The 461,373-nt window shown below is 55.2% G+C and carries 352 protein-coding genes, 8 tRNA genes and 1 pseudogene (2 of these 361 only partly in view); 188 read left to right on the top strand and 173 right to left on the bottom strand.

Annotated features, from left to right (window positions below):
* Both VN12_RS18285 and VN12_RS18280 read right to left on the bottom strand, forming a co-directional pair.
* Positions 1–344, bottom strand: the 5' portion of a protein-coding gene (locus VN12_RS18285; protein WP_315850173.1) for a Fur family transcriptional regulator. 283 nt of this gene lie to the left of the window's left edge; only the first 344 of its 627 coding nucleotides appear in the window; the start codon lies at positions 342–344; its stop codon lies beyond the left edge, outside the window.
* Positions 345–390: 46 nt separating this feature from the next.
* On the bottom strand, positions 391–1,329 hold the full coding sequence (locus tag VN12_RS18280; RefSeq protein WP_146678185.1) for a DUF72 domain-containing protein: 939 nt from the start codon (positions 1,327–1,329) through the stop codon (positions 391–393).
* Between the two features lie 181 nt (positions 1,330–1,510).
* On the opposite strand from VN12_RS18280, the gene VN12_RS18275 reads away from it, so the two are divergent.
* Together VN12_RS18275 and VN12_RS18270 are read left to right on the top strand one after the other, a co-directional pair.
* On the top strand, positions 1,511–3,181 hold the full coding sequence (locus VN12_RS18275) for a hypothetical protein (RefSeq protein ID WP_146678184.1): 1,671 nt from the start codon (positions 1,511–1,513) through the stop codon (positions 3,179–3,181).
* A gap of 157 nt (positions 3,182–3,338) precedes the next feature.
* Complete coding sequence (locus VN12_RS18270; protein WP_146678183.1) at positions 3,339–5,264, top strand: acetate--CoA ligase family protein; 1,926 nt, start codon at positions 3,339–3,341, stop codon at positions 5,262–5,264.
* An 18-nt stretch (positions 5,265–5,282) separates the two neighbouring features.
* On the opposite strand, the gene VN12_RS18265 is transcribed toward VN12_RS18270, so the two are convergent.
* Together VN12_RS18265 and VN12_RS18260 are read right to left on the bottom strand one after the other, a co-directional pair.
* Complete coding sequence (locus tag VN12_RS18265; protein ID WP_146678182.1) at positions 5,283–7,313, bottom strand: SulP family inorganic anion transporter; 2,031 nt, start codon at positions 7,311–7,313, stop codon at positions 5,283–5,285.
* 65 nt (positions 7,314–7,378) lie between these two features.
* A complete protein-coding gene (locus VN12_RS18260; protein ID WP_146678181.1) occupies positions 7,379–7,765 on the bottom strand; it encodes a response regulator in 387 nt (128 codons plus the stop codon).
* A gap of 140 nt (positions 7,766–7,905) precedes the next feature.
* Here VN12_RS18260 and VN12_RS18255 point away from each other — a divergent pair, with 140 nt between their 5' ends.
* The 7 genes from VN12_RS18255 (at position 7,906) to VN12_RS18225 (ending at position 15,437) form a co-directional block, all read left to right on the top strand.
* Positions 7,906–9,072 carry an aminotransferase class I/II-fold pyridoxal phosphate-dependent enzyme gene (locus tag VN12_RS18255; protein WP_146678180.1) on the top strand — a complete coding sequence of 389 codons (1,167 nt, stop codon included), beginning with the start codon at positions 7,906–7,908 and terminating at the stop codon, positions 9,070–9,072.
* Between the two features lie 340 nt (positions 9,073–9,412).
* Positions 9,413–11,116, top strand: coding sequence for a chaperonin GroEL (groL, locus tag VN12_RS18250; protein WP_205855282.1), 1,704 nt, complete (start codon positions 9,413–9,415; stop codon positions 11,114–11,116).
* A gap of 108 nt (positions 11,117–11,224) precedes the next feature.
* On the top strand, positions 11,225–11,521 hold the full coding sequence (groES, locus tag VN12_RS18245; protein ID WP_146678178.1) for a co-chaperone GroES: 297 nt from the start codon (positions 11,225–11,227) through the stop codon (positions 11,519–11,521).
* 58 nt (positions 11,522–11,579) lie between these two features.
* Entirely contained in the window at positions 11,580–13,199 is a 1,620-nt protein-coding gene (groL, locus tag VN12_RS18240) for a chaperonin GroEL (RefSeq protein ID WP_146678177.1), read from the top strand.
* Positions 13,200–13,386: 187 nt separating this feature from the next.
* On the top strand, positions 13,387–14,532 hold the full coding sequence (gene dnaJ, locus VN12_RS18235) for a molecular chaperone DnaJ (protein ID WP_146678176.1): 1,146 nt from the start codon (positions 13,387–13,389) through the stop codon (positions 14,530–14,532).
* Positions 14,533–14,546: 14 nt separating this feature from the next.
* Entirely contained in the window at positions 14,547–15,101 is a 555-nt protein-coding gene (grpE, locus tag VN12_RS18230; RefSeq protein WP_146678175.1) for a nucleotide exchange factor GrpE, read from the top strand.
* Positions 15,102–15,113: 12 nt separating this feature from the next.
* Positions 15,114–15,437 (top strand): FmdB family zinc ribbon protein, encoded by a 324-nt coding sequence (locus tag VN12_RS18225; protein WP_146678174.1) that lies wholly within the window; start codon positions 15,114–15,116, stop codon positions 15,435–15,437.
* Between the two features lie 292 nt (positions 15,438–15,729).
* Here the strand turns inward: VN12_RS18225 and VN12_RS18220 are convergent, their stop codons facing one another.
* The 10 genes from VN12_RS18220 to VN12_RS18175 form a co-directional block, all read right to left on the bottom strand.
* On the bottom strand, positions 15,730–15,924 hold the full coding sequence (locus VN12_RS18220) for a hypothetical protein (RefSeq protein ID WP_146678173.1): 195 nt from the start codon (positions 15,922–15,924) through the stop codon (positions 15,730–15,732).
* 251 nt (positions 15,925–16,175) lie between these two features.
* Complete coding sequence (locus VN12_RS18215) at positions 16,176–16,460, bottom strand: hypothetical protein (protein WP_146678172.1); 285 nt, start codon at positions 16,458–16,460, stop codon at positions 16,176–16,178.
* A gap of 197 nt (positions 16,461–16,657) precedes the next feature.
* Positions 16,658–17,776, bottom strand: coding sequence for a lipopolysaccharide heptosyltransferase II (waaF, locus tag VN12_RS18210; protein WP_256388147.1), 1,119 nt, complete (start codon positions 17,774–17,776; stop codon positions 16,658–16,660).
* A 48-nt stretch (positions 17,777–17,824) separates the two neighbouring features.
* A complete protein-coding gene (locus VN12_RS18205; protein ID WP_205855081.1) occupies positions 17,825–19,528 on the bottom strand; it encodes a 4Fe-4S binding protein in 1,704 nt (567 codons plus the stop codon).
* A 27-nt stretch (positions 19,529–19,555) separates the two neighbouring features.
* Positions 19,556–21,865, bottom strand: a complete 2,310-nt coding sequence (locus tag VN12_RS18200) for an FAD-dependent oxidoreductase (protein ID WP_146678169.1) — start codon at positions 21,863–21,865, stop codon at positions 19,556–19,558.
* A 26-nt stretch (positions 21,866–21,891) separates the two neighbouring features.
* Entirely contained in the window at positions 21,892–23,094 is a 1,203-nt protein-coding gene (locus tag VN12_RS18195; RefSeq protein WP_146678168.1) for an FAD:protein FMN transferase, read from the bottom strand.
* Between the two features lie 52 nt (positions 23,095–23,146).
* Positions 23,147–23,449, bottom strand: a complete 303-nt coding sequence (locus VN12_RS18190) for a hypothetical protein (protein WP_146678167.1) — start codon at positions 23,447–23,449, stop codon at positions 23,147–23,149.
* 94 nt (positions 23,450–23,543) lie between these two features.
* Complete coding sequence (locus tag VN12_RS18185; RefSeq protein ID WP_256388099.1) at positions 23,544–23,828, bottom strand: DUF1559 domain-containing protein; 285 nt, start codon at positions 23,826–23,828, stop codon at positions 23,544–23,546.
* 241 nt (positions 23,829–24,069) lie between these two features.
* A complete protein-coding gene (locus VN12_RS18180) occupies positions 24,070–24,972 on the bottom strand; it encodes a diacylglycerol/lipid kinase family protein (RefSeq protein WP_146678165.1) in 903 nt (300 codons plus the stop codon).
* Between the two features lie 12 nt (positions 24,973–24,984).
* The gene (locus VN12_RS18175) at positions 24,985–28,329 is read right to left on the bottom strand and encodes a HEAT repeat domain-containing protein (protein ID WP_168164491.1); all 3,345 of its coding nucleotides are present in this window, start codon (positions 28,327–28,329) and stop codon (positions 24,985–24,987) included.
* 178 nt (positions 28,330–28,507) lie between these two features.
* Here VN12_RS18175 and VN12_RS18170 point away from each other — a divergent pair, with 178 nt between their 5' ends.
* The 6 genes from VN12_RS18170 (at position 28,508) to VN12_RS18145 (ending at position 37,714) form a co-directional block, all read left to right on the top strand.
* Positions 28,508–29,257, top strand: coding sequence for a hypothetical protein (locus VN12_RS18170; RefSeq protein WP_146678163.1), 750 nt, complete (start codon positions 28,508–28,510; stop codon positions 29,255–29,257).
* Position 29,258: 1 nt separating this feature from the next.
* On the top strand, positions 29,259–30,113 hold the full coding sequence (gene folK, locus VN12_RS18165) for a 2-amino-4-hydroxy-6-hydroxymethyldihydropteridine diphosphokinase (RefSeq protein ID WP_146678162.1): 855 nt from the start codon (positions 29,259–29,261) through the stop codon (positions 30,111–30,113).
* 134 nt (positions 30,114–30,247) lie between these two features.
* Positions 30,248–31,591 (top strand): DUF1501 domain-containing protein, encoded by a 1,344-nt coding sequence (locus VN12_RS18160; RefSeq protein WP_146678161.1) that lies wholly within the window; start codon positions 30,248–30,250, stop codon positions 31,589–31,591.
* A 105-nt stretch (positions 31,592–31,696) separates the two neighbouring features.
* Positions 31,697–34,183: a DUF1553 domain-containing protein gene (locus VN12_RS18155; protein ID WP_146678160.1), complete on the top strand. Its 2,487-nt coding sequence runs from the start codon at positions 31,697–31,699 to the stop codon at positions 34,181–34,183.
* Between the two features lie 30 nt (positions 34,184–34,213).
* Positions 34,214–36,343: a hypothetical protein gene (locus VN12_RS18150; RefSeq protein WP_146678159.1), complete on the top strand. Its 2,130-nt coding sequence runs from the start codon at positions 34,214–34,216 to the stop codon at positions 36,341–36,343.
* A 96-nt stretch (positions 36,344–36,439) separates the two neighbouring features.
* Positions 36,440–37,714: a M14 family zinc carboxypeptidase gene (locus VN12_RS18145; RefSeq protein WP_205855080.1), complete on the top strand. Its 1,275-nt coding sequence runs from the start codon at positions 36,440–36,442 to the stop codon at positions 37,712–37,714.
* Positions 37,715–37,718: 4 nt separating this feature from the next.
* Here the strand turns inward: VN12_RS18145 and VN12_RS18140 are convergent, their stop codons facing one another.
* Both VN12_RS18140 and prfB read right to left on the bottom strand, forming a co-directional pair.
* Positions 37,719–38,303: a hypothetical protein gene (locus VN12_RS18140; protein ID WP_146678158.1), complete on the bottom strand. Its 585-nt coding sequence runs from the start codon at positions 38,301–38,303 to the stop codon at positions 37,719–37,721.
* 1 nt (position 38,304) lies between these two features.
* A protein-coding gene (prfB, locus tag VN12_RS18135) for a peptide chain release factor 2 (protein ID WP_409994258.1) occupies positions 38,305–39,415 on the bottom strand; the annotation gives its coding sequence in 2 pieces (ribosomal slippage) (positions 38,305–39,342 and positions 39,344–39,415; 1,110 coding nt in all).
* Between the two features lie 155 nt (positions 39,416–39,570).
* Here prfB and fliW point away from each other — a divergent pair.
* The 3 genes from fliW (at position 39,571) to VN12_RS18120 (ending at position 43,509) form a co-directional block, all read left to right on the top strand.
* A complete protein-coding gene (gene fliW, locus VN12_RS18130; RefSeq protein WP_146678156.1) occupies positions 39,571–40,014 on the top strand; it encodes a flagellar assembly protein FliW in 444 nt (147 codons plus the stop codon).
* A gap of 97 nt (positions 40,015–40,111) precedes the next feature.
* The gene (locus VN12_RS18125) at positions 40,112–40,525 is read left to right on the top strand and encodes a Dabb family protein (RefSeq protein WP_146678155.1); all 414 of its coding nucleotides are present in this window, start codon (positions 40,112–40,114) and stop codon (positions 40,523–40,525) included.
* Between the two features lie 17 nt (positions 40,526–40,542).
* A complete protein-coding gene (locus VN12_RS18120) occupies positions 40,543–43,509 on the top strand; it encodes a PVC-type heme-binding CxxCH protein (RefSeq protein WP_146678154.1) in 2,967 nt (988 codons plus the stop codon).
* Between the two features lie 124 nt (positions 43,510–43,633).
* On the opposite strand, the gene VN12_RS18115 is transcribed toward VN12_RS18120, so the two are convergent.
* The 4 genes from VN12_RS18115 to VN12_RS18100 all read right to left on the bottom strand — a co-directional run bounded on the left by VN12_RS18115 (position 43,634) and on the right by VN12_RS18100 (position 49,784).
* Positions 43,634–45,391: a glutamine--tRNA ligase/YqeY domain fusion protein gene (locus tag VN12_RS18115; RefSeq protein WP_146678153.1), complete on the bottom strand. Its 1,758-nt coding sequence runs from the start codon at positions 45,389–45,391 to the stop codon at positions 43,634–43,636.
* A 195-nt stretch (positions 45,392–45,586) separates the two neighbouring features.
* Positions 45,587–46,435, bottom strand: coding sequence for a hypothetical protein (locus tag VN12_RS18110; protein ID WP_146678152.1), 849 nt, complete (start codon positions 46,433–46,435; stop codon positions 45,587–45,589).
* A gap of 100 nt (positions 46,436–46,535) precedes the next feature.
* On the bottom strand, positions 46,536–48,107 hold the full coding sequence (locus VN12_RS18105; RefSeq protein WP_146678151.1) for an MFS transporter: 1,572 nt from the start codon (positions 48,105–48,107) through the stop codon (positions 46,536–46,538).
* A gap of 249 nt (positions 48,108–48,356) precedes the next feature.
* On the bottom strand, positions 48,357–49,784 hold the full coding sequence (locus tag VN12_RS18100) for a Gfo/Idh/MocA family protein (RefSeq protein ID WP_146678150.1): 1,428 nt from the start codon (positions 49,782–49,784) through the stop codon (positions 48,357–48,359).
* Positions 49,785–50,338: 554 nt separating this feature from the next.
* On the opposite strand from VN12_RS18100, the gene VN12_RS18095 reads away from it, so the two are divergent.
* Positions 50,339–51,469 carry a tetratricopeptide repeat protein gene (locus VN12_RS18095; protein ID WP_168164490.1) on the top strand — a complete coding sequence of 377 codons (1,131 nt, stop codon included), beginning with the start codon at positions 50,339–50,341 and terminating at the stop codon, positions 51,467–51,469.
* Positions 51,470–51,600: 131 nt separating this feature from the next.
* Here the strand turns inward: VN12_RS18095 and VN12_RS18090 are convergent, their stop codons facing one another.
* The gene (locus VN12_RS18090; RefSeq protein ID WP_146678148.1) at positions 51,601–54,639 is read right to left on the bottom strand and encodes a hypothetical protein; all 3,039 of its coding nucleotides are present in this window, start codon (positions 54,637–54,639) and stop codon (positions 51,601–51,603) included.
* Between the two features lie 213 nt (positions 54,640–54,852).
* On the opposite strand from VN12_RS18090, the gene VN12_RS18085 reads away from it, so the two are divergent.
* Positions 54,853–55,080, top strand: coding sequence for a hypothetical protein (locus tag VN12_RS18085; protein WP_146678147.1), 228 nt, complete (start codon positions 54,853–54,855; stop codon positions 55,078–55,080).
* 26 nt (positions 55,081–55,106) lie between these two features.
* On the opposite strand, the gene VN12_RS18080 is transcribed toward VN12_RS18085, so the two are convergent.
* Positions 55,107–55,433 (bottom strand): MazG nucleotide pyrophosphohydrolase domain-containing protein, encoded by a 327-nt coding sequence (locus VN12_RS18080; protein WP_146678146.1) that lies wholly within the window; start codon positions 55,431–55,433, stop codon positions 55,107–55,109.
* Between the two features lie 309 nt (positions 55,434–55,742).
* Here VN12_RS18080 and folE point away from each other — a divergent pair, with 309 nt between their 5' ends.
* The 13 genes from folE (at position 55,743) to rplL (ending at position 62,682) form a co-directional block, all read left to right on the top strand.
* Positions 55,743–56,408 (top strand): GTP cyclohydrolase I FolE, encoded by a 666-nt coding sequence (gene folE / locus VN12_RS18075; protein ID WP_146678145.1) that lies wholly within the window; start codon positions 55,743–55,745, stop codon positions 56,406–56,408.
* 110 nt (positions 56,409–56,518) lie between these two features.
* A tRNA-Thr gene (locus VN12_RS18070) sits at positions 56,519–56,591 on the top strand.
* A gap of 91 nt (positions 56,592–56,682) precedes the next feature.
* A tRNA-Tyr gene (locus tag VN12_RS18065) sits at positions 56,683–56,764 on the top strand.
* 186 nt (positions 56,765–56,950) lie between these two features.
* A tRNA-Gly gene (locus tag VN12_RS18060) sits at positions 56,951–57,021 on the top strand.
* Positions 57,022–57,069: 48 nt separating this feature from the next.
* Positions 57,070–57,141: transfer RNA gene (locus VN12_RS18055), tRNA-Thr, on the top strand.
* 297 nt (positions 57,142–57,438) lie between these two features.
* Positions 57,439–58,635 (top strand): elongation factor Tu, encoded by a 1,197-nt coding sequence (tuf, locus tag VN12_RS18050; RefSeq protein WP_146678144.1) that lies wholly within the window; start codon positions 57,439–57,441, stop codon positions 58,633–58,635.
* 102 nt (positions 58,636–58,737) lie between these two features.
* Positions 58,738–58,810 (top strand) — tRNA-Trp (locus VN12_RS18045).
* A gap of 123 nt (positions 58,811–58,933) precedes the next feature.
* On the top strand, positions 58,934–59,398 hold the full coding sequence (secE, locus tag VN12_RS18040; protein WP_146678143.1) for a preprotein translocase subunit SecE: 465 nt from the start codon (positions 58,934–58,936) through the stop codon (positions 59,396–59,398).
* A 340-nt stretch (positions 59,399–59,738) separates the two neighbouring features.
* Entirely contained in the window at positions 59,739–60,275 is a 537-nt protein-coding gene (nusG, locus tag VN12_RS18035) for a transcription termination/antitermination protein NusG (RefSeq protein ID WP_146678142.1), read from the top strand.
* A 227-nt stretch (positions 60,276–60,502) separates the two neighbouring features.
* Entirely contained in the window at positions 60,503–60,928 is a 426-nt protein-coding gene (gene rplK / locus VN12_RS18030) for a 50S ribosomal protein L11 (RefSeq protein ID WP_146678141.1), read from the top strand.
* A 20-nt stretch (positions 60,929–60,948) separates the two neighbouring features.
* The gene (gene rplA / locus VN12_RS18025) at positions 60,949–61,629 is read left to right on the top strand and encodes a 50S ribosomal protein L1 (RefSeq protein WP_146678140.1); all 681 of its coding nucleotides are present in this window, start codon (positions 60,949–60,951) and stop codon (positions 61,627–61,629) included.
* A gap of 11 nt (positions 61,630–61,640) precedes the next feature.
* The gene (rplJ, locus tag VN12_RS18020; protein ID WP_146678139.1) at positions 61,641–62,174 is read left to right on the top strand and encodes a 50S ribosomal protein L10; all 534 of its coding nucleotides are present in this window, start codon (positions 61,641–61,643) and stop codon (positions 62,172–62,174) included.
* Between the two features lie 100 nt (positions 62,175–62,274).
* Positions 62,275–62,682, top strand: a complete 408-nt coding sequence (gene rplL / locus VN12_RS18015) for a 50S ribosomal protein L7/L12 (protein ID WP_146678138.1) — start codon at positions 62,275–62,277, stop codon at positions 62,680–62,682.
* A gap of 1,640 nt (positions 62,683–64,322) precedes the next feature.
* Here rplL and VN12_RS18010 read toward each other — a convergent pair.
* Entirely contained in the window at positions 64,323–66,089 is a 1,767-nt protein-coding gene (locus VN12_RS18010; protein WP_146678137.1) for a DUF885 domain-containing protein, read from the bottom strand.
* A 27-nt stretch (positions 66,090–66,116) separates the two neighbouring features.
* On the bottom strand, positions 66,117–67,598 hold the full coding sequence (locus VN12_RS18005; protein WP_146678136.1) for a sulfatase: 1,482 nt from the start codon (positions 67,596–67,598) through the stop codon (positions 66,117–66,119).
* A 194-nt stretch (positions 67,599–67,792) separates the two neighbouring features.
* Here VN12_RS18005 and VN12_RS18000 point away from each other — a divergent pair, with 194 nt between their 5' ends.
* The 5 genes from VN12_RS18000 to VN12_RS17980 all read left to right on the top strand — a co-directional run bounded on the left by VN12_RS18000 (position 67,793) and on the right by VN12_RS17980 (position 75,937).
* Positions 67,793–71,116 (top strand): sialate O-acetylesterase, encoded by a 3,324-nt coding sequence (locus tag VN12_RS18000; RefSeq protein WP_146678135.1) that lies wholly within the window; start codon positions 67,793–67,795, stop codon positions 71,114–71,116.
* Positions 71,117–71,126: 10 nt separating this feature from the next.
* A complete protein-coding gene (locus VN12_RS26230) occupies positions 71,127–71,771 on the top strand; it encodes a nuclear transport factor 2 family protein (protein WP_146678134.1) in 645 nt (214 codons plus the stop codon).
* A gap of 41 nt (positions 71,772–71,812) precedes the next feature.
* A complete protein-coding gene (locus tag VN12_RS17990) occupies positions 71,813–72,802 on the top strand; it encodes a hypothetical protein (RefSeq protein WP_146678133.1) in 990 nt (329 codons plus the stop codon).
* Positions 72,803–72,976: 174 nt separating this feature from the next.
* Complete coding sequence (locus VN12_RS17985) at positions 72,977–73,573, top strand: hypothetical protein (RefSeq protein WP_146678132.1); 597 nt, start codon at positions 72,977–72,979, stop codon at positions 73,571–73,573.
* A 1,647-nt stretch (positions 73,574–75,220) separates the two neighbouring features.
* Positions 75,221–75,937: a PEP-CTERM sorting domain-containing protein gene (locus VN12_RS17980; RefSeq protein ID WP_146678131.1), complete on the top strand. Its 717-nt coding sequence runs from the start codon at positions 75,221–75,223 to the stop codon at positions 75,935–75,937.
* 102 nt (positions 75,938–76,039) lie between these two features.
* On the opposite strand, the gene VN12_RS17975 is transcribed toward VN12_RS17980, so the two are convergent.
* From VN12_RS17975 to VN12_RS17955, 5 genes are all read right to left on the bottom strand, one after another.
* Positions 76,040–77,236 carry a hypothetical protein gene (locus VN12_RS17975; protein WP_205855079.1) on the bottom strand — a complete coding sequence of 399 codons (1,197 nt, stop codon included), beginning with the start codon at positions 77,234–77,236 and terminating at the stop codon, positions 76,040–76,042.
* Positions 77,237–77,313: 77 nt separating this feature from the next.
* The gene (locus VN12_RS17970) at positions 77,314–77,898 is read right to left on the bottom strand and encodes a hypothetical protein (RefSeq protein ID WP_146678130.1); all 585 of its coding nucleotides are present in this window, start codon (positions 77,896–77,898) and stop codon (positions 77,314–77,316) included.
* Positions 77,895–79,799: a polyprenyl synthetase family protein gene (locus tag VN12_RS17965; protein WP_146679982.1), complete on the bottom strand. Its 1,905-nt coding sequence runs from the start codon at positions 79,797–79,799 to the stop codon at positions 77,895–77,897. The genes VN12_RS17970 and VN12_RS17965 overlap by 4 nt, the downstream gene beginning before the upstream one ends.
* Entirely contained in the window at positions 79,796–81,706 is a 1,911-nt protein-coding gene (locus VN12_RS17960) for a prenyltransferase/squalene oxidase repeat-containing protein (RefSeq protein WP_146678129.1), read from the bottom strand. The genes VN12_RS17965 and VN12_RS17960 overlap by 4 nt, the downstream gene beginning before the upstream one ends.
* Complete coding sequence (locus VN12_RS17955; protein ID WP_146679981.1) at positions 81,703–82,470, bottom strand: MBL fold metallo-hydrolase; 768 nt, start codon at positions 82,468–82,470, stop codon at positions 81,703–81,705. Before VN12_RS17955 ends, VN12_RS17960 begins: the two co-directional genes overlap by 4 nt.
* A 551-nt stretch (positions 82,471–83,021) precedes the next feature.
* Between VN12_RS17955 and VN12_RS17950 the strand changes: the two genes are divergently transcribed.
* Together VN12_RS17950 and ccsA are read left to right on the top strand one after the other, a co-directional pair.
* Complete coding sequence (locus VN12_RS17950) at positions 83,022–84,146, top strand: hypothetical protein (RefSeq protein ID WP_205855078.1); 1,125 nt, start codon at positions 83,022–83,024, stop codon at positions 84,144–84,146.
* A 7-nt stretch (positions 84,147–84,153) separates the two neighbouring features.
* Positions 84,154–87,813 carry a cytochrome c biogenesis protein gene (gene ccsA / locus VN12_RS17945; RefSeq protein WP_146678127.1) on the top strand — a complete coding sequence of 1,220 codons (3,660 nt, stop codon included), beginning with the start codon at positions 84,154–84,156 and terminating at the stop codon, positions 87,811–87,813.
* Here ccsA and VN12_RS17940 read toward each other — a convergent pair.
* A complete protein-coding gene (locus VN12_RS17940) occupies positions 87,780–88,532 on the bottom strand; it encodes a helix-turn-helix domain-containing protein (RefSeq protein ID WP_168164489.1) in 753 nt (250 codons plus the stop codon). The two genes, ccsA and VN12_RS17940, sit on opposite strands and share 34 nt — an antisense overlap.
* A gap of 482 nt (positions 88,533–89,014) precedes the next feature.
* Between VN12_RS17940 and VN12_RS17935 the strand changes: the two genes are divergently transcribed.
* A complete protein-coding gene (locus VN12_RS17935) occupies positions 89,015–89,269 on the top strand; it encodes a hypothetical protein (protein WP_146678125.1) in 255 nt (84 codons plus the stop codon).
* 155 nt (positions 89,270–89,424) lie between these two features.
* Here the strand turns inward: VN12_RS17935 and fusA are convergent, their stop codons facing one another.
* From fusA to VN12_RS17900, 7 genes are all read right to left on the bottom strand, one after another.
* Entirely contained in the window at positions 89,425–91,512 is a 2,088-nt protein-coding gene (gene fusA, locus VN12_RS17930) for an elongation factor G (protein ID WP_146678124.1), read from the bottom strand.
* Positions 91,513–91,887: 375 nt separating this feature from the next.
* A complete protein-coding gene (locus tag VN12_RS17925; protein ID WP_240491187.1) occupies positions 91,888–93,258 on the bottom strand; it encodes a DUF1501 domain-containing protein in 1,371 nt (456 codons plus the stop codon).
* Between the two features lie 189 nt (positions 93,259–93,447).
* Positions 93,448–94,950, bottom strand: a complete 1,503-nt coding sequence (locus VN12_RS17920; protein ID WP_146678122.1) for an APC family permease — start codon at positions 94,948–94,950, stop codon at positions 93,448–93,450.
* A 26-nt stretch (positions 94,951–94,976) separates the two neighbouring features.
* Entirely contained in the window at positions 94,977–97,991 is a 3,015-nt protein-coding gene (locus tag VN12_RS17915) for an FAD-binding and (Fe-S)-binding domain-containing protein (RefSeq protein ID WP_146678121.1), read from the bottom strand.
* Between the two features lie 26 nt (positions 97,992–98,017).
* Positions 98,018–99,688 (bottom strand): serine/threonine protein kinase, encoded by a 1,671-nt coding sequence (locus VN12_RS17910; RefSeq protein WP_146678120.1) that lies wholly within the window; start codon positions 99,686–99,688, stop codon positions 98,018–98,020.
* Positions 99,689–99,774: 86 nt separating this feature from the next.
* Positions 99,775–100,671 carry a DnaJ C-terminal domain-containing protein gene (locus VN12_RS17905; protein WP_146678119.1) on the bottom strand — a complete coding sequence of 299 codons (897 nt, stop codon included), beginning with the start codon at positions 100,669–100,671 and terminating at the stop codon, positions 99,775–99,777.
* A gap of 112 nt (positions 100,672–100,783) precedes the next feature.
* The gene (locus tag VN12_RS17900) at positions 100,784–102,145 is read right to left on the bottom strand and encodes an MBL fold metallo-hydrolase (protein ID WP_146678118.1); all 1,362 of its coding nucleotides are present in this window, start codon (positions 102,143–102,145) and stop codon (positions 100,784–100,786) included.
* 262 nt (positions 102,146–102,407) lie between these two features.
* Between VN12_RS17900 and VN12_RS17895 the strand changes: the two genes are divergently transcribed.
* The 3 genes from VN12_RS17895 (at position 102,408) to VN12_RS17885 (ending at position 104,906) form a co-directional block, all read left to right on the top strand.
* Positions 102,408–103,286 carry a DUF6655 family protein gene (locus VN12_RS17895; RefSeq protein WP_146678117.1) on the top strand — a complete coding sequence of 293 codons (879 nt, stop codon included), beginning with the start codon at positions 102,408–102,410 and terminating at the stop codon, positions 103,284–103,286.
* A gap of 153 nt (positions 103,287–103,439) precedes the next feature.
* Complete coding sequence (locus VN12_RS26225) at positions 103,440–104,171, top strand: LuxR C-terminal-related transcriptional regulator (protein ID WP_146678116.1); 732 nt, start codon at positions 103,440–103,442, stop codon at positions 104,169–104,171.
* A 126-nt stretch (positions 104,172–104,297) separates the two neighbouring features.
* Positions 104,298–104,906 (top strand): hypothetical protein, encoded by a 609-nt coding sequence (locus VN12_RS17885; protein ID WP_146678115.1) that lies wholly within the window; start codon positions 104,298–104,300, stop codon positions 104,904–104,906.
* Positions 104,907–104,912: 6 nt separating this feature from the next.
* Here VN12_RS17885 and VN12_RS17880 read toward each other — a convergent pair whose 3' ends face one another.
* The 3 genes from VN12_RS17880 to VN12_RS17870 form a co-directional block, all read right to left on the bottom strand.
* Positions 104,913–105,386, bottom strand: coding sequence for a hypothetical protein (locus VN12_RS17880; protein WP_146678114.1), 474 nt, complete (start codon positions 105,384–105,386; stop codon positions 104,913–104,915).
* A 262-nt stretch (positions 105,387–105,648) separates the two neighbouring features.
* The gene (locus VN12_RS17875; RefSeq protein ID WP_146678113.1) at positions 105,649–107,106 is read right to left on the bottom strand and encodes an alpha-amylase family glycosyl hydrolase; all 1,458 of its coding nucleotides are present in this window, start codon (positions 107,104–107,106) and stop codon (positions 105,649–105,651) included.
* Positions 107,107–107,132: 26 nt separating this feature from the next.
* A complete protein-coding gene (locus VN12_RS17870; protein WP_146678112.1) occupies positions 107,133–107,855 on the bottom strand; it encodes a metal-dependent hydrolase in 723 nt (240 codons plus the stop codon).
* Positions 107,856–108,101: 246 nt separating this feature from the next.
* Between VN12_RS17870 and VN12_RS17865 the strand changes: the two genes are divergently transcribed.
* Positions 108,102–108,899: a CvpA family protein gene (locus VN12_RS17865; protein ID WP_168164488.1), complete on the top strand. Its 798-nt coding sequence runs from the start codon at positions 108,102–108,104 to the stop codon at positions 108,897–108,899.
* Positions 108,900–108,917: 18 nt separating this feature from the next.
* Here the strand turns inward: VN12_RS17865 and VN12_RS17860 are convergent, their stop codons facing one another.
* Positions 108,918–110,105: a DUF2891 domain-containing protein gene (locus VN12_RS17860; protein ID WP_240491186.1), complete on the bottom strand. Its 1,188-nt coding sequence runs from the start codon at positions 110,103–110,105 to the stop codon at positions 108,918–108,920.
* Between the two features lie 510 nt (positions 110,106–110,615).
* Here VN12_RS17860 and VN12_RS17850 point away from each other — a divergent pair.
* Both VN12_RS17850 and VN12_RS17845 read left to right on the top strand, forming a co-directional pair.
* Entirely contained in the window at positions 110,616–111,605 is a 990-nt protein-coding gene (locus VN12_RS17850; RefSeq protein ID WP_205855077.1) for a hypothetical protein, read from the top strand.
* An 80-nt stretch (positions 111,606–111,685) separates the two neighbouring features.
* A complete protein-coding gene (locus tag VN12_RS17845) occupies positions 111,686–112,897 on the top strand; it encodes a serine hydrolase domain-containing protein (protein ID WP_146678108.1) in 1,212 nt (403 codons plus the stop codon).
* A 126-nt stretch (positions 112,898–113,023) separates the two neighbouring features.
* Here the strand turns inward: VN12_RS17845 and VN12_RS17840 are convergent, their stop codons facing one another.
* The 3 genes from VN12_RS17840 to VN12_RS17830 form a co-directional block, all read right to left on the bottom strand.
* Positions 113,024–114,031: an acetyl-CoA carboxylase carboxyltransferase subunit alpha gene (locus VN12_RS17840; RefSeq protein WP_146678107.1), complete on the bottom strand. Its 1,008-nt coding sequence runs from the start codon at positions 114,029–114,031 to the stop codon at positions 113,024–113,026.
* Between the two features lie 93 nt (positions 114,032–114,124).
* Complete coding sequence (locus tag VN12_RS17835; RefSeq protein WP_146678106.1) at positions 114,125–115,027, bottom strand: serine/threonine-protein kinase; 903 nt, start codon at positions 115,025–115,027, stop codon at positions 114,125–114,127.
* Between the two features lie 212 nt (positions 115,028–115,239).
* Positions 115,240–117,129 (bottom strand): polymorphic toxin-type HINT domain-containing protein, encoded by a 1,890-nt coding sequence (locus VN12_RS17830; RefSeq protein ID WP_205855076.1) that lies wholly within the window; start codon positions 117,127–117,129, stop codon positions 115,240–115,242.
* Between the two features lie 231 nt (positions 117,130–117,360).
* On the opposite strand from VN12_RS17830, the gene VN12_RS17825 reads away from it, so the two are divergent.
* Positions 117,361–118,788, top strand: a complete 1,428-nt coding sequence (locus tag VN12_RS17825; protein ID WP_146678104.1) for a tetratricopeptide repeat protein — start codon at positions 117,361–117,363, stop codon at positions 118,786–118,788.
* An 86-nt stretch (positions 118,789–118,874) separates the two neighbouring features.
* On the opposite strand, the gene VN12_RS17820 is transcribed toward VN12_RS17825, so the two are convergent.
* From VN12_RS17820 to VN12_RS17810, 3 genes are read right to left on the bottom strand one after another with little or no spacing between them, the layout of a single operon-like run.
* A complete protein-coding gene (locus VN12_RS17820; protein ID WP_146678103.1) occupies positions 118,875–120,512 on the bottom strand; it encodes a kelch repeat-containing protein in 1,638 nt (545 codons plus the stop codon).
* 57 nt (positions 120,513–120,569) lie between these two features.
* Positions 120,570–121,073 (bottom strand): hypothetical protein, encoded by a 504-nt coding sequence (locus VN12_RS17815; protein WP_146678102.1) that lies wholly within the window; start codon positions 121,071–121,073, stop codon positions 120,570–120,572.
* Positions 121,070–121,960, bottom strand: a complete 891-nt coding sequence (locus VN12_RS17810) for a DUF1559 domain-containing protein (RefSeq protein WP_146678101.1) — start codon at positions 121,958–121,960, stop codon at positions 121,070–121,072. Before VN12_RS17810 ends, VN12_RS17815 begins: the two co-directional genes overlap by 4 nt.
* A gap of 423 nt (positions 121,961–122,383) precedes the next feature.
* Between VN12_RS17810 and glpK the strand changes: the two genes are divergently transcribed.
* The 4 genes from glpK to VN12_RS17790 are packed head-to-tail and all read left to right on the top strand — an operon-like array spanning position 122,384 to position 127,483.
* Positions 122,384–123,880, top strand: a complete 1,497-nt coding sequence (glpK, locus tag VN12_RS17805; protein ID WP_146678100.1) for a glycerol kinase GlpK — start codon at positions 122,384–122,386, stop codon at positions 123,878–123,880.
* Positions 123,865–125,460, top strand: coding sequence for a glycerol-3-phosphate dehydrogenase/oxidase (locus tag VN12_RS17800; protein ID WP_240491185.1), 1,596 nt, complete (start codon positions 123,865–123,867; stop codon positions 125,458–125,460). Before glpK ends, VN12_RS17800 begins: the two co-directional genes overlap by 16 nt.
* 15 nt (positions 125,461–125,475) lie before the next feature.
* Positions 125,476–126,240: an MIP/aquaporin family protein gene (locus VN12_RS17795; RefSeq protein ID WP_146678099.1), complete on the top strand. Its 765-nt coding sequence runs from the start codon at positions 125,476–125,478 to the stop codon at positions 126,238–126,240.
* A 22-nt stretch (positions 126,241–126,262) separates the two neighbouring features.
* Complete coding sequence (locus tag VN12_RS17790) at positions 126,263–127,483, top strand: PQQ-binding-like beta-propeller repeat protein (RefSeq protein WP_146678098.1); 1,221 nt, start codon at positions 126,263–126,265, stop codon at positions 127,481–127,483.
* Here VN12_RS17790 and panC read toward each other — a convergent pair.
* From panC to VN12_RS17765, 5 genes are all read right to left on the bottom strand, one after another.
* Positions 127,464–128,312 (bottom strand): pantoate--beta-alanine ligase, encoded by an 849-nt coding sequence (panC, locus tag VN12_RS17785; RefSeq protein WP_146678097.1) that lies wholly within the window; start codon positions 128,310–128,312, stop codon positions 127,464–127,466. The genes VN12_RS17790 and panC overlap by 20 nt on opposite strands.
* 36 nt (positions 128,313–128,348) lie before the next feature.
* Complete coding sequence (locus tag VN12_RS17780) at positions 128,349–129,137, bottom strand: phosphoribosylformylglycinamidine synthase subunit PurQ (protein ID WP_146678096.1); 789 nt, start codon at positions 129,135–129,137, stop codon at positions 128,349–128,351.
* Between the two features lie 130 nt (positions 129,138–129,267).
* Positions 129,268–130,308: a hypothetical protein gene (locus VN12_RS17775; protein ID WP_168164487.1), complete on the bottom strand. Its 1,041-nt coding sequence runs from the start codon at positions 130,306–130,308 to the stop codon at positions 129,268–129,270.
* A 21-nt stretch (positions 130,309–130,329) separates the two neighbouring features.
* The gene (locus VN12_RS17770) at positions 130,330–131,775 is read right to left on the bottom strand and encodes a DUF1501 domain-containing protein (protein WP_146678094.1); all 1,446 of its coding nucleotides are present in this window, start codon (positions 131,773–131,775) and stop codon (positions 130,330–130,332) included.
* 18 nt (positions 131,776–131,793) lie between these two features.
* Positions 131,794–134,154, bottom strand: coding sequence for a PSD1 and planctomycete cytochrome C domain-containing protein (locus tag VN12_RS17765; RefSeq protein WP_240491184.1), 2,361 nt, complete (start codon positions 134,152–134,154; stop codon positions 131,794–131,796).
* Between the two features lie 598 nt (positions 134,155–134,752).
* Here VN12_RS17765 and VN12_RS17760 point away from each other — a divergent pair.
* From VN12_RS17760 to pstB, 4 genes are all read left to right on the top strand, one after another.
* A complete protein-coding gene (locus VN12_RS17760; protein WP_146678092.1) occupies positions 134,753–135,733 on the top strand; it encodes a PstS family phosphate ABC transporter substrate-binding protein in 981 nt (326 codons plus the stop codon).
* 138 nt (positions 135,734–135,871) lie between these two features.
* Positions 135,872–138,478 (top strand): ABC transporter permease subunit, encoded by a 2,607-nt coding sequence (locus tag VN12_RS17755; protein WP_205855075.1) that lies wholly within the window; start codon positions 135,872–135,874, stop codon positions 138,476–138,478.
* Entirely contained in the window at positions 138,475–140,994 is a 2,520-nt protein-coding gene (locus VN12_RS17750; protein WP_146678091.1) for a phosphate ABC transporter permease PstA, read from the top strand. The genes VN12_RS17755 and VN12_RS17750 overlap by 4 nt, the downstream gene beginning before the upstream one ends.
* 16 nt (positions 140,995–141,010) lie before the next feature.
* On the top strand, positions 141,011–141,835 hold the full coding sequence (pstB, locus tag VN12_RS17745) for a phosphate ABC transporter ATP-binding protein PstB (protein WP_146678090.1): 825 nt from the start codon (positions 141,011–141,013) through the stop codon (positions 141,833–141,835).
* A 39-nt stretch (positions 141,836–141,874) separates the two neighbouring features.
* Here pstB and VN12_RS17740 read toward each other — a convergent pair.
* Positions 141,875–141,961: transfer RNA gene (locus VN12_RS17740), tRNA-Leu, on the bottom strand.
* Between the two features lie 85 nt (positions 141,962–142,046).
* Positions 142,047–143,132 carry an LOG family protein gene (locus VN12_RS17735; RefSeq protein ID WP_146678089.1) on the bottom strand — a complete coding sequence of 362 codons (1,086 nt, stop codon included), beginning with the start codon at positions 143,130–143,132 and terminating at the stop codon, positions 142,047–142,049.
* 177 nt (positions 143,133–143,309) lie between these two features.
* Here VN12_RS17735 and tmk point away from each other — a divergent pair, with 177 nt between their 5' ends.
* From tmk to VN12_RS17710, 5 genes are all read left to right on the top strand, one after another.
* Positions 143,310–143,918 carry a dTMP kinase gene (gene tmk, locus VN12_RS17730; RefSeq protein WP_240491183.1) on the top strand — a complete coding sequence of 203 codons (609 nt, stop codon included), beginning with the start codon at positions 143,310–143,312 and terminating at the stop codon, positions 143,916–143,918.
* Between the two features lie 240 nt (positions 143,919–144,158).
* Positions 144,159–145,055, top strand: coding sequence for a hypothetical protein (locus VN12_RS17725; protein WP_168164486.1), 897 nt, complete (start codon positions 144,159–144,161; stop codon positions 145,053–145,055).
* A gap of 93 nt (positions 145,056–145,148) precedes the next feature.
* Complete coding sequence (locus VN12_RS17720; protein ID WP_146678087.1) at positions 145,149–146,456, top strand: trypsin-like peptidase domain-containing protein; 1,308 nt, start codon at positions 145,149–145,151, stop codon at positions 146,454–146,456.
* Between the two features lie 95 nt (positions 146,457–146,551).
* Positions 146,552–149,101, top strand: coding sequence for a DUF1592 domain-containing protein (locus tag VN12_RS17715; protein WP_146678086.1), 2,550 nt, complete (start codon positions 146,552–146,554; stop codon positions 149,099–149,101).
* Between the two features lie 20 nt (positions 149,102–149,121).
* The gene (locus VN12_RS17710) at positions 149,122–150,504 is read left to right on the top strand and encodes a DUF1552 domain-containing protein (RefSeq protein ID WP_205855074.1); all 1,383 of its coding nucleotides are present in this window, start codon (positions 149,122–149,124) and stop codon (positions 150,502–150,504) included.
* A gap of 31 nt (positions 150,505–150,535) precedes the next feature.
* Here the strand turns inward: VN12_RS17710 and VN12_RS17705 are convergent, their stop codons facing one another.
* The 4 genes from VN12_RS17705 to VN12_RS17690 form a co-directional block, all read right to left on the bottom strand.
* Entirely contained in the window at positions 150,536–153,916 is a 3,381-nt protein-coding gene (locus VN12_RS17705; RefSeq protein WP_146678085.1) for a hypothetical protein, read from the bottom strand.
* Positions 153,913–154,440 carry a KdsC family phosphatase gene (locus tag VN12_RS17700; protein WP_205855073.1) on the bottom strand — a complete coding sequence of 176 codons (528 nt, stop codon included), beginning with the start codon at positions 154,438–154,440 and terminating at the stop codon, positions 153,913–153,915. Before VN12_RS17700 ends, VN12_RS17705 begins: the two co-directional genes overlap by 4 nt.
* 44 nt (positions 154,441–154,484) lie before the next feature.
* Positions 154,485–155,639, bottom strand: coding sequence for an SIS domain-containing protein (locus tag VN12_RS17695; protein ID WP_146678083.1), 1,155 nt, complete (start codon positions 155,637–155,639; stop codon positions 154,485–154,487).
* Between the two features lie 423 nt (positions 155,640–156,062).
* Entirely contained in the window at positions 156,063–156,287 is a 225-nt protein-coding gene (locus tag VN12_RS17690; RefSeq protein ID WP_146678082.1) for a small basic protein, read from the bottom strand.
* 251 nt (positions 156,288–156,538) lie between these two features.
* Between VN12_RS17690 and VN12_RS17685 the strand changes: the two genes are divergently transcribed.
* Together VN12_RS17685 and VN12_RS17680 are read left to right on the top strand one after the other, a co-directional pair.
* Entirely contained in the window at positions 156,539–158,128 is a 1,590-nt protein-coding gene (locus VN12_RS17685; RefSeq protein ID WP_146678081.1) for a prenyltransferase/squalene oxidase repeat-containing protein, read from the top strand.
* Positions 158,125–158,574 (top strand): hypothetical protein, encoded by a 450-nt coding sequence (locus VN12_RS17680; RefSeq protein WP_146678080.1) that lies wholly within the window; start codon positions 158,125–158,127, stop codon positions 158,572–158,574. Before VN12_RS17685 ends, VN12_RS17680 begins: the two co-directional genes overlap by 4 nt.
* A gap of 255 nt (positions 158,575–158,829) precedes the next feature.
* On the opposite strand, the gene xylA is transcribed toward VN12_RS17680, so the two are convergent.
* Positions 158,830–160,140: a xylose isomerase gene (gene xylA / locus VN12_RS17675; protein WP_146678079.1), complete on the bottom strand. Its 1,311-nt coding sequence runs from the start codon at positions 160,138–160,140 to the stop codon at positions 158,830–158,832.
* 263 nt (positions 160,141–160,403) lie between these two features.
* Here xylA and VN12_RS17670 point away from each other — a divergent pair, with 263 nt between their 5' ends.
* Genes VN12_RS17670 through VN12_RS17655 form a run of 4 tightly spaced genes read left to right on the top strand, consistent with a single transcriptional unit; the run spans position 160,404 to position 166,060 of the window.
* Positions 160,404–162,059, top strand: a complete 1,656-nt coding sequence (locus tag VN12_RS17670; RefSeq protein WP_146678078.1) for a serine/threonine protein kinase — start codon at positions 160,404–160,406, stop codon at positions 162,057–162,059.
* Positions 162,060–162,080: 21 nt separating this feature from the next.
* The gene (locus VN12_RS17665) at positions 162,081–164,066 is read left to right on the top strand and encodes a c-type cytochrome domain-containing protein (protein ID WP_146678077.1); all 1,986 of its coding nucleotides are present in this window, start codon (positions 162,081–162,083) and stop codon (positions 164,064–164,066) included.
* 9 nt (positions 164,067–164,075) lie between these two features.
* The gene (locus tag VN12_RS17660; protein ID WP_146678076.1) at positions 164,076–165,017 is read left to right on the top strand and encodes an RluA family pseudouridine synthase; all 942 of its coding nucleotides are present in this window, start codon (positions 164,076–164,078) and stop codon (positions 165,015–165,017) included.
* Complete coding sequence (locus VN12_RS17655) at positions 164,966–166,060, top strand: radical SAM protein (RefSeq protein ID WP_168164485.1); 1,095 nt, start codon at positions 164,966–164,968, stop codon at positions 166,058–166,060. The genes VN12_RS17660 and VN12_RS17655 overlap by 52 nt, the downstream gene beginning before the upstream one ends.
* Here VN12_RS17655 and ftsY read toward each other — a convergent pair.
* Both ftsY and VN12_RS17645 read right to left on the bottom strand, forming a co-directional pair.
* Positions 166,054–167,145, bottom strand: a complete 1,092-nt coding sequence (gene ftsY / locus VN12_RS17650) for a signal recognition particle-docking protein FtsY (RefSeq protein WP_146678074.1) — start codon at positions 167,143–167,145, stop codon at positions 166,054–166,056. The two genes, VN12_RS17655 and ftsY, sit on opposite strands and share 7 nt — an antisense overlap.
* Positions 167,146–167,203: 58 nt before the next feature.
* Entirely contained in the window at positions 167,204–168,877 is a 1,674-nt protein-coding gene (locus VN12_RS17645) for a CTP synthase (protein ID WP_146678073.1), read from the bottom strand.
* Between the two features lie 220 nt (positions 168,878–169,097).
* Between VN12_RS17645 and rplU the strand changes: the two genes are divergently transcribed.
* The 4 genes from rplU (at position 169,098) to VN12_RS17625 (ending at position 173,851) form a co-directional block, all read left to right on the top strand.
* Positions 169,098–169,412 carry a 50S ribosomal protein L21 gene (gene rplU / locus VN12_RS17640; protein ID WP_146678072.1) on the top strand — a complete coding sequence of 105 codons (315 nt, stop codon included), beginning with the start codon at positions 169,098–169,100 and terminating at the stop codon, positions 169,410–169,412.
* A 6-nt stretch (positions 169,413–169,418) separates the two neighbouring features.
* Positions 169,419–169,949, top strand: coding sequence for a shikimate kinase (locus VN12_RS17635; RefSeq protein ID WP_146678071.1), 531 nt, complete (start codon positions 169,419–169,421; stop codon positions 169,947–169,949).
* 212 nt (positions 169,950–170,161) lie between these two features.
* Positions 170,162–171,376 carry a prepilin peptidase gene (locus VN12_RS17630; protein ID WP_168164484.1) on the top strand — a complete coding sequence of 405 codons (1,215 nt, stop codon included), beginning with the start codon at positions 170,162–170,164 and terminating at the stop codon, positions 171,374–171,376.
* Positions 171,377–171,388: 12 nt separating this feature from the next.
* Positions 171,389–173,851 carry a DUF3488 and DUF4129 domain-containing transglutaminase family protein gene (locus tag VN12_RS17625; RefSeq protein WP_146678069.1) on the top strand — a complete coding sequence of 821 codons (2,463 nt, stop codon included), beginning with the start codon at positions 171,389–171,391 and terminating at the stop codon, positions 173,849–173,851.
* A 4-nt stretch (positions 173,852–173,855) separates the two neighbouring features.
* Here VN12_RS17625 and VN12_RS17620 read toward each other — a convergent pair whose 3' ends face one another.
* Positions 173,856–175,229: a trypsin-like peptidase domain-containing protein gene (locus VN12_RS17620; protein WP_146678068.1), complete on the bottom strand. Its 1,374-nt coding sequence runs from the start codon at positions 175,227–175,229 to the stop codon at positions 173,856–173,858.
* Positions 175,230–175,545: 316 nt separating this feature from the next.
* On the opposite strand from VN12_RS17620, the gene nrdR reads away from it, so the two are divergent.
* Genes nrdR through dtd form a run of 8 tightly spaced genes read left to right on the top strand, consistent with a single transcriptional unit; the run spans position 175,546 to position 183,010 of the window.
* Entirely contained in the window at positions 175,546–176,007 is a 462-nt protein-coding gene (gene nrdR, locus VN12_RS17615) for a transcriptional regulator NrdR (protein ID WP_146678067.1), read from the top strand.
* A gap of 32 nt (positions 176,008–176,039) precedes the next feature.
* On the top strand, positions 176,040–177,056 hold the full coding sequence (locus VN12_RS17610; RefSeq protein WP_146678066.1) for a polyprenyl synthetase family protein: 1,017 nt from the start codon (positions 176,040–176,042) through the stop codon (positions 177,054–177,056).
* A 2-nt stretch (positions 177,057–177,058) separates the two neighbouring features.
* Positions 177,059–178,963, top strand: a complete 1,905-nt coding sequence (gene dxs / locus VN12_RS17605) for a 1-deoxy-D-xylulose-5-phosphate synthase (protein WP_146678065.1) — start codon at positions 177,059–177,061, stop codon at positions 178,961–178,963.
* Between the two features lie 6 nt (positions 178,964–178,969).
* Positions 178,970–179,854, top strand: a complete 885-nt coding sequence (locus tag VN12_RS17600; RefSeq protein ID WP_146678064.1) for an NAD(+)/NADH kinase — start codon at positions 178,970–178,972, stop codon at positions 179,852–179,854.
* A gap of 2 nt (positions 179,855–179,856) precedes the next feature.
* Positions 179,857–180,630 carry a DNA repair protein RecO gene (gene recO, locus VN12_RS17595; protein ID WP_146678063.1) on the top strand — a complete coding sequence of 258 codons (774 nt, stop codon included), beginning with the start codon at positions 179,857–179,859 and terminating at the stop codon, positions 180,628–180,630.
* Positions 180,627–182,036: an outer membrane protein assembly factor BamD gene (bamD, locus tag VN12_RS17590; RefSeq protein ID WP_146678062.1), complete on the top strand. Its 1,410-nt coding sequence runs from the start codon at positions 180,627–180,629 to the stop codon at positions 182,034–182,036. Before recO ends, bamD begins: the two co-directional genes overlap by 4 nt.
* Positions 182,033–182,563: an LPS assembly lipoprotein LptE gene (lptE, locus tag VN12_RS17585; protein ID WP_146678061.1), complete on the top strand. Its 531-nt coding sequence runs from the start codon at positions 182,033–182,035 to the stop codon at positions 182,561–182,563. Before bamD ends, lptE begins: the two co-directional genes overlap by 4 nt.
* Positions 182,564–182,569: 6 nt before the next feature.
* A complete protein-coding gene (gene dtd / locus VN12_RS17580) occupies positions 182,570–183,010 on the top strand; it encodes a D-aminoacyl-tRNA deacylase (protein ID WP_315850172.1) in 441 nt (146 codons plus the stop codon).
* Here dtd and VN12_RS17575 read toward each other — a convergent pair.
* The 5 genes from VN12_RS17575 to VN12_RS17555 form a co-directional block, all read right to left on the bottom strand.
* Positions 182,973–184,265, bottom strand: coding sequence for a glycosyltransferase family 87 protein (locus VN12_RS17575; protein ID WP_146678060.1), 1,293 nt, complete (start codon positions 184,263–184,265; stop codon positions 182,973–182,975). The genes dtd and VN12_RS17575 overlap by 38 nt on opposite strands.
* 275 nt (positions 184,266–184,540) lie before the next feature.
* Entirely contained in the window at positions 184,541–185,341 is an 801-nt protein-coding gene (locus VN12_RS17570; RefSeq protein WP_146678059.1) for an NRDE family protein, read from the bottom strand.
* Between the two features lie 343 nt (positions 185,342–185,684).
* A complete protein-coding gene (locus VN12_RS17565) occupies positions 185,685–188,024 on the bottom strand; it encodes an arginine/lysine/ornithine decarboxylase (protein ID WP_146678058.1) in 2,340 nt (779 codons plus the stop codon).
* A 164-nt stretch (positions 188,025–188,188) separates the two neighbouring features.
* Positions 188,189–188,956, bottom strand: a complete 768-nt coding sequence (locus tag VN12_RS17560; RefSeq protein WP_146678057.1) for an alpha/beta hydrolase — start codon at positions 188,954–188,956, stop codon at positions 188,189–188,191.
* 6 nt (positions 188,957–188,962) lie between these two features.
* A complete protein-coding gene (locus VN12_RS17555; RefSeq protein WP_146678056.1) occupies positions 188,963–189,160 on the bottom strand; it encodes a hypothetical protein in 198 nt (65 codons plus the stop codon).
* 337 nt (positions 189,161–189,497) lie between these two features.
* Here VN12_RS17555 and VN12_RS17550 point away from each other — a divergent pair, with 337 nt between their 5' ends.
* The 8 genes from VN12_RS17550 to VN12_RS17520 all read left to right on the top strand — a co-directional run bounded on the left by VN12_RS17550 (position 189,498) and on the right by VN12_RS17520 (position 197,899).
* A complete protein-coding gene (locus VN12_RS17550) occupies positions 189,498–190,658 on the top strand; it encodes an aminotransferase class V-fold PLP-dependent enzyme (protein ID WP_168164483.1) in 1,161 nt (386 codons plus the stop codon).
* 110 nt (positions 190,659–190,768) lie between these two features.
* The gene (locus VN12_RS17545) at positions 190,769–191,551 is read left to right on the top strand and encodes a hypothetical protein (protein ID WP_146678054.1); all 783 of its coding nucleotides are present in this window, start codon (positions 190,769–190,771) and stop codon (positions 191,549–191,551) included.
* Positions 191,552–191,620: 69 nt separating this feature from the next.
* Positions 191,621–192,130 carry a pantetheine-phosphate adenylyltransferase gene (gene coaD, locus VN12_RS17540; protein ID WP_146678053.1) on the top strand — a complete coding sequence of 170 codons (510 nt, stop codon included), beginning with the start codon at positions 191,621–191,623 and terminating at the stop codon, positions 192,128–192,130.
* Positions 192,127–193,473 (top strand): aminotransferase class III-fold pyridoxal phosphate-dependent enzyme, encoded by a 1,347-nt coding sequence (locus VN12_RS17535; protein WP_146678052.1) that lies wholly within the window; start codon positions 192,127–192,129, stop codon positions 193,471–193,473. Before coaD ends, VN12_RS17535 begins: the two co-directional genes overlap by 4 nt.
* Positions 193,460–194,275 (top strand): metalloprotease, encoded by an 816-nt coding sequence (locus VN12_RS17530; protein WP_146678051.1) that lies wholly within the window; start codon positions 193,460–193,462, stop codon positions 194,273–194,275. Before VN12_RS17535 ends, VN12_RS17530 begins: the two co-directional genes overlap by 14 nt.
* Before the next feature lie 754 nt (positions 194,276–195,029).
* The gene (locus VN12_RS25910) at positions 195,030–195,194 is read left to right on the top strand and encodes a hypothetical protein (RefSeq protein WP_168164482.1); all 165 of its coding nucleotides are present in this window, start codon (positions 195,030–195,032) and stop codon (positions 195,192–195,194) included.
* 779 nt (positions 195,195–195,973) lie between these two features.
* Positions 195,974–197,365 (top strand): RHS repeat domain-containing protein, encoded by a 1,392-nt coding sequence (locus tag VN12_RS17525; RefSeq protein ID WP_146678050.1) that lies wholly within the window; start codon positions 195,974–195,976, stop codon positions 197,363–197,365.
* Positions 197,366–197,386: 21 nt separating this feature from the next.
* Positions 197,387–197,899 (top strand): hypothetical protein, encoded by a 513-nt coding sequence (locus VN12_RS17520; RefSeq protein ID WP_146678049.1) that lies wholly within the window; start codon positions 197,387–197,389, stop codon positions 197,897–197,899.
* A 350-nt stretch (positions 197,900–198,249) separates the two neighbouring features.
* On the opposite strand, the gene VN12_RS17515 is transcribed toward VN12_RS17520, so the two are convergent.
* Positions 198,250–199,779: a transposase gene (locus VN12_RS17515; RefSeq protein WP_168164323.1), complete on the bottom strand. Its 1,530-nt coding sequence runs from the start codon at positions 199,777–199,779 to the stop codon at positions 198,250–198,252.
* A 214-nt stretch (positions 199,780–199,993) separates the two neighbouring features.
* On the opposite strand from VN12_RS17515, the gene VN12_RS17510 reads away from it, so the two are divergent.
* The 5 genes from VN12_RS17510 (at position 199,994) to VN12_RS17490 (ending at position 208,428) form a co-directional block, all read left to right on the top strand.
* Entirely contained in the window at positions 199,994–202,081 is a 2,088-nt protein-coding gene (locus VN12_RS17510) for a hypothetical protein (RefSeq protein WP_146676739.1), read from the top strand.
* 240 nt (positions 202,082–202,321) lie between these two features.
* Positions 202,322–203,338, top strand: a complete 1,017-nt coding sequence (locus tag VN12_RS17505; protein ID WP_146676740.1) for a tyrosine-type recombinase/integrase — start codon at positions 202,322–202,324, stop codon at positions 203,336–203,338.
* A 57-nt stretch (positions 203,339–203,395) separates the two neighbouring features.
* Positions 203,396–204,760, top strand: a complete 1,365-nt coding sequence (locus VN12_RS17500; RefSeq protein WP_146678048.1) for an RHS repeat domain-containing protein — start codon at positions 203,396–203,398, stop codon at positions 204,758–204,760.
* Entirely contained in the window at positions 204,750–205,433 is a 684-nt protein-coding gene (locus VN12_RS17495) for a hypothetical protein (RefSeq protein ID WP_146678047.1), read from the top strand. Before VN12_RS17500 ends, VN12_RS17495 begins: the two co-directional genes overlap by 11 nt.
* A gap of 1,564 nt (positions 205,434–206,997) precedes the next feature.
* The gene (locus VN12_RS17490; protein WP_146675080.1) at positions 206,998–208,428 is read left to right on the top strand and encodes an IS4 family transposase; all 1,431 of its coding nucleotides are present in this window, start codon (positions 206,998–207,000) and stop codon (positions 208,426–208,428) included.
* A 2,219-nt stretch (positions 208,429–210,647) separates the two neighbouring features.
* On the opposite strand, the gene VN12_RS17485 is transcribed toward VN12_RS17490, so the two are convergent.
* Positions 210,648–210,721, bottom strand: a tRNA-His gene (locus VN12_RS17485).
* Between the two features lie 149 nt (positions 210,722–210,870).
* On the opposite strand from VN12_RS17485, the gene VN12_RS17480 reads away from it, so the two are divergent.
* Complete coding sequence (locus VN12_RS17480; protein ID WP_146678046.1) at positions 210,871–211,950, top strand: glycosyltransferase family 4 protein; 1,080 nt, start codon at positions 210,871–210,873, stop codon at positions 211,948–211,950.
* Positions 211,951–211,976: 26 nt separating this feature from the next.
* Here VN12_RS17480 and VN12_RS17475 read toward each other — a convergent pair whose 3' ends face one another.
* Entirely contained in the window at positions 211,977–213,365 is a 1,389-nt protein-coding gene (locus tag VN12_RS17475; RefSeq protein WP_146678045.1) for a DUF1570 domain-containing protein, read from the bottom strand.
* A 268-nt stretch (positions 213,366–213,633) separates the two neighbouring features.
* Between VN12_RS17475 and VN12_RS26845 the strand changes: the two are divergent.
* The 3 genes and pseudogenes from VN12_RS26845 to VN12_RS17465 form a co-directional block, all read left to right on the top strand.
* A pseudogene (locus VN12_RS26845) lies at positions 213,634–214,809 on the top strand (alpha-amylase/4-alpha-glucanotransferase domain-containing protein); the annotation flags it as partial.
* Between the two features lie 12 nt (positions 214,810–214,821).
* Complete coding sequence (locus VN12_RS26840; protein WP_409994284.1) at positions 214,822–215,808, top strand: alpha-amylase/4-alpha-glucanotransferase domain-containing protein; 987 nt, start codon at positions 214,822–214,824, stop codon at positions 215,806–215,808.
* Between the two features lie 84 nt (positions 215,809–215,892).
* Positions 215,893–216,081, top strand: coding sequence for a hypothetical protein (locus VN12_RS17465; RefSeq protein ID WP_146678043.1), 189 nt, complete (start codon positions 215,893–215,895; stop codon positions 216,079–216,081).
* A gap of 4 nt (positions 216,082–216,085) precedes the next feature.
* On the opposite strand, the gene VN12_RS17460 is transcribed toward VN12_RS17465, so the two are convergent.
* Both VN12_RS17460 and VN12_RS17455 read right to left on the bottom strand, forming a co-directional pair.
* Complete coding sequence (locus VN12_RS17460) at positions 216,086–216,727, bottom strand: hypothetical protein (protein WP_168164480.1); 642 nt, start codon at positions 216,725–216,727, stop codon at positions 216,086–216,088.
* A 69-nt stretch (positions 216,728–216,796) separates the two neighbouring features.
* A complete protein-coding gene (locus VN12_RS17455) occupies positions 216,797–217,681 on the bottom strand; it encodes a zinc ribbon domain-containing protein (RefSeq protein WP_146678041.1) in 885 nt (294 codons plus the stop codon).
* 271 nt (positions 217,682–217,952) lie between these two features.
* Between VN12_RS17455 and groES (VN12_RS17450) the strand changes: the two genes are divergently transcribed.
* Both groES (VN12_RS17450) and groL (VN12_RS17445) read left to right on the top strand, forming a co-directional pair.
* A complete protein-coding gene (gene groES / locus VN12_RS17450; protein WP_146678040.1) occupies positions 217,953–218,267 on the top strand; it encodes a co-chaperone GroES in 315 nt (104 codons plus the stop codon).
* A gap of 133 nt (positions 218,268–218,400) precedes the next feature.
* Entirely contained in the window at positions 218,401–220,032 is a 1,632-nt protein-coding gene (gene groL, locus VN12_RS17445) for a chaperonin GroEL (RefSeq protein WP_146678039.1), read from the top strand.
* A gap of 284 nt (positions 220,033–220,316) precedes the next feature.
* Here the strand turns inward: groL (VN12_RS17445) and trpA are convergent, their stop codons facing one another.
* From trpA to fae, 7 genes are all read right to left on the bottom strand, one after another.
* A complete protein-coding gene (gene trpA / locus VN12_RS17440) occupies positions 220,317–221,111 on the bottom strand; it encodes a tryptophan synthase subunit alpha (RefSeq protein WP_146678038.1) in 795 nt (264 codons plus the stop codon).
* 75 nt (positions 221,112–221,186) lie between these two features.
* Complete coding sequence (gene trpB / locus VN12_RS17435) at positions 221,187–222,428, bottom strand: tryptophan synthase subunit beta (RefSeq protein WP_146678037.1); 1,242 nt, start codon at positions 222,426–222,428, stop codon at positions 221,187–221,189.
* Between the two features lie 80 nt (positions 222,429–222,508).
* Positions 222,509–223,723, bottom strand: coding sequence for a cysteine desulfurase family protein (locus tag VN12_RS17430; protein WP_146678036.1), 1,215 nt, complete (start codon positions 223,721–223,723; stop codon positions 222,509–222,511).
* 80 nt (positions 223,724–223,803) lie between these two features.
* Complete coding sequence (locus tag VN12_RS17425; RefSeq protein WP_146678035.1) at positions 223,804–226,905, bottom strand: efflux RND transporter permease subunit; 3,102 nt, start codon at positions 226,903–226,905, stop codon at positions 223,804–223,806.
* Between the two features lie 3 nt (positions 226,906–226,908).
* Entirely contained in the window at positions 226,909–228,462 is a 1,554-nt protein-coding gene (locus VN12_RS17420) for an efflux RND transporter periplasmic adaptor subunit (protein WP_146678034.1), read from the bottom strand.
* Between the two features lie 223 nt (positions 228,463–228,685).
* Positions 228,686–229,114, bottom strand: coding sequence for a hypothetical protein (locus VN12_RS17415; RefSeq protein WP_146678033.1), 429 nt, complete (start codon positions 229,112–229,114; stop codon positions 228,686–228,688).
* Positions 229,115–229,257: 143 nt separating this feature from the next.
* Positions 229,258–229,755 carry a formaldehyde-activating enzyme gene (gene fae / locus VN12_RS17410; protein ID WP_146678032.1) on the bottom strand — a complete coding sequence of 166 codons (498 nt, stop codon included), beginning with the start codon at positions 229,753–229,755 and terminating at the stop codon, positions 229,258–229,260.
* A 341-nt stretch (positions 229,756–230,096) separates the two neighbouring features.
* Between fae and VN12_RS25905 the strand changes: the two genes are divergently transcribed.
* The 6 genes from VN12_RS25905 (at position 230,097) to VN12_RS17380 (ending at position 235,056) form a co-directional block, all read left to right on the top strand.
* A complete protein-coding gene (locus VN12_RS25905) occupies positions 230,097–231,137 on the top strand; it encodes a hypothetical protein (RefSeq protein WP_168164100.1) in 1,041 nt (346 codons plus the stop codon).
* A gap of 214 nt (positions 231,138–231,351) precedes the next feature.
* Positions 231,352–232,293 (top strand): hypothetical protein, encoded by a 942-nt coding sequence (locus VN12_RS17400; protein ID WP_205855072.1) that lies wholly within the window; start codon positions 231,352–231,354, stop codon positions 232,291–232,293.
* Positions 232,294–232,304: 11 nt separating this feature from the next.
* Positions 232,305–232,859: a methylated-DNA--[protein]-cysteine S-methyltransferase gene (locus VN12_RS17395; protein ID WP_315850171.1), complete on the top strand. Its 555-nt coding sequence runs from the start codon at positions 232,305–232,307 to the stop codon at positions 232,857–232,859.
* Positions 232,850–233,158 carry a hypothetical protein gene (locus VN12_RS17390; RefSeq protein WP_146678029.1) on the top strand — a complete coding sequence of 103 codons (309 nt, stop codon included), beginning with the start codon at positions 232,850–232,852 and terminating at the stop codon, positions 233,156–233,158. The genes VN12_RS17395 and VN12_RS17390 overlap by 10 nt, the downstream gene beginning before the upstream one ends.
* A gap of 279 nt (positions 233,159–233,437) precedes the next feature.
* Positions 233,438–234,601, top strand: a complete 1,164-nt coding sequence (locus tag VN12_RS17385; RefSeq protein WP_146678028.1) for a DUF1559 domain-containing protein — start codon at positions 233,438–233,440, stop codon at positions 234,599–234,601.
* Positions 234,602–234,681: 80 nt separating this feature from the next.
* Positions 234,682–235,056, top strand: a complete 375-nt coding sequence (locus VN12_RS17380) for a carboxypeptidase-like regulatory domain-containing protein (RefSeq protein ID WP_146678027.1) — start codon at positions 234,682–234,684, stop codon at positions 235,054–235,056.
* A 40-nt stretch (positions 235,057–235,096) separates the two neighbouring features.
* On the opposite strand, the gene trmB is transcribed toward VN12_RS17380, so the two are convergent.
* Positions 235,097–235,711 (bottom strand): tRNA (guanosine(46)-N7)-methyltransferase TrmB, encoded by a 615-nt coding sequence (gene trmB, locus VN12_RS17375; RefSeq protein ID WP_146678026.1) that lies wholly within the window; start codon positions 235,709–235,711, stop codon positions 235,097–235,099.
* A 203-nt stretch (positions 235,712–235,914) separates the two neighbouring features.
* On the opposite strand from trmB, the gene VN12_RS17370 reads away from it, so the two are divergent.
* The 6 genes from VN12_RS17370 to VN12_RS17345 all read left to right on the top strand — a co-directional run bounded on the left by VN12_RS17370 (position 235,915) and on the right by VN12_RS17345 (position 242,830).
* The gene (locus VN12_RS17370; RefSeq protein WP_146678025.1) at positions 235,915–237,264 is read left to right on the top strand and encodes a Gfo/Idh/MocA family oxidoreductase; all 1,350 of its coding nucleotides are present in this window, start codon (positions 235,915–235,917) and stop codon (positions 237,262–237,264) included.
* A gap of 58 nt (positions 237,265–237,322) precedes the next feature.
* Positions 237,323–237,679: a YbaB/EbfC family nucleoid-associated protein gene (locus VN12_RS17365; RefSeq protein WP_146678024.1), complete on the top strand. Its 357-nt coding sequence runs from the start codon at positions 237,323–237,325 to the stop codon at positions 237,677–237,679.
* Between the two features lie 13 nt (positions 237,680–237,692).
* Positions 237,693–238,160, top strand: coding sequence for a tRNA (cytidine(34)-2'-O)-methyltransferase (locus tag VN12_RS17360; RefSeq protein WP_146678023.1), 468 nt, complete (start codon positions 237,693–237,695; stop codon positions 238,158–238,160).
* Between the two features lie 216 nt (positions 238,161–238,376).
* Positions 238,377–239,555, top strand: coding sequence for a flagellar basal body P-ring protein FlgI (locus VN12_RS17355; RefSeq protein ID WP_146678022.1), 1,179 nt, complete (start codon positions 238,377–238,379; stop codon positions 239,553–239,555).
* Between the two features lie 130 nt (positions 239,556–239,685).
* Positions 239,686–240,129, top strand: coding sequence for a rod-binding protein (locus VN12_RS17350; RefSeq protein WP_146678021.1), 444 nt, complete (start codon positions 239,686–239,688; stop codon positions 240,127–240,129).
* Positions 240,130–240,298: 169 nt separating this feature from the next.
* Entirely contained in the window at positions 240,299–242,830 is a 2,532-nt protein-coding gene (locus tag VN12_RS17345) for an FAD-dependent oxidoreductase (RefSeq protein WP_146678020.1), read from the top strand.
* A gap of 52 nt (positions 242,831–242,882) precedes the next feature.
* On the opposite strand, the gene VN12_RS17340 is transcribed toward VN12_RS17345, so the two are convergent.
* Together VN12_RS17340 and VN12_RS17335 are read right to left on the bottom strand one after the other, a co-directional pair.
* Positions 242,883–244,244 (bottom strand): c-type cytochrome domain-containing protein, encoded by a 1,362-nt coding sequence (locus VN12_RS17340; protein WP_168164479.1) that lies wholly within the window; start codon positions 244,242–244,244, stop codon positions 242,883–242,885.
* A 106-nt stretch (positions 244,245–244,350) separates the two neighbouring features.
* Positions 244,351–245,094 carry a hypothetical protein gene (locus VN12_RS17335; RefSeq protein WP_146678018.1) on the bottom strand — a complete coding sequence of 248 codons (744 nt, stop codon included), beginning with the start codon at positions 245,092–245,094 and terminating at the stop codon, positions 244,351–244,353.
* Between the two features lie 218 nt (positions 245,095–245,312).
* Here VN12_RS17335 and VN12_RS17330 point away from each other — a divergent pair, with 218 nt between their 5' ends.
* From VN12_RS17330 to VN12_RS17305, 6 genes are all read left to right on the top strand, one after another.
* Positions 245,313–246,257, top strand: coding sequence for an aldo/keto reductase (locus tag VN12_RS17330; protein ID WP_146678017.1), 945 nt, complete (start codon positions 245,313–245,315; stop codon positions 246,255–246,257).
* Between the two features lie 126 nt (positions 246,258–246,383).
* Entirely contained in the window at positions 246,384–249,461 is a 3,078-nt protein-coding gene (locus VN12_RS17325) for a PVC-type heme-binding CxxCH protein (protein WP_146678016.1), read from the top strand.
* A gap of 7 nt (positions 249,462–249,468) precedes the next feature.
* On the top strand, positions 249,469–250,086 hold the full coding sequence (locus VN12_RS17320) for an NYN domain-containing protein (protein ID WP_168164478.1): 618 nt from the start codon (positions 249,469–249,471) through the stop codon (positions 250,084–250,086).
* A gap of 135 nt (positions 250,087–250,221) precedes the next feature.
* Positions 250,222–251,352 (top strand): transglutaminase-like domain-containing protein, encoded by a 1,131-nt coding sequence (locus tag VN12_RS17315; RefSeq protein WP_146678014.1) that lies wholly within the window; start codon positions 250,222–250,224, stop codon positions 251,350–251,352.
* A gap of 133 nt (positions 251,353–251,485) precedes the next feature.
* On the top strand, positions 251,486–252,601 hold the full coding sequence (locus VN12_RS17310) for a Gfo/Idh/MocA family protein (protein ID WP_146678013.1): 1,116 nt from the start codon (positions 251,486–251,488) through the stop codon (positions 252,599–252,601).
* Between the two features lie 41 nt (positions 252,602–252,642).
* Positions 252,643–253,767, top strand: coding sequence for an App1 family protein (locus VN12_RS17305; protein ID WP_168164477.1), 1,125 nt, complete (start codon positions 252,643–252,645; stop codon positions 253,765–253,767).
* Positions 253,768–253,860: 93 nt separating this feature from the next.
* Here VN12_RS17305 and VN12_RS17300 read toward each other — a convergent pair whose 3' ends face one another.
* Positions 253,861–254,514 carry a hypothetical protein gene (locus VN12_RS17300; protein ID WP_146678011.1) on the bottom strand — a complete coding sequence of 218 codons (654 nt, stop codon included), beginning with the start codon at positions 254,512–254,514 and terminating at the stop codon, positions 253,861–253,863.
* Complete coding sequence (locus VN12_RS17295; RefSeq protein WP_240491181.1) at positions 254,507–255,784, bottom strand: DHH family phosphoesterase; 1,278 nt, start codon at positions 255,782–255,784, stop codon at positions 254,507–254,509. Before VN12_RS17295 ends, VN12_RS17300 begins: the two co-directional genes overlap by 8 nt.
* Between VN12_RS17295 and VN12_RS17290 the strand changes: the two genes are divergently transcribed.
* Positions 255,783–257,246 carry an anthranilate synthase component I family protein gene (locus VN12_RS17290; protein ID WP_146679973.1) on the top strand — a complete coding sequence of 488 codons (1,464 nt, stop codon included), beginning with the start codon at positions 255,783–255,785 and terminating at the stop codon, positions 257,244–257,246. The genes VN12_RS17295 and VN12_RS17290 overlap by 2 nt on opposite strands.
* A 60-nt stretch (positions 257,247–257,306) precedes the next feature.
* Here the strand turns inward: VN12_RS17290 and VN12_RS17285 are convergent, their stop codons facing one another.
* From VN12_RS17285 to VN12_RS17245, 9 genes are all read right to left on the bottom strand, one after another.
* Positions 257,307–257,780 carry a hypothetical protein gene (locus VN12_RS17285; protein WP_146678009.1) on the bottom strand — a complete coding sequence of 158 codons (474 nt, stop codon included), beginning with the start codon at positions 257,778–257,780 and terminating at the stop codon, positions 257,307–257,309.
* Between the two features lie 4 nt (positions 257,781–257,784).
* Positions 257,785–258,045 carry an acyl carrier protein gene (locus tag VN12_RS17280; protein WP_146678008.1) on the bottom strand — a complete coding sequence of 87 codons (261 nt, stop codon included), beginning with the start codon at positions 258,043–258,045 and terminating at the stop codon, positions 257,785–257,787.
* A 125-nt stretch (positions 258,046–258,170) separates the two neighbouring features.
* On the bottom strand, positions 258,171–259,430 hold the full coding sequence (locus VN12_RS17275) for a beta-ketoacyl-[acyl-carrier-protein] synthase family protein (RefSeq protein WP_146678007.1): 1,260 nt from the start codon (positions 259,428–259,430) through the stop codon (positions 258,171–258,173).
* Positions 259,431–259,507: 77 nt separating this feature from the next.
* Complete coding sequence (locus VN12_RS17270) at positions 259,508–260,287, bottom strand: SAM-dependent methyltransferase (RefSeq protein WP_146678006.1); 780 nt, start codon at positions 260,285–260,287, stop codon at positions 259,508–259,510.
* Positions 260,288–260,444: 157 nt separating this feature from the next.
* Positions 260,445–261,341 carry a hypothetical protein gene (locus VN12_RS17265; protein WP_146678005.1) on the bottom strand — a complete coding sequence of 299 codons (897 nt, stop codon included), beginning with the start codon at positions 261,339–261,341 and terminating at the stop codon, positions 260,445–260,447.
* Between the two features lie 45 nt (positions 261,342–261,386).
* Positions 261,387–262,268 carry a UDP-N-acetylmuramate dehydrogenase gene (locus VN12_RS17260; protein WP_146678004.1) on the bottom strand — a complete coding sequence of 294 codons (882 nt, stop codon included), beginning with the start codon at positions 262,266–262,268 and terminating at the stop codon, positions 261,387–261,389.
* Between the two features lie 97 nt (positions 262,269–262,365).
* Positions 262,366–262,800, bottom strand: coding sequence for a thioredoxin family protein (locus VN12_RS17255; protein ID WP_146678003.1), 435 nt, complete (start codon positions 262,798–262,800; stop codon positions 262,366–262,368).
* 522 nt (positions 262,801–263,322) lie between these two features.
* The gene (gene speA, locus VN12_RS17250; protein WP_146678002.1) at positions 263,323–265,224 is read right to left on the bottom strand and encodes a biosynthetic arginine decarboxylase; all 1,902 of its coding nucleotides are present in this window, start codon (positions 265,222–265,224) and stop codon (positions 263,323–263,325) included.
* Positions 265,225–265,343: 119 nt separating this feature from the next.
* On the bottom strand, positions 265,344–266,684 hold the full coding sequence (locus VN12_RS17245) for a 3-deoxy-D-manno-octulosonic acid transferase (RefSeq protein WP_146678001.1): 1,341 nt from the start codon (positions 266,682–266,684) through the stop codon (positions 265,344–265,346).
* Positions 266,685–266,799: 115 nt separating this feature from the next.
* On the opposite strand from VN12_RS17245, the gene VN12_RS17240 reads away from it, so the two are divergent.
* Together VN12_RS17240 and VN12_RS17235 are read left to right on the top strand one after the other, a co-directional pair.
* Positions 266,800–267,810, top strand: coding sequence for a hypothetical protein (locus tag VN12_RS17240; protein ID WP_146678000.1), 1,011 nt, complete (start codon positions 266,800–266,802; stop codon positions 267,808–267,810).
* Entirely contained in the window at positions 267,810–269,441 is a 1,632-nt protein-coding gene (locus tag VN12_RS17235) for a tetratricopeptide repeat protein (RefSeq protein ID WP_146677999.1), read from the top strand. The genes VN12_RS17240 and VN12_RS17235 overlap by 1 nt, the downstream gene beginning before the upstream one ends.
* Before the next feature lie 6 nt (positions 269,442–269,447).
* Here the strand turns inward: VN12_RS17235 and VN12_RS17230 are convergent, their stop codons facing one another.
* Positions 269,448–271,142, bottom strand: a complete 1,695-nt coding sequence (locus VN12_RS17230) for a GGDEF domain-containing protein (RefSeq protein WP_146677998.1) — start codon at positions 271,140–271,142, stop codon at positions 269,448–269,450.
* A 284-nt stretch (positions 271,143–271,426) separates the two neighbouring features.
* Here VN12_RS17230 and VN12_RS17225 point away from each other — a divergent pair, with 284 nt between their 5' ends.
* Positions 271,427–271,657 carry a BON domain-containing protein gene (locus tag VN12_RS17225; protein ID WP_146677997.1) on the top strand — a complete coding sequence of 77 codons (231 nt, stop codon included), beginning with the start codon at positions 271,427–271,429 and terminating at the stop codon, positions 271,655–271,657.
* A 30-nt stretch (positions 271,658–271,687) separates the two neighbouring features.
* On the opposite strand, the gene VN12_RS17220 is transcribed toward VN12_RS17225, so the two are convergent.
* Positions 271,688–271,873, bottom strand: coding sequence for a hypothetical protein (locus VN12_RS17220; RefSeq protein WP_146677996.1), 186 nt, complete (start codon positions 271,871–271,873; stop codon positions 271,688–271,690).
* 160 nt (positions 271,874–272,033) lie between these two features.
* On the opposite strand from VN12_RS17220, the gene VN12_RS17215 reads away from it, so the two are divergent.
* Complete coding sequence (locus VN12_RS17215) at positions 272,034–273,470, top strand: SLC13 family permease (RefSeq protein ID WP_146677995.1); 1,437 nt, start codon at positions 272,034–272,036, stop codon at positions 273,468–273,470.
* Positions 273,471–273,518: 48 nt separating this feature from the next.
* On the opposite strand, the gene VN12_RS17210 is transcribed toward VN12_RS17215, so the two are convergent.
* Positions 273,519–274,505, bottom strand: coding sequence for an NAD-dependent epimerase/dehydratase family protein (locus tag VN12_RS17210; RefSeq protein WP_168164475.1), 987 nt, complete (start codon positions 274,503–274,505; stop codon positions 273,519–273,521).
* A 686-nt stretch (positions 274,506–275,191) separates the two neighbouring features.
* On the opposite strand from VN12_RS17210, the gene rpoB reads away from it, so the two are divergent.
* Positions 275,192–278,911, top strand: coding sequence for a DNA-directed RNA polymerase subunit beta (rpoB, locus tag VN12_RS17205; protein ID WP_146677993.1), 3,720 nt, complete (start codon positions 275,192–275,194; stop codon positions 278,909–278,911).
* A 201-nt stretch (positions 278,912–279,112) separates the two neighbouring features.
* Complete coding sequence (gene rpoC / locus VN12_RS17200) at positions 279,113–283,453, top strand: DNA-directed RNA polymerase subunit beta' (RefSeq protein ID WP_146677992.1); 4,341 nt, start codon at positions 279,113–279,115, stop codon at positions 283,451–283,453.
* 1,054 nt (positions 283,454–284,507) lie between these two features.
* Here the strand turns inward: rpoC and VN12_RS17195 are convergent.
* On the bottom strand, positions 284,508–285,209 hold the full coding sequence (locus tag VN12_RS17195) for a hypothetical protein (RefSeq protein ID WP_146677991.1): 702 nt from the start codon (positions 285,207–285,209) through the stop codon (positions 284,508–284,510).
* 254 nt (positions 285,210–285,463) lie between these two features.
* Here VN12_RS17195 and VN12_RS17190 point away from each other — a divergent pair, with 254 nt between their 5' ends.
* From VN12_RS17190 to VN12_RS17170, 5 genes are all read left to right on the top strand, one after another.
* Positions 285,464–286,990 (top strand): tetratricopeptide repeat protein, encoded by a 1,527-nt coding sequence (locus tag VN12_RS17190; RefSeq protein ID WP_146677990.1) that lies wholly within the window; start codon positions 285,464–285,466, stop codon positions 286,988–286,990.
* A 50-nt stretch (positions 286,991–287,040) separates the two neighbouring features.
* Entirely contained in the window at positions 287,041–288,531 is a 1,491-nt protein-coding gene (locus tag VN12_RS17185) for a tetratricopeptide repeat protein (protein ID WP_205855071.1), read from the top strand.
* Between the two features lie 142 nt (positions 288,532–288,673).
* Entirely contained in the window at positions 288,674–290,278 is a 1,605-nt protein-coding gene (locus VN12_RS17180; protein WP_146677988.1) for a CRTAC1 family protein, read from the top strand.
* A gap of 165 nt (positions 290,279–290,443) precedes the next feature.
* Entirely contained in the window at positions 290,444–291,529 is a 1,086-nt protein-coding gene (locus VN12_RS17175) for a DUF1559 domain-containing protein (RefSeq protein WP_146677987.1), read from the top strand.
* Positions 291,530–291,624: 95 nt separating this feature from the next.
* On the top strand, positions 291,625–292,098 hold the full coding sequence (locus VN12_RS17170; protein ID WP_146677986.1) for a carboxypeptidase regulatory-like domain-containing protein: 474 nt from the start codon (positions 291,625–291,627) through the stop codon (positions 292,096–292,098).
* Positions 292,099–292,159: 61 nt separating this feature from the next.
* On the opposite strand, the gene VN12_RS17165 is transcribed toward VN12_RS17170, so the two are convergent.
* On the bottom strand, positions 292,160–294,274 hold the full coding sequence (locus tag VN12_RS17165; RefSeq protein WP_146677985.1) for an ATP-dependent helicase: 2,115 nt from the start codon (positions 294,272–294,274) through the stop codon (positions 292,160–292,162).
* Positions 294,275–294,446: 172 nt separating this feature from the next.
* On the opposite strand from VN12_RS17165, the gene argC reads away from it, so the two are divergent.
* The 7 genes from argC (at position 294,447) to VN12_RS17130 (ending at position 304,514) form a co-directional block, all read left to right on the top strand.
* A complete protein-coding gene (gene argC, locus VN12_RS17160; RefSeq protein WP_146677984.1) occupies positions 294,447–295,469 on the top strand; it encodes an N-acetyl-gamma-glutamyl-phosphate reductase in 1,023 nt (340 codons plus the stop codon).
* 50 nt (positions 295,470–295,519) lie between these two features.
* A complete protein-coding gene (locus tag VN12_RS17155; RefSeq protein WP_146677983.1) occupies positions 295,520–296,722 on the top strand; it encodes a hypothetical protein in 1,203 nt (400 codons plus the stop codon).
* A gap of 134 nt (positions 296,723–296,856) precedes the next feature.
* Entirely contained in the window at positions 296,857–297,600 is a 744-nt protein-coding gene (locus VN12_RS17150; protein WP_240491180.1) for an ABC transporter ATP-binding protein, read from the top strand.
* Positions 297,601–297,741: 141 nt separating this feature from the next.
* Positions 297,742–300,657: a Gldg family protein gene (locus tag VN12_RS17145; protein ID WP_240491179.1), complete on the top strand. Its 2,916-nt coding sequence runs from the start codon at positions 297,742–297,744 to the stop codon at positions 300,655–300,657.
* Between the two features lie 20 nt (positions 300,658–300,677).
* Positions 300,678–302,615 carry a DUF4340 domain-containing protein gene (locus tag VN12_RS17140; protein ID WP_168164474.1) on the top strand — a complete coding sequence of 646 codons (1,938 nt, stop codon included), beginning with the start codon at positions 300,678–300,680 and terminating at the stop codon, positions 302,613–302,615.
* Between the two features lie 124 nt (positions 302,616–302,739).
* The gene (locus tag VN12_RS17135) at positions 302,740–304,260 is read left to right on the top strand and encodes a putative sulfate exporter family transporter (RefSeq protein WP_146677981.1); all 1,521 of its coding nucleotides are present in this window, start codon (positions 302,740–302,742) and stop codon (positions 304,258–304,260) included.
* Positions 304,257–304,514: a hypothetical protein gene (locus VN12_RS17130; RefSeq protein ID WP_146677980.1), complete on the top strand. Its 258-nt coding sequence runs from the start codon at positions 304,257–304,259 to the stop codon at positions 304,512–304,514. Before VN12_RS17135 ends, VN12_RS17130 begins: the two co-directional genes overlap by 4 nt.
* A gap of 17 nt (positions 304,515–304,531) precedes the next feature.
* Here the strand turns inward: VN12_RS17130 and VN12_RS17125 are convergent, their stop codons facing one another.
* The 6 genes from VN12_RS17125 to VN12_RS17100 all read right to left on the bottom strand — a co-directional run bounded on the left by VN12_RS17125 (position 304,532) and on the right by VN12_RS17100 (position 310,798).
* Entirely contained in the window at positions 304,532–306,196 is a 1,665-nt protein-coding gene (locus tag VN12_RS17125) for a hypothetical protein (protein ID WP_146677979.1), read from the bottom strand.
* Complete coding sequence (locus VN12_RS17120) at positions 306,193–307,257, bottom strand: hypothetical protein (RefSeq protein ID WP_146677978.1); 1,065 nt, start codon at positions 307,255–307,257, stop codon at positions 306,193–306,195. The genes VN12_RS17125 and VN12_RS17120 overlap by 4 nt, the downstream gene beginning before the upstream one ends.
* A gap of 410 nt (positions 307,258–307,667) precedes the next feature.
* Positions 307,668–308,819, bottom strand: a complete 1,152-nt coding sequence (locus tag VN12_RS17115) for a GTPase (protein WP_146677977.1) — start codon at positions 308,817–308,819, stop codon at positions 307,668–307,670.
* Positions 308,820–309,475: 656 nt separating this feature from the next.
* Entirely contained in the window at positions 309,476–309,724 is a 249-nt protein-coding gene (locus tag VN12_RS17110; RefSeq protein ID WP_146677976.1) for a hypothetical protein, read from the bottom strand.
* Positions 309,721–310,227, bottom strand: coding sequence for a hypothetical protein (locus VN12_RS17105; RefSeq protein WP_146677975.1), 507 nt, complete (start codon positions 310,225–310,227; stop codon positions 309,721–309,723). The genes VN12_RS17110 and VN12_RS17105 overlap by 4 nt, the downstream gene beginning before the upstream one ends.
* Positions 310,228–310,387: 160 nt before the next feature.
* Positions 310,388–310,798: an RpiB/LacA/LacB family sugar-phosphate isomerase gene (locus tag VN12_RS17100; protein ID WP_240491441.1), complete on the bottom strand. Its 411-nt coding sequence runs from the start codon at positions 310,796–310,798 to the stop codon at positions 310,388–310,390.
* A gap of 361 nt (positions 310,799–311,159) precedes the next feature.
* Here VN12_RS17100 and VN12_RS17095 point away from each other — a divergent pair, with 361 nt between their 5' ends.
* The 3 genes from VN12_RS17095 (at position 311,160) to VN12_RS17085 (ending at position 316,098) form a co-directional block, all read left to right on the top strand.
* Positions 311,160–312,953 carry a 30S ribosomal protein S1 gene (locus VN12_RS17095; RefSeq protein ID WP_146677973.1) on the top strand — a complete coding sequence of 598 codons (1,794 nt, stop codon included), beginning with the start codon at positions 311,160–311,162 and terminating at the stop codon, positions 312,951–312,953.
* Between the two features lie 932 nt (positions 312,954–313,885).
* Positions 313,886–314,374, top strand: a complete 489-nt coding sequence (locus VN12_RS17090; RefSeq protein WP_146677972.1) for an SRPBCC family protein — start codon at positions 313,886–313,888, stop codon at positions 314,372–314,374.
* A gap of 1,355 nt (positions 314,375–315,729) precedes the next feature.
* The gene (locus tag VN12_RS17085; RefSeq protein WP_146677971.1) at positions 315,730–316,098 is read left to right on the top strand and encodes a hypothetical protein; all 369 of its coding nucleotides are present in this window, start codon (positions 315,730–315,732) and stop codon (positions 316,096–316,098) included.
* A gap of 716 nt (positions 316,099–316,814) precedes the next feature.
* Here VN12_RS17085 and VN12_RS17080 read toward each other — a convergent pair.
* The 11 genes from VN12_RS17080 to VN12_RS17030 form a co-directional block, all read right to left on the bottom strand.
* Positions 316,815–317,222 (bottom strand): cytochrome C oxidase subunit IV family protein, encoded by a 408-nt coding sequence (locus VN12_RS17080; protein ID WP_146677970.1) that lies wholly within the window; start codon positions 317,220–317,222, stop codon positions 316,815–316,817.
* Positions 317,223–317,290: 68 nt separating this feature from the next.
* Positions 317,291–318,400 carry a cytochrome c oxidase subunit 3 gene (locus VN12_RS17075; RefSeq protein ID WP_146677969.1) on the bottom strand — a complete coding sequence of 370 codons (1,110 nt, stop codon included), beginning with the start codon at positions 318,398–318,400 and terminating at the stop codon, positions 317,291–317,293.
* Positions 318,401–318,446: 46 nt separating this feature from the next.
* Entirely contained in the window at positions 318,447–320,129 is a 1,683-nt protein-coding gene (locus VN12_RS17070; RefSeq protein ID WP_146677968.1) for a cbb3-type cytochrome c oxidase subunit I, read from the bottom strand.
* A gap of 55 nt (positions 320,130–320,184) precedes the next feature.
* Positions 320,185–321,171 (bottom strand): cytochrome c oxidase subunit II, encoded by a 987-nt coding sequence (gene coxB, locus VN12_RS17065; protein WP_146677967.1) that lies wholly within the window; start codon positions 321,169–321,171, stop codon positions 320,185–320,187.
* Positions 321,172–321,313: 142 nt separating this feature from the next.
* Entirely contained in the window at positions 321,314–322,147 is an 834-nt protein-coding gene (locus VN12_RS17060; RefSeq protein ID WP_146677966.1) for an SCO family protein, read from the bottom strand.
* A gap of 66 nt (positions 322,148–322,213) precedes the next feature.
* Complete coding sequence (locus VN12_RS17055) at positions 322,214–322,531, bottom strand: hypothetical protein (protein WP_146677965.1); 318 nt, start codon at positions 322,529–322,531, stop codon at positions 322,214–322,216.
* A gap of 15 nt (positions 322,532–322,546) precedes the next feature.
* On the bottom strand, positions 322,547–323,794 hold the full coding sequence (locus VN12_RS17050; RefSeq protein WP_146677964.1) for a quinol:cytochrome C oxidoreductase: 1,248 nt from the start codon (positions 323,792–323,794) through the stop codon (positions 322,547–322,549).
* A 62-nt stretch (positions 323,795–323,856) separates the two neighbouring features.
* Positions 323,857–325,326, bottom strand: a complete 1,470-nt coding sequence (locus VN12_RS17045) for a quinol:electron acceptor oxidoreductase subunit ActD (RefSeq protein WP_146677963.1) — start codon at positions 325,324–325,326, stop codon at positions 323,857–323,859.
* Between the two features lie 85 nt (positions 325,327–325,411).
* On the bottom strand, positions 325,412–326,905 hold the full coding sequence (gene nrfD / locus VN12_RS17040; RefSeq protein ID WP_240491178.1) for an NrfD/PsrC family molybdoenzyme membrane anchor subunit: 1,494 nt from the start codon (positions 326,903–326,905) through the stop codon (positions 325,412–325,414).
* Positions 326,862–330,167: a TAT-variant-translocated molybdopterin oxidoreductase gene (locus VN12_RS17035; protein ID WP_146677962.1), complete on the bottom strand. Its 3,306-nt coding sequence runs from the start codon at positions 330,165–330,167 to the stop codon at positions 326,862–326,864. The genes nrfD and VN12_RS17035 overlap by 44 nt, the downstream gene beginning before the upstream one ends.
* Entirely contained in the window at positions 330,164–330,859 is a 696-nt protein-coding gene (locus tag VN12_RS17030) for a cytochrome c3 family protein (RefSeq protein ID WP_240491177.1), read from the bottom strand. The genes VN12_RS17035 and VN12_RS17030 overlap by 4 nt, the downstream gene beginning before the upstream one ends.
* 362 nt (positions 330,860–331,221) lie before the next feature.
* Here VN12_RS17030 and VN12_RS17025 point away from each other — a divergent pair, with 362 nt between their 5' ends.
* Positions 331,222–331,758, top strand: a complete 537-nt coding sequence (locus VN12_RS17025; protein ID WP_146677960.1) for a PepSY-associated TM helix domain-containing protein — start codon at positions 331,222–331,224, stop codon at positions 331,756–331,758.
* Between the two features lie 35 nt (positions 331,759–331,793).
* On the opposite strand, the gene VN12_RS17020 is transcribed toward VN12_RS17025, so the two are convergent.
* Together VN12_RS17020 and VN12_RS17015 are read right to left on the bottom strand one after the other, a co-directional pair.
* On the bottom strand, positions 331,794–332,132 hold the full coding sequence (locus VN12_RS17020; RefSeq protein WP_146677959.1) for a hypothetical protein: 339 nt from the start codon (positions 332,130–332,132) through the stop codon (positions 331,794–331,796).
* Positions 332,129–333,136: a DUF1559 domain-containing protein gene (locus VN12_RS17015; RefSeq protein WP_146677958.1), complete on the bottom strand. Its 1,008-nt coding sequence runs from the start codon at positions 333,134–333,136 to the stop codon at positions 332,129–332,131. The genes VN12_RS17020 and VN12_RS17015 overlap by 4 nt, the downstream gene beginning before the upstream one ends.
* A gap of 212 nt (positions 333,137–333,348) precedes the next feature.
* Between VN12_RS17015 and mntR the strand changes: the two genes are divergently transcribed.
* Positions 333,349–333,849, top strand: coding sequence for a manganese-binding transcriptional regulator MntR (mntR, locus tag VN12_RS17010; protein WP_146677957.1), 501 nt, complete (start codon positions 333,349–333,351; stop codon positions 333,847–333,849).
* A 5-nt stretch (positions 333,850–333,854) separates the two neighbouring features.
* On the opposite strand, the gene hisG is transcribed toward mntR, so the two are convergent.
* Together hisG and hisE are read right to left on the bottom strand one after the other, a co-directional pair.
* Positions 333,855–334,718, bottom strand: a complete 864-nt coding sequence (hisG, locus tag VN12_RS17005) for an ATP phosphoribosyltransferase (protein ID WP_146677956.1) — start codon at positions 334,716–334,718, stop codon at positions 333,855–333,857.
* Complete coding sequence (gene hisE, locus VN12_RS17000; RefSeq protein ID WP_146677955.1) at positions 334,715–335,053, bottom strand: phosphoribosyl-ATP diphosphatase; 339 nt, start codon at positions 335,051–335,053, stop codon at positions 334,715–334,717. Before hisE ends, hisG begins: the two co-directional genes overlap by 4 nt.
* A 157-nt stretch (positions 335,054–335,210) precedes the next feature.
* On the opposite strand from hisE, the gene miaA reads away from it, so the two are divergent.
* Complete coding sequence (gene miaA / locus VN12_RS16995) at positions 335,211–336,188, top strand: tRNA (adenosine(37)-N6)-dimethylallyltransferase MiaA (protein WP_146677954.1); 978 nt, start codon at positions 335,211–335,213, stop codon at positions 336,186–336,188.
* A 101-nt stretch (positions 336,189–336,289) separates the two neighbouring features.
* Here the strand turns inward: miaA and VN12_RS16990 are convergent, their stop codons facing one another.
* From VN12_RS16990 to VN12_RS16970, 5 genes are all read right to left on the bottom strand, one after another.
* Complete coding sequence (locus tag VN12_RS16990) at positions 336,290–337,615, bottom strand: DNA-directed RNA polymerase subunit alpha C-terminal domain-containing protein (protein WP_146677953.1); 1,326 nt, start codon at positions 337,613–337,615, stop codon at positions 336,290–336,292.
* A 147-nt stretch (positions 337,616–337,762) separates the two neighbouring features.
* Positions 337,763–337,836 (bottom strand) — tRNA-Thr (locus VN12_RS16985).
* Positions 337,837–337,910: 74 nt separating this feature from the next.
* Positions 337,911–338,420: a 2-C-methyl-D-erythritol 2,4-cyclodiphosphate synthase gene (gene ispF / locus VN12_RS16980; protein ID WP_146677952.1), complete on the bottom strand. Its 510-nt coding sequence runs from the start codon at positions 338,418–338,420 to the stop codon at positions 337,911–337,913.
* Between the two features lie 3 nt (positions 338,421–338,423).
* The gene (locus tag VN12_RS16975; RefSeq protein WP_146677951.1) at positions 338,424–339,017 is read right to left on the bottom strand and encodes a thioredoxin family protein; all 594 of its coding nucleotides are present in this window, start codon (positions 339,015–339,017) and stop codon (positions 338,424–338,426) included.
* A 2-nt stretch (positions 339,018–339,019) separates the two neighbouring features.
* Positions 339,020–339,628 carry a 5-formyltetrahydrofolate cyclo-ligase gene (locus VN12_RS16970; protein ID WP_146677950.1) on the bottom strand — a complete coding sequence of 203 codons (609 nt, stop codon included), beginning with the start codon at positions 339,626–339,628 and terminating at the stop codon, positions 339,020–339,022.
* A 295-nt stretch (positions 339,629–339,923) separates the two neighbouring features.
* On the opposite strand from VN12_RS16970, the gene VN12_RS16965 reads away from it, so the two are divergent.
* Together VN12_RS16965 and VN12_RS16960 are read left to right on the top strand one after the other, a co-directional pair.
* Positions 339,924–340,580, top strand: coding sequence for a sigma-70 family RNA polymerase sigma factor (locus tag VN12_RS16965; protein WP_146677949.1), 657 nt, complete (start codon positions 339,924–339,926; stop codon positions 340,578–340,580).
* On the top strand, positions 340,580–342,259 hold the full coding sequence (locus tag VN12_RS16960; protein WP_146677948.1) for a serine/threonine-protein kinase: 1,680 nt from the start codon (positions 340,580–340,582) through the stop codon (positions 342,257–342,259). The genes VN12_RS16965 and VN12_RS16960 overlap by 1 nt, the downstream gene beginning before the upstream one ends.
* On the opposite strand, the gene VN12_RS16955 is transcribed toward VN12_RS16960, so the two are convergent.
* The 3 genes from VN12_RS16955 to cmk form a co-directional block, all read right to left on the bottom strand.
* Entirely contained in the window at positions 342,256–342,573 is a 318-nt protein-coding gene (locus VN12_RS16955; RefSeq protein WP_146677947.1) for a hypothetical protein, read from the bottom strand. The genes VN12_RS16960 and VN12_RS16955 overlap by 4 nt on opposite strands.
* On the bottom strand, positions 342,557–343,231 hold the full coding sequence (locus VN12_RS16950) for a lysophospholipid acyltransferase family protein (RefSeq protein WP_240491176.1): 675 nt from the start codon (positions 343,229–343,231) through the stop codon (positions 342,557–342,559). The genes VN12_RS16955 and VN12_RS16950 overlap by 17 nt, the downstream gene beginning before the upstream one ends.
* 121 nt (positions 343,232–343,352) lie before the next feature.
* Positions 343,353–344,081: a (d)CMP kinase gene (gene cmk, locus VN12_RS16945; RefSeq protein ID WP_146677946.1), complete on the bottom strand. Its 729-nt coding sequence runs from the start codon at positions 344,079–344,081 to the stop codon at positions 343,353–343,355.
* A gap of 253 nt (positions 344,082–344,334) precedes the next feature.
* On the opposite strand from cmk, the gene sppA reads away from it, so the two are divergent.
* The 3 genes from sppA to VN12_RS16930 are packed head-to-tail and all read left to right on the top strand — an operon-like array spanning position 344,335 to position 349,368.
* A complete protein-coding gene (sppA, locus tag VN12_RS16940; protein WP_146677945.1) occupies positions 344,335–346,416 on the top strand; it encodes a signal peptide peptidase SppA in 2,082 nt (693 codons plus the stop codon).
* A gap of 14 nt (positions 346,417–346,430) precedes the next feature.
* On the top strand, positions 346,431–347,906 hold the full coding sequence (locus tag VN12_RS16935) for a sensor histidine kinase (RefSeq protein WP_146677944.1): 1,476 nt from the start codon (positions 346,431–346,433) through the stop codon (positions 347,904–347,906).
* On the top strand, positions 347,893–349,368 hold the full coding sequence (locus VN12_RS16930; protein WP_146677943.1) for a sigma-54-dependent transcriptional regulator: 1,476 nt from the start codon (positions 347,893–347,895) through the stop codon (positions 349,366–349,368). The genes VN12_RS16935 and VN12_RS16930 overlap by 14 nt, the downstream gene beginning before the upstream one ends.
* Positions 349,369–349,385: 17 nt before the next feature.
* Here the strand turns inward: VN12_RS16930 and VN12_RS16925 are convergent, their stop codons facing one another.
* The gene (locus VN12_RS16925; RefSeq protein ID WP_146677942.1) at positions 349,386–350,183 is read right to left on the bottom strand and encodes a hypothetical protein; all 798 of its coding nucleotides are present in this window, start codon (positions 350,181–350,183) and stop codon (positions 349,386–349,388) included.
* 198 nt (positions 350,184–350,381) lie between these two features.
* Here VN12_RS16925 and VN12_RS16920 point away from each other — a divergent pair, with 198 nt between their 5' ends.
* From VN12_RS16920 to VN12_RS16905, 4 genes are all read left to right on the top strand, one after another.
* Positions 350,382–350,600, top strand: a complete 219-nt coding sequence (locus tag VN12_RS16920; RefSeq protein WP_146677941.1) for a hypothetical protein — start codon at positions 350,382–350,384, stop codon at positions 350,598–350,600.
* Between the two features lie 28 nt (positions 350,601–350,628).
* Positions 350,629–352,269, top strand: coding sequence for a proteasome accessory factor PafA2 family protein (locus VN12_RS16915; protein ID WP_168164472.1), 1,641 nt, complete (start codon positions 350,629–350,631; stop codon positions 352,267–352,269).
* Between the two features lie 27 nt (positions 352,270–352,296).
* Positions 352,297–353,295, top strand: coding sequence for a 2-hydroxyacid dehydrogenase (locus VN12_RS16910; protein WP_146677939.1), 999 nt, complete (start codon positions 352,297–352,299; stop codon positions 353,293–353,295).
* Between the two features lie 159 nt (positions 353,296–353,454).
* On the top strand, positions 353,455–354,825 hold the full coding sequence (locus VN12_RS16905; protein WP_146677938.1) for a Gfo/Idh/MocA family protein: 1,371 nt from the start codon (positions 353,455–353,457) through the stop codon (positions 354,823–354,825).
* Between the two features lie 180 nt (positions 354,826–355,005).
* Here VN12_RS16905 and glgX read toward each other — a convergent pair whose 3' ends face one another.
* Positions 355,006–357,090, bottom strand: coding sequence for a glycogen debranching protein GlgX (gene glgX / locus VN12_RS16900; protein WP_146677937.1), 2,085 nt, complete (start codon positions 357,088–357,090; stop codon positions 355,006–355,008).
* Positions 357,091–357,315: 225 nt separating this feature from the next.
* Entirely contained in the window at positions 357,316–358,347 is a 1,032-nt protein-coding gene (bioB, locus tag VN12_RS16895) for a biotin synthase BioB (RefSeq protein WP_240491175.1), read from the bottom strand.
* A 299-nt stretch (positions 358,348–358,646) separates the two neighbouring features.
* On the opposite strand from bioB, the gene VN12_RS16890 reads away from it, so the two are divergent.
* Positions 358,647–359,570 (top strand): RNA polymerase sigma factor RpoD/SigA, encoded by a 924-nt coding sequence (locus VN12_RS16890; protein ID WP_205855069.1) that lies wholly within the window; start codon positions 358,647–358,649, stop codon positions 359,568–359,570.
* Between the two features lie 87 nt (positions 359,571–359,657).
* Here VN12_RS16890 and VN12_RS16885 read toward each other — a convergent pair whose 3' ends face one another.
* Both VN12_RS16885 and VN12_RS16880 read right to left on the bottom strand, forming a co-directional pair.
* Entirely contained in the window at positions 359,658–360,431 is a 774-nt protein-coding gene (locus VN12_RS16885; RefSeq protein WP_146677934.1) for a rhomboid family intramembrane serine protease, read from the bottom strand.
* 123 nt (positions 360,432–360,554) lie between these two features.
* Complete coding sequence (locus tag VN12_RS16880; protein WP_146677933.1) at positions 360,555–361,082, bottom strand: hypothetical protein; 528 nt, start codon at positions 361,080–361,082, stop codon at positions 360,555–360,557.
* A gap of 299 nt (positions 361,083–361,381) precedes the next feature.
* Between VN12_RS16880 and VN12_RS16875 the strand changes: the two genes are divergently transcribed.
* Together VN12_RS16875 and VN12_RS26220 are read left to right on the top strand one after the other, a co-directional pair.
* Positions 361,382–362,785 (top strand): hypothetical protein, encoded by a 1,404-nt coding sequence (locus tag VN12_RS16875; protein ID WP_146677932.1) that lies wholly within the window; start codon positions 361,382–361,384, stop codon positions 362,783–362,785.
* Between the two features lie 78 nt (positions 362,786–362,863).
* Positions 362,864–363,184 (top strand): hypothetical protein, encoded by a 321-nt coding sequence (locus VN12_RS26220; RefSeq protein ID WP_205855068.1) that lies wholly within the window; start codon positions 362,864–362,866, stop codon positions 363,182–363,184.
* Positions 363,185–363,219: 35 nt separating this feature from the next.
* Here the strand turns inward: VN12_RS26220 and VN12_RS16865 are convergent, their stop codons facing one another.
* Positions 363,220–364,401 carry a glycine C-acetyltransferase gene (locus VN12_RS16865; protein ID WP_146677931.1) on the bottom strand — a complete coding sequence of 394 codons (1,182 nt, stop codon included), beginning with the start codon at positions 364,399–364,401 and terminating at the stop codon, positions 363,220–363,222.
* Positions 364,402–364,523: 122 nt separating this feature from the next.
* On the opposite strand from VN12_RS16865, the gene VN12_RS16860 reads away from it, so the two are divergent.
* On the top strand, positions 364,524–364,898 hold the full coding sequence (locus tag VN12_RS16860) for a ribosome-binding factor A (RefSeq protein ID WP_146677930.1): 375 nt from the start codon (positions 364,524–364,526) through the stop codon (positions 364,896–364,898).
* Between the two features lie 119 nt (positions 364,899–365,017).
* On the opposite strand, the gene VN12_RS16855 is transcribed toward VN12_RS16860, so the two are convergent.
* Complete coding sequence (locus VN12_RS16855) at positions 365,018–366,031, bottom strand: glutamine synthetase beta-grasp domain-containing protein (protein WP_146677929.1); 1,014 nt, start codon at positions 366,029–366,031, stop codon at positions 365,018–365,020.
* Positions 366,032–366,415: 384 nt separating this feature from the next.
* Here VN12_RS16855 and VN12_RS16850 point away from each other — a divergent pair, with 384 nt between their 5' ends.
* Positions 366,416–368,521 carry a carbon starvation protein A gene (locus VN12_RS16850; protein WP_146677928.1) on the top strand — a complete coding sequence of 702 codons (2,106 nt, stop codon included), beginning with the start codon at positions 366,416–366,418 and terminating at the stop codon, positions 368,519–368,521.
* Complete coding sequence (locus VN12_RS16845; protein WP_146677927.1) at positions 368,518–368,946, top strand: NUDIX hydrolase; 429 nt, start codon at positions 368,518–368,520, stop codon at positions 368,944–368,946. Before VN12_RS16850 ends, VN12_RS16845 begins: the two co-directional genes overlap by 4 nt.
* A 185-nt stretch (positions 368,947–369,131) precedes the next feature.
* Here VN12_RS16845 and VN12_RS16840 read toward each other — a convergent pair whose 3' ends face one another.
* The gene (locus VN12_RS16840; RefSeq protein ID WP_146677926.1) at positions 369,132–369,413 is read right to left on the bottom strand and encodes a hypothetical protein; all 282 of its coding nucleotides are present in this window, start codon (positions 369,411–369,413) and stop codon (positions 369,132–369,134) included.
* A 529-nt stretch (positions 369,414–369,942) separates the two neighbouring features.
* Positions 369,943–370,554 carry a 2'-5' RNA ligase family protein gene (locus VN12_RS16835; RefSeq protein WP_146677925.1) on the bottom strand — a complete coding sequence of 204 codons (612 nt, stop codon included), beginning with the start codon at positions 370,552–370,554 and terminating at the stop codon, positions 369,943–369,945.
* Positions 370,555–371,092: 538 nt separating this feature from the next.
* Here VN12_RS16835 and VN12_RS16830 point away from each other — a divergent pair.
* A complete protein-coding gene (locus VN12_RS16830) occupies positions 371,093–372,109 on the top strand; it encodes an IS630 family transposase (RefSeq protein ID WP_168164471.1) in 1,017 nt (338 codons plus the stop codon).
* Here VN12_RS16830 and VN12_RS16825 read toward each other — a convergent pair.
* Positions 372,101–373,345 (bottom strand): IS4 family transposase, encoded by a 1,245-nt coding sequence (locus VN12_RS16825; protein WP_146677923.1) that lies wholly within the window; start codon positions 373,343–373,345, stop codon positions 372,101–372,103. The genes VN12_RS16830 and VN12_RS16825 overlap by 9 nt on opposite strands.
* A 478-nt stretch (positions 373,346–373,823) precedes the next feature.
* On the opposite strand from VN12_RS16825, the gene VN12_RS16820 reads away from it, so the two are divergent.
* On the top strand, positions 373,824–374,981 hold the full coding sequence (locus tag VN12_RS16820; protein WP_146677922.1) for a hypothetical protein: 1,158 nt from the start codon (positions 373,824–373,826) through the stop codon (positions 374,979–374,981).
* Between the two features lie 605 nt (positions 374,982–375,586).
* On the opposite strand, the gene VN12_RS16815 is transcribed toward VN12_RS16820, so the two are convergent.
* From VN12_RS16815 to VN12_RS16795, 5 genes are read right to left on the bottom strand one after another with little or no spacing between them, the layout of a single operon-like run.
* Complete coding sequence (locus VN12_RS16815) at positions 375,587–377,260, bottom strand: PH domain-containing protein (RefSeq protein WP_146677921.1); 1,674 nt, start codon at positions 377,258–377,260, stop codon at positions 375,587–375,589.
* Positions 377,247–377,969, bottom strand: a complete 723-nt coding sequence (locus VN12_RS16810; protein WP_146677920.1) for a PH domain-containing protein — start codon at positions 377,967–377,969, stop codon at positions 377,247–377,249. The genes VN12_RS16815 and VN12_RS16810 overlap by 14 nt, the downstream gene beginning before the upstream one ends.
* 12 nt (positions 377,970–377,981) lie before the next feature.
* The gene (locus VN12_RS16805) at positions 377,982–379,268 is read right to left on the bottom strand and encodes a thymidine phosphorylase (RefSeq protein ID WP_146677919.1); all 1,287 of its coding nucleotides are present in this window, start codon (positions 379,266–379,268) and stop codon (positions 377,982–377,984) included.
* Complete coding sequence (gene lnt, locus VN12_RS16800) at positions 379,265–381,019, bottom strand: apolipoprotein N-acyltransferase (protein WP_146677918.1); 1,755 nt, start codon at positions 381,017–381,019, stop codon at positions 379,265–379,267. Before lnt ends, VN12_RS16805 begins: the two co-directional genes overlap by 4 nt.
* A gap of 45 nt (positions 381,020–381,064) precedes the next feature.
* A complete protein-coding gene (locus VN12_RS16795; protein WP_146677917.1) occupies positions 381,065–382,153 on the bottom strand; it encodes a M24 family metallopeptidase in 1,089 nt (362 codons plus the stop codon).
* Between the two features lie 218 nt (positions 382,154–382,371).
* Between VN12_RS16795 and VN12_RS16790 the strand changes: the two genes are divergently transcribed.
* Positions 382,372–382,947: a dihydrofolate reductase family protein gene (locus VN12_RS16790; RefSeq protein WP_146677916.1), complete on the top strand. Its 576-nt coding sequence runs from the start codon at positions 382,372–382,374 to the stop codon at positions 382,945–382,947.
* Positions 382,944–383,756, top strand: coding sequence for a hypothetical protein (locus VN12_RS16785; RefSeq protein WP_205855067.1), 813 nt, complete (start codon positions 382,944–382,946; stop codon positions 383,754–383,756). Before VN12_RS16790 ends, VN12_RS16785 begins: the two co-directional genes overlap by 4 nt.
* Here the strand turns inward: VN12_RS16785 and VN12_RS16780 are convergent, their stop codons facing one another.
* From VN12_RS16780 to VN12_RS16770, 3 genes are all read right to left on the bottom strand, one after another.
* Complete coding sequence (locus VN12_RS16780; RefSeq protein WP_146677915.1) at positions 383,757–384,203, bottom strand: hypothetical protein; 447 nt, start codon at positions 384,201–384,203, stop codon at positions 383,757–383,759.
* 117 nt (positions 384,204–384,320) lie between these two features.
* The gene (locus VN12_RS26215; RefSeq protein WP_205855066.1) at positions 384,321–386,840 is read right to left on the bottom strand and encodes a cytochrome-c peroxidase; all 2,520 of its coding nucleotides are present in this window, start codon (positions 386,838–386,840) and stop codon (positions 384,321–384,323) included.
* Positions 386,840–387,814, bottom strand: a complete 975-nt coding sequence (locus VN12_RS16770) for a DUF1559 domain-containing protein (protein WP_146677914.1) — start codon at positions 387,812–387,814, stop codon at positions 386,840–386,842. Before VN12_RS16770 ends, VN12_RS26215 begins: the two co-directional genes overlap by 1 nt.
* A 307-nt stretch (positions 387,815–388,121) precedes the next feature.
* Between VN12_RS16770 and VN12_RS16765 the strand changes: the two genes are divergently transcribed.
* The gene (locus tag VN12_RS16765) at positions 388,122–388,424 is read left to right on the top strand and encodes a hypothetical protein (protein WP_146677913.1); all 303 of its coding nucleotides are present in this window, start codon (positions 388,122–388,124) and stop codon (positions 388,422–388,424) included.
* An 80-nt stretch (positions 388,425–388,504) separates the two neighbouring features.
* On the opposite strand, the gene VN12_RS16760 is transcribed toward VN12_RS16765, so the two are convergent.
* The 4 genes from VN12_RS16760 to trxA form a co-directional block, all read right to left on the bottom strand.
* Positions 388,505–388,960, bottom strand: coding sequence for a bacterioferritin (locus tag VN12_RS16760; RefSeq protein ID WP_146677912.1), 456 nt, complete (start codon positions 388,958–388,960; stop codon positions 388,505–388,507).
* Between the two features lie 92 nt (positions 388,961–389,052).
* Positions 389,053–389,973: a hypothetical protein gene (locus tag VN12_RS16755; RefSeq protein WP_146677911.1), complete on the bottom strand. Its 921-nt coding sequence runs from the start codon at positions 389,971–389,973 to the stop codon at positions 389,053–389,055.
* 3 nt (positions 389,974–389,976) lie between these two features.
* Positions 389,977–390,900, bottom strand: coding sequence for an N-acetylglucosamine-6-phosphate deacetylase (locus tag VN12_RS16750; RefSeq protein WP_146677910.1), 924 nt, complete (start codon positions 390,898–390,900; stop codon positions 389,977–389,979).
* A gap of 158 nt (positions 390,901–391,058) precedes the next feature.
* Positions 391,059–391,385 carry a thioredoxin gene (gene trxA / locus VN12_RS16745; protein ID WP_146677909.1) on the bottom strand — a complete coding sequence of 109 codons (327 nt, stop codon included), beginning with the start codon at positions 391,383–391,385 and terminating at the stop codon, positions 391,059–391,061.
* Positions 391,386–391,664: 279 nt separating this feature from the next.
* Here trxA and VN12_RS16740 point away from each other — a divergent pair, with 279 nt between their 5' ends.
* The gene (locus VN12_RS16740) at positions 391,665–393,542 is read left to right on the top strand and encodes a peptidylprolyl isomerase (protein WP_146677908.1); all 1,878 of its coding nucleotides are present in this window, start codon (positions 391,665–391,667) and stop codon (positions 393,540–393,542) included.
* A 9-nt stretch (positions 393,543–393,551) separates the two neighbouring features.
* Positions 393,552–394,298 carry a 2-oxo acid dehydrogenase subunit E2 gene (locus VN12_RS16735; RefSeq protein WP_146677907.1) on the top strand — a complete coding sequence of 249 codons (747 nt, stop codon included), beginning with the start codon at positions 393,552–393,554 and terminating at the stop codon, positions 394,296–394,298.
* 83 nt (positions 394,299–394,381) lie between these two features.
* Here the strand turns inward: VN12_RS16735 and rny are convergent, their stop codons facing one another.
* Positions 394,382–395,950 carry a ribonuclease Y gene (gene rny, locus VN12_RS16730; RefSeq protein ID WP_146679967.1) on the bottom strand — a complete coding sequence of 523 codons (1,569 nt, stop codon included), beginning with the start codon at positions 395,948–395,950 and terminating at the stop codon, positions 394,382–394,384.
* Between the two features lie 578 nt (positions 395,951–396,528).
* On the opposite strand from rny, the gene VN12_RS16725 reads away from it, so the two are divergent.
* Together VN12_RS16725 and ileS are read left to right on the top strand one after the other, a co-directional pair.
* On the top strand, positions 396,529–397,053 hold the full coding sequence (locus tag VN12_RS16725; RefSeq protein ID WP_146677906.1) for a hypothetical protein: 525 nt from the start codon (positions 396,529–396,531) through the stop codon (positions 397,051–397,053).
* A 2-nt stretch (positions 397,054–397,055) separates the two neighbouring features.
* On the top strand, positions 397,056–400,538 hold the full coding sequence (ileS, locus tag VN12_RS16720) for an isoleucine--tRNA ligase (protein WP_146677905.1): 3,483 nt from the start codon (positions 397,056–397,058) through the stop codon (positions 400,536–400,538).
* A 118-nt stretch (positions 400,539–400,656) separates the two neighbouring features.
* On the opposite strand, the gene VN12_RS16715 is transcribed toward ileS, so the two are convergent.
* Positions 400,657–406,779: an alpha-2-macroglobulin family protein gene (locus VN12_RS16715; protein ID WP_146677904.1), complete on the bottom strand. Its 6,123-nt coding sequence runs from the start codon at positions 406,777–406,779 to the stop codon at positions 400,657–400,659.
* 412 nt (positions 406,780–407,191) lie between these two features.
* On the opposite strand from VN12_RS16715, the gene VN12_RS16710 reads away from it, so the two are divergent.
* Positions 407,192–410,284 carry a valine--tRNA ligase gene (locus tag VN12_RS16710; protein ID WP_146677903.1) on the top strand — a complete coding sequence of 1,031 codons (3,093 nt, stop codon included), beginning with the start codon at positions 407,192–407,194 and terminating at the stop codon, positions 410,282–410,284.
* Between the two features lie 7 nt (positions 410,285–410,291).
* On the opposite strand, the gene VN12_RS16705 is transcribed toward VN12_RS16710, so the two are convergent.
* Entirely contained in the window at positions 410,292–411,545 is a 1,254-nt protein-coding gene (locus VN12_RS16705) for a cation:proton antiporter (protein ID WP_240491439.1), read from the bottom strand.
* Positions 411,546–411,889: 344 nt separating this feature from the next.
* Between VN12_RS16705 and VN12_RS16700 the strand changes: the two genes are divergently transcribed.
* Positions 411,890–413,575 (top strand): calcineurin-like phosphoesterase C-terminal domain-containing protein, encoded by a 1,686-nt coding sequence (locus VN12_RS16700; RefSeq protein ID WP_146677901.1) that lies wholly within the window; start codon positions 411,890–411,892, stop codon positions 413,573–413,575.
* A 34-nt stretch (positions 413,576–413,609) separates the two neighbouring features.
* Here VN12_RS16700 and VN12_RS16695 read toward each other — a convergent pair whose 3' ends face one another.
* The 6 genes from VN12_RS16695 to VN12_RS26485 all read right to left on the bottom strand — a co-directional run bounded on the left by VN12_RS16695 (position 413,610) and on the right by VN12_RS26485 (position 417,794).
* Positions 413,610–414,383, bottom strand: coding sequence for an SDR family NAD(P)-dependent oxidoreductase (locus tag VN12_RS16695; protein ID WP_146677900.1), 774 nt, complete (start codon positions 414,381–414,383; stop codon positions 413,610–413,612).
* Between the two features lie 98 nt (positions 414,384–414,481).
* Positions 414,482–414,811, bottom strand: a complete 330-nt coding sequence (locus tag VN12_RS16690; RefSeq protein WP_146677899.1) for a calmodulin-binding protein — start codon at positions 414,809–414,811, stop codon at positions 414,482–414,484.
* An 85-nt stretch (positions 414,812–414,896) separates the two neighbouring features.
* Entirely contained in the window at positions 414,897–416,225 is a 1,329-nt protein-coding gene (locus VN12_RS16685) for an anti-sigma factor family protein (RefSeq protein WP_146677898.1), read from the bottom strand.
* On the bottom strand, positions 416,218–416,838 hold the full coding sequence (locus tag VN12_RS16680) for an RNA polymerase sigma factor (RefSeq protein WP_168164469.1): 621 nt from the start codon (positions 416,836–416,838) through the stop codon (positions 416,218–416,220). The genes VN12_RS16685 and VN12_RS16680 overlap by 8 nt, the downstream gene beginning before the upstream one ends.
* A 102-nt stretch (positions 416,839–416,940) precedes the next feature.
* Positions 416,941–417,306 carry a Rid family hydrolase gene (locus VN12_RS16675; protein WP_146677896.1) on the bottom strand — a complete coding sequence of 122 codons (366 nt, stop codon included), beginning with the start codon at positions 417,304–417,306 and terminating at the stop codon, positions 416,941–416,943.
* Between the two features lie 170 nt (positions 417,307–417,476).
* Positions 417,477–417,794, bottom strand: a complete 318-nt coding sequence (locus VN12_RS26485; protein WP_240491173.1) for a DUF6800 family protein — start codon at positions 417,792–417,794, stop codon at positions 417,477–417,479.
* 44 nt (positions 417,795–417,838) lie between these two features.
* Here VN12_RS26485 and VN12_RS16665 point away from each other — a divergent pair, with 44 nt between their 5' ends.
* Together VN12_RS16665 and VN12_RS16660 are read left to right on the top strand one after the other, a co-directional pair.
* Positions 417,839–418,600 (top strand): sugar phosphate nucleotidyltransferase, encoded by a 762-nt coding sequence (locus VN12_RS16665; protein WP_240491172.1) that lies wholly within the window; start codon positions 417,839–417,841, stop codon positions 418,598–418,600.
* Positions 418,588–419,550: a ribose-phosphate diphosphokinase gene (locus VN12_RS16660; RefSeq protein ID WP_146677895.1), complete on the top strand. Its 963-nt coding sequence runs from the start codon at positions 418,588–418,590 to the stop codon at positions 419,548–419,550. Before VN12_RS16665 ends, VN12_RS16660 begins: the two co-directional genes overlap by 13 nt.
* A 105-nt stretch (positions 419,551–419,655) precedes the next feature.
* Here the strand turns inward: VN12_RS16660 and VN12_RS16655 are convergent, their stop codons facing one another.
* The 6 genes from VN12_RS16655 to VN12_RS16630 form a co-directional block, all read right to left on the bottom strand.
* A complete protein-coding gene (locus tag VN12_RS16655; RefSeq protein WP_146677894.1) occupies positions 419,656–420,372 on the bottom strand; it encodes an NYN domain-containing protein in 717 nt (238 codons plus the stop codon).
* 139 nt (positions 420,373–420,511) lie between these two features.
* Positions 420,512–421,648, bottom strand: coding sequence for a flagellar biosynthesis protein FlhB (locus VN12_RS16650; protein ID WP_146677893.1), 1,137 nt, complete (start codon positions 421,646–421,648; stop codon positions 420,512–420,514).
* Between the two features lie 21 nt (positions 421,649–421,669).
* The gene (locus tag VN12_RS16645) at positions 421,670–422,470 is read right to left on the bottom strand and encodes a flagellar biosynthetic protein FliR (RefSeq protein ID WP_146677892.1); all 801 of its coding nucleotides are present in this window, start codon (positions 422,468–422,470) and stop codon (positions 421,670–421,672) included.
* Positions 422,471–422,488: 18 nt separating this feature from the next.
* On the bottom strand, positions 422,489–422,764 hold the full coding sequence (gene fliQ / locus VN12_RS16640) for a flagellar biosynthesis protein FliQ (protein ID WP_146677891.1): 276 nt from the start codon (positions 422,762–422,764) through the stop codon (positions 422,489–422,491).
* 49 nt (positions 422,765–422,813) lie between these two features.
* The gene (gene fliP, locus VN12_RS16635; protein WP_146677890.1) at positions 422,814–423,776 is read right to left on the bottom strand and encodes a flagellar type III secretion system pore protein FliP; all 963 of its coding nucleotides are present in this window, start codon (positions 423,774–423,776) and stop codon (positions 422,814–422,816) included.
* Positions 423,777–423,929: 153 nt separating this feature from the next.
* Positions 423,930–424,223, bottom strand: a complete 294-nt coding sequence (locus VN12_RS16630) for a DUF1330 domain-containing protein (RefSeq protein ID WP_168164468.1) — start codon at positions 424,221–424,223, stop codon at positions 423,930–423,932.
* A 197-nt stretch (positions 424,224–424,420) separates the two neighbouring features.
* Here VN12_RS16630 and VN12_RS16625 point away from each other — a divergent pair, with 197 nt between their 5' ends.
* Positions 424,421–425,248: a hypothetical protein gene (locus VN12_RS16625; RefSeq protein WP_146677888.1), complete on the top strand. Its 828-nt coding sequence runs from the start codon at positions 424,421–424,423 to the stop codon at positions 425,246–425,248.
* On the opposite strand, the gene VN12_RS16620 is transcribed toward VN12_RS16625, so the two are convergent.
* Complete coding sequence (locus VN12_RS16620; RefSeq protein ID WP_146677887.1) at positions 425,245–426,840, bottom strand: FG-GAP repeat domain-containing protein; 1,596 nt, start codon at positions 426,838–426,840, stop codon at positions 425,245–425,247. The two genes, VN12_RS16625 and VN12_RS16620, sit on opposite strands and share 4 nt — an antisense overlap.
* A gap of 91 nt (positions 426,841–426,931) precedes the next feature.
* Between VN12_RS16620 and VN12_RS16615 the strand changes: the two genes are divergently transcribed.
* Positions 426,932–428,440 (top strand): DUF1501 domain-containing protein, encoded by a 1,509-nt coding sequence (locus VN12_RS16615; protein ID WP_146679964.1) that lies wholly within the window; start codon positions 426,932–426,934, stop codon positions 428,438–428,440.
* A gap of 13 nt (positions 428,441–428,453) precedes the next feature.
* The gene (locus VN12_RS16610; protein WP_146677886.1) at positions 428,454–430,469 is read left to right on the top strand and encodes a DUF1549 and DUF1553 domain-containing protein; all 2,016 of its coding nucleotides are present in this window, start codon (positions 428,454–428,456) and stop codon (positions 430,467–430,469) included.
* A 221-nt stretch (positions 430,470–430,690) separates the two neighbouring features.
* Here the strand turns inward: VN12_RS16610 and VN12_RS16605 are convergent, their stop codons facing one another.
* Together VN12_RS16605 and infA are read right to left on the bottom strand one after the other, a co-directional pair.
* Entirely contained in the window at positions 430,691–432,385 is a 1,695-nt protein-coding gene (locus VN12_RS16605) for a hypothetical protein (protein WP_146677885.1), read from the bottom strand.
* Between the two features lie 352 nt (positions 432,386–432,737).
* Positions 432,738–432,959, bottom strand: coding sequence for a translation initiation factor IF-1 (infA, locus tag VN12_RS16600; RefSeq protein ID WP_146677884.1), 222 nt, complete (start codon positions 432,957–432,959; stop codon positions 432,738–432,740).
* A gap of 285 nt (positions 432,960–433,244) precedes the next feature.
* On the opposite strand from infA, the gene VN12_RS16595 reads away from it, so the two are divergent.
* On the top strand, positions 433,245–434,306 hold the full coding sequence (locus VN12_RS16595; protein WP_146677883.1) for an SAM-dependent methyltransferase: 1,062 nt from the start codon (positions 433,245–433,247) through the stop codon (positions 434,304–434,306).
* Here VN12_RS16595 and nadD read toward each other — a convergent pair.
* Both nadD and polX read right to left on the bottom strand, forming a co-directional pair.
* Complete coding sequence (nadD, locus tag VN12_RS16590; protein ID WP_146677882.1) at positions 434,267–434,902, bottom strand: nicotinate (nicotinamide) nucleotide adenylyltransferase; 636 nt, start codon at positions 434,900–434,902, stop codon at positions 434,267–434,269. The genes VN12_RS16595 and nadD overlap by 40 nt on opposite strands.
* Positions 434,903–434,907: 5 nt before the next feature.
* Positions 434,908–436,638, bottom strand: coding sequence for a DNA polymerase/3'-5' exonuclease PolX (gene polX, locus VN12_RS16585; RefSeq protein WP_240491171.1), 1,731 nt, complete (start codon positions 436,636–436,638; stop codon positions 434,908–434,910).
* Between the two features lie 94 nt (positions 436,639–436,732).
* On the opposite strand from polX, the gene VN12_RS16580 reads away from it, so the two are divergent.
* The 9 genes from VN12_RS16580 to VN12_RS16540 all read left to right on the top strand — a co-directional run bounded on the left by VN12_RS16580 (position 436,733) and on the right by VN12_RS16540 (position 447,037).
* Positions 436,733–437,338, top strand: a complete 606-nt coding sequence (locus VN12_RS16580; protein ID WP_146677880.1) for a hypothetical protein — start codon at positions 436,733–436,735, stop codon at positions 437,336–437,338.
* 119 nt (positions 437,339–437,457) lie between these two features.
* Positions 437,458–438,501, top strand: coding sequence for an AIM24 family protein (locus VN12_RS16575; RefSeq protein WP_146677879.1), 1,044 nt, complete (start codon positions 437,458–437,460; stop codon positions 438,499–438,501).
* Positions 438,502–438,536: 35 nt separating this feature from the next.
* Entirely contained in the window at positions 438,537–439,460 is a 924-nt protein-coding gene (locus VN12_RS16570; RefSeq protein WP_146677878.1) for a dihydrodipicolinate synthase family protein, read from the top strand.
* 27 nt (positions 439,461–439,487) lie between these two features.
* Positions 439,488–440,888: a nickel pincer cofactor biosynthesis protein LarC gene (gene larC, locus VN12_RS16565; protein ID WP_146677877.1), complete on the top strand. Its 1,401-nt coding sequence runs from the start codon at positions 439,488–439,490 to the stop codon at positions 440,886–440,888.
* Positions 440,889–441,056: 168 nt separating this feature from the next.
* Entirely contained in the window at positions 441,057–444,092 is a 3,036-nt protein-coding gene (locus VN12_RS16560) for a hypothetical protein (RefSeq protein ID WP_146677876.1), read from the top strand.
* 66 nt (positions 444,093–444,158) lie between these two features.
* Positions 444,159–445,232, top strand: a complete 1,074-nt coding sequence (locus tag VN12_RS16555) for a tetratricopeptide repeat protein (protein ID WP_146677875.1) — start codon at positions 444,159–444,161, stop codon at positions 445,230–445,232.
* Positions 445,233–445,297: 65 nt separating this feature from the next.
* Positions 445,298–446,044 carry a MotA/TolQ/ExbB proton channel family protein gene (locus tag VN12_RS16550; RefSeq protein ID WP_146677874.1) on the top strand — a complete coding sequence of 249 codons (747 nt, stop codon included), beginning with the start codon at positions 445,298–445,300 and terminating at the stop codon, positions 446,042–446,044.
* 64 nt (positions 446,045–446,108) lie between these two features.
* On the top strand, positions 446,109–446,546 hold the full coding sequence (locus tag VN12_RS16545; protein ID WP_146677873.1) for an ExbD/TolR family protein: 438 nt from the start codon (positions 446,109–446,111) through the stop codon (positions 446,544–446,546).
* Positions 446,547–446,551: 5 nt separating this feature from the next.
* Positions 446,552–447,037: an ExbD/TolR family protein gene (locus VN12_RS16540; protein ID WP_146677872.1), complete on the top strand. Its 486-nt coding sequence runs from the start codon at positions 446,552–446,554 to the stop codon at positions 447,035–447,037.
* Between the two features lie 6 nt (positions 447,038–447,043).
* On the opposite strand, the gene truB is transcribed toward VN12_RS16540, so the two are convergent.
* Positions 447,044–447,967, bottom strand: coding sequence for a tRNA pseudouridine(55) synthase TruB (truB, locus tag VN12_RS16535; protein ID WP_146677871.1), 924 nt, complete (start codon positions 447,965–447,967; stop codon positions 447,044–447,046).
* A 128-nt stretch (positions 447,968–448,095) separates the two neighbouring features.
* On the opposite strand from truB, the gene VN12_RS16530 reads away from it, so the two are divergent.
* Positions 448,096–451,188: an FtsK/SpoIIIE family DNA translocase gene (locus tag VN12_RS16530; RefSeq protein ID WP_240491170.1), complete on the top strand. Its 3,093-nt coding sequence runs from the start codon at positions 448,096–448,098 to the stop codon at positions 451,186–451,188.
* Between the two features lie 29 nt (positions 451,189–451,217).
* On the opposite strand, the gene VN12_RS16525 is transcribed toward VN12_RS16530, so the two are convergent.
* Both VN12_RS16525 and thrS read right to left on the bottom strand, forming a co-directional pair.
* On the bottom strand, positions 451,218–451,499 hold the full coding sequence (locus tag VN12_RS16525) for a hypothetical protein (protein WP_146677870.1): 282 nt from the start codon (positions 451,497–451,499) through the stop codon (positions 451,218–451,220).
* A gap of 92 nt (positions 451,500–451,591) precedes the next feature.
* Positions 451,592–453,784, bottom strand: a complete 2,193-nt coding sequence (gene thrS / locus VN12_RS16520) for a threonine--tRNA ligase (protein ID WP_146677869.1) — start codon at positions 453,782–453,784, stop codon at positions 451,592–451,594.
* A gap of 309 nt (positions 453,785–454,093) precedes the next feature.
* On the opposite strand from thrS, the gene VN12_RS16515 reads away from it, so the two are divergent.
* The 5 genes from VN12_RS16515 (at position 454,094) to VN12_RS16495 (ending at position 459,861) form a co-directional block, all read left to right on the top strand.
* Positions 454,094–455,749, top strand: a complete 1,656-nt coding sequence (locus tag VN12_RS16515) for a putative manganese-dependent inorganic diphosphatase (protein ID WP_146677868.1) — start codon at positions 454,094–454,096, stop codon at positions 455,747–455,749.
* Between the two features lie 79 nt (positions 455,750–455,828).
* Positions 455,829–456,926 carry a hypothetical protein gene (locus VN12_RS16510; protein ID WP_146677867.1) on the top strand — a complete coding sequence of 366 codons (1,098 nt, stop codon included), beginning with the start codon at positions 455,829–455,831 and terminating at the stop codon, positions 456,924–456,926.
* 72 nt (positions 456,927–456,998) lie between these two features.
* Entirely contained in the window at positions 456,999–458,072 is a 1,074-nt protein-coding gene (locus tag VN12_RS16505) for a DMT family transporter (RefSeq protein ID WP_256388095.1), read from the top strand.
* Positions 458,065–458,970 carry an ABC transporter ATP-binding protein gene (locus VN12_RS16500; protein ID WP_146677865.1) on the top strand — a complete coding sequence of 302 codons (906 nt, stop codon included), beginning with the start codon at positions 458,065–458,067 and terminating at the stop codon, positions 458,968–458,970. The genes VN12_RS16505 and VN12_RS16500 overlap by 8 nt, the downstream gene beginning before the upstream one ends.
* Positions 458,971–459,249: 279 nt before the next feature.
* Positions 459,250–459,861: a thymidine kinase gene (locus VN12_RS16495; RefSeq protein WP_146677864.1), complete on the top strand. Its 612-nt coding sequence runs from the start codon at positions 459,250–459,252 to the stop codon at positions 459,859–459,861.
* 213 nt (positions 459,862–460,074) lie between these two features.
* Here the strand turns inward: VN12_RS16495 and VN12_RS16490 are convergent, their stop codons facing one another.
* Positions 460,075–461,373, bottom strand: the 3' portion of a protein-coding gene (locus tag VN12_RS16490) for a hypothetical protein (protein WP_146677863.1). Its footprint extends 216 nt past the window's final position; the window shows 1,299 of its 1,515 coding nt (coding positions 217–1,515); its start codon lies beyond the right edge, outside the window — the gene reads right to left on this strand; it ends in the stop codon at positions 460,075–460,077.

The raw sequence follows: 461,373 nt of genomic DNA, 5'->3' as shown, positions 1-461,373 counted from the left end.
TAGACAGTCGGACGGGAGACGTAGTTGGCGCTCCCCTTGGAAGGAAGCTGGTCGATGAGCTGGTCTGCATCGAAATGCTCGTGGCGATTGAAGACTTGCTCCAGCAGATGTTTGCGCTGCTCCGTATTTCGAAGCCCTTTGCTCTGCAAATATTCCTCAAACCGCTGCAACGGTGTCATCGAAACCGGAACCGCTTCGAGCGGTTGTCCAACTGATGTGTTATCCGAAGACATGAGAATATTGACAGGCAGTGATGTTAAAAAGAGCGATGCGATCCCCAGCGTCGGTACCGGCCGGCAGCGAACATACCTTAGTCGGTCGGTCGAGGAATCGGAAGGATGCAAGGAGCGAATCCGAGGTAGTAATTGTACTCCAGCAACAAGAGACTGATCAGAACAACTCCAGTTGCGTGAGTCCCTCGGGTTCTTGTTTTTCCGCGGCAGGCCAAGGAAGATCGGGATGATCTGGGAGAATCTGTCGCAATCGACGATGGAAATCCGCCGCGAGATCGGGGGCGAATCGGTCGTCGGGCGCATGGGTAAAGATCCACGGCTGCAGGCCACTCCGAATCCATTCCGCGATTCGTTGTGCCCACTCATCCCAGTAACCGGTAACCTCATCCAGTTCGTTGCGACCGATGAGGCGTACCATCGGTCGTTTTCCCGTTACCGTCGCGCGAAAAGGACTCTTCGGCTTGCGACCCTGTGAAGCTTGCTCGGTCGCATCGGATGGTGCGAGCGAGTTGAGGGGGCGGGAATCGAAGAGGACTTGGTCGATTTGCCTTTCGGTCAGAAGCGTCCGCAGTCGTTCTTCTCGCTCCCCTTCATCAAACCAATCGCGATGCCGGACCTCGACAGCCCAAGGCCAATCGATAGGAAGCTGATCGATAAAGCGTCGGAGACGTTCGAAGTGTTGAAAGGAGAAGGAAGGTCCAAGTTGAAGAAAAGTAGGTCCCAGCTTGTTTGCTTCGCGGAGCAACTCCAAACGGGCAAGCCACTCTCGCAACAATTCGTCGCACCCGTGGAGCATGTGATCATGGGAAATACTACGAGGGAACTTCAGCGAGAACTGGAAGCCTGGAGCGGATTGATCGGACCATCGCCGAAAGGTGGCGGCGTCGGGAACGGAATAGAAGGTGCTGTTTCCCTCTACGGCGGGGAAGGAATGAGAGTACCAAGTAAGTAGATGCTCGCTAGCAATACCTTTGGGATAGACTTTGCCGGCCCATTCCTTGCACCCCCAAACGGGGCAACCCAAGCGGTACGACCAACTGTCCCAACCTGGAATCCGAGTGGGAATTCGGTCTTTTCCTAAATTCGGTTTGCCCATGGATGTGCTATTGCGAAAGGTATATCCGCTACAACCGGAACACGCTTCGGTGAAATCGATTCGAGTTGCGAATTTGCTATCATCTTTTGATTGACCCAAGCCGGGGGTATGGCATCAGATTAGTGCGAGTGGCCGAGTTGGTCCCTCCCATCATCCTAACATCCTAGTCCAGGACCTCTTCATGCGTACGCATTTATCCAGCTGGATCGCCATGAGCTGCCTCTCGTTTGCAACGATGGCGCAGTCTGCTCACGCAGGGCCTTGGATGGACGCGATTCTGAATCGCAATCGACCTGCCTACCCGATCGGTCCCGTTCCCGTCACTGCGAACTATGCGGCCGTTGTAGCGAATTATGGTCCCTACGCGACTCAGCCACCTTCTGCCACCGGATTGGCGTCTGTACCGTTTGGGGTGCCGCAGACTGTTGCAGGTTATTTGCCCACTGCCACCTACGATACGGCATGGAATGCCACGCCGGTCACTTACTATCGTCCAGTGACCAGCTTTGATCCGAGGACGGGTACCACCGTTACCAGCCTTCAGCCTTGCACTTCGGTGCAGTATCAAGCTCAACGCGTTCCTTTGGCCTCGCCCCGACCCTTGCTGGGTGAAGTTGGGTTGCAGGCGAATCGTTGGCCAGGGATCACGGGTCCCGGATACTACCCTGCGGGGTTGGCTACCAGTGCATCGTATCCTCCATCTTATCCAGGTTACCAACAGATCCCTTACGCCGGGGCACCGGTTGGAAGCGCTTCATTGGGTACTTCGGGAGTCTCGATGGGAATGCCAGCCAGTTCTTTGCCCGCGACGACGTATCAAACCTCCGCCGTTCAGCCTGTTACGGCGCTGATGCCTGCGGCGGTGGTATCCAATGTTCCCACGGTCCCTTACCCCTCGAACTCGAGTTATCCGGCCACCACCGCCTATCCGCTGGGAACGACCATCTCGAGTTCCTATCCGTCGGCTTTACCGTCCACTGTTTCACCGTCCACTGTCGGCTATGGTGCTTCGGTGCTTCCACCTGTTTCGACAGTCGTTCCTGCGGCCGCGAATGTTCCAGCTTACGCGAGCCCAGCGACCAGTTCCTATTATGCACCTTCCGCGAATAGCATGAGTCCGTGCGCCAATGGCGTTTGCCCTTTGCCTGGCTCGGCGGCTACGACGATCCCCCCACCGAATTACAGCAGTCCAGCTCTATCCGGGGTTGCCCCGAGCATTCCTGGTGCGGCGTCGGTCGTTCCCTACGGAGCACCTACCTACAGCGCTCCAACAGGGAATGGAGCCAATTCGGTGCTTCCAACAGCACCTGCCCCCTTGTACCCTTCGGTTCCCTCCAACCCGTCGACTGCTCTGCCTCCTGCGAGCGGGCTTCCTGGTTCGAGTATTCTTCCCCCGTCGGGTCTACCAGCGGGAGACCCCGAAGCGACGCGACAACCGAGTTTGAACGGTTCGGCTTCGGTGCAACGACCCGCAACCGAGGTTTCTCCGACCCTCAACCAACTCTCGGGTGGGATGCTCCCTCGCAATCCTTCGCCGCAACCGGAAAGTTGGATCGATCAAGCCCTCATGAATCGAGGGCCAGTTCCGGTTCCTCCCACTTTGAGACCGACCACCAATTCCGATCCCTCTCAGGCGAGAATCGTTCCTTTGGAATCTCCCGCAGGAATCGATGTGAAGCCCCGATGGAATCCGAATTTGCTCGATTCGGATGATCCCGTTGCTGCCAACGAAGCGTCTGGCCGAACCGGGCGTTCTCGGCCGGTAGAAGTCGATAGTTCCCGTCTAAAATTCATCTCGAGCGAGCGCGTCTCGGATGGATTTCAACCCACCTTCCGACCCAAGCAGAATTAGACGGCTGGCGGAAGCACGCTTTTCGAAGAGAGCTCTGGCGACCTGGAGCAAAATAGATGGAACGGCGCATCTGGGATTGTGACGAATCCAGCGATTCGTAGTACACTTCCCACTTGTCTACGCCAGTCGTTCCATTGCCTTTCCCCGCCAGAGCTTTATGTCAGACCTCCGCTTCGTCACGTTGATCGGCCCCAATCGGTGGTCGCCCGCTCCGATGCTGGAGCTTCACTACCCTGCATCGCAAGCGGCGGAAACGTTGTCGATAGGTCCTGCTCTCTCCGCAGACCTGTTGGCATTTCTCGAAAGCAAAAGCTACACCACGACCCACCCACAAAGCGTTGCCAATGCGGAATTGCGAGCGCGTGCGGTTGCGACCTCCTCATTCGCTGGGGACTTATTGCTGGCATGTGCTCGTTGGTTCTCGGCCATGGCGGGTGTTCCTACCCAAGACACACGAGAACGATTGGATCTTCAGGCTCAAATCGATTCCGGTGAAGATTCCGTGGTCCTTCCCATGGAGATGGAAGAGCAGGAGCTCAGCGAGCGATGCTTCGAACTGGCCGTGGAAATGATCGGCAGCTATCGTCGCGGGGAGAATTTTTCCATCCCTGCGAAGTTCCGGGAATTGTTCGATTACGCCGACGATGTGCGCCTGGGCCCTAGTTCGCGCGCGATCCTTCGCGCCGCGCGGCGACGCTCCATCCCTTACACACGACTCAATCGAGGGTCGCTCGTGCAATTAGGAGAAGGAAAATACCAACGTCGCATTTGGACGGCAGAAACCGATGCTACCAGCGCCATCGCGGAAGCCATCGCGAGCGATAAAGACTTGACCAAGAGACTATTGCGGCAGGTCGGAGTATCGGTCCCGCATGGTCGGCAAGTCCGCGATGCCGAAGACGCTTGGACCGCCGCCCAGGAGATTGGCTTCCCTGTCGTGGTCAAACCGGTCAATGCAAACCATCAGCGAGGAATCTCGATCGAGCTATCGACCCGCGATGAGATCTTGAAGGCCTACGATTGGGCCGTCCAAGATGGTCAGTCCGATGAAGTCATGGTCGAGCAATTCGCGCGAGGATACCACCATCGACTGCTGGTCGTCGGGAACCGCATGGTCGCGGCAGCGCGCGGGCATTCGGAAATCGTCATCGGAGACGGTAGAAGCACCGTGGAAGAATTGGTCGCGCTTCTCAATCAAGATCCACGTCGCGGTGAGGCCTACACCGATCCTCTCGGCGTAGTGAAACTCGATGCAGGGGCCATTATCGAATTAAAGAAGCAATCGCTGGAAGTCCACAGTATTCCCTTGCCCGGTCAAGAAGTTCTCGTACGTCGAACAGGCGACTTGACAACCGACTGCACCGAAGAGGTGCATCCGGATTTAGCCGAACAAGCCGTGCTCGCAGCCCGCGTCGTGGGGCTCGATATCGCTGGACTGGATATCCTCGCGACCGACATTTCGGAACCGCTTGAGTCGCAGCGAGGGGCGGTCGTGGAAGTCAATGCGGGACCGTCGCTCTCTCCGCACGTTTCCCCTCTTTTTGGGAAACCCCAAAAGGTCGGAGATGCGATTGTCGATATGCTCTTTCCGAACGATAGTCCTAGTCGGATTCGTTTGATCGGAGTTGCCAAGTGCCTTGATTCCGATAGCTTGGTCGAACAGTTGTCGGAGCAGTTGAGGCTTCGCAATATCGACTTTGGGATGGTGAGCCACGGACAGGCTGGATTCAACGGCAGGATTGTGGACACCGGGTGCGAGACCGATGCGTCGCGAGTGATTGCGTTATTATGCAATCCGATTCTCAGTGCCATTGTGATCCATGTCGATTTGGTGACCTCCGCGACCTGTGGGGCATGCGCTCCCAGGCTAGACTGGCTGCTGTTACCGCACGGGGCTTTGCGAGGCAAGTTCTTCGAAGAGCATCGATCGGGATTGCGATCCGTGTTGCACGCCGTACCGGCAGGTGGTCACATTTTTTGCGAAAACCCTGAAGCGGATGTTTGGCCCACGCTCGAATCTTGGAAGCTCGACGGCGCCCATCTCCACGCCACGCTCGATGGTGCGTTCGAGATCGATGTTTGAGTCTTGCTGTCCGAGGGCTTATTGATTGATGGAAGTTTGGGCCGGATCGAGCGAAATCGATTCGCCATCGATCGCTGAGGGACCTACAGGTCGGCGCATCATATCGATCGATTCGGTGTATACGGTCACAGCATCGGCGGGTTGGAGTTCGATGCGCATCTGAGCAACGATCGATTCGCAGACGGCGGAGGAGGCGACGACTTCGATGCGCAAGTATTTCGAGATGGGAGCGGCGGGAAGCTCCATATCGTGCATTGATGAAAATGAGCTGCGACCTTTGCATTCTTGGGAGGCGAAAGACACGAGCTCAAAAGGATTGCAAATGGCTTCGATACGATCTCCCAGCTCGATGGAGGCCAGAACGGTGAGCCGTCGCATCCGAAGCAATCCACCCTTGCGAGTCGACATGGCATGGGATGCGAACGCCGAATGGCTTTCCAAGCCGGTGATCTTCAGTTCCAGTCCTTCGCTTGTGAAGATCTCTTGCATCTCGTGTAGTTTTTCCATCACACTGCTATCGACGATTTTGGTGTTGCTGAGGTTGATGGTGACGTTTTGGCGTTGGATCAATCCGAGGTCTTCGATTTGGCGACGAAACGGGATCCAGTTCGAGAAAATGGCGGACTGGTGCGCGTGGATAACGCAGCGATCTTCCCCCTGTTGCTCCACTTCCAAATAGGGTTTGAAAATCGACTTGAGCGGGACCCCGTTGGCGATATGCAATGCGATCTTCACTCCGATTCCGATCAAGATGCCGACCAAGAGGTCGGTCGCTAGGACCGCACACAGCGTGATAACGAAGATCATGAGCTGCTCGCGTCCGATCCGATACACGTTGATGAACTCGCGAGGGTGAGCCAAGCGATATCCCGTGTAGACCAGCATGGCAGCTAAGGCGGAGAGTGGAATCAAATGGAGGAACATCGGGATCAGGCTGCAGCAGACCAGCAGAAAGACCCCGTGCCAGAGATTGGAGAAACGAGTTCGTGCACCGTTATCGACATTCGCTCGACTGCGAACGATTTCGGAGATCATCGGCAATCCTCCGATCGCGGCAGCAGCCGCATTGGCAACTCCAACCGCCATGAGATCTCGGTCTAAACTCGATTTGCGTTTGAAGGGATCGAGCAGATCCACGGCTTTCGCGCTCAAGAGCGATTCGAGACTTCCGATGATGAAGAAAAGAAAAACCCACCACCAAGCCTTGGGTTGCCCCAACGCTTCAAAATCAGGCGTCTCGAATTGATGAAACAGCCCGAACAACTCTCCGGAAATGGGAACGAGGTATTGATCGCCGAGTTGGTATTCGTGGTTGGCCAAGTAATAAGAGTGTTGGTGAAGCAACTGCAGCCAAACGCCCATGGGGATCGAGATGGCCAACACGATCAATGGGGAAGGGATTGGCTTGAGCCATGGCAGTCTTGCGCCCAGCATCGGCCAAAGAAACATGATGGCCAAACTGGTAAATCCAATTCCTGCGATGGCGGGGTTCGCCTCCAAGATGAAATGGGGGATCTCTTGGAGCAGTTCCAGTGGTTCGCCTTTCGCGCTCACTCCCAGCGCGACCGGAAACTGCTTGAGCATAATGATGACACCGATCGCAGCGAGCATTCCGTGAACGGCAGCGCTGGGGAAAAAGTCGCCGATAATCCCACCTCGGAAAAGCCCGAACGCGAACTGGAGGCAAGCTGCGGCCAATGCCACAGCGAGTGTCGCGCGGTATGCCGCCGTATCCGCCAGGCTGAAGATCGCATCGCCGTCTCCTCCGAACGACTGGATGCACCCGAGGACGATTACGATCAGACCTGCCGCGGGCCCTTTGATCGTCAGCTCGCTATTGCTGAGGAAGGGAGTGAGCAACGCGCCGACAATGGCGGTGAAGATACCTGCTTGGGGTGGGAAACCGCTAGCTAACGAGATTCCGAGACAAAGTGGAAGTGCGATGAGAAAAACCAGGAACCCGGAAAGAACGTCTTCGCGAAAGTATCTTCGGAAGCCGTGGAGATTGCCGTGGGGTATCGACGGGTCGGTAGGAGAGGTCGAAGACATGGTGGAAGTGGTTCCCGACGATTCGCCGTTGAGCACCTTGCTTTCGGGTGTTCGTTAGGGAGACACTATCGGATTCGATAAGCCGCGTCCATGAGGCGCTGGATCTTTTCGGCCAGTACTTGCAGACGAAAGGGTTTGCGAAGAACTTCTGGGGTTCGCAGCGCTATGGCCCTCGCGACAATGGCGTCATCGAGTTCCGCCGACATCAAAATGCAAGGCATGTCGGGATGTTGAGATCGAACTGTTTCCAATGTCCCGAGTCCGTCGAGCCGAGGCATATGGACATCCATCAAGGCCAGATGGATATTGCCGTGTCGGATCACGTCGAGAGCTTCTATTCCATCCGCTGCCAGGACGGGGGCGTATCCGCGACGGGTCAATGCGTCCGCCAGGGACAATCGAAAATCTCGATCGTCGTCTGTGATTAATACGTTGGGATGGGTAAGTTGCATGGCTGGGTGCCAAGGAATGCTCTTCCAAAATCGCCGGGCTGATTCCGGCTAGCAATTATGGTTTACGCTTATGGGTGAATCAAACCCGGTTGGGCGGAAACGTTCCGTTTGTGGCGAAATTACCAAGGATTCAGGAAGCGATGGCAGGGCCATATTCGTTGTGGGGGGAGTTGGACAGTCTCTTGCAGGATCGGGAGGAAGCAGGTTTGCTTCGCCGCGTCTCGACCTGGACCCCTCGGTCGGCGCGTTGCATCGAGGCTCCGGATGGTCGGAGTTTGGTTCACTTTGGGGCGAACGATTATCTCGCTTTGAGTTGGGAGCCTCGTGTCCGGGAGGCTGCCTGTGTCCTGCCATCGGGGAGATATGGTGCAGGCGCGAGCCCGTTGCTTACCGGGCACACCGAAGCGCATGAAGTGTTGCGAAGGAGGCTTGCTGCGATGGCGTGCAGCGAAGGGGCATTGCTTTTCTCAAGTGGTTATGCGGCGAATGTGGGGGTGGTGAGCGCTCTGGCGAAGGGAGAGGACGTGGTGTTTAGCGATCGGCTCAACCACGCGAGCTTGATCGATGGTTGTCGCCTCAGTCGAGCGAGAACGTTCATTTATCCCCACGCGGATCTCGAGGAGTTGCGAGCGCTGGTGCGTCGGCATCGTGGTGAGGGGCGACGCGCCTGGGTAGTGACCGACTCGGTGTTCAGCATGGATGGCGATGTGGCCCCTGTCGAAAAACTCGAGGCGCTTGCTCAAGAGTACGACCTCGGCTTGATCGTGGACGAAGCCCATGCGACGGGGGTATATGGGGAGCGAGGGAGTGGGTTGCTTGAGGAGCGAGGCTGCCGTTCGGACCGATGGATCAAAGTTGGGACGCTGAGCAAGGCGATTGGATGTTCGGGCGGGTTCGTGGTAGGTCCCGGTGTTCTGATTCGGTATTTGGAGAATGCGGCGCGTTCGTTCCTTTACAGCACCTCGTTGCCTCTAGGGCATTGCCGGGCAGCCGCGGTCGCGGTGGATATGCTTGGCGCGATGGGGAAGGAAAGGAGTGCATTGCGAAGTGTGTCGCAGACGCTGCGCGATCGATTGAGGGATTTGGGGCACCGCGTGGGAAAGGGGGATAGTCCAATTATTCCCATTTATGCCCCGTCGGTGCGCGATGTGGTGGCTTGGAGTCAGCGGTTGGCGGAAGGGGGGTTTTACGTCCCGGCGATACGACCTCCCACCGTGCCAGAAGGGGGGAGTCTGTTGCGAGTGAGCTTGAATATCGCTCATACCCCGGGCGACCTCGACGCGTTGGTGGACGCATGTCGTTTTTGACAGTGCTCCGGCGAGAACGAACGGCTTTCTCGTCGCAAGTATTTGTGCTGTAGTGGCTTACGTTCAATCTTTTTCGGCTGGCACACGGATTGCTCAGTGTCGAGATGCCCTAGCGGAGACTGCCAAAACTGGCTGATTTCGTTTTTCCAGTTGAGGCGTGTTGGCTGGGGACCCATTCCCAATGCAGGCGTCCGTACAAGTTCAAGTCGAGCGTGAACAGGCTTTCCCTCCCGATTGATGGCAAGGGTGGCCCGCCGACCGGAAGGGTTGGCGATCAGGCAAATATTTAGTTCGTTGGTAATTACCGACACATCGCAAGGAGTTCAACGTGGCAAAGCAGATGGTATTTGATGACGAAGCGCGTCAGCCGTTATTGGCTGGTGTTTCGAAGCTAGCAAAAGCGGTTCGCAGCACCTTGGGACCTCGCGGTCGCAATGCGGTGCTCGACAAGGGCTGGGGCTCGCCAAAGATCACTAAGGACGGTGTCACGGTTGCAGAAGAAATCGAGTTGGATGACCCTTACGAGAACTTGGGCGCCCAGTTGGTGAAAGAGGCGGCTAGCAAGACGAATGACGTTGCTGGTGACGGAACGACCACCGCGACGGTTCTGGCGGAAGCGATTTTCCGTGAAGGCCTGAAAATGATTGCTTCGGGCGCCGACCCGATGTCTCTCTCTCGCGGGATTGCAAAGGCCGTAGAAGTCGTGAAGGGAGAGATCGATAAGATCGCAATTCCGATCGACGCCAAGAGCAAGAAAGAGATCAAGCAAGTTGCGACGATCGCCGGAAACAACGACCCAACCATCGGCGACGTGCTTGCCGAGGCCTTTATCAAGGTCGGAAAAGATGGCGTCATCGCTGTGGAAGAAGGGCGTGGCAGTGAAACGACGGTGGAAGTCGTCGAGGGGATGCAGTTCGATCGCGGATTCCTCTCCCCGCACTTCGTCACCAATCAAGACGAAGTGACGGTGGAGCTCGAGGATTGCCATATCCTCATCCACGAAGAAAAGATCAGCAACAACAAGAAACTCATCCCGATTCTGGAAGCGATTAGCAAGGCGAAGAAGCCCTTGTTGATTATCGCGGAAGATATCGACGGTGATGCGCTGGCGACCTTGGTTATCAACAAGATGCGAGGCATTCTCAGCGTGGCTGCAGTGAAGGCTCCGGGGTATGGCGATCGCCGCAAAGCGATTTTGGGAGACATCGCTTCCTTGACCAATGGCAAGGCCATCTTCAAGGATCTCGGTATCGATTTGGAGTCGGTTAAGATCACCGATTTGGGTCGAGCCAAAAAGATCACCATCACGAGTGAAAACACCGTGATCATCGGCGGGGCGGGGAAGAAAGATGCGATCGAAGGTCGCGTTGCTCAGATCCGTCGCGAGATTGACAACACCGATAGCGATTACGATCGCGAAAAGTTGCAAGAGCGTTTGGCCAAGCTGGCTGGAGGGGTTGCTCAGATCAACGTCGGGGCTGCGACCGAAACCGAAATGAAGGAGCGCAAGGCGTTGCTCGACGACGCGAAGGCTGCGACTCAGGCCGCGTTGGATGAAGGGATCGTTCCTGGCGGCGGCGTTGCATTGCTCCGATGCGAAGCCGCGTTGAAGAAGCTGACCTTGGAAGGGGACGAGAAGTTCGGCGCGATGATCATCGCGAACATCCTCGATTACCCACTCCGTTCGATTGCCAACAACGCGGGCCTGGATGGCGCCGTGGTGGTCAATCGTGTGCGTCAGCAAAAAGAACGCACCGAAGGGTACGACGCCAATGCGAACAAGTATGTCGACATGATCAAGGCGGGGATCATCGATCCAGCCAAGGTGGTGAAAACGGCCTTGAGCAATGCTGCGTCGGTTGCATCGCTGTTGCTCACGACCGAGTCGCTCATCACGGAAATTCCTAAGGAAGAAGAGCCCGCAGCTGGCGGACATCACGACCATGATCACGGAATGGGTGGCATGGGAGGAATGGGAGGTATGGGAGGTATGGGAGGTATGGGAGGTATGGGCGGTATGGGCGGCATGGGCGGCATGATGTAGTGCTGGCCGAAGTTGCCTCGACTATTTGATAGCTCAGGCGTCGCGACACTGATCGATTGCGACGCATTTAAAAAACATCATCACAATTCAATACAAGGGTAAATCAACATGGCAAAAGTTAATCTCCGTCCGCTCGATGATCGTGTCGTTGTTCAGCCGATGGAAGCGGAAGAAACCACCGCAGGGGGCATTGTTCTGCCCGATTCGGCGAAAGAGAAGCCACAGCGTGGAAAGGTGATCGCGGTCGGTCCAGGCAAATTGCTGGACAATGGCGTGCGAGCAGCGTTGAGTGTTTCCGTTGGGGACGAAGTGATCTTCGGCAAGTACGGCGGAAGCGAAGTAGAAGTAGACGGTGTTGAGTACAAGATCCTTCGCGAGAGCGATGTTCTTGCCAAGCTCGCGTAAGGCAACGCTTCGTTTTTTTCAATCATCGCATCAAACCTACGACAAGGATTAACTAAGCGTGGCAAAGCAATTACTATTTGACGATCAAGCCCGAGCGAGAATGTTGCAAGGGGTTGAGAAGTTGGCAGACGCGGTCGCCGTCACGATGGGCCCCACTGGCCGCAACGTGATCATCGACAAGAGCTTCGGCGGCCCGACCGTTACCAAAGACGGTGTGACGGTGGCCAAGGAGATCGAACTCGAGGATCGCTTCGAAAACATGGGTGCGAAGCTTGTGGTCGAAGTTGCCCAAAAGACCAGCGATCTGGCTGGGGACGGGACGACGACTGCGACGGTTCTCGCTCGCGCTATTTTCAAAGAAGGACTTCGCAACATTGCAGCGGGTAGCAATCCCTCCGCGATTCGTCGAGGGATCGATAAGGCTGTGGAAGCGGCTGTCGATAAGCTGCAGGGGATGGCCAAGCCCGTCAGCAACCGGGACGAAGTCGCGAACGTTGGCGCGATCTCCGCGAACAATGACATGTCCATTGGTTCTCTCCTCGCCGAAGCGTTGGAGCGAGTTGGCAAGGACGGCGTGATCACGGTTGAAGAGGGCAAGACTGCTCAAACAACCGTGGAATATGTCGACGGGATGCAGTTCGACAAGGGATTCGTGTCCCCTTACTTCATCAATACGCCAGCCGACATGAGCTGCACGTTCGACAATGCACTGATCCTTCTTTATGAAAAGAAGATCAGCAACATCCGCGACTTGGTTCCGGTTCTGGAGAAAGCCAGCGCGTCGGGCCAACCCCTCTTGATCGTTGCGGAAGATGTCGATGCAGAAGCGTTGACGTTGTTGGTGGTAAACAAGCTGCGTGGCACGCTGAACGTTTGTGCTGTCAAGGCACCTGGTTTCGGCGATCGTCGCAAAGCGATGTTGGGAGACATTGCAGTTCTCACCGGCGGTACCTTTATCAGCGAAGATTTGGGTATTCAGTTGGAGAAGATCTCGTTGGAGCATCTCGGTCGAGCGAAGAAGGTCGTTGTCGATAAGAACAACACGACCATCGTCGAAGGGGGTGGAGATCGCAAATCGATTGATCAACGCGTCTCTCAGATCCGTGCTCAGATCGAGCAAACCGACAGCGAGTACGACAAGGAAAAGTTCCAAGAGCGACTGGCGAAGTTGGCTGGCGGTGTCGCGGTCATCAGTGTTGGTGCGGAAACCGAAGCCGACATGAAGCAAAAGAAGGCTCGTGTGGAAGACGCTTTGCACGCGACGCGAGCTGCGGTCGAAGAAGGTATTCTCCCTGGAGGTGGCGTTGCGTTGATTCGCTGCCGCGAGGCGGTCAAGTCTGTTGTAGACAGCCTTAAGGATGACGAGCGAACGGGTGCGGACATCATTCTCCGCGCTTTAGAGGCTCCTCTTCGTCAAATCGCTGACAATGCCGGTATCGACGGAAGCGTCGTTGCCGATGAGGTCAGCCAGAAACCTTTGACGCATGGTTACGATGCGAACAAGGGTGAGTATGTGGATATGCTCAAGTCCGGGATTATCGATCCTGTGAAGGTGGTCCGCACGGCGCTGGCTAATGCAGCGAGCATCTCCGGATTGCTTTTGACGACCGAAGCGTTGGTAACCACCTATGACAAGGAAGACAAGAAGAAGCGCAGGGTTGAAGGCGCGATCAACTAGCACCGGTTTTCGGTTCTAGGGATCTATCGATCGATCCAAGGGCTGGTACGCGACGTGCGAGCCCTAGGGACTTTGTGTCCCAAAGCCAAGCGGTCATTCGCAATCGCAATACGCGGTATGCGAATGGCCCTTTTTTATGTCCGGTTCTCGATAGTCGCGAGATTTTCGCCGCGGGAAGAGTTGAACAGTGTCTGGCAAACGGGATTACTACGAGGTTCTGGGTGTTCCTAAAGGTGCGGCCCAGGATGAAATAGCGAAGGCCTATCGAAAGCTTGCGCTTCGATACCACCCCGATTCCAATCAGGGGAACGAAGACGCCATCCATAAGTTCAAGGAGGCGGCCGAAGCCTACGAAGTCTTGAGCGACGAGCAGAAGCGCGCGCGCTATGACCAGTACGGGCATGCGGGCGTCGATGGGAGCGGTGGAGGGTTCCGCGACGTCGGAGACATCTTCGAGGCGTTTGGGGATGTTTTCGGAGGTACGATCTTCGAAGACTTCTTTGGCGGAGGGCGGACTCGTTCGCGAGTTCGGAAAGGGGCGGATCTTCGCTGCGATGTGGTGTTGGAACTGGAAGAAGCGGCTCGCGGTGTGACCAAGACCGTTTCTCTGACACGGCACATCGCTTGCGAAACGTGCTCCGGCTCGGGTGCAGAGGTTGGTTCGCAGCCTGAAATGTGCCGTCGCTGCCAAGGGCGAGGACAGGTCGTTCAGTCAACTGGCATTTTGCGTGTCCAAACTACTTGCCCCATTTGCCGCGGTAGCGGTAAGACCATTAGCAAACCGTGCAAGACGTGCGATGGGCAAGGCTTGAAGCCAACGGAGGTCAAGCTGGAGGTCAAGATTCCGGCGGGGGTAGACGATGGCATGCGTGTGCGACTGCCTGGAGAAGGGCAACCGAGTCCTGATGGCGGACCGCGGGGAGATGCGTACTGCTTCATTCATTTGAAGCAGCACTCGATCTTTCATCGAGACGAACATAACTTGATCATTCAGCTTCCAATTTCGTACTGCCAGGCCGCGTTGGGAACGAGCCTTGATGTTCCGACGCTCGACGGCAAACGGTCGTTGGAAATCCATGCTGGGACCAAGAGCGGTACGGTGTATAGACTGCGCGGTCTCGGAATGCCGGATCCTCATTCGGGTGCGAAAGGGGACTTGCTCGTCGAGACCCTCATCGAAGTTCCCAAGAAGCTTTCGAAAAGGCAGCAGGAGCTACTCCGAGAGCTGGCAGAGCTAGAGGAAAAGGAAATTACCCCGGAGCGGAAAGGTTTCATGGATCGAATCATGGAATACTTCACTGCACCGAACTCTGAAACGACTAAGACCAAATAACTCACGACACGACCATGACAGCGAACAATCAATCAGAAAATCCAATGCGAGATGAAGCCCTCGACTCGGTGGTCGAGCAAATGCACGGAGATGGGGTGGAAACGCCAGAACAGATTGTGGATCTATTGGAACAACAAGTTGCACAGTACAGAGATCGGGAACTCAAGGCGCAGGCCGAACTTGAGAATTTTCGAAAGCGATTGCTGCGCGATACGGAACAACAGCTCAAATACGCAGCCGGGGATCTGGTGCGGGACATGCTGGATGTCGTCGATAATCTTCATCGTGCAACCGAGGCTTCGGTGAAGTCGGGCGAAGCTGGAGGATTGGTCGAGGGCGTTCGTTTGGTATTGCAACAACTGACTGGAGTGCTGGAGAAGCATCACTGCAAGCCGATCCAAGCGTTGGGGCAACCCTTCGATCCCAATGTTCATCAAGCCATCGCACAACAACCAAGCACGCAATACGCGGCCGGTTTGGTGATGATGGAGACCTCCGTCGGTTATATGCTTCACGATCGGGTCATCCGACCGAGCATGGTTATCGTTTCAACGGGTGCGGCCAGTTAAGGAGATTCGAACATGCCAACTTACGATTACGAATGCGACGCTTGCCAACATAAATTCGAACTCTATCAATCGATCTCAGCAGAACCTGAGAAGACTTGCCCTGCGTGCAAGAAGAAGAAACTTCGTCGGCTCATCGGAACAGGAGGAGCTGTCATGTTCAAAGGGTCCGGCTTCTACCAGACCGATTATCGAAGTGATTCCTACAAGAAATCCGCTGCGTCGGATTCCAAGAGCTCGAGTTCGGATTCCTCGGGTGCATCGAGCAGTTCTGGTTCCGGAAGCGCCAAGTCCGATTCTGGTACGAAGCCCTCGAGCGCGAAGACATCGGATTCCTAATTCGAGTCGGTTAGCCCTTATGGTCACCTTCTCTTGCGTTTGGTTCTTTTCTTTGGGCCTTCGCGCCTTTGCGAGAAACTGGGGCAGGAAGAAGTGTCTCGCCACGGCGCAAAGCTCGCAAAGGGAATACAGGAAGGGAATAAAGGAAGGGATTGGTGATGCTTCGCGTCTAGGACTCTTCCAAGAGCTTATCAATCTTGCTGCTAAGGTTTGATTGCAGTGGTGAATCGACCGCGGAGGGCGCAGAGGATCGCGGAGACTATATCGAGTCGTTATTGCTAATGCGTGCCTTTCAACGCGATTGCCGAATGGCCACCGTCTCTTTCGTTCGGTTCTTTTCTTTGCGTCTTCGCGCCATTGCGAGAAACTTCTTCTTGGTTCCTGGGGGGGAAGTGTCTCGCCAAGGCGCAAAGGCGGTAAGGATGGGGGAGAAGAGATGGAGGGAATCGAATGAATTGCGAACTTTATCGGATTGGCTTCGGATCACTTTTTAAAGCTCGTCATACATCACGCTCCCCTCTCTTCATCCCCCTTTCTCCCATTGCGAGCTTGGCGCCTTAGCGAGAAACTTCTGGGTTCTGGGTTGGTGCGAGCTTGGCGCCTTTGCGAGAAATTGGGGCAGGAAGAAGTGTCTCGCCACGGCGCAAAGCTCGCAAAGGGAATACAGGAAGGGAATAAAGGAAGGGATTGGTGATGCTTCGCGTCTAGGACTCTTCCAAGAGCTTATCAATCTTGCTGCTATGGATTGAATTCAGTGGTGAATCGACCGCGGAGGGGGAGGAGGATCGCGGAGTTGATACCGAGTCGTTGTTGATGATGCGTGCCTTCCAGCGCGTTTGCCGAACGGTCATCTTTCTCTTGCGTTCGGTTCTTTTCTTTGCGTCTTCGCGCCATTGCGAGAAACTTCTTCTTGGTTCCTGGGGGGGAAGTGTCTCGCCAAGGCGCAAAGGCGGTAAGGATGGGGGAGAAGAGATGGAGGGAATCGAATGAATCGCGAACTTTATCGGATTGGCTTCGGATCACTTTTTAAAGCTCGTCATACATCACGCTCCCCTCTCTTCATCCCCCTTTCTCCCATTGCGAGCTTGGCGCCTTAGCGAGAAACTTCTGGGTTCTGGGTTGGTGCGAGCTTGGCGCCTTTGCGAGAAATTGGGGCAGGAAGAAGTGTCTCGCCAAGGCGCAAAGCTCGCCATGGGAATACAGAAACGTATTCGATGACTCTAGGCGGCGGATGTTGTCGTCGATGGCTGAAGCGACAATGGTGAGTCTGCTAGCAAGGTGGCAATGGCTTTGACCAGGGTATCGGGTCCGAGATCTCGCAGGCATTTGTGATGCTGCAGGGGACAGATGTCCTTTCCGCAAGGGCGGCACGATTGCTGAGTCTCCAGAGCTATCTCTGGAACGTTATACGTTCGAGTCGGGGCTGTGTCGGTTGGGCCGAACATCGTCAGCACTCGTTTGTTGAGGGCCACTCCGATGTGGCGAGGCCCGCTATCGGTTGTCACCAGCAAGTCCGCTGCCGCGATCAATCCTCGCGAAAGTCCTAACGGGAGCTGTTCGGCGACTCCCATGCTTTGTACTGCGGAATGATTCGCGGCAGTCGCATACGCCAGCGAGACCTGGCGATCGGCAGGACCTGCGTGAAAGAGGACTTGATGCCCCGACTCCGCCAGACGTTTTGCGAGCTGCACTGCGTATTCTTGGGGCCAAAGTCGCGCGGGTGAACTCCCCGAGGCGTTGTTGATGAGGATCAATTTGCGAGTTCGATCGAATCCCACTCGATCCAACAATCTTTCCGCTTCGACGCGATCAGTTTCTCGCACCGCTAATTCCATCCGGCGATCCGAGGAGGAAGCCCCTAATTGTTCTGCTAGGTGAAGGTAGTAATCGATGGCGGGCTGCCGTGACCAGTTGATGCTGGTTCGGGACGTCAAAGATCCATCGGCATTGGGGCGTTCCAAGGTGGTGCGAATCGCGATGGCGTCCGTCAGGAGAAGGCCGCGGCCGTTCTTGACATAGCCGATGCGTCTGGGAATACGGGAAAGCCATGCTATCAATCCGGTCGACAAGGAGTTAGGCAGCAGCACGATGGCGTCGAGATGGCGCCGACGCAGCTCTGCAGCAACCCCCCGCCGCGACAGCAATTCGGGGGAGCGAGATCTAGGTTTGTAGGCGATTTGGTGTTGGGCAAATGGGAGCCCTTCTAGAACTGAAAGTGGTCCGGGCTTTCCTACCAAAACCAATTCCTCCACGGATGGCAACTGCGCGATCGCACGTAGCGTCGGCGTTGCCATGCAGGTGTCCCCTACCCAATTTGGTAACAATACAGCAACTCTCATCATTCTGGCAATCTATAGAGAATTGGTAAATTGGGAGTCAAGTCGGACTTAGGCGATCCAGTAGATGACGAGCCCTAGCAAGAAGAATCCGAGTGCAAATTGGTCGGACCGCATGAAAAATGTTTTGTGAGTCCCCGGCCGCAGATAGTTGATGACACTCCCGGTCACGCAAGCATGTTTGCAATATCCCATCGGAATTGCGAGAGAGAGAAGAATTCCCAGGATCGCTACGATGAGGCTTGGAATCGCCACGACTCGCCATAGGAACGCATCAAACGGTTCGATATCCGCCAAATTTCCTGGTACTGAAAGGAGGCCCACGCAGAAGACCCAACCGAACAGCAATGGACGAATCGTTCGTAGCAAACCGCTGAGCCACTTCGCGTGCGGAGTCTTGATTCGCCAACGCCGGGGCAACATTTGTTGGACAGCTCCGTAAGGACAAACATGGGAGCAATAGACATTGTGCTTCGTCGCCATAGGAACGATTACTGCCGCGACGGTGAGGACTATCAACCCGAGACTGTTTGCCCAGGGGACTCCATGCTTGGCCCAGCCCACCCACATCGCGATCGATAACAGATCTCCTTGGAATAATCCGAGATATCCGACCACAGCGATCTGCAGCAGCGGCCGCAACCAAGGATGACTTCTCCAGGAGCTCAATGCGAACAACGTTCCGAACAGCGTGATCGCAACCGTTCCTCCATGTTGCTCCAGCGCCGCAAACCATTGAAATCGATTCACTCGCTCCGCTTCTTGCACATCATGCAATGCCTTCGCCGTCGCGACGAGTCCCTCCGCGATGCACATACTGGTCATCGTCGCTCCCGAGACGCCTTCTATTCCTTCCTGCTTCAAATCGATCTCACTTATCCCCGGCCATGGGTAGTTGGTCCATGTTTCGGCAAACCAGGCATCTTGTCGGACATATCCTACATAGGGTTCGTTATCGAAGCTTTCTCCGATGTGAATACCGATCACCTTGCCATCCAGAGCGAATGCAATCTGAGTGTCCGAAGGACCTTGATAACCGATCAAGTTGTCAGCGGTTGGGCTTGTACGAAGAATCCAACCCAATTCGCGCCCTCGGTTATCCTTGGCGATCCAAAGACTGTGGAACGACTTGTCTCGTTCGACTCGCTCGCAGTTGGGGATGAGGGCTTGGGCGCTCGCGAGGGAAAGGCTGGGGGAGAATTTGGACATGACGGTTCTCCCTCCAAGTCGCTTTTGCATCCCCTGAATGATCGCGGTGCTGGTCAAGGTCGCACCTGCGACGGGGAGAACTTGCGATGCTTGGATCAATTCGGCGCGGCTCTTCCCGATCCATTGCTTGAGAAAGGATTCGTGCTGTTGAATCAATTCAACGTGGTCGCGAGTGTCGTCGCTACGCGCGATCTGAATATCGAGGACGATGTCGAATGCGTCAAATGCGATCAGCAGATTGGTAGAGCCTGAAAATCCAATGGCCGAATCGCTCTCCGGTGCTGTTTGGATAATTTGACCGAGTGGTTCTCCTTCGGCATCGCGAACAAGCCACTTTCCTTGATCGGTAAGAGTATCTCGTACCGCACCCTGAGGATAAAGTTGCAGCATTCCTAAGGCGATTTGATCTGCATTGGAATCGAAACGGGTCGCCTGTTTCGTCGCTCCTGCGAGGGTGTGAAAGAGTGCTAGAATCGCAACGAACAAGGCCACTCGGAAACCTTGCGCACCATACTGCTTCTTCCACGGAGTAGATCGCTTAGTCAATCTTGGATTCACCGCTGCGCGACTCGATCAAGGGGTTGGAAGGATCTGAAGAGCATCGGCATGGACGAACCCACCTGATTGCTCGGTCGACAACGTAACGGCAAGAGTTTCGCCCGCTCGCAATCGAACTTGGCCCACCTCTACCCATCCGTCCTCGCGTGGTGGCTTTCGCATATCGACTCGCACCGTTTCGGACTTGGCAGGTGTTTCGATGAGAACGGGTACTCGAGATCCTCGATTCTCATGGGGCTGGTAAGCAATCCGAACAAGGAACTCGCCATCGCGATCCGCAGTCCATTCATAACGAATGGATGCGCCGGAGTCGGAGCCCGCATAAACGTAGTCATGGGCGAAGTATCCTTTCAGGCCTTCGCCGCTGGTCCATTTGCCCGTGGTTTTTGCTTGCCGATTGTCGAGGACAACGCCTGGGAGTGTCGCGGGATCGATTCCGGTCATGGGGCCGAATTCGCTCGCCAGGGGAAGGGAGTCAGCGGGAATGGTGAGAGGGGCATTCACGTTTTGGCGGAACGCTTTGCCGGGAAGCTGGAGAAGCTCGTCCATCTGTTTCCAGTACCGCTCGTAGACGGCATAAGGAAGACAGTCGTTTTGAACGCAAATCGAGGCTGCTTTGCCGACGACCTCACCCATCATGCCGCAGGTTTTCATGACGCGGACGGTACCCAACGCTTCATGGGTCACGCTGATACAACGCCCCGCCATGAACATATTTTCAATGTTGCGTGAATAGAAGCATCGATAGGGGATGGGGTAACCGTAGTTGCGGTCGATGCGCCGATCATGTTCGGCGATGGAGATGAATGGATTGTCGGGGAATTTTTGGGCGAACTGTTTTTTAGGATAGTGCAGGTCGATGCTCCAAGTACTCGGGACGCAGCCGTCGGGGAACTCCTTTTTCGAAACAACATCGTCTTGGGTGAGAATCACATCCCCATAAAGCTGCCGAGATTCTCGGGGGCCTCCGATGTAAGCGACCCAGGTCAAAACGGCCGTCGGATGCTTGGTGGCGCCATCCCCATTCTTCATGGCGTTGAAGGCCCCGAAGACGGCTCGCAAATTCCAGTCACGAATCGCTTCTGCATCCCCGAGCGGGTCTTTGTCGAAACCGCTTTCCCAAAACCATTGCCCATGATGATCGACCGGGTAGGGAAAGTCCTTCATTTCCAGCGGCAATGCCCAAGGTGTTTTGGGGAACTGGGTAGGCGCGGTCGCTTCATCCCAAGCCCACATGTTGCTCATTCCCATCCGACCCTTTTCTTCCAAGTTCCAATCGGCTCCCGCAAGCGCTCCCAGTGTTCCATGCCCGGTCGCGTCGACGAACAATTTGCCGCGGAATTCGCGTTCGCGACTCGTTCGAACTTCAAAGGCGGTCACAGACTCGATCCGTTTGCCATCCATCTTCACTTGGTGGGCGTGGTGCTCCAGAAACAGATCGATGTTCTTTTCCGCTCGCACCAACGCTTCTTTCTTGGCATCTTCAAATTCCTCGAAGGTCCCAGGAGACTTCTTGGCTTTGTCGGAAAACTCTTCGACGATTTCGCCGATGCGAGGATATTTACCACGGCGAATTAAGCCCATCGCCCAAACACGGATCTCGCTCGATCCATTGCCTCCGAGAACAGGGCGGTCTTGAATGAGCGCTACTTTGCAACCCATTCGGGCTGCGGAGATGGCAGCTCCCATCCCCGCGTAGCCACCCCCGATGACGACCAAGTCATAACCACCCTTTTGCTCAGTTTGAGCTGGAAGCCCCAGCATCTCTTTGCGCCAAGCTGGGAGAATGTCATTGCTGTTGGAGGGCGGAGTATCGCTCTGGCTAAAGTAAATCGCATCGCAGCGTCCATCGAACCCCATGAGATCTTTCAAGCGAAGCTCAACACGCGTTGTCGCGATATCCACGGATCCTGCTTTCTGCCAATGCCATTCCGAGCCTTCGGTACCAAGATCGTTGGGCAGCGGTTTGCCGTTCACGTGGATTTGAAAACGACCAGGGCTTCCAGGCGCTTTCCACCGAGCTACCCAATCTTTGGTTCGAGCATAAACGTGGTAGGTACCCGTAGCGGGCAATTCGATAGTGGTGACCGCATCCTCAACCGGCTTGCCCAAACCATGGGCAATCAGATAGGGGGAGCCCATGTTTCGAATAAACTGCGTATCGAGGCCCCATCCACCGTAGGACTGAAAACTCTCTGCTTCGACCAACAACGAGGCGTCCCGTCGGGGGGCTGCGGGTGACTCATTTGCACTCGCACATTTCGCGAGAACGATGCCAACATCGAATAGAAGGACAGAGAGGAGCAGGACGAGCTGACGAGCCATGAGGGTGTAGCCTGTTGACGAGAGGATTAGGAGCGCGCTCCGCGAAGGATATGCCATAGTTTAGCAGCCAATAGAACACCGAGGCAAAGAAGCCAAACAGATTGAAGCCAACGCCAAGAGTTCGGCGCGATTTTTTGAGGTGAAGGTCGCGGGGGCTGACTCGCGTGCTCCGATAACGATTGAAAGGTGGACTGCCGGATAGCGGCTTGCGAAAATTGCCATCCGTCCTGGGTGGCCCAGCACGCTATCAAGTTGCGTTCATTGGCCAACTCGATTGCTTGCTCTGGCTCTAGCAACATCAAGGCCGTCGCCCATCCATCTGCCTCCAACGGGTCTTTCGACACCACACTCACACTCCGGTTCCGGTTCTGAACAGTGTCCCCAGTTCCGGGGTCGATGAAGTGGGAGTGGTGACGGCCTTCGTACTCTTTACCAATTCGATAGCTCCCAGAGGTGCTAATGGATTCATCACGAAGCGAAATCGCATACTTCGAATCGTGGGTTAGATCATTCCCCCCGGGCCCTTCAGGATCCTCCAACAAAACGGTCCAATCGCCCCGATTAGGATGGTTTCCTCTCGCGTAGAATTCGCCACCCAGGTGCAGCAAGTAGTTCGAGACTCCGTGTTGGTCCAAGATTCTCTCCAGGTTTCGGAGCGCAAGGCCTTCTACTAACGCGTTTAGATCGAGCTCCATCGCAGGATGGTTCTTGCGCAATTGCGGTGGTGAAGCGCGCCATTCCAAACGCGAAATGCCTACCAGATTCTTGGCGGCACCGATCTCCGCTTGGGTAGGGGGATGCCAGTCTTGAGCAAGCGATCCGACACGCCACACTCGCATCAATGGGGCGATCGTAGGATCAAACTTGCCAGACGTTTTGTGGTGAAGTACCAGTGCGAAATCCAGTAGCTGTATGACTTCCGACGGTACCGAGTTCCAATCGGTCGAGGAGCAGGCATTCCAACGGGATAGAGCTGACTCGGGACGGTAGAGGGAGAATATCGCTTCAAGGCGTTCGAGTTCCGCGGCGGTTTCTTGGTGGATGGATTCGAGATGAGACGGATCGATGGCATCTGCGATTTGGCATTGGAACGCCATCCCCATCGTCGTACCTCGGATACGGTGCACCTCGAGGGGGGCCCCCTCCTGTGCCACCGTTCGCGAGGTGCAAGCAATCAGTGCAAAGCTGATGCAAACGTACCAATAACCTTTCCGATTCGGATACGGCATGATGCTGCGGCCGTGCGATTTCAAAACACGAATCGAACTGGCATCTCAAGAATTATTTTGTCGGAATCGACGTCTGAGCGATGATCGAATCGGCGTTGGCGGCAAACTCCTGCTTGCAACCTTCGCTGCAAAGGTGTGCCGTGTATCCCGCATGTTTAACGGCCAACTTCTCCTTGCCATCCATTCCTAGATTGCAGACATAACAGCGGTGGACCACTTTATCGACTTGGCCATCCAATGCGTCTGCTTTAGCCAACAGGCTCGCAACGGTCTCACCCGTATTGGGAGGCTGTGGCGCGCCGCATCCGGCAAAACCCAAGCAGACGATGGAGAACATCCAACAAAGCGACTTCATATAACTTTCTTCCTTTGAGTCTGATCGAAACTCCCCATAGCAGTGCACACCGATGCCTCATTGTATCAAAGTCTACGGCCGCACCAAACGGGACTCATTCGTCGATCCTCGTCAAAACTTCGTCGGCGGAGCGAGTGCCTAGTGCCCGCCACGCTCTCCCGTCGATATTTTGCGAATGGAAACCGACGCTTCCATCCCACCTTGCGACCTGCAAGCCTCCGGTGTGATGGCTTCTCGCACCGAAAATTCCATAGCCGCATGTGTTCATGTCCATCCATGCGGTTCGTCGTACGAGAGTCGTCGTCTCTCGATCCATATCGTCCGTGGAAAGAACAGCGTAGGAAGGTGATTCCATCGCGTCTTCACTGGCCCAAGCCAAGCGTCCTTCCGGCGAGTGGCAACGCGGAGTAAACAAACACAACCGGCATTGCCCGTAAAGTAACCTTGCGATGTTTCGGTTTGCTTTGCGAAGAAATCAAGAACACAAGGACTCGCGCGTCAGGTACAAAAACTGACGTCGGACCACTCTCCCCCGAGAACTGGATCAGATGAGAAGGTTGCGGTCACGGCGGGCCCGGTGTGTGCGACAATGCGACCTCGACTAGACAATGCGACCGCGACTAAACGATCAGTCGAACCCGTTGGGGGGCAATGCGGATGCGAATAGGCAAAAGCCCAGCCCAATCCCCGTCGAGCTGCACGCTGGCCTCCCCACTCGATTTCGTCGCCAGTCGAATGTCGATCTCACATGCAGAAAGATGACGCCAATCGGGGCGTTGCATATGCCGGCCTCGCAGGACATCCCAAAATTGCATCAATCCACGAATCGGCCCGCTCTTCTCGAACAGTCCGACATCGAGCTTGCCATCCGAAGGATCGGAACGCTCGATGATGGAAAGCCCCGCGGCGTAACGCGGGACGTTGAAAACGAAACACCACTGGGACGGGTAAGTCGTGGAGTTCGAATCAAAGCCATCGCCCACGGATTGGGAAATCGTCACATCTAGCTTGGGCCAGCTGTAAGTGCACCAGGTGCACCAAGCTTGATAGCGATAGGCCCAACGCGTGATATGGGACTTTCGATGCTGATGGACTCGTCGAACCACTTCGGCATCAAAGCCGACAGATGCCATCAGGAGCGAGATCGTACCTTGTACCTCCATGGCATCTAGGATACGAAGATCCCGCTTCGCGATCGCTTTGGCGCAGTGCGAGGGGTTGCGGGGTATTCCGTAGTAGTGCGCCAGCAAGTTCTCGGAGCCAAGAGGAAGGATCGCGATGGGGGTTTCCGTTGGCGTGCGGGTGGCTACGGCGCTGACCGTACCATCTCCTCCCGCCGCCACGACGGCATGCAGTTCCCCCTCCGCGTGCAAGCACAGGATTCTGCCTTGAAGTTTTTCAAGCTCGCTCACAATCTCGGCGTGATACCCGTCGACTGTTAGGTGACGGGCCAACGCCTCGACCAATTCCATTCGGTCGGTATTGCCTGATTTAGGATTGGCGGCGATGAGTACTGTCTTCAAACCGATTACTTCCTAACGAGCTTGCTCGAGGAACGCGAGCAAGTCGGCGAGTTCTTGAGGAGAGAGTAGTTTATCGATCCCAGCTGGCATCAAAGATACCGTGCTGGTGGATCGCTTCTCGATGGTCGATTTGTCAATCGATACACGCTTGTCGGCCGACACGATCAGTTCCACGCGTTGATCGTCTTCGTAGGCAACGAGTCCCGAGATGACTTCCTCGTCCGTTGTCAAAATATTGGTGGACGCGAATCCCTGTGCGATCCGGTGGCTGGGGAAGAGAATGGACTCGATAAAGTCTCGTTGGGTGCGGGAACGACCGATTCGAGTCAGTTCTGGTCCGATGTTGCCTCCGACGTATCCGATCCGATGGCACGCGCTGCACGCAGCTTTGCTGCTGCGATAGATGTCTTGCCCTCGATGCGCGTCTCCTTTGGGAAGGGAGGTCATCGCAGCGTCGATGGAGGACTGTACTTCTTGCGGAGGGGCAAAAAGTCGATCGAGCGAGTCCCGTAAAGTTTCTCGGGTGGGAGCGGGGTGCCCTGCAAACCACTTTTCAAGCGTTTCGCGTGCGAGGGTCTTGGTCGTCGGTATCGTTTCGATAGCACGGAGCAACTCCTTTCCCACCTCGGGGGATTGAGCGAGACGACTGGTGGCGAGCTTCTCCAGACCTTTCGAAAACGCAGTGGGGGGAAGGGATGGCAGCGAGCGAGCCAGGAGTTTCCAAGATGTGTCACTCAGTTCTAACTTGGAAATCGCATTCCATAATAGCTTCTTGTCTGCATTCTCGAGTTGAATCGCGTCGGTCACGATGGCCTGCTGAATCGAGTCCGGGATATTGGCCGCACCTTCGGGCATGGCGCCGATCGCTAGGGCAGAACCGGGCAAATCTTTTTCGCTCAAACGAGCGTGGAGGGCATCGATGAGCGACCTGCTACCTGCAGGTACTTTCACTGTTTGAAGCAGCGTTAGGAGTCGGGAGGCCGTTTGCGAACCCGTCTGAACCCATTGGGCCAACCCGTCGGCCCATTCTGCCGGCAAGGATTGGTTGCGATATTGTTCGAGAAGATTTTCGAACAAATCGATGCGCCAGGGGGCCAGTCGATCGGCTTGGAGCACCCGTTGCTGGACCCAGGCGAGAACCATAGGTTGGGTGTAGGCTTTGGAAAAGACCCGATGGATAGTTGGGCTGGACGCCTCCAATTGCGAGTCGGACATCGAGTTCAATCGCTCGATGAAAACCGCCATCAAGTCGCGGTTTGATGCGAGGACTTCTTGTGCCGTTTGCGCCAAGCGTTGATGGGGAGAATCGACCGAGGCAATCAATCTTTCGGAGAAGGCCGAATCGTTTGTGAGTCCCTCGTCGAGACCTCGTTCGCGAAGAACGTGCAATGCTGCAAATTTGAGCGATGGGCTCGAGGTCGGATCGATCCAGATCGATCGGAGAACTGCGACACCTTTTGTTTTTTGCTCGTCACCTTGGGCAATCTCCAGCATGGCGAACAGGATGGCGTGTTCCAGCATGCGATCCACCGTCGAATCCGATGGAGCGCTATCGGCTACCGACCACGCTTCGAGCAGGGAGGGGAGACTATCGGCATCCCCGATCCGGCCCAGGGCTTCCGCTGCCAATCGACGTACCATTGGGTTTCCAAGGCTGCGAGCGAGTTCTCGCAATCGAGGAGCGACATCGGGCCATCGATAGGTGGACGCAAGGTGGAGGGCTGATTCGCAAAGCGGATCCGATTCTTCGGCCAGTGCACGCACTACGAATCCAGGAGCTTGTTCGGTCTTTTGGAATCGCTCGATCCACTTCGCGAGCGCCCAAAAGGCCGATGCGCGATGAGCCATTGGTTCATTGGAATCGTTCATGAGGTCGTGAAGCCATTGCAACTCTGCATGGTCCGAGGAATGGACCGTCGCATCGAATCCCGCGTTCAGCCAATGCTCCGTACCTAGTTCACGAACCCGCCGCTGCGGATCTCGAAGCAATTCACGCCACCGTCCATCTTGAACACGCTGTTGCACCTGAGTCCATCGGCTGTGGTAGTCGCGAGGGGTTCGGACATGACGGAGCCGATAGATCCCGCCCGCCGCCACCCTTTCTTCTGTCCCGGAGCTTGGGCAGCAGAGGTCGTACCAGCCTCCTGTGTCGACGACAATCAGACTACCGTCGACGTCTTGAAGAACGTCGACGGGATGGAAGTCGAGTTGATCGCACACAAGAAGATCGGAATCTTTGGATTGATAGGATGCACCTTCACGAGTCAATCGGTGCATCGATATTCGCTGGAGGTTGAACTGGGCGGCGATCAAGGTGGTTTGGGGGGACGTGGCAAGTGAGGTATTGCGAGGAGTGGTTCCCGTTGCGGTGCGAGCTTTTGCATAGGGGGGCAACTCGTTGCTCCAGTCGTCGGTAACCGCGAGGAGCCCGGCGGGGGCTGCAGGGCCCAGTTCTACCAAGGGCTTCATAAGGGGGCCGGTTCTCGGATGTCCACGCAGTACCGCGTGATCCTTTCCAAAGACAGCGCCGTAGACCGCGTGCCCGATCCCGTCGCGAAGACCGTTGCCGGGATGGTGTAAAAAAGTCGAGACGAAAAATTTGTCGCCGAGATCGTCGAAGGCGATATCGACCAAGTTATCCATGCCGCCGGTCATGAGACGATCCGACTTCGGTGCATCGACTTGTCGTCGATACAAGTGCGATGCGGTGCTCTTGGCGGGAAAGGGGCCGGCGATCGGGAAGGATTGTTCTGCGAATGCGGCTTTGCACCAGTAGATCCAGCCTTCTGGTCCGACGAACGGGCCGTGCAAATCGTTGGCGCATCCGGTGAGCGTTTTTCCGTCATGCCAGACTTCTCGTCGTTCGCACACTCCATCTCCGTCGGAGTCGATCAAACGCCAGATTTGAGGGGGAGCAGAAACGAGGATGTCGTTACCCAAACAGAGGACCCCTTCTGGAAAAGCGAGCTGCTCCGCGACGACCTGTCGTTTGTCGTAGCTACCGTCGCGGTCCTCGTCGATCAATCGAACCAGACGATGCGGGAGGGACTGCAATTGCTCCTGGACCGATTGTTTGACCCCGGCGGATTCCGCAATCACGAGATTTCCGGAGGGGTCCCATGTCGCTGCGATGGGCCATTTTACCAATTCCGAAGTTGCGATCTTTTCCAATTCCCAGCCGTCGGCAAGCTGGAAGGTGAAACCGTCGATCGATTTCCCTGTCGGGACTGGTTGCTGCCCGAGCCCGGGAGAAGAGGCGAGCAAAACCATGGCCAACGCGGTCAGGGAATGGGGGAGCAAGCGGTGTGGAGCTCGAAGACGGGACTTGGTTGGGAGAAGAGGCTGTCGGATTTTCATCAGATTTCTCGGTGGGTGAACCATACAGGAGGGAGGGGCGTAATGGCCAGCGGATCGTTCTATCTTAAAGGACAGCGATACTTAGGACTGCACCGAAGAGCGGATCCTAGATAAATTTAAAGGCTCAGCCCAGCGCCTTCCACGAGTCCATCTCATTCCCTTTTCTTGACAGAACAACATGACCGAGACCTACCTCCACGCTGAAACCGAAGAGATTGTCGATGCCAAGAATTTCTCGGGTCTTTCGTTGGTCGCGGTGGTTCTGTCGTTGATGGGATCCTTTTCCGTGCTTTATGTCCATTTCTTGCCGATCGCGATCATTGCCGCCATCGTCGGATGCGCCGTGTTGCGGATTGCTCCCAAGTACCAGCTGAGCGGACTCTCCAAGCTGCTGGCGTTTGTCGCAATCGCAATTAGCGCGACGACCGGTTCCTGGGGGGTATTTCGGCGTTCGATGTTGACGAATTACGATCTGCAGTACGCCCGAAATCTGGCCGAGGACTATCTGACCTATTTGTCCAAAAATGAACCGTACAAAGCGATGATGTTGCAGGGGGTTCCCGCCGATGTGGTCGCACTTCCGCCCACGACGCTCAAGGATTCGCAGCCATCGCCTGTCGATTTAGCCAAGCAAAAGTTCGAGTCCGAGTCCGTTTTTCGGGAGATCCGCAACCGAAAGTCACCAGCCAAATGGACGTATCTGGGTATGAGTGCGGAGTATGCCATGGAGAATTCCCACATTTACAAACTTCATTTCCGAGACGACGGACAGACCAACCCTCCCGCTTATTTTGTTTATGTTCGGAAGGATTGTCCTAAAGCAGGACCCGCGGCGGCCCCTTACAATAAGGGAAAGGTGCTCCAACCCAGTGACATGGTGGTGCACTGGTATCTGGACACCATCGAATCCGCCTTGAAAATGCAGTGATATGCCTCGAACACTGATCAGCTTGGGAGCGAACTTAGGAAATGTAGCCGAGACCATTTCTTACGCTCAGCAGTTGCTTCGAGAAGCGTTTCCAGCGGGCGATCTACGGTTCTCGAGTCTTTTTCGGACGCCGCCAGTTGGGGGACCGTCCGGCCAAGGGGATTTCATCAACTGCGTTCTGGCATTGCGATCCGATCATGACGTTTGGACGGTCTGGGATGCAATCAAGGGGATCGAAGCGCAGCTGGGGCGGCATCGATTGCAACGTTGGGAAGCCAGACGGATTGATATCGATATCTTGTTACACGATGATCTGCGGATTTGGACTCCCCATTTCAAAGTCCCTCATCCTCGGATGTGCATGCGTTCGTTCATTCTCACCCCTGCGAAGCAAATCGCTGCGGATTGGGTGGACCCCGTTTCTGGCTGGACTTTGGCGACCCTCTCTGACCATTTAGCATTCCCCGGACCGATCGTGATCGCGACGCCGTCGTCTGAGTTGGAGCTGGAGCTCAAGGAAGAACTGCGGCGCACCGACGATCTGCACGATTTGGAATGGGTCTGCTGTCCCAAGCCAGAGGATTTGTTGCGATTGGATCCGATGCCCCAAGCGAAGCTTTGGATCGCCGCCGTCTCGACCCCGGAGCCGGAGACGATCCTTTGGGAGGATTACTCGAGGCCTTGGGCTCTACAGCTGGGGCTGGCGACCGATGACTTCTTAGGGGGTAGCGAATCGTTGCTGAGCGGCCCCCGCTATTTATTGCCTGCGAACCATCGAACTTGGGCAGCACATGAAATCCTGGCCGCCAGGCAGGCGATGTGCTGCCCGGTCGAGCCAATTTGTGGTCAAGATTAACCTTGCGGGCGCTGTAAAGGGTATTGCATCCACTTCCCTTGCCAGTCGATAATAGTCTTGGTGCGTCATCCTGTCCGAGGGGCGTGCCTCCCTCCTACCTCCCCGCCACATCCTTCCCACTTCACAAATCGATCATGCTTGACTTTCTAGGTCGTCCGACGTCGTTATGCAGTGGTCTTTCTCGCCGCAGCTTCCTTTCGATTGGCAGTTTGGGCTTTGGTATGGGAGGCTTCTCACTGGCCAACCTGCTCCGAGCCGATGAGCAAGCGGGGCGAAAGAGTTCTCATAAGGGACTGATCAACATCTTTTTGGGTGGAGGTCCTCCCCATCAAGATATGTGGGAGATCAAGACCGAAGCTCCAGCTGAAATCCGCGGGGAGTTCAGCCCGATTGCGACCAACGTTCCAGGCATCCAGATTTGCGAAGTCTTTCCGAAAATCGCTGCGCGCATGGACAGGTCGGTGGTGATCCGATCGGTCGTCGGGTGCAAAGATCGCCATGAGTCCCATCAATGCATGAGCGGATGGTTTCCCGATGATCTCAGATCGCTCGGTGGCCGGCCCTCCATCGGCTCCGCCGTCTCCAAATTGCACGGACCGGTCGATGCGGCTGTTCCTCCTTTTGTGGGATTGGCCCAAAAGACTCAGCACATGCCTTGGTCCAACTCCGGTGAAGCCGGATTTCTCGGCGCTGCATATAGCGCGTTCAAGCCGGATGGCCCCGGTATGGAGAACATGAAGCTCAACAGCATTTCGATGGATCGATTGCAAGATCGCCGCCGGCTGCTGACAAGCTTGGACACGATGCGACGCGACATCGACACCAGCGGCATCATGTCCGGGATGGACGCATTTGAACAAAGGGCTCTGGACGTCCTCACCAGCAGCAAATTGCTCGATGCCTTGGATCTGACGAAAGAAGATCCCAAAACATTGGAGCGTTACGGCGATGGAAAGCCTTATAAATACCAGTACGATGGTGCACCGACTTGCAATGATCACTTGTTGCTCGCTCGGCGTCTCATCGAAGCCGGGGTGCGAGTCGTTAGTTTGAGTTTTGGTCGCTGGGACTCGCACGGCAAGAATTTTGATTTGGTTCGCGACCATGGTAGCAAGCTTGATCAATGTTTGAGTGCGCTGATCGACGATCTGCACGACCGCGGAATGTTGGACGATGTCACCGTGGTGGTATGGGGTGAATTCGGACGGACTCCCAAGATCAACAACGAGGGTGGACGCGATCACTGGGCACAGGTCAGCAGTGCGTTTTTAGCGGGGGGAGGCATGCGAACCGGGCAAGCGATCGGGGCAACCAATCGGCTTGGGGAATACGCGGCCCTCCGTCCTGTCCATATGCAGGAGATCATCGCGACCCTCTACCACAATTTGGGCATCAATACGGCAGCTACCACCATCGCGGATCCGACAGGACGCCCCCAATTCTTGGTGGACCATGACCCGATCAAAGAATTGATTTAGCCTTCGCGTTTCCTTCCCCCAACGCGTGGAATCCCTTCGAGGTCCGACGATCTCGAAGGCCTTGCCCAATCCCCGCCTTACTTCCCCCCTCGCAAACGTGATTCTATGAAACCTCGAGCCCTCCGGGTTGCCTTGGCTTGGTCTCGCCTCGCAAGCGTTTTCGCCTTGGCACTGCTCGGTTTGTCCGCGTTATCGCGAGCGGACGACACGCTGCGCATCCACCAGGATCGGATCGAGCTCCGGAGCCGCGATTCCCGCGTCCAGCTTTTGGTGGACAGAAGCTTGGCAACAGGAGAAAAGGTCGATGCGACGCGGGATGTCCAATGGGACGTCGCCCCGGCCGAACTGGGGAAAATCGACGCTACCGGGTTGATCGTTCCGCAACAATCCGGCAATGGAACCATCACGGCGCGATCCGCCGATGGAGCCTCGCATTCGATTCCGATTACCGTGGCTTTTCCCGATGAAGAGCCATTGATCAATTTCGCGAATCAAGTTGTACCGATCTTTACCAAGTACGGTTGTAATGGTGGTGGATGCCACGGAAAGATGGCGGGGCAAAATGGTTTCCGACTGTCGCTCTTGGGGTTTGAGCCTCGCGAAGACTTCGAGCATTTGGTTCGGGAGTCGCGAGGAAGGCGTTTGTTTCCTGCTTCCCCCGATGCCAGTCTGTTGCTGCAAAAATCGGTAGGGACTGTTCCGCATGGGGGCGGGCAGAGGATGGAAATGGATTCGCACGAGTACCGCATCTTGAGGCGATGGATCTCGCAGGCGATGCCCTACGGCGATGAAAACGAGAAGAAGGTCGCGTCGATCGAAGTCATTCCTGCAGCGAGCAGGTTGCAGCGAGGTGCGAGTCAGCAGCTATCGGTGATCGCAACCTATGTGGATGGACAAAAAGAAGACATCTCGCGGACCGTTCAATACGAGTCGAATAATTTGGATATGGCAGAGGTATCCGCAACCGGGTTAGTGCAGCTCCGCGACATGGCAGGCGAGGTATCCGTCATGGCCCGGTACCAGGGCAAGGTGGCCGTGTTTCGGGCTAGTATTCCTCTGGGAACTGCCATCGATCGCTGGCCGGAAGAAAGAAACTCGCTCGATAGCGCCGTATTTGCCAAGTTGCGAGCGCTCGGGATTCCTCCGTCTGAACCGTGCGATGATGCGACGTTTTTGCGCCGAGTAACCCTCGATATTGCTGGCCGATTGCCAACCTTGCACGAGATACGATCGAGCCAGGGAGCGCCTCGCGAGCAGATTGTCGATCGGCTCCTGGAGAGTGACGACTATGCGTATCATTTCGCCGGCAAATGGTCCGCGATCCTGCGGAATCGACATACGGGCGAGGATACTCGTTATGGGGCATTCGCGTTCCACGATTGGCTAGTGGATAGTTTCCGATCCAACAAACCATACAGTCAATTCGTGCGTGAGCTTCTCACGGCTTCGGGGTCACCGCAGGTCGATCCGGCTGTGATTTGGTATCGGCAAGTCAACAATACCGAGTCTCGCATCGAAGATGCCGCACAGCTCTTTTTGGGGCAGCGGATGCAATGCGCCCGTTGCCATCACCATCCCTATGAAAAATGGGGCCAGCAAGACTACTTTCAGATGGCTGCCTTCTTCTCGAAAGTCGAGCGGCGTGACGGGTTGAGCCCGCAAGAGCCTCGCTTCGTATCCAGACTGGGAGATGTAGCGGCCAAACATCCGAAGTCGGGGCAGGCTTTGCCGGCGTCAGGCCTCGACGCACCTCCGCTGCAATTGCCACCCGACGCGGACCCGCGGGAGGCATTCGCCGATTGGATGACCGAAAAGGACAACCCGTTCTTCGCGAAATCGGTGGCGAATCGATACTGGAAACATTTTTTCGGACGGGCACTGATAGAACCGGAAGATGACTTGCGCGTTACGAATCCACCGTCGAATCCGGAACTGATGGACGCGCTCGCGAACGAATTGATCCAGTCGAAATTCGATCTGAAACATTTGATTCGGACCATTTGCAACTCGAGCACCTACCAGCTCAGTGAAAATGCCAATGCAGAAAATCTTCGCGACTCGAATTGCTACTCGCGTTATTACCCCAAGCGTTTGCCGGCTGAATTGCTTCTCGATGCGATCGACGATGTGACAGCGAGCCGTTCCGGGTTCGAAGGAATGCCGGCCGGTACGAGGGCCATCCAGCTTCCCGATACTTCCTTTCAGTCGTATTTCTTGACTGTGTTCGGCCGCCCAGAATCGGCCACTTCCTGCGAATGCGAGCGGACGACTGCGTCGAACTTGGCTCAAAGTCTCCATTTGATGAATTCCAAAGAGATGCATACCAAGCTCTCTGCGGCGGGAAATCGATTATCGATTTGGTCTGAGATCCCTCCTCCGAACGAGGCAAAATCACCAGCCGAGGTAATCCGCGAAAAGGGTCTGGCGAACATCTCCGAACTCTACTTGCTCGCGTTGTCTCGTGAGCCGACTCCTTCCGAACAAACCGCTGCACTGGAGTATTTGCTTGGCCGGCAAGACCGATTGCGGGAGGCGTACGAAGATTTGACTTGGAGCGTATTGAACAGCAAAGAGTTTTTGTTCAATCACTAGTCGTTGCCACCCACCATGCGATTCCCCACCTTGAGAATTCTATCGTCGATCGTTTGCGCTTTGGTTGTACTTGGAACGTTGGGGGGGCGCCCGTCCGAGGCTCAGCCTCCACGTATTGCGTTGGATGCTATCTCGCCCCATGCGGCTGTCGCAGGTGGGGCCTTCGAGCTCCGTGTGATCGGTCGCAATGCGCAGGATGTAGATCGGTTGATATTCACTCATCCGGGAATCCAGGCCGAGCTGAAAAAGGGAGGACCGCTCCCGGGAGATGATGAGGCTCAAAGCGAGTATGGCGTTTTCCAAGTGACGATTGCACCGGAGGTTCCGCCCGGAGTCGTGGAGGTCCATGCGGTGGGTAAGTACGGAGTCTCGAACCCACGTCTCTTCGCCATTGCTCCCGCTTCGTCCCAGGTTTTGGAGATCCCAGCCACGGGTGCGGTCGAGCCTCTTCGAACCGGGGTCTGGATGGCGGGCCGAGCACGAAGGCAAGAGAGAATCCAGATTCCGATTGAAACGGGAGGTGAACCCAACTATCTGGTATGTATCACGACGGGATTGGATTCGATGATGCTCCCTCGATTGGTAATTCGCGACGAGAGGGGCGTTGCCGTGCAATCGATGCGGTGGCAGGATCGCTTGCCAATTGTGAGAGCGATTCCAAACGGCTTTCGAGGAACCATTGAGATCAGCGATGATTTGTACCGGGGCGGAGAGGCCTTTCCTTTTCTGATCGGTCTAAGTCCAACGCCGGAAACTCCCTTTCACGCCAGTCCCTTTGTGGCACCTGCTAGCTCGGCGGCGACTCAAAACCTGCCGGCTTGGCCGATCCTCGATCGGCGTTCCATCGAAACGGCCGCTCACGACGCACCGGTTCTTCTCACACCTCCCTGCGAAGTTCTCTTGGATCGATCGCGGGGCGCGGTGTTTCAATGGGACCAAGCCGCTGGGACGACGTTGGAAGCCGAGGTACTCTCGCACTCATTGGGGCATTCCACCGACGTTAGGCTGACGGTTTCCCTTTCGGAATTGGAACAAAAAGAAGCACCGAAGTTTTCGCAGGTAGGAGAAGACTCCCCCGCGGTAGGATCGAAGGGTATCTCTCTTCTGTCCTACGATCCACGAGTCTCCATTTCCATTCCAGGAGAATCCACCCCAAAGCGCGTAACGCTCAGCTTGTCGGATCAACAGTCGAGATCGGTGATTTCCAGCCCTGGCACCCACCCACTTCGGTTGCGAATTGGACCTCCTGCTCCACGGTTTTATGGCATGGCCCATTGGAGCCCGTGGACCAATAATCCCGCTATCGCGGGGTTGACCGGAGCCTTGCTACCGCGCGGCGGGCAAGTCGCGTTGCATGTCGCAATCGTCCGATCGGGCGGATTTACGGGCGAAGTCGAAGTCACTCCCCGTGTTTTGCCCGAGGGGATTGCATGTCTGCCCGCTCGCATCGCGCCGGGACAGAACGAAGGAGTCTTGCTCTTGAGCGGGTCGGAGCAGCTCGGGGATTCCGTTGCGTCCTTGGAATTGGTTGCCAAAGGGAAGATTGGCGATGCCGTAGTGGAGTCGCCCGTATCGATTGGCACCCTATTTCAGAGCGCTACCGCGGAGCGAGGGCAACCTCTTTCGCGTCTTGCCTCCTCGCTTTGGCTCCGCACCAGTTCGGAGCCCGCACCGATCACCATTCAAAGCAAAACCCCAGACGAACTTACAGTGGCGGCAGGCGAAAAGATTTCCATTCCCTTGGTCGCCATTCGACGAGCCGGAGGGGAAGCCAAATGCATTCTCCGAGGTCAGTATATTCCCCCGAAATGCACGTTGCCCGATATCGAATTGGCGGCTAACGGACAAGAAGTTGCACCGGAGTTGACCACGGCAAAAGACACTCCACCCGGCGAATACGTTCTTTGTTTTCAAGGTGAAATGACTTGGAAGATGAGTGTCCACCCGGAGTCGCACGCTCGGCACGTCGCGTACCGAGATCGCTTGGTGAGCAAGAAAGAGAAAGCGACCACCGATGCGGAGAAAGGGGCGCTCGATCAAGCCATTGCGGCGGCCAACATGAAGATCGAGCAACTGGCGAAAGAAATTGCACCTCGCGATTTCCCAACCTTTTTTTACACGGCTCCGGTAAGGATTCGAGTCTTGCCGCCAAAAGAGTAGCGAGTAGCGAGTAGCGAGTAGCGAGTAGCGAGTAGCGAGTAGCGAGTAGCGAGTAGCGAGTGGCGAGTGGCGAGTGGCGAGTGGGGGGCAAGATCGATGAGAAGATGGAAGGCATTGGGGGCGGTTGTGGGCGTGGCATGGGCTGTCATGGGAGGGGACGCGAAACCGTACGCGTTGATGGGGCAGGAGTTGGGGGGACAGGGGGCGACGGTCGCGGTCGCGGCCCAAGAGAAGATCACTTACGTCGATGCCCTTTTCGAGAACGCGTCGCCGCTTTGGTACGAGCAGGATGAAAAGGGGACTCTTCAGATCCATTTGCTCTACGACCACGAACGGGACTCGCCGAATCGAGCCGCGGGGCATATTCACTTTCGAGTCCATGGAAAAGCAGGGGCAACCGTTCGGACGGAGTTCAACAATCTGGAGAATGTCTGGAATGGACAACCCGGTTCGGTGGCTCGCGAGTTGTTGAGCTTGGTCATATCGGAGGATGGAAAAGAGTGGGAATCCTTGTCCCTCGAGCCGACCGGGGATGGTCGTGTGTTCGGATTGATTCCTCTTCGCGGGGGGGCGATCTACGTGGCCCGGGTCGAGCCGTATCGGCTTTCCGATTGCGATAGGCTTCTAGAAAAGCTCCGAAAAACTCCCGGTGTATCCATCGAAACGATTGGGAAGACAGTGGAGGGACGGCCTCTCGAAGTCGTGCAAATCGGCGCTCTTTCCGCACCCTATCGCGTGTTCCTCCGCGCTCGCGCGCATCCGTGGGAGGCGGGTGGGAATTGGGTCGTTGAGGGACTGGTTGAGCGATTGCTTCAAGGGGATGAGGAAGCCAAGCGGATTTTGGAGAAGGTCTCCTTTGCTATCCTCCCTATGGCGAACAAAGATGGGGTAGCTCGGGGGCGAACCCGCTTCAACTCTCGCGGGAAGGATTTGAATCGAGAATGGGGCAATCCCGCCGATCCCGTTCTGTCCCCTGAAAATCAAGCGTTGGAGAGCTGGCTGCAGCGAGAGATTGATCGTGGGGATCGTCCAGATCTCGCAATCGAGCTGCACAATGATGGGAACGGCAAACTCCATATCAGCCGTCCTCCGGATGGGGATCAAACGCGGTACCTCACGCGAATGGAACTTCTCGAATCGCTGCTTCGGCGATACACCTGGTTCACCGAAGGCTCGACCCAGCCCTCGTTCCGCAATCCGGGAACGCTGGGGGAAGGTTGGCATACGCGGTTTGGAGTCGATGCCGTGGTTCATGAATTCAACTGCAACATCATCGCAGGTTTGCATGAGCGACCGCTGGCGAAGCACTGGCGAGCGTATGGTTACCAGTTGCCACTTGTCTTTCAGAATTACTTCGACAAACGACCTTAAACGACTAGGTCGATGTTTCGACTCGCATGGCCCAGCGGTGGGTATGAGGCGTCCTTGGATCGCTGCTCGGGCTCATTTCGAGAATCGTGTGCGCGCCCTCGATCCGCACGGACGCTGCACCGTGCATTACAAAAAGATGAGCCTGAGTTTCCGATCCTGAGGATCGGGTGCTAAAGATCACCTCTGTAGGGCTGATGCTCGGAACGGCCCAAAGGGGACCTACCTTCCAGGTGGATCCAAGGTGAATGGCCGGTTTGCTGGTTTTACAGGCCACATCGAACGCGAGGCCTTGATAGGTTGTCGGGTGGGATTGGCTTGGTTCGGTGTTGGTAGGGTGGACCGCGATGGACCAGTGTCCGTTCCCTGAAAGTCCCACACCGAGCAATACGTCTTCGCCTCGGTGCCCCATGCTTTCGCGTACGATTTGTTGCCAGGGGGGGCTGGGGGGCCAAGGGTCACTGCTGGTTCCCTCGACCGATTCCATGAGATCGAGCCATCCGTCGGGAGTTCGAATTGCCAAACGATGGCGGAATCGATCGACGTCCCACTCGTAGATGACTTTCGTGTCTGCAAATTCCAATTCCGCCATGTTAGGACTCAGTCGCGTTTACCATGCGGTATTTGAGGAAAGCTTCTAAGAAGCCTTGGATGTCGCCACCGAGGACGGCGTGGAAGCTTCCCATTTGAAAACCGGTTCGTGAATCCTTCACCCGCTGGTCGGGGTGCAGGAAGTAGTTGCGGATCTGTGAACCGAAGCCGGTGACCGTTTTGTTTTGGTATTTGGCCGCCATTTCGGCCTCTCGCTTTTCTTCTTCGATCCGCGCTAACCGAGCGCGGAGCATCTTCCAAGCCTGCGAGCGGTTTTTGTGTTGGCTCCGGTCGTTCTGGCACTGGACCACAATACCGGTGGGCATGTGGGTCAATCGAATCGCCGAGCTGGTTTTGTTGACGTGCTGGCCGCCGGCACCCGAGGCGCGGAACACGTCCTCGCGCACATCTTTTTCGTCGATTTCCACCTCGACGCTGTCCTCGATTTCGGGGGAAACGTCGACCGCTGCGAAACTGGTCTGCCGTTTGCCTTCCGCGTTGTAAGGACTGATTCGGACGAGCCGATGGATCCCCTCTTCGCCCTTGAGGTATCCGTAGGCAAAGGGACCTCGGATAATGATGGTGGCTTGCGTGATTCCGGCCCCTTCGTTGTCGGAGCGATCGACAATTTCGGCGCTATAGCCGTTTTGCTGCGCCCAAGCAGCGTACATGCCGAGTAGCATTTCAGCCCAGTCGTTCGCGTCGAGACCCCCTTCTCTCGCATGGACCGAGAGAATCGCGCCGCAGCTATCGTTCGGTCCGTTGAGCAACGCCTGCAGTTCCAATTGTTCCACCGAGCTCTCGAGCTGCTGCAGTTCCGACGTTACTTCTTCCTCGGCGCCGGGGTCTTCCTCCAGCATTTCCACCAGTTCTGCAAGATCATTGCAGGCATGGATGGCATGTTTGAGAGGTTCGACAACTCCTTTGAGCGATTTCAGTTTCTGAACGACTTGCTGAGCCTTGTCTGACTGATCCCAGAAGTCGGGCCGGACCATCGTTTCCTCGAGCAAGGCAATCTCCTGCAGTTTCCCAGCGTAGTCAAAGACCGTCTCGCAGCGGGGCGAGCCTCACGCGGATGTCTTCGATCCGTTTCGAAAGATTGCTGTCACTCATTCAGAAAGCTTCGGTTGCAGGAATTTGCAAAATGACGAGGAAAATGACTCAAGAAAAAAAGAGCAGATGCTGGAATTGCGTTCACGCTTCGACCCCGCATCTGCCGATTCAAACGATTGTAACAAAAAGGACGAAATTCGATACACGGTGTAGCCATGCAAATCCAATCGTCACGTTTCGGAAAGATTGAAATCAATCACTCGGACATGTTGCTGATGCCGCATGGTCTGGTCGGATTCGAGACTTGTCGGCATTGGATTCTCCTGTCGACGGACGACGACAGCCAAGTGGCTTGGCTGCAGTCGGTGGCGCTCGCGAATGTCGCTCTTCCGGTAGTTAGCCCTCGCCGATACTTGCCCGACTACAAGGCGCATGTCCACAAGCGGGATCTCGCTGTTCTCAATCTCCACTCGGATGATCTGCTCTACTTCCTATGTGTGGTAAGCAAGAATGGCAATAATCTCACCGCCAATCTCAAAAGCCCGATTCTGCTGAACGCCACTCGGCACGTGGCCATTCAAGCCACCGTAACCGACAATCAACCGCTCGCCTTCCCGCTGGGACTTATCGAGGTCCAGGCCACCAAGCGGGCTGCTTAAGGGGCTGGAATCGCCCACTGCGCGCTGTTATCCTCACAGGACCTGCGGGCGTTTGCCCCGCGATAGATGTCCCCTTTTCCGTGAGGAACTCTGCCCTATGCAATCGCGCACCCAAGCTCCCTGGCTGGTCACGCTCCTATCGCTGCTTTTCCTAGCCGCTTTCGCTTCGGCCCTGCCCCTTACTCTCGCGCAAGAAAAGTCGAATCGCATGCTGCGTCACGTCGTCCTATTCAAGTTCAAAGAGACGAGCAGCAAAGAAGATGTTCAGAAAGTCGTTGACGCATTTCGTTCGCTCAAGAAATCGATCCCTGAAGTGGCGGCGTTCGAGTATGGAACCGACAACAGCCCCGAAGGCCTCGCCAATGGTTTCACCCACTGCTTCCTCGTGACCTTCAAAAGCGAGAAAGATCGCGACGCCTATCTCCCGCATCCCAAACACAAAGAGTTCGTAGAAGTTCTCAAGCCACACTTGGACAAAGTGCAGGTCATCGACTACTGGGCCCAAGACTAACTTCGCGAGCGCGTTCCATGGCAAGCCTTCCCCTTCGCGCAGCATGCTGCGTGGTCGTTTTCTTCTGCGGTGCAACCGTCTGTCTCGCACAGACCGATTCCTTTCCTGAAGTCTACAACAGTGAACGGGATCGCGACGCGCTTCCGATGAGCGCGGACGCTGCGGCGGACAGAATGAAGCTTCCCGCTGGTTTTCGCGCGACGGTCTTCGCATCCGAACCCGACGTGCAGAATCCCATCGGGATGACTTGGGATACCAAGGGAAGACTTTGGGTGGCAGAGAACTACACCTATTCCGAGCGGGGCGTGCGGTTCGACCTATCGCTCCGCGATCGGGTCCTTATTTTTCAGGACTTGGACGGGGATGGGCGAGCTGAAAGCCGGCGGGTGTTCGTCGATAACGTCCAAATGCTCACCAGCGTGGAAGTGGGACGCGGTGGCGTTTGGTTGATGTGTCCACCACAACTCCTTTTCGTGCCCGATGCCGAGGAGGATGGAGTCGCAGATGGACCCGCTCAAGTTGTTTTGGACGGCTTTGAGGTAGCGCAAGACAACTACCATAACTTTGCCAACGGACTCAAGTGGGGGCCTGACGGATGGCTTTACGGTCGGTGTGGCCACTCCTGCCCGGGCAAAATCGGTCGACCTGGGACTCTCCCGACGCACCGTGTTCCCATCGATGGGGGGATCTGGCGGTACTCCCCGGAAACCATGGTTTTCGAAGGCCTCTGCCATGGTACTACGAATCCATGGGGGCACGATTGGGACGCGAATGGCGAACTCTTTTTCATCAACACCGTGATCGGCCACCTGTGGCATCTGATGCCCGGCTCCCATCTGAAGGAGTCGTTTGGCGAAAGCATGAATTCTCGCGTCTACGAACGCTTGGACATGATCGCTGATCACTACCACTTTGATACAGGGACATCTTGGTCGGATAGTCGTGACGGCAAAGCGAACGACCTCGGAGGAGGGCATGCTCACATCGGTGCAGCAATTTGTTTGGATTCTCGATGGCCTGATGCATACCGGCACAAGCTCTTTACGCTCAACATGCATGGACGTCGGGCGAACGTCGAGCGATTGGAGCGTTCGGGGGCGGGATTCGTCGGACGGCATGAGCCTGATTTCCTAGTCGCCGCGGACTCATTCTTCCGCGGTCTGGATTTGCAGTTCGGCCCGGATGGAGGTCTGTACGTCATCGATTGGAGCGATACCGGGGAGTGCCATGATTCCACGGGCGTTCATCGTACAAGCGGACGGATTTTCCGTATCGCCATGGAATCGGAGGATTCAAAGGACTTGGTTCGAGGGGACGTATCCGTTTTGTCGTCCCTTTCTAAACCAGCATGCGCTGCAGGGGATGGCTTTCTGCAAAGGTTGTGGCGGTCCTATCGAGCGGGAGAGTTATCGCAAGCAGACATGTTGGCTTGCTTAGAGCACCCCGATGAAAGCGTTCGCGTGTGGGGGATTCGACTTCTGACCGATCGATGGCCCCTCGATACAATCCTGGGCCCCAAACCCGATGCGGTCTATCCCGAAGACGTGAACACGGTTCTACCCAAGTTATTGGGTTTGTCGAAGGATTCCTCCGGACTCGTAATGTCGACCTTGGCATCTACTCTGCAACGCTTGCCCGTCGACCGCCGCATCGAACTGGCATCGCGTCTGGCCGCTCGGGATGAGTTTGCCGACGATCGAGATTTGCCCGGTTTGGTCTGGTTCGGACTGGTTCCAGTTGCGGATCATTCTCCCGACGCACTCCTTTCGCTCGTTTTTGAAACGCGATGGCGCAAGCTGCAACGGTGGGTGATCCGCAGTATCGCCGAGGGAGTCGAGGACCATCCCCAACATGTCGAGCAACTTTGTGCCATGGCCATTTCCCGTGAGTCTGCCGACAAAGAAGTGCTGCTCCAAGGGTGGAACGACGCCTTTCGTGGGATGAGAAAGGTGACTGCCCCTTCGAGTTGGGACAAACTGGTGGCAAGCGACAGAGATGGAAAGTTTGTCAAAGAGTTCCGCGAGCTGAGCGTTATTTTCGGTAGTGGAAAGGCCCTGGACGAACTTCGCAGCATTGTCTTGGACGGCAAAGCGGAGATGAAGATGCGGCAGCAAGCTCTCGCATCGATCATCGAGGCGGACGGATTCGCGGATAGATCGGGAATGTTAGAGCTCTGTGAAAAAGTACTCGACACCCGTATTCTCAACGGCACGGCATTAGCCGGGTTCGCCAAACTCGACGACGAAGAGCTCGGAGTTCGATTGGCTCGCAAGCTCAAGCGATTTCAACCCGAAGATCGGAGCAAAGTGATCGAAGTCCTTGTATCGCGAAAGAGCTATGCAAAGGCCCTTCTGCAAGTGATGGAAGACAAGAGCGGCCCAGTGTCGACCTCGGACCTGCAGCCTTTTCAAGCTAGACAGATTCTCGCTCTCGAGGATGAATCGCTGACGAAGCAGTTGGAACGGGTCTGGGGCGGCCTTCGGGAGACCGATCAAGAGAGGGCGAAATGGATCTCGGATTTCCGCACTCGGTGGAAGAATACAAAACAGGATGAAGCCGATTTGTCCCAAGGTCGAGCTTTGTTCGAGCAGCAATGCTCGCAATGTCACAAACTTTACGGCGTCGGTGCAGCGGTTGGTCCTGATTTGACAGGCGCCCAACGGATGAGTTTGGACTACCTCCTCGAGAACATCGTGGAGCCGAGCGCGGTGGTTGGGAAGGATTATCGGATGACATTGATCCGAACGGTGGATGGCCGAACCGTTAGCGGGCTAGTGGTTCGAAGAAACCAGCAATCGGTGGTAATGCAAACACCTACCTCGCTCGAGACGATCGCTTTGTCGGAGATCGATGAGGAAAAACTAACCTCGCTCTCCCCCATGCCCGATGGCATCTTGCAGAACTTGCCATGGGAGAAGCAACGCGATTTACTGTCGTACCTCATGCACCCCACCCAAGTTCCCGCGCCGAAGAACGAGCGGTGAATTAGCCGTCTCTGAGTCGCTATCCTGTTGGCCGGACGCTAAAGCGTGCCGGCAGATGACTGGCCTACCCTACAAGATCCGTCGAGGCTCGCTGCTCCGGTTTCTCTCGTCTGTTGGATAGGTCTTACTTTTTCGCCGCGATCTTGGCCCAAGTATCTTTGAGGGTCACGATGCGATTGAAGACGGGATGTCCTGGCTGGGAGTCCTTTGTATCGACGCAGTAGTAACCGTTTCGTTCGAACTGAACGCGTGTGCCGGGGGCCTGCGCGGCGAGTTCGGGTTCCACGAAGGCTTGGACCGATCGCACGCTATCGGGGTTGATATTGTCCAAGAAAGTTTTTCCAGCGGGAACATCCTCCGGGTTTTCGTTGAGGAAGAGCCGGTCGTAGAGCCGAACGGTGACCGAGGCCGCATGGTTGGCAGAGACCCAGTGGATCGTTCCCTTGACCTTGCGTTCGCTCGCGGTCGCCGATCCGCTTTTGGTTTCTGGATCGTAGGTGCACCGAAGCTCCACGATGTTCCCCGCTTCGTCTTTGACGACTTCATCGCAGCGGATGATATAGGCGTAACGCAATCGAACCTCTCCACCCGGTTTGAGTCGGAAGAACTTCGACGGTGGGGTTTCCATGAAGTCCTCACGCTCGATGTACAGCTCTTTCGAGAAAGGGAGTTGTCGCGAGCCAGCGCTTTCGTCTTCTGGATTATTGACCGCGTCCAAGAACTCGGTCGAGTCGGGGTAATTGGTGATCACGACTTTGATCGGATCCAGAATTGCCATGTACCGACTAGCGATGGAGTTCAAATGGTCTCGAACGCTGCTCTCGAGCACGATCACATCGATGGTGCTATTGAAGCGGGCCACGCCGATTCGTTCGCAGAAGAGATGGAGGCTTTCCGGGGTGTAGCCACGGCGTCGCAAACCGCTGATCGTCGGCATGCGAGGATCATCCCATCCTTCGACATGTTTTTCAGTCACCAGTTGCAGCAATTTGCGTTTGCTCATGACGGTGTACGACAGGTTCATCCGCGCGAATTCCATTTGGCGCGGATGATAGATGCCGAGCGACTGGCAGAACCAGTCGTAGAGGGGGCGATGGTTTTCGAATTCGAGAGTGCAGATCGAGTGGGTGATCCCTTCGATCGAATCGCTTTGGCCGTGGGCCCAATCGTACATGGGGTAAATGCACCACTTGTCACCGGTCCGGTGGTGGTGGGCGTGCATGATGCGGTACATGACTGGGTCGCGCAAGTTCAGATTGTGCGCCGCCATATCGATCTTGGCCCGCAAGGTACGAGCGCCATCGGGAAACTCACCCGCTTTCATCCGTTGGAACAGATCGATGTTTTCTTCGATGGATCGATCGCGGTACGGGCTGTTTTTGCCAGGCTCCGTCAATGTCCCTCGATATTCGCGCATCTGCTCGCTTTGAAGATCGCAGACAAACGCTTTTCCGTCACGGATCAACTGCACCGCCCATTGGTAGAGTTGCTCGAAGTAATCTGAGGCGTAGTACAAGGCATCCCATTGGAATCCCAACCATCGGACGTCCTCCATGATGGACTGGACGTATTCGTCATTCTCTTTGGTTGGGTTTGTGTCGTCGAAGCGGAGGTTGCAAGTCCCCCCATAGGTGCGGGCAAGACCGAAGTTCAGGCAGATGCTCTTTGCGTGACCGATGTGCAAATAGCCGTTTGGTTCGGGAGGGAACCGCGTGGCGACTTGTTTACCTGCCAAAGCAGGTTTCGTCGCGAAGTCCTTTTCGATCTCAATCTCGATGAAGTTCTTACTGGTTTCGTTCGGAGTCTGATCGTTCACAGCGGTGTTTCTTTCGGTTGGCAAGAAATCGAGAGGCTCCCGTTCCTGCTCGCCATTATGCAGCATCCCCGAAATCTCCCCAATGGCATTTCCAAAGTTGGTTCCGCAAGTAGTAGCCGCTCTCCCGAGCGGCGTCCGCGCGCAAGACCCCATTCCCCGAGCTATCCACGCTCCGCGTCGTGTTGCGGTTTGCTGGGAACGCCGTTTGGAAAACTGCTATTACGAGGGCACCGTTTGGAAAGTGGCCGACTAATTGAGGGGTTACTCGATTTCGTCGAGGGGGGCAGGGCGGTGACTCGCGTAGAACTTGGTGATGTCGATTCCGTGCCGCTGTTCCTCTTCCATCAATTTGATCCGTTGCTCCAGTCGCTCGATTCGCCGGTGCATTTGCGGGACCATTTCCAACGCGTCTTCCCGGACCTCTCGTTTGGGGACGGGGGGGTAAGCCAAATGCCGTTGCATCGCGGCGAACAAGAAAAGTGGGTCCTTGCGACGGTTGGCGAAAGCGATCTTTCCTTCCCGTTCCCCGAAAAGAATCGGGTAGTCCGCCTCGGCGTCGTCCCCGAGATGGCGTTTTCGATATTTCACAAACTCTTGGCTCCGACCGTAGATCAAGTCGGCGATGTCGACGAAGCCTAGCTGTTTGCGAACGATCAAGATCCATTCTTTCCACTCGGGGGAGTAAAGGGGGTCTTCGCTCATCGCTTTAAGCCCGAGGTCGTAGTTTAGACGATTCCGGCAGAGGGTTTCGAATTGATAAAGAAAGAAGCCTTGTCGGTTGTCGGAACGGCTTCGGTATTCTGCTTCGTGTTTCAGGATAAGGAGAGCAGTTTTGAAGTCGAGTCGGCCTCGATCGGTTTCCGACTGCTCGACGATATAGCGTTGGAACGGGGTGAAGTAGTGGCTGATCTTCTTCATGGCCGGCGCGATGGTGCCGGAATGTTTGAGCTCATTCGAGAGGAATTCGATCGCCATCGGCAATTTGGTGGTGGCCAGCACTTCAAATCGGCCTTGCTCGAGCAGCTCTTGCAACGTGTTGTCTTGGCCGAGCCGTTCGTATAGCACACCGAAGAAATAAGCTTGTTCGACGAACTCTTCGCGATCTAACATTTCTCATCTCCGCGGTGGGTGGACCGCCGCTCGGGTAAACAACAAAAGCCAGAGCATTTTACCGCTCTGGCTTTTGAAATGTAGTTTTTAGTGGAATGCTTTAGTGAGCGACGGATCCGTCGATCGACTTCGCTTTGTAACCACCCTTCGCCTGGAAATAGAGGATAAGCAGCAGGTAGAGAATCGCCATCGTTGCAGGAACGTACGCAGTGTATTGCAAGGCTTTCTTGCCACCATAAATCCCAGCAGATTTAGTAGGCGCTTTGTCTGTGGAAGCAAATTCTTTTGCTGTTCCCCACCACTGATTGAGGGCTTCGAGGTTTTTGTCCTCTTTGCCATCTTTCTGTGCTAATTCAGTTGCCCGGGCAAGTTCTTTCCCGTTGTCTTCCAAAATGGCGACCTTTGCTCCGTCCAGCCCGACGGTCTTGAAACCGAAGAAGCTACTTTCGGACGACGCCTTGTAGCGATCATATGTATCTGCCGAAACGTTCTTGAGCTCGGCGCTGGCGTTGTAATCTTGTTTAAAGCCGATTGCAGGACCGCCTAGCAAACCAGCTGAAAGCATTCCGACCCCTCCCAAAACACCGATCGATACCGCACCCCCTTTCGGGAATTGCTCCGATGCGACCGCCAACATGGTGGGCCACAAAAATGTCTTTCCACACGCATAAATCGTCGCGGCAATGATGCAAACGGGGATCGTGCTGGCGTTACCCAACAGGGTGAGTCCGATTGCGCCTAGAATCGCACTGACGAAAAGCAATCCAAGTGGAGAGATCCTGTGAACAATCGGCCCTGCGAAGAATCGAAGCGTAAACATCAGGAGCGAGGTGTACACAAACAGAGCCAAGCCGTACGCGGCATTTGCCATAATGGCTCCCGTGATCTTCGGAATCCAGGAGTCTGTACCAAGCTCAACATAACCAACCATTGCGTGGATGATCAGCAAGACGATCATCAACGGAGCAACAACGGTACCGAGCATCTCAGCAATGGAGGTTCCTGCCGATTCTGCCTCGGACTTTGGAAACTTCTGACCGATTAGCATCGCGCCGTAAGCAACAACGGGAATGAGGAAGAGAGACATTTGAATCTTCCAATCGACCGCTTTGCGAAGGACCTCACCAGCTTCATTGACTTGGGCCGCCATAAAGAAGGATGCAAGCCCACCGCAAACCAGACCAGCCGGCCAACCTGCGTGCAGGATATTGAGATAGTGTGTTTTGTTCTTAGGAAAAAGCGCTGCGGTCATAGGATTCACTACCGCTTCGCAAAGGCCATTTCCGATGGCGAAAATGAACATTCCCCAGAACAAGCATTGAAACGCAGCGTCCTTACCCCCAGCTGTAAATGCCATCGGAGTTGCCAAGGTCATCACGGCGGAGATGAGGTGCAGCAGAAACGCAGCAATCATCAGCTTTCCGTAGCCAATCTTGTCTGCGACAAGCGAGCTCAGAATGATAACGATACCAAACCCTGTCAGTCCGCCACCCGTAATGGTCCCGAGTTCGGTCATGGTGAATCCGAACTGTTCGGCCCATTGTCCGAGAATTCCGCCCCGAACGGAGTACCCCACACCTGCGGCGAGGATAGCCATAAAACCGGCCCATAGCAGTCGATGGGCATTGGGAGCGACGGCGGCCCCCGGATCTTGTGAGTGAGATTGGCTCATGTGTGTCAAACTCTGACTTGGAGAGGTTACGATGGGGAATGGATTCGGCGTGGTAGCTCCGAAGCGACGATCGCTCGCAAAGGACGCCGTGCGATGTCGAAGTGTAATCGGCCAAGCAGCGTTCCGCTACCATAGGCGGGCTTTGAGGTTGCGCAAATTCCCCCAAGCGATCGGAGACCGCACGACGCACCTTCCTCGCTTTGGCAGGCTAGGTAGTTTAGGTGGAAGATCGCATCCGGTCGGGAGCGATCAAGCCCAATCGGTTCGCTGAGGACGGGCGATCAATCGATTCGCTTCTGCATCGTCGACAAATCGCTCGGTAACCGGATCGATACGAAGCGGACGCTGGAGAATCCAAGCGGTCGCAGCAGCATGGCAAGCGATGTGCGATCGCTTCATCACGGTCGAATTGGCGGCCGGGGCGGTCCGACTTCTCATGCAGTCGAAAAAGTTCCTAGCGTGGAGATCGACATCGAGGCCGTTCTTCCTCGTCGCGCCCTGACTGATGTCCACGGTCTTACCGTCCCGGTGCACATGGATCTCGCCGCTATCCCCCGTCTCGACCCAACCGGCTTCCCCTTCGATGCGGATCGGGCAAGTTCCATTGGACTGGATCCAACCGGGGCGTTTGCCAAAGGGGGTTTCTAGGAAATCGATCTCCAAGATCACTCCGTTGTCGTAGCGACAGGTGATCCCCTTTTCGTGAGGCCGGTATTCGATCGGCATGGTTCCGTCGGACTGATTGGCCCATTGGCAGAGATCGACGGTGTGGGCACCCCAATCCAGCAGCCGAGCGCCCGAATCGAAGTCCCATTGACCACGCCACTTGCCGGAGACGTATTGCTCGTTGTAGGGCCGCCAAGGTGCGGGGCCGAGCCACATATTCCAATCGCATACTTCGCGGTCAGGGGTCGGTTGACCGGGTAGCCAAGCGGTGTCGATCGTGGGGACATAAACGGAGGCAACCAATTTTTGGATCTTGCCCAATTCCCCCCGATGCGCCATCGCAATGACTTGCTGAAAGTTCGGGACGCTTCGCCGTTGTGTTCCAGCTTGGAACACCCGCTTGGTGTTCTGGATCGTTTGATCGATGCGTTGGCAGTAATCGACCGTTAGTCCGCAAGGTTTCTCGCAGTAAATGTCTTTCCCTGCTTCGGCCGCGAGCATGCTGGCGGTCGCGTGCCAGCGATCTCCGGTCGCGATGAGCACGGCATCGATATTTTTTTGTCCGAGGACTTCGCGAAAATCCCGCAGTGTTTTGCAATCGGAATTCCCATAGGCTTGGTCCACCAATGCTTTGCCCTCCGTTCGCCGAGTGGCTTGAACATCCGCGATGACGGAGCAGCGCACATCCGCGAACTTCAAGATAGGGGCCAAAACGTAGCGACAGCGGGGGCCGATTCCGATCACGCCCAGTTCGATTCGATCATTTGCAGCGACACCACCATCCCGCCCTAGAACCGAGGCGGGGATGATTGTTGGGACGGCAAACGCGAGGGATGCTTGGACGCAACCTTTTAGCAGTTGTCGTCGATGTGGGCCAGTCCCACCTTGTTGATCACCCAGATTGTTGTTCGGTGCATCTTTTGGTTTTGAGTCGATAGCCGATGCGAATTCCGGGGAAGAGGGGTGGGAGCCAGTTCGAGACGAGGCGAGAGGGTGCGTTTCGCGTGGCATAGTGGTCCTTGGGGAGGCTGGAGAGGGGGGGAAAGACTGGACCGTGCATTATACTCGCCGCGTTGGCCATCGCGGCGATTCTCAACGCGAGCGCAAAAAACAAGCCGACTGAGAAACCTCAGTCGGCTTGGTGTTCCCTGGTGCGGGGGCAAGCAGTAGCCTGCCCCCGCACGCAGTCGAAAGCTCTATCGTGAAGCACCATCAAAAACAATCGACCCAGTAATTGTTTGCGATGGCTCTATGCTGCTCCAACCCAGGAGGAAGGCCAGTCGAGTATTCCCGCAAATCCTCGACCGACGACAGAGCTTGATTGGTTTTTCCTGACAGAAAGAGGAAATACGACAACCTTTGCCCGGGCGTCAATTGCAGTTTTTTCCTTTCATCGAATTTTTCGTAAAAGGCCGAAACACTATGGCACCGCGACGCGATTCGTTCCGGTCTGCGCGAGTTTTCCGAATAGGTGAAATATCCTTCAAGGAGTGCCGCGGAAGTTGCCGATCGTGAGGGATACGGCGACCTTTCCGTTTCCATTCCGCAGTTGAACTTTCATGAACATGCCAAACCACAGAACGAACCCTTGGCGGCTTCTCGCTTTGGGAGCACTCTCTGTTTCGATTGCGAGCGGATGCAAAACGTCACCCGGTGTGAAGTCGTCGATTTGGCCGACCCAAAAGGTAGGCGCCGACGCGGTGACGTCCCCGGGAGTGGGGGGAACACTCGCCTCGACGACCAAAGCGGTGAAGGGACAGTTTTCTTCGATGGGAACCGCCGTCACTTCCGCTTATGGCAAGGCGAAGACAGCGATCACCGCTCCCTTCAGCGCTCCCACCACCACCGAGGCAGCAGCCCCTAACAGCGCGACGGCACCTTTGGCCAAGACCGGTTCGATCGGTCCGGAAGTTTACGTCATGACAGGGCAGTTGCATGAATCGAAAGGGGACTACGCCAAGGCGCTGGACAGCTACAGCAAAGCGTTGGAAGCCGAGCCCAAGAACATCTCGGCACTCCTGAGCATGGCCCGCCTTTACGATCGACAAAACGAAAAAGACAAATCGATTAGCTTCTTCAACAAAGCCATCGAAGTCGCTCCGAACAACGCGGCGAGCTACTCAGAACTCGGGGCGATCTATGTCAAATCCGGAAACTTGAACGCGGCCAAGGAACAGTTTCAAAAAGCAGTCAACTTGGATCCCAAAAACGCGAACCATCGATCGGCCCTCGCAGGCGTCCTGCTCGACATGGGGAACGCGGATGGTGCAATGGCCGAGCTCGCTCAGGTGCATCAACCTGCAATGGCCAATTATCAAATGGCCTACCTCCATTTCAGTCGCAAAAACGTCCCTGCTACCCAGCAGTATTTGGGAGCCGCTCTTCAGATCGACCCGAATCTGAAACCAGCTCGCGATTTGCTCGCCAGCATGGGAGGTGGTCAATCGCTCCAAAATCTGGCCCAACAGGGGAATCAGTGGATGGGGCAGGCGCAAGGCGTTATGCAGCAAGCCTCGGCGATCTCCACCAATGTCCAAACCTTGATGCAAACACCGGTGGGAGCCGCTGCTCCCCAAGCAGCAGCTGGCCAATCGACCGCCGGATTGCCAAGTGCCGCTGCAGCCGCGACGCCATCCTTTGCGCTCCCACCCCCTCCCCAGAGCGCCCAGCAGCCCGATGCGAGCATGTTTCGCTAAAGCGATTCCTTGGGATGCGGAACGTATGCGAGATGAGGTGGCTGGGTGACGGCCTGCAAAGGCTCAAGTCCCGCGACGGTTTAAGGCCCGCGTAGGTTCGACGCCGACCGTCCGTTAAAGTGAGTTGAGGGTTAACGCGAGCCTTCCGGGGAGTTTGGATCCCCGATCGATAGGTAGCCCCCCCAAAGGCCGGGATGGGTACCCGGAATAGGACGGGACGAAGCGGTAGGTTCTTTACCCTGCGACCAAGCAATCGGTTCCTTCGTCGGTTGGAATTCTTCAAGCCAAACCGTCGCGACGGAACGCTGCCAAGCTTCGGTGAAGGGCGCCCCCTCCAAATTGTCTTGCAATTGCGTCAGCAGTGACAGCGTGGACTCACCCCCGACCGGCCAGCGGGAGATCCAGATATGTCGCGTGCCTTGCGAGAGCAGTCCGAGCGTCCACCTGAGCCATTCGTCCCCTGGTTCGATCGCTCCTGGTATTTCGCCATTCGCATGGGCATGTCCAAGCAGCCAGATGGACTCCGGTGCACCCCATGGTAATGGGTTCCAGCCCGCTATCTGATTGGCCACGGCATCGGAACCGGGAACCAATGGGAATCGGTTGGGATCGTCCCAACGTAGAGGAGACAGCGACGTGTAGTGACCGCTCGCGATCTTGAGGTACGGCGATGGAACCATGGCCCCGTTGCTCGGAATATCCAGCGTGCGGTCTTTTCCACAGAGGGTTGCCGAACGTTCGAGAAGGCCTTTGCCATTCCCGCCATTCGGATCCCAAAAGTCGGCGGATTGAAGGGTAATTCGTTCTCGCCTAGCCAACGGTCGAGGTCGAATCAAGGGTTCGAGAGCGGCCAAGGTCGGGGTGTAGCAGATGCGATAGCGGGAAAGAGCGGGCTCGTATTCGCCGGCGCTCGCGAGGGGGAACAGTTCCAATGGAAATCCCCAGACCAAGCCATCGGGGGCGATGATCCAACGATCCGCACTCTTCATCCTTTCCCAGATTTCATCGGGAATCCACCGTCGCCTCAGTGCATTGGTTTGTTTCGAGAAGTCGGCGGGTAATTCGGACGATGCCTTGGAGCAAACCGCCATGAGATTGCGAACATCCGGGCCAACATTTTGAGATTCATCGATCTTCCAGCTTCGAATTTCTTTCTTGGTCACGTAGTACCCGTGCAATTCTCCTTGCAGGGAGTAGTAGGCCAAGACGCCGTCCTGATCTGAGAGCGTGGCGAACAGAGTCTTGCGATTCCAGCGCGGAGTCAGAGTCTCGGGGACGGCGACAGGGGATAGGGTCGCCGACCAAAGCAACGATTCTTGGACGCTGCTGAGTTTGACCACGCTCTCCCAGCGTTTCGTTTCTTCGTCGCTCCATTTTCGAAGATCTGGTTTGGGAGTGGTCGCAAAGGGGCGGGTCCATTCCTCGAGAGTCTTGGCGTTTTTGGCTAACGCAGGGAACGCGACGCGGATCGACTCCCACTTTTTACTTTCCTCGGCGCTGACCGAATCGTAAGGGGCATGGAGGGCTCGACGAAGCTCTGCCAACCTGCCTTGCAATACGCTCCCGTTCAAAAATCGGGCGGATTTCCAGCGTTCCCATGCGTCCACTTGCAGTTCTAGGTCGTTGGAATCGAGCGCCAATCGAACGGCCAAGCGGCGGGCATCCAGCTTGTCCGCCATTTGGAAGACCAATTCCTCGAGGACTTTGGTTTTCCAAGCCCCGATGCGGTCGGCGTCGAGCAAGCCGCTTAGGATTGCAAGACCGACTTCCGAAGAGATTGCATTTTCTGCGATCAAGTATTGCGTGAGTTGAAGCTGGTAAAGGCGTGTGGAGGCCGAACTCATCGCGGAGTTTCCGCGAAGGATGGCTAAGGCTTCTTCGAGCTTTTGAATTCCCGTCGCCAAGTTGTTCTCGGCAAATGCCAGTTTCGCCTGTGCGTAGGCGATGCCGGCGTCCATGCGAGGCAGGAGGATCTGTTTCGGTAGGATCGCGGCCGTGATCGCCGGTGATTGTTTGCGAACGGTCTCCCAGTCTCCTCGCAACGCGGCTTGCCGTACCCCTTCCAGCTGGGCCCGAAGCAGGACAAGCCGGCTTTGTCCGGAAGCCCATTTCGAAACACCTAGCAATGTTTTTCCGGTCGCTTGGTAGTCGAGCTGGTTCTGAAAGGCGCATTGGGACCAGAGTTCGATCGCTTCCTCGACATGTTCTGGTTGACCAGCTCGCGCGCCACTGAGACTCGACTCCAAAGCGAATTCGCTCGCTGCGGGAAAGCTGTTGGATTCGACAGCGAAATCGGCCAAGACAAGCAGGGCGATGGCGGTGAGCGGGTGGTCCTTGCCCGACCCGAGGCTCAATTGCTGTTTCAATTGCGTGCCGATTTCGTTCGCAGTGGAGGGTTCCAACGCGGCGATAGCCGAACAAATCGATGCACCTGATTTGATCCACTCCGATGGTTGTGCAGCGGGTGGAAGGGTGAAGGCGCTGGGAAGAGAGGGGGTAAGAGGGTTGTACTTTGCGAGGGGGCCTAAGAGGTTGGCGCGCCGTCGAAGTGCGATGGCTTGACAACGAAGAACTTCCAAGGCGTCGATCCAGATCGGGTCCCCGGGTGGCGAAGGGGGAATGTTGTTGGGGGAGCTGTTTTGTTGGGAGGGAGGAATTCGCTCCGGCAGTCGATTCGCGCCACCCAGTCGGATTTGCCAAACGCCCGGGGCCATTCCCATCGCGGCGTTTCGGCTGTTCGGGGGCGACCAGAGGGGATCTTTGTTTCGAGAATCGGTTCGGTCGACGGGTGCAGAGGGGCCTAGCAAGGAGAGCCAATGGGAGCATTGGACGGAGACGTTGAGGGCTGCGTCGAAGTATTGCAGCGCCCCCCCGATGTCGCCTTGCAGGTAGAGGCATTCCCCCATCATGACCAAGGGGGGGACGCTGTCGATGCCTCGATCGTTTCCGGCTTGGCGGGACTGCGTGTAGGCCTCCTCGAAGGCTTGATAGGCCCCCATGGTTTGGCCGTCCGCTAGCAGGTCGAGGCCGGTGTAGTAGCCCGGTTGGATCAAGTTCTTCGTCGATCGGCTGGCCCGAGAACTGTTGTTGGGTGGTTGGGCCGAGGCGGATGGGCAGGCAACGGCTGCAAGGAGAAAGAGGGTGACGAGGGGAGGGTATCGAGTAAGCATGGGAGCGATCGGGCTGAGAGAAGGAAGGCTTTGGAGATAGCTAGCATCCATTATGACCCATGCGGAGAGGAATGGGGGGTGAAATGCTTCGTATAACCGGCAGACTTTACCTCAAGAGGAATGCGGGAATGACCGATACTACTTCTACAATCCGATTCGCGTGAGCGGTTCGGTCGCGGAATCATTCGTCCCTGTGCGGAGATCAGAATCAAAATGGCAAGGAAGTTAAACGACCTCAAGGTTTGGATGGCGGTCGCCGCATGCGTGGGGCTTGGATCGGTCAGCACGGGATGTCAGGTGCACGTAGCGGGTCAGACATTGCCCAGCCCTTATTATTTGGACGACGACGTTCAGTACTTTCCAGCCGGACCGGAGAACAAGTTGGCCAATGAGACCGCAGCGCTCAAGGCGGCTCGGGAAGAGGCCAAAGCGCGTCGCTAGGGCGTGCTGTTTTGCGCAGGTGCAGATCAAGGTTTTTCGCTCATCGGGCAATCGCAGGCTAGCTTTTTGCAGCCTGGACAGCCTGCCCCGTATTTCTTTGTAAGGGCTTGAGCGAGATCGACCCCAGCTACGTTGGCGATGGTGGTGAGCCAAGCCACGACGTCGGCAAATTCTTCTTCGAGGTTCTCTCGATCGTTGTTGGCGCGAAGAGCGGAGGCGAGTTCTCCTATTTCTTCCATGAGCCACATGAACGTACCGGAAACGCCGCGCTCGGCATCTTTCTCGAAGTACATGGTCCGGATGAGGGTTTGGAAATCACGGAGAGAGACGTCGGAGTCTAGTTGGTTCGTCATCGATACGATCTCGCGGTTCGTTGCAGGAAAGCGGGTGGTTCGGGGGGAGGTAATCGGGGGAATCCCCATGATAGCCGTCTCGTTGTGAACCGTATTCCCCTTGCCCGATTCCCTATAGTTGTTCGACCTGATCGCCCGCGTTGGGGGCCGCAATGTTTTGGCCGCCGCAAAGATGCCGCAAAGACGCCGGTAAAAAAACCAGTGAAGATTTGGGAGCGGCAACGGGTCGAATCGCTGCTGCGAGGCATCGATTTCTCTTGAGCAAGTCAACAGCCCTATTAGCAAGTGAACAGGTAGCGAACTTCAACTATGATAAGCAAGCCAACCCATCCGGTATTGGATCAGGGCGAGGAGAGCGTTGCGATTCCTCTCCGGTCGAGCAAGTCCCACAACGAAACGAAGTCACCCGTGGATCACAAACGAATCGAACGAGCGGTTCGCGAGATATTGATAGCCGTAGGAGAGGATCCGGACCGCGAGGGGTTGCTCGAGACCCCGGCTCGGGTAGCCCGCATGTATGCCGAGGTGTTCGCGGGGTTACACAAGGATCCGCGGGTCCATTTGAGCCGTGTTTTCACGGAGGGTTATGACGAAATCGTATTGTTGAAAGACATCGATTTTCACAGCATGTGCGAACATCACTTGCTCCCGTTTCACGGTCGTGCCCATGTAGGGTATTTGCCGAATGGGAAGGTGGTAGGGTTGAGCAAGATGGCGCGTGTGGTGGACGAAGTCGCCCGCAAGCCGCAGGTTCAGGAGCGAATGACCGAGACCATCGCCGACATGATGGAGCAGGAATTGGGGGCTCGCGGCGTGGTTGTCATGATTGAAGCGAGTCATTCCTGCATGACGATGCGCGGCATCAAGAAGTCGGGTGGCATGTGCGTGACCAGTGCGATGCGGGGTGTATTCCGGGAGAATCTTTCCTCGCGCGCCGAGATTCTCGGGTTGATCATGAACCAGCGGCACGGATAGCGGTCTTTTTCAGAGTCAAATTCGTCTTGCAGCCGAATATCTCCTTTGTACACTAGTGCGACTCTGAACTAGCCGGTAGGCGGTTTGGGGATTGTTCCCAGGACGTAGTTGCCGGCGTAGCTCAGTTGGTAGAGCAGCTGATTTGTAATCAGCTGGTCGGGGGTTCGAGTCCCTTCGCCGGCTCTTGCTGGGGTGCGAGTCCCGGCTCTGGCTGGGGAAATAGAGATCGAAAGAAAAGCAGGCCTGTCTGGAAGCAGCGGGTGCTGTATGGGTTGGGAGGTTGCCCGAGCGGTTAAAGGGGACGGACTGTAAATCCGTTGGCTATGCCTACGTAGGTTCGAATCCTACACCTCCCATTTCAGATCCGAGGGTTTGGTTTGTGCCAAACGTGGGGATTTGGGTGCGTTTGTCGGTCTGGAGCTTGAAAGCCGTTGGCTTTTGGGTGAGGATCGCTGGAAACGCGAGAAATTAGGGTTGGCGTCTTTGTCGCGAGGCTGTACGAATAGCAGCTTGACCGCGGCGAGGTGTCTTCCTGCGGTATTGCGGGTGTAGCTCAATGGTAGAGCAGCAGCCTTCCAAGCTGAATACGAGGGTTCGATTCCCTTCACCCGCTTTCCAAGAATGATGTGCTGGCATGTTTGTTTGGAATGGATTCGGAAATGCTGCTGTAGCTCAGTGGTAGAGCACTTCCTTGGTAAGGAAGAGGTCATGGGTTCAAGTCCCATCAGCAGCTCTGTCGACACTGGCCTGGCTTGAGGGGCCCGGGGATTCCCGGGGGGCTTCGAGGGGTTTGGTGATGGTTGCGACAGTTGGATGACGGTCGCGACAGGGAGTGGTCGCCAGCAGATCTTTCGATGGAGTGGAAGTCAACTAAGTGGTTGCGTTGTGTTTGCGTCATAGATTGAGCTCCTAGGCTTGCGATTGCAGGTTGGAGGTCATTCGGCAAAGATCGCTCGGTAAGGATCACACGACAAAGATCACACAACGCGGTGTTCGAGTTTTTTATCTGTATAGGTGTTGTGAGTTAATAATGGCCAAAGAGCAATTTGAACGTACCAAGCCCCACTGCAACGTAGGAACGATTGGTCACATCGACCACGGCAAGACAACCACCACCGGTGCGTTGCTCGCGGTTCAAGCTGCGAAGGGTTTGGCTCAAGCAAAGTCGTATGCGGATATCGCCAAGGGTGGTACGGTTCGGGATGCGACCAAGACGGTTACGATCGCTGCGTCGCACGTGGAGTACGAGTCGGAAAACCGACATTATGCTCACATCGACTGCCCTGGTCACGCGGACTTTATCAAGAACATGATCACCGGTGCCGCACAGATGGACGGCGCGATTTTGGTCGTGAGTGCAGCGGACGGCCCGATGCCTCAGACCAAGGAGCACGTTCTGCTTGCACGTCAGGTTGACGTTCCTGCGATCGTCGTGTTCTTGAACAAGTGCGATTTGGTGGACGACGAAGAGTTGTTGGAACTTGTTGAGTTGGAAATTCGCGAGCTCCTTAGCAAGAACGGTTTCCCAGGGGAAGAGACCCCTATCGTTCGCGGCAACGCCAAGGCTGCTTACGATAAGCCAGCGGATCCTGTTGCTAGCAAGTGCATCAGCGACTTGATCGCAGCAATCGACTCGTTCATTCCACAACCGACCCGTGAAGAAGACAAGCCATTCTTGATGGCGATCGAAGACGTTTTCTCGATTGAAGGTCGGGGAACGGTAGCGACCGGTCGTATCGAGCGCGGCATGATCAAGGTCGGTGAAGAAGTCGAAATCGTCGGCTTGATGGAAGAAAAGAAGAAGACCACCGTCACGGGTGTTGAGCAGTTCCGCAAGGAAATGAAGGAAGGCAAGGCCGGGGACAACGTCGGTTGCCTTCTCCGCGGTATTAAGCGTGAAGACATCGAGCGTGGTCAAGTTTTGGCGAAGCCAAACTCGGTTACCCCGCACAAGAAGTTCGAAGCCGAAGTTTATTGCTTGAGCAAAGACGAAGGTGGGCGTCACACCCCGTTCTTCTCGGGATACCGACCTCAGTTCTTCTTCCGCACCACCGACGTGACCGGAACCGCGAATTTGATCGGCGCAGAAATGTGCATGCCTGGCGACAACGTCAAGGTTGAAGTCGAGTTGCAGAAGACCGTTGCGATTGATGACGGTGTACGCTTCGCGATTCGCGAAGGGGGCAAGACGGTAGGATCGGGTGTTGTCACCAAGATCATCGAGTAATGACAAGATCGCGTGGATCGGGATTTGGGATTGCCTAGATTCCCGAGGCGATTGAAAATTGTTGGCTGCCGCGAAGATTGTCTTCTGCGGCAGCTTTCGGTTAGGGGTGTAGCTCAATTGGCAGAGCACCGGTTTCCAAAACCGGGGGTTGCGGGTTCGATTCCTGCCGCCCCTGTTCGCGATCCCGCAGCGATCGCGGCAGGAGCCATTCAGTCTGGCGAGATATGAGGAGCGATCCTGGTCGTCGGCTGAGGGGTACGGTTTGTCCCGAAGGGTCGATTAACGAACCGCATAATTTATGGCAACAGTAGCAGAAGACTCCTCATCCTCTCGGTCGTTGTTGTCCGAGTTGTTTGCGGGGTCCGTGTACAAAGGGCGTCAGGGGCGAATCGTCCGGCAGTTGACTTGCTTGGCGATTTGGCTCACGTTCTGGCTGGGAGCTTGGCAGCTCTTCGAGGCGCTCCGGGCGGGGTTTTTCGAAGGATTGCGAGAATCCTCCTACGGCAATTGGGTGGTTTACGGCGTGCCGTTGTTGTTCGCCCTCGGTGGGACTTGGCTGGGTTACCGATTGGTGAATTGGCCGAGGTTTGCTGATTTTTTGATCAGCGTCGAGTCCGAGATGAGCAAGGTGTCTTGGCCGACCAAATCTGAGCTTTACAAGGCTTCGATGGTCGTTATATTCACCATGGCTTTCCTGGCCGTATTGCTTTTCGCGTACGATTTGCTCTGGCAGGCTATTTTTGACTACTTGCGAGTCAGCTGATCGAGCGTCGGTTTGGAGCCGCGGTTGTTCAAATGCCCAGGTAGGTTAATGAGACAATAAGAAGATGGCGATAACGTTCGCTATCGAAGAAAGATGTTGCTTGGCCGTTCATTTGGGATGGTCGAGCGGAGTGGTGTGACCCAGCAGTGGTTACGCCGTTTTTTTGGCACATGGCTGGTTCAGCGATGAATCGGTCACATAGCCAGGAGATTGGTTGGTACCGGACGGTGCAGGCGTAGTCTGTGCTCGGAGGGTAGTTGATCATTCGTCAGTACTGGCGCAAGGTTTTCGAGTGAACAGTTCCGCATCAACCACTACTGAATCTCCCGATGCATCCGAGATGCGTTGGTATATATTGAAGGTTCAGTTCAATCGCGAAGACACGATTCGCGAAGCATTGGAAAAGCGAATTCGCTTGTCCAACATGCAAACTTCGTTCGGGGAGATTCTTGTCCCCACCGAGGATGTTGTGGAGTTTACGCGAGCCGGTAAGCGCCGCGTGGTAAAGAGAAAGCTTTACCCTGGATATTTGGTGATCCGCATGATCATCAACGACGACACATGGTTCTTGGTCCGCGAGACCACCGGTGTTGGAGACTTCACGGGATCTGCTGGCAAACCGACGCCTATGAGCGATGCGGATGTCGATCGGATCTTGAAGCTTGCGTATCCAGATGCTGACGAAGAGCAAGCTCCCAAGACGGCCATCCCGTTCAAGCCTGGCGATCGCGTTCGAGTGAAGGAAGGAAACTTCCAGAGTCTCGAGGGTGATGTCGATCGTATCGATGAAGCAAACGGCCGAGTTACTGTGATCATTAATATCTTTGGTCGCAGTACCCCTGTCGTGTTGGATCACTGGCAAATCGAGTCGCTCTAGAATCGGCTTCTCAGGTGCTTGGTGAGATTCCGAGCGCTGGGATGTCTTTTTTGGAAGCAAGCGTTGTCGGTGGTGCGGCACTTCCCGCAGCGGCCTCTCGCGAAAAGATTTGACCTTTTCAGGGAGGGATCGGTTTGCTGATCGGGGAGTCGAAAGCGAATCGACAGCAATTTTCACATGGATCATCACGTTTTAGTTTAGACAAACGACACAAGGTTCACGGACACATGGCCAAGCAAGTCGTCGGAAAAGCGGCATTTCAGGTGCCTGGGGGCAAAGCCACCCCGGCTCCACCTGTGGGTACCTCTCTCGGTAAGTTCGGTATTAACTTGGGACAGTTCGTCTCCCAGTTCAACGATCGAACGCGAGAGTTCAATGGGACTCCCATTCCTGTTGTGGTGACGGTTTATTCCGACCGCAGCTTTGAGTTTATTACCAAAAGTCCTCCAGCCTCCGCGTTGTTGAAAATGGCAGCGGGAATCGCCAGCGGTTCCGGTGAGCCTCACAAAGTGAAGGTTGGAAAAGTATCCCGTGATCAAGTCGACGATATCTGCAAAAAGAAAATGGCAGACTTGAACGCGCGGGACCTGGAACATGCTCGACGCATGATCGAGGGGACGGCCCGAAGCATGGGTATTGAGATCGTAGGGTAAGCAGAGGAGCAAGCAAGAGAATGGTGAAAGCAACCAAAGCAATGAAGGCAATGCTTGCCAAGACACCGGGTAAACAGCCGGTTCCTTTGCAGCAAGCGGTAGAACTGCTCAAGCAGTTCGGTGGTCGGAAATTCGATCAAACGGTCGAAATCCATATGAATTTGGGCATTGACCCAGCTCAAGCCGATCAGATCGTCCGCGGTTCGGTGGTACTTCCTCACGGTATTGGAAAAATCCAACGCGTGGTGGTCTTTGCCAAGGGTGACTTGGCAAAGATTGCAGAGGAAGCGGGTGCCGATGCGGTTGGCGCTGAAGATCTGTCGAAGCGAATCAAAGATGGTTGGCTCGACTTCGACGTCTGCATTGCGACGCCGGACATGATGGGGATGGTCGGTCCTCTCGGAAAGGTGCTCGGTCCTCGCGGATTGATGCCTTCGCCTCGAGCAGGAACGGTCACCACCGATGTTTCGCGCGTTGTCAAGGAATACAAAGCGGGTAAGGTTGAGTTCCGAAACGACAAAGGATCGAATGTTCACGCCGTTGTCGGCAAGATGAGTTTCGATGCTGCGAAGTTGGCGGAGAACCTTTCGGCGTTCATCTCGTTCGTGCAGTCGCTCAAGCCGAACGCCTGCAAAGGAACGTACATCAAGTCGATCGCCATCTGCGCGACGATGTCTCCCAGCATCCGCGTATCTGCCTAGGAAAGGTTGTCATGAGTAAAGTTGTTAAAAAGCTTGTCTCACGCGATATCGCAGCGCGGCTCAAGGGAGTCAATGATGCGATGGTCGTCAACATCGTCGGGATGACCGGCGAAGAGAATTTCAATATTCGCAAGACTTTGCGAGAGCAAGGTATCGGTATCATGGTGGTCAAGCGAACGCTTGCTGCTCGTGCCACCGAAGGTACTACGCTCCGTCCTGCGTTCGATGATCTGGCTGGAAGCGTTGCGGTGATTTGGGGATGCGAGGATTTTGTTGCGTTGACCCGCAGCATCACCAAGCTCGTCAACTCTGGGCAATTCCCCAAGCTGGAAATCAAAGGCGGGGTAATGGATGGTGAGGCTCTCACCGCTGACCAAGTGAAGAAGGTTAGCAAGTGGCCAAGCCGACAAGAACAGATTTCTATTCTGGTTGGACAGATCTTGTCACCGGGAGCGACGCTCTCCGGTCAATTGGTCGGTCCGGCTCGAAAGATCGCTGGTCAGGTCAAGAAGATGATCGAGAACCAGGAGGAAGCCGGCGAATAATCGCCTGCTTGAACCATCGTACGTGGGTGAACAGCCGGTTCCAATTTCTCGCCGGTGAGTTTCGTTAGTTAGTTCTTTCCAATTTGAGGATTAGTGAATTATGTCCGAGTCGGCAACCGCTTTCGCGGAAGAGATCAAGACCCTGGGCGAGAAGATCGTCGGCCTGACGCTCAAGCAAGCCAAGGAATTGAGTGACTATTTGAAGGAAGTTCACGGCATCGAAGCTGCTGCTGGCGGCGCCGTTGTCATGGCAGCACCTGCAGATGGCGGCGGAGCACCTGCCGCTGCTGTTGAACAAACCGAATTCGACGTCGTGATGACTTCGTTCGGCGACAAGAAGCTGGACGTCGTGAAGGTTGTTAAGAACCTCACCGGCCTCTCGCTCATGGACGCCAAGAAGTTGGTCGAAGGCGTTCCTGCCAAGATCAAAGAGCAAGTTTCGAAGGAAGATGCCGAGAAGGTCAAGGCAGAACTCACCGAAGCTGGCGCCACCGTCGAACTCAAGTAAGGTCTGGCTCCAAATTGGAGCCTGCTTACCCCAAAAATGCAAAAAAGCCTGTAGATCCTCTGCAGGCTTTTTTCGTTGGTCTCAAAAGTCGAACGGTCGTCCTCGACCGTTCTGCGCGCTAGACCACTGCTCTATCGATCAAACCACCTCTCCCCCAAGCTGTCTGGTCAATCGTCCGGGGGAAAGATTCTTAACAGGCGCGATGCGTCATGCGATGCTGATCTGTTGAGGACAACAGATCGACGATGTCGACCGTTAAGCTCTTTTGTCCTGAAAGGACTTGAGCCATTAGCCGGGGGTTGAGCGTAAGCGATACCCCCGGTGGATTTCGTTGGACGCATCCCGACGGGATGCAAGATTAATCTTTAATCCCTTCGGGATAGGAGAAGGCGCGGGGGTACCGGGGGTGTCGCTTACGCTCAACCCCCGGCTACAAGCTTGGATCCTTTCAGGATCTATGTCGCAAACGAACGACCGCTCGATGGGCATTGCTCTCGTGGGTATCTCGTCCCTCAAACGCCGTCTGTAGGTAGGAATGTGGGATAGGTATCTGAGTTTGCGTAATGCGTCAGGCGATGCTGATCTGTTGAGGACAACAGATCGACAATGTCGACCGTTAAGCTCTTTTGTCCTGAAAGGACTTGAGCCATTAGCCGGGGGTTGAGCGTAAGCGATACCCCCGGTGGATTTCGTTGGACGCATCCCGACGGGATGCAAGATTAATCTTTAATCCCTTCGGGATAGGAGAAGGCGCGGGGCATTACCGGGGGTGTCGCTTGCGCTCAACCCCCGGCTACAAGCTTGGATCCTTTCAGGATCTATGTCGCAAACGAACGATCGCTCGATGGGCATTGCTCTCGTGGGTATCTCGTCCCTCAAACGCCGTCTGTAGGTAGGAATGTGGGATAGGTATCTGAGTTTGCGCGATGCGTCATGCGGTGCTGATCTGTTGAGGACAACAGATCGACAATGTCGAACGGTCGTCCTCGACCGTTCTGCGCGCTTGACCACTGCTCTATCGATCAAACCACCTCTCCCCCAAGCTGTCTGGTCAATCGTCCGGGGGCAAGATTCTTAACAGGCGCGATGCGTCATGCGATGCTGATCTGTTGAGGACAACAGATCGACAATGTCGAACGGTCGTCCTCGACCGTTCTGCGCGCTAGACCACTGCTCTATCGATCAAACCACCTCTCCCCCAAGCTCTCTGTTCAATCGTCCGGGGGGAAAGATTCTTAACTGGCGCGATGCGTCATGCGATGCTGATCTGTTGAGGACAACAGATCGACAATGTCGAACGGTCGTCCTCGACCGTTCTGCGCGCTAGACCACTGCTCTATCGATCAAACCACCTCTCCCCCAAGCTCTCTGGTCAATCGTCCGGGGGGGAAGGATTCTTAGCTGGCGCGATGCGTCATGCGATGCTGATCTGTTGAGGACAACAGATCGACAATGTCGAACGGTCGTCCTCGACCGTTCTGCGCGCTAGACCACTGCTCTATCGATCAAACCACCTCTCTCCCCGAGCTTTCCGGTCCATCGTCCGTGGGGGAAAGATTCTTAAATTGCGCGATGCGTCAGGCGATGCTGATCTGTTGAGGACAACAGATCGACGATCGTGGACAGCATATTGCCAACGACTACTTGACCAGTTCGGGCAAATACTTCACGGGCAAGGTGCCGTGGGAGAGGACTTCTTCGTGATATTGGCCTAAGTCGAATCCCTCGCCCCGCGCTCGTTGCACTTGCTGACGCAATCGGTAGAAGGCGGTGCGGCCAACGAAGTAGGTGGATAGCTGGCACGAACTTTGTTTGGCTCGTTGAACTTTTCCAACCGCTTCCCCGGTCGTTTGAAACCCCCGATCCACGAGGAGTGACAACGCTTCCTCATCGGTCATCTCCGTGCAGTGCATCCGATAGTCCAGGATCGCATTGAGTACCGCGCGAATGTAGAACTTGAGCTGATGGAGTCGGAGCGATAGATCGCCTTCACCGTATCCTTGGTCCAACATCATCTGTTCGGTGTAAACGGCCCAACCTTCGGCAAAGACTCCCGAATAAAGGACCTTGCGGACCAGCGATTGCGATCGATTGCTGTAGTCCAATTGCACATAGTGACCAGGATAGGCTTCGTGAATGGTCAAGATTTGAAGCATGGCCGAATTGTATTCCTGCAGGAATGCTTCTTTCCGATCATCGGGCCAGTCCGAAGGAGGTGGTGCAATGGCGTACAAACTCTTCGAGCTGGGATCCAGAGGGGGGGCTGGGTTCAAGTAGGCCACGGAAAAGCCTCGTTGGAACTCCGGCATCAAAATGATGTCGCATTGATCGGGATTCGGAAGGGTGAGGATTCTCTTGTCTTCGATGAAGTCCTTGATTCGCTGCACGGTGGCTTTCGCATCTTCGACAAGCGTCGCCTCGGTCCCATGGGACTTGCCCAGCTCCTTCAGGACAAGCCGTATCGTGTCGCGTCTGCCCGCTTCATCCTCGGGAGGGAGTGTTTTACTTGGGAAGAGAGAGCTCCAAAGCTGTTTGGCAACGTAGTACATCTCCCGCTCGACGCGAGTTGCTTCCGATTCCGCCGTTTCAATAACGTCCTGCGCGGTGAGGCCTGCGTCCAATTCCATCGCTAGCTTCTCGGCAAATTTTTCCTTGCCAATTCGCCAATCACCCGTCGATCGGGGGAGAACATCCTTCTCCAGGTAGGTTTTGAATTCCTTCAAGGCCGCTGCGGCCGCCCGAGCTGGCGTCGCCAGCGAGCTTAGCTGCGGAGATTCGTCTGCCAGTTCAAAAATCTCGCGCTCGTAAAAGGAGATTGCACCCTCCGTGCGCTTGATCGCGATTTCGGTGAGCACTTTGGGCGGATTCTGGATCGATTGTTTGGCTGCCGCGATGACTTGTGGGACGAAGCCCATGCGGGAGGCGGCATTGGCGATATTTCGGTGCTTTGGCAAAGAGGATTGCGTGAAAAGTCCAAAGACGCTGTCGGAGCAGTAAGACAAATAGACCCTCGGATCGTTGGCGAAATCATCCATTTGCGTCGATTGCCAGATCCGGTACTGCAGATAGTTTTGCCAAATCTCGAGATCGATCTGTTCATCTCGCGTTAGCTCTTTCCCCTGAAACTTCGTCTTCAGTTCGGCTAGGACCGATTGATCCCGTTCGCGGTCGGATTTGCGAGCCGCAGGGGAAAGATCATCCATCAATCCATCGTAGTCTCGTTTCCCTAATTGCGATGCAAAGATCGGGTGGCGTTTGCACTCTTCGTCGAGCCACTCCCGAAAGGCGCTATCGATCGATTTCGGAGCCCCCGTGGATTGACCCCATACCCACGGAGTTGTCACGGCAAGCAGGATAAAGACCGACGCGCAAAGGCTTAGGTGCAATGGAGTGTTTAAATGCTTCATGGTGATTCTACAAGACTCGCTTGGGGGTTACTTCGTGTTAGGAGGATTTTGTGGTTTCGCAACAGGGGCGTTGGGCGTGTCGGTGTGTGCATTCTCACCGGGTACGGTCGAAGTGGGATCGGACAAGAGTCGAGGTTCGTTGAAAACTTGTTTCGTGTCTCCCTGCTCCAGCATCCATTGCTTTAGCTTTGCTTTCAAGTTGGCCATGGTTTTGGCGTGGGTGGGATCGGATGCGACATCGGTTGTTTCCCAAGGATCCGAGGGGAGGTAATAGAGTTCCCATTCTGGGCGTTCATGGTATCGACGCACCGTCGCCGCCGCTTTCTCGTCCATCTTGGCTTTCTCGAACCAAGAGATCCAGTATCGCCCGCCATCTCGAGCCAAGGCTTTATCGATGTGTGTGGTGTGTGCGAATTCTGGGTGCAGGTTCCAGATTAGTTTCCATTCCTTGGTTCGGATACTTCGAATGGGATAAACGTTCATCTTTCCGTCCCCGCTATGGGTGGTGAAGATTTCTTGGCGATGCGCGCCTTCGGGTTGCTTCAAGATGGGTGTGAACGATCTGCCGTCCCAGTCGGGTTGGGGAACGCCGCCCGCGAGATCGATGAGGGTCGGCAAGAGATCGATCCATTGGACCATGGCTTGGGTGCGTGCCTTTTCTGGAACGACGCCGGGCCACGAGACGAGCAATGGAACTCGGATCCCTTCGTCGTAAAGATTCCACTTTCCGAAAGGCCATTGGGCTCCGTGGTCGCTGGTGTAGATCAAAGCGGTGGATTCTTTGGGGAGCAGCTCGTCGACCGCGTCCATGACTTCCCCGAGTCGTCGATCCGCCTCGGTCACATCGGAATAATATCGACTGCGGAAATTCCTCGTCTCCGGTGTATCGATGTGCGTCGGGGGAAGGTTCAGAGAGCGAGGTTGATATCCCCGGTTTTCAGGCCAAGGGACATGGGGTTCGTGGGTACCGACGAAAAGGCAAAGAGGTTTGTTTGCATCGCGGGAAGTTAAAAAGGCCCGAACCGTTTCGATGTCGTGTTTCTCCTCGAAGCGATCGAAGCCATGCCTCGAGATATCTGTCTTGCCGTGGGCTACTTTCCCGAAGGCGGCCGTTTCGTATCCAAGTTCTTGTAGGAACTTGGGGAGCGAGAGAACATCGTCCCGTTTGTAACTGTGGTTGGCTTCAGCCCCGTTTCTCGCAGGCATGCGTCCGGTGAGCATGGCGGTTCGGCTGGGAGCGCAAGCAGGGCTGGCAATGAAGGCTTGTTCGAATAGCAGTCCCCGTTGTGCAAGTCGCATCAAGTGGGGGGTGCGAATGTCGGTTGCACCGTAGGGTTGCGAATCGCGTTGCGAATGGTCGTCGGATAGGAAAACCACGAAGTTCGGTTTGGCTCCGAGAACGCTTTGTGTGGCAACTCCACCAAAACAGAAAGCAAGGCTCATCGCGAACCAGACCATGCTACGCAATAAGTTCGCATGGAAATGGAAAAAGGGATTGATGGATCGCATCGATCGTTCCTTACTAAGGTTTCTAGTATGTTGACCTTCCCCCGAACCGTTCTCATGAGGATTCTAGCTTGGGAAGCAGCTAGGAGAGACGGGGATGGGAGTCGGGGATAGGTGGCAGGTCAGCGGTCCCCTTTCGGCTTGGTTATACTAAATCCCTTTGTCGACGCCGTCGCCTATCTCCCTTTTTGCTCTCCATGATGAAATCATTTACCGCCGCTCTCCCCGTTCTAGTACGTCTGCTGCAGTGCATCGCCATGCTGGGGGGGGCCTGGAGTTTAGGAATCAAGGAGGCGCAGGCCCAGCCACTGAAGATTTTTGTCTTAGCTGGGCAATCGAACATGCAGGGGCATGCGCATGTTCGGACATTGGAGCATTTGAAGATTTCCCCGGATGCGAAGCCACTGAGAGACTTGATCGAGACGGCAGATGGCTCACCGAAGGTTTGCCAACGCGTTTGGATCTCCTCGCTGGGCAACGCTGAGAGCGAGAAGACAGGATTGCTGTCCGTCGGCTATGGCGCGAACCAAAACGGTCCGAAGCTGGGACCAGAATATACGTTTGGATTGAGGATGGAGGAGGAACTCGAGGGTCCCATCTTGATCATCAAGACTGCTTGGGGGGGAAAGAGTCTGCACACGGACTTTCGGCCTCCAAGTGCGGGAGCCTATCCGTTTCCTCCCGAGCAGTTGGCCAATCTTCAGAAACAAGGGAAAGACATCGATGCCGTTCGGGCCGAGAAAGAGAAGGGGACGGGTGTTTACTATCGAATGATGATCGAGCATGTGAAGCACGTGCTATCGGATATCCCGCGAGTAGTCCCGGGGTATCGGCCTGACGAAGGCTACGAATTGGCTGGCTTTGTGTGGTTTCAGGGGTGGAACGACATGGTCGACTCTGGAGCGTATCCGAACCGGGACAAACCGGGGGGGTACGATGCTTACAGTGAAACCATGGCCCATTTCATTCGCGATGTGAGGACCGATCTCCATGCGCCGAAGCTCCCGTTTGTGATTGGCGTTTTGGGGGTTGGAGGACCAACGGAGCTTTATGGTCCGGATGAACAGAGGTACAAAGCGACGCACAATCATTTTCGGGATGCGATGGCAGCGCCCGCCAAATTGCCCGAGTTTCAAAACAATGTCGTGGCCATCCGGACAGAAGCGTTTTGGGACAAAGAACTTTCGGATGCCAAGGCGAAAGAGAATCGAACTCGCCAGCGCGCCAAGGAGTTGGCAAAAGAGCGCAAGCTCGGGGCGCAGGAGGAGAGAAAGGTCGCCGACGAGTTGGTGCAGCAGGAGCTTACCGATCGGGAGCGAGAGATCCTTGTCAAAGGGATCTCGAATCTGGAGTTCCATTATTTAGGCTCTGCAAAAATCTTAGGAGGGATTGGAGTTGGATTCGCGGACGCGATGCTAAAGCTGCTCCCGGCTCAGAAGCCACTTGCGGGAAGTTCGCAGAAGCCTTTGGAGAGTCCGGAGCATTGGACGATAGAGACGTTTGCGGGAACGGGTGAGCAGGGGTACAGCGGGGATGGAGGACCGGCTCGCATGGCCAAGCTGGATAATCCGTTCGGAGTCATTCGAGGACCGGATCATGCAATCTGGTTCTGTGAGTACACGGGACAGCGGATTCGAAGGATCCTGCCTAACGGGGTGATTCAAACCATCGCCGGGTCGGGGGAGAAGGGATACTCGGGTGATGGTGGACCTGCGCTCGAAGCGACATTTAATCTGCCGCACGAAATCCGGTTCGACTCGAAAGGGGATCTTTATGTGGTCGATATGTCCAATCACGCCGTGCGTAAAATCGACCTCCGGTCCGGCATAATTTCCACCATCGCGGGGACGGGGTCCCCTGGTTATTCGGGTGACGGCGGATTGGCGAGCCAGGCGCAGCTAAAGCAACCGCACAGCATTCAGTTCGGCCCCGATGGCGATCTCTTTATTTGCGATATCGGCAACCATGTGATCCGGCGAGTCCATCGTGAAACAGGGGTGATCACGACTTATGCAGGGACAGGAAAACCGGGGCCTACTCCCGACGTTGCTCCTATTGTTGGTACTCCGCTGAAGGGGCCCCGTTCCATTGATTTTGACCGTCACGGTAATTTGTGGTTGGCCACGCGCGAAGGGAATCAAGTTTTCCGGTTCGATAGCAAGGCCGGTACGATTCAACATATGGCCGGGACAGGCGAGAGCGGTTTCGATGGGAATGGTGGGCCTGCCACGCAAGCCAGACTAAAGGGACCGAAGGGGATTGCTATCGATGCGGATGGAAACGTTTGGCTGGCTGACACGGAAAGCCATTCGGTTCGGCGGATTCGAGCGGATAGTGGAATCCTGGAGTTGGTGGCGGGTACAGGTGAGAAAGGGGATGGACCCGACGGTGATCCCTTGCGATGCCAATTAGCGAGGCTGCATGGAATCTTTGTCGATTACGATGGATCGGTATGGATCGGTGATAGCGAGACCCACCGCATTCGGGTATTGAGAAAAAAGGTGCAGCCAAGTGTTCCGATCCAAAAGCAAGTGATTGAACTGGTGGCGGGCGGCAAACGTGAGGAAGTGAAGATAACAGCAACGGAGGCAAAGCTGCATGAGCCATTCGGTTTGGATTGGGGGGCCGACGGGACAGCTTGGATCATTGAAATGGCAGCAGGGAATCGCCTCTTGAGCATCGATCTGGAAGGCGTTCTCAGGCATCGAGCAGGAAAGTTAGAGCCTGGGTTTTTCGGGGATGGTGGCGATGGTTTGAAGGCTCAATTTCAGGGGCCCCATAATCTGACCATGGCTCCTTCGGGACGCCTTTACATCGCGGATACTTGGAATGGGCGGATTCGAACCTTTGATTCTGGTACGGGGATCGTGGAGAGTCTGAAGGGTTACGCGGTGCCAGAGGAGCAAGCGAGGAGAAACGGTCCTTACTGCGCGACGATCGATTTCACTGGACGCTACTTGTTCGTCGCCGACTTGAGGCAGGTACTGCGAATCGATTGTCGAGATGGGGCAATAGAGGTCGTCGCCGGGAATGGAAAGAAAGGGATTCCGAAAGATGGGGCGCTCGCCACCGAATCCCCGCTTGTGGATCCGCGTGCGGTGGCGGCGGATCGTCTTGGGAATGTTTATGTGTTGGAGAGGAATGGGAATGCGCTGCGCGTCGTCGACCCCTTTGGACGTATAAGGACATTGATCAATCCTTCGGGTGAAAAGGGAGTGAAGCTCGAGACAACAACGGGGGCCGATGGGCGGCTTTTTGGCCCCAAGCATTTGTGCATCGATCTCGAAAACCGCGTGGTCATAGCCGATGCAGAAAACCATGTGGTCTTGCGATATGATCCGCGAATCGATCGTCTTGAGCGGATTGCAGGAACGGGCCAGCGGGGAGACGTTGGAGTAGGTGGTGAGCCTCTGGATTGTCAGCTCGCTCGTCCCCACGGGGTATCGATTCATCCGAAGACCGGAGAGCTTTGGATCACGGATACCTATAATGACCGTATTCTTCGCATAACCAACGAGTGAGATTCTGGCGATGAACAATTCGGGATGGGTTGTGAACGGACGGAGGCTTGCCGAGTTTCGGAAGCTGGCGGGGATGACGCAACTCGATCTTGCGGCCCGGTCAGGTTATTCGGAGAGGGCTATTCGAAAAGCAGAAGCGGGAGGATTCCTTCGCATTAGCACTTTGCACGATCTAGCAGAGGCATTGTCGACCGCGGAACGCCGAGTAGCAGTGCAGGAGTTGGTTCTGAATCAGCTAACGATGGCGATGCAATTTGTCGACGCGTACGATCGACATGGAGTTGCCATGATGCAGCATTGTGGTGAGATATTTTCGGAGGACGTGGAGTTGCATTGCCCAGGGGATAACGCGCAAGTACCTTTCGCGGGAGTCTGGAGAGGCCGAGACGGATTGCAATTGTTCTTTGATCTCTTTTTTAGTGTTTTCTCGCGGACGCGGGGTAGTTTAAAGCCGGTTTATTTGGAGTCGGATCATCGCATCGTGGCACGCTATGAGGATCAGGTCTTCTTCGAGTCCCACCCGATGCCACCGTTTTGGGTCAATCTGCATTTTCAATTCCAGGATGGGCGAATCGTTCGCGTCGATGACGAGTATGATACGCGCTACGCATCCCAGTGTTTCATGGAACTTCTGCAGCGGCTTGGACGCCTCTGATTGACTGCAGTTGTTAACAACCCTCTGACTCCTCTTAATCTATGGTTCGCAATCGAACGATCAAATTGCTTTTTCGTGTGTTGAGACGCTGTCACCTGTATCTGGGGCTCGCATTGATTCCGTGGGTGTTTCTCTATGGAGTAACCGCTTATCTGTTCAATCATCCAGCTCATTTTTCGCCGGTGGATGTGGAGTCTGTTTCCCAATCCCTCTTACCCGACGATTGGGCGACTCGGGCTTGGAAACCGGAAGAACGAGCCAAAGCGATCGTGCAGCAACTCAATGAACGGTTTTCGAACGGAGACGATCGCATTCGGTTGGATACGAGCAAGACCCCGCGATTTGATGGCAGCGGATTGATAGCGTCGTTTGATCGGGGTGAGAGGACTTATAGCTATTCCTTGCCAATGTCCGGAAGCCAGGCGGGGGTTCTCCGGATCGCTCCCAAAGGGAATCCTGCATCTCCGACGGGGAAAGCATTCTTTGAAGTGCAAGCGAAGAGAACGCCTTCAAACGGAGGCCCGGTGTCCGACGGGGAGCCGACCCTTCAGCAGCTCCCTCTTCGATTGGAAGAAGGGTTGTTGGAACGACTCCAATCGCAGGTTGCAAAGATCGCCAACCAGCGAGATCCAGAACTAGATGTCCAGGCGTCCTCCCTTCGCGTTTCCTATCTCCCGGCATTGGTATTTCAAGTGGATGCCGACGGCCAGAGTTGGGAGTGCAAGCACGATGCGTTGGTGGGGTCAGTCTCCACCAAGCCAGTTGACAACAACGTTGCAACGTCTTTTTCGTGGCGTCAGTTCTGGCTGCGATTGCACACCTCGCATGGTTATCACCCTGACGGAGGAACGCGGTGGATCTGGGCGATCGTGGTGGATGTCATGGCGGCTGTCATGGTGTTTTGGGGGATTAGTGGTATCGCGATGTGGTGGCAGATGAAAGCGACGCGTCGATGGGGGGGATTTGCCTTGGCGAGTGGATTCGTTATCGCCGTTTGGCTTGGGTATGGCATGTACCGATTGATGGCTTGAACGACTGCGGAGGGGTTGTCCTCCTATTCGCATCAAATAAGGAGAGAATATTTGTAACTTTGCCGTCGCACGTCGGATCTAATGGTCTGTTAGAGCTGTTCGATCTTTCGACGCGCGACCTGCGGTACGATTGCGAACGGCGACAAAGACTCTTCTCTCAGGAAAGACAGAACGATGAAACGAATAACACTTGCCATGGCCATGGCTGGGATGATTGCGACTGGATCGTTGGCCCAACCACCCCGAGAGGGAGGGGGGGCGAAAAAGGGGCAAGGCGGTAAGGGAGGGGAGGCTGCTCAGGGGCAAGCGGGTAATGCGTCCAGTCAAGGTGGAGGTGTTAGTGGTCCTCGTGGTCAAGGTGGAGGTGGTCCGCGTGGCCAGGGTACTGCCGGCCAAGGGCAGGGGTGGGGGATGGGTTTCATGATGCGCCCGGGCATCATACTTCCTGATCCCTTGATCGAGCAGATTCAGGCGACGCCAGAACAACGGGCCGCCATTGCGAAGTTGCAAGCGACCGTGGATGCGGAGCTTGCCAAAATCCTAACCCCTATGCAGCTTCAAGCATTGCAGCAAATGGGACGCGGTCCCCAAGGCTTTGGACCTGGAGCAGGTGGCCCAGGAGGATTCGGTCAGCCCGGGGGCGGCCAGCAGGGGCAAGGATTTGGCGCGCAAGGCGAGGGGGGGCCTGGACCCGGAAAGCGTGGTCCTGGAGCGGGTGGAGAAGGACAGGGCAAAGGAGACGCTGGCAAACGGGGAAAGACGTCTAAATAGTCAGAGCTAGAAAGTGAACTGTCAAACTGTCGAACGGTCGTCCTCGACCGTTCTGCGCGCTAGACCACCTCTCTATCGACCAAACCACCTCTCCCCCCCAGCTCTCCCGTCCATAGTCCGGGGGGGAAGTTTCTTAACGGGTGCAATGCGTCAGGCGGTGCTGATCTGTTGAGGACAACAGATCGACAATGCCGAACGTTAAGCTCTTTTGTCCTGAAAGGACTTGAGCCATTAGCCGGGGGTTGAGCGCGAGCGATACCCCCGGTGGATTTCGTTGGACGCATCCCGACGGGATGCAAGATGAATCTTTAATCCCTTCGGGATAGGAGAAGGCTCGGGTGACCGGGGGTGTCGCTGCGCTCAACCCCCGGCTACAAGCTTGGATCCTTTCAGGATCTATGACGCAAACGAACGACCGCTCGATTCGCGACGCTCTCGGGGAGATCGCCTGCCTCAGACGCCGTCTGAAGGCAGGGGTGTGGGATAGGTTTCTGAGTTTGCGCGATGCGTCAGGCGGTGCTGATCTGTTGAGGACAACAGATCGACAATGGACGACGGCTAGACAATGTCGAACGTTCGTCCTCGACCGTTCCAGCGTTATAGACCACCGCTCTATCGACCAAACCACTTCTCCCCCCAAGCTCTCTGGTCCATAGTCCGGGGGGAAGTTTCTTAACGGGTGCAATGCGTCAGGCGATGCTGATCTGTTGAGGACAACAGATCCACAATGGACGACGGCTAGACAATGTCGAACGGTCGTCCTCGACCGTTCCAGCGTTATAGACCACCGCTCTATCGACCAAACCACTTCTCCCCCCAAGCTCTCTGGTCCATAGTCCGGGGGGAAGTTTCTTAACGGGTGCAATGCGTCAGGCGATGCTGATCTGTTGAGGACAACAGATCCACAATGCCGACCGGTTAGCTCTTTTGTCCTGAAAGGACTTGAGCCATTAGCCGGGGGTTGAGCGCGAGCGATACCCCCGGTGGATTTCGTTGGACGCATCCCAACGGGATGCAAGATGAATCTTTAATCCCTTCGGGATAGGAGAAGGCGCGGGGTGACCGGGGGTGTCGCTTACGTTCGACCCCCGGCTACAAGCTTGGATCCTTTCAGGATCTATGACGCAAACGAACGACCGCTCGATTCGCGACATTCTCGCGGAGATCACCTGCCTCAAACGCCGTCTGAAGGCAGGGGTGTGGGATAGGTTTCTGAGTTTGCGCGATGCGTCAGGCGATGCAAATCTGTTGAGGGCTGAAGACAGCCGTGGTCGGTTCGGCCCAGTTCAGCAGTGTCTAACACAAAGTGCGAGCGAAACTATTCTCCTTATTTTTAAAAAAATCATGCGCCAAATCGTGGCATCTCCGCGGGGGAATCTTGTATGGTGATGGAAGTTGACATGTGAGTTGTACGCCCGATCTCCATGAGGAACTGGAAATGCCCACGCCCTTTTCTTTTGCGGTTTCTACCGCGCGCGTTGTGAACGCTCTCGTTGCACGACCTGGATGGTCCCCGAAGGCTGGCACCTAACTAAGGTCGCTTTTCGTCTTCGTCCGTGATCGGTGTGCTTCTCTCATAGTCGTTTCGATTCCTGTTGACCTGTCCTTTGGACCGGTTCAACCAGATATGTCACTTGGAGTATTGCGATGAAACGAGTCTATGCAGTTGGTCTCCGTCTGTTTGCCTGGACGGCTTGGATCCTTTCCAGCACCTTGGTAGGAAACGCGGGTATCGTTACGTTTGATGTGAGTTCGCAACCGGGTAATCAAGCTTCTACGTCGCCCGTGGTTGCACCGAATGTCTTTGCTACTTCCCTCGTGCGCGGGCCCGGTCTCAATACGTCATCGGGAATCGGGTCGTTCAACGCGAGCGGTTTCACTACTATGCCTTCGATCGATTTGACCGACTATTTTCAATTCACCGTCACGGCAGCGCCAGGTTACGCTCTGGATCTCGAAGATCTTGTGTTGGGGGAACGTCGGTCTCTTAGCGGGGTTCGAGAATTCCAAATCAGGACGAGCCTTGATCAGTTCTCCACCTTCACTTCTCAGTATTCGTTTTCTGTGCCTGACAGCGATGCGCTGCGAGACCATTCCATTAGTCTGACGGGGCTTTCCGGCGTTACCGATACGGTGGACATACGAATCTATGGGTTTGCCGCGGAGTCGTCGGCGGGAACTTGGAGGCTGGTCCATCATCCGGACTACGGGGGCATTGTTCTCAATGGCACAGTCGCAGCGGTACCAGAGCCAAGTTCTGCGTTATTGATCGGAACTGCGATGATGGGCGGGTTTTGGTTTCGAAGACGCATGGTACGCCGTGGAGGCGAGTCTTTGCATTTCCTCGACAAGAATCTGGACTAGCCCCATTTTTCTAGAACCACAGCGTGCACTCGCTCACTTCGGTGCATAGACAGGTTTCGTGGGTATCTGTCGATGGGGTGCACGCTGTTTTCGCTTTGTGCGTTAGCGCTGAGAGTCTTGCATGGGCCGCACTCCGGTGATCTCACGGAGGGTGCGGAAAAAGCTCTGTTTCCTTGGGCTGGAAATGCTCCAGTTCACGGGTACTGACTGATAGCCATCGTCGAAGGACTCTCCCTTCATACGAAAGTCGAAGTATCCCCAGGAAGCGCCATGTCGAAGGGCCTCGACGAAATTATTAGAGGGTTTGTCGAAATCAAAGTGGTCGTCTTCGTTGAAGAGCAGGGGCTGTCCGCGATAGCCGGCAACTTCTTTGGTCTGGCGAACCATTTCTCCGATTCGAAGGGGATCGGAGACGCCATTTCCATGGAGGAGCACGAAGTCGGAGGCTGCGACAACGTTTGGTTTGGGAATCGTTCCTCCTCCATAACTGGTGCTAACCAGGAGCCGATTCCCTTTGGATTCGGACCGTGACTGCATACGAACCACTAGTTCGTGGACGCGGTCTGGTTGCAAGATGGGGTGGTCATAGCGCACGTTGCATTCATTGTTGATCTCGATCAGCACGTGGGTGTAGTGGCGATCGAGTAGCCAGTCGCACGTCGCATCGACTGCACGTAGGATCGCTGGTTCGTCGCGGATCCGTTCGTCTTGTCCAAAGTAAAAAAGACCGAGGATGACGATCATTCCCACTCGGTCTGCTTCATCGAGAACGGCTTCTGTCCGTTTCATCCAGCGTGGGTCGAGAGAACCGTCGGCCAAGATGGCGGAGTTGTGCCACGGCTGTGATTTGGAGTAACCCTCCGGGCTGCCGCCTTGCAGATTCAAAGTGATGGCGAGCAATCCGTGGTCTCGCCAAGTCCGCATCTGAGAAATGAATTCACGAGTATTGCGATCGGCATCCCAAATCTTGGAATCCGGATAGGCCCAGCGATTGGCAGTATCCGGATTTCGGTCGTCGAAGGTTGCTTGGACCATCCTGCTATTGAGGAGCAACCCCTCGATTGGGATTCCGTTCCAGGACCTCTCTTCGTAGGTGGGGCGACCATTGATCACGAACTTGCTTCCCTCCACCGAGACTATGGTCTTTCGTTCCACGGCGGACTGCTGCGCGCAAACCTGAATCGGAGAGACGCAGGGAAGGAGAGAAAGGAGAAGGGCGCCCGACTTGTTGCGAAGAGATGCGCCGATGAGGATCGCTGGCCAGGTCGCAAGGAAGGAGAGAGAGGACTGGAGAGTCATGAAAACGTGGCGTGAGTACCTTGAGGAAAAGATCGCGGAGGATGGTGAAATCGAGACCGGACCATCCGATCGATCCGTCATCCAGCGGTATTTGCCACGATCTTTGCGGGGCGGACGATTTCGAGCAATTCGATCGCCGGATCGTGGTTGCAATAGAGCATAGCGGTTCGACCGTAGGTGATGGTACCGACTGGGACGCCAAAGAGGTGGGCGAGTCGGGGGCCGCAGGTGACGCGAAGAAGATGGAAAAGTTCGATTTTTCGCAGAACATCGTGTTCGATGAGGACCCGTCCCAGCGGTTTGGTTTGGGCAAGGATTTCATCTCGGGGGGCGTCGGGCAGATAGCTCGTATTCAATCGGACAATACCGTATTGGACCACCAAGCGGCTCTTCTGGGCCAGTAGGAGAATCTCACGGCAGTAGTGGTTGCCCGCGGAATGCGATTGGAGGACTTGAACATCCACGGAATCCCCGTGATGTTCTTCGACCGTGACCGTCATGTGGTTCGTGTGCGCGAGCAAGTCGTGGTACGGTGCAGGGACTTGTTCGGCGGCAACACTCGTACACTCTGCGAGTTCGCTGAGATCTCCGTAATAAATGGATATCATGGACGATGCGTTGACGCACGTCTCGCGATGGTTGTTTTTTTCCGAATCGTTCATCGAGCGGGTGCTATCCCGATTTGGTAGGTATGGATTTCGGCGGGAGGTTGTGGGGAGTGTACGGCGGGGGAAGATTGAAGACCAGATTGATCCAGCACTGTATCGATGAGGTAGAGCATCAATCGGCGGAGGGCTTCGAGTTCGATACTTTGGGCTGCATCGAGCGCTCGTTCTCGGTGCTTTTCGATGAGCTTTTCTGCTTGCTCGAAGACCCGTGCTTTCTCAAGCAACTCGCGAGCGGTTGCGATGCGATAGGAATCGGACATGCCATCCTGTCCGCCCATGGCATCCAACAGTTTCTGTTGGTCGGCAGGAGACAGGGATTGGAGTGCGAGGGCGAGCAAGACAGTGGGGCGACCTCCGAGGATGTCTCCGGCCGCTGCAAGCTTGTTGTGATCGTCTCCGTGCCAGTCTTGTAGGTCATTGATGATCTGGAAGGCGACGCCGATGTTGCGTGCAAACAGTTTGACCGCTTCCGCGTAAGGTGCCGCGTCGGTTGCTAAGCGAATACCCGTGTAGAGTGCGGCTTCGAAGGCGGGAGCCGTTTTCAACGCGTAGATTTTTAGAGCATCGAGTGGCGCCAAACGTTTGTCGGTACCGTCTCGCCATAGGAGCTCGGCTCCTTGTCCCTCCGCCAATCGCATGTGGGCGGATGAGAGGCAATTGAGAATGTCAGCGGCTGCTTCGGGGCCGATCGACTGCGTCTCGCGTCCGATCAAGCGATAGCCGAGCCCGATCATATAGTCTCCGACGTTGATCGCCGTGGAGAGGCCAAACTGCTGGTGCATGGCGGGCATCCCGTATCGATATGCGTCGTTGTCCTCGATGTCGTCGTGGACTAGCGATGCTTTGTGAAAGCACTCGATACTCATGGCAGCGCATTGGACCCCTTTGGTGAACTGTTCGACAATTCGCGGACCCGAAGACGTGGTCGCTTGCCCGCCGGTCATGGCGTCGTACGCGGCCAAGGTAATAAAGGGGCGGGAGTACTTGCCACCTCGCGCGAGGAAATCGGTAGCGAGAGCCTCCGTGGCGGCGATGGGATCGATGCCCGCGAGAGGTGCGTCGCTATTGGGATCGAGGTGAACTTGGCTGCGTTGCCGGCCTACGAGTTCATTGAGTTTCGGTTGCGAGAAAAGATCGCTCGCAGCGCGCATCAAGTGAACATAGGAACGCGTTTGCGATTCCAACGCGGGGCCTTGGGTCAGGATCATTTCTTGAACCCAGTCTTCGTCGACGCTCGTGTTTCGGCAGTCGCTCGAAAGGAGGGGCACGGCCATACAGGGGATGCCCGCGAGCAGAATCTTATCGATAGCCTTCTCGAGAACATTTAGACAAGCAACACCCACGATGGAGTCCACATAGCCACTGACGATGATCTTCATGACCACCGGGGACCCCTCGGCAACGAGGACTTTGTAACCCATTTCTTCCGCTTTGGTTCGGAAGTCGGCGATGCTGCAGGCTCCGCATTTTTTGCAATCCATACCGAATTCGTCGTAGTCCGCCGGGCAGCCTTCGGCGTGCTTCAAGCAATGGGGGAGCAAAAACAATCGGCGGCTAGGGGGGATCGAAGCGACAGAGTCCCGAAAGAACTCGCTCGAAAGGATGACCATTGCCCAGCCAAGATATCCTTCCGGCAGGCCTGCTTCTTCCAACGTTCTGCGAGCGATTTGCTCGAGCTCGTCTTTCGTGGGTGGAAGATCCTTGTTCAGTCTCGCCGCAACCTCTCTGCACTTGTCCCGAAGCGAAGTACGAAGTTCTTTGGTTTCGGGAACAAGCTTTAAATGGCTGGTTTTGCGTCGGGTTTTCTTGTCCGCTTTGGGGCTCTCGCTGACAGTTGCGTTGACCGTTCCTGACAGGTCAGGTTGGGCGGCGCTCGAATCGGCAATCGGTGTTATCGTTGACAAAACTCAAGTCCTTTTCTCAGTGCGGCTAGCGAGAACGCGAGAGGATAGTGTTTTTCGTGGTACCACAGTTTCGCGAAATAGAAACCGATCGGTTGGCTCGTATGGTGATCGTGGCGCTCCAATGCGTCACACAGCCAAACGAGGCCCCTCATTATAGAGTCAGCGGCAGCCCTTTTTCCACCGCTGGCCATGATTCCCTCCAATACGACGGCAGTTTCTTCGATCGTACCTGTGAATTCATTGGGTTTGGCCATGGAAGACGGGTAGCGAATCGAAGGCCCGCCTCCCCACGAGCCATCGGCATTCTGCCATTGTTTCAGAAAGGAGATCGCTCGCTGGGCGCTCGGGTGTGACGTATCACCACACTCGCCATACGCTAAGAGCACGCGAGCGGTTCCATAAAACGGGTTGTCTTCCTCTTCGCGATCTTGATTGCCAAACCACAATGGGAGCCAGCTGCCATCGCGATGTTGGGTTCTCTCGAGATAACGCCAACCTCTATCCGCTGCACGATCCGATTGAGCGCGCAACGAGCCCATCAATCGTGGCCTCCAAGCGTTAAGTGCACGGAGAGCATGCGCGGTCAAGTCTGTTCCACTTCGATCGAACGGGAGGGTCCCCCAGCCTCGACAAAAGGTCGGCCACCCTCCGTCGCTGTTCTGCAGTCGGAGGAGCCACTTGCAGCCCATCTCTGCGGCTTGGAGCACTCGAGCGAGCCGTTCACTCTCGGCGGCATGTTGCAATACAGGTCTGCGTTGAAGAACGCGAGTGTACTGCGCGAGTGCCAATAGAGCCGCTGGGGTATCGTCGCTATCGGGAACCGAACCGCTCAAATCGGTCCATCCCCACCCTCCAGGCTCGGCGCCGGTAAAGGGATGGCGTTTGGTGTGTTGGCAGCTCAGGAGCCAATCGATCGTCGCATCCCATTGCGCTTGCTTTCCTGCCTCCTGGGCATTCGGCCCGGTTGCTGCCCGAGTTGGGTAGTAGGAGCGCATGGTCAGCGAGGTAACCCAGGTGGCCAAGTTTGTGTCGATGGGCCAAGATCCGTCCGGCATGGCGGAATCGACCAAGAAGCGAACTGCGTTTTGAGAAACAGAATGTTGCACCAAACCAATCGAAGCCAAGCTCATCAGGACGAAGCTGGTTAATGGTGTTGCTTCTAAATAGCCGCCGCTTTCAGGCTGCATTGTTGCCAGCACCCGTAGCGTTCGGGCTCGCACCGCGCCTCGCATGCTCCGCACGAGAGGATTGGCCGGTGGGTTGTGATGCCATTGGGCTTGGCCGATGGCGACCAAGGCGGGAACGGCGTAACTGACCACTGGCATCTTTGCAAATCGGTACCAAGATTGCGGGAGTGCAGCGGCTTCGAACGGGAGGGTGGGTATCTCCTTCCACGAAAGGAGTCCAGCCAAAGCGCAGTTCATCATAATCGGAACGACGAACGTTTTGTCTTTCCCATATCGACTCCTCAGCCCGTCCCATCGACCTTGTTTGTCGACGAACGCCCAAGCTTTTTGGATAGCGTCCGCATGTCGCTCGCGATGGCCGGCGATCTCCCAGGCGGCGATGACCAAGAGCGTGGTTGCGATGTTCGAGAGCGAACGATCGGTATCCCCGAAGCCGCCATCGTCGTTCTGGGCACGGGCCAGCCATTGCGATCCCTTCTCGATGAGAGTCGGGAGGTCTTTGTGATGAGTCGTGGTGCCATCTCGCAAAACCATCGACATGGCGCTGACGGCGGTGGCGGTCGAAAGTGCGGAGTCGGAGAGTTTACCGGTCCAATGATCTCCATTCCCCTTGCTCTCGGCGGCCTCCAACTGGAGTTGATGCCACGCCGCCGTGACTCGGTCTCCGAGCGATTCCAGTCCAAAGGGTAGGTGAGTCGTGGGGGCGTTCATGTTAGTGGGATCCGCAAGCCGTCGTAGGCTAAGTGAACGTGTCCCGGAAGTTGGGCGCTGACAGTTTCGAAATCCACGTCGTGCGAAAGATGGGTCAAGTACGTCGTTTTGGGGCGGAGCAAATCGATCACGTGCAGAGCTTCTTCGATCGAGAAGTGCGTAGGGTGGGGAGTGAAGCGGAGGGCATCCAAAACGAGGGTGTCGAGATTCTGAAGGAGTTCCATGCTCGAGGATTCGATGCGATTGGTGTCGGTGCAATAGGCAACGTTTCCGATGCGAAACCCATAGACGTTGCAATACGGGCCGTGAATCAAGGGGATCGGCTGGATCCTAGCCCCGAGGACTTCAAAGGGCTCATCGCCGATCGTGACCAAATGAAGTTGGGGTGCTGCGCCGGCGTGGGTGGGTTCTCGTTTTTGAAATGCATAGTCGAACACGCGAACGATTCGTTCCTGCACGTGCTTGGAGGCATAAACCGGGACCGGGCCACCGATCATAAAGGGAAAGAGACGAATGTCATCCATGCCGTGGAGGTGGTCCGCGTGCTCGTGGGTGTAGAGAACGCTATGTACGATCCCAATTCTTTCTCGAAGCAGTTGTTGGCGAAGATCGGGAGCGGTGTCGATGAGGAGGTTTCCCCCGGGCAAACCCACGATGGCGCTACTGCGGGTTCTGTTATTGCGAGGATCCGTGCTGTGGCAAACAGAACAGCCGCAGCCGATAGCAGGTACCCCGACGCTCGTCCCCGTCCCTAGAAGAATCATTTCTCCCGGAAACTCGATGCTTTGGCGGGTGAATGTCACGGCAATCGGAGGTGGTTCGAGGGGAAGTGTCGTAGCGAACGGCCCGCGACAATGCGTCGCGAGCAGATCTGCGAAGGTTATCCCCCATCTCGAAGGAGTTCGCAACACCTGTGTTTTCGCATTTCAAAGTGCTTTTCCGAGCCCGCTCTGCTAGGCGAACGGATGCTGAAAGCCCTCTCCTGTCAGGACTGCCGGCCAACTCCGCATGGCGTTCGACCCCGCCTCCACTATAATACGGTGGAATAGTAGAACGTCGGAATGGTATGCGGATCGTCTCGGCTCCCCCCATACGTCCGCCACGATTCGGCTTTCCCCCCTCCCCCCAGTGCGCAAACGCTTGCAATTCCATCCTTTGCGGCTTCCTTTAACGCTGAGTTGCTATCAACTTGAAACCTTGTCCCCTCCACCTGTCTAGCCAGGTTTGCCTCGCGGCTGGGTTCTGCTTCCTGCTCGGATGCACCCCACCGAGTGAACCGAGAGTCTACCAAGCCCCCAAAAATGACACGGAGTTCGTGGTACAGCCACCTCGAATGCCCGGCGGAGGAGCTGGTTTGGCTTCCTCGGGCGGGATGCCTCCCATGATGGGGGGCAGCTCGATACCCATGGAAGAGAAACGAATTCTAGGGGCGATCTTCCCACTCAACGGAGCCGGGTATTTCCTCAAAATCACCGATTCGATCGCGCGGATTGAGGGGATACGCGAGGTTTTCCCCAAGATCGTTGCGGAGTTCAAGACGGACCCAGAGTCCGGCAAGCCCGTTATGGAATTGCCGGCGGGGTGGAAGATGATGCCCGGGGACGCGTTCGCGGAAGCCAAAGTGGCAATCCCCGTCGCAGGCGACGAAAAGCCAGCGATCATGACTATCTCCAAACTCGCAGCCCCCGCCGAGGAGTCCTCGTGGCCGGATTACCTGTTGATGCAACTGAACCGATGGAACGGGCAAGTCGCTCAAGAGAATCAAAGTCTGGAAGAATTGATGGCCTCGATTCAGCCGATTCCTCGCGAGGGCTCGAAGATTCCGGCTTATATCTTTGATAAGAACGGGGCGACGGGCAAAGGAGAAGCATCGAGATCGACACCCACCCCTGATACCTCTAATGCTTCCACGAGCTCAACTCCCAAACCGGGAACCGCCATGCCCGCCGAAAGCTTGCCCGCAGATCATGGAGCCCCAACGGAGGCAAAAGCGTTTGATCCTAGCACCCTGCAATACGAGTTGCCGGAGGGCTGGGAAAAACAGGCCGATCGACCGTTCCGAATCGCGACCTTTCGCGTTCCTGGTAGCGAGTCAGAAGAGGATGGTGAACTCGTGGTCAGCCAAGCGGTTGATAATCCTATTGAGAATTCCAAGATGTGGTCGGAGCAAGTTCTCAAGACGGACGATCCATCGGTGCTAGGTCCCAAAGCAGAGCAGATCGTTTCCCAAGCGGAGACGATTCCGGCAGGAAAGCGGGAGGCAAAGCTCTATTCGATCCGTGCGAACGATGAAAAGTCGGCCCTCTGCTTGACCATTGCGGTCATCCAGATGGAGGGATTTTCTACCTCTATGTTCGTGAAGCTTCGATCCACCACCCAACTGGCTGAACAACAAAAATCCAACTTGCTGCGTTTCATCGATTCGATGCGCTGGGAGTAGTTTGAATATGGCAACGATTACGAATGAAAAGTTTGCACAGAGCCGTACCGCCGCAGGGGCCATGGACATCCATAGCCTCTTTTGGAAGGGTATGAAAGCTCTCGGTTCGTTGAAGATAGCCGTCGCCATGTTCGGGCTCGGCACCTTGATGCTCTTGATCGGGACGTTGGCGCAGGACCAAGAAACGATCGTCGACGTCAAGCGAAACTACTTCAACAGTTGGATCGCGTATGTCAGTCTCGACGTCTTCGTCCCCCAAACGGTTTTTCCCCATGAAAAGCCCGTGGCGGGTATGTTTGCCATGCCGGGTGGAGCCACCATCGGATTGGTGTTGCTCATCAATTTGTTCGCGGCAAAGCTGACTCGTTTCTCGATGCACGCCAAAGGCAAACGATTCATCGCCGGCTTGATCGTGACGCTGCTTGGCTTCGCGATGGTGGGTGTGGTGATCGTCGGCGCGCACTTTGGGGACGGTCTGCAGGGAGAGCCCCCGTTTCGTTACGACACGATCTGGTTAGGGACCAAGGTCTCTGCCCATCTCTTGACGTTGTTGTCGCTGGCTTGGCTAATCCTTTGGACTCCCAAGACCAAGGTGATGTTTGGCACCGCGATCGCGGCGGTCACCCTTTGTTCGTTGGTGAGTTTGTTTCTCGTCTTCACGTTTGACGCATTCCGCATTCCGGATCCTGGTTTGCGGATTGTATGGCAATTGGCAAAGAGCCTAGGGGTAGGAGTGGTTCTCCTCGTTGGGCTCATCCTCTTGTTCGGGCATCGAGGCGGCAACGTCCTCGTTCACCTAGGAGTCGGCTTGCTGATGTTGGGGCAATTCATCTTCGGCGATGCCCAAACCGAAGAACGCGTTTCCTTGGCAGAAGGCCAAAAAACCTCGGCTGCTGTTGAAGTCGATGTCGTGGAATTGGTCGTGATCGACCGGAGCCCCGACGATACCGACCGAGTTGTTGCGTTCGACCATCACATGCTCTCCAGCGCGGCCGCGACCGGCAAGAAACTCACGGTGGATGGATTGCCATTTGAGATTCGTGTGGATCGATGGATGGAGAACTCGATGATTCGTCGTCGGTCCGGAAAGCCGGCCGAGGATTCGGTCGAGGCCAAGATGACGGGGTTGATCGAATCATGGGATTTGATCGAAGAACCCAAGGTTGGGGGGACTTCTGATCGTTCCAACGTCGCTTCCGCCTATGTCACACTCCTTGCGAAGGAGAATGGCAGTGAAATCGGACGTTATGCAGTGAGCCAGTGGTTTAGCGATGATCAGATCGCGATGCGGCCTTCTTACGATTCGGTGGAAGTTGCCTCGAAAAAGTACGACATCGGCATGATCTTCCGCCGCAATTACAAGGACTACAGTATTACCTTGAAGGACATTGTTCTCGAGGAGTACACCAACTCGGCGATACCGAAAGACTACTCTTCCTACATCACTATCCGCGATAAAGATGGGAATGTGTTGCAGGACGGTCGCGTTTGGATGAACAGTCCGATGCGATTCCGCGGAGAGACGTTTTATCAATCGAGCTATATTTCTCAGAACGATAGCCCGTACGGTGTGGAGCAGACGGTGCTCCAAGTGGTTACCAATGCAGGCTGGTTGATTCCTTACGTTTCCTGCGTTCTGGTAGGGCTGGGCATGTTCGTTCACTTTGGTGGCACGTTTGCTCGCTTTGCCATGCGATACGAGCGCGGAGCGGTGACTCCCGAAACCGTTGTTCCCAAACGTCCGAAGGGATCGGCGAGGCAATGGATTTTGGCCGGTTCCGTTTCGTTGTTAATGGCGATCTTCTTCGTGTCGCTCGCCATGCGCAAACCGACCGATCGTCAGGAGATCGATTATCAATCCATTGGAGCCCTCCCCGTCCATTACGGTGGACGAATCAAGCCGCTCGCGTCCGCAGGTGCAGAGGTGTTGGAGATTCTTTCCAACAAGCCATACGCCCTCATTCGCTTGGAAACAGACGACGAGAAATCGAAGGGGGATTCGTATGATCCCAAGGAAAAGCGAGTTCCTGCCGAACAATGGCTCTTCGCCGTCATGATGAATGAAGATTGGGTGCGAGCCAATCCGCTCATTCGTATCGATGCTACGTCGGTGACCACGGATTTGAACCTGACTCGTGTGAAGTCCAATCGCTATTCGTACAATGACATCGTCGATGGATTGCAGGCGATTTGGCCGAGGGTTCAAAAGATCATTCAGAGCCGGCAAGAAGGGACAAAACTGCCCTTTGAAGACGAGAAATTGTTGGAAGTGCTCAACAAGATTTCGTTTGTCGATTCGTTGATCGATTCGTATCGATGGATTGCACCTCCTAGTTTGACCACGGGAGACGCGGCGAAGATCCAAGATGAACTCACTCGATTGGCTCCGAGCGTGGAGCGTTTGCGAGCGAGCAACAATCCTGCCATCCTGCCAAGTCTCAAAACAGAGGTTGTCGCGGAAGGACAACCAGCCCCTCCGAAGCGATGGGACACGTTTGGCGTGGCCTTTTTCGATTCGATTCCTGGGATGTTAGCGAAGGATGACAATCCAGGTATTGCTGCTGTGCTCAAGTACTTTGAGATCAGTGGTGCTTACCGGGAAAACAAAAAGGATGCGGCTCAGATCAATCGCTTGGTTAGCGAGTTTCGGGAGGCAGCCATCAAGGCCTATGGTGCGGACACGCTTCGCATCAACAAGGTGGAGTACGAGTATCAATACGAAAGCATGAATGCTTTTGGAAATGCGCAGGTCATCTATCTGATGGTAGGGATTCTGGCCTTGGTGAGTTACGCCGTCATGCCGGCTTCTCTCAGAACGATTGCGTTGTGGATGTGCATCGCGACGTTGGTCTTGCACACCTACGGCATCGCCGCACGGATTTACATATCGGAACGGCCGCCAGTGGTCAGCCTTTACTCGGCCGCGGTGTTCATCGGTTGGGGGATGGTCTTGTTTTGTATCGGCGCGGAAATCCTATATCCAATCGGAGTTTCCTTGATCGTTGCGTCGATTTCCGGCTATTTGAGTCTGCTGGTCGCGTACGGGCTCGATGTGGGGGATTCCATGCCTGTGTTGCGCGCGGTGCTCGATACCCAATTCTGGTTGTCGACGCATGTGATCAGTGTATCGCTCGGGTATAGTGCCACGTTCTTTGCAGGTATTTTTGGGATCGTGATTGTGATCGCGAAGTGTCTTGCGATGGTAGCGGGTGACAAGACTCAAGCGGACTGGGCTGTGAAGGTGCGGGACTCGATTCCGATCCTTTACCGGATTTGTTACGCCGTGGTTTGCTTTGGATTGTTCTTTAGCTTTGTCGGAACGGTTCTGGGTGGGCTTTGGGGCGACGATAGTTGGGGGCGATTCTGGGGCTGGGATCCGAAGGAGAACGGCGCGCTCATGATCGTTCTTTGGAATGCGCTGCTGCTGCATGCGCGATGGGACAAGTTGGTAGGGGCGCTCGGATTCGCGAACCTGGCTATCTTCGGAAACATTGTGACCGCGTGGTCGATGTTCGGCACCAACCAGCTGGGGATCGGCCTCCATGCGTATGGGGCCTTCGAAGGTGACTTGATGCGGAACCTCGTGATTTGGTGTGCCGTACAGGTCCTCTTTATTGGAATGGGCGTAGTCCTTTACGCTTTGACGCTACGCAAAGAACCAGTTTGACGCGGAGGATAAAGAGGGATCGAGGCTTGCTGAGAATCCTCAACTCCTCGATCGTTGGGGGACACGGAAGGAGATTCCTCGCTCCGAAGTTCTCGCAAGATTCGTTCTTTGTACTCGGCCCCCGCCTCGATGTTGTAATCGTCTTCGATACGGATGATGAGCTGGTTCTGGAAGTGAAAATTGAGACAGACCCGGACCGGGGGGCTGAGGATCCCTGCAATTTTGACCAATTCATTCCATCGTGCGGAAACGATGCCATCTCCTTGGAGATAGACGGGAGAGATTCCTGGCACTCGTTCAAAGATTCCAAAGAACGCATCGAGCCAGCCTTGGTGCCCATCGAGACCGTGCCAAGTCCCGTTGAAGGGAAATGTTTCTTTGCTCCCCTCGCAAACGAAAACAACATCCTCGGACAAGAAGGGGCGGATGTGCTGCAGCATATTCACGCCGTGCTCGTCGAATGTTTCCATCCAACGTTTGGCAATCGCCAGAGTGGAAAAACAAAGATGTTCCAGCGTTATGGGGCGGGACGGTGTCGAGAGGGCTTCCGCGATATCGCAAGCAAGTTGGAATCGGATTCGACCTCCCAATTCGGCTTTGCGAATGACTCGCTCCGAGTATCCCGCTAAATTCGCCAGCTCCCGTTGGGTCAGGCCTCGCTCCAGTCTCGCGGATCGAAACAACTCTGGGCTCAGTTGGACGGTGGGTTGTTGACTCATGGAGGAAACCAGACGGGCTGCGGGTGACGGGGCAGGTGCTAGCGAAACAACACGCGGAATGTGCCTGTTTGGTGCCGGGCTGCAAGCTTGTGCGACCCGCACCGTGCACATACGATCTGGGGAGCACAGCGTTCTATTCTGCTATCTATTAAAAGCGAAATCGAGTCACGAAATCGCTCATCCCCTCCCTCAAATTTCGGAAAAAATCGGCTGGAGAAACGCGAGGTCTTCGCTACGTTGACGGGCGTTGTCTACGAAGACGTCAATGTCGACGTGGTGCGAGCTCCAGAAGGACCCGGATTGGCGGGCTGGACGGCGTCTCTCGAGACGGATCGCCACAACGCTCTCGACCCCACCGATCGATTCCATCCGAAGAATCCGGCATTATTTGTTCGAGGTTTCCGATCAAGGTCCATACCTTGAATTCTTGGGTTTATTGAAGCTTGCGATTGCCGCCCATGAGGAGTGGACGCCAACGACCGATGTCTACGGTGCGCTCGACCGATGTCTACGGTACGCTGAATTACGACCCCACTAAAGCCCTCGCGGCGGTTATGGGCTTTGCAGTACGACTAAATAACCTGGGAAATTTGACTCGGGCGGATGGTGAAGTTTTGGACCATCCAAGTGTTGAAGGACTACAAGGCAGTTATTGGTCTCAGGTTACGCGACTGGGCGATACGACAGATAGCGACGATACGGGATTCAACAAGCGAAGCATCGGTCCTCGATCTTAGGACATAGCTGTGACCTACAGGCTATCACGTTCGATCCCTCTCCGGAAGCGATCGTGAAATGAATTGGAGAGTGAGGAACTCGAGAACTGAAATAAAAAACGCTCCCGAGGGATCGGGAGCGTTTTGGTTATATCAGGGATGATCCTAATGCTGAATTAAGCACGAGCAGCAAGCTGCTTCTTGCGTTCCGAGATGATGTCGTCTTGCAAGTTGCGTGGCACGGCTGAGTACTTGGCCAATTCCATAGAGAAGGTGCCTTGGCCCTTGGTCATGCTTCGCAGGTCGGTTGCATAGCCGAAGGTATTTGCCAAAGGAACTTCTGCAGTGATGTAGGAGACCCTGTCTCGCGTATCGGTTTGGGTAACCAAACCGCGTCGCGAGATGATGTCGCCCACCACGGAACCTTGATCGAGCTCTGGGCATTCCACGTCGCATCGCATGATGGGTTCGAGAAGGACGGGCTGGGAAGCTCGCATGGTTTCTCGGAAGCAATCGCAAGCGGCGATGTAGAACGCGCGTTCGCTCGAGTCCACGTCGTGGTAGCTACCATCGTTGAGGTCGATCTTGACGCCCACAACTGGGAAGTCGGCGAGCGGCCCCTTGTGCATCGAATCTCGGAAGCCCTTTTCCACAGGGGGAATGAACTGCTTTGGAATCCGACCACCGGTAACGTGATCTTCGAATACGAACGTCGTTTCACCTTCTGGATCGATCGGAGTCAGCGAGCCCACGATGTGAGCGAATTGACCCGAACCACCCGTCTGCTTCTTGTGCTTGTAGTTGAAGTCCTGTTTGATGCCTGGTGATTCGCGGTAACTAACCTTCGGTGCACCCACTTGGACTTCGACTTTGTACTCCCGTCGCATGCGTTCGACGTAGATATCCAAGTGCAATTCACCCATCCCGCAGATGATCGTTTCGCTGGTTTCTTCGTCGTTGTAGACTTGGAATGTCGGATCTTCTTTGCGGAACCGGTTCAGAGCCTTGCTCATCTTGTCGGCATCGGCGCGGCTAGCAGGAGTGACTGCGACTTTGATCACAGGCTCGGGAATGTACATACTTTCCAAGGTGCAATAGTCGCGGTCGTTCGAGTAGGTTTCCCCGCTCGCGCAATCGATACCCATGATCGCGACGATATCGCCCGCTTCCGCCGAGTCGACTTCTTCTCGCTTGTCCGCGTGCATCCGAACGATACGGCTGAATCGCTCCTTCTTGCTAGTACGTTGATTGATGTACATCTCACCCTTGGAAATCTTTCCTTGGTAGATGCGCATGAACGTGAGCTGGCCGAATGGATCTTCTACGATCTTGAACGCCATACCAACGAACGGGAGGGTGGGATCGGGCTTCAAGTCGAGTTTGATCGATTCGTCCCCGACCTTACGAGCCTTGATTTCTCGTTCTGTCGGGTTGGGCAAGTATCGCAGAACCGCGTCGAGGAGCAGCTGTACCCCTTTGTTCTTGTAGGCACTGCCGCAGAAGACGGGGGTGATGCGTTGTTGTTGGGTGGCCTCTTTGCAGACTTTGTAAACGAGATCACTGGGGACTTCTTCTTCGCTGAGGAGAAGCTCCATCATCTCGTCGCTGTACATCGAGAGGGATTCCAGCATCTTTTGACGCATTTCCGCAGCCTTGTCCTGGAACTCGGCGGGGATTTCTTCTTCGCGGACCGTTTCACCGTCTTTGCCGTCGAAGTAGTAAGCTTTCATGCCGACCAAGTCGATGACGCCGGCGAAGGTTTCGCCAGCACCCATCGGGATTTGCATCATGATCGCGTCCGCGTTGAGTTTGTCGCGAACCATTTGAGCAACGCGGTATGCATCGGCTCCAGTTCGGTCCATCTTATTGACGAATGCCAAGCGAGGAACGCCGTAACGGCGCATCTGACGGTCCACGGTGAGGGACTGGCTTTGTACGCCACCGACCGAGCAGAGGACCAAGACGGCACCGTCGAGCACGCGAAGGGAACGCTCGACTTCGATGGTGAAGTCCACGTGGCCCGGGGTGTCGATCAAGTTGATGATGTTCTCTTTCCACTGAAGCTGGGTTGCAGCGCTGGTGATCGTAATCCCTCGCTCTTTTTCCAGTTCCATGAAGTCCATCGTCGCGCCGTCGCCATCACCCTTGACCTCTTCGATCTTGTGAATCCGACCTGCGTAGAAAAGAATTCGCTCGCTGAGGGTGGTCTTACCGGAGTCGATGTGGGCACTGATACCAATGTTACGTAGTTTTGTTAGATCCATACTTCACTCAGCGTTGTGCGCTCTCCGCTTCCAAGAGCACAGCAAAGGAACAAAAAACAGCCCGCCTCGGCTGTTCTGCCTCCAAAGGGGAGGGGGTGAGGCGGCACTTTTCACCAAAATCTATGGGAAAAGTGTACAAAAATGCGGGCTTCGCGGAAGGGCAAAACGAGGAGCGATCCTCCCCGCACCCTAGAAGACACCTTGTGCTACCAAGTGGTTCTCGCACGCCACGGTATCGAAAGCAGATGCTCCCAAGGGCTAAATGCAGATCGCTAGAGGGTGTTTAGGCGAAAGTCTTTGGCACTGGCTCCGCGATGGCGAGATGGGGCGGCTGGCCGTGGTGGCCAGTTGAGTATCTCTGCTGTCGGGATTTGGCTAGGCTAAGATATCGCGAACCACGCGACCGTATACATCGGTCAATCGGAAGTCCCGGCCGGCGTGTCGGAACGTGAGACGCTCGTGATCGATCCCAAGAACGTGGAGCAAGGTGGCGTGGAGGTCGTGCATGTGGACTTTGTTTTGGATGGCGAGCTGTCCGAATTCGTCGGTCTCGCCGTACGCGTAACCGGGCTTGGTGCCCGCGCCCGCCAACCACATGGTGAAACCGCCCGGGTTGTGATCGCGGCCTGTTCCATTTTTTTGCGCGTAGGGGGCTCGACCGAACTCGCTTCCCCACCAAACCAACGTGTCTTCGAGCAACCCGCGTCGCTCCAGGTCCTCTAGGAGACCTGTAATCGGGCGATCGACCGCTTGGGCATGATCCAAGTGCTTGGGCATGTTGCTGTGCTGATCCCAAGCTGGATTGGCGGTGTTGTCCCCGTAGTTGACTTGAATAAAACGCACGCCGGATTCGCATAGACGGCGCGCGAGCAAGCACTTTTTGCCGAAAGGTGCCGTTGCCGGGTCATCCATGCCATAGAGCCGGTGAGTCTCTTCGGTTTCCTTTTCAAGGTCCAGAATCTCGGGGGCGATCGATTGCATTTGCCAGGCAAGTTCGTAGGAGTGGATCAGGGCGTCGAGCTCGCTTTCGGATGGATTGTGCCTTTGGCGTTGAATTTGATTGAGTTGTTGCAATCGGTCTAAATCGGCGCGTTGAAGTTGCGAGTTCGAGTGGGTGGGGCCCTTCAAGTGCTCGATTTCTAACTCGTCCCGTCCCGCTTTCCCGATCGCGGTCCCTTGATGACGAGCCGGTAAGAAAGCGCTCCCATAGTTTCGCGGACCACCATTTCCAATCGACGGGGAAATGGAGACGAAGCCGGGCAAGTTTTCGTTTTCACTGCCGATGGCGTAGTCGATCCAAGATCCCATCGAGGGGCGGATGAAATTCAATGCTCCGCAATGGAGGAAGAGCGTCGCAGGTCCATGGGCTACCCCCTCGGTGTTCATGCTGTGGATGAATGTCATCTTGTCGACGTGTTCCGACATCGCTGGGAAAAGATCGGAGGTCCAACGTCCCGACTCCCCTCGCTGCCGAAACGGCCAGAGGGATTTCATGATTTTTTGCTTCGAACCGAGCGTGCCCGAATTCGCGAACTCGCGGGGATCGTCAAAGCTGATGAGTTCCCCATCCCTTTTGTCGAGAAGCGGCTTGTAGTCGAACGAGTCGACCTGGCTAACTCCTCCCTGCATGAAGAGAAAGATCACGCGCTTTGCTTTGGCCGGGTGATGCAAACCCGATCCACTTGTTTGAGAAATGCTCGGCGACCCGGATTGTGCCCGATTCCACTGGGCTAGCAACGACGCCATCGCGCAGGCTCCAAATCCACACGCGGACTGCTGCAATAACGTTCGGCGGGAAAACATGAGCAAGCCAGGGGAGAGCAGGGGAGGGAAGGGGGGCCAAGTGCACGGGAGTACCAGTATACTCGATCGAATCCCTCGATATCCAGTTGGTTCTGTCGGAGCCACGAGCCGGCTGCAAGCTCAGTCGGCCTGTCACCTTGGAGAGCGGCGGGATTGGTACCAATAGAGGGGCAGTCCGAGGAGGATCAGAACGCATCCGATCACCGCTTCTTGAGGATTCCCCAAGAAAATACTCCCGATGAACCAGGAATAGGCGACGAGATAGACGATCGGAACCCACGGATATCCTGGGGTTCGAAAGGGGCGGGGGTGGTCGGGTTGGGTGCGTCTTAGAACGAGTACCGCAGCGACGGCTAACGCGTAGAAGATGCTGGCCGCGAACACGATGCAGTTGGTCAGCAAATCGAAGATACTGTAGTCGCGAAAGGTCTCGCTAAAGCGAATCGAGAGAGCGGAAACCACGATAAGTAGGGCTGCCATGACGGCTTGCGCAACAATGGCTAGCACCGGAGTGCGATACCTTGCATGCAATCGTCCGAATCGATCGCTCAACATTCCGTCGCGTCCCATGGCGTAGGTCACTCTAGGGGAGGTAAGCAAATTGCTGTTGATGGTGCCGAGGGTGCTGATCACGATCCCCAGCGACATCAGTTGGCCTCCCAACGGGCCGAAAAGCTTGGCGACCACGATCTCCGCAACATGTTCGCGATTCTCTGGCTGCGCCATGACTTCGATGGGAACGACCGCGTGGTAAGCGGCAACCGCTGAAATATAAAGGAGCCCGAGCAAACCGATTCCGCCGATCAGGGCACGCGGGATATTCCGTCCCGGATCTCGAACTTCCTCCGCCACCGGAACCACCCCTTCCCATCCGTTGAAGGCCCACATAACGGCGAGCAAGACCGCGGCGGCTTGGGCTGCAAAGCCCTCCCGTTGCGGAGTGACGCTCTGAGAATAATTAGAGAGTTGTACAACATCGAAACCGAAGAGTTCAAACAACCAAGGTGAAAGGGCGATGGCGAGCACCATTCCGCACTTGACGATCGTAGTGATGGCCTGTGTCCATCCTCCCCAGAGAACTCCGACAATATTGACGATGGTCAAAGAGCTGACGATCGCGATCGCAGCGATGACGGAGGTAAAGATATCCACGTTCCACCCGCCGCAATGCGCGATCGATGCGACGCAGACAACCGCGAGAGCTCCCGTCGATGCGGGGCGAGCAAAGAGAAACTCTTGCCAGCCGAACAAGAATGCGACCCAGCGTCCGTAGGCTTGCTTGAGATAGACATAGAGGCCGCCCGCTTGGGGATGCATCGAAGAGAGTTCGGCCAAGCAGAATCCGCCGAGAACACAGAGCGCTGCGCCGATGAGCCAGATGGCAATGATGAGCGGAAAGGAGCCTGCGTCGGCCGCGATCCTGCCCGGTTTGACAAAGATTCCTGACCCAATCGTGTTTCCGATCACCACGGCGATCGCCATCCAAAGCCCTAAGTCCTTGCGGAGTGTTGTTCCAACGGGGGAGGACCCGTTCTGCGGAGCGTGGGTGCCCAGGGGCAGGGTAGGGGGGGAGGCGTTGGTATTGGCGCGCGGGGCAGGGGAGAGGGGGGATGAATGCGACGATTCAGATTCCATAGTGCAGCGTTTTGTTCGTACGAAGGTTAGAGAACCGAGAGGCCTTCGTTACGACGTTGGATCCACTGTTTCACCTCGGGCATTTTGCCGTACGCATAGGCCATAAGAGCGATGGGGTGGATCGTCGGTTTGTCGGTCCCTTGTTCCATTTGCAGTTTGCAGGCTGCGCATTCGGTGCTCCCGAGCTGCGCGGTGGATGCCTGAGTCGTGCTGATCAAGTTCCATCCGACGCGAAGAGAGGTTCGATAGGTTTGACGCCGCATGCCGTAGGTGCCTGCCATGCCGCTACAACCAGCATTGGCATGGGTCACCGTGACCCCGGGGATGAGGTCGAGCAAGCGGAGGCCGGAGTGTTCCGGATCGATCGCTTTCAGGTGGCAAGGGGTATGATACAGGATCGACGCCGAGAGCGGTTTGAAATCGAGTTGCAATTCATTGCGTTGGTGAAGTTGCCAGAGGTATTGGCCCGCTTCCCATGCGTGGCTGGCGACGAGTCGGGCGTCGTCGTTATCGAGGATGCTCACGTATTCGTTCTTGAGGCAGAGGATGGCGGTGGGTTCGGTGCTGACGATTTCGTAGCCTTGCCGCACGGCTTCCGCCAATTGACGGATTTGAGGCCCGATCCACTTTCGGACTTTCTCGATATCCCCCATGGCGATTCGAGTCATCCAAGTCACCGTCTGCCAAGTGGGAACGTAGACTTCGACGTTCTGGTGCTGCATGACCGCGACCAACGACGTTCCGAGCAGGGGATTGTTCCAATTGGCGTATTGATCGACGAGGTACAGAATCTTTCTACCACCAGCTCGATTGGGCCTGGTCAGCCGATTTTTGGAGGCCCATCTCAGAAACGGCTGCTTGGCAAAGCCAGGGAGGCGTCGGCCTTGCGCGATACCGGTGGCCTTTTCAAGGAGCCAACGCGCGGTCCCATTTTCGAGAGCCCAGTTCGATAAGACCGGAAGTTTCGAGGCGAGAGAGCTTAACAAATCGATACGAGATAGGAGCCGATCGCTCCATCGCAATCCGTTGATCGCGGTGTACTGCGACTTGAGCTCCAACACCAATTTGGGGATATCGACCGATGCGGGGCATTCGATCCTGCACTGATGGCAATGGAAGCACAGATCGGCGATTGCGCGCAACTCGTCCCCTTCGAGGGCCGTGGATTGGATGTTGCCTGTCAACAGGCCGCGGACCAAGTTCGCTTTGGAACGCGGGGATGCTTCTTCGCTCCGCGTCGCGCGAAACATGGGACACATCCTCTCGCTCGGAGCAGTGGTCCGGCATCGGCCGCAACCATTGCATGAGTCGGCTACTTCCTGAATCGATTCGTTCTCCGGTCCCCATCGCAAGATCGGGAGGAAGGGAGGGCGTTTGGCCAGCGACTCCAATGTCGATTCGGATTCGGGCTTGGGTGCACCGGTGTGTTCGGAAGGTACCGGTTCCAAGGATGGGACGCTCTGCGCTGCCGAGCCTCGGAGGTTATCGGTAATTTTCTGCGCGGAGTCGGTGATGAGTTTGCCGGGATTGAGGATTCCATTCGGATCGAACAATTCCTTCACTTGCCGGCAAACCGGATAGAGTTCCCCGAGCTGTTGGCGCAGATAGTAGCTACGGCTGAGTCCCACCGCATGTTCCCCTGAAATCACGCCCCGGTACTCGAGGACTTTTTCGACCAACCGGTCGGCAATCCGTTGCATCCGAAGGACATCTTCCGGGGAATTGGGATCAAGGAACGGGCGGAGGTGCAAATGTCCGTGGGCTGCGTGCGCAAAGAGTGCTCCGGTCACACGCTCCGCCTTGAGGGTGTTCTGAACGTCGATAACGAACTCGGGGAGTCGGTCGGGTGGGACGGCGAGGTCCTCGACGAACGGGAGCGGTCTGGCCAAACTCTTGAGGCGATAGAGTCTTGGGATAACCCGGCGGCTCAGCTTCCAGATAAAATCCCGCTCGTTGTCATCGAGGATGATTCGCGACGAGAGGGTATTCGGGGCTCGCCGACTAATCCGTTGCGAGAGACTGGTTAGTTTGTTCCGTACTTCGTGGGCATCGTCCCCGTGATGTTCAATCAAAAGGAGCGCCTCGGCGCCCCGGGGGAGCATCGATTCGTAACGGGTGTCGAGGTCGCGTGCGATTTCGATCAAGCGTCGGTCCATTAAATCACACGCAGCGACTTTATCCCGTCTCGCTTCGGAGGCGGCTTTGACCGCCAGCTCAAGCCGGTCGAAGAAAAGGAGGACGACGCCACGGGCCTCGGGCATCGGTTGAACTTGCAGGAGGAGCTCGGTGAGAACTGCCAAGGTCCCTTCGGCTCCCGATTGCAAACGAGCGAGGTTGACGGTCTCGTGATCGCTGACATCCAATCGGTATCCGCAACCGCGTGCGACGCCTCGCCATGGTGGATTTTTGATGGCCGATCGGTTCGCCCATAGAACCGACCCGACGTCGGATGCCAATTGATCCAATCGCGGATTGCCGGAATCAGGCCGCGACCATCGGTGCGTTCCCAGCCTTACCTTGGATCCATCGGCGAGTACCGAGGCCGATTCGAGGAGCGATTCTCCTGCTGTGCCATATCGTAGAAAGTGGCTTCCCAGAGAATCGATCGCGACGACGCTGCCGATCGTGGTGACAGACCGCGTGGCGGGGTCGGGTCCGAATACCAGCTTCTGTTTGGCCAGCGCGCGGTTAAGTTCGGCGAGCGGAAGGCCAGGCTGAACGCGGACCGTTAACGCGTCGCGGTCCAGTTTGATCAGCCGGCGCATAAACCGTGAAAAATCGATGACAATCCCAGGCCCGATGGCTTGGCCGGCATGCCCTGTTCCACCGCCGCGAGGCAAGATAGGCAAAGAGTTCTCTTGGGCGTATCGAACACATTGCGCGACATCTTCTTCGTGCCTTGGCCGAACGACCGCAATCGGAGTGATCTGATAGAGACTCGCATCGGTCGCATACATATGAGTATGGAGCGGATTGCAAAAGACTTCTCCGTCCAACGCACCTCGCAAATCGGCTTCGATTCTCGTCTGTTCAGCATCCATTCAGCTATCCGCGACTCCTTTGCCCATCATCCGTGGCTCGTTTGATAATGGGTGCAATTGCATGTCCACCATTGGGCAGCCTGTTTTTGATTCCACTCATTGGCTTCGGGTAACGCCTCGAGCGCATTGAGAAGCTCCTGCGCGGACTGAAATCGATCCTTCGGCTGTTTAGCTAAGCAACGGAGAACCAAACTATCAAGTTCCAGCGAGATGGGGGCCGAACCCTGTTTTCGTTGGCTTGATGGTGCAACCGGTTGTTCATGAATATGAGCCAACAGCACTTTCAGCGTTGGTCCGGAAAGAAATGGTGGTTTGCCGGTCAATATATAAAACGCAACTCCACCTAGCGAATAGATGTCGGAACGGTGGTCGGGCTGAGCTTCCCCTAGAGCTTGCTCAGGGGACATATAGAGGGGGGAGCCGGTCAAGGAGCCGACGACGGTGAGCTCGGGTTCTGAGGGCGCGTTGACGGAGGTCGTTATCGGTTTGGCCAAACCGAAATCGAGCAGCTTCACGACATCGTAGGCGCCCCCCAACTCGGTGACCATGATGTTAGCGGGCTTGATGTCTCGGTGGATCAATCCGATGCCATGTGCCTCGATCAATGCGTTGCATACTTGTTTGAGCAGGTAAACCGCACGGCCGGGAGACAAAGGGCCGCGGCGTTTGACGAGTTCTTGTAAACTGAGTCCCGTCAGGTACTCCATGACATAATAGAACTTGCCGTCGGCGGTACGGCCGTAGTCGAAAATCGAAACGCTGTTCCAGTGAGTCAATCGCGAGGTGGTGCGAACTTCTCGCTCGAACCTCGCAATGGCCTTCGGATCACCGGCTTTCTCAGGTCGGATGACTTTGATCGCGCAAGGCCTCTTCATGAGCCGATGCTCGGCAAGATAAACATCTCCCATCCCTCCGGAGCCAATCTTCTCTTTGAGCTTGTAACGACCCAATTCTTTCGCTTCGTGCGCCTTCTCACGCAGGTACGAGATCATCCGAACGCTCGATACGCTGGCGAAGATGGTTGCCACAAGGAATAGCACCATCTCGACCAAGCTAGAGGGATCAAACCCTATCGCGGCTCGTACATCGGGGTGCAAGATAATGGCGACGGCCGTGGCGACAATCGGAAAGATCGACATCGTGGCACTCGCCCAAAGGATGACCCACCAGGATCTTGGCACGAAAATCGAGTAGGTGAAAATGAGAATCAGCCAGCCTCCCATCGGCATTTGCGGGATCAAGCTGAAATCCTGAACAATGAAAACGATCTCCAGATAGTGGAGCAAGGCAAAAAGGCAGGATGTCAGGCCGAAGATCGCCAGCTCGCACCAGCGAAGGCAACGGCAGGTTGCCGAGGGAACGCGATACAGCCAGATTCCCATTCCGATCAAGGCAATCGCGGTGGTGATTTCCAAGCCGATGAAGAACCACCCCAAATGCTGCTCGATCGAAGTGACCTCGCGCAAGAGAGTCCACAACGAAAAGATGCCAGCGCCGAATCCCAAAGCCAAAGCAGCCCCCGCCAAGCGGGTTTGGAGCAGCTCATTGGTCCCTTGGGTCTCTCCCGTATCCCCTTCCTGCAACTCGATGCCGATCGGGGTATTCGAATCCACTTCCGGTCGCATCGGAATTGCAAAGGGACTATTTGCATCCAATGTGATGTCGTCGTGGTCGGTCGGGGCAATCCAGGTGCTCAAGCATCACCTATCGGTATCGGAAAATACGAAACAATGGCGTCAGGAATCTGGTTCTCTGCCCCGAGCGGAAATCCAACTTCGCCAGCTCAAAGCTGCACACCCTGTCGAACAGGTTTAGAGTAACCGAGTTGCAGCTCTGGGAGGATCTGGCCCATCCCGGACGGCATATTGTCGGGCAATTTGATCATTAATTCAACGAGCATATCCCCAGCAATTCCATCCGATCCCTTGAATCCTTGTCCTTTGAGACGTAGCTTTTTCCCGCTGCTGCTCATCGGAGGGATGGTGAGGGAGATCGTACCCGATGGAGTTTGTACGTCGATCCTTCCCCCCTGGATCGCTTCCCCAAGCGAAATCGGCAGACGCAATTCCAGGTTTCTGCCGGAGAGTTTGTAGTGGGGATTGGCTTCCGCATGCACGGTGAGCAGGAGATCGCCTGGCTTTCCACCGTGCACGGACTGGCCTCGGCCTCGCAACCGAATCTTTTTTCCAGGTTCGATTCCCGCTGGAATCTTCACCGTGATCGACTCGGCTGTGCCATTCGTATTGAGTTGGATTTGCGTTTCGCCACCTTGGACGAGCGTCCGAATCGGGACGAAGATTTCCGCGCTGACGTCTGCCCCACGCGGTTGCCTCCGCGAACGGCCTCCGCCAAACTGGCCGAAAATACTGCTGAAGTCGACCGGGGAGCCACCTCCCCCAAATATGTCCCCAAAATCGAAGCCCTGCGCGCCTTCTCCTCCAAAGGGCTGCCCGCCGAATTGTTCATACCCCGCCCCGAATTGATCGTATTTCGCGCGCTTGTCGGCATCGTTGAGGCAGTCGTAGGCCGTTTGAATTTCTTGAAATCGCTTCTTCGCACCTGCGTCATCTGGGTTGAGATCGGGGTGATGCTTTCTCGCCAATTTGCGATAGGCCTTCGTAATCTCCTCCGCGGACGCGCTTTTTTCGACTCCTAGTACTTTGTAATAATCCTCGGCCATCTCAATTTCCAAGCTGTCAAATCGGCTGTGTTTGAATCGGATTTCGACGACTGGAGCAAATTATCGGCCAATTCGATTTTGCAGGTCGAAATTCTGGGGTAGGGCAGGGGGGCTATTCGACGGGCTCATCCTGCCAAGTCACGATGTGCCCCAGCGCCGAGAGCTTCTCCGCCAACGCCGACTTAGCAGGCTCTTCGCCATGCACCAATCTGATCTCGCGAGGTTTGGTCGGAATGTTCTCCACGAAGCGAATCAAATCGTTTTGGTCGGCGTGCGCGGAGTAACCCGTGAGCGTGTGCGTCTTCGCTTTGACCTGCAAATCCATGTTGTCCAGGTGGATGTTGCACTTCCCCTCGGAGCATTCTTGGATCGACCGCCCCGGCGTTCCCAACGCTTGATAGCCGACAAAGACAACGTCTGTGTTTTCTCGACCCAAAAATGCCTTCAAATAGTCGACGACCCGACCTCCCGTGCACATCCCGCTTCCGGCGATGACGATGGCCGGCTTTTTAGACTTCAACAGATGGGTGACCGCTTCGCGATGGTCTGCGCCGGAATCGATTTGCACCAGATTATTAAAGACCAGCGGTTGGCTGTCCACCGAGAGGACTTCCCAAGCCTCTTCATCCCAGTACTCCTGCATCGCATCGTAAATGTCCGTCAGTTTGATCGCTAAGGGAGAGTCGACGATGATGTCGATGTGCTTGAGCATCGAGCACTGCATCTTGTGCCCGATCTCTTCAAGGATCTTATTGAGTTCATAGAGCAATTCCTGGGTTCGACCCAGGCTGAATGCGGGGATAATGGTGAGTCCACTATTGGAGATGGTCTCGCACAAAATCGATTCGAGTCGGTGGATCCGAGTCTCGCGTCCTTCGTGAACGCGATCACCATAGGTGCTTTCGAGGACCAAGTAGTCCGCACGCTCGGGACTCACCGGGTCCTTCAAAATCGGCGTACACCGGGAGCCAAGATCTCCGCTGAAGACGATCCGGTCGTCGTCGTGGTCCACCTCGATGTATGCGGAACCGAGGATATGGCCCGCCTGTTGGAATCGAACCTTCGTTCCGTGACCTATGTCGATCCATTCGTTGTAGGGGCAAGGGTGGATGTGTCGCTTGAGATCATCCAAAAAAGACTTGATAACCTGCCGATTTCGGGTGATGCCCAGACGCATCGCATCTTCGAGCATGATGGGAATCAGCTTGGCCGTCGGGACGGTGCAGTACATCGGTTTATTGAAACCGGCCTCCATCAAATAAGGGATCCTGCCGATGTGGTCGATGTGCACATGGGTGAGGAGGAGGGCATCGATTCCCTCGAGCGGAAAGTCGATGTCCATGGACGGACGTTTGCGTGCATCGGCTCCCTGGAACATGCCACAGTCGACCAGAATCGATCGACCATTCTTGAAAAATAATTGGTGGCATGACCCGGTTACGCCGGTATGTCCGCCGTGATGGACAATTCGCATAGCAAGTTCGATTCGGTGATGGGTGGGAGGAGGAGGGGCGTATGACCTCAGTGTAGTTCGATCGGTTGAATTTCGGTGCAGGGCCAATCTTTTCCGATTTGAATTCGCCGTAGATTGCCTGCTTTACCTGTTTTGTCTTTGGAGACGCTAGCGACCCGGCTATTCTCCCCGGGCGAGCATGGACACTTTGGGACCTCACACCCCTCGGTCCTTCTAAGTTCGTTTCGTCCCGCCTTCCATCCGTCCCCCAATCAGGTTGTTGATGATACGGTTTGTTCTCGAAACAGGTCCAAGTCGCTATCTACTTATTGGGGCGTTGATCGTCGGCCTACTCCAGGTGCTCGTCGGTTGTGGGACAACGAAGTCTTTCACCGCCACCGAACAACTGTTGATGTCCGACGCAGTGGATTCCACGATTTCGAAGATGGATTTTCGCCCCTTGTCGGGGCATAAAGTTTTCTTGGACGTGACCTATGTTTCTGCGGCGGGCAAGGTTATTCCTGGGGTTCCACTGCCGGCGAATCTTGTAACCTCGGACTACATCATCAGCGGACTGCGGCAACAAATGACGGCGGCCGGGTGCATGCTCGTCGACTCGCGCGATGCGGCGGAGATCATCTGCGAAGCGCGTTGCGGTGCGCTCGGAACCGATGGACACAGCGTCATCTATGGGATGCCGGCCAACAATATCTTTGCGAACGCGTCCAACGTCATCCCAGGCTCTCCGCAACTGCCGACCATTCCGGAAATCTCTGTGGCAAAACGGGAGATGAAGAGCGCGGCAGCCAAAGTCTCGGTGTTCGCGTACGACCGTGAGACGCGTGAACCAATATGGCAGTCTGGGATTGCGCAAGCCGGCAGCAGCGCCCGAGACACTTGGATTCTCGGGGTCGGTCCGCTCCAATATGGAACCATCTACGGCGGGACCCGATTTGCAGGAAAGCGGATCAAGCCCCAGCCGAATGGAGCGATCAAGCCTGACGCAGTCGTCCACGCCAACGGGGTGGATCACCGAGGTGGATTCCTCTTTGCGAACCGAATATTTGGCCAAAAGCCCAACGGCCAACCCACTCCAGAGAATGCACCCACGTCGGCCCCGACGATGACGGCTACGACCGATACCAATCCCACGACGCGATGATATCGCCCGGACCGCGTATTTCCCTTGATATTTTACTTGACATGGAGGGATGTCCTTCGTTAGCCTCTCGCAATGTTGTTCTAAACGCCTTTACCTGTCGCTCCCTCTCGCTGTCGTCAAACGCCCGTCCCACCCAACTGGTCGAGGTAAAGTATGGACGTGCCTTTTTTTTCATCCAATCAGAGCTCCCAACCTAGCTCCGTTTTGAGCCATCCTGAGTCGCTTCTCCCGGGCTTTTTCCATTGCCCCAGTCAAGACCTCGTTCTTTACACACACGACAAAGAACGACGCGTCACGTACATCAGCGAATCGGCGTCCCGGGTCTTCGAAGTAGATATCGGTCAATGGAAGCGGAAGAACTACGTCCTTCTGTTGACCAATCACGCTTGGAATGATGAGTACGTCATCGCGGCCAACAATTCGATCCCTACCGATGATGTGCAAATACTCCGATGCGAGATCTTAAGCGACCGCGGCCGCCGCATACCGCTCGAGATACGTCGAAAAGGTGTCGTGCTCCACGGCGAATGCATCGGCACTATCGGCATCACCCGACGCATATCGGCAGAAGAGATTAGTTGCCAAGTTCTCAACCGGCTCTTTAAAAAGTCGGAGGACCTCCAAGTCATGATTGCGCGTTGGGAAACGTTAACATCTTCCGAAAGGGACGTGGTCCAACTAGTGGTCGATGGTGCGATGAACAAAATGATTGCCCGCAAGCTGAATATCGCGGAGCGAACCGTCGAGGCGAGACGGTCAAAAATCATGCGAAAGCTGGAACTGAACTCGGTGCCTGATTTGGTGCGCTTCCACTTGATCATCCAGCACGCCATTACCGGCATTGAGCCATCTGCCCCTCCTGTAGAGCCAACAGAACAGAATTAGAAAGCCGGGTCGGTCCCGCGCTGGATTGCCGGCCTATTCATTCCCTCTGCACGCAATCTTCATCTGCACGACACAATCTAATCCTAGTCTGGTCGCGTATTGCTAGCGAACTGAAAGGAAACCAAGATGATTGCAGTCGAATCGTTTGCGAGTGGTCGGCCCCGTCTTCGCGCTTCGAGCGAGGATATCTACCAGTTCATCGACGGTGGTTTGCGCCATCCCGACCGAAGGATCCGAAAGCGATTTCTCCGATCTGCTGCCGCTGCTGCCCAAGGAATCTCGGAGAATGCGTGTGTCACTTCGATCGTGGCCACCTTGTTTAGCGGGTGCAGCGAGATGTTCGTACTGGGGTGCTATTTCGACCGCGACGCTTCCGCGGATTCCTTGTTGGAAACCCACGCTTATGATTGGCTGGCGCTCCAGTTCGGTTCCGATGTCGCGGAACTGGTGCGCCTGCAGTTTTCTGCCCGCCGGTTCCTATCAACCGTGATTCCTCAGTACTTTCCAAGACTTGCACTGGCACATCAACGGGAAGTTTTCGGTGGCGGTGGATTCATGAACCCATTCGAGAAGCAGGTCTTTACCGAGAGTCCGTTTTACTTGCGAGCCCTGGCGATCGTTCGTTGGCTGGAGCAGGCGAACGAAGGTCGGGTCGATATCCCGGATATCGAGTTCTTTATGGTCTTCCTCGAATTGGGAATGGAGAGGGCGGAGCGACGAGGGCTACTCAGTTAATCGGGTTCAAGCTGCTCGATAGGGACTGATGGACCACGAATGGGTATGGGCAGGATGCGAGGGCCCCATAGGCGGAATTCCTCCAGTCGACTCTTCGTCCTGTTCGTTTAGCCAAAGAGGAAGGAGCCGGATGGCTTCCACTACCGATTCCGGCGTATCTTTGAGAAACACATCGATTACCACGAACTGTGTTTCACGGCACTCTTTCACGCTGCTCCAATAAGGTTCGTTCTTGGCTAACTCCATGAACGTTAAGAAGCACCGAAGTTTCTTGTTCCGAAAGGCATGGTGGACAGAAGAATAGTGCACGAGGTCGATGTCCTCGATGTTTCGGCGTAAGCCTCTAGGAAAGCGAAGCGAACTCTGGGCCAGCGTTGCTGCAATCTCCTCTGCGTGGGGAATGCCCCCCGATAAGAATCGATGGAACTGATCCCATCCCTGCATCGTTTTGGTCGCGTAGCTCTCGGCTCTGATTTCCATACGTGACATCCCTGATTGTGCCCGTCGTGCGCAGATTTCATCCATGAAGTCTTTGGTCCTCTAACGGACGGCAGCGTACCGCTATCGGACGGTCAGGGAAATGCAAATGGAATGCCACCAGAATCGAGACCCTCTATTTGGGAGGTTGGGCGAATTGCGAAAATGGCTGGGAGGGATTGGGCAAGATTCCACCCTGGTCGTCTACGAATCGACTACGACAAAATTTCGCTAAGGAGCGACGGGTTGTCGTGCCGTACGGCGTCTAGCTGTCATCTGTCTCTTTGAAGACGTGGAATTGCCAAGGGTCCAAGCGGACCAACATGCCGGGATTGAACAGTTCACCTCGATGGAATGAACAGGACCCACCGCTGAGCAAGTCTTCGAAGTGGACATGGCTCACGCAGTTTCGATCGATCGAAAGTCGAATGCGTCCCTGCGACGCTTGAGGGGAATAGTTGACGATGACGACCAAGTGGCGGAATTCGGGATCCTTCCAACGGAACGCGATAATGTTCTCGAACGAGGCATCGCCCTCCCAAGCCGGCTTGGCCTCCAACTGCAGCCATCGTCCTCGGACGAGCGTATCGTCACGAAGTAGTTTCAGGAGGCGAAGGTAAAAGTCGTGGACTTGCTCATCCACCAGCTCGGGGTGGCGGCGAACGACATGGGGCGAAATCTTGAGTCGCCGACCTTCGAGCTGTCCTTCATGAAAAAACTTCAATCCTTGTGAAAGGTAGCAAAGCACGGCGGCGGCGAAGTGCTGGGGGTTGGAAAGGAGGTTCCGAATGCGAGGTTCGTCGTGGTTCTCGAGAAATCGAACCAGTTTGGATTGGTAGCTTTCATCGGCCTGCCAGTGAAGCCGAATGGATTCCGGGGAATCGCGGAGGAGGCGGTCGTAAAGAATCTTGTCATAGCAGTAGTCAAACCCAAGCTGCTGAAGATCCCATTCGCGGCTCCAATAGACCTCTGCCATGAAGCAGAAATCGGGATGTTCTTCTTTGACTGCTGGTATTGCTTCCGACCAAAAGGGGAGGGCAGGGCGGTGCCATGTCTTCTCGAAAATATCGGGGAGGACGAGCATCGCCATGTCGCATCGGACACCATCGCAGAGAGTTGCGATGTTTCGTAACTCCTTTTGCATCCGCTCCACCAGTTTCGGACTGCTGAAGTCGAGTTGGGCGGTATCGATCCACCCGGGAAAGTAGGGATCGCGTCCGTGAGCAAACACGGTCCCGTTGGGGTGGCGGAAGTAGTTCTGCGGTCTTCGTTCCAGCGCCTCTTCCGTGCCCACGACGAAGAGATCGGGATCTGTATCCAACCAAGGGTGGTCGAGACCGACATGGTTGGGAACAAAGTCGAGCATCAATCGCAGTCCTCGTTCCTGAAGGCGGCCGCGAAGACGCGCTAACGCTGCGTTGCCTCCCAAAGCATCATGCACTCGATAACTGGTGATAGCAAATCCGGAACCTTGGATGTCCTCGTCGTCCAAATCTGGGAGGGCGGCTTGGAATTCCTGTCGCCAGGTTGCCTGCCGTCGCGAGATCAACTTGGAGGCTTCGCCGGTTTGCCAAACACTCAGAAGCCAAATCCAGTGGATTCCCAGCGATTGCCATTGGTTCAGAAGCTCATCCGGCAAGTCGTCCAATGTGGCGGGACGGCAATTTGTTTGGGACAGGTCTCGAAGCAGCGCTCGGATGTTGACTTGATAAAGTGAGGTCATGATCAGGCGAGGCAATCTTCGGACAGCTACCTCGTCAACAAATTCTGTGCGTGGGTACGGAAGTGATGAAACCAATCGAGCGCGGTTTGGGGAGTGTGTGGGATGTAACCGAACCGCGACATCAGACCCTCATCATAGTAAGCCAGAATGCAAAGTATCATCAAAAATGCGTAGCTGAAGAGATTGGCGATACGGCTTTGCCCCCAGAATTTGAGCGCGGTTCCAAAACTGTGTTTGAATGTGTAGCGACCTCGTCGAAATTCGACGGACCAAATTTCGTCGAGAAGAATGTGCGACATGAAGCCGATGAAGATCGCCAGTGTTTTGAACAGTCGAAGGCTCATGTTGTCGCACGAGCTGACGAGGAAGGCAAAAAGGGCGGCGGAGAGCGCGGCCGGCATGCTGTGCCACATCCCTCGGTGAACGGTGTAGCGTCGAAAGAGTTCCGCGATGCCAAATCGCAAAAAGAAATAGACACCGATGGTCGTGACCAACATCATCTCATGACTCATTCCGATTCGACGCAAACGCTCTACCAAGAGCATGGGAATGACCGCCGAGGCGAATCCGATCGCTTCTCGCAAAGGAATGCCCGAATCGCTATCCAGATCCGGCAGCATTCCGCTGACGCTGCAGAGCGCCCCACCGATCACGCAGCTTTCGATCGATAGTCCTGATTGATATCCTCCCAACCCGTAAAGAACGCCTGCGACCGTGCTCACCGTCATGTGGGTTCGAAAGTCTGCCATGATCTTCAACGCTTTGCTAGCGAAATGGAACCGGCATCGATCCGGCCTAGGAATGGCTGCATTCTGAGATACCTGTTTCCTCGGCCGGCCAACGGGGCAGGGGAGGGCAGGGGAGATGCATATCAAAAGAGCAGGGGGGAGCGTAAGGTCGGTCGGGAAATCGAGAATGGGTATTTACGGAGGTTGGGCAATCGCGATATAGTCCGCGCTTCCAGTCCACCTGCAGAGCAAAGGAATGCGAGCACTATGCAAACGTACGACATCATCATGCTGATCGTGCTAGCTGCGACAACGATCTTCGGGGCAATCAAAGGTTTTGCCTGGCAGGTCGCTTCGCTGGCCTCGATTGTGGCCAGCTATTTTGTCGCGTACCACTTTCGCAATGAAGTGGCCAAGATGATCAACGCTGATCCGCCTTGGAATCTGTTTTTGGCCATGCTGTTGCTGTACTTCGGATCGAGCTTCGTGATCTGGATGGCCTTTCGTTTGGTCAGCACCTCGATCGACAAGGTGAAGTTGCGCGAATTCGATCGACACTTGGGTGCAGGCTTTGGTTTGGTCAAAGGTATTCTATTTTGCCTTTTGATCACGATGTTTGCGATGTCATTGCTTGGACCCGCTCAACAGCAGCGGATCGCCAACTCGAAGAGCGGGCTTTATATCAGTCGCATCCTGGCGAGCGCGGGTGGATTGCTGCCGGTTGAGATCAAACAAGTTGTCGGGCCGTACATTCAAAATGTAGAACAGAAGTTGCAGCAGAATCAGTGGCCGGATGGCCAAGTTCCCGCGGGGTATCCTGTGTCCGAGGCAGGGCAGGGGGGGTGGGGAGGAACCTTGAGCCCATCTCCGGTGGGTAATGAAACGAGCGGATCTTGGTTTCAACCCAGCAGCCCGACCCCAGCGCCTAGCGGCAATCTATGGCCTCCTTTGGGAGGGAGTCAGCCAGCGGGGCAGGGGGGAGCATCCTATCCGTCCAGCACGGGATATCCACCGAGCAACGGGGGCATACAGCCCGGTTGGCCCAGCGATATATTGCCTCGCTAATTCGGTGCAACGATTGGTTTATTTAGGCGTTGCTTGCAGGCTTGCAGCGAGCGTGAAAAGGGCGAATGTTCCGAGCCAATGCTCTCCTTCGTAGTGACCGCTGAAGACGTATTGAAAGCCGACGCGCGCGTGTTCTCGGGCGGACTGAAGAAGCCGAGTTCGCAATGGGTCCGAGTTCGATAGCGAATGGGCGATACCCAGCATGCACCAGGCTCGAGAGAAATCGAGGCCTGCAAGATGGACTAATTTACCGTCGGTCACATCGCTTACTTCCACGGGTTGAAGAAGTTTGGAGTTCGAGGATGGGTTTCCGTCGGAGTCGTTCTGGAACAGTTCCGGCAAGTACGCCGCGAGCCATGCGGTGAATTCATCGGGAGAGAGAACGCGGCGCATCAAGTCGGCTTCATTGAGCGTGGGAGAAAAGAAATCTTCACCGGAGGGTTCGAACGCGGCGGTAGCGGACTGATCGCGAAGGTAGTAGTCGCGAGCGCGTTGAAGGACCAGAGAGAGAAGAGCTTCATTGCCGACGGTTTTCGCGTAATCGAGGGTGAGTCCGAGTGCGAAGGCGGTATCGGGGTGGACTCCGGTCCGAATGGGAAACGACAGTCTGGGTAGATAGTCGATCGTCAGTGCAACGATCTTTTCTTCTAAAGGTCGCAACGCGCCGCGCCATCGTTGAGCTTCTGGGTCGGCGAACGGGTGGAGTTCGGTGGCGAGTTGCAGGAGCCAAGCCCATCCGTACATCCGTTCGAAGGATCGGTTTTCTTTCGAATCGAAGTAGCGAGTTTCGGCGAGAAGGTTTGACGCAGAGAGACTTGCAGAAAGCTTTTGGCGAGAAGGATCGGCGAGCGAGTGGGTAGGGTAGTGACGAAGGAGGTGGGCGAGTACCCAGTGCCCGTGGACGCTGCTGTGCCAGTCAAAGCATCCGTAGAACGCGGGGTGCATTTGTTTTGGGGAGAGGACGTCCTCGGGGCCTCGCAGGACTTGGTTCGGTTTATTCGGATATTCCCGATCGATCCCGGATAGGGCGAGTTGCGCGATCTCGGCGGCTTGTTCGTCCGAGAGACGTTTCCCGAGTTCGGGTACGGAGCCGGAGGTGCCCAAAGACGCCGGGCGGGGGAAAGGTTGTGCAGCGCGGAGGGGGAACGTCCCTGCTGCCAGAGCCATCGCTGCGGAGAGGCAAAACTGCCGTCGGTCAGGAGTCATGGTGCAATCGTTCTCGATCAAAAGCCCGTAAAGTTTCCGTAATCGGTAGCCGTTTTCATCGCGTCAAGGTGGACGCAACCCCTACAGCTTACTGGCTGAGCAACCGCCAAGGGCTGGGTCGTGGGTGGGGAAGGGAGGAATTTCCCCGCTCCGCAACGTCCGATAATGTTTCTTATGTTCGGTTTGATTCGCAGAAAACCCTGGTTTTTGGCGAGTGCGAGCCGGAGGGTCGAGTGGCGAGGGTCGAGTGGCGAGGGTCGAGTGGCGAGTGGCGAGGGTCGAGTGGCGAGTGGCGAGAGGCGAGGGGCGAGGGGCGAGGGGCGAGAGGCGAGAGGCGAGAGGCGAGAGGCGAGAGGCGGGAAGGCGGGAAGGCGGGAAGGCGAATTTTTCGGTGGACCCGATACACCCCCCCTGCTCTTGCCTGCCCGGTTGTACGGGCCTACAAAGGAATCAGCGATCCAGCTTCGCCAATCCGAATTTTCCCCCCAAACCGGAAAGCTTCGCGACCGCATGCGGGCCCCCATTCAGAGAATCATCTTGCCGCTGACCGCGCTGGGGGCGATCGGCGCTCTCCTCCGATTTGCTAGTTGGAAACTCCCGGAACTACCCATCGAGCAGTTGTCCGGAATGACGCTCTTCGCACCTGTATCGATTGTCGCGATTTGGTTGGGTTGGAGGCCGATTTGGCGATCCCGGGAGCTACTGACGCTCCTCATGGTATTGCTGCTCTCGTTCCTCCAGTGGAATACGGTCATGCTTTGGGGGCTGCCCCTGCAAGCCGTTCCGTTCGCCCTCGGAGTGAACGCTGCCCACTGGGGACTGTTTCTCCTTTTCGCCTCGACCATGGCCGGCCTCTTGCGATCCCTCTCGGGCCTCTCGCTGCACCCTTGCCGAATGTCGCTTCGCTTCAGCCCAGCAACCGCTCCCGCGCGGACGTTCCAATTCTCTCTGCGGCAAATCACCTTCCTCGCAACCCTGGCTTGCTTCGCCGTCTTGTTCTACAAAACCAGCGTTCTCGATCGTCCTGGATTTCTATTTCGCTCCGCTTGGTATCAGATCTTTCCAAGCGATCTGCGCACGATCGTTTCCGGTGCGGTGGGAGGTTTTCTTGCTCCGATTTGCTGGGGCGCCGTTTGGTGCGGACTGCAGTGGAAAAGCTGGCGACTCGCGGCCTTGATCGTTCTCATCCCGCTCTTGGCCATGCTCCGCGCGGGGGCAGGGGGGCTCTACTGGGATGCGCCCGTCGAGATCATGGGAACCGATGCACTGCAATCGAATCTGAATCCGCTTGCCACCGATGTCGCTTGGCTCAAAGTCTCCGCGACTACGCCGAAAGCCCAAGCGACCTGGGCGGCCTGGTTGATCGAGGCTGCGGTGCAGATGCTATGGATCCTTCTTTCACTAACATGGATTCGAAAAGCCGGCTTTGAGATTTCTAGGTCGCCCCCCTCCCCTGCCCCGAGCCAACAACGTGACCCTACCCCCTTCCCTTCGCCCTAGCCCCCTACCCTGCTCCGCGAGATGGGAGGTACCATGGAAATCATCGCCATTTCCAACCCTTGCTCCTAAGGAACCCACGAATGCCTCTCCCCAATCGACGAACGATCACCAAACAGCTCCTGCTCGCAGGCATTGCAAGTCGTTGCACCTTCGGTGGCGGTGGCCACTGCGAGAAAATTCTCGCTGCCGATCAACCCCCTGCCCCGCACTTCCCGGCTGTCCGCGAAGCGATGAAGGCGTTCGTCGAGGAGAAAGAAATTTCCGGCGCGGTGACCTTGGTCGCATCATCCGAGAAGGTCTTGCATCTGGATGCGACCGGCTTCGCAGATCTGGCGAGTCAAAAGCCATTGCAATCCGACAGCATCTTTTGGATCGCTTCGATGACCAAACCGATGACGGGCGTGTGCGTCATGATGTTGGTGGAAGAAGGAAAGCTGAAGCTCGATGCCCCCATTAGCGATTACTTGCCAGGTATGAAGGGGCTTGCACTGAGCGATGGAACTCCAGCCAGGATTACACTGCGACATTTGTTAACGCATACGTCCGGTATGGCGGAGCTTCCTGGCGGAGAGGCTTACTCGTCAAAGAACCTCAAAGAAGCGGCGTCTCGCTACGCCAAAGTGAAAGTTCTCTTTCCACCCGGTTCGAAATGGCAATACAGTCAGACATCCATCAATACAGCAGCATGTATTGTGGAGACCGTTTCCGGCAAGCCGTTTGATGTCTTTCTCGACGAGAGAGTTTGCAAACCGTTAGGGATGAAGGATACCACTTTCTATCTCTCTGATTCTCAGGCGCAGCGGCTTGCTAAGTCCTATCGAAGAACGGAGCAGGGGGAGTTGGAGGAGGCATCGATCGGTCTGCTCGGAGGGAAGAAACCGACGGATCGCGATCGCATGCCCGCGGCGAATGGAGGACTCTTTTCAACCGCCGCGGACTATTCGCGATTCGCTCGCATGTTGCTTCGCAAGGGAGAGTTGGATGGGGTTCGTATCCTATCGCCGAAAAGTGTTGCAGAGTTCTCCACCCCATCGGCAGGCGAAGTGATTACGGGCTTCACGCCGGGAAACACTTGGGGGATCGGCTGCTGTATCGTCCTCGATCCACAAGGCGTGACGAAGGATCTTTCGCCGGGGAGTTATGGTCACGGCGGCGCCTATGGCACGCAGGCTTGGATCGATCCGACCAAAGATCGTTGCTATATCTTGATGACCCAGCGGGCGAACTTCCCCAATGCCGACGCGTCCAACGTCCGCAAAGAGTTTCAAGAGAAAGCGGCAGCTGCATCGTAGCTGCCGGTTCTGAGCAGTGAACTTCTACCGCCGCTGACGATGAAAGGATGGTTGATCCTGGGAAGCGGAGGTAGCAGTTTCGGTTTGGGAGGGGACGCACCGGTCGGAGACCGGCTGTTGCTTGGGCTAGGCGGTGATGGTGGCGCCGTGGGTTTGGACGGAACCGTCTTCCAGTTGCTCGAGGAAGGTCCCCATGCGACGGAACTTCTCGTAGCGATCGGAGGCCAGTTGCGCCGCCGGCACTTTGAGCAGTCCGTCCAGGGTTTTGGACAAGTAGCCTTTGAGGCGCGAGGCCATTTCGTGGTGGTCTCGATGGGCTCCGCCGAGGGGCTCTTCGATCACATCGTCGACCACTCGTAGTTTGGAGAGGTGCGACGAGGTGAACCGCAAGGCGTCGGCCGCTTTCGGAGCGAACTGGTGGCTCTTCCAAAGGATCCCTGCGCATCCCTCCGGGCTGATGACGGAGTAGTAAGCATATTGCAACATGGCGATCTTGTTACCCACGCCAATGCCCAGTGCCCCGCCGGACCCCCCTTCCCCGATGACCACGCAGATGATGGGAACTTCCAGTTGGCTCATGAGGAACATGCTCTCGGCGATGACTTGCGCCTGCCCGCGTTCTTCGGCACCGACTCCTGGGTAAGCACCTGGAGTGTCGATGAAGCAGATGATGGGGAGCCCGTACTTTTCTGCCATCTTCATCTTGGACATGGCTTTGCGGTAGCCTTCCGGATGCGCGCACCCGAAGTGGCAAGCGGATCGTTCTTTGTACGTGCGTCCTTTTTGGTGGCCGACGACCATGACTTTGTGACGACCTAGTTTGGCGAAGCCGGTGAGCATGGCGCGGTCGTCGCCAAAGAATTTGTCCCCGTGCAATTCGACGAATTCGTCGAAGGCAAGATTCAGGTAGTCCTTGGTGTACGGACGGTCTTTGTGCCGTGAGACTTGGACGATCTGCCAAGGGCTCAGTTCGCCATAGATCTTTCTGGTCGTTTCCGTCCACTTGCGGCGAAGGGCATTGATCTGCTGTTCTTCATCCGGCGAGTGGGTTGGGGATTGCTCAAGCTGCTTGAGTTGAATCTCGATATCGAGCATCGGTTGTTCGAATTCAAAGCCAGGAGGAGTTGTTTCCATGGTGCAACTATTGGTTCGGAAGGTGTCCGTTGAAGATGGTTTGGTTTGAAACGGGGCGAGCAGGTTCGGGTATCGATGAATGCGATGCGTGTATTACGTGGGGTTATCGACTCGGCCTGCGGATGGCATGTCATCGAAGACCGAGACGTCAGGTTTCCTCGGTGGTTTTTTAAATATGGGTGTAGCGCGAATGATTTTGAGAACATCCCACATCGATTGAGGTCGGTCCTCGGGCTTTTTCGACATCATTTTGCGGATGACGTTGTTGAATTCGGGGGTGACGTTGTCGTTGACGACCAGCACGGACGGTGCCGCTGCGGTGAGGTGTTTGCTCAACAGGTCGTTTGGGGTATTGCCCGTGAACGGGGGTTTGCCGACGAGCATTTCGTAGAACATGCAGCCGAGGGAATAGATATCGCTGCGTGGGTCGAGGCCTTGCCCGCGAATTTGCTCGGGGGACATGTAGGAGCGGGTCCCTTCGACTTTGCTTTTGCCACCGAAGAGTTTGCTCAGCCCTGTTTTGGCTTTTTTGGCGATGGTGAAATCGATGAGTTTTACCAAGCCATCGCGATTGACGAGAATGTTATCGGGCTTGATATCGCAATGCACATAACCCTTGCTATGGAAGTAGTAGAGGGCTTCGCTGATTTGTTCGATGATCGAGGCCAGCATGTAAGCGATCGGTTCGGGACCTTTTCGCAACGCTTGCTTCAAGTTGATTTCGCTGAAGAGTTCAAGGACGATGAAAGGGGTGTCGGCGTCGGTGACGTACTCGACCAGCTTGATGATGTTCTTGTGATGGAGATTGCTGGCGATCTCGAACTCATGTTTGAGGAAGCCGATTTCTTCTTTATTCCCTCGTTGCTCGGGACGCAGCACTTTGAGGGCATAGCGATTGCCGTCGTCTTTGATTCCTTCCCAGACCTGACAAGTACTTCCGAGGCGGATCAAGCGGGCCAATCGGTATGGTCCCAGGAAGTCTCGAACTTTAACCATGAAAACCCTGTGTTTTGCCCGGGGATGGCTCCCCCTCCCCTGCCCTACCCTGGTCTGGGAAAAGAAAAACCCTTGCTTTGGAACGCTCCGAGGGCCCTCCCCTGCCCCGCGCTTCGCGGTTCGGCAGAGATCCCTAGAGGGCCTTACTATAAGCAAAAACCCCCTAGACGCAAAGGTTTAACCCATCCGGAGAAGTCCCCGATGCCAGGCTTCTAGCGAGAAGCAAGATGGGGTTTGACCGGTTCCGCGGGAAGACCGGGCGCTTTTTGGAAAGTCGGAATCAACTCGCCTGCGTCGAAGGAGAGGAGTCGCTTTTCCCCCACGAAATAATTGTGGTTGTCAGCCACGACGAGGTTGTAAGTGACTTCTTCCTTGGCGGAAGAAACCTCTTTGATCAACACATTTCCACTGGTCGTTCGAATCGCCATGCCCGGTTGAAGGTCCTTGGTCTTGATCCAACCTTTTCCAGTCACCCACCAGGGGTGGCCAAGTGTGCTGACGATCGATTCGCCGGACTCCAGTGTCATACTGCGGGTCGGAGCGGGTTCTCGACGAGTTGTTCGAATCACTGGCTTGAGACAGAGTTCCCCGGTCAGAATGTTCTGCGAGACAACTTGGTCCCCGATGCGAATCGATTCGATCGATGCAAGTCCCGTTTCGGTTTGTACTGTTGTACCCGCTACCAAGCATTCGCATGTGTTTTCTGGTAGCGTGAACGAAACTTGCACGGGGCGTGGAGTGTATACCGGCGAGGAATAATCTTGACCGTATTGGTAATTGATTTCTTTGGGGCCTAAGACTTCGATTTCTTGTTGTTTCTGCCACCAATTCCACCAAGTCTGCGCGGAGTCATCCAGCTTTTGACCGGACGTGGCTCGCAGTACCACGGCGATCTTACTTTGCTTTTCCCGAAGTTCGGCGTTGGAATTTGCAGCCGCTGCGGTATTCGCTTTCGCAAACCGTTCCGCCTCATCCATTGCGATACTAGCCGCCACTGCGTTCGTGGGGGACTGGATCGAAGCCACGTTGCGGCCCGATCTTAGACCCAGTCGGCGATTGGTGGCTGCCATTCGCGGCGCGATGTTGGGGCCACTACCCGCCGTTAAAATCTTATCGATCTGGATGACCTCATTCGTGTTTTGCAATTCCTGTTGACCAATGGTTTGCAATACCAGCGCGCCATTAGGTCGTGTGACGATCTGATTCTGTACTTCGATGTCCGATGCCATCAAGTCGAGAAGTTCGGGAACATACCATTCGCTTTCGACTTCTTTCAATCCCTTGATCGCAGAACCCGAGGTTGGAGAGCTCGGCTCCGCGATGGCCAGATCTGCAAGAGCAGAACACGCCTCCTTGGTCTGGAATCGACGAATCGTATTGACGAGGTGGACCGCGGTATCTCCCGAGTTTCGCACGGCGACAGCATGGAGAGCTGGCACGACTCCTGGGTCCTCTACCTTTTGAAGCCACTCAATCGCCTTCACGGTCTCTTTGCCACCGCGATCGATTTGCGAAGCCACTTCGCTTACCCGCGGATACCATTTCTTAAGGGAAGCCAAAGTCTCGGAATTCTGATCGAGAATGGATTGCCATTCCTCGGTGCTAACCCATCGATTCCCGATGCGGCGAAACCCAAGCGCTTTTCGCGCTTCGACATGGTTGGGTTGAAACGAAAGGACGCCGTACCAATGCGCCTTGGCTTGAGGCAGCCAATTTTGAGAGGTGCAATAAAGAGCCATAGAACGATGGCCCTCTAAATCTAAAACTTGATCACCGCGTTGCTTCCTGTATTTCCGAAGGCTTGATTTAAGGTCTTCTTCGGTGATCTCTTCAACTGATTTCCAATCCTTCTCCAATTGGATGAGACCCGATTGCCACGATAAGACCGATACGGCTCGTTTTGATGCATCTTCATTGTGGCTTAGTATGCTGGCGAGCAAGCTCGAGCGGTTCAGTGGGACACCTTTCGACTCATCCCGCAAAACATCTTGCACGGAACCGTATCGGGACGAGCTGCTCGATTCTTGATCTGGCCCGTCGCCATAGAGAATCGAACCCGTACCGACCTGAAGAACCAAACCGAGAGCCAACAAGCGGCTCATGTGACGACCCTTCGAATGCGTTCGCATCGCCAACTCCTTCGTGCCTTCGGGCAACTGAATACAAGAAGAGGTCAAGCAGTTGACAGCAGCAAGATCTGGCGTGAACTGCTTGAATAATAAAGCACTGACTCTGTCAAGTGTATAGAATCGGGAATTGTCGCGCCAACAGCTGGCGGAATAAAATCTGTTATTTCTGCAGTCGACCAATTTTGTGGGAGTTCGACGCACGCCATGAGCAAGCAAATCCTGTCCTGTGTCCGACTGGTTTCATTTCCCTATCTCCACGCTTCCAGTATGCCTGGTTGTTTCGGCATGTCACTGCGGTATGGGGGCCTCTTTCTACTTTGTTGGGGGTGTTTTTGGCAGGGAGTCGAAAGGGCTGTCCATGCACAAGATATGCCCGTCGGCGCCGAAGTGGCACGAGGTAACGCTCCCGAGGATAAAGCCGCTGGTCTCAGTATCGAATCCTCACCCACAAGTGCATTGGAGCAAACCACAGCAGATGTTCGTGAGCATGTAAAGAAGCATGGAATAATGCAGACGAGGCTTCAGCAGCTTCAGAATTCACTTCAGCAAACGGAGGTGGATTGGGTACGTATCCGACGCGAGCAATCCCGGCAGATGTCCATGCAACTCGCTGCATTGGAAGCTTCCGCTTTCTTGGGAAGTCTCGCAACGGACATGAATGACGAAATCAGGGCCGCGAGGAACGATCGGAACAATGTAAATTTCAACGCCGCGCAGGCAGGTCAGCAATTAAGAGAAGTCGTGCTTGCGAAAGCCCAATCGGACTTGAACGTACTCAGCCGAAACGAGGAACTAAGGCAGCTTGATGCGGTTACCCGTTCTGTCGTCAATCGCCGCATCAATACCATTCAAGAGATGCTCGATCTGCATCAAAAATGGCTTCAATGGCAGGTCGATTATGCTGGCTTTCTATTGAGGTATTGGCCTCACACCGATCCGGAACGCCGATTTTCCGAGGAGGAAATAAGGGGACGCCTTCAAGTGTTATTGCAGGCATCCGAGTCCGATTACGCTGCCATGATCGCGTGCTCGCTCCTTTACGAACGTCTCGGCAACCTTGACGAAGCTTGGACTTGGCTGGAACGAGCTGCGCAAGGTCCGATGTATTTTGAATCCACCGTACTTCACCTGCGACTCCAATTGCTTTCCGCGATGAAAAAACATCGGGAAGCCAAGATCTTGAATGCGAGGATCGCGAAACTGGAGTCGCTTTCGCCGTGCGACCGATGGATCAAAGCAAGGTGGTTGGCCGGTGAGAACAATTGGGGCAGCGCCGAATCGGAGTGGAAGAATCTTACCGACGAGAAAGATTTTCGAATCCCCGCCCATCGCACACTCTCGCTTTTGCATTTAAGAAGAGGCGACGCAAGCTCCTCTGCTCGCGAAAAGGCTTTCAAGGAGGCGAGCACCGCTCTCGATCTCACTCCCGACCCCGATTGGTTCTCGTACTTCGTGATCGCGAATGCGTGCGCAGCAATGCAACGAACCGATGATGCCATCGCCTATCTGAAGAAAGCAGACGAACTGGCGGACGAGGAAAACAAAGCTCTTTGCCAGAAGTTATCCGAGGCGATCGATCAGCAAAAGTATCTTGTGTGGGACGCGACGCGGCGCTGCGTCCCAGCACCCTGACTAGCAAATCTAGTCAGGGGAAAAAACCATGCATCCTGAGGGGTCGCCGGCGTCGGAGATCGCAATCGATGCATGTTCCAGGGAAGCTATTCTCGATCCCGGATTGCGAACGCTTCGAGCTGCACGAACTTGCCTTCCTCCATGCTGGCACCACCGATCGATACGAGGACTTTCGAGTCGATGGGTAGGAATCGATGGAAGAATCGCGGAGAAATCGAGCGACCGATCAAGTCCCATTTCTTCGTGCTGTCGTCCCAGCGAAGCATGTCCCCTTCGTGGGTACTGACAAAGAGGGATCCGTTCAAGCTCCATCCGGCTGCGCCGAAGCCTGCCATGGCTTGATCACCTAGAAGAGACGTCGACTCCGTCCAGGACTTTGTCGCAGGATCGTAAATTGCGACCTCTTTGGTGGGACCTTTCTTGTCCATCCCTCCGATCACGAAGATCTTCCCATGATGGGCGACAGTGGCGACGGCGCGTCGAACGAATGGAGGATTGGGGATGGCGTTCCATTTGGGTTGCTCGTCGGAAAGGTTCATCGACCAAGCGGTTTCGTGCCATTTCGTTTCCTCTTTGCCCGCCATCGCCCATCCCCCGACGACGTAGATGGTATCCCCGATGATCGCCGCGTCATGACTGGAGCGAGGTTCTGGGAGACTGGGCAGTTTCGACCAAGTCTTCGTTTTCCGATCAAATGCCTGCACCGAAGCTTGCGAATGAAGATCCTGCGGATCACCTGCTTTGTTCTTCGCAGAGAAACCTCCGATTAAGATCAGCTTCGAACCGTGGGCGACCATCCCTAGGCCTTGAAGCCGATCCCCGATGGCGATTTCTCTCCATTGAGGAGAGGTGTTTTGAAGATCGAGTTCGAGCAGTTTATTGGACTGTCCCTCTTCGGAATACGAGTGGGCGTCTCCGGTATTCCCTCCATAGACGTAAAGGTAATGGTCGGTATGAACCGCGCCAAAGCTTGTCGTCGGAAACGGCAAGGGAGGGAGCCGCTTGGTCACATCCTGTGTGGGCAGTTCGGGTGCCAAAAACGTGGCGGTGAAGTAGGTCGACTCGGTTTCGTAGCGAGTGTCGTGGAGTTGACCTGCGGAGGGATCGCTTGTCCCGAACATGATCCCCAAGACACCTTGGCGGAGAATTTTATCCTCGAAGGCTACTTTGCCGTCGTCGTTGGTATCTCCGCTCGCGAGTTCGTCTCCGGTGGAATTATAAAGGGTCACTTTGGTCTTCGCGAAAGGCTTTCCGGCATTCCAGGCATACACATCGATACCCTCTTCTGTGTCGATAATCTCGGCGAACAGTTTGGGTAATTTCGAAGGCTCTGCGATCGGTTGGCGGGCGACGTAGGGTGCATGGCTTTGGTGCATCGAGATGTACTGAAGTCGCGTCCCTTTGTAGACGCCGTAGGTCGCTTCGGCTACGAAAAGCCCATCGCGGGAGACCGGCTTGTCGGAGGTGCAACCGACTAAGTCAGCGGTTTCGATCTTGTTCAAGGTGAGTGGGGTCGTTTTGCCATCCAGGCTAAGCTCGACGAATTTACCTCCGGCGAGCGAGTCAGGCATTTTGTAGGATTGGTCCGCGATTCCTTCACCGAAGTAGTAGATGAGTTTCCCATGATCTCCCCGCACAAGCCATGGAAAGTGGGCTTGCGCGAGACCCGGCAGGGAGCTGAGAAACAATGCGAAGGATGCTGACCAAAAAAATGTTCGTTTCATAAATTGGTATTTCGTGTTGGAAGATGTGTTGGAATAGGACGCGTTCCTGCGCGCGATTTAGCTGGATGTAAGTTCAAGAGAAATATTCTGTTCTTTTCCCGGGGTGACCGTTACTTTGATCGTCCCGTTTTTTTGAAACTTCTTTGGAATTCCCAACTTTCGAGCTGAAGCCTGCGGAGGGGGCGCCCCGTTTCGGCTCGGCGATTCCCCTAAAGCAGGATCGGGATTGATACGGACCCAGAATTCGCCGGCGGTCGGACCTGAGTCTTCTGGGATCTCGAAGGAGCCGTTGGACAGGACACCGATTGCCGGAAGGCCTTGATCGACGGGCGTCAATACGATGGAGGCTTGATCAACCGGCCGGCTATCGATCATGACCGTCCCTCGAACGGCGACCCGTTCGAGCGAGGAATCGAAGCATCCAGTCGATAATGAAATAAGCAACAGGCTGCACCGAAGCTTCCCGGGGACGATAGCTCCTGACTTTCGGGACTTCGAGCCCGATTTTCCGGACTTTGAACCCGATTTTCCGGAATTGGAATTAGTGTCTTGGTTGCTCATTCCAGCCCTCCTAGCGGGAGGACTTCGCCACCTGCTCGCGTCGCGGCCGCGTTGTAAAGGACGATGTCGATGTTCTGGCTCCAGAACCGAACGCTTCCGTCGCCAAAGAGGAAGTTGCCCCCGCCGGTATGCTGGCTTGCATACCCTCCCATCGCAGCGGCGCGATGGAGGTTGAACGGAAAAAGGGTCGAGCCAAGTGCGATCTTGGGATACCCCACCGACCAGCGGGCCGTACCAAAGCGTACGGTGCCCGCGTAGGGAGCTGGCGCCGTAGCGGGCCAAAGGGAGTCGCGATAGTTGTAGACGGTCTCTCCTGCGAAGAGGGTGTTGGAGGTTCCGTCAGCGATGTCTCCGAACGTGCGCTGTGGGTTTTGGTAGCCAAAGCTGGGCCAATGGAGGCCGAACATTCCATCGGAAGGGGCCATGTAGTCATCGCTTCCCTCGCTGAGCAGATAGCTTGATGGGCCCCCTACTTCGTTGGCGGGTGCCATCGGAACGTCTCGGGGCAATGTCATGGATGGGCACAAATAGGTTGGAATCGTCTGCGCGGCGACTTGACGATTATTGGGATGCGAATAACTCAGACTGAAGTCCCAGAGCTGGAAGTTATTGGTTTGTTCCAGATGCGGGAGCGAAGCGACGAGCGGACTGATGAAATTGCTTTGCCACGAGCCAGCGGGGAAGCGTCTGTGGGCTGATTCGTAATTGTGCAGTCCCAAGCCGATCTGCTTCAAGTTGTTGGAACATTGCATGCGACGGGCTGCTTCTCGAGCGGCTTGAACCGCAGGCAATAGCAATCCGACCAAGATTCCGATGATGGCGATGACCACCAGCAATTCCACCAAAGTAAACGCAGCGCGCGGCGTTCCACGAAAACGATACGACATCGTTCCTGTTCCTCTTCAAGAAAACCAAGTAGGGAAATCGCGATCGAGGGACCGGTGGAGAAGCGGGAAAGCTACTTCGGTGCAACAAACGCGACACGGAAAGCTTCCCTAGCTGGCTGCAGACAAAAGAATTGCCAATGGCTTGCGGGGTACTGCTGAGACACTGATTAAAACCTGGTATGCAAGAATGTCAATCCCCTCCCGTTCCCCCCTGCCCCGACGGTGCCCTCCCCTGCCCTCTCACAAGACGGATTCCATGGGGTATGATCACGGTCCGGATAAACAGTGCGGAAACTGTGTACGAATACTCTGTACAGACGAACAGCCGGGACAGATGCCTCGAATTCTGTTGCGTCGAGAACGTCACACCATCCCGCCCCGCCCTACCCTACCCTCCTCTCCCCGCATGTTGGATAGCAAAGCATGAAATGGATATTGGCACTGGATCAAGGTACGACGAGTTCTCGCGCGATTCTCTTCAATGCGATGGGAGAGATCGGAGGAATAGCACAGAAGGAGTTCACCCAGCATTATCCACACTCCGGTTGGGTGGAACACAACCCACATGAAATTTGGAGTTCTCAGCTTGAAGTCGCCCGGCAAGTGTTGCGCGAGAACAATGTGGCTGCTAGCGAGGTCGCGGCGATCGGGATCACCAATCAACGGGAAACCGCGGTTGTTTGGGATCGCAAGACCGGAGAACCCATCTATCCGGCGATCGTTTGGCAAGACCGCCGAACAGCCCAACTCTGCGACCAATTGCGAGCAGAGGGGCATGCCGACCGGATCCAGAAGAAATCAGGGTTGGTGATCGACGCTTATTTTACGGGGACGAAGTTTCAGTGGATCCTCGACCATGTCGACGGTGCCCGTGCTCGCGCCGAGGCGGGGGAATTGGCTTGTGGCACGATCGATACTTGGTTGGTATGGAATTTAACCAAAGGAAAAAATCACTGCACCGATCCGAGCAACGCATCGCGGACCATGCTCTTTGATTTGCAAACCAAGAGCTGGGACGATGAGCTTCTTCAGCTATTACGTGTTCCGAAGTCGATGTTGCCCACCATTGTTCCCAGCAGCGGAGTCCTCGCAGAAACAGCCGAAGGGATTTTCGAATCCTCCATCCCGGTAGCGGGGATCGCGGGAGATCAGCAAGCTGCTTTGTTTGGGCAGAATTGCCACAAGCATGGGATGGTCAAGAATACGTACGGCACGGGTTGTTTCATGTTGATGCAGGTCGGAGACGAGGTGAAGAGTTCCAAGCATCGACTCCTTTCGACGGTCGCTTGGCAAGCCGGGAGCGATCAGCCGATGCAGTATGCATTAGAAGGGAGCGTTTTTATCGCGGGGGCTGCAGTGCAGTGGTTGCGAGACGGTCTAGGGTTGATCGAGTCCTCGTCGCAGGTCGAAGAGCTCGCTGCCAGCGTACCGGATACAGGAGGCGTTTACTTTGTGCCGGCGTTGGCGGGGTTGGGCGCACCCCATTGGGATTCGTATGCCCGAGGGACGATTTGTGGATTGACGCGTGGTACGACCAAAGCCCATTTGGCCCGTGCAGCGCTCGAAGGCATCGCCTTCCAAGTCGCGGATGTGCTCGATGCCATGCGTCAAGACTCAGGTCTACCGATCGAGGAACTCCGGTGCGATGGAGGGGCCTCTGTCAACGGATTGCTCATGCAGTTTCAAGCGGACATGTTGCAGTGCCCTGTCGTGCGTCCCAAGATCGTCGAAACGACCGCCCTCGGCGCTGCGTTTCTCGCTGGCCTCGGTGTTGGATACTGGAAAGATATAGGCGAACTGGAAGCGACTTGGAAATCAGAACAAGTCTTTGAGCCGAAGATGGCTGTCGCGGATGTGAATCGCTTGCGAGCGCAGTGGGCAGAGGCAGTTCAGCGATCGATGGGATGGGTGAAGCCATGATGGTGGGCGAGACGTCTATACCAAGCCGAGAATCGCAATGGGCTCGGGTAGCCGATCGAGGGACGACTTGGGATGTGATCATCATCGGCGGAGGTGCGACCGGAGCAGGGATCGCAATGGATGCCGCGATGCGAGGTTTCTCGGTGCTGGTGCTCGAAGCCCATGATTTTGGCAAAGGAACATCGAGTCGTTCCACGAAGCTCGTTCACGGTGGGGTGCGGTATTTGGAACAATTTCAGTTTCAAATGGTTCGCGAGTCGTTGAGGGAGCGAGGCCGACTCCTTGTCAATGCACCCGATACGGTCCACGAACTCGAGTTCATTATTCCCTGTCGGCGTATTTGGGAGCGATGGTTCTACGGTATCGGATTGAAGCTTTATGATTTCTTGGCGATCGGCTCGCAGACCAAGCGATCGAGGCAAGTCAGTCGCGGCGATCTTTATCAGCGATTGCCAGGGCTCGCGAAGGGAAAGTTTATAGGAGGGGTCTCCTATAGCGATGGTCAGTTCGATGACACCCGCCTGTTGATGGATACCATTTTGGCTGCGGTCGATTCTCAGGCTTGTTGTCTGAATTACGCCAACGTTGTTTCTTTGCTCCGAGGGGGCGAGGGGAAAGTTTCCGGCGTTGTCGTGCGCGATGAAGAGACAGGGACTTCATTTGACGTTCGGGGGCGTGCGGTCATCAATGCGACGGGCCCATTTTGCGATGCGGTTCGACGGATGGACCGGCCGGCGATCGAGCCCTTGGTGGCGGCGAGTCAAGGTGTGCATCTCGTCTTGCCTCGCACGTTCTTTGGTGCCTCGAGCGCGATGATCGTTCCGAAAACGACGGATGGTCGGGTTCTCTTTATGATTCCTTGGTTGGGCCATTTGCTGGTTGGCACGACCGACACGGCGATTCCCCAGGCGACCGAGGAACCTGTCCCGTTTGCCGACGAAGTCAAGTTTTTGCTCGACACGATCGAGGCGTACTGCGGGAGACGTCCACGGCCCGAAGAGTGCTTGAGCGTGTTCACCGGGATACGTCCGCTCGTCAAAGGAGATCCCAACCAAGCAACAAAGAAACTATCTCGGGATCATACGATCGAAGTGAGTCCGTCGGGATTGTTGACCATCACGGGTGGAAAGTGGACCACGTATCGGCATATGGCAGAAGATTGCGTCGATCGCATCATTGAAGAGTTCGGGTTTGCGAAGAGAGAATGCAGAACCTACGACCACAGATTGAGTCGGCGAGAGGGGATGGGGCTTCCACTGCCGAAGGAATCGTTACCGGCGTGGCCCTTGCAGGATAGCTCCACACTCGCACCGATTTTGTCACCTCAGGATCTTGTGCGAGCCATTCGATTCGAAATGGCGCGCACTGTCGAAGACGTGCTCGCACGCCGAACCCGAGCGCTCTTTTTGAATGCCTTGGAGGCCGTGGCGTTAGCACCTTACGCTGCCAGGCTCCTGGCCCATGAATTGGGGCGGGATGCAAGGTGGGAGGCCGACCAGATCGCACAATTTCGAACGCTTGCTGAGAACTACATGCCGCAACGATTTATGTCCCCTCCCCTTCCCTCTCCTGTGAACTGATTTTCGAGTTTGAGTATGAACAATTATGTGGCCGAGTTTATTGGAACAATGCTCCTCATCCTTTTGGGAAACGGCGTGGTATGCAATGTCGTTTTGTCCGGCACGAAGGGGAAAGGAGCGGGATGGATCGTCATCGCCGTTGGCTGGGGGATCGCGGTTTTTTGCGGTGCGACGGTATCCAAGGAAGGGAGCGGTGCCCATTTGAATCCGGCTCTCACGTTGGGGCTGGTTGCCGCGGGCAAATTCTCCGCTTCGTTAGCGCTCGGATACATCCTGGCGCAGATGGCGGGGGCCATGGCAGGTGCGGCCCTGGTGTACGGTTTCTATCGAGCTCATTTCCAAGCGGAACCATCGGCCGATAGCAAGCTGGCTTGTTTTGCCACCTCCCCTGCCCTGCCCGGCAAAGCACAAGCCTTTTTTTGCGAAGTCATCGCGACGTTTGCCTTGGTTTTCACAATTCTTTTGTTCCAGTCGGGTGAGTTGAAACCTGCGAGTGCTATCGAAGGAGCGACTGCGGCCAGCAAGGCGGAGACACTGGTCGGCCTTGGTACCGTCGATTTGCTTCCCGTTACATTGCTGGTGATCGGGATCGGTCTTTCCCTCGGGGGAACAACCGGTTACGCGATCAATCCGGCTCGCGATTTCGGTCCTCGATTGGTCCATGCGATCCTTCCAATTCCAGGAAAGAGGGACAGCGATTGGTCGTACGCTTGGGTCCCCATCATGGGCCCTATCGCGGGAGGAATTCTCGCGGCCGCTCTTTACCTTGCAATCCAATAGTTCGTGATTCGGAGAATAGAAAATGTGGTGGCTAGGAATTCTTATCGCGATCTGCATCGAGACGAGTTGGCCTGAGTTTCGGGGCGGAGATCGCGATGGCGTCGTGAAGCAGTCCAAGATCCCGTTGGAATGGTCGGAGGATCGGAACATCGCTTGGCGCGTCGAACTCCCGGGTTTGGGTTGGTCCTCGCCGGTGATCGAGGATGGGTGCATCTTTTTGACCACTGCCGTACCGCAGGGGCCTGGCCTATCGCTTCAAGTGCTCGCACTGTCAGAACGAGACGGAAAGCGTTTATGGAGCCGCGAAGTGGTTGCGTTACCGAATGCGCCGGCGATTCATTTGAAGAACAGTCATGCGAGTCCCACACCCATCTTGAACGATGGGTTCCTCTATGTGCACTTCGGAACGCATGGTACGGCCAAGCTTTCGCAGAAAACGGGTGAGATGGTGTGGCTTTGCCAGGATCTCAAGTATTCGCCTGTGCATGGTAGCGGTGGGTCTCCGGTGTTGCATGCCAACAGGCTTTTTGTGATCTGCGATGGAAGCCAAAGTCCTTTCGTTGCAGCGATCGATGCCAGTTCGGGTCAAGTCGTTTGGAAGAGGGCGAGAACGGTCGGAGCCAGGATTTCCCATTCCTTTGGTACACCACGGGTGGCGAAGGTAAACGAGCAATGGCAACTGCTTGCACCGGGGCCCGATCACATGGCCGGGTACGACCTGAACACGGGCGAGGAAATTTGGAAGGTTCGGGCTCCGGGTTGGTCGGTTGTTCCTCAACCGATCGTGGGGCATGGCATGGTCTTTTACAACCATGATTTCGACCATCCTGAACTTATGGCCGTACGGCTCGGTGGTGAGGGGGATCTAACCGAGAGTCACGTCGTGTGGAGACAAAAGAAGGGCGCTCCCAGTACACCAACTCCCGTCTTGGTCGGAGAGGAACTGTATTACGTATCGGATGATGGCATCGCGTCGTGCGTCGATGCGAAGACGGGCGCAAAGCATTGGATGGAACGGCTCGGTGGAAACTTCTCCGCGTCACCAGTCTGGGTGCAAGGAAAGCTTCTCTTTGTCGATGAATCCGGCGTGGCGACTTGGGTGGAAGCCAGCAAGACATTCCGGGTTATCGGGAAAAATGAGCTGCCAGGAAGAGCCTTTGCAACCCCTGCGTTCCAGGGTGATTCCATGTTCCTGCGAACGGAAAAGTTCCTTTACAAGGTAACTAGCGACGAGAAAGAGTAAGGTTGTCGATCAGTCTTGTCGTCCCCAGCCTAGCCGCGATGATTGCCACCGCCACATCGTCGATTTGCTCAAGCGGTTCCAGCGTCAGGGCATCGACGATTCGAGCGTAGTCAATCGCATCGATTGGGGCCGTGTGCAATATCTCTGCCATAGCGGCTTCGATTTTAGCCACGTCGACGACGTTTTGTTCCACCAGTTCGCGCGCGTGTTGCAAGGCTCTCCAGAGCCCGAGTGCGCGCGTCCGTTCTGTCGTGCTCAAGTATCGATTTCGACTGCTCATCGCCAGTCCGTCAGCCTCTCGGATCGTATCGCAGATTTCGATGCGGATGGGGAGGTTCAATTCCTCGACCATTGTTCGAATCACTGCGACCTGCTGATAGTCTTTGCGACCGAAGAACGCGACGTGAGCGGGTGCCATCATAAAGAGTTTGAAGACGATCGTTGCCACGCCTCGAAAGTGACCAGGTCGGATTTCCCCTTCCCACAAACGCGATACCGCCGGCGGGTCAATAAAGGTGGAGTGCCCAGGTGCATAGATTTGTTCCGAGGATGGAACGAAAACGTAATCGCAATTTATTTTGCGGAGTAGTTCAAGGTCGCAATCGAGTGTTCGCGGATACTTGGAGAAGTCCTCGTGGGGACCGAATTGGGTCGGATTCACGAAGATAGTTGCCACGGCAATATCGCAATCGCGTTTGGCTTGTTCGACCAGAGAGAGATGACCTGCATGCAACGCGCCCATGGTGGGAACGAGACCGACGGAACGACCGGTGGAACGTTCGTGCGTCAGCTGCGAGTAGATCTCATGTGGGGAATGAACGACTCGCACGTCTGGTGGCCTTATGGAAAAGAAGATTCAACGGGCTTATGTGCCGAAGTACGCTACGGCATTCTGGAATAGCTTGAGTCCTTCACCGTGTTTTGGTTGCGAATCGCGTCGGGTCCACTGCGGATGATTGGTCGGGAACAGATGTCGTTCAGGGTGCGGCATCAATCCGAAGATGCGGCCGGAGGGGTCGCAGATACCTGCCACGTTCATTTCCGCACCGTTGGGGTTGGTGGGATGGGGCAGGATCGCATCTCCCGTGGTACCGTCGGCGCTGCAGTACTGGATGGCGATTTGCTCGTTGGCGATCAAGTGTTTTCGTGATGCATCGTCTCGAAAGAGAAATCGACCTTCGGCGTGTGCCATAGGGTAATAGCACGTATCGATTCCCTTCAAGAAGACGCACTTCGACGACGAGGGTTTCAGGTGGACCCAGCGGTCTTCGAATCGGCCCTGTTGATTCCAAGTCAGTGTGGCTGGAGGAGTCGCATCGTCGCTGTCGAAAAAGATCCCTAATCGCATCATGATTTGGAATCCGTTGCAAATACCGAGGACCAATCGATCCTCCTGCTTGAACATCTCGAGCATATCGCCCAGGAATGTGTGAATCTGCGTGGCTAAAATTCGCCCTGCCGAAATGTCGTCTCCGTAGCTGAATCCACCGGGAAAGCACAGGATTTGGAATTTGGAAGCCAGCGTGCTGTTTTCGATCAATTGATTGACGTGCAGGCGTACCGGTTCCGCGCCAGCCAGCTCGAAAGCGTAGGCGGTTTCCTGATCGCAGTTGGTTCCAGGGGCCCGCAACACAAGGACTTTCGGTTTCGCCATGCCTAAATCAATTCTTCTATAGGAGGTAGCTGGACTCAAGTCCTGACAATTTAACCCATTTAACGGGCTTTGGCAGTCCAGATAAGAGGACGCTGGCAGGTGAGTTGGAAGCGGCGTGTACGGTCGGCGATTACTCGATCTTCAGCTCATCCACATTGACGTAACGGTACTTGCCACGATTTCGCTCCGCCAAGGCGCGGATCCAGCCGCCGTCGGTTTCGGGGGGGCCGGATCGAAACTGGATCGTATGGATTGTGGTCCCAGCTCGCGCCGCGCGCTCTTGGATATCGTCCATCTCGGATTGCGTGATGCCTGGCAAATCGCCGTCGGTCATAAAGAAGAGGACTTCCGGGCCGTAGGAGAGTCCCGTCCGCAGGGCGGGAATGTGTTCGGTTCCACCGCTGGCGATCACGTTCCGAACGAACTGGGTGGCCCTTCCCTTCTCGGTCTTGTCGGCGGATAAGAGTCGGTTTCTGCCGCCGCGGGCTCCTGCCAGGGGGCTCGGGGATTCATTGTAAAAGACAACTTGGAACTGATTTCCTGGGGTCAAGCTTTCGATGCTTTGAAGGAGTTCTCTCTTCGCGAGAAAAAGTGGGGCTCCTCCCTGGGTGTTCATGGAATCGGAACGGTCCAGTACATAGACGAACGAGGCGCCAGTTCCTTCCACTCCGAGAAAGGTCGTGGTGGTTTGATTGAGTCCCTTGCCGGCTCCGGGGCCCGAGCCGGACAATTTTCCGGTTCCCGTTCCTGCCGTTCCTTCCCCCAGCGCGTTTTCGCCGGATCCATCGCCGTTTGCAACGGAGTCTTTGGGGAGCAGGTCGGCGACAAGTTCTTCGAGCGATGCTGCACCGGGAGTGTCGACTTGTACGGCCGCCATTTTTTCAGACGCTTTCGCGGAGTCTGACGATGCGGCTGCCGAGGCGCCACCCATCAGGAAATAGTCACTGCCCCGCCCGGTATGATGGACCACCGCAATTCCTACGGGGCGATCCATCTCCCCTTGGGTGCCTCGCGACGTCGGACGAAATAGCCAAGCGATGAGCAACAACGCGAGCGTGTGAAAGACACAACTCGAAACCCAGGCCCGGTGATCGCTCCAATGCTTCATCGTGAAGCGAGGGATGGATCGATCGCGTCGTTGCAACAACTCGGGACCTGGTTTGGCACTCATGTTCATTCCGATTGGATGAAATTACGCGATCAGTTCCTGGACCGGGGCCACGTGTTCGACGCCGACCAACTTTTGATCGAGGCCGCTGTAGAAATAGGAAAGCTTGTTGGGATCCAGTCCCATTTGGGTCAACACGGTCGCGTGAAGATTCTTCACGTGAAGGGGGCGTTCGACGGCGGCAGCACCAAGCTCATCAGTGGTGCCAACGGACTGTCCGCCTTTGATACCACCTCCTGCCATCCACATGGTGAAACCGTACGAGTTATGGTCTCGCCCCGTGCTGGCTTGGTATTCCGCGACCGGTTGGCGTCCAAACTCCCCGCCCCACACGACCAAGGTGCTGTCGAGCAAGCCTCGGCGTTTCAAGTCCTTTAGAAGGGCTGCGATCGGTTTATCGGTGCGTCCAGCATGGAGATTGTGATTGGTTTCCAAGTCTCCGTGTGCATCCCAGTTGGCATCGTTGTGAGAGCCGCCGGAATAGAGCTGGATGAATCGAACGCCCCGCTCGACCATGCGTCGGGCAAGCAAGCATCGGCGCCCGAAATCGTCGGTCTTCGGATCTCCGACCCCGTAAAGGTCGAGCGTCTCTTGGGTTTCTTGAGCCAAGTCGACGACTTCCGGGGCCGACTGCTGCATTTTGAATGCGAGCTCATAGCTCTTGATGCGTGCGGCAAGCTCGGAGTTGTGGGCTCGCTGTTCCATGTGAGCCGTATTGTTTTCCGAAATGGCGTCGATGAGTTCCCGTTGCAGTTCGCGCGAAACACCTGCGGGGGGTTGCAGGTCAAGGAGAGGAGCCCCTTTGGCTCGAAGGATCGTTCCCTGGTAATTCGCGGGCATGTATCCACTTGACCAGTTCTTCGCGCCGCTGATCGGGCCGCCGGAGGGATCGAGCATGACGACATAGCCGGGCAGGTCCTCGTTCACGGTTCCGAGGCCATAGTTGATCCAGGAACCGAGCGATGGAGATCCGCTGAGGATCTTGCCGGAATTCATCATGAGCATCGCCGATCCGTGGATCGGAGAATCCGCCGTCATCGAATGGAGGAAGGCGATATCGTCGACGCAATGTCCAAGGTTCGGGAAGAGGTCGCTGACCCACTTTCCGCATTCGCCATACTGTTTGAATTTCCATCGAGGTTCAACAATCCGTCCCTCATTGCGGTGGCCTCCCCGGCCGAACGTTTTGACGGTGATGGTCTTATTGTCCATCCCCACCATGTTGGGCTTGTAATCGAATGTATCGATCTGACTGGGACCACCGTACATGAACAGAAAAATGACCGACTTGGCTTTGGCTGCCTCTTTGGGCAAGTAAGCAGAGGGGACAGGTCGTTGTTGATCGGCCTGGGCCTTCGAAAAGAACCCGTCACCGCTGAGGAGCGAAGTCAGCGCGACACCGCCGAAACCGCAACCGGTTTGCCAAAGGAGTTCCCTGCGTGTTCGTCCACAGAAATTGGCTTTTGTCATGGCTTTGCCTAAGTTCCCTTAATCCAAGTAGAGGAATTCGTTGCTGTTGAGAAGGACGAGACAGTACTCTCGGAACGCATCCGATTCGCTCAATCGGAATTTGTCCCTCAGGATTTGAATACGCCGCACACCGCGTTCGATCTCCGAACGATCGGCGGGACGGGTGTTAACCGTTTCGATCGCCAACGCGAGTCTCTCTTCGAGCGAGTCCCTTTGTGGGGCCACGAAGTTTGCCAAGAGTGTCGCATGCTTTTGAATGAACCCTCCGTTCAGCATATTGAGGGCTTGCGCGGCTTGAGTTGTCAAAAAGCGAGCTTCGCAGGTCACATCGGTTTCAGGGTAGTCGAAGACCGATAGTTCGGGCGGAACGAGCGATCGTTTGATGTGAATGTAGATACTGCGACGCGACTGTTCTCGCTGGGACGAATTGTTCCACCCCTTGCCAGGGACACTTTGCGTCGCTTTTACGTCGTCGGAAACCTCCGGGAAGATGCTGGGGCCATACTTCGAATACTCGATACGACCCGAGACGGCTAAGACTGAGTCCCGCAATTCTTCTGCGCTGAGGCGCCTCGCGTTGAAGCGTGCGAAGAGATCGTTTTGAGGATCCTTTTCGACATCCTCATCGCCGGCGATCGAACTTTGACGATACGTTTCACTCAACAGCATCATGCGATGAAGCGGTTTAAGACGCCAATCGCTCCGAACAAGCTCCTGCACCAAAAAGTCGAGCAGCTCGGGATGCGTGGGGGGATCGCCCATCTGACCGAAGTTGTTTGCCGACCGAACGATTCCACGTCCAAAGTGATGTTGCCAAATGCGATTGACAATCACCCGCCCGGTAAGACGGTTGGAGTCGGAGGTAAGCCATCGCGCGAGGACGATTCTACGGCCGGCGGAACTGGCTCCTGGCTGCGAGTTCTGGATCTTCGGTGCAGCCTCTTGAAAAAGTTCGGGATAGTCCGGATCGACTTTGTCTCCTTCGGCTTGGGGAGAACCGCGCAGCAGGAGATGCGTGTCCGGAGGAGCGGACTCTTTTCTCGCCAGTCCCAAACGAAACTCCGTCTGGAGCTGTTCGATTTTCTTGTTGACCTGATCGAGTTCTTGTTTGAGCGCCTCGTATTCCATCCAGCGACCTTCCGTGAGTTGGTCCTTGAGCTTGGAAGCGATCACTTTGTCGCGATCGGGGCTCTTTGCGGCCGTCTTATCCTCGTCATTCATCGTCGCGATCCCTTCGTTCTCGATCTCGCGGCGAAGGCGACGAATCTCTTTGATGCGTTCCTTGAATTGAACGGATTGTTGTCTCACCTCGGCGGTGGAGACATCGATTTGTGAATTGCTACGCTCATCGCCTCGCGAACCGTACGAAGTCACGTCGCGCAGGAATGCCACCATCTGGTAGTAGTCTTTTTGGGGGATCGGATCGATCTTGTGGTCGTGGCATCGGGCGCAGTTAACGGTGAGACCCATGATCCCTTGCCCGATCGTGGTTACCAAGTCGTCGTATTCGTCGAACCGAGCTTGGAGGGGATCGGCCGGTTCATCGTCCCAAATACCGAGACGATAGAATCCGGTCGCGGTGAGCGATTCCGTCGTCGGCGATTCCACTTCGTCGCCCGCCAGCTGTTCGATGATGAATTGTCGGTAGGATTTGTCCTCATTGAACGATTCGATCACGTAATCGCGATAGTGGTACGCGTTCGGCTTGGGGCCGTCACGCTCAAAGCTATTGGTCTCCGCATAACGAACCACGTCGAGCCAGTCGCGAGCCATCCTCTCGCCAAATCGCGGGTCCGATAGGAGTTCGTCGACCAGTTTCTCGTAGGCCTCATCGGTCGGATTTGCAGCAAAGGATTCCACGACGGATTGCTCGGGGGGCACGCCAAGAACGTCGAAATACAGGCGCCGAATGAGGGTGCGAGGTTCTGCTCGTCCGGATGTAGCAAGCCCCTTCTCCAACCACCCCGATGCGATAAACGCGTCGATCGGATTTTGCCGCACAAACGCGGGTTCCTTTCCAAGCGTGGGGGACGCGGACTCGGTAGGGATGCGAGGGTTGGACAGGGGGAGAAACGCCCAATGCGCTTTGTACTCCGCTCCCTGCTCGATCCAACGACGGATCAAATCGGCTTGGGCAGGCGTCAAACCTTCTCCTTCGGGGGGCATGCGAACGGAAGGATCCGAGCTGGTGATCCGTTTCAGCAGTTCGCTTTCCTCAGGGGAGTTCGGAACAATCGCTCGACTCCCGCTTTCGGCCTCGCGGGTGGCCAAATCGAATTCGTGCAGCGCCAGGCCCGACTCCTTGGTGTCCGTCCCGTGGCAGGAGTAGCAATTCTTGGCCAGCAACGGACGGATCTGTTTGGCGAAATCGATATCCACCGCGCAAACGCTCCGACTTTGGAATCCGACGAGCAGGAACCCCAGGAACAGGGCCAGGGAAAGAACTCCCTTTGCAATCGTCGACCCGACATGGATCGGATGCAGCCAGACAGTCGGATGCAGGCAGTTAGTCGGATGCAGGCAGTTAGTCGGACGCAGCCTGATAGCGGGTAGCGAAGTAGAAGGCGTCGAAGGGTGGAGTGAAGACGAGAGGTCTTGGTTGAATAAGAGCATTTTATGCTGTGGTCGTTGGGATTCAGGCAGGTGGGGATGGGGGGCTGCTATGGGGCCGCACTTGCTCGAGTCGGCCGGGCGAGGCGGGAGCGAAAGAGGGCCGCTGTTGCAGGGGATCGTTAGCTCCTTCCGAACCCGCCTATTCTACTATTTGGACGGCTTAGAATGTATGCGATAGTTTGTCATCGAGTCGGAAAAAGATGCCTGCGGTCTGGTAGCGGCTGCCGGACAATTAACCGTTTCTTAACAATTAGCTCCTTTAGAATTGAAGAAGTTCTGGAACAATTCCCGGACCCTGCAACGGCGGCCGGAATGCTACCGTTTCGCGAAGGACGTGTTTCCTTTCCCCGTGCCTGCGAGAATCATGCGAAATTCCAAGCCAATTCTTTGTTTATGGGGGCTACTGCTCGGAGCCCTGTCGGTGTCCTCGGTTGCCTGGGGACAGTCGGTGGACGCCAAGCTTTCGGCTTACAAACCGAGTCCTGGCCCTTCGGGGCAGTTGAAGTCGGTCGGCTCCGACACCATGAACACGTTGATGTTGCAGTGGACGGAGAAGTTCAAAACCTACTATCGGGGTGTTCGGACAGAGGTAGAGGGACAAGGCTCGTCGAAGGCGATGCCGGCGCTCATCGAGGGCGCGGCCAGCTTTGGACCGATGAGCCGGGATGCAAAAACCAACGAGATCGCAGACTTTGAGAAAAAGTTCGGTTACAAGCCGACCTTGCTTCCCACCGGAATCGATTTGTTGGCGATTTATGTGCACCGGGATTGCCCGCTCGATTCCATCACCTTGGAGCAGGCCGATGCGATTTTTTCCAGCACTCGGAAGCTGGGTGGGGAGCCGATTTTGACTTGGGGGCAACTCGGGCTGACGGGGGAATACGAGAAGCAGCCCATTGCGTTGTTCGGCCGCAATGCCGCATCGGGAACGTATGGTTTTTTCAAAGAAAAAGTGCTCGGGAACGGGGACTTTCTGGATAGCGTGAACGAGCAGCCGGGGAGCACGGCGGTGATTTCTTCCATCGGGGAAAACAAATTCGCGATGGGTTACAGCGGTATCGGTTACAAGACGGCTGCGGTGAAGGCACTCAAGCTCTCTTCGAAGAATGGTGCGCCAGCTATCGAGCCATCCGCAGAAAATGCCTACAATGGGTCCTATCCGCTGGCTCGGTATTTGTATTTGGCCGTGAATTACAAACCGACCAGCAAACTGGAGCCTCTCCGCCGAGAATTCATCAAGTTCATCTTCAGCAAAGAAGGACAGGAACTGTTGGTGAAAGATGGGTATTTCCCCGTCGATGCTAAGATTGCGGAAAAGGCTTTCAAGATGGTTGGCATCCAGTAAACGACGGATTGTTTACCACCCCATTACGACGGAATGATTTTTACGGACTGACCTCGCACTGAAGCGAAACTCGTGAATCAAGCCGAAAACGTAACCATCCGCCCCCATCGAGATCGTAATTCATCTCGGTGGGTTCGCATGTCGGATCGGATCGCAAAGCAAGTGATCACCATCGGGGGGATCGGAACCATCTTCGTCGTGATGTTGGTGGTTTTTGTCTTGGTCGGGAATGTGCTTCCCCTGTTCCAGGCCAATCGATCGCATCCGCTCGGCGCGATTCCCTCGGCGAGCAGCGAACCAGTTCTGGCTGCAGGAGTGGACGAGTATGGAGAGGTTCTTTGGACCCTCGATGCCACATCCACCCTTCGCTTTTACTCCGTTAGCTCGGGGGAAGTCCTCGAAACGCATTCTCCCGTGGGCGAAGCAAATGCCACGCCGGCGGCAGAGGGTGGGCGAGCCACGTGCGTTTCGGTGTCGGACGACGATGCGAGCTTGCTCGTAGGCTACGCAGATGGATCGGTGCGACCGATCACATTCGGCTACCAGGTCGCATTTCTCAAAGCGAGCGAATTGCCGGCCGAGGTTCAGTTCACCCAGCAGGATTGGATGGTTTTCGATGGTGCCATTTATCGCCAGACCAACTCGGGGCTGATCCGACGTCAGCGCATCGACGGCTTGGTTTTTCATCCTTCGGTACCTCTTTTCGCATCTGCGGTCGTGGCGGTGGACTGGAAGACTCCCCAGGCCGTATCCAGTTTCGACGCGTCGGTGACTTGGCTGTGGGGCGCAACCGATGGGAACGCGTTGGTGTTGGCCCGTACCGACAATAAGGTGAATGCGATCACCGACGCGGTAAGTCAGGAGTCCACGCAGTGGCAGCATCGACCAGAGCGCGATCCCAGCTCGCCATGGTATGGGCTGATGATCGACTCGCGTGGAACGAGTTTGGCGGCGGTTGATCGCACAGGAAAGGTCACCTATTGGAACGCCGAAGAGGACGGCAAGCTTCTGGCGTCTAAAACTCACCTTTCGCTGGCGGGGAGCGAAAGCCAGCTGACTTGCACGACCCCTCTATTGGGGAGAACCTCGTTTGTATTGGGAGCGGAATCGGGACATATCGAAGCGGTGGCGATGTCGGCGGTCGAGCAAACCCAGGAATTGATGTCGATCCATCGCTTTGAAGGAGATCTCGGCTCGGTGAAGTCGATGGCTGCTTCTCCTACAGCTAGAGTGCTCGCAGGGATATTCGAGGACGGTGATTTGGCGATCTACTACGTACCGACGAATCGGAGACTGGCCAAATGGAAGGTGGGTGACGAGGGGGGAGATTCGACGGGGAGCAAGGTTCAATCCGTTGTCGAAAACAAGGGTGCTTCGGTGCAGCCTTCGGTTTTCTTTTCCTCGAATGCTGAAGTGGTGGGTGCGGTGACGGACCGCGGGGTATCTCTCTGGCGTGTCACCATTCCGCACCCCGAGGCGAGTTGGATGGGATTCTTTGGTCGGCTTTGGTATGAGGGGTATCCCTCTCCGCAGCATGTGTGGCAGAGCAGCACGGGAAACATCGAAGGGGAATACAAATTCGGGTTTATGCCTTTGATTTTCGGTACGTTCAAAGCGACGTTTTATTCCATGTTGATCGGAGCTCCGATCGCGCTGATGGCTGCGATATTCGGGAGCGAGTTTATGAGCAGTCGATGGCGAACGCGGTTTAAGCCCGCGATTGAGTTGATGGCGAGCGTCCCGAGCGTCGTGTTGGGATTCATTGGAGCGTTGGTTTTAGCCCCTCTTCTTCGCGATCATTTGATGGCGTGTTTGCTGGCTGTTCCGATGGTCCTCTTCCTGTTCTTGTTGGGGGCGCACTGTTGGCTGTTGCTTCCGAATCGATTGGCGATTCGGGCGAAACATTGGCGGCTGCCGATTTTGATTGTCTTGATTCCAATAGGCGTTTACCTTGCCACACTTGTCGCAGCACCTCTCGAAGAGGTTCTTTTTGGGGGAAGCGTGACACAGTGGCTGGCGGGGCAGATCGGTTCCGGGTGGCCGGGTTGGTTTTCCATCGGATTGCTTCCCATCGCGCTGTTGGTGGCATGGGTCATGAGCGGGCCGTTGAATCCGAGGATGCAGTCGATTGCAGCGTCGATGACACCCTTTCGATTTGCTATCTTCAATTTAGGATTCTTCCTGTTGGGGGTAGTATCCGTCTTCGTTCTGAGCGCGTTGATCGCGACCGCATTGCATGGGATCGGCCTCGACCCGCGAGGGCCCGTGCTGGGACCCTATCAAGAGCGTAATGCGCTCTTGGTGGGATGTATTTTGGGGTTCGCGATTATCCCGTTGATCTACACCATTTCCGAGGATGCGCTTCAATCGGTGCCTCAGCATTTGCGAAGTGCTTCCTTGGGGTGCGGAGCGACGACTTGGCAGACGACCATTCGCGTGGTGGTGCCAACAGCGATGAGCGGTCTCTTTAGCGCGATGATGATCGGTTTTGGTCGCGCGGTAGGAGAGACTATGGTGGTATTGATGGCTGCCGGGAACACACCGTTGATGGATATCAATCCAATGAATGGGTATCGCACCCTATCGGCCACCTTGGCGACGGAGTTGCCCGAAGCGGCCCGGGGATCGACGCATTACCACGGGCTCTTTTTGGCCGCGCTCCTCTTGTTCTGTTTTACGTTGGTAGCGAACACGGTCGCGGAGTTGGTGAGAATGCGATTCAGAAAGCGAGCGTATCAGTTATGAGCTCGCATGCTCGCAGTCGACCTACAGGTCGCAATTTGATTGCTCAAGGGGAACCGCTCGTATGGCTAACGGGTGGCATGTTTGCGATCGCTTGTGCGATGATTGTCTCTCTATTGGGATTGATACTTTACCAAGGCCTATCGACGCTTTGGCCTCGTTCCTATGTCGTTTTTGCCTTGGACGACGGCGGTTTGGCGAGTGGCGAGTGGATCGCTTCGCAGCCTTATCGTCTCACACCGGAGTCGATCGCAGAGTTTCCAGAGCGGACTCAAGAGAAAGCTCGCACGCTGTTGCAAGGTCGCTCCTCGGTCGCATCGGAACAGATCTATCTTCGAACTGGGAACTATGACGTTGGGAATCGCCATTTCGCGTATGTCCCTGCTATCGGAGTTGAGACCAAAGAGCCTTCGCGGCCTGCGGGGATTTGGTTGGTGGAACGGCTGGAATGGGGAGTCCTTTACGGCTTCCCTACCCAATTCACCTCCGAGTTCTCCCCGGAGATGGACCGCGAGTACTCGATGCAGACGGGACTTTTGGATCAGATCGATCGTTTTCGCCCGTCAGGGGATTCGGCGCAAGGAGCTGAGGGTGATGCCGCCGTATCGGCCTTTGATCAGACGGTCGAGCAGCTCCAGTCTCAGTTGGATGCGAAAGCAAAAGCCTTGGAAGAGGCCTATCGGGCGGAGGGGTCTGGAACACCAGCTCGTGTTCAAAAAATCGATGATATTCCGGGTGCCGTGGCGACTTCCCATCGCAAAATGGTGAGGGTGCAACGGGAACTGGAACACGCCAAACACGAATTGGGACGGCTCGATCAACAGGTCGCAAAACTTCGTTTGGCCGTTCGCAAAGCGGAGTTGGCTGAAAAAACCGATCTGTTAAGCCGGCTCGACGAAGGTATCGAACTCGCCACGACGCTTGGTACTGTGGAGCAGCAATGGACCGACATTCGATCCGGTCTTCAGCTGTGTGCCGAAGCTTTGACGAGCGAACAAAAGCAAAGCGCTGCCATGCAGGCGCTTCGAAAGGCGGTCGACGAACAGCAGGAACAAGAGGTTGCGCCGGTGAAGGAGGGGCTTCAGTCCTGGCTGACCGAGTTCACTGGATCGCTCCCCGATCGTTCTCGTATTTCTGTAGAGAAGGCAGTCGAAGAGGCCCGTACGGTTGCGTCTAAGCAGTTTGAGATCAATACGGAGATTGGTCGTTTGGAGTGGATTCGGGGATCGGAGCAAGTCACCTTTGCTTTACCGATTGCGGAGCCTATTTCCGAGGGAGCGGTGGATGCCGACCGAATAGGACTCGGAATTGTATCCCTGCCCGATTCCGACGGACTAGCCAGTTACTACTGGCGTTCGGAACAAGGGACTGCGCCGATGGCGTTTCAAACGAAAGCCGTGGCGACAGCGGATATGGTGAGATGGTTTGAACCCAATCGTCTGACCTTTTTTGGCAAGCTCGGGGTGTATGCGAGTCGTTGGTTCGAGTTTCTTGCAGGGGAGCCCCGTGAAGCGGGAGTGGAAGGGGGATTTTTCCCGGCTATCTGGGGAACCGTCGTCATGACACTCTTGATGTCATTGGCAGTGATGCCCTTTGGGGTGATGGCTGCGTTGTACATGCGGGAGTATGCGAGACCGGGGTGGGTCCTCAGTCTGATTCGGATCAGTATCAATAATTTGGCCGGGGTGCCGAGTATTGTGTACGGAGTTTTTGGATTGGCGTTCTTTTGTTACACGATCGGTGGCTACATCGATGGTGGCCCGAAGAAAGCTGGTTTTGACCCTTGGCCGAGTGCGACCTGGTTCGCCGCGTGCGCGGCGACGGTGGTGGCGGGAACGATTGCCTTTTTCTTGGCGTTCTTAGGGTCCGGTTCTCCGGCACATATGACGAAGTGGCGCAAGCGTGTGTCGTCATTCGCCGCAGTGTTCTGGATCCTGTGTTTGATTGGGTTCGTCGCGTTGGTCGTCAAGGTCCCGTTTTTCGATGGTTTTTACCAAGCGAGCCTACCTAACCCGACTTTTGGGAAGGGGTGTTTGTTGTGGGCATCGTGCACGCTGGCACTGCTGACACTGCCGGTGGTGATTGTTGCGACGGAGGAAGCTCTCGCGGCGGTTCCCAACTCCCTTCGGGAAGGTTCGTATGCGTGCGGAGCTGGGAAATGGCAAACGTTGCAGCGAATCGTTTTGCCCTATGCGAGACCCGGAATCATTACGGGCTTTATCTTGTCCATGGCTCGCGGTGCGGGAGAGGTTGCGCCGATGATGTTGGTGGGAGCGATTCCGTTGGCGACCGAGTTGCCCTTGGATCTGGAGTTCCCGTTTTTCCATGGCTCCCGATCTTTCATGCATCTGGGTTTTCAAATTTTCTCACTTGGATTTCAAAGTCAAAATAGCGAGGCGGCCAAGCCGATGGTGTTCACAGCAACCTTGCTTTTGTTGACGATCGTAACGTTTTTGAACATCGCCGCAATTTGGTTGAGAGCTAGGTTGCGGAAACGATTCCAAAGCAGCCAGTTTTAGAAAGGTTCTTTTCGAAATGGATCGCCTCAAAGCCATCGCAGACGGCCAAACGGTCGAATCGGTGGTGCATGAAGATGTGCTCGCTGCGGAACCCGTGTTGAAGATTCAGAACTTCAATTTGTTTTACGGTCGCAAGCAGGCATTGCACAGCATCACGATGCCGATCGCCAAGGGCCAGGTGACGGCATTGATCGGTCCGAGCGGTTGTGGCAAATCGACTTTGCTTCGAAGCGTCAACCGCATGAACGACTTGATCGACTCGGTGCGCATCGAAGGGGATATGATTCTCGGAAACGATTCGATCTTCGCACCCGGAGTGGACGTAATTCAGCTTCGCAAGCGGATGGGGATGGTTTTTCAGAAGCCGAATCCGTTTCCGATGAGCATCTTCGAAAATGTTGTCTATCCCCTGCGAATCGATGGGGAGCGGAATAAATCAAAACTGATGGAGGTCTGCGAGCAGTCCCTTCGCGGAGCTGCCCTCTGGGAGGAGGTGAAGGACCGATTGCACGAAAGCGGGCTGGGGCTGTCCGGTGGTCAGCAGCAGCGTTTGTGTATAGCCCGGGCGATCGCGAGCGATCCGGAAGTCCTTTTGCTGGACGAGCCATGCTCGGCGCTCGACCCGATCGCGACCGGAAAGATCGAAGACCTCATCGATGTGCTCAAAGGCAATTATTCGATTTTGATCGTGACCCATAACATGCAGCAAGCTTCTCGGGTGAGCAATTTCACCGCTTTCATGTATCTCGGGCGACTGGTGGAGTTGGGACTTACCTCCACCATCTTCACGAAACCCAGACTGAAAGAGACCGAGGATTACATCACCGGCCGATTCGGATGATGTTGGCGGTTTGAAGAGAAAAGGAGAAGAGCAACCAAGTGCCGCTGGTGGGACTCGAACCCACACGGGGCAATTACGCCCCAGCAGATTTTAAGTCTGCTGCGTCTGCCATTTCGCCACAGCGGCTTGGTAATTGCAAACGCGAAGTTTGCAGATCGGCGGCAGTAGTTTAAACCAATCCTGTTGGTTCAGCTAGCGGACGCCTGCAAGATCAAACAGTATTGATGGCGTTGATGAGGAGCCGGAGCCGGCCGTAATTGCGCCGGTTGAAATGGAACACGAGGCGGGGCAGGTGCGCGACCTCCACTTCGGAGGATTCTTCCGGGAACGCATCGCGCTGGCTGATCTGTCCTGATACCACAATATCTGCGAACTCTTTGTTCAGGTCTGCAACCGTCTGTTCCTCAAGCCGGTGGTTCAGTCGGAGAACCAAGTTCTCATCGACATAGCGCATCGAATGGTAATTGCGGTAGAAGCCGAGGATCTCCTCCACGGTTTCTTCGACCGAGTGGCTGACGCGGTAGAGGTGAACATCCTCAGGGCTAATGAGTTTGTTTTCTAAGAGTTCGCGGATGAAAAAAGTCTCGAGTCCCTTCCAGAAGTTTCCTCCAGGTTGGTCTTGGAGAATAAGGGGTAGCATGGTTTGTTTGCCGGTTTGGAGGAGGGTGAGTATCTCGAGTGTCTCATCGAGTGTTCCAAAACCACCCGGGCAGCAGACCACGGCGCTGCACTCCTTGATAAACATGAGCTTGCGCGTGAAGAAGTATTTAAGTGTGACGAGCTTCGGGTCCCCTTGGATGTAGGGATTCGCGGATTGTTCGAAGGGGAGCATGATATTAAGTCCCATCGACATTTCACGGCCCGCACCCTTGTGGCCCGCTTCCATGATTCCGCCCCCCGCACCGGTGACGACCATCCATCCCAATTCCGCCATCCGAGCTGCCAATGCAGAGGCTTGGACGTAATTGGGATGATCGGGTGGTGTTCGGGCTGAACCAAAGATCGTTACTTTGCGACGTCTTCGAAAGGGCTGGAAAACCTTGAATGCGTATCGGAGCTCTCGAAGCGAGCGGCTTAGAATTTTCAAGTCCCCTCGGGCGGTCCCGTCCAAGTGAAGCCGGTCGACCGTCCGCTTCATCATGTCGATCAAATCTTCGCTCTCCAGGGCGAAGGAAGGTTCATCGGCCGGCTGAGGTCTTGCCTTTTCGTCTTCGCCCAGGGCCGCGGGTGGAACGGGCACGGCTGCGGGTGGAACGGGGGGCTGAAGTGGTGGAAGCTCTTTTTCTGAATCGCTCATGCGTGCTCCAAGGGAATTCAAGGCTTCGAAGGCAGAAGAGGAGTCGATAAGATACCACATTCGATTCGCGAGGAAAAATCATGCGTTTCCAGCGCATTGCGAAACGCGATGCGAATCGAGAGCGGGAATCAATCGCTCGCGTAGGCAGGTGGAAGAGGGATACAGGATTCTTAACCAATGACAAGTATGTTTATTACGATCGATGGCATCGATGGTGCGGGGAAATCGACCCAGATGGATCTGCTTAGCGAGCTTCTTCGCACTCGAGGGCATCGCGTAACACGCCTGCGGGATCCAGGTAGCACGCCGCTGGGGGAATCGATACGCGAGATTTTGCTCCATCGGGAGGATATCCCGCTTTGCAGCACATCCGAGATGCTTTTGTACATGGCCGCGCGAGCCCAATTGGTGCAGGATCTTGTTCTGCCAGCGATCCAACGGGGGGATACGGTCGTGTGCGACCGATTTCTTCTCGCGAACGTCGTATACCAAGGTTCGGCGGGGGGACTGGATACCGAATCCCTCTGGCAGGTAGGACACATTGCCACGCAGGGGCTTCGGCCAAACAAGACCATCCTTCTCGATTTGCCTCCGGAAGTAGCGTTCCAAAGGATTCAACGAGGCCAAGATCGATTGGAGAAGCGGGGGCTGGAATACTTTGAGCGCGTGCGACAGGGGTTTCTCGAGCAAGTCGCCAAAGCAGGGGAAAAGCATGTGATCGTGGATGCCACACAAGATGTCGAGACTATCCATGCCGCGATCTCACGATTTGTGATCGAGCCTTAAGGTTCGTTCGTCACTATCCAAATGGGGCGCGGTTTCCGGTCGATCCCCATTTCCTTGGAGTTCCTCCTACCTCCATTGGCACGGGCGCTCGGGAGGTTTGGAACGTGTTGCGGTTCTGGGGTGTTGATGGATTCAGTCTATTTTGAATGCGCAAGGGGGTAGGAAATTCCTTGTCTGCGTTATGCTGTAGGGTTGTTGAGACCGTTCTTTATTCCGATCGATGATCAAGAAGTTTGCGATATGGTTTTCTGTGCCGCTACATGTCCGCCCCGTTCCGAGAAGGGGAGATGGGTTCTTTTGCGACTGGTCTGGTTGTTCTTCGGTTGGGCTGTTCAGTCCCCAGGGGCCGTTCGAGCAGCCGAGGGAGATTCGTACCCCCTCGCCGTAGCGGGTGGGGGAGGGAAGCTCTTCATTGCGGACCGGGGCAACGCAACGGTCTGGCTGCTGGAGGGGAAAGAGGTAAAACCGCACTTCCAAGGTTCTCCAAAATTTCGCACTCCTCTCAATGCCGTTCGATGTTTGACCGTCGCGCCGGATGGGAGTTTGATGGCTGGTGATTCGTCCACGCGCGAGGTCTACCGGTTCGACGCCTTGGCCAAACCGATTGGAGTCACGGGGGGGAAGATAGGGATTCCCATGGATATCGCCGTGGCGGCCAACGGCGACTTGTTCGTCGCCGACTTGGAACTCCACACCGTTTTTCGCGTGGATGCCAAATCGGGCACGACCGAGGTCCACGTGAAAGTCCCAGCCCCGCGGGGGGTGGCGATCGACAGCCAGAACCGACTATGGGTCGTGAGCCATGGCAAGTCGCCGCTGCTGCGGGTCCTGCCGGACAAGTCGATAGAGAAGGTGGTGGAGGATCCGGTGTTCCAGTTCGCGCACCAGGTTCGCGTGCATGCGAACGGCGACGCATTTGTTTCGGACGGCTATGGAAAATGCGTCTGGCGAATCCCTGCCTCGGGGAGCCCGAGCAAGCTGGATTCGGGAGATAAGCTCATCAATCCCGTGGGATTGCATATCGAAGGGAATAGCTTGTGGATTGCTGACCCACGCGCGAGCGCGATTTTCCGGTGGGACCTCACCCAGCCGACGAAAGATTCCTTAGAGGTCGTCCACAGGTTTGGGGAACGCTAGCAAACAAGCTGATCTTGCGTCGGTTTCCCAAATTCGCGAAACTCCGCCCCTTCTCGGATTGAAAAGGATTTCACGAGGCTAGGGAACGAAGCTATGCGAGGGTTGAAGACGATTGCTGCCGCGCTGGTTTGGATGGCGGCGCTGAGTTGCAGTCAGCGATTGCTCTCCTTTGAAAACCGAGTGGGAGATTGCGTCGCATTGTTCTTTACCAAGGCCGAATGTCCTGCGTGCCGTTCGGTGCAAGGGTCTGTTCAGCGAGCGATTGAGTCGGGGTGGGCGATTCGAACACTCGACGGTGCTCGAGAAAAGTCCTTGGTAGCCCGTTGGCACATTGAGAAGTATCCGACCGTTGTATTGATTCGAAATGGTCGCGAGGTGGATCGTTTGATCGGAGAGCCTCAATTCGACGAGCTGGCTCGCCGGATGCTGGCTGCTTCGTCGGTCGACAGTATTCGGGTTCTTTCGCCCTCAAGCGTTGCGTCTGTCGTAAGGGGTCAGTCCCCATCGGCGGCCGTCCCTTTATCCGATGTCCCAACCAGTACGAATCTTGCACTCACGCCGGCCTCCCACCGCGCGCCAGCCATCGAACGGAATCGTTCCGAACCGCGTCCTCCCTCCAACCCTGCCGAAGCGACGGTCAGGATTCGGGTCGACGAGCCGCAGCACGAAGCGATCGGCACCGGGACCATTATCGATACATTCCAGGGAGAAGCTCTCGTACTGACGTGCGGTCACCTGTTTCGCGACACGCGAGGTGGCACCCGCATTCTGGTCGAGACCTTTTTCGGGGGACAGCCACGTACGTACAACGCCACCTTGATCGACTTTCAAGCGGGCGAGGCAGACATTGGATTGATCAGTTTTCGTCCGGAAGGAGTGGTTCCGACCGCGCGCTTGATGAACCATCGGGAGAAGCTCAACGAGGGAGACGCGGTCTATAGCTGGGGCTGCGATCATGGGACCAATCCTTCGCGCCGCGATTCGCGAATTACCAAGCTCAATCGCTATTTGGGAGCTCCCAATGTCGAGGTGTATGGGGCGCCGGTTCAAGGTCGTAGCGGGGGAGGATTGTTCAACGCGCGCGGCGAGTTGATCGGCGTCTGCTATGCGGCCGACAACGAGTTGAACGAAGGGCTCTACAACGCACCCGAAGTGGTCTATCAGCAGTTGATGAGGCTGGGATTGAACCGGCTCTTCACCCATCCGGAGTCGGGGGAGGTTGCTCAAGCCATCGCTGCGGTCCCACCCACAGTCGCTGCCGCAATCCCGGATCGGCCTGCTCCCGTTCGCCCGAAACTAACCGTTTTGTTCGAAGAGAATGGTCAAAGCCAGAAGTGGGAAATCAACGATCCCACCCCGGAACTGGTTCAAAGCTTGCAAAGCCAATCCCTCCGCCGTTAGGGGGTCATTTCTTCAACCACGCCAAAACAATGCGGCGCATACTCGAAGCCGTTACAATGCTAGGGCAAAATCCGTGACCTCCCGATGGATGCCCTATGAAACGTCTCAATTTTGATTCCGGCGCTGTCGGGATCGGTATTTCCCGATTTGCGGTGGCTGCTTGTTTCTCGCTGGCAGGCTCATCGATCCAGGCTCAATCCCCTGCCGTCGACTCATCAGTCGTTCCTGCTTCGGCACCGGTGGAACGCGTCGATTTCGTCGAACACATCCGTCCCCTTCTCGAGCGGGTTTGTTCGGATTGCCATAACGATGAAAACAGCGAAGGAAATGTTTCCTTCGAAGGGATCGCCAAGGAAACCGATCATGCGTCGCACGCCGACATCTGGTGGAAAGCCCTGAAGAACGTGCGCGCAGGAATCATGCCACCTTCCGGCTCGGAACGGTTGAGCGATGCCGAAAAGGAGATGCTCGCTACGTGGGTGAAAACCGAGGCCTTCGGGATCGATTTGATGAATCCAGATCCTGGGCGCGGTGTCATTCGTCGATTGAACCGCGCCGAATACGGCAATACCATCCAAGACTTGATGGGGATCACGTTCGATGCGAGTTTGTTCTTCCCACCCGACGACTCGGGGCACGGCTTTGATAACGTTGGAGACGCTCTTTCCTTTTCGCCGATGTTGATGGAGAAGTATCTCAAGGCGGCACGATTGGTGGTCGATCTAGCGGTGCCGACGGTGTCCAAGATCGTTCCCAAGCAGGAATTCACGGGGCGCGATTTCTTGAAGAATGGCGAACCCATGAAAGGAAGCTCGGTGGATGGAAAAGTCCCCGCCAAGGTCGTGCGGTCCCTGCAAGTCTCCGAGGCAGGCGAATACCGTATCAACATCGGAGTGAAACTGCACGGATCCTTTGATTTTGATCCAGCTCGCTACCGCGTTTGGGTTCGTTGGGACGATCAACTAAAGAGTGACGAGGAGTACGGGTGGAACGAGAACAAGCTTTTGGTCAGCGAGTATCGAGAGCAACTCGAAGCAGGAGATCACCGCATCGAGTTTGAATTACAGCCTGTTGCACCGAAGAGCGACGAGGAAGAAAAGAGCGCTCCAGGAATGTCCACCAATGTTCGCTTCGAGATCGCTTATGTGAGGATCGAAGGGCCGACGGGCACGACAAAGCTTGTTGCCCCACCTCATTACGAGCGATTCTTTACCAGGCCGGAACCACCCGATGCGCCGGAGCAACGAAGGGAATACGCGTTGGAGTTGCTGGAGCGATTCGCATCCCGAGCGTTCCGAGGACCGGTCGAGCGATCGACGGTGGAGAGACTGGTCACCATCGCAGAAGGGAAGTGGCGTTTGCCGGGAGCAACCTTTGAGTCCGGAATCGCCGAGGCAATGGTGAGCGTGTTGGCTTCACCTCGATTTCTGTTTCGGATCGATCCCCCTATCGAAGGTGATGAAAATCGAGCCTACGGGCCGACGGACGAGCGGACGCTGGCGGCGCGACTCTCCTATTTTTTGTGGTCGACCATGCCCGATGGCGAGTTGATCGGTTTGGCTGAGAAAGGGGCGTTGCGAGCCAATCTCGGACCGCAAGTCGATCGGATGCTAAGAGATCCCAAAGCCTCGCAATTCGTTTCGAACTTCGTTGGCCAGTGGCTTCGGACTCGCGATGTGACGCAGATCGCTATCGACCCCTTGGTCGTTCTGGGGCATCAAGAGGAATTCGATCGTTTGAGGGAGGCATTTCGCGGGCGGTTTCGACGTAGACCGGGTGAGCCGGTCGATCCGAGTGAACAAAAGGATCGAGCAAGGTTCCAAGAGTTGCGCGAGGTGTCGGACCGATTCAATGCCGATTTGAAGCGTGCGATGCGACGCGAGACGGAGATGCTGGTGGAGCATATTGTTACGGAAGATCGGTCCCTGCTCGATTTGTTCGACTGCGACTATACGTTCCTGAATGAGCGGTTGGCGGAGCACTACGGCATTTCCGGAGTGCGGGGAGACGAGATGCGTCGTGTCGAATTGCCGCCGGACAGTCCGCGAGGTGGGGTGATGACCCACGCATCCATGCTTTTGGTAACGTCGAATCCGACGCGCACGTCGCCAGTCAAGCGAGGACTGTTCGTTTTGGATAATTTGCTAGGGACCCCTGCCCCGCCGGCTCCTGCGGCTGTTCCAGAGTTAGAGGATTCAGGATCTCGATTTGAAGGACGCGAGCCGAGTTTGCGCGAGTTGCTGTCAGTCCATCGCGAATCCGCTCTTTGCGCTTCCTGTCACGCGCGTATGGATCCGCTGGGACTGGCGCTGGAGAACTTCAACGCCCTCGGAATGTGGCGCACCGATGAAAAGGGGGTGGCAATCGATCCGACTGGAAGCTTGATCACCGGCGAGTCCTTTCAAGACATTCGGGAACTCAAGAAGGTTTTGCGGCAGAACCATGCCGGCGACTTGTACCGCTGTGTCACGGAAAAACTGATGACCTTCGCATTGGGGTGGGGGATCGAACCCACCGACGAGCACAGCGTCGACAAAATCGTCGAAGCTCTGGAGCAAAACGGAGGTAAGTTTCGCGTATTGCTCGACGGAGTGATCCAGTCATCCCCTTTCCAAAACCAACGCTATATAACTCGACAACCCTAACCTCTCTGCAAAGCGAATCGATGATGAAACAAAACTACCGAATTCACCGGGAAAACAAGATGTTGCACCGTCGCGCCTTTCTGCGAGCCTCCGGATTGTCGATTGCTGTCCCGGCAATGTTGTCATGGGGGGCGGGCCGGAATGTTCGTGCAGCAGTGGCATCGGGGCGGCAAGCGGTGACAGCCACCGGCGCTCCGCTGCGCATGGCATTCATGTCGATTCCAAACGGAGTCCAGCAGGACCATTGGTTCCCTAAAGAGGGATTTGAGCTGAACGAAACGATGCTGCCCTTGGAGCCGGTGAAATCCCATTTTCAAGTCCTCGGTGGACTGGATCACATCAATGCCACGGCAGGTCCGGATGGGGCTGGCGATCATGCGAGAGCCAATGCAACATTCTTAACCGGCATGCGCGCGCGAAAAACGGCAGGGAGCGATATCCAAGTGGGCGTGTCGATCGACCAAGTCGCAGCGCAACGATTGGGGAGCGTCACACGGTTTCCTTCGCTCGAGCTGACCTCGGACTTGATTCGCAATTCAGGGAGTTGCGATTCCGGCTACGCGTGCGCCTACCAATACAATTTGGCATGGAGTTCCCCCACGACCCCGATGACGCCTGAAGCGAATCCTAGGTTGGTTTTTGAAAGGCTTTTCGGTGCGGGAGAGCCTGGTGAAAGGGAAAAGAACTTCTTGCAGAGGCAAGCGACACAGCGGAGCGTGCTCGATTTTGTTCTCGAAGAAGCGAAGAGCTTGGAACGCAATTTGGGCATCAACGATCGTCGCAAGTTCGACGAATACTTGAGCGTGGTCCGCGAGATGGAAAAGCGTATCGAAGCTGCGGAGAAGTTCGAAGAGGCCCCATCCACCACACAGCCACAGCCCGTCGGCATCCCTCCAGACTTTGCCTCCTATATGGAGATTATGTACGACATGCTCGCTCTCGCGTTCCAAACCGATTCGACACGGATCGCGACATTGCTCCTTGCGTACGACGGTAGTAACAAGATCTTCCCGCAAATTGGTATTCCAGAGGGGCATCACTACCTCACGCACAATCAACGCGTGCCGGAGTTGGCGAAAAAAGTAGCGAGAATCGACCAGTACTATTTGGAGTCGTTCGCGAAGTTTTTGGATCGACTTTCGCGTATGGAAGACATCGATGGGCAATCGATTTTGCACAATTCCATGATCGTGTATGGCGGTGCGATCGCCGATGGCAATCGTCACACGCATGAGAACTTACCGGTGATCCTCGCAGGGCATGCGGGAGGAAGATTCCATCCGGGGCAATACCGCGCTCTCGAAAAGCAACCGATGTCGAACTTGTTCGTCACGATGTTGAACGAGTTCGGAGTCGAAGTCGACTCGTTCGGCGATTCCAATGGCAGGATTGAGACCCTCTAATCGCCCTGGAATGGGCCACGATGCCATCGAACTACCGAGGACGCAGGGAGCCGCCGCTTCCTCTGGGATCAGGCAGGAGCGGATTGGAAGGTAACCCTGTGGTAGGCTGTCCGGGATTGCTGGAACCGGGGGAGCTGGCTCGCTGCATATTCGGTGGCAGCGGTCCTTCGATTCGGCTGATATTTCCTTTGATCGCTCCGGTCTTGAGTTGGATCGAGATGTTGGGTAGTCGAGTGTCGATGAAGTCGCTGGGGGAACCGTCATTGGGATAAAGGGTGAACAAGGCAGCTTGCCGAGGCGAACCGGAGACGATCACGGTATCTTCTTTGGCTGCGTACTTGAGGCTGTGTCCCTCCATGGTCACACGCCCTTTATCGGTGATCGATTCCACTTGCACACGGCTGACCGCTTCAAGCTCCCAGGCGGGAGGGGGGGCCTCGCCACGATTGCTCGGGGAGATCTGGTTGTAGCTTAACTCGCCTCCATCGAACAAATTGAGTTGATCCGCGCTGAGTCGTGTTTGGTTTTTTCCAAGGCGTTCAGCGCGATGCACGTTGACTTGGTCCTCCCAAGATGCGATCGGGCCCATCAGCGCATCGATACGGTCAAAGAAACTTGCTTTCTTCGTTCGCAGGTCCCCTTCTAGGCGGCCGGTGAAGCTCAGGTGCAAGCATTGGAGGGTGTTGGTCTTCGACGAAGTCGTCGTGGCCGGGGTTCCAAAAGCGGGTAGACTTGCGGTCATCGCATAACGTCGACTCCAGACTTCACCGGGTCCGTAACCCAAAAAGGTTTGCGTTGGGGCATAGATGTCGAGTCGTGGCAGCCTCATATGTTCCGCAGAGCGACGCTGCATCGCCAAGTCGGTTTCGGCCATTTTGATGTCGACATCTTCTTCGAATCGGATGATCTCGACTTGAGCTTTCGGTCCTCCAGGCGTCCTCGTCGGCTGGAGTGCGATCGCCTGTGCCATCTCGACCGATAGGGATCGCGACTGGACGAAGATATGAGAAATCGTGTCGGCGGCAGATTGAATCCGGCACGTGAGATCGACTCCTCCGCCGAACCTCGCGATCTTGCCGTCGAACGTCATCCGCTCTCCCCAACGAAGCCGAGGAGGCTCCAGCCACTTCACGAGAGAGGAGTTGGCGGTGGGGGAAGGAGAGCCGTTCGAAAGGGTGTTGGGGAGTCCCAATCCAGGGACGCTGACGAGGGTTGCTGCACCAGGCGTCTCCGGTTGAAGCGGGATGGCTTCCGGGGGGATAACCAATTCGCCGGGGTGATCGATATGAAATACATTTTCGCTTTGCGTCAGTTTCAGCTCTGGTGCGACCACTTCTCCGCGTCCGACCGTGATACGCGCAGGTTCGCCCATAATGTACAGATCCATTGTCTCCGGAGCGACTTCGATCATCCGAAGTTGCTTTCCTGATGCGGTGAAGGGCCAAGGGCTAGCGCTGTCGAGCATTTCCTTCCGCATTTCAAAGGGACCTTCGAGCGAAAGACCTTCGACGGAACTTTTCTTGCCTACGCTCTTGACGACCATGTCGAGAGAGTTCGCAGCAACGGACAGGGGATCGGGACGTGGTGGCGGAACAATATCTTGCACCGAGGCTGCCCCTCCGCTTAAGAGATTCGTCGGTTGACGAACGACATTGGGATTCGCATTGCCGCCGGCTCCGATGGAGGGCTGTGGGAACTGCGCAGGAAGCTGTGGTAGAGCCGAAGGGGTTGGGCCGGATTGGGATGAGGAAGTCGACGATGCGAGCGCAAGCTCGGAGTCGGATTCCGGATATCGGAATTTGAGATTCATTTTCTGCACATGAGCGATGAGTTGGGGCGATTCCACCCGTACATCTCCTGATGCCGTCATCGCTTCGGGGAGCCACCTTGGAACGGGCTCATTCAAGTAAAAGCGTTGGAGTTTCGCGATCCGGTTTTGATCGGTCGGGCGAAGCCACAGGTCGAGCTTGTCGGCGACGAATGTACCCTGCGTGGAGTTGTTGATGTTGGCGCTCCCGACGATCGAAACGACATCGAGTTGATCAGAGGGGCGGACGAGCAGTTTTTGGCCCCAGGAGAGTTTCCACGTCTCGCGCTCGGATTCCATTTGTGCGACACCGGGACCGCTGGCGACCACGGTTCCGAGTCGGTCGATGGGAGCTGTAGCGCCGGTGTTGGACTTCTGAAAGAGTTTCGGGTTGCCGAAGAGGATTTCGGGAGCCCAAACCTGCATGTTCTCGCGTCGTAAATAGACTGGCGAGGATTCTTGGGCGACGGTGAGAGGCAGGGTGTTGCTCAGGTGGATTTCCCCATTGAGAAAATCGATAAACAACCGCTGGCCCAACGCTTCGACTTGCATGCCCGGTGCAAGGAGCTTCATCCACCCAGAGCGATCCGAAGGCGTCTTGCCTAGCGCGCCGACGGCCGTGAGTTTATCGAGTTTCCACGGCGAAGGTTTGCGAGGTTCGCTCGCGTCCGGGGCTGGTTGGATCGGATCGTCGTGGAATCCGATTTGCATGGTTAAATCTTCACAGTCGAACGTGTCGATCGGAAGGCCTTCGACGCGATGTTCCATGTGAACGCCACCCCGCAGCATGGCTTCGGACTGCTGGAAATGGAATGTGAATCGTCCACCGCATTTCAGCACTGCATGGGCTGGGCGTTGTGCCGCATCCTTTATTTTGTCGCTCGGCCAAAGACCTCCGTTTTTGAGACCGATTCGTACGCGGTCGACGTAGGTCAATTCCATGCTTTCCAATCCATCGAACGGAGTCTTCACACCAGGGGGGACGGGCTCCTCGGTGCTCAAGAGTTTTTGTTCGAGATTGATCGTGAGAAAGTGCCCTTCGATCAGGGAGTCTCCCATCTGCATCTTGATCCCTTTGTCGGTCCAAATCTGACGCTTTTCGATTCGGACTTCGCTGGTCTCGATGAGGAGTCCGCTATTGCTCGAACCCTCGACTGGCGGTGAGTAGATTTGGATTTGTCCGAGCAGCCTACCGGTTTCTACGGGAGGAGGCTCGGAGGTCCAATCGGGGCGACGTTGGAACTGGATTTCCGCTCCTTCTGGATTCGAGATGAGGATCGCTCTTTTGGACGCCCCGGAACTACGTTGTGGAATGAGGATGGTAAGCGGTTTGATATGCCAGCGGGTTTCGCTGATCTCGACCCGCTCTCGGTAGAGAAGTGTTCCGCTTTCGGTCGTGAGAACTTGGGGGGATTTCCTTTGCCACGAGTCTTCGCGAAAAAAGACGTCCCACCATTCATCGGCATCGGGCAATACGGCCGCAGACCACCGTCGTTCTGTGCTTCGCGTTTTGTGGTTGATCCAAGGTACAAACGTGAGGTGATAGACTGCGAAGCAAATCGCTAGGGGAACAAAGACTCGTAGATACTCGCGCGAGAAGATCATGAGACTCGATTCGGGATGCACTCATCCCATAACCCCTTTGCTTTCAGCAATCGCTCGACCAGTTCGCGAATCGCTCCTCGTCCTCCCGGGGAGGTCATGACCCACTTTGCATTCTGGCGAACCTCGGACGCAGCGTCCTCTACGGTCGCGCTCAATCCGACTTCGTACATCACACTGAGATCGGGAAGATCATCACCGATGTAGCATACCTCGTGCGGTTCGCACCCCGCCTGTTGGATCATCTCGCGCGCGGCTGGAAGTTTGTCTTCAAAACCTTGGCGGACCAGCGTGATACCTAGTTCCGCAGCGCGAATTTTGACGATGTGCGAGTTGCGCGCGGTGAGCAACCCGAATTGAAACCCCGCCTTGCACCAAAGTCGAATGGCATGTCCGTCCCGCACGTGAAAGGTTTTGCTTTCGATTCCCGCGTTGTCGATGGTGATGGAGCCATCGGTCAGGACGCCGTCGACATCCGAAAGGATCAGTTTGATTGGCTTGGCTACGTCGTTATCTTTGGGTGCCACTCTGGATGCCTTGTGACTGTGGAGTATCGAGATTGTTATGTCGATTAGTATTTGCGACCGAAGATGCGAAGAGACGACGGAGGAGCGTCCCAGTCTTCTTCCTGGCGATCCTGTTCTTCAGGGGGTGAGGATTGGGGATCGCTCGCTGCGTCTCGCTTCGCCTGCGTCGGAGCGAATGCGATGTTTTGAAGGTGTTCGATTTCCAGCACGTCGGTGATGTCGATCATCCCTACGGGTTTGTCGTCGCGGTTCACGACCGGTAGCTCGCTGATCTTGCGTGCGACCATGACATCCACCGCGTCGCTCAGGCGGGCCCCGGATTGGATTGCAGAAAAGGATTTCGTCATCCGCTCGGAGATAGGTCGATCCAGATCTTGATCCTTCCGTTGCTCCATCAGCTTTGCCAGATCGCTGTCGGTGAATATTCCTTCGAGGACTCCATTTTCGTCGACCAGCATGACTGCTCCCGTCCGACGGCCTGGTTTAGCGGCGTCGACCAGGATTTGACGGATCGTGTGCGACGAGAGAGCGAGGCGGCACTCCGATTGCGGACGCATGGCTTCGTCCACGCTCGCGAGTCGCTTTCCGAGGGCACCAGCGGGGTGTAATTCTGCGAAGTCCTGCATGCCGAAGCCTCTCGCTTCGCTCACGACGAGAGCGATCGCGTCTCCAATCGCCAACATGGAGGTGGTGCTCGTGCTGGGCGCGAGATTATGCTGGCAGGCTTCGCGACAGGGGGGCAGAATGAGGGCGATGTCGGCGGCTCTCGCGAGAGGGCTGTTGCCGGCGCTCGTGATAGCGATCAAGCCAGCCGCGCGGCGGCTGACAAACGGCAGAATGCGAACGATCTCTTCCGTCGTGCCGCTGTTGGACAGGAGGAGCATGACATCGTTGGGGCCGACGCTTCCCAAGTCACCGTGGACGGCCTCGGACGGGTGTAGGAAGTGCGAACGTGTTCCGGTCGACGCGAAAGTCGCCGAGATCTTGCGGCCTACCAAGCCTGCTTTCCCGATCCCGCAAACGATGACACTCCCGCGCGTGGTGAGGATCTTGTCGACCGCGACCAAAAAATCTTCATCGAGAGATTCGGCGGTAGCTTGAATGGCAGCAGACGCTTGCTGGAGCACGTCTTTGCCTCGTGCCAGCCTGCTTTTTCGGGTGCTCGGCGAGACCGCTTGCTTTCGAGCGGGAAGTCCCATGATCGATAGCCATCCTTGGCGTAGTTGAAAACAATCCAAATCGCATTGACCCGGTGTACTGGAAAACCGGGTAGGCAGAACTTTCCGATGATCTGCATCTGGTAGCTTACCAAACCGAATCGAAGCGAGACAACAGAGATCTCGTCGGAACAAAGTGCGGAAGCGATCGTCCACGAAACGAAAAAAGGTGAGCCACAAAGCTCACCTTGAATCTGCGTTTGGATGAAACGACATGTCGTAGAAGGAATCTCTCCGCTAAGTGGGATTCCAGAATCGCATCGGGGATCGCCAACCGCACACCTAGCATCTCGGATACACTGCAGCCGGAGATAGCGAGGACAGCGAAAGGAAGAGAGATCGAACCAGCGCCACCAACCATCGAGCGGCGCTGGGAACCATCGGACTCTGCAAGGAGCCGATGGACTACTTCTTCTTTTTCTTCTTGTCGTCTGCCTCGTCCTCTTTTTTGACCTTCTTCTTTTTCTTCAAAGAGATCTTGGGGACGCGGACCTTGGCCATGCCGACGACGATGCTATCTTCGGACCACTTGTCGATGTCCTGCAATCGTTTGATTCGCTCGGCTCGGGTGAGCACATTTCGGGTCTTGATCGATCCTGCACGGACCTTCAAGCTCTTGTCGAGGGTCATGGAAATCAACTCCTAGTGGACATTAGCTGCGTTCGAAGGGTGAGGATTGTAGCGAGGGGCGAGTTGGCCGACAAGCCGCAATTGCTAACACAATTCGGGTCGCGGTTTTTCCCGGATGCGGGAAAAACCATATAATCGACGATGTGGATGAATTCGGGGGCGCCGGGCGTACGAGAATTACCGCTATCGGCGTTTGTTGCATGCCGATTGACCTTTTCCAGTAAGTAAACGCACCGAGAGGTCGTACGAACGTGTCCAAATCAGCTTCCGACCCGGCCTCGCTCCAACCACCTCGAATGCCGGTCCCACCCCCCGCTGCTTCTCCTCGCCTGGCTCCGCCGCCGGTGGCTAAAATTGACGGCACGAGAACCGTCCCCGGGGGCAGCAGCCCAGCGGAAACGTCTCAGATGGACGGGGAAGAAGATCGAGAGGATGAACTGACTTGGCGGGAAAAACTGTGGGTCCGTTTTGGTCTGCAGGAAACCCCCTCTTGGCTGACGAGTTTGATCGTCCACCTCGCCATTATTTTGTTGCTGGCAATCGTTCCGATCGCTGAAAAAATCGGGGATTCCATCACCATTCTCTCTGGGACATCCTCCGACACCAACGGAGAGGACGATTTGACGGCGTTCGAAATCAACCCCTCGGCGGAGGACTCCGAGATGCTGGAGAATCTGCCGGATGCCATCAGTCTCGATAGCTTGAACCTCGATTTGGCGACCCCCGCCCTTCCCACGGACGTGGCGGCCAACGATTTGGCGTTGGATTCTCCCGTTCTCGGCGGGTTGAAAGGGCGAACGGGAATTCTCAAGGAAACGCTTCTCAAAGCCTATGGTGGGACCCAAGGGACCGAAGATGCGGTCGCTGCCGGGCTCGATTGGCTCGCCAAGCAGCAGCGATCCGACGGTTCCTGGTCGTTGGTGGGACCCTACAAGGGAGGTGCGACGACCGAGAACAAGCCCGCGGCTACCGCGATGGCGATGTTGGCATTTCTAGGGGCGGGGAACACCCATCAATCTGGAGAGTACCAGTTTCAGGTGAAACGCGGTCTCGACTTCTTGATCGCGCAGCAGGATGAAGACGGTTTTTTTGCAAAGCGGGCTTCGGGGAATCAACGGACCTACGCGCAGGCTCAGTGCAGTATCGCAATTTGCGAGCTTTACGGCATGACCGGAGATCCCCAACTCGAGTCGATCGCCATGCGTTCCATTCAGTACGCGCAAATGGCCCAGGCCAAGGATGGTGGATGGCGATACAACCCCAAGGAACCCGGTGATATGAGCGTGACGGGGTGGTACGTGATGGCGCTCATGAGCGCTCGCATGGGTGGCCTGCTCGTCGATAGCAGCACGCTGGAGAACGTCCACCAATTCCTCGATTTGGTTCAGCGATCCGGCAGAGGGACGGCCAAGGCTCCGGATGGGGAGCGATACGCGTATCAACGTTATTCGGTGGGCACTCCCGCCATGACCGCTGAAGGCATGTTGTGCCGACTGTATTTGGGATGGAGCGCGACGGACAAGCGGATCCAAGAGGGGTGCGAACTCCTTTGCAGCAATCCGATTGCACAAGCCCCGGATCGGCGATCGTTTTACTATTGGTACTATGCAACCACCTCGTTGCATCACGTCGGCGGGGAATATTGGCGTCGTTGGAATGACGCCATGAAAGTAGAATTGCCGGCGTTGCAAGAAAAGTCGGGCCCCAACCGCGGGAGCTGGTCCGCTCAGGACGATCCACACGAAGGTGGAGGGGGTAGGCTCTATTCAACATGCTTCTCCATCTACTGTTTGGAGACGTATTACCGACACCTACCATTGAATCGAATGAGCGGAGAATGACCAAGATATACCAAGGGATCGGTCTTCGGTGCATGTATCCGGAGAATTGGAACCTCATCGAGGATACGGAGGATGGCCAAACAACTGGCTTCACCTTGGAAAGCCCCACTTCGGCTTTCATGACCGTCAGCGAGTACCCGTGGAATGTGTCCCCCCGGTCGGCCGTGGAGAGCAGCGCTGCTGCGATGATGGCCGAATACGAAGAGGTGGAGCAGCAACCGTTCGATCCACAACTCACTTTTCGAGGCGAAGTGCTGCAGGATAGCCGTGGAGCCGATTTGCAGTTTTACTTTCTCGATCTGCTCGTGACGTCGCGCTTGATCGCCTTCACCGTGGATCGCAAAACCTATCTCGTTCAAATCCAAGCGGAAGATCGAGACTTCATGACATTGGAGCAAGTCTTTCAGGCGATGCTCATCAGCATGTTGCAGTCGTTAGAGGCTTGAGACGTTCGGTTTCCATCGGCGCGTTCGTGAAGATGCGCTTGAGCATGGCGTGGGATCGCCGGATGGACTCTCAAACAAGCTGGTGGTTTCTGGATGCGACCAGAAAGGGGGGGCGCGAACCGCTGGGGGGCTCGTCCGCCATTGGGAGAGTGCGACTCCGCTGGGGCAGGAGCCAGTCGCGGACGACTGCTCCTGCATGATGATCCAGATTACTTTTCGGGGCGAGGCGATCGCTAGATGTGGCGTTCGCTCGATCTAGATGTAGAGATTGAAAATGTTTTCGAGCATCTCTTGGCGACCACTTTCGTTGGCCGCGGGTTCCCCTTTTTCGAGCATGTACTTCTCGAGAGAGGCGAAGTCCGCTTTGCCGGCTTCGATCTCGGCTCCGATCCCGCTGTCCCAGCTTCGATAGCGATTCTTGACGAAGGAGTCGAGAAGGCCTTCTTTGCGGATTTCGGCGGCGATGCGCAGACCTCGCGCGAATGCGTCCATTCCACCGACGTGTGCATGGAAGAGGTCGATCGGCTCAAAGCTCTCGCGTCTCACCTTCGCGTCAAAGTTCACACCGCCTGTCGTGAATCCACCGTACTTGAGCACCATCAGCATGGTTTGGGCGGTCAAGTAGTAGTCGGTGGGGAATTGGTCGGTATCCCATCCGAGGAGCAAGTCGCCGGTGTTGGCGTCGAGTGAACCGAGGACTCCCTGCATGCCGGAGTAATCCATTTCATGCATCATGGTGTGACCGGCCAAGGTTGCGTGGTTGGTCTCGAGATTGAGTTTGAAGTAAGGGAGCAAATCGTAGGCGCGGAGGAAATTGAGGCAGGCTGCCGCGTCGCTGTCGTATTGGTGCTTGGTCGGCTCCTTAGGTTTGGGCTCGATCAAGAACTGGCCCTTGAATCCGATCTTCTTTGCATAGTCGACGGCCATATGGAGCAGCTTGGCCAAATGGTCCAGCTCTCGTTTCATATCGGTGTTGTAGAGGCATTGGTATCCTTCGCGTCCACCCCAGAAGACATAGTTCTCTCCGCCGAGCCGGTGGGTGACTTCCATTGCCTTTTTGACTTGTGCGGCCGCATAAGCGAAGACTTCTGCGTTGCAGCTCGTGCCAGCCCCGTGCATAAAGCGAGGGTTGCTGAACATGTTCGCTGTCCCCCACAGCAGCTTCACTCCGGTCCCTTTTTGGTGCGCGAGAAGGGCGTCGGCGATCTTGTCAAAGTTCGCGTTGGTTTCACGGAGGGATTCCCCTTCCGGAGCGACGTCCCGGTCGTGGAAAGCGTAGTACGGGGCGTCCAGTTTCTGAAAGAGCTCGAACGCCACTTCCACACGCTTCAGCGCGTTTTCCACGGAATTGGAACCATCGTCCCAAGGCCGAACAGCGGTACCGGGGCCAAACGGGTCCGACCCCGTACCTCGCATGGTGTGCCAATAGACGATGCTGAACCGCAAGTGGTCCTTCATCGTTTTCCCTTCGATGATTTCATCGGGGTTGTACCAACGGAATGCGAGAGGATTCCGGCTTTTGGGGCCTTCGTACTGGATCTTGGAGATTTCGGGAAAGTAAGCCATGGCGATGCTTTCTGGAGCCGCTTGCGCGCGAACAAATTCGGTAGAGGTGAATCCCTGGACAGAAATGGAATTCAGGACGAGGCGTAGAGTTTACCTTGGGGCGCCGATTGTGGGAGAGCGGGGCGGGCCCAATAGCTGGAGGAAATCAAGAAGAAAAGTTGGGCTCGCGGTCCCTTGACTCGATTTCCATGGCGGCTTTTTCCAGTAAACTTAGTAATACACTCCTCTCAATCGATCGCACGCCGCTAATTGGGTTTTTGGGCATGACGCAAATAACTGCAGAGCGAATACAAGAGCTGATCGAAAAAAGTCGCCTGGTCGATGCGGCTCCTCTTCAGGATGCGTTTGACAAGATCCGGGCAAAGCATTCCGGATCCCTCCCTTCCGATCCAGTCGCGGTCTGCAAGGAGTTGGAGGAACTGGGGCTGATCACCCGCTGGCAAAGCGAAAAAATCCTACAGGGCAAGTACAAAGGATTTTTCTTAGGCCGTCACAAGCTGCTTGGACACCTTGGAAGCGGAGGGATGAGCAGCGTCTACTTGGCGGAACACTTGGGGATGAAGCACAAGCGTGCGATCAAGGTGTTGCCCAAATCCAAGCTTGGCAATAACAGCTATCTCGAGCGATTCCAGCGCGAGGCGAAAGCGATCGCCTCGCTCAACCATCCAAACATCGTTCGCGCCTACGACATCGACAACGAAAAAGACACTCACTATCTGGTGATGGAATATGTCGAAGGTGCGGACATGCAGACTTTGGTTCGCAAGCATGGTCCGCTTCCTTACGCCGTGGCAGCCCACTACATCGCTCAAGCGGCCAGGGGGCTACAGCATGCACATGATGCCGGACTGATTCACCGGGACGTCAAACCCGCGAACTTGCTCGTCGACAAGAAGGGGATGGTGAAGGTCCTCGATCTCGGATTGGCTCTCTTTGCGGAGGACACCGACGCTTCGTTGACCATGGAGTACAACGACAAAGTATTAGGAACTGCGGATTACTTGGCCCCCGAGCAAGCGATCAACAGTCATAAAGTCGATCATCGGGCTGACATGTACAGCTTGGGATGCACCCTTTATTTCTTGCTCACCGGGCATCCCCCATTCCCAGAGGGATCGATCGCCAGCCGGATTATCAAACACCAGAACAACACACCGGACGACATCCGCAAGGATCGCCCGGACATCCCCGGTGAATTGGAAGGTGTCTGCGTCAAGATGATGCAGAAGGATCCGAAATTCCGATACGGGTCGTGCGATCAAGTGGCCGATGTGCTGGAGGCTTGGTTGGAGAAGTACAAGAGTGAGGTGAAAGAGACTGCGTCGATTCTTGCGAACTTCTCGGTCGCCGATGTGCTGAACGACAAACTCAAATCGAATCGAGATTTGGATACGGTTTCCAATCGCAACGAAGGAACGATGGGAGGAAAGAGTTCCGCGATTGTCAAACTGTCCACGTCCGATAGCGGCGTGTTGCGAGCGATCGCGAAGGGTGACGGTTCGTCGATCGATAGTCAGATTGATTTGATGCACGATACGAGCGCCCCGAATCCCTCGAAGTCGAAGAGCCAGGCGATTGCACGAGCGCAGTCCCCGTTGACGGGTGGGAGCAAAGGGGGAGGGAGCGGGTCGCCTTTGGTCAAGCCGATGGCGGGCCGGCCTGCTGGCTCCGGAGTCGGCAAGAGCGGTGTTTCGACAGGGGCCGCGGGAAGCAAGCCGATGCCGTCCGGCCCCGGAAAAGCCCAACCGAGCGCGAAACCCGTCGTGGTTAACAGATCGGTGTCCCAACCGGCGAAAGCGGAAAGACCGGGGAAAGGCGGAGCGCGTCCCCAGACGAATCTGTGGATTTTGCTAGGTGTCGCCGGAGTTGTCGCAGTACTATTTGGGTTGATCGTCGCTATTCTCATGCTGCGGTCTTAACCGACGTTACTGCGAGCCGGCATGACTGCGAGCCGGGTCGTTATCGCCATCGCTTGGGAGTTGTTCTTCATGCCACGCATTCGTTGTTTCGTTCTTTGTCTTCACCTCATTGCGATCGTCTGCGCTACGGGGGTGGGAAGCGGAATCTGGCACCGATCTGCCCTGGCGGTGGTCTACCAAGACGGCACGCTCGCGGGGCTCAAAGCCGAGGTTTCCAAGGCGCGGGCCGCGATGGACGCGAAGAAACTGGAAGAAGCCTTGGAGGCGACCGCCTCGAGCGCGAAGCGAATTACGGCTCTCGCTCCCATGGCCAGCCCACGCGATCGGGGGGAGTTGCAAAGGCTCTATCAGCAGATTGCAGGCCTTCAAGAACTGCTTGCCATTGAAGGTGCCGACTTGGAGCCATTGCCGGATTGGAAAGAACTCATCGCTAAGAAGCCGGATGATTCAAACGGAACGCCGATGTCGAAGGCCGAAGGGGGGGATGCTGTCGTTTTCGAACGAGACATTGCACCGTGGATGGTCGATCAATGCGGAAGGTGTCACATTCAGAAATTCAGCGGTGGTTTTAGCATGGCCACTCTGGAAGCGCTCCGGAAGGGGGCCAAGGGAGGGGTGGTCTTGTTCCCAGGGGACGTCGTCGCCAGTCGCATTGTCGAAACCATCGAAACAGGAGATATGCCTCGGGGGGGAGGCAAAGTCGCGCCAGAGAACTTGGCCAAGCTCAAAAAATGGATCGAGCAGGGAGCCAAGACCGAGGGGATCTCTCCGCAAGCTCCCTTGGCTTCGATTGTCCGATCTTCGTCAGCCAATCGTCCCAATGGTCCGGATATGGCCGCAGGCCCCGACAAACCATTGCAAACAGCTGCACCGACAGGCAAGGAGACGGTTAGCTTTGCCCGCGACGTCGCGCCGATTTTAACTTCGAATTGCAATGGTTGTCACTACGCAGGAATGCGTCCGATGGGAGGGCTCGCTTTTAATAATTTCAATCAGCTCCTGCGCGGCGGTGACAGCGGTGCGATCGTAACGCCAGGCAAAGGGGCCGATAGTTTATTGGTCAAGAAACTGCGAGGGATGGCTGGGCAGCGGATGCCGGCAGGAGGGCGCCCCGCTTTGTCCGAAGACAATATTCGCCTCGTTACGACTTGGATCGATGAAGGTGCCTCGTTCGATGGCGAGAATAAGGAAGCGAGGCTTGATTCCGTCATCTCGCAGGCTTGGGCCTCCAAGGCTAAGCATGAGGAGCTTATGGAACGCCGGGTGTCTCGAGCCCGAGAGAAATGGCAAATTGTTGCACCGAAGTCGGAGCCCGACGAAGAGAAGGATGACCGATTTCACGTCATCGGCAATATCGGAGCGGATGGAGCCAAACGTCTCTTGGGAGCGATGAAGAATGCGGAGAAGGAAGTGAAGCGACTCTTCGGAGTTCGCAACAAAGAATCGCTGGTCAAAGGGGGCGTGACGGTCTTTGCGCTCAAGCAGCGATATGACTACAGCGAGTTTGGGACCATGCTGGAGAACCGTTCCCTACCTGCGGAATGGTCTGGGCATTGGCGTTCCGACGTTTTGGATGCCTACATCACTATTGTTTATGACTCGAGCGAGCCGAAGATATTGGAATCGTCTCTGGCGCAGCAGTTGGCGAGCCTTTGGATTGGGTCTCAAGAGGGGACGCCCAAATGGTTTGCGGATGGAGCGGGGCGGCAAGCCCTAGCGCAAATTTCGGGTGTGCAAGATGCACGCGTGAAGGCTTGGATGAACCGATTGCCAGAATCGATGAAGCAGATGGAGAATCTCAAGCGTTTTCTGGATGGTGGGCTCAACGATGAGGATTCCGCGACCATCGGATTTGGAATTGTGCGGTTTATGAACGACGGCAATCGGAAGAGACAGTACGATGCCCTCGTGCGGGCCTTGGCCGCGGGCACACCTTTCGATCAAGCGATGTTGAAGAACATCGGACCGCTCGAAGGGTTCTTACAACAAGTACTTGGACGGAAATAAACAGCTCTTATGGCTATTCAAACGGAGGCGCTTCCCGAATCGATCCCTGTTCCTGCGAGGAGTTTGGCGAATGTCGTGAAGATCTTGTTCAAATTGCAGCCCGCCCAGGTGGACGGGTTGTTGGAGCAAGGCTACGTAGCGGTAAATGGGAGAGTGAAGCGACAAGGTTGGTTTCGATGCGACGCAGGCGATGAGATTTCCGTCGATTTGGTCCCGCAGGCGATTGTGGCTCCGATCAAGCAGACGAAGAGAAAGCAGTCGTCGAGGACGATTGAATTTCTATACGACGACGACGACATTTCGCTTGTGAACAAGCCGGCGAATTTGCTGACGGTTCCCACAAAACACCGCGAAGCCCATACTCTGTTGTCGCTTGTCCAGCGGCGTTACCAATCGAAAGATCGGAATGCCCAAGCCTTTTGTGTGCATCGACTCGACCGCGGCGTGTCGGGGGTGTTGGTGATTGCCAAGTCGCTGGAGATGGCCGAACGGCTCCGCGATCAGTTCGCAGATCGCAAGCCGCATCGAAAGTATGTCGCCATCGTCGCGGGGGTTCCCAAAGCGCCAGAGGGGCGTCTGGTGAATTACTTGTCGACCGACGCCGATCTAAACCGGATCTTGGTCGCCGACGAGACACAGGGGGAGATCGCTATCACCAATTATAAAGTGCAATCCGCTTTGTCCGATGCGGCGGTACTCGAAGTGAAATTGGAAACGGGTCGGCGCAATCAGATCCGGGTGCAGTTGGCGGAGTTGGGGCATCCCATCTTGGGAGATCCACGCTATCGACCGCGGCAGGCGGCCCACTGGGCTTGGCAATTTCAACGCATCGCGTTGCATGCGGAATGCTTAGGGTTGAAGCATCCGAGAACGGGAGAGCCCCTCTTTTTCGAGACCGCGTGGCCCCAAGAGTTCCGGGATTTCGTTCGGACGCAGCGCAAGCAATCATGATGGTTGGGGCTCCTGCCACGATTCCTCCCCATTGGTTGCATGTCTTAGGTGCACCCGATGGTTGTGCCTCGCTCAAACGGAGAGCATGGAAGGTACTGCGCGAGGGGCAGCCTATCGAGCAGCATCTCGCCAACACGGATTGGATGCGAAGTTGGTCCATCGCTCAGACCGTAGGTGAGCCCGCGTCCGGGGCCGTGAAATTCCGGCTTCGATCCAATCGCACCCAACAGGATTGCGAGACGGTCGTTCTCTTTCCCAAGCAGGGAAGGCGCGCGACTGCGTGTATTTCATCGCAGATTGGGTGTGGGGTCGGATGTTTGTTCTGCGCCACTGGCACGATGGGGTTTCAGCGAAATCTAAGGCCCGAGGAGATGCTCGAACAAGTCTATTTAGCACGATGCTTGGCGCAGCGCGAAGGAAGGCATTTGCGCAACGTGGTGTTAATGGGGATGGGAGAGCCTCTGCACAACTTGGAGGCGGTGTGCGATTCGATCGCATTCATGGTGAGCGACCGAGGGTTCGGGCTGCGCGAGAGGTTCGTAACGGTTTCCACATCCGGCATTCCGTCGGCCATGTTGGCGTTGGTGCGACGATTTCCTGCGATCCGAATGGCGCTGAGTTTGCACACGGCGAATGGGAGCGATCGCCGGCTATTGATGCCCAAGGCCCCAAATGACTTGGAAGTCCTGCGCGAGACGGTGCGTGCTATCAATCGAATACAGGCGATCAGGGAAGAACATAAAGATGCACCGGAGTTCTGCGCCGTACCCGTGTGGATCGAGTATGTGTTGCTCGATGGTTGGAACGATTCGCTTCTCGATGCCGAGAGACTGTTGTCGTTTTGCAAGGGGCTTTGTGTCGAAGTGAACTTGATCCCACTCAATGGTACAGCGGTGGGGGACGGCAAGGCGCTCGCCCCCTCTCCCAGGGAGCGTCAGCAGGAGTTTGCGGCGGCATTGCGACGGGGGGGAATCACCACGACGATTCGCAATTCTTTTGGTGCGGGTGAGAATGCGGCGTGCGGTCAGTTGGTGACTTACTGAAAGAACGCTTTGACGAATTCGTCGGGTTGGAACTCCGCGAGATCCTCGAGGCTTTCGCCGAGACCGACGAACTTCACAGGGAGAGCGAATTGTTCCGCAATAGGGACGACGACGCCCCCTTTCGCGCTACCGTCGAGTTTGGCGAGAACGATTCCGGTGCAGCCGGCAGCTTGGGAAAAACCTTTGGCTTGGCTGATGGCATTTTGGCCAGCGGTCGCGTCGAGTACTAAGAGGACTTCATGCGGGGCATCGGGAATTTGTTTCGCGATGATCCGTTTGAGTTTCTCCAGTTCCTGCATCAGATTGCTTTGGGTTTGCAATCGGCCCGCGGTGTCGAGGATGCAAACATCGTACGATTCCGCGATGGCTTTTTGGCAAGTTCGAAAGACGACGGTGCCGGGATCCGAACCATGTTCCCCTTGGACGATGTCGCAACCGATTCGTTCCGACCAAATGCGGAGTTGCTCGACGGCAGCGGCTCGAAACGTGTCGCCGGCGCCGAGGAGGACTCGATTGCCTTCTCGGGTGAGGCGATGGGCAAGTTTCGCGATCGAAGTCGTTTTGCCAGAGCCATTGACGCCGACGACGAGGATAACCGTGGGGCCCGTTTTGGAGCGAGCCAGAGGGGATTGTTTGCTGCGGAGGGCATTCCCCAGTTCTTCGCGGATGACTTGAAAGGCCTCGTCCATATCGATCCGGCGGCCGCGGAACTGCGTGTGGATCGAGTCCCGGATTTTCGAAGCCATCCCGTTCCCCATATCGGTCTTAACGAGGATGGCGAAGAGTTCCTTCAAGAAATCATCATCGACCAACCGTCCTTCCGACTTCCAAAGGTCGCGTATGTCGGTGTTGAGCAGTTCATTGGTTTTGCTCAACGCCCGGCGCCACCAACTCGCTTTCGCCCCGTTGTCTTTGCCGTCTCGCTCCTGGGTATGGCCAGCGACGGCGGGTTCGACGGGCGTCGAGGACTCGGCGTTGTTTGTCGCATCGGACTTGGGTGCAGCCGATTGTTCTGGTGCTTCCGTTTTGGAAGAATCGGCTTCGGGCCGAGCGGAGTCTTTGGTTTTTCTATTCCAGAAAGCCATGGCGGTGCAACTTCTGCTTCTTCAATGAAGGGCTGGTGTCACGAACGAGACCGTTGGATCACGGGGTGATGACCGGAGGTGGATTGGTCGTCGACTCCGATGGTTTGGCCGAAGCGTTTCGTTGATTGCGTCCGGTGCGGCGTTGGATAGCGGCGCCAACAAATGCCCCGAATAACGGGTGGCATTTCGTTGGTTTGCTTTTAAATTCGGGGTGAAATTGCACAGCCAGAAAGAATGGGTGCGAGGGGAGTTCGAGTATTTCGACCAGACCTCCGTCGGGGCTGAGGCCGGAGAATTGCATACCATGTGCCTCGAATTGGCTTCGGTAGACATTGTTGAACTCGTAGCGGTGGCGATGCCGCTCCGAGACGGTGTTCTCCTGGTAGGCCTTGCTCGCGATCGAATCGGGTTGGAGCGAACAAGGCTGTGCACCGAGGCGCATCGTGCCTCCCATGTTCGTAACTTGTTTTTGTTCGTCCAGCAGGCAGATGACGGGGCTGGGAGTGTCTTTGTCGAACTCGGTAGAGTGAGCTCGTTCTAATCCGACGACATTGCGACCGAATTCGATGGCGGCGCACTGCATACCGAGGCAGATACCAAAGAAAGGAATCTCTCGTTCACGGGCGTAGCGAATGGCCTGCACTTTTCCTTCGACGCCCCGTTCGCCGAAACCGCCGGGGATCAAGATTCCGTCGTAGCCAGCCAAGATCCGTTCGGGGCCTTCTTCTTCGATATCGGCGCTTTGGATTCTCGCGATCCGAATTTGGGCTTGGTGGTGGATACCTGCGTGGTCGAGCGATTCGTAAATCGACTTGTACGCATCCTTGTGTTCCGCATATTTGCCGACGACTGCGATGCTGATCTCGTGTTTGGGATTGCGCAGTGCGAACATCAAGTTGTCCCACGCATCGAGTTTGAGCGGTTGGCCGGTGAGGTGGAATCTCTTCATCACGAACTCATCGAGTTTGTGATCGCGGAGCGACAGGGGGACTTCGTAAATCGAAAAATCCTTGTCGATTTCCTCGATAACGGCTTCCAAATCCACATTGCAGAAGAGGGCGATTTTTTCGCGTTCTTCGCGAGAGATGTGTTGTTCGCAGCGGCAGATCAGCATATCGGGCTGAATCCCGATTTGACGCAGCAGTCCGACCGAGTGCTGGGTGGGTTTTGTCTTGATTTCCGCAGCGGTCTTGAGGTAGGGGACCAAGGTGAGGTGGATGAAGAGGCAATTGTCCCGGCCGACGTCTTGCCGAAACTGGCGGATCGCTTCGAGGAACGGAAGGGATTCGATATCCCCTACGGTGCCACCGATTTCGGTGATGACGATATCGGTATCGCTATCGGCCATCCGGTGGATCGCCTCTTTGATCTCGTTGGTGATGTGCGGGATGACTTGGACGGTTTTCCCCAGGAATTGTCCCCGTCGTTCCTTTTCAATGACCCGCAAATAGATTTGTCCGGTCGTGTAATTGGAGTCACGCGTCAGCTTTCCGCTGGTAAAGCGTTCGTAGTGGCCTAGGTCCAAATCCGTTTCGCTACCATCGTCCAAGACATAGACTTCCCCGTGCTGGTAGGGGCTCATGGTGCCAGGGTCTACGTTGATGTAGGGGTCAAGCTTTTGCATGCGGACCCGCAGTCCGCGAGCTTCGAGCAGCATGCCGATCGAAGCGCTAGTAAGGCCTTTTCCAATGGAGCTAACAACCCCACCGGTAACGAAAATATGCTTGGTCATGGAATGGTAAACCGACGAATCAGCGGCAAAAGCGTAGTGGGGAGAGACCCGAGCTCCCAAAATCCTAGCATTGATCGTGGGGCATGACAAACGGACAGTTTTTACCTAGGAAGATCCCCCATTTGGGCTCGACGGGGGGGAGGTTCCTGGTTAATCTTCGCAGTTCGAAATTCCCGAACCCGGAATCGTTTCCAGACTATTATCCCCTTTTTTGCCAGCCATGTACGCGATCATTTGTGACGGCGGACGTCAATTCAAAGTTGAAAAAGACCAGCTTCTGGACATCGATTATCGCGACACGGCCGAAACCGGCGATAAGATCGAGTTCGACCGAGTCTTGGCCATCGGTGGCGATGCTGGGTTGAAGCTCGGCCAGCCGACCGTGTCGGGAGCGAAGGTTACCGCTTCGGTGGTCGGTCTTGAAAAAGGCGAAAAGATTTACATCCAGAAGTACCGCCGTCGTAAGAATTACGACGTGCGAACGGGGCACCGTCAAAAGTACACGCGAATCAAGATCGAGTCGATCGACGGCTAAAGGTCGGTGCGTCATCTGTATTTGACGGGGTATCGCGGTTGTGGAAAGACCACGATCGCGGAGCGGCTATCAGGGCTTCTAGGTTTGCCTTGGTGTGATACCGATGCAATGGTCGAAGCGAGTGCCGGTACGACGATTGCCAATATCTTCGCGAATTCCGGTGAGGAAGTCTTTCGCGATCTCGAGTCTGCGGCGATTCGGTCGCTCTCTTGTGCAACGACTCCAAGTATTGTCGCGCTGGGTGGCGGGGCGATATTGAGACCGCAAAACTTATCGCTTCTCAAAGCGTCGGGATGGGTAGCTTGGTTGCAGGCCTCCCCGCAGACCCTTGCCAATCGCATCTCTGGAGATCAGTCGACGGCATCGAGGCGGCCGGCGCTAAGTCAATTAGGGGTGCTTGCGGAGATCGAGGCGGTGCTTGCCAAGCGGTTGCCATTGTATCGTGAGGCGGCAGACCAAGCCTTCGACACCGAAGCGAACGGGATCGACAGTGTGGTGGAGCAGATTGCGGAAGCGTATCAACGGATCGCCGATTGAGTCGTCTTGCTCACGGATCGCTCGGGACGGATGCCCTCGGTTCGTAACGGTTGGATGCGGGCTCTCGCTCTGGGTGCCGGTTTCCGTAGATGGCGGTTGATTGCAGCAGGAACGGTCGTAGCGATATACTGCTACCCGCGCGGGATGCCACCAGTGTGTTTCCGTTACGTGTTCCGTTGTCCGATTGGTACCAGGTCGAAAGAGTATTCTGGATGGATTATTGGATCGTTGCGATCGGACTGCTACTGGGGCCGGCGGTGAACTTTGCGATTTATCAATTCGCATATGGCCCTAGGCCGATCAGTCCTTGGCAGCGTCGCGACTCCCGATGGTGGAGTCGACTTCCCATAGTCGGGTGGCTTTTTCGATGGGGGGATCGGGGCGAGTTGGGCGGTTGGTTTTGGCTGCGCCCAATGTTGATTGAGATTGCGATCCCAATGGTTCTCTATCTGTTGCATCGGCATGCGATGAGCGAGGGAATGGTTTTTCCGGGGGGCGGGCCGGTTCCTCGAATGGCGCTGTTCGGATCGTTCGTCTGTGTCTCGCTGTTGTTTTTATTTTTGGTGGCCGCGACGTTTATCGACTTTGATGAGCGAACGATTCCCGATCTGATCACGGTGCCCGGAACGTGGATTGGCATGGTGGGCACAACGCTCTTTCCTGATTGGAGATTGCGGGAGATCGATCCGGCATCGTTGGCAACGCCGCCGATCGCAAACCGCGCGCTACATGCCAACTCTGCTTTTGATTGGCCTTATTATTGGAGTCAAGGCGGGGATTGGGGGCTGATCATCGGCGTTCTGCTTTGGGGCGGATGGTGTTTCGCATTGCTCAATCGACGTTGGATCATGCGGCGAGGGTTGCGTAAAGCTTGGACCTACTTTTGGGCTGGGCTGGCGCGGGATCCCTGGACCCGATGGGTTGGAGCGATGGGCGCGGTCGGATTGGTTTGGATTGTTGGGACCTATTATTTCGGAGGCCCCGAGCACTGGGAAGGATTGTTGACTTCTCTGTTTGGGATTGGTTTGGGAGGGATGTTGGTTTGGTCCTTTCGATTGGTGGCCGCGTTGGTCATGGGCCGGGAAGCCCTCGGGTTTGGCGACGTGACTTTGATGGCCATGGTGGGGGCGTTTGTTGGCTGGCAAGTCGTATGGATATCCTTTTTCGTTTCCCCCTTCTTCGCATTGCTATTCGTTATCTTGTTCTGGGTCGTCACGAGAGATAGTTCCACTCCTTTTGGTCCGTACCTTTCGATGGGAGTGGCGTATGTACTGTGGGATTGGGCACGGTTGTGGAATGTGGTTTCCGTGATCTTGCTTCCCCCAGAGTTGCTGCTCCTGTTTTGGGGGTTGCTGCTCTTGGTTTTGGCCAGCATGTTGGGGAGCATCGAATTCGTGAAGCGATTAGTGGGATCACGCGAGGGATAAGGAAACAAACAGATGCACCGATCCATCGACTTGAGTTTGCGGCAATGCGCTCTTTACTTTGGCATTTTGGCGATCGTGATCGCTGGATTGGTGGGATTGGGGAACGAGTCGTGGAATCTACCCATGATCGTCGCCGGGGCGGTGGTAGTAGGGCATTTCTACACCGATCGACTGGAATGGTTTTCCCTGCATCGGTACTTGGTGTATCTGTTGATGATCTGCGGTGCGGTCGTCGCTGTTGGTCAGTTTTTGAATCAGTCGGTATCGAATCAGCTCATCGCGGTTGGCAATCTGTTGGTTTATGTGCAGTTGCCATTGATATTCCAAAAAAAGTCCAAACGGGTTTTTGAGCAGTGGGGAGTTTTTCTTCTGCTCGAGTTGGTTGTAGCTGCTTTGGTGAATGACAACGTGCTCTACGGAGTCTTGATGCTCCCCGTTTTGGGAGTGGGGTGCGCGGCGATGATGACGTTGGCGTACTACACATCCCAGGTCAAGCACAGCGAGTCCCAATCGGAGTCTTTGGGGTTCTGGTCTCGATTGTTGTACTGGTTGGGAAGAGAAGCAGCGACGAGCAAGCGGCGATCGGGAATTGCATTGCAAGCCAGCGAGCCGATCGATCGCGTGATCGCCAAGAGCCGGAGAGCTTGGGGGGGCGGTCGCACCAGTTTGGTTCCCCTGACGATGGCGGTTTTGGTTTTCACCGTCGGTTACTTTTACACGCTACCCCGACTGCAGGTGGGGGCGTACGAAGCGGAAAGCTGGGTGTCGGCGAGCGTTGGTTTTTCGGAGCAGGTGTCGCTCCGTTATTACGGTGACATTCGGCAAAACGAATCGCAAGTCTTTCGGATGCAAATGTTCAACGAAAAGACGGGTGGGGAATACCGCCCCAATCAACCTCCCTACATTCGATTGACGGTGTTGCACAAGTACTACGAGGGGCCGACGCGAGGTGTTTGGCAAAAGGGGGATTCCGCTGTCATCCTCGATCAGCGTTTCTTCCGAAGGGTGCCCAAGGCCCAGGAGATGGATGAAACGCTGGTAGAGGGTTCCGATCCGGTTGTCGTTTCGATACTGGAGAAGGCACCTGTGGGAGAGCCTGTAGCGGTGATTCCCCCCTTCTCCCATGCACCTCAACCCAGTGCGTTTTATGCGACGAGAAAGGATTGGCGCTTGATCGACTCGTCCGATGACTCGCGGACCAAAGCGCTCAAACGTCGTTACGCGTTCCGGACGTATGGCTTTTTTGGTGGCGAGGAGCGGTCGTTGCTACCCGATCTGGTGAATACGTTGGACTCGGACGATGGAGACGAAGGGCCTGACGTGGCATTGCGACTTTATCGTCGCGAAGAGCTGACCGAATTCCCTGCGAGTCTTTCCCCCGTCTTGGCAGTGCGGGACGAGATTTTGAGTCAAAGCGATGTGGAACCGACCAACAAACTCGCACGAGCTATGTTCCTCGAGCAATATCTCGCCAGCGGTAAGGACTTCAAGTACTCGCTTCGGCTCACTCCTCCCACCAATTCCCAGATCGATCCCATCGCGGACTTTTTGATCAACAAGAGGAAGGGGCATTGCGAGTACTTTGCTTCCTCCCTGGCTATGTTGCTTCGATCGATGAACATCCCAACACGAATCGTAAGTGGTTTCCGGCCGAGCGAATACAACGAGCTCGGAGGGTACTTCACCGTTCAACAGAAGCATGCGCACGTGTGGGTCGAGGCGTACTTTACCGTCGAGGAGCTCAAAAAAGGAAGGCTTCGCGAACCGATCCCTGCTTGGGTGAGCAAGGGGATGTGGTTGCGCATGGATCCAACGCCGGCGGGCGAGGGATCGAATGCAGGGGCCGCGGTGATACCGTCAGCCGGGCAAACATTGGGGGTCATGCAGGACCTATGGTCGGAGATGATCCTCAACATGGACAAATCCAGGCAAGGGAACATGTTCTCCATTTTCGCCGAGACATCGGAGGGTTCTTATGATGCTATGTGGGCGCAATTTCAGCAGTTTTTCGCGAAGCTTCAATCGAGCAGGTTGATCGGAGGATTGGCATCTCCCGATCGCTGGTTTTCGTGGCGAGCAGCGGTGGTGATTTGCGTGGCGGGTGCGCTTTCCGTGCTCGGCTACCGGACCTCGTTGTGGTTGTTCCCGCAATGGACCCCGAGGTTGGCGGTAACACGCAAAAAGAAATCGACCCGCACCTCGATCGCGTTTTACAATCGACTGGTCAAAGCCTTGAAGCGGCTCGGGTTCGAAAAAGCTTCTTGGCAGACACCGCAGGAGTTCTTAACCGCTGTCCGAAAACAACTGGAAGTAGAATCGATTCTCGTCGACGACCGCTCGCTCGACGATCGATTGCTCGCGGATAGTTTTTATCGTGTCCGCTATGGTGGCGAGGCTTCGTTGGATGCGCCAACCCTAGCGTCGTTGGAACGCGAGCTGCGCGCGTTGGAAACGATCAAGCGATCGAGGAGATGATCCCCTAGCGTTTGGTCCTGTCCGGGGTCATCGCGACTTTGAGGAACTGATTGCGGCGCAAAAGATGGAATTGGGCTGCGCTCGCGGTTTGGAAGCTGTTGTTGGCCATGACCCAAGCGAGATGTTTGAGGTTGGGAGTTTTCCAATCCATCACACCCACGATGATGTCGCCGGTACTCAGAGCTTGCCGTGCTGCAGGACTGTTCGGACGGACCTCGACAATCTTGAGTCCTCCTTCGTAGTCTTTGCCGATCGGTTCGACTTGCGCGGCGGGGACGGGAACAACGCGGATTCCGAGTTTGTCCCAAGCCATGCGGAGAATATCGGATTCATCCGAAACCGATGTCTTTCTAGGAAGGACCACGTTGTGCACGAGGGTTTCGCCACCGCGTTGGAGTTCGAGCTCGATCGTTTCTCCCGCAGGAAGCCCCAGCAGTGCGAGCTCGATATCCAGCGGTGTTTCAACCTTTTGGCCACCGATGGAGACGATTTCATCGCCGGGTTTGAATTCTCGCGATGATTCTTTGCTGCTGTTGCTTCGGTATTCGTCCAATACCAGTTGCATTCCATTGTCGGTGGAAATGCGAGAGCAGACCAAGCCATGCGATCCTGTAGTCCGGTATTGGGCGACAAGTTCGCTCATTACCGAGATCGCATTATCGATGGGGATCGCGAACCCGATTCCTTGAGCGCCGACTCGGACGGCCACATTGATACCGATGACTTCCCCATCGATATTCAGCAATGGACCGCCCGAGTTTCCTGGGTTGATATCGGCGTTCGTTTGAATCAGGTCAGTGTATTGTTGCGAGCCGTTGACCGGGATGTCCCGATGGAGCGCGCTGATGATTCCCACGGTTACGGTGTTCTGATAGCCGAAGGGGTTGCCGATGGCGATGACAGATTCTCCGCGAAGGAGATTATCGCTGCGTCCAACATGAATGACGGGCAAGTCCTTGTCGACGTTGATTTTGATCATAGCAAGATCCGTTTCGGGATCGTAGTTGATCAAGTTCGCGATGGTGGTTGTTCCATCGGCAAGGGTGACTTCGATCTTTTGAACGGCATCGACCACATGGTAGTTCGTGATGATCAGGCCGCGTCGGTCGATGATGACGCCGGTCCCCATGCCGTTGACTTCCTGAACGGTCGACACCCCGTTGGTCCCGGTGTTGGTGACCGTCTTGTTGCCTTGGATGTTGACGACAGCAGGCTCGGCTTTGCGAATGGCGCGAACGATGGGAGTGACCCGATCGTTTTCTTGTGCCCAAGCAGATGAGCAACCTACGAAATGGGACGTAGGTCCTACCCAAAACGAGGTGGCTAACAATCCGACGGAGATTGCCTGCAGCCGTTGGGTTAGGGTGCGTAGTTTCATGCTGGTCCGAAGCTTGGGTACGGAAGCGGATACTGGGTAGCCAAACCGGCTAGTGCGCGTGGCTTGCTAGCAATGCGGGAACGGTTCGGTAACGGTAGGATCGGTTGTTCCAAAGAAGCGGCATGATCTGCCGCACGGAAGCTATCCCAAGTCGACCCACGCGACAGTCTCTTTCCAGGTTCGCCAGTTTGACAATTTTCCTCCTTCTTATGGCAGTCATTGAAATAGGCGACAGGCCAATGGTAGATTGCGCGGTCTAGGATGGAGTCGAGGCTCCGTCACCTCCAGGTCTTCCAAGGATTGAGGAAATCGAAGCATGCGCTGCCCCTACTGTTCCAGTGACAACGACGCGGTTCGCGATTCAAGGAGTGTCGAGGACGGCAAGGCCATACGCAGGCGTCGATATTGCAATCAATGTTGTCGTCGGTTCACCACCTACGAACGAGTGGAGGGGCTACTACAAGTCGTGAAGAGGGACGGAAGCCACCAAGATTTCAGCCGGGCTAAGATCGCTCGGGGACTGCAAGCGGCCTGTTGGAAACGGAAGATCAGTGTCGAGCAAATCGAACGACTGGCCGCGGAAATCGAGTCGCACATCCTCGATCAGTACGAGAAAGAGGTTTCGAGCGAGGAGATCGGTGGTCTGTGCATGGAGTATTTGCGGGAGGTCGACCAAGTCGCTTTTGTTCGGTTCGCCAGCGTGTACCGCCGGTTTAGCGACATTCAAGATTTTGTGGAGGAGTTGCGGCCGATCTTGAAACGGAGTCAAAAGAGCTGATCGGGACTCGACAAAACGCTACAATTTGTCGCATGAACTCTTGGATCGCACTGGCTCGCCCGCCAGGGGTGGGTTGGAAGGCTCTTTCCAGGGGGACTTTTTTCTATTCAGCGACGTTTCTCATCGAAAATCACCAGGGTACTATCATCGCCACGGCTACCGCAATCGACCCTCTTCAGGAACGCTGGAAGCATCTCGCGGGGCTTATCGATCAGGCTTTGGAGACACGCATCGCAGGATTGTCGGAGGATTGCCCCGATCGATTGCGGGATTCCATGCGGTATTCCTTGTTAGGACCTGGAAAAAGACTGCGTCCGGTCCTTTGTTTGCTCGCCTGCGAAACGCTCGGTGGTACGGCCGCGTCTGCGATTCCTTCTGCGATCGCTTTGGAAATGATCCACTGTTACTCGCTCATCCATGACGATTTGCCTGCGATGGACGATGACGATTTGCGTCGTGGACGGCCGACATGCCACATCCAGTTCGATGAGGCGACGGCCATCCTGGCCGGGGACGGTCTGCAGGCACTCGCTTTTCAGACATTGATGGAATCGGAGATGTCTCCTAGTCAGCAAGTGCAAAGCCTGCTGGTCTTGGCCAAGGCGGCGGGACCGGAGGGGATGGTTGCGGGGCAAGTCGACGATTTATGGGCCGAGAAACATGGAGGGGACGGCAGGTTGCTGCAATCGATCCATGCCCGCAAGACAGGCGCGATGATTCGAGGATCGGTCGAATTGGGGGGGATCGCGGCAGGTGCATCGGAGAAAGATCTGCGCGTGATGTCCCAATATGGCGATGCAATCGGAATTGCTTTCCAAATCGCCGATGACCTACTGGACGTCGAGAGCACCGCGGAGAACACTGGAAAACGGACTGGAAAAGACCAGGAACGTGGCAAGTTGACTTATCCCTCCATTTACGGGGTGGAGGATAGCAGGGCGAAGGCCCGGGAATTGGTTCTAAAGGCCGTCCGGTTGGTGGAACCTTATGGAGCTGCGGCAGTGCCCCTTCAGCAACTAGCAAAATACATCATCGACAGGAGTCACTAGGCATGCACGAACTGCTTTCGAAATTGGAGTCCTCTGAATCTCTGCATTCGATGAGCATCGAGCAGCTCGAGCAGTTGGGGAGCGAAATCCGAGATGTGCTCTGCAATCTCTTGGCGACCCGTACCGCTCACTTTGCCTCGAATCTCGGAGTCGTGGAGCTCTGTTTAGCGTTGCATAGTGTTTTCGACTTTCGACGGGATCGATTGATCTGGGACACCGGGCATCAGATCTATCCACATAAATTGATAACCGGTCGTTACAACGATTTTCAGAGCATACGCATGAAAGGGGGATTGATGGGTTACCCCAATCCTTCTGAAAGTGAGTATGACTTGTTTATGACCGGCCATGCCGGCTGTTCCGTATCGACCGCCCTCGGATTGAAGAGCGGCGACGATCTTCAAAATGAAGGAAGTCGAAAGAGCATCGCCGTGATCGGGGACGGAGCATTTCCGTCGGGGATCGTCTTTGAAGCGATGAACAATGCCGGGGAGCTAAACTCGGACTTGATCGTCATCCTCAACGATAACAAGATGTCGATTTGTCCACGCGTCGGTGCGGTCGCCAATTATCTGGATCGTTTGCGAACCAACCCCTTCTATACCGGGCTCAAGAGCGAGGTAGTGAAGGTACTCAACAAGCTCCCGCTGTTCGGCGATCCCGCAGAGAAACTCTTGGCTCAAATCAAAGAGGGGGTCAAGGCGGGGATGGTCGGCGGCATGTTGTTCGAGGAGTTTGGATTCCGCTATATCGGTCCGATCGACGGCCATGACATCCATCTGATGCGAAAGTACTTGGAGATGGTGAAGAATCAGAAAGGTCCGACGTTGCTCCATGTGGTGACCGAGAAAGGGCGAGGATACAAGCCCGCGGAACGGGATCCCGTCTACTTCCATACTCCGCCTGCATTCGAGGACGAAGATGGTTCCCCCAAGGTCCGCTCCACCCTGGAGAAGCCTGCGTTCACCAACTTCGCTCGCGATGCCATCTTGAGCCAGATGCATAAGAATGAAAAGGTGACGGTGATGACCGCGGCCATGTGCCAAGGGAACAAATTGGAACCGGTTCGCGACGCCTTCGCCGATCGCTTTTTTGATGTGGGAATCTGTGAATCGCATGCGGTCGCTTTCGCTGCTGGCCAAGCCAAAACCGGGTTGCGTCCGATCGTTGCCATTTATTCGACCTTCATGCAACGCTCGTACGACCAGATCTTTCAAGAAGTATCGCTGCAGAATCTTCCGGTTTGCATGATGATGGACCGAGCTGGATTGACCGGCCCGGATGGTCCGACGCACCACGGTGTGTTCGATATTGGCTACATGCGCGTTTTCCCGAATATCGTCATGATGGCTCCTGGGGATGCCACCGAAGTAGAACCGATGCTGGAGTTCGCGCTGCAGCACAATGGTCCAACTTCGATCCGCTATCCCAAATCGTCTGCATTGACGTTTGAACGCCCGTGCCAGCCGATCGAGCTTGGGAAATCCGAAACGATTCGTTGGGCGACCGATGGCGCCATCATCGCGTGCGGTGCCATGTTGCAGCAGGCCTTAGCCGCTGCAGATCTTCTCAAGCAAGAGGGGATTGAGGTAGCGGTGATCAATGCGAGATTCATCAAACCGCTCGACACGGAAATGCTTGCACAAGTGTTCGAAGAATGCCGATTTGTCGTGACGGTTGAGGAAGGTGCCTTGATGGGTGGATTTGGTTCGGCAGTTCTGGAGACGGCCTGTCAGCACGGTTGGGATACTCGAAGTCTCCGGACGCTCGGATTGCCCGATCGGTTTATCGAGCATGGTGAAAGGAACGACCTCCTCGCCGATCTAGGCTTGGATGCAGCTGGAATCGCAGTCGCCTGCCGAACTCTCAGCGCTCGTTACTCCGACGCTAGCCACGCGGGAGTGTGATGCCACGTGTCTGAACACTCCGTTGCATCTTGGAGGTCCCTGGGGCGCGAGAAACCTCGCGTCGTTGTGCTCGCTGCACCGAATCGACCCCGGGTGGAGTCGGAGTTGCCGAAACTGCTGCCTTGCATCGAACGTCATGCCGAAATTGTCGCGGTCGACAAAGCGTTTGAATATGACTTTGAGCATTGCACTTCCGATCTCGTCGTGGTGCTTGGCGGGGACGGGTCGATCCTGCAATCTGCGAGGCAGATGAAGCATCGGCAGAAGCCCGTGTTGGGAGTGAATCTCGGGAAGCTCGGATTCCTGGCGGCGATACAACCCGACAAATTCATGAATGTTTGGCCCGAAATCGCGAAGGGGCATTTCACCCTCACCAGTCATTTGATGTTGCAGAGCGATGTGTATCGCGGAGACGAATTGCTCCATTCGATGATCGGGCTGAACGAAGCGAGTATTCTCGGGGGACCGCCTTATTCAATGCTTTACATCGATCTTTTCATCGACGCAGCCTTGGCCACCACCTATGCGTGCGATGGCTTGATCATCAGTACTCCCATCGGTTCGACGGCGCATAATTTATCCGCAGGGGGACCGATTCTACGCCGAAATCTGCAAGCCTTTGTGATCTGTCCGATCAGTCCCCATACCCTGACGATGCGTCCGGTTGTCGATACGGCGGATCGGGTGTTTGATCTGATGCTCCGAGTCGATCATCCCACCGCGAGCTTGGTCGTCGACGGACGGGTGGTTTGCCATCTAGAACGAGATATGAAGGTTCGCATCGCTCGCGCGGATTCGTCCTTTCAGTTGATCGGTGTCCCTGGGCATGATGACTACCAAGCCTTGAGAGACAAGCTGGGGTGGAGCGGCAAGCCCAGGTTGGCGGAATAACTATGGGGTTGGAGAAGTCCGAAGCGATCCTGTTGCGTTCGGTCGCATGGAGCGAAACAAGCTTGGTGGTGACTCTGTTCACCCGCACCCATGGTAAAGTCTCCGCGGTGGCCAAGGGGGCTAGGCGGCTGAAGAGCCCGTTTGAGAACGCGCTCGATTTATTGGCCAAGTCCCAGATTGTCTTCATCGAGAAGCTGAACGATACCCTCGATATTCTTACCGAGGCCAAATTGGTGCGTCGGTTCAAAGGTGGTCAACATTCTTTGCTATCACTCTACGCAGCCTATTACCTCGCTGAGCTGACGCATGTGCTCACCGAGAACCATCAACCCATGGAGGAACATTTCGACGTTCTCGATGCGTCGTTCGTTAAGTTGGATGAAATGGAGGATCCTGCGAAGGTCGTGCTTCGATTTGAGATGGAATTCCTGCGAGCGCTTGGTCATTTACCGACGTTTGAGCTTTGCGCGGGATGCGGGAATTCTGTAGAGTCCGGGCGGAACCGAAGCTACTTGTTCGGAATCGACGCGGGAGGAGTGCTTTGTGATTCTTGCCTCGCAGGTCAACGGTATGTCCTGCGATTGCGCGAGGAGACAATCACTTTCCTGCGAATGGTTGCATCGGACGGCGATGGACTGGTCGACAGCGTGGGTAGTTACCGGGACCTATCCCCCACCACGCGAGGCGAAGTTCGATTTGCGATGGAGAAGTTCATTACCCATTTAGCGGATCGGCGATTGCGACTCATGGATTTCTTGGAGGAACTAAAACGTTGAGGAAGACCAAAAAGCTTCATAGCCTCCGGGTGAACCCTCGCACTTGGATGGTGCAGATCGTGTCTGGGATTGCACCTCAGATTCGATGGATGCATTTCGCCTGGGTCGTTTCGCTTTCCGGCTGCGCGACGCTGGGACTCACCAAGAAAGAGGACGAATACGATCTGGCCAAGCGAGCGATCGAGGGGTACCAAGACGCCGAAGGGAACTACGTGCGTCCCGAGGGGCGACTCGCCGAAAAACAACGGAAGAGCAATATGCCCGGATTGCTCAAAAATGTTCCTTTGATCGGAACCAGGCCCGCCAATCCCACGCTGGCCAAGACGCAGTTTCAACAAGCGGAGGAGACCTATCGCCAGGCCATCGACTTGTTCAAACAAGCGCAAAGTAGCCCGGAAGAGTCCCGTGATTCCCAGATCGCCGCGGCCGCTGAGTTGTTTGAAAAGGCTGGGAAACAGTTCGACGAGGCAGGAAAGAATTGGATCAGCTCCTACCTGCATCAAGACTCGCTTCTCATGGCTGCAGAAAGCTATTTCTTTGCCGAGCGCTATCCCAAGGCAGAAGATCGATACGTCAGGCTGGTGAAAGACTACCCCCGCACACGCTATCAAGACCATGTCGACAAACGGCGGATGGAAATCGGACTCTATTGGAACCAGTTCGATGATCAGTTCTACCATGTGAACTTCACCGACAAACGGAAACCGTGGAATGACACAGCCAAACATGGTATCCGCGTTTTGGAGAAGATGCGGCTCGACAGTCCGACGGGGAAGCTTGCGGATGACGTAACCATGGAACTGGCATCGAGCCATTTCCGAAATCAAAAGTGGATCGAGGCGCTCAATACGTATGACGAGCTCATCATGACATATCCCGATTCCCGACATCTCTACAGCGCTCATTTGCTCGGCATCAAATCCGCACTCGAATCCTATCGAGGCCCCGATTATTCCTTCGATCCGTTGGACAAAGCGGACAAGTTCTTCCGGAATTTGAAACAGTTTCCGGAGGATTATCGCCGCGATAAAGATGAGATCGACCGCATGTACACCGAGTTGGTGAATCGCAAAGCGGAGAGGCTTTATCACAATGCGGAGTATCGATTCAACAAAGGGGAGGCAGGCGCGGCGCGGTTAAAGTGTGAGGAGATCATTGAAAAGTTTGATCAAACCGCCTTTGCACAACCTGCCCGGGATATGCTCGCCAAGCTGAAAGAGATGCCCGATGAACCGACTCCGTATTTGTCCGAGTTGACGGTTCTGTTTCCAAGTCGCGATAAGACCGCTCCGCTCCGCAAACCCCTTCCTGAGGAAGTGATCGAGTCGGACCGCAAAGAGCGCGAAGCGAGAACGGCAAGGCTCTTGGAATCGACTCCCGTCGAAGGCGGAGTGATTCGAAGATGACCAAGAGCCTCGCGGGTGGAGTATTCCTGTTGCTCCTGTCGGTTTGTATTCCGGGATGTTTGGGATACAACATCGGCACGCGCAGCTTGTACCGAAACGATGTTCGGACTATTCACGTTCCGATCATCAAATCCAATTCATTCCGACCGGAGTTGGGAGTACAGCTCACCGAGACGCTTCAAAAAGAGATCGAACGAAGAACCTCCTACAAACTGGCCGATTTGGGTACTGCAGATTCCATTCTTACCTGCCGGATGACGGGCGATTCCAAACGAGTGATCGGCGAAACAGGAACGGACGAACCTCGTCTGCTTCAAACGGTGATGTCTATCGAGATGAGTTGGGTCGATCGACGCAATCTTCCTTTGGTCGAGACACGTTTTCTGCCACCTGGAGAGACGAGCTTCCTCTTTTCGGATAACGCGGACTTCGTTCCAGAAGCGGGGCAATCGATTTCGACGGCGAATATGAGAGTGGTGGAGCGATTGGCGAACCACATCGTCGATCAGATGGAAGCCCGCTGGTAAGGATGGATGATGCGAGCGGTGTTGCAGCGTGTTTCGAAAGCATCCGTAACGGTTGAAGGAACGGTTGTTGGCAAGATCGATCGAGGATGGATGGTTCTCCTCGGAATCCGCAGGGGAGATTGCCGCGAAACAGCAAAATGGCTTGCGGAAAAATGTGTCGGACTCCGAGCCTTCAGCGACGAAGCAGGAAAGATGAACCTATCGGTTCGCGATGTTTCGGGCTCGATGTTGATCGTGAGTCAGTTCACGCTCTACGGCGATTGCATCAAAGGCCGGCGACCTAGCTTCGATCAAGCGGAGGAGCCGGGGATCGCAAACGAATTGTATGAGTTTTTCTGCGAGCAAGTCGCCGCGCAAGGGGTTTCGGTCGAAAAGGGAATCTTTCGTGCCGACATGCAGGTATCGCTCGTCAACGACGGTCCGGTAACCCTGATCGTGGAGCGATGATAAGGCTCGACATGCTGCTAGAAAGTCGATAACTCAATCGCAGCTCGCACAGCATGCCTAGCAAGACAACGGGTAGGAGTGGGATTTGCCAGAGCGCATACACATCGGGCGCGAGCACGAAGGCAAGTGATAGGGTGACAAAGTAACAGATGCCGCGTCGCGGGTCAGTCGCCAGCATCCAAACGATCGGAAGCAGAAGGATGCACAGATCGTAATGGTAAAAATGAGGACTGAGCAGGATCGTCGCCAGCATCCACGTCATCCAGCGTTTGGGATCGTTCCAGCGCGATCGATCTTCCACGGCGGCGAGGAGCGCATAGAGGGCTAGCGGGAGACTGATGGCCATCTTTCCCCACCCAGACCAACCGATAGGCAGGCTGCTCGCCAAGCTGATCAGATTGCAGGACCAATCGAGATGAAAACCGTGTTGGTCGGTGTAGCGACCGGCGGTCGATGCGATGGACAGAAATCCGGCCCATGCTTCCTGCGGGAAGAACCATATGGCAGCCCCCCAAAGGACTGCCGTCGACAGAGCCATCCCACCTAAAAATCGCCATCGGCGATCGAGGACCATCAAGAGAGGGAGGAGGAAGCAGAGAGTCGGCTTGATCGTTACTAGACCGGCCACCAGTCCTGCTGCAAACCATCGCTCCTGTTTCAGCCAGCGGCATACGATCACAAAAAGGAGGAGCCATAGAACGCTCTTTTGCGCCAAGGTGATCGATAGGAGTAGAGGCGGAAAGAGGAGCACTGCAATCCAAAGATAGGGACGTACGCCTGGTGCTTGTCCCTCGATGGACTGCAGAAGAATCGATGCGAGGCAAGCGGCGCTGAGTAAGAACGCCAGCCAGCCCATCACTGCAAAGCGATACGGCAAGGCTCCCCAGGGGGAAAAGAAAAGATAATGGGGAGGTGGGTAGACCGGAGGGAAAAACTGATTGGCATCCCACTCAAATCCGGTGACCATCGGCTCGTGTTGCGAGGCGATGAATTGTTCGGAGTAGACCGACCCGATCTGTCCGTTCCAGATCATGTGCCCTCCGATCCATTCCTGCAAAAAGTCCGCGCCGTAGGGTGTGGATTGGAGGATGGTGGACCATTGGTAGTTGGGAGAAAAAAACAAGTAGATGCACCCGACTAAAAAAAACGCCAAGACGGGTAGCAATTGCCGATACGGCCAAGAGGTTGTGAGGGGTCCGTTGGTCGACGACGCGGCCGTTGGCGATTTGAAATCGTTGGCGCAGTTGTCCAGCATCGTGGGAACCCACTCGCGGTGGTGAGCATCAAAAGGGAAAGCGGTTTTCGGGGATTGTTCCCCATCGGTGGAGCGTAGGTCGCTGCGCGGCGAAGGTGGAGTGAAACAAGCCGCAGAGAGAGAAGATCCGAGTGGGGATCGCAGAGGGATCGATAGAATCGGAATAACCGGATCCACTCGATCAGAACCTTGGACACCCTCGCGGAAGCAGATTAGGGAGGATGTCCAAGCGTTCTCTAGATCGTTGCCTTAAAAGGAGGCGAGAGATGAGTGCCTTAGTCCAATGCGTCGAAGCCAGAGGTAACGGCCGCGGCTTTGGGTTTCGACTCTCGCAGGCCGCGGCTGAGGATATCTCGCAAAAGAGGCGAGTAATCTTCGTAACGGGCTTCGTCGGCGGGGCCATCGGAGTACTGGTAGATGGCATCGCGGGGTTTTGCCCCCAACGCAATAAGCGTGCTCGAGACCGTGCCGTAATCCGCGCCGCGCATCACCATATTGGCTCTGCCGGTAGGGGTTGGGGAACGTGCGAAGACTCGGCTCGCCACCGCAAGAAACTTGACAGGGGAATCCAGCGTTTGGAGCGTGAGCAGCCTGCTAGCAAGCTGAACGCGTTCATCGCGAGGGTCGTTCAAATTTCGTGCGCCAACGATATTGAGGCCAGCTCGCATCTCGATGACTTCGTTCTCGTACTCATGGTGGATCACGAACCCGCGATCGCGGTCTGCGATCACCAAATTGCAAGCTTCAAATTGATGCTTGTCAAGTTCTTCGAGGGCGCGGTCCATGCAGGATTGCGAGTTGCTTCCCCGAAGGACCTCTTTGCAGAGCAATCCTCGGGAGCGGTTGCTACCCAGCGGTTCGAGTGTTCGTCGGTTGCAGATCCCGACAAATACACCGTGCTGATTTACGCCCAACCAGGTTCCACCACTTCGTTGGTCAGTCGGGCAAAGGATTCGAGGCTTGCCAGCTTGGATGCTCGGGCCTGTACTCCGTCGGTCAAAAAACTCCTCTCGATTGGCTGCTACAAGTATGGGGCTTTCAGAAACCACGCGATATTGAATGGCTAGCAAGCACATCGCAACATTCGCTCTTTCTATGGTTGGAGCTTCAGAATCGAGCCACGGCTAACGGCATTTAATCGCACATACAGAGTGCAATTACGTGGCTCGCGACGGTCACTAATCTAACCTGACCGATACCCCCAAGTCACCCCCCTTTTTTCCAGATGCTAGCATAAATTGTGGAATACTTGTTAATAACAGAAGGGGGTATTTGCCTAGATTCTCCAGACCTCCGGATCGGTTTTTGGGGGGATCGACCGCCCCTAGCCGCGCGTCGTGAACGCTTTGGACTCGGGGTTAGAAGGTGCTCGGAACGGGCACCTATCGGAGTATCGGAAGAATCGATCTAGGGAGGAAACTACCCCATGGCACCAGGGGTGATCACCAAGGGTAGCGCTGCAATCTCGCTCTCGTCGGCGGCGATGATGTCTTCCAAGTCTTTGGTTCGGACGCAGTCGACGTAGCAACGGCGTTTCCCGTCGACTTCTTCTTCGACCAATCCGTGGATATCGGTGTGGAAGCCGGGGAACTGCTCGTTGAAATTGCGAGCGAAACGGAGGTACTCCACGATCGATTTGTTGAATCTCTCGCCGGGGATGAGAAGAGGAATTCCGGGTGGGTAGGGAGTCAAGAGAACGGCGGTGGCACGTCCTTCGAGATGATCGATTTCGACGCGATCGATTTCTTCATGGGCCATCATGGCAAACGCATCGGATGGCTTCATGGCCGGCTGCATCGGCGAGAGATACATCTCGGTCGTGACCTTCGCGACATCGTGTTTGCGATAGGTGTCGTGGATCTGTTGGCACAATTCGCGGAGTCCGATTCGCTCGTACTTGGGATATTGTTGGCAGAACTCGGGGAGGATTTTCCACATCGGTTGATTCTTGTCGTAGTCATCCTTGAACTGCTGCAGAGAGCTAAGCAGAGTGTTCCAGCGTCCCTTGGTGATTCCGATCGTGAACATGATGAAGAAGGAATAGAGCCCAGTCTTCTCGACGATGACCCCGTGTTCGACCAAGTATCGGGTGACGATCGAAGCCGGGATTCCGGTTTCCGCGAATTGGCCGGACACGTCCAAGCCGGGGGTGATCACGGTCGCTTTGATAGGGTCGAGCATGTTGAAGCCGGGTGCGACGCGTCCGAATCCATGCCACGAATCTTTCGTATGCAGCATCCAATCTTCGCGCGTTCCAATACCTTCCTCGGCCAACGTATCGGGTCCCCAGACCTTGAACCACCAATCGCTGCCCCATTCGTCGTCCACTTTGCGCATGGCGCGTCGGAAGTCGAGGGCTTCGACGATGGACTCTTCGACAAGCGAAGTCCCTCCCGGTGGTTCCATCATAGCGGCGGCCACATCGCAGGAGGCGATGATCGCATACTGCGGGGATGTTGATGCATGCATCAGATACGCTTCATTGAACGTATGGCGGTCGAGCTTTTTATATTGGGGCTCGCGTACCAAGATCTGCGACGCCTGCGAGATCCCTGCCAGCAGCTTGTGGGTGGAGTGGGTCGCGAAGATCATCGACTCTTTGGGAGCGGGTCGGTTTGGGCCGATCGCATGCATGTCTTTGTAGAAATGATGGAAGGCCGCGTGGGGCAACCAAGCTTCATCGAAATGGAGGGTGCCGATTTGACCATCGAGCATGCGTCGCAGCTCTTCGACGTTGTAAATGATTCCGTCGTAGGTGCTTTGCGTGATGGTCAAGATGCGAGGGCGGCGTTCCGGATATTGGGCTTGCGCTTCGCGCGCAAATGGGTTGGCCTCGATCTTCTTTTGGATGTTATCGGGATGGAACTCTTCCAATGGAATGGGGCCGATGATCCCTAGGTTGTTCCGCGTAGGCGTCAGAAAGACTGGGACGGCTCCGGTCATGATGATGGCATGAAGCACGGACTTGTGGCAGTTTCGGTCGACGACGACGATGTCGCCAGAAGCGACCGTTGAGTGCCACACGATCTTGTTGGATGTCGACGTTCCGTTGGTAACAAAGAAGCAGTGGTCGGCACCAAAGATCCGAGCTGCGTTCCGTTCGGAGGCCGCGACCGGACCTGTGTGGTCCAAGAGTTGGCCGAGTTCCTCCACCGCGTTGCACACATCGGCGCGCAGCATGTTCTCTCCAAAGAACTGGTGAAACATCTGACCGACGGGGCTTTTGAGGAAGGCGACTCCGCCGGAGTGTCCCGGACAGTGCCAGGAATACGAGCCGTCTTGAGCGTAGTGAACCATCGCGCGAAAGAAAGGAGGGGCCAATCCATCGAGATACGCCTTTGCCTCGCGCAGGATATGCCGCGCGACGAACTCGGGGGTATCTTCGAACATATGGATAAATCCATGCAGCTCTCGAAGAATGTCGTTCGGGATGTGCCGCGACGTTCGGGTTTCCCCGTACAAGAAGATCGGGATGTCCGCGTTCTTGAAACGGATTTCGGTGATGAAGTTCCGGATGTTCTCGAGCGCCGAGCCCATCGATTTCTCGTTCGCAAACTCGTCGTCGTCGATCGAGAGGATGAAGGCTGATGCGCGGCTCTGTTGTTGAGCGAATTGAGACAAGTCGCCATAGGTGGTGACCCCGGCGACTTCGATACCCTCACGTTCGATGGCATCGGCGAGCGCCCGAATACCCAATCCGGATGCATTGCCAGAACGGAAATCCTCGTCGATGATGACAACCGGAAACTTGAACTTCATAAAGAACCTTCTTCGAGGTATCAACCGCATGAAATCGTGGGGCTTACCACCCCCCAGCGCATGCTTCAAAGTACCGGAGCAGGGGCAAGTAGGAAAGCGGCAAATCGCATTTTCACTACCGATTCCAGGAGGGACGCCGTTGGACGGTTGAGCGGAGCGTTCCGCTAGGCTCCGATCGTGTGCAGCATTTTCGCCGTCTGCAAGATGGCTTCGCTCGGGATGGTATGCGGACCATCGAACTCGAGCAGTTTCCCGTCGAAACCAAGTTCGGAGAGCAACTCATAAAGCCACTGCCCCGTCGCGAACGGAAGGATGTTGTCCAAGCGACCATGGCTCTGGATGAGAGGTAAATTGCGAACCGGGTTGGAAGTTCTGCGCCAGTGTGATTCACAAATCAGTGCACCGGAGTAGGCGATCAAACCCGCGACGTTTTTGAGCGAACCTCGCAGCGCGGTATCGGTCGCGAGCATGGCTCCTTGAGAAAACCCTCCCAATACCACAGGAAGGGTATCCTCCAATTGGAAGTCGGATGCGATGGATTTTCTCGCTTCGTCGATGCAAGTTTGCAGTTGCTCCCGTGCGCCATCCAATTCGGGTGGGACGGTCTCGCGCATGGCATCGAAGGAGTTGGTTGCGGACATCAACATGAGCTGCGCCATGTTGAGAGGCCACCAAGCACGTCCGTCCGGAATGCCTTGCTCCTCCAGATCGATCGGGCCTTCCGGGCAAAGGAACCCAAACGGGGCGGTGTTGTCGGGCATGTAGTAGAGAAGATCGTCAAAGAGATTGACGAGATCGGTACCCGGTGCTCCGAAGCCATGCATCAACGTGACCAAGTAACGCGGTGCTGCTTTCGCGGGGAGGATGAACGCCGTGTTCAAACCTCCCAAGCAAGGTCGAGAGAACGACCAAGCTTCGGGATCGTATTTCATGGCTTGTTACTTTAATTCACGGAATGTGGACCAACTCAGATAGCCCAACGTACCAGAACAAACGAGAAATACGATATCCATCAAGAGGCTCTGATAACGAAAGAGCGACCCCATGCCAGCAAGGCTCATGATGAGATTGACGAGAAACAACAAGAAGACGAGGCCGGCGATCACAAGACCGCTCAAACATAAAGCTCTAGGCATCAACAACCTCGGTGCATTGCAAGGAAGTGCCCAGCCAAGGCCGGGTTCTCGATCGGAAGATACGCATTGGAGGCGGTCGGTTTGGCGCTCGAGGTGATGAAAATCAAGGACGACGAGGGGTGGTCTAGTGGGCTGAGGACCGAGGCTAGTATAGTTGAAGATTTTCGACTGTCATCGCCCCAGGCGAAGCTCTTGTTTTTTTCTTCAAATTCCCGTAACTGCCGGCGGAATCCGCGGTGCACCCCCTATGACTGGACTGCCGATGTCGCACAAAACCACCTCAGAAACTCAAGAATTTCCTAGCTCCTCGGAGGTTCGATCAAGGCTTCGAAGCACTATGCCGGTGACGCGTGAATGGGCTTACTTCGACCACGCTGCCGTCGCGCCACTCCCTTCCATGGCCGCGGACGCAGGGAGAGTTTTCTTGAATCAAGCCGAGAAGAGCGGGGATTGTTGCTGGCCGGAATGGTCGGCGATCGCAACCCGGCTGCGCGGAAACGCGGCTTCGCTCCTCCACTGCGAGGTCGAGGAAATCGCTCTGGTCCCCAACACCACCTTTGCGATCAACCTCATCGCCTCCGCATTCCCGTGGTTCTCTTCTCGCGCGAGTTCCCCACGGACCGAGGCGGCGCGGCCGAATGTGGTGGTCATTGAGAACGAGTTTTCGAGCAACTTGCTTCCATGGTTGGAGCTTGCTCGATCGGGGGTCGAGGTCCGCGTGGTGCCGGTGGATCCATCGGGGATCGTGTCCCTCGATCGATTGGCAGAACGAATCGATTCCGCGACGCGACTGGTGAGCATTAGCTGGGTGGGCTATTCGTCCGGTTATCGAATCGATTTACCGAAGGTTTGCGAACTTGTGCACTGCCGCGGTGCTGAATTGTTCCTGGATGCGATCCAGGGGCTCGGGGTGTTTTCGTGCGATGTGTCCCAACTTCCCATCGATTATCTGGCAGCCGATGGACACAAATGGTTGCTCGGGCCCGAAGGAGCCGGGCTTCTCTACATTCGCCGGGAGCGCCTCGCGAAACTGGAGAATCGCATGGTGGGGTGGAACTCGGTGCAAGGAGCACATCGGTTTCAAAATGCTGAAGTTCAATTCAAGTCCGATGCTTCGCGCTTCGAAGGAGGCTCTGCCAATCATCTCGGTATTGTGTGTTTGGATGCGAGTTTGCGACTCCTTTTAGACCTTGGAGTCCATCTTCCCTGCAGTGGTGTTGCGACGGCCGTACTCGAGAACGCAGACCTCATCGAAGAGTCCCTCCGAAGCTTGGGGGCCATCGTGTATCGGGATAAGGAGGCCGCGCAACGATCTGCTACGCATTGCAGCGGAATCATTTCGTTTGAAATCGAGGGTAAGGATCCGCAATCGATTCGAAATGCACTTATTCGGAACAAAGTGGTTACAAGTGTTCGTCACGGACGTTTGCGCGTCGCGACGCATGCCTACAATAACGCGGATGACGTTCAGCGGCTTTGCGATGCGATTCGGTCCTAGATCCTCGAGCTAGGGTATCGATGGAGTCGTAAGTTGCCTTCACGCGACTCCGTTGCGTTGAAGCGTTGATTCCTTTTTGTTCCTCGATTCCTTTTCCGATACCAATTCTCATGAGCCAGTTTTCACCGTCCAATCCCTACAACGCGCCGGTAGCGTCCAGTTTTGACCCCAATGCGACCGATCGAACACTCGGAGGCTTTACGAAGTTTCTGTTGATCATGTTTGTTGTCTTTGGGGTACTCGGCGTCGCGGGTGGATGCCTCGGATTGGTGCAGACGATCGGTGCGTTAGCGGTGACGAGCGCTGCGACGGGAGTCGGTGGCGACGCCGATGCCGGCGCAGCAGATGCCGGTGCGATGGTGGAAGGGGATGGGGTAGCGGAACCGACCGCCGATGGAAACGATCCATTCGCTGCGGATGGGGAAGCGGACGGGGCCGCGGCGGAGGGCATGGATGAAGAAGCGCGGGTGCGACGGATGACCGAAGCTGCCCAAAATGCATTCCCCGGTGCGATGGCGATTCAAATTGCGTTGCAGTTGGTGAGTATGATCGTTTCTGTGTTGATGTTGATCGGAGGGATCTTTGGATTGCAGCGCAAGAAGATCGGAGCGAGCTTGGTGCGAGGCACCTCTGCCTTCATGATCCCGTTTAAAATGGTCGAGTCTGGCATCGGTGGATATATAACGTGGAAAGTCATGGAGATCGGAAAGGACGAGTTCGGTCGCGAACTGAACCGACAGGGCGCACCAGATTTTGATCCGGCGGCTTTCTTCCAAATCATCGCCGTAGCGGCATTAGCCGGGATCATCATCTGGGGACTGGTGCTCATTGCGTTTTATTTGGTTGCCTTCTTGCACATGGGCAAAGCTTCGGTGAGCTCGAAGTTCGAATAGTTCGTCCTGGCTGTTCGACGAAGTCGAGAGAACAATGTCGAGAATGCGCGTCGAGAAAGAGAATTCAGCATGGGTCTTCGCCCTCAGATCGCCGTTTATACCGGGTCCTTTGATCCGGTAACGCTCGGGCATCTCCACATCATTGAACGAAGTGCGCAGCTCTATGAGGCGCTCATTATCGGGATCGGTGTGAATTCGGCCAAGCAATCATTGTTCGACACCGAGGAACGTTTGGAGCTTCTGCGTCGGGTGACTTCGCACCTGCCGCATGTGAGCATCGAGGCCTTTGATGGTCTGGCAGTCGATTTCGTTCGCAGCGTGGGGGCGAAGGTGATGGTCCGTGGCGTCAGGCCTTTGACCGACATCGCGGGCGAGTTCACGATGATGATGGCGAACCGGCAGCTGGACCCCGATATCGAAACCGTCTTCTTGATGGCGGACGAAGAATTCGCGCACGTGTCCAGTTCGTTGATCAAGCAGATTGCTGCGCTCGGGCATGGCAGGTCGCTTGAACGGTTCGTTCCCGTCTCTGTTATCGAACCGCTGATGGAGAAGATGAGAGCAACTGGCTCTCGATGATCGTGGGCTCGCGATGGGAAGGCACTAGTAAGGAACGAACCTGGCGTCCTCGCGGGCAGGGGCGCCCCTACGATCCACATGAAGGCATCGTGTGGGAGCGAGGAGAAGGGGTCTATCTTTGGGCGTCGGATGGGAGACGCTATTTGGATTGCATTTCAGGGTATTCCGCCAACAACTTGGGGCATGCTCATCCGGAGCTTGTGCGCGTCGTGTCGCAGCAAGCGGCTCGCGGGGCTCATTTTCCTGGCAACGAAAGCGAGATCCGACACCGGTTGGAACGGGAGTTGTCGGCGCGAATGCAAATGCAGCTCCGCGGTGCGCGCGCACAGAAACAGGATTCCGAACTCGGTGTATGGCTATCGACGACCGGAGCACGCGCCATCGAAGTCGCTTGGAAAATCGCTTATGCCACTCGGTCAGGCGGCGTCGTTCGTTTCGACTTGGGATACCACGGCCGTTCGTTGGGGGCTAGTTTGCTGAGCGATACCCGTCGCAGTGGACTTGTCGAGGATTGGATAAAAGACGAGCCCAACGGCGTGCAAACGATTCCGTTCCCTCGCGGGAGTGGTGAGGAAACATTAGACGGAGCGTGCGATCGGAGTTTGCAGCTCTTCGAGAGGTTGATCGATCGCGATTCCCATCGATTGTCAATGCTCTTGATCGAGCCAGCGATCGGCGCGAGGGGATATTACTTCGCGCCGCCTTGGTACTACTGCAAGCTCGTGGAGTTGGCACGCCAAGCGGGGCTATTGGTAATCAGTGACGAGATCCAAATGGGGCTTGGAAGGCTTGGAGGCTGGTCGGGAGCGATGGCTGCAGGTTGGTTGCCCGACATGTGGGTGTTTGGCAAATCGCTGGGGGGCGGGTTGGTGCCGATCTCGGCGGTGGTAGGTAGTCAGCGTTGCCTCGACGCGATGGATCCGCAATTGGAGTCGGAGACGTTTGCGGGGCATCCCTTTTCCTGTGCGATTGCTTGCAAGGTGCTTGAGCTGCTCGGAGATTCGAGCATCATCACCTGTTCGCAGCGGATGCACGAGGGGCTCCGGCGACGACTCGTGGAGTTCCTTCCGGTGGAAAGTGTGATTGGGAGCGGGAGTGCCAGTGCCATTGATTTCGCGGCGATCGATTCGTTTGATGTCGCGAGGGATTGGGCGTGTCGGTATGTACTCGCTGCGCGGGAGTTGGGCGTGCTTTTGCATTTGACGGGACCTAATCGAGATCGAGTCGCTATCATTCCGCCGTTGGTGATCAGCGAGTCGGAGATGGATGAGATTCAAAACGTGTTGAGAACTGCTTGGGAAGCGATTCAGCGAAAAGAGGGAGAGACCGATGTTTTTGAGTGAGCCGCAATCGAGCAGTTACGACTGGAGGTTCCAGCTGTTTGGGTTTCCTGTCCGAGTGACGTGGTTGTTTTGGGCTTTCAGCGCGGCCTTCGGATACACGCAGGCTCGAGGGTTGCATGACATGTTCACGATGATGAACGTGCCATCCAATTTCGCGCTGCTGCTTTTGCTGTGGGTTCTCTGCTCGTTTGTGAGCATTCTGGTGCATGAACTCGGGCATGCTCTCGCCTTTCGGTACTTTGGGATCGATGCGGAAATCGTTCTCTATCAAATGGGCGGATTGGCCATCCCTGGAGCGGGGCTTTTGTGGGCGCGGCAGGGACGGCGATCAAGGCTCACGCACGCGAACCATCTGGTGATCTCGGCGGCTGGTCCTGCCATTCAGATCGCATTGGGAGTCGTGGTGGGGGCGATCGCGATCGGTTGTGGCATTCCTGTGTGGATGTTTAGCGATATCGCCGAGAGGTTGGGTATGGAGTGGGTTCGACTACCCCTTCCCTCCAACGCGTACTCGTACTGCGCGATCAACTTTCTGGTCAGTTGCAGTATTTGGTGGGCCCTTTTCAATTTGTTGCCTGTGTATCCCCTCGATGGCGGTCAGATCGCGCGGCACCTCATCGGCATCGTGATGCGACGTGATGGGCTTCAAGAGGCATGCATGCTCGGAGTGATCGTGGGCGCGTTGGTCGCAGTTTGGTTTTATCAAACAGGAGGAGGTCCGATTGGGACCTTGTTCTTCGCCTCGTTGGCGTACTCCAATTGGCAGATGCTGCAACAGGGAAGAGGTGGTTCTGTCTGGTAAAGGTCTTTGGAGGGATGTTGCGAGCAAGATTTTTTGAAAAATTTTTGCAGCATCCAGCGCGCTGCGAAGAGCATTGAAATCGATCGTGATGGCATGTCACGCAAGGTGCTGATGGCATGTCGTCGTCATCCATTCTTGAGCGCGCACCGAGATGGATTGCGGCTCATGTTAGAGATCGACGCATCGCGCTGCCGCTTCGACGGCGCTGCAGCGTCATGCGTGGAACATTTTTCGCGACATGGTGATGGTTGAGCGAGAGTCAAGGAATTGCTTGGTCTGCGCAGTGAGGAACAATGCGGGTCGTGAACATACCGTTGCACCTATGCACCGATGGGGCACGTGAAAGGCCATCGCGTCGGCGGTTCGAAGGAGCGCATGGATGTGTGGCGCATGCATCAAAGCGATGCGCGAGCCACTGCATGATGATCGATTCGCGTCGTCGCGCATGCTTGTTCAAAGAGTGAGATACGAGCGTGTGAGAGCGTGGAAAATTGGTTTCATTTATGTGGAAAAATTGTCGAAAAGATGTTGCATTAAGTTTCGACTTTTATACAAATACGACATTGGATGTTGTTCCTTTGCGGAACCACCTCAGGCTTCCCTCGCGACGTATTGTGAGGAGGACATGATGTCAAAGTCGAGGCGAGTTCAACGAAGGATTTTTAGTATCGGTTGCTGAGACCAGACCGCCAACCAACTGCTTCTGGAAGGCGAATCTGCAGCGACTAAGTTTCGCTTTTCGGAGGATATATCCGTGGCCAAGAAAAAAGCTGGAGCAACGAAGAAGGCTGCAACCAAGAAGAAAGTAGCCAAGAAGAAGGCTGCTAAGAAGAAGGCTGCACCAAAGAAGGCCGCAACCAAGAAGAAGGTTGCTAAGAAGAAGGCTGCTAAGAAGACGACCACCAAGTCTCCTTCCTAATCAAACGTTGCTCTGCTCGGGCATCTGGCTTCTGCCAGAGATCTGCTCCAAGCAACTCAAAACAAAAGCCGTCGGTTGGCTTCCTTCCGACGGTTTTTTTATTGGCCAATCGGAATCGTCGAGGCGTCGTCCTGTCGAATCGTTTCTCGGGTGTCGGACAAGCCTGCTCGGAATGCTGGATCGCGCGCCAAGGCGCAATGCTCGCAATGGGGAGCCGCTGCGCGGCTAGAGAGTCGAGTTTGGAAAGTAGAAAGTAGATCGATCCACTCTTCGTGGTGCGAGAAAATGGGAGCATCCGTTATCTCGTGTTGTTGAGAAGGAGCATGGGGGGCTCCTATCATTTTGTAACGGCGAAGGTTATTACGGTTTTCAAGAACTCAACAGCATCCAGAGTTGAGAGACGAATCGGTATTGGCTACTTGGGTGCGGGCGGCGGAATTCCTATCGCTAGACCGTGCACAGTCTATTTGCGATGTACTCAACAGGATGGTGAGTGCCGCTGGAGGCTGGAGGAGTCCGACCTAAACGATCACCCCGTCCGGTTTGGTTATTCTCACGTGGAGAGTCCGTGAAGAGACGTCGACCACCTACACGTTTGACCTCATCAGGAGAATGACGACCGAGGATTACCGAACGGCAGCCAATAGCCCACGGGAACGATCGCCGATTCGAATGCCGAAATCTACCCCTGATTGATTCTCCCCACGGCTAGCGATCGCTCGGGTACAATCGAGCTCCCCCCGGTTTTCCAAACACCTAAAGTCTAACGCCTTCACCCCATGAGCAATTACGGGTTCACTTCAGCAGGCACCAGCAATGTCGACGAGGACCGTCTCACCGGCTTCGCCCGTACCAGAGGAACGTTTAGCCAATCGTGGAGTCTTACTAGTGTAGGTGACTGGCCCAGCATCACCCCCAATGGCACAGCGCAGAATCGCAACTATGGTCCGACCCACGAGCTGCTCACCGCAGGGGGACAGAACGTCACGATGGATGTGAAGGGGAACATTACCCTTCTCCCGACGACGCTCACTACCAGTGGCGTGGCCATGGCCGTTAGCTATGACTTCGACAACAAGCTCAAGAGCGCCGATGTGGACAACAACGGTTCGAACGATGTCACGTTCCAGTACGATGCACTTGGCCGAAGGGTAGCGCGGCAAGGAACCTCAGGCTCGTTCGTTTATGTGCAGCAGGACCAGCAGACAATCGCCGATTATGAATACGGGGATGCTCCTAGCTCGCCAACGCATCGTTATGTGTACGCTAGCTACATCGACGAACCGGTGGTGCGCAAGGCAACTGGAACCAGCGGAACGATTCATTACTACCACCGCAACCAGCAGTTCAGCATCACGGCAGTGACCACTTCTTCAGGCTCCGTAGCCGAGCGCTACGCCTACACAGCCTACGGCCAGCCAACCATCTTGGATGGTTCTGGCTCGGTCCTCTCGAGTTCTGCGATCAATAATCGCTACACCTACACGGGACGTGAATGGGATCAAACGCTCGGCCTGTATCACTTCAGGGCGAGGTGGATGAGTGGGCTTGCAGGACGGTTCATGGGGAGGGATCCGATCGGGTATCGCTCATTAGATTTAAATCTATGCAGATTCGTATTCAATCAACCTATGGTTCAATTGGATCCACACGGGTTGAAGTGCACAACTTGGTTTTTGATTACTCATGGACCTCGAGGGGGCTATCGCCCCATATTCGAGGCAGGGATAAATCACCCTAGCTTCTTACCTGAGTTTGAGAAATGCGACAAAATTGCTCCAATCTGTTGCTGGCTTCGAGATGGCAAACGAGTATGCCGAGAAAGATTCGAGAAGCCCGAGAGCGAACTATTCCCAAGAAACTGGCCAGACACAAATGAATTAATTGACACGTCCAAACCGGGTGGGAAGAAATTGATATACTCCATATTTGAAAAATACGTCCCATTAGCAATGCGAGAGTGTTGCAAGAACACCAAGAAAAAGTGTGAGTGTGACGGGAAATGCAAGGCAAGATTTTTCTGTCACGACGACATGATAGATCTCATGGAGGATTTCGTTAACCCGTCAAATCCGACTCTCCTCCCGAGCAATCCATGTGGCAAAACGTGGACTTTCGATTGCGAGTCTAATTCTTGGCAGGACTACGGAGCTGCCGAGCCCGGCAAGTAAGCGTAAAGAGGAGGAGTTCACGTGAGTCGTCAATTGAATATTCGAATTATTGTGTTATTTGTATTATTGCTAGAAGGAAGTGGGTGTCTCAATTCTCCTAGTACAAATCGGTTCGTGACTAGTCATCCTCCTGGTGCGTACGTTTTCCAAAACCTCGATTTTGGCTTTGATGGAAGTTTCTACCTTGTTTACTCACATGACAGCAAAGAGTACTATTGCATCAAAATTGTGTGTCCCGACGATCCGGCCACAGTCGCTAAGCCAGTCATAGAACACGGGATTGGTGTTGATTACGAATCAATTGTGTACAAGGAAATGAGCAAGGAGGATCTGAGTCATTTTGTGATCGAGAGACTGAACGTAATAGAAGATCCGGGTGGAAAGCTGGAATCGGATGCACTCGCTGTTTTGGCAACGCATGCAGGTGAAGTCGCATGTATTAGGAATTGGGGGTTCGGAGTCGGTTTAATAGATCAAGGTAAGTGGTACAAAGTGTTCTCAATACCGAGTGCGGATACTTCAAAGTACAAGTGAATCGCGGCTGCAAGACAGCTTGTTCACCAATAAGAACTAAACCAACTCATTAAACGGATCCGCCGATGCGGTGGCACGGGGATCGCCGAAGTTGGTTTTCCCTGCATTTTCTCTATGGTTTTTTTGTGGGGGTAATTCCCTGCGAGTCTATTGATCAAGGGGCCGCAAGATGGTGGCCAGAGAGTCGCTTGCGAGCAAGAAGATGCACCGAGTGCTTCTTTTGGTCCATTTCAGGTCATGTAACGACGGACCTTCAGGCAACTCGCTTTGATTCGCACGCAACAGAGATGCGATTAGGTGAGGTAGCGAGCAGCTCGAACGTGATGGTTTCTGAACGAGAGCATTCATCATTAGATTTCCGGTAATGGAAGATTCACCGAGACGTAACAGCAGGTTGCCCCGAAGCGAAGGGATGCTTCGTTGGTTTGCAGATTCTCTCCATCACACAGGTCATCGCTGCAACACTGTACAACCGTCCATGCTAAGAGCTCCTTTACAGCTAGTGCCCGCTTCCAGTTGCCAAGCAACCCTTGCTTCGGAGCAAAGCTCTCAAGTCGTGCTTTCGATCGGATCAATTGATCGAGTGTGGTGGGTGCCTTCGAGTATTGTTCGATCGCATGCTCTACCCGGTGGATGAACTCCCAAGTCTCCATGCGATCGCGATACCCTTCCAATCGCATCCCCGGCGTACCGCACCGCAAGCACTTGGGCCGATTATCGATCTTCGGAAGCTCAAGCTCTTGAAGTCTCGCGGATGGGGGAAGCGACGCATGTCGCTTCCCTAGGGAATCAGCATTGTGCTTGGCCAAGAGCAAGCGGACTCTTTGAAGCGTCTCCTTGCGCCCTTTCCCTTGAAAGAGACCTGCATAGCGCACGCGATGCACGTTGCTCGGAACGATGTGGAGCAAGAACCGGCGAACGAACTCTTCTCCCTCCATGGTCTCCTCGACCGATTTGTTGGTTCGGTAATCCCATTGCCGAATGGTAACGTGCGTCCCGTTGTCTTCGGCGATCCGGCCATTGGAGATCGCTGCCCCTTGGATATAGTCCGAAAGATAACGGGCGCAGCCCAACTGCGTTTGCAGTTCATCCGGAGTGATTTGCGCATCGGCTTTCCAGTTCTTTTGCGCTAGAGGCTCAAGCCACCGATGGAACGAGTCTCGGTCTTGAACCCCTTCGAATTCCATCTCTTGGGGAATGTCGAGTTTTCCTTGATCGAAGAGGATTTTCAATCCCCGTAAGAACTTCTTTTGAAAGAGGGCTGCTAAGACTTCTTCTTGGATGCCTGGTGCATCCGGAGGGATCGGGATCCAGCAGGGTTTGGTACTCGCATCCCCAGTGGAGAGCGAGACGCCACCGGAGGTCATCATGGCGTGGATATGCACATGGGTCAGCATGCGCTGCCCCCAAGTGTGCAACGTGAGAATAATCCCCGGCTTGCAGCCGAATTCTCGTTGAGCGATCTCGAGCAACGTCTTTTGCGATCTTCGAAAGAAGAGCTGATACACAGCGCTCGGATTGGCTCGGATCAGAGGATTGAGCTCATGCGGGACGGTAAAGACCGTGTGGTAGTAGGTGGTGGGGAGATTCCACGCGATAATCTGCTGTAGCCACGCTTTGCGCTTGAGCCAACCGCAGTTGGGACAGTGCCGATCATGGCACTGGCTGTAGAGAATGCGCCCTTGCTGGCATGTCTCGCATCCATAGTAGGTGGAACCGAAACTCCCACGACGGCAGTCGAGGAGTTTATCCAGCACACGGCGTTCATGGAACGGAACATGATGACTGAAGCGAAAGGATTTGGAGTAGCGTAGCAGGACCGATTGCACGGTATGCGAACTAGCCGTATGGATTCGCACCGTAGGCAACAGATCCTGCATAGGTTGGATCGAACAGTGCATGGATAGCTGTAGGGTAGTTCGACCGCTTTCTTAGCTTGCGATGTTTCTTGGAGAATTTCCGAGTTCGCCCCCTTGTGGACCAAGCAGAGCCGCCGCATTCCTTAAAAGGAATCGCGCGGCGATGCGGGGTTGGAAGTGCTCGGGCACTCTCCCCTCTTTTGAAACGAGCTCTCAGAATCGGTGTGGATGAATCATGTTGCTCTCAACGAAAACGAATGCGAATCCGTTTCCACTGCTGGCTGCATTCGAAGCGGATCCGTGGAAAGCGACCGCCGAACATTACGCACGCTGTGTGACGGACAAGATTCTGGCCATGGCCTCCTATGGCTTGGAACTCGAGGAAGAAGCTTTGCGCACCCTGGGGATCGGGTTTTCCGATCGGAGTCTGGGGAACCAGTTGCCCTCGAATCAGACGGCAGCGGGTCGAAGGATCCGAGAGCGACTCATCCAGATGGGTCTTTACAAGGAGAATGGCCGCGAGGCGCTACGTGGTTACATTACCATCCCCCTGGTGGACGAAGAGCATCGCATCACAGGCTTCGAAGGCTATCGGCTGAGCAACAGCGGAGCCGTCATTGACAAGCTCCGCGTGGGAACCGGCACAAGACTTCAGGATTCAGGCGTCAGGCTTCAGGAAGACTCCATCCCAACCCGAAACGTCAGCGAGGGACAGGCTGCTGACACGCTGGCAACGGAGACACTGGCACCCAAGATTCCTTCACAGCCGGGCAGCCCTTCACAAGAAGAGGATCCCTCGCTCACGCAACGGGTTGCGATGCAGCCTGCTACTCCAGCCTCCGAAATCTCCGTCGACGCTAGCAGCGTGACTATCACTCGCGAGGATCGCAGCTACAAGATCCGTGGCCTCGAGAAGAACATGTCTTCCCTGAGCCTGCGCGTCTCGATCGCCGTCTCCCGACTCGAACGGATGCATCTCGATACGGTCGATCTCATGCGCTCTAGCGCTCGGCAAGCCTTCGTGAAAGCTGCCGCTTTAGAACTCTTCTGCGAAGAGGAGACGATCAAGGTCGATCTAGGAAGAATCCTCCTTCAACTGGAAGATTTACGGAACCTTCAAATCGAAGCCGCCAAACGCATCGGTCCTGCCATTCCGGCTATGACCGAAGCCCAGCAGGAAGAAGCCATGCAGTTGCTGCGTTCTCCCAATCTGATCGAACGGATTGTGCACGATCTCGATGCGTGTGGCATGGTCGGAGAAGCATCCAATAAGCTCGTAGGCTACCTGGCTGCCGTCAGTCGCAAGCTACCCACCCCGTTGGCTCTCCTGATCCGATCCTCCAGCGCGGCCGGGAAGACAACGCTCATGGAAACCATCTTGGCCATGGTCCCACCGGAAGAAGTCTTGCGATTGAGCAACCTCACTTGCCAATCGCTCTATTACCTCGATAGCGATCAGCTTCGCCATAAGACCTTAGCCATTAGCGAAGACCAAGGTCTTTCCGAATCTGCGTATGCCTTAAAACTCCTTCAAAGCGAAGGGAAGCTGACCCATGCCACGGTAGTCCGTGGCAACGATGGCCGGAGCGTTACCCAATTGCACAGCGTAGAAGGCCCCATTCAGCTCATGATCACCTCGACGGCTCGGGATGTGGACGAAGAGTTAGCCAATCGCTGCTTGATCCTTACCGTTGATGAATCGATCGAACAGACCAAGGCCATTCAAGCGCGCCAGCGTCTGCTGCAGACGCGCGAGGGATTGCAACGGCAGTCGCAAGTGGCAGCCATCCGAACCCTGCATCACCATGCGCAGCGTTTGCTCCGACCCTTGCAGGTCTTGAACCCCTTGGTCGACTCTTTGGAGTTCGTTTGCGATCGACTGCGCAACCGCCGCGATCATGCCAAGTACTTGAGTCTCATTCAAGCGATCGCCTTGCTACACCAGCACCAGAGAGTCATCCACACCGAAGAGGATGGAACCGAGTGGATCGAAGTCCAAGAGTCCGATATCGCGCTCGCCGATCGGCTAATGGACAAGCTCTTGAAGCAGTCGCTTAGTGAGTTAGCACCGCAGACTGAGCAGTGCCTCCACTTGGTGCAAGAGTTTGTGGCGAAAGGCTGCCGGGCCGCGGCAGCGGCTAGCCCGGCCGAGCAAGCTATTCTTCGGCAACGGTTCCGATTTACCCGTCGCTCGTTTCGCGAATCGGTCGGTTGGAGCGACAACCAAGTGCGCACCCACTTGGACCGACTGGTCCAGCTCGAGCATTTGATTGTCCATCGCGGCAAGCAGGGGGCAACCTACGTCTACCAGTTGGCCGATTAGTTGGCGGGCTAACTGCCGATTAACTGCTTACGACGTCTCACTTCGTGCCCCCCTTGTGGGGGCTTCGTGCCCCCTCTTCAAACGGCCTGGAGCAAGCAATCGCTTGCTAGAAGGCCACTTCTTTGTGCTTGTGCCCCCGGAGAGCAAGCCCTGCTTCCTCGCGCCCCCCCACTTATGCATACCTCGGTTTCGTTTTGTGTTCTTGATTCGGCTCTCCTTCAGAAAAGGTCTTAAAGAAACATGTCACCCCCTTCGTTGTCAGCCCTCATGGAAGCGTATTTCGTTGATCTGCGAGTAGTGAATTGGACGGAAGCGACCTTGGAGAGGAGAAAAAACTCGCTGGGTCGCTTCGTCCGTTGGCTCACCGAGCGTGAGATCCATACTCTTTCGGAAATCACACCAGAGATTCTCGCAGCGTATCAAAGGAGCTTGCTCCATATCGGGAACTTGCGGACACGCAAACCCCTGCAAGCCTCAACGCGGGCTTCCTATGTCCATGCCGTGTCCCATTGGCTGCAGTGGGCTTGTTTGGGCAAGCATATCCCCTTCAATCCAGCGGCAGGGATCGAGCTTCCTAAAGCCGAATATCGACTCCCGGCGAGTTTTTTAAGCCAGAGCGAGGTCGAGCATGTCATCAACCAACCCGACGTGAGCACGAAGATTGGGATTCGGGATCGCAGTGTCTTGGAGATTCTCTATAGCAGTGCTATTCGAAGAAGCGAGCTTCTCAAGCTGGAGATTCAGGATATTGATCGCGCCAGGCGATTGCTTCATATCCGGCAGGGGAAAGGACACAAGGATCGCTTTGTACCGATCGGAGTGCGCGCCTTGGATTGGTTGACCAAGTACCTCCAAGACGTAAGGCCCTGGCTCTTGAGCGGCGGGGGCTGCAAACGGAATTGGATGCATCCGAGGAAATTCTCAGTTTCCTTGAGCGAGCAAGAGACGCAGGTGGTGATCCTATGCCACAACGGAGGGGCGATGCACCCGGTGAATCTCTCGGCCATGGTTCGGCAGTATGTTCGGCAAGCGGGGATAACGAAGAAGGGCGCATGCCACATGTTTCGTCACACAGCAGCAACGCTGATGATGGAGAATGGAGCCGATCTGCGATCGATCCAAACGCTCTTGGGTCATGCCAGCTTGAATACCACGCAAATCTATGCCCACGTCACGCTAGATCGCTTGAGAGCGGTCCACGACGCGATGCATCCGGCCAAGCCGGACCAAGCGAACGCGCCTAGTCGGGCTGACTAGTTGCACAAGCTGGCTAGGTGCTCAGCTGCTTCCTTCAAGTAAACCAAGGCCAAGGTGGTGGAGGCAGCGGAAGCTGGAGTCGAAGAACAGGTCGATCGCCCACCGAGGCGACCTGTTTTCGGACGCAAGCTGCAGAGGCTTCCTCGTCGCCCGCTCTGCTGGATTCGTCTCGTGATCACTCGAGTCGTTATGTCGGTGAAAATCCTCGATTCGAAAACGCTGCAAGCGGCGCTGGGATTGGTTACAATAGTCGCTATGCACCCCCAAAACGCCATGCTTCAAACATCTCCTGAGCTCCGCTCCGCGCGCCCCCGCACGGGAGAGCCAACTGCAACCTTCGGTTGCACCGAAGCGACTATCCCTTCTTCGCAGTGCTTCCATGTGCATTCCATCAACGCCAGCGTTGGTCCGTCCCCTGCCGAAGCCACCACTGCCACTTGGCACTACCACCGCAACCAGCAGTTCAGCATCACCGCTGTAACCACTTCTTCAGGCTCCGTAGCCGAACGCTACGCCTATACGGCTTATGGCCAGCCAACCATCCTTGATGGTTCAGGCTCGGTCCTCTCGAGTTCCGCGATTAATAATCGCTACACCTACACGGGACGTGAATGGGATGCGACGCTTGGGCTGTATCACTTCCGTGCGAGGTGGATGAGCCCTTGGAATGGGCGATTCGTTCAGCGAGATCCATCGGGATATCGTGATTCGAAAAACGCGTATGTATATGTCAGGAACCGGCCAATCCGACGTATTGATCCATCCGGCGAAGTTTCAATTATCACAACCGCCGATACCCTAAGTAGTACGACATGCCCAGGCCCCGATGCAGGAAAAACTACGTTTGGGATGATTTATCAATTTCGAGTCGAGAATAAGTGCCAAAATAAATCGGGCTGGATAATACAAGAAGTGACTGCTTCTTGTGCATCGGGAAACTGTCGTGCTGGGACGTGCCCGGCTAACAAATCAAAAGCAAAAACGGCAAGGCCGTTTTATGAGGCATGGCGTGTTTCCGGAACGAAAGACCCGACAATTCCGGATCAAGAATCTGACATTGATCCAAATGATCCAAATGACGATTACGACTACACCGACACTTCAACAATAACAGGGCAAGTTCAGTTTGAGACTTGTGGATATCAAAAGGCTATTGGTGTAGTTCGATTTTTCTGCGACGAAGACATTCCCCGGGGTGAGGCCCCATCCGATTGGATCGAAGAAGTCCGCGTTGATACCGGAGACAGTGGTTGCCCACTTTTCGTAACCGGTGGCCTACCGGACACAACGAAGAAGCCCAGTTACTGGGGGAGCTCGAAAGAATCCGAAGCAACACGTTTTTACGAAATCAATTGGAACTGTTGTTGCGATGCAGAATCGTTCGGAATCACTCAAGATGGGAGTCCTCGCGGTGCAAAGTAAAAGTGCAGTATTCTGGAGTTTTTTTTGGCTGGCGTCGCACTCGACGATGACGATGGGGCAGAGCGAATTAGTTTACACTTCGCACAAACATGCTGAAGTCGTATACATTGACTCAACGGCTTCACCAGATTGTTTGATAAAGACATTTTCGAATTATATTCGAAAAACGCGTGAAGAAAACAATGCAGTGGATGCTGAAGGCGTGCTCAGGGAATTGCTCAAGGAAGATTCTTTTCTTGATATTGATTTGCGAACTGAAAGGATTAAAGTCCAAGGTCATGTTATTGACGAGAGCATTAGTACTGCTAGTTACGATGACGAAACGGCAAAAGTTAACTGGTCTCGATTTTCACACGAGTTTAAAGTAAGCTTCGGAAGCAATTCAGGAGAAGGATCATGGCCCAAGTTCATTCGTCGGTTAAATTTTGCGGTCATGCAATCATCGTTGAGAATGTCGAGAACGTCAGAATCTCTAATCTGTACTGTTCGAAGTAAGATGTGCGATAATGCAATTGTCTTTGGAGGGAATGGTGACCGATTGGCCGTAACTCAACGTGTCTTTATTGTTAGAGAGGTAACTCCGATAGTAATCGACATTGATTCAATGGCGTTAAATTCTGATATTGATCGTTCCTTAAGTGAAAAATCAAGAGTGATTTGGCGTGACCCCTAGTACGTTCACCAATAAGAACTAAACCAACTCATTAAACGGATCCGCCGATGCGGTGGCACGGGGATCGCCGAAGTTGGTTTTCCCTGCATTTTCTCTATGGTTTTTTTGTGGGGGTAATTCCCTGCGAGTCTATTGATCAAGGGGCCGCAAGATGGTGGCCAGAGAGTCGCTTGCGAGCAAGAAGATGCACCGAGTGCTTCTTTTGGTCCATTTCAGGTCATGTAACGACGGACCTTCAGGCAACTCGCTTTGATTCGCACGCAACAGAGATGCGATTAGGTGAGGTAGCGAGCAGCTCGAACGTGATGGTTTCTGAACGAGAGCATTCATCATTAGATTTCCGGTAATGGAAGATTCACCGAGACGTAACAGCAGGTTGCCCCGAAGCGAAGGGATGCTTCGTTGGTTTGCAGATCTTCTCCATCACACTGAATCACCGTCCACGCTACGAGCTCCTTTATCGCCAGCGCATTCTTCCAATTGACAAGCAACCCTTGCTTCGGTGCTAAGCTATCCAGTCGAGCCTTGGATCGGGGCAAATGATCAAGGGTGGAGGGGGCATTCGAGTATTGCCCACAGGCACTGCACTCTTAGTCCCGATAGGGACGGCAGACAATAGCCCAGCCTTTCAAGGCTGGGTACGCGCACAATTATCGCGTCAGTCCCGGTAGGGACGAAAGAAAATACGACACGGAATAGGAGGCACCCACCTTTTGGGGGTGATCACTTTGGAATGCATGCATTGTCGCCAACGACACGGGGCCAACTCCGCGTTCCTCCGCCTCCTCCGCGGTTGACCACCACGGATTTCAAACCAGAACGGCGAGTGCTATAAGTCGTGGGTAGAGTTTTGGGCCAGCGGGGCGAAGAAAGGTTTACCGCGGAGATCGCGGAGAAGCGCGGAGGGAAGAGGTGATAAATGGGAGGCACTCACCTCACGGAATAGGAGGCACCCACCTAAATTAGGGGGAGCATCGGAGTTTTGGGGGGTGTTAGTCCCGGTAGGGACGGCAGACAATAGCCCAGCCTTTCAAGGCTGGGTACGCGCACAATTATCGCGTCAGTCCCGGTAGGGACGAAAGAAAATACGACACGGAATAGGAGGCACCCAACGCTGGTAATGATTTACAAAGATTGCAATAAGTCTTGATGCGGCAAAGGCTTCTGGCTTGAATGGCGAGTTCTCACACATGCCAACTCACACCGGAATGGATTACCGGAATGCCGCATCAAGACACGGGGCGGGGATTCGGGGCACCCACCTAATGGAAATAATAGGCACCCACCTTTTGAGGGACGAGTAAATAGAAGACACCCATCTAACAGGGGGGAGGGAGTTTTCTCGCCAAGGCGCCAAGACGCAACGGCTCAATAAGAGGCACCCACGAATGGCACTGTAATCTCCAATGATCGCGCAGTTCCCCCTAGCGACAGAGCGGGAATTTTCTTTAGAATCTCGCTCGCCTTGAAGATTGTTCTGGCTATGAACCCATTTTCTTGGCTATGATTTTGATCGTCCCTCCTTGGTTAAGTTGCCTAAACATAAACCAAGGAGGGTTTTGTTTTGGTCTCTATACCACCAAGGCGATCTCAAGCCAATTTCAGCTTTGGAGATTCCATCAAGGCTTTCCTGCTGCAACCCGGACTGCCGTTTGCATCGATTCTTTGCGAGCAGCACATCAGAAATGTTTTTCGCAAGCACGGTTGCACGATGAATGGGATCTATTCCACCGCAATTGTCTTGTGGGCGTTCATGTCGCAAATTATGCGTGATGGGAAAGAAGCCGCTTGCCAGTCCGCCGTCGCTCGTATTACGGCATTCTTTACTCTTCACGGGAAGTCAGCACCCGGGGCCGATACGGGGAACTACTGTCGCGCAAGAGCAAAGCTTCCCGAGGACGCTTTGAAAGAACTATGCCTTGGTGTTGCCTCTGAAGCGGAAGCCAAGGTGGAGTCCAAATGGCTCTGGAAGTCTATGCATGCCAAGCTTATTGATGGATTTACTTTCAAAATGCCCGATACGCGAAAGAACCAGAAAGAGTATCCGCAGCATACTGCCCAAAAGCCAGGGATTGGTTTTCCTATTGCTCGTGTCTTGGCTGTGATGTCGTTGGCCACAGGTTGTTTGCTTGATGCAACGGTCGGTCCCTTCAGCGGAAAAGAAACGGGCGAAACCAGTCTTCTGCGTCGGTTGCTCAAAGGTTTTTCAGCGGGAGATATCGTGATTGCTGACCGCTTCTTTTGTAACTACTGGTTGATCGCGATGTTCATGAAATTGAACGTTCATGTTTGTTTTCGCAGGAAGAAGGGACACACAGATTTTCGAACTGGAAAGCGATTGGGTAAACAAGATCACTTGATTCAGTGGTATCGTCCCGCTCGTCCGGCCTGGATGAGCCACGAGATGTACCAATCCTTACCGTTCGTGATCGAACTACGGGAGTTGCGATATACGGTCGAAGCTCCGGGCCGTAAATCAGGCCCGTTTATCATTGTGACAACATTGCTAGAGCACAAGGGTGACCAGGGTGTTAGCTATGAGGAGATATCCGATCTGTTTAGCTTTCGTTGGAATGCAGAACTTGACATCCGTTCTATCAAGACGTTTATGAATTTAAACTTTGTGAGATGCTTATCGCCCGAGATGGTCAGGCGAGAGTTATGGACGACGCTTCTTGCCTACAACTTGATTCGAACAACGATTTGCTCTGCCGCTTCGCTCTCTGGAAAGCGGCCGCGAGAGATCAGCTTCGTCTGTGCTAGCCAGTACATCCTAGCGAGTTGGCAGGAGGTGACGGCTCATCTTCGCGGCAAGCAACTTGAGCGTTACGCCAGATTTCTCCTCGAGCGGATTGCGAACTGTAAGGTTGGCAACCGTCCGGGGCGGATTGAACCGCGAGTTGTAAAGCGACGCCGCGACCAATACGCGCTGATGACCGAACCCAGAAAACAACTCCAAAAGCGACTCTATAAAGGCGATAACCGATTTGAATGAAACGACTTACGCAAATCGATTACAGTGCCATTCGGGGCACCCACCTTTTGGGGGGATCGCTTTGGAATGTATGCATTGTCGCCAACGACACGGGGCCAACTCCGCGTTCCTCCGTGTCCTCCGCGGTTGACCATCACCGATCTCGTGCCAAAAGAGCGAGAGCGATATGTCGTGGGAATACGAGGCACCCACCTAATTAGATGGAGCATCGGAGTTTTGGGGGGTGTAAGTCCCGGTAGGGACGGCAGACAATAGCCCAGCCTTTCAAGGCTGGGTACGGGCACAATCATCGCGTCAGTCCCGGTAGGGACGAAAGAAAATACGACCCGGAATAGGGGGCACCCACCTTTTGGGGGTGATCACTTTGGAATGCATGCATTGTCGCCAACGACACGGGGCCAACTCCGCGTTCCTCCGTGTCCTCCGCGGTTGACCATCACCGATTTCATACCAGAACGGCGAGGGCTATAAGTCGTGGGTAGAGTTTTGGGCCAGCGGGGCGAAGAAAGGTTTATCGCGGAGAAGCGCGGAGGGAAGAGGTGATAAATGGGAGGCACTCACCTCACGGAATAGGAGGCACCCACCTAAATTAGGGGGAGCATCGGAGTTTTGGGGGGTGTTAGTCCCGGTAGGGACGGCAGACAATAGCCCAGCCTTTCAAGGCTGGGTATGCGCACAATCATCGCGTCAGTCCCGGTAGGGACGAAAGAAAATACGACCCGGAATAGTAGGCACCCACCTTTGGGGAGTGCCATCGCTTTGGAATGTATGCATTGTCGCCAACGACACGGGGCCAACTCCGCGTTCCTCCGTGTCCTCCGCGGTTGACCATCACCGATCTCGTGCCAAAAGAGCGAGAGCGATATGTCGTGGGAATACGAGGCACCCACCTAATTAGATGGAGCATCGGAGTTTTGGGGGGTGTAAGTCCCGGTAGGGACGGCAGACAATAGCCCAGCCTTTCAAGGCTGGGTACGGGCACAATCATCGCGTCAGTCCCGGTAGGGACGAAAGAAAATACGACCCGGAATAGGGGGCACCCACCTTTTGGGGGTGATCACTTTGGAATGCATGCATTGTCGCCAACGACACGGGGCCAACTCCGCGTTCCTCCGTGCCCTCCGCGGTTGACCATCACCGATTTCATACCAGAACGGCGAGGGCTATAAGTCGTGGGTAGAGTTTTGGGCCAGCGGGGCGAAGAAAGGTTTATCGCGGAGAAGCGCGGAGGGAAGAGGTGATAAATGGGAGGCACTCACCTCACGGAATAGGAGGCACCCACCTAAATTAGGGGGAGCATCGGAGTTTTGGGGGGTGTTAGTCCCGGTAGGGACGGCAGACAATAGCCCAGCCTTTCAAGGCTGGGTATGCGCACAATCATCGCGTCAGTCCCGGTAGGGACGAAAGAAAATACGACCCGGAATAGTAGGCACCCACCTTTGGGGAGTGCCATCGCTTTGGAATGCATGCATTGTCGCCAACGACACGGGGCCAACTCCGCGTTCCTCCGTGTCCTCCGCGGTTGACCATCACCGATTTCATACCAGAACGGCGAGGGCTATAAGTCGTGGGTAGAGTTCTGGGGCAGCGGGGCGAAGAAGGATTTACCGCGGAGATCGCGGAGAATTGCGGAGGGAGGAAGTGAGAAATAGGAGGCACCCACCTGGTGGAATAGGAAGCAGGTGGCGTACAGCGTGGCATCACAGCGTCGACCGGGATGTTTGCACCGGTCCCAAAGACCATCGCGTCGGGTGTGTGGCGTTTAGGTGCGATCAATTCAATCAAACGCCTTTCGATCGATTGCTGTCGCGGACGCTGATGCAACTCACGCTCTGTTGGCTGAATGCCCTAGACATCGAAGCCTGGCGTAACACGCCAGGTCACCACTGCACCGAGCAAAGCATGGCTCGTAAAACGATCCTCGATGTGAGTCAAATGAAGGATTCGGATATGGTTGGGGAGTCCGTTTCTCCGAGGTAGATAGGTCGTGCCTGCGATCTCGCAGATAGGCCTCTCTCAAATGTGGAACCGCAAAGAGGGAACCAAAGACTTGGTCTTAGCATGAGAGCAACTCCTGAAATGGTCGTCCATTCCGGAGGTGTTCTAGCGACTAGTACAGTTTCTCGGTATGAACTTCGATTTTACAGGGTCGCCCGGGCAATCCGGGAACGCCTTAGAAGGGGCGTTCGACCTGGAAAAACATTGAGAAACTAAGAAAGGGTGATAGAGGGGATTTGAACCCCCGACCTTCGGAGCCACAATCCGACGCTCTAACCAGCTGAGCTACTACCACCATGCGGTTTTTGGCCGAATGCGAGCATGGTAGACTTTCCTCTTCCCAGCGTCAACTGTCAAAACCTTCCGCCCCATTCGACCTTGACCGGTCCTCGCCATATCCCGTACTCGCCATGGATCTGAAACTTCTGGAAACGACGGAGAACCATGCGAATTTTCTTGCTTTTTGCCCCAGGAGGGGTCGTACAGGAGTTGTGCCGAGCGGGACATGAAGTGTTCGCTTGCAATTCCAGCACCGAGTTCCTAGATATGACTCCATTCGCCCCTCGGTTTCAGAGCCATTGGATCCAGGCTCATCAGAAGCTTTCCCCGACCGCGATTCGCGAGATTCGGCAGCGGCTTCATCAATTTCAGCCGGATGTCATCCAATCCTTCACCCCGTTCGGGCTCGCTTGGGTGAATTTGGCTCAGGGTTGGTCACCCTTTTCCAGCCGTCAGCGGGCCGCCGTCGTTTCGTTTCGGGGGATCACCAAAAGGCTTTCCAGGTTTGATCCCGCGAATTGGTTAACGTTTTATCACCCTCGCGTCCGCTGGCATGCCTGCGAGTCCTTTGCCGTGCAAGACTCGATGGTCCAATCCAGATTTTCCCGCTCAAGGTGTCCGGTGACCTACAACACCGTGTCCATCGGCCCTCCCTCCCAGACGTCGGCCGATACAAGGGCGGCTTGGAACATCCCTACCGACCGATTCCTTTTCGGTACCATCGCGACGATTCGCCCGGTGAAGGGGATCGATATCCTGCTGCGAGCTATTCAGCAAAACCGTAACGAGAACCTGCATTGGGTGATCATGGGAAGCGGGAAAGACGAAACGGTCGAGAGGTTGCTTCGCGATCCCCAGGTGCAGTCTCGGGTTACGATGCTCGGGCATGGGCATGCAGCCTCCAGTCACTTGCACGCCCTCGATGCCTTTGTCATGCCTTCTCGATCCGAAGGGCTGTGTCGGTCATTGATCGAAGCGATGTTGCAAGGTCGTCCGGCGGTTGTGAGTGACGCAGGGGGGATGAAGGAGTTAGTGCGCCATGGTATCGATGGCTTGGTCGTTCCTCGAGAGGAGCCGGATCGATTGGCGGAGGCTATGTTTGACTTGGCCGCTTCACCCCACGTGACTGCTATGGGAGTCTCGGCTCGCGACCGCGCCATGCAGCTTTGCGGGGCCGAGAAAGTGACCGAGAAACTGCTGGCCATCTATAGGGAAGCCATCGCGTCACAGAGGTCGGCTACTTAGTCGGAGAGCTAGAGGATCTCTTCGAGCTATCGGAGCGATTCGAGATGTTTCGTCAGCGCTAGTGTGAGCTTGGTGGTGTCGCTTCCAAACGACTGTTGGAACATTTCCCACCGCACAGCCGCTCCGCTTTCTCCGAAAGGCTCGAGTTGCCCAACGCATCGCAAGTACTGCGCAAAGTTCTTCGGGTGTGTCGTCGAGAGAAAGTGGGTCAATCCCCAAGCCAATGCGTAGGCATCGTCGGGGGATTGTTCGAATGGATTGTCATTGCGTAGCAAGCTCTCCAAGATTCTTTTCGTTTGCGCAGGTTCTTTTGCAAGCCGTTTGCATGCGACTTTTCTTTCGGATGGCCATGGGGACAAGTGAACGTTTGTCGGTTCCGCATAGCGGGGTGCTTCGAACATCGTCGCGAAACCTTCCGCGAGCCATAATGGGGTCGCAGCGCATCTTTGGTGCAACCCGTAGTTAAACGCGAGTTGATGGGCTGCTTCGTGGCATATCGTGTCCACTGTATGTTGCGATTCGCCCGATTTGGGTGTGTCAAACAGCACGATACGATTGGACTTTTGCGAATAGATCCCCACACATGTCTCTGGGACTGCGATGCCGTGCGTGCGGCAATATTGCTGGAATTCGAGCTGGCTCCCCAAGATGACGGCGACGAGAGGAAAAGTGAGTTCACGCGTGGCCAGTCCATAATTACGGCAGAACTGCTTCATCGAGGCTTGCAGGCTTCGGAACTTCTCGCCCCAAAAGGCGCTTCCGTTGGTACGTGTGACAAACAGATAGGGCTGTTCCCATCGAACTTGGAATCCCGCTCCAAACTCTTGTCGCAGATTGGTGGCCATTTCCGATACGGGAGCAGGTGCGAAAGCTTTCTCGAGAACCAGTTCGTTGGTGATTTCCTTGACGGGTGTCTGCTGTATGGCACCATTCTTTTGCAAAACCCAGACTTCGTCCGAGAATCGTGCGATGGGAATACCATCGATCGCGCCAAAACGAGTTTGAATTCTCAGCACAGGGAGTTGCGAAGCAGTTCGGACGGGAGTTGTCTCGGTCGGAGGGATTGTCACCGGCTGAGACTCGAAGTCGGGGCTAGGGGTGGAGACCAGTCGTTCTGGTGAGGATGTGGTAGTGGAATCGATCGGGGGCCCAGAGCGTTCGTGGGGCGAGGGATTCGATTCTCTCTCGGAGGGTGAGGAGGGATCTGATGGTGTGAGGGGGAGCTCGTTTTGGAACCCATCGTTCGATGGGCTCTGTGTGAGTTTATGGCGAATCCATGCGCCGGTGAGAGGATGGTAGAACAGCGTGATGCCCGCGCCCGGAAGTGCGATAGCTCCCAGGATAAGAACAAAGAGATTGTTCGCGGCCCGAGCAGGAGTGCTGGCCCGAAAAGGCGTATTGGGATGAGAAGACATGATCTACCTCGGCAATCCAGGGGCTTGTCAGGCAAAGCGAGTCGAGCAAACCGAAATGGGATGCGGTAACCGTTCCAATATTGCAAACTTAGTATGTCGTTCCGATTGTTTCGGCCCTTCCATGCGAGAAGCCCGCAGCTTGCCTCAGGATCTTTAATGCTCGGTGGTAGTTCTGCCGAATACTCCGAGGCGGATCGTTGTAACAGCCGGTTTGCAGCAACCCGAATAGCCAGCAAAACCGTTATTCCCGGCACGACTCGAGCGGAACATGAAGAATCAAGTCAAGCTTTGTATCGTTCTCCACAACCATCAGCCCAATGGTAATTTCGATGGAGTCATCGAGCAGGCTTATCAAGACAGCTATCTTCCCTTCTTGAATGTCTTTGAGCCATTCGGGAATTTGAAAGTCGCATTGCACACATCTGGCCCACTGATGCTGTGGCTCGAGGAGCGGCACCCCGAATACTTAGAGCGGGTGAAGCGATTGGTCGCCGCGGGGCGGATCGAGATTGTTGGCGGTCCCTTCTATGAGCCGATTCTGACGATGCTTCCTAGTCGCGATCGCGTGGGACAGATAACTCGGTACACGCGCTGGCTACAAGACAGGTTCGATACAGTGATCGCTGGCATGTGGATGCCAGAGCGTGTATGGGAAAGCCAGTTGGTGCGAGATTTGGTACCAGCGGGCATGCAATACACGATACTCGACGATTATCACTTTCGAGCGGCGGGATGGACGGATCCGGAGTTGACCAACTACTTTCTCACCGAGGATGATGGTCACGTGTTGCGGGTCTTTCCGGGAAGTGAACGGCTCCGGTATCTGATCCCGTTTGCGTCTCCGATCGAGACGATCCAGTACTGCCGCGAAGTCGCGGAGAGGACTCCCGGTGCGGTCCTGGTATTCGGCGATGACGGTGAGAAGTTTGGTACATGGCCGAACACGAAAGAGCATGTTTACGAACGAGGCTGGTTGCGGCAGTTCTTTGAGCTGCTCGATAGCAATCGCGATTGGCTCGAGACCTCTACGCCCTCGGAGGTGATCACCGAAACGTTGCCGCGCGGTACCGTTTATCTTCCAGATTGTTCGTACCGAGAGATGACCGAATGGGCGTTGCCTGTCGAGCGGCAATCGGCGTACGAAGCCATTGTTCACGAGCTGCAAAGCGACTCCCGCTGGCCCCAAATCCATCCGTTTCTACGGGGCGGCTTCTGGCGGAACTTCCGAGTGAAGTACTCCGAAGCGAACGAGATGTATTGTCGGATGCTCGATGTGAGTCGAAAGCTGGAATTTGCGCGTCGCAGCAATCAGGACAAGGGGTTGCTGAGCGAAGCGGAAGATCACCTCTATCGCGCCCAGTGCAATTGTCCATATTGGCACGGCGCCTTTGGAGGAATCTATCTTCCCCATTTGCGCAACGCGACCTACAAGGAGCTCATCGCCGCCGACAATATCTTGGATCGACTGACCAACCCGGCCGACGAATGGGTCGATGTTACGACGGAGGACTACAACAAAGATCTCTTCCCCGAGATTCGCTTGGCCAACGGTCAATTGATCTCCTACTTTGCTCCGTCCAAAGGTGGGATGCTTTACGAATTGGATGTCCGAGGGATTGAGCACAATTTATTGGCGAGCATCCAGCGTCGGCCCGAGCCTTACCATGCCAAGGTGCTAGCGGGAGCCACGGAAAACAACTCGGGAGCATCGAGCATCCATGATCGCGTGGTGTTCAAGCAAGAGGGGCTTCACGAACGTGTTCAGCACGATCGATACCCTCGCAAATCGTTGATGGATCATTTCTTCGATGACCAGATCTCGGTTCAGCAAGTGCGCGATGGGGGTGCGATCGAGCGAGGCGATTTTGTCGAGCTTCCTTTCGACGCGAAATTGCGTCGAGGTAGTGGGAAGATTCAAGTTCAAATGAAGCGAACCGGCAACGCCTGGGGGATTCCATTGACCTTGACCAAAGGCATTACCTTGTTCGCAGGTTCCCACGCGTTGGAGATCACTTATCTCATCGAGGGACTTCCTCAGGATCGATCCTTTCACTTCGGAGTCGAATTCAACTTCGCAGGGATGCCCTCCGGAGCCGACGATCGCTTCTTCTACGATGAGAGAGCGGAACGAATGGGACATCTCGGTTCGACATTGAGTTTGGACGGGCGCGACTATCTGGGGATGATCGATCAATGGCTTGGGGCCAATATTCAGATGACATGGAATCGTCCGACGAATCTATGGTGTTTCCCGGTCGAGACGGTAAGTCAAAGCGAAGGTGGATTCGAGTTGGTGCATCAATCGGTTTGTGTGCTACCCCATTGGAACGTGGTGGGCGATGCCCAAGGTCGGTGGTGCGTCTCGATGGACTTGATTACCACGTGCGAGCATGAACCCAACTCGCGCGCCGCACAACTGTCGTTTGCCCACGCCAGTTTTTAGCAACAAAACAACAGGCTTCGCACCAGGCGACAATCGTTTGGTACTCGGTCGAAGCCACCCGGAAAGTTAGTGGAGGATCAGAAGATGCAATTGTCACCTATCGTATCGCAAACGCTCGACGTCGTACGTAAAAGCGCCGAGAACGATCAAGCGATCGCGACGGCGTTGATGGCGAAACAGCAAAGCGTGGCAAAGCAGCAGGGGGAAGCGATCGTCGAACTCATTCAGTCGATTCCAACCGCTCCTTCACGTGGGATAGACGTCAAAGCCTAAAGGTCTATCGGCTGGAGCTAGGTTTGCTCGCTTCACCCTTATGTTGTTCTGCGACGATGGCTGCCTCGCGTGCTTCGAGCAATGCTTTCATAGCGTTGTCTCGACGGCCTTCCGGCAGAGCCTTCCAGGCTTGCGTGTAGTACATCTCCACGGAAGACCATCTTTGTTTGCGCCGTGCCTCGTCCGCGAGATTCAAGTAGTACTGCGCATCGTCGATCGCCTTGCGATCGTCGACGGGCGTGTGGCTCATCGCCATCAAGTAAGCGTAGCTCGGGGGAACTTCGTACGACGCTTTGGTGCGGAGCGAGTTGGCCTGAACTTTGGATGGAGTGATGGCCAGTTGGGTTTGTTTGGGCTGGGTTTGCGACCGAATCATTCGATCCAACTCGTCGAGATCGATGATGGTTGCATGGATCGAGGCGCCGGTGGCGCTTCGCGTTTGTCCGGAAGCGGTAGCGGCCGGATAACGAGCGCTGCCACTATTGCCGCGTCCGTGCCCGCCGAGGTAGGCGCCACCGGAATCGGGCACCAGCGCTCCGCCTGAAATCGAGAAAGTTCCGAGAGTTGGAAGTTGGACGACTTGGCCAAAGGCATGCGCAGTTGGGAATGTGCCGAGCAGGACCAAGAACGAAAAGAAAGTATCCATCCTGGACATAGATCAGATTGCCTTCCAAAGACGAGAGAGCAGAGAAGAGAACAAAGAGAAGAGACCGAGTTAGATCCGCGGCATGGCGTATCCGAGGAGGATGCCGCCAAGGATCGAGGAGACCCAGTAAATGATAACTGTGGTAACGAGATGCTTGCTGAACAGTCTCGAAAACATGTAGTAAAGAATGTAAAAGGGAACGAACATTGATAGGAGTCCTTGCTTCGCAGACTCTTTAAACGCGGTGATGAGAATGGCCAGCGATGCAAAGATCGAGATGGCGACCATTGCAGCACCAAAAGAACCCGACATCACGGTCAGATAGGTGGCGGACTGGATGCGGCGCAGCAGTTCGATCGAGGACGATTTTCCTGACGTGGCGGCATCCATTTTGATCGCGAGCCCGGCGATGAAGATCACGATTCCCGCGAGGATGCTGAACATCATCCACCAAGGGGCACCGGCTCCGAGGAGTCGTTTCTCGGTTGCCTGTTCCCGTTCCATCATTTCGGCGGCTTCGTTCAAGTGTTTGTTGCCAAACTTCTTTTGCCCCTTCGCCTGAAACCCTTCGAGCTTCTTCCCTTCTGCCAAATTGAATCCGCAGTGAACGCAGAGGACGGCCCGGGGATCCAGAGGGGAATCGCACGAGGGGCACATCTTGCCCGTTTTCGTCACCAATCCCACGTCGTCGAATAAGCCGGCGAGGTTTGAGCTGGGGGCGGGTGCAGCAGACCGGCCGGGCGAAGTCTTGGAGGTCGATCCCGCGCTGGGGGGCTTGGGAGCGGCAGGATTTGCCGTGGCGGGGGACCCCTTGGTCGATGCGGCAACCGGCTTCCCTTGGCTTGCAGGGACCTTCAAGCCCCCTTTGCACTTGGGACAACGTCCACTCTTGCCAGCCATTTCGTCGGGAACGGAAAGGGTCTGGCCGCATTGGCAGGTGACACGGATCGGCATTCTCAAGGATTCCAGGGAAAAGTTCGACGCTTACACCCGTCTATTCTGAGCTGCGATCGCGTGGGAAACAATGAGCCTGCAAGGATTTGTGGCGAATTTCAAGCGGCAATCGCCCCAGCCAAAAATCGGAATGGCACACGGATTGCTCCGTCGAGCTTCCTTCCGATCTGGGCGTGCCGTTTTGGCGTGGCCCATTCGCAATCGAGGCTTCGTGCCGCCAACCGTCGATTGAAGTTCCCTTTCCGATACACCCTCAACGGAGTCCTACTACATGGCCGCAACAAAAGAGAAGTCCAAGGTGAAGCTTGTTCCGCTCGGAGATCGCATCGTCGTTCAACGCGAAGTATCCCAGGAAAAGACAAGCGGAGGAATTTTCTTGCCAGATAGTGCCAAGGATCGCCCCACCCGCGGCAAAGTGGTTAGCGTCGGCGATGGCCGCATGCTCGAAAATGGCAGTCGATCGGTGTTGCAAGTCAAAGTAGGGGATCTCGTTCTCTTCACCAGTTACGCAGGCGAGAACATCGAGGTCGACGGGGAAGAATATCTGTTGATGAACGAAAGCGAAGTTCTTGCAGTTCTCGGCTAATCCCGGCCAGATCCAATCCGAGCACTCGGTTTCAGACCAACACTCGGTTTCAGACCAACACTCGGTTTCAGACCAACACTCGGTTTCAGACCAACCCAGTACAACTTAATAGTTACATACGGAGTATTTTTCGATGGCAAAGATTATCGCTTTTGATCAGGAAGCACGGGAAGCAATCCGCCGCGGGGTCAGCAAGCTCGCTCGCGCGGTCAAGGTCACGCTTGGGCCACGCGGCCGCAACGTGATTCTGCAGAAGAGCTTTGGCAGCCCCACCGTGACCAAAGACGGTGTAACGGTCGCCAAGGAAATCGACTTGGAAGACGTTTACGAGAACATGGGCGCACGCATGGTCCGTGAAGTCGCCTCGAAGACGAGCGACGTGGCTGGTGACGGAACCACGACCGCGACGGTCATGGCTGAAGCCATTTTCAACGAAGGCCTCAAGGCCGTCGTCGCTGGCGTTAACCCCATCCAAATGAAATCGGGGATCGAAGCGGCTGTTACCGACATCACGGAGAAACTCCGAAAGATGTCGATCAAGATCAAAGACAAAGCCGAAATGGCAAACGTCGCAACCATCGCTGCCAACAACGATCGAGCGATCGGAAACCTCTTGGCCGACGCGATGGAACGAGTGGGTAAGGACGGGGTTGTTACCGTCGACGAAGGAAAGAGCCTCCACGACGAACTCGAATTCGTCGAAGGGATGCAATTCGATCGTGGATACCTCTCGCCTTACTTCGTCACCGATCCCGGAACGATGGAAGCCGTCCTCGAAGATCCGTACATCTTGGTTTACGAGAAGAAAATCTCCAACATCAAGGATTTGGTCCCTGTCCTCGAGCAAGTGGTTCAACAAGGCAAGCCTTTGTTGATCATCGCCGAAGAAGTCGAAGGGGAAGCTTTGGCGACGTTGGTGATCAATCGCCTCCGCGGTACGCTCAACGTTGTCGCCGTGAAGGCACCGGGCTACGGTGATCGTCGCAAGGCAATGATGGAAGACATCGGCATCTTGACCAATGCCACCCCTGTCTTCGAAGCTCTCGGCAAGAAGCTCGATTCTCTTACCCTCGCAGACCTCGGTCGTGCAAAGAAGGTGATTGTCGACAAAGACAATACCACGATCATTGAAGGAGCTGGCAAAGCGAGCGACATCAAGGCTCGTATCGATCAGATCCGACGCGAAATCGAAAACACCACCAGCGATTACGATCGCGAGAAGCTCGAAGAGCGATTGGCGAAGCTCGCCGGTGGCGTTGCCAAGGTGAACGTCGGAGCGGCGACCGAAAGCGAAATGAAGGAAAAGAAGGCACGTGTTGAAGACGCGTTGCATGCTACCCGAGCTGCGATCGAAGAAGGTATCCTCCCTGGTGGTGGTGTCGCTCTCCTGCGAGCCTCGACCCAAGTGCAACCAGCGGAATCGCTGAGCCAAGACGAGGTCACCGGCTACAACATCGTTCTCCGCGCTTGCCGCGCTCCTTTGACCATGATTGCAGCGAATGCTGGCCAAGACGGCGGGATCGTTTGCTCAAAGGTAGCAGAAGCCAAGGGCAACAACGGTTACAATGCACTCACCAATGTCTACGAAGACATGGTGAAGGCCGGCGTTATCGACCCGACCAAGGTAACGCGAACCGCTCTTGCCAACGCAGCGTCGGTTTCGACGCTGCTCCTCACCAGCGACGCTTTGATCGCCGAAAAGCCCAAGGATGATCACGGTAAGAAGGGTGGCGGCGGCCACGGCGGCGATTACGACATGTACTAAGACGAGATCATGCACCCGAGATCATGTGCCGCCGAGTCGGTCTCGATTTCCAGTGCCATGACTTGAGAAAAAAGAATCAAGGCCCTCTCGAACAGGAGGGCCTTTTTCTATGCATGGCGAAAACGCCCCATGGACTCGGACAGACCGTTTGCGTCGCCGGTCTGCGGTGTCACAGACCTGCGGTGTCGCTGGCTAACTCTTGCCAGCGTTTGCATAGAGAGGCCCCATCGGCTCGCATCCTGTTTATTGGGATTGCCGATGACGAAGTGGGTAAGATGAATCGACTAAAGAGCGGCGGTTAGCGAATGGACCAGGGTTTCAATCTTCGCCAAAGCATCCGCTTCATCGGCACCGGCATTTTCCATCATACGTACAATGGCCGAACCGACGATCACGCCGTCGCTGACAGGTGCCAATAGCTTCACATGCTCTGGTTTGGAAATCCCAAAGCCAATGCAAATAGGAAGGGGTGTTCGTTCGCGAAGCCAAGAGACTCGATCTACCAGATCGACAGGCAATTCGCTTCGTTCGCCTGTAATACCTGTTACGCTGACGAAGTAGAGAAAGCCCGTCGATTGCTCCGCGATCTTCAGCGCTCGTTCACGCGGTGTCGTTGGAGTTACCAGCTGAATGAGATTGAAGTCCTTTTGTTTGCAGAGGCGGGAGAGGGCATCGCTTTCCTCAACCAGCAAGTCGGGAACGATCGCCCCTGCAAAGCCCGCCCCTTTCGCTTGATCGATGTACTTTTCGGGACCGATGCGGTGGATGATGGCGTAGCTCACCATAGATACCAGCGGGAGAGATACCTTCGGGGCAATCCCTCCGATTCCGTCGAATATCTGTTGCAGTTTGAGTTTCTTGTTCAATGCACGCGTATAGGAAGCTTGGATGACCGGGCCATCGGCGATAGGGTCGCTGTAGGGGATGCCGATTTCTGCCATCGAACATCCGAGCCGGTCAAGCAACGTGACGACCTTGCACGTGAAATCCATATTGGGATCCCCGGCTGTGATAAACGGCATGAATGCCTTGCGTCCCTCGCGGCGGAGCTTGGCAAACAGGTCATCGATAGCGGTCATAACAAATCGGCTTTCCAGACAAGGCAGGTGTTGGGATTCGAAGATGGGGAGGATGGGAGTGGCGGACGCGACAGCTTACCACTGTTGGCCGCGAAGTCGAGCCAGCTCGGCAGCGTCTTTATCCCCACGGCCGGACAAGCAGATGACCAAATGCTGATCAGGGCTCATCCCCTTGGCGATCTCCACCGCCTTGGCAACCGCATGGCAAGTCTCCAGAGCGCAGAGGATCCCTTCGTTTCTCGCTAGATAGTCGAAGGCCCCGAGAGCCTCGTCGTCGCGACAGGAGGTGTACTCCACACGATGCGTGTCTTTCCAATAGCTGTGCTCGGGTCCGACGCCTGGGTAGTCCAAGCCTGCTGAGATAGAGTGAACATCGCTGGTTTGCCCATCGTCGTCCTGCATGACATAGCTGTAGGATCCATGCAATACTCCCGGGCTACCAAAGGTCAAAGGGGACGCATGCTCCCCTGCTGTTGGGCCGCGGCCACCCGCTTCCACACCGATCATTCGAACCGATCGATCCTCGACGAAGGGGTAAAACATCCCTGCCGCATTGCTGCCTCCTCCGACGCAAGCCACGATGGTATCGGGCAGGCGTCCGATCGAGGTCAAGCACTGCTCTCGGCACTCTCGTCCGATCACGCTTTGAAAATCCCGAACCATCATTGGGAACGGGTGTGGTCCGATTACCGAACCGATGATGTAATGGGTATGCTCGACGGACGACATCCAATCTCGCATCGCTTCGTTGACCGCGTCTCGCAGTGTTTTCGACCCGCTTTCGACCGGACGAACTTCCGCGCCCATCAATCGCATACTGAAGACATTCGGTTTTTGCCGACGAACGTCTTCCGCACCCATATAGACCACGCAGGGTAATCCAAAGTGAGCGCACGCGGTCGCGGACGCAACTCCATGTTGGCCCGCCCCGGTTTCCGCGATCACTCGCGTCTTCTTCATACGAAGAGTGAGCAAGGCTTGGCCGAGGGTATTGTTGATCTTGTGCGCCCCGGTGTGGTTCAAATCCTCTCGCTTGAGCCAAATCTGCGCCCCTCCCATCTGCTTGCTCAATCGCTTGGCGTGGTACAGAGGAGATGGGCGGCCGACGAAGGTGTGGAGCAACTCGTTCAATTCCGCTTGGAAGTCGGGATCCTTCTTCGCTCGATCGTATTCGACGGTCAGTTCTTCCAGGGCACGAGTCAATGTTTCCGGAACGAAACGCCCACCAAAATCGCCAAACCGACCCGACAAATCGGGAACTTGTTTCGAAGCAACCTCGGAAGAGGAATGCGGGGTAGCCGATGAAGCTGCGCTCATGCGAGATAGGGAGGTTGGAGGGAAAAACTAGGATTTGGAGGGCCTCTGCCCTGGCATTGTCGATCGAGGGGGGAGGAGGGTCAAGCGACAAATGCCGCCAGTTTCCGGTATGCATGGATCAATTGTTCCGCTGCCTGCTCGATCTCAGATTCCGAATTGAATCGACCAATCCCGAACCGAAGGCTCGCTCGGGCCTCATCTTCGGATCGGCCAATCGCACGCAGAACATGGCTTGGCTCGGGATGGGCGGACGTACACGCGCTCCCGCTGCTGACGGCAACGCCTCGAGCTTCCAGCATCAAGGACTGGCCATCGACCTTCGGGAAACAAACGTTCAAGTTCCCCGTCAATCGCTGCTCCCCGGATAACCGACCGTTTTCATCCTGGCAAGGTTCGCTTCCCCACCCCGGACCGTTGAGGGACAAGCCCGCAATCTCGTTTGCCAGCAACTGCCAAAGTCGATCTCGCCACTTCCAATGGTCGATCGACTCGGAAGCTCTGGTCTGTTTGGCGATGTCGAGCGCCATCCTCATTCCGATGATGGACGAGCTTGCCAACGTCCCGGAACGCAAATTGGACTGCTGTCCTCCTCCGACGATCTGCGGGGCGAGCTTCACCCGCGCGTTGGCACCGCGAACCAGCAAACCACCGATCCCTTTGGGACCGTAAACTTTGTGCGCCGAATAACTCAACAAATCGACTCCTAGTTCGGACAGGTCGACCGGAATACGCCCTACTCCTTGCGTCGCATCGGTGTGAAGCGGGACTTCGTATTGAGTACAGATCGCGGCGATTTCGCGGACCGGTTGCAGCACACCGATTTCATTGTTGGCCAACATCACGCTCACCAAGGCGGTGTCGGCATCGATTTCCTCCGCGATTCTCGTCAAATCGATTTGTCCTGGTACCGAATCCTGATGGGACTGAACCGGTAAGAGCCTTACCTCGAATCCGAGCTTCTGGAGCTTTTGAAGAGGCCCTAACATCGCTTGATGCTCCGAGACAACCGACACGATTTTTCGGCGTTTCTGTCTCGGATGAAGGCAGATGCCAAAAGCTGCCAGATTGTTGCTCTCGGTAGCACCGCTGGTTACGATCAACTCGTCGGCTTGCGCACCAAAGAAATCGGCGATCCCGATCAGAGCGTCGTCGATGGCCTCTTTGGCTTGTCTACCCGGTTCATGCGTCGAGCTCCCCGGGTTTGCATAGTGGGTATCAAACCAGGGGAGCATGGCTTGCACCACGCGTGGATCAACCCGAGTCGTGGCATGGTTATCTAAATAAATGGCATTCATAACCCCATTCTAGTAAGGATTCAGAACGAGGATAAGCGGACCGTGGTGTGGCGCACCGAGCCCGCTAGCGCGTCGATTCGTTAATGCGTCGACTCGCTCGGTATCTCACTCGGTTCAAACCACCGGTAGATCGTCGGCAGCACCAACAGCGTTAATGCCGTACAGGTGACCAATCCTCCGATGACCACGGTCGCCAACGGTCGTTGCACCTCCGCACCTGAACTGGCTGAGATCGCCATTGGAATGAATCCCAATGCACCGCAGGATGCCGTCATCAAAACCGGTCTCAATCGATCCATCGCCCCATCGACCACCGCGTCCAATTGGCTTTCTCCAGCATGGCGCAGATGCCGCACATGTTCGATGAGAACCACTCCATTCATGACTGCGATTCCGAACAAGGCGATGAACCCGACCCCAGCGGAAATCGAAAAAGGCATATCGCGCATCCAAAGAAGGAGAATACCTCCGGTCGCTGCAATGGGAACATTCAAATAGATCAACAATGCGAGTTTGACCGAGTGGAACGTTATGTAGAGCAAAGCGAAAATCAGAATCAGCGCGACCGGAACCGCAATGGCTAGGCGCTGCGTGGCTGCTTGCAAGTTTTCGAATTGCCCCCCCCATCGCAGTGTGTAACCGGCAGGAAGAGTCACCGCCTTTTCGACCACGGATTGCGCTTCGGCGACAAACCCGGCTAAGTCTCGACCTCGCACATTGCACTGGATGAGTAATCGTCTTCGGATCGCATCCCGACTGATCTCCACGGGGCCTTCTTCAATCACGATTTTTGCCAATTGGGAAATGGGGATCTGTCTCCCTTCGGCATCCATGATCTTGAGTTGCGATATCTTTTCCGTCTCGTTTCGCCACTCCGGTTTCAGCCGCACTTGCAGTGGAAATCGGCGTTGTCCCTCGAAGACTTGACCGACTACCACACCTCCAACGGAGGAGATCGCGTCCAGTACTTCGCTGGAGTTGATTCCGTAGCGGGCTAAGTTTGCTCGGTTGAGAATGACTCGGAGGTACGGAAGACCTGCGATTTGCTGCGCCTGAACATCGGCTGCACCTGGGACCTGGTTGAGGGCCTGCGCGATCTCATCTCCTTTTCGTTTGAGTTCGTCCAGATCATCCCCGTACAAGCTCAGACCGATATCGGAGCGAACGCCAGCGACCAATTCTTGGACACGCAGTTCGATGGGTTGCGTGAAGCTAAACGAGTTGCCAGGCACATCTTCTTGAAGGGCCTCCTGCATTTCCTCGATCAGCTCCGGTTTGGTGATCGAACGTTTCCACCGATCGTGCGGATGAAGCCGGACGATCACGTCGGTCTGGTACACCCCCATAGGGTCATTGGCGATTTCGGGGCGACCGGTCTTGGAAACCACGCTCTCGACTTCCTCGAACTTCAAAAGGCATCGCTCCATCGCTTTGGTCATTTCGACGGAGGTCTCAAGCGAGACGCTCGGTAAACGCGCCGCTTGGATGGCGATATCCCCCTCGTCGAGCTTGGGTACGAACTCCACTCCAAAGCGAGTGGCTAGCAAGACGCTGACCGCGAATAGGCCTACGGAGGAGCCTAGCATCAGACGTGGCGTTCGCATGGCGAAGGCCAGCATCGGACGGTAGGCGGACTTCAGCCATCGAACGAGAAATGTTTCCCGTTCTTGAATTCGTCTGGCTAAGAACAGGGAAGCCATCACAGGCATCACTGTCACCGCCATCACCAGCGCCGAGGAAAGGGCGGACATAAAGACGAACGCCATCGGGCGAAACATTTTGCCTTCCATGCCTTGAAGGCTGAGGATGGGGATAAAGACGATCACCACAATGATTCCCGCGAACAAAATCGGTTTTCCGACCTCCTTGGCCGATGTGCGAAACACCTCCAAGGGTACGGTTTGCCCCGGTTTGTTTTTCTGATACCGCGATGCGCGGCGAACACAATTCTCGATCATGACTACCGCACCGTCGACGATCACTCCGAAGTCGACGGCGCCGAGGCTCATCAAGTTTGCCGACACACCGGCGTATCGCATGGCGATCAAGGCGCTCATGGCGGACAACGGAATCGCGGCCGCTACGATGAGTCCTGCCCGAACATCTCCTAGCAACAGAAAGAGCATGAGGATGACCAAGGCGACGCCTAGGCCAATGTTTTCACCGACCGTATGGATGGTTTTTTCAACAAGTTCCGTTCGGTCGTAAAATGTTTCAATGGCGACTCCATCGGGAAGAGTTTTGCTGATGTCTTCAATCTTGTGTTTCACCTCTTCCACGACTTGGCGAGAGTTTCCTCCCATGATCATCATGACCATACCGATCACCGCTTCTCGGTCGCCATCGCGAGTCACCGCACCCTGACGAAGCATCGGAGCAAAGCGAACTTCCCCGATGTCTTGAATGCGAATCGGCGTCCCTCGTCGGCTGTCCAAGACGATGGAGCGGATATCTTCGAGAGATCCGACCAAACCCTCGCCGCGGATGAGTCGTTGTTCGGCGCCGTGGTTGATGTAGCCGCCTCCAGCGTTACCGTTATTGGCTTCGAGAGCTTTGAAAACATCACCGAGCGATATGCCATAGTTCTGAAGCTTGTCCGGATCGACTTGCACCTCGTATGTTTTCAGTTCGCCTCCAAAGGTGTTGACTTCGATGACCCCGGGAACGCTGCGAAGCTGGAATGCGATTTGCCAATCCAGAATGGTTCGCAGTTCGTTGAGAGAGTGCGTTGCTCCCTCCGCATTCCGAACTTCGAATTGGTAAATTTCACTCATCCCAGTTGCGATAGGACCCAGTTCGGGGGTGCCCATCCCGGGGGGGATGTTCTCGCGAGCCTTCAGCAGTCGCTCGTTTACCAAGTTGCGAGCCCAGTAGATATCGGTCCCTTCTTCGAATGCGACTGTTACGGCGCTCAGCCCGAATCGGCTGATCGACCGAATCTCTTCGACACGTGGGACGCCGCTCATCGCGTTCTCGACCGGAAAGGTGATGAACTGCTCGACTTCGACGGGGCCCAGGGCCGGTGAATTGGTGAGGATTTGAACTTGAACATTGGTCAAGTCGGGGACTGCATCCACAGGAATGGTCGTGATGGCGAGTCCTCCCATGCCGAGGACGACAAAGGAGAGGAGCATCACAATGAATCGATTGTTCAGCGCCCAATCAATAAGGTTGTTCACCATGGCTTATTCCTCTCCCATCAAATCGGAGAGCAGTTTTGATTTGAGGACGAAGCCCCCTGAGGTTACGACTTCCTCTCCTTCTTTTAGCCCGTCCAAGACGATGATCTCTTCTTTGCCAGCTTCTCCGACCGATACATCGCGACGCATGAATTCTTCATTGCTGGATTGAACGAAGACGAATCGCTTTCCCTCGTGTTCCAGCACTGCCGACTTGGGGACTTGCAAAACCGACTCTTCGACGAGCCCAGGTAGTTCGATCTGCACGAACATTCCCGGCTTGAGTAGCTGTTCAGGGTTATCGGCGATCGCTCGCATCGAGATCGTTCGTGTGGCGTCGTCCATGATGTCGCCGGTGTAGAAGATCTTGGCTTCAAAGGTGCGATCGGGCCAGGCTTCATTCCGAACGGTGAGGGTCTTGCCCGCGAGCGAATTGAGCAGGGGTACATTCTGTTCGTACACATCGGCAGCGATCCAAATATTGCTGAGGTCGGCGATGCTCAGCATCTGGGAGCTTGGTCGAACTTGTTCTTTGAGGGCTGCATCTTTGGAGATGACCGTCCCGTCGAAAGGAGCGCGAATGGGGTAGTCCGAAATCGTTTGTCCCTGACGCTCTGGGTCGATGGAGACGATATCTTCTTCATCGCAACCGAGGATCCGGAGATTCGTGGTAGCGACGGAGACGCGTGTACCTGCTTCCATGGCAGCTTGCGATGCCAAGAGCAAAGAGGTTTTCAGCTCGAACTCGACTTGTTCGATTCGGCTTTGAAACGTGGCGAGATCTGCGTTGCGGCTCGACTCGGCAGCGACGAGTTGTTTGGCCGAGATCGCGCCTGAATCGGTAACCCCTTCCAGACGCTGAACATCCGACTGGGATTTGAGAAAGCTGGAATAAGCCAGGAGCAATCGTTCCCGATAGTCTCCCATCCCGCGGCTTCGAAACTGGGATTCGATGTCTTGAATTGGCTTCCGTTCCCGGAGTGCTGTCAGAAGCTGCTCGGTGTTTTTGGAAATCTCTCGTTGCAGATTCTCTTTGACCTTTGCGATTTCCCATTGCAGTCTGGCTTGGTAGAGCTCGAGTTTGGCCGAGCCGATTTCGCGGCTGTGGATCATGACGAGCAACTCATTTGCTTTCACTTTTTGGCCAAGCCCCACGTAGACTTCTTCTACGGCGCCTTCGACCATGGGATAGATATGCGCGATGCGATCCTCGTTGAGAGAAACCTTGCCAGTAAGCATCACCGATTTCTGAAAGGGCTTTTTGACAGCGGGGGACTTCGCAAGCCCCAATTTCGTCCATTGAGATGCGGGAACGAGAACCGTTGGTGGGCTATTGCCCGTTCCGCTCTGCTGGTCGGTTTGGCTCTCGGGTGCATCTGAATGTTTCGAGCCGGATTGGTCGCTAGCGTGTGGCGATTGGGTACGGATGCGCTGGTAGGCGTAGTAGGCGGCCGCTCCGAGGATCCCTCCAGCCAGGAGGAAGAGAGCGGCGGGTTTCCACGCCAGCCCCATCGCGGTGCGACGCTTCGGCAAGGATTCGGATGGTTGATGGGATGTCATGATAGGAAGGGCCCCGTGTTGGGGAGATGGAATGGGAATTCGACGTGGAGGAAGGGACCGGATGCAATCGGCAACGATCCAGTGCAACGGCGAAGGATGAGTACAGTGTTCCGGCGCGATGTTCCGGCGCGATCACCGCATTGGGGCGGATCGGCGAGATCGGCAGGAGGTTTCATCCCGCGAAGGGACTACGCGCGAGAGCACGCGAGTAGGAGATTGAAGCTCAAAGAAGGAGTCGCGTGGTGCGAATCCCATGGCTCAGAGAAGGTGCGAACCGGGGGCTCGCCACGCGGGGACCCGGGGTTGGGGGCCATTGGAATTCGCCCCACAGTTGGACAACACAAAGTGGAACGGAGTCGGTACCGGCGATCGATATCCCAACAAGGTCCACCGACGGTTCTGACGCGTTCGCTTCCGGATTCGCGTTCGAAGCGAGGAGGATGGAGATCCAATGAACATGGACTTCGGAATCTTCGACACCTTGGTGTTCGGACGCCGGAGTGTTTTGGAGATGCGCGAGGAGGGCGGGGTGTTTCGAAACCTCCGACGAGTTGGTCGGGTGGGCATCGAGCATGGGGAGGGGCAATCCAGACAAAACGATCGCGCAGAAGAAAAGTGCGAGCGACCGGAAGCGGGAAAGCAGATACGACATGGATTGCAAAACCTCTAGGCAGCAATATACCTTGCGAATGCCTGGAAGTCACTTAAAAAAGAAGAGCCAAGGCATAGACCTTGGCTCTTGAACGGCAGTTGGCGCCAGCAATGACAGCGACCATGGGGTGCGAGGGGCGGGGACTAGAACCCTTTGAATGGGTGGGATGCGGAGTCCTTTTGGTCGATCATTTGTTGGACGGTTGGGAGGCCTTTCATCGCATTGGAGATGGCATCCTTGGTCGCTTGGTAGTTGTATTCGTAGATCTTCTTATCGTCGTTGGCAGCAGGGTGGATAAACACACCGCAGACGATAACAAGGTTTTCGGCTTGATCTTTGGGGATCACGCCAGCGGCGACGCTATCGGCCACTGCTTTTGCGACGGCGTATTGGGCGGGTCCGAACATTTGAACAGCTTGCTTCATCCCCTTGATGGTCACTTTGGTGATCATCACGGTGCTTGGCTTGACGGCAACGTTAGGGGTGAGAACTGCGAGCAGGTTGGTGTGACCGTTGCTTTGGTTTGCGAGCGCGTTGGCGAAAGCGACGCCCACAGGGCCTTCTTTGCTGCCGATCATGAGGTCGATGTGTGCAATTTCATTGCCTTCGCCTACCAGTGCTTCGCCGACATACATGGACATGGATAAATCCCCAGGGGTGGTTTGGATGGAAAGAATTTCGCGACACGCCGCGATACTGAACACGAAAAGGTAGCAAACTGCAACATTTCTGCAATCAGCCCCGGGTTGTCGCCCCTCCGTCTCTGCCGGTTTTTCCTAAGAAATCGAAGGGTGTCCGGTTCATTCCTGCGTGAAAACAGTGGAATTTAGCGATTCGGAGTGTAACTTTAGAGGAAGCGCGCATGCCATGACTCTTTCGGCACGCCGCTTGCCTATTTCCCAAATACCAACGGTTTATTTCAGACCGCGACTTGCTCACAACTTCGTCCATCACCTCCTAATCCATTACGTCAGGTATGACCATGAAGCGGACCCTTTCGAAACTACTTTGCCTTTCCTTTGTTTTCTCCGTGTCGGTCCCATCGGTGGGTGGTTTGGCATGGGGTGAGGTGCCTCCTTCCAACGCGAAGTCCGAGACGACTGCGAGTGTGGGTAAGGGGGGAGCGGCCGCGGGATCGACGTTGGCCAGTTCTAAGGGAAAGTCGAAGAAAAAAGAGGATCAGCCAGCCCGTTCGGTTGAGATGTTTCAAGCGATGGAAGATGGTTTGTTGACGGTCGACTACATCGGAAAGGATGCGACGGAGGCGAGCGTCCTTTTCAAGAACAAGACGGGTGAGCCGCTCGATATCATTCTGCCCGAAACGTTTGGCGCGGTCCCTGTCCTGGCGCAAGGGATGGGGATGGGTATGGGTGGAATGGGTATGGGAGGAATGGGTATGGGAGGAATGGGCGGCGGCATGGGAGGAATGGGCGGCGGCATGGGAGGCATGGGGGGAATGGGAGGCGGTATGGGTCAAGGCATGGGTGGTGGCTTTGGCGGAATGGGAGGAGGCGGCATGGGAGGCATGGGTGGCATGGGAGGTATGGGCGGTGGTATGGGAGGTATGGGCGGGGGCATGGGAGGCATGTTCCGCGTTGAGCCCGACAAGATCCGCAAGGTAGTGGTTCCGACCGTTTGTTTGGAGCACGGGAAGCACGATCCGAATCCTCGCATGAAGTACCAAATCGTTCGATTGAGCCAAGTGAACGATTCGCCTGTTGTGAATGAGCTTTGCAAAGCGTTGGCGAATCGCAAGGTCAGTCAGAACATTGCCCAAGCGGCAGCTTGGCACGTCGCCAACGGGCTGACATGGCAAGAGTTGGTGAACAAGCCTCGGGTTATTTCTCAATACACGGGGACTGAGTTGTTCTTCTCGCGATTCGAAGTCGAGAACGCCATTCGCTTGGTGAGTTACGCTAACGAAAGGGCCGAGACCGCCGAGGGATATAACAACGCAGCCCCCCAATCGACCAACGACACGGAATCGATCGGCGAACAACTGTCTCGTCAACCTGGTAACTGATGCTCTGTTTTGCACGTGCGGCGCCGGAGCCGAGCACCCCACGGTAATGCGAGCGACCGGTAACGAAAGCGACCGGGGGCTAGAGCGACCGGGGACCTGAACAGGTCGTGTACAATACAAGGCCGCTGTCTCGCAGCGGCCTTGTTGCATTTACCCTTTGAGTTGCATCCCCGTGAGCGTGGATCGTTTGCGATCCGATGTTGAGGTTTCAGCGATGTCCTTTGAACAGCAGGTCCTTTTTCAAAGGATTCTTCTACCAGGCCTAGCGTCCCTTGTTGGGTGCTGGCTTTTTCTTTCTTCGAAGAGTGAATCTGGTGGAGAGGAGGATGCTACCTATCCCCACGCGCGTTGGAAAACCTTGCTCGGCTGTTTGCTCATTGGAGGCTCGCTGTTGGTTTCGGATTTTTGGCAGAGAGAGCTGTTGTGGGATCCGATGGCTTGGACATCCTGGACCGCCAGCTACCGTTGGCAATGGCTGATATGGCTGATCCCGGGAGCCGTATTGGGGCTTGGCCTGCTACGTCTCTTTTCCGTCAGCGAGCGAGAGCAATCCGCTTTGGTGTGGCCAGCGCTCTGTTTGTTTGCGATAGGCGCGCACTATCTAACGATCTTCGAACCAGAGACTTGGCCGAATTGGTTGACCCCAATGTTTCAAGCGATCTTGATCGGGTCAGCCGCCAGCATTTTGAATATGGCCTCGCTCCATTCCTTGGTTGCGACCGGGGCGTCGCGATGGACTCCGTTGGTCTTGTTAGCCCAACTCGGCTGCGTAGCTGCGATCGCAATACAATCCTACGCTAGCCTTGGAGAATGGGTCCTGACGGGCATCGGTGTCACGCTAGGCGCTACCTGTGTCTCCTTTTTCTACTCGGCAAAATCTCGCTTGTTCGGAGTCTGGCCCCTGGCCATTGCCCTCTATCCCATCGTCATTAGTGCATCGATATGCCTGTTGTCAACGGGCTACTTTCGATCGCGCCCGCTACCCATCGGGCTCACTGGTGTTGTCTTATTCCTGCCATCCCTGGTCGGCTTTCTCGACTTTGTCTATGGAAGGTATGGCCGGCCATGGTATCGGATCGTTTGGGCCGCGGTGGCTTGTATCGCCGTCCTGATTGCTGTTATCCTCATTACGGAACCTTTTCAATCCGACTGGTAGGATCGAGATCTATGCAAAGCACCGAATGGATGGAAAGCCCGATCGGCCCCATCGCAATTACCATCGAGTCCGACCAAGTCGTCGGGATTCATTTTCGCGACCAGCGCGACTGTCCGGCGGCTGGCATCGAGGCCGCGTCCGGTTCCCTCGCTAATCGTAACCACGCTTTGCACCGAAGAGTTGCCGAGCAGTTGTCCGAGTATTTCGAAGGATCGCGAACCGAGTTCGATTTCCCGATCCGCTTTGTGGGGACCGAATTTCAGAAGCGAGTTTGGGAGCAACTTCTCACCATACCTTATGGGGAAACCTGTTCTTACCAGGCGATTGCGGAGCAGATTGGAGCGATTCGTGCGGTCCGTGCAGTAGGCGGAGCAATTGGAAAGAATCCGCTGGCCATTGTTGCTCCCTGTCATCGGGTGTTAGGCAAAGACCGAACGCTGACCGGTTATGCAGGAGGATTGGATCGCAAGCGATACTTGCTCCAAAGAGAGTCGCCCCATGCTGCGGGTGATTGGAAGGAAGTTCGTGAGACGTCCATCCCATCTGAGGTAATGGAGTGCCGATAAACGCAGACTCGCCGACTCGGTTTTGGATCCTCGCGGCACTGCTGCTTGCGTCTGGGTATTTGGCGGTTGGCTTCTCGGGCGTCGTCCTTTCCTTTTGGGTGCTGCTGTTTTGGTATTCGCTTTGGCGCAGACCCTGCCGGTACGAGATGCTTTTGCTGAGTTTGGTAGGGTTAGCGGGTGGTATGATGTTGATTCCGGTGTCCCTTTGGTCAACCTCTCGACCGATACTCCTTATCGGTTTTGGGCTTTTGAGCTTATCTCCTTGGCTCAGTTCGATCGCTCTTCGATCTTCTACCTAGTCGGGTGTCGCGAAAACCTGCGAGCCATTCTGCGATCCATTCCGTGGGTATGAGAACGATTCGATTTCTTCGGAATCGCAATCGATCTGGTTCATTGGTTAAGGAATAGTGAAGGATGATGGTTTCGTTAGCAAACCATGAAGCTTGTGTGAATTCGGTTCGTTATCCATAGCGGCCAAACCAACCCTGGGTAGACTCCTCAACCGCTGACGAAATGAGCCTCGAAATTGGCTTGGGTCAGCCAGTTCGGAGTCTTTTCATTGAGGTTGGTAAGAGGTTATGAAACGAAGTTTCTTCGCTCAACGGAAGTCGCGTGCATTCACGTTGGTTGAGCTCTTGGTCGTGATTGCCATCATTGGTATTTTGGTTGGGTTGTTGCTCCCAGCCGTGCAAGCTGCGAGAGAGGCCGCTCGCCGTATGCAATGCTCCAACAATCTGAAGCAAATGGGATTGGCCGTTCACAACTTCGAGTCGGCGGCTCGCAAGTTGCCTCACAGTGGTCAGTGCGATTCGACCGGTTCGAATACCACGACCTACATGATTCACTCCACCGCTACGTTGCTCTTGCCCTACATCGAGCAGAACAACGTTTATCAACTCTTCAATCATGACGCCGACCCACGTCAGTCGGCGACGTACTCGGCGACCCAAAGCGGCAGCATTTTGATTGCCAACGGTTCAGCGCAATTGCACCGTGATGCGAAGGGTTACTCCTACGATGACACCGCGTTCCCCGCAGGTCAGCAAGCCGCCAAGGCGAAGATTTCGACCTTCGTCTGTCCCTCGGCTCCTATTTCCAATGATGCGCGGGATCCCGTACATAGCTTCGGCGGATTCGATTACATGTTCGTTGCCTTGTCGGACGTCGATGCTCGACCTTCCTCGCCAACCTATCTCATGCGTACCCCGACTTCTCCAGCTGCGGATTGGACAGCTCAGGTCGTCAGTGGCATGCTGAATTGCGATGGGGGAGGAATCGGTCGTGTGACCGACGGAACGTCCAACACAATTCTTTGCGTGGAAGATGCTTCGCGAGCCCACCCCGCCGTCGGATCGTTCGGTGCTCAATCGGCTCGACGTTCCCCCACTCCAACCTCGCGAGCAGTGGTAGAAGCGGCGCCATTCCCCGTCGGCAATCGCCGCGTTCATGCTTGGGCAGATCCCGATGCGTGCGCCAATGGGTTTTCTGGACCGAGCAATGCAACCGGTAGCCGAATTGCCAAGATCAATAACTACAAGCAACCGATTGGCGGCCCTGCCGAATGCCGATGGTCCGTAAACAACTGCGGTCCCAATGACGAACCATTTGCGTTCCATACCGGTGGCGTGAATATCGTCATGGGTGACGGATCTGTCCGGTTCACCTCGGACAACACCGACACCCTCATCCTCAAGTGGTTGGTCGGTGCGTCGGACGGAAACGTTATCAACAGCCAAGACTAGTTAGACTGTCAAATTGAAACCTCTTCGATCGCTGGGTGGGACATGGATCTCACCCGGCGATTCTTCTTCAGGAACCGAAAATGCGAATCAAAGACGGATATTTTTTGTTGATCTTGGTTATCGGTTTGATCGTCGGTTGCGGCCCATCGATTCAATCCGTGGGAACCGTTGAAAAGGTGCAAGGAAGGGTTATTGGCGCAGATGGTGCACCGATTGGTAATATGCTCGTGATCCTTCAACCGACGGAGAACGGGTATGTGACCGAGATGGAAGTGGATGCGAAGGGAGTATTTGAAGGAGAGCTCATACCTGGCAAATACGTTTACTACTTCATACCCTCCAAGAAGTCGAAGGCGGCTATGCCGAAGACCATTAGCGCTCCTTTTACCGAGCCCAAGATGGAGCATTTAGTGGAGGTCAAAGCTGGGACGGAGATCATCTGCAAAGCAGAGTGATCGAGGCGGCAATCGTGAAAGATCCGAACGTATCTTCCGATTAAACGGATTTGATGAACCGCGATCGATAGACCGGCAATCCGTTTCGACGGGTTCGTCGCTCAAAGTGCGTTCGGTAGTCCATGTCATGCGTGGAGGCGGGCTCGCTCACAAACAGCGGACCTTCCAAACGCGTGACCTGATCGATCAGCTCTAGCGTTAGTTCGTAATAATCCAGCACGTCGGTCCAAAAATGGAGCTCACCATTTGGCTTGAGGATCCGTTCGATGTTTCGAAGGGAGTCTTCATTGAGGACTCGCCGCTTCTTGTGTTTTGCTTTCCACCATGGATCGGGGAAATAAACATGCACCGCGTCGATCGAATCGGTTTGAACGTCTCGATCGATCACAGCGACTGCGTCACAAGCGAAAAACCGAAGATTCTTCAGGTCGGCTTTTTCCACCTTGGCTTGGCATTCCCACGCGTATTTCGCGGCAAGCTCCAGCCCGATGTATCGCGTTTCCTGGTGTTGGGGTGACTGGTTCATCAAGAACAGTCCCTTTCCCGAGCCGATTTCTAGTTCCAAGCGTGCATCGGTGTTCAGCCAATCTCGGAGAATTTGTTCGTCTTCGGAGCGATAGAATCGCCCTCGCATCGCCGGCTCGTCTTGTTGCATAGGAATTTTGATGGGTTATAACCGTATTCCAAGTCTTGGGGGGTTCCCCCACGCTGGTAAAGAATTCCTTCCAGGATAAGCGTTTTCGGTCTGTTCGAAAGCCGAATCCCGTTTCCCCTTACCTTTCGATCCCCACCGTTCATGATTTGGGCAGCAAACCGACGCGCCCTACTCTTTGTACCTTGCTATTAGGAACGATCACCATGTCGATAGAACATTCCACGGCATCCGACGCATTACCATCCACCTCGGCAGTTGCAGATACCGGATCGCATTCCGTAAGCCAGGAGGGACGCCGCCAGTTCCTGAAGACGTCGGCTACGGTGGGTGCGGCCGGCGTGGCGACTTCCTTTCTAAATCGTTCGGTCCATGCGGCTGGGAGCGACATTCTCAAAGTAGGATTGGTCGGCTGCGGCGGCCGAGGGAATGGAGCTGCCAAAGATGCCATGTCCGCTGACCCAGGTTGCCGCTTAACGGCGATTGCGGAAGTCTTCTACAACCGTCTTGAAGAAGGGAAGAAACAGCTTTCCAAAACGCTGGGTCCGCAGTACGAGGTTTCAGACGATCAATGCTTCTCGGGTTGGAATGCCGTCGAGAAGATTCTGGAAACCGACATCGACGTTATTCTCTTGGCGACTCCTCCCGGTTTCCGCCCGATGCATATCGAGGCCGCGATCAACGCGGGCAAGCACGTTTTTTGCGAAAAGCCGGTAGCCGTCGATCCCGTCGGTGTGCGCCGAGTCATGGCCGCGTGCGAGAAAGCGAAAGAAAAGGGACTCAGCGTCGTTTCGGGGCTTTGTTGGCGCTACGACCTCGGTGTCAAAGCCACCATGGAACAAATCCAAAACGGTGCGATCGGCGAGATTGTATCGATTCAAGAAAACTATCTCACCTCCACGCTTTGGTCGCGAACTCCAAATCCCGATTGGACGCCCATGCATCGCCAGGTCCTCAACTGGCTCTATTACAGCTGGCTCAGCGGAGACCACATCGTCGAGCAATTCATTCACTCGCTCGATAAAGCGATGTGGCTGCACAATGACGAACCACCTGTGAAGTGCTATGGAACAGGAGGACGCCAAGTCCGCACGGCACCCGAGTTCGGCGATATCTACGATCACTTCTCCATCGTTTACGAATGGGCGAATGGAACACGTTGCTATGCCGCGACGCGTCAGATGTCCGAGTGCTTTAACGAAACCGAAGACTACGTTTATGGCACGGAGGGAACTGCAAAGGTCTTGGCCAACAAGATCACTGGCAAAGTGAATTGGAAGTACGAGGGGGAAAAGCCGAGCATGTATTACCTCGAGCATGTCGCCCTGATGAACGCTATCCGCCGCAACGAGCCGATTAACAACGGCGACTATATGTGCAAGAGCACGCTTATGGCGATCATGGGACGCGAGGCAGCGTACTCGGGGCAAGTGATCAAGTGGGACGATGCGATGAAGAGCGATCTGAAGCTTGGGCCCGACAATGTCACCGATTGGGGGGATGCTCCGAACCCAGAGGTACGCATGCCAGGTCGTTACAAGTTCATCGATGCGTAAAGCCAAACCGTAGGAACTCCATACCGAAGGAACTCCCTTCGAAGGAACAGTGCGATTCATGTTTAAGAACTTGACCAACTTTGCATCCGCCATGAAGAACTTGACCCAATTGGGGCCACAAGTTCGCGCGCTGCATGCAAAGTTAGAGACCGCCCGCATCTATGGTTCTAGCAACACGGATCGAGGTTCGATTAACATCGAGATGAACGGACTCGGAGTTGTGACGCAGGTCAGCATTGCTCCTGAGTTGCTCGCGCCGGACGCCAAGCTGGAGCTCGAAACACGCATGGCAGACGCCATCAACCAAGCCAATCGGACCGCCAAGGAAATGCACATCCAAGCGATCCGAGAGGTGACGGGGGGCGTCGAAGTCTTTCCTGGCTTCAACGATGTTCTTAAAAACTTCGTAGGGTAGCGTCGCGACGTCCATGACCTCCGAACCGATCTTGAACATCGTTTTGTACCAGCCTGAGATTCCGCAGAACACGGGGAATATCGGCCGGACCTGCACCGCCTTGAATGCCAAACTGTGGATTGTACGCCCGACCGGATTTCGAATGGACGAAAAGCAGTTGCAGCGGGCCGGGCTCGACTATTGGCAACACCTCCAATGGGAAGCTGCCGATTCCTGGGATCATCTTTTGCCTCGTATCCCATCGGATCGCCTTTGGATCTTTACCAAGTTCGCATCGCAGGCCTACACCGCTCCTCATTATCAACCCGGCGACTGGCTCCTCTTCGGTAGCGAATCGAGCGGTCTGCCCGCTTCCTTGAGAGAGAAATTCGCCAGCCAGTGCGTCTCTGTGTCCATGCCCGGGCCCGTTCGCAGTCTCAATCTTTCGGTGACGGTAGGCATCGCCGCCTACGAAGCCTACAGGCAGTTTTCGCTCGCCTGACAATACGAGTCTTCCGTCCTTTCTCTGGATTGCGCCGTTCGCCCAGTCCACCATGAGTGCCTCCAATTCTCTACATTTGGCAGCTGGCGTTGGAGCCTTTCACCCGGGCGTCAGCAGATCGGACTGGAAATTACTACGCCTATCTGGGTATGGTGCACGGAATCGTTCAAGTCCCTGACAAACTCCTTCACCGAGTGGGTCTACCGGAGAGAAACCATGCATCGCGAGGAACGGGTCATTCGAATCGAAAATACGTTCAGGATTCGATCCTGTCAGCTCCTGTTCGCCAGTAGGATCTTGCTCGGATTGGCGGTTGCCTTTGGGCTCGGTCCGTTCGCGAACAAGGCCATCGCGGAGCTCAAGATTCAGGACATTTGCCGTCTTCAAGGGCAAGAAGAGAACACGTTGCAAGGGATTGGCTGGGTGGTGGGACTGAAGGGAACCGGAGACGGTGATTTCAAGCCGACTGTCCGATCGATTGCCCAGGCGCTCAAGGGGCTTGGAGGCAACCCGTCGTTCGATATGCAGGGTCGCATCAACGAAAAAGAATTCGCCAACACCAAGAATGTGGCCATGGTGTGGGTGGTAGCCAAGATTCCGCCTACCGGTTTGGTGCAAGGGGATAAGGTTTCTTGCACGGTAAGCGCTATCAACGCCAAGAGCCTCGAAGGAGGCTATCTTGTTTTGACCCATATGCTCGGGCCGCGAGCCGATCAGACGACGACCTACGCTTTGGCAAGTGGACCGGTGACTCTCGATGACCCGAAAGTTCCCACGTCGGGGCGGGTCGTGAACGGGTGCAAAATGGAGCAGACCGTTCAGAATCCATTTGTTCAAGACAACAAGGTCACGTTGGTCCTCACTCCCAATCACAGTTCCTTCGCGACCTCGCAGTTGATCGCGGACAAAATCAATCGGTACGACGAACAAGGGGGGACGGGGAATCCCAATGGTTCCTCCGGCACCCGCTCGACTCGTTCCGTACAAAAGATCGCTTCGGCGATCGATCAAACACATGTCGTCGTACAGGTTCCGGAAATCTATCAAAGCGAACCGGTGGAATTCGTTTCCATGATCCTCAACCTGCCGTTGATCAACCTTGCAAACCAAAAGCGAGTTTACATCAACGAGCGAGAGGGGGTCGTCGTTATCGGAGAGGACGTCACGTTTGCCCCCGTCGCCGTATCGTTTGGCAACCTCACGTTTTCTCCGCGGGGAAACAATCCGCCCGCCGGGGGCTTTGTCGGTCTCCCCAAAGAAACGCCGGAGAACCCCAGATTGAAAAGCTTGGTGGATGGCCTCAATGTGCTGAATGTCCCGACCTCGGACATCATTACCATCATCAAAGGGATCTACAAACAGGGGAATCTTTACGGGGAGCTCGTAATCGAGTGACGCGTCCTGTCCGCACGGCACCCCGTGCCATGGGGCGACTGTCGCAACGGGCTCTTGGGCAGGTGGCGCTCCATCGCCAACTCGCCAACATTGCCAGGTCGCCCAACTTAGAAATTTAGGAAATCATCCCATGGCAGAATCGATCGGTATAACGAAGCTAGATTCCTTGTCCGGTACGATGGCGCGCGGCACCGGAACCGATGCACTCGTATCGCGAGGGGAAAATCTTCACGACGGGAGCTTTGCCGATGCACTGCGACAAAGCCAATCCGAGAGTCCAGCTCCGGCATTTCCATCCGCATCGGGTGAGATTGAGCTGGGAGGAATGGGGGAAAAGCAGGGAGAAGATTTGAAAGAAGCGTTTCAAAATTTCGTGGGACAGACGCTGTTTTCCCAAATGATCTCTTCGCTCCGGTCGTCCCAGGAAGGCTCCGCATACTTCAACGGAGGGCGAGCCGAGAAGATTTTCCAGGGGCAGCTCGATCAGATCTTGAGCGAAGAAATGACCAAGGCGAGTGCCTCCCAGCTATCTGAACCGATGTACGAGTTGTTTCAATTGCAGCGATCCAAATAGCAACAGGGTGGGATGCCAACTTGGACGCCTCCATCGGCTTGACGCCTGTCTATACTCCCGACGTCTGCTTCATTCCGTAGATGCCAGGCCCCGTTTGGCTCAGATTCCGGATTCACAACGGTTGTGCATCGGCGTTGGGCTCGTTTGATCCCTTCCCAGACTCCCTGACATGCTCAATCGATCGAACGCACTCCAGGAGATCCTGGCCTCGCTTCCTCCCCATCTTTTGGAACGAGCTCGGTGGTACAGCTTAGGCCGTGAATCAGACGATGGGAGTTTGGACCCAAGATCGTCGTCGACCGCGCCGGTGGTCTATTGGACACACCATGCATTGCGAACCGATGAAAATCCGGCATTGGACGCTGCGCGACATATTGCCATTTCGTTGGATGCACCTCTGCTGGTTTACCAAGGGGTGAGCGAGAACTATCGATTCGCATCGGATCGGCATCATTGGTTCAGTTTACAAGGGGCAGTGGATCTCGCTCAGAAGTATGGCAAACTGGGGATTCGTCACGTGTTGCATGTCGATCGACGTGAATATCGGATTCCGGCACTGAAGCGAATCACTGCCATGGCCAAGATCCTCGTTACGGACGAATTCCCGGGTGAGCCGACAGACGTTTGGTTGGAGCGACTGCGAGGCACATCGGCGACTCCCATTTTGACTGTGGATGCGTCTTGCGTGGTGCCCCTGCAAAAGTTAGGGAGGGCCTACGACCGCGCCTTTGCTTACAAAGACGCCACTCGCAAATGGTACAAGGAACGAGTCGGTGCACCTTGGCCTGGTTGCGATGCCCAGCCCTCGCCATGGGATGGGGAGCTTCCTTTTGTGCCCATCGATCCTCAGTGCATCGATCTAGCAGAACTCGTTTCTCAATGTGAAATCGACCACAGTATCGGGCCCGTCTTCGACACTCCGGGTGGGACAACTGCAGGGTATGCGAGGTGGGAACATTTCTGTCGTACGAAGCTTTCCAAGTATGCAAAACAGAGGAATGACCCAACGTCAGAAGTTGCCAGTCGCATGTCCGCGTATTTGCACTATGGGATGGTTTCTCCGATGCGATTGGCTCGCGAAGCGCATCATAGGAATGCGGAAAAGTATCTTGAAGAGTTGTTGATATGGCGTGAGATGGCTTACGGATATTGTTTCTATCGCGACGATTACAACACGTTGGACACACTTCCGGCTTGGGCGACTCAAACTCTGACGGAGCACGAAGCAGACCGTCGAGACGAATTGTACGCATGGGAGGATCTCGCGCGAGGCAAGACATCGGATCGGCTTTGGAATGCATGCCAGCGCAGTTTGGTCAAACATGGAGAGTTGCATAACAACGTACGGATGACGTGGGGCAAAGCGATTCCTCACTGGACCCGAAATGCGGGTGATGCGCTGCGTCAATTGATCGATCTAAACCATCGTTATGCGTTAGACGGTCGGGATCCTGCATCCTATGGTGGAATCCTTTGGTGCCTGGGGCAATTCGATCGCCCATTTCATCCTCCTCAGCCCGTCCTTGGGACCGTCCGCACGAGGCCGACCTCGGAGCATGCCCAGCGGATGGACCTTCCAAAATACGAGTCGCAAATCGATCGATTCCGAATGGGGGCGGTTCCGCGGATTGCGGTAGTCGGGGCTGGGTTAGGTGGATTGATGGCCGCGAGGATTCTGAGCGACCATGGTTGGGATGTTACCGTCTTTGATAAATCACGAGGGGCGGGAGGCAGGGCTTCGACGCGACGTCTGGAGCAGATGTTGCAGTTCGATCACGGCGCCCAGTACTTCACCTGCAAAGACTCCCGCGTTGCCAAGTACGTTTGCAGTTGGATCGAAATGGGACTGGCTGGAGTATGGACAGGTCGGATCGTCGAGTGGCGAGATGGCGCGATCGCAGCAGAAAAATCCAATGCCCACCGAATGGTATGGATTCCAGGTATGAATGCGATGGGCAAGCACTTGTCGAAGGATCTGAAGGTCCAATACCAACGGCGCGTCGATCGCATCGACGGGGAACCGGGAGCCTATCGTTTGGCGGGTCAAATAAGTTTGGCAATGATCGAAGAGGAGCGGTTTGAGAGCGAGACGTTTGATTCGGTGCTTTTGAACTGCCCTGCCCATCAGACCTTGCAGCTCGTGCCGAGCCATCTAGATTCCGCAAAGAAACTGCAACAGGCGAACCACCGGCCCTGCTGGACCTTGATGGTCGCCTTTGGAACCAAGTGGGGGCTTCCATTTGATGGCGCCTTTGTCAAAGAGTCCCCTATCGCTTGGATCGCTCGCGATTCGAGCAAGCCGAACCGTCCGAGCGAGCTGGATTGCTGGGTCCTTCAAACCAGCAGTGACTGGGCGGCTGAGCATCTTGCACTCGATCGAGATACTGTCTGCGAAGTGTTGATGCAGGAATTATATCGATTGTTCCCCATCACGCCGCCAGAGCCGTTCTTCCGCCAAGCCCACCGATGGCTCTACGCCGCAGTTGAACAGGGAATCAGCGATACACCTTGCTTTTGGGATTCGCAACATCGTATTGGTGCGTGCGGGGATTGGTTTCAAACCCCCAATATTGAAGGAGCGCTTTTATCCGGAATGGCGCTCGCGGGGCGTGTGATGGGCACGGTCGCTACCGACATTTTCGCTTCTTCATCATCCCCGTCATTGCAAATCGATGCACCGCAGCAACTAGAGCTGTTTTGAATCGAATGAATCGATCTCCGAGCGACCCTTATGTGCTAAGCGGTCAGAAGGGTCACGGGTAAAGAGTCATCGGCGACATTTCGTCAGACGCCTCGATCTTATGGAGAAAGAAGCGACGATCGGTTGTTTGGATGCCGATCCAGCCGGAGCGGTTCAGCCAATGAACGCTTGCTGTCTCTGGGCGCAAGTCCTGCAATTCCTTCTTTTGCAACGCGAAGTTGGTTTTCTTTTTGGGGGTACCCTTGTCGTCCTTTTCCGGCTCCTCGACTACCGATTTTGTGGGAGCCGCGGACATCAATTTTGAGGCGTTGAGCCAGAGAATGCGATCGTTTGCGACAGCGATGGACTGCAGTTTGGGAGGCAGGTCGCTCCGCTTGGTGAGTACTCGTCCTGAATCGTCGTTGGACCATAGTCGGAGCGAGCCCGTTTCGTCCCTCGTGATCGGGCCGAGGGAGCTGAAACCGACTCCGCAAACACTCCGCTCATGTCCTCCTAACGCCACCTTGAGTTCTCCGGACGCATATTCCGATACGCGCGCCGTGCGATCTCTCGACCCGCTCATCCATCGCGAACCATCGGTATTCCACTCCAACGCGAGAACTTGGTCTGCGTGCGCCAATTCTTCTTTAACAATCTCTTGGGTGTCGACAGCGACAATCGCGACTTGACCGGTCATCGAGCCGATCGCCAACGCACGGTTGGAGGGAGAAAACCGAAGGGCAGGTGGAAGGTCCGAAGCGGTCCACACGCGAATCGCATGTTTCGGATTCTCCAAGTCGATGAGATGAACCGTGCCGGAGATGCCAGGTTGGCCCGAGGAGACCGCGAGCCAACGTTCGTCGGTGGACAAGTCGATCGCAGCGAACCGTTTCTCAAAGCCCGACCAGCGGGCTTCCAGGTTTCCGTCGCTGGTGTTCCAAACCAGCAGTTCCCCCCAACCGGCGACATAGAGTTTTTTTCGGTTCTCGCTGAAAACACCGAGGAAGGGAGGTGTTCGATTGCCATAGGTCGAATGTTGGGGAGGGGCGGAATCGAGGGTGAGCAGCCTGTCGGGGGATGCGCGTTCGATCAATCGTTGGTCTTTGGCGAGGCGCCAGGCCGGGGAACCATCGATCCATTGGCGGAGAATAGATTGTTCCTCAGCCGAGAGAGGTTCCCCTTCGCTGGGCATTCGAATCGAGCTATCTTCGGAGGAGACTCTTTTCCAAAGTTCACTTCTTTCCGCCGAACCGTCGACGATCGGCGCCGCTTCGGAATCCCCTGGTCGATAGAGAGTATGCCCGTTGTGCAGGCTGTACCCTCCTTCGGACGAGTCTTCGTTGTGGCACGCAAAACATTTCGATTGCAAGATACGTGCTGCGCGCTGTTCGATTTCGTTGGGTGCTTGAGCTTCTCCCAACGAAGGACATGCCATCGCGAGTATACCGACAAGGTACGCGGTAGTTCGCGAGAGGGGGAGAAAACAGCGAGCGAGGCAGGAGAAGCTTGGCATGGAAATGGGAGGAAGGGGAGGATTTGAGTTACGGCGTTCGAGGGCGTGCAACAAATTGGATCAGGACGCTACCCAGGATCGCTCCGCCGAGAAGAAACACGGTGAAGCCTAAAGGAGATTGGGACCAGCTCCAATTATCCGTCAATGTTGTACCGAAGATCGAGCCGAGGGTCGCAAAGGGGAAGAAGATGGCGGCGAGCATGTTGAAGCGGTGGGAGGCGACCATCATCTGGTGCGTCGCGGCAGCTTGCTCGTCCGCGCGGCGGATGATGGCTACGTCCATCGAGTTCTTAGCGTCCTCGTAGAGCAACTCCGCTTGCCTCGCAAGATCGTAGGCACGGTCGCGGTAATCGATCAGAGCCCTAACGTTAGGAAAGGCCTTGCGGGCCTCCTCGAGTGTGGCGAGTAGATTCTTCGTGGTCCGCATCAAGGGCGCTAGGCCATCCAGGATGGGAAGGTAATCGTCGGCCTTCCGAGCGATCGCTTCTTCGTGTTCGTAATGATCGAGCTTCTTCGAGAATCGATCCAAGTGCATTTGCAGGGCGGCTTTGCCCGGGTCGCCATTGCTCGCTCGCCATTCGCCTGAGGGGTCTAGCCAGAAGAGAATTCCTTTTCGCGTCGTCTCATCCGCTTCGGGAACATGGTGCGCGACAATGAGGAGGTGGGAGTCGGTAAACATGGCCCGTTGTCGTCCGACCGATGTACCGAGCCGGGATCGGAATTCCTCGGGCAAGGAATTCCAGTTGGGGGGGATCAAGGGTGAATGCTGCATAGTGTGCTCACGAAAGCGACTCGCGCACGACAGCGAGGGGACTAGAACCTCAAGACCTGAGGTGCGCCTTTGCGGATATCAGGCTTCATTTTAACTCCCCTAGGGCGCGCGATGTGGGATTCCGTTATGGGAGATCGGATATACTTCGCAGCATCGCGTTAGGTTGCGAACATGCTGCGGGACGATGAATATTCCACTTACCCCACTTTAGAAGATCGATGCGAACCAGACGATTAGGCCAATCGGATTTAGAGATTTCACCCATTGGGGTTGGAGCTTGGGCGATGGGAGGGGCGGGTTGGTCCTTTTCGTGGAGCCAGCAGGACGATAGCGATTCGATTCGTGCGATCCATGCGGCGTTGGATGCGGGGGTGAATTGGATTGATACCGCCGCTGTTTACGGGTTGGGGCATTCTGAAGAAGTCGTTGCTGAAGCGATCCGTTCTTGGGGGGGAGCCAAACCTTACGTATTCACCAAATGCGAGAGGGCCTGGGACGAAAATCGTCAGATTGTCAAATCGCTAGAGCCGACCTCCATTCGCCGCGAATGCGAGGCGAGTTTGCGACGATTGGATGTCGATGTGATCGATTTGTATCAGATTCATTGGCCTGAACCGGAATCGGATATCGAGCAAGGCTGGGAGACGCTGGTGGCTCTCCAAAAGGAGGGGAAGGTGCGATGGATCGGTGTTTCGAACTTCAACGTGGAGCAGATGGAACGGATTGCTCCGATCGGACCCATTACCTCTCTCCAACCCCCCTACTCCTTGGTCCGGCCGGAGGTGGAAAAGGAGATTCTTCCCTACACGCAGGAGCATGGCATCGGCGTGATTGCTTATTCGCCTATGGGATCGGGCATGTTGACCGGTGCAATGACTCGCCAGCGCATTGAGAACCTTCCTGAAGACGATTGGCGCCGTCGCAGTGCATTTTTTCAAGAGCCGCTCCTCACCAAGAATTTGGAATTGGAAGAACGCGTGACAGCGCTGGCGACGAAGCTTGGAAAGCATCCCGGTGTGATCGCGATCGCTTACGTGCTCAGTCATCCTGCCGTGACGGGTGCTATTGTGGGAATGCGAAACGAGCAGCAGGTTTGCGAACTGGTCGATGCGCTTTCATTCGAGCTTGGAGAAGATGATCGGGCCGCGTTAGCCCGGCCGTAAACCGACGGTGGGGGCATAAGGCAACTCGATGGTGTAGAATACTCGCAGGTCTACTCTCCGGAGCGAGAGAGATCGGACCCCATCGATTTTCCTCCCAATATTCCCTCCCAACAAGGTTTCTTTGACGTGCAACGATTGAGATTTGCTGCGCTGCTTTTGGCAGCTGCGACCGCTGCGACTTCGAACGGCCAAGACTTCATTCCGCGAAAGCAATCGGCTCCTCCCGGGCCGCCCAAGTCTCCTGTCGAAGCGATCGCCGCAATGCAGGTTCCAGAGGGATTCCATGTGGAGTTGGTCGCTTCTGAGCCGGCGATTATGAATCCGGTCGCGATGGCGTTCGACGATCGCGGGCGCATCTACGTCACGGAGAGCTTTGAGTATCCGCGTCGTGAACCAGGACCTGGACGGGACCGCATCAAGATCTTGGAGGATCGAGATGGGGATGGGGTCGCAGAGACGGTGAAGGTCTTTGCCGAAGGACTGAATATCCCATCGGGGATCGCGGTCGGGCATGGTGGAGTTTGGGTCGCCAATGCACCCGATATTCTCTTTTTAGAGGATACCGATGGAGATGATGTCGCCGACAAACAGACAGTGGTGGTGACAGGCTTTGGGAGGGATGATACCCACGAACTTCCTAATGCGCTCACTTGGGGACCCGACGGATGCCTTTATGGACTGAACGGAGTGTTCAACCCATCGCGCGTTGTTCAAGGGGACAAGACGTTTGAGTTCACCTGCGCGATGTTTCGCATCGATCCGAAGACCCGTCAGTTCGATTTGTTTTGCGAAGGTACCAGCAATCCTTGGGGGATCGCCTTCGATTCCGAAGGGAGTGCCTTTATTAGCGCCTGTGTCATCGATCACTTGTGGCATCTCACCGAAAGCGCTTACTACCTTCGGCAGGGAGGACCCTATCCACCGCACACGTTCTATGCGGATTCGATTGTCAAACACAAGCATCAAATGGCAGCCTACTGCGGAATCGAATTCTTGGACACCGATGCGTATCCCGCGTCCTTCAACAACAAACTCTACATGGGGAACATCCATGGTGGCTGTTTAAACAGTGATTCGATCGAGCGATCTGGAGCGACATATAAAGGTAAGGGGGAACCCGATTTTCTGACAGCGAACGACGTTTGGTTCATGCCGGTGGCGCAGAAGGTGGGGCCTGACGGATGTTTGTATGTGCTCGACTGGTATGACCGCTATCACTGCTATCAAGATGCGAATGCCGATCCGAAAGGAGTGGATCGGGGGCATGGCCGTCTTTATCGCATTGTGCATCAATCGCGACGGAAGCCCCGCGTGGAAGACTTTGACAAGCTTAGCGATGCTCAGTTGGTCGCCCTGTTGGCTGATCCCAACATTTTCAATCGGCAGCGAGCCCAATTGAAGCTGCAAGAGCGAAGCGTTGCGATAAGCTCCGAGACGTCGAACGCACTGCAACAAAACATTTTCGATGCGAAGCTGTCGATGAAGACCCGGCTTCATTCCCTTTGGGCGTTGGTCGGTTCAACCCGCATTTCGGAGACGTTGGCAACGCGGCTCGTGCAAGCCAACGAGCCCGAATTGAGAGCTTGGGGGGTCCGAACGGTTGGTCGGCAAAAGATCGACTCACCCAGTGTGAGGCAGTCGCTAGAAAAGTTGGCCGCGGATCCGGATTCCCGCGTTCGTGTGGAGGTCGCGATCGCCAGTCCCAAGATGGCGCGCGCCCAGGGAGAGTCTGCCTGGAATGTGTCGCAGCAGATGAAGGTATTGTCCCATAGCGACCCCGATCCGATCCTGAGCAGGGTAGTTTGGCAAAACATGCTGCCTGATTTGGTTCGTGAACAGGACACAATCTTGGCGACTATGAAGAAATCCACCGCGAATCGCGAGTGGAATGGGCTCGTTCCTCGCTTCGCTTCCCTGCTCCTGTCTCAGTCCAACAATCGATTGGAGGATGAGCGCAGTCGGCGTCATGTCGAGAATGTGTTGGCAGCCGCGAGTTTGGTTGCGAACGAGGATCCAGAGGCTGGGGCACGTGTTATCAGCTCATTGTTGGATCGGGTGCGCAGTGGCGAGTTATCCGTCACCGCGACCAAGGCGATCTTGCAAAAGTGGGTTTCGGAAAATGCTTCGAATCCCCAGTATGGCGTCCCGGATGGCAAGGCATGGAAGAGCTGGAATGGCTGGCAAAACGCTTTGTTTCAAGTTCGATTGATTTTGGGCGATGAGAATGTCATGAGGCTGGCGAAGGAGCTCGTGGTGCATCCGGATGTTCGGCCCGATCTCAAGAAACAGATTGTTCAAGTCTCCGCGTCGCTCGATGACAAAATTTTGTTGGCTGCGACGGAGAAGCTTCTTACGGATCTGGAGTCCCAACGCGAAGTCGATAGCGGTTTGCGCGACACGCTATTGGATCTGGGGTTACGAAGGCTTTCGGTGGAACAGATCCAGAGTTTGGTCGCTCGCTTGCCGAAAATGAAGGGGGCGATTCAGTCGGGGATCGCCGAGAGGCTTTGTCAGCGTTCCGAATCGGCCGAGGTGTTTTTGGCGTCGGTCCAATCGGGAGCGATTCGAAAAGAGTTGTTGAGCCCAAATCGGATCCGACTATTAGCAGGCAGCAATCAAGAGTCCATCAAGAAGCTTGTCGGTCAGATTTGGGGAAGTGTCAGCACGGAGTCATCGAAAGAGCGCGAGGCGGTGATCCAGCGTGTTGGCAATGCGCTCCGGTGGGACGCGAGAGGGAACGCCGACAGGGGGTGGTTGGTCTATGATCGCATCTGCGGCCAATGCCACGTCATGCATGGACGGGGAAACGAGGTAGGACCGAACATTACATCGAATGGACGCGGTTCCTATGAGCAGCTGCTGGTGAGTGTGTTCAATCCGAGTTTGGTGATCGGCGATGCGTACAAGAGCGTGACCATCCGGACCAAGGATGACGAGATCATCACCGGTCTGCTCATCGAGAGAACCGAGAAGCGGGTCATTGTCAAAGTGCAGGGAGGGAAAGAGCAAACCATCGCGACCGAGGAGATCGATGAGTTCAAGCAGGATTCCAAGTCGCTGATGCCCGAGGGGTTGGAAAACCAGATGACACCCCAAGAGTTGGCCGATTTGTTCGCGCTTCTCACATTGGAGCAGAAACCAGACTCGAAAGAGAATGCGAAGATTCAGGGGACTCCCGAGAATCTGCATTCGAACGCTCGATAATCCCGCTATGGCGCGCGATCGAAAGCAGCCGTCGATCGAAACATTGATCGACGGCTACAACTTGATGTTTCAAAGCATCGGCTATCCCGATCCGCGTCGAGGTAGCGGTGCGTTGCGAGAAGCGAGGCAATACTGTTTAGAGTACATTGCGATAAGAATGTCCGACCGCGAGCGGCAGAGGACTTGGATTGTTTTTGATTCGCAAGTCGACCTCGATCTGCCCAAAGAGACTCACTATCGCGGCATGAGGGTTACTTTTTCACGAGATCACTCCAGTGCGGACGAGTTGATCGTGCAAGCGATCCGTGCCCATCCAACTCCCAAAAAACTAACCGTCGTTTCGTCCGATCATCAGATTCAGCGAGCGGCGAAAAGCCGAGGTGCCATCGCCATGGAGAGCGAGGATTGGGTCTCGTTTGAACTGGGTCCTCCGATGTCGGATCCCGTCCCATCCGATTCCAACGTGGGAAATCGAACGAAACCTGGGCGGGGCGAGGAGTTGGCGGAAGGTCCTTTGTCCCATGCGAAATCAAGGGAGGGTGATTTTTCCATCGAGCCCAGCGAATTGCGGGAGTGGCTTGATCGGTTTGGGTATTCGCAGTCCGACGGTTCCCAATCGTCATAATTCGCACATTCGGATCGCTCTGAGTGGTGGGGGGATTGCGAGAGGTTGGAATTTTGTCCTGTTTCCCAAAGAGTTTGCCAAAGCGCGTCTCTGCGACTTATTCTGAAAGGTGACTCGTAACGGGAGATAGAACGAATGAAATTGGGTAACCTTCGAAGAATCGCGCTCGGGTTGGCAGGACTCTTATTGATTCCATCAAGTTGCTTGGCGCAAGAGGACACCAAGGAGCGAGGCGAGGGCGTTTCCAAGCCGCGAGCTTCGGCGAAGCCTGTGTCCAAAAAGCCGTCCGCGGAAGTCGTAGTGGGGCGCGTTTTGGAAGCGACCAACGGCATCCAGCTTTATGCTCCACGGACGATGGAGATGAGGTTCGGGATGAGCTTTGAGTCCAACGAGAATTTCGCAACCAATATCCAGGCCACAATTCCTTTTCCCATGGATTGGCCGGAGCAGAAGATCACGGTTTTGAGCCATGAGATCCCAGACCAAATGCTTTGGGACTTCCGAGATTTGCCAGCCGGTGCACGGCAGTTGGTCATGCGCATGAACTCGCTCGGGCCCAACGCCCAAATCAACTTGATCGTCAATGTTCAGGTGGAAAAGTCCTTTATCAATGCACCTGCCGATACATCGATCTTTCGTATTCCGAAGACGATTCATAAAGAGTTGCGTTGGTATATGGAGTCGAGCCCGTATATCGAAATCAATTTGCCTGACATCAAAAAAGCGGCGAAGAAAATCGCCGACTCGAAGCCCGAGAATGCTTGGAAGCATGTCGAGATGATTTATGACTGGGTTCGAGAGACAATCGAATATCGCAACGGACCAGTGCGCAACATTCGGGATGCGCTCAAAGACAAGCAGGGAGATTGCGAGGAGATGACCGGCATCTTTGTCGCGCTCTGCCGAGCGAGCGACATTCCTGCTCGGTGCGTTTGGATTCCAGAGCACTGCTATCCCGAGTTTTATCTAGAAGATGACGAAGGCGTCGGACATTGGTTTCCGTGCCAAGCTGCGGGTGAAAAGCAGTTTGGTCAAATGCACGACTACCGCCCCATCCTGCAGAAGGGGGACCGATTCAAGGTTCCCGAGGAGCAGGGCTGGCAGCGTTATGTTTCGCATTTCTTTTCGTGCCGTCAGCGGCCGTTGGGGGCAGGTGGACGGGACATGTTTGTCGAGCCCATTCTCGATCTTGGACCGTTGCAGCAGGAACTGGACGCTCTTCGGCAGGATGCGGCTCGCGGAGGCGAGGCGGCACCGCAAAATTGAGGCTGAACGGGGAGTGCTCCCTTTTTCGTAACTCCAATTCTTTCGCGTATCTGAACCGGGCCGATGCGCGTTAGAATAGAACCGGTCCCTGCGACCCCTTCCCTCCTCATTCCTCGCAAGCAGATTCAATCCGATGCAAAGACTGAATGCCAACCGACGAGAATTTCTTTCGACTTCCACTTCCGCTGCGTTCGCCGCAGGACTAGCGACGGGAGGATTCTTTTCCGAGACCGCCCGCGCCAGTTCGAACCGAAAGTTGGGAGTGGCGCTGGTCGGTTTGGGAAACCTGAGTACCAATCAGATTGCCCCAGCCTTGGCGAAAACCAAGCACTGCGAGCTGGCTGCCATCGTGACCGGCACCCCGGCAAAGGAAAAGGCTTGGAGCGAAAAGTATGGAGTGAAACAGGATCATATTTATAACTACGAACGGTTCGACAAAATTGCATCGGACGATTCCGTCGATCTCGTTTACGTGGTGTTGCCCAACAGCATGCACCACGAGTTTACCATTCGAGCGGCCAAAGCCGGGAAGCATGTCTTGTGCGAAAAACCGATGGCAAACACCGCGCAGGAATGTCGCGAGATGATCGCCGCGTGCAAGGCCGCGGATCGATTGTTGGCGATCGGTTATCGTTGTCAATTCGAACCCCATCACCTCAAGATGCTCGAGCTGGTTCGTTCCCAGGCATTCGGCGCGGTTCGCATGATCGAAGCTGGATTTGGGTTCAAGATCGGTGACCCAACGCAATGGCGACTGAAACGCGACTTGGCTGGCGGCGGAGCCTTGATGGATGTCGGCATTTACGCGCTCCAGGCGTGTCGCGGTATCACAGGCGAGGAGCCGATTTCTATCACCGCGCAAGAATCCAAAACCGATGCGACGAAATTTGCAGAAGTGGACGAATCGATCACCTGGTTGATGCAGTTCGCGTCGGGGTCTCAAGCCTATTGCAGCACCAGTTACAACTTCAATGGACTCAATCGCGTCCAAGCCTTTGGCAGCGATGGTTTTGTGAAATTGGATCCGGCTTTTAGTTACACAGGGATCCGGATGGAAACCTCGAAAGAGAGAGTCGATCTGGGGCAGGTCGATCAGTTCGCCACGGAAATGGATGACTTCGCTCAGTGCATTTTGGAGCGACGTCCTTCGAAAGTTTCGGGCGAAGAAGGCCTGAAGGATCTGTTGGCCATCGAGGCGATTTATCGATCGATCGATCAACGAAAAACGGTCACCGTGGAAAAAGGTTAGGCCGAACTCGTCTCGAGTTCGATCGGATGGAGACTTCTGGCATGGGTAGTCCTCTTCGCGTGGGTGCTGATGTGTTGAAGCAGAGACCTATGGTTCTCCATATGCATCCCGAAATCCCGAATCGATCGGAACTGGATTCCCGTGTCGTGTTGTATCCCACCATTGCGACACCCCTCGCTGGCGGGGATGTCTGGCGGGTTTGGGTGCAAGGAAGGATTAGCCAGGAAGCGCCTGCTTCCTTTAGCAAGCGGCTCCTGCTCAAAGGATTGGTCCGTGCGCTCGACATTTCAAAAGATGTCGTCGACGGGCAGATTTTCGGTGAACGGGTCGATGGCTTCTTGGCCTGTCCAATTTCGGGTGTGCGTGTCCAACTCGCTCTCGGCGGTCAGCATTACGTGCTGAGGCGAAAATCGAAGGGGAGCGGTTTGTTCAATTGCAAACTGGATCTCCCCGCACGCCAACTCTCGGGCCTGCGCAGCTACGGAGATTCGTTTCCTTCATCAAGTTATGAACAACTCGATGCGCCCATACCCTCGCCGTTGATGGAAGCGTCGAATGCGTTGAAGGGATGCCCCATTTTTTTGGCGGAAGATCAAGGAGTGAGCGTCGTCACGGATATCGATGATACGATCAAAATGACGGAAGTGAATTATCGAAGACGGATGCTGCAACGAACTTTTGCCGAACCCTTTGAATCGATCGAGGGCATGGCGGAGACCTACCATCGTTGGTTTGAGCAGGGGGCGTTGTTCCATTACGTCAGCAGCAGCCCTTGGCAGATCTATCGTCCTATTTCACAGTTCCTTTCCCAGTCGGGATTCCCCCAAGGGAGCATGCACTTGAAGTGGTTCCGTTTGCGAGACGAGATCTTCAAGCGATGGCAAATTATCCGTCGCAAAAGCAAAGGAGGGGTGATTAGGAGCTTGCTCAAACGGATGCCCAATCGCACTTTCATTTTCGTCGGGGATAGCGGCGAGCGAGACCCCGAGATCTACGCGAAGTTGGCAGCCAAATTTCCAAAACAAGTCGCTCGGATTTGTATTCGACAGATCGAAGCCAATCCTCTCGATGGGAAACGTCTCGAAGGGATTTATCGACGGCATGGATTAACGGTCCCGATTCAAGTCTTTGCCCACGCTCGTCAGCTCGGCGACCTGCTTTCTTAAAGACATTGCTGTCTGGAAGTTGTCGTTGCTATGGTCCCGCCGCTGTCTTGAATGCGCCGTTGTCTTGGATGCAGATACGGAGGGATCGATTGGCTACTCGCTAAAGAGAGCTGCCATCGCGTCGCGAAGCGACTGGGTGTCGCTTGCCAAAAACCAGAATGCTACGAGGAATAACAAGCTGCTCAGGGTGACATACAATGGGCCTTGAACCGCCGACTCCATGTGTTCGTGACGCACGGCCCGGCTAAGGTCTTGCTCGAGTCGGACCCATTCCAGCAGATTCTGCTTCGCCCCGATCGCTTGCAGTGCAGCGACATCGCGGGCTCCCGCGTCGAGGAGCAGAGCGTGGATGCCTATCGACTCCATACGGATCGCGTCGCCTTGGAAGGAGAAGGGGACTTCCCGATCGGTAAGTCCCTTTTCCAAAAGCTTCCGAAGGCGTTCCTGACGCATCCCATACACGACCACTCCAGGTGGGACATGGAAGACAATCAGCAGGAGAACTAGAAAGTAGAGCGAGAGTAGGATCAACCAAACCCAATTTCCAACGAGCGAGTAGGCCGCTCTCGGAAAAAAGAGTTCGATCGGTCCGACTGCGATCATGCCGGCCATCCCCATCCCGAGGAGGAGCAAATCAAACGATCTGCTCAAAACAGTGGGGTGCTTTCGCCATCGCAGCATCCCCATCACGGACAGGTACGCGCCGAGGGGGAGAAGCGCGAAGGAGAGACGAATGGGATCAAGCATGACCAGGTTTGTTGGCGAGCGCTTGTCTCGCCGCATGCAAAACTCGCGCCTGGGTGTCGGCAAACTCGGCTTCGATAAACGCACCTGCTGCGGCGCGATGCCCACCCCCGCCGAACTGACGAGCCAGTTCATTGCAGTCGACATGGCATCGCGAGCGGAAGCTCACCTTGAATCCACCTTTGAGCTGCTCGATCAAGATGATCGCGACCTTCGTTCCCTCGATCGCTAAAGTCAGATTGATCGCATCCTCGGTATCGCTGGCGAGCGCTCCCGATTCGACAAAGTCTTCTTTTCGGACGTGCGTATGGACCAGTTGGCCGTTGCACTCGACTTGCACCCTCGCGAGGATGCGTCCACGCAATCGGACACGTCCGACGGTGTCGCGTTCATACAGATCGCCGTAGATTGACGAGGGGGAAGCACCCGAGTCGACGAGTTTGGCGATAACGCGGTAGGTTTCGCTAGTGGTCGAGTCGAATCGAAACCAACCGGTATCGGTGGCGATCGCGGCATACATCGCGTTTGCCATCGTGCGGGAGATGGGGACCTGGAGATGTTCGGCAAGCTTGGCGACGAGATGACCAGTCGCTTCGGCACTGGTGTCTTTGAAAAACTGCGCCCCGAGATCGTCCTCACCCACATGGTGATCGATGACGACTTTGGAGCCGTTGAATTTCCTTAGAACATCGGCCATCGGGCCGAGCTGTGCCCAAGCGCTCGTGTCGAGGACGATCAAGCAATCCCCTTCGATTTCTTCCTGTGTGATCGTGTCTCCGATAACCAGAATCGACTGCGCTGGATCCATGAAGCACAGGCTGGGCGGGGTTTGGTGACCATTGACAATGGTCACCTCTTTTCCCATGGCCTGGAGAATTCCCGCCATCCCCATTTCGCTGCCGAGCGCGTCGCAATCGGGACGAATATGGCTTGTCAGAATGAAACGCTTGTGCTTATTCAGAATCGCTCGAAGAGAGTCCCAGTCCAAGTTCATGAAGACATTTCTAATGTTTGCAGTAATCGATTCTTTCATCTGGTCGACGATCAAGGACAGTGCGAATTGGGTGCTTGAGGGACCGCGAAAGGCACTGTCAGGATCGGACGCCAGTTTCCGTTGGTGAAGTATAGCGGAACTTCCTGAAGCGTGACGCGAATTGAGGATTGGGGTAGCAGAGAAATGTTTTCCACCCAGTGGGATTGCAACGGGATTGCACTGGGATTGCATCGAGCAGCACTTGGAGAGCAAGAAGAACGTTTCGTACAATGCCGCCATGAGCGATCCGATTTCCAAGACGTGCTTCCAGCCGCATGTGGTCCCCCTGCCAAAAGAATGGGACTCTCTCTACGCGTTCCGACGACTGAGAGGTCTTCCCTACTGCTGCTGGCTCGATTCCGCTTTGGCGGGACCGCCGAGGGGGCGTTTTTCGTTTCTATGCTCGGACCCCATCGACGTTTTGGAGATTCACATCCCCATGGCCGATCCCTTGGTTCGGTTGGAGGGATGGCTTGGACGATATCGAACCGAAACGCAACCGGCCTTGCCACCTTTTCAAGGAGGAGTGGCTGGTTATTTCGGCTACGAATTCGGACGGTGCTTCGAGAAGATTCCCAAAGCGCGGCACGATGAATTTTCTCTCCCGATCGCCGTGCTCGGTTTGTACGACGTCGTATTGGCATGGGATCACCATCTTGGAAAGGGCTGGTTGATCTCCCAAGGGTTTTGCGAGGACGGGGCCGCGAACTGGGAGGAGGGCCGAACGGAGAGAGCGATGGCTCGAGCCCAGTATTTTCTGGAACGGTTGGACTCTTCCGTGTCGGTGTCGGAATCGATGGGGCATTCTGCCGAGCGGAGTTCGGTGCATGCGATGGCCCACGGTCTGACGGCCCCCCAATTTGAGACACGTTTGGGGGGCGGCTGGTTGGGGAACTTTGATAGCCAGGGGTATCGGTCCGCGGTCCAACGTGCGCGCGATTACATCTTCGCTGGCGATATCTTTCAAGTGAACTTGTCGCAGCGTCTTCTCTGTCCCGCCCGTTGCTCCTCTTCCGAGCTCTACGAGAAACTCCGTGTTGTCAACGCGGCACCCTTCGCGGGCTATTTCGATTTCGGTCCAGGACAGATAGTCAGCGCCTCACCCGAACGGTTTATTCGAGTGGAGAGCGACTGGATCGAAACGCGCCCGATCAAAGGAACGAGACGTCGGACCGGCGATTTAACCACCGATGCACTCGTGGCAGAAGAGCTGCGTGTTTCGCCGAAGGACCGATCGGAAAATATCATGATCGTCGACCTGCTTCGAAACGATTTGTCCAAGATCTGTCGAAGAGATTCGATGCGAGTCGATCAGCTTTGTGCCATCGAGGAATACCCGTTTGTGCTGCACATGGTGAGCTCGATTCGAGGTCAAATGAGAAAGGAATCGACGTTGTCGGATTTGTTTTCCGCGATCTTCCCTGGTGGGAGCATTACAGGCGCTCCAAAAGTTCGAGCAATGGAGATTATCGCGGAGTTAGAGCCGACTGTGCGAGGTCCATACTGCGGTTCGATGGGGTATTGCAGCGTGGATGGTGCGATGGACTGGAACATTCTTATTCGCACACTCACGGCATCGCGAGGTTGGTGGCAATTCCAAGTTGGAGGCGGGATCGTCGCCGATAGCAATCCAGCTCAAGAAGAAGAAGAAACGTGGACAAAGGCGGCGGGGCTGATCGCGGCGATCGAATCGACATTCTAAGTCGCTATCGGAACGCGCAAGGCCACGGAAGATCTCCATGGCAGGGGCATCGAAAGGAACTCAGGACTTCGAATCCAGGATCTCGTAACGTCGGGCGAACCGTTGTTTGGCGCGATCTACCAAGTCTTTCGCTGCTTCGAATTCGCTTGAACCCTGTTCGATCGCCTGGAGGGTTTCGTCCAGCTTGTCGATGAAACCAACGATGGCCTCGTCGATACTCAAGATCTCTTTGAGTTTAGGCTCGTCGACGACTTTGGAGGAGAAGAGGGGTGCGTATCCCTCCGAGGCGCTGCGAAGCCTCGATTGCAAGTGCTCGATGGACGTGCGAAGAGATTCGGAGTCTTGGATGCGAGCGAAATTGGCGTCCTTTAAAAACGCCAAGGCTATCCGCTGCAGGATTTGTTTCGATCCCTGCAGGCGGTCGATTAGATAACGGCGGAGGGCCAAGTCATCGTCGCGTCGTTGCTGCTGGGAAGCATAGGATCCGAATCCCGGTATCAGCTTGGACAGTATCTTGGCTTCTGCGGCGTTCATGGCATTAGGCGGCGACGATGTCCCGCATTTTCGGTTCGAGATAAGCGACCGTGGATGCCATGCTGGCGAGATTGCCGTACTCATCCTCGGGAATTTGCACGCGATGGCGCTTTCGAAGCTCCATCACAATATCGAGGAAGTCCATGCTATCGAGTTCCATCTGTTCTCGAAACGATTTATTGTCATCGAGCCCCGACAGATCTTCGTCTGGTGCAATCTCACTCAAAATATCCAAGATCTCGTCACGGATTTCCGCTGGTGTCATGGAAACCTTTTCTCCTCGTGCAATTTCAACGGGGTCTACAAATACAAGCTACTATGTGCCGCCCACCCGCCGAGGGCGCACCATCGATGCAGTGCCAGGGGTATGGGAGGAACTCGGGTTCGAGCTTAAAACCGGCGAACGATCAAAACAGAGTTGATGCCCAACATCCCGAAGGAGTTGTTGAGAATGTAGTCGACTCGACCCAGCTCTTTAGGTTGGTTGAGGACCAAACCGGGGATCGCGCAGGTTTCATCTAGATTGTCCACATTTATGGTGGCGTGGCAAACCCCGTCGCGGAAGGAAGGCAAGTTTCCTGCGAGTTCGAGGGCTCCTGCGGCCCCCATCGTGTGCCCAATAAAGCTCTTGGTGTTGTTGAAATTTACTTTCGTACAATCGCCGAAAACGGCTCGCAGCGCTTGGACTTCTTGTGCATCTCCACTATTGGTGCCGGTTGCGTGGGTGCTCACGATGTCGATGTGGTTAGGTTCGAGTCCTCCGCGGTCGAGAGCCAGCTTGACGCATTGCGCCTGCCGCTCGGGGTTGGGGAGGACAAAATCGGTGGCGTCGGTGTTGATGGCATAGGAGACAATCTCCGCGATGATGTTCGCGGATCGCGCTTTCGCGTCGGAGAGTCTTTCCAGGACAAAGATGCAAGCACCTTCGGAGACGACGATTCCGTTGCGGTCGACGTCAAAGGGGCGCGACGCCTTGGTCGGGTCAGGATGGCTCGCCAACGCCCCTTGCGATTTGAACGAGGCAAAGATGCCGAACGTATGGATGCTTTCCGAGACTCCACCTGCTATGGCGAGATCGCATTCTCCGAGGCGGAGCATTTGGACACCTTGGATGATTCCTGCGTTCCCGGCGGCGCAAGCCGCTCCGATGGTGTAGTGCGGGCCGGTGATTCCCATGTTGAGCGCGATCTCGCCGGCAGGATTGTTGGCCACGGTCCTAGGGTTGTGGTGGTGCGACCAGTAGGTGGTGTCGTAATCGAAACCCTTGATGTTGTAGATTTCGTTTTCCGTTTCGACATTTCCGTGTTCGGTCACTCCGATATAGATCCCAACGCGCGATTTATCGACGTTGCTCCAATCGAGACCGCTGCGGGCGACCGCCTCGGATGCCGCCCAAATTCCGACGGTACCCGCTCGAGTCCCGCGTCGGATGTCTCGTTTGCTTTGGTATTTGGTAGCCTCGAATTCGCAGACGCCGGCAAAGGTGTCCCCCACATAGCGGATGTTGTAGTTCCGAACGCCGCTCTTTCCCTGTAGCAACGCTTCGCGATAGGACTCCAAATCGTTTCCGTTGGGGGAGGTTAGCCCCACCGCGGTCATGACCACTCGCTGGGAGTCGGGTAATTGGCTTGTGCGATCGATGGGTTGCATGCAGATGACAGGAATTAAGAGGCTGAAGGCTGAAAAGGGGCTAGCAAACTACCAGCGGCCCCTGGTTCTTTCAAGGATCACACGCGTTTGAGAATGTAGACGACGTCCTCGGTCTCGCTGTCGATTTCAATCGGTTCGTCGATGTCATACCGGAAATCGTAGGCTTCCTCGATCGTCCATTCCGGGACTTTCTTGATCGTATTGGCGAACTGGCGAAAGGTATAGCTCCGCAACTCCAAACAATCGTCGATTCGCATCGAGCTCGAGGGTCGATAGATGTCGAATCGAATGTTGTAACGCTCCATCCGTTTGGCGCGATCTTTATCGCGCGCCCACATGGCGGTGTTGATGACCAAGTTTCCTTTGCGAGCGCTCCAACGTTCTTCGTCGGTTTGGGGCCCTTTCAGCGGGGTTAAATGAAATCCCAACGCATAGATGCCACCCGGCCTAACGGCTGCCGCCATCGCTTGAAAATGGGCAACCGCTTGCTTTTCAGTGGCCAAATGCCGAAAGGAGTTGATCGTGTTGAACGCGGCGTCATAAGGGCGTTTGACGGTGAAGTCGCACATGTCGGCGACAAAGGCGGTGGGCTTCAAACCGTGGCGCACGAGCCTTTTGTTGCAGTACTCGATGGCTTTTTCGTTGAGATCCAGTCCGGCCGCGTCATACCCCGACTTGGCCATGCGAAACAGAAGTCTCCCGGTGCCGCATGCCGGCTCGAGAACTCTCTTGGTTTTCTTGGACACATGCTTCTCGAAAGCAGCTTCCAAAAACTTAAACTCCGCGCTCCAGTCGCTGGCGAAAATGAGATCGTAGTAGACGGGATAGTTGTAAATGCTGTCAGCAACGGTTTCCATGGAACACTCGATGAATCGGTGGTGGGATCGAGGGGCGGGCTCGATGGGAGACGCATGGTAACACGTCCGATCCGAATATTCCAATGAGTCGAAGCGCTTAGGGGGATTCGTGTCCCCGGGACCGCAGAAGCTAATTTGGTCGTAGCCTTTCCGAGGGCTACTTGCTGAGGTCGATCTTCCCCTTGCTCCATTCCTCTCGACTGGAAGCGATGTCTTTCAGTCGCGAGTATTTGTCGCGAAAGTTGGGTTCGTGAATCGATTCCATGCCGGGGGCACTGCCCCAGAGGATGCGAGGGCCACCCTGGGTTTCAATCTCTAGCAGCCAACGCGTCTTTTCGACCACATGTGCGGGGTGGACATACACGGCGACAATCTTCGCTTGCTCGCGAATCGAGGCCAATAGGGCGCAGAGTTTGGCTGCGTCCTCGACTTTCGGATCCCCGAAAGGTGTTCCCACTCTTCGTTGCATGTCGAGATTCAGATTGCTCGCGAAGATGTGGATATAGTTGAGAACATCTTCCTTCTCAAAGAATCCGACAGTTGGCAACAAGACCCCTTCGCCGTCGATGGGTAACCAACGGGGGCTGGCATTTCCGGTCTCATCGGATGTGTCCGCCGGAAGGTGCACCATCCCAACGGGAATCCTATATTCCACCGATACGACGACTTGCCCTCCCGCGCGAGGCTCGACGCGATGGGTTTTGCGAATGGCGGGGTGGGCGTCAAACGCTCGGGCAATCATGGCGGGTGTCTGGCTATCGAGCATCGACAGCTTTCCAATGCCGCTGTCCGCGTAGACTTGATCGACGATCGAGGACTTCAACCAAGCCGGTTGGTTATTGATGACAATGTTTGCCTTGTCGATTCCGTAGAAGGCAGCGTCGTAGTGCTTGGCACCATAGAACCGCCATCCGAAGTAACCGAGAACCAAAAGCAACGACGGGCCGATCATGCTCAAGATAGCCGATCGTGGAATCGACCGAATCCATTGCAGCAGATGAGCCCAGAAAACGGGTTGCGTGGAGCTTGGTGGGTTGACTTCAGCAGAAGCCATCGGCAGAGTCCATCCTTGAAGTGGAATTTCCCAAACGGCGTATCTTTACCAAATCTGCAGATGGAATTGCAACTGCACTCCGCTCCGATCCTGCACTCCTGTTCGAACTCTCTCTAGCAAAGTGAGGACTTGGGAACTCGTAGCACCAGTGCTAGCAATGATGAAATTGGGGTAGGTGGAACTCATCCGGACCGCTCCCTCGGAGACGCCCGACAAACCGGCTTGCTGGACGAGATCCGCAGCCTGGTTTCCAACGGGATCGATGAAGGCGAGGGCCGTTCGCTCAGGAAAACTCGGCTGCTTGCGACGCTTGAGAATCCAGAAGGTTTGCTCCCGTTTGGTGAGGGCAGCAGGGTCGCCCGGGGTCAGTGCGAACGTGACTTCGACGAGCGCGATTCCGTCCATCCCACTGGCCCGGTGGGTCAACGCTAGTTCCTCGGCTTTGGCGTCGATAATCGAGCCATCCTTGGTCAAAATCCGGGCCGAGTGAACGACTTGGCCGATCGCACCGTCCTCGGTCCCCGCGTTACCGCGAATCGCTCCTCCGACCGTGCCAGGAATGGCGACCAAGTGTTCCAGGCCCCCGAGGCCCTGCCCCACGGCGTAGGTGATCAAATGAGAAAGCTTGACGCCGCTGCCGCAGATGACCCGATCCCCGTCGCGGCGGATGCCGGTAAAGACGGGAGAGCTGAAGGACAACGTTGCACCCGCTACCCCTGACTCGCGGACGAGCAGATTGGAACCCCCTCCCAAAACGCGAACAGGAATTCCTTGCTCCAGACAAATCGCGGTGATGGCAGCCAACTCGTCGATTTCGTTGGGTTCAACAAGGTACCGAGTGGGGCCGCCGATCTGAAGCCATGTAAAAGGGGCCAGCGATTGGTTCTCGCGGACGACGGACTGGAAGTCGCTAAAGGGATTCGCCATGGAAAAAATTCGTGGAGGTGGAAGTCCTTAAATCAATCAAGGCATCCACCCAAGTGAATGCCTCGAAAGATTGTTTTACCACGGCGGGAAAGGCTGACTAACGCCTCTTTGGAAGAATCTCGATCGCTTTTCCGATCAGCTCCTTCACACGCCTCTCGGTTTGCATGCCGGTTAAGGAAAATCGCTTCCAACCCTTATCGTCTTGGCAAAAGACAACGATTTGTGGAAGGGTGTTCCCTTGCATGACCTGAGAAGCCAGCTCCGGCTGCGCGTCTTTGTCGACCTGCGTGTAGATGACCTCTTTGAGCTGTCCCGATTGGCTCATCGGGACGATCGTGTTCGACTTCATGGATTTGCAAGCCGCGCACCAATCGGCACCGACCAACACCACGAGCGGTTTCTTTTCGTCTTGAGCCTTCTTGTAGGCCACCTCATACGGAAGCGGCTGTTCCTTCGAGCTCGTGACTGCGGGCGCTGTGGACGAAGAGCCGTCCAAAAAAGCAAAAATCATCAATGCTGCAAAACGCAACATCGCGGACCCCTTTCCTTGGTAAGGACAAGTAACAATCTACGCTTGAGCCGCGAAATCCATTCCGCCGTCCACCCCATCCTCGGTTGGACGCGCTACAAGGTTTTCATGCCGGCACAACCTAAACCGCGAGGTCAAGGGAGTAGGATCAAAGGAATGACTAGTGTCAAACTTTGCGGGTTAGGCAATCTGCGCCGGCTCCGATAAGGCGAGCCAGTATAGGGCTCCACCTCGCTCGTGCAACTACTTGGAGCGGCCCGGTGAATGCTAGCATCGACATCGGGTTGATATCAGGTCGCGTCATTTGGTCGCATTCCCGCTTTTCGCGCCATCCAGGGGCTAGGAACCCGACAAAACCGCTAAAGTTTGGCACTCCCGTCACTTGCGCGACAACCTGACACCCCTCTTTTGGTGGGAGTTGATGCCACAAAGGAATGTGTTCTGATCGACGACAGTTGCGGAAAACTTTTTTTCCGGCGGTCCGATAAGGGGGGAATGCCGGCTCCCTGGCACGTCGTTAATCGGCTAATCGAGGTAGGTATTCCAAGAGGCTGCAGCCCGATATTGCTCCAAAAGAGCCTCGCCGGTTGCTGGGTCGAGGCACCCCGCCTCCACCCTCTCTTGAATTTTCGCAGCGAGCTGGCTCTGCAGCGTTTGCGCGTCGTAATGGGCGAAGCTCACCATGTCGCTGATTCGACTGCCGGGTACAATTTTGGCGATCCGGAACTGGTCCGCGCCGTCCATGATCACCTGGGCCTCGTTTGGAACCCCGAAGAGATTGTGGTAGGAACCCATCACTTCTTGGTAGGCACCGACGAGGAACAGACCGAGATAGTAGTCTTCGTTCTCTTTCCACTCCGGCAGTTCCAATGTTTCTTTGACATCCTTCAAGTCGACGAACTTGTCGATCTTTCCATCGGAATCACACGTCACATCGACGAGGGTTGCGAAGTCCAATCGGCTTTCGTGCAGGCGATGGATGGGGACGATCGGAAAGAGTTGTCCGATGGCCCACGAGTCGGGAGCCGAGCGGAAGAGGGAAAAATTGCAAAGGTATTTTGCGGCGAGTACCCGTTTGACTTCTTCGAATTCCTCATGCGGTACACGGGCTTGTTCGGATTCCTTTAGCGCTCGCGCGCAGACTTCCCAATAAAGGACCTCCCCCTTCGCTCGGTCTTCGAGCGAGATCAGCCCCAGATTGAACTGGGTGTGCAGTTCATCCTTGTGTTCGATCGCATCGTGGTAGTACTCGAGATAGTTCTTGCCATTGATGTCATCGCAAAGCCATTTCAGCTCGGTGATGACTTGTGGATCATCCTCGTCGATTTCCACTTCCGGCTGATCGTCGGCGAAGGTTTCGATTTCTTCGCGTATGGAGACGACGAGAATGGTGTGGTACGCGGTCATCATCCGCCCGCTCTCGGTGACCAGATTCGGGTGGGGGACTTCCTCTTCGTCGCAAACGGCTTGGATGGTGTAGACCACATCGTTTGCGAATTCCTGAACGGTGTAGTTCATCGACGATTCAAATCGTGTCTTGGAGCCGTCGTAGTCGACTCCAAGCCCGCCGCCAATGTCAAGGTATTCGATATCGAGTCCGAGTTGATGGATTTTGGCGTAAACGCGAGCCGCTTCCTTCATCGCATTCTTCACCCGCTTGATGTCGGTGATCTGAGAGCCGATGTGGAAGTGAAGCAATTTGAAATGACCTTCCCGCCCTGACTCTTTCAACAGCTTCACGCACTCCATGATCTCCGAGGTCGTTAGACCAAACTTCGCAGAGTCGCCACCCGAGCTCGCCCACTTACCGGATCCACGCGTGTAGAGCTTCACTCGCAGACCGATGGAAGGACAGACTCCTGTCTCGGCAGCGACTCGCAGGAGCATCTTCAGTTCGTTCAGCTTTTCGATGACGATCACGACACGTTTGCCGGCTTGCACACCCACGCATGCGAGACGGCAGAACGATTCGTCTTTGAAGCCGTTGCAGATAAGAAGTGTCTCGGGCATTTGTTCTTGGGCGATCCCAGCGTAGAGTTCCGCTTTCGATCCACATTCCAACCCGACGCGCAGTCGCCCGCTGTCCCTCAGGAACTCTTCGACCACCTCGCGGCGAGGATTGACCTTCATGGGAAAAACTGGGAAGTGTTTGCCGCGGTAATCGAATTGCTGGATCGCGTCTTTGTAAGCCGACGTCAAGATCTCGAGCTGATTGGAAAGGATCTGGGGAAAACGGAGCAGGATGGGCAATTGGAGCTTTTGTTCATGCACCAAGTGATCGAGAACTTTCTTCAAGTCGACCCAGCGATCGTCTTGATTGCTCGGGCGCGCGATCATGTTCCCTTGATCGTTGACATCGAAGTAGCCGGCGGACCAATTTTCAATTCCGTACATCGATTGGATGCGCTGCAAGACTTGTTCGTTCATCAACGATTGGCTTTCCGTATAGAGCACTGAAAGGGGGACACTGAAACAGGGACGGATATCAAAGCAACGAGAAGAGATCGGGCGGAGAGTCGGGGACGAGGTCGAACCCGATTCTAATGTTAGGACCGGTCGGGGATAGCGGGGGGGAGGAACTTCGCGAGCCCTCGCCAGGTTCGGTCGATGGCTCCTCGGTGCTCCGCCGCAGACGATTGGGCTCGCCTGCCAAGCTCCTGTCGCTGGGCGGAATCGACGAGAACTTGTTCTAGGAAGGAGGCCAAGTCGTCGGGATGTTGGAGCTGCACACAGGCTTCCTCTTTCAACAAGAGTTCGACGACATCTGCAAAGTTTTTGGTGTTGGGGCCAAAGCACGTTGCAACGCCGAACGCACACGGCTCGATCATGTTCTGTCCCCCGCGATCTCCAAAGCTGCCCCCGACGAAGGCGACATCAGATAGCCCCCACCACCATCTCAATTCACCGACGGTATCTCCCAAAAAGATTCGCCAATCGGCGGGTGGCTCGGTCGACTGGCACTCCGAGCGACGCGCCCAAGAAAATGGGGATTCGGCGACCTTCTGCGCGACTTCCTCGAATCGCTCGGGGTGTCTCGGTACCAAGAGAAGCTTCAGCTGCGGAAATCGCGGTGCAAGCTTCTGGAAAGCGCGGAGCACGAGCTCTTCCTCGGGATGCTGCGTACTGCCGGCTACCCAAAGAAACGTCTGCACTTGAGCCGCTGAGGGGGGAGGCGACAGACCGAGCAACCGCCGTCGGTCCAGAACTTCGGTCGCCATGCGATTCGGTTCGGCACCATCGAACTTCAGATTCCCGGTAACCTCCACGACTCCTGGGGGGGCGCCCAGCTGTGAAAAGCGCTCCGCGTATTGCTTCGTTTGAGCCCCAACCCAGTCGAGCGAACGGAACATGGGTTCGATCCAGCGGCGAATGCGGAGGTAGCCCCGGAAACTGTTTTCGCTGAGTCGGCCGTTGACCACGGCGATGGGGCAGTCCACTCGTTCGGCATGCCGAAGCCAATTGGGCCACAATTCTAACTCCATGAGTACAACCAGACTCGGTCGGATCCTTTTCCAGGCATTGGCGATCGCCCAGGTGAAGTCCAACGGCGCGAAGATGACTTGCTCGTCCGAAAACAACTGACGAGCCAACGTATAGCCACTATCGGTCGACGAGGAGATGATCAACTGCAGGTCGGGCCGCTCTTTTTTGAAGCGTGCCACGAGGGTGCGCAGCAGCTGGACTTCGCCGACACTGACCGCATGAAGCCAGACTCTGCCTGGAGAATCGGGGCTTTTGAGCGTGGTGGGATGATGGAGAGGAACCAAACCGAATAGCTTCTCCATCCAGCCGCGACGGTAACGGCCGTAACGAATGGCGCGATAAAGAATCCAAGGGCTGACGAAAAATAGAAACAACAGATAAAATAGATTGATGACGAGGTGCATGAGCGATTACCGTGCTGATTGCTTTCTCTGCTGCTGCGTCCGAAAAGATGCCCTTACCGGAAACGTTCCGTAAGTGGCACTTGTGCACATGCTCGATTGGAGAGTTAGATTTTTGATGACTTCTGACCTAAACGCCTCGGGGCCGGGCCAAGCGAACGAACCGGCCCACTCGGCGGTTCCTCCGAGGGGCGTGCCCAACCTAATCGCCCACTCCGTGACATTTGCCTTGATGCTCCTCTCGTTGATCATCGGTCTCGGGTTCTGGAGAGATTGGTTTTCGTCGGTCGATCGATTGGTTTGCACTATCTTCGTATTTCTGGGGCTTGCGATCGCGCTCTACCGTTGCGTATGGGATTCGGATCGTCCAGCTCGTCGCGTTGGTCCGATCGCATTTTGGTCGTTGGCTGGAGTGGTCCTTTTGATTTCCATGGTGTCAGGACGACCGAAACTGGCTGGAATTGCGATGGGGATGGCGGCGATCGGTTGGTTCTGCCACCAGATTCGGGGCGAGAGCCATTCCAATGCGATTGCTTTGGGGCTCGCGTTCATGATCCCTTCGTTGGTCGATGCCTGTAAGGATCGAGGGGCATTCGATGCTACGGAGTCGGTCGCTGTCGATGTTACCTCGGGGTTGGCGGACGCATTGTTGCAAAGTCATCTGCGAGTGGGCAACACCATTCAGTTCGGTCACGGGGTCGCGGACAAGTTTTCTTGTGAAGGCAATTGGGACAGCATCGTCACCTTCATGGGGATCAGCATGTTCTGCATCTATGCTTACCGCCGCAACTTCTTAAACGGACTCATCACCTTTTCTCTTTCGTTTATCGTGTGGATGGCGCTTCGTGGGGCAGCTTGGGTGACCCTATCTACCATGGCGACCTTTCAAGAGGAGTGGGTGGCGTGGAGCGTCGGCCTGGAAGTCTTCTTGTTCCTCATCGGCGCCTTGTTCATTGTCAGTTTGGATCAGTTCTTTGCGATGTTGCTGCAGCCGATCCCGTCTGAATTCATCAACCCGGATTTCCCGTTGGTTGCAACCTGTTGGAATTGGATTGTTGGATTGCCAAAACTGACCACCGCCGTCCCCGTCCGCGATTTTCAAGCGGATGAGATCGAGGAGGACTACTAATGGGAAGTCGCATTCGTCTCATCGTGGAAAACACCCAGTGGCTCGGCAGCGAGTTCCTCAAAATTTTCACGTCACCGGTCGGCATGGCTGGCAGTTTCCTCGACGCTGCTCGGGGCTGGAAATATTCCCGCAGTTGGATTCGATTCTGGTTCCATCTGCCAGCGTTTCTGATTGTTCTCATCGTCTATTTGATCTTTGGATTCTCCTTGTTCGAACGGGTAGACGCCAAAGTGCAACGATACGGGGTCGAAGGAGAAAAGAATCTACCGACCCGTGTCTTGGAACGGGCTGCTTACTCGCAGTTCCGGTTCATGAATCCGAAAGACCCCAAACAGGGAACGCCGATCAACGATCCCAACAGCATTCCGGACTTTGCCAAGAACTACAGCCGGTTGCTCGCGACGCGTATCTTGTCCTTTCAACCCAAGAACGCCCAAGCTAGCTATCGCCTCGCACTGCTCGAAAGCATCGATGGAGACCCCGCCGCGGCCAAATCGGTGATGGAGGATTTGGCGTCCGGCAAGTACGGTCCGTTTCGCCAGGCCAACGCATGGATGGCGTGCTGGATCATTCAAGCGAAGGAAGATCAGCAGGAAATCGACACAAAGGAGTTGGGGCGAAATCTCCAGATGGCTTGCGACTGGACCGAAGTCCCAGTCCAACTTATCGCCATCTACGCTCAAATCCTGGAACAGAATGGCTACACCCCGAGCGCCATCGCGATGGCAAAAGAAGCGGCGAAGAGGTTGCCAGAAATGAATCTGGAATTGGCTCGTCTCTACGGCCGTATCAAAAACGAAGAAGGCCTTCGAGAAGCGAGTTACGAAGTCGAAGAAGTGTTCGGTGCCCGACTCAATACGAGCAATGAACGCGACATCGATCGCTTGGCAATCGCTGAGGTGCGGTTCTTGACCGGGAAATACCCACAAGCCGTCGCGATCCTGCAAGAAGGCTTGGCTGGCAGCGACGTTCGACCTCAATTGGCCAGAGCGCTCTCATCGATCAAGATCTCGATCTTTGAAAAATCGATCGTGGAGAATCCTGATGGGACATTCACCGCCGATCTATCCCTGCTGGAATCGGCTGCGGATGCCGATCCAAACGATCCAAAGATTTCTGAACAGATTGCCAAGCTTCTACGCCGCAATATCAAGCCGTCGAAACGGATCGTAGACATTCTTCGAAAACAAATCGATGACGGGATCACGACCTCCGAAGCGCACAGCATGTTGGCCGATGGCTACTACATGCTGGGGAACGAAAAAGAGGCGATCAAGAACTGGGAACTTGCACTCTCCAAGAATCCGAACGACGCCTCGGCCTGCAACAATCTGGCATTATGCCTAGCCAAAGCGAGTCCTGAGAATGTGCCCAAGTCGCTCGAGTTGGTGGCCCACGCACAAAGCATCTCGCCGAACAATGCTGAAATTCTCGATACCTTTGGTGAGCTCCTCATGATGGCCGGACGGGCCAAAGAGGCGATCAATAAATTCGAGCAAGCGATCAAGCTTGACAGCGGTCGCATTGGGACTCGCAAGAAACTGATTGCAGCCTACGAGTCAGCAGGCTTGCCCGAGTTGGCAAAAGCCCAAGCGGAAATTGTCCAGTCGATGGAAGGTGAGCCTAAGTAGCCAACATCAGGTGACGTTGGCGAAAAGCGAGTCGAGATCGTCATTCGAAATATCTTGATGAAGATTGCTCAGTAGCTCGTTCAGCTTGCTGTCCAGCTTCGGTGCAGCTTGCTTGGCATCCGATTTCTTCTTCGGAGTGTTCGCGGCGAACAAAGCCGCGATGTCGTCGGCTCCCACCACATCGTCGCTGTTGGATGCCGCCGGGATGGGAGGTGCAGATGGCTCCTCAGGTTTAGGTGACGGATTTTTCTTTGGAGCGTTCGCAGCGAACAAAGCTGCGATGTCGTCGGCTCCCACCACATCGTCACTGTTGGAGGTCGTCGGGGTGGGAGGTGCAGGTGGCTCCTCAGGTTTAGGTGATGGATTCTTTTGGGGAGCGTTCGCGGCGAATAGGGCTGCGATGTCGTCGGCTCCCACCACATCGTCGCTGTTGGACGCCGCCGGGGCGGGAGGTGCAGATGGCTGCTCTGGTTTAGGTGAAGGATTTTTCTTCGGAGTGTTTGCGGCGAACAAAGCCGCGATGTCGTGGGAGTCGACGACATCGTTATTGGATTCTACGGTTGGTGCAGAAGTCGTTTCTTGTTTCTTTTTGTTGATTTGCGCGAAGAGCGCGGCAATGTCTTCGCTGCTTGCTACCGCTGACACGTCGGTCGTTTCCGGGGCGATTGTGTTCGCGTCGCTTGCATTCTCCTCCTCGGAGGTCGATTGCCCAGTTCGAGCTTCCAGATGCTCGTCGCTCGATTGGGCGTTCTCATCGTCTGGGGCGTTTTCCGGAGATTCATCATTCGAGGAAGCGTCGTTTTCCTGGGAGGCGATCGACGGGGAGCGACGGCGATCGCGTAATTGGGAATCGGATTCTCTGTTCGGATCGGTTCTGGACAGAGCAGGAACGGCAGTGGCGTGGTCGGACATCGGACGTTTGTTCGTCCAGGCCCCTTCGTATTCGGATACGCAACTGGCTCCGGATTCCAGCGCTTGAGACACCCCTTCATCGAGTCTGTCGAGCGACGAGGATAGCGACAGCCCTTCGTCCCCTAGCTCGACGATGCTTGCCACGCACGGGATCGGCGCGTGGGGAATCGAACTTGGTTCGGCTGGACTTTGGAGGGATTTCAGCAATGCCTCAAAGTCTTCGTGAGCTTCGGGTAGGGACCGTTCGAATTGGATAACGAGGAATCGATCGGGTTGGTAGCGGCCAATCAGGGCGGTTGATTCGTAGTGTTTGGCCAATTGTTCGCCAAGATCGCGCAGCGATTGTTCGACCCCCATCGCTCCTTTTTCACGCAGCAGATCCGAGTATCGATCGACGATGATCATGGTCAGCAACGAACCGTGGCGAGCTCGTTCGGGGAGCGAGAGCCATTCGTCGAGGAACGTGTCGAGGAACGATCGATTTCCAAGCTTGGTTAAACGATCTTCCCAACCCAAGACCGAGAGGGGCTCGTAAAGTTGGAATCGGTCGGCTGCAGGTTCGAGGGTCCCAACGCGTGATAGGGTCGCAATCCCTCGAAAGACGGTCGCTTGGCAGTGAGCACGGCGAGCCGTCTCCAGTCGACGGAGCGATTCGGCATCATCGGCTGAAGGGGGGGTAGGAGCCGATTTCTTCTTGTCCGGAAACGCCAATGCGAGCAGAAGCAACGCGGTGGTGATTTCCGCTGCCAAGCAGAGATTCTCGATAGTAATGAAACGGAGGAAATTCATCTTGCAGGGAATTGCAGGGCTGTCGATTCAGAAGAATTAAGATCGCGCTTGCGAACCCTAGGTTCTGATCGTGCGAGCGAGTTTCACAATCGATCGATGATCGTGAAAAGCGGATTGCATCCGGTATGTGCTAGCGATTGAAACGCTGGTAGCGATGGTAGCGAGTCGGCCGAATTTGACGATTCGATGCTTGACTTTTGCCCCTCGTCCCCTACCTTCAAACTAAATGAGCTATCGAGGATGGCAGCTCGCGACGACCAACTCAACGAGCAAGGAGTGAGTCCATGATTGACTCGGGATTTCAAGATGTGTTGGGGCAGGCGAAACGGATGTTGATGGAAAGTCCATTTTCGTCGCTTCGTAACTTGGAGCTCTCTCAAGCCGGAGAGCAAATGCGTCTTCGAGGCTCGGTCGATTCTTTTTACTTGAAGCAGCTAGCGCAAGAAACGGTTCGCTCTGCGACCCGAGGGATCGATGTGGTGAACGAAGTATCTGTCCAATCCAAGTGGAAATAGCGGACCACTTTAGACCGGCGCTGTCGAAGGTTACGCGCCAATGAAATCGCCATCGTCGTTGTACCGGACGAGCGCGAAGTAAAAGAAGTTCACGATCATCATGGGAATGACCGCCCAAAAAATCGGGCTAACAAATGCGATAAGCAATGCGGTAACAACCGTATAAGCCAACCATAGGTACCACGTCTGTTTGAGAAATTTCGCGTAGCGTTTCATAGGGAAGCCTGCTGTGGGACGGAGAGAATTTCGTGTCGGTTGGCATGCGGTCTTCGGTCTGGAATATACTCTACCTCTCGTAATCTAGATCTGCTACCGCTCCTCTCAGGCGATCGCGTGACAAGTTGACTCACTCGGTTTGCCGTCGAAACCAGAATTGATGACAGCTTTACTACGTGTCGCTTCGGGCCCTTCGGTCGGATGTATTGTCGGAGCGCTATTGTTGGCGAATGGGGTGCCGTTCGGGCCTGCCTATATTGCGGGGCTGGTCGCGTGGATGGCCTTCTGGTGGGTAACCGAAGCGGTTCCGATCGAAGTAACCGCATTGTTGCCGATCATTGTCATTCCTTTCTCAGGCATTTACGAACGCAATGCGTTAGGGGAGACGTGCGCTCCCTACGCAGACAAAAATGTCTTCTTCTTTCTGGGGGGATTCGGATTGGGGCTCGCCATCGAGCGGACCGACTTGCACCGCATCGGTGCACTCTATTTGTTACGAATTGCAGGGCGCAATGGTGCCAATGTCATCGGGGCGTTCATGTTGGCGACGGCGATGATCAGTATGTGGGTCAACAATACGGCGACGACGATGCTGATGCTCCCTCTCGCGATGAGTGCCATCGCCATCCAATCGGATCGTCGTTTTGCCGCCCCACTTCTGATCGGCATCGCCTTCGCCTCGAGCATCGGTGGGATGGCGACGCTGGTTGGCACCGCGCCGAATATCTTTTTCACCAGCTTCCTTGCAAAGGAGGGAAAGTCGATCGATTTTTTAGCGTGGGTGTACGTAGCAGGGCCCGTATCGGCTTTTCTTTTGGTCGGGGCGTGGATTTGGTTGGTTTACTTCCTTTTTCCGGTAAGGCGATTTCAAGTTGCGATACCTGAGGAGTGGTTGGACGAGTTTCGGGGCAGGCGATCGTTGAGCCGGGACCAATGGATAACGCTGGCGGTCTTTCTCTCTGCTGCGATGACTTGGATTCTCAAGGAGCCCATCCTGCGCATTGCCTCCGCTTCTGGATGGGATTCGGTGCACGCGGTTTTGCAAAGAGTTGAAGATCCTTGGGTGGCAATGGCCGCGTTGGTGACCTTGTTGTTGGTTCCATTTTCGAAACCGATTCTGGCTTGGAAGGATGTCGAAGGGGTCCCGTGGGGGGTGTTGATGTTGCTTGGGGGAGGGCTTTCGTTGGCGAAGGCGATTGAGGCTTCGTCGCTCGATCAGCGTATCGCTTCGGTAGCGGCCCACTTCGCAGGTCTTCACCCATGGATTGTTCTCACTTTGGTGGTGGCCATCGTCATCGCCATTTCGGAATTGGCGAGCAACTTGGCTACAGCTACTGCCCTCATTCCGATCCTTTCGGAAGCCGGGCCCGCGATGGGAATCGACCAGATATCGCTACTGACGGCAGTGGTTCTCGCGAGCAGTTGCGGATTCATGCTCCCCGTCGCGACACCTCCCAATACCTTGGTCTACTCCCAGAGGAAGTTTCCTGCGGGCGACATGATTCGGGCAGGGTTTGTCGTGAATCTACTTGCTATCCTCGCCATTCCGATCGCCGTCTTGCAATTGCGATTTCTGCTCGGGAACATCGGCCCCTAGTCTCCATGGACGGGATGCCAACGCCGCGTTCGCCGATCGATGGGGGGACTAGTGCGTTGGAGGCAAATGGCCTGCCTCGCGAAGCCATCCAATGGCGTCACCGATCGAGTCTTCGGTGGGGCGGGTGATGTAGCCTAAATGTTCGCGGGCCAAATGAGAGTCGTAGTAGTGAAATTGCTGTCCCATGCGAATCGCGGCGCTATTGAAATCGGACTCGCTGCGGCGAAAGAGATTGATGCCATCTGCCAAGATCGGGCTGATAGCCCGTGCAGGGCGGCGCATCGCAATGGCCGGCGGGCGGCTTCCCATTTGGGTTGCGATCCGGGTCCATAAATCGAAATAGGTAAGGTTGTGGCCTGCCAAGATAAAGCGACGTTCGGTGGCTCCGGTTTTGGCCAATCGCAACATCGCGGCGGCGACATCGCGAGGGTCGCAGACCGAGCAACCGCCCGAGGGAGCCCAGGGTTGAAAACGCTGCAGCGCGAGGACCATCCGGCCGCTGCTCAGTTGCCAATCGTAGGGGCCCAGCATGAAGCCTGGGAAAACGCTGTACCAATCGTCTCCTTGCTCGGCAGCTTGGTCGACGACTAGCTGCGCTGCGCGCTTGGAGAGGACATACGCGCAGGGAACTTGACCATCCCCGGTGCAACGTTCTGTTTTGGGTTTGTCTGCTTCGCCGATCGCGAGGGTGTTGACCGTCGAGACATAGACCCCTCGGATTTTGCGTTTGCGGGCCCAATTCACGATGGCTTGAGTGCCGTCCCGATTCACCTGCAGAGATTCGGCCTGTCGACGCCATCCGATATGGATGAGAGCGGCAGAGTGGATGACGCCATCGAATTCATGAGGAGCGAGTACCTCTTCCAAATCCATCTGGCCGATGTCTGCTTGCACATGCCGGGCACCCAGTCCCTTGAGGGACGGGTGATTGGCGGACGATCGGGAGAGCGTTGTCACCTCGCAGCCTGCGGCGGCGGCCAAACGGGCGACATTGTTGCCGAGGAGCCCAGTGGCACCGGTAACCAACAATCTCACGGGGGTCTCCTTTCTAGTGGGCAGCTTGGGGGGCGGTTCAGTGGGTTGTATCAGCTGAGGAGGGGGGAAGCAAAGATCGAGATCCTTTTCCGTTTCTCCTGCCGATCCAGTGGAAGTTTCGCTGGGCGGAGAGGGCAAACGGAGAAGCCTCCACGCCGATCTGCCGGCTTAGCGTTTGAGGCGTCCAGGGCGCTTGGGCGAAGCCTCTGCCTTGCCGCCGGAGAGCGGGGACTGGGGCGTCCCGACAAGACCCGAGCTAGTGCAGTGCAAGGCTCCCGCTACGCCTGAGCTAGCGGAGTGCCATTTTTAGCGGATCTTTTCAAAATTTCCAAAAAAGCCGTTGGGTTGGCCTATCTTAACAAGTGCCGATCGCTACACTAGCGGCGTGGACGTCGGCTCGGTTTATATAGAGGTGGTCGGATCAAGCAGGGTTTGCTGTTCGGGTCACCGTTCTGCGCGCAGAAGGGGGAATGAATTGTACGGATATCCAATTTCGTTTGTTCATTCCACAGCAGATTTCCCCTTTTTCTCTTGCGAGCCTACCGGGTCGAGCGACTCGGTGATGTGCGAATCTTTCCCGGGGCACAGGAACCCGAGGGATATTTGTTGAGCCTGTTCGCCGGCATCCCCTCTCGCTGTCTTGTTTTGGCACTTACCCTTTAGCCCACTTCGAGAATCCATCTCCAATGGCAACTTCCTCCAAGCGACGATTGCAACCAACTTCTGTTCGTGTATTCGGATCGGGCAGAAGCCAGTTCCCGATTCCTAACTTGACCACATTGCAAACCGTTTCTTACGAAGCGTTTTTGCAAGAGGATATCCCATCGGACAAGCGAAAGAACCAAGGGTTGGAGTCGGTCTTTCGCGAAATTTTCCCGATCGAGAGCTACGACAAATCGGTCGCGCTCGAGTATCTCCGTTACGAGCTTGGCAAGCCCCGATACACTCCGGAAGAGTGTCGGCAGCTCCGCTTGACCTACGGCAAGCCCCTGAAGGCTTGGTTCCGTCTCAAGCGAGATCAGCCCCTCGAAGAAGAAGTTTATTTGGGTGACATTCCGATCATGCTCGGGGGTGGTGAGTTCATCATCAACGGTGCGGAGCGGGTTGTTGTCAGCCAGTTGCACCGATCTCCGGGAGTTGATTTCGTCGAAGAGGCTGAGGGGACAACCGACCGCAAATTGCCTTCTTTCCGCGTGATTCCCGAGCGTGGTAGCTGGATCGAAGTTAACGTGACCAAGAAGGATTCCCTCTCGGTGCGTATCGACCAGAGCGGAAAGTTTTCTGTGATGACGTTGCTGCGTGCGATGTCGCCCAAGTTGGGGACCGATCAAGAGTTGTTGCAGGCGTTTTACGAGATCACAACGGAAAAGATTTCCGGTAGTGCAAGCATCGCAGCCATTGAGAACAAGATCTCGGCGGACGATGTTGTCTTTCCGTCGGATCATGAACGAGCTGGGGAGATTGTGATCGAGGGGGGGCAGAAGATCGGTCGCACGACCGCAGAGATGATCTGCACGGTCGGTATCAAGAGCATCCAAGTGATGGAGTCTCCCAAGGTTCCTTATATTCTCAATTCGCTCGCGGAAGACAACACGTCGTCGCACGAAGAAGCATTGCTACGTATTTATCAACGGTTGCGACCGGGCAACCCTCCCGCCTTGGAAAAAGCGCGGACGCTCTTCCACGAAAAGTTCTTCGATATCAATCGATATCGGCTTGGTCGCGTAGGCCGTTTCCGTGTGAATCGCAAATTGAGCCTGAACGTTCCTGAAGACGAGATGGCGCTCCGTCCGGAGGATTTGGTAGCCTCGATCCGGTACTTGATCGATTTGTTCGATCCCGATTCGACGGCGCGATTCGACGACATCGATCACTTGGGGAATCGCCGTCTTCGAACGATTGACGAGTTGGCATGCGAAGAGTTGCGCAAGGGCTTTTTGAAGCTTCGACGGACCGTTCAAGAGCGTATGAGCTTGAAGGAAGTCGAAGACATGACCCCTCGCTCGTTGGTAAATCCAAAGAGTATCAGCGCTGCGATTGAGTATTTCTTCGGTCGTGGTGAGTTGTCGCAGGTCGTCGACCAGACCAATCCCTTGTCGCAGTTGACTCACGAGCGACGTTTGTCCGCGCTGGGCCCTGGTGGTTTGAATCGAAAGCGTGCGGGCTTTGAAGTCCGAGACGTTCACATTTCTCACTACGGCCGGATCTGTCCAATTGAGACACCGGAAGGTACCAACATCGGTTTGATCAGTTCGCTGTCGATCTATGCCGGCGTTGATGAGTACGGGTTCTTGGTCACTCCATATCGCAAGGTGGCTGGCGGGAAGGTGACCGACGAGGTCGTGTGGCTTCGTGCCGATGAAGAGTCGGATGCGTACATCGGCCCTGCCGACTTGGAAATCAAAGATGGTTCGCTGGTTAGCGGCCCCGGGTTGATCGCTCGCTATCGAAACGATTTCGAGATTGTGACCCCGGACGTGGTTCACTACATGGACATCGCGCCGAGCCAGATGATCGGTGTGTCGGCTGGTTTGATTCCGTTCTTGGAGCACGACGACGCCAACCGCGCACTGATGGGTTCGAACATGCAGCGGCAAGCGGTTCCGCTTTTGGTGGTCGAGCCCCCGATCGTTGGAACAGGATTGGAAAAGGAAGTCGCTGCCAACAGCGCGATGGTGGTTCGTGCTCGCCGCGCGGGCAAGGTAACGTATGTCGATTCGACTCGCATTGAGATCGGCAACGACATCTACCATATGAAAAAGTATCAAGGTCTCAATGAGCGGACTTGCTTGAACCAGCGTCCGATCGTCGGCTTGGGAGACAAGGTGGAGAAGGGGCAGATCATCGCCGACGGCGCATCGACCCACCTTGGTGAGTTGGCTCTGGGCCGTAACGTTTTGGTCGGCTTCATGTCCTTCGATGGTTACAACTACGAAGACGCGATCATCATCAGCGAAGAGTTGGTGAAGCAAGACGTTTACACTTCGATTCACATCGAAGAGTTCGATGTCGAGATCCGCGAAACCAAGCTTGGACGGGAAGAGTTCACACGCGACATTCCGAACGTGAGCGAGAAAGCGTTGCGGAACTTGGACGAGAGCGGCATTGTTCAGATCGGCACCTATGTCCGACCCGGCGATATTTTGGTGGGTAAGGTTTCGCCGAAGAGCAAGACCGAGTTAACCCCTGAAGAAAAGCTTCTTCATGCAATCTTCGGACGCGCCGGGGAAGACGTCAAGAACGATTCGCTCGAGGTGAGTTCGGGAGTGGAAGGGATCGTGATCGATACCCAGAAATTCTCGCGACGGATGAGTCTGTCGGAAGAAGAGCGAAAGGAATTCGAAAAGGAGCTCAAGCGGGTCGAGACCGAGGGGAACAAGGAGATCTCGACGTCGTTTGCTTCGTTCGCTGAGGAGTTGGAGAAAGCGATTGGTGGTAGACTCACCGATGACGACGGTACACCGCTCACGGGCGGGCAGGATCCGAAGTTCATTGCTGAAAAGGCGCAGACCTTCAATTTATCTCGATTGCTCAATCGATTGGATGCAGGGCTCCATGCGGAAGTCAAGAAGGTTTACAAGAACCTCTGGCCAGCCGTGGAAGAGGCGCTCGACATCCGCGATCGTCAGCTCAACAGCATGAAGCGAGGGGATGAGCTTCGCAGTGGCGTGTTGCAGATGGTAAAGGTCTACATCGCTACGAAGCGAGTGATCAGCGTCGGGGACAAGATGGCAGGTCGACACGGTAACAAGGGGGTTATCTCCAAGGTGTTGCCGGTCGAAGACATGCCGTTCCTTCCGGACGGGACGCCTCTTCAGATCATGCTCAATCCGCTCGGGGTTCCAAGCCGGATGAACGTGGGTCAGATTTTGGAAACTCACTTGGGTTGGGCTGGTGCGAAACTTGGATTCCAAGCCATCACTCCAGTCTTTGATGGAGCGAGCGAAGGGGACATCAACAAAGCCCTCGCGGAAGCAGGATTGCCTAGCCATGGAAAGATTCGTCTGCACGATGGTCGAACCGGGGAGCAGATGGAACAAGAGACCACGGTTGGCTACATCTACATGCTCAAGCTGCACCACTTGGTCGATGACAAGGTCCACGCTCGAAGCACAGGTCCTTACTCGTTGATCACCCAGCAACCGCTCGGTGGAAAAGCTCGATTCGGCGGACAGCGATTCGGGGAAATGGAAGTTTGGGCGCTCGAGGCATACGGAGCTGCCTACATCCTCCAAGAGCTCCTCACCGTCAAGAGCGACGACGTCGAGGGACGTACGAAGATCTACGAATCGATGGTCAAGGGTGAAAACACCTTGGAAGCCGGTACACCAGCTAGCTTCGACGTTTTGACCAACGAAATTCGAGGTCTCGCGTTGAACATGCGACTGGAAAAACGCCGCCTCTAACAACCCGTTGCACTTGAGAACTCCCTTCGGGGAGTTTCCGGGTGCACGCCCGTTAATCGAACACGATCGAGCTTTGTTACCCAAAGCTCGCACCAGAACAACGAACCGAACCACCAACATACCAGGCAACCCTTCGCAACCAGGTATCTCACGTCGAGAGATCGAGGATGTGAATGCAAGCGACCTTAGGAGTTTTTCGTAATGGCAAATGCTGAAGCCACCTACGATCGAGTTAATGACTACACTTCGGTCAAGATTTCGTTAGCGCGACCCCAAGACATTCGGTCTTGGTCGTTCGGCGAAGTCAAGAAGCCAGAAACCATCAACTACCGAACCTACCGACCGGAGAAGGATGGTCTTTTCTGCGAACGAATCTTCGGACCAGAAAAGGATTGGGAGTGCGCGTGCGGTAAGTATCGCGGCATGAAGTACAAGGGGATGATCTGCGATCGCTGCGGTGTGAAAGTGACTCACTCCCGCGTCCGTCGAAAGCGGATGGGACACATCGAGTTGGCAGCCCCGGTTGCGCACATTTGGTTCTTCAAAGCGATGCCCAGCCGATTGGGTAATTTGCTGGAGATGAAAACCACCAGTTTGGAGAAGGTGATTTATTTCCAGGACTACGTGGTGACCAACCCCGGCACAACCGAACTGGAACTGCAGCAACTGCTCACCGAGGAAGAATACCGGGCAGCCCGCGCACAACACGGCGACTCCTTCGAAGCCGACATGGGAGCGGAAGCCGTTCGCAAGCTTCTTCAAGCGTTGGACTTGGTCAAGCTGTCCGAAGACCTCCGCACGGAACTCTCGGAGACGAGCAGCAAGCAGCGCAAGAAGGATTTGATCAACCGATTGAAGTTGGTGGAATCGATTCGCGATAGTGAGAACCGCCCTGAGTGGATGGTTCTGGATGTGATCCCAGTCATTCCGCCCGATTTGCGACCATTGGTGCTTCTCGATAGCGGCAACTTCGCTACGTCCGACTTGAACGACCTCTATCGCCGGATCATCAACCGGAACAACCGGCTGCGGAAGCTGGTCGATTTGAACGCTCCAGAAGTCATCATTCGCAACGAAAAGCGTATGTTGCAGCAATCGGTCGATGCGCTTTTTGACAATGGACGATGCAAGCGACCTGTCTTGGGTAGCAGCAACCGCCCGCTCAAGAGCTTGACCGACATGATCAAGGGTAAGCAAGGCCGCTTCCGCGAGAACTTGCTCGGCAAACGCGTGGATTATTCGGCTCGCTCGGTTATCGTGGTGGGACCGCGGCTTCGATTGCACCAATGCGGCCTGCCTAAGAAGATTGCATTGGAGCTTTACCAGCCATTCATCATTCGCAAGCTGAAGGAGTTGGGACACGCCGACACCATCAAATCAGCCAAGAAGATGTTGGAACGCAAGGATGAAGAAGTTTGGGATATTCTCGAGCAAGTCATCCGAAACCACCCCGTGTTGCTCAACCGTGCACCTACGTTGCACCGGATGGGGATTCAAGCGTTTGAACCAACTCTCGTAGAAGGAAACGCGATCCATTTGCACCCGTTGGTTTGCAAAGGCTTCAACGCGGACTTCGACGGCGACCAGATGGCTGTTCACTTGCCCCTCTCGATTGAGGCGCAGGTCGAAGCGCACACGCTCATGATGAGCACGCACAACATCTTCGCTCCGAGCAACGGTAAGCCGATTATGAGTCCTTCCCAGGACACGGTTATGGGTTGTAACTACATCTCCGTGATGCTCCCCGATCAAAAGGGCGAGGGTATGGTCTTCGCCACAATGACCGAGGCGGAGTATGCGTTCCAGCAAGGAACGATTGCTCGACACGCGAAGGTTAAAGTTCGACTTCCTGCAAACCGGAAGTTGAAGACCGACGATCCAAATGCCAAGCCGGGCGCGATCATCGAAACTACCTTCGGACGGATCTTGTTCAACTCGATCCTTCCCGAAGGAATGGATTATTACAACATCTCCCTCAAGGGTAGTGACTTGGCTGCGGTTATCAGTGACTGCTACCAAAAGCTAGGTCGACGCGCGACGATCAAGCTGCTCGATGATATGAATCAACTTGGTTTCCGCGAGTCCACTCGATCCGGTCTCTCCTTCGGTGCAGACGATTTGTTAACACCGGAATCGAAGACCAAGCACATCGCCGACGCTGACAAGAAGGTGATGGCCTTCCAAAAGAACTACCTTAAGGGGGTGATGACAGCTCAAGAGCGTTACAACCAAGTCTTGGATGCTTGGACGGCAACTCGCGAGTTGATCACGAAGGACATGTTGCAGGCGATGGAGAACGACAACCATCGCGGAGGTTGGTATATCAATCCGGTCTTCTTGATGGCGTCCTCGGGTGCACGGGGTGGTATCGAGCAGATTCGTCAGCTGTGCGGTATGCGAGGTCTGATGGCAAAGCCGACCGGCGAAATCATCGAGACGCCGATCAAATCGAACTTCCGAGAAGGGTTAGGTGTACTGGAGTACTTCAGCTCGACGCACGGTGCTCGAAAAGGTTTGGCCGATACGGCTCTTAAGACGGCGGACTCGGGTTACCTGACTCGTAAACTAGCCGACGTCGCGCAAAACGTCGTTATCACTTTGCACGACTGCGGTACCACCCAAGGAATTACCAAGGGAACGATTTACCGCGGCGAGAAGGTGGAAGTTCGTTTGGCGGATTCGATCATCGGGCGGGTCAGCCGCCAGAATATCGTCAACTTGGTCACTTCCGAAGTGATCGTTGAAGAAAACGAGATGATCACGCGAGACATCGCACGCAAGATCGAAGAAATGGGCTTGGAAAAGATCCAAGTTCGATCGCCGATGACTTGCGATGCGCCGCTCGGTGTCTGCCGACTTTGCTATGGGATGGACATGAGCACTGGTTCGCTCGTCGAGGAAGGAATGGCGGTCGGTATTATCGCTGCACAGAGTATCGGTGAGCCCGGTACGCAGTTGACGATGCGTACGTTCCACCAAGGTGGTGCGGCGAACACGAGCATGGAAGAAAGCGATATCAAGGCGAAGAAGACCGGTATCGTCAAGTTCATGAAGATGCGGTACGTGACGAACGACGAAGGGCACGATGTGGTCCTGACTCGAAATTGCGAGATCGCGATCGTCGACCCCCGTGGACGTGAATTGGAACGCTATGACGTTCCCTCGGGTGCTCGATTGTTGGTGAAGGAAGATTCGAACGTCGAAAAGGGACAACCTCTTTGCGAATGGAACCCGCACAAGATTCCTATCTTCTCCACCGCCGGCGGTAAGATCGCCTTCGTCGATATCATTGAAGGGGAAACCCTCAAGCTGGAGAAGGATCCGAGCGGTAACTTCCAACGCCGCATTATGGATTCGCGGGGCAAGTACCATCCGCAGCTCATGATCGAGGACTCAGAAGGCAAAGCTCTCGACGTGCACTACCTGCCCGAAAAGGCAGTTATCACTTGCACCGAAGGCTCCTTTGTCAATCCAGGTACCGAAATCGCGGAAATGCCGCGGGAAGCGACCGGGGTTAAGGACATCACGGGTGGTCTCCCTCGCGTAACGGAAATCTTCGAGGCTCGCAAACCCAAGGATCCGGCGGTTGTTGCCGAATTGGATGGGACAGTCGAGATTTCGAAGGATCGGAAACGCGGAAAGCGTTCGATCGTTGTCCGAAGCGAAAGCGGAGAAGAAGTCGAACACTTGGTACCACCGGGCAAGCGATTCCTGGTTCACTCCGGGGACATCGTTCGAGCTGGACAAGCTCTTGTAGAAGGACCGATGGTTCCGCACGATATCCTTCGCGTGAGCGGGGAAGAAGCGGTCCAACAATACTTGGTCCACGAAGTGCAACAGGTGTATCGTCTGCAACGTGTGGAAATCAACGACAAGCATATCGAGATCATCATCACTCGAATGCTTCGGAAGATGAAGATCACGAACGCAGGGGATACCAGCCTCCTGTCCGGATTGGTCATGGACCGGTTCGAATTCAAGCGGGTCAATGATCAACTGGCGAAGTGCGTCAAGATTACCGATCCGGGCGATACCGAGTTTGCACTCGGCGCGATCGTGCCTCGCGATGCTTTCGAAGCGTCCAATGCGCAGTGCGAAGGATTGGGTGGCAAACCCGCTAAGGGCAAGAAGCCTAAGCCCGCGAACGGCGAAGTCCAGTTGCTCGGTATCACCAAGGCTGCGGTGCAAAGCAATAGCTTCATCTCGGCAGCCAGCTTCCAGGAAACGACCAAGGTTCTCACCGAGGCGGCACTGGCAGGCAAGGTGGATCGATTGGTCGGTCTGAAGGAGAATGTGATTCTCGGTCACTTGATTCCTGCTGGGACGGGCTTCCGCGTCTTCCAAGACTCCGAAGTTAGCTACCGCAAGGAAGCTCTCGAAGACTTGGTCAACCGCGGTACTGCTGCGGCAGAAGAATCGTTCCCGCTCCTCAATCAAGCACCGCGACCCGCGGAATCCTTTGCTCCACCAGCAGAGGAAGCGAGCGACGGTCCTGGTCTGGACGCATCGGCAATCGATTCCGGTAGCACCAGCGAAGAGTAGTCCCCGATGGGTGGACAGGTGCTCGATGTAACAAGGGTTTGGGCGGCGTTCAACACCGCCCAAACCCTAAAATTTGTTGCTCTCGAGCTGCTCGTTTAGGCGCCTAGATCCGAAGAGAGTTGCGCGACAAGCCGCAGAGCTCGCAAAAGGGATGATGGAATGAGGTGTTGGGTTTGGGAAGGTGGATTGCTTAGATCGCTGGCTACGTAATCACCAACTCGGCATTTGCCGTCCAATTCTTACCTCCCACCTTCCGCCTGCGCTTCCCGTTGCGTCTTAGCGCCGTTGCGAGAAACTTCTTGACTGAGATCCGAAGAGGGTTGCGCGCCAAGGCGCAAAGCTCGCAAAGGGATGATGGAATGAGGTGTTGGGTTTAGGAAGGTGGATTGCTTAGATCGCTAGCTACATAATCACCCGCTCGGCATTCGCAGTCCAATTCTTGCCTCCCACCTTCCGCCTGCGCTTCCCGTTGCGTCTTAGCGCCGTTGCGAGAAACTTCTTGACTGAAATGATCCGAAGAGAGTTGCGTGCCAAGGCGCAAAGCTCGCAAAGGGATGATGGAATGAGGTATAGCGCAGTCCAATTCTTGCCCCCCACCTTCCGCCTGCGCTTCCCGTTGCGTCTTAGCGCCTTTGCGAGAAACTTCTTGACTGAGATCCGAAGAGGGTTGCGCGCCAAGGCGCAAAGCTCGCAAAGGGATGATGGAATGAGGTGTTGGGTTTAGGAAGGTGGATTGCTTAGATCGCTGGCTACGTAATCACCAACTCGGCATTCGCCGTCCAATTCTTGCCTCCCACCTTCCGCCTGCACTTCCCGTTGCGTCTTTGCGCCGTTGCGAGAAACTTCTTGACTGAAATGATCCGAAGGTTGCGCGCCAAGGCGCAAAGCTCGCAATGGGATGATGGAATGAGGTATAGCGCCGTCCAATTCTTGCCCCCCACCTTCCGCCTGCGCTTCCCGTTGCGTCTAAGCGCCTTTGCGAGAGACTTCTTAACTGAAATCGATCCGAAGAGAGTGGCGCGCGAAGGGCACAGGGTTCTCGATCGAGTCGGTACTACGGTGAGACCGAATCGGAGGTGTCGCCCGCCGGTTTGAGTACGGAGTTTCGTAGCTGAAGGAGAATACCTAGACCGATAAAAGCAAACGCTGCTACGAATAGGAGGGCGCGGTTCGCGTCGTGGAAAGGAAGGATTTTGTGGCGACCTTCGGGCGTGGTGACCAACCCGACTAGCAATCCATAAAGGATGGCGGTTGCAACGACACCCAGGAGTCCGCCGACAACGAGGTTGATTGCGTTCTTCATGTTGTTGCTGGCCAATCCCACACTAACTCCAGCGGCAACACCCAGCACGGCCAGCATCAATACCCACCGAACCACGATGTAGACCATCGGATCGGATATTTCAAACGACGGATTCAATTCGATCCAATGACCAAGCCAACCTGCAACAGCTCCCGCGATCGCTCCAATCCCTAAACCAATCGCTGCACCGATCCCTCTTTGGGATGCCGAGGGAGCGGAACCGACCAGCAAAGCGAGGGCTCCGCATAGGATCCCTCCGGTTATGGCAAACGCGATCAGATCGCTGGCAAGTGTCGCCGAAGCGAGTTCGGCTTGTTGTGCCGGCGTGACCATGATCGATTTTTGAGCCTCTTCCGATGCCAGAACAAATGGATACGTGAAGTGAAGCAAAGCGGTCAGTAGAGCGGCAAAGAGCGGGGCGGCGATCAGGATGAAGAGGACTTTTCGTGGCATGGTAGGTACCAGGTAAAAGAATGGAAAGGAAAGCGGAACGAAGATGCTTGGAATAAAAGCAAATCAACGTAGGGCGATTAGAGCAGAATACTGAAAATCTGGCTACGGAGACGGCGGCGCCGCTAAGGGGAGCTAATGGAGTGGAATGGGGGAGAAAACGTGATTGGCCGTCATTGCAAGACGGCGACTTCTCGTTAACGTAAACTACGAACGGTGTTTGAAATCAAGTCGCAACCTTGCACGGCGCGTCACGCATGAAACAGAATGGCAATCCTGGCCGCGATTCCATGGGCAGTTGGAAATCCGACTTGGCGGGAATTCGCTGGCCCCAGTTAACCGCTTGCGCACTCATCGCGTCTTTGTTGGTGCTGGGGATATACGTTCTCCTCAATCCGCTGGAAGACGATCCGGAACTCATGGAGAGGCTTCTGCGAGAGCAGCGAGACGCGGGCAAAGCCAGCGCGACGGCAAATAACGGAAACGCCCAGGTGATGAACGGTGCAGACTCGCTGGGGAGCTTGGAACCAACCCTGACTTTCCCGGGACCAGATGGGAGGCTGGGGGCGGCAGAGCTCCAGGCGTATCTCGGAGAGGTGGCGGAAACGTTGACGACCGAAATGGCGAGCGACTCGGCAGCGCTCCATATCGCGGCGATGATTTATGCAGAGCTTCGACAAACGCAAACCGCCGAAGGATTATGGCGTCAATGTTTGGAACAGTCTGCGGTGGAGATGGGGCCGGTAGTGGGTCTGGCGGGTTTGTTGGTCGATCAAGGAAAAACGGAGGAAGCGATCGAGATTCTGGAGCGGGCACGCACCAGTGAAAAGTCGACTGCGGAGTATTTCCAAAAACTATCCGATGCCTACACGAAGGTCGGGAGTCTTGAGTCGGCAGAGGAGGTTGCCAAGCTGGGAGTTCGCAAATTTCCAAACGTTGCCGCCTTGTGGTACGAGTTGGGGGTGATCGAGAGCCAATTGCGAAAGAACGGGCAGGCGGAGAGTTCGCTTCGTCGCGCCATGGACCTGGGGGATCGGTCGCGTGGAACCGTCAACGCGCTGGTGACAATCCTCAATCGCGTTGGTAAGACCGAAGAAGCTCAGGAACTGTCGAAAAGCGTCCAGCCGATAGCTGGGGAAAAGCCCGAGTCGAGCGATGCGCAGGCAAGTTCGGACAGACAGGGGAGCGATGCCACTTTCTCTGAGTCGTATGCCGAGGTTCTCCGAAACTTGGCCGTTCCACTATTGAGAAATGCGTCGTCGGTCGCCGCAGCCAACAAAAAACTGGAGCACGCCGAGAAATGGCTTATACAAGCCTTGGCCGAAGAGCCCACCAACGGAGAGATCTATATGGATCTGTCCTCCATTTTGCGAACCGATCGGAAGTGGGGGGACGCGGTCATCCTGCATCAAAAGTTGCTCGACATTCAGCCGACCAACATTCTCAACTACATGAATTTGGCGAGCGTTGCGACCCAAGCTCAAAGGCCAGAATTGGCGGAGCAAGTGCTTGCGGATGCGACGAAGCGATTCCCCGACGTTGCCTATTTGTACGGAGAGAGAGCCAAGTTGGCATTGGTGAGGGGCAATGCAACGCTGTTTGAGCAACTCGCAACGAAGGCTTATGACTTGGAGCCGATGAATGTGGAGTGGACGTTGATGCTGGCCGTTGCAGCACGACAAAACGGCAATTCCGAAGAGATGAAGAAACTGATTCAGCGAGCCCATGATTTAGCACCTGGAGATCCACGTGTTCCGGATCCCAACACCAACGGTGCACCCTGACGTTCGGCGATGCGCATGGTTCCGAAAGCGTAACTGAGATGGAAAGCGAAATGAGCTCGGGGGATACCAAAAAATGGCTGCCTTGGTTAGCGGTCTGGATCGCGGTCACGGCCGGCGCGCTCTCGTTCTATCAACTGTCGCTTTTGCGAAACACCATGGACCGCCAAGCGGAGTTGTCGGAATGGTTGGGAACGTTAGAGAAGGGTGAACCAAAAACCACCCCGCCTCCGACTTCGCCGTTACCTACCCCCGCGACGTCTCAACCCCTAGCGACATCCCAGTCCTCCGCTGAAAGTCCCACGGGTACTCCGAGCGATGGCGCGGATCCAACCCCCAATCTTTCTCCATTGGTGCAATTGGTTGTTCGGCCTCTTCGCGCGTCCCTCGACACATTGGAGGAAGAGTTGGAGGAAGTCGCTGCGCGGCTTCAGTCGCAATATCCATCGAGTGCCGATGCGTTGCATGTCGTGGGCATGATGAAAGCCCAGACGCGGCATTACTCCGATGCCCAGGCTATGTGGCAAGAGTGCATTCGACTGGAGCCAAAACAAGAGCTTCATTACATCAACCTAGCCTCGATTGCGATGGAGCAAGGCAACTACGATTTGGCACTGAACACTTTGCGGCAGGGTGTGGCCCTCGGTTTTGATTCCTTTGATATGGCCCATCACTTGGCACTCGCTCTATCCAATTTAGGTGGATTTGAGGAGGCTAGTGACGTTCTCACCGAGTCGTTGAAAAAGCATCCCGAAGAAGGGTCGCATTGGTTGCTGCTCGGGCAGGCGCAGCTCGAGTTGGGCAAACTCGCAGAATCCGAAGCGAGCTTCCGGAAAGCAAAAGAGTTAGGCGTCGAGACTGCGAGCCTCTATGTCGGGCTGGGGAATGCTTGTTTGCGGCAGGGAAAGCGTGGGGAAGCCAAAGAGTATCTGGAAACCTATGCCGAGTTGAAAAAGAAGGACAACCTGTCGGGTGAAGAACGGTATCAAGTTCTGAGCGACCAGGAGATCAAGAGAACTGCCAAATCGATTTTTACCGAGGCCGCGGCTGTTTACTTTAGGCAAAAAGATACGCTGGAATCCGAACGACTTCTCTTGCGATGCGTGGCAATGGAACCCGAGAGTCTTTCGGCGTTGAGAGCGTTGGCCGACCTCTATTACCAATCCAAGCAGCTTGAAGAGGAACGCGTTGTGCGGGAACGCATTGTCTCGTTGGGGAGCGAAGCGTTTCAGGACTACCTCGAAATGGCCAAAGTTTATGCTGCGCTTCGAGATCGGCGGCGTGCGGAGGCGACTCTGAAAATGGCTGTATCCGTCTTTCCACAAAAAATTGAGCCTTATGCAGGCCTGGCAGAGTTTTTGGTGGAGGGAAACAAGCTCGTTGAGGCAAGATGGTATGCGCAGAAGGCGATCGAAAGGGTTCCCAGCGCCGAGGGATTTCTTTTTCTAGCCTCAATCTGCGACAAGCTTCAAGACGAACGCGGAGCAGCGGAAGCTAGAAAGTATGCGAAGCAATTGTCCAGCCAGCAACCAGACCAACGGTAGTACGATGCAAAATAATACCATGCCATGTAATGAAGCGACGCGCAGAACGGAGAGAAGCAGGGTGTTACGCTGCGTCCACTCTTTAGGGGTCCTCGCGTTTCTGTATGCGATGTTCGGTGCAAGGTTTTGTTTGGCGCAGCCTATGAGGCCAACGAAGAACACGATTCAATTGACCGATGTGACGCGAGAGTCTGGAATTGATTTCGTTCATAGTAGCGGAGCGAGTGGCGTCGGATACATCGTGGAAGCTATGACGGGTGGCATTGCGTTGTTCGACTACGACGCTGATGGCTTGATCGATATCTTTTTTTGCGATGGTGCTCCGCTCAAAGGATCCAAAGAGTCGCCCGATCAGCTTCATCATCGTCTTTACCGAAATCTGGGGAATTGGAAATTTCAAGACGTGACGGAAGAGTCGGGGCTGAAACGAACCGGTTACGGACTTGGGGCTGTCGTGGCAGATTACGACAACGATGGTGATCCCGATCTCTTTGTCTCGCAGTTTGGAAAGAACCTGTTGTTTCGAAACAATGGAGATAAGACGTTCACCGATGTAACTCTTTCCGCCGGAGTCGATGGTCGCTACGAGGTTGGTGCAGGGGCTTGTTTCTTAGATGGCGACAACGATGGATTTTTGGATTTGTTTGTTGCGAGTTATGTGGAGTTCACGAGCGAAAACCACGTCCCTGTTTTTTCCAAGGGCCAGTACTTGATGGCGGGTCCGCAGTATTACGAGAAGAATCCGGATCATTACTATCGGAACCGAGGAGACGGAACTTTTGAAGATCAGAGCCAGCGATCCGGGGTGGGGAGTGTGCTCGGGCCCGGTATGGGGGTGGTAGCGGCAGACTTGGATGACGACGGAGACACCGACATATTTGTCGCTCAGGATGGTTCGCCGAATCTGCTGTACGTCAACGATGGAACCGGCCGGTTTGAAGAGAGTGGACTCTTGTCGGGGGTGGCGAGCAATTACGAAGGAAAGATCAACGGCAGCATGGGAGTGGACTGCGCTGACTTTGATGGCGATGGAAAGCTGGATTTGTTTTTGACCAACTATCAATCCGAGATGCCGGTTCTGTATCGGAACTTGGGGGGCGGGATTTTTGAAGATGCCACGCGCAAGGCCCAGATACCGACGTCCCTTTACCCGCACGTCAATTGGGGGACCGGGTTTATCGACTTCGACAACGATAGCTTTCTCGACATCTTCATTGCCAACGGTCACTTCGATCGAGTCGAGTTGATGGACGATCGAACTTCTCTGAAACTCCCCAACACCCTGTTGAGAAACAACGGCCAAGGTCGATTTGTCGATGTATCTCGAGAGTCCGGAAATGGAATGGAAATCGTCGAGAGCAGCCGCGCGGCGGGATTTGATGATTTGGACAACGATGGCGATGTCGATGTCGTTATTCTGAACTCCAACGCCCCACCTTCGGTCCTTCGAAACGACACCCCGATGAAGAACCATTGGCTCCAAATCAGCTTGCGAGGCAAAGACTGCAATCGGGACGCCGTCGGAGCGAGGGTGTCCGTAAAAGTGGGTGGGAAAACCCAAGTGTCCGAGGTCCATTCGGGGCGTGGGTACCAAAGTCACTACGGATCAAAGCTTCAGTTCGGTCTGGGAAAATGGGAAGAAGTCGATGAAGTTTCCGTTCAGTGGCCCGGCGGCGCTAGGGAGACCTTTGGGGAGAAGAAAGCCGATCAGCATCTGATGTTGGAGCAAGGAGGGGGGAGCCGATAAGGCTCTAGACGCGAAGAAATGCGGCATGCTTAAGGAACGAATCCGGGCCAGAAATTCGCTGGATTCTTGAGTACGGGGTCGTAAATCCCTTTACGCCATTTTTCGCGTCGTGATAGAATCCATTCATTGTTTCTATCTATCCTTTCCATATTCGAGGATTTTTTTATGAAAAGGTCTCTTCGGCAGCGAGGTTTCACCCTCGTCGAGCTGTTGGTGGTGATTGCCATCATCGGCATTTTGGTCGGATTGCTGCTTCCAGCAGTCCAAGCGGCCCGCGAAGCGGCACGCCGTATGCAGTGCTCCAATAATCTCAAGCAGATGAGCTTGGCGGCACTGAACTACGAGTCGGCGTTTAAGAAGTTCCCAGCGCTCGGGCATTCCGGTGTAGGGAATGCAGCACCTGGTATGGGTGCTGGTGCAGGTTGGCCTTATGCTTGGACCATTTCCCTTCTTCCGTTCATCGAGCAAAACAGCCTCTATCAAAACATGATGGCTCAAGCTCGACCGGGTGGACCTGGTCTCCCGACTCCGTGGAGCACCGCCAACGATGCATGGGAGAATGCGAACTGGAAGGCTCAGATTCCATCGTATATTTGCCCGTCGGACTCTCCTCCCACCAATCGCGGTGAGAGTCCTTCTCTGTTGAACTACCGCGCTTGCTTGGGTGACGATTACCACCAAAACCACTTCCGTCCACAAGACGGCCGTGACAACCGCGGTATGTTCCAAATCGATCGCTATTTGGCAATCGGACAAGTTCCAGACGGAACATCGAACACCATTATGTTTGGTGAAGCCGTCGCGGGTGGTGCTCCTAACGACGTTCTCGGCGGGGTAGCTCTCGACATGCAAGCCTGGAATCCAGCTGCTTGCTTGGCCCGGCTCGACCCAACCAACCGTCGCCGCATTACCGGCAACGTTCGCGCGGATTTCCGCCCACAAGGTGGTCGTGCATGGGATGGTCGCCCCTACTTCGTTGGATTCACGACGATCGTGGCTCCTAATGGTCCCAGCTGCCATTGGGGGGGTGTTGACGGCAATGAGCACATGGGCGCACTGTCCAGCTACCATACTGGTGGTGGTCAGATCGGGATGGTGGATGGTTCGGTTCGATTCATCAGCCAATCGGTGGATACCGGCAATCAATCTGTCGATGACATCGATAATCCAGGCAGCCGTCCATCTCCATACGGAGTTTGGGGTGCCCTCGGAAGTCGAGCTGGTGGTGAAACCGCTTCGCTTCAAGACTAGTGCAGCGACTGTCGCTTAACGGTAAAACAACGAGACGAGCGGTGCCCCGTGCACCGTTCGTCTTTCTTTTTATTCCATCATTCTAGGGGATTACCATGCGTTTCACTTTGGTATTGGGTTTGGTTCTATCATTGGGTGCATCGATTGTGGGATGCGGAGATTCTGGGCCATCGCTCGCTCCGGTCAAAGGAAAGGTGATGATGTATGGCAAGCCCTATGAGAAGGGCTTGGTGGTTTTTGAACCGGTCGGTGGAGGCCCTGCCGGAACCAGTCGCACCGATGCAAATGGTGAATTCGAGATCTGGTCTGCGGGCAAAAAAGGAGCGATGATTGGCGACCACAAAGTCGTTGTGACCACGATTATGGATACGGCTGTGGAAACAGCACCGGTTGCACCTGCCAGTTCTGACGACCCTGCATACATGAGCCAGGCACACGGCAACAACATGTCGCAATACAAGGCGGCGGAGAAAATGAAGGAGCCGATCCCGGCGAAGTACAACAAAAACTCAGAGCTCAAATGCTCGGTTCCTGCTGGCGGTACTCAGTTCGATATCGACATCAAATAGAGGATAAGGGGCAAGCAGGTGGCTGGGTTTCAGCCACCTGCACCGTCACCTCCGGAGGCTATTATTTCTTCCCGCTGGCTGCTTTCTTCGCTTCTTCGGCTGCCCCGCGAATGGCCTTCACCCGGTTTGGGTTGTCTGCTTGTCCAGTCACCTCGTAGAGAAATCGGCTAGGGAACGTGGGACGCGCTTTACCCCATTTGAATCGGGACATCGGCAGCGAGAGCGAGAGTTCGTCTTGGGCACGTGTCACGCCCACGTAGCAGAGTCGACGTTCTTCATCGACAGCATCCGCATCGGTGATAATCGATTTGCGATGAGGCAAAATCCCTTCTTCCATCCCGACCATGTAGACGATCGGAAACTCAAGTCCCTTGGAGCTGTGATAGGTCATCAGGGAGATCGCATTGCGACTCATCTGCTTCTCTTTTTCTTTGGGAGAACCGAACTCCCGGCCTGCGAGCGTTACGGAAGAGAGGAAGTCGTGGATGGTGGGTGTATCGGTTTCTTGTTCGTATTCCGCGACGGCATTGATGACTTCTTCGATGGAACCGAGTCGCATACTGCAGTCATCCGGTTCGGGGTAGAGGCGTTCGACTTCTTCTCGATATTTGATGGCATCGATCAAATCGGAAACAATGCGGGTAAGCGATTCTTTTCCAAGCGTGGTTTTTGCCGTCCCCTCTGCAGCAGATTTGGTAGAGGTGGAGGGGGCTTCCTCGTTGCGCGCGGAGGCTTCGAAGGCCTGGAGTCGTGCATGGAAATCGTTCTGCAAGGCCTTTAACTTGGCGACTCCCCCCTGCGCGGGCGCTGGGAGAGATGCGACCATGCTACGCTCCTGCATCACTTTCCAGACGCTGGAGGATTCTGCCACCGCTCGTTTGAGCAGTTTGTCGACGCTCGTCGCACCCATCCCTCGCGGCGGGACATTGATAACGCGGAGCAGCGCCAGTTCGTCGTCGGGTGAATCGATCCATCTCAGGTAGGCGATTAGGTCTCGCACTTCTTTTCGATCGAAGAAGGATTGGCTACCGGTGATGACATAGGGGAGTTTGCAGCGCCTGAGTTCCATTTCAAAAGGGCGAGGCTGTTCGTTGGTTCGGAAGAGAATTGCAAAGTCCCCTGCTTCGACCATTGGGTCGTTCCTTAAACGACCTGCGATTTCCTCGACGATTCCTTTTGCTTCTTCGGCTTCGCTCGGAAACTGAAGGATGCGTGGTTGCTGTCCGTTGGGGCGTGCTGCGCGAAGGGTCTTGTCGTGGCGATGGGCATTGAAGACGATCAATCGATTGGCCATTTGCAAGATCGCATCGGTCGATCGATAGTTGTCTTCCAATCGAACGACGGTTGCTTCCGGCCAGTCGTTTTTGAAGTTGAGGATGTGGCGGACTTCGGCGCCGCGCCATCCATAAATCGATTGGTCGTCGTCGCCGACGACACACAAATTCCGGTGGTCGATTGCGAGAGATCGGATGATGCGGTACTGCGTGCCGTTGGTATCCTGGTATTCGTCGACGAGGATGTGATCGTATCGGCTCGCTTCCTCGCGACGGACACGATCGTTTTCGGTGAGCAGTTGTTCCGCACAAACGAGAAGGTCGTCGAAATCGAATGCAGCTTGGAGTTTAAGAGCGCGCTGGTAGCGTTTGTAGCCGCTGGCCGCCAAATGTTCTTTGTCAGTGATCGCCGCCGAGTTGGCTTGATCGGGCCGCACCCCGAGATTCTTCCACGTGCTCACGATGTTGAGGAAGTCGCTCGGCTTGAGCATATCCTCATGGACTTTGATTTCGCGAAGAACGGTGCGCGCCACGCTTTCTGCGTCGCTTCGGTCGTAGATCGTAAACTTCTCGGGGTAGCCTAACTCTTTCGCGTGACGCTTGAGGATTTGGACGCAGTGCGAATGAAACGTCCCGATGACAGGGCGCTGGGGAGCGGATTGTCCTCGTCGAACTCGTTTGGGAATCTTAAGCTGATGAGAAACGCGTTCGTGCATTTCCTGCGAAGCTTTATTGGTAAAGGTCACCGCCAAAATCCGATCGGCACGTGTTCCGTGTCGGATCAGGTTTGCGATTCGAAAGGTGACGACGCGAGTCTTGCCGGTCCCAGCACCCGCGAGTACCAGCAAGGGACCGGAAAGAGTATCGACCGCGCTCTGCTGGGGGGGATTCAATTCTGCCATGCGAGCCAATGTACCGGAGAGACTCGAAGTCGAAAGTCCAGTTTTCAGGGCTCCCTTACCCTCCGCATAAAAGGTAAAACTTAACGAAAATATTGACGGAGAATAACGGTAGACCTCGGCGTTCGCCCCGGGTAGCCGGCTGCGCCTAGGAACAAGGAGAGGGACCTTTACTATGTTAATTCGAGTTGGCATCGTTGGTGCATCTGGCTACACAGGGCTTGAAGCGATCGAGTGGTTGTTAGGACATCCTCAAGCGCAGATTACGGCGGTGACCAGCCGGCATCCCAACGGGTACATGCTCGGAGATCTTTACCCGCATCTCATGGGACGCGTTCGACTCCCTTTGGAGGACGCCAGCCCAGAACAGTTGGCGGCCAAGTGCGATGTTGTGTTGTCGTGTTTGCCGCATGGTGCTTCGGCGAGACGATCGTTGGATCTCTTGAACGCAGGGTGCAAGGTGATCGACCTTTCTGCCGATTTCCGTCTGAGTTGTCCTGCCTTGTATGAAAAGTGGTACGGCGAAAAGCACCCCGAGCCATTGAAGCTCGGAACGACCCCATATGGACTGCCAGAACTTTTCGGAGATGCCATTCCCAAATCCAACTTGGTCGCCAACCCCGGATGTGTTGGAACCGCGGCCATTCTGCCGCTAGCTCCCCTGGTCAAGGAAGGATTGATCGAATGCGACGACATCATCATCGACTGCAAATCGAGTGTGAGCAGCGAAGGGAGGGCTTTGAGGAAAGAAGGACTCTATTGCGAGGCCGCGGAGAGTGTTTCTGTCCATGCGATCGGGAGTTCTCGCCACCAGCCCGAAATCACCGACATCGTAAAACGCTACAGTGGAAAGGAGATCCACCTTTCGTTCACGCCTCATGTTGTTCCCATGGAGCGAGGGGTCATGGTAACGTCTTACGTCAAGCCGACAGGGACCGTCTCGACCAATCAGATCCGAGAATGTTTGTTGGCCTACTACCACGAGTCACCGTTCGTGCGCGTGATCTCTCACTTGCCGGCGACACGATATGTCACGCGCACCAATTGCGTGGATATCGCAGTTCGAGAGAACGGTTCCCGGATCACGATCCTTTCGGCCTTGGACAATCTAGTAAAAGGTGGTAGTGGCGCCGCAATCCAAAACTTGAACCTCATGTTCGGCCTTCCTGTGACCACGGGACTTCAGCGCGGGTTTTGAACGCGAATTCCCTCCCCTCCCATCGATCCCCTTCCCCATCGAGATCACCCTTGAACGCAAATTTTTTTGAGCAACTTCAGAAGCTGCATTTGGAATCGGGCCCTCTTGCAACCGCTAAACGCTTGGTCGATGAGATGAGACTACAAAAGCGTTACCCCGAGCTTTTTGAAGCGTTGAAGATGTATCATCGGGTGGAATTGGGGCTCCCTGCGGTGCAAACCGATCCGACAGGGAATGGTTCCAACACCAATTTGCTAGGTGACCCGGTCCAAGACCAACTCGACAAGCGATTGATCGAGTCCTGCAAAGAGGTTGGCGCTGCGCTCCTTAGCCAAGGGGCGTTGCAGGAAGGATGGATGTACATGCGAGCGGTAGGAGATCGCGAGGCTGCGGCGGAAGCCCTCGAGGGAGTCGATGCAACCCAAGAGAACTTGGACATGCTCCTCGCCCTGCTAGTGCAGGAGGGAGTGGACGTCCAGCGTGGGACTCGGCTTTCTCTATCGATGCGTGGGACCTGCAATACCATCACCATGATGGATAGCGTTATCGCCATGCGAGGCCGAGCCGATCAGCAAGCCGCGGTAGGAGTATTGGTGGAGCATGTCCATCAAGAACTGCTGGAAAGCGTTCGAGCCGACTTGCAGCGTCGAGAGAATTGGACAGCCGATCACCCCGATGCCAGGGAGTTGAGTCTGGAGAAACTGTTGGCCAGCCGGCCTGGGCTTCTCAAGGACGGAACGTATCACCTCGATACGACCCACTTGGCATCGACGATCCGGTTTGCCCGAATTTTGGATGACGAAAGGTCGTTGAGGCTCGCGCTCGACATCGCCCAGTATGGCCGCCAATTGCACGCGCAGTACCAGTATCCCAGCGACGAACCCTTCGCAGATTTGTACCCGATGTCGATCGCATTGTTCAAGGCGTTGCTGGGAGAGCAGCTCGAGGGTGCCGTCCGAATGTTTTTGCAGAAAGCCGAAAGTTTGGATCCTCAGGAGCACGGAACGGTCGCTATCGAGACCTATGCGGATCTTCTAACCCGAATCGGGCGCCCAGCCGAGGCCATGCAGTTTCTCATCAAACGGATGCCCCGTGGGATGAGACCCTACGGGATCGCCCCCTCCCTGATCGAACTAGCCGAGTTGTCAGGGGAATACCAAACGATGATGAACCATGCCCGTGAACGTCTCGACGACTTTGGATTCGCGGCGGCCCTGCTGCAGCAGTCCACGGCGAAGTGCCCAGTTACTTGATAATTTTCGCTTGTGTCGAACCGGCGGGCTGGGCAAAGCGTACCGGCCGATGCGAGTGACATTGTTGAGTAATTTATTCTCGATATACTGCCTCGCCGGGCTTTTTTAGGTGATTCTAGCCAAACGGAAACCTTATGACGGAAATGACGACCAGTGCAGTGCCCATGATCGAGGCCGATGGATTGTCCAAGTTCTACGGTCCATTCGCCGCGGCGCGGGGAATCTCTTTCAAGGTCAACCAAGGTGAGCTCGTGGCGTTCCTAGGCCCCAACGGGGCGGGAAAGAGTACCACGATGAAGATGCTCACCGGATATTTGGCCCCCAGCGAAGGGGTCGCTCGCATCGCGGGCCACGATATGTTTCGCGATCGGATCGCGGGGTCCAAGCGACTGGGATACTTGCCCGAAAACGGTCCCCTCTACCCCGACATGACCCCATTTAGCCTGTTGAACTTCTTTGCGGATGCCCGCGGGTTGGCGTCGGACTACAAAAAGACGCGGGTTGAGGCGGTAATCGAGCTGTGCGATTTGAAGTCGGTGGTGCACAAGGCCATTAGCAAACTCTCCAAGGGGTTTCGCCAACGCGTCGGCATGGCACAAGCCTTGTTGCACGAACCGGATGTCCTCATTCTGGACGAGCCGACGGCAGGGTTGGATCCGAATCAAATTCGCGAAGTTCGAAACACCATGCGAAAGCTTGGAGAAACGAAGACCATCTTGCTCTCGACTCACATTCTGCAGGAAGTCGAGGCAATGGCGTCCCGGGTCATCATGATCAACGAAGGACGGAAGGTTTTCGAGGGTAGCGTGGCAGAACTCAAGGAGATCAAGGGTGATCTCGCAGAGGCCTTCCATAAGTTGACTGGGGCGGCTGCTTAGCACTCCCCTGTTGTGCTGACCGAGATCGGTTCGGCGCACTAGCTTCCCGATGATATCGATGTCCGCTACGCCTCGTCCACGAGGACCGACACGCGACATCGATCCGTGAAAGATGACACATTACCAGTAGGATCGATTGCTGTGACACTTACATACGTTCTGACTGCTCTGATCAAACTCCTCGTCTTAGACCTTGTGTTTCTCGGAGTCATCCTGGCGATCATTATGGCCCTGGCGATGACGCGTCGCGTCGGATACGCGGTTCTCAAGAGAAACTTTTACGGGTATTTTTCGAACCCGACAGGCTATGTTTTTCTCTGCTTGTTCGTATTGTTGACGAGCATGGCAGCGTTTTGGCCCCACGAGTTCTTTAGCTCGAACTTGGGGACGCTTGGCCAGTTGAACAAGTGGTTTACGTACATCATGCTCTTCTTCATCCCTGCGATCACGATGAGCATTTGGGCGGAAGAACGCCGACAGGGAACCGATGAGCTACTCCTAACGCTCCCCGCCGATGACTTTGATATCGTCATTGGAAAGTACGTCGCAGCGGCAGCTATTTATTCGGTTTCCCTTCTCTTCTCCCAGTTTTCGACCTTCATCGTTCTCGCGTTCCTCACGCAGGGTGAAATCGATACCGGGTTGTTCTTTACCAACTACGTCGGTTACTGGTTCATCGGATTGGCGATGATCGCGATCGGTATGGTCGCGTCCTTTCTCACGAACAATCTAACCGTCGGTTTTATTCTGGGGGCGGTGTTCAACGCACCCCTCGCTTTCGCGTTCAAAGCGGACACGATTGCGGATCGTTCCATCGCTCGCGAGATCAAGAACTTCAGTGTACCGGAGCGATTCGACGATTTTGGCCGGGGCGTGCTAAGCCTGTCGAGCGTCTCGTATTTCATTCTCGTCGCAGCCTTTGGACTCTATCTCTGCATGATCTTGATCGGCAAGCGACATTGGAGCGGCGGACGCGATGGGAACCAGCGACTCGGACATTATCTTTTCCGCCTCGCGGCGATCGCGTTGATCGTGATTGCAGGGACCATGTTGTTCCAGAACAACGACCGCCGAATCGATGCGACCGAAATGAAGGTTAGTTCCATTTCCCCGGTTACCGAAGAACTCATCGCTTCGCTGGGCAAGGAACGCGAAATCGTCGTCGATGCGTACCTGTCGGCCGAAGTCCCCGAAGAGTATGCGAAGATCAAGTATCAAGTGATCTCGCTTTTGAAGGAGTTCAAATCGGCCGCTCAAGCTGCAGATGTCACCATGCAGCTTCGCATCTACGACTCCGTGCAACCCTCGAGCGAAGAAGAGAAGCAAGCGGAACAGCAATACGGAATCGTTCCACAAACGATCCGAGTTCGCGAGCGAGGAGCTTATTCCGATCAACCCATCATGTTGGGAGCAGCATTCCGAAGCGGATTGCAGAAAGTGGTTATCCCCTTCTTCGAACCCGGTGTCCCTGTCGAATACGAGCTTGTCCGATCTTTGACCACCGTTTCGAAGCCAGCCCGAAAGAAGTTGGGGGTACTCAGTACGGAAGCGAAGATGATGGGTGGGTTCGATATGCGCAGTATGCAGTCGATGCCGCAGCAGCCCATCATCGATGAGTTGGCGAAGCAATATGAAATCGTTTCGATCAACGCGGCATCGCCGATTGATATCGAAAAGTTAGACGTTCTACTCGCCGTGCAACCTTCGTCTCTCTCGCCCGAGGAAATGACCAACTTCATCGATGCGTTGAAGTCGGGATTGCCGACCGCGATCTTTGAAGACCCCGTTGTCGCGTTGGAATCCATCATCGGCACGGGCGATCCGAAACAAGCCGGTGGACCGATGGCGATGTTCGGTGGTGGCGGAGCCCAACCTAAGGGAGATATGCGTCCGCTTTGGCGAGAACTAGGGCTCGAAATTCCGGGACGACCCGGAGCGATGGGCTTGCTTGCCCCCGATCTCTGCTGGCAAGAGTACAACCCGTACCCCGTGCTCGCAGAAACGTCCGAGGCGAGCGACCTTTGGATCTTTGCTCGCGAGGAAGCCCCGGGTGCGGATGGTGCGTTCAATAGCGACAATGAGATCAGCAAAGATTTGACAGAGCTCATGTTCCTTTACTCAGGGGTCATCCGGCCATTGCCCGAGTCGGAAACGAGCGTCGTGGTCACGCCTTTGGTCCAAACCGGATTGAAGGCGGGAATTATCACCCAGCAGGACCTCAACAGTATCGAGCGTTCCGGCCTTTCCCGAGCCACCGAAACCAAACTTCGGCTGGGAGAAAGCACGGGTGCTCAAGTTCTGGCTGCTTGGATCGAAGGGAAAGCGAGCGGAGCATCCGACCCGAAGGCGGCGGAGAAGAAAGATGGGGAGGAGGGGGCTCAGCCCGCTGCCGGCACGCGTTCGATCAAGGCCGTGTATGTTGCCGACGTCGATTGCTTGACCCGGACCTTCGTGGATATCCGAAACCGACCCCAGATGCTGGAGGATATCAAATTCCAATTCCAAAATATCACGTTTGTCCTCAACGCGATCGACGTGCTGGCTGGCGAGACCAAGTATCCTCAGGTGCGACGGCATATTCCGACGTTTAGCACGCTGAAGCTAGTTGAGGCCCAAGCCGAGAAGGCTCGACAGATCGAGGCCTCCAAGCGTGCGGAATTTAGCAAGAACTTTACCGAGGCGATCGCCAAGGCCGAGGATGAAAATGCAAAATCGGAACGCGAGTTCAAAGAGCGAATCGACAAACTGGCTTCCGATGGCAGCATCGATGCGTCGCAGTTCGCGGACTTGGAAAGACTGCGTCAACAGGCCGCGATCAAGCAACAAAACACCGTGAAGCGATTCCGTGTTGAGAAAGACCGGCTGCAGCGAGAACGCGATCAAGGGATCCGCAATGCACGGCGCGAAGCGGACGATGCGATTTCAAAGATCCAAAACTATTACAAGCTGCTGGCCGTGTTTGTGCCGCCCATTCCGCCACTTGTTGTTGGCATTGTCGTTCTCGTCTCGCGTCGATTGCGAGAACGAGAAGGTATTTCGAAGAACCGACTCAAGTAGCTTCAAGGGAGAGAACCAAAGTGACTGAAGGACGCAAAACTGCAGTATTTGCCTTGATCGCAGGCGCCGTCGCCTTGCTGGCTTGGGTGACGGGTAACCGAGTGACCACCGATGTCTCCACTGCGAGCAGTCGGATCGGCGAGACCCTCTTTGAGAAGTTCACGGACCCCCTCACGGCGGCCTCGCTGAAGATCTTGAAGTACGACAATGCGAAGGAACAATTCGATGAGTTCGAAGTCTCCAAGGACCGGAAGTCGGGACTTTGGACGATTCCGTCGCACGAAAGCTATCCCGCCGATGCTTCCAAACAGATGGCGGACGCGGCGACCCTGTTCATTGGACTGAAAGTCCTCGATGTTGCCAGCGAGAAGCGGGGCGACCAAGTCCTGTTTGGTGTGGTCGAACCGAACAAGCAAAAGGAAGCCGAAGGTGGAGAAGGGGTTGGCATGCTCGTCCAGCTTCGCGACGAAAAGGGAGAGATGCTTGCCGATTTGATCATCGGCAAAGATATCGACGGCAACAAACGTTTCGTTCGGATTCCCGCCGAGGATTTGATCTACGTTTGCGAACTCGATTCCGCTCCGCTGACGACGGAATTCAAGTCTTGGATCGAACCCGATTTGCTCAAACTGAGCAGCAATAAGATCGAGACCCTCGGAGTACGGGATTACCAGATCGTTCCGACCGAACAAGGTATGGTTCTCAGTCGAAACTATGAAGCCGACTTGACCTACTCGAGTACCGCCAATCAATGGTTAGCCAACCGAATCACCTCCTTCGAAGCCGGAAGTCCGGCGGAAAAGACGATCGGTGCGGAAGAGCAACTCAATACCGTCAAGCTCAACGAGATCAAGAACACCCTCGACAATTTGAAGATCGCGGATGTGACCAAGAAACCATCCGGTCTCGCAGCCGACTTGAAAGGTGATAAATCAGTCCTGAGTAACGAAGCACTGACGTCCTTGGCTCGGCGCGGGTTTTATCCCAATCCGAATCAAAAAGATGGTTCGGTCGTCGATTTCTATTCGAAGAGCGGTGAGCTCCAAGTCACGTTGAACGATGGCGTCCAATACTTGCTCCGCTTCGGAGGTTCAGCGAGCGCCGACATCAACGCGGCTACCGAGGAAGGGAAGGAAGATTCTGTTTCGATCAACCGATTCTTGCTGGTAAGCGCGCGGTTGGATGAATCGAAATTTCCACAGCCGACACTGGAGAAGGTTCCTGAGACCGTCGAGGAATTGAAGTCGATGGAGGCCTTGAAAGAAGCGGCCGGAGCGCCGAATGCTGCTCCAACCGTTCCTCCCATCGGGACCGGCGAACCCGCTCCTGCTCCCACTCCATCGACCGAACCGGCACCTAGTACCGAACCGGCACCGACGGGTGAAGCAAAACCAGGCGATGCACCTTCGGAGAAGCCCGCAACGGAAACACCCGCTGCAGAACCAACTGGTGAACCAAAGCCTGCCGAGGAACCGAAGACAGTGGAGGAGCCGAAGGGCGATCAAGCGTCCGTCGTTTTGTCAAGCGGAAAGCTGGTAACGGTCGTTCAAGAAGGGGACGGGGCGCAGGAGCCCGCCAAGACTCCCGCTGATACGCAAGAGCCTGCTACGACCCCGGCTGCAACCGCTCCTGCCACGCCTGCGGAAGTAAAGCCCGCATCCCAGGAGATCTCGGAAGAAGAGTGGAAAGAACGATTGGAGGCCGCTCGCGAACGGATCACAAAGGAAAACACTCGAAAGATTGAACAACTTGAAGAAAAAGTAAACGCTGCCAAAGCGAAGGTGAACGAATTGAATCGACGATTCGCGGACTGGTACTATGTGATCAGTGAAGCGGATTACGATCGATTGCGAATTGCCTTCAAAGATCTGGTGCAGCCAAAGTCTGCAGCAGGTGCCGCAGGAGGTATGGGACTGCCTGGGGGTGTAAGTCTTCCAGGGCTTCCCATTCAACCCTGATCTGTCCCTGCGGAAAACGCGATCGAAAGTCCCGAAGGGACAGCGATGTGTTAAAATTATGAACCGCTCTCGGAACGAATCCGCGAGCGGTTTTTTTATTTACCCACCTCTCAGGACCTTGGACATGACTGCTGAGATTTCGAACGAGCCTGTTGTGCATGCCAACGTAGAGCGTCGCCCTTGGTATCGGATCGAAGATTACCTCACCATCTTCATAGCGATCTTCATCATCGGGTCAGTTGGCCTTTGGTCATGGATGATGCGTCCGGAGAACTATCCGGAGTTGGTCGCCCAATCGACCATGGTGAAACAGCAGATCGCCAAATTGGACGCCACGTCGGAGTCCTATCCCGAAGAGAAAAAAGCCTTGGAGGCTGAGGCCAAAGCGATCGAGTCCAAACTGGCTCCGATGCCATTCAAGAATTGGCTGGTCAGACCAGGGGATTGGAAATCCAATCCCCTCGACGCCTTTCAGAAAAAAGGAGTACCCATTTACTCCGGACTGGCCATCACCTTTGTTGTCTTGATGGTGGTTTTGATGTTCGCGGTGCGCGTTATGGGCAAGTCAGCGATCCGCTTTGCCATCGCGTTTACGTGTGTCTTCCTCATGGCGATCCTGTCGTATGTGCTCGCCGGGCAGGATGTCATCAAAGCTTACAACTTGGAATACGCTCTGTGGGCCCTGCTCCTCGGGTTGCTGGTTAGCAACACGACTGGATTGCCCGACTGGTTGGAGCCCGGAGCACGAACGGAGCTGTACATCAAAACCGGGTTGGTACTGCTCGGTGCGGAGGTTTTGTTCAACAAGCTGCTGGCACTTGGATTGCCCGGCATCCTCATTTCCTGGGTTGTCACACCCGTCGTGTTGATCTCGACCTACTTGTTCGGGCAATATGTTTTGAAGATACCGTCCAAGTCGCTCAATATGGTCATTTCCGCAGACATGTCGGTCTGCGGAGTCTCTGCCGCTGTCGCGACTGCGGCCGCATGCAAAGCCAAAAAGGAGGAGCTCTCCCTGGCGATTGGATTGTCCTTGATCTTTACGGTTATCATGATTGTTGTTCAGCCTTATGTCGTCGCCTGGAGCGGGATGGGGGAGATCATCGGCGGAGCGTGGATCGGCGGAACGATCGATTCGACAGGAGCCGTTGCGGCCGCAGGCGAGTTGGTGGGAGACAAGGCGAAAGACGTCGCTGCCACCGTGAAGATGATCCAAAACATTCTCATCGGTGTGATCGCCTTTGGAGTCGCTCTTTATTGGGTCTCGTTCGTCGAACGCGACGCAACGAGCAAACGCCCCCAGATCTCCGAAGTTTGGAAGCGATTTCCCCGATTCACGCTCGGATTTCTGGGCGTGTCGCTGGTGCTTTCCTACGTCCAGTCGTACGGGATCGAAGGTAGGATGTTTGTGAGCAGCATTGTCGATGGGGCGACCAAATCGATTCGAGAATGGCTGTTTTGCCTTGCGTTTGTCAGTATCGGTTTAGAAAGCAACTTTCGCGAATACAAGCATATGCTGGCTTCGGGGAAGCCTGTTGTTCTTTACATCGTAGGACAAGCGTTCAATCTGACGCTCTCCTTCCTGATGGCTTGGTTCGTCTTCACCAAACTCTATCCCAATGCCATGGAGCTGCTCTACAAATGAGCTCGAAACGCAAGGGACAGGGGGTCTTGTGTGGCATTGCTGTGTTAGTCGCCGCCATTTGGCTTGGGGTCCTACCACAGATTGCAGAAATTGAATCGGTGCAGCGACGTGTTCAGAAGTTTCGCGATGCGGGAATAGAGACCGGGGCGGTATTCTATTCCGATCATCCATCGATGCGAGACATCGAACGCCGCGTTGACAGCGTGGTCAACGGGGCCGACCGCGCATTCTGGCATCTTCCTACGGAGATGTAGGGAATCGAAGTGTGGAATTATCGTGTTAGAGTCGCAGGGGAGAGGGCAGCTCGAAGTTGTTCTCCTTCTACGTCGGCTACACGCCCCAGCAAGTCTTGCAGTTGTTGATTCCAATCGGATTGCCGCTGGTTCATCGTTTCCTCCATCGCCAAGGTGCGACGGCGCAGATTTTCGCCCTCTTGAGAGACTAGCGATTTTGCTTTGGATTGGGTCGCTTCCAATCGCTCCTCGATGGACCGATTCCACTGTTGCTCAAACCAATACACCAACGGAGCGATCTGCTCAACGGGTATGTCCCAGGTACCATCGCCCTCTACCGAGGAAGCTGACTCGATTGCAATCATCTCCTCCGGGGGGAGAAGTGTCGACTCTCCCTCGCGTTGGCTCAGTTTGGGCAATCGATTCGAGATCCAGCGACTCGACAAAACAATCTTGGACTGAACTTGGTCTCCATCCCAGTTGCGTTGAAGACGGATACGCGTGTCGGTCATCTCGCGATCCACGGAGATTCGAAGGGATGACGTCGTCGCATCGGGCGTTAGCTTTTCTGCCAGTCCACTGGTGTGGGCTCCCATTTCAGGGACAGTCGAGGGTGCGGTGCCTTCAACACCCCACTCCATTTGGATTCGAGCGCAGTCGGCAAGAGATCCAGCGGTAGGATTCACCACTTGAATCACCATCGGTTCCCGTGTGCCCGCGTGCTCCATCGCGCCGGAGATCCTGCACTGCAGGATTTGGGAACGTCTCGGTCGCAGGTCTGGCAATAGCAGATCTTGATCGATCGAATGAGGGCCTATGGAGGAGTGCGATGACGATGCGATGGGCGAGTTAAAAAACGATCCGACCGCAATCTGCAGTAGCTTCGTATACGGTAGTAACTCCCGTTCCGCATCCGCGACCGATTGTCGTACGGACTCTTCCAAAAGCAAGGTGGTTGCGATTTGTGGCTTGGGGATCGCTTGCTGCAAGGCTTGGATCGACTCGCTCAATGAAGTGATGGTCGACTCGCATGCCTTCATCCCTTGCTTTCTCTGCAATCGTTCTTCCGCGAGGAGCTGCTGGATATGGTTGGCCTCCGACCGGATTTGTTCCAATCGTTGCGAGGCGCGGAGCGGATTAGGCCTGTGGGCGGGATCGTGAAATGCCGCGATCTCGGAGCGCAATCGAGAAATCCGTTCGTCAATCGACAGCGAACGGGACTGGCATTTCTGTTCCGATTCCTGAATTAGACTTCGAGCCGAATTCAATTGCGATTCAAGCGACGACTCGAACTTGCTGCAGGCCGAACGAAATGCCACCAGCGATTGATTGGTTTTGGCAACGTGGTTGGTCGTGAGGACATTTGCGTCTTCCGAACGGTCGCTATCCATTGGCGAGAGTGTGATGAGAAAGCCTTTTCCAACCATCGACTCGACGACGCTGTCGCGATACCAAAGGCTTTCGCGGTCGAGTTTCAAGTCGACTTGATTGCCCTGGATGCACAGATCGGGGCGTTCGATACGAACGCCGAGGAGCGATAGACCAGCGCGCGGCAAAGAGACTTCGACCTTGGCGATCGAAGCCTGCGCGTTCCAGGATTGGGCGACCCGCTTCGCAATCGAATCGGACAGCACAGGCCCGATGCTAACGACTCCGGCCCCCAAAACGAGCCCGATGGTTAAAGCCTTGCGACGCCAACTCATGCAGTCTTCTCCGGTTCCTTGCGAGCGTCTCTCGAACCATGAATGTGTTTGAGAAGGTGTCGAAGAGCTTCTTCTTTGGATCCAGGGTGGCTGATGATATGCGTTTTCGATTTGGCGAGCGTGTCGGGTGGCAACGGATGCCCAGCATCGGAACGAAGCGTGCCTGTTTCGGATGGAAGTGATCCATTCGAAGGAAAACGGGCTGCGAGGGAGGTGGCTTGGTTCATAGGGTTCGTGATGAGTTGGGAATGAAGGTGCGACTCCTCGAAGTCTGGATCCGATCCGTCGACCGTTCGAGGTCGTTTGTAACGAACAACTTCAATAAACGTTTCATGGAGGACACGCTCGATTTGAGGCGTTTCCGTTGCGTTCTCGAGCACTCGCTCCAATTCCTCCATAATCGCCAAGGCTTCTTCTCGCGATGAGATTCCATCGGAGTAAGAAGGGCGGATAGAGGGCGCGTCGGAGGATGGAGAGATCGCAGCCTGTGTCATGGGCCTCGATAGATACGCGTCTCCAGTGGAGGGGGCAGGTGTAGATGCGACCGATTCCTCCACCCGTTTCCCGGTTCGCTTGGGACGTCGTACGTTGGCCGCAGCAAGTTCGATAAACTCAAGTCCCATTTCGGTACGAGCCGCTCGAAATGCGATCCATCGCGCGGCATAGTAATGCGGGAGCCATAGACAGACACCGAGGGTCAGCCCCCCCGTGACAAGAGTATTCTCCAGGCGAGTCCAAGGGAGCAACGGCCATTGGTACATTTGGGAAACAACGATCCCAACAAGAGGCATCCCGAGTACTTGCTTTCCGATGCTGTGAACCCAAGGATCCGACAGGGGGCTCATCAGCAAGCCGAGTGTCGCAAACGCGCAAGCGATCAAGTGGTGAACAGGGAGCATTGCTATCGCGATTAGCAGACCGAGAGCGACGAGATTGTCTTTGGGGATCAGTCCCAATACGATGCCAAAGGAAGCTCCCGCGGCAATGGCTTGGGGGGTTCGGTGCTCGGATAGAAGCTTACCCCATGCCGTCGATTTCTTCTCCGTCGCAACATCTACCATCTGGTGAAACCGTGGCTCGCTCGCGTCGAGGTGATGACCGTCCAAAATCGTCTACTCGTTCAACATCGGACCGGATATCCGAAAAATCGAGCAGAACTGGCGCTAATCGCGGAAATCCAACCAGGCAATAATGCTAGCGATTTCAGGTCCGAATCGATTGCAATTCGAGCCACCGAGACAAGCGCGCCGGTCCATGGGGTACAGAGAATCATTGTTCTAAGACAGAACACATCACGATGGAAAATACCTTGTGCCTCGGTCCCTTCCGTGTTTCCCTTGTTTTCATGTTTCTGCTTTCCATCACTCCTGAGGCTGAATGATGTACCCGGTGCGCGGTGTTGAGCCAGACAGATTCCCGGACAATCGCTACCCATGAAATTCACGTTGCGTAGGGGATAGGTTTCGACTGGTTAACCTAGCAAGCTACGGAGTGCTTCTGCTCGCTGCCCGGATTGCAGCATCTGGAGACACTCCCGCAAACGGTCGAAGTGATGGGGCAGAAAGGGGATGGGCGTTCCTTTCGGGGGGATTTGCGGTACGAGCAGGGCCTCGATTTTGGACATCAATTGTTCAATCGACATCGGGTCATGAATCGATACTTGCACGCCCGGATGCGAAACACTAGGCAAGTCGCAGTGGTCGTTTGCAAGATCGCATTTGGTTAGCACCAGGAGAAATCGTTTTCCCAACGCGCACGCGAGGATCCGTTCGTGCTCGTCGGACCATCCGGTATCGCGGGGGACAAGGAGAAGAATCGCATCCGCTTGAGAAACCGCCTCCAAACTGCTTGCGACGCCGCGCTGCTCGATAGCGTCGTCCGTTTCTCGTACGCCCGCACTATCGGTGAGCACGACCGGCCAACCACCCAAGCTGGTTGATTCGGGAATCAGATCACGGGTCGTGCCTGCTGACGCGTGGACTATCGTCCGATCGTAGCCGAGAAGCTTATTGAGCAGACTGCTTTTGCCTGCGTTGGGCGGACCGGCCAGGACGACCTTCCAAGGTTCGACGAGGTGGAGGCCGAGGGGTTCCCAGCGCAGCAAGTTCTGGAGGCAGGTTTCCGCGTCGGCATCGCGACTTTGTAGGATCGCTGTCGAGATTGATTGGATTTCGCGAGAGAGGGCTCCCCTCGCTTGATCGATTAAAATTCGAGTCACTGCGAGGGAGCTCGCGTGCAATAAGCAACGTGTCGCTTCCATGGAGAACGCATCGGACTCGAAGAACTGAAACGAATCGACCGGGGACTCGATTTCGAAACCGTCGTGCGAGAGCGAGTCGAGGATGGCGTTTGATGCGCTAGGCCCTCCGTGGCAATGGAGTTCAAATCGCTCTTCGGCTGTCCGACATAGGACAATGGATTCCCCAGCGGATGCGTCGTGCTGAGGGAAGAGAGATCCGTAGCGAATGCGGTTGAGCGCTGGAGCCTTTTCGACCGAACCTAGGATTGGGCGCCAATGCGTCTGCAGCCATCCCCAAGCCTCGGGACCTTCGACGATCAATACGGCGATCGCGGCGGGTGCGGAGGAAGTGATCCGGTAGGCACGGGAAGGGGGATTTGTCATCAAGGGTTCCGCTTGGTTTTGGAATGGGCGGTGTCCGACGTACTTCGTCCAGGCAGATCGGAGTGGCGATCTGCGAGCTTAACGGAGGGACGATGTATCGCCTACATGTCGGTTGCTGGCGACGAGATATTTTTCGGCATACGAAGCGAAGTTGTCGAGATTGGGTGGAAAACCAAGGGAGTTGGGAATGCCATCCAATCCCTTTAGGATTCCCTTTTACGCCGTTGCAAAAACGGGGATGAAAAGCTGCGAATAGGGGTGAACTTCAAACCGAATCGGTCGATCTAGACATACCTACTCGTTTGGAGCATGATGCCAATCGAGCAGGGATGTGATGGATCAATTGTTCTTTGTAAGGTTCTTCTTTTGTGACTCTCAGTTCGGCCTCAGCGGAGCGAACGCCAACCGCTATTTTCTTTTGCGCTACGACTTACTTTGTTCATTTTTTGTCGTTGGGATTTAGTTCGTTCCCGCTTCAAACGCACTTGCGAACGCAGCTAAGTCCGGCGACGGCGAGCGTGTTAGCGGGATTGATTCCCATCGCTGCGTGCACGACCTATTTTCTGTTCCGCTTTGCAGAATCAAAAGGTTGGATGCACCAACCTCAGCGCGCGTTGTTTGTTGCCGCAATCGGAGTGGCGATGATGCAAGGGATGCTAGGGTTTCGATTGGAGGCAATCGCGGAGGGGAGTGCTTTCTTTGGGCCGGCGATCGATGTGGCTCTGTGTTTGCTCCTCCTCGGGGCGGCTCAATCGAGTGTGATGACGTTGCTCAATCATATTGGCGTCGCGACGATGGGCTCGCTGGCTTACACGGTTCGAGCAGCGGGATCGGCTGGGTACATGTTTGCCTTGATGGTGATGGGGGCGATTAGCGCCGAGTGGTTTGTCGTCGAGAAGCATCACTTGTACGTTGGCTCCGTCGTAAGCGCGATGCACTGCCTGCTCGCTGCGGGGGCTTGGTGGCTGGTGCCGATCGCGGAAAATGAACCGGCTCCCCCAACGGCATCCGCAACAGGTCCCGTTACCTCGTCCTTAAGCTGGGAATGGATCGGATTGCTGGCCCTCGTGTGGCTGGTTGCCATTTGCGAGATGTCGTATGGGTTGTACTCGCACGAGTTTCTGACGAAGACCTTCGGCGGGTTGGGGTATTTTGTTTTTGCGGGAGCGGTGGCGATAGAAATTGCCCTTTTGATGGCGATGCCCCTGTTTCCCCGTTTGAAGAGCAGGCTTCTTTTCGTCGGTCCGCTTGGGTGGATGATCTTGTTCGCGGGGTGCGTGACGGCGATGACCGGCATTCCCGCGTTGGGGTGGTGCGGATTGTTCCTCGCACTGAATTGTCCGTTCCAAATCTCGGCGAACGAACATGCCCATCGCATGAGGCCGTCGGTGATGGGTGTGGCATCCATGACGCTCGCACAGTCGCTGGGCTACATCACGGCAGCGGGACTAGCGTCCGGGATCGCCAAAGGTTCGGAGGGATTTCTCCGAGAGATAGGATGGAGCGTTCCCGGGATGCCCGCGCCGCTGTGGGCGACGGTATTCCTCTCCGCCGCGGCCGCGTTAGCGTTAGCGCTTCGAAAACTCGCCCGCCAAAACACGTCGCTCGATATCCACGATTTTGGCCAAGCGAGCTGCGTGGCGGGGAGCGGGGCTGTAGCGAGCATTCAGGAAGGCACGAACGATTTCGAAGGCGACTTCCGGCCCGATGACGCGAGCACCGATGCACAGGACGTTCATGTCGTCGTGCTCGACCCCTTGGCGGGCCGAGTAAGTGTCATGGCAGAGGCTAGCCCGGATGCCGGGGAATTTGTTGGCCGCTACACTTACACCGACTCCCGAGCCGCAAACCAAGATCCCTCGATCGATCTCGCCCGCGATCATTTTGGTAGCGACCGCCTCGGCGAAGTCCGGGAAATCGCATGAATCGGAGGAGTGTGTTCCGCAGTCGATGACCGACACGGCCATTCCCTCCAGCATCGTTCGCACTTCGTTTTTCATCGAAAAACCGGCGTGATCACCTGCGATGGCGTAACGAAGGGTGGATGATTGCCCCATGGGTATTCACTTGCTCCGTTTTCGACGAAGCAATCCGAGAGTCGCTGTTGCTGGGAAAAAGAAAGACTGATACACTCTCAGCCTTCGTGTTTTCTGATTTTTCCGGGTTTGCTTTGGGCAGGTCCGTCAGGAGACGAGTACTCTAACCCCGCCGCGTCGCAGTCCGTTTCAAAACTTTATCGCCAAGAAGGAATCCCGTAAATCGATCTTTTGTCGGTTGTAGTTTCTTTCCTATGCGTCTAGGTCGACTCCGATCGCGTGCCTATTCAGGACATCTCTACGCATGGTCAACCGCACTCTTATCCGCTCTTTGGAAGATGATCTCTTAGAGCAGGAACTCGACATGATGTTCGGCGATACCGCCGAAGAACTCATTCTCGATTCGCTCGAAGATGCAAACCGACAGTTCGACGTCAACCAAATCGTCGAAGGTAAAATCGTTGAAATCAACGATGAATTCGTCGTTGTCGACGTCGGGTTCAAGAGCGAAGGTGCTATCCATAAAAACGAATGGGAAGAAGGGGAGCCACCCCCGCAAATCGGTGACACCGTCAAGGTTCTGATCGAAGAAGTCGAAGATCAGCACACCGCTCCCGAAGATTCCCGAGCGATGATCAGCCTCAGCAAGAAGAAGGCTGAAAAGATCATCCAGTGGGAAAAGATGATGGCCTCGGTCCAAGAAGGCCAAGTCGTTACCGGTACTGTGATCCGCAAGATCAAGGGTGGTTTGCTGGTCGACATCGGCGTCAATGTCTTCTTGCCAGCTAGCCAAGTCGACATCCGTCGTCCCAACGATATCGGCGATTACATCGGCCGAGTTGTGCAGTGCGAAGTTCTTAAGATCGACGAAACCCGTCGCAATATCGTCGTCAGCCGCCGGTCCCTCATCGAGAAGCAACGCGAAGAAGATCGCGAACACCTCATGGCGGAACTCGAAGTCGGCCAGATCCGAAAGGGTATTGTCAAGAACATCGCCGACTTCGGTGCGTTCGTCGACTTGGGCGGTATCGATGGTCTGCTCCACATCACCGACATGAGTTGGGAGCGAATCGGTCACCCCACCGAAATGGTGGCAATCGATCAAGAAATCGAAGTCAAGATTCTTCAAATCGACCGCGAAAAGCAAAAGATCGCTCTCGGTCTCAAGCAAAAGCAAAACAACCCTTGGACCAACATCGCCGACAAGTATCCAGTCGGTTCCACCGTCCCTGGCGAAGTTGTCAATGTAATGAGCTACGGTGCGTTCGTGAAACTCGAACCGGGCATCGAAGGCTTGGTGCACATCTCCGAAATGTCATGGACCCGCCGTATCAACCATCCAAGCGAGATGGTACAGATCGGCGACAAGATCGACGTCAAGATCCTCGGTGTCGATGCCCAAGGCCAACAGCTTTCTCTCGGTATCAAACAAACCCAAAGCAACCCTTGGGATGTGGTTTTGGAGAAGTACCCCGAGAACGCAGAAGTCACCGGCAAGGTTCGCAACCTCACCAACTACGGTGCCTTTATCGAACTCGAAGAAGGGATCGATGGTCTCCTCCACGTTTCCGATATGTCGTGGACCCGCAAGATCAGCCATCCGAGCGAAGTTCTCACGAAGGGACAAGTGGTCAAGTGCCGCGTTCTCAGCGTCGATCAAGCTCGCCGCCGAATCGCGTTGGGACTCAAACAACTCGACGACGATCCATGGAATACCACCATCCCTGCCAAGTACCAACCAGGACAGTTGGTGAGTGGCAAGGTGACGAAGATCACCAACTTCGGCGTTTTCGTCGGATTGGAAGATTCGTTGGAAGGTCTCCTTCACATCTCCGAATTGGCTGACCACAAAGTGGAAAACCCAGAAGATGTTGTGAAGGTGGGCGACGAAATTGAAGTGAAGGTTCTTCGAGTCGATAGCGACGAGCGAAAGATTGGACTCTCTCGCAAACGAGTCGATTGGTCCGAAGAGCAAATGCAAGCTGAAGCGGAAAAAGAAGCGCAGCAAGCGGCATCGGCAGCCAAGTCGGAAAAGCCTGCCGTCGAACTCAAGGGTGGCCTCGGAAGCGATGGTCCACTCATCGGCCCGCCAACCTAATCCGCCGTTCGCATTGGCATCTCCGGATTGCCATTCAAATCAAAAAAGGCCTGGGAAAACTCCCAGGCCTTTTTGTTTGGTATTGCCCGGGAGGTTTCTCGCCAAGGCGCAAAGACGCAACGGGAAAAGGGTGGGAATCGAATCGAAATAGAAGGTCATAGTCGGGGCAGCAGATTCCCGCAATGAAAGAGGTGGTTCGGACATGCGGGACGGAAGACACTCCGGTCCATTCCCTCTGCGAGCTTCGCGCCGTTGCGAGAAACTTCCTCTCCCTTCCCGACTTGCTACCCCCAGAAAGATGGGTGCCTGCTATTAAGAGCTTGCCCGGGAGGTTTCTCGCCAAGGCGCCAAGACGCACCAGGAAGAGGATGGGAATCGAATAGAAATAAAAGGGAACAGCCGGGTTCCGTAGATTCTCGCAGCGAAACGAGGTGGTGCGAACGTGCGGAACGGAAGACACTCCGGTCCATTCCCTCTGCGAGCTTCGCGCCGTTGCGAGAAACTTTCTCCTTCCCTCCCGAGTCACGACCCCCCAAAAGATGGGTGCCTGCTATTGTTAGTCCGAGGGTTTCTCGCCAAGGCGCTACGACGCAACGGGAAGAGGATGGGAATCGATTAGAAGTAGAAGTGGAAAGCCGGGATGCGCGGATTCTCGCCACGAAACGAGGTGGTTCGGACATGCGGAAGGGAAGCCTCTCCAGTCAATCCTCTCTGCGAGCTTCGCGCCGTTGCGAGAAACTTTCTCCTCCCCTCCCGATTAGCCCCCAATCCGTGGAGGGGTCCTTATACGTCCTGCTCGATGCGATTCGCTACAATTCTGAAGTGATGACATGTGTGCGAACGACTTGAGCCAGTGAGCCAAATTGCCTTGATGGAACCCTCGTCCTCGAGGGGGGTAAGCGTTCGGCCTTCAACGACAGGGGTAATGGGATATGGAGAATTACAAGTACGAATCTAGCTTTGATGCACCGATCGATCGCGTCTATGCGGCTCTGACGACCGAATCGGGGCTTCGTGCTTGGTGGACGCACGACTGCAATGCTGGGAGTGAAGAAGGCGATCAAGTCGTCGTGCGGTTCGGCAACACCTTCAAGACAATGCAAATCGAGAGGCTTGTTCCCCGCTCAGAGATCCAATGGCGGGTTCTCGATTCATTCCTGGACGTTCCAGGCTTGTTGAAGAAAGACGAGTGGATCGGCACAGCGATCTGCATGCGCCTATCGGAGGAATCGGGATCTCGAACACGTTTTACCTTGGAGCATGTAGGGCTTACATCGAATATCGAGTGTTTCGAATTGTGTTCTGGCGGATGGGCCCAATTCCTACAGAGCCTCAAGGATTTTGTGGAGACCGGAACAGGCTCGCCCTTTCGATCAACTGCCCATATATCCGGAAGCCAAGCGGGTCGAACAACTCCGTGAGCCGGAGTACGAGATCCAGCATTTTTAAAATCCGATCTCTGCCGTGGCATGCCTGCATTCCACTCTCATCCATTTATCACGGAGAAGCCAAGTGCCACTAAAGTTTTTTCTTGCCGTGATTCCATGGCTGCTTGCATCTAATTGCCATTGCATTGCCAACAACAATTTGTTTTTGCCCGGAGACGCATTTTTTCCTACTGCCATGACAAAGGATGAGGTGAATCGGTTTGTTATGGCACGTTCAACCGAACGGACGATCACTTACGCTGCCATCGATAAACGCGGCGGCGCGTTTTGCGGTTGGGCAGGTTTCGACCGACTCCCCAAACGATAGATGCCTGCTACAAAGAGTTTGGCCGAGAGGTTTCTCGCCAAGGCGCTAAGACGCAACAGGAAGAGGATGGAAATCGAATAGAACTAGAAGGTAACAGTCGGGATCCACAGATTCCCGCACCGAAAGAGGTGGTTCGGACATGCGGAACGGAATACACTCCAGTCATTCCAACTGCGAGCTTCGCGCCTTTGCGAGAAACTTTCTTCTCCCCTCCCGACTTGCGACTCCCCAAAAGATGGATGCCTGCTACTAGGAGCTTGGCCGAAAGGTTTCTCGCCAAGGCGCTAAGACGCAACAGAAAGTGGTTGGGAATCGAGTAGAAATTGAATGGGAAAGTCGGGGGCCGCAGATTCTCACAGGGAAACGAGGCGGAAATACGTGAGGGAAGCCTCTCCGGTCCATTCCTTCTGCGAGCGTCGCGCCTTTGCGAGAAACCTTCTTCTCCCCTCCCGACTTGCGACTCCCCAAACGATGAATGCCTGCTATGAAGAGCTTGGCCGGAGAGGTTTCTCGCCAAGGCGCTACGACGCAACGGGAAGAGGATGGGAATCGAATAGAGATGGAAGGGAAAAGCCGGGTTGCGTAGATTCTCGCAACGAAAAGAGGTGGTTCGGACATGCGGAAGGGAAGACACCCCAGTCAATCCTCGCTGCGAGCTTCGCGCCGTTGCGAGAAACTTCCTCCTCCCCTCCCGACTTGCGACTCCCCAAAAGATGGGTGCCTGCTATTGTTAGCCCTAGGGTTTCTCGCCAAGGCGCTACGACGCAACGGGAAGAGGTTGGGAATCGAATAGAAGTAGAAGGGGAAAGCCGGGATCCGCGGACTCTCGCCACGAAACGAGGTGGTTCAGACATGCCGAAGGGAAGACACTCCAGTCAATCCTCGCTGCGAGCTTAGCGCCGTTGCGAGAAACTTCCTCCTCCCCTCCCGACTTGCGACTCCCCAAAAGATGGGCGCCTGCTATTAGGAGCTTGTAGCGCATCATTCGCAGTTCAAATCGTATCCCCTTGGAAATGAAACCATGGCGAACCAGAATCCCTATCAATCTCCTCACCCGGAATCACTCGCCCGGGAGGAAAAAGGGCAGGAATCTAGAAATGACAGGACGCACTATTCCCCACAATACAACGCTGCGTTTAGGACGGCGCTTCTCATTCAGTCTGCACTCGCCATACTAACCTTGCTCATTCTGGATTTCGGTCAAATGCACCGTGCTTTCTGGGTTGCGTTCCTTTGCCAATGGGCGATGGTCTGGGTAATACTCTTTCGACGGCCGATGAATCCAACTCGGTTTGACCTGTTTGTTGTTCGCTATGGAATTGTTCCAATGCTCTTCCTTGTCGGCGGAGCGGGGACTTGGTGCCTGCGATTGCTGGGCGTGCAATTCTAAGACGCGATGCACAAGGCCTTGAATGGAATGGAAGAGATGATGTTCAACCCTTGAACGACGCAACTAAACCAAAGTCGAGAATCGACTCCCGAAAAGTCGGGTGCCTACGAGTGAAAGTCTTTTTGTTCGGTATGGGTGCGGGAAGTTTCTCGCCAAGGCGCTACGACGCAACGGGAAGAGGTTGGGAATCGAATAGAAGTAGAAGGGGAAAGCCGGGATCCGCGGATTCTCGCCACGAATCGAGGTGGTTCAGACATGCGGACGGGAAGGCTCTCCAGTCAATTCTATCTGCGAGCTTCGCGCCGTTGCGAGAAACTTCCTCCTCCCCTCCCGACTCGCGACCCCCCAAAAGATGGGTGCCTGCTATTGTTAACCCGAGGGTTTCTCGCCAAGGCGCTACGACGCAACGGGAAGAGGTTGGGAATCGAATAGAAGTAGAAGGGGAAAGCCGGGATCCGCGGACTCTCGCCACGAAACGAGGTGGTTCAGACATGCCGAAGGGAAGACACTCCAGTCAATCCTCGCTGCGAGCTTAGCGCCGTTGCGAGAAACTTCCTCCTCCCCTCCCGACTCGCGACCCCCCAAAAGATGGGTGCCTGCTATTGTTAACCCGAGGGTTTCTCGCCAAGGCGCTACGACGCAACGGGAAGAGGTTGGGAATCGGATAGAAATAGAAGGTAACGGTCGGAGGCCGCAGACGAAGTAGGGCATCGCACCTACTCGCTAGTCTTCACCAAAGTCGATTTGGGAGTCGAGTTCTCCAAGATCTCATTCTTTGGATCCATGATCAGTCGCTCGTGGTATTGTTGCGAATCCATGAGCGTGAACCCGAGAAATAACGCAACGAAAATCAAGCTGCTAAAAATCGCGATGGCGTTAAGCGGCTTGTCCCAAACCAAGTGCATGAAGAACGCAATCACCAAACCTGCTTTGATGGTTGCAATGATCAATGAGAAAACGATTTCCAAATCGCCGAGGTCAAACTGCGCCTGGAATACGGTCAAAAACGTCAGACCCAACAACGCAAAAAACACGGCCAAGAGCATCCAAACCGGCATCGGGTGCGAAAACTCACCCTCAGCATGTCCATGGCCTGAATGAGAATGGGAATGGGTATCTGCCATCGAAGGTCTCGTGATTGATTGCGTTTACTAGATTGTTTTACCGAACGGGAATGGAATCAAAGTCCCCACTAGGTGATCAAGTACAACAAGGGGAAGAGATAGATCCAAATGAAGTCGACCAAGTGCCAATAAAGACCCACATTGTCAACAGGCCCGTAATACTGCGAATGGAACTCCTGGCGAGCTGCTTTCACAATCAACCAAGAAATCACTAGCATCCCACCGATGATGTGAACCGCGTGTACGCCCGTCATACAGTAGTAGATACTGAAGAACAAACCGGCCATCCCTTGGTTGTTTACCGATGCGTTGGGGATAGCTGACTCCTTAGGGTCCACGAAGACATCGTGAAGTGGGCTATTCCCCGTCGAGACTAACGCTACAGCCCCATCCGCAGCGGGTGCTGTTTCGGCTGCGACTGCGGATGCCGCAGAGCCATGGTCAGCGTCGTGATTCTCGTGTTCCCCGTCCGAATGATCTGCATGGTCCGCATCTGCGTGGGCAGCGTGAGAATCTCCGTGATGCTCGCCCCCTTCAATGATCTGTCCGAGCTTGATACCGCCAAAGAAACACAATCCCGCCACAACTAAAGGTCCAGCAACGCGCTGATGGAACTTGTTGGCCATCACCAGCGAATAGACATAGTAGACGGCGAACAAGGCCGTAAGGATGGCAGGAACAATGCAGATCGGGGTCAAGTAATCGTAATCGGAATGGTAACCATGCTCCATTTGAGCGACGTACATCCGACCTGGCAGCAAACCCAAGCTCCATTTGTGGGTGTACTCTACCGATTTCACGCCCAAGAAGATCGCAGCGCATCCGAGCGTTGCTCCCAGCATGCCTACGAGCAACTTATGTTGCTTCAACTGGGCGGCACGGACAGCCCAAGCCATGGTGAGCGAGCTGAACAAAAGAACGCCTGTGTTGATGGCCCCAAGCTTTTCGTTCAAGAACGTGCTGCAGAATTCGAAAACCTCCGGGTTGCGGTTGCGGTACAAAAGATACGCGCAAAACATTCCCGAAAAGAATAGAATTTCGGTGACCAGGAAGAGCCACATCCCGAGCTTGCCAGAATCGAACTGCTGTTCAGCATCGTCGAAGTGGTGGGCTAACCAAGAGGGATGGTCGTGATGCCCATGATCATGTCCATCCGTGTGTGTGGCTACTTCTGTCATGTTTTCGCTTATAGGATATTTTCGAATGAAACGTCGTACGAGTTAACTACTTCTTTTTCTTGTAGTATCCACCCGTCTTGCCATCGTATTCCACGTTGGCAAAGTCATAGGGATCGCCCACAGCCGGTGGGTGACTGAAGTTGTCGTGAGGAGGTGGCGAAGTGCATTCCCATTCCAATGTCGCTCCACCCCAAGGGTTCATCGGAGCTTTCTTTCCGTAGAACAGCGAGTGCAACAGCACCAACCCAGCTACCAATAGACCAAATCCCAGGATGCAAGCCCCAACGGTCGAGAGCTGGTGCAACGACTGGAACTCTGGAACGTACGAAGCATACCGGCGAGGCATCCCGCGGGTTCCGAGAACAAACTGGGGCAAGAAGGTAAGGTTGAATCCGACGAATACAATCGCTCCGGAGACAATGCCGGCCGCATCGTTGAACATCTTTCCTGTCATTTTCGGCCACCAGTGGAATAGACCACCGAGGAACGCCACCAAAGTACCACCCATCATCACATAGTGGAAGTGTGCGACCACGAAGTAAGTGTCGTGAAGGTGCATGTCGGTGGAGAGTGCTCCAAGGAACAATCCCGTCAATCCACCGATCGTGAACAGGAAGATAAACGCGAGAGCGTAAATCATGGGGGTGTTGAGAGCCACGGTCCCTTGGTACATCGTTCCAAGCCAATTAAAGACCTTGATCGCCGACGGGATCGAGACCGTAAAGGTCAAAGCACTAAACACGATCGTGGTGACGTCTGCCATTCCCGACGTGAACATATGGTGCCCCCAGACCAAAAATCCGAAGAGGGCGATCGCGATCGAGCTGTAAGCGATCATTCGGTAGCCGAAGATACCCTTGTGGCTATGAACACTCATCAGTTCGCTGATGATCCCCATCGCTGGGAGAATCATGATGTAAACCGCAGGGTGCGAATAGAACCAGAAGAAGTGTTGGAACGTGACGGGGTCACCGTTCAAAGCTGGGTCGAAAATCCCAATGCCGAACATTCGCTCCAAGGCGAGCAACAGAACCGTGATTCCCAAAACGGGAGTTGCCAAGACTTGAATGATCGAGGTTGCATACAACGCCCAGAGGAACAAAGGCATTTTGAACCAAGACATTCCGGGTGGACGCATCGTGTTGATGGTCACGATGAAGTTCAATCCGGTGAAAATCGAGCTGAACCCAAGGATGAAAACACCGATCGTCGCCGCTTCGACCGCGCTTTTTGCCTCGATGCTATACGGAGTGTAGAACGTCCAACCGGTATCGATCTGGGTCGAAAACAGCGTGTAAGCAAAGAAGACCAATCCCGTGATCCAAAGGTAAAAACTACCCAGGTTCAATCGGGGGAACGCCACGTCCTTTGTGCCCAACATGATCGGCAGGAGGAAGTTCCCCAGCGCTGCGGGAATACTCGGGATGATGAACAAAAACACCATGATCGCCCCGTGCAACGTGAACACGCGATTGTAGGTCGCGTTGGTCAACCACGCTGCCTCAGGATCTTGGTTGGGCGTCCACAAGTGGATACGGATCGCCAACGCAAATACCCCACCCAAGAAAAACGCGAAAAGGATCCCTGCCAGATACATCATCCCAATTCGCTTGTGGTCCAGCGTCAACGCCCAGCTCAAGAAACCGGACGAATGATTGAGGTAATGATGCTCGGTCGCACCGTCGTGCGTAGTCGTCGGCGCTGTTATCGGAGTCGTAACGGCACTCATGAATCTATATCCTTAATAGTCTGTCAACTCGTTGTGTTCGGAGGGTGGGACAAGCCTACTTGGCTGGTGTCCCGACTGTTTCGAGCGATTGGATAAACGCAATCAACGCATCGATCTGCTCGTCCTTCAACTGTCCTTTGTAGGAGGGCATCGCGGAGGCGGTTTCGTACCCTTTGCGGTGTGCCGCTGCTGGATTCAAGATCGACTCGCGAACGAAGTTCTCGTCAAACTTGACCTCGCGACCATCGGCCAAGGGAACTTGTTTACCCCACGAGCCATTGTAGCTTGGTCCAGGCCCCTTGGCCCCCTCAGTTCCCGCGTAATGACACCCCTTGCAAGCCTTCCGTTCGTAAAGCCACTTGCCGCGCTCGACGATGTCTTCAGGCTCCTTCACCAGCTCCGCTAGCTTGGCCGCATACTTCTCGTCGGACATTACTTCGACCTTTGTGATCATGGTCGAGTGGTTGTCTCCGCAATACTCGGTGCAGAACAAGTCATAGATGCCTTCCTTGGTCGGGTGGAACCACATGTACTGGTATCGCCCCGGCACGACGTCCCGCTTGGCCCGGAAAGCTGGCACGAAGAAGCTGTGCAAGACATCCTTCGACTGCATCGTCAACTTGATGTCCTTGCCCACGGGCAAGTACAACACAGTGCTTTCGGCCCCGTTTTGCTTGTATTTGAAAGACCAATTCCACTTCACCGCCGTTACGGCGACATCGACGGTGTCATCGGGCATCCGGGTCATATCCAAGAACCCAATCATCCCTTCCCAGAAAATCCATACGACGATAAACGTCGGGACCACTGTCCAAGTGATTTCCAAAGGGGTGTTGTGAAGAGCCTCTGGCGACCCTTTGTAGCCCGGCCGCTGACGAAATTTCACCATGAAATACAACATGGCAATCACGATCGGCACGAAGAACAAAATACTGATCCAAAGAATCGCCATGTACAAGAAATCTACTTGTTTGGCGAAAGTCGATGCAGCTGGCGGAAACCAAAAACCGGCTGCTTCATCGGCTAAAAATGTGAAGTTCATACTACGCTTTGGGTCAAAAGGAACGGGCGCTTCGCGACGCCGGATCTCTAAAGTGTACTCAATTCGGAAAAAGCAGACGCGTGACGAATTGTCACTCCCGTCGCCATTTCCACCGTGTTATCCGCGTACCAATCGGAATTGTTCACTCGCTTTGCACGCCCGAGGACGGCGGCGGCTGGGACCCAGCGGACTGAGCTTGCTTCCTTTGCCGCGAAAGCCAAAAAGGAACTAAACCGATCAAGCCAACCACCACGAATCCCCCCGCTGTCACCGACAGGAGTATCCTAGCGCTGGCGGAATATCTGTTCTCGTTCGCATCGTAGTGACTGCACCACAACACAAAACGATCAAAACTACTTCCAATCTTTCCTTCCCCTGCCTCGATCAACGCCATTCGGAGAGTTTCCCCTCGAATGAAGCCGACTTCGTAAAGGTACCGCGTGATCCTTCCCTGAGGAGAGATGAATATCGCAGCTGCAGAGTGATTGAATTGCTTGTTCTTGGCGTCGTAGGTGTACCGGAACCCAACGGAGTCGGCCAACCGTACGATGTTGGCCTCGCTGCCCGTCAGAAAAAACCAGCCCTCGGCCGAGTGGTGATTCTCTAAATCGTCCACGTATCTGGCGCGTGTACTGGCTGCTTTTTGGATGGACTCACTCGGATCGATACTGAGGGAGACCATCTTGAAGTCCTCACCCAGCTTGATCCCGCTAACATCGTTGACCCCTTGAATCATCCCGTTGAGTTGGGCGATGCAAAGTCCAGGACAATTGCTGTAATTCAACGTTAGCAGAATCGGCTTTTTATCTTCCAGCAGTTTTCGGAACGTAACCGTCGCCCCACGGTGGTCTGCGAACGACAAGTCGAGAGGTATCTCCCCATCCAACTTCTCGTCCACTCCGACGCCGATCAAGTTCTTCGGAATCTCATCCCGGAAGTCTGCACAGGCACCGCCCGCGCAGCAAACAGCGAGCATCCAAGATGCAACTGCTAGGCTTCGGAGAGTGTTTGAGAGGCTGACTATCAAGGTTTTGGACCCGTCCTACTTCTTGGAATACTCCTGGATGACCAATTTCTTCGCTTCGTCAATGGGAATCATCAACACGTCCTTCACCGCCCCCGGTGTCGCCGAAGCTTCGTCGAGGACTTGACCCTTCTTGTAACCGTTCAGGGTCGCAATTTGTTCACTCTTTAGCTGCCCAGGCGTGTCCGAGCTTCGGTTTTCCTTGCGGGCGTCCTCGTAATTCACCATGCTGTAGGTAAGTGCTTGCGTACCTTGCAAAACAATCACCAACACGACGATGCTCAGGACCGTTGCGTAAGCGATCATGTTGGTGTTCAGGTCGTCGTAACGTGCCATGTTCTTATCGTTGAATTAAAGGAGCGGATTGGTGTAGGTGAGAGCTTCGGGCAAACGAGGGTCACGCATGGCAACCAAGGGTACGCCCGATGACCGGATGATGAAAAATGCGGAAAGCATCAGGAGCATTCCAACGCCCCCTACAAAGTGGCCCACCAGCGGCAATACCGGGAGCCCACCGGGTACGTTTGGCATCACCAAATAGGTCATATCCATCCAGTGGACGACGATCAGCCAGCAAGCCCAGAAGTACAGACCGGTTCGATGGCGACGAACGTGGTGGCTCATCAATCCAAGGAATGGGATGATGAAGTGGACGAAAATGAGTCCATACGAGAAGTACTCCCATCCCCCCATCAACCGAACCTTATACCAGTAAGTCTCTTCAGGGATGTTACCGTACCAGTACAGAAGCAATTGGGAGAAGGCGATATAGGACCAAAACATCACGAATCCAAACATGAATTTGCCCATGTCGTGGTAATGCTCGGTCGTTACCAGGTTCTTTAGCTTCCCAGCATTCTGCAAATTCATGCAGAGCACGACCATCATGGCGAAAAAAGCCATCATGCTCGCGGAGAAGATGTACACACCGAAAATCGTGCTATACCAATCGGCGTCAATGCTCATCACCCAATCGAAGGCTGCGAAGCTCGCAGTCAACGAGAAGATCATGACCATCGGGCCTGCCCACTTTTGGCGATCGATCGACAACTCCACATCGCCTGTCTCATCCTGCGCGCGACTCTTGTTGAAGTACCACAGAGCGATACCGCTCAAGAGACCAATGTAGAGAACCGTTCGGAACGTGAAAAACCCGCGTTCCAGGTATCCGACCTTCGCACGAATGACGGAATTCTCAATCGCTTCCGCGGATTGATTCCATTCGTAAAGGCTGATGTCGTTGGCGAACAACATCAGGAGGACTGGAACAAACAAAACGGCCGACCAGGGAAGAACCGCCATCAGGATCTCAGCCACACGCCGGATGGATGAACTCCATCCCGCTCGTGTGAGGAACTGGATCAAAATGAAAAACAAAGCACCGAGCGAAAAGGAGAACAAGAACATGAAGTTCGACAGGTACGAATGCATCACGTACTTCGTCGCCGAAACCCCCGGCACGTTCGCCGACTTGCCACCCACGAAGCAAAGTCCAGCTCCCACTACCAAGCAGATCAAAGCAGCGGAAATCAGGAGCGGCGCCTTCGCCTTCCAGGTCTCTGGAATCTGTACGGTTTCTTGGTCGTATTTCAAACTCATGTTTATGGTCTTCGAAACGAATTCGGTTAGGTGCGTCAAGTACCAGCAATCGGGGAAGGCAACTACTTTGCCGGGTCAGCAGGATTCGCAGCAGCAGGAGCTGCAGGTTCGGCGCTAACTGCCGGAGCCACGGACTGAAGCTCCGATCGCTTGTCCACTGGAATATCGTCGATGCTCGCGTTACGTGATTTCTGCAAAGCCTTCACATACAAGGCGACCGCCCAACGTTCCTTTGGAGTCAAGGATGCCGCGTACCCAGGCATCTTCCCTTGACCCTTCGTGATCGTGTGGAAAATCTGGCCGACCGGTTGTGCCCGAACACGATCGATGTGCATGGAGGTTGGTGGGAGCCAGTACCCTTGAGCCAAAGCGTCTGCACGCTTGTGGACCAAGCCATCGCCGTAACCCGTGTAGCCGTGGCAAGCTGCACAATAGGTGCGGAATTTGGTCTCTCCCAGTTTCATGTTCGCATCGTTCGCTTCGATCGGGAGCTCCTCTAACCATGGCAACGCGAGAGCGCCTGTCGCTGCAGCCGGAGCTGCTTGGGCGGCTCCGCTTGGAGCATTGGCGGGTGCTGATGCCGGTGCACTATCGGACGCTGTTCCGGCGGCCGGTTTTTCGCCGTCTTGGAGAGAAACGAGCCGGGCAGCACCCGCAGATGCGGTCGTAGCTGCTAGCTTCTCGGGATCATATCCAAGATAGAACGAATCGGCTTCTTCCAATTGGCCGCGAGCGATCGTTCCGGCCACCTGTGGACGCATGGTTCGACCGTCAGCGAAAATAGTGGTAGTCTGCTGTGCCTTCTTCTTGGGTTGGAAGTCCATGTCAAAGAAGACATGGAACCGCGGCTTGGTGCTGTATCCAGCTCGCATGTTGAGGACGATCATCGCTGGAATCAAACCAGTCAAAACCAGCAACAAAGCACCGAGCCATACAGCCTTGGGCATCGCTGCAGGGGAGGCGTCTTCGATGACCTCTTCCAAATGATCGGGGGAGGCTCCAGCGAGGAGTTCGCGAACCGACTCGCGGTTGTAGTACTTGTCCTTGGCACTCACATACAAAAAGAACTTATCATTCGTCGCCCGGTCGAACCGGGGGTTGGTGAATACCGGATTGCTGAATCGAGGCAATCCATTCAGGGCGATCATCCCAAGAAAGGTGGAGAACGCCGAGAACAGGATAGTCATTTCAAACGCGACAGGAATCGACGCCGGAGTGATCCCAAATGGCTTGCCCGAGATGATGTACATGTAATCGACCCCGTTCGTCCACCACTGCATCAGCAGTGCCAGACCTAGGCCGGTCAATCCGCAGCACAATACAATGAATGGCAGCTTGGTCGGCTTGATCCCGAGCGCTTCGTCGATCCCGTGCACCGGAAACGGCGTGAATGCGTCCGTGTCGGTGTATCCGGAATCGCGAACCTTGCGAGCCGCCTCGAGCAACTTGTACTCGTCGGAGAACTCCGCCATCCAGCCAAACGCTCGTGGGGGTCGGTTCCCATTCGTTGTCTTTGGCTTGTGATCACTCATAGTTTGATCGTTAGGTATCGGTTAATAAATGGATTGGTAAGGTGGGGTTTGTCGAAGACACGCCCCTCGCGTTCATTCGGAACGACTAGTGGTGGTGACCGCCGTGGCCGTTGCCATGACCATGTCCCAGCAATGCGGCTTGGGCATGCTCGGAATGCTCGGTGGAGGACATCACACCCTTCACTTCTGACATCGCAATCGTCGGCAAATAACGGCAGAACAACAGGAACAGGGACATGAAGACCCCAAAGCTTCCGAAGAACATCAACCCGTCGAAAATCGTGGGTTTGAAGTAACCCCACGAACTGGGCAGAAAGTCCCGGCTGAGCGACGTAATCGTGATCACAAATCGCTCGAACCACATTCCAATGTTCACGAAGATCGAAACGATCACCATCAACAAAGGAGTCGTGCGTATTTTCTTAAACCAAAACAGCTGGGGCGAAATAACATTGCAGGAAACCATCGTCCAATATGCCCACCAATAAGGCCCGAAAGCTCGGTTGAGGAACGCGAAGCCCTCGTACTGGTTCTGACTGTACCAAGCGATAAAGAATTCCGTGCCGTACGCCAAACCGACCAGCGACCCGGTTGCCAGGATGATCTTGTTCATGTTGTCGAGGTGCCGAAGCGTGATCAGGTTCTCAAGCTTGTATATCTTTCGGACCGGTACCAACAGCGTTACCACCATCGCAAATCCCGAGAAAATTGCCCCGGCGACGAAGTAAGGTGGGAAAATCGTCGTGTGCCAACCAGCGACCTGCGAAACCGCGAAGTCGAAACTAACGACCGTGTGAACCGAGAGAACCAGCGGAGTCGCCAACGCTGCCAACAACGTATAGGCCTTTTCGTAACGGAGCCAATGACGCGAGGATCCGGTCCAACCCAAACAAAACAAACCGTAAATGAATCGCTTGAAAGGACTCTTCGCCCGATCTCGGTAAGTCGCCAAGTCGGGAATCATCCCCATGTACCAGAAAACCAGCGACGTCGAAGCGTACGTACCTACCGCGAAAACGTCCCACAAAAGCGGGCTGCGGAACTGCGGCCACATCCAAAGGTTCAAACTGGGATAAGGCAACAACCAGAATGCCAACCACGCTCGACCGACGTGGATACCTGGATAAATCGCTGCACAAACGACCGCGAAAATCGTCATCGCTTCCGCAGCGCGGTTGATGCTCGTACGCCAGTTTTGACGGAACAAGAATAGAATCGCCGAAATAAGCGTTCCTGCGTGGCCGATACCGACCCAGAACACGAAGTTCACGATCGGCCAAGCCCAGAAGACTGGGTTCTGGTTACCCCAGATACCGACCCCTGTGAAGATCAAGTACCCGATCAAGGACAAGAACATCACCGCCGTGACCGACGAGAATCCGAACAGCACATACCACAGCATCGGCTGCGGTTGCTCCGCAACGCGGCAGACCATTTCGGTAACCGAGCTGTAGGTCTGATTCCCCGTGATCAGCGGAGATCGTCGCCCTGGAATATCAACGGTGTTGTCAATCTCGCGAGGGTTGTACGAAGTACTAGCTATGGTCGCCATGGTCACCGGATTCTTGTGAGTGGTCATTCGAATGTCCGTGGCCATGGCCTGGACGGTTCGGATTGATTTGGATTGAGGTGGCTAGACGCTTGGGAACGTTGCGAATGCGGGACAGATACAACGTTCGCGGCTTGATGTTGATCTCTTCGAGAACTGCATAAGACCGTTCGTCTTGATGCATCTTGTAAACCCGACTCGATTTGTCATGCAAATCGCCAAAGACAATCGCTTGGGTCGAGCAAGCTGCTTGGCAAGCCGTGATGACGTCCCCGTCGTGGATCCGTCCATCCCCCTTGGTCTTCGCTGTGATCTTGGCATTCTGGACGCGTTGAATGCAGTACGTGCACTTTTCCATCACGCCTCGACCACGCACCGTTACTTCTGGGTTGAGAACCAGCGATTGCAACTTCGCAGATGCCTGCTCGCGTTTGTCCTGCCAGCCGTAGAAGTATCCGTATTCGGTGTTGTAGTTGAAGTAGTTGAATCGACGCACTTTGTAAGGGCAGTTGTTACCGCAATACCGGGTTCCGATACAGCGGTTGTAGGCCATGGCGTTGATCCCCTCTTCCGTGTGGACCGTAGCGGCCACCGGGCAAACTTGCTCGCAAGGAGCTGTCTCGCAGTGCGCGCAAGCCATCGGTTGGGTCACGATGGTCGGGTCGATCGGATCCTTGAAGGAACCTTCCTCGTAGGTGCGGTCGAAATCGCACTGGAAGTACCGGTCGATTCGGAGCCAGTGCATCTCCCGGCTGCGGATCACTTGCTCCTTGCCGACGATCGGAATGTTGTTCTCGGACTGGCATGCCACAACGCAGGCGTTGCAGCCGATGCACTTGTTGAGATCGATCGCCATCCCCCACTTGTAATTCTCGTCGACCTTGGGTTCCTTCCAAAGGGACTCGTTCTCGAAGTGGTGCTCGACAATCTCGCCAGTGAAGCCAACGTTTTTTTTGTACTCGTCCAGCGTTCCTTCTCGAACCAACTGGGGAGAACGTTTGGCGTTCTCTCGCATTCCACCTTCGTCTTCGAGGGCGAAGTGGTCCTGCGTCGTCGCGAGAGGGTAAGGTTTGGTCGTGTTCTTGACTTGCACGCCGGTGTACACAGCCGCTTGATTCCAGCGTCGGAATGAAGCCAAATTCGTGCCGACCGCGCTGCCAATCACCCCGGCTTTGTTCTTGGTACGCCCGTACCCCGTATTGAATGTAAACGATCCTTCGGCATGGCCAGGGATCAAGAAGATGGGAAGCGTAACTTTGGAGTCGCCTGCGGTGAAGATGGCCAACTCGCCATGCTTCAACCCGAGCTTCCGAGCGGTTCCAATCGAGCAAAATGCAGCGTTGTCCCAAGTCAACTTGGAAATCGACTGAGGAAGCTCTTGCAGCCAACCATTGTTGGCCAATCGCCCGTCGTATACACACTCACTCGAGCGAACTACCACCTCGAGTTTGTCCTTGTTCAACGCCAGTTGAACGACGCCATCGGGCAACTCGTAAGCGGTCGTGGAAACTTCCCCGGCCGACAATGCCTTCGCGTCGGTTTTCAGCTCCCCTTCAAAGGACTTGGCTTGGCTTCCTGGAAGGAATCCGCTGTGGAGCACCTCTTTCCACTGCCGCTCGGAAAGGGAACCGCCAGCAATCTGCTTGGCCGTTTCCATCACAATCTTCTCACCGGCTGTTTCCGGTAAATTCGCCAAGATGGCGAGCAATTCGATGGCAGACTTACCTTCCAACAATGGGGAGATCATCGGCTGCCCCACGCCATAGGTACCGTCGTGCGAACGAACGTCCCCCCAAGCCTCTAGGGGGTGGGTGGCGGGAATCGACCACGTGGAAAGATCCGCGGTTTCGTCGTCGTGATTGGCCCAATAAACCGTGTTGCCAATCTTCTTGATCGCATCGGCCAACGCGACATCGCCCGAGACCGTGTAGACCGGGTTGAATGCAACGATCCAAAGGGATTGGAACTGGTCGGCCCGATTGACGAAATCATCCAATTTGATCGTCTCAACGGAAGCCATCTCATCGGCGACTTCCGTTAGCAAAATTGTCTTGCCGATGTTTCCAAGCTTCGCATTGATGCGGATCGCCGCGAGCTGAACGTTCAGGTCCAAGTGCGAACCGACGCATAGGACCGCTTCACCCTTATGGCTGAGCAAATCGGAAGCGATCGATTCAACAACGCGTTGCACCTTTTCGTCGTCGGTCAAACGGTTGAAGGTCTTTTCCTCATCCTTGTCTTCAACAATCGTACCCTTGTCGATGGCCTCCTCGATTTTACGGAGGAACACGGGAATTTGGGATGATTGCAGAGCAAGTCGGAAGTCGGATGCTGTGCCGGTCACCGAGTATTGGGGCTCGATGCTGTAGAGCCGGTTCATCCACTCCCCATCGGGAGAACGGTGGTTGGTGAACTGTCGCGAATAATGGACCGCATTGGGATCCTCGCCCAAGATATCCGCGTCGAGCGCCACGATAATCTTGGCGGTATCCAAATTAAAGGACAGCGACGCATTGCCAGCACCGACGGCGTCCAACGCCTTGGATACCTTGCCCGAGTAGATGGACTCGTATTTGACAAAAGTCGCCTTGGGCAACTTCGCCTTTACATCCGCCAAAGTGCGACGCATCGATGGGCTTTGGGTGGGCTCGAAAACAATCGCCAACCCTTCACCGCCGTTCGCCTCAAGCTTCGCTCGTTCTTGAGCCACATACTTCTCGAACGATTCCCAAGCCGCGACGCGATTTTTCGCTTCATCTTTGTCAAAAGACTCGGGAGCAACGCCTGGCTTCGAACGAAACAAAGGAGCAGGGATGCGATCTTGATCGTAGAGGGACAAGATCGAAGCTTGGGCGAAGGTGCTCGTACCAGCCGATCGCAGCTTCGCATTCTCAGCAAAATCCTTTGGCTGGGAATTGGCGTAGGTCGGGTGGTCGGGATTTCCGTCCACCTTGATCGGCCGCCCTTCGAGATTGGTAATCAACGCATTGACTACTTCGCCGGCGAACTCGAAGTTCGTTGCAAAGAACTCGGGCAATCCGGGGACTCGTCCCTCCGGACGCATGACAAAGGCGGCGACCTCCTCCCGGTTGTACCGGCATCCCGCCAAACCGCCGAGGGCCAGCGACGCCCCCATCATCTGAATCCAACGACGCCGCGAAACTCCTTCGGGGAACTCCGAAGCAGCCTGCGGGAACTCGCGGGTCAGAAATTGTTCGAACTCGGGAGTCTTTTGAAGCTCGTCGAGACTACGAAAATAACGCTGCTGATGATCTAGACCGGTGAAGCTCATCGGTGACACACCGCACAGTTGGTTTGAGGTTTGATGTTGTTTTCTTCAATGAGCTTCTTGCCCAAAGCAAGTTGCTCTTCCTCGGAGCCGGCGCTCCAAGCCAAGTTGGTCACTTCTTCGACCGGTCGGATGTGGGGCGCTGGATTGCGGTGGCAATCGATGCACCAAGTCATCGACTGGTCTTTCGCCTGATAAACCACTTCCATCCGGTCGACACGACCGTGGCAAGTCACACAGGAAACCCCTCGCGCGATGTGAATGGAGTGGTTGAAGTAGACGAAGTCTGGAAGACGGTGGATCCGGACCCAGTCGACCGATTCCCCTGTTCGCCAGCTCTCATGAACTGGTTTGAGCTTGGCGCTCTCCGAGTGCACGGCGGAAAGCGAGGGAGAACCAGCCGAAGTCTTCGGACTGTGGCAGTTGATGCAAGTCTGCGTGGCAGGGATCGTCGAGTGGGCAGACTTGTCGACGGAGCTGTGGCAATAGCGGCAGTCCATTTTCAGTTCGCCCGCATGGAGGGCGTGACTGAATGGGACGGGCTGTTCGGGGCGATAACCTGTGTTGAGCGTGACCGGGCTGGTCGCCCCCAGGAACAATACGCCGGCATAAGCGCCGCCACCCGCGATCAACACGCCGAGCAGAGCCAAAAGCTTGTTGGTCCACCTTGGGAACAAGAATCGTTGCATGGTCATACGGTATCTTTTCTCTAGTGCATGTCAGGACTGCGCGTTCCAGGGGTGCCGTCGAAGGCTTCACGGACAGCCGATAACCTAGATGGTCCGGATCGTAAAATCCGAACGATCCGCGCGTTTTTCCAACATGGTTTCGCGAATTTCGCAAGAGTTTACAAACTACCCAGAAGGAGCGAAAGGGATGCACGGGAAAGTTGCTTTTGTCAGGCTCCCCTGTTTCGACATTATTCGAACCGAAATCTTGGAAATCCCTTCGCAGAATCTTCGATGGACAAATGGTCGCATCGTACAAGTGTTTGAAATAGGATTCCCAGAATAGAACGCTTCCGGTCTCTTAGCCCCACTCCCTCAACCCATTCCGCATGCGACTTCATATCCTCAACCGACGCGTCCACTACTGGGGAACCCTCGCGGTCGCGATCCCCATGCTCATCGTCCTCGCAACCGGTATCCTCCTTCAACTCAAGAAAGAAATACCCTGGGTCCAACCGCCAGAACAGAAAGGGACCGCAGCCGCTCCCACCGCCAGTTTCGAGGCGATGCTTAACTCAATCCGAATGCAGCCCGGTTTCGAATCTCTCTCCTGGAAAGATGTCAAACGAATCGATGTCCGACCCTCCAAGGGGATAGCGAAATGGACGCTGGCCGGTGACTGGGAAGTCCAGGTCGACTCGGAATCGGCGCAAGTCCTGCAGGCCGCGATTCGACGATCGGACTGGATCGAAGCCATGCACGACGGCTCCTTCTTCGGTGGGGATTGGGTGAAGTATGGAATATTCCTCCCCGCCGCAATCGCGCTGCTGGCCATGTGGGGAAGCGGATTATGGATGTTCTGGCAACCTATCCAAGCCAAACGCCGCAAAAGAGCTTTGCGCCATGCCAAAGAGCAAAAGCCTTGACCTTCCGGGAATCCGTTCCCCGAAATCGACAATCCTCAACGGTACTGCTGGGCTTGCTCAAACCCCTCGCACGCTTTGGCTGCTCTTTCCCACTCACCACTCTGGGCTGTTTGGATGATCCATTGAAAGTGCCGCCACTCTCGCTCGGTCAGCTCCGAGCTCTCCACTTTCTTTTTCAGCACTCGCTCCACCCCAGCGATATGCTCCGTATTCTGAGCCGACACGGCCGTCCGTAGCAACTGGATGTACCTAAGCTGCCCCTCTGAGACGACCGGTGGACGCAGATACCAACGCACCCCCCAAATCGCCAAGCCAACGAAACAGACGAGAGCGATCGCAATGATCGCTGGCCGAGAAGATCCGTTTGAGTTCATGGTGCAAAATCTCCGACGACTTCTCCCTTGGCGCAACTCGACATCGCCGCCCAAGTCGGTTGATGGATCGATGAGCTGATGAAGTGCACGCTGCCATCCCCCATGGCGACGTTGGCACCTCCCGGGTGTCCGCTAAACATTTGACAGACATGGGAAAGGGGGCTGTTCGGAGGATGGATGGGTGCAAACCCCAGCTCCGGATCGATCTCCGCCGAGGATGGCCCCGAGTGGACATTGACAAGCGTCGCCGCCATGTCGCAATGCGCCAAAGGAAATCGATTAGGTGTATTCCCACAAACCTTGGCACCGGGCACTACCCCCACCCAAGTTTTGTCGCTCAATAGCGAGTCGTGCTCCCCCAAAAAGATCGTGGTGCTCAACCCGTCGGTCACATCGGCAACGCGAGTCCGAGCATTGCGATACATCGGACCATCCGCGATTCCGCGGTAATCCTCGGCTGTTCTTCCCCAAGGCTCTTCCTGTCCTGCATTGGCGACGTAGGTGCTCCTACCAAATACCGCCAGCAGATCTCCTGACTGGTTCCGTACATTCACCGGCATGTCGCTACCCGATGCCGACGGACAAAGAAACACAGGAAGCTTTGTGCGAACCAATGCCCCCTGTATCGGATCCCAGCATGCGGCGGAGAAGTTCAAACTGCCATGCAACGCCCCTCCCTCCAATTGAGGCAGAACCAATGCCCCCCACCCAAATCCATTCGGACCATCCAGCGTGATCGGATCTCGCTGCGGATGCCGCGTATTGGCAATGTAAGAAGGTGGAAACACTCGAAACGCACTCTCGTAATTGAGCAAGGCCAACGACTGCTGCTTGAGATTGTTCTGACATCCCATACGCCTCGCCGCTTCCCTCGCCGCTTGCACCGCTGGCAACAAAAGCGAGACCAATATTCCGATGATGGCAATCACAACCAGCAACTCGACCAACGTAAAACCCCGCCGTCGCGAGCCTCGCCGAGCCCGATCGCGATTCGTTCGTTCCATTTCCTCGAAACTCCTCGTTCGCCTGAAACCCCCCAAGTGTAGCCACTGCTACAAATAATGTAGCCTTGGCTAAAAATATTGCAAGCGTCTGTTGGATGGCACTTCTCTATCAGCCGAGGTGGTCGAATGCCGGGATTGAAGTAAAATGAGTGGGTCGGTGAAATTTCACTTCCTCTCGCGGCCCGGGCCATCCCTCGACGTCCAACTTCTTCATGCGAAAACCTTCGACGCGATCGTCCCCTACCAAGAATCAGCATGAAAGCGTGCGCAAAGATCACGCAATCGAAACCGCGCAGGACTATGTGGAGGCGATCGATGATCTGATCGCCGAAAAAGGGGAATGCCGCCTCGTCGAAATCGCGCGTCGCTTCGCGGTGAGCCATGTCACCGCCAACCGTACTGTCGCGCGCTTAAAACGGGATGGCTTTGTCCAAAGCGAACCCTATGGACCGATCTCCTTGACCGCCTCGGGACGGAGGATGGCAATCGAATCCCGCCGCCGCCATGAGATCGTGCTCCGGTTCCTGAAAACACTCGGGGTTCGCGAAGAAACGGCTGTTCTCGACGCGGAGGGGATGGAGCACCATGTCAGCGAAGAAACGCTCCAAGCCATGGAGCGATACGTCCAGCGGGAAACAGAAACAGCCGAGGAGACAAACTCCTCTGGCAAGAACCCCGTCGCCGTGAACACCAAACCGCGCCGAAGAGGATGATTGGATTACAGGCGGCAGTTGTTGATCGCGGTCTCTAAAATCGCCTTGGCGCCCAACGCCTCCAGCTTCTCCATGATCCCGATTACCTCTTTGCTCTTCACCATCGCCCGGACCGCAAACCAACCCCGATCCTCGAGCGCCGTGACAGTTGGCGATGTGAAGCCCGGAGTTACCTTTTCCGCGTCGCTCAACTTCTCGGTGGGAACGTTGTACTCCAACAACGAGTAGTCGCGGGCAATCACAACCCCCTCCAGACGTCGTACAATCCGGTCCGCTGTTGCTAGGTCACGGCAAGCGGGACTTTGCACCAAAACCGTTTCGTAGTTCCCAATGTCGGTTAGGATGCGAAGGTTGTTCGCCGCTAAGGTGCTTCCTGTTTCGACCAAGTCGACCACGGCATCGGCGACGCCCAATGAAATCATGATTTCCACCGAGCCATTCAGCTTTACCAAATGTACGGGTGCATCGTGTTGTTCCAAAAAACGAGCGGTGGTGTTCGGGAAGCTGGTCGCGATACGCTTTCCCTTCATGTCCGACGGCGTGTGAATATCCGATTGAATGGGTACGCAAACCGACAGTCGGCATCGCCCGACTCCGAGCGCCATGCGCACGTTCAAATCCGCTCCCGCCTCTTCAACCAAATCGCTCCCTGTGATCCCTAAATCGATCGCACCCTCGGCGCACAGCGTTGGAATGTCGTCCGTCCGAAGGAATGTAATGTCGACGGGCAAGGAATGAACGCGGGCGAAAAGGGAGCGATCTTGGCGGCGAAAATTCAATCCCGCCTGAAGCAACAACTCGGTTGCGAGCTCGCTCAAACGCCCCTTGCTGGGGACGCCAATGCGAAGATTGTTGGTCGCAAAACTCATGATTGGCTCTCCGAACGGCGTCTTTTCTCTTCCAAACCCGATGTTCCCTCGCGACGCAACAACTCATTGCGTATGGAATCGACATCAATCCCTCGGGTCGCAAGGAGGACCCACAAGTGATAGATCACATCGGCCGCCTCGCGAACCGTATGAGCTTTCCCGTCGTCGCCAGGTTCGCCGGCTGCCTCGATGACCTCATGGGACTCCTCGAGGATTTTCTCGGCTATTTTGGGAATTCCTCCTCGAACCAGTTTGGTGGTGTACGATCCTTCGGGTAGATCATGGACGCGCTGATGCAATTGCTGCATCAAACGGTCGAGGATGTCATCAGCCATGCGTTGAAAAGAAACGTTGGAGGGAATTTGGCCGCGCAAACGGGATGCTCTTCCCCTGGAAATAAACTACCATGGGATTCGGGTCTCGAACAATCGCCCCCAAGAGCCGGATCAATCCTAAATTCCCTCGGTCTTTTTGTCGATTGCAAGCAGGAAAATGATGCCAGGAATTGCGGAATCACGATTGAGCGACTGGTTGCGGCCCCCCCTGGAAGATGCCATCTACCTGACCGGCCCCACCGCTTCGGGAAAGAGCCGATTGGCAATCGAAGTCGCTCGCTTGACCAATGCAGAAATCCTCTCGGTCGACTCGATGGCCGTCTACCGCGAAATGGATATCGGTACCGCGAAACCGACCGCGGATGCCCGAAAAGAAGTTCCCCACCATCTGATCGATCTCGTCGACCCAACGGACGATTACAGCGTCTCGCAATTTGTCATCGATGCTCACGAAAAAGCAAAGGAAATTCGATCTCGCGGTAGGCGTGTCCTGCTGGTCGGAGGGACTCCCCTCTACCTGAAGTCATTGTTTTGTGGCATGTTCCTCGGCCCCCAAGCAGACTGGGATTTTCGCCGCCAAGTCGAAGAGGATGTCGCTATCCATGGGCTTGACGCTCTCCGCGCTCGACTCGAACAGGCCGACCCCCTTTCGGCCCACAAAATTCTCCCCAATGACCTGAGGCGGATGACTCGCGCGCTCGAAGTCGTGCGGGCTACCGGCGTGCCTCTCAGTCACTGGCAGTCGCAATTCGAACGAATCCAAATGCCCAATAGCTGTCGCGCCTATGTGCTGGCTTGGGACCGAAGCGTGATGCATCAGCGAGTGAATCAACGCGTTGAGGAGATGTTCTCCCAAGGCCTGCTGGACGAAGTCCGGTCGCTGGTCGAACGACATGGGCAACTCGGTAGAACCGCCTCCCAAGCCGTAGGCTACAAAGAACCAATCGAATTCCTCAACGGAACGATCGATGAAGCCATGATGGTTGATCGTGTGAAAGCTCACACCAGGCAATTTGTCCGCCGACAAGAGATTTGGTTCCGGTCCATGCCTAACTTGACCAAGCTCCCGCTCGAGTCCGAGGACGACCTCCTAGGCCTTGCTCACCGAATCGCCGAAGACGTCAGGGCCGCGTAACCCTCCCTGCCGCCTAACTCTCCCTGTCCTAACCATCCCCAGCAGCCGGTCTCCGACCGGCGTCGTATGTCCAAACCGCTCTCCGAGCCGTCTTCCCCGGATCAGTCCCCGCGGAGCTTTAGGTTCATCGCGGTCAGCTTCTCGCGAACTTCCGTCAAGCTCGTCACGCCGAAGTTCTTGCACTCGAGCAAGTCGTCACCCGTCTTGCGAATCAACTCCCCGATGGTGTTGAGCTGCAATCGGACCATGCACTTGCGAGCACGAACTGACAAATTGAGCTCGGAGATCGGACGATCCAAGAGCATCTGTTGATCGGGAGTCATCCCGGTGAGATCGAGCGGTGGGTCCGCTTCCTTCTTCTCATGAGCGAATTGACCCAGTTGCAATCCGCGTGCGGTAAGCATTTCGCGAATCTCGATCAACGAGGTCTCGCCGAAATTCTTGCTCGAAAGCAACGCTTGCTCGGATACGCGTGTCAGATCGCCAAGCGTCCGAATGCCCATCTTTTGAAGGCAATTGCGGGATCGAACCGAAAGCTCGAAATCGGTAACCGGTACATTGAGAAGCTGAGCCAATCGCTCGTTCTTCTTCTGGGAGTCTTCGTCGTAAAGAACGTTCCCGCCCGCAGCCGCATCCTTCAAATACAACCTGGCCTGAGGATGTTCTGGTGCGGTTTCCAAAACGCGGCGATAGCATGCCTGCGCTCGCACGAAATCGTTTCGGTCCTCGTACATCAATCCGAGATTGATCAGCGTTCCGATGTGAGCAGGAATCACGCTCGCGCCGCGCTGGTAGTAATCGAAGGCCAAGCTGTCATGGCCCATACGATCGCTCTCGACCGCCAAGCCGAACAGTGCGCCCGGGTGGCGAGGATTGACTTGCAATGCCCGCTGGTAAAGGGCCAGCACTTCGGGCAAGTTCCCGCCAATAGCGGCCAAGGTCGCTGCTCGTTGGTAGGGATACTCAGCGTGTTGTTCCACAGGGCCAAAGATGTTGTCGAGAAGCTGCAGCGCCTCTTCCTTGCGTCCGACGTACCGCAATACTTCGGCTCTGGAAAGCTGGCACCATTCGGGAGTGTAACCCGCTTTTTCTGCCGCTTCGTAATACTGGAGCGCTCGATCGTATTCGTCGAGCTGGAAACAGACTTTGCCCAAATAATACTGGGCTAGTGCTCCGCCGTCCCCCTGCTTGAGACTCGCTTCGGCATCCCGGAATTTACCGATCAAGTATTGGCAAACTCCCAGACGTGTCATGCTCGCCGGAGAGGGATTTGGACTTTGTTGAAGCTCTTGGACCGCATCGCGCAGCAAAGCAGCCTGGGTGAAGTCCTCTTCGATTGCTCGTTGAAGCTTGTCGATATCCTGAGGTCCAAAAGTCTGGTTCGAAAGGACGACTTCCCGAATATCGACAGTTACCGCTTGAACCATAAGTCCCTTGTTTCCTTGTGGTTATTGCCACGCCCTCGATGGCACAAACGACCATCCAAGACGTGTCAAAACGCCGAAAAACCAAAGGGAACCGCAATGGGTTCCCACCATCTAAAGAAGGAACCGCAACGGGTTCCCACTATCAAAAGCCGGCAGTGGGAGTCGAACCCACAACCCCCGCATTACGAATGCGGTGCTCTGCCAATTGAAGCTATGCCGGCATCAGACTCTCTGCGCCTGAACGTCCGCATGTTCCGCGGCGTCCGTGCAAGATCGCATAAGATAATTTTCCAGCCTAATTATCGTCAAGGGCTAAGTTACGGCAGGCCAACGCGATGCAGATCGCTTTCCCTAACTTTCCCGTCCCGACCTCGCCGACCCCTTCCCCGGTTTTCCCCTTCACACGAACCCTCTCGGACGGAATCTGCAAAATCTCGGAAATTCGTCGTTGTATCGAATCCTTCCAAGGCGAAATCTTGGGCTTTTCCAGCTCCACGACGCAGTCGATCTGGGATAATCGCCATCCCGTTCGCCGAAAGGACTCCACGGCTAACGACAGCATTTCCCCAGAATCTCGCCCCCGATTTTCCTCCCGGTCGTTCGGAAACAACTCGCCGATGTCCGGAAGGCCCGCTGCGCTGAGAATCGCGTCGGTGATGGCATGCAAGAGAACGTCGGCATCGGAATGCCCCACAAAGTGGGCCGGATAATCGATGGAAATTCCCCCCAAAATCATCGGCCCCCCCGCTTCAATGCGGTGGGAGTCGGTCCCCAAACCGATCCGAATGTCCTCGTACGGATTCATGGATCAGGAAACCCCAACCGGATTGAAGTAGTCGGGCTCGTTCCCTTCCTTCCACTTGATATTGCATCCGATACTGGGTTTTTGAGGCTCTGGGATCGGATGGCCGTTCAAGATCGCATCGAGCGCCGCTCGCAGATCCGCTCCATTCAAGGGTTTGTCGTTCTTTGGACGGGAGTCGTCGATCTGGCCGCGATACACCAGGCGCCGGTCAGCGTCGAAGACAAAAATGTCGGGCGTGCAAGCCGCTTGATAGGCCTGGGCGACCGACTGATCGGCATCCAGCAAGTAAGGAAATGCGTAGCCGCGCGAACGAGCTTCCTCGACCATCTTTTCCAGCGAATCCTCGGGGTACTTTTCGGTGTCGTTGGAGTTGATTCCGACGAATCCGACCCCATTGGCCATATACTCTGCCGAGAGCTTTGCCAATTCTGGAGCAATGTGCTTCACGTACGGGCAGTGATTGCATAGGAAGACAACCACCAACGCCTTGTCGCTCGAAAAGTGATCGAGCGAAATCTTCCTCCCGTCGGTTCCGACAAGCGAAAACGAAGGGGCTTGGGTTCCGAGTGGGAGCATGGTGCTCGCTGTGCGTACCATGATTATTTCCTTCCTTTTCCTTGATAAACGGCGTCTTCGGTCACGACTTTGTCCATATAGATATCGTGGCTTTCCGCCGGGATTTCTTCGAACATTTGGCACTCGAAAGCGAGTGCGACGAGCGGTGTTTCCGGTTTGGCGTGCTGCAACAGCTTATCGTAGTACCCCTTCCCATGCCCGGTCCTTCCTCCACTTTGGTCAAACGCAACGCCAGGGACCATGATGAGGTCCAAGTCCTCGGGGCCAAGCTTCTTGGACGCTACCTGTCGCAGCGATTCCTTGGGCTCCAAAATCCGGTACATCCCCAATTCCAACTCTTCCATGTTCTCCAACCAGAAGAGTTCCAGTTCCCCGTCGACGCAGTAAGGGACCACGATTCGCTTTCCGCTCGCCAACGCGTCAGGCAGTGCTTGCCTCGTCCGGACTTCATCCCGGACATCGACGTAAAACATCACGGTCCGGGCGGCTTCGTATTCCGGCAAACTCATGAATCGCTTGACGATTGTATCGGATACGCTGTCTTTATCGGGCTGGTTTCGACGATTCTCATGCGCCGCCTTGCGAATGGCGTTCTTGCGCTCGTACAGTTCAGATGAGGGAGAAGATTCCATATCGGTCGCCAAGGATCTCTGGATCGTGGAAAGAAAGGTCGGATCGAACTCGCTTATGGTAGCATTCCGGATACTCTCCACAATGCTCGCCCTCGACCGTGTTGGCTCCTGACCATGAGGGCACCTGTCGGGCTCAGCACCAGAGGAGCCTGCCCGGTCGATTCTTCGTGAACGTCACGGGACACAAGTTTTGGGGGAATCCCGGCGCGATCCACTTCACATCTCGACATGTCTCTAGAATAGAGACGAACTCGATCAAAATCCTCTTTCAATGATTGTGAGCGTGGCTAATCGGATGACGAAGTCGATTTGGCCGGATGGCGATGTAACCGCTGAACTTCTTCAAAACGCGAGGCAAGGCGAGCCGGAAGCGGTCGATGCGCTCATGGACCGCCACCGCGATTCGCTCCGACGGATGATCCAACTCCGGCTTGACCAGCGGCTCAACCAAAGAATGGACGTCAGCGATGTGATCCAAGATGTCCTCGTGGAAGCGAACCGAAGGTTGAAGGACTACATGTCCAATCCCGTCATTCCTTTCCACCTTTGGATCCGACAGATCGCCAAGGACCGTATCATCGATGCTCACCGACGGCATCGCCTATCCGCGAAGCGAAGTATCGACCGGGAGCAACCGCAACCGGGGAAAGGCCCTCCGGACCAGTCCACCATCGAACTGGCGAACCAATTCCGAGACGGTGCGCTCACACCGGCTGCTGCCGCAACCCAAAAAGAACTAGCGGCGCAAATCGAAGCGGCTGTCCACCTGCTTCGCGATCAAGATCGTGAGATCATCTTGATGCGACACTACGAACAACTCAATAACCAGGAAATCGCACAGTCGTTGGGACTGACGGAACCGGCAGCTAGCATGCGATATTTGCGCGCCTTGAAACGTTTGCGAGAAGTCATCGACTCCCTCCCTCGATTCCATGACTACCTAAGGGAATAATGGTCTTCTCCAAACAATTCCTTTCTGAACATGTCGATGCGCCGGAGGATCCAGGCGATGACGCGATCGATCCGCGATTGGCTCAGTTGGTGTCGGACTTGGCCGATCGGATGCAACGCGGTGAGTCGATCGATATTCTCGCCGAGTGCGGGCTTTATCCGGAATTCGCCGATGAGCTGAAGTCCCTTTGGGGGACCATGGTGGTGACGGAAGCCGTCGGGGGATCAAGCCAGCTAAGCTCCTCACCCGTGGACGGGGATTCGGGCGCTTGGCAGATGCCGCTCCCCTTTCGCATGGGAGACTTTGAACTGCTCGAGGAGATCGGTCGCGGAGGGATGGGCATCGTCTATCGCGCGCGACAGATCAGTTTGGAACGAGAAGTCGCCATCAAGATGATTCTCAAAGATCGGCTGGCCTCTCCGATCGAGCGCCAGCGTTTCTTCGCAGAAGCGAGAGCGACAGCGAAATTGGAACACACGGGAATCGTTCCCGTTTACGACGTGGGGGAAATCGAAGGCCGACCTTACTTCGTCATGAAGTACATCAAGGGGAAGACGCTGCACGATCGGATCCTCGCAGGCGACCTGGCCCATATCGACGCGGTACGATACTTGGAGCAAGTCTGCCGAGCGGTCCATTTCGCCCACGAACGAGGAGTCGTCCATCGGGACATCAAGCCTTCGAATATTCTTATCGACGAAACGGGGCATGCACGCCTCACCGACTTCGGTTTGGCCAAGCAATCCGACGCCATGGACTCGCTCACCCGGACGGGAGCCGTGCTCGGAACTCCCAACTACATGAGCCCGGAACAAGCTAGCGGGCGGATGGGGCCGATCAGCGCAGCCTCCGATATCTACAGCCTAGGTGCCGTTCTCTACCACGCCGTCACGAGCCAGACTCCCTTCGCTGCCAAGTCGCCGGTGGAGTTGCTCCTGAAAGTCCTCGAGCAGGACCCGCCCCCTCCCAGAGTCCTAAATCCCAACGTGCACCGCGACTTGGAGATGATTATCGTCCGGGCGCTACAGAAACCACCGGACTTGCGTTATCGATCGGCCGAAGCGTTTGCGGATGACTTGATGGCATACCTTCGCGACGAACCGATCTCCGCTAGGTCTGGGCAATTCGCGCAAGTCGTCGCGCGGTGGTTCCGCGAAACCCATCATGCACCGGTTCTCGAAAATTGGGGATTGCTCTGGATGTGGCACTCCCTCGTCCTATCGCTCGTCTGCATGTGGACGCAATACATGCGTTGGATCGATGCGAACCTATGGACGTATCCGCTTCTTTGGACCGTCGGTTTAGGTGCTTGGGCTGCCGTGTTCTGGGCGCTGCGACGGCGCATGGGGCCCGTCACGTTCGTCGAACGCCAGATCGCGCACGTTTGGGGAGCAAGCATGATCGCGATCGGAATGCTGTTTCCTATCGAATGGGCGTTGGAATTGGAACCTCTCACCCTCACTCCGTTGCTCGGTGTCATCAGTGGGATGGTCTTTCTTATCAAAGCCGGGATCTTGAGCGGCGCATTCTACTTTCAAGCAGGAGCGCTGTTCGCCTCAACCTTTGCGATGATCGCGTGGCCTCTTTACGCGCATTTGATCTTCGGCGCGATCGCGGCGCTGTCGTTCTTTATCCCCGGCCTCAAATACTACCGGCAAAGCTTGGTCCGGATCGATTAGAAGGAACGAATCAACGAAACCAACGCCAAAATCACCGGCAGCATTAGCGAAACGATGACCAACCAAGCTACAGGGCGTTTCCAATCTCGCTTTTTCGGTGGCGTACCAAATTCGCTTTCTAAGAACTCTTGGTAATCAAAATCATCCTCGTTGGAATCGTAGCCACCATAAGGTGCAGCTCCATGTTCGGAGCTGTTCGATTCCCCTTCGCCAACTTCGCTAAACGAACGCTGACAGCGATGGCAACGCACCGCATCGCTTCGAACCGATTTGCCGCAGTAAGGGCAAGGTCGGAACTCAAGATTCTTGGGCATGGGTCAACTCGCGTGCACGTGCATGAAGTGCTAAGAGTTTGGTGGTGAGCTCAGCCAGTAGTTGAGTGTCGTCCCACTCCATGTAAAGAGCGGATGGAATCGGTTCTCCGAAGACCACTGCAATCGGACGCCGCGTCGGCAGCTTCGTACCGCGGGGAAGACAATCATAGGCACCGACAATGGCGACCGGGACGAGCGGGACTTCCGAACGCCTCGCAATGGGAATGAACCCAGGTTTCAACGGACCGATGAAACCGTCCAACGTTCGGGTTCCTTCGGGAAACATCAAAACGAACTCCCCATTCTTCAATCGCTTGAGCATCTCCTTGAGACCGCTCAAGCCGCCGCGATCCCGATCCAACTCGATCGCATCCAACGTACGAATCAAAAAGGCGAAAAGGGGATTGTGAAAAAGTGTCTTGCGGGCCAAATAATTCAAGCGACGGTTGGCGACCATGCCTACTAAGACCGGATCCATCATGGATTGATGCGTAGAGAGGATCATGCCCCCTCCTTCGAAATCCAAGTAGTGCTGACCTTCGCTTCGAAACGAAAAAAGGAGGGACGCCGACATGCGGGCTACAAATCGTAACCATCGGTAAAACAACCTTCGAAATCCTATTTGAAGGGTCCCGATCCAGCTCTGATTCTTCGCCACGTCTTTCCTTTCGTTCTACAGCTACCGCGAATCCGCGACGCTTGGTCCGCTCTCTTCTATGGGCCGTCTGTTCTGCGTGTGTTGTGTTCTACGCGTGTTGGGGGCCTAGCGTGTTGGGGACCTAGCGTGTTGTCGACGTCTCGCAATCGCAGAAGTCGCTTGACGCTCGATCTCGCAAGACTGGACGGCTCACGTGATGGGCGTCGCACCGTTGGCATACAATCTCGATCAACCGCTCTAACACTTGATCTTCCGTCAGGGAATCGGTGTCGACTGGGATCGCGTCTTCCGCTTTCACGAGCGCCCCCACAGGTCGCGAACGATCGTGTTCGTCTCGCTCGATTTGGGAGCGGAGGATGGTATCCAGGTCGCCTGGAAGGTTTTTTTCCTGCAGTTGTAAAAAGCGGCGTTCGGCGCGGACCTCGGGGGAAGCCGTCAGAAAGATCTTGCACTCCGCGGCAGGAAAAGCCACCGTTCCCTGGTCGCGTCCCTCCGTCACCGCGTTCTTCCCCTCTGCCCATCGCACCTGTGCGGCCACCATACAAGCCCGCACGGCCGTGTTGTCGGCCACTTCTTTGATCGCCTCCGTGACACGCGGTTCGCGAATCTCACGGCTAACATCTTTGCCGTTGAGCAATACCCGCGCCCCATCGAACTGGATATCGGAGGAATTGGCAATTCGTGCGACGGCCTCGGCATCGGTCAAATCGATTTGGTGGTCCAAGCAAAAGAGGGTTACCGCACGGTACATCGCCCCTGTATCGAGAAACTCAAAACCGAGAGCATCCGCAAGCCGCTTGGCAATCGAGCTTTTGCCGGCTCCCGCCGGGCCGTCGATTGTGACTATCATGCAAAAACTCCGGCGTGAAAATTTAAGGGCCCAACAGACGACAACCCAACGATAAAGTGTTGCTCGCTCCGCCCTCTATTGTGATGGAGGAGAGGACAGAGGCAAACCGCAATTTTGACCAACTTTTAGCCCGCTCCGTTGCGAGATATCCGCGTCACACGGGAGCGTCCAGCTATACTTAGAGCATCTCCTCTCGAATCGTTTCATCGAAACTGCGACATCTGAACTGCGTCATCGAAATCCAGGTCTTGTTATGCGTATTTCCATTGCGGCACCCGTTCGCTCCGTGGCGATTCTGGGACTGCTCGCCCTCATTTCCCTTGTTCTCCCCGAAATCGACAGCAGGTCCCAATCGGCTTGGCTGAAACCCCTTACTCTGACGGGGCAATCCGTTGCCGCCCCGCTGGCTTGGCAAGAAGGAAATCCACCCGCCGCCCCCAAGCAGGAGGATGCTCCCCCGACGAAAGCGGAGGCGGAGAAATCGACCGAAAAGCCCGATGCGAAACCGGCCGATGAGTCCAAGCCGGCTGATGAGTCTAAGCCGACCGAAAAGGAAACCGAAAAACCGACCGAACGAAAAGTTACGCCAAAGGAAAAACCGGCCGCTAAGTTGCAGCTTCGATGGCTTTCCCTCAGCGGTAGTTACGAAGACATTGCGACGCCAGGGGGAATCGATCCCACGGAATTGCTTCTCGGTGGCTCGTTGAGCAAACCCAAATCGTTCTTCAAGCTCTGCGACTACTTAGATGAAATGGCTGCCGAGGAAAATCTCGTGTGGGTCCTGTTCGATCTTTCCGATTCCAATCTTTCCTTCAACACCGCTCAGCTCGACGAACTTTCTCGCCGTCTCGAGCGATTCAAAGCGAAGGGAAAAAAGACGATCGCGTGGCTGGAAAACGCAGCCAACGTCCATCTCGCCATCGCGTCCCAATGCGATGAAGTCTTCCTCGCCGATTTCGGTTCTGTCGATATGCCCTCCTCCTCCATGAATACCTTGTTCTACCGCGAAGCGATGGATCTGGTGGGTGTCAAAGCCTCCGTGGTGCGAGCCGGAGATTTCAAGGGGGCTGTCGAACCCTACATGAACCCTATGATGAGCGAGCACTTGAAAGATCATTACTTGAAGATGTTGGAATCGATCAACGCTTCCCAAGTTTCCCGTATCGCGAAGGGGCGGGGAATCACGACCGCCGCCGTCCGAGAACTTCAGAAAAAACGCATGCTGCTACCTGCCGACGCGCTCGCCGCAGGATTGGTCGACAAACTCGCCCCCTACGGTTCGATGAAGAAAACCGTTACGGAATTAGTCGGCTCCGAATTCGAATGGACCCGTCCCAAAGCCAAGCCGAAACGGGAAATGTCCCTTTTCGAGTTGATTGGCAAGTCGATGGCAGGACCCAAGGAATCGGCGACCAAACTTCGCGAAGATTCGATCGTCGTCCTCCATCTGCAAGGAGCGATTGTGGATGGCAAGTCCGCATCCCCGGGCTCGATCGTGTCGGGACCCATGGTGAGAGCGATCGAAGAGCTGATGCAAGACGACAAAGTCAAAGGTGTCGTGGTACGGATCAACTCGCCTGGTGGAAGCGCGACCGCGAGCGAAGCCATTCGCCAATCGCTCGCTGAATTGGCCAAAAAGAAACCCGTGATCTTCTCGATGGGTAGCGTGGCCGCGTCGGGTGGATATTGGGTAACTTGCATCGGTGAACCGATCTATGCCGAGCGCGGTACCATCACCGGATCGATCGGCGTCTTCTCGCTGAAACTGAGCTTTGGTTCGCTCATGCGACGGGTGGGCATCCATGTCGAATCCGTAGCGCTCGACCCCACCGCATCCTCCGATGCGGTCGATCGAGTCTGGTCGGACGAAGAAATCGCCAACATGCAACGATTCATCGATGCGGTTTACGATAAGTTTCTCGTCTACGCGAGTGAGTCTCGCAAACTCCCCGTCGACAAACTGAAGGAACTGGCTGGGGGACGCGTCTGGTCGGGAGAGCAAGCGAAACAAGCGGGACTGATCGATGAAATCGGAGGGCTCGATGACTGCGTTGCCGTCGTCTCGAAGAAGGCGCAAGTCGCGAAATACAAAGTCGTGCACCGTCCCGATGCCCCGTCCGGCATGAGTCTCCTCGATCTCTTGAGCGATGGAGAGGATGACGCAGAGATCGCCGCGCCGATCGTCCGCGACATGGAATCGAAGCTGGATCAAACGCTAAGCGGTCTGGGCTTCCGACTCGATACCCTCCGAACGCTGCTTCGTTATTCCCAACCTCGCGGCCGCTCGATGCCAACGATTTGGGCGATGATGCCCGACGAACTCTCGGTGAAGTAGCGAGGAAGACGAGGGTGCCCAACGCGATCCATTGGTCGAAGCTGGCTCGACCACAATCGATCCTCCGGCAATTCCTCATTCCGATCTTGCTCGCCGTCCTCCTCACCGGAGTCGGGGTGGCGAGCGTCTCCAAATGGGCCGCGGATCGAGCTTCTAGACAAAGCTCGGCAACCAGAATGCGGAACATGGGTGAGTTGATCGTCCAAGCTCCGTTTCCCAAAACGGGAAACGTGCTCGAGCAACTCCATGACCTTACCGGATTGGAGTTTGCTTGGTTTCGATCCGACCCTTCTTCCCCCAAGGAGGGCGACAAGGGGGATGCGTGGATTCTCTTGGAATCCACCCTTGTATTGGAATCCGACGATGAGGCTTGGGTTCGCAAATCACTGCGCTCGCCGATCCGAGTCGGAATGCCGTCTCACAGCAACCGCTTTCTCTGCGAAGGAACATTAACGGGGGAATCGGTGAGGCTCCTTACGGTCGCCACCTATTCGGAGCGCCTGCTCGTCATCGAACCGGCTCGACAAAGGGGGGATGGATGGATGATATTTGCCCTGCCCCTTATCACAGGTCTCCTGTCATCGATCGGTATCGCGATCGTCGCAGCGTGGACCGCCAGCCGCCTTTCCGATCGCATTGAAGATCTCCGGTCGGAGGTTGCAGGCATCGCGGAAGGAGAATTTGAACATCCTCCCGCAACGGGGCCGGAAGACGACATATGGATGTTGCAGACGTCGATCCATCGCATGGGAGAGCAATTGGAAGAATCTCAAAACCAGATCGCGCGCAATGAACGCTCGCGATTGATCCACATGCTAGGGAGCGGACTGGCTCATGAGTTGCGGAATCATCTGACCGGCGCTCGATTGGCCCTGCAAACGATTTCCACCGAAGACCCCAACCATGAAACGCTGGGGATCGCCCTTAAGCAATTGGACTTGGCGGAGTCGCAGATCAAACGTTTGCTGGCCGTTCGCTCTCCCGCGGGCGGTTTGTCCTCCGGGCCGATGGCGGTCGAAGAAATCAATCGCACGGTAGCGGAATTGGTTGGACCCATGGCGATGCACCGGTACGTCTCGCTGGACGTTTTTCCGCCGTTCGATGACAACGGATCGGAAGGAGCTACGATGAATCGCTGGCTCATCCCTGCGGGGCAAAACATGGTCAATGTCCTCTTGAATCTGCTGGTCAATGCCATCGAAGCGGTCGGGACGGGTGGAAACGTCCAATTGGAGTTCGACACCGTCGACCAACCCCCCACCAGCGCACGCTGGAGGGTCCGTGACGATGGACCCGGACCAAGCCCCGAGATCGCGGCTTCCATGTTCGAACCTTTCGCCTCCACGAAACCGGAAGGAGTTGGGCTCGGACTAGCGATGTGTCAGCAGATTGTTCAGTCCCTCGGGGGAACGATTGGATGGTCGCGCGAGGGTGATCAAACTGTATTCGAAGTCATGGTTCCGCTAGAAAACCTTCATGTCCCTTCCTGAACAAATCAATGCACCGACCCCGGTCGTCTGGATCGTAGACGATGAGCCTGCCATCTGCTGGTCGTTGCGCAAAGCGATCGAGGCCCAAGGATTGCGAACGAGCGTTTTTTCCAATGCCGAAAGCGCGATCGAATCGTTGGCGGATAGTCAGTTGCCCTGCGATGTTTTGGTCACGGACATTCGGCTTCCTAAGAAAGATGGGTTTTCGGTCGCGGAGGCTTCGTATCAGCATCGTCCACATGTTCCGATCATCTTGATGACAGCGTTCGGAGATCTCGAAACGGCGGTCAAAGCGATGAGGGCCAAGGTTTTCGAATACCTTGTCAAACCGTTCGACCTAAAGGACGCGTTGCAAGCGATTGATAAAGCGATTGCGGAACGAAACAAACCAGTCGTGGCTGTCGATTTTTCGTTGTCGATCCCCGAGGCGTTGCTTCTCGGACGGTCCCCCCGCATTCAGCAGGTCTACCGCCAGATCGCCTTGGCAGCTGGTAGCGAGCAACCGGTTCTCATCACCGGTCCTGAGGGTGCGCCCCTGGAGTCTGTTGCCTCGGCCATCCATCGCAATAGCGATCGGGCCCTCCAACCGTTCCTTTCGGTCTTGCCATCGACGATATCGTTGTCCGCCTTGGAACGCGAGTTCGTCGGATGTGCGTTTCTCGAAACCTCGAAAGACTCCATCAAATCGACGACGCTCAAAACCGGGCTCCTCGGGCTTGTGGGGGAAGGGACGCTCTTCATCGAGGAAGTCGCCGACTTGCCGCGGAGTGTGCAACTGCAATTGTTGCGAGTTCTGGATCAGGGGTGTTATCTACCATTCGATTCCCCGCAGACTCATCCGTTTCGGGGCCACGTGATCGTCTCCTCCACGCGAGAATTAAGAGACTTGGTGGAGCTCGGTGAGTTTGATCCTCACTTGGAACGCCGGTTACAAGTTTTGCGAATCCAAGTTCCTACGCTGGGGAGTCGCAAAGAAGACGCTCTGGAGATCGCCGACGCCTTGGCAGCGCGATGCCGTGTCGAAGGGATGCGAATCGAAGCGGACGGTAGGGCTTGGATATTGGAACAGGAGTGGCTGGGGGATGTGCGGCAGCTTCGCAACACGGTCGAGCGAGCCGCCATCGCATCGCATGGAAACGCTTTGAATGCGGAGGACTTGCGAAAAGCCGCAACGGGGCTAGACGCTCGCAACATCCCGCGAATGACGGGTTCCAGCCAGTTCGAGGTGGAGCTGGCCAATGCGGTCCGTCACTGGTTGTTGGATCATCTCAGCCAGCACGAAGGAACCAACAGCGAGGAAGAGTTTGGAATGCTCTACGACGAATTTCTCGCCGTTGTGGAGCCTCCTCTCCTGAGAGAGCTCTTCCATCGCCTTCAGTTCAACCGAGCGGCCACGGCGGCCAAACTCGGTCTGCACCGATCGACGCTTCGCCAAAAAATGCGAAAGTACGAGATCGACTGACCCAATCGATTAAGGGATTACTTGTCCGCAAGCGCTTCGGATTCCACGGTATCGGTCCCGAAGTAATGGGTGATCTGATCCACGAGATCTTCGGGAGCAGCCTCTTCGAGGACCGGGATACCGGTCGTGGATTCGTCGAGATTCATCATCTTCTCGGCGACATCCAAACGTGTCGAGATATCGTCCAGTGTTTCCCGCACATTGCTCAGGGAGCTATCGTGCAGCGAGTATTGGCTGCTGGCATCCACGACTTGGTGCATTGTCCAGCGGGCTTGCAGATTCTCAACCGTCACTTCGTGTTGACGTTTCGCTGCGAGCATTGCATCCAGTTTGCGGCGGGCTGCCTCGAGATTCATTTCGCGCGCTTCCAAAACCTTTTCCAACTTGTCGTAGGTTGCCTCTTGGGTTTGGAAGTGTTTGAAGCGATCGTTCAAGTCCTTTTTGACTTGATCCATATCGTAGGTTCGACCGCCATACGAAACGAACTTCACTCCGCTCTGCAAATCATCTTTAAGTCGCAGAATGGCCTCTTTCGATTTGGCGAGACTCGTTCCTTTCGATTGCACTTCTTTTTGCAACTTCGCCACTTCGACTTCCTCGCGAGCGATGATTCGAAGGTTCTCAGCAATCTCTGGTTTAAGATTGAGGATCATGTCGCGAACCCGTTTGATCTCCAAATCGATTGGAATTTGATCTTTGATATGGTCCCGAACCGAGTGGTATCCCGTCCTGACGTAGCTCATCGCCGAGGTGCCGCCGATGAGAGCTCCTGTGCCAGCCACGAGAGCAGATCCGATCAGTATTTTCTTTAGCATGGTATTTCCCCCAATCGCAGATGAAACAGGCGGTACTCACCGCACTGCCGCTCCCATTCATCGCATCGTCCGAGGATCGGATCTACCCGCTGTAGATCGCAGAATCCTGCAAAGACCGACTGGACATGAGGTGCACGGACAAGGAGGATTTCGGGAGTGATTCCCGGATCTTGGAAACTTTTGACGAAAGGGGACAAAATGAAAAAAGAGGAATCGGCAGCCGACCGGTTAGCTACAATGGGAGGAGCGAACCAGCCAAGATCGAACCAACCGAAATCGATTGCTTGCGATCAAGGAACGGAATCGGGAGCCAAGCCATTGTCTCTGGAAGCATTGGGATACTCGATTGGGAAAGACTGTTCGAAAGAGCCAAACGCATACCTCGAAGCGAGCGACGCAGGGGTGTCGGGAGAATAGCTTCCCGATTTTGCAGCGCGTGATGGGCATGGAAACCGAGTACGCGATCATGCATTGGGGGAGCGCACCCAAAGTTCCCTTCGATTTTCATCGATTCATCGCCTCGGTGAAACGGACCACCCCGGCCGTCCCGAGCTTGCGAAATGGACTCCGGTATTTCCTCGCAAACGGTGGAAGCTTTTCCCTTGAAAATGGGTCTTCTCCGGATTTCCGCCGCGTCCTGCTCGAGTCAGCGACTGCAGAGTGCACCAGCCCACTCCAATTGCTCGAGTCGCAATGGGGAATCCGAGACTTGGCCGTCTCGGCGGTCGAGGATAGTTGCCCGAACGAGAACATCTGTTTGGTGCAGGGGAATCACGACGGGCACGGGCACACGTATGGCCAGCATGAATCCTACGATGTCCGCATTGCTCAAGGAGGCTGGCTGCTCGGATGGCGGTTGGGCGTCCTTTTTCTTTTGCCCTGGGTTCTGGCCTATCGATTTCTGGCCGCCGTTTGGATTCTTTGGATCGTGCTCTTGGCTAAGGGGGAAGGCTCGCTCCGGTGGATGACGCTCCGTCGGACAACTCGCCAAGACGGTCCGGATTCTGATTCTCGAAGCCCGGAAGGGACGCACTATATTGCCACCCGATGGCTAATGCTGTGCGCTCAGGGATTGCGCGTACTACATAGTCCACTCGCCTGGCTACTTTGGTGCAACATTCAGCTCTTTGCGTTGCGTCCCTACCGTAGGCAGCTCGGTGCCTTTTTCGCGAGCCGCTGCATTTTGGACGGAAGCGGTTGTGTTGACGACGAAGGACGGTTCAGCGTCAGTGCTCGGGGGCAGCAGATCAATTGCATGATTGGCTTCGGCGGGTACAGCCGCAGTCGACCTATCTTTCGGTGCGACAATTGGCTCCGACAACTCTGCTTTGGAAGCCCATTCTCGATCAAGGGATTTTTGGGGCTTCTCCGGCAAAGGCAGCGAGTTGAAATCGCGGTAGGGGATTCGGGCATATGCCAAGTGTCCCAGTATATTCGCGTGGGAAGCACGGCCCTGGTCTTGGATTTGGTGGAACAAAACCCAGCTGCTATCCTTCCTCGCCTCCGGTCACCCGTCCAATCCCTGCAGCGATTCACGAAGGATTGGATGCTCCTCGCCAAGGTTTCCGATACCAGCGATTCGCAATGGCAAGCTTCCGAGATTCAAAATGCGTACGCTTCCCAAGTAAGAACCATGTTGGAGCAATCGAACAATGTTCCGAATGAAGCCTGGAAGATTCTTCATCATTGGCAATCCACCCTCAACTATTTGGACTTGTCCGACGATACCAGTGCTCCATCCAAGGAGCTTGTTGGTCGCATCGATTGGATTACCAAGCTCTGGCTGCTCGACCAATTGGAAAAACCTGCATCGGTCGATGCACGCCGCAAGCTCGATTTGCGTTATCACGAACTTACGTCGGAAGGCTACGGGTTGAGAATACAAAGTGTGCTCGGTGGTCCCGTGCTCGCGCGCCCAGATCGTGTCGAGCGCGCGAAATTCAACCCACCCGATTGCGTGGCCCCCCAACAAAGGGCCTATTACATTCGAGAGTTCGGAGGCGATTCTGCAAAGCTGGCGATGGATTGGAACGAAATTCGCTTTTCTATCGATGGCAAGTGGAAAACGATTCGCTTGCAACGTTAGTTCCTGTCCCCACACAAGGTCTTTCACATGGATGTTGCTGTTTTCGATACCAAGGTCTACGACCGTGAGCACTTGCTCGGTGCTATACACGATGACCGCCTCCACTGGCGATTCCACGATTTTCGTTTGTCCCTTGAGACAGCCCAGGCGGCACAACGATGCGAGGCGATCTGCATCTTCGTCAATGATCGATGCGACCGAGAGGTCTTGGACCGACTTCGCCACCAAGGAGTTCGGATCATCGCCCTGCGATGCGCCGGGTTCAACAATGTCGACTTGAACGCCGCCAAGGACTTCGGGATTGCGGTTGTGCGAGTCCCTGCCTACTCACCCCACGCTGTGGCGGAACACACCGTGGGGCTGCTGCTCGCAGTGAACAGAAAGTTGCACCGAGCCTATAATCGGGTCCGCGAACAGAATTTTGCATTGCACGGTTTGGTGGGATTTGACATTGCTGGGAAGACAGTGGGGATCGTTGGAACGGGGCGCATCGGCAAAGTGACGGCCCAGATCCTTCGGGGATTCGATGCCAAGGTGATCGCCTTTGATGAATATCCGGATCGCGATTGGGCAGAGCGAAGCGGTGTGGAATACGTCGATAAGGACTCGCTGTTCCGTCAGAGCGATATCCTCTCACTGCATGTCCCCCTCACCGACACGACGTATCACCTGCTCGATGCGACCTCACTGGGATGGACCAAACCAGGCGTGACGATCGTGAACACCTCGCGTGGGAAACTCATCGATACAAGTGCTCTGATTCAATTTCTCAAGTCCGGGCATATTGGTAGCGTTGCGTTGGATGTGTACGAAGAAGAGGAAGGGGTCTTTTTTGAAGACCTGTCCGGCAAAATCCTTCAGGACGACGAGCTGGCGTTGTTGTTGACCTTTCCCAACGTTCTGATGACGGCTCATCAAGCTTTCTTGACCCGCGAGGCCTTGTCCGAAATCGCGCGCGTCACGTCCGAAAATCTCCTCGCCTTTGGGAACAAGATCGCGTTCCTCCCCGGTACCCAACTCGTCTGAGTCGATCCTGTCAAAGGGGAGGAAATGCCCCTTAGGGGTGGTTTGTGGGGGCGTGTGCTTGCGTTTCGTTTGGAGCGCAAGTACGATTCGGGTCGTGCGTATACGTTCCGTCGTAGGCGGTTGACTCGCAAGCAGATCCTTATCATCGAAAGGTACTTTATGACCACTTCCAGGAATACCAGTCGTCGCAGTTTCCTGCAGACCACGTCCGTCGCCGCTTGCTCGGGGTTCTTCGTTGGAGCTGCCGGCGCCTCCCGAGCTCTGTATTCTCCCAATGAACGCCCCGTCTTCGCCACGATCGGGCTCAGGAATCAAGGCTGGACGATCACCGACAAGTCGACCAAGTACGCCGACTTCGCAGCCTTCGCCGATGTCGATGCCAATGTGCTCGGGGCTATCAACGAGAAACTCAAAAACAAAACGGGCAAGGCTGCGGAGGGTTACAAAGACTATCGTCAGATCCTCGATCGCAAAGATATCGATGCAGTGATGATTGCCACGCCCGACCATTGGCACACCAAGATCACCGTCGAAGCAATGCTCGCAGGTAAAGACGTCTATTGCGAAAAGCCGCTGACGTTGACCATCGAAGAAGGGAAGCTCATCGAAAAGGTGGTGAAGCAAACCGGACGGATTTGCCAAGTGGGTACGATGCAGCGCACCGAATTCGACAATCGCTTCCTCACCGCGGTCGCCCTAGTTCGAAGCGGTAGAATCGGCGAAATCAAGAAAGTAACCTGCGGCATCAACGGTGCCACCGGATCACCGGAGCTTCCTGCTATCGATGTTCCAGAGGGACTAGATTGGGACATGTGGCTCGGGCCTGCTCCCAAAGTCGCGTACCGCGCACTCCCCGAGATTCGCAAGGGTTACGGTGGAGGCGTTCCCCTCTACACCAACTGCCACTACGCGTGGCGCAACTGGTATGAATACTCCGGCGGTCAAATGAATGACTGGGGAGCCCACCACGTCGATATCGCAACTTGGGCACTCGGTGCCGCAGAATCGGGCCCGAACAAGATCACACCGGTCAGCTTCTCCCTTCCCGTCGAATACGAGAATGGAAATCCCAAAGTTGCCGATCGGTATAACTCGCCGACCAAGTTCGAGATTCTCGTCAATATGCCTGGGGATATCCCGATGGTCATCACCAGCGAAGGAGATAACGGGATTCTCTTCGAAGGAACGAAAGGCCGATTCTTCGTCAACCGCGGGAAAATTACCGGCAAACCTATCGAGGAACTGGAAAGCAATCCCCTTCCAGAAGGCGCGATCCAGGAGGTATATGGCGGACCCGTGAGCGAGAACCATACGGATAACTTCATTGCATCCATGCGATCTCGCAAACAGCCGATTGCGGATGTTTGGACCCACAATCGGATGCTCGAAACTTGCCATCTCGCCAACATCGCGATCCGCTTGGGCCGCGAACTTACATGGGATCCTGTCAAGCGTGAGATCGTTGGCGATGAGCAAGCCAACGCATTCCTCAAGCGAGAGAGTCGCAAGGGATACGAAACCAAGGTCTAAGCGGTCGATCGCATTGGAAGCGGTTTGCTCCCAAGCAGGTTGCCACAAAAACGTGAAACGCCGGAGAACTTCGGTGCAGTATGTTGCTCCGATAACTCCGGCGTTTTCTGCTTGCAGCAAGCGGGTGAACCCGGCTTGCATACCTCTTATGACTCAGTGGCGGACGCCAGGTCGACTGTCTTACTGATCGCCGATCCACACCATGGAGGATCGGTAGATCAATTCGATTTGACGGCTAGCTGGAGCCAAAGGACCATCGAGATCAGGATACACGTCCTTGGGAGACTCTTTCGCTGTATCCATGAACAATCGCCATCGGATCCCGCGGGTTGCGGCCGGCATGATGAATTGTTTGGTCTCGGGAGTTCCGTTGAGCATGATCAAGATATCGCGTCCGAAGCCTTCCGGGTCTTCCGCGGGGGTTGGCTTGCCGAGCCAGCAAACCAATGTGCCATTGGGGGCGTCCCAGTGGATTGGTTTTCCGGTCGACTCGAACCAGCTGACATCGGGAATACCTCGTTGATCTTGCGGGCGTCCGGTCAAGAATTGTTGCCTTCGGAGAGAAGGCTGCATCTTGCGGAACTCGATCAACGCTTGGGTGAAGCGTAACATCTCGCTCTGTGAATCCACTTGATCCCAATGGAACCACGAAATGTCGTTGTCTTGGCAGTAAGCATTGTTATTGCCTCGCTGCGTACGTCGGACTTCGTCCCCCATCACGACCATCGGTACACCTTGGCTGAGCAACAGTGTCGACATCATGTTTTTGATCTGTCGAACGCGGATGTTTTCGACGGCCTTCTTTTTCGTAGGACCCTCGACTCCGTAGTTGTCGCTGCAGTTATTGTTGTCCCCGTCGCGATTTCCTTCCCCGTTGGCTTCATTATGCTTGTCCTTGTACGTGACAAGGTCGTTCATGGTGAAGCCATCATGGGAAGTGACAAAGTTGATGCTGCAATACGGAGCGCGACCTGCGTGTTCATACAGATCCGAAGATCCGCTCAACCGGGTAGCCATCGCACCGACCATGCCGCCATCGCCTCGCCAATACCGGCGCACATCATCTCGGAATCGCCCATTCCACTCGGCCCATCGCAGATCGCCAAACGATCCCACTTGATAGGCACCCGCAGCGTCCCAAGCCTCGGCGATAATTTTCGTATCGGCCAGCATAGGATCTTCCGCGATCAAGTCGACCAAGGGCGGATTGGGCATCAAATTGCCGTATCGATCGCGAGAGAGAATACTCGCCAAATCGAAACGGAAACCGTCGATGTGGTAGTTGTGAACCCAATGGCGGAGGCAGTGGAAAATCAATTCGCGGCAAACAGGGTGATTGCCGTTGAAGGTGTTCCCGCAGCCGCTGTAGTTGCTGTAGTGAGCGCCCCCTGAATTCAAAATGTAATAGACTTGGTTCTCAAGCCCCTTGAACGAAAGCACGGGCCCCCGCTCGTTTCCTTCACAGGTGTGGTTGAACACCACGTCGAGAATGACTTCGATTCCCGCTTGGTGCAAGGCTTTGACCATCTCCTTGAACTCCTGCACCTGGGCACCCGGTTCTTTCGAATGCGAGTAGCCTCGGTGGGGAGAGAAGAAGTTCATGGGGTCGTAACCCCAGTAGTTCTGGCGCTCAGGAACGTTTCCATAGACATCAAGGATGGGGAATTCATGCACGGGCATCAATTCCACCGCGGTCACCCCCAAGCTCTTCAGGTAGGGGATTTTCTCGATGACACCTAGGTAGGTTCCAGGGTGCTGAACGCTCGAGGACTTGTGCTGTGTGAATCCACGCACATGCATCTCGTATATGATCGAGTCGCTCAAGGGGCGTCGGATGTGCCGGTCGCCCTCCCAATCGAACGCATCATCGACCACCACGCACTTGGGAGGACGAATGACACCATCGGTTGTTTGTTGACAGCAACCCGCAAGCGCTTTGGCGTACGGGTCGATAAGTCTCGCATTGCCATCGAACCACTGACCCGATTCCGGATCAAAAGGCCCATTGGCTTGCAAATGGTATAGTTGCCCTGGTTTGAGTCCTGGAACAAAGATGCTCCAGACATCTCCCCATCGATCCGCCTTGCGGTCGAACTCGATGACTTCGCTTGGCTCACGGTCGTTCACATCCTTGTAGAGCAGCAACCGCATCTGGGTCGCCGATCGACTAAAGATCGTGAACTGAACGCCACGTTCGTGGACGTTTGCACCGTACGGCAAGCGGTAGGCGAATTGCAGATCAGGAAGCGGGTGCCGCATGAGCATAAATTTCGGGATGTCCTTTCCTAGCGGGATGGGTTCCAAGCTGACTTTTGGGTCAGCAACCTTAGCACCCCGCTAAGAAATCTAAAACAAATGTTCCCAAAACCTCTCAAAATAGAAATGGAACGGGTAGGGCTTCTCCGCATGGCGAACAAGTAACGCCTGGAGGCAGGTGTGACGATTAAGGAGAGAATGTCACATCACCCGGAAATAGCTGCCAGAGCAAAATCAGCAACAAGGCTCCTCAGGTCCAGCGCAGCTTTCGGTGATCTCAAATCCCAAGTCTCGTATCATGTTGTAATCCTCTTCGGGTGCCTGCCCCTGCGTGGTCAAGTAATCGCCAACAAAAATACTATTCGCTACAAACAGACCAAACGGTTGCAACGATCGCAGGTGACGCTCACGGCCTCCCGCAATACGCAATTCACTTCGCGGATTTACAAATCGCATCATGCACAAGGCTCGGATGCAATCGCGTGCATCGAGATACTCCTGCTTTTCGAAGGGTGTGCCATCGATCGCATGCAGAAAATTCAACGGAATCGACTCAACGGATAACTCCTTCAAAGAAAATGCCATCTCGACGATGTCCTCTTTCTTTTCCCCCATCCCAATGATGCCGCCGCTGCACAGCTGCATGCCCGCATTTCGCACATGCTGCAGCGTTTCTACTCGATCGTCAAACGTGTGCGTCGTGCAGATCTCCGCGTAATGGTCGCGACTCGTGTTCAGATTGTGATTCACTTTGTCCACGCCTGCCGCCTTCAATCGCTTGGCCTGATCCTCGTTGAGAAGTCCCAAACAGGCACAGATATTCAGACCATACGTCCGCTTGATCTCCGGAACGATCGTCTCCACCGCCTTCATCTCTCGCTCATTGGGGGCCCGACCACTGATAACGATGCAATACGTTTTGCTCTTGCGCTCCGCAGCCAACCTCGCTCCATCCATGAGCTTGTCACGGCTCAAGATGTTGTACTTGGGAATCGGTGCATCCGAAATCTTCGACTGGCTGCAGTAATGGCAATCCTCTGGACAGAGACCGCTCTTCGCATTCATCAAGAAATAGAGCTGTACCGTCTTTCCGAAGTACTGATGACGGATGCGGTAGGCGGCTCCCAATAGATCCAGCCACTCCTCATCGGAGGACTCGAGAATCGATAACGCTTGGGAGCGGCTGATCTCCTGACCAGCGAGAACCGAGGCTGCAAGCGAATGCCAAATCGAATCGGTCGAAGGGACTGCAGTGGGAGAAAGCATTGGAATCCAGAAGGAGTGGTAAACGGAGGAAGCGTGCGGAGCCGCCATTGTAACCCATACGCCGATTGTCCGCCTTTTGAGGACGTTAACCGATGCGCCGAAGTCAGGGATTGTACGGCGGAAGAGGTTACAGGCAAAGGCTTTGCGCGTCGAGAATAATCGCTACACGCCATCCCTCGGCGAATTCTGTGGATATGCCTGCATTCCTTCGACGATACGGCAGGGGTGGAATGCTATCTAGCTTCGGATTGTCCGTTCGGCATTCCCTAGAAGCCCCTCGACCAAGCATCGGAGCTTTCATGGCAAAAACTGGCCCATACTTAGACGACGTGGAGGAGCCACAGGACGAAGAGATCCGTTCGATCTCTCGTCGACGCAGTCCCAAGGATGGTGCACAGCTTCAATCTCCCCTGGAGACCTACCTGAGAGAGATTAACGAGACCAAGCTCTTGACGGCCGAGGACGAGCAAATGCTCGCGAGAGCAATTGCGAAAGGTGACGCGGCCGCCCGAGATCGAATGGTCCGTGCCAACCTTCGACTCGTTGTGAACATTTCTCGCAGCTATGTTGGCAAAGGACTCGCGTTACAAGATCTCATCGAAGAAGGAAACTTGGGATTGTTGCGCGCCGTGGAAGGATTTGATCCGGACATGGGAACGCGATTTAGCACCTACGCCAGCTATTGGATCAAGCAGTCGATCAAACGCGCTCTGATCAACTCCGCGAAGACGATCCGCATCCCCGCCTACATGGTCGAGCTTCTGAGCAAATGGCGACGTGCCACCGCGCGGCTCTCGGATGAACTCGGTCGAATGCCGACCCAAGAAGAAGTAGCCCGCGTTCTGGGGCTTCCTAAGAAGAAGCTCCCAATCATCAAAAAAGCAATTCAAGTCTACAACGCCACACCCCAAAGCGACCAATCCGACTCAGGATGGTCTCTGGGTGAGATGGTGATGGACGAACGGTTGAAGAGCCCCGATGAAGCGCTCCTCGACCACGATGTTTTGAAGACAGCCATCGAACTGCTTGGGACCCTCGATACCCGCGAAGCAACGGTGCTTAAACTCCGCTTCGGATTGGGGGACACCCCACCTCACACCCTGAAAGAAATCGGAGCCGAACTCGGTCTGACACGGGAACGTGTAAGGCAAATCGAAACCGAAGCTCTCAATCGATTGCAGCACGCCCTGAAAGATCCCAAAGAACGACTCGGCTTGGCTTAACGCCCCGTCGTAGGGGACGCATCCATCGTCAACTCCTTGAACGTCAAAATGCCATCGCCAAAGAGCGATGGCATTTTGCATGGCTGACTACCAAAGCCGTCGATCGCGAGGGTCCCGTTGGTATTGCCGGTATAACACGCTGTCGGGCTCATTAGGCATCTGCATCCGGCAGAAGGCCGCGGCCGCAGCCCCTGCCACAAAACCACCGATATGAGCCAAATAAGCAACACCCCCCGCGGAGACGGTGGTCGCAGCGATGGAACCATAACCACTCACCAATTGCATTAAAATCCACATGCCGAGCACTACCACGGCCGGCACCGTAACGACTTGATACAAGAATATCGCGTTGATCCGATTGTGTGGAAACAAAACGAGATAGGCGCCCATAATTCCGGAAATGGCCCCGGATGCTCCCAAGTTCGGAATAACGCTATCGCGATCCATCCAAATCTGAGCAAGACTTCCGACCAACCCTGCCGAGAGATAAAAGAGCAAAAATTTGGCGTGCCCGAATCGATGCTCGACGTTGTCGCCGAAAATCCACAGGTAGAGCATATTGCCAGCGATATGTCCGAACCCACCATGCATGAACATAGAGCTCAAAAGAGTGAGCCACACAATCGGGGGCCCGGGAGCCTGCGGGATCTGCACAACTCCCTGACCCGGTATCTCCAACGGTTGAGGCTCGATTAAATCGACTCCGCTCGTTATCTCTTTGGGGATCACGCTCCAGCCATAGGTAAACATCGGGTCCACAAGCTGGACGATAAAGAGCAGGACGTTGGCAGCCAGCAACCCGTAGGTCACATAGGAGACGGTGGTGATTTCGCGATCATCGTCGCTGATTGGAAAAAACATGTGTCACCGAGGGGAGAATACAAATGGGTCGAGGTTGCTCATCTTACTCCATCCCGCTTCTCTTCGATTTTGAAGCAGTAAAGATCCCGACCCGAAGACGTTGAAAGTGCGATCAGACGAAGATCAGAGTACGATGCGAAACGGGGAGCCTGCACCCTGCGAAGGGCGCCCACTCCCAGCAACCGGCCCGCTCGGATTGGGCAACCAAGAAAGGGGCTCTTCAGATTCCCTCTTGTGCGCGAGGATGCCGTCGACAAGATCTGGCCTCTGGCCCAAGTGCTCCTCAAGTCCTTCGCGAAAGGGCTCGGCACCGTGAACGGTCACACGGTCTTGATGATCGATCTCTAAAGAAACGGTCCCAGCCGAAAAGGGGTTCCCCAACCGTTTGCTCGCCCCCTCAACCCATTCCCGGAGCGATTTTTGGACCTCGGACCAACTCAACACACTTTTTTTGTCCGTCGCTTCACCAGCGGAGGCTGTTGCTTTGCTCGCGTGCGGGACTTCCGAGGGGCCACTGTCCGATGGATGAAGGATTTGAGAGAGCAGATCGCCAAAGGCTTCGCTCGTCTTTCCCGCTACTTGTCCCACCGACTGCAGGACTGCGGGCGCTGCCGCGAGGGAGGCACCCATCCATGGGAAGGGAAGATTCATCCGAAGTCTCGCTTTTGCGATTGGTTTCCATAGGGAAAACGCTGATGGTGGTAGAGGACACTATCACGGGGCATATTCCTTCTTCGGCAATCTGGATGCGATGCGTGAATCTTTTCCGGTTAGGCAGACAATTTGGAAAAAAACAATTCGAACGTTTGGATTGCCTTCAGAAGATTGGCGATTGGTGCCGATACTCCCATCTGTACCTAGGGGGAAAGAGGTATGCATTACGAAGGGAACTCTGTGCCTGGAGTTCCCCTCGTAATGCTCCATATTCATTCGCCAAACCTCCTCCACCCATGGTTCACCTATCCATTGAAGCTCGACGACCGATTGCGTTTGCGATCGGGATTCTCTGCGGCATGCTTCTCTTGTGCCCCGGGTGCGCCGCGATTCCCGATGTGCGGTACAAACCGAAGTACCACAACCCGTTTCCTGAACTCTCTCGGGTCGCGATTCTTCCCTTTCGCAATCAAAGCGAAGAACCTACCCTCAGCGGCGCCCGTGTATCGCTCGCCTATTACAACGAACTTCAGTCGGTCCCCGGCTTCGAAGTCCTTCCGCTCGGCGTCGTCGAACAAGCTCTCATCGCCTTTGAACAACAACGGCTGAATCGACCGATCGCTACCGCGGAAGACTTTCAACAATTCGCCCAGTTCCTCGGAGTCGACGCGGTCCTCCAAGGAGCGGTGACGGACTATACACCCTATTACCCACCTCGCATGACTCTCAAGGTGAATTGGTACGCAGCCAACCCCGGGTTGCATCCCATCCCGGTCGGCTACGGACTTCCCTGGGGAACCAAAGAAGAAAAGAAGATTCCGGAATGGATACGGCTTGAATCCGAAAGAGCCTTGGCCCGCGAGCAAATCGCAACCCAAACGCCTCGCGCCGGGACAGAGTCTGCCTCACCCCCCGCCCTCGCGTCCCCTTTGCTCCCGACGCCGGAAGAACAAAATATTGCACCCGAGCCCGCGCGTGGTCCCGGAGAAATTCCCAGTTCGGAATTACCAGCCCCTGCACCGACAGGGAACTCGGATGAAGAAGTAGAAACGCTAGCGAACGGAATCGAATCGGCGAAAGTGCGAGTTCAATTCGCTTCGTGGGAAGAACCGTTTGAAGAGCCAGCGCGCATGCCCGCGAAGGTCCGATCGTTGGAGGAGCAAAACCCATTGATCCCTCAATCCGACGGTAGCTTCCGAATTGATTCCTCCTTGGAACCGACGATGGGAATGCAGGAAGAGGTGGAGGGAGAAGAGGTGTTGGGGCAGACCGGTCCGCGTGAATCGGCGGTCATGGAGCCTCACCAGGTAGGTGCTATTGTGATCGGTAGCGGGGCGAGGGATGACCGCGACTCCACAGGTAGGAATGAAGGCAATCCACCCAATTGGCCCGATGCGAGAGGTTTTATCCCACGTCGTCCTAGCACGGAACCCGCGCCCTTTGTGCCCCAATACGAGCCGGTCATTTCACATATGAAGGCCTATAACGGTAATGACGAAGATTTCACGCAATCCCTTCAGGAGTACTTTTACTTTCGTGACGACGCGCGTTTCGGAGGCTGGCAATCGTATCTCCAACGCAGCGAAGACTTTATACGTTTCTGCTGCCATCAGCACATCGTGGAAACCCTCTCGAGCCGCGGCGGACAGCTTGAAAGTCGCCTGAATCTCCGATGGCCTGTCTACCGATACGAACGCTAGCCGCAAACAGGCAATGCGGCGCGTTGAGGTGCGATCGCATCCCAAACGGGTTCGGACACAGGCACGGAGGTTCGCTTCATGAGTGGCGAAGTCAGCGTCGTCGCGCTAGTGCGCGGCGAGGAACAGTACATATTTATGTTCGACGAAGCGAATCGTACGGAAACGCTTCGCATGCTCGGACGTTACGCAGCCGATCCGGACCTTTCCTTCACCTGGTACGACGCTGCCATTCTTAGTCAGCGCATTCGCGAGCTCATGCCGGCTGCCAGCATGGGCACCAATCCCAGCGTCCCCAAAGCGAACTGGGTTCAGAAAAAGGGGAATCATCCCAACAGCAGCCACAGCTTGCCAGTACCAACGAATAAGCCTCGCTTCCGATTGCCCACAGAAGGAAGCTAACGAACGGATAAGTCGCTTTCGCTTCCTAGCCTGATTTACTTGGCCAGCTTCGTTCGCTTTTCGAAGGATTCGGCTGCCATGAGCAATTGGGCTCGATCATGCGCCGCGGAGACTTGCGTTCGAATGCGGGCTTTCCCCTGCGGTACAACAGGATAGGAGAAGGCGATCACGTAGATCCCATCCTCCAGCATCGCTTGCGCAACCCGCGCGGCTTGCGCAGCATCTCCAATCATCACGGGAGTGATCGGGTGCGTGCCGGGCAGAATGGTCATCCCGCGACGAAACATCTCTTCCCGAAAGAATTGCGTATTGGACTCGAGCTTATCGCGCAGCTCCGTGGAGTGTTCCAAAATCTCCAGAGCACGTATAGCACCCGCAACAACGGGGGGAGCGATCGTATTGGAAAAGAGGTACGTGCGAGACCGTTGCCGTAGAAGCTCGACGAGCTCCTTGCTCCCTGAGGTGTAACCGCCACTCGCACCCCCCAATGCTTTGCCAAGTGTCCCGGTCATGATGTCGATGCGATCGAGGACGCCGCAGTGCTCGTGCGTGCCGCGCCCTTTGGCCCCCACAAAGCCTACTGCGTGGGAGTCATCCACCATGACCATCGCATCGTACTCGTCGGCCAACTCGCATATTGTGGCCAAGTCTGCGATCGTGCCATCCATCGAGAACACTCCATCGGTGGCAATCAATCGAAAGCGAGCCGACTTGGCCTCCTCGAGCTTGGCCCGAAGGTCGTCCATGTTATTGTTCTTGTAGCGAAGTCGCTGGGCTTTGCACAATCGAATACCATCGATGATGCTGGCATGATTGAGCTCATCCGAGATGATGGCATCTTCCGCAGTCAAGATGGTCTCAAAAAGTCCGCCGTTGGCATCCCAGCAGGAATTGTAAAGGATGGTGTCTTCGAACCCCAGGAATCGACTGAGTTGTTTCTCCAGATCCTTGTGAATCGATTGTGTCCCACAAATGAAACGAACCGATGCCATTCCATATCCCCAACGATGCAGTGCCTCCTCGGCGGCCTGCTGCACACTCGGGTGATGCGCTAAGCCCAAATAGTTGTTCGCACACATATTGAGCAACTTGCGGCCATCCTCTAGCTCCACCATGGCTCCTTGCGCAGAACCGATAATACGTTCCGTCTTAAAGGTTCCCGCATCACGCATGCTTTGGAGGGAGTTGGACAAGTATTCCAAGAATTGAGATTTCATTCGTTCGGCTCCAGACAAGAAAACAGGATGGACCAGCATGGTAGCAATGAATCGCCTCGCCGCCGAGGGTTTCCCTAGAATTAGACGAACCGAAAACTCTCCCACTGTGTCTTGAGGATCGTATGAAACATCATTCACGAAAACCCGACTTTTCCACCGGAAGCGGGGCTCGCTCCCAACCGAGCTTCGATCGCAAAACACTCCAACTTTGTTCGCAGGTCCGCCGCGTGCTGGAATACGGTGTAGACGAAGTCCTTCACGGGGAGGCGCTGGTGGCGGTTACCGATGTGATCCCGGCACCCGACGCATCGCATTTGCTCGTGCTGGTTCAACCGATGGGAGATACGACCATCGAAGAAACCGAGGCGATCCAACAGCGACTCGTCGCTTCCGCAACGCAATTGCGCGCGATGGTCGCAGAGGGAATCTCCCGGCGAAAGACGCCGTCGCTTTCATTCCAAGTCCTCCCGCCCTTCATCGTCGAGCAAAAAACGTAGGTCGATAAAGACTTGCGAGAGACTGTGTGAATCGCGTTGGCGGAACTGGATTCATGCAAACGAAAAGAGGGTGGACGTGCCACCCTCTTTGGTTCGTTGATCCAGTGCACCAGCTGCGATTAGCTGACGGTCTTGATCGTCTTGAGAATTCGCGAAACGATCTTGTATGGATCGGCTTGCGAGTTAGGACGTCGATCTTCGAGGTATCCCTTGTATCCGCTGTTGATAAAGCTGTGCGGGATACGAATGGATGCACCGCGGTCGGCAACCCCGTAATTGAACTTGTCGATCGACTGGGTCTCGTGGAGACCGGTCAATCGCAGGTGGTTGTCTGGACCGTAAGCGGCGATGTGCTCATCGCGATACTTGTCAAATGCAGCCATGAGTTTCTCGAAGTACTCCTTGCCACCTTCTTCTCGCAACTTCTTGGTGGAGAAGTTGGTATGCATACCGGAACCATTCCAGTCACCCTTGATGGGCTTGCAGTGGAACTCGATGTCGATGCCGTACTTCTCAGCAAGACGAATCAAGAGATAGCGTGCGATCCACATGTCGTCGCAAACCTTCTTCGAGCCTTTGCCGAAGACCTGGAATTCCCATTGCCCCTTCGCAACTTCCGCATTGACCCCTTCCAGGAAAATGCCTGCGTCCAAGGTAATGTTGATGTGCTCTTCTACGATCTGACGGGCGATGTCGCCGCAGTTCTTGTAACCGATACTGGTGTAGTAAGGTCCCTGCGGTCCTGGGAATCCCTCTTCAGGGAATCCGAGGGGACGACCGTTCTCGAAGAAGAAGTATTCTTGTTCGAATCCGATCCAAAGATCGGGATCTTCATCAACCGTATTGCGGAAGTTGGATGGGTGAGGCTCGCCATTAGGAAGGAGCACTTCACACATCACGAGAAAGCCGTTGACGCGCGTGCTATCTGGGTAGAGAGCAACGGGCTTCAAAATGCAATCGGAACTCTTGCCTTCGGCTTGTTGGGTAGAGCTACCGTCGAATCCCCACAGGGCGAGATCCGCGACACTCTTTGGCGCAGTATCGACGACCTTCGTCTTGCTGCGGAGGTTGGGCTCCGGCAAATAGCCGTCCAACCATACATACTCGAGCTTAAATTTCTTTTCAGAAGACATTCAGCTACTTCTCTCTACATAAGGAACATAAGCAATGAACTCGGTCGAGTGACGGTATACCAATCAACAATCCTAGAACACACGTTCCACGATCGGAAACCAACCCAGACACTGAACAACCCCACGATCCAATCCGCCTGATTGAATGTGGATTCTGCGCTTTTCGAGATCCAGATCGGGCTTTGCTCTACCCATTCAAAGCCCAATCGATATCGTTCGGTTACTATAGGAACTCCATCCACAAATAACCGGCCGCCTAAAGCGTGTCGCTGCGTGTTAAGCTAGTATCGCTCCACCGAGCCAATACCTTACCTACGGAGCGTTCCTACAGCAAGCGACCCTCCAGGTTTCTTTAATCCTACCCCTCTCCGATCAAACGGACTAATGATGCACGCAATGCCAATCATGCTGGGAGTTTTGGCCGCGATGGCAGTGGCTTATCGGTATTACAGCGCGTTTCTCGCCGCTCGTGTCGCCTCCTTGGATGAAAGTCGAGCCACTCCCGCCCAACGCCTCGATGATGGTCAAAATTACCATCCGACCAATCGATGGATCCTTTTCGGCCATCACTTCGCAGCTATATCCGGCGCAGGCCCTCTCATCGGCCCCGTTCTAGCCATTCAATTTGGTTATATGCCCGGACTGATTTGGTTGATTGTGGGAGTCTGCTTGGCAGGCGCAGTCCAGGACTTTTTGGTGCTGGCGGCGAGCGTCCGGCACGATGGAAAAAGTTTGGCAGAAATTGCTCGTTCGATCCTCGGCCCCACTGTTGGCTGGCTGGCATCCCTGGCAATCCTCTTCATCGTGATCATCGCCCTTTCCGGTCTGGGGGTGGTCGTCGTCAAAGCACTTGGGGGGGAACAAGTCAATTTGCTGGCAGGGGCCAAGATCGAATACTCGGGAGAACTCGCCACCTCGCCATCCCCCGCCGGAACCATGCTGGAAATCCCTGAAGGTTCGAAGGTCATCTATCCTCGAGGCGAATCCACCCGGAGCGAACGATTCACAATCCGTGTCCCCGAAAAGGAACTGGCCGCCGCTACCGCACAGCCCGGCTCGATTCTGATCCCTGCCAAGTCGGTCGAACTGATCAAAGGCAGTTCCTGGGGTACCTTCACCATTTTTTGCACAATCCCAATCGCCCTCTTTGTCGGCCTCTATATGTACCGCTTTCGACGCGGACATATCGTCGAAGCTTCGTTGATCGGAGCGATCGGAGTGCTCGGTGCTACAGTTGCAGGGAACTGGATTCCCGGCTCCTGGTTGGAACCCTACTTCTCCCTATCCCGCGAAGGAATCACCCTGTCGATCTGCCTCTATGGATTCATCGCTTCGGTCCTCCCGGTCTGGCTCCTCCTCTGTCCACGTGACTATCTATCGAGCTTTCTCAAGATTGGTACGATCGGTGTCTTGATCGGTGGGATCTTGATCGCTAACCCCAGACTCGAAGCACCCGCTTGGAATGAATACTACGCAGGCGGAGGAGGACCTTATTTCTCCGGCGCCGTCTTCCCGTTTGTATTCATCTGCATCATGTGCGGTGCGATCTCTGGATTCCACGCGTTGGTCTCTTCGGGCACGACCCCGAAAATGGTGTCTAACGAAAAAGACATTCGCTTGATCGGCTACGGGTCGATGCTGATGGAAGGTCTCGTGGCTGTGTGCGCTCTTATCGCTGCGGCTTCCCTCCCAGCAGGGGACTACTGGGCGATCAATATCGATTTGAGCAAGATCGAGAAACATGCGGAGATCCTTCAAAAGATGAATGCGGACACCGACCACTTGCAGGAACTAGAACGGCAGGTCGGGGGCGAAACACTCCGCGGACGAACCGGAGGGGCGGTCACCCTCGCGGTCGGTATGTCCAAAATCATGACCGACTCCATGCAACGCTTCTCTAGCTCCTTTTCGATGGATGGAGTGGTCAAGTATTGGTTTCACTTCGCAATCATGTTCGAAGCGTTGTTCATCCTGACAACCATCGATACCGGGACGCGAATAGCAAGATTCCTTCTGCAAGAGATCCTTGGAAAGCTACATCCGCAGTTTGCGAAGATGGATTGGATGCCCGGCGTCTTGATCAGCACTGCACTCGTCACGTTGGGATGGGGCTCCCTGATTTGGAGCAGCTCGATCGATACGATCTGGCCTATGTTCGGTATCGCCAATCAACTCCTCGCGGGTATAGCCCTATGCGTCGTAACCGCGTGGATGTTCCAGTCGGGACGGGGCAAGTGGTGGTGGACCACCGTTATCCCTCTTTGCTTCATCGCACTGACTACCCTCACGGCGAGCGCTCAAATGATCACCGGGAATTTCCTCCCCATGTTCAGCAATGGGCTCCGAGCGGGTGTTTATGGCGATACCTTGCGAGGTGGACTTTGTACCGCGGCCATCCTCTTTTTGATCATCTGCTTTGTGGTCATCGTGATCGCGACCATCAATCGCTGCGTCGAGTTCTCCAACCGTCCCAAAAAGGAAGCAACGTGAGCGGCCCTGACTCTTCTATTCGCGATCAAGGCCGACACGGTGTGGTGGCGGTCATTCAAGAAGAATCGCGACTGCTGGTGATCCGACGCTCGGCATTGGTTCGGGCTCCCAACCTCCTCTGCTTCCCAGGAGGAGGGATCGAGCCCGGGGAATCGATCGCCGAAGCAATGCGGCGAGAGATGCTCGAGGAACTACAGCTTCCCATTCACATCGAACGACACCTTTGGTCGTCGGTTACACGCTGGGGCACCCACCTGGAATGGCTGCTCTGCCATCGCGCCGAACAATCCGAACCGGTCCCAAATCCCGACGAAGTCTCCGAGGTGATGTGGCTAACCCAAAACGAGATCTTGGTCCGCGACGACCTTCTCGGTAGCCTTCCTGACTTCTTTCAAGCGCTCGAGAACAAACAATTCGAGCTTTGATCCAGTCCGACGAAATGGGATGATACAAGGGTGCAGAGGCATCTCATGGTGCGCCGTGTCACCGTCAAGCGGCATGGAGCGGTCCGGAGCGTTCCGGACGGGATGCTCCTACCTTTAGACTCGTCGTACCTCTAACGCCCAAAGCCGTTCCCTGTTGCTGAAGTCGATGCGACCTAGCCCTCGTTTCACCAAGGGGCTCTCACACGACCAGTTGATTGAGTGCCTTGCCACCCGTATTGCCACTTATCAAGATCGGCAACTTTGCTTATCCGAAAACTTCGAAAGCGCCCGAGATCACGCTCGACGACAAAGGACACCGGCACCACCGGTTCCCCCAGATCAGAAAGATAACGAGCTAATTCGTTCGAACTCTGCATGACGCGATAATTCGGGTTATTCTCAAACTCAAAGACCACCACCGGATCCTGGTGTGACTGCAAATACTTCTCATCGATCGCCCACTTCATGTTGAATGTCTCGATCGATTCCCTCGAAATGAGAGGGCTAGCGAAAATCAATAGCAAGAAAGCCTGGTAGGCGAAGCATGCGGAGAGGAAAAAGCCAACCTTTCGAGCTCTGGGATGGATCGCCTTGGAAACCATCCAAGCCAAAAGAAGAGCAGCCGGTACACCGAGAAGGCACAAAAGAGGACGTACCTCTGAGAATATAACGATCAATTCTAATATCATCTTACTGTTTCCCACGGACGTTTGGGATCAGCTTGTTGAAGCAAGCCGAAGCAAAGGATTATTATCCCTAAAAAGGGAGGACGTCTTCATAACTTCCCATCCTCAATGGAATAGGTCAAGCATTTTGCGACGAAGAGACTATCAAAACGAAAAACGTTTCACCCTACTTGAGCGTATCTCTCGCGAACGACGACGAGCACGAAGAATTTCCACGAAGAACCATCGCAGAGAATCATCCCGTCGCATCATCGTCGCTCCGATTTTTTCGCGTTGTGTCGATCGCTCGACACAGCAGCGAGAAGCTTTCCTAGCCAGAGCGGCTCGTTTCGTTCTCCGCAACGCGATAATGCATCGGCGGGGACGCAAGGGTCAATTCCAAGTCGCCGCGTGGGGGTGACTTGGGTGAATCGCTTTGTTCGTTGAATGGATTGCGGAAGTGTGATTCGTGGGATGTACCAACTTGTGCGACTTTATTCCAAACGCCATCGCCCACTTGTTCGATCAACATTACCTCTCGAAAGGTGCATGTGAATGGAGCAATGTTCGCCGAAATGTCTCGAATGATTGGGTCCGTACAAGTTCCGTTTCGTGGATGGATGATCGTAACGTGAGGAGTATGTTTTCGCGGTTCCCCTTGCATAAGAGCGGAGCGGAATTGGTGAAATTCTTCGAGCCCCTCGCGGACAGGGAGGAAGACAAAGTCCTTATCTCTGACAGGGGCATCAAACCCAAGAGTGATTTCGAAAGGACAAAGGGACACCAATCTCGCTTGAAACGCGTCCCAATCGGTGACCTCGTCTTCGCGACAAAGCGTAACGTGCGCGGGAATGAGGCGGGCTTGCAATGGGTTATGTCGGATGCGCAGCGACTCAATGTGCAATAGATTCGGCAGGTAAAGACTGGCTTGGCGGCGATACATGAATCCGATCCTGACAAGGTTTGGCGACCCATCTTCGACGAACGATAGCAGTCGTCAAGCCAGCAGCAATCCTTCTGCCCACTCGCGTCCCGGCCCCTTCCCGCGACCTCCCCCCCAAAAGGTGGGTGCCTCGAATGGCACTGTAATCGATTTGCGTAAGTCGTTTCATTCAAATCGGTTATCGCCTTTATAGAGTCGCTTTTGGAGTTGTTTTCTGGGTTCGGTCATCAGCGCGTATTGGTCGCGGCGTCGCTTTACAACTCGCGGTTCAATCCGCCCCGGACGGTTGCCAACCTTACAGTTCGCAATCCGCTCAAGGAGAAATCTGGCGTAACGCTCAAGTTGCTTGCCGCGAAGATGAGCCGTCACCTCCTGCCAACTCGCTAAGCAGGTGTTCAAAACTACTTCTGCAATTCGAAGGACAGTCAAGTGCTAGCAAACCGCTTTGCGGTCTTCTTGGGCAATGATGCAATTGCTCCAAATACTCGTAATAATGATCAGGTACGCCCAGCCTCTCCACCTACTTACGAGGTGCACTATGGGACGATATGCGACCAAATTCGCGACGGTTACGCAGGATGATCGTGAATGGCTTAGAGGACAATGGAAGAACGGCGAAACTCATACGACGCGGTGTCGTGCTCACGCGATTATCCTTAGCGCACAGCATTTGAGCACCGTAGAAATCAGTCTGATTTTGGCGGTAACATACGAGACGATTAGCAGTTGGTTAGATCGTTGGGAAGAATTGGGACGGGATGGAATACTGGATGCGGATAGACCGGGAAGGCCTCCCATTCTGGACCAAAAGGATCTCGATGCAGTTCGGAAGATCGTTCAAGAGCATCCGCCGGAACCAAGCGTGATTCTCAATGAAGCATTGAAAGAAACCGACAAGGCATTCAGCCGTTCGACCCTTCGCAGGGCCATCAAGAAAATGGGCTTTCGTTGGAAACGTCTCCGGCTTTCCCTCAAAAAGCAAAGAGATTCTAAGGCATTCCAGAAGGCGTCACAGCACCTGAAAGCATTGATTGAATCCGATGAGGTCAACGTTGTTTACCTAGATGAAGCACACTTCTCGGCTTCAGGTGTGGTGAGCTATGCGTGGCAGCAGAAGGGGCAACGATTGTTAATTCCCATAAGCGGTAGAACTCGAAAGGGCATGCAAGTAATCGGATTCCAATCGTCGAAGGGACGAGTTCGAACGTATGTGCAACGTTCGAATATTTGTGGGAAGACAATTGTTGCCGCGATCAATGACTATCTGAAAACCATTCGCCGCAAAACAGTTCTCGTTCTTGACAATGCAAGCCCGCATACTTGCAATGAGGTCAAATCTCATCTTGACGATTGGTCACGGAAGGGATTAATCCTTTATCATCTTCCTGCCTACAGTCCAGAATTGAACGCGATTGAGCATCTTTGGAATAAAGTGAAGCATCAGATGCTTCCACGAACCGCTTGGGAGTCGATTGAGACGCTCGGGAAATGCCTATTGGAATCGCTCAAAAGACTTGGAGTCGTTCGGGAGTTCGAACCAATGCCATCACTTTGATGGAAGTAGTTTTGAGCACCTGCTTAGGATGTACTGGCTAGCACAGACGAAGCTGATCTCTCGCGGCCGCTTTCCAGAGAGCGAAGCGGCAGAGCAAATCGTTGTTCGAATCAAGTTGTAGGCAAGAAGCGTCGTCCATAACTCTCGCCTGACCATCTCGGGCGATAAGCATCTCACAAAGTTTAAATTCATAAACGTCTTGATAGAACGGATGTCAAGTTCTGCATTCCAACGAAAGCTAAACAGATCGGATATCTCCTCATAGCTAACACCCTGGTCACCCTTGTGCTCTAGCAATGTTGTCACAATGATAAACGGGCCTGATTTACGGCCCGGAGCTTCGACCGTATATCGCAACTCCCGTAGTTCGATCACGAGCGGTAAGGATTGGTACATCTCGTGGCTCATCCAGGCCGGACGAGCGGGACGATACCACTGAATCAAGTGATCTTGTTTACCCAATCGCTTTCCAGTTCGAAAATCTGTGTGTCCCTTCTTCCTGCGAAAACAAACATGAACGTTCAATTTCATGAACATCGCGATCAACCAGTAGTTACAAAAGAAGCGGTCAGCAATCACGATATCTCCCGCTGAAAAACCTTTGAGCAACCGACGCAGAAGACTGGTTTCGCCCGTTTCTTTTCCGCTGAAGGGACCGACCGTTGCATCAAGCAAACAACCTGTGGCCAACGACATCACAGCCAAGACACGAGCAATAGGAAAACCAATCCCTGGCTTTTGGGCAGTATGCTGCGGATACTCTTTCTGGTTCTTTCGCGTATCGGGCATTTTGAAAGTAAATCCATCAATAAGCTTGGCATGCATAGACTTCCAGAGCCATTTGGACTCCACCTTGGCTTCCGCTTCAGAGGCAACACCAAGGCATAGTTCTTTCAAAGCGTCCTCGGGAAGCTTTGCTCTTGCGCGACAGTAGTTCCCCGTATCGGCCCCGGGTGCTGACTTCCCGTGAAGAGTAAAGAATGCCGTAATACGAGCGACGGCGGACTGGCAAGCGGCTTCTTTCCCATCACGCATAATTTGCGACATGAACGCCCACAAGACAATTGCGGTGGAATAGATCCCATTCATCGTGCAACCGTGCTTGCGAAAAACATTTCTGATGTGCTGCTCGCAAAGAATCGATGCAAACGGCAGTCCGGGTTGCAGCAGGAAAGCCTTGATGGAATCTCCAAAGCTGAAATTGGCTTGAGATCGCCTTGGTGGTATAGAGACCAAAACAAAACCCTCCTTGGTTTATGTTTAGGCAACTTAACCAAGGAGGGACGATCAAAATCATAGCCAAGAAAATGGGTTCATAGCCAGAACAATCTTCAAGGCGAGCGAGATTCTAAAGAAAATTCCCGCTCTGTCGCTAGGGGGAACTGCGCGATCATTGGAGATTACAGTGCCATTCGTGGGTGCGACCTATCGAATGGGAGTCACCAACTACCCCCCAAAAGGTGGGTGCCTCTTATTGGATGGTCATGCCTCTTATTGCTCATGCTCTCGATCGTAGTCGAAGAAGGTGGGTGTTATGCGATCTCTTGTCGAAGAAGGTGGGTGTGATGAGATCTATGAACCTGGGTGGCGATTGCCATTCGTGGGTGCCTCTTATTTACCCCTCTCCAAAAAGTTCACCTATTTGGTTGCATCCCCTCCCTCAATCCCATAAGGTGATGGGATCTACACCCCGAACTTCTTGGAGAGATCCACCATGTCCAGCACGCTCCGCTGTGAGCAGTTCGTCAGCGACGAAATTTGCCTTGTTCATTGCTACCATCGCTGTGTCCGTCGTGCCTTTCTTACTGGCTTCGATCAGCTCACCCAGAAAGACTACACCCACCGCAGAGAATGGATTCGCCAGCGCCTGGAGTCCCTGGCCTCTGTCTTCGGTATCGACGTTCTCCAATATGCCGTCCTATCCAATCACCTCCATGTCATCCTCCGCAATCGCCCCGATGTCGTGAAGACTTGGTCCGACGTAGAAGTCGCCACCCGCTGGCTAAGACTCTTTCCAGGCACCCGAATCCTCGATGTCTTGGCCGAGCCCAACGAGGAGGATGTCCGAAGCGCTGTAGCCAATCCCGAGAAGATCCAAGAGTATCGCAGCCGACTCTCCGATATCTCTTGGTTCATGCGTTCTCTCGCAGAAGTCATCGCCAGGCGAGCCAATGCAGAAGATGAATGCAGTGGCTGCTTCTGGGATGGCCGATTCAAAGCGAAGCGGCTACTCGATGAAGCGGGTTTGCTGGCCTGCGCCATGTATGTGGATCTCAATGTCTTGCGCGCGAACCTGGCCGCAACAATCGAACTCTCGATGCACACGTCGGTATTCGATCGAATCGAGGCTGCCAAGGGAGCGATGATCGAATCCTCGGCTCTGGATCGTATTCCCTTGTCCCGGGAGGAATCGATCGCGAGGAGGACCAAGATGACGCTCGAGGAGCAGAAGAAGGCTCGTAAGCAGACTGGCCCCCGTCCACTGGTCCCCCGAGACGCCTGGTTGGCCCCTTTGACGCTCGCCCCCGAAGTGGACGCGTTTGATCCGCAGGCCAGCACCAATGGTCTGCGCGCCAGCAACCGAGGGTTCTTGACGATGAACCTGGAGGACTATGTGAAGTTGTTGCAATGGACAGCTAAGCAGCAGGATCATCCGCCAGGGAGCGTGTGTCCGGTTCCTGAATCCTTAGAGCCCTTGTTTACCGGCTTGGGAGTGGAACCGAGCATGTGGTGCGACTTGGTGTGGAACTACACCAAGTACTTTGGGACAAGCCGTTGTAGTGGGAATCCCAAGGCGATGATCGCCGACGCGGAGCGGACCCACAAACGCTGGAGTCGCGGCCAGCGCCAAGCTGCCGCTTGCTTCGCCTAGCGGGCATCGCAGCAACTGGCAAGGAGCAAGTGGCACCTCTAGCTCCGGTTCCCCACCTTAGAGCCTGAGCCAGAACGTCCGCTCTCCAGTCTCCCGCTCTCCCATCTCCCTCTCTTCGCCCTCCTGCATTCTCGGGTCCGGTTCGCCGCTGCGCCCATCCGAGCCCAACCCCTCCGAATTCCAGCCCCCCAGGCCACTTCCGCCCCCACTTCCATTTCAAAGCCCATGCTCCCCCCTCCGTCCAAAAGATGGGTGCCTGCTATCAAAAGGTGGGTGCCTGCTATTTGATGAGTGGGTGCCTCGGATTTGGTGGTCCCCCCTCCGTCCCCTCCAAAAGATGGGTGCCTGCTTTCGGGAACGCTCCAAAAGATGGGTGCCTGCTTTCGGGAACGTTTCGTTGCGTCTTGGCGCCTTTGCGAGAAAACTCCCGCCCCCCAAAAGGTGGGTGCATCCTATTGAGGTGTTCTATTGAGGTGTTTTCACCAAGCTTCAGCCATTCACACAAAAGGGAACTTTCGCGAAGCGATACTCAAGGACGTCAACGGGCACGTTGGCTTTGCTACAACACGCAGGCGATTTCGACTGCCATCGCGCTGTTCGCAATCTCATGCATGGGAAACTGGCAAATTCCTTAACATTCCGTACTCCCGCCGCGCATCCTGGGCATCGAGGTATTCGATCCGGAGTTCGTGATCCGCAATCCCCGCACCCGCTGTGTCGATCGCAATGGACGCCATGTTCCAACGCCGATCGAACGGCGATTCTCGCAGCGATACCGACTGAATCTTCTCTTGGAACCCAATGGAGGTCTTCTGGAGTAACAAACCACCACGAAGCAAAAAGAACTTGCCCCTTCGCGCAAACTTCCGGCTCCTCGCTCGCTGCCGCGCGAGCATCGTTCCCGTCACCAAGAATACTGCAGCAATCGATCCCCCCCAGGCCATCCATCGCCAATCGAGGAACCATGCAATCACCCCGACGACAGCCAGCAGTAGTGCTGTCGTGATCCAAATGGCTCGGATCATCCGCCAACCTGCATTACGAGCGAGCGGCACCCAATCGATTGCGGACAAGTCCCAACTCAGCTCAGGATCGATGGATCGCAATACTCGGTTCAAATCGGAGTCATTCAAAATGGGGACAAACCACCTCCGGCCAATGGTCTGCGAAGCGTCCTCCGCATCACTTCCCATCCCTCCCCCTGAGGTCTCGAGTCGAATCGAAGCGAGTCCGCAAATGCGCGCAATCCAACCTCGGTGCACCGAAATGACTTGAATGCGACGCCTTGGAACCGTCGCAGAAACTCGTGTCAAAAGGCCGCACTGAACATGTAGCTCATCTCCCCGACTCGTCAGTCTATAACCCGAAAACTTCAAAACGTACCACGCCATCCCGAAGAGTCGAAAAAGGAGCAAGAGAAGCAACAGAACGATCACCAGCAATACAGCGCTTCGCCAGAAACCGATCCCAAAACCAAGCGACTCGGATTGCTGTACGGCGCTGGACCATAAATCCCGAATGCGATTCCGCCAGTACGCTCTCTGCTCCGAGCTCACTTTGCCCGTCCACCAGTCTCCTGAAAACGAATTGGATTGAATTAAGTAGCCGATCAAAACAGCAGCCAAAACCTGCCCGCGATTGCTCAGTAGTCCGGCCTGAAGCAAAACTCGCAACGGGAGCTCCAGGACCAACATCTCGGAGGGCAAAGCGGGAGTCAAACGAACGGATTCGTCAGCTTGAGGGAGAGAGGCATTCTTTTCTTCAAAACTTCCATCGACGTTGGAAACGGCGGATGGAGCACCACTTGCTTTCCTGTATGGCTCTGCGTGGGTTAACAACCTTTCGCGCAGCCGATCGATCTCCTCCAAACCGAGGACCCTCATGACCGCTTCTGGCTCGCTCCCCGAAGCCGTTTCGATTTTCACTTCGGCAACATGGAACAATCGATGGAAAAGATTTTGGACCGAGTCAATATTCTGAATTCGGTCGACCGGAATGGATCGATGGGTACGAAATAATATTCCGTAATCAATTTGCAGTTCGCTGTCTGTCAGCGTGTACCGGTAAGTGAAGTAGCGAGCAATCGAAAAGCCGATTGCGATCGCAAAGATCGTACATCCGACATACAAACCGATCATCCCACCGGTCGCAACAGAAAAACCCGCAAACAGAGCAGGAACTAGATTCTCTCGGATTCGGCTTCCAACATCGAACAGGAGCGAAAGAGGATGGAGCGATCGCCTCTCTGAAGATTCCATCGCCGAATTAGCTTGGTTCATGTGTGGGTCCCAATCGATTGGGTTTCACGGTGGTTTTCACAGTGGGTTCCACAGAAGATTCCACCGTGGGTTCCAAAGGCGCAGAAGGCACGCTGGACTCGATCGCCTGGGGTGCGTTCGAGGGTTCGCTCGGGCATTCGTGCGAAACCGGTTGAGGGTTGGGTATCACCGATTGTGGAACTTCTGCGACGATCGATGGGATCTCCCGCCGAGGCAATAGCGAAGACCGGAGCGACTCCGCCTGATGCAACGGCAAACCTTCAACGCTGATCGAGTACTCGTGAGTACCAGCTGTGTTGATAACCAAGGTCGCCATTTCAAAGCGGCGCAGGATGGGGCCTTGTACGACGTCCGTGTGTTGGATCCGCTCTCTTGGGACGAATATATGGTGCCACCAGACATAACCACGTTTCAGCTCAAAACCCCCGTCCGTTTCGCGCCAACGGGTCGTGCGATGCTTCCACAACGGATCGAACCAGAAGAGAATTCCGAGTCCTGCAAGACAAAGACCGATTCCCAATCCGCATAGCAAGGACTTCCTGCCCATACCGTCCAAGACCAGAAACGCAATCAATAACCAACTGATCAATCCAGCCGCCACGAGCACCGCCCAAACCATGGCGCCAACCATCCGTTCCGCCACCACAATGTTGGCATCCAGGGTTTGATAGTCTACTTCGATCGTTCGTTCACATTCGTCGTTTCGCATGGCTTGATTGGCTCAGTTCGCATCCCAAAGAGGCGGAAATTCTCGCGTGCTTCGGGAATCGAATTTTAATCCCTTTTTGATCGCTTCCCCTACCGCGGACGCTTCCATGCGGTCATTGGAATAGATGACCGCGAGGGTTTGACCAGGCGTGACGACCGTGCCGAGGGGTGTCAGCCATCGAATTCCAACTCCTGGCTTGACCACATCTTCCTTTTTCGCTCTTCCTCCTCCCAAATCGATCATCCCATAGCCGATTGCAAGGCAATCCATTTCCGTCAAAACTCCTCGCATCGAAGGGGATGCAAGGACCGGATTCTCTTTCTCCAGCGGAGCCATACGTTTCCAATCCCCTCCTTGCGCTACAACCATCTGTTCGAATTTCGCGAACGCTTCACCCGACTCCAGCAAACCGGTCAGCCGATGCCTCTGAATTGCCAAATCACACGAGGGATTGAGACAAGTCAGCAGTCGTGCCGATAGCTCGATCGAGAGACTTCGAACCGAAGAACTCCCCCTGCCTTGCAACACTTCGATAGCCTCCAGCACCTCGCATGCGTTTCCAATCATTTCCCCCAAAGGTTGGGTCATGTCTGAAAGAAGTGCAAACGTCTTGACCCCAGCCAACTCGCCAATCCTCTGCAACTTCGACTTCAATACGCGAGCCTGCGATGCATCGCGCTGAAAACTTCCGCTCCCGAACTTAACGTCGAGCACAAGACCGTGGAGAGACTCGGCGATCTTCTTTGACATGATGCTCGCCGTAATCAATGGAATGGACGGAACAGTCGCGGTCACATCGCGAAGAGCATAAAGTTTGCGGTCTGCTGGAACGAGACGATCCGTTGCACCGGTGATCGTGCACCCAACATTCTCAAGCTGTTTGGCAATCTCGTTTTCATTGAGATCGGTTCGATATCCCGGTATTGCCTCAAGCTTATCAAGCGTTCCTCCGGTGATACCCAAACCGCGTCCGCTGACCATCGGGACATGGAATCCCAAACAGGCTAGCATGGGCGCTATGATCAATGAAGTCTTATCCCCCAATCCTCCCGTGGAGTGCTTGTCCACTCGAGGGGTCGAGCCAATCGGTGCAAGCGTATCTCCCGACGCCACCATTGCCATGGTGAGATCGATGATTTCTCGGTCGGTCATTCCTCGTAGATAAATCGCCATAGCTAGGGCCGCCATCTGGTACTCAGGCAAATCTCCCTTCGCGTACGCGACGATCACATCCCGAATTTCCTCGGTGGACAACTCGTGACCATCTCGCTTTTTGGCGATCAATTTAGCTGGGATCATATTGCTGGGCTCCGTCGTCGCACTCTGGTGAGGAAACGAAGATAGAAAAACCGAATGATCGAACGGAAGAGTGGAAACATCGAGATGAAGGCAATCGCCCGAGCAGGCAGATCCCCCACGCGTTGCCAAAGCCCCCAACGCGCATCCGGGATAGGCTCTGCCAAGATGGTACCTTCCTCGAAACGTTTGAGCGAACGAACGATGCGTCCACTGCCATCGATCCACGCGGAAATTCCAGAGTTCGCGGCAACCAGCATCGGCCTGCGAGTCTCCACCGCACACCCGATCGCGTTATTTAAATGGTGATCCAACAAGCTAGAGCCGCGAAACCAAGCGTCGTTGGTGATATTGACTAGGAGATCCGGAGTTTGTCCTTGCCTGCTTAATTCCAATACTTGCCGATGTACCAACTGGGGCACGACGTCTTCAAAGCAGACACTCGGAGCCAAAATGGCCCCCGAGGGAAGACTCCATGCAACAAAGCGATCGCCCGAGTCCAATGCCCCAAGCCCAAAGGATGCCATTAACCCGGGGAACCAATCGGCGAAAGGAATATACTCACCAAACATGACCAAATGACGTTTGCTGTAATATTCCACCTTGGGGGTAGCGTCGGTCGCCATCGGCGGTTGGATCCACAAGGCCGCGTTGTACCGCCGCAACCGTTGGTCCGACAACCGAAGAACCCCTGACCCGACGAGGTAGGTTATTGGGAAAGGAGCGTCCGGGGTCAATCGAGCCCACTTCTCACGCAATCGACGTTCGATCACGGAGACCAGCTCTGCAGGTTCGTTCGGCCACTCGGGAGGAAAGTCGCTTGCACCATCCCAGTCAAACCACCCTGGCAATGGAACGCCATCGTCGAACGCACTCTCTGGCCATAAGACTGCGTCGATGCGTTGCTCCCGTTCGTCCGATACCGATCGTCTTGATTGTCTCGCGTATTCCGACCAAGAGACCCGCAATCCTTCAGGGTCCGATTCGAACATCGTCGGCATATTTCCTTGCACTAGCAGTACCCGCCCGAGCGGCTTGATTGGCTCATGCTCTGCTAAAAAACGTTCATAACGAAGGAAATTGACGATCGACCCTGCAACCCACACCAAACACACGGTTGCAGCAACGGCTGCACCAAAACGTTCCCACTTGGAACTCGATGGCCGATCCTCGCAATTTCGCTCGAGGAACTTCGCGAGAAAAAAACAAATCGATGCACCGGATAGCATCACAAAAAAGCTTACGCCAAACATGCCGAAGTGGGCTGCGATGTCGAGCATGGGTGGCCACGGAGTTTGCGAATGGCCGAGCATGCAAGCGGAAAAACCAGTCGCTACGTAGGAACGGATCAGCTCCAAGCCCGTCCAACTCACTGCGCACGCGATCGGAAAGGGTACGCAAAAAGTCATTCGCAGCGAGCGTCCAATCACCATGTATGCAGGTAGATAAATGGCGACGTACAAACTCAACGCAATCCACCCACCATAAAGAGGCCAATAGGCCAATCGAATGCCCTGCAGCAATCCCAACCATAACAAGCATCCCACTCCATAGACGCCGAACAAAGTCGAACGTTTCCAACTGCAAGGAGCGTAGATGGCTGCCGCGAAAAAGAATGCAGCCAGGAAACCTGCCCATGGTTGCTTTAGCGGAGGGAGGCCTAACCAATAGAAGCCAGCACCGAGTCCCATCAAAACGATGGGAAGCCAAGGAGGCGGCTGCTGCGACGTTGACTCCTTACAAGGGTTGCTCATGAGAGCCTTCCTGGCGGGGACGAATAATAAGTGTGAGCGATTCCATTAAGCAATTTCGTCCCACTCTTTGGGTAGATGAGAAAGGACACGATGCCCGTCCTTTGTGACGAGAATATCGTCTTCGATACGTACTCCGAGCACCCCCGGTAAATAGATACCCGGCTCGACCGTCACGACCATGTTCGGTTCCAACGGCCGATCTTGCCCGCGAGCCAACCTCACGGTTTCGTGGATCTGCAATCCGAATCCATGCCCAAGCGAGTGCGTGAACCTCTTTCCAAACCCCGCTTGCTCGATCACCCCACGGGCAATTGCATCGATCTCGCTCATCAATACTCCAGGTCGGATCGCATGGATAGCCGCCATCTGCGCATGCAATACCGTCTGATAAACTTTTTGGAGCTTGGAGCTAGGTTTGCCTGTCAGAATGACACGTGTGATGTCGCTTAAATAGAGATCTTCTTTGGCCCCCCAATCTACGAGTACGAAGGGGTCCTCGGAAATGGTTTTGGAGGAGGGGCGGCCGTGCGGCAATGCTGCTCGCGGTCCCACCCCCACGATGGATTTGAAGGCGCTCGTTGTTCCGCCGAGTTGGCGGATATTGGTTTCGAGAGTATCGGCTACTTTCTTCTCCGTCCAATCATCGGCGAGCATCGACCGCATCGCGAGGAACGCTCTTTCGGCGATTTGGATCGCTCGCTCGATCGCAGCAAGCTCCACATCATCTTTGCATTCTCGCAATCGTTCTACGATCCCGTTACAAGGCGTCAGGGACTGCGCCCCCATTTGCTGGCTCAGTCTCTCCCATTGCGCGTAACTGGTCATGCCGGTTTCTACGTGGAGGGCATGCACTTTCTTCTTTCCCAGCCATCTGGGGATCGCATCGACCAAAAGCTCGGTCGGTTTCCGGATTTCCAACGCCAAGTCGGGGCATTCTTCACCGATCTGTTCCTCGTAACGAGCGTCGCTCCAAACCGTCAGCGTCTCTCCTTCGACATACAAGAAACTGTCCTCGCCGGTGAAGCCCGTTAGGTAAGTCACATTGAACGGGGAGGTGATCAGCAGCCGCTCGATCGATTGATGACGAAGTTCCCGGAAAAGCCGTTGCTGTCGAATGCGAAGATGAGGGGCCATAGATCGTGGACTTTAGGGTAAAGAAAAAGGGTACCATGTTCTACCGCATGACGATCCCCGAGCCAATGCCGCAAGGCCGCTTGGAAGAACGTGCGACAGCACACAGGAATCGGTTACACTTTCACGTCGACACCGTTACCCAAACGAAGCAGACACAACGAGACCGTTTCTTCCTCGCCTGTTTCCCAGCCTATCATTCCGCATTCCATAATCGCCCCATGAAAACGATCTACTACACCGCGTCCAGTCTCGACGGTTTTATCGCGACACAAGACGATTCACTGCAGTGGCTCTTCGCGCTGGGAAACCCGACGGATTCAAGTTACCCCGAGTTCATTTCCCAGGTTGGCGCCCTGGCTATGGGGGCATCCACTTACCTTTGGTTGGTTCAAAACAGCGAACAAGTCAAGGCGGAAACGGGTTCCGCTTGGCCCTATTCCCAGCCCGCATGGATTTTTACCTCGCGAGACTTGCCACGCATCGAGAATGCAGACTTGCGATTTGCGCAAGGTGACGTCATCCCCGTGCATCACGAAATGAAAGTTGCGGCCGAGGGCAAAAACATTTGGATCGTAGGAGGAGGCGATTTGGCGGGACAGTTTTACGATTCCGGATTGCTCGATGAAGTGATCATCCAAATCGGTTCCGTTAGCTTGGGGAGTGGCAAGCCGGTCCTTCCTCGTCAAATCCTCCCACCACAACTCCAACTTCAATCCGCTCAACAGCGAGGTTCTGGGTTCGTCGAGCTTCGTTATCTCATTTCCAAATCCGCTTCATCCATTCCATCCTCATGAAAACAACCACGGTTACCCTTTTTCCGTTCATCTGGGTCTTCCAGCTCGCGATGCTTTTCACCCCTGCCAAAGCCCAGGAGATTCAGCCAGTCCAGTGTGAAGGAGTGTACAAAAAACATTTGCAAGGCATCTGCACCGACGCAGACCATGCAATCTTCTGGTCCTTCACAACCAAACTGGTGAAGACAGGCTTGGACGGAAAAGTCCTACACGCAATCGACGTCGCGGACCATCATGGCGACCTTTGCTTCGATCAAGGTAAGATCTATGTCGCGGTGAATCTCGGAAAATTCAACGATGCTAAAGGAAACGCCGACTCTTGGATCTACGTTTACAAGAGCGATGATTTAGCGTTCCTCGACAAGCACGCGGTTCCAGAGGTGTTCTATGGAGCTGGAGGCATAGGTGTCGCAGGCGAGGAATTCTACGTCGTGGGAGGATTGCCGGACTCGATCGACGAAAATTATGTCTATGAGTACGACCCAGACTTCCGATTTCAAAAGAGACATACGATTCCAAGCGGACATACCCATTTGGGAATCCAAACAGCCACCTATGCCGACGGGCGATGGTGGTTTGGCTGTTACGGAGAACCAGCGATTCTGTTAGTGACCGACTCGCAATTTCGAATGCTGGGTCGTTACCAGTACGATTGCTCGCTCGGCATCACGGGTCTACCCGGGAATCGATTCTTTTCAGCCTACGGAACATGTGAGAAAACACGAGGTTGCACCGGGGCTGTGAAGATCGCTATTGCCGATAACCAACAGGGCTTGCGCACGCTCCCCAGCAAGGCTTCGCGCGACTGATCAGCGTGCCATATGAACCATCGACAGAGCCAACATCCCGCGGATAGTCCACACCCCAGTCCGAATCCAATTGGTGAGAACCAGGCGTCGATGAATAACGGAATCGAAACCTTGTGAAAGCCTTTCGTAATAGGGCATCTGCAGCAAAAAGGTCGATACCCAGATAGTGACCAGCAAGACACCTCCTAGCCAAACCATCCCAGTCGAGATGGAAGTGGGGCGAAGCCAGAACAATGCCATGGAAGTCGCCGCTTCGACGAGCATAGGAGGGATTACGACCCACGAAGTCGATTCGATATGTCGTTTTTCGTAAGCAGAGAAAAAGGGCTCTCCAACCGCCGCGAGAAGCGGATAGTGGATAATCTGAACAAACCATATAATACCAACCATCATTGTGGTCGCGGCTAAGTGACCCAATAGAGTCCAATCGGTTATCAGCTCGACCATCGCCAAACTCAATCTATGAGAAGACCTACACGAGACTTGCTTTCTCACGGCGTCTCTCGCCGCGAAAGCCGATCACTGTAGCGGCTAGGCAACGGTGGACTCCGAATGCGGATTTCGTTACGGAAAATCGAGAATATGCAGTTCCGGCAAGGGAGGAGCAGCCATTCTTCGCTTTGGCTCTTCGAGCGTTTTTAGAAACGCCGCCAGGTCGTCCAAGTCCTGTTTGTTTAACCCTAAAGGTTTGAGATGGTCTGATTTGCGAGGGAATCGCACATCGCTTCGCTGCGATGCCTTCGGTTTCAACGCGGGCATTCCCGCGTTGTACATATTTAGAACACCAGGCAACTCAAAAAGCCCGTTGTGCATCAAGGGGGTAGTCTGAGTGATGTCGCGAAGACTAGGGGTCCGAAATCGTCCGACATCGTGCGGATCGTCGGTGACTCGATATCGTCCCAGATCCTCGAATTTGCGACCGTAATAACTCAAACCCACATCATGAAACTGTCCATCACTAAATAGAGGACCATGATGGCAATTCATGCATCGCGCTTCTCGTCGATACAGGTCGAGACCTATCCACTCGGAATCTTGAAAGACCTCACGCTTTCCTTTCATGAATACATCGAAACGAGAGGAGCCTCCGACGATCGTTCGTTCGAAGCACGCAATTGCTTCTGCAACACGCTCGATCGTGATACGACCATCTCCAAAACTGTGTTGAAAGAGGACTTGGTACACATCGCTCCGCGCGAGCAAATCCAGTACAGTCTCCTCGGTGGCACGCATCTCGTTTGGATTACGCAGGACAGCGATCACCTGCTCCTCCAGAGATTCGGCTCGACCGTCCCAAAACAGCTTCTGATGGAAACCAGAATTGCGAACAGTAGGAGCATTGCGACGAAGCGGAATGCGACCGTGTCCAAAGCTTGTGGTTCTGCCATCGGCCCATCCCAGGTCGGGATCATGGCAGGATGCGCATGCGATCTGCTTGCTCCCCGAAAGCCTAGGATCGAAGAATAGGATCTTTCCCAACTTTTCTTTGTCCGCATTATGGGGATTTGCCAAGGGATGCTCCACTGGGGGCAATAACCCGATTTCTCGCCATTTCACGTCTGGATCGATGTTCGGTGCAGGCCATTGTTCCGGAGGCAGCGAGTACGCCTGTCGCACCTGTTGGACCCAATCGCGTCGCTCCGCTTCGGAGCGAGCAGGACGGGGCGGAAGTCGAGTTGTCGATGCGGTCGGTTCGTCGTCTTGTTCCGAAGCATCGCCTCGCGGAGCTGTGGGCTTCTCGGTCGATTGAGACAATCGCTGACGCAACATCGCTACGACCTCCTCCATTTCCTTTTCAGCGAGGGCATTGCGTTCGCCTTCGTTTGCGACGCGCACCGCTGCATATTTGGAAAACGAACGGATCCCCTCGGGGGCTTGCCCACCCGAATCGGTGCGACGATGGCATAGGGCGCATTGCGCAGCAAACGTTGCGTGCTTGAGGGTTCCATACTCCAAGAACAGGGATTGGGATGTGTCGGGGACAAAACGAAAATCGTTCATTGTCTCCCGGTGAGTTCCATATCGCGTGCGTAAATAGATCCAATGGCTCGACCCATCCCTGCTGCTTGTTGGATTATCAAAGGATAGCTCCGCCGAGCCAACCAACGCACGAACCCGCAATTCATCGATCACAGGAGTTACGATAGGATTCAATCGGTCATCGATCGCGACAAGTTGCTGCACCAGTAATGTCTGGGTAGTGGCTGGGACTTGGATGTCCGCAACGGAATTGGCTTGTGCTGAAGCAATCAAATCCTCCGAAGCTTCGCGGCTCCCTGCATGAACCCATACACGAGTAGCGCGAAGCGAGCGATTGGCGCGAAAGAGAGCCGAGCTCTTTCGCTCGATCTCCACCCAAGGATTGGTTGGAGTGCGTTCAAGACTTAAATCTCCAGGCACATACGGCAGATGTGTCGCGCGCGTCGAGTCGGTTCCCCTGAGCTGCAAGACATCCTCGAGTCCACTATCCAATTTCTGAAGTTCTTCACGCGGTTGGGCTGTGGCAACAATCGCTTGGCAAAACGCTTGAAGAAGCTCCTCGTCCTGATACTTCTCTCGTTCCAACGCCCACCAAACGGAGAGGAGATCCCACTGGAGTAGCAGGAGCGTTTTTGCATGGAGTTCGCTGCGATGTCGACGTACTTCATCAGGTATTTGGGAGAGAAGTCCGAAGAGGGCGTCCCGTTCGGAGGGTAAGAACGACTTGCGAGGGGACACACGGACATCGCCCCCGAATTGCTTCTTGTCTTCTCTCTCTCCTTTTCGCTTTTCAAAGTACCAGTGCTTCGCATACGTCTCCGAAGGCTCTCGCGCCAATCGTTTGCGTTCCTCTGGTAGTTCTGCTTGAATCTCCTCGGGTATCAGATCGGCGACGAACAACAGTTGGTGAAGCTGATTCCAAACGCTCTTCGGGTCATCGCCGTAGAGTGGTTGTGCTTCCGCAACGGCGGGGAGTCCTTCCAAGGCGTGGCCCGTGGGGTGGAAATGGGATGGAGGAGAGTCCAGGGAGAGCGCACGAGAGCTCGCGTTGTGGAGAACACCTAGCTGAACGACGAAGACCAGGAACGAAACAGTTGATTTCATTAGAATTCTCCGACAACCTCTCCACCTCGAATGGTCAACATTTGAACGGCGGTATCGGTATCGATATTCTCACTGATCAAATGCACGGATCCATCGGCTAATCCCACGTTGGCTCCTCCGTTATGGAAGCTGTAGATCGCGTAGTAATTCGTGCAATTCACCATGCAGGCACCCGGTGCTCGCCATCGATCGAACTCGTTGGCGACGGAATTGTCATACCGATAGCCACGCACAGCGAAGATGTTTCCTGCTGCCCAACTGGAGACAGCCACGTATCGGGACGATGGGCTGTTGATCAGACCAGAATCCGGGACCAGTCGTCGCTTTTGCCAAACTTGCGGACGCCCTGCCGATTCGACGAACATCACGGTGGAGGACGTGCCATCGGTGATATCGCGAATGCGTCGACCTTTGCGCCCCGGCTGGACTGTTCCGTCGAAGAAACCGTCTATCTCAGGGCGTGGGTACGAGACAAATGGAGGGGTCGCCGTCCACATGGTGGAGAGCGGTCCTGAGGAGCCTGCATAATCGGCTCCGACCGATCCCCAAGCTTCCGGACTGGAAGAGGTTGCAATCTTGAACCGAGGTTCCGGAACGGGGCTTCCTGGTGTGCTGGGGCAAAGGAGAAACGGGAGTGCGAACTGAACCGCCTCTCGGTTCTTGATGTCGTTGAAGCGAACCGAATAGTCGTAGAGATTCGCAAGAGGATTCTGCTCCAGATGGGGGAGGATCTGTGCCCCCCAATAATGCAAAGCCCCGTTGCCTGATACCGCCGTCGGGAAGCAATCCTGCGCGGCATGGAAATTATGCATCCCAATCCCCAATTGCCGAAGATTATTCGAGCACTGCATCCGTCTGGCCGCTTCCCGCGCCGACTGAACCGCCGGCAGCAGAAGTCCGACGAGCACCCCGATGATCGCGATCACCACCAACAGTTCGACCAACGTAAACCCACGCCGAAAATTCCGACTCATGTAGACACCATCCCCATCGATAACAAAAACAAAAATGCTTCGTCACCTTGGCTGGCTGGCTGGTCGGATCTGGGCGATCACACCGATTGGCGGGCTTGCTAAGTGCACGGGTTCGTGCAGAAAACTCAGGACTCAAGATCGGGCATCCTGGAGTTCCGAGCCGCTTGCTGATACTAAGTCTCAAAAGAATAGGCATCCCCCCTTTTTTGGCAACCCCAAGTGTGTAATATAAGGAAGGCAGCAATCTGTTGAGAGCGTCTCTCAACAAGAGGATCGTTCAGAAGCAGGAATCGAAGAGGACTTTCTGGTGAAAACCGAGCAAATCGTAGCCGTTCTCCCGGGTGCGGATCCTTGCGAAAGGATTGTGATCGCATTGGACAGTACGGCGGAACCCAAGCCGATTTCGGTTCGATCCGAGTCTTTCAGTTCCGATGTGGGGTGGTTTGCCCAGAGTGAGCTTAGGCTATCCCGGTCCGAAATGGCCGGTTTGCGAAATGTGCTGGGGGTTCCTGTCGCGAAGGCATGTCATTTCGCGGTCGATCAAATCGAGGAAGCCAAAACGGAAGAGGAGCCTAGGGTTCTGTCGTTCGCCGCCTACCGCAGAGCGTAAGCCACGAGCGTTTTAGTCGCTCGCATGGAGCGGGCGACCGGGCGACACGCCACCGTTTTGGATCAGCAACCGGCCAATCGCTAGCCGGACTTGCGAACCGAGGAGGATTGAATCGCTTCTTCGCCGTTCTTAAGGAGCTTGGTGTACTCTTCGACACCTTCTTGCTCGTCAGCCAAAATGTCCTCCAGGAAGATCACGAGAGGTCGATTTCCTTCGGCCAATTCCAATGCCTTGGTGTACATCTCTACCGCCTTGGACTCGAAGGCCAAGCTGTTTTGAAGCACTTCGACCAAGTTTCTCGATTGCTTGATTTCGTTTCGCTGTGCGACCGGAACACCGCCGAGTGAAACAATCTTGTTACCTACCAAGTTAGCATGCTTGAACGACTCTTTTGCATCCCCTTCAAACTTCTCAGCATAAACTTCTCGCCAAGGTCCCTCGATGATGAACGATGCTTGTGAATACTGCGCAACGCCGGTCCATTCATGCTTCAGAATCTCGTTTAACAGATCGATGATCGCTTGATTGCTGCTCATGTTTCATTCCTTTCGTGTTTTGAATTTCTATACTAATCAAAACGTAGCGGTCGCAGAGGAATCGATCAACCCCGTGATGCAGATGCTGAGTATCACAAAGCGGAATGGGACGTCGAACGGATGCTGAGAAGGGATCTCAAGACATAGGCGACACAGGCAACGCTCGTCAGCGCAGTCGCGCCCAAGAGAGTAGCGCCGAAGCTGTCGAGGTCGAATCGTTCTCGTCCTCTCGCAGTTTGAACAAGCGAAAAGATCAAGAAGCTGTAGCAGGACCAAGCGCCCCATCGAACGGCCTCAAGAGAAAACCTGTGGCTCGCGTGACGAGTCACCCAAGCGAGGAATGGCAAAGCTTGGATCGCGTGCAAGCCGGCCCCATGCGGAAACTTCAACACTCCCGCGGGAGGAACCAACTCGGGAGCCATGCCTTTTCCTATCAGGTATTTTCCGATAATCGTGATCGCATACCCCAACACGACCGAAGCCAACAAGAGATTCATGCCATGCCAAATCGCCGATTGCATCGGTGATACTGTTGGTTCGGAGAACTCCAGCCAAGTTCGCAGGGTAAGAAACACGATGATGACCGAGGCAGTGGAAATCATCAGGAGCATCAAGCTCTCGACTCCATTGTTGAACCAACCCTCGGTATTGAAGTGGCTGCGTGCACCTCGCCACGATTGCATGGTGATCAAAAAAACTTCGATCGCCAACGAAACGCTCAACACGTATCGAAGGATGGGGTCCCAACGTCTCGGGGGCAATTTACTGAACACCCAAAGTGCAGAACCCAGTGTGAGACCCGTGGAGATTCCGAACAGAATAGGTTTTCGGAACGATATGGGATCCTCCCAATCCCGTTCGCCGAAAGCAAACACGGGGAGATGGAGAAGCCCCGCTAGGATCATCGCGTAAACCATCAACCATAGGGGAGAACACGCCCATGAAGTAGTATTCGTTCTTGCGAATACGTCGACTTGATCGCCCTCCTCTTGAGCAGGAGTCCGCTTTGTCATGGCTTACTGTGGTGTCCCTGGGAGTCGGAAGAGTTTTCTCGCATTCTCGCAGAAGAGTCGCTCCTTCACCTCAGACCAGTCGCGGATCCATTGTGGGCCCAAGTTTTCCATGTCTTGCAATAGGGATGCGGAGCCGGCCAAGTATTGGTGATCGCGGTGACGGGTTCTTCGCGATTCATCAACCAGAATAGGTTGGCCACCGATCAGGTACTCCCCTGGAGGCATGCCGGCTGCGCTCATCGCGTCGCTGGTGACAATGACTCGATCCGGACCAAAGAGTTCCAACCAAGTTTTCAGTAGCCAGAAGGGAGCGTGGATACCATCGGCGATGAATGACACGACAAGTTCGGACCTGCAAGCCAATACGCGGTGCAGTATGTTGTCATGGCGTGATACCTCGAGAGCGCATCCGTTACCTAGATGTGTGAAGCCTTGAAGTCCTTGATCAATGGCCCCTCGCAATTGTTCGAGCGATGCGTCGGTATGCCCTGCGAAAGGAACAATGCCTTGATCGGCGAGCCATCGCGTGCCAAGGAACTGGGGATCTTCTTCCGGCGCTAAGGTGACTTGCCGAACCAAGCCGCGGCCCGCCTCCACCATTTCCTTTAGGAACTCGAGGCAGACTGGTCTTATCGCGTCGAGCGGGTGCGTTCCGCGGTAACCTGGTTTGGGAGAAATAAACGGCCCTTCGATATGCAGCCCACCTACGCATGCCTGCAATTGACTATCCGCAGTCACCCATCCTGCAATTTTCGAGACGCGCCGGAGGAGTGCATCGTGGGGCGCGGTGATCAGGGTCGGAAAGAACTGTTGGACGCCGGATGCGGCGAGTTTTTGGCATGCGTGGGAAAAAGAATCCAGGTCCAGGTTGTCGTCGTTGAAGTCGATCCCAAAGGCGCCGTTGACTTGGATATCGATAGTTCGCATTGCGGACGATCCGAGAGTGAAAGCAAGAGTGGCGAGACGCGAGTTGCAGGAACGGTGTTTCAACCGGCAACGAGCGTCTCGCCTCTCCTATCGGGGCAGCTTTCGCTGCTCCGAATCAAATTTTGGAGTTAGATGCGCCTGATCCAGACGCGTAGGCGCTAGGCCTTGGCGCTTTCCAGGGCAGCCTCGAGCTTCGTTCGGGGCGGAATTCCTTGAAATCGCTCGATGATCTCCCCTTCTTTGAACAACAGGAGGGTTGGGATCGCGTTGATGCCGTAGCGCTGTGCCAATTCGGGGTGGTCTTCAACATTGACTTTGCCAATGCGAACGCTGCCGTCGAATTTCACTGCTAACTCGTCGATAAGCGGAGCGATCTGTCGGCATGGCCCGCACCAAGTTGCCCAAAAGTCGACGAGGACGGGTTGTGAGGATTGAAGAACGTCGGAGTCGAATCCTTGTTCTGTGAATTCTGCTGCGTTGCCCATGAGGAGAACCTTTCCATTCAGTAAGTGACATCGGGGAACACCCGCCGGCTGCCAGATTTATACAAGACAAAAGGAGTTCGCAGTAGTGCAGGTGCCGTGCCATTCGACCGGAATCCTTAGGAGTTCCGCGGCGACTTGATATTGACCCTCGCAACGCGTTCCTCGTACATTCCCTGGACTACGCATATTTCACTGCGCGAGCAAACAACGGATTTGATTGCGAAAACGCACCCATTGCAGGGCACCCAGGCCCCCTTGGTTTCACGGAGGAAGCTAACCATGCCAACAATTTACCAACTTCGCCGCCTTGGATTCCGAGCCGCGTTGCTCTCGACTCTTTTGATCGGGACACCTGGTTTCGCTCAGGACCAATCCTCGGGAAATCGGGGTCGCGCCGTCAGCGCAACCCCTACCTCCGCCAAAAACGCCCCCTCCACGCCTGCCGCTGCGGGTGCACCGCGTGTCGCTGCGGTCGTAAATGGCCAGCCGATCTCGATCTCCGAGCTTGCGACCCAATGCCGACTTCGATTCGGTGAAGAGATCCTGGAGGACTTGATCAATAAGACGGTGATCATGCAGGCATGCCAGGCTCAAAACATCGTTATCAGCGAAAAAGACATCGAAGCAGAAATTGCGAGGACGGCGAGCAAGTTCAATCTTACGACCAAGATGTACCTCAAGCTCATCGAAGATGAACGGGACATCTCACCCGAGCAGTACGCAGCGGACATCATTTGGCCGATGCTGGCTTTGCGATCGCTCGCCAAGGACGCGATTGCCGTCACTCCGCAAGAAATCGATCGAGAATTTCAAGGCGAGTTCGGGCCCAAGGTCAAAGTCCGCATGATCGCTTGTAAAGATCAAGCCAAATTGGCTCAGCTTCAAAAGCAAGCGACCGAGAAGCCCGAGCTGTTTAAGGTGCTCGCGAAGGACCACAGCGAGGATCCTGCGAGCGCAAGCGTCGAGGGATTGCTCCCCCCCATTCGGCGATTCACGGGAGACGAAGAACTCGAGAACGTTGCCTTCGCCCTGCAAACCAATGAAGTCTCTAAGATCCTCAGCGCCGGGGAAATGTACGTCATTCTGCAATGCGTGCAGCACATCCCGCCCGCCAATCCACCGCAAGCTCAGATGCAAGAAATCCAGACTAGGATCAAGACCGAGTTGGAGGATCGCAAACTTCGCGAATCGGCAGAGCAAGTCTATTTGACTCTCCGTGAAAAGAGCTCCATCACGGTCGTGCATGGCAAGCTGGAGATGGAACGGCAATACCCGGGGGTTGCAGCCATCGTCAATCAGCAAGCCATTCAAATGGAAACCTACGACAATGCCTGCGTGAAGCGATTCGGTAAGAAAATCCTGGACGGGGAAATCAATCGAAAGCTGATTGAGGGGGCGCTGACCAAAGCCCAATTGCAGATTTCCCAAGCCGATATCGATCAGGAGATTCATCGGGCTGCTCAGTACTTCGGATTCGCTAAAGCGGACGGGTCCGCTGACATCCCGCAATTGCTGGAAAGCATCGAGCAAGAGGACAATATGACTCCCGAACTTTATGTTCGCGATGTGATTTGGCCGACGGTTGCTCTCAAAAAATTGACAGCTGGAAAAGTAGCGGTGACCGACGAGGATATTCAAAAGGGATTCGATGCCAACTACGGACCCCGCGCCGAAGTCCTGGCTATCGTGCTTAGCAATCAACGAACGGCACAGCAAGTTTGGGAAATGGCTCGCAACAATCCGAGCGAACAATTCTTCGGTGAACTGGCTAGCCAATACTCGGTGGAAGACAGCTCGCGCAGCAACTTTGGAAAGGTTCCGCCTTTGCGTCGCAACGGTGGGCAACCCACGCTCGAGAAAGCAGCTTTCGAGCTTCAACCGGGCGCACTTTCTGGAATCATCGAAGTGAACGGGCGCTATGTGATCCTCAAGTCGCAGGGCTTTACCAAGCCGGTGGTCAGCACCTTGAACACAGCGATCCGAACGGAGTTACAACGTGAAATCGAAGAGAAGAAACATCGTATTGCAATGGATCAATGCCTTAGCAAGCTTCGAGAAGATGCTCAGATTGTCGATTTCAGCGATTTGAAGAAGAGTCGGGTTAGTTCGCAGGATCTGCGCGAAGCCCAACAAGTCTTGGAGCAGCAACCCAAATAAGGTTGAAGCATGCGACTTCGGTTTCCCCGGCACCGTTTGACGGTGCTGGATATATTGGCTGCTTCGCGAACGGTGCCTGCATTCCCGATCCACCGAACGTTTCAGCTTGCATCGGTGGAACACGCGAGAAAAGGAAGTCCGGTGAAAATCGGCTGGACTGCCTTGTTTCTCAAATCTTTTGCAATGATCTGCACCGAAGCGCCCTCGCTGAGAGATCTTTTTGTCAGCTATCCGATTCGACATCTATATCGTCATCCCCATTCCGTCGCATCGGTGTCGGTCCATCGCTTGGATGCCAACGGAAACGAACGTTTGATATGGGGGCAGTTACGAAATCCTGAATCGCTATCTCTCATCGAGATTCAGAGGGATTTAGGTCGATTGGTGACCGCTCCTCTTAAGGAAGTCTACAAGGATGGTTTGATCCTCGAGTCGTTTCCGGTACCTCTTCGCAGGCTCGCATGGTGGTGGGGCATGCGGTGGAGCGGCCGAAAAAGAGCAAAGCACGTGGGGACGTTTTCCATATCCAGCCTGGGTGGGCAAGGCTGCTTGAACGCTTACCATCCGCTGGTGACATCCACCAGCCTCGCCATGGGGCCGTTGACCGAGCGAGGGACAATGGACGTCGTGTTGCTATGCGACCATCGCATGATGGATGGAATGCTGGGCGCACAAGCACTGGCTCGGCTGGAGGAATGGTTGACAACCGAGATCGTGAAAGAGCTAAATTCGTCAGCATCCAGCGACGTTCTCTGAATCAACGTTCTCTGAATCATCGTTCTCCGAATCATCGTTCTCCGAAACAGAGAACGATGGCCGTTGTTGATACCATCGTGAGCTTAACGGGCGACTTCGGTAAACCTCGATTCACGCACGACCGTCACTTTGATTTCCCCTGGGTAAGTGAGTTGTTCTTCGAACGCTTTGGCGATATCGCGACAGACCTTAGCTGCGATGGAATCATCGGTGTTTTTGGATGAAACGATCACTCGCAACTCGCGACCTGCCTGAATCGCGAACGCTTGCTCGACCCCTTGGAAATTCTTAGCGATCGATTCGAGCTCTTCCATTCGTTTGATGTAGCGCTCGAGAGATTCTCGTCGCGCTCCGGGGCGGGAAGCGCTGCAAGCGTCTGCGGTGGCGACCAGGAGGGTATAGGGGTATTCGGTGGTGAGCTGATCATGGTGTCCGAGCGCGGCGTGAACGACGATGTCGTTTTCACCGTTGCGTTTGAGGATATCCGCTCCGATTTTGGGGTGTCCCCCCTCGAGCTCGTGGTCCGCTGCCTTGCCGATATCGTGCAAGAGGCCTGCGCGGCGAGCAAGTTGTGGGTCCAGCCCGATCATCTCGGCCATCAATCCGGACAAGAAAGCGACTTCCACGCTGTGTCGCAGGACGTTTTGCGAGTAGCTAGTTCGGAAATGGAGGCGTCCCAGCATGTCGATCGTGCGGTCGTGAAGACCTTGGATGTTGACCTCTTGGGCGGCTTCTTCTCCTTTGCGGCGAATGAAACTCTCCATCTGCTTTTCGCTTGCAGCGACGATTTCCTCGATTCGCGTCGGGTGGATGCGGCCGTCGGTGACAAGCTTCTCCATCGCCGAGCGGGCAATTTCGCGTCGAACGGGATCGAAGCCGCTCACGATCACTACACCGGGGGTGTCATCGATGATCAGATCGCATCCAGAAACCTTTTCGAAGGCCCGAATATTGCGACCTTCCCGGCCGATGATGCGTCCTTTCATGTCATCGTTAGGGATGTCGACGGTGCTGGTGGTGCTTTCCGAGGTATGGGCCGAGGCGTACCGCTGCATAGCGGTCAGGAGGATGTCCTGGGCCTTCTGCTGGGCCACTTCGCTTACACGTTTCTCGTGTTTGAGGATCACGGAGCCCATCTCGCCTTGGAGATCGCGTTCCAGGACGGACAGGAGTTGTTTCTTCGCTTCGTCGATCGACATGCCGGTCATGCGTTGGAGGTCGGATTGAGCCTGCTGGATCAGTTTGTTGTATTGATCCGATTTCCGATTAACATCCTCCATCCGTTCCGCGACTTTGCGTTGGTTGTTTTCAACGAATTTTTCTTGCTTGCGGAGATCGTCCGACGACTGCTTGATCGACGCTTCTTTTCGATCGAGCTCCGATTCTCGTTTGCGAAGCTCGTCCTTTTGTTTTTGGTTTTCGCTGTCGAATTTGCTTTGGAGCTGAAGCAGTTTTTCCTTCTTTTCCAGTTCTGCTGTTTTCACCAAATTCTCGCAATCGAGTTTGGTTTGGTCGAGCAGTCTTTGGGACTGCGACTTCGCATCCCGGCCTTGCAGGTAGTTGATGAGGTACAGCGCCCCCGCCCCGAGGGCGACTCCGACGAGGAACACAATCGCAGTGACAGTCGTACTGCTGGATGAATCTGCGGCCAAGATGAAAAACTGCAGCCGATCCAGGGTTGCGGTTAGTTTCAACACAATTTGCTTTCTATGGTTCGCGGCGGGCTTCCTGCGCCGATTAGGAAATGATTCTCAGGGGCCAGTCGCGGTTGAAGGACGAGCGAAGGGCTTATCCTCCTGGCGGTCAGACTCCGTCCCTAGGCCCGATTCGCGGCATCACCCCTCCTTCATGTGACGAACCGGAGGAGAACCGCGACTCAATATTAGGACAGGGCACGCCACCGGTGTCGGGGGACGCGATTCGCACCGAGGGCGGAAGAGGAGAGTGGACAAGGAGGAATAATGGTACGTGCAAACCCTGCAAACGACACGACGAGACCGAGAATGGCAGGTGAAGCCCCATTAAGGTGGAGTCCGCCCGCCAGCTTCGGCGCTCGTTGCTGGAATCTCTTGCAGTTGGGCATCGGTTTTTTATGCCGACTTCGCTTATGCTACCACAACCGGGACTTGGCGGAAACAACCGGTGGAACAGCAGTTGACATTCTGCTGGGATACGAACACTCTAATGCGTTTTTCACGGTCCCATTCCTCGATTTGCGGCGGTCACGATCTTGAATTTGCTCTTGGAAACCACGGAAGCGGAATTGATCGAGATGGAATCGGTCGAGACCCTTTCAGGCTGTGCGTCCCTGGCCCCAACCGATGAGGAATTGCTCGTCATTCGCTGCCCGCTGGCTCCGCAGCCCAAGGCCTCCAAGCAGAGGGGGACTGCCGGAGGGGCTTGTTTGGCTCCCGCATCGGCCGAACCGGATTGGTTCGAGCTCGCCCTTCAAACCGAAGCACCCGTGGTTCGTCCGGTGGTGAGCTCGTGGGGGGACGACGACGACGAGGTGGATGAGGAGATCCCTGACGAAGATGCAGCGGAGGAAGACGAGGAGTCCGATCCCTTCGAAGACTTCGACGAAGAGGACTTCGACGATGATTTCGATGACGACTTCGAAGAGGAGCTTGAAGACGAATACGAAATCGAACCCAAGGATGATGGTTTCGCTTTCGAAGAGGTCCCCGAGGAAGTGGACCCCGAACTGCTCGAAGAGGATGGGGCCGAAACGCCCAACGAGGACGCGGACGAGTAATCATGTTCCGAGCTGTTAAACAGGACACGAAGTTTCCGCAACTCGAAGAGGACATCCTCGCTTTTTGGAAGTCCCATCGCACCTACGAAAAAAGCCTTGAACTGCGGAAGGACGGTACACCCTTCGTTTTTTTCGAAGGCCCGCCGACCGCCAATGGGCTTCCTCACCCGGGGCACTGTTTAACGCGTGCCATCAAGGATCTCTTTCCTCGCTACCGAACCATGCGAGGATACCGCTGCGATCGCAAAGCGGGCTGGGACACCCACGGCCTCCCGGTCGAGGTCGAAGTCTGCAAGGAACTCGGCATTCACGGCAAGGATGAAATCGAGCAATTCGGCATCGAAGGCTTCATCCAAAAATGCCAACAAAGTGTCTGGAAGTACATGCAGGAGTGGGAGCGTGTCACCGAGCGACTCGGCTTCTGGATCGATCTATCCCAAGCCTACGTGACCTACCATCAGAGCTTTATTGAAAGCGTCTGGTGGTCCCTCAAGACATTGTTTGATCGGGGGCTGCTTTATCGTGGACACAAGATCGTTTGGTGGTGGGCTCAGGGTGGAACCGCATTGAGCTCCGGTGAAGTTGGGCAAGGCTACCGCCAAGTCGCCGACCCGAGCGTTTATGTTCGCTTTCCTCTCGAAGGTACCCCGAACACATCCCTGGTGGTTTGGACCACGACACCTTGGACGCTCCCCAGCAATCAGTTTGCGGCCGTTCACCCGGACTTGGAGTACGCATACTGCACGGACGAAGAGTCCGGGGAGACCGTCGTCCTAGCAGCGGCGCTCGTGGATTCCCTTGCGGAGAAAACGAAACGAAAGCTTGCCGTATCGAAAACAGTCCGAGGCTCCGAGTTGGTCGGACTGCACTACCAGCCTCCCTTCGACTGCTACTCGAAAAACTTAGGCTCAACGGAGTGTTCACTCAAGACGGGTGGGACGCAGCGCCCGTGCTGGCGCGTCGTGGCGGCCGATTTTGTGACCATCGATTCTGGAACAGGCCTCGTACACCTTGCTCCTGCGTTCGGTGAAGTCGACTACGAAGTCCTCGCAAACGAACGGGCCCGGTTTACCGAATCCAACACGCCTCCCCTGCTCTGCGCGGTAGGTCCCGATGGCAAATTCACCTCCGATTTCCCAGACCATCAAGGGGTGTGGGTAAAGGATGCGGACAAACCGCTTCAGCGCACTCTCAAGGAGGCGGGAAAACTTTGGCACCAAGAACAGTACTTGCACGACTATCCGTTTTGTTGGCGAGCCGCTGAAGATCCCTTGATCCAATACCCGCGTGAAAGCTGGTTCATTCGCACTACCGACTACCGCGACGCGATGCTCGAGAACAACCGCCAAATCGGTTGGCTGCCTGAGCATATCGGTCCGGGGCGATTCGGGAACTTCCTCGAATCCAACGTCGACTGGGCTCTATCGCGCGAGCGCTATTGGGGTACTCCCCTCCCCATCTGGGTTTGCGAACGGACGGGGCAGATGGAGGCGATGGGAAGTTATGAGGAATTACTTCAAAAGCCCGGCGTGACGGGAACGGAAGTCTGGGCTCAAGCGAAGCAAGCCAACCCGAGCTTGGTGGAAGACCTCAAAGTACACAAACCTTACATCGACGCGATCACCTACGATTCGCCATTCGAGACCGGCGCCCGAATGCGGCGGGTCACGGAAGTGATCGATTGCTGGTATGACAGCGGCGCAATGCCGTTCGCGCAGTGGGGTTACCCTCATCAAAACCGAGAAACCTTCGCATCGCAATTCCCTGCGGACTTCATCAGCGAAGCGATCGATCAAACGCGGGGTTGGTTCTATAGCCAGCTGGCTATTAGCACGATGCTCTTCGGACGATCGGACAAGGAGACGGCTGAGAATACGGCAGAGCTGATCGCCCCGACCGGTTGTGAGCCACGATCCTACCCACATCCGTTTAAGAACTGCATCGTTCTAGGGCTGATGCTGGCGGAGTGGTACGAAAGCAAAGATGGCAAACAGCGATTCCTGACCGAAGAAGAGGCTAAGGCCGCTTGCGGATCGGACTACACGGTCAAGACGGGCAAGATGTCGAAGCAGCTTCGCAACTACCGAAGCCCGCAGGAAATCTTTGACAAATATGGTGCCGACGCGCTCCGTTGGTACCTTTTTGCCAACCAAGCCCCCTGGAATTCGATCCTGTACAGCGAGCGAGCGATCCGGGATAGCATTTCGGAGTTCATCCTGCGGCTCTGGAACTCCTTCAGCTTCTTCTCCATTTACGCCGAGATCGATGGTTTCGCGGGTCCATCCGAAATCACCGGTACGCTGGATCAACTCTCCAGCGCGGAGCTTGCTCAAGCCAAAACCTACCGCCCGATTTCAGAACGAAGCGAGTTGGATCGCTGGATGATGAGCGAGTTGGCGTCGACCTGTCGAGATGTCGCGGAGCGAATGGATCGGTACGACAGCTACGGAGCTTGCCAGTCCCTCCACGCTCTCGTCGATGCGATGAGCAATTGGTTTATACGCCGAAGTCGGTCGCGTTATTGGGCTCCCGACAAGCAATCCGTAGACAAGCTGGATGCTTACTGGACTCTCTATGAGTCGTTTGTGGTGATCACCAAGCTGATCGCTCCTTTCACTCCTTTCCTCGCCGAAACCCTCTGGCAGAATCTCAAGGGAGATCTCCAGCAGGTTCGCGAGAGCGTTCACTTGTGCGATTACCCCACGGGTGACTTCAGCGAACCGGATGCCGTTTTGAACCAGCGGATGAGTTTGCTTCGCGAAATCGCTTCCCTTGGGCGTTCAGCGCGGATGGATTCGAAGCTCAAGGTGCGACAACCGTTGCAACGGGTCGAAGTTTCGCTGGCAGACGATTCTCAAATCGACTGGCTGAAGATGCACGACGACATCGTTCGCGAAGAACTCAATGTCGACGAGATTCATTACGCCAGCGGCGCAAGCCCGTTTGTGGAATATCAAGTTCACCCCAATTTCCGAAAGCTAGGGCCTAAGGTTGGTCCGCTTTTGCCAAAGCTAAAGCAAGCTCTCGGGAATGCTTCCGGGGCTGAACTGCTGGATGAACTGACCCGCGAAGGAAAGATTACGATCGAGCTTGAGAATCGCACCCTCGAACTCGACGGTGAAGAGATTCAAGTGCGGATGCAGGCGAAAGAGGGTTGGGCCGCAGCGCAAGGCAAGTTTGCCGTCGTGGCGCTCAACACGGAACTAACCGATGCACTCATCCGACGAGGGATTGCCAAAGACGCTGTCCGTCTGATTCAAGACCTTCGCAAAAAGCGGGACTGTAACTTTACCGATCGCATTGCTATTTGGATCGTGGGCAGCACGCCGACCATCACCGAGGCCGTTCGAGAGAACGAAGAGTTCATTCGATCGGAGACGCTCTGCACCGCTATTCAGTTTGAGAATGCACCAGACGGGATCGCTTTGGACACCGTCGAATTGGCCGATGTCGAGCTCCAGCTCGGACTCTTTGCGTCCGCATAACCACCACCTGCACCGAGTTTGACAAGCGAGTTCGGTGCATTGTTTTGGTACAAGGTTGTGAGCGACTTCGATGGCACGCATGGAAGTCGCTCATCAACGTTTGAAAGGTTCCGCAAGATTATTGCTTGCCGCGAACCTCGATCATGACACTACCCGAGTGACTGTTGAATTCGGGAGCGTACATGCACTCGATGCTGGCCAATCCGCTTGGGTATTTACCGGCGTGTTGAACCCGCAGCGAGTACTCGAACACATACGTCCCTTTGCTCAAGTAGTCGATGAAGAAGTGAGACGCGGTATCGCGTGTGCTTTCGTAGTATCCCAGCCCATCTTGGTACTTGTACTGGCTCAGCACGTTCACCGGTTCGGTTCCGCTGCCGCGATGGTCCTTCAAGTGGACGTATTCCATGTCCCGATCGACGCGAAGAACGATCCGGCAAACCAATTCGTCCCCGATTTCCACAGGGCCATCGACCAGAACCAACTGTGGCCCCTCTTTCGTGAGCACTTTCTTGTAAAGCTGCTTCTCAAGTTTGAGAGGGGTCCCTTCCCAGGGGGTTACTTTGCTGATGTCTTCGAGGTATTGCCAGTGGATGCTTCCCCAGCTAACCCCCTCATCGGTTTTCGTAACCTTGATCTTGCCGTACTCCGGTTTGACCTCTCGGCGGATAAACTTCTCTTCGTAGAAGCCGGTTCCTGCCTCGACATTTTGAGGCTCGATCTTTTCGTTCCCAACCTCGACTTCGACCAAGGCATCTGAAGCGAGAAGGTTTGTACCGCGTAGCAGAAGCGCGTAGACGGCATCGGCGGTTGACTTCGTTGTCTTCCAGTTCTGTGTTTGCTTTTGTTTAAGCAACCAAACTTTGCACTCTTCGACCGACTTGGCGTCCTTCGCCACTTCATCGAAGGCTTCGATCATCAAGGCCTGGGTCTCGATCGGTGCGCGATACCACCACCAGGATTGTTCCTGGTCTCGCCAGAACATTCCCATCTCTTCATTCTGAGAAGAGAACTCTGTGATGCTCTTGAGAATCGCCTTGGGTGTTTCGCGATCCCCTAACCGGTGCAATCCGATGGCGATATGACCTTGCGATTGACGAGCTTGCGACAACCAATACTTGCGAGCCTGGTCTTGCCAATATTGGAATGCCTTTTGATTTTCTTCGGCGACTGGAAGCTCGTTCATGAAGAAGCTTCGACCGTAAAGATAGAGGCAAACCGTCGACGACAGGTGGTCCTTTGTGGGATCCGGCGAATGGGTCAAGATCCAATCGTGCTTCTTCTTCATCCAGCTGTCCAAGCTGTTAAGGGCTCGCACCGCCGGTCCGATATCTGCGGCAGTTCCCAAATGCTTCAGCCTTCCGAATCCGGTGACGATGTAAAGCGAGAGGTATTCATTGTCCGGTCCACCGGGGAACCAGGGCCACATACCATTCTCGTTTTGCATCTCCATGAGTTGCTTCATCGCCCTTGCATTCTCACTGGCTAATCGCGTTTCATCGAATAGGAGACCGACGTTTCGCCGAGCCTGCGTTTCCTGTTGCGCGTCACGCAACCAGGGTGTTTCTTGAATAAGAACCGACTTCAAGTCTTCGTTCTTTTCCAAGGGAGATTGGAGCGCGTCAGGCTGGAGATTCTTCCAGACATCGAGCACGCGCCGAATCTTTGGATCGCTTTTCGCGATGTGGTTTGCCAAGGTATTGGCGTAGAGTCGGTTGAACGTTTGCTCGCTGCATTGATGGGGATATTCCATCAAGTAAGGAAGCGCGAGAACAGCGTACCAAGACGGCTGGGAGACCATCTGAACCGTAACCGATTGGTGTTTGATCGTTTCCGATCCGGCCGACTCCAACAATTTCTTCAGCTCAAATTCTTTGGTCGTTTTACCTCGGATAGGCAAAGGCAACGACTCGGTCACCAAGACACGGTTCGAGAGTACGGGGAGCATTCCCTCCTCTCCATCGGAGGTCGCGCCGGTGCTGCCGATGGCGCGATAGATGATCGGCAGGGATTCGTCAGGAACCTGAAGCCGCCACGAGAAACTCTTCGATTCGTTGGCCTTCAACGTGAATGCTTTTTCATTCTCTCCGTTTCCGAATGCCGCGTCGACCGATTCGTCTTGCATTGCGCTCGACAGTCTCAATGCAACCTTGCCCGAAAGTTCCTCCGCAGTGGTATTCGATACCTTGACGCTGAATTCCAGAATGTCCCCTTCTCGCAGGAAGCGTGGAGGGTTGGGTTCGACCATCAAATCTTTGGACGTGACAACCTTTGCTTCCAAGTACCCGCTCTTGAGTTCGCGGTCATGGGAAAACGCCATGATGCGCCATGATGTGAGGGCCTCAGGGACCGTGAATTCCAACTCATATCCGCCATCGGCGTTCGCCGTCACGTGCGGAAGGAAGAACGCGGTCTCCGCCAGATTCTTACGAGGTGAAACTCCCTCCAAATCGACTTGCGGTTTAGGTATATCATTGGGAGGTGCAGCGCCTCCGGAATTCACTTCTGCCCCCAGAGCGAGCGAACTCTTTGCCATGGCGCCACCCATTCCTGCACCCTCTGCATCGGCCAAAGCAAAATCGGCGCTCGCAGGGGCCATTGCACCGAAACGCATTTCTGCTTCCCCACCATAGCCTCCCATCCCTCCGCGACGGTACATCATGCCGGGGGCACCCGGACCACGCCCGCCAAGCAACAAGTCCGTAGGAAAGTCGCGATAGGTCGCAACGACCGATTGCAAACGGTCTGCGAACATGCCGCGGATGGGCATCAAGCCCTCGGGATTGTTTTGGAATACCCAGTTCGACCAAGCGTAATTTTGACGAAAGACGTTGAACCTCTGCGTCCATTGGTGGGGATAGTAGGCGTCGAGCGAACCGTCATACATCGCAGCAACCATTTCGCTAATGGCCTTCGATGCTTGAGGCCCCTCCACAATCAATTTGAACTTCTCTTTCTTTCCAGGCTCCAATTTGGAGACCAATCGTTCCCAACGCAGCTTGAGATCTTTATTGGTCCAAGGAACATCGATGGTCCGTGATTCTAGATAGCATCGGTTCTCGCGGACGAACATGACGCGGATTTGCAGACCACCTCGCATCCCCTCGGAAATCGCTTGCTCGATGGGAATTTGCGTGGTCCCGGGCTTGGTCCAGAACCGTTGCAAGACTTCTGTCCCGTGCAGGACCTCCACGTAGGCCTGACCACTCTCATAGCCCGTTCCCCATACCGCGCGGAACGTTTCGCCCGGTTCGAGTCTCCACTTCTCGCCGCGGAATAAATGGGGGATCTTCAGGCCTAGGGATTTCGCAGCTGGGTCGATCACTTGCAAATTCGCGATCGCTTCGACGGGCTTACCGAACCGATCTTTCGTTTCGACGACTGCGCGATAGGATCCTTTGCCGAGAAGAAGTTCGATGGGCGGGTGCGAATCGTCGTTCCACTCAAAGCCCTTCTCCGATACCAATTCTCCCTGCTCCCAGTTCGCTATATTGGACAGGTCCTTGGGACCATCCCTTTGCGGGACTCCGCTGGGTAAACCTCTTCTCTGCATCGTACGGCGTCTAGGAATAGGGGCACCCCCTCCAAGGATATCCGGCCGCACAACGCTCTCCGGATCGATCAAGCGAAAGACTTTCAGTTTGCCTGCAGCCGGGACCGCTTTGCCATCGAACGAGGTCGTCTTGATCCCGAACGAAACAGGTTTCTCTGTCGTGAGCCACTCGTCGACAGCGATGCCGACTTCCATCGCGACATAGCCAACCGAGACGGACAGGCTATCGGATCGTGTCTCACCGGTGGAATCGGTGATGTCCGCGATAATCTCATAGCGGAAGATTGGATTGGTCTCTTCGGAAACACTTCGATCGGGTTTCGCCACAAAGGTGATTTGAAACTTGCCGTCCGTATCGGTGGTTGTCGTTCCGTGTGCGATCTCTTGCTGGTCGCCCGATTGGGGTGGGATTCGCCAGGGGTAAAACGAGGAGAACCAGATAGGCCAGCGAACAGCCCGAGTGACGCGATAGGTTACTTTCGCATTCTGGATCGACACGCCGGTGTAGCTGTTCGCTTTCCCTGAGACCACGACCGGCTCGTTCAATTTTGGTGACGTTTCGGGGGTGGTTAGTTCGACGATGAATTTCGGACGTTTGTACTCTTCGACCTGAATTGTTGTTCCGACTAAACCTTCGACTTGGAGAGACATCGCGCCTGTGCCGCGGTCGCGGGGAATTTGGAACAGACCGCTAAAGCTGCCGAAGTCATTGGATCGAACCGATTGCTTCCCAATTTCGTTCCCATTCATATCTCGAAAGCTCACCGTGGCGGTGTGATTGGGAACGACCTTGTAACGATTCGATTTAGGGTCTGCGAGCATGCATACCCCTTTGAACTGAACTGTTTGTCCAGGGCGGAACAGCGAGCGGTCGGTAAACAGAACGCATTGGATTCCGGGTTCACGCTCTGGCTGAGTGGTTCCGACGTACAAATTGTCGCGAACAGCTAGTTGTTGATTTCCTTTTTGAGCGATCAAGAACAAAGACTTCTCGCGCAAGGAGAATGTAAACCGGCCGTCAGCATTGGTAACGATGGATTGTTCGTTCAGATTTCCTCGATTTCGGGGGTCTTGCACCATCGCCGTTACGGTCGCGCCGAATACGGGAAGTCCGGTGCGATTGTCGACCACGAAGCCATCGAGTTTGTCCGAATTCCAAGCTTGATTCAGGACGAGGCCAAGGTTGGTGACCCAAAGCGAAGCCGCGGATACCACATTATTGGTATCGCGAAACCCTTCCTGCGGACTGGCAAAGAGGTAGTAATAGCCCGACGGCAAGTCATCGGGAGCATCGAAGTCCAGAGTCGTTGGCTTGTAATCCTCGGTGGCAGGGAGGTCGACGCTCCAACTGCGAACGGGTGTTGAACGAAAAAGGTTTTCGATCTCGGGCGGTTGGAGATAAGCGGGGGATTGCTTGGTCTCGCGCACGCGCCCCTTCCAATCCGCCGCATAGAGTCGGAAGTGCACTTTGGTGATGTTTTTATAAAGCACCCGAATCGCGGAAGGAGGATCGCTCCAAACACGCTCGGTAGTGATTTGAACACTCTTGGCCTCGATCTCCGCGATGAGGTTCGCGCAGTGTTTGCCACCGACGCTTTCCGGGTGGGCTGACACACCTACTTGAGCAACCGATCGAGCTTCCACGAACTGGCTCTTCTCCATTAAGAGGCGAGCCCAACGATGACGTGCTTCGGCGGAAAGTTCGTGCAATGCGTGCGCGTTGGCGAATCGTTTTAACGCGGCAACGTATCGATCCCATTTTTCGTCGCCCACCGCGTGAACGTATCCAAATTGGAGTCGAGCCAAATCCGCATCGAGAAAAGCGCTTCGATCTTCATCGTCGGCATGGAATCGAAGAAGCTTTTGGTAGAGGCGAATCGCTTGCAGCTTGGGCGACTTTTCATCGGTCGTAACAGGCTTCCAAGCGAGGAAATCTTCGGTGGACCCGAAGAGAGCCGAATCGGCTTCAAGTTCCAAAGCGTCTTGCGCCTTCGCGCCGGCTTGCTCCCCCGCGTTGTAGAAATCCAGTGCTTCGAAAGCGACGAAATCGAACAAAGTCGGACGGTAGTTGTCGGGCAATGTCCCAGGAGGCAGCAGATCGTTGTAGGTTGCGATCGGGATCTGTTGGAGCTGCGTTTCTGCGGCCAAAGCGGCAGAATAATGTTTCTCGATTTCTTCGAAGAGCCGTTTTAAATCCCAGGTGGTGAAATCGGGACCGGGTGCCGAGGACGACGATGTCCGCTGCGCGAACCGCCATCGGTTCTGTTGGAAGTAAGTCCAGTAGTAGTGGGCTTGAAGGGTTTGCAGGATGGGACGAATTTCGTCTGGTCCCTTTTCAATTTGGGAATCCATGAGTCGGATTCCTTCTTCGGCAAGCCGGCCTTCGATCTGCGTCTCCAACGCGATCCGCTTCGCGATGCCCCTCACGGCTTCTGCGTAACGCTTGTTTTCCAGCGCCGCCTCGATGATAGGACCGAGCTGCTCGATAGCGGTTTTAGGGAGCCCCTTTTTTATGGCGTCTTCCACTTTGATCCAACCTTCTGATTGGGGAGGCTTCGGTGATTGCGGCGATTGATAGGCCAGGACAGATGTGATCCAGACTGTGCTGAGGCAGAGGACCGTTCCGGTGCACGCTAGTGCACAAAACGACGCGACTGATAGCGTTCTCAATGACTTCCACACTTTCATCTTTTCGAACTCCAACCGATGAGAAGGGGGGACCCCGAAGCAACCTTGCCCCCGAAGCGACCCGCTCCATGGAGCCGCAGGAATCCAAGTTACCAGAAATACGCTGGAGCGTATCACTTCTTAGCCCCAGCCCTTCGAAATGGAAGGGAAACCGGAGGCGACGACAGTTAGACTCCTGGGGAGAAAGAGGCGTTCCAGAAAACCGAGCTTTGGGAGGAACTTTCCGATTCGCAGTCCTCTTCACTGTTTTGACTATTCGTCCAGGCTTTCCCAGATATCCGAGCGAGATGGCTTCGATTCGCCCTGCGGTTAAGAGTGTTCAGATTCTGATTTTTTGTTCAAATACCCTACCCAAGACGGTTCGACCCCGACTTGCCTGGAGTGCCATCTATTTATCACCCAATCTCCATCCATGATGAACGCTGAAACGCACGAAATCCCCAACCGTTTCGATTTCACGACTGCTTGCGCCGAGATTTATCAATCTTGGCAAAGCCACGGTTGCTTCGATGCAGAGGTCAATCCGAGTAAGAAGCCGTTCACGATCGTCATCCCGCCTCCGAACGTCACTGGTGCGTTGCATTTGGGACACGCCCTCAATAATACCTTGCAGGACATCCAAATTCGGATGCATCGCATGATGGGGTTCGAGGCCCTCTGGATGCCAGGAACCGATCACGCGGGGATTGCAACGCAGGCCGTGGTTGAGCGACGGTTGAAGGAAATCGAAAACAAGACCCGCCATGACTTGGGACGGGAGAAATTGGTCGAACGGATTTGGCAATGGAAGGACCAATACGAAGCCCGCATCCTGGGACAGCTAAAACGGATGGGCTGCTCCTGCGACTGGCGGCGAACCCGGTTCACGCTTGACGATCAATGCGCCAAGGCTGTTCGGACCACGTTCTATGACCTCTTTGCCAAAGGACTTATCTATCGAGGCAAACGTTTGGTCAACTGGGACACTTATTTGCAGACCGCGGTCAGCGACGACGAAGTCACACCCGAGACCGTCCAAGGTCATTTCTGGCACCTTCAGTATCCAGTGATCGATCCTCTGCCGGGTGAACCGACCCATGTGGCGATCGCTACCACCCGTCCGGAGACCATGTTGGGCGATACTGCGGTCGCCGTGCACCCCAACCCGCGTGAAGCTCTGGAGCGAGTCGAAGCGACCTTGCGAGAGAAATTGTCCGAAGCATCCGCCAAAGACCGCCCCGCGATCGAGGCCCAATTGGAGGAGCTTGAAGCCCGCAAGACAAACCTACTGCCGACTTTGGAAACGCTAGCTAGCATGGCCAAGGCGGGTCGGCAGGTCATGCTTCCCCTCGTCAATCGCCCCATCCCCATCGTGGCCGATATGTGGGCAAAACCAGAATTGGGGAGCGGATGTGTAAAGATCACCCCCGCCCACGATCCCAATGACTACGAAGTGGCGCTCCGTTGCGATCTTCCGATGATCAACATCATGAATTCGGACGGGACGGTCAACGAAAACGGTGGCGAATTCGCCGGGATGCGGATGACGAAGGCACGCGAGAAAGTCGTCGAACAACTCGATGCACTGTCGTTGCTCCTCAAAGTGGAAGATCGCGAAATTGAGCTCAAGCACAGCGACCGAAGCAAAACGCCGATCGAACCTTATTTGGCAGACCAGTGGTTTGTCAAAATGGACCGATTGGCCCAATCGGCGATGGACGCTGTTTCCGATGGAAGAGTGAAGATCTATCCGCCTCGATACGCGAACGGTTATCTGGACTGGTTAGGTGAGAAACGGGATTGGCCGGTCGGTAGGCAATTGTGGTGGGGACACCAGATCCCAATTTGGAGTCGAACCTTTGACTCACCACAGCAAGCGGCATCGCTCCAATTCCAAGTCGAGGCGATGTCCGAACGTGCGGCAGGGTTGATCGTTGCTCATATCGAGGAACCCGCGACGCTTCACGTTTGCGTGAAAAACGAAGATCGCGGCATCGAAGTCAAGCTGGAGTCTCTGGGGCTCGTTCGACAAAACGATGTCTTGGACACATGGTTCTCCTCTGCGCTGTGGCCCCACTCCACGCTAGGGTGGCCTGCACAAACGCCGGAGCTCCAATACTTCTATCCAACCTCCGCACTCATCACCTCCCGCGATATTATCACGTTGTGGGTCGCACGCATGGTGCTGATGGGGCTTAATAACATCGGCGAGATCCCGTTCCGCGAAGTCTTTATCCACCCAAAGATTCTCGATGGATACGGCGAGACCATGTCCAAGAGCAAAGGGAATGGGGTCGATCCGATCGACGTTATCGACAAGTTCGGTCCCGATGCGCTCCGATTCGGGTTGGCGTGGCTCTGTACCGAAACGCAAGACGTTCGCATGCCCGTTCAATACGAATGCCCGCACTGCGAAGCCAAAGTCAATCAGACGAAAGAGAATCGCCAAAGCCCGACCGTCGCGTGCGACAAGTGCAAGAAGCGATTCTCGACGCAATGGGCCGAATCCGACGCCGATAAGGCACATCCGAAAGCCCCCGTGGTGAGCGAACGATTCGAGGTCGCCCGGAACTTCGTGAACAAGCTCTGGAACGCGTCCCGATTCGTCATGCTCAATCTCAGCGGGTACGAATTCGCACCCCTATCGGAATCAGATCTCCCGCTCGAGGACCAATGGATCCTTTCCCGTCTGGCGACCGTCACCCAACAGGTCGAGGTGGATATCAAACACTATCGCTACGCCGATGCGGCTCGATGTGTTTATGACTTTGCTTGGGACCATTTCTGCTCCCTGTACGTGGAGATGGCGAAACCTCGATTGCAAGACCCCGTCACGCGAGCCCAAGTTCAACGTGTCTTGGCGCACGTCCTCGATCGAATGCTCCGATTGCTTCACCCCATCACCCCCTTCGTCACTGAAGCGATCTGGCAGCAACTCGCCCAGATCACACCTAAACGAGATGGAATCACGGGCGAGCCTGCGACCGAGTGGATTGTCCAAGCGGCTTGGCCAGCTGTGGACGAAGCGTTCATTCGGCCGGAAGTCGAAAAGCAATTCTCGCACTTTGTTCATTTGATCGGTGCGGTCAGAGAGATTCGTTCGCGTCAGAACATTGCGCCCAAGGATCGCGTCGGGTTTTCCGTTCGTTGCAATCGAGATACAGAACAGTTACTTGCGCCGATGTCCCGATTCTTAGAGTCGATGGCGAGCGCTTATGCTGTCCAGTGGAGCGAGTCCCCAGAAATTCCTTCGGTGCACGCTCATGTCTCGATCCCCGAGATGGATGTGTATGTCGATCTTTCTCAGTTCATCGACGTGGGAGCGGAGATCGCTCGAAATGAAAAGCTTCTTCTCAATTTGGTAAAACAAATACAAGGAAAAGAGAGCCGACTGTCCAATGAGTCCTTCGTGAGCCGAGCACCTGCTGACATCATCGAAAAGGAACGGCAAGCCCTTCAAGACCTCATGCAGCAACGTGTCGCTGCGGAGGAAGCAATCGAAAAGCTTCGTGGACTTCGCAGTTAGCAAACGGTTATTGCGGGACTGCAGGCCGTTTGCCCACCAACCATTCAAACAATGGCGAGGCCATAAGGGTCGTGATGATCGCCATGATCACAAGAATCGCGAAGAGCTCTTCTGAGATGACTCCTCGCTGCAATCCGATGTTGATGATGATTAGCTCCATCAACCCACGCGAGTTCATGAGCGTACCGATCCCCATCGCCTCTCGGTTGGGCAGACCTGTTGCTAGGGCAGCCAACCAGCAAGCGATTCCCTTTCCTGCGATCGCAGCAAACAAAACCAGCAGGCAATATCCCCAAAGAGACGGATTGTTCAACAATCCGATTTTGGTGTTCAATCCAGAGTAAGTGAAGAAGAGAGGAAGCAGCAAAGCGACCGCCAAGGGTTGGATGCGGTCAATGAGTTGCTCGGACATGAATTTGCGAGGCATCGCAGCCCCCATGAGGAAGGCACCAAAGACGGCATGAAGCCCGATCAAGTCGGTGCACCATGCGCCCAATGACATCAACGCCAAACCAATGACGAGCCCACCCTCGGTCAACACCCCGTCTCGCAAAAACCAACCCTCGATCCTCTTCATAATGGGTCGAACCAGGGCAAATACAAACACGACATAGCCGATCCCCCCACCAAAACTCATTACGACTTTCGAGGGATCCTGGTCAAAACTAGCGAGCACCAATGCGAGCAGACACCAAGCCATCGCATCATCGATCGCACCGGCGCCGATCGCGACTGTCCCCATCGTTGTTCCCGCCAACTTTTTGAAGTGAATAATTCGGGCCAACATGGGGAAAGCGGTAATGCACATCGATGCACCCAAAAATAGCATCGCTTCAAAGGGAGTTGTTTTCTCAGGAAACAGGGAACTGTTGTAGATGAAGTAATAAGCTAGTCCCGCGCCGAGTACGAACGGCGCTATCATTCCAGCCAAGGAAACTGCCACCGAACTCTTGAAATGGCTTCGCAGAATATCGACGCGAAACTCAAGCCCCACAATGAACATGTACAAAGCGAGTCCCAGCTGCGATGCAGGAAACAAATAGCTTTGGGTGTCGCGAGTCTGTTGCGCTACATCCCAAGGAAAGAGCCAGGACTGCCACTCGGGCCAAAACAGTCCGAACAAAGACGGACCAAGCAATACCCCGGCAATCATCTCGGCGACAACTTGCGGTTGCCCAACCCACTTCGCTGCAACTCCCACTAGCCGACAAAACAGAAGGATGACAGCAATCTGCGCAAAAAACTGCACCGCCAAATGCACGTTGTTCAAGCTCGCACACCCTTCACTAACCAGAATTCGAAACCAAAACGTTTTCACGCACGTCGATCAGAATACATGTTCAAACAATCAATGTCCAGACAGCTAAATCGGAAATTAGCCAAGGATTTGGTGGGTAGACGTTCCGATTTATTGCAGTGGGGAGCTATTCTAGAGGTTGGCGCACCCTAACCAGCCCCGCCCCCACCCCCCACCCAGGGCCCGAACCTTCGCGCATTTTTCATCCCGCCCTCACTGGACACCAACCTCCGTCCAGAGAATCAAGCCTGAGAAAATCACGGGCCATGCTTTACCTTTTTCATCCTCCTTTCCTCCCGATCACGACTATGCAGCAACGATATTTCCGAACGTTCCTTCTCTTGGTTTGTTTTCCTGCTATTTCCCCCCCAACGGCTTGGGCACATCCCCCCGCGTTCCATAAAGTTTCGACTCAGGGCTCCGCAGCGAATGCGCCGCAGAACGTATGCCGAGGTTTCGTCTTCCAAGATACAAACGGAAACCGAAAGCGAGATCCCGATGAAAAAGGAATGGAGGGAGCACGCGTATCGAATGGGAAAGAAATCGTCCTCACCAACGAAGAAGGCCGGTACGAGATCGGGATCAGCGAGGATTCGATCGTATTTATTATCAAGCCGCGAGGCTGGATGACCCCCGTCAATGCGTTGAAGCTCCCCGAGTTCTATTACATTCACAAACCAAACGGTTCGCCGGACTCCCGATTCCCAGGAGTCGCACCGACGGGGCCGCTGCCAGAGTCTGTCGACTTTCCCCTGACTCAGCAGGAGGAACCCGATCAATTCAAAGCGTTGATGTTCGGGGACACACAACCTCGCAACGTTCAAGAAGTCGAATACATGGCCCACGATATCATCGAACAAATCGTGGAAGAAGATGCGCACGACGCTTCGTTTGGTGTTACGCTTGGCGATATCGTCTTCGATGACTTGAGCGTCTTCAAACCGCACAATCAAGCGATCGCGATGATTGGAATCCCGTGGTACAACGTCATCGGGAATCACGACATCAATCTTGATGCACCGAACGATAAACTCTCCGATGAGACTTTCGAGAGCCACTTCGGTCCCAGTTACTATTCATTCGACTACGGGCCCGTTCACTTTTTGGCCCTCGACGATGTGGAATGGATCGGCGCTTCCGAGCGTCAGCGCGGGCATTACCAAGGTGGACTTGGGAAAGAGCAAATGGAGTTCATTAAGAATGACTTGGCTCTGATCCCGAAAGATCAACTCGTTGTTCTCCTGATGCACATTCCATTGGTCAACGTGGAAGATCGACAGGAACTTTACAGACTGATCGAAGAGCGTCCCTTCGCACTTTCCCTCTCCGCCCACACGCACTTCGTCAAGCATCATTTCATTGACAAAGAAGACGGCTGGCAAGGCAAGGAACCGCACCATCACATAGTGAACGTCACCGTGTGCGGTAGTTGGTGGCGAGGTGCTACCGATGAGCTTGGGATTCCGCATGCTACCATGAGCGATGGAGGCGCAAACGGCTATTCCATCCTGAGCTTCGATGGCTCCCAATACAAACTGGAATACCGAGCCGCGCGTCGCCCTGCGAGCCATCAGATGAGCATCTATCTCCCCCAAGAAATCCACTCTTGGCAGTCCCTTACGACGGCTCTGGTGGTCAATGTCTTCAACGGAACGAAGAAGTCCAAAGCGGAGATGCGACTACTGCCCGATGGAGAATGGAAGGAGTTGGAACGGGTGGACGGAGTCGATCCCTTCCTCGCCGATATCAAAGCTCTCGAAGCGGGTTCTACTCCACCCAATGGTACACCGCTCCCACAGCCCTCCGTCACCGATCACCTTTGGCGTGGACTTCTCCCGGCGATGCTCCCCGTGGGGACTCATATGTTCGAAGTCCGCACAACGGATATGCACGGGCAAGTCTATGTCGATCGAGAATCGATTCGGGTAGTCGCTCCACCGCAGCCTGCCCCGCCAGCGCGACCGAGAGCGACTCCACCTACTGCCGTTCGCTAATAAGTAGGACCTAGATCGCAAGCGAAGTCGAAGCTTACTGACAGGTCCACCCACCGTCGATGGTCAGGGTGGACCCTGTCATGAATGAGCTCGCATTGGAGCAAAGGAACAGAACGCCACCGGTCAACTCGTTCAGTTCTCCCCAGCGACCCATCGGTATCTTCGACACGAAGTTCGCGTACTGGACAGGATCATTTAGCAATGGGCGATTCATCTCCGTCGCAAACGGCCCTGGACACAAGGCATTGACGGTAACTCCTTGGGGGGCCCATTCGAGAGCCAGCACACGCGTCAGCCCCAGCAAGCCCGCTTTGGAAGAAGCGTACGGTGTCCTACCTGCGATTCCGATCGTGGACAGGATCGATCCAAAATGGACGATCCGCCCCCAACCCCTACGCGCCATCTCGGGCCCGAAGGCTTTCGCCATTAAGAAGGGGCCTTTCAAGTTCGCATCGACGACCTCATCCCAAACCTCGACCGAAAGAGTTTCGATCGATCCACGTTTGTTGAGCCCGGCGCTGTTGAGAAGGATGTCGACATTTCCGACATCGCGTTGCACCGAAGTGAACAACTCATGAACTTGTTCGGCTTGGGTCACATCGGCAGAAAATGCCCAGGTTCTCCGGCCAGTTGCTGCTTCAATCTCTCGGGCGGCGGATTGGCACATCTCCAAGCGTCGGCTCACGATAACGATCTGCGCCCCAGCTTGGGCCAGCCCTTTCGCGAGATGGAGCCCAAGACCTTGCGATCCACCGGTTATCAGCGCCGTTCGACCATCCAGTCGAAAGAGATCGAAAACATCCGACATAGCAGAGCCCGTCTCAATACGAAAAAACACTGTGGAGCGAAGTCGAACTCCACAGTGTGCGGGAATAAAATTCTTTATCAGCTTCCGTTCGACGGTTCTTAGAACACGTCGAGAATGAAGTGATGGCCCCAGTGGTATCGTTGCTGCGTGGGGTAGTAGTTAGCCCATTTGCGGTTGTACACCGGGATCTGCATCTCAGCGGGATAGCGGTGATAGAGGCTGTCGCTGCTGCGATAGTACTCGTTACCCCAGAAGTTTTGAGGATAGTACACGTACGGATAGTGGTTGAAACGCTGGTAGTCACGTGCACCAGCGGCTCCACCCCAGGAACGCCCGTAAGCTTGCGGTTGCTGTGCTTGAGCGCTCTCGGAAATGCTGAGGCCAGCTACGGCACCCAACGCTGCGACCATCAAGGCCTTGCGGATCATAATTCTCCCCCCCAGGATTCTTGTTCGTTCATGGTTCTTTCGAACAACTCATCCATCGGCAATTCCTACAACCGGAATTGAAATTTTATTCGCTACTACCCGACTTCGCTTCGGGTTTGTGGAGAATCACGGTCAACGTGTAATATGCTGGCGTTTGATCCTTGGCCACCGCCGGCTCTCCTCCCAGCCGACGAACCGTCCACGGCTTGGCAGGATTCCCTGGGTTCACCTCGGGTTCGAACTGATAATCACCAGGCTGAAGCGTCTCCGGAATCTCGAATCCTTTTTCTCGAAGCGACTGAGTAGCCTCACCCCAATATGCCACCGGTATGCGCAGCTCGAGAATACCCGGCTCGCGTCCCTTGTCTCCGTCGCTTCCCGCCGCTACGGATGATGGCATGCCCCGACTCAGTGCAACGCTTCTGTCGATCATCTTGTCGTTTCCATCTTCCAGTCCACGGCTCGCTTTCGGCGAGGACTCGCTCCACTCAGCTAGGTTGCTTTCCTGAAAAGCGTTTGCTTGGGAAGAAGCAGTGCCGGTCGTGGGCTGGAACAAAACGATGGCTCGATCTGCAATCGACGGGGTGGAGCGTTCAATATCCTTCGCGCGATCTACGGATGTCCATTGAAATTCCCACACGTCGCGTCGTTTGGCGAGAGTCGGCAAGTCGGTAGTCTCGGTAGCTTCCACGCCGAGAATTGCCACGCTCTCCTTGGCCCCCAAGAAATAAGAAAAGAATGAGTCGTTCCGCGATAGCACGTCGGGGCGAGTTTCTCGCAACGTTTCCACGGAAAAATCCAAGGACATCGTCGAGGACGCAGCTTCCGATCGCATCGGCGAGGGCGGAGGCGGACCATCCGAATCGGATGGTATCTTCGGAGCGAATCCGGTTGGCGCGTTCGTTGGATCCGCGGCAATTTCTTTGGAGCGAAACTCCTTTGCTGCTATGTCCGCCTTCTCTTGCATTTCTGGAGCTGGGGCCTGCGATCTGGTATCCATTCGCGTCGCAATCATTCCATTTCCCCCATTGCCCATGGGGAACCAATAAAGAATCGATAGCGAACCGATCACCAACAGGGACGCGGCAACAGTAAGCAACCAAGAGGGGGCATGCAGGAACCATTTCCCTTGGGAGGAGGTGGAAGAACTCGAGGCGGATTCGATTGTCGGAGAAGCTTGCAGCTTCGGTGCATCCCAAGGTCCCGAGCGGACGATACGCGCGTCGCTGGGCAACTCGATCTTGCAAGCCGCGATGGCGGCGCGAACGCGGACCAAACGGTCGAGCGTCAGTCGAAGGTCGGCCCGCGTCTCTAGCATGGTCTCCACGCGATGCCGCTGGTCGGGGCTCAGTTCGTGATCCAAATAGGCTGAGAGCCAAGATTCGTCGAAGTCATCCATGGGCTGATTATCCATTTGATTTTTCCCCATGCTTGAGCTTTTCCACGGACGATTCCAATGCACCAGGTCCGTCTAAGAGATTCTGCAATCCCCGTTTCTCCATGACCTCTCGCAACTCACAGCGCGCTCGGTGAAGGCGACTCCGGACGGTCCCCACTGGGATACCGAGAAGGCCTGCGATCTCGGAATAATCGAGGCCATCGATGTCTCGCAGCAGAATGATCGAACGCTGTTCCTCTCCCAGGGAATCAATCGCGCCGCGAACGCGATCGACTAACTCTTTGCCTTGAGCAACGCTATCCGGAGAGTTGACTTCGGAAACTTGCTGAGGCTCGTACTCGAAATCAACAGACGTCGTGCGTTGACTCTTGCTCTTCCTACGGGCGTCCACACATTGGTTGAATGCAATGCGACGGAGCCACGTTAAAAAACTGGCTCGATATTCAAAACTGGCGATCTTACGAAACGCGGTCACGAAGACGTCCTGCGTCACATCTTCGGCTTCCTGACGATTCCCCAGGAAGACAAAGACCGACTGAAATACCGGTCGTTCGTAGCGCAGCACAAGCTCGGCAAAGAATTGGCTCTCGCCCGATTTCACCCTTTCAATCAAGTCCCTATCCTCCATTTTGGATTCCATAGTTAAGGACGGTTCCTCATGCTATTCGGTTCCAAAGGAAGAAGTCAGAAGGGAAAACAACGAAGCCCTTCACGAGGGACGCACGAGTCTTTAGGAGGCGGTGAGATCGGGAATCATCGCCGTAATGATAAGCTCGGCGCGATATCCCTTATCGGCCAACGCAGGATGGCAGCAGGCCCGAACCGGGGCACATCCTGCCGGGATCCATTCATCCCACAGCCGATTGAATTCGGGAAGATCCTCGGGATAGGGCAAGTAAATCAGAACCTGCATCAGGTTGCGAATCGATGTTCCCAGCGCGGTGCAACGGGACTCCACCTGCTGAAAGAGCATCGCAAATTGCTCACCAGGGGAGAGTGTCGCGTCGTCCGGTACTTCGACGAAGTAGGCGGTGTTTTGAAAAACGACCGCATCTGACCACCGACGGGTCACTCCGAACCGTTTGATTTCAGGCATGGAATCTCATTCACAACGGGTGCAGCCACAAAAAATCCCCCGTGAACGTGCGCGGGGGAATTTTATGTTTTGAATGTCGGTACGAATTAGGCGTTCCGGAGTCGCTCCACAAATTACAGAGGACCGTCCCAAAACCCCATGGCCATCGATGAAGAAATGGCCGTCAACGACTAAACGAGCTTCCAAGCCTTGATCAGCTGCTCGGCACCGGGGCTGAGTCTGCGAAGCTTGTGCGCAATGACCGCTTTTTCCGTCTTGGACGATTTTTCCGCTTTCTTCTGAAGAAGAGTGAGCTTCTTACTTCGATTGCGTCGTCGGCGCAATTCTCGCTGTCGTTCGGTTCCTGCCATGGTTTCCAACTGTCTACGGATGATGTTGACCAGAATTTGCCAATATGAGGTCCCAAGATTAGCTGGAATCGCCATATTCGTCAATGTTTCCTTGCCAGCGAGGTCTCCGACCTTGGACAGTCGATAGAAATTTGGCAAGATGTGGGCTCGGTGAGATTTCGTTGCTTCGAGGAAGTGGAGATATGATGGTGCGTTCAACCGCGGTGATTCTTGCCGCTGGAAAAGGGACTCGCATGAAAAGCGATCTTCCCAAAGTTCTCTTCCCGGTTCTCGGCAGGCCGATGATTCACTGGGTACTCGACGCACTGGAAACCTCCGGGGTCACCCGAAAGATCGTCGTCGTCGGCTACCGAGACGATTTGGTTCGGAGCGAATTGGCCGGCCGAACAGGGATCGAATTCGCTCTGCAGGCGGAGCAACTGGGAACCGGCCACGCCGTGCAGATGTGCCGACCCCTGCTCGAAACCGGGCCGACCGGCCCGATCTTGGTGGTCGCCGGAGACTCCCCTTTGATTCAACCTAACTCGGTCCGTGCCGTCTTGAACGAGTTTCAACAGGGAGGGTGGGATTGCTTCATGGGGACCCTTCTCAAGGACAATCCCTTCGGATTAGGTCGTATCGTCCGCGATGCAAACGGTCGATTCTCGCGTATCGTCGAACAAAAAGATGCTTCCGAGGCGGAGCAAGCCATTCGTGAGGTCAACATGAGCACCTACGCGTTCGATCGCGACGGTCTCCTTCAGGCGCTCGAGAATCTTGGCAACAACAACGCACAACGTGAGTACTATTTAACGGACTGCCCGGCCTATCTTCTCTCTGTTGGGAAAAAGGTCGAGGCCAAGCCCGTGCTGAGCGACTGCGAAGCGCTTAGTATCAACACCCTCGATGAACTGAAAGCGGTCGAAGCCAAAATGCAAGAAATGGGGTATCCATGCGCGAACTAAAGATCTTCAGCGGAAGAGCAAACCCACAACTGGCTCGCGACATCTGTGCGTTTCTTCACCTGGAAATCGGCTCCATCGCACTTGGAAAATTCCCCGACGGCGAGAATTTTTGCAAGATCGAAGAGGATGTGCGCGGCCGAGATGTCTACCTGATTCAGCCCACTTGCCCACCCGTCAATGACAATTTGATGGAGTTGCTCATCATGATCGACTCCTGCAAAAGGGCTAGCGCCGCACGCGTTACGGCCGTCATTCCCTATTACGGTTACGCTCGCCAAGATCGTAAAGACGAGGGGCGCACCCCGATCACCGCAAAGTTGGTAGCGAACGTCATCACACGAGCGGGTGCCGACCGTGTTCTTACCATGGATCTGCACGCCCCGCAGATTCAAGGCTTCTTTGATGTTCCCGTGGACCACCTCTACGCTGCTCCCGTTTTGACCAGCTACTTCCAGAGCAAATCGTATGACCCGGCCGACATCGTCGTGGTCAGTCCCGATGAAGGAAGCGTGAAGCGCGCGAAGGGACACTCGAAGCGATTGGGTGGCAAACTCGCCATCGTCGACAAGGTTCGAGAGAACGCACTGCAGACCCAACAAAAGAACATCATCGGCGGCCCTGTGGAAGGGAAGATCTGTTTGATGTTCGACGACATGATCAGTACGGGTGGTTCGATCTGCGGCGCCGCAAAACTTGTTCATGAAGCAGGCGCGAAAGAGATCCATCTCGCCGCGACCCACGGTGTCCTGTGTGGAGCCGCGATCGAGAATCTCAAGAACGCTCCCATCGATAGCTTGGTCATCACCAATACGATCCCTCTCCCTCCGGAGAAACGACTAGATAACATCCACGTACTGACCGTGGCTCCTCTCTTGGCAGAAGCAATTCGGCGGATCCACTCGAACCGTTCGATCAGTCAAATGTTCTCCAGCGGTCCCGACGATTCGTGACGGTAACCGACGACGACGGCTGGCAATACGAAAAGTAGGGACGATCGAGTCAGGAAACCAACGCATGCAACATAGGAGAGTAAGTCTCCTATGTTGAACAGAAAGTCAGATCACTTTGGCTCGGACATAAAGAAGGTCGCCGCGAGAGCCGTCGTTCTTCGGGTCTTTTCTCACCTCCAGGAACGACTGGCACTTCACCAATTCACTGAGTTTAGGCTTGCCGTACTTACGTGGATCGAATTCGGGATGGGACTGCTTCACACGACTTCCCACAATGCCCAGAAGAGCCCAGCCATCGTCCCCCGCCGCGTCCGCAACTGCTTGGATCAAAATCGGTTTGAGCGGGGGCTGGTCGCTCGCGACAGAACTTAGCTGGTTAGAAGTTGCCTTGAGGTCCGTGAAGACGAAGCTGTTGCAGGCTGCAACGAAGGACGTGGGTGTCTTCTTCTCTCCAAAGCCGTATACGGAGAGTCCTGCTTCTCGGATGCGAGTGGCCAAGCGTGTGAAGTCGCTATCGGATGACACCAGGCAGAAGCCATCGACGGTGCCGCCATGAAGTAAATCCATGGCATCGATGATCATCGCGGAATCGGTCGAATTCTTTCCCGAGGTGAACCGGAATTGCTGAACCGGAAGAATGGCGAGCTGGTGCAAATGCCCCTTCCATCCATTGAGATTTGGGGTGGTCCAATCCCCATATGCTCTCCTCACTGTCGCTGTCCCGTATCGTCCAGCTTTCGAGAGAATTTCCTTTGCGACCATGGGCTGGGCGTTGTCGGCGTCAATAAGCACTGCGAGACGATGGGATTTCAAGTCGGGCATGGCGGATTGTAAGGAACTCTATGTATCGATTGGATTCCATTTGAATCGGATGGGGTGAACTCACCATGAACCATAGCACACAAGGCCCTCGCAGACGGCTTTCCGGTGAAAGATGTAGCCATTTTCCCCACTCAACAAACTAGGTGGGTTGGCCCAGTTTCGGATCTTTTTTGATCGGCTCGGTTTGCGATTGCAGCGTCTCCGTGATTTCTTGGATCGAGCGTCCTTTGACTTGGTAGACGTATTTGAGGACCTCGGCGACGGCGGTGTATTCCGTGGCTGGGATCGGTTTGCCTACGTCCACTTCCCGGAAAAGGGCTTGAGCAAGCGGTTTGCGTTCGACGATGGGGATCCCGTGCTGCAATGCAATCTTTCGAATCTTGGCCGCCACCAAATCCGCCCCTTTCGCCAGGACGATCGGAGCACGCATGGTCTTTGGGTCGTACTGCAATGCGATCGCAAGTTCGGTGGGATTGGTGACGACGACGTCCGCTTTGGGGACATCGACCGAGAGGCGTTGTTGCGCCAGATCCCGCTGGACCTTGCGACGGCGCGACTTCGTGTGAGGATCCCCTTGCGTCATCTTCATTTCTTCACGCATTTCCTCGTCGGTCATGCGCAAATCCTGCTCGTACTTCCAGCGTTGAAACGCGTAATCGATGATCGAAAGAATCACGAGCGCGATCGCGACATTGCGACAAAGTTCGATCATTGTTTCCCAGACGAATCCTCCTACCGCACCGATACCCGTTGTACCTAACGCGAGGATCGAATCCCACTTGGACCAAACACCTGCAACCAAAATCCCAGTCACCAGTGCAATCTTCACCAACCCAAACCCGAGCCGCGTGACATTGGTGATCGAAAGCAACCGTTTGAAGCCCTGAATCGGATCGATACGAGTGATATCCATCCCCAGCTTTTCTGGAAGCCATAGCGGTCCCACTTGCGCGTAGTGAACAATGACCGATGTCGCCAACATCCCTAGCAAGAGGGGGAGCAAGGCCAAGGATGATTGGCCTGTCTGCCGGATCAAATCGATCATGACGGTGCGAGAGTCGGTTTTGAACGTCGCTTCCGACGTGAGAACTTCATGAAGCAGACCGATCAAAGAATTGGCGATCGCCGGCCCCGTGGTGTCGAGAAGCACGACGCCGACGAGCAAGAGAATGGCTGAGGTCAAGTCGCTGGAGCGCGCGACATTACCATCCTCGCGGGCTTTCTGCCTGCGAAAGTCGGTTGCCTCGTGTTTTTTCTCTCCGCTATCATCCGCCATCGACGGCGAAGCCTCCCTTTTTTAGCTGCGACCACCTGCAGGAAACAGTTCCGTCGTGCGTTCGATCCAGCCAACGAATTCGTCTTGAAAGACCCACCCGATACTGGTGATCGACAACGTCAAGATGATGAGTAGGATCGACACGTTGAGATTGAAACCGACTGCAATGATGTTCAACTGCGGGAGCGTGCGGCCGATCAGTGCGGTGACAAAGTTTGCTAACAGCAGCGCGATCGCAGGAGGTGCTGCGGCGCGCAGTCCGATGGCTACACTGTGCCCAAACAGTTCATGCAGATGCAAGAGCCAGAATTCTTCTAAAAGGACGCCACCCGCCGGGTACGTTGCAAAACTGTCGACACACGCGCCGATGATGACGCGATGCCCCCCCAACGTGACGAACAGAATCATGGCTACCCATGAGAGCATCTGACTAACGACTGTGATGCTCTCCTGCGTCGTCGGATCAGCGGCTTGGGCTACATCGAGGCTCGCGAGCGAACTGATGACTTGCCCGCCGATCTGCAGCGATGTAACGATGATCAGCGCCGAAGATCCGAAAAGTAGCCCCAGCAATAGTTCCTTGATCATGCCCAGTACGATGTCCGCGAGATTGCCGGGCAGAGGCGTGGAATACTCCATCACAATCGGGGTGATTGTCGCTGAAGCCATCAAGACAATCATCACTTTGACGCGGTTGGGGACCGAGGCCCCTTGCAGCGGCGGCATGAGTACCAACATCGGGCCAATGCGACTAACGATGCAGAGAAACGTCCACATCGGCCCGTAAAGCAAACTCTTTAAAAACTCGACGCTGTCAAACATGAGGGCAACGTTCAAGCACTATCGCTTCGAGACGTGGAGCGGGATCTCGTGAAAGAGATCGCGAGAATAATCGATCATTCGGTCGGCCAGCCACGGGAGGCAAACGACAATCCCCAGCGTCATCGCGACCAGCTTAGGAACCGTGCTCACCGTTTGGTCTTGAATCTGCGTCAACGCTTGGATCAATCCAATCGCCAACCCGACGACCATTCCGATGACCAGCAACGGAGTACCGAGAATCAGCGACATCAAAATCGCTTCGCGGACCAAATCCACCGCTTCGCTCGAAGTCATGTGTCACCTTGTTGAATGGGAGTTGCGGGATGGAAGGAGAATGAACCGGTCACGTTGATAACGTTCCAAAGCTGTCGAGCAACATCGAAACGACCAGTCGCCAACCATCGACCAAAACGAATAGCAAGAGCTTGAATGGAGTCGAGATCAAGGCAGGAGGGAGCATCATCATCCCCATCGAAACCGTCACCGATGCAATCACGATGTCGAGTATCAAGAAGGGGAGGTAGATCTTGAATCCCATCAAAAAAGCAGTCTTGAGCTCGCTGAGCATGTAGGCTGGTAATAGGACTTGGAGTGGAACATCGTCAAAGCTCGATGGGCCTTGGCTGCCTGGCGCATACCGGCTGTAGAACAAATGGACGTCGTCATGGTTGTCCGCCAAATCAATCTGCCGGATCATGAATTCGCGAATAGGACCTACTCCTTTGTCCCAAGCTTCGGTGGCGGTCATGCGCGAACCCTCCGTTGTATAAGGTTCGATGGCATCCTCATACACGCGATTCCATACCGGGCTCATCACGAAAAGGGTGACAAACAACGAGATGGAGGTGATGACCTGACTCGGAGGTAACTGTTGGGCTCCTAGAGCCTGCTTCAATAATCCAAACACCACGATGATGCGAACATAGCATGTCGTCATCAACAAGATCGCTGGAGCAAGGCTAAGAACGGTCAGCAATAAAAGGATTTGCAGGGAACTCGAAAGCCCTCGGGGGCTGATCCACTCTGCGGGACCTCCCCCGACTCGGTCGACCAATTGCTCGAGGCCGCTTCCAGGGTCCGTTGCCCGCTCGTTCTCTGCTGTGGCTTTCCTCACCGGAGCACTGTCACGGATTTGTTGCGCTCGCGACAGAAAATCGTCCGTGCTCGTTTGAGCCATCGCGCTGGATGCAGTACTCAAGACTAGGCTTGCGACGACGACCAGAACCAACGCATAGGCCGATTCCAACAAACGAATGCCCCTCGAACGAATTCGCGAGACTGTCGGAGTGTTGAGATTTGCTAGCATGGGACCACCGCTTGAATTTCCGCCTTTCTGGCCAGAATTACTCAAGTAGCGGATCCGGGCGTTGAAATCTAGACCAAGTGCTCCATCGGTGCCTTCCGTCGCTCTCCTGGATGTCGAGGAAATCAGGGACCTTTGATGTCCCGAGAGCCATTCCTATCCCTTGTATCCATCGATGGCAAAAAGCTGCACCTGAGCAGCACCCTCGCGAAGGAGCCGAACGCGTTGATACTCCTCAGAGTGGTAAAATCGCTTCGCGTCGTCCATGGTCGGGAACTCGAGGATAACGATCCTTGCCGTCTCCTCGGGGCCTTCCATGTTCTCGATCGGGCCTCCTCGGACGATGAACTTGCCACCGTACTGCGCGATCACCGCCGGCGTTTCTTGCGTGTACTTTTTGTATTGCTCCGGATCGGTCAGTTCGACTCTCACCAAAATGTATGCTGCCAAAGCTTCTCCTCCACGTTTGTCTTCCCAAGTTTTCAAAGGCGGATATCCCAGTCCCTTGAAATTATCACCTCGATACTGGGCGATGTCGATTCCACCCATCTCATAAACTAAGGGCTAGTTCGCATATCTACTCTTGGTCGCCCCACACCTCCATCACCCCACAGGCCCACACCCCGCAAACAATGAGGAGCACGCTCATGAAGACTACGCTATTCCTTTTCGCTACGCTCGTCCTGCTAACGTCCAGTTGGCTGACCGACGAGGGACGATCCGAAAGTATCGCCGACCGAATGAAGAGCATCGACAATCCCTTGGCAACACAGATTCTCCACGATCTTCAAAGCGTTGCGATCGGGATGTACAACGGACATGGCAAAGCAACCGTGCGCGAGACGGGAGAGGATGCGAATGAACCCGCCCGAGACTACGACCGGATCAAGTCTGTTACATTCTTCGGCAGCGTCGACACGAGCAAGCTGGAGGGGTACTTTCGCGAGGATATCGAGGAGGACGGAAAGACGATTTATCAAGTTTCGTCACCTACCGTTTCGTTCAGTGCCGTGAAAACAGATGGCAAACTCAAACTACAATCGGAAGACGATTACTCTCGGTCATTAAACATCCTCGATTCATTCACACAGATCAGCGCCATACCAATGAACTGGCTTTTAAACAAAGAGGATCAAGAGATTGTGGCCTTATCATTCAAACGAGACACGACTTCACCCGAGAAAGTCCTTTTGAAGGCAGAAGTGATCGGGCCTAGCAAGTCGCAAATCGAATGGGAAATCGAATTTACCAACGTGGCAGGCTTTGTCCCTTCTCGATATCGCTTTGTAAAAGAAGGTCTCATCATCAGCGGCAAGCTGGAGCACGAAGCGCATGGCAAGTCCGTTGCACCGAAGAAAGCGACCATCGAGACGAAGTCGGAGTCAGGCAAATCCTTGCAAGTGATCGACATTTTGGAATACAAGCCAGGGGCTGTCTCGGTCGATCGCTTCACGAAAAAAACGATTGGGCTTTAGTCCACTTCGCTGCTGTCGTGCGAAGCAGATGATACGGGGGTTGTCGCAGGAAGGTTTCGGAAGACCCGAAAGGCCCCTTTTTGTTTGTCATCCAACCACTCACCGACCACGAGATCGATACGAGAGTCCCCGTCAACATCGGCGGCAACGCATGACGCATGGGAACAGTGATCCCGTTCTACGCTATGCCTTTGGAACTCGCCCGATGTTTTCTGTTCCCACCAACAAATCGAGTCAAAAGCGCCTGGCCCCGAACTACCACCATGGGGAAAGAGGCCGACGCATGCGATATCGAGATCCCCATCCCCGTCGAAGTCCGCCACCGCGGATTGGAGTGCTCCGACGAGCAATCCCAACTCTCGATTCTCCCATTTGCTATCCCCCAGATTCTTGACCCATCGCAATCCGTGGTAGGGTTTCGGGAGTAAGGAATCCATGACATCGCCGCAGGTGTGCACGACATCGATCCGCCCATCTTGATCGAGATCCACCAACTGAAAGGCGCTCGAATTGTACGAAGGATCGGGAAGTTGAAGAATCAATTGCTTCTCGTAGGTACCATTCTCGCGTTGCAAAAAGGCTTCGACGGTCTCGTACTCCTGGGCGAAGGCGACGACGAAATCCATTTTGCCGTCTTGATCGAGATCGGCGAATTCCACCCCCAGCGCGCCGTGCCGATCATCGATCACTTCCAGCTTCCAACGAGGCGAGCGTTTCTCTCCACCGTCGTTCCGCAGCAGCTTGAACGACCCCGAATCGCGCCAGCCGAAGTCGACGACGAGAAGGTCGAGATCCCCGTCTTGATCGTAATCAAAAGGTTTGGCCTCGACGGTCCGACCAATCCCCTCTGCGATCACGATGGACTCAGGAGCTTCGCCCCCGAAGTGAATAGAAACGCGACCGTTCTCATGGTCCCCTACGCGGAAGCTACCCATTTCGCCAACGATGTAGTCCATGTGGCCATCCCCATCCCAATCGAATGGGACGACGCGGCAGAAGTTCCTGCCCTCTGCGATCGTGCGAACAGAATCGGTCGCTGACACTTTGGATGGAGACGGAGATGGAGACGGGGGAGTCCAGCGTTTCAGAGTGCCGGAATACATGTCGGTGAAGAGGAGGCTTCCATCGGCAGGTTGCCAAACAAGGTGTGCGGTGGCGGGTGCGACGTCTGCAACCGCGAGAGGTTCGCCGCGTTGAAACTGAACGGGACTTTGCGATTCTTTCATCTCATCGGCACGCGGAACGACCACCAACTCGGGAGCTTGCTCCTCGTAATAGCGAATGACATCCCGCTGGGTTGGCTCGGGCAAATCGGTCCGCTTGGATTCGATGTAGAACTTGAATCCTTGCCGGACTTCCTCGGCCCATTTCTCTCGTGGAAAAGTGGTCGGGATAGGTAGCGGGTGGCAATCGCCGCAAAACCGCTCGATCTTCCCGATGGTCGCTTCGTCCAGGGCAGCCCGGGTGCTGGTAACCGAATCTTCAACCGATGAGGAAGGTGTTTCCAAGTCGGGAGATGTATCGCAGCCCGCGAGGAAACACCCGATCAAGCACCAGGCTTTGAGTCGATAGCAAACAGAAATGGAACGCATTGCCCAAAAGATGGATAAGGGATGGGGAGGAACAAGGGGTGGATCCCCGATGGCCAACGAACTTGTGCCGCTGGAGTATACTATACCGGCTATGCCTCTCCACCAAATTCCTAATCCCCCTCCATCGCGTGGTGTCTTCCGCGAAACGGCAAATCGCCGCGGCTTCCTCCAATCTCTCGGAGGAGGGTTTGGCGCTGCCGCTGGTTTGGCCCTCCTGCACCAGGATCTTATACGGGCAGCTCCGCCACTCCATGCTCTCGGGCACATCGATCCCCTTCGCCCCATGGCAGCCCGCCAACCCCACTTCGCCCCAACAGCCAAATCGGTCATCTTTCTCTTCCTGGTCGGCGGACCATCCCAGATCGATACTTGGGATTACAAACCCGAACTGCAAAAGCTAGATGGCCAAAAAGTCCCCGAGTCGATTCGAGAAGCGTTGAACAAGTCGGTGCACTCGAACGTGTTTCATGGCTGTGAGGACAAAATCTTAGCCAGCCCGTATACTTTCAAGCAGTACGGGCAGTCGGGCACTTGGGTGAGCGATTTGTTCCCGCACATGGCTGAACACGTCGACGACATCTGCTTGATCCATTCCATGCAGGCGGACTCGAACAATCACGCACCTGCCAGTTATCAACTACATACGGGAGACGTCCGGGCTGGGAAGGCGAGTCTCGGTTCTTGGATCACCTATGGGCTCGGCTCGGAGAATGAGAATTTGCCTGGCTATGTGGTCCTCTTCGATGCGGGCCCATTGGGAGGATCCGCTAATTACAGCAACGGATTTCTTCCCCCTGCGTTTCAATCGACGCGAATCCGCTCGCTGGGTGAACCGGTTCCCCATTTGATTCCTCCACCTGCGTTTGCAGCACACCAGCGGGAATCGATCGACTTGATGCAGTCCCTCAATCGCGAACACCAGCAACAGCATCCGGGTATGCAAGAACTCGATGCCCGGATCGCTTCCTACGAGCTCGCGTATCGCATGCAATCGGAAGCATTGGAAATCGGGCGTTTGGAGGATGAACCGAAACACATTCATTCCATGTACGGGCTCGACCACGAAGACAAGCGGACGCAGAGCTTTGGACGCAAGTGCTTGTTGGCGAGAAGGCTGGTGGAGAAGGGAGTTCGAATCGTTCAGCTCTACGACATGCCTGATAAAGATGGTTGGGACGCGCATAGCAAATTGGTCGAGAACCATACTCCGCGAGCGAGATGGACCGACCAACCGGTCGCGGCATTGCTAAATGACCTCAAGCAAACCGGGCTGCTAGATAGTACGTTAGTGATATGGGCGAGCGAATTCGGTAGGACACCTATGATGCAGGGGGACAAGGGGCGGCAGCACAATGCGGCCGGGTTTACCATCTGGATGGCCGGAGGTGGGATTCGCCCCGGGTTGCGGATCGGCGCGACCGACGAGATTGGGTTGATGGCCGTCGAACGCCCTATTCCCTTTCGAGACCTCCATGCCACGATCCTCCACGCCATGGGAATTGACTGCGAAGACCTCTCTTACCTGGTCAACGGTCGGGACGAGCGGCTAACCGGGGTCTCCGGGTCAGCAAAACCACTTTTGGACTTGCTCCAGGGATGAAACGGAGCCCGCGATGAGATTGCCTTTCTTTCGATTTGGATCAGGTGTCCCCCGCTTCCTGCTCGCCCGAGAAGTATGCTGCAGCGCCGCCCTGCTCACCTCGCTATCGTGCACGGCCCTTGCTGAGGAAACCCCCGCTTTTAATTCCAAACCGAGCAAGCCGATGGAGTTTGCGGAGCTACACAATCCCGAAAATCCGATTCGCAAACTTTTTGGCGATGCTCGGCTGCAACTCTGGTCCCTTCGCCCCATCACCAACCCCAACGTTCCCGCGGTGGAGCACCAGGACTGGGTATGGAACCCGATCGATGCGTTTCTATTAGCACAATGGGAAGATTCTGAACAAACACCTGCACCTGACGTGGATGATAAAACTTGGTTGAAGCGGCTCTCTGTTCACCTTACCGGGTTGCCGCTCCGTCACGAAGACTGGACCGAGTACGAGCTGGATGTGGCTCCTGATCGGGATACCAAGCAGATCGATTTGTTCTTGAATTCCCCTCGCTATGGAGAGCACTGGGCTCGCATGTGGATGGATGCGGTGCGCTATAGCGATAGCAATGGATTCGATTGGGATGAGTTTCGTCCAGGGGCTTGGCGATTTCGCAACTATGTCATCCGAGCTTGGAATCACGATAAGCCATTCGATCGATTTGTTATGGAACAGCTCGCGGGCGACGAGCTGATGGAGGGAAACACAGAACCATCTGTTGCACCTTCAGTTGAATCCACGGCTGACAATACTCCTGATTCGTTGATCGCAACCGGTTATTTGCGATTGGGACCCTATGACAATGCGGCCAAACTCTTTCAAGAGGAAGACCGGGCAAGGTCGGAGTGGATGGCAGATTTAACCGAAACGACCGCCAGCGCGTTTTTGGGACTCACGATGGGGTGTTGCCGATGCCATGATCACAAGACCGATCCCTTGTCCCAGGCGGACCATTACCGCTTTCGAGCCTTCTTTGCCGCGTGCCAGATCGACAATTCCCGTTCCGACGCGTTGTTGGTTCGTGAATCGGTGGGCAAGCTGGAGGAAACGCGAGTGCTCTACCAAGGAGATCATCGACAACCACGGGAAGCAGTTACTCCCGGCTTTCCAAGCGTGATATTTCCGATCCCTCCTGAGATCTCGATACCTTCCCATGGCGAGACAACAGGTCGAAGAACTGCGTTAGCTCGGTGGATCGGATCGGACCAAAATCCATGGACAGCTCGCGTATTGGTCAATCGACTCTGGCAGCATCATTTCGGAGTTGGACTGGTTGAATCGCCGAATGATTTCGGTTGGACGGGAGCGACACCGAGCAATCTGCCTTTGCTCGATTACTTGGCCTCCGAATTGATGGCGAGTGGTTGGTCGATCAAATCCATCCAGAGGCTGATCCTCACTTCTCACGCTTACCGGCAGATCGCAGTTTCTGATGCGATGGGCACGATTTCGCCGCAAACGGCTCGGTGGGCAAGTCCGCGCCGAACGTTGCATCGATTGCGAGCCGAAGAGTTGCGCGATGCTATCCTATCGACCTCGGGGCTGCTCATCTTGGAAGAGGTGGACAAACCAGTGTGGCCTGATTTGAGCCAAGACATCCTCCAAACCAATCCGGCGATTCTCGACGATAACAAAGAGAAAACCAAAGGGTGGTATCCCTCACCCCCGTCCAAACAAAATGTGAGGAGCTTGTATTTGATTCAGAAGCGTACGTTGCGACTGCCCTGGATGGAGACTTTTGACCAGCCCGAGAACGCTACTTCATGCGGCCGGCGCGATGTCTCGATCGTCGCTCCGCAAGCTCTCGCGCAGCTCAATAGCGAGCTCGCCGTGCAAGCAGCGCAAAGGATCGACGCGTCAATCACCGTACTGTTTAATGATCAGGAGAAAATCGTTACCACCTTGTTCGAACGCATCCTCTGCCGCGGACCATCGAAATCAGAGCTCGAACAAAGCATGCGCTATCTCGAACAAGCCACGACAGCCGAGTTGGCAAACGTGCTCCTCAATACGAATGAATTCCTCTTCGTTCCTTAAGACTTCTTCGTATCCCGCGTACAGCAAATCGTTGAAGAGTCAGCCGTAGGCGTACCCGCACCAAGCCTTCTGGCCCGGAAGCGAATGGTTGTATACGAAGTCGATGCGAGAGACTCAAGCGAGAGATGCTGGGGGCACTCAATGACGAAGGGGAGAGTGTTTTTACTCTCCCCTTCTTGATGATTCACGAATCGGTTTCGCTTTAAGCGGTTCAAGTCGGCCTAGAAGCCCCCTTGCCCACCACCCTGAGCAGCCTTTGCGCCGGAAGAAATCGCTTTGATCACGTTGTCTTCGAAGGTGATTCGAACGACGGACTCGCGATCCCCCACCTTGGAATCGACCATCACCTTGTCAGCGCCGCCGGATGCTGTTTCCAGCATGGCATCGACGACAGGATTGGACTTGATCGATTGGATATAGGTGAGGAGTTGGGTCAAATTGAAACGAGCCTTGACCATTTCCGCTGGAGACGATGGCTTTGCGGTCACGCGATCGATGGTCGACTTGATCACCGTGTCGCAGTCCTTGCCCAATGCCAAGTGAACGGCCTTCGGAGTGGTTGCGATGGCAACGGTGACTTGATCGCCGAACACCTTGCGAGCCGAATCGTCCGCTTCGGGTGGGAGGGGAACGGTCAGCTTGTGAAGGTTTGCACCGGCGTGCTTGCCCGTATTGACTTGAAGTTTGACGGGTACGTCTTTTTCCGTGGCGAGAGCCTTCGACGCTTCCGCAGCGAGGGCTTCGACTTTCTTTCCGTCTGCCACGGTGAAGCTACCGACGGCATTGAGATTCTTCTCCACGGTGATGTTGAGAGCCGATTCCATTTTTCCTTCGCGAGCGCTGTCCATGACAAGCTCAACAAGTCGGTTGATGAAATCCTTTGCTTTGGCAGCATCTTCGGGATTCTTCGCATTCTCTTCGATCTGCTTGAACGCAGCTTCGATCGAGGAGCTCATCGTGTCTTCCAGTTGCTTGACTTCTTCGGGAGCGATCAGTTGCAAGGATTGAGCGCTCATCATCGATGCGTCTTGAGGAATCCCGGCGAGGGTCGCCATGCTTCCCTTGACCTTCTCGATTTGGGTAGCGAACTTGGAGCCTTCGACGAACTTGGTACCGACGTCCAGCATCGTCTTTTTGTCGGCTTTGTTGACAGCGAGACCGATCACGAACTTCTCGGTGCCTTCGATGCCTTCTTGAAAGCTCGCCATCATTTGCTCTGCATTTGCACGGGCCGCTTCGGCTTGCTCTTCGCTCATGTTCGGGTTGCTCGCCATACCCTGTTCAATGCCAGCTTGCATTTGGCTCATGAAGAACTGGAGGAGTTCATCAGGAATGTTTTGCGGATTGACTTGGACGCGCAAATCGTACTTCGCGACCATTCCTTTTAAGTTCTCCGCGACGGTCGTATCGAAATTCAATACAGCATCTTCGGATTGGCCAACCACGAGCCAGCCTTCCACTTTGCGAAGGTAGATCGAGTTGCCGATGTTGAAAGAGTAGAGTCCGTCGCCGAGGTCTTCGGGTTCGCCGAAGATCACAAGCTGTTGAAAGAACTCGTCCAAGTTACGCAGGGGAAGGCATGCGATGGGGGAAGGAGTTCCCGACTCATCTAGTTCCACAAAGACCCCAGCTGGACGCGCGGTATCGAGGCCGCCCGTGTATTGTTTGATCAGGGTTGCGACCGTACCTGCGCCCCCACCACCTGCGATGAGGCGGGCCAAGTGCTGGACGTTGGGGAGCATCGTATCGACCGGTGCCAATCCGACGACGACGACAGAGGCATCCTCTGCCTCTTCGATCACGGCAGAAGCTGATTGGCTCTTCGCTCCCTGCGCATATAGCAAATCGGCTGGTGTCGGAGCTGCAAACGCGAGGGCAGCGATGACACTTGAACGAACAAACCACTTCATCTTCATTTAAGACTCCTAGACGATCAAAACTTCACTGACAAGAGAACGCGAGCGAAATACGGATGGCATCTGCAACCGAGCGAAACCAATTCGCCCCAAAACTCGGCATCTTGGAACAAAACATTATCCTCGCCCGCCAAGAAATATATCGAAGTGGCGCGTGGGCTGCGAGCTGAGAACAGAGCAAATTCCGCGGTGAACCGTAGAAGATGGCGGCCGACGGAGTGAGAGCGGCCCGCGAGGTGCAAGCCAATAACTGGGCGGATCCGCTACCCATGAGAGAGCGACAACGACAGCGATCAACGCCGTTCGAAGGTGCCGTTCGACGGAGCCTAGACTCGCTCGCGACGGGGACGGCTTACCGTTCTCGGAAGACGATTCGACCTTTGCCCAGGTCATAAGGGGAAAGCTCAACCCTTACCTTGTCTCCGGGGACGATACGAATAAAGTTCTTTCGCATCTTTCCGGCCACGTGCGCGAGAACCTCCGAACCTGTTTCCAACTGGACGCGGAAACGGGTGTTGGCCAACGCTTGGGTTACGGTACCTTCGACTTCGAATGCTTCTTCGTTCTTTGCCATAAATCTCTAGGGCTGGATACTGCTGGGCGGGGTCCCCCCGGCGGATGGTGTCATGCGTCAAACAATTCTGCCGCCGATTGCATAGTTATAGGCGAGCACGACGACCATCGTCCACTTCAAAGAGTCTGAAAAGTACGCTTTTCTCTCCACTTTCAGAGGGTTCATGAAGAATTTACGAAATATCATGCTATCTCTTTGTGCGGATCCCAAGTCCTCCGTCGAGCGCCCTCCATCCGTGGCAGAGCGATCTTTTTCGCTTTGTCCTCCCGATTCCTCACCCAACGCATGAACCAACCCTTCACCAGTCCCTTTGTTTACGCAGCATGCCAGCACGGCGCCGAGAAGATCCTCAAGGAGCTGCTGTGCGAGCCGCTCGGGCCTTACCGATTGGCTTACTCGCAAAAGGGATTCGTTACGTTTAAATCGAACCTTGCTACTCCACCTTGGTCTCGTTCCCTTCCCGATCACCCCCTGATCCGTTCGCGAGGGCATGTGCTGGAACGGCTCGAAGGGGAGTTGGCCGAGCCGATGATCGAGACCATCCTGCAGAAGGTGGGCGAACTTGATTGGGAGCACCTCCACATTTGGCAGCGGGACATCGCCCAACCCGGCTGGCATGGCTTCGAACCGGGGCGATCGGCTCTGGCTTCGTTCTTGGTCGAAAAATTCAACGCAGCGCTGGACAAACGAGGGGACTCCCGGCGGGCCTCGAGCGACCATATCGCCTCTGCGGATACCAAAATTCTGGAGGTTTGCCTCGATGAACCGAATCGTTGGTGGTTGGCAGCCAAACCGGTTCAAACGACCGAAGACGGCTGGGCCGGCGGCGTCTATGCCCCGCCCATTCCCGATGGAATGATCAGCCGCGCTTATTTGAAACTGGCGGAGGCCATTCGATGGAGCGAGATGCCGATCAAGCCTGGCGATCGTGTCGTGGAAATAGGATCCTCCCCCGGAGGCGCCTGCCAACTTCTTCTCGACCTCGGCGCCAAGGTGACCGGTGTCGACCCTGCAGATATGGACGAGAGGATCGCAAACCATCCATCCTTCACGCATTGGCGTTCACGCTCGCTACAAGTGAAGCGAAAGGAGTTCGCCCCGTTCAAGTACTTGATTTGCGATGCCAACGTCGCCCCGAACTACACGCTCGATACAATCGAGGCCATCGTGACCTACCCCACCTCCCGCATCGAAGGCCTGATTCTCACGATCAAACTTTCCGACTGGGAACATGCAAAGTTGATCCCGGATCACTTGGAACGCGTCCACAGTTGGGGATACTCCCGGGTCGACGCTCGGCAATTGGCTCACAACCGCCGCGAGTACTGCTTGGCCGCATTGAAATAAAGCTGATGTTGTTGGATATACATTTCAACCGGTGCAGGGACTTGATAACGTATCGACTGCCCTGACGCGATCCGCTGTCGCAGCGAACCGGAGCTCAGCTCCAACTGCGGTGCATCGATTCGTTTCTGCAATTGAAGCCAGCGTTCCTCGTTGACCAAACCGCGGATTGACTCCCACGGTGGCTCACCGAGCCCACCACGCGATATAGCGCCTATCGAAACCAACTCGAGCAATTCCCCCGGCGATCTCCACTTTGGAAGATCTCGAACCGAGTCGGCTCCCATCAATAAAACCAACTCCGCATTCGGATACTCCTGCCTCAAATCGCGTACCGTATCGATCGTATAACTCACCCCTCCTCGGTCCAGCTCGCGCGTGTCGATACGGAAGGCAGGATTACCGCCTATCGCCAGTCGAATCATCTCGACACGATGTTTGGCATCGATGGGATGGGAGTCTTGCTTGAGGGGGGAAATAAACGCCGGAATGAATAGGACTTGCTCCAATTCCAAGGCTTCTCGGCAGCACTCCGCCAGGATGAGATGGGCGATGTGAATCGGGTCAAACGAGCCACCAAACATACCGATGCGTTGCATGATTCTCACCGAACTCCTAGACGCGGTCGAATATCGGAAAGGGAAAGGGTATTGAGCACTTGCGATGCCCTCACTCCAGCGCGACGAGCTTGGCGCACTCCGAATTTCATCAAATCCAAGCTCTGGGTAGAGTGCGCATCGGTATCGATGGCGATCGTGATCCCTAGTCTCACAGCGGTGGTCGTGTGGAGATCGTTCAAATCGAGTCGATGGGGATTGGCGTTGAGTTCAAGCACTTTTCCTTTTTCGACAGCGGCCGACATGACTTGCTCCAAATCCACGTCGTAGGGCTCGCGTCTGCCAATCAGCCTACCTGTTGGGTGTCCAATCATATGGACATGCGGGTGATGAATCGCATTGAGAATCCGTTCGGTGATTTGGGCTCGAGGTTGCTTTTGCCCGTAATGAATACTGCCGATCACCCAATCCGCCTCTGCGAGGCAGTCGTCGGCCAAATCCATTTTCCCGTTCTCGAGTATGTCGCATTCGACTCCTTTGAAGATCCAGAAAGTGCCGTCTGAGTTTCGGTTGATAGCATCGATTGTCTTCCATTGCTCACGCAAGCGATTTTCATCCAAGCCCCTAGCCATGCTAACCCGTTTCGAGTGATCGGTGATCGCGATGTAACAAAGCCCTCGTTGCTTGGCCGCCTCTACCATCTCTTCGATCGAGTTTTCGCCGTCGGTCGCATGGGTGTGCATGTGTAGATCCCCGCGAACGTCTCCAAGCTCGATCAGTTGCTGAATCGTTTTGTTGCTATCAGGCTCAAACTCCAAACGGTCTTCACGCAACTCGGGGGGGATCCAGGGCAGATCGAGCAACCGATAGATTTCCTCTTCGTTCGCGCCCGCGACACGATGTGCTCCATCTGCCGTAGTGAAAACACCATACTCGTTGATCTTGTACCGCTTCGCTTTTGCCATGGACCGAATGCGAACATTGTGCTCTTTGCTGCCGGTGAAGTACTGAAGGGCAGCACCCCAGCTCGCATCGTCGACAACCCTCAAATCGACTTGAAAGGAATCCTGGACACGTACGCTCATCTTTGTGTCGCCTCGCTGGATGACTTCGTGGATCATGGAGAGTTTTCCGAAGTGATCCATCACCGCAGTAGGATCGACGCTGGTGACCAACACATCGAGATCGCCGACCGATTCCTTACCCCGTCGGTAGCTTCCGGCGAACTCGATTCGCTCCAGCGTCGGGCACTGCGACATGTGCTTGCGAATGTGCTGAACGAGAGTCTCCGCTGCATCGGACAAGATCCGGGTTGCGGCTTTCTCGGCGATTTGCATGTTCGCAAGGATACTGGTTTGCGTTTTCTCGCCGAATCCTTTGAGGTTAGCGACCAAGCCGGATTCGCACGCGGATCGGAGCCCTGCGAGATCTTGAACGCCCAGCTCTTGGAAGAGCTTCATCGCTTTTTTGGCCCCCAGTCCAGGGATCGCCATGATAGACCGCAACGATGCAGGGACGGCGGCTCGCAGTTTTTCGAGTTGAGGTAAATGTCCTGTCTCGACGATGACCTTCGTCTTTTCGGCCAACGTTTCCCCGATCCCTTCTACGCTCGTGAGATCTCTTTCCTCGCGGACCCAGGTCGCAGCGCTGTCGGACATTTCGGCGATGGCCTTGGCCCCATTGCGGTAGGCTCGGATGCGAAATGCATTCTCGCCAGATAGCTCGAGCAAGTCCGCCATTTCTTCAAAGAGATTCGCAATTTCGACGTTTGAAATCATGACAGCCAATTCCATGCAACCCGGAGAATAAAAACGGTCTACAATGGTCGTTCGAACCGGATAACATCCATCGCCCGCGCCCAGGCAACTTTATATGTCCGAAATCAACCCATACCAAGCGTCCATTTATACAGAACCGATCAAGGCATCCGCTCCGTCGACTCCGACGAGCTTTTCCTACCTCCGCTCGTTTGGGACTTGGACACTCGTCTGTGGCGTGGCCGCCGCCCCCAGTTTCATTATCGCCACCAGTATTATTCCTCGCGGGACTTGGCCGGCGATGCTGGTAGGAATCGCGATCTTCATCGTTCTTTATGTACTGATGGACTATCGGACACACGACAAGGCTTTTCGGCAGCGCAAAGCGATCCGGTATTCCCTCTATGCAACCTACATCCTCCGGCTCATCGCATCGATCATCTTTCCCATCGGCACTTTTATCGATCTGATGTGCGGTTTTTGCTCCGCCGTGATCGTCTCTCCGTTTCAACTCGAGATGCGCCCCGATGTCCCGGCGACGAGCATGGCATTTTTGGCGGTCTTTCTTTGGACGATCACCCATGCCATCGTCATGCATGTGGTGCTGCTGATCGTTTGGGTGTCGATTTGGTTGTTCCTCAAATTGATGCTGCAGTCGGACGAACCACCAGAGCTGAGGTCCACGGAGTCCGAATTGAGTGAGAAGTACGTCGTTTCGTAGACTCCGTCGAAATCCGCGATTGTTATGGAGTCCGCTTTCCGAACATCTTGGGAAAGCGTTACAATTTGCGAGCTTTTACCATCTCCTCGCTTTCCGTTCGAATGATCTCACGCTGAAATATGCTCACAATCCGCTGCCCTCATTGCACCAAAGCCTATCGGCTCGCTCCGGAACATCTTGGCAAATCGGTTCGCTGTCAGGATTGCTCCCAGGTTTTCGAAGCGATTCAAGAAACATCTTCATTGCCGACTGCGCCGCTGAACACTTCCCCTCCCTCGATTTCGCCCCCCCCATCGTCGCATGCAGGGCAGGCGGCTTTCCCAGTCAGCCGTTCGTTTCAGTCCCCCTCGGGAAAGCAAGGGGTTTCGGACCAGATCGATTACACCATTCACGGGGACGACTCCCAATTTGTGGAAGTGACGCTCGACCCGGGCGAAACGGTCATTGCGGAGTCTGGTGCCATGATGTACATGACGTCGGGCATTGAAATGCAAACTGTTTTTGGAGATCCATCGAGCAGCAGTGGTGGCTTTTGGAACAAAGTGGTCTCTGCCGGGAAGCGAGTCCTCACGGGCGAGTCGCTGTTTATGACCACTTTCACGAACAACAACCCCAGAAGTCGGGAGCATATCGCGTTTGCAGCTCCGACGATTGGTCGGATCACACCGATGCACTTGGATCAGATGGGTGGGGAGATCATTTGCCAAAAGGGCGCGTTCCTTTGCGGAGCGAAGGGGCTTCAAGTCTCAATCGCCTTCCAAAAGAAGATAGGTGTGGGACTCTTTGGCGGCGAAGGATTTATCATGCAGCGCATCCGCGGTGACGGTATCGCGCTGGTCCACGCAGGGGGGGCAATGGTGCATCGCGTCTTAGCACCGGGCGAGCGGATCCGACTCGACACGGGGTGCTTGATGGCGCTCGGGCCCACCGTCGAGTACGACGTGCAGTTTGTCGGAGGTTTTAAAAACACCCTTTTCGGTGGAGAGGGTCTGTTCATGGCGACCGTGACAGGCCCGGGTCCCATTTGGCTCCAGAGTCTTCCCTTTTCCCGACTGGCCTCCAGCATTGTTTCCGCCGCGCGGGGTACCAGCAAACATGCCGAAGAAGGCTCCGTACTCGGAGGCCTCGGACTCGGCAGCCTACTCATGGGTAATCAAGAATAACACCCCCGACCATTCCTCCCTCAGACGAATCCTTCATGTCAATTCACCACATTCCTTTGCATGGTCTTGTCGCTGCCACCCATACCCCGTTTCGCTCCAACGGCGATCTTCATTTGGAGGTCGTCGAGAAGCAAGCGGCCCATTTGGAAGCGAATTGCGTCCCTTTTGTATTCATAGGCGGAACAACAGGGGAATGCCATTCGCTTTCCGTGGACGAACGACTCGCCTTGGCCAAACGCTGGATGGAGGTCGTGCGCGGCACCTCGCTCCAAGTGGTGGTCCATGTGGGAGGGAACTGTCTAACCGATGCGTGCACCTTAGCCCAGCAAGCTCAGGAACTCGGGGCAGTCGCTGTCGCGGCCTTCAGCCCGAGCTACTTCAAGCCGAATTCCGTCGATACGCTGGTTCAGTGCATGGGACAGATCGCCAGATCGGCCCCCCAGCTACCATTCTATTTCTACGACATTCCATCCATGACCGGCGTTCAACTTTCGATGACTTCGTTCATGGAAAAAGCCTCCGATTCCATTCCGAACTTGGTCGGACTCAAGTTCACCAACTCCGATTTGATGATGTATCAAGAGCTACTGCACCATCCGCGCGGCCCATGGGACATCCCCTTCGGTTGCGATGAGGCGTTGCTCGCAGCACTAAGCCTCGGCGCAAAGGGGGCTGTCGGGAGCACTTATAACTTCGCCGCTCCCATCTACCATCGCCTGCACGCCGCCTTCCAACGCGGTGATTTCGAAGCAGCGAGACTCGAGCAATACCGCAGCGTTCTGTTGGTGCGGAAGCTTTTCAGCGTAAGTTACGTCGCGTCGGCCAAAGAGGTTATGGACATGGTTGGCGTCCCAATTGGCCCCCCGCGACTCCCTTGCAACCCGATCTGCGACGCTACGAAAAAACAGTTGCGAAGCGATCTCGAGTCCATGGGGTTCCTTGACTGGATCCAACGCTAATAATCCCTTTGTGGAATCGGATTGACCATGCGAATAGCTTACTTCGATTGCCACAGCGGTATCAGTGGCGATATGACCTTGGCAGCGCTTCTGGACGCCGGTGCATCGCTCAAGTCGGTGCAGGAAGTTGTTCATTCTATGGGGCTTCCCGAAGTATCGATTCGATCGGAGGCTGCAACTCGCAAAGGATTTCGCGGTCAGCATTTGGTCATCGAACATCCCAAGGAGCATGCGCATCGCAATTTGCTCGATATCCTTGCTTTGATCCGGCGCGCGACGATGAGCAAGAACGCGGCCGAAATCGCCCATCGACTCTTCGAGCGACTTGCCAGAGTCGAAGCCAAGGTACACGGGACAACGATCGATCAAGTTTACTTTCACGAAGTAGGTGCGATCGATTCGATTGTCGATATGGTCGGCGTGGCCGTCGCGTGGGACGAACTCGACATCCAGAAGGCCGTTGCCTCCCCGGTTCCAACAGGAAGCGGGACGGTAAAGATCTCCCATGGCGTGGTGCCCTTACCAGCTCCTGCAACGGCGGAGTTGCTCCGAGACATTCCGATTGCTCCATGCGGGCTCCCCTTCGAAATGACAACCCCGACCGGGGCTGTTCTTCTCGCGGAATTGGTTTCCGAATATGGTCCGATACCGGCGATGCAGGTCAACCGCATCGGATATGGTGCCGGAAGCCGAGAGGTCCCCGATCGCCCCAATCTGCTCCGAATCCTCATAGGTCATGCGATTCCGACTCGCCCCGCTTCGGAAGATATGGATATGGTGTGGGTCTTGGAGACAAATCTCGACGATGTGAGTGGGGAACGGATCGGATTCGCCATCGAAGCTGCTTGGAGAACCGGGGCTCTCGACGTATTCACGACCCCGATCCAAATGAAGAAGCAGCGTCCAGGTGTCATGCTAACCGTTCTTTGCCGGCGTGAAGACCGCCAAGCGTTGGAGTCGGAGTTGTTCCGACACACCGGCACCTTGGGAATCCGTGTACGCAAGCAAGCGCGGTTGGTGCTTCCCCGCGCATCGATCGGCGTCGGTACACCGTGGGGCCTGGTGCGAGGCAAAGTGTCCAAACTCCCGACAGGGGAAGTCGATTTCTCCCCCGAGTACGACGACTGCTGTTGGATAGCGAAGGAGCGCTGCATACGATTGCAAGATGTCGTGGAGGAAGTGAGCCGCTGCTATCGCGCGGAGGAATCGCTGCAACACGAGTATCCCCTGCCACCCGAACAACAAGAGTTACCAGCGGATTCGTCCCTACCCTCCATCGCATCTCCTACGCATCCAGCCGCGTCGCTGAATCTCGAATTGCAGCAAGCGGCGATGGAGGACCAAGATCGCTCGGCGACCGATCGAGACACCTTTTATCGATGGGACAGCGCCCCATGGCCACGCGATGAAGACAGGGACTTGCCCTGATCGATCATTCTGTTGAGTACATTGTTCCGGCTTGTAGCGTTGACACGGGGCTGGAGGTGGAACGTCCCTTTGGGTGCGTCTCGCTGTACCGCACTTGAAAGCGTCGAGACGCTATACTGAACGAGTGGATCTCGCTTTCCCCTTTTCTCGATATCGAACCTTTTCGCGATGTCTATTTTTTCGAATCGATCCGGTTGGATGACCTGCCTTGCATTCGCTTGCGGAGCCGCATCCGCACCTTCGATGGTCGCGGAGGAACCGGCGAAGCGATTCTTGGAGCGGCTGCGGGACGAGCAACTCTTTGATATCGGCATCCAATACATCGAGATCGCGGAAAAGCGGAATCGGATCCCGGAGAGTCTGCGAGCGGATTTGCCTTTGGAGAAGATAGGTCTCCTACAGGATTCGCTTCTCACATTGCAAAAGCCCGATCAAATCGAGGCGAGGATGAGGCAGCTCGAGGAGCAACTCCGTAGCTTTCTCGCGTCAGCCGGTTCTCATCCTCGCAAAAGCGAAGCCCAAACTCGATTGGGGGATTTGCTACGCGATCGGGCTGCGTTTGCTATCCAAGAAAGCAAAAAACCGGAGAACTCCGCCAAGTCCGAGGAATTGAAGGAGAAAGCCCGCAAAGGTTACAGCGATGCAATAGCCCTGTATGTGAGCATCAACGAAGAGCTCAAGCCCATCCTGCAAAACCTAGCTGGTAACCGAGCTCAAACGGCGGAGGACAAGGCTCTTCGAGACCGCTACCAAGAAGAGTACCGGCAAGCCGAGATCTTGCACGCCAAGACACTTGAGTTCTTGAGCCAGACCTACCCAGATGGGTCAACCGATTGGAAGCAATGGCTTGAAAAATCCGAAGCCAAACTCAGTGAGATTATTGAAAAGACAACGACATCCTCACGAGAAGCCGGGCGACGTATTCTCTGTTTGCTTTATCGTGGTCAAGTCCAAGCGAAGCTGGGCAAGTGGAAGGAAGCGAGGGAGAGCTTCACCCGTGTCACCGAAATCAATGAAGCAGGGATCTTTCGCACTTGGAAAATCGAGGCGACGGCGGGACTCGTGCGATTGGAGTTGGCCCAACAACCTCCCAAATACGAGGCAGCCATTGGGTTGGGAGACGAGCTGGCCAAATCCCTTTCCGCCCAGGAACGAAGCGAACCACAGGGTATCGAACTGCAATTGGCGTTGGCCGATGCGCGTCTCGCGTATGGAAAAACGCTTACCGAGGGTAAGGACGGAAACCTTTTCCGCAATAATCGCAAAGCAGCCCGCGACACCTATCAAAACCTTTTGAAAATCAACGGGCCTCACAAGGAACGTGCGGCGAAGGGGCTGTCCGAATTGGGGTTCGACACAGCGCCCGCGAACGACGAGAGCTTACCCGAGACCAAGAGCTTTCAAGAAGCGACGGCTGCAGCGAAGATTCGATTGGAGCGAGCCGAAAACAGTGAACGAACCCTTCCCATCCTGAAACAACAAAATGCTTCCGCTGACGACATCGACAAGCTTGCGGCCGATGTCGCCCGGGATCGCGAACAAGCCATTGCACTTTATCGTCGATCGCTCGAGCTCTTTCGCGAGGCCGATGGACGCGAAGCGTTGCTTGAGAGCAAGTACTTTTTGGCCTATCTATACCTTCGGACAGATAAGCTCTGGGAAGCGTTGGCAGTTTCGCAAGCCGTCCTGCAGGCAGATCGCCATACGGACAAGGCCATCCAGTGCGGCGAATTTGCATTGGTCTCCCTCTCCCGACTCATCGACGCAACACCGAAAGATCAACAAGCCGGCTTGATTCCGACTTTGGAAACAATCGCCAAACTCATGCTAGAAATCGCGCCAGGCACGGATGCGAGTCGCAATGCGGTCGATGTCCTGGTCACGCTATCCATTCGCGAGAAAAAATACGAGGACGCGGAGCGTTATGTCGAAATGTCCGGCGGCAATTCGATCGGCGGTGCGAGTCTATTGGGGCAAATGCTTTGGCGCGACTACCAGTTGCGGGCTGCAGAACATCGAACCAACAAGACGGAGGAAACCGCCGAAGACAAAGCGCTTCTCGCGAAAGCCGAATCCCTTCTTCAGGGAGCTTGGAAAAACCTTTCTTCCAACAAAGCCGATAACGTCTCGATCCACGGCGCCAATGCTCTTGCATCGATCTATCTCGCGGCCGATCGCATCGACGAAGCCAATCAAATACTCAACGATCCTCAAAAGGGAACGTTGGTCTTGATGGAGACGAACGACAAGCTGGAAGCCAAAGATAAGCTGGAATCCTACAAACTCCGTTTGCAAGCAATGGTGCAAGCTGCAGGACTGCCAAATGCCAAACCACTCGATACGCAGCAATTGACGGAAACAGTCGACCGAATGAAGGCCTTGGCGGGCGCCGACGACACCTTGTTGACCAACGCTCTGCGAAATTTGGCCTACTCGATCACGACCAAGGTTTCACAAACTAGCAGCTTGGAGGATCAGGCTCGACTCGGAGGAGCCTTAGGTGTGTTGGTGCAGCAGCTTGTTGCGCTCACATCCGACATCAGCGTTCTCGATTCAGCAGGCAGTTCTGTTTTCGTTTTGGCTAGCAACTTGCAAAAAGTCCCCGGGCTCGCCGTCCAATCGAAAGAGCTGATGGAGATTGCCGACCAAGCCTACAGTAAGATCGCCTCGAAAACCGCAGAAGAAATTGCGGCGGCCAATCGCAAGCCGGAAGAGTTTCAAATGCGGATCGCAATGGCTCGTGCCGGCGCAGGAAAGTACGAAGAGGCGCACAAGATCTTTGTCGATGTCCTGAAGCAGACACCGATGAATGTGACGTTTCAGATTGCGGCCGCTAAGAATCTGCAGGCGTGGGGTGGCAATCGCGATAAAGATTTGCTCTACAAAGCTTGGGCGGGGACCGAACCGAACGACAAGGGAGCCAATGCGATTTGGGGTTGGAATCGAATCGCGCAACTCACCGCATCACGCGTCAAGGAGGATAGTTTCCGCGACATCTACTTCGAAGCCCGTTTCAACATTGCGACTTGCCAGCGCGCAAGCGGTTTGCTGGAGACCGATCCAGAGGCCCGCAAGAAGGAACTCAACCGAGCCATGACCGTGATTCGTCAAACCAAAGTTCTCCACCCCAACTTTGGAACTCCCGAGTTCAAATCGAAATTCGAACGACTGGAAGCGGAACTTCAGCAGGATTTGAATCGATAGCGATTTACTGACCCACAGCTCACACGCTGCCATCAATCCAACTTACCCATTGCGACAAACCAAGTTATGTTTTCTTCATTGATCCATCGTGCGATACCCCTCTCCGGCCGAACGATTTGGACCTCGCTCGCTATCGTATTGGTTTCAGTATCGAGCGCTACGGCGCAAGATCGAGACCGCGTCTTCCCTACTAAAGGTGGCGCTGCGGCTACGGGACGCATCACCGAGCGAACACGGGATAAGATCGTGTTGGAGTCCAATCGCGGAACGACGCAATCGTTTGATACCATCGACGTCGAACGGGTCGTTTACGATGGGGAACCCCAGACGCTTTCGCGAGCGAAGGACAGTATTGTTCAAGGCCAATTCGATCAAGCGGAAACAGAAATTGCCGACGTGGCAGCTTCGGCTTTGAAAACCGATGCCATGAAAGAGGACTTCGCTTTTTACAAAGCTTATCTCGCTGCAGCCCAAGCCATGCGCGGCAAGGGGGATTTGGTGAACGCCACCAAGTTGCTTTTGGACTGGGCGAAAACCTATCCGAGTTCCCCGAACTTTTATGCCGCGTCCGAAACTCTAGGTAATTTGGCTATCGCTCTGGGAGTGCCTAACCAAGCCTCTCGATACTATGGTGCTGTCGCCGGTGCTCCTTTCCCCGAGCTCAAATTGAGAGGGGGATACCTGCAAGGTAAAGCATTGCTTCTCCAAGGGGAGGTCGACGAAGCCCGCAGCAAGTTGGCAGCAGTGACACAAGCGAGTGTCTCGGATGCCGCGATGCTCAAGGTTCAGAAGATGGCCGCAATAGGATTGATCCAATGCGACGCCGCGCAGGGGAAAGGGAAGGACGCAGTTGCTTCGCTAGAAAAAATGGTCGATGACGGAGATTCCTCGGATGCCGAATTATTTGCCGCCTTGTTCAATAGCCTGGGGGCAATCTATGCAAGCCAGAATAACCATCAAGAAGCGATCCTTTCCTTCCTAAAAACCCACTTGCTTTACTCCACCCAAGCCGATGCCCATGCCGAAGCACTGTACAATTTATCGGTGCTCTGGAACAAACTGGGGGAACCCCTTCGTGCAGCCGATGCCAAATCCGAATTGGTCAAGCTGTACCCGAATTCCTCGTGGGCCAAAAAGTAACTTTGAGGGTTGATCCTCCATCCATCTCGTCACCGTTTTCCTAGTCGGTAGTCTTGGAGACTTTCATGCGTTTTGCTTCCTTCCGTTCGAGTTTCGCAGCCTGGGCACGCATCACTTTGCCATGCGCCGTGAGTTGGTTCCTGATGACGGGAGCCCTCTATGCTCAGGAACCTGCAGCTCCCGCTCAGCAGAACATGCTCGTTAAGACGTGGGTGGCCCTCGGTGCCTCGTACGCCATCACCTTTTTGATCATGTCGATCATCTTGGTTGCGTTGGTGGTCCGAGCCATCCTCGCAGTACAAAAGAGCAATTTCATTCCCGATGACTTGGTCCAAGGCATCGAAGCCAGCTTGGCAGAGAAGAACGCTCAGGCCGCCGTCGACTTGGTGCAAGCCGACGACAGTTTCCTTGGACAAGTTCTGACCGCAGGGTTGGGGAAATTGCAAAAAGGAAAGGAAGAAGCCTACGAAGCCATGCAGATCATCGGCGAAGCGGAGATCATGAAGCTGGAGCATCTGCTAGGCTATCTGGCCCTCATTGGAAACATCGCCCCCATGGTGGGACTGCTCGGGACCGTGCAAGGGATGGTGACGTCGTTCGGAAAAATTGCTGCGAGCGCCCAAACCCCCAAACCCAATGAATTGGCGGGTGGGATCGAGCAAGCCCTCTACACGACGCTCGTGGGACTTTTGTTGGCAATTCCCGCGATCACCGTTTACAACATCCTCCGAAATCGAGTGCAGCGCAACACGCTCCTTGCCGGCGTCCAATCGGAAGACCTGCTTGAAAAGTTTATGCCCTTTGTGAAGTAACGGCCGCCATGTTGAGAACGGTTGGGAGCATCGAACGGTCGGTCGTGAGCAAGTAGGGCAAGACATGAAATTCAAACAGCGATTCGAGGCGAAAGCGGCCGAAATGGATATGACGTCCATGATCGACATGGTCTTTCAGCTCATTATCTTTTTCATGGTGCTGATCAACTTTTCCCAAGACGATCAGAATGACAAAATCAAGCTCCCCACCAGCGAGCTTGCAAAACCAGCTGACGCACCCCTGAAGAATTCAATCTATATCCACTTAGGTGCGAATTCCGCCGTCTACATGGGTTCCAATACCGCGACGGTGGAGTCGCTCGCGCCTCTGCTCCGCACCGAGATCACGGTACTCGAGGGGAATGGCGAATCGGCAAAGACAGCCAACCTGATCATCCGAGCGGATCAAAGCACTCCCGGTGGTGTCCTCCAAGATTTGATCAAACGATGTCAAGAGCTTGGTTTTGAACAGTTCACCCTGCGGGTCAAGGAGCAAGACTGAGCATCATGAAATTTCGAGGCAGACGCTCCAACGAGAAGGTGGAATTGCAGCTCACGTCCATGATCGACGTGATTTTCTTGCTTCTCATCTTCTTCATTATGACCTTCAAGATCGTTGCACAAGAAGGTGACTTTAACATCCGGATGCCCCTGGGGGGCGGTTCGGGTTCTCCCGACAACACGAGCATTCCGATCAAACTAAGACTGCGAGCCAACGCCGATGGGGAACTTGCGGATATTGTTATCAATGATCAACAATCCTTCGGATCCGATTTCGGAAAGCTGCGTGAGTTCATCCTCCAACTGACCGGGGGAATTGCCCCACCTAGCCCCGAAGAGGGGCCCGAGGTTGAAATCGACCTTGATTATAGCCTTCGATACGTTTACGTCGTCCAAGCGATCACAGCCGTGACCGGTCAAAAGCAGGGAGATAATGTGACTCGGTTGGTGGAACGGATCAAGTTCGCTCCGCCGCGAAAACCTCAGCCTTGATCGTGATCAATCGTTGAAGAATTTCTCCGTTCGCCAAAGCCCAACGTCCTTGGGTTCGCCTTCCATAGAGTCACGTGGCACGAAGCGAAGCACGGCCCGCAAACGCCCTTGGGAATCGCTCGCCAGAACCTTGGAAGCAAGGGGCAATTCCGGGGTATCAGTCCAGTCCAATTTTTGCCCCATCCGAAATCGATTCAATATATCGTCGTCGAGTGTTACGTGCGGTAGCTGCCCGAGTCCCCATTGAGGAGATACGAGAGCGTTCGCGATATCTTGCCGATTCGCTAGTGTGTCCGCACCAATGGCATTCGCTGAAGAATAAGACCCGACGCGAGTCCTCTCGAGCGAGCTCATCACGGCATCGCTTCCGAGCGCTCGAGCAATGTCCCGCCCTAGAGAACGGATATAAGTTCCTGTCCCGCAGACGACCCGAAGCGTCATCGTCGGAGTCGAATCGGTTTCCACCGAGAGCGAGAGAACTTCAATACACGAGATAGTGACCATTCGGGATGGCATCTCGACTGTCTTTCCACTACGGGCCAAATCGTAGGCACGCTCCCCATCGATTCGCACGGCAGAGTAGGTCGGCGGAATCTGCTCGATCTCGCCAAGGAACTGAGGTAGCACCGAGTTTAGGTCTTCTCGCGTGAAACTCGGAGCGGTGGGTAGGAGCGTGCAAGGCGTTTCGGTATCCGTCGACGGACTGGTGCGGCCGAGTTGAAACGAGCCAATGTACTCTTTGTCCAATTCGTGATATTCATCGGTTAGCCGTACTGCGTTGCCGACTAGCAGGAGGAGGACTCCGGATGCGATGGGATCCAACGTCCCTGCATGCCCTACTTTCACGGGCTTGATCAGGCGTTGGACCTGATTCACGCAGTCTCGGCTTGTGGGACCGCTCGGTTTGTAAAGAGGAAGCAGTCCAAACATTTTGTAGGTGGATTGTAGGGGTTGTAACGCGAAGGCTAGGCAATTCGCGGTTCTTTGGAGGAAATCGGAGACTTTTGCCGAAGGAGGACAATGGGAAATTGTATCGCCCTCTTCTGGAGTGTGGAGTGATGGAAAACCAAAGATCAGTTCGCTGGGATGTCGCTGCAGTCGTCATGTTTGCTGCATCGTCGCTGGTTTGGCTATCGCTCCTCTCGCACGATGCTGCGGACAATCTCGGTGAAATGCCGCGGATCGTTCAGATGCTCTACACGCCCATGGCACCGGCCTACCCGGCGAATGAATCGGTGCAAAACAGTTGTGGCTATATCGGTGCATTGCTAAGCGATATTCTGTTGCAAGCCACCGGCATCGGCGCTTATCTGCTCGCAGGATTGATGGTGCTATCTGGAATCGTCATGCTCCGACAGAAGCCGTGGGCGTCCTCGTTGGGACGGTCGATGGGTTGGTCCCTCATTCTCCTCAGCGTTTGCTGCTTGCCAGGGCGATTGGGAATGCAGCCGAGCATTCCCGTTCCAATTGGAGCGGGTGGTTACTTGGGAACCCTTTGCAATCTCTGGATGGACAACCATTTGGCCCATGCGGGAGGGACGATCCTCGTTCTCGGAATCTTCGCAGGAGGGATGTTGCTGAGTACCGAATACGCGTTGGTCCGCTATTTCGGGTATGCGGCGACAGGCAGTCTCATCGCCGCTCGTTATTTCCGAATTCCAACATGGTCATGGCGTCGGCATCAAGAGCTGCTTACAGGTGTATTCTCCCCAAAGCGAGCCGACTTGCCCAATTCGGTTACCATGCGGCAGGATCCAACGTCCGTCTCCGCCATGGTCGAACAAACTGCTGCGCCGAAGAGTACGAGTGTCATGGGGATGTCAGCGATTCGCAGCGCCGTCGAAAGTGTAACGCAAGCCCTTACGGGGCCTGCTAGAGAAACCGAGTCGAATGACGAACTAGAGGGTGAGTCGCACCAAGACCAACACCACGAGGGTCCGGACGGTCCCCAGATTCGGATCGGCCGACGGGCCAGCGCAACCATCAGTACCAGCGATCTGGCCTCAGATGCAAAGGCATCCGTTCGAACCGATCTTTCGTTCCCGAAACCGAAAACTCCCCCTACCCTTCCTGCGATTGCAGGTGGTCTTTTAGGGGATGCTAAGAAAAACGGACCACCGCCGGATGACGAACTTCTCGACAGCGACGAGGAGCTCGAAGACGAATACGAGTATGCGGAGGACGAAGAGTACGACGACGATGGAGAGTACTCCGAAGAGGATGAAGGTGATTATGACGATGGCGAAGAGGATGAGGTCCACACCGAAGAGGAAGAGCCGGAAGAAATTATTTCTCCTGAACCTCGCAAAAAACGAAGTCTGACGATCCGTTCCGACGCGACGCATATCGAAGAACGGGTCCCCAAGATCAAGACTGGGCAGTCCAAGAAAAAGGAGCCGCCACCAGAAGAAGTGCCTGTCGAAGAAGATCCCGCGGACTCTCTCCAAGAGATGGACGACACCAAGCTTCCCGAAGGAACCGAGGAGTACGCACTCCCTGGTCTCGATCTCCTCACCGAATCGGATGACATCTCGTATGACGAACAAACCGAAGAGGTAAAGCGAAAGGCGAAGGTGCTGGAGCAGACCTTCGCAAACTTTGGATTCAATGTTCGTGTTGTCGAAGTCGAAACGGGACCGGTGATCGCCCAATACGAAATCGAGTTGGAAGCCGGATTGCGATTGAGCAAGATTACTGGTTTGGCAGATGACTTAGCCATCGCCCTTCGAGTTCCCAGCGTTCGTATCGTCGCCCCTATTCCTGGCAAGAACAGCGTTGGTATCGAAGTACCCAATGAGAAACGGCAGATCGTACGTATGCGAGAGGTGATCGAAGAAAGCGGTCCGCAGATTCGCAAACAAAAGATCCCCCTATTCCTCGGTAAAGACGTATCGGGCAAATCTCTCACCGTCGACTTGGCTAGCCTGCCGCACTTGCTCATCGCGGGTAGAACAGGTACGGGTAAATCGGTCTGTTTGAATTCCATCATCTCCTCGATCTTGATGACGCGACGGCCCGACGAGGTTCGCATGCTGATGATTGACCCGAAGATGGTCGAGCTTAGTTGCTACGGTCGTTTGCCCCATTTGATGCACCCTGTCGTCATCGACATGCGAAAAGCGGAAGCCATATTGGCTTGGGCCGTCGACAAGATGGAGGAACGCTACGCGCTCCTCGCGCGCGCTGGTGTTCGTCACTTGACCAATTACAACCAGCTGGGTCGGGAAGAGTTACTGGATCGATTGAAGCCGGAGAACGATGACGAAGCGGATCTCATCCCGGATCATCTTCCGTTCATCGTCATCGTGGTCGACGAAATGGCCGACTTGATGATGACTGCTGGAAAAGAAGTTGAAGCCCACATCATTCGGTTGGCCCAAAAGAGTCGAGCGGTGGGAATCCACTTGATCCTTGCTACCCAAAAACCGACCGTCGATGTGATCACGGGGTTGATCAAAAGCAACTTGCCAGCCCGTATCAGTTTCCAAGTCGCCAGCCGAACCGACAGCCGCGTTGTTCTCGACGAAATGGGAGCGGACAAACTGTTGGGGAACGGCGACATGCTATTCCTCTGGCCGGGAACGAGCCAATTGCTGCGCGGTCAAGGTACCTATTTGAGCGACGATGAAATCAACGCGATCGTCGATCACTGCAGCATGGGTGGGGTGCAGAACTTTGTTCAAGAGCTTGTTCAGCTCAAGGTCAACAAAGACGAAGGGGAAGGAGTGAAGCCGGGGAGCTTCAAGAAGCGGGATGATCTTTACGAGGCGGCGGTCGATATCGTGGTCCGAGAAGGACGCGGTAGTTGTTCGTTGTTGCAGCGCGCCTTAGGCGTAGGCTACGGTCGAGCGGCCCGATTGATCGACTTCATGGCCGAAGACGGCATCGTGGGAGAGTACAACGGGTCGCAAGCGCGCGAGGTGCAGATAACCGTTCAGCAATGGGAGGAAATGCGTGCCAACGCAGAGGGAGAACCCGCTCCGACCAGCAAGGGCCGCGGCAAGAAGATGCGTCGCGATGAGGGGCTGAGCCAAGCCAAGCCACCGAAATCAAGCAAAAAACGGAAGAGTCGAAGCAAATCGGAATCCGAAGAAGCCTTCGTCGGCTCCGACGGGGAGGACGACGAAATCATTTGGCAAGACGACGAGTGAGCCGAACGGTCGCCATCGCAGCAGTATGACTAGCGCGCTCGCCCCGCGTCGACCTCCAATTTCGCTCGCCAGTCGGCTTCATATTGTCGGCTGAGCAGTAACTGCACGCGTCTCGCTTTGTCGCCTTCGTGGTCGATCAAGATCTTCATGGCTTGATCCAGCAGCTTCTTTTGCGGGAGCGAATCGACTTCACCGGGTGCCCGGGCCAATCGATCCAGGGTCGCTGCAAGCTCCAGTATTTTCGCGCGCGCAACGAGATATTCTTCGCTCAGAATCTTGTCAGCGCTGCGCGTGGGAAGTTCGTTTGCCATGATAATCGTTTTGAGAACCACACTGAGTTGGGAGGAGGTAGTGCTCACCTGTAGACTACCAACCTCTATAGATTACCAGACCGGGGTGTCAACTAGTATTCGTTCTCTGCGGTTTCTTGGGGCTCTTCTGATGTCGCCACCAGCTTGTTTTCAGCGACTTGACGGATCCGACGCTCTTGCACTTCGCTCCCCAATAGCTCGAGAACTTCCGTGACGGGCATGGTTCCGAGCTCACCGGAGATCCGATCCCGAAGCGCGATCGATTGGGTTTCCGCTTCGCGCGGGCCCACGACGGCCATATAGGGGATCAGCTCTAGTTGGGCGTCGCGAATCTTGGCTTGGACTTTCGCACCGCGCAAATCGGTAGTGACTCGGAATCCCGCCTCGGTGAATCGCTTTTCCAGCTCGAGCGCGTAATCGTTCGACTTCTCGCTCAACGGGCAAATGCGCACTTGCTCGGGAGCCAGCCACATCGGGAACGCACCCGCAAAGTGCTCGGTCAGCATACCAACGAATCGCTCCATCGAACCAAACGGAGCTCGGTGGATCATGACGGGGCGGTGGGTTTTGTTATCCGCTCCGACATACTCCAGCTGAAACCGCTCTGGCAAGTTGTAATCGAGCTGAACGGTACCGAGCTGCCACTGTCGACCGATGCAATCGCGGACCATGAAGTCTGCCTTGGGACCGTAGAACGCAGCTTCTCCTTCGGCCGTAGAGAAGTTAAGACCTGACTCCGTGAGGACGCGACGCAAGGCCGCTTCGGCCTTTTGCCAATTCTCTTCCGAACCGACATACTTATCGCTCTTCGGGTCGCGAAGGGACAATTGAACGCGATAGTCCTTCAACCCCACCGACTCGAGCACCAGTCGTGTCAACTCGATGGTATTACGAAACTCTTGTTCGACTTGGTCCTGGGTGCAGAAGATGTGCGCATCGTCTTGGGTCAGCCCCCGAACGCGCAGCATCCCGTTCAGCTCACCGGTTTGTTCAAAGCGATACACGGTGCCGAATTCAAAGAGGCGCAGTGGAAGCTGCTTGTAGGATCGAGGTGCTGCTTTGAAGATCTGCGCGTGGTGCGGGCAGTTCATTGGTTTGACCAAATAGCGTTCATGTTGACGCTGCCACTGTTGCAGGATCGCGATCCGATCGGAAGCTGGAGACAGTAGATCGTAGCCCTTCAACTCGCAACCGAGCACTTCTGCGGATTGGAGGAAGGCGGTTTCGTGGACCTGCTGCAACCCATTTGGATCCTCAAGTCGTCGGATCCAAGCGTCGACCAATGCACCGGCGTCGCTGGCGAAAAGGGGGGGAAACTGACTATCGCGGTAATAGGGGAAGTGACCGCTGGTTTCGTAGAGTTCGACGCGGCCCAAGTGAGGACTGTAGACCGGTTCATAACCCCGTTTGAGCATTTCTTTGCGCAAGAAATCTTCGAGCAAACTGCGAATGCGAGCGCCCTTTGGAAGCCACAAACACATGCCTTGGCCAACTTCGGCGCTGATTTGGAACAGCCCGAGCTTTTTACCGATCACGCGGTGATCTCGCTTCTTCGCCTCCTCCACTTGATCGAGATATGCCTGCATATCTTTCTGGCTGAACCAAGCAGTACCATAGACCCGTTGAAGCTGTTTACCGGACGCGTCCCCTTTCCAGTACGAGCCCGCGACACTCATGACTTTGAATGCCTTGATGCGGCTCGCGTCCGGAATATGGGGACCGCGGCATAGGTCCACAAATTCCCCTTGGCGGTAGAAACCGAGCGAATCGTGGGAGGCGAGACCGGTCTGGATATGCTCCACTTTGAGAGCCTGCTTCATGTCGCTGCACAGCTCGATCGCTTGCTGGCGGTTGAGAGAGAATTGCTCAAATGATTCCCCCTTCTCAACGATCTTCGCCATTTCCGCTTCGATCGCAGCGAAGTCCTCTTCGCTCAGTTTTCTGGGGAGGTCGAAATCGTAGTAGAAACCATTATTGATCGTCGGACCAAACGCCAGTGATACGCCTGGAAAGAGCCGCATGATGGCTCGAGCCATGACGTGGGCACAGGAATGACGGAGAACACCGAGTGCTTCTGGGTCTTTTTCGGTCAGGAGGCGAAGGGGAATGGGGCCCTTCCCTGCGAACCCATGCAGAGAACGAGTCGCGTCGATAACGTGATCGCCCACTTTCGCAGCGATGACTGCTTTCGCAAGCCTGGAGCCGATCGATTCGGCCACCGAAAGGGGGCTCGCGTCATCGGGATGTTGCACAACGGAGCCATCCGGCAGTTGGATTTCCAGCATAATGAACCTTTCCTTACCCTCGGCACAGTTGGGCGCAGCCGCAGGAGGAGATTGATGGAGGTATGAGCGTCAGAACAGATGACCCTCTTTCGTCCGCAATGTTCGCGATACGAGCGTCACTTTGCAATAGGGGTTCCCAAACGGAACCGCCGTCCGGATGCCGCTCCCCTGCGGCATTCCGACTCCCTGGGATCAGAAAGATCGATACTGTACTCGAAGCGGCGGGCGGAAGTGTGTATTGTTGAACCTGTAAGAAATCGTCCGATCACCTCTGCTCCCCATCACTGGCTCAAAGTCGCTTCTGTACCTATGACCGTTTTAGTATTCGGCCACCGCAATCCTGACACCGACGCAATCTGTTCCGCTATCGCTTACGCGGACCTTTTGCAGCAAACCACGCGCCCCGAGGCGATTGCGGCGTCCTGCGGCACTCCCAACAAGCGAACCGAATATTTGCTCCGACGTGCCAAGGTCGCTCCACCCCGATTGGTGATGGACGTTCGCCCGGAAGTAGAGGATGTTTGCCAGCGAAACGTCACGACAGCCTCCTATGGCGACGTGTTTTACGAAGTCTACCAACGGATGAAGGAGCACGATCTTCGGGCCATCCCCGTGATCGACGACCAACGCAAAGTCATTGGTGTCCTCTCCTTGCTCCAACTGATGGACTTGATCTTCCGAGACGATCGAGACCCTCTGAAGACGCGAACCGTTCGAACAAGCCTCTCGAAGATCTGTGAGATCATCGGAGGAACATTCCAACACTCGATTGAACCGGCTCAGCATGATGAACTCTTGGTCATGGTGGGTGCCATGAGCGCGGGGGGCTTCACCGAGCGAATGCAACGCTTTCCCGCCGAACGATTGCTCGTCGTGAGCGGCGACCGACCGACCATCCAGCTCCCTGCGATCGAACACGGAGTCCGGGCCTTGGTGGTCACGGGCGGATACTCGTTGTCATCCGGCTTGGTTCAGCTCGCACAAGCCCGAAATGTGGCAGTGATTCAGAGCCCGTTCGATACGGCCACAACAACCATGCGCATCAAGTCCGCGCAGTTCATCGACTCGGCAGTCGACAAGACCTACATCTCTCTTTACGCAAAGCAACCGGTCGACGAAGCACGCGCGATCGTGGAGAACTCGAACGAGCCCATCTTCCCGGTGGTCAATGATTCCGGAACGCTGGTCGGAGTTCTTTCGAAATCGGATTTGGTGAACCCACCCAAGCCACGGTTGATTCTCGTCGATCACAACGAACTCAGCCAAGCCGTCAACGGGGCGGACGAAGCAGATATCATCGAAGTCCTCGACCACCATCGTCTGGGAGGTGGACTGAAATCGACGCAACCGATTCGCTTTATCAACGAGCCGGTCGGATCGACTTGCACACTCGTCGCGCGTCAATTTCGAGCGTGGGGAATTATGCCCAAACCAGGCATCGCCCTGTGCATGGCCGCAGGGATTATCTCCGATACGCTATTCCTGCGTTCCCCCACGACGACCGATGTCGACCGCGATATCCTCAAATGGTTGCGAGGGTTTGTCGAAATCGATCTGGAAGAATATGCCAAAGAGTTCTTTGAAATCGGTTCCGCTCTCCGCACATGCACCGCTGAAGAAGTCGTTCGCGAAGACTGCAAAGAGTTTGTCGAACACGGCATTCGTTTTTCGATCTCGCAGATTGAAGAGATCGGGTTCGATCTTTTTTGGGATCGCAAGGATGATTTGCGAACGGCATTGGAGGCAATGGCCGAGAGCTGCAAGCTGGAGTTTTCCGCTCTGCTGGTAACCGATGTGGTCAGCAATGGTTCGCTCCTACTCCTATCGCATGAATCCGAAGAATGGGACGAAATCAATTACCCCCGTCTCGATCGGAATCTGTATCAGCTGGATAACGTGGTGAGTCGCAAGAAGCAACTCTTGCCGTTGATCGCCCAGTTGATCGAAACCTCGCAGCGTCATTGATTTATTCCAAGAACCTTTTGCGGCGAACGAACTTGGGGAGCGATTCACACTGGCGACACGCCCACTGAGGAACCCGTTTATGTTTCTGCTTCGCGGCTTGGCCGCCCTTGCGCGAGGAGTGGGCAGTTATGTCAGCCTGACGATCTTGCTCAGCCTCTGCGCTACGATCCCGATCCTTCAATTCGCCAGCTTGGGATACATGCTCGAATGCTCCGCGAGGATGGCGAACAATCGACCTTGGACCGAGTGCTTTCCGGGGGCATTCCAAGCCCGAAGATTGGTGCTGGCGCTCGCGATGATTGGATTGAGTTGGCTGCCCGTCTGGTTTGTCGCGGATCTCGCCTACACCGCTGCCTTGATCGACCCCAATGGTCCTCAAGGTCCCCGCCTGCGAGCCTCGGCGATGGCCCTCACGCTCTTGTGGATCGTTTGGATCCTTTGGGCCGCCTATCGCGGTGGAAGACTGCGAGACTTTTTGTGGCCAGCTCCAATTCGCTTGCTGAAAAGCATCTTCCGCCCGGAGTTTTGGCATCTGGCCGAAGATCGACTTTGGTCGAGTTTGCGTTCCCTGCACTTATTCCGTTTGATTAGCCGCGGCTTTCTGGCTTCGCTCGGGGCGTTGATTTGGTTGGCCTTACCTGCCAGCTTGATGATTCTCTCGCTGACCGGTGCACAGAATACGGGTAAGGGAATCCTGGGACTGATCGGGGCGATCGGGATGGTATGGGTAGTTAGCCGATTGCCCTATGTGCAGGTCGAGTTTGCGAAGTCAGGGGACTTTCGAAGCTTTTTACGAGTGCGAGACATCCGCCAAGCCTATTTCAAGTCCCCTTGGACATTGACCATATCACTCGGACTGTTGCTCGTTTTTGCCACGCCCCTCTACATACTCCGTATTGAGCGGATCCCGGAGGAGCTGGAGTGGATCCTCACATTGTTCTTTGTCCTTTTCATTTTCCCGGCTCGCATAGCAATCGGTTGGGCTTGGAAACGCGCGAACCAAGCGAGCGAACCGGCGTGGTGGTTTTCTCGTTACCTGGTGTGGCCATTTCGTTTGACGATAGTGCTCCTCTATGTCGGTGCCCTCTACTTGGCACGCTTCACCTCGTGGGAAGGGGCAGCGGTTTTCCTTCTGCAACACGCATTTCTCCCTCCCGTTCCTTTCTTCGTTCGCTAAACTCCTCCTCTGTCCATTTGGAGCGGAACGAACGGGAATCCTACGCTTCAGTCGCTGTCGAGGAGTCGAAGATTGCCCATCCCCCGTCCTGTACTTGTTGCGATCATCGCTCTCATTGGAGTTAACGCTCTGTGGGGCATGTCGTTTCCAGTCATGAAGAGCCTCAACGAAGTGATGGAAGATCACTTCGGAGTCGCAAACCCTCAAATGCCTACCTCGATGCAGGTTGCCTGCTCCGCTGGATTGATCGGGATGCGTTTCACTATCGCTTCTTTCCTGCTCAGCGTCGTGCTACCCAAGCTCTTTTTTCGAACCTCTAAGGCGGAGTGGATCGCGGGCTTTTGGATTGGGATGCTTTTCTGCCTCGGATTGATCCTGCAAGTCGTCGGGTTGGCGACGATCCCTGCTTCGCGCAGTGGATTCCTCACCAGTTTGACCGCCGTCTACACCCCGTTGATGGCGTCGTTTCTGCTCAAGCAACGCCCTTCCGTCTTCGTCTGCATCGGAAGCCTGCTCGCATTGACGGGCGTGGCAATCCTCTCCGATGCCCATCGATATGTCCTCGCGTTTGCAAATGTGCGCTGGGCCGACGATTCCTCCACGGTTCCGCTTAACTGGGGAGATCTTTGGACCACGTTAGGAGCTTTGTTCTTCAGCGGCCAAGTGCTGTTGGTCGACACCTTTGGCAAGCGCTATCGATCCGCGCATTTGACCCCTGGCATGTTTGTCACGGCCGCACTCACCGCCTGGGTCTTTTTCGTTGTGAGCCGACAATGGCTCGACGGCTCCGAGTTTTCCCAGTCCATTGATGTCTCTTGGTCCACCTGGCTCGCGATCGGCAGCCAACCAGCCGTCGTGGGATTGCTCCTGTTTTTGGCAATCTTCTGCTCGATCTTATCCTTTCTCGGGATGAACACATTCCAGCCCGCCATCAGTGCATCTCAAGCTTCCGTGATTTACAGCACCGAACCGGTATTCGCGTCATCGTGGGCTATGCTACTTCCCGGTATCATCGGATGGTTCATCGCGATCGACTATCAAAACGAATCGTTCACCTGGCAACTCGGTGCCGGCGGCATCTTGATCTTGTTCGCCAACATCATCGCTCTTTGGCCAACTCAAAAACGGGAAATAATCGATGAGTGATTGGGTTGTCGAACTCGAAGGTGTTTCGAAAAAATTCGGATCGCATCAAGCGGTTCACCCACTCGATCTGCACATCCCGCGCGGCTCGATCTTCGGCGTCATCGGTCCCAATGGTTCCGGAAAAACAACCACGTTGCGAATGATGCTCCGCATCTATCGGCCAGATCAAGGTGTCGTGAGAGTCTTAGGAGAATCGAATCGCTCCTGCGCGGACGATCGTGTCGGGTATCTCCCTGAAGAACGTGGCCTCTATCGACGCATGACCGTTTGGAGAACCTTGCGCTACTTCGCCCGCATCAAAGGTAATCGTAATCCCAATGCAGAGATCGAACGATGGATGGTTCGCCTCGGTGCAACCGACTGGTATCGAAAGCGGATCGATCAACTTTCCAAGGGAATGGCGCAAAAGGTTCAGTTTGTTGCCGCGATCGCGTCGAAACCTCAAGTCGTGATCCTCGATGAACCCTTCAGCGGACTCGATCCCGTCAATATGGAATTGATCCGCGATGCAATCCTGCAACTGCGAGAGGAAGGCACGACAGTCATCCTCAGCACGCACGACATGGCGATCGCCGAAAAGATGTGTGATCACGTGTGTATGATCTTTCAAGGTCGAAAAGTACTCGACGGAACCATTCCTGAGATCCAATCTCTCTACACGGAACCGAAGGTGCGAATCCGTTTTGCAGACCTTCCTTCGATGGAGCTGGAATCCATTCACGCCATCTCCGGCGTCTCGCTCGCGAAATGGGACAACGGAACCTTGGAAATACAACTCGACGACCAAGCGTCCCACCGAAATCTCTTGTTGCGACTTCTCGACTTCGGAAGCGTGGAGCATTTCGAAATCGTAAAACCGACACTGCACGATATCTTTGTCCGCATCGCTCGTCCGTGATGATAACAACGGAACCCGATAGCCCCCTGCATCGTCAGGTCCATTGAGTGAGTGGGTGGAAAGCCGATCGGGCTGCGCCTTCGGCGGACTGCTTCAAGAGAAAGACACCCCGATTCCTTTCGATCTTGCGACGCGACACCTCCACGGATGGTAATGGGGAGACGCTCCCACTCCCATCACCTCCGCAGGGCTATGCGGGGCAGATTTTCCGGTATAAACATCACTTGCTAGATAGAAGGGTATCCATACCAATTTCGATTGCGCGGGGGGACGGAGAGTTTGGCCAAGCTATTCTTTTACTACTCGACGATGAATGCAGGGAAGTCGACCATCCTGCTTCAGTCGAGCTACAACTATCGCGAACGAGGCATGCGAACCCTGGTCTTCGCACCCGAGATCGACGATCGCTATGGAGTGGGTATCGTCAGTTCTCGCATTGGCCTGCAGTCAGACGCGATCCCTTTTTCGCCTAGCGAAAATCTTTACATGCGAGTCGAACGCGAAAACCAAAAACAGAAGGTCGATTGCGTGCTCGTCGATGAGGCACAGTTTTTGAGTAAGCAGCAAGTGCGACAGCTCTCCGACGTGTGCGACGAGCTGGATATCCCCGTGCTTGCCTACGGCTTGCGCACCGACTTCCAAGGAAACTTGTTCGAAGGCAGCCAAAGCCTTATGGCTTGGGCGGATAATCTCAACGAGATCAAGACTATATGCCACTGCGGGCGCAAGGCGACAATGGTGCTACGGATCGACTCAACCGGAAAGCCCATGCGAGAGGGAGAACAGATCCAGATCGGAGGGAACGAACGGTACGTAACCGTCTGTCGCAAACACTTCAAACAAGGATTAGCGGAGCGAACGACGAAGGACCTGCCTTTCGACGATTTTTAAGATTTAGGCTCCCACGACATTGGCCGCGCTCGCACAGCAGCGATCAAATGTTGGCGCCCACCTAACACTGCCGTCGCGCTCTCGCGGTGAAAGACTTGAGCGCCCGTGCGTCCTGGCGTTCCGTGCCCAGAAGGCTTGATCGCCCCCCGGCGCATCACCCATTAGCAGGCAGCGCTCACTACTCGCATAACACTAACTAGCGAGCGGGAAAGCCTAGTGTGAGGGACGACCGCCTCGTCCTCGACCACGACCATGCGAATGATTTCCACGCGAATGGTTCTCCATATTTGCAGCAACCAATCCACCGATCGCGTCCGACCAAGATGGGATTTTGCTATGGCTCGCGACGGCTTCGATGGCCTCTCGATCCTCTTCCGGCGTGGAGTCTTCATCGCGACGGCTCGACTTCTCTCCCTTTCCATCCACCTTTCCACGGCGGCGAGAGCGACGCTTGCGAGGCGATCGTTCGTCGCCTGTCGCGTCCTCAGAATCCCGTGAGTCATCGCGGTCGCGACGGCTGACGGGTGCATCGTCTTGTTCAAAATCATCGAGGCCCGATGCGAAACCGGCTGGCTCCCTTTCGCGAACGGGTTCGTCCTCACACGCTGCGTCATCGCGACGGGATCGCGTGCGTCTGCGAGCTGGTTCTATCGAGTCTCCGTCCTCTCGTTCCGCAGCGGGAGCACGTCCCCGCGAACGATCCGAAGGTGCATCCCGTCGTTCGTCATCGCGGGAGCTTCGGCGCCGTGGCTCCGAATCACGCGCTGCGGTATCAGGCTCGCGACGCTCGCGGCGACCTGCATCTCTTCCTCGTGGGGAACTGGCTGGAGCAGTCGATTCCAACGGTTCATCTGTTTGTTCGTTTTCGACAACCGCAGGCGAGTCGGTGCGTCCACGTCGCGGTGGTCTTCGTTCGGAGCGTCGCTCAGGAACTCCGTTCTCATCGTCCAACGACTCGCTACGATTGCGGGTTCGTTTCGGTGCATCCATTGCTGGGGACGCGTCGGAGGCGATGTCGTGGCGGCGCGGTGCTCGTTCTCGATCTGAGCCGCTCCGATCCGATCGACTGCGTTCGGGACGGGTTCGATCTCCCGATCCACGCGGCGCTCGCTCCGACGCAGCCGGTGCCGAGTCTCGATTGTCGGATTCGCTCTCGGCGCGGACATCGTCGTCTCGTCGACCTGCGTCCCGGCGATTCGCCCCCTTTCTAAGTCGTTTGGGTTCGCCAAACGAAACGACGGGTTCCTCGACGGCATCGGGTTCAAGAGTTCGGTCCAATGCGGGAGCGGGAGCAGCACGATCTCGATCTCGGTCCCGCTCTCGGGGGGCGGGTTCAGCCGACGCCAAGTCCGGTGTGTCAGCCCACAAGCTCGGTTTCGAGCGTTTGTTCGCGGCTTCCTGGCGGGAACGAGAGGGGCGTTCGGTCGCGAGCGGCTTTTCCTCAGGTGTCGATTCAGTTGCGGGTGCGGATTCGCCCGACTGGATGCCAAAAAAGGAAGTCACTGCGTCCCA

The organism is Pirellula sp. SH-Sr6A, assembly GCF_001610875.1.
GTDB lineage: Bacteria > Planctomycetota > Planctomycetia > Pirellulales > Pirellulaceae > JBKCUI01.
This window is presented reverse-complemented; position numbering and strand designations above follow the sequence as displayed.

What these genes read in the sequence shown, in the direction of transcription:
- VN12_RS18280 (WP_146678185.1), bottom strand. Translation starts at nt 1,329, where the DNA reads ATGGGCAAACCGAATTTAGGAAAAGACCGAATTCCCACTCGGATTCCA.
- VN12_RS18275 (WP_146678184.1), top strand. Translation starts at nt 1,511, where the DNA reads ATGCGTACGCATTTATCCAGCTGGATCGCCATGAGCTGCCTCTCGTTT.
- VN12_RS18270 (WP_146678183.1), top strand. Translation starts at nt 3,339, where the DNA reads ATGTCAGACCTCCGCTTCGTCACGTTGATCGGCCCCAATCGGTGGTCG.
- VN12_RS18265 (WP_146678182.1), bottom strand. Translation starts at nt 7,313, where the DNA reads ATGTCTTCGACCTCTCCTACCGACCCGTCGATACCCCACGGCAATCTC.
- VN12_RS18260 (WP_146678181.1), bottom strand. Translation starts at nt 7,765, where the DNA reads ATGCAACTTACCCATCCCAACGTATTAATCACAGACGACGATCGAGAT.
- VN12_RS18255 (WP_146678180.1), top strand. Translation starts at nt 7,906, where the DNA reads ATGGCAGGGCCATATTCGTTGTGGGGGGAGTTGGACAGTCTCTTGCAG.
- groL (WP_205855282.1), top strand. Translation starts at nt 9,413, where the DNA reads ATGGTATTTGATGACGAAGCGCGTCAGCCGTTATTGGCTGGTGTTTCG.
- groES (WP_146678178.1), top strand. Translation starts at nt 11,225, where the DNA reads ATGGCAAAAGTTAATCTCCGTCCGCTCGATGATCGTGTCGTTGTTCAG.
- grpE (WP_146678175.1), top strand. Translation starts at nt 14,547, where the DNA reads ATGACAGCGAACAATCAATCAGAAAATCCAATGCGAGATGAAGCCCTC.
- VN12_RS18225 (WP_146678174.1), top strand. Translation starts at nt 15,114, where the DNA reads ATGCCAACTTACGATTACGAATGCGACGCTTGCCAACATAAATTCGAA.
- waaF (WP_256388147.1), bottom strand. Translation starts at nt 17,776, where the DNA reads ATGAGAGTTGCTGTATTGTTACCAAATTGGGTAGGGGACACCTGCATG.
- VN12_RS18200 (WP_146678169.1), bottom strand. Translation starts at nt 21,865, where the DNA reads ATGGCTCGTCAGCTCGTCCTGCTCCTCTCTGTCCTTCTATTCGATGTT.
- VN12_RS18195 (WP_146678168.1), bottom strand. Translation starts at nt 23,094, where the DNA reads ATGCCGTATCCGAATCGGAAAGGTTATTGGTACGTTTGCATCAGCTTT.
- VN12_RS18190 (WP_146678167.1), bottom strand. Translation starts at nt 23,449, where the DNA reads ATGAAGTCGCTTTGTTGGATGTTCTCCATCGTCTGCTTGGGTTTTGCC.
- VN12_RS18175 (WP_168164491.1), bottom strand. Translation starts at nt 28,329, where the DNA reads ATGAAAATCCGACAGCCTCTTCTCCCAACCAAGTCCCGTCTTCGAGCT.
- VN12_RS18170 (WP_146678163.1), top strand. Translation starts at nt 28,508, where the DNA reads ATGACCGAGACCTACCTCCACGCTGAAACCGAAGAGATTGTCGATGCC.
- folK (WP_146678162.1), top strand. Translation starts at nt 29,259, where the DNA reads ATGCCTCGAACACTGATCAGCTTGGGAGCGAACTTAGGAAATGTAGCC.
- VN12_RS18160 (WP_146678161.1), top strand. Translation starts at nt 30,248, where the DNA reads ATGCTTGACTTTCTAGGTCGTCCGACGTCGTTATGCAGTGGTCTTTCT.
- VN12_RS18155 (WP_146678160.1), top strand. Translation starts at nt 31,697, where the DNA reads ATGAAACCTCGAGCCCTCCGGGTTGCCTTGGCTTGGTCTCGCCTCGCA.
- VN12_RS18145 (WP_205855080.1), top strand. Translation starts at nt 36,440, where the DNA reads ATGAGAAGATGGAAGGCATTGGGGGCGGTTGTGGGCGTGGCATGGGCT.
- VN12_RS18140 (WP_146678158.1), bottom strand. Translation starts at nt 38,303, where the DNA reads ATGGCGGAATTGGAATTTGCAGACACGAAAGTCATCTACGAGTGGGAC.
- fliW (WP_146678156.1), top strand. Translation starts at nt 39,571, where the DNA reads ATGCAAATCCAATCGTCACGTTTCGGAAAGATTGAAATCAATCACTCG.
- VN12_RS18125 (WP_146678155.1), top strand. Translation starts at nt 40,112, where the DNA reads ATGCAATCGCGCACCCAAGCTCCCTGGCTGGTCACGCTCCTATCGCTG.
- VN12_RS18120 (WP_146678154.1), top strand. Translation starts at nt 40,543, where the DNA reads ATGGCAAGCCTTCCCCTTCGCGCAGCATGCTGCGTGGTCGTTTTCTTC.
- VN12_RS18115 (WP_146678153.1), bottom strand. Translation starts at nt 45,391, where the DNA reads ATGCTGCATAATGGCGAGCAGGAACGGGAGCCTCTCGATTTCTTGCCA.
- VN12_RS18110 (WP_146678152.1), bottom strand. Translation starts at nt 46,435, where the DNA reads ATGTTAGATCGCGAAGAGTTCGTCGAACAAGCTTATTTCTTCGGTGTG.
- VN12_RS18105 (WP_146678151.1), bottom strand. Translation starts at nt 48,107, where the DNA reads ATGAGCCAATCTCACTCACAAGATCCGGGGGCCGCCGTCGCTCCCAAT.
- VN12_RS18100 (WP_146678150.1), bottom strand. Translation starts at nt 49,784, where the DNA reads ATGCCACGCGAAACGCACCCTCTCGCCTCGTCTCGAACTGGCTCCCAC.
- VN12_RS18095 (WP_168164490.1), top strand. Translation starts at nt 50,339, where the DNA reads ATGCCAAACCACAGAACGAACCCTTGGCGGCTTCTCGCTTTGGGAGCA.
- VN12_RS18090 (WP_146678148.1), bottom strand. Translation starts at nt 54,639, where the DNA reads ATGCTTACTCGATACCCTCCCCTCGTCACCCTCTTTCTCCTTGCAGCC.
- VN12_RS18085 (WP_146678147.1), top strand. Translation starts at nt 54,853, where the DNA reads ATGGCAAGGAAGTTAAACGACCTCAAGGTTTGGATGGCGGTCGCCGCA.
- VN12_RS18080 (WP_146678146.1), bottom strand. Translation starts at nt 55,433, where the DNA reads ATGACGAACCAACTAGACTCCGACGTCTCTCTCCGTGATTTCCAAACC.
- folE (WP_146678145.1), top strand. Translation starts at nt 55,743, where the DNA reads ATGATAAGCAAGCCAACCCATCCGGTATTGGATCAGGGCGAGGAGAGC.
- tuf (WP_146678144.1), top strand. Translation starts at nt 57,439, where the DNA reads ATGGCCAAAGAGCAATTTGAACGTACCAAGCCCCACTGCAACGTAGGA.
- secE (WP_146678143.1), top strand. Translation starts at nt 58,934, where the DNA reads ATGGCAACAGTAGCAGAAGACTCCTCATCCTCTCGGTCGTTGTTGTCC.
- nusG (WP_146678142.1), top strand. Translation starts at nt 59,739, where the DNA reads ATGCGTTGGTATATATTGAAGGTTCAGTTCAATCGCGAAGACACGATT.
- rplK (WP_146678141.1), top strand. Translation starts at nt 60,503, where the DNA reads ATGGCCAAGCAAGTCGTCGGAAAAGCGGCATTTCAGGTGCCTGGGGGC.
- rplA (WP_146678140.1), top strand. Translation starts at nt 60,949, where the DNA reads ATGGTGAAAGCAACCAAAGCAATGAAGGCAATGCTTGCCAAGACACCG.
- rplJ (WP_146678139.1), top strand. Translation starts at nt 61,641, where the DNA reads ATGAGTAAAGTTGTTAAAAAGCTTGTCTCACGCGATATCGCAGCGCGG.
- rplL (WP_146678138.1), top strand. Translation starts at nt 62,275, where the DNA reads ATGTCCGAGTCGGCAACCGCTTTCGCGGAAGAGATCAAGACCCTGGGC.
- VN12_RS18010 (WP_146678137.1), bottom strand. Translation starts at nt 66,089, where the DNA reads ATGAAGCATTTAAACACTCCATTGCACCTAAGCCTTTGCGCGTCGGTC.
- VN12_RS18005 (WP_146678136.1), bottom strand. Translation starts at nt 67,598, where the DNA reads ATGCGATCCATCAATCCCTTTTTCCATTTCCATGCGAACTTATTGCGT.
- VN12_RS18000 (WP_146678135.1), top strand. Translation starts at nt 67,793, where the DNA reads ATGATGAAATCATTTACCGCCGCTCTCCCCGTTCTAGTACGTCTGCTG.
- VN12_RS26230 (WP_146678134.1), top strand. Translation starts at nt 71,127, where the DNA reads ATGAACAATTCGGGATGGGTTGTGAACGGACGGAGGCTTGCCGAGTTT.
- VN12_RS17990 (WP_146678133.1), top strand. Translation starts at nt 71,813, where the DNA reads ATGGTTCGCAATCGAACGATCAAATTGCTTTTTCGTGTGTTGAGACGC.
- VN12_RS17985 (WP_146678132.1), top strand. Translation starts at nt 72,977, where the DNA reads ATGAAACGAATAACACTTGCCATGGCCATGGCTGGGATGATTGCGACT.
- VN12_RS17980 (WP_146678131.1), top strand. Translation starts at nt 75,221, where the DNA reads ATGAAACGAGTCTATGCAGTTGGTCTCCGTCTGTTTGCCTGGACGGCT.
- VN12_RS17975 (WP_205855079.1), bottom strand. Translation starts at nt 77,236, where the DNA reads ATGACTCTCCAGTCCTCTCTCTCCTTCCTTGCGACCTGGCCAGCGATC.
- VN12_RS17970 (WP_146678130.1), bottom strand. Translation starts at nt 77,898, where the DNA reads ATGAACGATTCGGAAAAAAACAACCATCGCGAGACGTGCGTCAACGCA.
- VN12_RS17960 (WP_146678129.1), bottom strand. Translation starts at nt 81,706, where the DNA reads ATGAACGCCCCCACGACTCACCTACCCTTTGGACTGGAATCGCTCGGA.
- VN12_RS17955 (WP_146679981.1), bottom strand. Translation starts at nt 82,470, where the DNA reads ATGATTCTTCTAGGGACGGGGACGAGCGTCGGGGTACCTGCTATCGGC.
- ccsA (WP_146678127.1), top strand. Translation starts at nt 84,154, where the DNA reads ATGGCAACGATTACGAATGAAAAGTTTGCACAGAGCCGTACCGCCGCA.
- VN12_RS17940 (WP_168164489.1), bottom strand. Translation starts at nt 88,532, where the DNA reads ATGAGTCAACAACCCACCGTCCAACTGAGCCCAGAGTTGTTTCGATCC.
- VN12_RS17935 (WP_146678125.1), top strand. Translation starts at nt 89,015, where the DNA reads ATGTCTACGGTGCGCTCGACCGATGTCTACGGTACGCTGAATTACGAC.
- fusA (WP_146678124.1), bottom strand. Translation starts at nt 91,512, where the DNA reads ATGGATCTAACAAAACTACGTAACATTGGTATCAGTGCCCACATCGAC.
- VN12_RS17925 (WP_240491187.1), bottom strand. Translation starts at nt 93,258, where the DNA reads ATGGCGTCGTTGCTAGCCCAGTGGAATCGGGCACAATCCGGGTCGCCG.
- VN12_RS17920 (WP_146678122.1), bottom strand. Translation starts at nt 94,950, where the DNA reads ATGGAATCTGAATCGTCGCATTCATCCCCCCTCTCCCCTGCCCCGCGC.
- VN12_RS17915 (WP_146678121.1), bottom strand. Translation starts at nt 97,991, where the DNA reads ATGGATGCTGAACAGACGAGAATCGAAGCCGATTTGCGAGGTGCGTTG.
- VN12_RS17905 (WP_146678119.1), bottom strand. Translation starts at nt 100,671, where the DNA reads ATGGCCGAGGATTATTACAAAGTACTAGGAGTCGAAAAAAGCGCGTCC.
- VN12_RS17900 (WP_146678118.1), bottom strand. Translation starts at nt 102,145, where the DNA reads ATGCGAATTGTCCATCACGGCGGACATACCGGCGTAACCGGGTCATGC.
- VN12_RS17895 (WP_146678117.1), top strand. Translation starts at nt 102,408, where the DNA reads ATGATACGGTTTGTTCTCGAAACAGGTCCAAGTCGCTATCTACTTATT.
- VN12_RS26225 (WP_146678116.1), top strand. Translation starts at nt 103,440, where the DNA reads ATGGACGTGCCTTTTTTTTCATCCAATCAGAGCTCCCAACCTAGCTCC.
- VN12_RS17885 (WP_146678115.1), top strand. Translation starts at nt 104,298, where the DNA reads ATGATTGCAGTCGAATCGTTTGCGAGTGGTCGGCCCCGTCTTCGCGCT.
- VN12_RS17880 (WP_146678114.1), bottom strand. Translation starts at nt 105,386, where the DNA reads ATGGAAATCAGAGCCGAGAGCTACGCGACCAAAACGATGCAGGGATGG.
- VN12_RS17875 (WP_146678113.1), bottom strand. Translation starts at nt 107,106, where the DNA reads ATGACCTCACTTTATCAAGTCAACATCCGAGCGCTGCTTCGAGACCTG.
- VN12_RS17870 (WP_146678112.1), bottom strand. Translation starts at nt 107,855, where the DNA reads ATGGCAGACTTTCGAACCCACATGACGGTGAGCACGGTCGCAGGCGTT.
- VN12_RS17865 (WP_168164488.1), top strand. Translation starts at nt 108,102, where the DNA reads ATGCAAACGTACGACATCATCATGCTGATCGTGCTAGCTGCGACAACG.
- VN12_RS17860 (WP_240491186.1), bottom strand. Translation starts at nt 110,105, where the DNA reads ATGACTCCTGACCGACGGCAGTTTTGCCTCTCCGCAGCGATGGCTCTG.
- VN12_RS17850 (WP_205855077.1), top strand. Translation starts at nt 110,616, where the DNA reads ATGCGGGCCCCCATTCAGAGAATCATCTTGCCGCTGACCGCGCTGGGG.
- VN12_RS17845 (WP_146678108.1), top strand. Translation starts at nt 111,686, where the DNA reads ATGCCTCTCCCCAATCGACGAACGATCACCAAACAGCTCCTGCTCGCA.
- VN12_RS17840 (WP_146678107.1), bottom strand. Translation starts at nt 114,031, where the DNA reads ATGGAAACAACTCCTCCTGGCTTTGAATTCGAACAACCGATGCTCGAT.
- VN12_RS17835 (WP_146678106.1), bottom strand. Translation starts at nt 115,027, where the DNA reads ATGGTTAAAGTTCGAGACTTCCTGGGACCATACCGATTGGCCCGCTTG.
- VN12_RS17830 (WP_205855076.1), bottom strand. Translation starts at nt 117,129, where the DNA reads ATGAGCCGCTTGTTGGCTCTCGGTTTGGTTCTTCAGGTCGGTACGGGT.
- VN12_RS17825 (WP_146678104.1), top strand. Translation starts at nt 117,361, where the DNA reads ATGAGCAAGCAAATCCTGTCCTGTGTCCGACTGGTTTCATTTCCCTAT.
- VN12_RS17820 (WP_146678103.1), bottom strand. Translation starts at nt 120,512, where the DNA reads ATGAAACGAACATTTTTTTGGTCAGCATCCTTCGCATTGTTTCTCAGC.
- VN12_RS17815 (WP_146678102.1), bottom strand. Translation starts at nt 121,073, where the DNA reads ATGAGCAACCAAGACACTAATTCCAATTCCGGAAAATCGGGTTCAAAG.
- VN12_RS17810 (WP_146678101.1), bottom strand. Translation starts at nt 121,960, where the DNA reads ATGTCGTATCGTTTTCGTGGAACGCCGCGCGCTGCGTTTACTTTGGTG.
- glpK (WP_146678100.1), top strand. Translation starts at nt 122,384, where the DNA reads ATGAAATGGATATTGGCACTGGATCAAGGTACGACGAGTTCTCGCGCG.
- VN12_RS17800 (WP_240491185.1), top strand. Translation starts at nt 123,865, where the DNA reads ATGGGTGAAGCCATGATGGTGGGCGAGACGTCTATACCAAGCCGAGAA.
- VN12_RS17795 (WP_146678099.1), top strand. Translation starts at nt 125,476, where the DNA reads ATGAACAATTATGTGGCCGAGTTTATTGGAACAATGCTCCTCATCCTT.
- VN12_RS17790 (WP_146678098.1), top strand. Translation starts at nt 126,263, where the DNA reads ATGTGGTGGCTAGGAATTCTTATCGCGATCTGCATCGAGACGAGTTGG.
- VN12_RS17780 (WP_146678096.1), bottom strand. Translation starts at nt 129,137, where the DNA reads ATGGCGAAACCGAAAGTCCTTGTGTTGCGGGCCCCTGGAACCAACTGC.
- VN12_RS17775 (WP_168164487.1), bottom strand. Translation starts at nt 130,308, where the DNA reads ATGAGTGCCAAACCAGGTCCCGAGTTGTTGCAACGACGCGATCGATCC.
- VN12_RS17770 (WP_146678094.1), bottom strand. Translation starts at nt 131,775, where the DNA reads ATGACAAAAGCCAATTTCTGTGGACGAACACGCAGGGAACTCCTTTGG.
- VN12_RS17760 (WP_146678092.1), top strand. Translation starts at nt 134,753, where the DNA reads ATGCGAAATTCCAAGCCAATTCTTTGTTTATGGGGGCTACTGCTCGGA.
- VN12_RS17755 (WP_205855075.1), top strand. Translation starts at nt 135,872, where the DNA reads ATGTCGGATCGGATCGCAAAGCAAGTGATCACCATCGGGGGGATCGGA.
- VN12_RS17750 (WP_146678091.1), top strand. Translation starts at nt 138,475, where the DNA reads ATGAGCTCGCATGCTCGCAGTCGACCTACAGGTCGCAATTTGATTGCT.
- pstB (WP_146678090.1), top strand. Translation starts at nt 141,011, where the DNA reads ATGGATCGCCTCAAAGCCATCGCAGACGGCCAAACGGTCGAATCGGTG.
- VN12_RS17735 (WP_146678089.1), bottom strand. Translation starts at nt 143,132, where the DNA reads ATGAGCGATTCAGAAAAAGAGCTTCCACCACTTCAGCCCCCCGTTCCA.
- tmk (WP_240491183.1), top strand. Translation starts at nt 143,310, where the DNA reads ATGACAAGTATGTTTATTACGATCGATGGCATCGATGGTGCGGGGAAA.
- VN12_RS17725 (WP_168164486.1), top strand. Translation starts at nt 144,159, where the DNA reads ATGGTTTTCTGTGCCGCTACATGTCCGCCCCGTTCCGAGAAGGGGAGA.
- VN12_RS17720 (WP_146678087.1), top strand. Translation starts at nt 145,149, where the DNA reads ATGCGAGGGTTGAAGACGATTGCTGCCGCGCTGGTTTGGATGGCGGCG.
- VN12_RS17715 (WP_146678086.1), top strand. Translation starts at nt 146,552, where the DNA reads ATGAAACGTCTCAATTTTGATTCCGGCGCTGTCGGGATCGGTATTTCC.
- VN12_RS17710 (WP_205855074.1), top strand. Translation starts at nt 149,122, where the DNA reads ATGATGAAACAAAACTACCGAATTCACCGGGAAAACAAGATGTTGCAC.
- VN12_RS17705 (WP_146678085.1), bottom strand. Translation starts at nt 153,916, where the DNA reads ATGATCTTCTCGCGCGAGTATCTACGAGTCTTTGTTCCCCTAGCGATT.
- VN12_RS17695 (WP_146678083.1), bottom strand. Translation starts at nt 155,639, where the DNA reads ATGGGACTTCCCGCTCGAAAGCAAGCGGTCTCGCCGAGCACCCGAAAA.
- VN12_RS17690 (WP_146678082.1), bottom strand. Translation starts at nt 156,287, where the DNA reads ATGACCCTCGACAAGAGCTTGAAGGTCCGTGCAGGATCGATCAAGACC.
- VN12_RS17680 (WP_146678080.1), top strand. Translation starts at nt 158,125, where the DNA reads ATGACCAAGATATACCAAGGGATCGGTCTTCGGTGCATGTATCCGGAG.
- xylA (WP_146678079.1), bottom strand. Translation starts at nt 160,140, where the DNA reads ATGGCTTACTTTCCCGAAATCTCCAAGATCCAGTACGAAGGCCCCAAA.
- VN12_RS17670 (WP_146678078.1), top strand. Translation starts at nt 160,404, where the DNA reads ATGACGCAAATAACTGCAGAGCGAATACAAGAGCTGATCGAAAAAAGT.
- VN12_RS17665 (WP_146678077.1), top strand. Translation starts at nt 162,081, where the DNA reads ATGACTGCGAGCCGGGTCGTTATCGCCATCGCTTGGGAGTTGTTCTTC.
- VN12_RS17660 (WP_146678076.1), top strand. Translation starts at nt 164,076, where the DNA reads ATGGCTATTCAAACGGAGGCGCTTCCCGAATCGATCCCTGTTCCTGCG.
- ftsY (WP_146678074.1), bottom strand. Translation starts at nt 167,145, where the DNA reads ATGGCTTTCTGGAATAGAAAAACCAAAGACTCCGCTCGGCCCGAAGCC.
- VN12_RS17645 (WP_146678073.1), bottom strand. Translation starts at nt 168,877, where the DNA reads ATGACCAAGCATATTTTCGTTACCGGTGGGGTTGTTAGCTCCATTGGA.
- rplU (WP_146678072.1), top strand. Translation starts at nt 169,098, where the DNA reads ATGTACGCGATCATTTGTGACGGCGGACGTCAATTCAAAGTTGAAAAA.
- VN12_RS17630 (WP_168164484.1), top strand. Translation starts at nt 170,162, where the DNA reads ATGGATTATTGGATCGTTGCGATCGGACTGCTACTGGGGCCGGCGGTG.
- VN12_RS17625 (WP_146678069.1), top strand. Translation starts at nt 171,389, where the DNA reads ATGCACCGATCCATCGACTTGAGTTTGCGGCAATGCGCTCTTTACTTT.
- VN12_RS17620 (WP_146678068.1), bottom strand. Translation starts at nt 175,229, where the DNA reads ATGAAACTACGCACCCTAACCCAACGGCTGCAGGCAATCTCCGTCGGA.
- nrdR (WP_146678067.1), top strand. Translation starts at nt 175,546, where the DNA reads ATGCGCTGCCCCTACTGTTCCAGTGACAACGACGCGGTTCGCGATTCA.
- VN12_RS17610 (WP_146678066.1), top strand. Translation starts at nt 176,040, where the DNA reads ATGAACTCTTGGATCGCACTGGCTCGCCCGCCAGGGGTGGGTTGGAAG.
- dxs (WP_146678065.1), top strand. Translation starts at nt 177,059, where the DNA reads ATGCACGAACTGCTTTCGAAATTGGAGTCCTCTGAATCTCTGCATTCG.
- recO (WP_146678063.1), top strand. Translation starts at nt 179,857, where the DNA reads ATGGGGTTGGAGAAGTCCGAAGCGATCCTGTTGCGTTCGGTCGCATGG.
- lptE (WP_146678061.1), top strand. Translation starts at nt 182,033, where the DNA reads ATGACCAAGAGCCTCGCGGGTGGAGTATTCCTGTTGCTCCTGTCGGTT.
- dtd (WP_315850172.1), top strand. Translation starts at nt 182,570, where the DNA reads ATGATGCGAGCGGTGTTGCAGCGTGTTTCGAAAGCATCCGTAACGGTT.
- VN12_RS17575 (WP_146678060.1), bottom strand. Translation starts at nt 184,265, where the DNA reads ATGCTGGACAACTGCGCCAACGATTTCAAATCGCCAACGGCCGCGTCG.
- VN12_RS17570 (WP_146678059.1), bottom strand. Translation starts at nt 185,341, where the DNA reads ATGTGCTTGCTAGCCATTCAATATCGCGTGGTTTCTGAAAGCCCCATA.
- VN12_RS17565 (WP_146678058.1), bottom strand. Translation starts at nt 188,024, where the DNA reads ATGAAGTTCAAGTTTCCGGTTGTCATCATCGACGAGGATTTCCGTTCT.
- VN12_RS17560 (WP_146678057.1), bottom strand. Translation starts at nt 188,956, where the DNA reads ATGAAATACGATCCCGAAGCTTGGTCGTTCTCTCGACCTTGCTTGGGA.
- VN12_RS17555 (WP_146678056.1), bottom strand. Translation starts at nt 189,160, where the DNA reads ATGCCTAGAGCTTTATGTTTGAGCGGTCTTGTGATCGCCGGCCTCGTC.
- VN12_RS17550 (WP_168164483.1), top strand. Translation starts at nt 189,498, where the DNA reads ATGCCGGTGACGCGTGAATGGGCTTACTTCGACCACGCTGCCGTCGCG.
- VN12_RS17545 (WP_146678054.1), top strand. Translation starts at nt 190,769, where the DNA reads ATGAGCCAGTTTTCACCGTCCAATCCCTACAACGCGCCGGTAGCGTCC.
- coaD (WP_146678053.1), top strand. Translation starts at nt 191,621, where the DNA reads ATGGGTCTTCGCCCTCAGATCGCCGTTTATACCGGGTCCTTTGATCCG.
- VN12_RS17535 (WP_146678052.1), top strand. Translation starts at nt 192,127, where the DNA reads ATGATCGTGGGCTCGCGATGGGAAGGCACTAGTAAGGAACGAACCTGG.
- VN12_RS17530 (WP_146678051.1), top strand. Translation starts at nt 193,460, where the DNA reads ATGTTTTTGAGTGAGCCGCAATCGAGCAGTTACGACTGGAGGTTCCAG.
- VN12_RS17525 (WP_146678050.1), top strand. Translation starts at nt 195,974, where the DNA reads ATGAGCAATTACGGGTTCACTTCAGCAGGCACCAGCAATGTCGACGAG.
- VN12_RS17515 (WP_168164323.1), bottom strand. Translation starts at nt 199,779, where the DNA reads ATGCAGGATCTGTTGCCTACGGTGCGAATCCATACGGCTAGTTCGCAT.
- VN12_RS17510 (WP_146676739.1), top strand. Translation starts at nt 199,994, where the DNA reads ATGTTGCTCTCAACGAAAACGAATGCGAATCCGTTTCCACTGCTGGCT.
- VN12_RS17505 (WP_146676740.1), top strand. Translation starts at nt 202,322, where the DNA reads ATGTCACCCCCTTCGTTGTCAGCCCTCATGGAAGCGTATTTCGTTGAT.
- VN12_RS17480 (WP_146678046.1), top strand. Translation starts at nt 210,871, where the DNA reads ATGCGAATTTTCTTGCTTTTTGCCCCAGGAGGGGTCGTACAGGAGTTG.
- VN12_RS17475 (WP_146678045.1), bottom strand. Translation starts at nt 213,365, where the DNA reads ATGTCTTCTCATCCCAATACGCCTTTTCGGGCCAGCACTCCTGCTCGG.
- VN12_RS17465 (WP_146678043.1), top strand. Translation starts at nt 215,893, where the DNA reads ATGCAATTGTCACCTATCGTATCGCAAACGCTCGACGTCGTACGTAAA.
- VN12_RS17460 (WP_168164480.1), bottom strand. Translation starts at nt 216,727, where the DNA reads ATGGATACTTTCTTTTCGTTCTTGGTCCTGCTCGGCACATTCCCAACT.
- VN12_RS17455 (WP_146678041.1), bottom strand. Translation starts at nt 217,681, where the DNA reads ATGCCGATCCGTGTCACCTGCCAATGCGGCCAGACCCTTTCCGTTCCC.
- groES (WP_146678040.1), top strand. Translation starts at nt 217,953, where the DNA reads ATGGCCGCAACAAAAGAGAAGTCCAAGGTGAAGCTTGTTCCGCTCGGA.
- groL (WP_146678039.1), top strand. Translation starts at nt 218,401, where the DNA reads ATGGCAAAGATTATCGCTTTTGATCAGGAAGCACGGGAAGCAATCCGC.
- trpA (WP_146678038.1), bottom strand. Translation starts at nt 221,111, where the DNA reads ATGACCGCTATCGATGACCTGTTTGCCAAGCTCCGCCGCGAGGGACGC.
- trpB (WP_146678037.1), bottom strand. Translation starts at nt 222,428, where the DNA reads ATGAGCGCAGCTTCATCGGCTACCCCGCATTCCTCTTCCGAGGTTGCT.
- VN12_RS17430 (WP_146678036.1), bottom strand. Translation starts at nt 223,723, where the DNA reads ATGAATGCCATTTATTTAGATAACCATGCCACGACTCGGGTTGATCCA.
- VN12_RS17425 (WP_146678035.1), bottom strand. Translation starts at nt 226,905, where the DNA reads ATGGTGAACAACCTTATTGATTGGGCGCTGAACAATCGATTCATTGTG.
- VN12_RS17420 (WP_146678034.1), bottom strand. Translation starts at nt 228,462, where the DNA reads ATGACATCCCATCAACCATCCGAATCCTTGCCGAAGCGTCGCACCGCG.
- VN12_RS17415 (WP_146678033.1), bottom strand. Translation starts at nt 229,114, where the DNA reads ATGTCGTATCTGCTTTCCCGCTTCCGGTCGCTCGCACTTTTCTTCTGC.
- fae (WP_146678032.1), bottom strand. Translation starts at nt 229,755, where the DNA reads ATGTCCATGTATGTCGGCGAAGCACTGGTAGGCGAAGGCAATGAAATT.
- VN12_RS25905 (WP_168164100.1), top strand. Translation starts at nt 230,097, where the DNA reads ATGAAGCGGACCCTTTCGAAACTACTTTGCCTTTCCTTTGTTTTCTCC.
- VN12_RS17400 (WP_205855072.1), top strand. Translation starts at nt 231,352, where the DNA reads ATGTCCTTTGAACAGCAGGTCCTTTTTCAAAGGATTCTTCTACCAGGC.
- VN12_RS17395 (WP_315850171.1), top strand. Translation starts at nt 232,305, where the DNA reads ATGCAAAGCACCGAATGGATGGAAAGCCCGATCGGCCCCATCGCAATT.
- VN12_RS17385 (WP_146678028.1), top strand. Translation starts at nt 233,438, where the DNA reads ATGAAACGAAGTTTCTTCGCTCAACGGAAGTCGCGTGCATTCACGTTG.
- VN12_RS17380 (WP_146678027.1), top strand. Translation starts at nt 234,682, where the DNA reads ATGCGAATCAAAGACGGATATTTTTTGTTGATCTTGGTTATCGGTTTG.
- trmB (WP_146678026.1), bottom strand. Translation starts at nt 235,711, where the DNA reads ATGCAACAAGACGAGCCGGCGATGCGAGGGCGATTCTATCGCTCCGAA.
- VN12_RS17370 (WP_146678025.1), top strand. Translation starts at nt 235,915, where the DNA reads ATGTCGATAGAACATTCCACGGCATCCGACGCATTACCATCCACCTCG.
- VN12_RS17365 (WP_146678024.1), top strand. Translation starts at nt 237,323, where the DNA reads ATGTTTAAGAACTTGACCAACTTTGCATCCGCCATGAAGAACTTGACC.
- VN12_RS17360 (WP_146678023.1), top strand. Translation starts at nt 237,693, where the DNA reads ATGACCTCCGAACCGATCTTGAACATCGTTTTGTACCAGCCTGAGATT.
- VN12_RS17355 (WP_146678022.1), top strand. Translation starts at nt 238,377, where the DNA reads ATGCATCGCGAGGAACGGGTCATTCGAATCGAAAATACGTTCAGGATT.
- VN12_RS17350 (WP_146678021.1), top strand. Translation starts at nt 239,686, where the DNA reads ATGGCAGAATCGATCGGTATAACGAAGCTAGATTCCTTGTCCGGTACG.
- VN12_RS17345 (WP_146678020.1), top strand. Translation starts at nt 240,299, where the DNA reads ATGCTCAATCGATCGAACGCACTCCAGGAGATCCTGGCCTCGCTTCCT.
- VN12_RS17340 (WP_168164479.1), bottom strand. Translation starts at nt 244,244, where the DNA reads ATGGCATGTCCTTCGTTGGGAGAAGCTCAAGCACCCAACGAAATCGAA.
- VN12_RS17335 (WP_146678018.1), bottom strand. Translation starts at nt 245,094, where the DNA reads ATGCAGCATTCACCCTTGATCCCCCCCAACTGGAATTCCTTGCCCGAG.
- VN12_RS17330 (WP_146678017.1), top strand. Translation starts at nt 245,313, where the DNA reads ATGCGAACCAGACGATTAGGCCAATCGGATTTAGAGATTTCACCCATT.
- VN12_RS17320 (WP_168164478.1), top strand. Translation starts at nt 249,469, where the DNA reads ATGGCGCGCGATCGAAAGCAGCCGTCGATCGAAACATTGATCGACGGC.
- VN12_RS17315 (WP_146678014.1), top strand. Translation starts at nt 250,222, where the DNA reads ATGAAATTGGGTAACCTTCGAAGAATCGCGCTCGGGTTGGCAGGACTC.
- VN12_RS17310 (WP_146678013.1), top strand. Translation starts at nt 251,486, where the DNA reads ATGCAAAGACTGAATGCCAACCGACGAGAATTTCTTTCGACTTCCACT.
- VN12_RS17305 (WP_168164477.1), top strand. Translation starts at nt 252,643, where the DNA reads ATGGGTAGTCCTCTTCGCGTGGGTGCTGATGTGTTGAAGCAGAGACCT.
- VN12_RS17300 (WP_146678011.1), bottom strand. Translation starts at nt 254,514, where the DNA reads ATGCTTGATCCCATTCGTCTCTCCTTCGCGCTTCTCCCCCTCGGCGCG.
- VN12_RS17290 (WP_146679973.1), top strand. Translation starts at nt 255,783, where the DNA reads ATGAGCGATCCGATTTCCAAGACGTGCTTCCAGCCGCATGTGGTCCCC.
- VN12_RS17295 (WP_240491181.1), bottom strand. Translation starts at nt 255,784, where the DNA reads ATGGCGGCATTGTACGAAACGTTCTTCTTGCTCTCCAAGTGCTGCTCG.
- VN12_RS17285 (WP_146678009.1), bottom strand. Translation starts at nt 257,780, where the DNA reads ATGAACGCCGCAGAAGCCAAGATACTGTCCAAGCTGATACCGGGATTC.
- VN12_RS17280 (WP_146678008.1), bottom strand. Translation starts at nt 258,045, where the DNA reads ATGACACCAGCGGAAATCCGTGACGAGATCTTGGATATTTTGAGTGAG.
- VN12_RS17275 (WP_146678007.1), bottom strand. Translation starts at nt 259,430, where the DNA reads ATGCAACCCATCGATCGCACAAGCCAATTACCCGACTCCCAGCGAGTG.
- VN12_RS17270 (WP_146678006.1), bottom strand. Translation starts at nt 260,287, where the DNA reads ATGGAAACCGTTGCTGACAGCATTTACAACTATCCCGTCTACTACGAT.
- VN12_RS17265 (WP_146678005.1), bottom strand. Translation starts at nt 261,341, where the DNA reads ATGGCTTCTGCTGAAGTCAACCCACCAAGCTCCACGCAACCCGTTTTC.
- VN12_RS17260 (WP_146678004.1), bottom strand. Translation starts at nt 262,268, where the DNA reads ATGGCGAATCCCTTTAGCGACTTCCAGTCCGTCGTCCGCGAGAACCAA.
- VN12_RS17255 (WP_146678003.1), bottom strand. Translation starts at nt 262,800, where the DNA reads ATGTTGCGTTTTGCAGCATTGATGATTTTTGCTTTTTTGGACGGCTCT.
- speA (WP_146678002.1), bottom strand. Translation starts at nt 265,224, where the DNA reads ATGAACGAACAAGTCTTGCAGCGCATCCAATCGATGTACGGAATTGAA.
- VN12_RS17245 (WP_146678001.1), bottom strand. Translation starts at nt 266,684, where the DNA reads ATGCACCTCGTCATCAATCTATTTTATCTGTTGTTTCTATTTTTCGTC.
- VN12_RS17240 (WP_146678000.1), top strand. Translation starts at nt 266,800, where the DNA reads ATGACTTCTGACCTAAACGCCTCGGGGCCGGGCCAAGCGAACGAACCG.
- VN12_RS17235 (WP_146677999.1), top strand. Translation starts at nt 267,810, where the DNA reads ATGGGAAGTCGCATTCGTCTCATCGTGGAAAACACCCAGTGGCTCGGC.
- VN12_RS17230 (WP_146677998.1), bottom strand. Translation starts at nt 271,142, where the DNA reads ATGAATTTCCTCCGTTTCATTACTATCGAGAATCTCTGCTTGGCAGCG.
- VN12_RS17225 (WP_146677997.1), top strand. Translation starts at nt 271,427, where the DNA reads ATGATTGACTCGGGATTTCAAGATGTGTTGGGGCAGGCGAAACGGATG.
- VN12_RS17220 (WP_146677996.1), bottom strand. Translation starts at nt 271,873, where the DNA reads ATGAAACGCTACGCGAAATTTCTCAAACAGACGTGGTACCTATGGTTG.
- VN12_RS17215 (WP_146677995.1), top strand. Translation starts at nt 272,034, where the DNA reads ATGACAGCTTTACTACGTGTCGCTTCGGGCCCTTCGGTCGGATGTATT.
- rpoB (WP_146677993.1), top strand. Translation starts at nt 275,192, where the DNA reads ATGGCAACTTCCTCCAAGCGACGATTGCAACCAACTTCTGTTCGTGTA.
- rpoC (WP_146677992.1), top strand. Translation starts at nt 279,113, where the DNA reads ATGGCAAATGCTGAAGCCACCTACGATCGAGTTAATGACTACACTTCG.
- VN12_RS17195 (WP_146677991.1), bottom strand. Translation starts at nt 285,209, where the DNA reads ATGCCACGAAAAGTCCTCTTCATCCTGATCGCCGCCCCGCTCTTTGCC.
- VN12_RS17190 (WP_146677990.1), top strand. Translation starts at nt 285,464, where the DNA reads ATGAAACAGAATGGCAATCCTGGCCGCGATTCCATGGGCAGTTGGAAA.
- VN12_RS17185 (WP_205855071.1), top strand. Translation starts at nt 287,041, where the DNA reads ATGAGCTCGGGGGATACCAAAAAATGGCTGCCTTGGTTAGCGGTCTGG.
- VN12_RS17180 (WP_146677988.1), top strand. Translation starts at nt 288,674, where the DNA reads ATGAGGCCAACGAAGAACACGATTCAATTGACCGATGTGACGCGAGAG.
- VN12_RS17175 (WP_146677987.1), top strand. Translation starts at nt 290,444, where the DNA reads ATGAAAAGGTCTCTTCGGCAGCGAGGTTTCACCCTCGTCGAGCTGTTG.
- VN12_RS17170 (WP_146677986.1), top strand. Translation starts at nt 291,625, where the DNA reads ATGCGTTTCACTTTGGTATTGGGTTTGGTTCTATCATTGGGTGCATCG.
- VN12_RS17165 (WP_146677985.1), bottom strand. Translation starts at nt 294,274, where the DNA reads ATGGCAGAATTGAATCCCCCCCAGCAGAGCGCGGTCGATACTCTTTCC.
- argC (WP_146677984.1), top strand. Translation starts at nt 294,447, where the DNA reads ATGTTAATTCGAGTTGGCATCGTTGGTGCATCTGGCTACACAGGGCTT.
- VN12_RS17150 (WP_240491180.1), top strand. Translation starts at nt 296,857, where the DNA reads ATGACGGAAATGACGACCAGTGCAGTGCCCATGATCGAGGCCGATGGA.
- VN12_RS17135 (WP_146677981.1), top strand. Translation starts at nt 302,740, where the DNA reads ATGACTGCTGAGATTTCGAACGAGCCTGTTGTGCATGCCAACGTAGAG.
- VN12_RS17130 (WP_146677980.1), top strand. Translation starts at nt 304,257, where the DNA reads ATGAGCTCGAAACGCAAGGGACAGGGGGTCTTGTGTGGCATTGCTGTG.
- VN12_RS17125 (WP_146677979.1), bottom strand. Translation starts at nt 306,196, where the DNA reads ATGAGTTGGCGTCGCAAGGCTTTAACCATCGGGCTCGTTTTGGGGGCC.
- VN12_RS17120 (WP_146677978.1), bottom strand. Translation starts at nt 307,257, where the DNA reads ATGGTAGATGTTGCGACGGAGAAGAAATCGACGGCATGGGGTAAGCTT.
- VN12_RS17115 (WP_146677977.1), bottom strand. Translation starts at nt 308,819, where the DNA reads ATGACAAATCCCCCTTCCCGTGCCTACCGGATCACTTCCTCCGCACCC.
- VN12_RS17105 (WP_146677975.1), bottom strand. Translation starts at nt 310,227, where the DNA reads ATGGATGCCACACCCATCACCGACGGCCTCATGCGATGGGCATGTTCG.
- VN12_RS17100 (WP_240491441.1), bottom strand. Translation starts at nt 310,798, where the DNA reads ATGCTGGAGGGAATGGCCGTGTCGGTCATCGACTGCGGAACACACTCC.
- VN12_RS17095 (WP_146677973.1), top strand. Translation starts at nt 311,160, where the DNA reads ATGGTCAACCGCACTCTTATCCGCTCTTTGGAAGATGATCTCTTAGAG.
- VN12_RS17090 (WP_146677972.1), top strand. Translation starts at nt 313,886, where the DNA reads ATGGAGAATTACAAGTACGAATCTAGCTTTGATGCACCGATCGATCGC.
- VN12_RS17085 (WP_146677971.1), top strand. Translation starts at nt 315,730, where the DNA reads ATGGCGAACCAGAATCCCTATCAATCTCCTCACCCGGAATCACTCGCC.
- VN12_RS17080 (WP_146677970.1), bottom strand. Translation starts at nt 317,222, where the DNA reads ATGGCAGATACCCATTCCCATTCTCATTCAGGCCATGGACATGCTGAG.
- VN12_RS17075 (WP_146677969.1), bottom strand. Translation starts at nt 318,400, where the DNA reads ATGACAGAAGTAGCCACACACACGGATGGACATGATCATGGGCATCAC.
- VN12_RS17070 (WP_146677968.1), bottom strand. Translation starts at nt 320,129, where the DNA reads ATGAGTGCCGTTACGACTCCGATAACAGCGCCGACGACTACGCACGAC.
- coxB (WP_146677967.1), bottom strand. Translation starts at nt 321,171, where the DNA reads ATGAACTTCACATTTTTAGCCGATGAAGCAGCCGGTTTTTGGTTTCCG.
- VN12_RS17060 (WP_146677966.1), bottom strand. Translation starts at nt 322,147, where the DNA reads ATGCTCGCTGTTTGCTGCGCGGGCGGTGCCTGTGCAGACTTCCGGGAT.
- VN12_RS17055 (WP_146677965.1), bottom strand. Translation starts at nt 322,531, where the DNA reads ATGGCACGTTACGACGACCTGAACACCAACATGATCGCTTACGCAACG.
- VN12_RS17050 (WP_146677964.1), bottom strand. Translation starts at nt 323,794, where the DNA reads ATGAGTTTGAAATACGACCAAGAAACCGTACAGATTCCAGAGACCTGG.
- VN12_RS17045 (WP_146677963.1), bottom strand. Translation starts at nt 325,326, where the DNA reads ATGAGTGATCACAAGCCAAAGACAACGAATGGGAACCGACCCCCACGA.
- nrfD (WP_240491178.1), bottom strand. Translation starts at nt 326,905, where the DNA reads ATGACCACTCACAAGAATCCGGTGACCATGGCGACCATAGCTAGTACT.
- VN12_RS17035 (WP_146677962.1), bottom strand. Translation starts at nt 330,167, where the DNA reads ATGAGCTTCACCGGTCTAGATCATCAGCAGCGTTATTTTCGTAGTCTC.
- VN12_RS17030 (WP_240491177.1), bottom strand. Translation starts at nt 330,859, where the DNA reads ATGACCATGCAACGATTCTTGTTCCCAAGGTGGACCAACAAGCTTTTG.
- VN12_RS17025 (WP_146677960.1), top strand. Translation starts at nt 331,222, where the DNA reads ATGCGACTTCATATCCTCAACCGACGCGTCCACTACTGGGGAACCCTC.
- VN12_RS17020 (WP_146677959.1), bottom strand. Translation starts at nt 332,132, where the DNA reads ATGAACTCAAACGGATCTTCTCGGCCAGCGATCATTGCGATCGCTCTC.
- VN12_RS17015 (WP_146677958.1), bottom strand. Translation starts at nt 333,136, where the DNA reads ATGGAACGAACGAATCGCGATCGGGCTCGGCGAGGCTCGCGACGGCGG.
- mntR (WP_146677957.1), top strand. Translation starts at nt 333,349, where the DNA reads ATGCGAAAACCTTCGACGCGATCGTCCCCTACCAAGAATCAGCATGAA.
- hisG (WP_146677956.1), bottom strand. Translation starts at nt 334,718, where the DNA reads ATGAGTTTTGCGACCAACAATCTTCGCATTGGCGTCCCCAGCAAGGGG.
- hisE (WP_146677955.1), bottom strand. Translation starts at nt 335,053, where the DNA reads ATGGCTGATGACATCCTCGACCGTTTGATGCAGCAATTGCATCAGCGC.
- miaA (WP_146677954.1), top strand. Translation starts at nt 335,211, where the DNA reads ATGATGCCAGGAATTGCGGAATCACGATTGAGCGACTGGTTGCGGCCC.
- VN12_RS16990 (WP_146677953.1), bottom strand. Translation starts at nt 337,615, where the DNA reads ATGGTTCAAGCGGTAACTGTCGATATTCGGGAAGTCGTCCTTTCGAAC.
- ispF (WP_146677952.1), bottom strand. Translation starts at nt 338,420, where the DNA reads ATGAATCCGTACGAGGACATTCGGATCGGTTTGGGGACCGACTCCCAC.
- VN12_RS16975 (WP_146677951.1), bottom strand. Translation starts at nt 339,017, where the DNA reads ATGGTACGCACAGCGAGCACCATGCTCCCACTCGGAACCCAAGCCCCT.
- VN12_RS16970 (WP_146677950.1), bottom strand. Translation starts at nt 339,628, where the DNA reads ATGGAATCTTCTCCCTCATCTGAACTGTACGAGCGCAAGAACGCCATT.
- VN12_RS16965 (WP_146677949.1), top strand. Translation starts at nt 339,924, where the DNA reads ATGACGAAGTCGATTTGGCCGGATGGCGATGTAACCGCTGAACTTCTT.
- VN12_RS16960 (WP_146677948.1), top strand. Translation starts at nt 340,580, where the DNA reads ATGGTCTTCTCCAAACAATTCCTTTCTGAACATGTCGATGCGCCGGAG.
- VN12_RS16955 (WP_146677947.1), bottom strand. Translation starts at nt 342,573, where the DNA reads ATGCCCAAGAATCTTGAGTTCCGACCTTGCCCTTACTGCGGCAAATCG.
- cmk (WP_146677946.1), bottom strand. Translation starts at nt 344,081, where the DNA reads ATGATAGTCACAATCGACGGCCCGGCGGGAGCCGGCAAAAGCTCGATT.
- sppA (WP_146677945.1), top strand. Translation starts at nt 344,335, where the DNA reads ATGCGTATTTCCATTGCGGCACCCGTTCGCTCCGTGGCGATTCTGGGA.
- VN12_RS16930 (WP_146677943.1), top strand. Translation starts at nt 347,893, where the DNA reads ATGTCCCTTCCTGAACAAATCAATGCACCGACCCCGGTCGTCTGGATC.
- VN12_RS16925 (WP_146677942.1), bottom strand. Translation starts at nt 350,183, where the DNA reads ATGCTAAAGAAAATACTGATCGGATCTGCTCTCGTGGCTGGCACAGGA.
- VN12_RS16920 (WP_146677941.1), top strand. Translation starts at nt 350,382, where the DNA reads ATGAAAAAAGAGGAATCGGCAGCCGACCGGTTAGCTACAATGGGAGGA.
- VN12_RS16915 (WP_168164472.1), top strand. Translation starts at nt 350,629, where the DNA reads ATGGAAACCGAGTACGCGATCATGCATTGGGGGAGCGCACCCAAAGTT.
- VN12_RS16910 (WP_146677939.1), top strand. Translation starts at nt 352,297, where the DNA reads ATGGATGTTGCTGTTTTCGATACCAAGGTCTACGACCGTGAGCACTTG.
- VN12_RS16905 (WP_146677938.1), top strand. Translation starts at nt 353,455, where the DNA reads ATGACCACTTCCAGGAATACCAGTCGTCGCAGTTTCCTGCAGACCACG.
- glgX (WP_146677937.1), bottom strand. Translation starts at nt 357,090, where the DNA reads ATGCTCATGCGGCACCCGCTTCCTGATCTGCAATTCGCCTACCGCTTG.
- bioB (WP_240491175.1), bottom strand. Translation starts at nt 358,347, where the DNA reads ATGCTTTCTCCCACTGCAGTCCCTTCGACCGATTCGATTTGGCATTCG.
- VN12_RS16890 (WP_205855069.1), top strand. Translation starts at nt 358,647, where the DNA reads ATGGCAAAAACTGGCCCATACTTAGACGACGTGGAGGAGCCACAGGAC.
- VN12_RS16885 (WP_146677934.1), bottom strand. Translation starts at nt 360,431, where the DNA reads ATGTTTTTTCCAATCAGCGACGATGATCGCGAAATCACCACCGTCTCC.
- VN12_RS16880 (WP_146677933.1), bottom strand. Translation starts at nt 361,082, where the DNA reads ATGAATCTTCCCTTCCCATGGATGGGTGCCTCCCTCGCGGCAGCGCCC.
- VN12_RS16875 (WP_146677932.1), top strand. Translation starts at nt 361,382, where the DNA reads ATGGTTCACCTATCCATTGAAGCTCGACGACCGATTGCGTTTGCGATC.
- VN12_RS26220 (WP_205855068.1), top strand. Translation starts at nt 362,864, where the DNA reads ATGAGTGGCGAAGTCAGCGTCGTCGCGCTAGTGCGCGGCGAGGAACAG.
- VN12_RS16865 (WP_146677931.1), bottom strand. Translation starts at nt 364,401, where the DNA reads ATGAAATCTCAATTCTTGGAATACTTGTCCAACTCCCTCCAAAGCATG.
- VN12_RS16860 (WP_146677930.1), top strand. Translation starts at nt 364,524, where the DNA reads ATGAAACATCATTCACGAAAACCCGACTTTTCCACCGGAAGCGGGGCT.
- VN12_RS16855 (WP_146677929.1), bottom strand. Translation starts at nt 366,031, where the DNA reads ATGTCTTCTGAAAAGAAATTTAAGCTCGAGTATGTATGGTTGGACGGC.
- VN12_RS16850 (WP_146677928.1), top strand. Translation starts at nt 366,416, where the DNA reads ATGATGCACGCAATGCCAATCATGCTGGGAGTTTTGGCCGCGATGGCA.
- VN12_RS16840 (WP_146677926.1), bottom strand. Translation starts at nt 369,413, where the DNA reads ATGAAGTGGGCGATCGATGAGAAGTATTTGCAGTCACACCAGGATCCG.
- VN12_RS16835 (WP_146677925.1), bottom strand. Translation starts at nt 370,554, where the DNA reads ATGTATCGCCGCCAAGCCAGTCTTTACCTGCCGAATCTATTGCACATT.
- VN12_RS16830 (WP_168164471.1), top strand. Translation starts at nt 371,093, where the DNA reads ATGGGACGATATGCGACCAAATTCGCGACGGTTACGCAGGATGATCGT.
- VN12_RS16820 (WP_146677922.1), top strand. Translation starts at nt 373,824, where the DNA reads ATGTCCAGCACGCTCCGCTGTGAGCAGTTCGTCAGCGACGAAATTTGC.
- VN12_RS16815 (WP_146677921.1), bottom strand. Translation starts at nt 377,260, where the DNA reads ATGAACCAAGCTAATTCGGCGATGGAATCTTCAGAGAGGCGATCGCTC.
- VN12_RS16810 (WP_146677920.1), bottom strand. Translation starts at nt 377,969, where the DNA reads ATGCGAAACGACGAATGTGAACGAACGATCGAAGTAGACTATCAAACC.
- VN12_RS16805 (WP_146677919.1), bottom strand. Translation starts at nt 379,268, where the DNA reads ATGATCCCAGCTAAATTGATCGCCAAAAAGCGAGATGGTCACGAGTTG.
- lnt (WP_146677918.1), bottom strand. Translation starts at nt 381,019, where the DNA reads ATGAGCAACCCTTGTAAGGAGTCAACGTCGCAGCAGCCGCCTCCTTGG.
- VN12_RS16795 (WP_146677917.1), bottom strand. Translation starts at nt 382,153, where the DNA reads ATGGCCCCTCATCTTCGCATTCGACAGCAACGGCTTTTCCGGGAACTT.
- VN12_RS16790 (WP_146677916.1), top strand. Translation starts at nt 382,372, where the DNA reads ATGAAAACGATCTACTACACCGCGTCCAGTCTCGACGGTTTTATCGCG.
- VN12_RS16785 (WP_205855067.1), top strand. Translation starts at nt 382,944, where the DNA reads ATGAAAACAACCACGGTTACCCTTTTTCCGTTCATCTGGGTCTTCCAG.
- VN12_RS16780 (WP_146677915.1), bottom strand. Translation starts at nt 384,203, where the DNA reads ATGGTCGAGCTGATAACCGATTGGACTCTATTGGGTCACTTAGCCGCG.
- VN12_RS26215 (WP_205855066.1), bottom strand. Translation starts at nt 386,840, where the DNA reads ATGAAATCAACTGTTTCGTTCCTGGTCTTCGTCGTTCAGCTAGGTGTT.
- VN12_RS16770 (WP_146677914.1), bottom strand. Translation starts at nt 387,814, where the DNA reads ATGAGTCGGAATTTTCGGCGTGGGTTTACGTTGGTCGAACTGTTGGTG.
- VN12_RS16760 (WP_146677912.1), bottom strand. Translation starts at nt 388,960, where the DNA reads ATGAGCAGCAATCAAGCGATCATCGATCTGTTAAACGAGATTCTGAAG.
- VN12_RS16755 (WP_146677911.1), bottom strand. Translation starts at nt 389,973, where the DNA reads ATGACAAAGCGGACTCCTGCTCAAGAGGAGGGCGATCAAGTCGACGTA.
- VN12_RS16750 (WP_146677910.1), bottom strand. Translation starts at nt 390,900, where the DNA reads ATGCGAACTATCGATATCCAAGTCAACGGCGCCTTTGGGATCGACTTC.
- trxA (WP_146677909.1), bottom strand. Translation starts at nt 391,385, where the DNA reads ATGGGCAACGCAGCAGAATTCACAGAACAAGGATTCGACTCCGACGTT.
- VN12_RS16740 (WP_146677908.1), top strand. Translation starts at nt 391,665, where the DNA reads ATGCCAACAATTTACCAACTTCGCCGCCTTGGATTCCGAGCCGCGTTG.
- VN12_RS16735 (WP_146677907.1), top strand. Translation starts at nt 393,552, where the DNA reads ATGCGACTTCGGTTTCCCCGGCACCGTTTGACGGTGCTGGATATATTG.
- ileS (WP_146677905.1), top strand. Translation starts at nt 397,056, where the DNA reads ATGTTCCGAGCTGTTAAACAGGACACGAAGTTTCCGCAACTCGAAGAG.
- VN12_RS16715 (WP_146677904.1), bottom strand. Translation starts at nt 406,779, where the DNA reads ATGAAAGTGTGGAAGTCATTGAGAACGCTATCAGTCGCGTCGTTTTGT.
- VN12_RS16710 (WP_146677903.1), top strand. Translation starts at nt 407,192, where the DNA reads ATGATGAACGCTGAAACGCACGAAATCCCCAACCGTTTCGATTTCACG.
- VN12_RS16700 (WP_146677901.1), top strand. Translation starts at nt 411,890, where the DNA reads ATGCAGCAACGATATTTCCGAACGTTCCTTCTCTTGGTTTGTTTTCCT.
- VN12_RS16695 (WP_146677900.1), bottom strand. Translation starts at nt 414,383, where the DNA reads ATGTCGGATGTTTTCGATCTCTTTCGACTGGATGGTCGAACGGCGCTG.
- VN12_RS16690 (WP_146677899.1), bottom strand. Translation starts at nt 414,811, where the DNA reads ATGATCCGCAAGGCCTTGATGGTCGCAGCGTTGGGTGCCGTAGCTGGC.
- VN12_RS16685 (WP_146677898.1), bottom strand. Translation starts at nt 416,225, where the DNA reads ATGGATAATCAGCCCATGGATGACTTCGACGAATCTTGGCTCTCAGCC.
- VN12_RS16680 (WP_168164469.1), bottom strand. Translation starts at nt 416,838, where the DNA reads ATGGAGGATAGGGACTTGATTGAAAGGGTGAAATCGGGCGAGAGCCAA.
- VN12_RS16675 (WP_146677896.1), bottom strand. Translation starts at nt 417,306, where the DNA reads ATGCCTGAAATCAAACGGTTCGGAGTGACCCGTCGGTGGTCAGATGCG.
- VN12_RS16665 (WP_240491172.1), top strand. Translation starts at nt 417,839, where the DNA reads ATGATGGTGCGTTCAACCGCGGTGATTCTTGCCGCTGGAAAAGGGACT.
- VN12_RS16660 (WP_146677895.1), top strand. Translation starts at nt 418,588, where the DNA reads ATGCGCGAACTAAAGATCTTCAGCGGAAGAGCAAACCCACAACTGGCT.
- VN12_RS16655 (WP_146677894.1), bottom strand. Translation starts at nt 420,372, where the DNA reads ATGCCCGACTTGAAATCCCATCGTCTCGCAGTGCTTATTGACGCCGAC.
- VN12_RS16650 (WP_146677893.1), bottom strand. Translation starts at nt 421,648, where the DNA reads ATGGCGGATGATAGCGGAGAGAAAAAACACGAGGCAACCGACTTTCGC.
- VN12_RS16645 (WP_146677892.1), bottom strand. Translation starts at nt 422,470, where the DNA reads ATGTTTGACAGCGTCGAGTTTTTAAAGAGTTTGCTTTACGGGCCGATG.
- fliQ (WP_146677891.1), bottom strand. Translation starts at nt 422,764, where the DNA reads ATGACTTCGAGCGAAGCGGTGGATTTGGTCCGCGAAGCGATTTTGATG.
- fliP (WP_146677890.1), bottom strand. Translation starts at nt 423,776, where the DNA reads ATGCTAGCAAATCTCAACACTCCGACAGTCTCGCGAATTCGTTCGAGG.
- VN12_RS16625 (WP_146677888.1), top strand. Translation starts at nt 424,421, where the DNA reads ATGAAGACTACGCTATTCCTTTTCGCTACGCTCGTCCTGCTAACGTCC.
- VN12_RS16620 (WP_146677887.1), bottom strand. Translation starts at nt 426,840, where the DNA reads ATGCGTTCCATTTCTGTTTGCTATCGACTCAAAGCCTGGTGCTTGATC.
- VN12_RS16615 (WP_146679964.1), top strand. Translation starts at nt 426,932, where the DNA reads ATGCCTCTCCACCAAATTCCTAATCCCCCTCCATCGCGTGGTGTCTTC.
- VN12_RS16610 (WP_146677886.1), top strand. Translation starts at nt 428,454, where the DNA reads ATGAGATTGCCTTTCTTTCGATTTGGATCAGGTGTCCCCCGCTTCCTG.
- VN12_RS16605 (WP_146677885.1), bottom strand. Translation starts at nt 432,385, where the DNA reads ATGAAGATGAAGTGGTTTGTTCGTTCAAGTGTCATCGCTGCCCTCGCG.
- infA (WP_146677884.1), bottom strand. Translation starts at nt 432,959, where the DNA reads ATGGCAAAGAACGAAGAAGCATTCGAAGTCGAAGGTACCGTAACCCAA.
- VN12_RS16595 (WP_146677883.1), top strand. Translation starts at nt 433,245, where the DNA reads ATGAACCAACCCTTCACCAGTCCCTTTGTTTACGCAGCATGCCAGCAC.
- nadD (WP_146677882.1), bottom strand. Translation starts at nt 434,902, where the DNA reads ATGCAACGCATCGGTATGTTTGGTGGCTCGTTTGACCCGATTCACATC.
- polX (WP_240491171.1), bottom strand. Translation starts at nt 436,638, where the DNA reads ATGATTTCAAACGTCGAAATTGCGAATCTCTTTGAAGAAATGGCGGAC.
- VN12_RS16580 (WP_146677880.1), top strand. Translation starts at nt 436,733, where the DNA reads ATGTCCGAAATCAACCCATACCAAGCGTCCATTTATACAGAACCGATC.
- VN12_RS16575 (WP_146677879.1), top strand. Translation starts at nt 437,458, where the DNA reads ATGCTCACAATCCGCTGCCCTCATTGCACCAAAGCCTATCGGCTCGCT.
- VN12_RS16570 (WP_146677878.1), top strand. Translation starts at nt 438,537, where the DNA reads ATGTCAATTCACCACATTCCTTTGCATGGTCTTGTCGCTGCCACCCAT.
- larC (WP_146677877.1), top strand. Translation starts at nt 439,488, where the DNA reads ATGCGAATAGCTTACTTCGATTGCCACAGCGGTATCAGTGGCGATATG.
- VN12_RS16560 (WP_146677876.1), top strand. Translation starts at nt 441,057, where the DNA reads ATGTCTATTTTTTCGAATCGATCCGGTTGGATGACCTGCCTTGCATTC.
- VN12_RS16555 (WP_146677875.1), top strand. Translation starts at nt 444,159, where the DNA reads ATGTTTTCTTCATTGATCCATCGTGCGATACCCCTCTCCGGCCGAACG.
- VN12_RS16550 (WP_146677874.1), top strand. Translation starts at nt 445,298, where the DNA reads ATGCGTTTTGCTTCCTTCCGTTCGAGTTTCGCAGCCTGGGCACGCATC.
- VN12_RS16545 (WP_146677873.1), top strand. Translation starts at nt 446,109, where the DNA reads ATGAAATTCAAACAGCGATTCGAGGCGAAAGCGGCCGAAATGGATATG.
- VN12_RS16540 (WP_146677872.1), top strand. Translation starts at nt 446,552, where the DNA reads ATGAAATTTCGAGGCAGACGCTCCAACGAGAAGGTGGAATTGCAGCTC.
- truB (WP_146677871.1), bottom strand. Translation starts at nt 447,967, where the DNA reads ATGTTTGGACTGCTTCCTCTTTACAAACCGAGCGGTCCCACAAGCCGA.
- VN12_RS16530 (WP_240491170.1), top strand. Translation starts at nt 448,096, where the DNA reads ATGGAAAACCAAAGATCAGTTCGCTGGGATGTCGCTGCAGTCGTCATG.
- VN12_RS16525 (WP_146677870.1), bottom strand. Translation starts at nt 451,499, where the DNA reads ATGGCAAACGAACTTCCCACGCGCAGCGCTGACAAGATTCTGAGCGAA.
- thrS (WP_146677869.1), bottom strand. Translation starts at nt 453,784, where the DNA reads ATGCTGGAAATCCAACTGCCGGATGGCTCCGTTGTGCAACATCCCGAT.
- VN12_RS16515 (WP_146677868.1), top strand. Translation starts at nt 454,094, where the DNA reads ATGACCGTTTTAGTATTCGGCCACCGCAATCCTGACACCGACGCAATC.
- VN12_RS16510 (WP_146677867.1), top strand. Translation starts at nt 455,829, where the DNA reads ATGTTTCTGCTTCGCGGCTTGGCCGCCCTTGCGCGAGGAGTGGGCAGT.
- VN12_RS16500 (WP_146677865.1), top strand. Translation starts at nt 458,065, where the DNA reads ATGAGTGATTGGGTTGTCGAACTCGAAGGTGTTTCGAAAAAATTCGGA.